408 protein-coding genes, 5 tRNA genes, 2 rRNA genes, 22 pseudogenes and 3 CRISPR repeat arrays (2 of these 440 cut by a window edge) are annotated in these 461,373 nt (G+C 50.4%); of the genes and pseudogenes, 358 read left to right on the forward strand and 79 right to left on the reverse strand.

Annotated features, from left to right (window positions below; all coding sequences use genetic code 11):
• The 9 genes from aroA to ypjB form a co-directional block, all read left to right on the forward strand.
• A protein-coding gene (gene aroA, locus GC56T3_RS06925) for a 3-phosphoshikimate 1-carboxyvinyltransferase (protein ID WP_013144905.1) crosses the window boundary here: on the forward strand, positions 1-802 show its 3' portion. 482 nt of this gene lie to the left of the window's left edge; 802 of the gene's 1,284 nt are visible here — the last part of the coding sequence; its start codon lies off the left edge, out of view; it ends in the stop codon at positions 800-802.
• Positions 803-1,090: 288 nt separating this feature from the next.
• Positions 1,091-2,347 (forward strand): tetratricopeptide repeat protein, encoded by a 1,257-nt coding sequence (locus tag GC56T3_RS06930; RefSeq protein WP_013144906.1) that lies wholly within the window; start codon positions 1,091-1,093, stop codon positions 2,345-2,347.
• 56 nt (positions 2,348-2,403) lie between these two features.
• Complete coding sequence (locus GC56T3_RS06935; RefSeq protein ID WP_013144907.1) at positions 2,404-2,937, forward strand: ReoY family proteolytic degradation factor; 534 nt, start codon at positions 2,404-2,406, stop codon at positions 2,935-2,937.
• Between the two features lie 88 nt (positions 2,938-3,025).
• The gene (locus tag GC56T3_RS06940; RefSeq protein ID WP_013144908.1) at positions 3,026-3,481 is read left to right on the forward strand and encodes a YpiF family protein; all 456 of its coding nucleotides are present in this window, start codon (positions 3,026-3,028) and stop codon (positions 3,479-3,481) included.
• 144 nt (positions 3,482-3,625) lie between these two features.
• Entirely contained in the window at positions 3,626-4,135 is a 510-nt protein-coding gene (locus tag GC56T3_RS06945) for a ubiquinol-cytochrome c reductase iron-sulfur subunit (protein ID WP_013144909.1), read from the forward strand.
• 3 nt (positions 4,136-4,138) lie between these two features.
• Positions 4,139-4,813, forward strand: coding sequence for a menaquinol-cytochrome c reductase cytochrome b subunit (qcrB, locus tag GC56T3_RS06950; protein ID WP_011231676.1), 675 nt, complete (start codon positions 4,139-4,141; stop codon positions 4,811-4,813).
• A 49-nt stretch (positions 4,814-4,862) separates the two neighbouring features.
• Positions 4,863-5,627, forward strand: coding sequence for a menaquinol-cytochrome c reductase cytochrome b/c subunit (locus tag GC56T3_RS06955; RefSeq protein ID WP_011231675.1), 765 nt, complete (start codon positions 4,863-4,865; stop codon positions 5,625-5,627).
• A gap of 78 nt (positions 5,628-5,705) precedes the next feature.
• Positions 5,706-6,326 carry a DUF1405 domain-containing protein gene (locus GC56T3_RS06960; protein ID WP_013144910.1) on the forward strand — a complete coding sequence of 207 codons (621 nt, stop codon included), beginning with the start codon at positions 5,706-5,708 and terminating at the stop codon, positions 6,324-6,326.
• Positions 6,327-6,675: 349 nt separating this feature from the next.
• On the forward strand, positions 6,676-7,464 hold the full coding sequence (gene ypjB / locus GC56T3_RS06965; RefSeq protein WP_013144911.1) for a sporulation protein YpjB: 789 nt from the start codon (positions 6,676-6,678) through the stop codon (positions 7,462-7,464).
• Between the two features lie 137 nt (positions 7,465-7,601).
• Here the strand turns inward: ypjB and GC56T3_RS06970 are convergent, their stop codons facing one another.
• Entirely contained in the window at positions 7,602-8,474 is an 873-nt protein-coding gene (locus GC56T3_RS06970; protein ID WP_011231672.1) for a YitT family protein, read from the reverse strand.
• A gap of 160 nt (positions 8,475-8,634) precedes the next feature.
• Between GC56T3_RS06970 and GC56T3_RS06975 the strand changes: the two genes are divergently transcribed.
• From GC56T3_RS06975 to nth, 18 genes are all read left to right on the forward strand, one after another.
• Positions 8,635-8,970 carry a nucleotide pyrophosphohydrolase gene (locus GC56T3_RS06975; protein WP_011231671.1) on the forward strand — a complete coding sequence of 112 codons (336 nt, stop codon included), beginning with the start codon at positions 8,635-8,637 and terminating at the stop codon, positions 8,968-8,970.
• Positions 8,967-9,764 (forward strand): 4-hydroxy-tetrahydrodipicolinate reductase, encoded by a 798-nt coding sequence (gene dapB / locus GC56T3_RS06980; RefSeq protein WP_013144913.1) that lies wholly within the window; start codon positions 8,967-8,969, stop codon positions 9,762-9,764. The genes GC56T3_RS06975 and dapB overlap by 4 nt, the downstream gene beginning before the upstream one ends.
• 31 nt (positions 9,765-9,795) lie before the next feature.
• Positions 9,796-10,230, forward strand: coding sequence for a methylglyoxal synthase (locus GC56T3_RS06985; protein WP_013144914.1), 435 nt, complete (start codon positions 9,796-9,798; stop codon positions 10,228-10,230).
• Positions 10,231-10,235: 5 nt separating this feature from the next.
• Complete coding sequence (gene bshB1 / locus GC56T3_RS06990; RefSeq protein ID WP_013144915.1) at positions 10,236-10,946, forward strand: bacillithiol biosynthesis deacetylase BshB1; 711 nt, start codon at positions 10,236-10,238, stop codon at positions 10,944-10,946.
• A complete protein-coding gene (gene bshA / locus GC56T3_RS06995) occupies positions 10,943-12,079 on the forward strand; it encodes an N-acetyl-alpha-D-glucosaminyl L-malate synthase BshA (protein WP_011231667.1) in 1,137 nt (378 codons plus the stop codon). The genes bshB1 and bshA overlap by 4 nt, the downstream gene beginning before the upstream one ends.
• On the forward strand, positions 12,076-13,290 hold the full coding sequence (locus GC56T3_RS07000; protein WP_013144916.1) for a CCA tRNA nucleotidyltransferase: 1,215 nt from the start codon (positions 12,076-12,078) through the stop codon (positions 13,288-13,290). Before bshA ends, GC56T3_RS07000 begins: the two co-directional genes overlap by 4 nt.
• On the forward strand, positions 13,248-14,237 hold the full coding sequence (locus GC56T3_RS07005) for a bifunctional biotin--[acetyl-CoA-carboxylase] synthetase/biotin operon repressor (protein ID WP_013144917.1): 990 nt from the start codon (positions 13,248-13,250) through the stop codon (positions 14,235-14,237). The genes GC56T3_RS07000 and GC56T3_RS07005 overlap by 43 nt, the downstream gene beginning before the upstream one ends.
• Positions 14,238-14,503: 266 nt before the next feature.
• Entirely contained in the window at positions 14,504-15,343 is an 840-nt protein-coding gene (gene panB, locus GC56T3_RS07015) for a 3-methyl-2-oxobutanoate hydroxymethyltransferase (RefSeq protein WP_011231664.1), read from the forward strand.
• Positions 15,340-16,242, forward strand: a complete 903-nt coding sequence (gene panC, locus GC56T3_RS07020; protein ID WP_013144918.1) for a pantoate--beta-alanine ligase — start codon at positions 15,340-15,342, stop codon at positions 16,240-16,242. The genes panB and panC overlap by 4 nt, the downstream gene beginning before the upstream one ends.
• Positions 16,224-16,607: an aspartate 1-decarboxylase gene (panD, locus tag GC56T3_RS07025; RefSeq protein WP_013144919.1), complete on the forward strand. Its 384-nt coding sequence runs from the start codon at positions 16,224-16,226 to the stop codon at positions 16,605-16,607. The genes panC and panD overlap by 19 nt, the downstream gene beginning before the upstream one ends.
• 47 nt (positions 16,608-16,654) lie before the next feature.
• Complete coding sequence (dinG, locus tag GC56T3_RS07030; RefSeq protein WP_013144920.1) at positions 16,655-19,384, forward strand: ATP-dependent DNA helicase DinG; 2,730 nt, start codon at positions 16,655-16,657, stop codon at positions 19,382-19,384.
• 334 nt (positions 19,385-19,718) lie between these two features.
• Entirely contained in the window at positions 19,719-19,889 is a 171-nt protein-coding gene (locus GC56T3_RS18470; protein ID WP_011231659.1) for a YpmA family protein, read from the forward strand.
• A 5-nt stretch (positions 19,890-19,894) separates the two neighbouring features.
• Complete coding sequence (locus GC56T3_RS07045) at positions 19,895-20,371, forward strand: DUF5590 domain-containing protein (protein ID WP_013144922.1); 477 nt, start codon at positions 19,895-19,897, stop codon at positions 20,369-20,371.
• 21 nt (positions 20,372-20,392) lie between these two features.
• Positions 20,393-21,574, forward strand: a complete 1,182-nt coding sequence (locus tag GC56T3_RS07050) for a pyridoxal phosphate-dependent aminotransferase (protein WP_013144923.1) — start codon at positions 20,393-20,395, stop codon at positions 21,572-21,574.
• A gap of 24 nt (positions 21,575-21,598) precedes the next feature.
• Positions 21,599-21,739 (forward strand): hypothetical protein, encoded by a 141-nt coding sequence (locus GC56T3_RS19585; RefSeq protein ID WP_193568256.1) that lies wholly within the window; start codon positions 21,599-21,601, stop codon positions 21,737-21,739.
• A 28-nt stretch (positions 21,740-21,767) separates the two neighbouring features.
• The gene (gene asnS, locus GC56T3_RS07055; RefSeq protein WP_049775781.1) at positions 21,768-23,096 is read left to right on the forward strand and encodes an asparagine--tRNA ligase; all 1,329 of its coding nucleotides are present in this window, start codon (positions 21,768-21,770) and stop codon (positions 23,094-23,096) included.
• A 66-nt stretch (positions 23,097-23,162) separates the two neighbouring features.
• Positions 23,163-23,864, forward strand: a complete 702-nt coding sequence (locus GC56T3_RS07060; protein ID WP_013144925.1) for a DnaD domain-containing protein — start codon at positions 23,163-23,165, stop codon at positions 23,862-23,864.
• 103 nt (positions 23,865-23,967) lie between these two features.
• Positions 23,968-24,639 (forward strand): endonuclease III, encoded by a 672-nt coding sequence (gene nth / locus GC56T3_RS07065; protein ID WP_013144926.1) that lies wholly within the window; start codon positions 23,968-23,970, stop codon positions 24,637-24,639.
• A 103-nt stretch (positions 24,640-24,742) separates the two neighbouring features.
• On the opposite strand, the gene GC56T3_RS07070 is transcribed toward nth, so the two are convergent.
• Together GC56T3_RS07070 and recU are read right to left on the reverse strand one after the other, a co-directional pair.
• Positions 24,743-27,433, reverse strand: a complete 2,691-nt coding sequence (locus tag GC56T3_RS07070) for a penicillin-binding protein 1A (protein ID WP_013144927.1) — start codon at positions 27,431-27,433, stop codon at positions 24,743-24,745.
• 33 nt (positions 27,434-27,466) lie between these two features.
• Positions 27,467-28,069 carry a Holliday junction resolvase RecU gene (recU, locus tag GC56T3_RS07075; RefSeq protein WP_011231652.1) on the reverse strand — a complete coding sequence of 201 codons (603 nt, stop codon included), beginning with the start codon at positions 28,067-28,069 and terminating at the stop codon, positions 27,467-27,469.
• A 224-nt stretch (positions 28,070-28,293) separates the two neighbouring features.
• On the opposite strand from recU, the gene GC56T3_RS07080 reads away from it, so the two are divergent.
• Together GC56T3_RS07080 and GC56T3_RS07085 are read left to right on the forward strand one after the other, a co-directional pair.
• Complete coding sequence (locus GC56T3_RS07080; protein WP_013144928.1) at positions 28,294-28,536, forward strand: hypothetical protein; 243 nt, start codon at positions 28,294-28,296, stop codon at positions 28,534-28,536.
• Between the two features lie 116 nt (positions 28,537-28,652).
• On the forward strand, positions 28,653-29,036 hold the full coding sequence (locus GC56T3_RS07085; protein WP_013144929.1) for a YppE family protein: 384 nt from the start codon (positions 28,653-28,655) through the stop codon (positions 29,034-29,036).
• Positions 29,037-29,329: 293 nt separating this feature from the next.
• On the opposite strand, the gene GC56T3_RS19590 is transcribed toward GC56T3_RS07085, so the two are convergent.
• Positions 29,330-29,500, reverse strand: coding sequence for a hypothetical protein (locus GC56T3_RS19590; protein WP_013144930.1), 171 nt, complete (start codon positions 29,498-29,500; stop codon positions 29,330-29,332).
• A gap of 118 nt (positions 29,501-29,618) precedes the next feature.
• Positions 29,619-29,819 carry a YppF family protein gene (locus GC56T3_RS07090; protein ID WP_011231648.1) on the reverse strand — a complete coding sequence of 67 codons (201 nt, stop codon included), beginning with the start codon at positions 29,817-29,819 and terminating at the stop codon, positions 29,619-29,621.
• A gap of 193 nt (positions 29,820-30,012) precedes the next feature.
• Between GC56T3_RS07090 and GC56T3_RS07095 the strand changes: the two genes are divergently transcribed.
• Positions 30,013-30,357, forward strand: coding sequence for a YppG family protein (locus tag GC56T3_RS07095; RefSeq protein WP_013144931.1), 345 nt, complete (start codon positions 30,013-30,015; stop codon positions 30,355-30,357).
• Positions 30,358-30,440: 83 nt separating this feature from the next.
• Here GC56T3_RS07095 and GC56T3_RS07100 read toward each other — a convergent pair whose 3' ends face one another.
• Positions 30,441-30,695: a sigma-G-dependent sporulation-specific acid-soluble spore protein CsgA gene (locus GC56T3_RS07100; RefSeq protein WP_011231646.1), complete on the reverse strand. Its 255-nt coding sequence runs from the start codon at positions 30,693-30,695 to the stop codon at positions 30,441-30,443.
• Positions 30,695-30,880 (reverse strand): hypothetical protein, encoded by a 186-nt coding sequence (locus GC56T3_RS07105; RefSeq protein WP_011231645.1) that lies wholly within the window; start codon positions 30,878-30,880, stop codon positions 30,695-30,697. The genes GC56T3_RS07100 and GC56T3_RS07105 overlap by 1 nt, the downstream gene beginning before the upstream one ends.
• Positions 30,881-30,963: 83 nt before the next feature.
• Here GC56T3_RS07105 and GC56T3_RS19595 point away from each other — a divergent pair, with 83 nt between their 5' ends.
• Positions 30,964-31,128, forward strand: coding sequence for a hypothetical protein (locus GC56T3_RS19595; RefSeq protein ID WP_013144932.1), 165 nt, complete (start codon positions 30,964-30,966; stop codon positions 31,126-31,128).
• 115 nt (positions 31,129-31,243) lie between these two features.
• On the opposite strand, the gene GC56T3_RS07110 is transcribed toward GC56T3_RS19595, so the two are convergent.
• Entirely contained in the window at positions 31,244-31,708 is a 465-nt protein-coding gene (locus GC56T3_RS07110; RefSeq protein ID WP_011231644.1) for an Hsp20/alpha crystallin family protein, read from the reverse strand.
• A gap of 231 nt (positions 31,709-31,939) precedes the next feature.
• On the opposite strand from GC56T3_RS07110, the gene GC56T3_RS20140 reads away from it, so the two are divergent.
• The 7 genes and pseudogenes from GC56T3_RS20140 to GC56T3_RS07135 form a co-directional block, all read left to right on the forward strand.
• On the forward strand, positions 31,940-32,062 hold the full coding sequence (locus tag GC56T3_RS20140) for a hypothetical protein (RefSeq protein ID WP_013144933.1): 123 nt from the start codon (positions 31,940-31,942) through the stop codon (positions 32,060-32,062).
• 170 nt (positions 32,063-32,232) lie between these two features.
• A complete protein-coding gene (locus GC56T3_RS07115; protein ID WP_013144934.1) occupies positions 32,233-32,907 on the forward strand; it encodes a response regulator transcription factor in 675 nt (224 codons plus the stop codon).
• On the forward strand, positions 32,904-34,301 hold the full coding sequence (locus GC56T3_RS07120; RefSeq protein WP_013144935.1) for a HAMP domain-containing histidine kinase: 1,398 nt from the start codon (positions 32,904-32,906) through the stop codon (positions 34,299-34,301). Before GC56T3_RS07115 ends, GC56T3_RS07120 begins: the two co-directional genes overlap by 4 nt.
• A gap of 17 nt (positions 34,302-34,318) precedes the next feature.
• Positions 34,319-34,474: a hypothetical protein gene (locus GC56T3_RS19600; protein WP_011231640.1), complete on the forward strand. Its 156-nt coding sequence runs from the start codon at positions 34,319-34,321 to the stop codon at positions 34,472-34,474.
• A gap of 15 nt (positions 34,475-34,489) precedes the next feature.
• Entirely contained in the window at positions 34,490-35,044 is a 555-nt protein-coding gene (locus tag GC56T3_RS07125) for a glycerol-3-phosphate responsive antiterminator (RefSeq protein ID WP_013144936.1), read from the forward strand.
• A gap of 159 nt (positions 35,045-35,203) precedes the next feature.
• A complete protein-coding gene (locus tag GC56T3_RS07130; protein ID WP_013144937.1) occupies positions 35,204-36,862 on the forward strand; it encodes a glycerol-3-phosphate dehydrogenase/oxidase in 1,659 nt (552 codons plus the stop codon).
• A gap of 140 nt (positions 36,863-37,002) precedes the next feature.
• Positions 37,003-37,407: pseudogene (locus tag GC56T3_RS07135) on the forward strand (GH36 C-terminal domain-containing protein); the annotation flags it as partial.
• A 64-nt stretch (positions 37,408-37,471) separates the two neighbouring features.
• Here the strand turns inward: GC56T3_RS07135 and GC56T3_RS07140 are convergent.
• Entirely contained in the window at positions 37,472-38,254 is a 783-nt protein-coding gene (locus GC56T3_RS07140) for an EcsC family protein (RefSeq protein ID WP_013144938.1), read from the reverse strand.
• Between the two features lie 407 nt (positions 38,255-38,661).
• Between GC56T3_RS07140 and GC56T3_RS07145 the strand changes: the two genes are divergently transcribed.
• The 8 genes from GC56T3_RS07145 (at position 38,662) to GC56T3_RS07180 (ending at position 47,717) form a co-directional block, all read left to right on the forward strand.
• Positions 38,662-39,621, forward strand: a complete 960-nt coding sequence (locus GC56T3_RS07145) for a transcriptional regulator (protein ID WP_227456699.1) — start codon at positions 38,662-38,664, stop codon at positions 39,619-39,621.
• Between the two features lie 78 nt (positions 39,622-39,699).
• Complete coding sequence (locus GC56T3_RS07150; RefSeq protein ID WP_013144940.1) at positions 39,700-40,974, forward strand: ABC transporter substrate-binding protein; 1,275 nt, start codon at positions 39,700-39,702, stop codon at positions 40,972-40,974.
• 60 nt (positions 40,975-41,034) lie between these two features.
• Complete coding sequence (locus GC56T3_RS07155) at positions 41,035-42,006, forward strand: carbohydrate ABC transporter permease (protein ID WP_013144941.1); 972 nt, start codon at positions 41,035-41,037, stop codon at positions 42,004-42,006.
• Between the two features lie 5 nt (positions 42,007-42,011).
• Entirely contained in the window at positions 42,012-42,842 is an 831-nt protein-coding gene (locus tag GC56T3_RS07160; protein ID WP_013144942.1) for a carbohydrate ABC transporter permease, read from the forward strand.
• A 23-nt stretch (positions 42,843-42,865) separates the two neighbouring features.
• Complete coding sequence (locus tag GC56T3_RS07165) at positions 42,866-43,918, forward strand: family 43 glycosylhydrolase (RefSeq protein WP_227456700.1); 1,053 nt, start codon at positions 42,866-42,868, stop codon at positions 43,916-43,918.
• A 42-nt stretch (positions 43,919-43,960) separates the two neighbouring features.
• On the forward strand, positions 43,961-44,911 hold the full coding sequence (locus tag GC56T3_RS07170) for a glycoside hydrolase family 43 protein (protein ID WP_013144944.1): 951 nt from the start codon (positions 43,961-43,963) through the stop codon (positions 44,909-44,911).
• 55 nt (positions 44,912-44,966) lie between these two features.
• Entirely contained in the window at positions 44,967-46,742 is a 1,776-nt protein-coding gene (locus tag GC56T3_RS07175) for a glycoside hydrolase family 2 protein (protein ID WP_013144945.1), read from the forward strand.
• A gap of 45 nt (positions 46,743-46,787) precedes the next feature.
• Positions 46,788-47,717, forward strand: coding sequence for an aldo/keto reductase (locus GC56T3_RS07180; RefSeq protein WP_013144946.1), 930 nt, complete (start codon positions 46,788-46,790; stop codon positions 47,715-47,717).
• Positions 47,718-48,105: 388 nt separating this feature from the next.
• Here the strand turns inward: GC56T3_RS07180 and GC56T3_RS07185 are convergent, their stop codons facing one another.
• The 3 genes from GC56T3_RS07185 to GC56T3_RS19910 all read right to left on the reverse strand — a co-directional run bounded on the left by GC56T3_RS07185 (position 48,106) and on the right by GC56T3_RS19910 (position 50,854).
• Positions 48,106-48,906 carry an ExeA family protein gene (locus tag GC56T3_RS07185; RefSeq protein WP_041468319.1) on the reverse strand — a complete coding sequence of 267 codons (801 nt, stop codon included), beginning with the start codon at positions 48,904-48,906 and terminating at the stop codon, positions 48,106-48,108.
• Positions 48,899-50,149 (reverse strand): IS481 family transposase, encoded by a 1,251-nt coding sequence (locus GC56T3_RS07190; RefSeq protein ID WP_041468321.1) that lies wholly within the window; start codon positions 50,147-50,149, stop codon positions 48,899-48,901. Before GC56T3_RS07190 ends, GC56T3_RS07185 begins: the two co-directional genes overlap by 8 nt.
• Before the next feature lie 141 nt (positions 50,150-50,290).
• On the reverse strand, positions 50,291-50,854 hold the full coding sequence (locus tag GC56T3_RS19910) for a DUF6431 domain-containing protein (RefSeq protein WP_041468322.1): 564 nt from the start codon (positions 50,852-50,854) through the stop codon (positions 50,291-50,293).
• Positions 50,855-51,212: 358 nt separating this feature from the next.
• On the opposite strand from GC56T3_RS19910, the gene GC56T3_RS07200 reads away from it, so the two are divergent.
• Positions 51,213-52,871 carry an IS1634 family transposase gene (locus tag GC56T3_RS07200; RefSeq protein WP_041468308.1) on the forward strand — a complete coding sequence of 553 codons (1,659 nt, stop codon included), beginning with the start codon at positions 51,213-51,215 and terminating at the stop codon, positions 52,869-52,871.
• A 109-nt stretch (positions 52,872-52,980) separates the two neighbouring features.
• Here GC56T3_RS07200 and GC56T3_RS20285 read toward each other — a convergent pair.
• Positions 52,981-53,106, reverse strand: a pseudogene (locus GC56T3_RS20285) (IS3 family transposase); the annotation flags it as partial.
• A gap of 135 nt (positions 53,107-53,241) precedes the next feature.
• Entirely contained in the window at positions 53,242-53,478 is a 237-nt protein-coding gene (locus GC56T3_RS18485) for a transposase (protein WP_128738865.1), read from the reverse strand.
• 330 nt (positions 53,479-53,808) lie between these two features.
• Between GC56T3_RS18485 and GC56T3_RS07210 the strand changes: the two genes are divergently transcribed.
• From GC56T3_RS07210 to GC56T3_RS07225, 4 genes are read left to right on the forward strand one after another with little or no spacing between them, the layout of a single operon-like run.
• The gene (locus tag GC56T3_RS07210; RefSeq protein WP_013144947.1) at positions 53,809-54,993 is read left to right on the forward strand and encodes a galactokinase; all 1,185 of its coding nucleotides are present in this window, start codon (positions 53,809-53,811) and stop codon (positions 54,991-54,993) included.
• A complete protein-coding gene (gene galE / locus GC56T3_RS07215; RefSeq protein WP_013144948.1) occupies positions 54,990-55,976 on the forward strand; it encodes a UDP-glucose 4-epimerase GalE in 987 nt (328 codons plus the stop codon). The genes GC56T3_RS07210 and galE overlap by 4 nt, the downstream gene beginning before the upstream one ends.
• A gap of 2 nt (positions 55,977-55,978) precedes the next feature.
• The gene (gene galT / locus GC56T3_RS07220; protein WP_013144949.1) at positions 55,979-57,505 is read left to right on the forward strand and encodes a UDP-glucose--hexose-1-phosphate uridylyltransferase; all 1,527 of its coding nucleotides are present in this window, start codon (positions 55,979-55,981) and stop codon (positions 57,503-57,505) included.
• A 57-nt stretch (positions 57,506-57,562) separates the two neighbouring features.
• Positions 57,563-58,585 (forward strand): LacI family DNA-binding transcriptional regulator, encoded by a 1,023-nt coding sequence (locus GC56T3_RS07225; RefSeq protein ID WP_013144950.1) that lies wholly within the window; start codon positions 57,563-57,565, stop codon positions 58,583-58,585.
• 16 nt (positions 58,586-58,601) lie between these two features.
• Here GC56T3_RS07225 and GC56T3_RS07230 read toward each other — a convergent pair whose 3' ends face one another.
• Both GC56T3_RS07230 and GC56T3_RS07235 read right to left on the reverse strand, forming a co-directional pair.
• The gene (locus tag GC56T3_RS07230; RefSeq protein WP_013144951.1) at positions 58,602-59,045 is read right to left on the reverse strand and encodes an Hsp20/alpha crystallin family protein; all 444 of its coding nucleotides are present in this window, start codon (positions 59,043-59,045) and stop codon (positions 58,602-58,604) included.
• 64 nt (positions 59,046-59,109) lie between these two features.
• On the reverse strand, positions 59,110-59,400 hold the full coding sequence (locus GC56T3_RS07235; protein WP_011231630.1) for a hypothetical protein: 291 nt from the start codon (positions 59,398-59,400) through the stop codon (positions 59,110-59,112).
• Positions 59,401-59,997: 597 nt separating this feature from the next.
• On the opposite strand from GC56T3_RS07235, the gene GC56T3_RS07240 reads away from it, so the two are divergent.
• The 16 genes and pseudogenes from GC56T3_RS07240 (at position 59,998) to GC56T3_RS07315 (ending at position 76,242) form a co-directional block, all read left to right on the forward strand.
• Positions 59,998-61,555, forward strand: a 16S ribosomal RNA gene (locus tag GC56T3_RS07240).
• A gap of 531 nt (positions 61,556-62,086) precedes the next feature.
• Positions 62,087-65,015 (forward strand): 23S ribosomal RNA (locus GC56T3_RS07245).
• Together the 16S and 23S rRNA genes with 4 tRNA genes alongside form the textbook arrangement of a ribosomal RNA operon.
• A gap of 312 nt (positions 65,016-65,327) precedes the next feature.
• Positions 65,328-65,399 (forward strand) — tRNA-Gly (locus GC56T3_RS07250).
• Positions 65,400-65,409: 10 nt separating this feature from the next.
• Positions 65,410-65,483, forward strand: a tRNA-Arg gene (locus GC56T3_RS07255).
• Between the two features lie 102 nt (positions 65,484-65,585).
• Positions 65,586-65,656, forward strand: a tRNA-Gly gene (locus tag GC56T3_RS07260).
• Positions 65,657-65,830: 174 nt separating this feature from the next.
• Positions 65,831-65,907: transfer RNA gene (locus GC56T3_RS07265), tRNA-Arg, on the forward strand.
• 410 nt (positions 65,908-66,317) lie between these two features.
• Positions 66,318-66,881 (forward strand): DUF6431 domain-containing protein, encoded by a 564-nt coding sequence (locus GC56T3_RS19915; RefSeq protein ID WP_041468322.1) that lies wholly within the window; start codon positions 66,318-66,320, stop codon positions 66,879-66,881.
• Between the two features lie 141 nt (positions 66,882-67,022).
• Positions 67,023-68,273, forward strand: coding sequence for an IS481 family transposase (locus GC56T3_RS07275; protein ID WP_041468321.1), 1,251 nt, complete (start codon positions 67,023-67,025; stop codon positions 68,271-68,273).
• On the forward strand, positions 68,266-69,066 hold the full coding sequence (locus tag GC56T3_RS07280) for an ExeA family protein (protein WP_041468323.1): 801 nt from the start codon (positions 68,266-68,268) through the stop codon (positions 69,064-69,066). Before GC56T3_RS07275 ends, GC56T3_RS07280 begins: the two co-directional genes overlap by 8 nt.
• Positions 69,067-70,092: 1,026 nt before the next feature.
• Complete coding sequence (locus tag GC56T3_RS18500) at positions 70,093-70,848, forward strand: YqcI/YcgG family protein (RefSeq protein WP_013144952.1); 756 nt, start codon at positions 70,093-70,095, stop codon at positions 70,846-70,848.
• A 40-nt stretch (positions 70,849-70,888) separates the two neighbouring features.
• Positions 70,889-71,122: pseudogene (locus GC56T3_RS07290) on the forward strand (transposase); the annotation flags it as partial.
• A 15-nt stretch (positions 71,123-71,137) separates the two neighbouring features.
• Positions 71,138-71,776 carry a LysE family translocator gene (locus tag GC56T3_RS07295; protein ID WP_013144954.1) on the forward strand — a complete coding sequence of 213 codons (639 nt, stop codon included), beginning with the start codon at positions 71,138-71,140 and terminating at the stop codon, positions 71,774-71,776.
• 295 nt (positions 71,777-72,071) lie between these two features.
• A complete protein-coding gene (locus GC56T3_RS19920; RefSeq protein ID WP_227456701.1) occupies positions 72,072-72,491 on the forward strand; it encodes a minor capsid protein in 420 nt (139 codons plus the stop codon).
• Positions 72,492-72,566: 75 nt separating this feature from the next.
• Positions 72,567-72,836 (forward strand): hypothetical protein, encoded by a 270-nt coding sequence (locus tag GC56T3_RS07305; RefSeq protein WP_041468327.1) that lies wholly within the window; start codon positions 72,567-72,569, stop codon positions 72,834-72,836.
• 74 nt (positions 72,837-72,910) lie between these two features.
• Positions 72,911-73,195 (forward strand): hypothetical protein, encoded by a 285-nt coding sequence (locus tag GC56T3_RS07310; protein WP_013144955.1) that lies wholly within the window; start codon positions 72,911-72,913, stop codon positions 73,193-73,195.
• A gap of 233 nt (positions 73,196-73,428) precedes the next feature.
• Entirely contained in the window at positions 73,429-76,242 is a 2,814-nt protein-coding gene (locus tag GC56T3_RS07315) for a lipopolysaccharide assembly protein LapB (RefSeq protein WP_013144956.1), read from the forward strand.
• A gap of 103 nt (positions 76,243-76,345) precedes the next feature.
• On the opposite strand, the gene GC56T3_RS07320 is transcribed toward GC56T3_RS07315, so the two are convergent.
• Entirely contained in the window at positions 76,346-77,587 is a 1,242-nt protein-coding gene (locus tag GC56T3_RS07320; RefSeq protein WP_013144957.1) for an aminopeptidase, read from the reverse strand.
• Between the two features lie 344 nt (positions 77,588-77,931).
• Between GC56T3_RS07320 and GC56T3_RS07325 the strand changes: the two genes are divergently transcribed.
• Positions 77,932-79,368, forward strand: a complete 1,437-nt coding sequence (locus GC56T3_RS07325) for a sodium/proline symporter (protein ID WP_013144958.1) — start codon at positions 77,932-77,934, stop codon at positions 79,366-79,368.
• A 143-nt stretch (positions 79,369-79,511) separates the two neighbouring features.
• On the opposite strand, the pseudogene GC56T3_RS18505 reads toward GC56T3_RS07325, so the two are convergent.
• Positions 79,512-79,688 (reverse strand): annotated as a pseudogene (locus GC56T3_RS18505) (4-hydroxyphenylacetate 3-hydroxylase C-terminal domain-containing protein); the annotation flags it as partial.
• A 125-nt stretch (positions 79,689-79,813) separates the two neighbouring features.
• On the opposite strand from GC56T3_RS18505, the gene GC56T3_RS07335 reads away from it, so the two are divergent.
• The 7 genes from GC56T3_RS07335 to GC56T3_RS19605 all read left to right on the forward strand — a co-directional run bounded on the left by GC56T3_RS07335 (position 79,814) and on the right by GC56T3_RS19605 (position 85,723).
• Positions 79,814-81,481, forward strand: a complete 1,668-nt coding sequence (locus tag GC56T3_RS07335) for an AMP-binding protein (protein ID WP_193568257.1) — start codon at positions 79,814-79,816, stop codon at positions 81,479-81,481.
• Between the two features lie 57 nt (positions 81,482-81,538).
• Positions 81,539-83,086: an acyl-CoA carboxylase subunit beta gene (locus GC56T3_RS07340; protein ID WP_013144960.1), complete on the forward strand. Its 1,548-nt coding sequence runs from the start codon at positions 81,539-81,541 to the stop codon at positions 83,084-83,086.
• 318 nt (positions 83,087-83,404) lie between these two features.
• Positions 83,405-83,689, forward strand: a complete 285-nt coding sequence (locus tag GC56T3_RS07345) for an autorepressor SdpR family transcription factor (protein WP_013144961.1) — start codon at positions 83,405-83,407, stop codon at positions 83,687-83,689.
• Positions 83,676-84,323 carry an SdpI family protein gene (locus GC56T3_RS07350; RefSeq protein WP_041468329.1) on the forward strand — a complete coding sequence of 216 codons (648 nt, stop codon included), beginning with the start codon at positions 83,676-83,678 and terminating at the stop codon, positions 84,321-84,323. Before GC56T3_RS07345 ends, GC56T3_RS07350 begins: the two co-directional genes overlap by 14 nt.
• A 22-nt stretch (positions 84,324-84,345) precedes the next feature.
• Positions 84,346-85,128: a YhfC family intramembrane metalloprotease gene (locus GC56T3_RS07355; protein WP_013144963.1), complete on the forward strand. Its 783-nt coding sequence runs from the start codon at positions 84,346-84,348 to the stop codon at positions 85,126-85,128.
• Complete coding sequence (locus GC56T3_RS07360) at positions 85,125-85,493, forward strand: VOC family protein (RefSeq protein ID WP_013144964.1); 369 nt, start codon at positions 85,125-85,127, stop codon at positions 85,491-85,493. Before GC56T3_RS07355 ends, GC56T3_RS07360 begins: the two co-directional genes overlap by 4 nt.
• A 92-nt stretch (positions 85,494-85,585) precedes the next feature.
• Positions 85,586-85,723, forward strand: coding sequence for a hypothetical protein (locus GC56T3_RS19605; RefSeq protein WP_013144965.1), 138 nt, complete (start codon positions 85,586-85,588; stop codon positions 85,721-85,723).
• A gap of 46 nt (positions 85,724-85,769) precedes the next feature.
• Here the strand turns inward: GC56T3_RS19605 and GC56T3_RS07365 are convergent, their stop codons facing one another.
• Positions 85,770-85,952, reverse strand: a complete 183-nt coding sequence (locus tag GC56T3_RS07365) for a small acid-soluble spore protein H (RefSeq protein ID WP_011231614.1) — start codon at positions 85,950-85,952, stop codon at positions 85,770-85,772.
• Positions 85,953-86,158: 206 nt separating this feature from the next.
• Between GC56T3_RS07365 and bioF the strand changes: the two are divergent.
• Positions 86,159-87,333: pseudogene (bioF, locus tag GC56T3_RS07370) on the forward strand (8-amino-7-oxononanoate synthase).
• An 8-nt stretch (positions 87,334-87,341) separates the two neighbouring features.
• Here the strand turns inward: bioF and GC56T3_RS18510 are convergent.
• A pseudogene (locus GC56T3_RS18510) lies at positions 87,342-88,695 on the reverse strand (IS1634 family transposase); the annotation flags it as partial.
• A gap of 346 nt (positions 88,696-89,041) precedes the next feature.
• On the opposite strand from GC56T3_RS18510, the gene GC56T3_RS19295 reads away from it, so the two are divergent.
• Positions 89,042-89,602 (forward strand): hypothetical protein, encoded by a 561-nt coding sequence (locus GC56T3_RS19295; protein ID WP_013144966.1) that lies wholly within the window; start codon positions 89,042-89,044, stop codon positions 89,600-89,602.
• A 63-nt stretch (positions 89,603-89,665) separates the two neighbouring features.
• On the forward strand, positions 89,666-90,727 hold the full coding sequence (locus GC56T3_RS07380; protein ID WP_227456702.1) for a hypothetical protein: 1,062 nt from the start codon (positions 89,666-89,668) through the stop codon (positions 90,725-90,727).
• Positions 90,728-90,894: 167 nt separating this feature from the next.
• Here GC56T3_RS07380 and GC56T3_RS07385 read toward each other — a convergent pair.
• Positions 90,895-90,968: transfer RNA gene (locus GC56T3_RS07385), tRNA-Pro, on the reverse strand.
• Positions 90,969-91,310: 342 nt separating this feature from the next.
• Positions 91,311-91,772 (reverse strand): Uma2 family endonuclease, encoded by a 462-nt coding sequence (locus GC56T3_RS07390; protein ID WP_013144968.1) that lies wholly within the window; start codon positions 91,770-91,772, stop codon positions 91,311-91,313.
• Positions 91,773-92,040: 268 nt separating this feature from the next.
• Here GC56T3_RS07390 and GC56T3_RS07395 point away from each other — a divergent pair, with 268 nt between their 5' ends.
• The 8 genes from GC56T3_RS07395 to GC56T3_RS07430 all read left to right on the forward strand — a co-directional run bounded on the left by GC56T3_RS07395 (position 92,041) and on the right by GC56T3_RS07430 (position 100,376).
• On the forward strand, positions 92,041-92,616 hold the full coding sequence (locus GC56T3_RS07395; protein ID WP_013144969.1) for a Uma2 family endonuclease: 576 nt from the start codon (positions 92,041-92,043) through the stop codon (positions 92,614-92,616).
• A gap of 171 nt (positions 92,617-92,787) precedes the next feature.
• Positions 92,788-93,714 (forward strand): glutaminase A, encoded by a 927-nt coding sequence (gene glsA / locus GC56T3_RS07400; RefSeq protein WP_041468332.1) that lies wholly within the window; start codon positions 92,788-92,790, stop codon positions 93,712-93,714.
• 13 nt (positions 93,715-93,727) lie between these two features.
• Positions 93,728-94,132 (forward strand): hypothetical protein, encoded by a 405-nt coding sequence (locus GC56T3_RS07405; RefSeq protein WP_013144971.1) that lies wholly within the window; start codon positions 93,728-93,730, stop codon positions 94,130-94,132.
• Positions 94,133-94,558: 426 nt separating this feature from the next.
• Positions 94,559-95,872 (forward strand): ABC transporter substrate-binding protein, encoded by a 1,314-nt coding sequence (locus tag GC56T3_RS07410; protein ID WP_013144972.1) that lies wholly within the window; start codon positions 94,559-94,561, stop codon positions 95,870-95,872.
• 182 nt (positions 95,873-96,054) lie between these two features.
• Entirely contained in the window at positions 96,055-97,362 is a 1,308-nt protein-coding gene (locus tag GC56T3_RS07415; protein WP_013144973.1) for a carbohydrate ABC transporter permease, read from the forward strand.
• Between the two features lie 15 nt (positions 97,363-97,377).
• Complete coding sequence (locus tag GC56T3_RS07420) at positions 97,378-98,205, forward strand: carbohydrate ABC transporter permease (RefSeq protein ID WP_013144974.1); 828 nt, start codon at positions 97,378-97,380, stop codon at positions 98,203-98,205.
• A 269-nt stretch (positions 98,206-98,474) separates the two neighbouring features.
• A complete protein-coding gene (locus tag GC56T3_RS07425; RefSeq protein WP_013144975.1) occupies positions 98,475-98,921 on the forward strand; it encodes a MaoC/PaaZ C-terminal domain-containing protein in 447 nt (148 codons plus the stop codon).
• A 159-nt stretch (positions 98,922-99,080) separates the two neighbouring features.
• A complete protein-coding gene (locus tag GC56T3_RS07430; RefSeq protein ID WP_013144976.1) occupies positions 99,081-100,376 on the forward strand; it encodes an MFS transporter in 1,296 nt (431 codons plus the stop codon).
• Between the two features lie 100 nt (positions 100,377-100,476).
• Here GC56T3_RS07430 and GC56T3_RS07435 read toward each other — a convergent pair whose 3' ends face one another.
• A complete protein-coding gene (locus GC56T3_RS07435; protein WP_013144977.1) occupies positions 100,477-100,914 on the reverse strand; it encodes a GNAT family N-acetyltransferase in 438 nt (145 codons plus the stop codon).
• Positions 100,915-101,119: 205 nt separating this feature from the next.
• Entirely contained in the window at positions 101,120-102,064 is a 945-nt protein-coding gene (locus tag GC56T3_RS07440) for an Rpn family recombination-promoting nuclease/putative transposase (RefSeq protein WP_013144978.1), read from the reverse strand.
• 579 nt (positions 102,065-102,643) lie between these two features.
• Between GC56T3_RS07440 and GC56T3_RS07445 the strand changes: the two genes are divergently transcribed.
• From GC56T3_RS07445 to GC56T3_RS07465, 5 genes are all read left to right on the forward strand, one after another.
• Positions 102,644-103,657 carry a LacI family DNA-binding transcriptional regulator gene (locus GC56T3_RS07445; RefSeq protein WP_013144979.1) on the forward strand — a complete coding sequence of 338 codons (1,014 nt, stop codon included), beginning with the start codon at positions 102,644-102,646 and terminating at the stop codon, positions 103,655-103,657.
• A gap of 156 nt (positions 103,658-103,813) precedes the next feature.
• The gene (locus tag GC56T3_RS07450; protein ID WP_013144980.1) at positions 103,814-104,893 is read left to right on the forward strand and encodes a Gfo/Idh/MocA family protein; all 1,080 of its coding nucleotides are present in this window, start codon (positions 103,814-103,816) and stop codon (positions 104,891-104,893) included.
• Between the two features lie 118 nt (positions 104,894-105,011).
• The gene (locus tag GC56T3_RS07455) at positions 105,012-105,761 is read left to right on the forward strand and encodes a trehalose utilization protein ThuA (RefSeq protein ID WP_013144981.1); all 750 of its coding nucleotides are present in this window, start codon (positions 105,012-105,014) and stop codon (positions 105,759-105,761) included.
• A complete protein-coding gene (locus GC56T3_RS07460) occupies positions 105,758-106,912 on the forward strand; it encodes a Gfo/Idh/MocA family protein (RefSeq protein WP_013144982.1) in 1,155 nt (384 codons plus the stop codon). The genes GC56T3_RS07455 and GC56T3_RS07460 overlap by 4 nt, the downstream gene beginning before the upstream one ends.
• Positions 106,913-107,045: 133 nt before the next feature.
• Positions 107,046-108,017, forward strand: coding sequence for a sugar phosphate isomerase/epimerase (locus GC56T3_RS07465; RefSeq protein WP_013144983.1), 972 nt, complete (start codon positions 107,046-107,048; stop codon positions 108,015-108,017).
• Positions 108,018-108,203: 186 nt separating this feature from the next.
• On the opposite strand, the gene GC56T3_RS07470 is transcribed toward GC56T3_RS07465, so the two are convergent.
• The 4 genes from GC56T3_RS07470 to GC56T3_RS07480 form a co-directional block, all read right to left on the reverse strand.
• A complete protein-coding gene (locus GC56T3_RS07470) occupies positions 108,204-108,680 on the reverse strand; it encodes a CBO0543 family protein (protein WP_013144984.1) in 477 nt (158 codons plus the stop codon).
• Positions 108,681-108,827: 147 nt separating this feature from the next.
• Complete coding sequence (locus GC56T3_RS07475) at positions 108,828-109,160, reverse strand: hypothetical protein (protein ID WP_013144985.1); 333 nt, start codon at positions 109,158-109,160, stop codon at positions 108,828-108,830.
• A gap of 210 nt (positions 109,161-109,370) precedes the next feature.
• A complete protein-coding gene (locus tag GC56T3_RS19925) occupies positions 109,371-109,538 on the reverse strand; it encodes a CBO0543 family protein (protein WP_227456703.1) in 168 nt (55 codons plus the stop codon).
• Positions 109,514-109,828 carry a CBO0543 family protein gene (locus tag GC56T3_RS07480; RefSeq protein WP_227456704.1) on the reverse strand — a complete coding sequence of 105 codons (315 nt, stop codon included), beginning with the start codon at positions 109,826-109,828 and terminating at the stop codon, positions 109,514-109,516. Before GC56T3_RS07480 ends, GC56T3_RS19925 begins: the two co-directional genes overlap by 25 nt.
• 197 nt (positions 109,829-110,025) lie before the next feature.
• On the opposite strand from GC56T3_RS07480, the gene GC56T3_RS07485 reads away from it, so the two are divergent.
• The 10 genes from GC56T3_RS07485 to cas2 all read left to right on the forward strand — a co-directional run bounded on the left by GC56T3_RS07485 (position 110,026) and on the right by cas2 (position 121,063).
• Positions 110,026-110,352, forward strand: coding sequence for a nucleoside triphosphate pyrophosphohydrolase (locus tag GC56T3_RS07485; protein ID WP_013144986.1), 327 nt, complete (start codon positions 110,026-110,028; stop codon positions 110,350-110,352).
• Positions 110,345-112,801: a DEAD/DEAH box helicase family protein gene (locus tag GC56T3_RS07490; protein ID WP_013144987.1), complete on the forward strand. Its 2,457-nt coding sequence runs from the start codon at positions 110,345-110,347 to the stop codon at positions 112,799-112,801. Before GC56T3_RS07485 ends, GC56T3_RS07490 begins: the two co-directional genes overlap by 8 nt.
• Positions 112,802-112,982: 181 nt before the next feature.
• Positions 112,983-113,708 carry a CRISPR-associated endoribonuclease Cas6 gene (cas6, locus tag GC56T3_RS07495; RefSeq protein ID WP_013144988.1) on the forward strand — a complete coding sequence of 242 codons (726 nt, stop codon included), beginning with the start codon at positions 112,983-112,985 and terminating at the stop codon, positions 113,706-113,708.
• On the forward strand, positions 113,705-115,513 hold the full coding sequence (locus GC56T3_RS07500) for a CRISPR-associated protein Cst1 (protein ID WP_013144989.1): 1,809 nt from the start codon (positions 113,705-113,707) through the stop codon (positions 115,511-115,513). The genes cas6 and GC56T3_RS07500 overlap by 4 nt, the downstream gene beginning before the upstream one ends.
• Positions 115,510-116,397: a type I-B CRISPR-associated protein Cas7/Cst2/DevR gene (cas7i, locus tag GC56T3_RS07505; RefSeq protein ID WP_013144990.1), complete on the forward strand. Its 888-nt coding sequence runs from the start codon at positions 115,510-115,512 to the stop codon at positions 116,395-116,397. Before GC56T3_RS07500 ends, cas7i begins: the two co-directional genes overlap by 4 nt.
• A gap of 2 nt (positions 116,398-116,399) precedes the next feature.
• Positions 116,400-117,101: a type I-B CRISPR-associated protein Cas5b gene (gene cas5b, locus GC56T3_RS07510; RefSeq protein ID WP_041468334.1), complete on the forward strand. Its 702-nt coding sequence runs from the start codon at positions 116,400-116,402 to the stop codon at positions 117,099-117,101.
• Between the two features lie 22 nt (positions 117,102-117,123).
• A complete protein-coding gene (locus GC56T3_RS07515; RefSeq protein ID WP_013144992.1) occupies positions 117,124-119,301 on the forward strand; it encodes a CRISPR-associated helicase/endonuclease Cas3 in 2,178 nt (725 codons plus the stop codon).
• Between the two features lie 14 nt (positions 119,302-119,315).
• The gene (cas4, locus tag GC56T3_RS07520) at positions 119,316-119,813 is read left to right on the forward strand and encodes a CRISPR-associated protein Cas4 (protein ID WP_013144993.1); all 498 of its coding nucleotides are present in this window, start codon (positions 119,316-119,318) and stop codon (positions 119,811-119,813) included.
• Positions 119,813-120,796 carry a type I-B CRISPR-associated endonuclease Cas1b gene (gene cas1b / locus GC56T3_RS07525; protein ID WP_041468337.1) on the forward strand — a complete coding sequence of 328 codons (984 nt, stop codon included), beginning with the start codon at positions 119,813-119,815 and terminating at the stop codon, positions 120,794-120,796. Before cas4 ends, cas1b begins: the two co-directional genes overlap by 1 nt.
• A gap of 3 nt (positions 120,797-120,799) precedes the next feature.
• Positions 120,800-121,063 carry a CRISPR-associated endonuclease Cas2 gene (cas2, locus tag GC56T3_RS07530; RefSeq protein WP_013144995.1) on the forward strand — a complete coding sequence of 88 codons (264 nt, stop codon included), beginning with the start codon at positions 120,800-120,802 and terminating at the stop codon, positions 121,061-121,063.
• A gap of 198 nt (positions 121,064-121,261) precedes the next feature.
• Positions 121,262-127,087: direct repeats of the CRISPR family, unit length 29 nt; unit sequence GTTTTATCTGAACGGAGAGGGATTTAAAG.
• A gap of 199 nt (positions 127,088-127,286) precedes the next feature.
• Here cas2 and GC56T3_RS07535 read toward each other — a convergent pair.
• The 3 genes from GC56T3_RS07535 to GC56T3_RS19930 form a co-directional block, all read right to left on the reverse strand.
• Positions 127,287-128,087, reverse strand: coding sequence for an ExeA family protein (locus tag GC56T3_RS07535; protein ID WP_041468319.1), 801 nt, complete (start codon positions 128,085-128,087; stop codon positions 127,287-127,289).
• Positions 128,080-129,330 (reverse strand): IS481 family transposase, encoded by a 1,251-nt coding sequence (locus GC56T3_RS07540; RefSeq protein ID WP_041468321.1) that lies wholly within the window; start codon positions 129,328-129,330, stop codon positions 128,080-128,082. The genes GC56T3_RS07535 and GC56T3_RS07540 overlap by 8 nt, the downstream gene beginning before the upstream one ends.
• Before the next feature lie 141 nt (positions 129,331-129,471).
• Positions 129,472-130,035, reverse strand: a complete 564-nt coding sequence (locus tag GC56T3_RS19930; RefSeq protein WP_041468322.1) for a DUF6431 domain-containing protein — start codon at positions 130,033-130,035, stop codon at positions 129,472-129,474.
• A 140-nt stretch (positions 130,036-130,175) separates the two neighbouring features.
• Positions 130,176-131,119: direct repeats of the CRISPR family, unit length 29 nt; unit sequence GTTTTATCTGAACGGAGAGGGATTTAAAG.
• Positions 131,120-131,335: 216 nt separating this feature from the next.
• Here GC56T3_RS19930 and GC56T3_RS07550 point away from each other — a divergent pair.
• The 4 genes from GC56T3_RS07550 to GC56T3_RS07560 all read left to right on the forward strand — a co-directional run bounded on the left by GC56T3_RS07550 (position 131,336) and on the right by GC56T3_RS07560 (position 137,476).
• Complete coding sequence (locus tag GC56T3_RS07550) at positions 131,336-133,003, forward strand: IS1634 family transposase (RefSeq protein ID WP_013144996.1); 1,668 nt, start codon at positions 131,336-131,338, stop codon at positions 133,001-133,003.
• 84 nt (positions 133,004-133,087) lie between these two features.
• A CRISPR array of direct repeats spans positions 133,088-135,079; the repeat unit is 28 nt; unit sequence GTTTTATCTGAACGGAGAGGGATTTAAA.
• Between the two features lie 145 nt (positions 135,080-135,224).
• A complete protein-coding gene (locus tag GC56T3_RS07555) occupies positions 135,225-136,883 on the forward strand; it encodes an IS1634 family transposase (protein ID WP_041468338.1) in 1,659 nt (552 codons plus the stop codon).
• 148 nt (positions 136,884-137,031) lie between these two features.
• Positions 137,032-137,259, forward strand: a complete 228-nt coding sequence (locus GC56T3_RS19935; RefSeq protein ID WP_227456705.1) for a hypothetical protein — start codon at positions 137,032-137,034, stop codon at positions 137,257-137,259.
• Positions 137,252-137,476 (forward strand): hypothetical protein, encoded by a 225-nt coding sequence (locus GC56T3_RS07560; RefSeq protein ID WP_227456706.1) that lies wholly within the window; start codon positions 137,252-137,254, stop codon positions 137,474-137,476. Before GC56T3_RS19935 ends, GC56T3_RS07560 begins: the two co-directional genes overlap by 8 nt.
• A 76-nt stretch (positions 137,477-137,552) precedes the next feature.
• Here the strand turns inward: GC56T3_RS07560 and ade are convergent, their stop codons facing one another.
• Positions 137,553-139,283, reverse strand: a complete 1,731-nt coding sequence (gene ade / locus GC56T3_RS07565) for an adenine deaminase (RefSeq protein WP_013144997.1) — start codon at positions 139,281-139,283, stop codon at positions 137,553-137,555.
• Between the two features lie 194 nt (positions 139,284-139,477).
• Here ade and GC56T3_RS07570 point away from each other — a divergent pair, with 194 nt between their 5' ends.
• The 15 genes and pseudogenes from GC56T3_RS07570 to GC56T3_RS18525 all read left to right on the forward strand — a co-directional run.
• A complete protein-coding gene (locus GC56T3_RS07570) occupies positions 139,478-140,107 on the forward strand; it encodes a YhbD family protein (RefSeq protein ID WP_013144998.1) in 630 nt (209 codons plus the stop codon).
• Between the two features lie 4 nt (positions 140,108-140,111).
• On the forward strand, positions 140,112-140,816 hold the full coding sequence (locus tag GC56T3_RS07575) for a polymer-forming cytoskeletal protein (protein WP_013144999.1): 705 nt from the start codon (positions 140,112-140,114) through the stop codon (positions 140,814-140,816).
• A gap of 5 nt (positions 140,817-140,821) precedes the next feature.
• Positions 140,822-141,544, forward strand: coding sequence for a polymer-forming cytoskeletal protein (locus GC56T3_RS07580; RefSeq protein WP_013145000.1), 723 nt, complete (start codon positions 140,822-140,824; stop codon positions 141,542-141,544).
• Positions 141,545-141,559: 15 nt separating this feature from the next.
• Positions 141,560-143,086, forward strand: coding sequence for an MDR family MFS transporter (locus GC56T3_RS07585; protein ID WP_013145001.1), 1,527 nt, complete (start codon positions 141,560-141,562; stop codon positions 143,084-143,086).
• 181 nt (positions 143,087-143,267) lie between these two features.
• Entirely contained in the window at positions 143,268-143,540 is a 273-nt protein-coding gene (locus GC56T3_RS07590; RefSeq protein ID WP_013145002.1) for a hypothetical protein, read from the forward strand.
• A 284-nt stretch (positions 143,541-143,824) separates the two neighbouring features.
• A pseudogene (locus GC56T3_RS07595) lies at positions 143,825-144,150 on the forward strand (YnfA family protein).
• Positions 144,151-144,315: 165 nt separating this feature from the next.
• Complete coding sequence (gene cdr / locus GC56T3_RS07600; protein WP_013145003.1) at positions 144,316-145,959, forward strand: CoA-disulfide reductase; 1,644 nt, start codon at positions 144,316-144,318, stop codon at positions 145,957-145,959.
• A 234-nt stretch (positions 145,960-146,193) separates the two neighbouring features.
• The gene (locus GC56T3_RS07605; RefSeq protein ID WP_013145004.1) at positions 146,194-147,393 is read left to right on the forward strand and encodes an FAD/NAD(P)-binding oxidoreductase; all 1,200 of its coding nucleotides are present in this window, start codon (positions 146,194-146,196) and stop codon (positions 147,391-147,393) included.
• Between the two features lie 16 nt (positions 147,394-147,409).
• Positions 147,410-147,949 (forward strand): hypothetical protein, encoded by a 540-nt coding sequence (locus GC56T3_RS07610; RefSeq protein WP_013145005.1) that lies wholly within the window; start codon positions 147,410-147,412, stop codon positions 147,947-147,949.
• A 14-nt stretch (positions 147,950-147,963) separates the two neighbouring features.
• Positions 147,964-149,373 carry a rhodanese-like domain-containing protein gene (locus GC56T3_RS07615; RefSeq protein WP_013145006.1) on the forward strand — a complete coding sequence of 470 codons (1,410 nt, stop codon included), beginning with the start codon at positions 147,964-147,966 and terminating at the stop codon, positions 149,371-149,373.
• Between the two features lie 215 nt (positions 149,374-149,588).
• On the forward strand, positions 149,589-150,608 hold the full coding sequence (locus tag GC56T3_RS07625) for a PAS domain-containing sensor histidine kinase (RefSeq protein ID WP_013145007.1): 1,020 nt from the start codon (positions 149,589-149,591) through the stop codon (positions 150,606-150,608).
• A complete protein-coding gene (locus GC56T3_RS07630) occupies positions 150,589-151,218 on the forward strand; it encodes a response regulator transcription factor (protein WP_011231571.1) in 630 nt (209 codons plus the stop codon). The genes GC56T3_RS07625 and GC56T3_RS07630 overlap by 20 nt, the downstream gene beginning before the upstream one ends.
• A 316-nt stretch (positions 151,219-151,534) precedes the next feature.
• The gene (locus GC56T3_RS07635; protein WP_013145008.1) at positions 151,535-152,881 is read left to right on the forward strand and encodes a cytochrome ubiquinol oxidase subunit I; all 1,347 of its coding nucleotides are present in this window, start codon (positions 151,535-151,537) and stop codon (positions 152,879-152,881) included.
• Positions 152,878-153,906, forward strand: coding sequence for a cytochrome d ubiquinol oxidase subunit II (locus tag GC56T3_RS07640; RefSeq protein WP_011231569.1), 1,029 nt, complete (start codon positions 152,878-152,880; stop codon positions 153,904-153,906). Before GC56T3_RS07635 ends, GC56T3_RS07640 begins: the two co-directional genes overlap by 4 nt.
• Positions 153,907-154,062: 156 nt before the next feature.
• A pseudogene (locus GC56T3_RS18525) lies at positions 154,063-154,320 on the forward strand (MFS transporter); the annotation flags it as partial.
• Between the two features lie 5 nt (positions 154,321-154,325).
• Here the strand turns inward: GC56T3_RS18525 and GC56T3_RS19315 are convergent.
• A pseudogene (locus GC56T3_RS19315) lies at positions 154,326-154,467 on the reverse strand (IS982 family transposase); the annotation flags it as partial.
• Here GC56T3_RS19315 and GC56T3_RS19610 point away from each other — a divergent pair.
• From GC56T3_RS19610 to GC56T3_RS07735, 19 genes are all read left to right on the forward strand, one after another.
• Positions 154,444-154,704: a hypothetical protein gene (locus GC56T3_RS19610; protein ID WP_193568267.1), complete on the forward strand. Its 261-nt coding sequence runs from the start codon at positions 154,444-154,446 to the stop codon at positions 154,702-154,704. The pseudogene GC56T3_RS19315 and the gene GC56T3_RS19610 sit on opposite strands and share 24 nt — an antisense overlap.
• A gap of 89 nt (positions 154,705-154,793) precedes the next feature.
• The gene (locus tag GC56T3_RS19940; protein ID WP_083778762.1) at positions 154,794-155,180 is read left to right on the forward strand and encodes a cytochrome c biogenesis protein CcdA; all 387 of its coding nucleotides are present in this window, start codon (positions 154,794-154,796) and stop codon (positions 155,178-155,180) included.
• 34 nt (positions 155,181-155,214) lie between these two features.
• A complete protein-coding gene (locus GC56T3_RS07655) occupies positions 155,215-155,583 on the forward strand; it encodes a YidH family protein (protein WP_011231564.1) in 369 nt (122 codons plus the stop codon).
• Between the two features lie 256 nt (positions 155,584-155,839).
• A complete protein-coding gene (locus tag GC56T3_RS07660) occupies positions 155,840-157,120 on the forward strand; it encodes an IS110 family transposase (RefSeq protein ID WP_041468208.1) in 1,281 nt (426 codons plus the stop codon).
• A gap of 626 nt (positions 157,121-157,746) precedes the next feature.
• Positions 157,747-159,009, forward strand: a complete 1,263-nt coding sequence (locus GC56T3_RS07665; protein ID WP_013145010.1) for a glycoside hydrolase family 18 protein — start codon at positions 157,747-157,749, stop codon at positions 159,007-159,009.
• Positions 159,010-159,466: 457 nt separating this feature from the next.
• Positions 159,467-159,856: a DsrE/DsrF/DrsH-like family protein gene (locus GC56T3_RS07670; protein WP_011231562.1), complete on the forward strand. Its 390-nt coding sequence runs from the start codon at positions 159,467-159,469 to the stop codon at positions 159,854-159,856.
• Positions 159,857-159,879: 23 nt separating this feature from the next.
• Positions 159,880-160,125 (forward strand): glutaredoxin family protein, encoded by a 246-nt coding sequence (locus GC56T3_RS07675; RefSeq protein WP_013145011.1) that lies wholly within the window; start codon positions 159,880-159,882, stop codon positions 160,123-160,125.
• 46 nt (positions 160,126-160,171) lie between these two features.
• On the forward strand, positions 160,172-161,299 hold the full coding sequence (locus GC56T3_RS07680; RefSeq protein WP_013145012.1) for an MBL fold metallo-hydrolase: 1,128 nt from the start codon (positions 160,172-160,174) through the stop codon (positions 161,297-161,299).
• A gap of 88 nt (positions 161,300-161,387) precedes the next feature.
• Entirely contained in the window at positions 161,388-161,957 is a 570-nt protein-coding gene (locus tag GC56T3_RS07685) for a class I SAM-dependent methyltransferase (RefSeq protein WP_013145013.1), read from the forward strand.
• Positions 161,958-162,046: 89 nt separating this feature from the next.
• Complete coding sequence (locus tag GC56T3_RS07690) at positions 162,047-162,439, forward strand: rhodanese (protein ID WP_013145014.1); 393 nt, start codon at positions 162,047-162,049, stop codon at positions 162,437-162,439.
• Positions 162,406-162,666 carry a metal-sensitive transcriptional regulator gene (locus tag GC56T3_RS07695; RefSeq protein ID WP_013145015.1) on the forward strand — a complete coding sequence of 87 codons (261 nt, stop codon included), beginning with the start codon at positions 162,406-162,408 and terminating at the stop codon, positions 162,664-162,666. Before GC56T3_RS07690 ends, GC56T3_RS07695 begins: the two co-directional genes overlap by 34 nt.
• 103 nt (positions 162,667-162,769) lie before the next feature.
• Entirely contained in the window at positions 162,770-162,997 is a 228-nt protein-coding gene (locus tag GC56T3_RS07700) for a sulfurtransferase TusA family protein (RefSeq protein ID WP_013145016.1), read from the forward strand.
• A gap of 53 nt (positions 162,998-163,050) precedes the next feature.
• On the forward strand, positions 163,051-163,533 hold the full coding sequence (locus tag GC56T3_RS07705) for a DsrE/DsrF/DrsH-like family protein (protein WP_013145017.1): 483 nt from the start codon (positions 163,051-163,053) through the stop codon (positions 163,531-163,533).
• 15 nt (positions 163,534-163,548) lie between these two features.
• Positions 163,549-163,914 carry a rhodanese-like domain-containing protein gene (locus tag GC56T3_RS07710; RefSeq protein WP_013145018.1) on the forward strand — a complete coding sequence of 122 codons (366 nt, stop codon included), beginning with the start codon at positions 163,549-163,551 and terminating at the stop codon, positions 163,912-163,914.
• A gap of 12 nt (positions 163,915-163,926) precedes the next feature.
• A complete protein-coding gene (locus tag GC56T3_RS07715) occupies positions 163,927-164,223 on the forward strand; it encodes a rhodanese-like domain-containing protein (RefSeq protein WP_013145019.1) in 297 nt (98 codons plus the stop codon).
• Between the two features lie 23 nt (positions 164,224-164,246).
• Positions 164,247-164,816: a sulfurtransferase TusA family protein gene (locus tag GC56T3_RS07720; RefSeq protein ID WP_013145020.1), complete on the forward strand. Its 570-nt coding sequence runs from the start codon at positions 164,247-164,249 to the stop codon at positions 164,814-164,816.
• Positions 164,817-164,865: 49 nt separating this feature from the next.
• Positions 164,866-166,002 carry an MBL fold metallo-hydrolase gene (locus GC56T3_RS07725; RefSeq protein ID WP_013145021.1) on the forward strand — a complete coding sequence of 379 codons (1,137 nt, stop codon included), beginning with the start codon at positions 164,866-164,868 and terminating at the stop codon, positions 166,000-166,002.
• Between the two features lie 72 nt (positions 166,003-166,074).
• Positions 166,075-166,857 carry a sulfite exporter TauE/SafE family protein gene (locus GC56T3_RS07730; RefSeq protein WP_013145022.1) on the forward strand — a complete coding sequence of 261 codons (783 nt, stop codon included), beginning with the start codon at positions 166,075-166,077 and terminating at the stop codon, positions 166,855-166,857.
• 149 nt (positions 166,858-167,006) lie between these two features.
• Complete coding sequence (locus tag GC56T3_RS07735; RefSeq protein WP_013145023.1) at positions 167,007-167,390, forward strand: DUF302 domain-containing protein; 384 nt, start codon at positions 167,007-167,009, stop codon at positions 167,388-167,390.
• Positions 167,391-167,564: 174 nt separating this feature from the next.
• Here GC56T3_RS07735 and GC56T3_RS07740 read toward each other — a convergent pair whose 3' ends face one another.
• Together GC56T3_RS07740 and GC56T3_RS07745 are read right to left on the reverse strand one after the other, a co-directional pair.
• Entirely contained in the window at positions 167,565-168,683 is a 1,119-nt protein-coding gene (locus tag GC56T3_RS07740; RefSeq protein WP_013145024.1) for an acyl-CoA desaturase, read from the reverse strand.
• 283 nt (positions 168,684-168,966) lie between these two features.
• Positions 168,967-169,380 (reverse strand): EamA family transporter, encoded by a 414-nt coding sequence (locus GC56T3_RS07745; RefSeq protein WP_013145025.1) that lies wholly within the window; start codon positions 169,378-169,380, stop codon positions 168,967-168,969.
• A 130-nt stretch (positions 169,381-169,510) separates the two neighbouring features.
• Here GC56T3_RS07745 and GC56T3_RS07750 point away from each other — a divergent pair, with 130 nt between their 5' ends.
• From GC56T3_RS07750 to GC56T3_RS07810, 13 genes and pseudogenes are all read left to right on the forward strand, one after another.
• Positions 169,511-171,076 carry a plasmid pRiA4b ORF-3 family protein gene (locus GC56T3_RS07750; protein WP_013145026.1) on the forward strand — a complete coding sequence of 522 codons (1,566 nt, stop codon included), beginning with the start codon at positions 169,511-169,513 and terminating at the stop codon, positions 171,074-171,076.
• 179 nt (positions 171,077-171,255) lie between these two features.
• Positions 171,256-172,107, forward strand: coding sequence for a Cof-type HAD-IIB family hydrolase (locus GC56T3_RS07755; protein WP_013145027.1), 852 nt, complete (start codon positions 171,256-171,258; stop codon positions 172,105-172,107).
• A gap of 87 nt (positions 172,108-172,194) precedes the next feature.
• Positions 172,195-173,586, forward strand: coding sequence for a hypothetical protein (locus GC56T3_RS07760; protein WP_013145028.1), 1,392 nt, complete (start codon positions 172,195-172,197; stop codon positions 173,584-173,586).
• A 276-nt stretch (positions 173,587-173,862) separates the two neighbouring features.
• Positions 173,863-174,705, forward strand: coding sequence for a citryl-CoA lyase (locus GC56T3_RS07765; protein ID WP_013145029.1), 843 nt, complete (start codon positions 173,863-173,865; stop codon positions 174,703-174,705).
• A 3-nt stretch (positions 174,706-174,708) separates the two neighbouring features.
• A pseudogene (locus tag GC56T3_RS07770) lies at positions 174,709-175,362 on the forward strand (aldehyde dehydrogenase family protein); the annotation flags it as partial.
• A 57-nt stretch (positions 175,363-175,419) separates the two neighbouring features.
• Positions 175,420-176,884: pseudogene (locus GC56T3_RS20145) on the forward strand (transposase); the annotation flags it as partial.
• Between the two features lie 51 nt (positions 176,885-176,935).
• A pseudogene (locus tag GC56T3_RS20150) lies at positions 176,936-177,688 on the forward strand (aldehyde dehydrogenase family protein); the annotation flags it as partial.
• A gap of 17 nt (positions 177,689-177,705) precedes the next feature.
• Positions 177,706-178,704, forward strand: coding sequence for a zinc-binding dehydrogenase (locus GC56T3_RS07785; protein WP_041468342.1), 999 nt, complete (start codon positions 177,706-177,708; stop codon positions 178,702-178,704).
• Complete coding sequence (locus GC56T3_RS07790) at positions 178,701-180,464, forward strand: thiamine pyrophosphate-binding protein (protein WP_013145031.1); 1,764 nt, start codon at positions 178,701-178,703, stop codon at positions 180,462-180,464. The genes GC56T3_RS07785 and GC56T3_RS07790 overlap by 4 nt, the downstream gene beginning before the upstream one ends.
• Positions 180,465-180,494: 30 nt before the next feature.
• The gene (locus GC56T3_RS07795) at positions 180,495-181,331 is read left to right on the forward strand and encodes a sugar phosphate isomerase/epimerase (RefSeq protein WP_013145032.1); all 837 of its coding nucleotides are present in this window, start codon (positions 180,495-180,497) and stop codon (positions 181,329-181,331) included.
• A 279-nt stretch (positions 181,332-181,610) separates the two neighbouring features.
• Complete coding sequence (locus GC56T3_RS07800; protein WP_013145033.1) at positions 181,611-182,627, forward strand: TRAP transporter substrate-binding protein; 1,017 nt, start codon at positions 181,611-181,613, stop codon at positions 182,625-182,627.
• 75 nt (positions 182,628-182,702) lie between these two features.
• On the forward strand, positions 182,703-183,293 hold the full coding sequence (locus GC56T3_RS07805; RefSeq protein WP_013145034.1) for a TRAP transporter small permease: 591 nt from the start codon (positions 182,703-182,705) through the stop codon (positions 183,291-183,293).
• On the forward strand, positions 183,294-184,577 hold the full coding sequence (locus tag GC56T3_RS07810; protein ID WP_013145035.1) for a TRAP transporter large permease subunit: 1,284 nt from the start codon (positions 183,294-183,296) through the stop codon (positions 184,575-184,577).
• A gap of 189 nt (positions 184,578-184,766) precedes the next feature.
• Here GC56T3_RS07810 and GC56T3_RS07815 read toward each other — a convergent pair whose 3' ends face one another.
• The gene (locus GC56T3_RS07815; protein ID WP_013145036.1) at positions 184,767-186,080 is read right to left on the reverse strand and encodes an MFS transporter; all 1,314 of its coding nucleotides are present in this window, start codon (positions 186,078-186,080) and stop codon (positions 184,767-184,769) included.
• 500 nt (positions 186,081-186,580) lie between these two features.
• Between GC56T3_RS07815 and GC56T3_RS07820 the strand changes: the two genes are divergently transcribed.
• The 6 genes and pseudogenes from GC56T3_RS07820 (at position 186,581) to GC56T3_RS07845 (ending at position 194,562) form a co-directional block, all read left to right on the forward strand.
• Positions 186,581-187,339: an IclR family transcriptional regulator gene (locus tag GC56T3_RS07820; protein ID WP_013145037.1), complete on the forward strand. Its 759-nt coding sequence runs from the start codon at positions 186,581-186,583 to the stop codon at positions 187,337-187,339.
• Positions 187,340-187,351: 12 nt separating this feature from the next.
• On the forward strand, positions 187,352-188,122 hold the full coding sequence (gene aroD / locus GC56T3_RS07825) for a type I 3-dehydroquinate dehydratase (RefSeq protein WP_013145038.1): 771 nt from the start codon (positions 187,352-187,354) through the stop codon (positions 188,120-188,122).
• Positions 188,123-188,151: 29 nt separating this feature from the next.
• Complete coding sequence (locus tag GC56T3_RS07830; protein WP_013145039.1) at positions 188,152-189,351, forward strand: CaiB/BaiF CoA-transferase family protein; 1,200 nt, start codon at positions 188,152-188,154, stop codon at positions 189,349-189,351.
• Positions 189,352-189,527: 176 nt separating this feature from the next.
• A complete protein-coding gene (locus GC56T3_RS07835) occupies positions 189,528-190,556 on the forward strand; it encodes a LacI family DNA-binding transcriptional regulator (RefSeq protein ID WP_013145040.1) in 1,029 nt (342 codons plus the stop codon).
• Between the two features lie 16 nt (positions 190,557-190,572).
• Positions 190,573-191,139, forward strand: a complete 567-nt coding sequence (locus GC56T3_RS07840; protein WP_013145041.1) for a shikimate kinase — start codon at positions 190,573-190,575, stop codon at positions 191,137-191,139.
• Between the two features lie 170 nt (positions 191,140-191,309).
• Positions 191,310-194,562: pseudogene (locus tag GC56T3_RS07845) on the forward strand (hypothetical protein).
• Positions 194,563-194,729: 167 nt separating this feature from the next.
• On the opposite strand, the gene GC56T3_RS07850 reads toward GC56T3_RS07845, so the two are convergent.
• Positions 194,730-195,140 carry a hypothetical protein gene (locus tag GC56T3_RS07850; protein WP_013145042.1) on the reverse strand — a complete coding sequence of 137 codons (411 nt, stop codon included), beginning with the start codon at positions 195,138-195,140 and terminating at the stop codon, positions 194,730-194,732.
• A 152-nt stretch (positions 195,141-195,292) separates the two neighbouring features.
• Here GC56T3_RS07850 and GC56T3_RS07855 point away from each other — a divergent pair, with 152 nt between their 5' ends.
• The 3 genes from GC56T3_RS07855 (at position 195,293) to GC56T3_RS07865 (ending at position 198,940) form a co-directional block, all read left to right on the forward strand.
• On the forward strand, positions 195,293-197,338 hold the full coding sequence (locus tag GC56T3_RS07855) for a glycosyltransferase family 39 protein (RefSeq protein ID WP_013145043.1): 2,046 nt from the start codon (positions 195,293-195,295) through the stop codon (positions 197,336-197,338).
• 242 nt (positions 197,339-197,580) lie between these two features.
• Positions 197,581-198,543: a glycosyltransferase family 2 protein gene (locus GC56T3_RS07860; protein WP_013145044.1), complete on the forward strand. Its 963-nt coding sequence runs from the start codon at positions 197,581-197,583 to the stop codon at positions 198,541-198,543.
• Complete coding sequence (locus GC56T3_RS07865) at positions 198,515-198,940, forward strand: GtrA family protein (RefSeq protein ID WP_013145045.1); 426 nt, start codon at positions 198,515-198,517, stop codon at positions 198,938-198,940. The genes GC56T3_RS07860 and GC56T3_RS07865 overlap by 29 nt, the downstream gene beginning before the upstream one ends.
• 407 nt (positions 198,941-199,347) lie before the next feature.
• Here GC56T3_RS07865 and GC56T3_RS07870 read toward each other — a convergent pair whose 3' ends face one another.
• The gene (locus GC56T3_RS07870) at positions 199,348-200,589 is read right to left on the reverse strand and encodes a glutamate-5-semialdehyde dehydrogenase (protein ID WP_013145046.1); all 1,242 of its coding nucleotides are present in this window, start codon (positions 200,587-200,589) and stop codon (positions 199,348-199,350) included.
• On the reverse strand, positions 200,586-201,710 hold the full coding sequence (proB, locus tag GC56T3_RS07875; protein WP_013145047.1) for a glutamate 5-kinase: 1,125 nt from the start codon (positions 201,708-201,710) through the stop codon (positions 200,586-200,588). Before proB ends, GC56T3_RS07870 begins: the two co-directional genes overlap by 4 nt.
• Positions 201,711-202,229: 519 nt before the next feature.
• On the opposite strand from proB, the gene ilvD reads away from it, so the two are divergent.
• From ilvD to GC56T3_RS19950, 16 genes and pseudogenes are all read left to right on the forward strand, one after another.
• A complete protein-coding gene (gene ilvD, locus GC56T3_RS07880; RefSeq protein ID WP_013145048.1) occupies positions 202,230-203,909 on the forward strand; it encodes a dihydroxy-acid dehydratase in 1,680 nt (559 codons plus the stop codon).
• 285 nt (positions 203,910-204,194) lie between these two features.
• Positions 204,195-205,526: a phenylacetate--CoA ligase PaaK gene (gene paaK / locus GC56T3_RS07885; protein ID WP_013145049.1), complete on the forward strand. Its 1,332-nt coding sequence runs from the start codon at positions 204,195-204,197 to the stop codon at positions 205,524-205,526.
• A 95-nt stretch (positions 205,527-205,621) separates the two neighbouring features.
• A complete protein-coding gene (gene paaA, locus GC56T3_RS07890) occupies positions 205,622-206,590 on the forward strand; it encodes a 1,2-phenylacetyl-CoA epoxidase subunit PaaA (RefSeq protein WP_011231530.1) in 969 nt (322 codons plus the stop codon).
• Between the two features lie 12 nt (positions 206,591-206,602).
• Positions 206,603-206,956 (forward strand): 1,2-phenylacetyl-CoA epoxidase subunit PaaB, encoded by a 354-nt coding sequence (gene paaB, locus GC56T3_RS07895; RefSeq protein WP_011231529.1) that lies wholly within the window; start codon positions 206,603-206,605, stop codon positions 206,954-206,956.
• Positions 206,932-207,765 carry a 1,2-phenylacetyl-CoA epoxidase subunit PaaC gene (gene paaC, locus GC56T3_RS07900; protein ID WP_013145050.1) on the forward strand — a complete coding sequence of 278 codons (834 nt, stop codon included), beginning with the start codon at positions 206,932-206,934 and terminating at the stop codon, positions 207,763-207,765. Before paaB ends, paaC begins: the two co-directional genes overlap by 25 nt.
• A 155-nt stretch (positions 207,766-207,920) precedes the next feature.
• Entirely contained in the window at positions 207,921-208,397 is a 477-nt protein-coding gene (gene paaD, locus GC56T3_RS07905) for a 1,2-phenylacetyl-CoA epoxidase subunit PaaD (RefSeq protein ID WP_013145051.1), read from the forward strand.
• Between the two features lie 24 nt (positions 208,398-208,421).
• The gene (locus GC56T3_RS07910) at positions 208,422-208,733 is read left to right on the forward strand and encodes an EthD family reductase (protein WP_011231526.1); all 312 of its coding nucleotides are present in this window, start codon (positions 208,422-208,424) and stop codon (positions 208,731-208,733) included.
• On the forward strand, positions 208,726-209,502 hold the full coding sequence (locus tag GC56T3_RS07915; RefSeq protein WP_013145052.1) for an enoyl-CoA hydratase/isomerase family protein: 777 nt from the start codon (positions 208,726-208,728) through the stop codon (positions 209,500-209,502). Before GC56T3_RS07910 ends, GC56T3_RS07915 begins: the two co-directional genes overlap by 8 nt.
• Positions 209,503-209,515: 13 nt before the next feature.
• The gene (locus GC56T3_RS07920) at positions 209,516-210,289 is read left to right on the forward strand and encodes an enoyl-CoA hydratase-related protein (RefSeq protein ID WP_013145053.1); all 774 of its coding nucleotides are present in this window, start codon (positions 209,516-209,518) and stop codon (positions 210,287-210,289) included.
• 17 nt (positions 210,290-210,306) lie between these two features.
• Positions 210,307-211,824, forward strand: a complete 1,518-nt coding sequence (locus GC56T3_RS07925; protein WP_013145054.1) for an aldehyde dehydrogenase — start codon at positions 210,307-210,309, stop codon at positions 211,822-211,824.
• 250 nt (positions 211,825-212,074) lie between these two features.
• Positions 212,075-212,938: a 3-hydroxyacyl-CoA dehydrogenase gene (locus GC56T3_RS07930; RefSeq protein ID WP_013145055.1), complete on the forward strand. Its 864-nt coding sequence runs from the start codon at positions 212,075-212,077 to the stop codon at positions 212,936-212,938.
• A gap of 26 nt (positions 212,939-212,964) precedes the next feature.
• Positions 212,965-214,176 carry an acetyl-CoA C-acyltransferase gene (locus GC56T3_RS07935; protein ID WP_013145056.1) on the forward strand — a complete coding sequence of 404 codons (1,212 nt, stop codon included), beginning with the start codon at positions 212,965-212,967 and terminating at the stop codon, positions 214,174-214,176.
• Positions 214,177-214,385: 209 nt separating this feature from the next.
• A complete protein-coding gene (gene paaX / locus GC56T3_RS07940) occupies positions 214,386-215,243 on the forward strand; it encodes a phenylacetic acid degradation operon negative regulatory protein PaaX (RefSeq protein ID WP_013145057.1) in 858 nt (285 codons plus the stop codon).
• Positions 215,244-215,428: 185 nt separating this feature from the next.
• A pseudogene (locus GC56T3_RS19320) lies at positions 215,429-215,530 on the forward strand (2-nitropropane dioxygenase); the annotation flags it as partial.
• Between the two features lie 123 nt (positions 215,531-215,653).
• Positions 215,654-215,995 carry a DUF3221 domain-containing protein gene (locus GC56T3_RS07945; RefSeq protein WP_013145059.1) on the forward strand — a complete coding sequence of 114 codons (342 nt, stop codon included), beginning with the start codon at positions 215,654-215,656 and terminating at the stop codon, positions 215,993-215,995.
• A 14-nt stretch (positions 215,996-216,009) separates the two neighbouring features.
• Complete coding sequence (locus GC56T3_RS19950; RefSeq protein WP_227456707.1) at positions 216,010-216,327, forward strand: trypsin-like serine protease; 318 nt, start codon at positions 216,010-216,012, stop codon at positions 216,325-216,327.
• A 17-nt stretch (positions 216,328-216,344) separates the two neighbouring features.
• Here the strand turns inward: GC56T3_RS19950 and GC56T3_RS07950 are convergent, their stop codons facing one another.
• A complete protein-coding gene (locus GC56T3_RS07950; protein WP_041468349.1) occupies positions 216,345-217,709 on the reverse strand; it encodes an ISLre2 family transposase in 1,365 nt (454 codons plus the stop codon).
• A gap of 579 nt (positions 217,710-218,288) precedes the next feature.
• Positions 218,289-219,653: an ISLre2 family transposase gene (locus GC56T3_RS07955; protein WP_041468349.1), complete on the reverse strand. Its 1,365-nt coding sequence runs from the start codon at positions 219,651-219,653 to the stop codon at positions 218,289-218,291.
• Between the two features lie 523 nt (positions 219,654-220,176).
• Here GC56T3_RS07955 and GC56T3_RS07960 point away from each other — a divergent pair.
• The 5 genes from GC56T3_RS07960 to GC56T3_RS07980 all read left to right on the forward strand — a co-directional run bounded on the left by GC56T3_RS07960 (position 220,177) and on the right by GC56T3_RS07980 (position 226,031).
• A complete protein-coding gene (locus GC56T3_RS07960; protein WP_013145060.1) occupies positions 220,177-221,667 on the forward strand; it encodes a peptide MFS transporter in 1,491 nt (496 codons plus the stop codon).
• Positions 221,668-221,840: 173 nt separating this feature from the next.
• Entirely contained in the window at positions 221,841-222,944 is a 1,104-nt protein-coding gene (locus GC56T3_RS07965; protein WP_013145061.1) for an ABC transporter ATP-binding protein, read from the forward strand.
• Positions 222,941-223,885: a carbohydrate ABC transporter permease gene (locus GC56T3_RS07970; RefSeq protein WP_013145062.1), complete on the forward strand. Its 945-nt coding sequence runs from the start codon at positions 222,941-222,943 to the stop codon at positions 223,883-223,885. Before GC56T3_RS07965 ends, GC56T3_RS07970 begins: the two co-directional genes overlap by 4 nt.
• On the forward strand, positions 223,882-224,694 hold the full coding sequence (locus GC56T3_RS07975; RefSeq protein ID WP_013145063.1) for a carbohydrate ABC transporter permease: 813 nt from the start codon (positions 223,882-223,884) through the stop codon (positions 224,692-224,694). Before GC56T3_RS07970 ends, GC56T3_RS07975 begins: the two co-directional genes overlap by 4 nt.
• 17 nt (positions 224,695-224,711) lie before the next feature.
• The gene (locus GC56T3_RS07980; RefSeq protein ID WP_013145064.1) at positions 224,712-226,031 is read left to right on the forward strand and encodes an ABC transporter substrate-binding protein; all 1,320 of its coding nucleotides are present in this window, start codon (positions 224,712-224,714) and stop codon (positions 226,029-226,031) included.
• A gap of 210 nt (positions 226,032-226,241) precedes the next feature.
• Here GC56T3_RS07980 and GC56T3_RS07985 read toward each other — a convergent pair whose 3' ends face one another.
• Positions 226,242-226,736 (reverse strand): DUF2046 domain-containing protein, encoded by a 495-nt coding sequence (locus tag GC56T3_RS07985; RefSeq protein WP_013145065.1) that lies wholly within the window; start codon positions 226,734-226,736, stop codon positions 226,242-226,244.
• Between the two features lie 235 nt (positions 226,737-226,971).
• On the opposite strand from GC56T3_RS07985, the gene GC56T3_RS07990 reads away from it, so the two are divergent.
• Positions 226,972-228,135, forward strand: a complete 1,164-nt coding sequence (locus GC56T3_RS07990; protein ID WP_013145066.1) for a CapA family protein — start codon at positions 226,972-226,974, stop codon at positions 228,133-228,135.
• Between the two features lie 45 nt (positions 228,136-228,180).
• Here the strand turns inward: GC56T3_RS07990 and GC56T3_RS07995 are convergent, their stop codons facing one another.
• The gene (locus tag GC56T3_RS07995) at positions 228,181-228,774 is read right to left on the reverse strand and encodes a class D sortase (RefSeq protein ID WP_013145067.1); all 594 of its coding nucleotides are present in this window, start codon (positions 228,772-228,774) and stop codon (positions 228,181-228,183) included.
• Entirely contained in the window at positions 228,775-230,088 is a 1,314-nt protein-coding gene (locus GC56T3_RS08000) for a processed acidic surface protein (protein ID WP_011231488.1), read from the reverse strand.
• 228 nt (positions 230,089-230,316) lie between these two features.
• Between GC56T3_RS08000 and GC56T3_RS08005 the strand changes: the two genes are divergently transcribed.
• The 16 genes and pseudogenes from GC56T3_RS08005 to GC56T3_RS08075 all read left to right on the forward strand — a co-directional run bounded on the left by GC56T3_RS08005 (position 230,317) and on the right by GC56T3_RS08075 (position 245,078).
• Positions 230,317-231,372, forward strand: a complete 1,056-nt coding sequence (locus GC56T3_RS08005; protein ID WP_041468351.1) for an RNA-guided endonuclease TnpB family protein — start codon at positions 230,317-230,319, stop codon at positions 231,370-231,372.
• A gap of 251 nt (positions 231,373-231,623) precedes the next feature.
• Positions 231,624-231,941: a hypothetical protein gene (locus tag GC56T3_RS08010; RefSeq protein ID WP_011231487.1), complete on the forward strand. Its 318-nt coding sequence runs from the start codon at positions 231,624-231,626 to the stop codon at positions 231,939-231,941.
• A 601-nt stretch (positions 231,942-232,542) separates the two neighbouring features.
• On the forward strand, positions 232,543-232,749 hold the full coding sequence (locus tag GC56T3_RS18555) for a hypothetical protein (protein WP_013145068.1): 207 nt from the start codon (positions 232,543-232,545) through the stop codon (positions 232,747-232,749).
• The gene (locus GC56T3_RS08015; protein WP_369769993.1) at positions 232,715-234,196 is read left to right on the forward strand and encodes an aldehyde dehydrogenase; all 1,482 of its coding nucleotides are present in this window, start codon (positions 232,715-232,717) and stop codon (positions 234,194-234,196) included. Before GC56T3_RS18555 ends, GC56T3_RS08015 begins: the two co-directional genes overlap by 35 nt.
• Positions 234,196-234,477 (forward strand): annotated as a pseudogene (locus tag GC56T3_RS20290) (enoyl-CoA hydratase/isomerase family protein); the annotation flags it as partial. The gene GC56T3_RS08015 and the pseudogene GC56T3_RS20290, both read left to right, overlap by 1 nt.
• Before the next feature lie 129 nt (positions 234,478-234,606).
• Positions 234,607-235,497 (forward strand): PaaX family transcriptional regulator C-terminal domain-containing protein, encoded by an 891-nt coding sequence (locus GC56T3_RS08025; RefSeq protein ID WP_013145070.1) that lies wholly within the window; start codon positions 234,607-234,609, stop codon positions 235,495-235,497.
• Positions 235,498-235,580: 83 nt separating this feature from the next.
• Complete coding sequence (locus GC56T3_RS08030) at positions 235,581-236,555, forward strand: MBL fold metallo-hydrolase (RefSeq protein ID WP_011231482.1); 975 nt, start codon at positions 235,581-235,583, stop codon at positions 236,553-236,555.
• A 282-nt stretch (positions 236,556-236,837) separates the two neighbouring features.
• The gene (locus GC56T3_RS08035; protein WP_011231481.1) at positions 236,838-237,773 is read left to right on the forward strand and encodes a Phenylacetic acid catabolic protein; all 936 of its coding nucleotides are present in this window, start codon (positions 236,838-236,840) and stop codon (positions 237,771-237,773) included.
• Complete coding sequence (locus GC56T3_RS08040; RefSeq protein ID WP_011231480.1) at positions 237,773-238,099, forward strand: metal-sulfur cluster assembly factor; 327 nt, start codon at positions 237,773-237,775, stop codon at positions 238,097-238,099. The genes GC56T3_RS08035 and GC56T3_RS08040 overlap by 1 nt, the downstream gene beginning before the upstream one ends.
• Positions 238,096-238,311 carry a hypothetical protein gene (locus GC56T3_RS08045; RefSeq protein WP_013145071.1) on the forward strand — a complete coding sequence of 72 codons (216 nt, stop codon included), beginning with the start codon at positions 238,096-238,098 and terminating at the stop codon, positions 238,309-238,311. The genes GC56T3_RS08040 and GC56T3_RS08045 overlap by 4 nt, the downstream gene beginning before the upstream one ends.
• Before the next feature lie 20 nt (positions 238,312-238,331).
• Positions 238,332-238,976, forward strand: a complete 645-nt coding sequence (locus GC56T3_RS08050; protein WP_013145072.1) for a Phenylacetic acid catabolic protein — start codon at positions 238,332-238,334, stop codon at positions 238,974-238,976.
• A gap of 143 nt (positions 238,977-239,119) precedes the next feature.
• Complete coding sequence (locus GC56T3_RS08055; protein WP_013145073.1) at positions 239,120-239,917, forward strand: enoyl-CoA hydratase/isomerase family protein; 798 nt, start codon at positions 239,120-239,122, stop codon at positions 239,915-239,917.
• Positions 239,918-240,039: 122 nt separating this feature from the next.
• Complete coding sequence (locus GC56T3_RS08060) at positions 240,040-241,617, forward strand: benzoate-CoA ligase family protein (protein ID WP_013145074.1); 1,578 nt, start codon at positions 240,040-240,042, stop codon at positions 241,615-241,617.
• A 24-nt stretch (positions 241,618-241,641) separates the two neighbouring features.
• Positions 241,642-242,091: a thioesterase family protein gene (locus tag GC56T3_RS08065; RefSeq protein WP_011231476.1), complete on the forward strand. Its 450-nt coding sequence runs from the start codon at positions 241,642-241,644 to the stop codon at positions 242,089-242,091.
• An 87-nt stretch (positions 242,092-242,178) separates the two neighbouring features.
• Positions 242,179-243,957 carry an adenine deaminase C-terminal domain-containing protein gene (locus tag GC56T3_RS08070; RefSeq protein WP_013145075.1) on the forward strand — a complete coding sequence of 593 codons (1,779 nt, stop codon included), beginning with the start codon at positions 242,179-242,181 and terminating at the stop codon, positions 243,955-243,957.
• 143 nt (positions 243,958-244,100) lie between these two features.
• Positions 244,101-245,078 (forward strand): bile acid:sodium symporter family protein, encoded by a 978-nt coding sequence (locus GC56T3_RS08075; RefSeq protein ID WP_013145076.1) that lies wholly within the window; start codon positions 244,101-244,103, stop codon positions 245,076-245,078.
• Positions 245,079-245,238: 160 nt separating this feature from the next.
• On the opposite strand, the gene GC56T3_RS08080 is transcribed toward GC56T3_RS08075, so the two are convergent.
• The 3 genes from GC56T3_RS08080 to GC56T3_RS08090 all read right to left on the reverse strand — a co-directional run bounded on the left by GC56T3_RS08080 (position 245,239) and on the right by GC56T3_RS08090 (position 247,690).
• Positions 245,239-246,057: a rhamnogalacturonan acetylesterase gene (locus GC56T3_RS08080; RefSeq protein WP_013145077.1), complete on the reverse strand. Its 819-nt coding sequence runs from the start codon at positions 246,055-246,057 to the stop codon at positions 245,239-245,241.
• 99 nt (positions 246,058-246,156) lie between these two features.
• On the reverse strand, positions 246,157-246,612 hold the full coding sequence (locus GC56T3_RS08085; RefSeq protein ID WP_033012777.1) for a CBO0543 family protein: 456 nt from the start codon (positions 246,610-246,612) through the stop codon (positions 246,157-246,159).
• Positions 246,539-247,690, reverse strand: coding sequence for a DUF2515 domain-containing protein (locus GC56T3_RS08090; protein WP_013145079.1), 1,152 nt, complete (start codon positions 247,688-247,690; stop codon positions 246,539-246,541). Before GC56T3_RS08090 ends, GC56T3_RS08085 begins: the two co-directional genes overlap by 74 nt.
• A gap of 84 nt (positions 247,691-247,774) precedes the next feature.
• Here GC56T3_RS08090 and shc point away from each other — a divergent pair, with 84 nt between their 5' ends.
• The 5 genes from shc (at position 247,775) to GC56T3_RS08115 (ending at position 252,907) form a co-directional block, all read left to right on the forward strand.
• Entirely contained in the window at positions 247,775-249,631 is a 1,857-nt protein-coding gene (gene shc, locus GC56T3_RS08095) for a squalene--hopene cyclase (protein WP_013145080.1), read from the forward strand.
• Between the two features lie 230 nt (positions 249,632-249,861).
• Positions 249,862-251,112 carry a triacylglycerol lipase gene (locus GC56T3_RS08100; RefSeq protein WP_013145081.1) on the forward strand — a complete coding sequence of 417 codons (1,251 nt, stop codon included), beginning with the start codon at positions 249,862-249,864 and terminating at the stop codon, positions 251,110-251,112.
• A 126-nt stretch (positions 251,113-251,238) separates the two neighbouring features.
• Entirely contained in the window at positions 251,239-251,826 is a 588-nt protein-coding gene (locus tag GC56T3_RS08105; protein ID WP_013145082.1) for a Uma2 family endonuclease, read from the forward strand.
• A 2-nt stretch (positions 251,827-251,828) separates the two neighbouring features.
• A complete protein-coding gene (locus GC56T3_RS08110) occupies positions 251,829-252,134 on the forward strand; it encodes a 4a-hydroxytetrahydrobiopterin dehydratase (protein WP_013145083.1) in 306 nt (101 codons plus the stop codon).
• The gene (locus GC56T3_RS08115) at positions 252,134-252,907 is read left to right on the forward strand and encodes a 3-hydroxybutyrate dehydrogenase (RefSeq protein WP_013145084.1); all 774 of its coding nucleotides are present in this window, start codon (positions 252,134-252,136) and stop codon (positions 252,905-252,907) included. The genes GC56T3_RS08110 and GC56T3_RS08115 overlap by 1 nt, the downstream gene beginning before the upstream one ends.
• A 53-nt stretch (positions 252,908-252,960) precedes the next feature.
• Here GC56T3_RS08115 and GC56T3_RS08120 read toward each other — a convergent pair whose 3' ends face one another.
• Positions 252,961-253,488: a YceI family protein gene (locus tag GC56T3_RS08120; RefSeq protein ID WP_013145085.1), complete on the reverse strand. Its 528-nt coding sequence runs from the start codon at positions 253,486-253,488 to the stop codon at positions 252,961-252,963.
• A gap of 164 nt (positions 253,489-253,652) precedes the next feature.
• Here GC56T3_RS08120 and GC56T3_RS08125 point away from each other — a divergent pair, with 164 nt between their 5' ends.
• Positions 253,653-253,889: a MurR/RpiR family transcriptional regulator gene (locus GC56T3_RS08125; RefSeq protein ID WP_013145086.1), complete on the forward strand. Its 237-nt coding sequence runs from the start codon at positions 253,653-253,655 to the stop codon at positions 253,887-253,889.
• Positions 253,890-254,053: 164 nt separating this feature from the next.
• On the opposite strand, the gene GC56T3_RS08130 is transcribed toward GC56T3_RS08125, so the two are convergent.
• The 6 genes from GC56T3_RS08130 to GC56T3_RS08155 all read right to left on the reverse strand — a co-directional run bounded on the left by GC56T3_RS08130 (position 254,054) and on the right by GC56T3_RS08155 (position 259,491).
• Complete coding sequence (locus GC56T3_RS08130; protein WP_013145087.1) at positions 254,054-254,953, reverse strand: response regulator; 900 nt, start codon at positions 254,951-254,953, stop codon at positions 254,054-254,056.
• Positions 254,954-255,002: 49 nt separating this feature from the next.
• Positions 255,003-256,256 carry a HAMP domain-containing sensor histidine kinase gene (locus GC56T3_RS08135; protein ID WP_227456708.1) on the reverse strand — a complete coding sequence of 418 codons (1,254 nt, stop codon included), beginning with the start codon at positions 256,254-256,256 and terminating at the stop codon, positions 255,003-255,005.
• 224 nt (positions 256,257-256,480) lie between these two features.
• Entirely contained in the window at positions 256,481-257,131 is a 651-nt protein-coding gene (locus GC56T3_RS08140; protein ID WP_013145089.1) for an amino acid ABC transporter permease, read from the reverse strand.
• Positions 257,132-257,147: 16 nt separating this feature from the next.
• A complete protein-coding gene (locus GC56T3_RS08145) occupies positions 257,148-257,801 on the reverse strand; it encodes an amino acid ABC transporter permease (protein ID WP_011231464.1) in 654 nt (217 codons plus the stop codon).
• An 87-nt stretch (positions 257,802-257,888) separates the two neighbouring features.
• Positions 257,889-258,734: a glutamate ABC transporter substrate-binding protein gene (locus GC56T3_RS08150; protein WP_011231463.1), complete on the reverse strand. Its 846-nt coding sequence runs from the start codon at positions 258,732-258,734 to the stop codon at positions 257,889-257,891.
• Positions 258,735-258,762: 28 nt separating this feature from the next.
• Positions 258,763-259,491, reverse strand: coding sequence for an amino acid ABC transporter ATP-binding protein (locus tag GC56T3_RS08155; protein ID WP_013145090.1), 729 nt, complete (start codon positions 259,489-259,491; stop codon positions 258,763-258,765).
• A 249-nt stretch (positions 259,492-259,740) separates the two neighbouring features.
• On the opposite strand from GC56T3_RS08155, the gene GC56T3_RS08160 reads away from it, so the two are divergent.
• The 39 genes and pseudogenes from GC56T3_RS08160 to GC56T3_RS08350 all read left to right on the forward strand — a co-directional run bounded on the left by GC56T3_RS08160 (position 259,741) and on the right by GC56T3_RS08350 (position 304,772).
• Positions 259,741-260,688, forward strand: coding sequence for an aldo/keto reductase family protein (locus GC56T3_RS08160; protein ID WP_013145091.1), 948 nt, complete (start codon positions 259,741-259,743; stop codon positions 260,686-260,688).
• Positions 260,689-261,157: 469 nt separating this feature from the next.
• Positions 261,158-262,186 (forward strand): TRAP transporter substrate-binding protein, encoded by a 1,029-nt coding sequence (locus GC56T3_RS08165; RefSeq protein WP_013145092.1) that lies wholly within the window; start codon positions 261,158-261,160, stop codon positions 262,184-262,186.
• 24 nt (positions 262,187-262,210) lie between these two features.
• Complete coding sequence (locus GC56T3_RS08170) at positions 262,211-262,801, forward strand: TRAP transporter small permease (protein ID WP_041468358.1); 591 nt, start codon at positions 262,211-262,213, stop codon at positions 262,799-262,801.
• On the forward strand, positions 262,802-264,085 hold the full coding sequence (locus GC56T3_RS08175; protein ID WP_013145094.1) for a TRAP transporter large permease subunit: 1,284 nt from the start codon (positions 262,802-262,804) through the stop codon (positions 264,083-264,085).
• Positions 264,086-264,123: 38 nt separating this feature from the next.
• The gene (locus GC56T3_RS08180) at positions 264,124-265,182 is read left to right on the forward strand and encodes a TRAP transporter substrate-binding protein (RefSeq protein ID WP_013145095.1); all 1,059 of its coding nucleotides are present in this window, start codon (positions 264,124-264,126) and stop codon (positions 265,180-265,182) included.
• 107 nt (positions 265,183-265,289) lie between these two features.
• On the forward strand, positions 265,290-266,558 hold the full coding sequence (locus tag GC56T3_RS08185) for a lactate racemase domain-containing protein (RefSeq protein ID WP_013145096.1): 1,269 nt from the start codon (positions 265,290-265,292) through the stop codon (positions 266,556-266,558).
• A gap of 13 nt (positions 266,559-266,571) precedes the next feature.
• Positions 266,572-268,773, forward strand: coding sequence for a dihydroxy-acid dehydratase (locus GC56T3_RS08190; RefSeq protein ID WP_013145097.1), 2,202 nt, complete (start codon positions 266,572-266,574; stop codon positions 268,771-268,773).
• A 107-nt stretch (positions 268,774-268,880) separates the two neighbouring features.
• Positions 268,881-269,657, forward strand: a complete 777-nt coding sequence (locus tag GC56T3_RS08195) for an IclR family transcriptional regulator (RefSeq protein WP_013145098.1) — start codon at positions 268,881-268,883, stop codon at positions 269,655-269,657.
• Positions 269,658-269,727: 70 nt separating this feature from the next.
• Positions 269,728-270,627 carry a fumarylacetoacetate hydrolase family protein gene (locus GC56T3_RS08200; RefSeq protein WP_013145099.1) on the forward strand — a complete coding sequence of 300 codons (900 nt, stop codon included), beginning with the start codon at positions 269,728-269,730 and terminating at the stop codon, positions 270,625-270,627.
• A gap of 20 nt (positions 270,628-270,647) precedes the next feature.
• Positions 270,648-272,114 (forward strand): alpha-ketoglutaric semialdehyde dehydrogenase GucD, encoded by a 1,467-nt coding sequence (gene gucD / locus GC56T3_RS08205; RefSeq protein ID WP_013145100.1) that lies wholly within the window; start codon positions 270,648-270,650, stop codon positions 272,112-272,114.
• Positions 272,115-272,220: 106 nt separating this feature from the next.
• A complete protein-coding gene (gene larE / locus GC56T3_RS08210; protein ID WP_011231451.1) occupies positions 272,221-273,045 on the forward strand; it encodes an ATP-dependent sacrificial sulfur transferase LarE in 825 nt (274 codons plus the stop codon).
• Positions 273,042-273,851 (forward strand): nickel pincer cofactor biosynthesis protein LarB, encoded by an 810-nt coding sequence (larB, locus tag GC56T3_RS08215; RefSeq protein ID WP_013145101.1) that lies wholly within the window; start codon positions 273,042-273,044, stop codon positions 273,849-273,851. Before larE ends, larB begins: the two co-directional genes overlap by 4 nt.
• Positions 273,848-275,083, forward strand: coding sequence for a nickel pincer cofactor biosynthesis protein LarC (larC, locus tag GC56T3_RS08220; protein ID WP_013145102.1), 1,236 nt, complete (start codon positions 273,848-273,850; stop codon positions 275,081-275,083). The genes larB and larC overlap by 4 nt, the downstream gene beginning before the upstream one ends.
• A 3-nt stretch (positions 275,084-275,086) precedes the next feature.
• Positions 275,087-275,707, forward strand: coding sequence for an urease accessory protein (locus GC56T3_RS08225; protein ID WP_013145103.1), 621 nt, complete (start codon positions 275,087-275,089; stop codon positions 275,705-275,707).
• A 14-nt stretch (positions 275,708-275,721) separates the two neighbouring features.
• Positions 275,722-276,636: a dihydrodipicolinate synthase family protein gene (locus GC56T3_RS08230; protein ID WP_041468359.1), complete on the forward strand. Its 915-nt coding sequence runs from the start codon at positions 275,722-275,724 to the stop codon at positions 276,634-276,636.
• A gap of 49 nt (positions 276,637-276,685) precedes the next feature.
• Positions 276,686-277,642, forward strand: a complete 957-nt coding sequence (locus GC56T3_RS08235; RefSeq protein ID WP_013145105.1) for a U32 family peptidase — start codon at positions 276,686-276,688, stop codon at positions 277,640-277,642.
• A gap of 48 nt (positions 277,643-277,690) precedes the next feature.
• Entirely contained in the window at positions 277,691-278,011 is a 321-nt protein-coding gene (locus GC56T3_RS08240; protein ID WP_011231445.1) for a UxaA family hydrolase, read from the forward strand.
• Complete coding sequence (locus GC56T3_RS08245) at positions 277,983-279,149, forward strand: UxaA family hydrolase (RefSeq protein WP_013145106.1); 1,167 nt, start codon at positions 277,983-277,985, stop codon at positions 279,147-279,149. The genes GC56T3_RS08240 and GC56T3_RS08245 overlap by 29 nt, the downstream gene beginning before the upstream one ends.
• A 47-nt stretch (positions 279,150-279,196) precedes the next feature.
• Entirely contained in the window at positions 279,197-280,156 is a 960-nt protein-coding gene (locus GC56T3_RS08250) for a sugar kinase (protein WP_013145107.1), read from the forward strand.
• A gap of 16 nt (positions 280,157-280,172) precedes the next feature.
• Positions 280,173-280,829: a bifunctional 4-hydroxy-2-oxoglutarate aldolase/2-dehydro-3-deoxy-phosphogluconate aldolase gene (locus GC56T3_RS08255; protein WP_013145108.1), complete on the forward strand. Its 657-nt coding sequence runs from the start codon at positions 280,173-280,175 to the stop codon at positions 280,827-280,829.
• A gap of 2 nt (positions 280,830-280,831) precedes the next feature.
• Positions 280,832-281,979 (forward strand): annotated as a pseudogene (gene dgoD, locus GC56T3_RS08260) (galactonate dehydratase).
• Positions 281,980-282,193: 214 nt separating this feature from the next.
• The gene (locus GC56T3_RS08265; protein WP_013145109.1) at positions 282,194-283,198 is read left to right on the forward strand and encodes a C-terminal binding protein; all 1,005 of its coding nucleotides are present in this window, start codon (positions 282,194-282,196) and stop codon (positions 283,196-283,198) included.
• 242 nt (positions 283,199-283,440) lie between these two features.
• Positions 283,441-285,150 (forward strand): sigma-54-dependent Fis family transcriptional regulator, encoded by a 1,710-nt coding sequence (locus GC56T3_RS08270; protein WP_013145110.1) that lies wholly within the window; start codon positions 283,441-283,443, stop codon positions 285,148-285,150.
• A 194-nt stretch (positions 285,151-285,344) separates the two neighbouring features.
• On the forward strand, positions 285,345-286,532 hold the full coding sequence (locus GC56T3_RS08275; protein ID WP_013145111.1) for an iron-containing alcohol dehydrogenase: 1,188 nt from the start codon (positions 285,345-285,347) through the stop codon (positions 286,530-286,532).
• 200 nt (positions 286,533-286,732) lie between these two features.
• A complete protein-coding gene (locus GC56T3_RS08280; protein ID WP_013145112.1) occupies positions 286,733-288,193 on the forward strand; it encodes a CoA-acylating methylmalonate-semialdehyde dehydrogenase in 1,461 nt (486 codons plus the stop codon).
• 489 nt (positions 288,194-288,682) lie between these two features.
• Positions 288,683-288,979: a UPF0175 family protein gene (locus tag GC56T3_RS08285; protein WP_227456709.1), complete on the forward strand. Its 297-nt coding sequence runs from the start codon at positions 288,683-288,685 to the stop codon at positions 288,977-288,979.
• Entirely contained in the window at positions 288,972-289,475 is a 504-nt protein-coding gene (locus GC56T3_RS08290) for a DUF3368 domain-containing protein (RefSeq protein WP_013145114.1), read from the forward strand. Before GC56T3_RS08285 ends, GC56T3_RS08290 begins: the two co-directional genes overlap by 8 nt.
• 141 nt (positions 289,476-289,616) lie before the next feature.
• Positions 289,617-291,065: a PTS mannitol transporter subunit IICB gene (locus GC56T3_RS08295; protein ID WP_013145115.1), complete on the forward strand. Its 1,449-nt coding sequence runs from the start codon at positions 289,617-289,619 to the stop codon at positions 291,063-291,065.
• A gap of 311 nt (positions 291,066-291,376) precedes the next feature.
• The gene (locus tag GC56T3_RS08300; protein WP_013145116.1) at positions 291,377-293,467 is read left to right on the forward strand and encodes a BglG family transcription antiterminator; all 2,091 of its coding nucleotides are present in this window, start codon (positions 291,377-291,379) and stop codon (positions 293,465-293,467) included.
• A gap of 5 nt (positions 293,468-293,472) precedes the next feature.
• A complete protein-coding gene (locus GC56T3_RS08305) occupies positions 293,473-293,916 on the forward strand; it encodes a PTS sugar transporter subunit IIA (RefSeq protein ID WP_013145117.1) in 444 nt (147 codons plus the stop codon).
• Positions 293,916-295,076 (forward strand): mannitol-1-phosphate 5-dehydrogenase, encoded by a 1,161-nt coding sequence (locus tag GC56T3_RS08310; RefSeq protein WP_013145118.1) that lies wholly within the window; start codon positions 293,916-293,918, stop codon positions 295,074-295,076. The genes GC56T3_RS08305 and GC56T3_RS08310 overlap by 1 nt, the downstream gene beginning before the upstream one ends.
• Before the next feature lie 601 nt (positions 295,077-295,677).
• Positions 295,678-296,574 carry an Rpn family recombination-promoting nuclease/putative transposase gene (locus GC56T3_RS08315; protein ID WP_013145119.1) on the forward strand — a complete coding sequence of 299 codons (897 nt, stop codon included), beginning with the start codon at positions 295,678-295,680 and terminating at the stop codon, positions 296,572-296,574.
• Between the two features lie 368 nt (positions 296,575-296,942).
• A complete protein-coding gene (locus GC56T3_RS08320; protein WP_013145120.1) occupies positions 296,943-297,986 on the forward strand; it encodes a tripartite tricarboxylate transporter substrate binding protein in 1,044 nt (347 codons plus the stop codon).
• Positions 297,987-298,040: 54 nt separating this feature from the next.
• Positions 298,041-298,496, forward strand: coding sequence for a tripartite tricarboxylate transporter TctB family protein (locus tag GC56T3_RS08325; protein WP_013145121.1), 456 nt, complete (start codon positions 298,041-298,043; stop codon positions 298,494-298,496).
• Between the two features lie 13 nt (positions 298,497-298,509).
• On the forward strand, positions 298,510-300,036 hold the full coding sequence (locus tag GC56T3_RS08330; RefSeq protein ID WP_013145122.1) for a tripartite tricarboxylate transporter permease: 1,527 nt from the start codon (positions 298,510-298,512) through the stop codon (positions 300,034-300,036).
• A gap of 72 nt (positions 300,037-300,108) precedes the next feature.
• Complete coding sequence (locus tag GC56T3_RS08335; RefSeq protein WP_013145123.1) at positions 300,109-301,719, forward strand: sensor histidine kinase; 1,611 nt, start codon at positions 300,109-300,111, stop codon at positions 301,717-301,719.
• Positions 301,720-301,732: 13 nt separating this feature from the next.
• The gene (locus tag GC56T3_RS08340) at positions 301,733-302,425 is read left to right on the forward strand and encodes a response regulator (protein WP_013145124.1); all 693 of its coding nucleotides are present in this window, start codon (positions 301,733-301,735) and stop codon (positions 302,423-302,425) included.
• Positions 302,426-302,484: 59 nt separating this feature from the next.
• Positions 302,485-303,420 carry an AEC family transporter gene (locus tag GC56T3_RS08345; RefSeq protein ID WP_013145125.1) on the forward strand — a complete coding sequence of 312 codons (936 nt, stop codon included), beginning with the start codon at positions 302,485-302,487 and terminating at the stop codon, positions 303,418-303,420.
• Between the two features lie 449 nt (positions 303,421-303,869).
• Positions 303,870-304,772 carry an Rpn family recombination-promoting nuclease/putative transposase gene (locus GC56T3_RS08350; RefSeq protein WP_013145126.1) on the forward strand — a complete coding sequence of 301 codons (903 nt, stop codon included), beginning with the start codon at positions 303,870-303,872 and terminating at the stop codon, positions 304,770-304,772.
• Between the two features lie 305 nt (positions 304,773-305,077).
• Here GC56T3_RS08350 and GC56T3_RS18565 read toward each other — a convergent pair whose 3' ends face one another.
• Complete coding sequence (locus tag GC56T3_RS18565) at positions 305,078-305,506, reverse strand: DUF5626 family protein (protein WP_227456710.1); 429 nt, start codon at positions 305,504-305,506, stop codon at positions 305,078-305,080.
• Between the two features lie 113 nt (positions 305,507-305,619).
• Between GC56T3_RS18565 and GC56T3_RS20295 the strand changes: the two are divergent.
• The 18 genes and pseudogenes from GC56T3_RS20295 to GC56T3_RS08440 form a co-directional block, all read left to right on the forward strand.
• Positions 305,620-305,721 (forward strand): annotated as a pseudogene (locus tag GC56T3_RS20295) (transposase family protein); the annotation flags it as partial.
• A 254-nt stretch (positions 305,722-305,975) separates the two neighbouring features.
• The gene (locus GC56T3_RS08355; RefSeq protein ID WP_013145128.1) at positions 305,976-306,992 is read left to right on the forward strand and encodes a LacI family DNA-binding transcriptional regulator; all 1,017 of its coding nucleotides are present in this window, start codon (positions 305,976-305,978) and stop codon (positions 306,990-306,992) included.
• Positions 306,993-307,009: 17 nt separating this feature from the next.
• On the forward strand, positions 307,010-308,581 hold the full coding sequence (gntK, locus tag GC56T3_RS08360; protein ID WP_013145129.1) for a gluconokinase: 1,572 nt from the start codon (positions 307,010-307,012) through the stop codon (positions 308,579-308,581).
• Positions 308,582-308,695: 114 nt separating this feature from the next.
• Positions 308,696-310,045, forward strand: coding sequence for a GntP family permease (locus tag GC56T3_RS08365; RefSeq protein WP_041468362.1), 1,350 nt, complete (start codon positions 308,696-308,698; stop codon positions 310,043-310,045).
• 205 nt (positions 310,046-310,250) lie between these two features.
• On the forward strand, positions 310,251-311,561 hold the full coding sequence (locus tag GC56T3_RS08370; RefSeq protein ID WP_013145131.1) for a methyl-accepting chemotaxis protein: 1,311 nt from the start codon (positions 310,251-310,253) through the stop codon (positions 311,559-311,561).
• 320 nt (positions 311,562-311,881) lie between these two features.
• Positions 311,882-313,138, forward strand: a complete 1,257-nt coding sequence (gene urtA / locus GC56T3_RS08380) for an urea ABC transporter substrate-binding protein (RefSeq protein ID WP_013145132.1) — start codon at positions 311,882-311,884, stop codon at positions 313,136-313,138.
• A gap of 56 nt (positions 313,139-313,194) precedes the next feature.
• Positions 313,195-314,094, forward strand: coding sequence for an urea ABC transporter permease subunit UrtB (gene urtB, locus GC56T3_RS08385; RefSeq protein ID WP_041468368.1), 900 nt, complete (start codon positions 313,195-313,197; stop codon positions 314,092-314,094).
• A 9-nt stretch (positions 314,095-314,103) separates the two neighbouring features.
• Positions 314,104-315,161, forward strand: a pseudogene (gene urtC, locus GC56T3_RS08390) (urea ABC transporter permease subunit UrtC).
• Positions 315,136-315,900, forward strand: coding sequence for an urea ABC transporter ATP-binding protein UrtD (urtD, locus tag GC56T3_RS08395; protein ID WP_013145134.1), 765 nt, complete (start codon positions 315,136-315,138; stop codon positions 315,898-315,900). Before urtC ends, urtD begins: the two are co-directional and overlap by 26 nt.
• Positions 315,879-316,580, forward strand: coding sequence for an urea ABC transporter ATP-binding subunit UrtE (gene urtE / locus GC56T3_RS08400; RefSeq protein ID WP_013145135.1), 702 nt, complete (start codon positions 315,879-315,881; stop codon positions 316,578-316,580). Before urtD ends, urtE begins: the two co-directional genes overlap by 22 nt.
• Before the next feature lie 84 nt (positions 316,581-316,664).
• On the forward strand, positions 316,665-316,970 hold the full coding sequence (locus GC56T3_RS08405) for an urease subunit gamma (RefSeq protein WP_011231418.1): 306 nt from the start codon (positions 316,665-316,667) through the stop codon (positions 316,968-316,970).
• A 43-nt stretch (positions 316,971-317,013) separates the two neighbouring features.
• A complete protein-coding gene (locus GC56T3_RS08410; protein ID WP_013145136.1) occupies positions 317,014-317,349 on the forward strand; it encodes an urease subunit beta in 336 nt (111 codons plus the stop codon).
• A complete protein-coding gene (gene ureC / locus GC56T3_RS08415) occupies positions 317,346-319,055 on the forward strand; it encodes an urease subunit alpha (RefSeq protein ID WP_013145137.1) in 1,710 nt (569 codons plus the stop codon). The genes GC56T3_RS08410 and ureC overlap by 4 nt, the downstream gene beginning before the upstream one ends.
• Positions 319,056-319,065: 10 nt before the next feature.
• Positions 319,066-319,512 carry an urease accessory protein UreE gene (ureE, locus tag GC56T3_RS08420; RefSeq protein WP_021321542.1) on the forward strand — a complete coding sequence of 149 codons (447 nt, stop codon included), beginning with the start codon at positions 319,066-319,068 and terminating at the stop codon, positions 319,510-319,512.
• Positions 319,505-320,182 carry an urease accessory protein UreF gene (locus GC56T3_RS08425; protein ID WP_013145139.1) on the forward strand — a complete coding sequence of 226 codons (678 nt, stop codon included), beginning with the start codon at positions 319,505-319,507 and terminating at the stop codon, positions 320,180-320,182. The genes ureE and GC56T3_RS08425 overlap by 8 nt, the downstream gene beginning before the upstream one ends.
• A gap of 65 nt (positions 320,183-320,247) precedes the next feature.
• On the forward strand, positions 320,248-320,862 hold the full coding sequence (ureG, locus tag GC56T3_RS08430) for an urease accessory protein UreG (protein WP_011231413.1): 615 nt from the start codon (positions 320,248-320,250) through the stop codon (positions 320,860-320,862).
• On the forward strand, positions 320,859-321,674 hold the full coding sequence (locus tag GC56T3_RS08435; RefSeq protein WP_013145140.1) for an urease accessory protein UreD: 816 nt from the start codon (positions 320,859-320,861) through the stop codon (positions 321,672-321,674). The genes ureG and GC56T3_RS08435 overlap by 4 nt, the downstream gene beginning before the upstream one ends.
• Before the next feature lie 20 nt (positions 321,675-321,694).
• The gene (locus GC56T3_RS08440) at positions 321,695-322,318 is read left to right on the forward strand and encodes an urease accessory protein UreH (RefSeq protein ID WP_013145141.1); all 624 of its coding nucleotides are present in this window, start codon (positions 321,695-321,697) and stop codon (positions 322,316-322,318) included.
• Between the two features lie 114 nt (positions 322,319-322,432).
• On the opposite strand, the gene GC56T3_RS08445 is transcribed toward GC56T3_RS08440, so the two are convergent.
• Both GC56T3_RS08445 and GC56T3_RS08450 read right to left on the reverse strand, forming a co-directional pair.
• The gene (locus tag GC56T3_RS08445; RefSeq protein WP_013145142.1) at positions 322,433-322,912 is read right to left on the reverse strand and encodes a GNAT family N-acetyltransferase; all 480 of its coding nucleotides are present in this window, start codon (positions 322,910-322,912) and stop codon (positions 322,433-322,435) included.
• 119 nt (positions 322,913-323,031) lie between these two features.
• Positions 323,032-324,201 (reverse strand): tetracycline resistance MFS efflux pump, encoded by a 1,170-nt coding sequence (locus GC56T3_RS08450; RefSeq protein WP_013145143.1) that lies wholly within the window; start codon positions 324,199-324,201, stop codon positions 323,032-323,034.
• 278 nt (positions 324,202-324,479) lie between these two features.
• Between GC56T3_RS08450 and GC56T3_RS08455 the strand changes: the two genes are divergently transcribed.
• Positions 324,480-325,859: a D-serine ammonia-lyase gene (locus GC56T3_RS08455; RefSeq protein WP_013145144.1), complete on the forward strand. Its 1,380-nt coding sequence runs from the start codon at positions 324,480-324,482 to the stop codon at positions 325,857-325,859.
• Between the two features lie 56 nt (positions 325,860-325,915).
• A pseudogene (locus GC56T3_RS18570) lies at positions 325,916-326,029 on the forward strand (maltose acetyltransferase domain-containing protein); the annotation flags it as partial.
• Positions 326,030-326,140: 111 nt separating this feature from the next.
• On the opposite strand, the gene GC56T3_RS08460 reads toward GC56T3_RS18570, so the two are convergent.
• The 6 genes from GC56T3_RS08460 to GC56T3_RS08485 all read right to left on the reverse strand — a co-directional run bounded on the left by GC56T3_RS08460 (position 326,141) and on the right by GC56T3_RS08485 (position 333,131).
• Positions 326,141-326,791: a cyclase family protein gene (locus tag GC56T3_RS08460; protein WP_041468369.1), complete on the reverse strand. Its 651-nt coding sequence runs from the start codon at positions 326,789-326,791 to the stop codon at positions 326,141-326,143.
• Positions 326,712-327,620, reverse strand: coding sequence for a carbon-nitrogen hydrolase family protein (locus GC56T3_RS08465; RefSeq protein ID WP_013145147.1), 909 nt, complete (start codon positions 327,618-327,620; stop codon positions 326,712-326,714). The genes GC56T3_RS08460 and GC56T3_RS08465 overlap by 80 nt, the downstream gene beginning before the upstream one ends.
• 1 nt (position 327,621) lies before the next feature.
• Entirely contained in the window at positions 327,622-328,995 is a 1,374-nt protein-coding gene (locus GC56T3_RS08470; protein ID WP_013145148.1) for a cytosine permease, read from the reverse strand.
• A 78-nt stretch (positions 328,996-329,073) separates the two neighbouring features.
• Complete coding sequence (locus tag GC56T3_RS08475; RefSeq protein ID WP_013145149.1) at positions 329,074-330,522, reverse strand: aldehyde dehydrogenase family protein; 1,449 nt, start codon at positions 330,520-330,522, stop codon at positions 329,074-329,076.
• A gap of 30 nt (positions 330,523-330,552) precedes the next feature.
• On the reverse strand, positions 330,553-331,527 hold the full coding sequence (gene speB, locus GC56T3_RS08480) for an agmatinase (RefSeq protein WP_013145150.1): 975 nt from the start codon (positions 331,525-331,527) through the stop codon (positions 330,553-330,555).
• 209 nt (positions 331,528-331,736) lie between these two features.
• Positions 331,737-333,131 carry a sigma-54-dependent Fis family transcriptional regulator gene (locus GC56T3_RS08485; protein WP_013145151.1) on the reverse strand — a complete coding sequence of 465 codons (1,395 nt, stop codon included), beginning with the start codon at positions 333,129-333,131 and terminating at the stop codon, positions 331,737-331,739.
• 166 nt (positions 333,132-333,297) lie between these two features.
• Here GC56T3_RS08485 and gabT point away from each other — a divergent pair, with 166 nt between their 5' ends.
• The 4 genes from gabT to GC56T3_RS08505 all read left to right on the forward strand — a co-directional run bounded on the left by gabT (position 333,298) and on the right by GC56T3_RS08505 (position 339,453).
• Positions 333,298-334,644 (forward strand): 4-aminobutyrate--2-oxoglutarate transaminase, encoded by a 1,347-nt coding sequence (gene gabT, locus GC56T3_RS08490; RefSeq protein WP_013145152.1) that lies wholly within the window; start codon positions 333,298-333,300, stop codon positions 334,642-334,644.
• Between the two features lie 395 nt (positions 334,645-335,039).
• Entirely contained in the window at positions 335,040-336,359 is a 1,320-nt protein-coding gene (locus GC56T3_RS08495) for an aspartate aminotransferase family protein (RefSeq protein ID WP_152333140.1), read from the forward strand.
• 146 nt (positions 336,360-336,505) lie between these two features.
• Entirely contained in the window at positions 336,506-337,924 is a 1,419-nt protein-coding gene (locus GC56T3_RS08500) for a sodium:solute symporter (RefSeq protein ID WP_013523930.1), read from the forward strand.
• Between the two features lie 104 nt (positions 337,925-338,028).
• A complete protein-coding gene (locus GC56T3_RS08505) occupies positions 338,029-339,453 on the forward strand; it encodes an aldehyde dehydrogenase family protein (RefSeq protein WP_013145155.1) in 1,425 nt (474 codons plus the stop codon).
• Between the two features lie 98 nt (positions 339,454-339,551).
• On the opposite strand, the gene GC56T3_RS08510 is transcribed toward GC56T3_RS08505, so the two are convergent.
• Positions 339,552-341,009 carry a glycosyltransferase family 39 protein gene (locus GC56T3_RS08510; RefSeq protein WP_013145156.1) on the reverse strand — a complete coding sequence of 486 codons (1,458 nt, stop codon included), beginning with the start codon at positions 341,007-341,009 and terminating at the stop codon, positions 339,552-339,554.
• A 189-nt stretch (positions 341,010-341,198) separates the two neighbouring features.
• Between GC56T3_RS08510 and GC56T3_RS08515 the strand changes: the two genes are divergently transcribed.
• The 43 genes and pseudogenes from GC56T3_RS08515 to GC56T3_RS08725 all read left to right on the forward strand — a co-directional run bounded on the left by GC56T3_RS08515 (position 341,199) and on the right by GC56T3_RS08725 (position 393,929).
• Entirely contained in the window at positions 341,199-341,963 is a 765-nt protein-coding gene (locus GC56T3_RS08515; RefSeq protein ID WP_013145157.1) for an enoyl-CoA hydratase, read from the forward strand.
• 538 nt (positions 341,964-342,501) lie between these two features.
• On the forward strand, positions 342,502-343,509 hold the full coding sequence (locus tag GC56T3_RS08520) for a substrate-binding domain-containing protein (protein ID WP_013145158.1): 1,008 nt from the start codon (positions 342,502-342,504) through the stop codon (positions 343,507-343,509).
• Between the two features lie 23 nt (positions 343,510-343,532).
• Positions 343,533-345,320, forward strand: a complete 1,788-nt coding sequence (locus GC56T3_RS08525) for a sensor histidine kinase (protein WP_013145159.1) — start codon at positions 343,533-343,535, stop codon at positions 345,318-345,320.
• 13 nt (positions 345,321-345,333) lie between these two features.
• Positions 345,334-346,542 (forward strand): response regulator, encoded by a 1,209-nt coding sequence (locus tag GC56T3_RS08530; RefSeq protein ID WP_013145160.1) that lies wholly within the window; start codon positions 345,334-345,336, stop codon positions 346,540-346,542.
• 178 nt (positions 346,543-346,720) lie between these two features.
• Positions 346,721-347,800 carry a multiple monosaccharide ABC transporter substrate-binding protein gene (gene chvE / locus GC56T3_RS08535; RefSeq protein ID WP_013145161.1) on the forward strand — a complete coding sequence of 360 codons (1,080 nt, stop codon included), beginning with the start codon at positions 346,721-346,723 and terminating at the stop codon, positions 347,798-347,800.
• A gap of 71 nt (positions 347,801-347,871) precedes the next feature.
• Entirely contained in the window at positions 347,872-349,413 is a 1,542-nt protein-coding gene (gene mmsA / locus GC56T3_RS08540; protein WP_013145162.1) for a multiple monosaccharide ABC transporter ATP-binding protein, read from the forward strand.
• Position 349,414: 1 nt separating this feature from the next.
• Positions 349,415-350,638: a multiple monosaccharide ABC transporter permease gene (gene mmsB / locus GC56T3_RS08545; RefSeq protein WP_013145163.1), complete on the forward strand. Its 1,224-nt coding sequence runs from the start codon at positions 349,415-349,417 to the stop codon at positions 350,636-350,638.
• A 302-nt stretch (positions 350,639-350,940) separates the two neighbouring features.
• Positions 350,941-352,035 carry a GntR family transcriptional regulator gene (locus GC56T3_RS08550; RefSeq protein ID WP_013145164.1) on the forward strand — a complete coding sequence of 365 codons (1,095 nt, stop codon included), beginning with the start codon at positions 350,941-350,943 and terminating at the stop codon, positions 352,033-352,035.
• Between the two features lie 94 nt (positions 352,036-352,129).
• Positions 352,130-352,816, forward strand: a complete 687-nt coding sequence (gene araD / locus GC56T3_RS08555) for an L-ribulose-5-phosphate 4-epimerase (protein ID WP_013145165.1) — start codon at positions 352,130-352,132, stop codon at positions 352,814-352,816.
• Between the two features lie 16 nt (positions 352,817-352,832).
• Positions 352,833-354,527 (forward strand): ribulokinase, encoded by a 1,695-nt coding sequence (locus tag GC56T3_RS08560; protein ID WP_013145166.1) that lies wholly within the window; start codon positions 352,833-352,835, stop codon positions 354,525-354,527.
• Positions 354,528-354,543: 16 nt separating this feature from the next.
• Positions 354,544-356,034, forward strand: coding sequence for an L-arabinose isomerase (gene araA / locus GC56T3_RS08565; RefSeq protein ID WP_013145167.1), 1,491 nt, complete (start codon positions 354,544-354,546; stop codon positions 356,032-356,034).
• A 463-nt stretch (positions 356,035-356,497) separates the two neighbouring features.
• Entirely contained in the window at positions 356,498-357,808 is a 1,311-nt protein-coding gene (locus tag GC56T3_RS08570; RefSeq protein WP_013145168.1) for an ABC transporter substrate-binding protein, read from the forward strand.
• Positions 357,809-357,959: 151 nt separating this feature from the next.
• On the forward strand, positions 357,960-358,868 hold the full coding sequence (locus GC56T3_RS08575; RefSeq protein ID WP_031212609.1) for a carbohydrate ABC transporter permease: 909 nt from the start codon (positions 357,960-357,962) through the stop codon (positions 358,866-358,868).
• Positions 358,869-358,871: 3 nt separating this feature from the next.
• The gene (locus tag GC56T3_RS08580; protein ID WP_013145170.1) at positions 358,872-359,717 is read left to right on the forward strand and encodes a carbohydrate ABC transporter permease; all 846 of its coding nucleotides are present in this window, start codon (positions 358,872-358,874) and stop codon (positions 359,715-359,717) included.
• Positions 359,718-359,748: 31 nt separating this feature from the next.
• Complete coding sequence (locus GC56T3_RS08585) at positions 359,749-361,257, forward strand: alpha-N-arabinofuranosidase (protein WP_013145171.1); 1,509 nt, start codon at positions 359,749-359,751, stop codon at positions 361,255-361,257.
• A gap of 62 nt (positions 361,258-361,319) precedes the next feature.
• Positions 361,320-362,315 carry a Gfo/Idh/MocA family protein gene (locus tag GC56T3_RS08590; RefSeq protein WP_013145172.1) on the forward strand — a complete coding sequence of 332 codons (996 nt, stop codon included), beginning with the start codon at positions 361,320-361,322 and terminating at the stop codon, positions 362,313-362,315.
• Positions 362,316-362,337: 22 nt separating this feature from the next.
• Complete coding sequence (locus tag GC56T3_RS08595) at positions 362,338-363,390, forward strand: aldose epimerase family protein (protein WP_013145173.1); 1,053 nt, start codon at positions 362,338-362,340, stop codon at positions 363,388-363,390.
• 25 nt (positions 363,391-363,415) lie between these two features.
• Positions 363,416-364,216 (forward strand): HAD-IIA family hydrolase, encoded by an 801-nt coding sequence (locus tag GC56T3_RS08600; protein WP_013145174.1) that lies wholly within the window; start codon positions 363,416-363,418, stop codon positions 364,214-364,216.
• Positions 364,213-365,424: an iron-containing alcohol dehydrogenase gene (locus GC56T3_RS08605; RefSeq protein ID WP_013145175.1), complete on the forward strand. Its 1,212-nt coding sequence runs from the start codon at positions 364,213-364,215 to the stop codon at positions 365,422-365,424. The genes GC56T3_RS08600 and GC56T3_RS08605 overlap by 4 nt, the downstream gene beginning before the upstream one ends.
• Positions 365,421-365,624: pseudogene (locus tag GC56T3_RS20300) on the forward strand (glycoside hydrolase family 127 protein); the annotation flags it as partial. The gene GC56T3_RS08605 and the pseudogene GC56T3_RS20300, both read left to right, overlap by 4 nt.
• Before the next feature lie 138 nt (positions 365,625-365,762).
• Entirely contained in the window at positions 365,763-366,818 is a 1,056-nt protein-coding gene (locus tag GC56T3_RS08615; protein ID WP_013145176.1) for an RNA-guided endonuclease TnpB family protein, read from the forward strand.
• Positions 366,819-366,970: 152 nt separating this feature from the next.
• Positions 366,971-368,716: pseudogene (locus GC56T3_RS08620) on the forward strand (glycoside hydrolase family 127 protein); the annotation flags it as partial.
• A gap of 224 nt (positions 368,717-368,940) precedes the next feature.
• Positions 368,941-370,662, forward strand: a complete 1,722-nt coding sequence (locus tag GC56T3_RS08625) for a sensor histidine kinase (RefSeq protein WP_013145177.1) — start codon at positions 368,941-368,943, stop codon at positions 370,660-370,662.
• Positions 370,662-371,441 (forward strand): response regulator, encoded by a 780-nt coding sequence (locus tag GC56T3_RS08630; RefSeq protein WP_041468372.1) that lies wholly within the window; start codon positions 370,662-370,664, stop codon positions 371,439-371,441. The genes GC56T3_RS08625 and GC56T3_RS08630 overlap by 1 nt, the downstream gene beginning before the upstream one ends.
• Before the next feature lie 105 nt (positions 371,442-371,546).
• The gene (locus GC56T3_RS08635; protein WP_013145179.1) at positions 371,547-372,872 is read left to right on the forward strand and encodes an extracellular solute-binding protein; all 1,326 of its coding nucleotides are present in this window, start codon (positions 371,547-371,549) and stop codon (positions 372,870-372,872) included.
• Positions 372,873-372,934: 62 nt separating this feature from the next.
• Positions 372,935-373,804 (forward strand): carbohydrate ABC transporter permease, encoded by an 870-nt coding sequence (locus GC56T3_RS08640; protein WP_013145180.1) that lies wholly within the window; start codon positions 372,935-372,937, stop codon positions 373,802-373,804.
• A 14-nt stretch (positions 373,805-373,818) separates the two neighbouring features.
• Positions 373,819-374,685, forward strand: coding sequence for a carbohydrate ABC transporter permease (locus GC56T3_RS08645; RefSeq protein ID WP_013145181.1), 867 nt, complete (start codon positions 373,819-373,821; stop codon positions 374,683-374,685).
• Positions 374,686-374,799: 114 nt separating this feature from the next.
• On the forward strand, positions 374,800-375,846 hold the full coding sequence (locus GC56T3_RS08650) for an aldose epimerase family protein (RefSeq protein ID WP_013145182.1): 1,047 nt from the start codon (positions 374,800-374,802) through the stop codon (positions 375,844-375,846).
• A 23-nt stretch (positions 375,847-375,869) separates the two neighbouring features.
• Positions 375,870-376,484 (forward strand): polysaccharide deacetylase family protein, encoded by a 615-nt coding sequence (locus GC56T3_RS08655; RefSeq protein ID WP_013145183.1) that lies wholly within the window; start codon positions 375,870-375,872, stop codon positions 376,482-376,484.
• Between the two features lie 78 nt (positions 376,485-376,562).
• Positions 376,563-378,680 carry a glycoside hydrolase family 52 protein gene (locus GC56T3_RS08660; RefSeq protein ID WP_013145184.1) on the forward strand — a complete coding sequence of 706 codons (2,118 nt, stop codon included), beginning with the start codon at positions 376,563-376,565 and terminating at the stop codon, positions 378,678-378,680.
• A gap of 2 nt (positions 378,681-378,682) precedes the next feature.
• A complete protein-coding gene (locus GC56T3_RS08665; protein WP_013145185.1) occupies positions 378,683-379,678 on the forward strand; it encodes an endo-1,4-beta-xylanase in 996 nt (331 codons plus the stop codon).
• 470 nt (positions 379,679-380,148) lie between these two features.
• A complete protein-coding gene (locus GC56T3_RS08670) occupies positions 380,149-381,798 on the forward strand; it encodes an extracellular solute-binding protein (RefSeq protein WP_013145186.1) in 1,650 nt (549 codons plus the stop codon).
• A 107-nt stretch (positions 381,799-381,905) separates the two neighbouring features.
• On the forward strand, positions 381,906-382,853 hold the full coding sequence (locus GC56T3_RS08675; RefSeq protein ID WP_013145187.1) for a sugar ABC transporter permease: 948 nt from the start codon (positions 381,906-381,908) through the stop codon (positions 382,851-382,853).
• Positions 382,854-382,867: 14 nt separating this feature from the next.
• Positions 382,868-383,758: a carbohydrate ABC transporter permease gene (locus tag GC56T3_RS08680; RefSeq protein WP_013145188.1), complete on the forward strand. Its 891-nt coding sequence runs from the start codon at positions 382,868-382,870 to the stop codon at positions 383,756-383,758.
• A 17-nt stretch (positions 383,759-383,775) separates the two neighbouring features.
• A complete protein-coding gene (locus tag GC56T3_RS08685) occupies positions 383,776-385,815 on the forward strand; it encodes an alpha-glucuronidase family glycosyl hydrolase (protein WP_013145189.1) in 2,040 nt (679 codons plus the stop codon).
• A 14-nt stretch (positions 385,816-385,829) separates the two neighbouring features.
• Positions 385,830-387,341: a xylan 1,4-beta-xylosidase gene (locus tag GC56T3_RS08690; RefSeq protein WP_013145190.1), complete on the forward strand. Its 1,512-nt coding sequence runs from the start codon at positions 385,830-385,832 to the stop codon at positions 387,339-387,341.
• 31 nt (positions 387,342-387,372) lie between these two features.
• Positions 387,373-388,326, forward strand: coding sequence for a sugar kinase (locus GC56T3_RS08695; RefSeq protein ID WP_013145191.1), 954 nt, complete (start codon positions 387,373-387,375; stop codon positions 388,324-388,326).
• A gap of 15 nt (positions 388,327-388,341) precedes the next feature.
• Complete coding sequence (locus GC56T3_RS08700; RefSeq protein WP_013145192.1) at positions 388,342-388,992, forward strand: bifunctional 4-hydroxy-2-oxoglutarate aldolase/2-dehydro-3-deoxy-phosphogluconate aldolase; 651 nt, start codon at positions 388,342-388,344, stop codon at positions 388,990-388,992.
• A gap of 115 nt (positions 388,993-389,107) precedes the next feature.
• The gene (locus GC56T3_RS08705; RefSeq protein WP_013145193.1) at positions 389,108-389,806 is read left to right on the forward strand and encodes a GntR family transcriptional regulator; all 699 of its coding nucleotides are present in this window, start codon (positions 389,108-389,110) and stop codon (positions 389,804-389,806) included.
• 36 nt (positions 389,807-389,842) lie between these two features.
• Positions 389,843-391,258, forward strand: a complete 1,416-nt coding sequence (uxaC, locus tag GC56T3_RS08710; protein ID WP_013145194.1) for a glucuronate isomerase — start codon at positions 389,843-389,845, stop codon at positions 391,256-391,258.
• Positions 391,259-391,265: 7 nt separating this feature from the next.
• Complete coding sequence (uxuA, locus tag GC56T3_RS08715; RefSeq protein WP_013145195.1) at positions 391,266-392,381, forward strand: mannonate dehydratase; 1,116 nt, start codon at positions 391,266-391,268, stop codon at positions 392,379-392,381.
• Complete coding sequence (locus GC56T3_RS08720) at positions 392,357-393,202, forward strand: SDR family oxidoreductase (protein WP_013145196.1); 846 nt, start codon at positions 392,357-392,359, stop codon at positions 393,200-393,202. The genes uxuA and GC56T3_RS08720 overlap by 25 nt, the downstream gene beginning before the upstream one ends.
• Before the next feature lie 85 nt (positions 393,203-393,287).
• Positions 393,288-393,929 carry a YesL family protein gene (locus tag GC56T3_RS08725; RefSeq protein ID WP_013145197.1) on the forward strand — a complete coding sequence of 214 codons (642 nt, stop codon included), beginning with the start codon at positions 393,288-393,290 and terminating at the stop codon, positions 393,927-393,929.
• Positions 393,930-394,174: 245 nt separating this feature from the next.
• Here GC56T3_RS08725 and GC56T3_RS08730 read toward each other — a convergent pair whose 3' ends face one another.
• The gene (locus GC56T3_RS08730) at positions 394,175-395,398 is read right to left on the reverse strand and encodes an endo-1,4-beta-xylanase (protein WP_013145198.1); all 1,224 of its coding nucleotides are present in this window, start codon (positions 395,396-395,398) and stop codon (positions 394,175-394,177) included.
• Positions 395,399-395,964: 566 nt separating this feature from the next.
• Between GC56T3_RS08730 and GC56T3_RS08735 the strand changes: the two genes are divergently transcribed.
• The 8 genes from GC56T3_RS08735 (at position 395,965) to GC56T3_RS08770 (ending at position 406,615) form a co-directional block, all read left to right on the forward strand.
• Positions 395,965-396,759: a Nif3-like dinuclear metal center hexameric protein gene (locus tag GC56T3_RS08735; protein ID WP_013145199.1), complete on the forward strand. Its 795-nt coding sequence runs from the start codon at positions 395,965-395,967 to the stop codon at positions 396,757-396,759.
• Between the two features lie 21 nt (positions 396,760-396,780).
• Entirely contained in the window at positions 396,781-397,434 is a 654-nt protein-coding gene (locus GC56T3_RS08740; RefSeq protein WP_013145200.1) for an SGNH/GDSL hydrolase family protein, read from the forward strand.
• Between the two features lie 84 nt (positions 397,435-397,518).
• On the forward strand, positions 397,519-399,063 hold the full coding sequence (locus GC56T3_RS08745) for a response regulator transcription factor (RefSeq protein WP_013145201.1): 1,545 nt from the start codon (positions 397,519-397,521) through the stop codon (positions 399,061-399,063).
• Positions 398,969-400,774, forward strand: coding sequence for a sensor histidine kinase (locus GC56T3_RS08750; RefSeq protein WP_227456712.1), 1,806 nt, complete (start codon positions 398,969-398,971; stop codon positions 400,772-400,774). The genes GC56T3_RS08745 and GC56T3_RS08750 overlap by 95 nt, the downstream gene beginning before the upstream one ends.
• A gap of 544 nt (positions 400,775-401,318) precedes the next feature.
• The gene (locus GC56T3_RS08755; protein WP_013145203.1) at positions 401,319-402,989 is read left to right on the forward strand and encodes an ABC transporter substrate-binding protein; all 1,671 of its coding nucleotides are present in this window, start codon (positions 401,319-401,321) and stop codon (positions 402,987-402,989) included.
• A gap of 83 nt (positions 402,990-403,072) precedes the next feature.
• Positions 403,073-404,053 (forward strand): sugar ABC transporter permease, encoded by a 981-nt coding sequence (locus tag GC56T3_RS08760; protein WP_013145204.1) that lies wholly within the window; start codon positions 403,073-403,075, stop codon positions 404,051-404,053.
• Positions 404,054-404,109: 56 nt separating this feature from the next.
• Positions 404,110-405,012, forward strand: a complete 903-nt coding sequence (locus GC56T3_RS08765; protein ID WP_033025508.1) for a carbohydrate ABC transporter permease — start codon at positions 404,110-404,112, stop codon at positions 405,010-405,012.
• A gap of 187 nt (positions 405,013-405,199) precedes the next feature.
• Positions 405,200-406,615, forward strand: coding sequence for a glycoside hydrolase family 43 protein (locus GC56T3_RS08770; protein ID WP_304411974.1), 1,416 nt, complete (start codon positions 405,200-405,202; stop codon positions 406,613-406,615).
• 17 nt (positions 406,616-406,632) lie between these two features.
• Here the strand turns inward: GC56T3_RS08770 and GC56T3_RS08775 are convergent, their stop codons facing one another.
• Positions 406,633-407,997, reverse strand: coding sequence for an ISLre2 family transposase (locus tag GC56T3_RS08775; protein WP_013145704.1), 1,365 nt, complete (start codon positions 407,995-407,997; stop codon positions 406,633-406,635).
• A 70-nt stretch (positions 407,998-408,067) separates the two neighbouring features.
• On the opposite strand from GC56T3_RS08775, the gene GC56T3_RS08780 reads away from it, so the two are divergent.
• From GC56T3_RS08780 to GC56T3_RS08795, 4 genes are all read left to right on the forward strand, one after another.
• Entirely contained in the window at positions 408,068-408,523 is a 456-nt protein-coding gene (locus GC56T3_RS08780; RefSeq protein WP_041468377.1) for a hypothetical protein, read from the forward strand.
• 92 nt (positions 408,524-408,615) lie between these two features.
• Positions 408,616-409,953, forward strand: coding sequence for a xylose isomerase (gene xylA / locus GC56T3_RS08785; protein WP_013145206.1), 1,338 nt, complete (start codon positions 408,616-408,618; stop codon positions 409,951-409,953).
• A 13-nt stretch (positions 409,954-409,966) separates the two neighbouring features.
• Positions 409,967-411,466 carry a xylulokinase gene (gene xylB / locus GC56T3_RS08790; protein WP_013145207.1) on the forward strand — a complete coding sequence of 500 codons (1,500 nt, stop codon included), beginning with the start codon at positions 409,967-409,969 and terminating at the stop codon, positions 411,464-411,466.
• Between the two features lie 209 nt (positions 411,467-411,675).
• Positions 411,676-412,710, forward strand: a complete 1,035-nt coding sequence (locus GC56T3_RS08795; RefSeq protein ID WP_041468379.1) for a nitronate monooxygenase family protein — start codon at positions 411,676-411,678, stop codon at positions 412,708-412,710.
• A 22-nt stretch (positions 412,711-412,732) separates the two neighbouring features.
• Here GC56T3_RS08795 and GC56T3_RS08800 read toward each other — a convergent pair whose 3' ends face one another.
• Positions 412,733-414,433, reverse strand: coding sequence for a sigma 54-interacting transcriptional regulator (locus GC56T3_RS08800; RefSeq protein ID WP_013145209.1), 1,701 nt, complete (start codon positions 414,431-414,433; stop codon positions 412,733-412,735).
• Between the two features lie 403 nt (positions 414,434-414,836).
• Here GC56T3_RS08800 and GC56T3_RS08805 point away from each other — a divergent pair, with 403 nt between their 5' ends.
• The 9 genes and pseudogenes from GC56T3_RS08805 to GC56T3_RS08845 form a co-directional block, all read left to right on the forward strand.
• Positions 414,837-415,685, forward strand: a complete 849-nt coding sequence (locus tag GC56T3_RS08805) for an N-acyl homoserine lactonase family protein (protein ID WP_041468753.1) — start codon at positions 414,837-414,839, stop codon at positions 415,683-415,685.
• A 22-nt stretch (positions 415,686-415,707) separates the two neighbouring features.
• Entirely contained in the window at positions 415,708-416,895 is a 1,188-nt protein-coding gene (locus tag GC56T3_RS08810; protein WP_041468381.1) for an iron-containing alcohol dehydrogenase, read from the forward strand.
• Positions 416,896-417,117: 222 nt separating this feature from the next.
• Positions 417,118-417,519: a thioesterase family protein gene (locus GC56T3_RS08815; RefSeq protein WP_013145212.1), complete on the forward strand. Its 402-nt coding sequence runs from the start codon at positions 417,118-417,120 to the stop codon at positions 417,517-417,519.
• 18 nt (positions 417,520-417,537) lie between these two features.
• The gene (locus tag GC56T3_RS08820) at positions 417,538-417,942 is read left to right on the forward strand and encodes a DnaA N-terminal domain-containing protein (protein WP_013145213.1); all 405 of its coding nucleotides are present in this window, start codon (positions 417,538-417,540) and stop codon (positions 417,940-417,942) included.
• 357 nt (positions 417,943-418,299) lie between these two features.
• The gene (gene nirB, locus GC56T3_RS08825; protein ID WP_013145214.1) at positions 418,300-420,726 is read left to right on the forward strand and encodes a nitrite reductase large subunit NirB; all 2,427 of its coding nucleotides are present in this window, start codon (positions 418,300-418,302) and stop codon (positions 420,724-420,726) included.
• A 147-nt stretch (positions 420,727-420,873) separates the two neighbouring features.
• The gene (gene nirD, locus GC56T3_RS08830) at positions 420,874-421,179 is read left to right on the forward strand and encodes a nitrite reductase small subunit NirD (protein WP_013145215.1); all 306 of its coding nucleotides are present in this window, start codon (positions 420,874-420,876) and stop codon (positions 421,177-421,179) included.
• A gap of 11 nt (positions 421,180-421,190) precedes the next feature.
• Entirely contained in the window at positions 421,191-423,338 is a 2,148-nt protein-coding gene (locus GC56T3_RS08835) for a molybdopterin oxidoreductase family protein (protein ID WP_013145216.1), read from the forward strand.
• 141 nt (positions 423,339-423,479) lie between these two features.
• A complete protein-coding gene (locus GC56T3_RS08840) occupies positions 423,480-424,736 on the forward strand; it encodes a NarK/NasA family nitrate transporter (RefSeq protein WP_013145217.1) in 1,257 nt (418 codons plus the stop codon).
• Between the two features lie 19 nt (positions 424,737-424,755).
• Positions 424,756-424,911: pseudogene (locus GC56T3_RS08845) on the forward strand (OsmC family protein); the annotation flags it as partial.
• A 56-nt stretch (positions 424,912-424,967) separates the two neighbouring features.
• Here GC56T3_RS08845 and GC56T3_RS19635 read toward each other — a convergent pair.
• Together GC56T3_RS19635 and GC56T3_RS18580 are read right to left on the reverse strand one after the other, a co-directional pair.
• Entirely contained in the window at positions 424,968-425,105 is a 138-nt protein-coding gene (locus GC56T3_RS19635; protein WP_011231352.1) for a hypothetical protein, read from the reverse strand.
• A complete protein-coding gene (locus GC56T3_RS18580) occupies positions 425,065-425,280 on the reverse strand; it encodes a Fur-regulated basic protein FbpA (protein ID WP_013145218.1) in 216 nt (71 codons plus the stop codon). Before GC56T3_RS18580 ends, GC56T3_RS19635 begins: the two co-directional genes overlap by 41 nt.
• Before the next feature lie 180 nt (positions 425,281-425,460).
• Between GC56T3_RS18580 and GC56T3_RS08850 the strand changes: the two genes are divergently transcribed.
• The 6 genes from GC56T3_RS08850 to GC56T3_RS08875 all read left to right on the forward strand — a co-directional run bounded on the left by GC56T3_RS08850 (position 425,461) and on the right by GC56T3_RS08875 (position 430,483).
• On the forward strand, positions 425,461-425,766 hold the full coding sequence (locus tag GC56T3_RS08850; RefSeq protein WP_013145219.1) for a MerR family transcriptional regulator: 306 nt from the start codon (positions 425,461-425,463) through the stop codon (positions 425,764-425,766).
• A gap of 425 nt (positions 425,767-426,191) precedes the next feature.
• Positions 426,192-426,503 (forward strand): PTS sugar transporter subunit IIB, encoded by a 312-nt coding sequence (locus GC56T3_RS08855; RefSeq protein ID WP_013145220.1) that lies wholly within the window; start codon positions 426,192-426,194, stop codon positions 426,501-426,503.
• Between the two features lie 3 nt (positions 426,504-426,506).
• Complete coding sequence (locus GC56T3_RS08860; protein WP_013145221.1) at positions 426,507-426,839, forward strand: PTS lactose/cellobiose transporter subunit IIA; 333 nt, start codon at positions 426,507-426,509, stop codon at positions 426,837-426,839.
• Between the two features lie 15 nt (positions 426,840-426,854).
• Positions 426,855-428,171 carry a PTS cellobiose transporter subunit IIC gene (gene celB / locus GC56T3_RS08865; protein WP_013145222.1) on the forward strand — a complete coding sequence of 439 codons (1,317 nt, stop codon included), beginning with the start codon at positions 426,855-426,857 and terminating at the stop codon, positions 428,169-428,171.
• A gap of 26 nt (positions 428,172-428,197) precedes the next feature.
• Positions 428,198-429,610: a glycoside hydrolase family 1 protein gene (locus GC56T3_RS08870; RefSeq protein WP_013145223.1), complete on the forward strand. Its 1,413-nt coding sequence runs from the start codon at positions 428,198-428,200 to the stop codon at positions 429,608-429,610.
• A gap of 159 nt (positions 429,611-429,769) precedes the next feature.
• On the forward strand, positions 429,770-430,483 hold the full coding sequence (locus GC56T3_RS08875) for a GntR family transcriptional regulator (protein ID WP_013145224.1): 714 nt from the start codon (positions 429,770-429,772) through the stop codon (positions 430,481-430,483).
• A 343-nt stretch (positions 430,484-430,826) separates the two neighbouring features.
• Here the strand turns inward: GC56T3_RS08875 and GC56T3_RS08880 are convergent, their stop codons facing one another.
• Positions 430,827-431,024: a hypothetical protein gene (locus GC56T3_RS08880; protein WP_041468383.1), complete on the reverse strand. Its 198-nt coding sequence runs from the start codon at positions 431,022-431,024 to the stop codon at positions 430,827-430,829.
• 196 nt (positions 431,025-431,220) lie between these two features.
• On the opposite strand from GC56T3_RS08880, the gene GC56T3_RS08885 reads away from it, so the two are divergent.
• The 4 genes from GC56T3_RS08885 (at position 431,221) to GC56T3_RS08900 (ending at position 435,495) form a co-directional block, all read left to right on the forward strand.
• On the forward strand, positions 431,221-431,796 hold the full coding sequence (locus GC56T3_RS08885; RefSeq protein WP_041468385.1) for a hypothetical protein: 576 nt from the start codon (positions 431,221-431,223) through the stop codon (positions 431,794-431,796).
• A 60-nt stretch (positions 431,797-431,856) separates the two neighbouring features.
• The gene (locus GC56T3_RS08890) at positions 431,857-432,705 is read left to right on the forward strand and encodes a metallophosphoesterase (protein ID WP_013145226.1); all 849 of its coding nucleotides are present in this window, start codon (positions 431,857-431,859) and stop codon (positions 432,703-432,705) included.
• Between the two features lie 291 nt (positions 432,706-432,996).
• Positions 432,997-434,502, forward strand: coding sequence for a Na+/H+ antiporter NhaC family protein (locus GC56T3_RS08895; protein WP_013145227.1), 1,506 nt, complete (start codon positions 432,997-432,999; stop codon positions 434,500-434,502).
• 66 nt (positions 434,503-434,568) lie between these two features.
• Positions 434,569-435,495 carry an endonuclease I family protein gene (locus GC56T3_RS08900; RefSeq protein WP_013145228.1) on the forward strand — a complete coding sequence of 309 codons (927 nt, stop codon included), beginning with the start codon at positions 434,569-434,571 and terminating at the stop codon, positions 435,493-435,495.
• Positions 435,496-435,656: 161 nt separating this feature from the next.
• On the opposite strand, the gene GC56T3_RS08905 is transcribed toward GC56T3_RS08900, so the two are convergent.
• Positions 435,657-436,616, reverse strand: a complete 960-nt coding sequence (locus tag GC56T3_RS08905; RefSeq protein ID WP_013145229.1) for a bile acid:sodium symporter family protein — start codon at positions 436,614-436,616, stop codon at positions 435,657-435,659.
• A 227-nt stretch (positions 436,617-436,843) separates the two neighbouring features.
• On the opposite strand from GC56T3_RS08905, the gene GC56T3_RS08910 reads away from it, so the two are divergent.
• The 3 genes from GC56T3_RS08910 to GC56T3_RS18585 are packed head-to-tail and all read left to right on the forward strand — an operon-like array spanning position 436,844 to position 439,222.
• Complete coding sequence (locus GC56T3_RS08910; protein WP_013145230.1) at positions 436,844-437,065, forward strand: FeoA family protein; 222 nt, start codon at positions 436,844-436,846, stop codon at positions 437,063-437,065.
• Positions 437,066-439,060, forward strand: a complete 1,995-nt coding sequence (gene feoB / locus GC56T3_RS08915) for a ferrous iron transport protein B (protein WP_013145231.1) — start codon at positions 437,066-437,068, stop codon at positions 439,058-439,060. It abuts the gene before it with no gap.
• A gap of 15 nt (positions 439,061-439,075) precedes the next feature.
• Complete coding sequence (locus GC56T3_RS18585; protein WP_013145232.1) at positions 439,076-439,222, forward strand: FeoB-associated Cys-rich membrane protein; 147 nt, start codon at positions 439,076-439,078, stop codon at positions 439,220-439,222.
• A 465-nt stretch (positions 439,223-439,687) separates the two neighbouring features.
• Here the strand turns inward: GC56T3_RS18585 and GC56T3_RS08925 are convergent, their stop codons facing one another.
• Both GC56T3_RS08925 and GC56T3_RS08930 read right to left on the reverse strand, forming a co-directional pair.
• A complete protein-coding gene (locus GC56T3_RS08925) occupies positions 439,688-440,110 on the reverse strand; it encodes a type II toxin-antitoxin system death-on-curing family toxin (RefSeq protein WP_013145233.1) in 423 nt (140 codons plus the stop codon).
• Between the two features lie 20 nt (positions 440,111-440,130).
• Positions 440,131-440,412 carry an AbrB/MazE/SpoVT family DNA-binding domain-containing protein gene (locus GC56T3_RS08930; protein WP_013145234.1) on the reverse strand — a complete coding sequence of 94 codons (282 nt, stop codon included), beginning with the start codon at positions 440,410-440,412 and terminating at the stop codon, positions 440,131-440,133.
• A gap of 786 nt (positions 440,413-441,198) precedes the next feature.
• On the opposite strand from GC56T3_RS08930, the gene GC56T3_RS08935 reads away from it, so the two are divergent.
• From GC56T3_RS08935 to GC56T3_RS08965, 7 genes are all read left to right on the forward strand, one after another.
• Positions 441,199-441,798: a DUF5317 domain-containing protein gene (locus GC56T3_RS08935; protein ID WP_013145235.1), complete on the forward strand. Its 600-nt coding sequence runs from the start codon at positions 441,199-441,201 to the stop codon at positions 441,796-441,798.
• Between the two features lie 194 nt (positions 441,799-441,992).
• Entirely contained in the window at positions 441,993-443,825 is a 1,833-nt protein-coding gene (locus GC56T3_RS08940; RefSeq protein ID WP_013145236.1) for a diguanylate cyclase, read from the forward strand.
• A gap of 179 nt (positions 443,826-444,004) precedes the next feature.
• Positions 444,005-444,757 (forward strand): DeoR/GlpR family DNA-binding transcription regulator, encoded by a 753-nt coding sequence (locus tag GC56T3_RS08945; RefSeq protein WP_013145237.1) that lies wholly within the window; start codon positions 444,005-444,007, stop codon positions 444,755-444,757.
• Complete coding sequence (gene pfkB, locus GC56T3_RS08950) at positions 444,754-445,665, forward strand: 1-phosphofructokinase (protein WP_013145238.1); 912 nt, start codon at positions 444,754-444,756, stop codon at positions 445,663-445,665. Before GC56T3_RS08945 ends, pfkB begins: the two co-directional genes overlap by 4 nt.
• A 26-nt stretch (positions 445,666-445,691) precedes the next feature.
• Positions 445,692-447,560: a PTS fructose transporter subunit IIABC gene (locus GC56T3_RS08955; RefSeq protein ID WP_013145239.1), complete on the forward strand. Its 1,869-nt coding sequence runs from the start codon at positions 445,692-445,694 to the stop codon at positions 447,558-447,560.
• 132 nt (positions 447,561-447,692) lie between these two features.
• Positions 447,693-448,559, forward strand: coding sequence for a permease (locus GC56T3_RS08960; protein WP_013145240.1), 867 nt, complete (start codon positions 447,693-447,695; stop codon positions 448,557-448,559).
• 15 nt (positions 448,560-448,574) lie between these two features.
• Positions 448,575-449,423, forward strand: coding sequence for a TIGR03943 family protein (locus GC56T3_RS08965; protein WP_013145241.1), 849 nt, complete (start codon positions 448,575-448,577; stop codon positions 449,421-449,423).
• 43 nt (positions 449,424-449,466) lie between these two features.
• On the opposite strand, the gene GC56T3_RS08970 is transcribed toward GC56T3_RS08965, so the two are convergent.
• Positions 449,467-450,474 (reverse strand): MBL fold metallo-hydrolase, encoded by a 1,008-nt coding sequence (locus GC56T3_RS08970; RefSeq protein ID WP_013145242.1) that lies wholly within the window; start codon positions 450,472-450,474, stop codon positions 449,467-449,469.
• Positions 450,475-450,569: 95 nt separating this feature from the next.
• On the opposite strand from GC56T3_RS08970, the gene GC56T3_RS08975 reads away from it, so the two are divergent.
• On the forward strand, positions 450,570-450,971 hold the full coding sequence (locus tag GC56T3_RS08975; protein ID WP_013145243.1) for a secondary thiamine-phosphate synthase enzyme YjbQ: 402 nt from the start codon (positions 450,570-450,572) through the stop codon (positions 450,969-450,971).
• A 306-nt stretch (positions 450,972-451,277) separates the two neighbouring features.
• Here the strand turns inward: GC56T3_RS08975 and map are convergent, their stop codons facing one another.
• Positions 451,278-452,027 (reverse strand): type I methionyl aminopeptidase, encoded by a 750-nt coding sequence (gene map / locus GC56T3_RS08980; protein WP_013145244.1) that lies wholly within the window; start codon positions 452,025-452,027, stop codon positions 451,278-451,280.
• Positions 452,028-452,290: 263 nt separating this feature from the next.
• Positions 452,291-453,595 carry an ATP-binding protein gene (locus tag GC56T3_RS08985; protein WP_013145245.1) on the reverse strand — a complete coding sequence of 435 codons (1,305 nt, stop codon included), beginning with the start codon at positions 453,593-453,595 and terminating at the stop codon, positions 452,291-452,293.
• Positions 453,596-453,859: 264 nt separating this feature from the next.
• Here GC56T3_RS08985 and GC56T3_RS08990 point away from each other — a divergent pair, with 264 nt between their 5' ends.
• The 5 genes from GC56T3_RS08990 to GC56T3_RS09015 all read left to right on the forward strand — a co-directional run bounded on the left by GC56T3_RS08990 (position 453,860) and on the right by GC56T3_RS09015 (position 458,726).
• Positions 453,860-456,241 (forward strand): immune inhibitor A domain-containing protein, encoded by a 2,382-nt coding sequence (locus GC56T3_RS08990; protein WP_041468390.1) that lies wholly within the window; start codon positions 453,860-453,862, stop codon positions 456,239-456,241.
• A 159-nt stretch (positions 456,242-456,400) separates the two neighbouring features.
• The gene (locus GC56T3_RS08995) at positions 456,401-456,646 is read left to right on the forward strand and encodes a hypothetical protein (RefSeq protein ID WP_013145247.1); all 246 of its coding nucleotides are present in this window, start codon (positions 456,401-456,403) and stop codon (positions 456,644-456,646) included.
• Positions 456,647-456,854: 208 nt separating this feature from the next.
• Positions 456,855-457,658 (forward strand): uroporphyrinogen-III synthase, encoded by an 804-nt coding sequence (locus GC56T3_RS09000; RefSeq protein ID WP_013145248.1) that lies wholly within the window; start codon positions 456,855-456,857, stop codon positions 457,656-457,658.
• Between the two features lie 184 nt (positions 457,659-457,842).
• Positions 457,843-458,157 (forward strand): hypothetical protein, encoded by a 315-nt coding sequence (locus GC56T3_RS19330; RefSeq protein WP_041468395.1) that lies wholly within the window; start codon positions 457,843-457,845, stop codon positions 458,155-458,157.
• A 38-nt stretch (positions 458,158-458,195) separates the two neighbouring features.
• A complete protein-coding gene (locus GC56T3_RS09015; protein WP_013145249.1) occupies positions 458,196-458,726 on the forward strand; it encodes a hemerythrin domain-containing protein in 531 nt (176 codons plus the stop codon).
• A gap of 85 nt (positions 458,727-458,811) precedes the next feature.
• Here GC56T3_RS09015 and narI read toward each other — a convergent pair whose 3' ends face one another.
• The 3 genes in view from narI to narH are tightly spaced (at most 54 nt apart) and all read right to left on the reverse strand, a layout consistent with a single transcriptional unit that may run on beyond the window.
• Positions 458,812-459,516, reverse strand: a complete 705-nt coding sequence (narI, locus tag GC56T3_RS09020; RefSeq protein WP_013145250.1) for a respiratory nitrate reductase subunit gamma — start codon at positions 459,514-459,516, stop codon at positions 458,812-458,814.
• Complete coding sequence (narJ, locus tag GC56T3_RS09025) at positions 459,492-460,067, reverse strand: nitrate reductase molybdenum cofactor assembly chaperone (RefSeq protein ID WP_013145251.1); 576 nt, start codon at positions 460,065-460,067, stop codon at positions 459,492-459,494. The genes narI and narJ overlap by 25 nt, the downstream gene beginning before the upstream one ends.
• 54 nt (positions 460,068-460,121) lie before the next feature.
• Positions 460,122-461,373, reverse strand: the 3' portion of a protein-coding gene (gene narH / locus GC56T3_RS09030) for a nitrate reductase subunit beta (RefSeq protein WP_013145252.1). 218 nt of this gene lie beyond the right edge of the window; 1,252 of the gene's 1,470 nt are visible here — the last part of the coding sequence; its start codon lies beyond the right edge, outside the window; its stop codon occupies positions 460,122-460,124.

Genomic DNA, 461,373 nt, shown 5'->3' on the forward strand with positions numbered 1-461,373 from the left:
GCCGGTGGCGAGCGCGCAAGTGAAATCAGCCGTTTTGCTTGCGGGCTTGTTCACCGACGGCGTAACGTCGGTCACCGAGCCGCACCGCTCGCGCGACCATACCGAGCGGATGGTTCGGTTGTTTGGCGGTGAAGTGAATGTGGATGGCTTGACCGTCTCGGTGGCCGGTCCGCAACGCTTGCGCGGGACGCACATTTACGTTCCCGGCGATATTTCGTCAGCCGCCTTTTTCCTTGTCGCCGGCGCCATTGTGCCAAACAGCGAAATTACGCTGAAAAACGTCGGCTTAAATCCAACGCGGACCGGCATCATCGATGTGCTTACACAAATGGGGGCGGATATTGCGATTGACAACGTCCGCAACGAGGAAACCGAGCCGGTCGGTGATATTACGGTCCGCACGTCGACGCTTCGGGCGGTCGAAATCGGCGGGGATCTGATTCCAAGATTGATCGACGAAATTCCGATCATTGCCTTGCTCGCGACGCAGGCGGAAGGAACGACCGTCATCAAAGACGCGAGCGAACTGAAGGTGAAAGAGACGAATCGGATCCATACGGTCGTCACCGAGTTGAAAAAACTCGGCGCTGACATCGAAGCAACCGACGACGGCATGATGATCCGCGGCAAAACGCCGCTTTATGCCGACGGGATTGTTGTCGACAGCCATGGCGACCACCGCATCGGCATGATGCTCGCCGTTGCTGCCTGCATCGCCAAAGGGACGGTCCGCCTCGAGCGTTCGGAAGCGGTCGCCGTTTCCTATCCGGCGTTTTTTGCCGATCTCCGTTCGCTGCTGTAAAAGGCCTCCCGCCCCAAGCGGGCGGGCGGTCATATTTTGCGTTGTTCGTTCATATATTGTCAGTGAGAGGAATTGGCTTTGCATTTTTTGAAAGCGGATACATTCCCGGTTTCCGGCCGAAAAACGGCGCACCTTCCAGACAGCGAGCGGTTTGGTTGCGGAAACGGCCATGATCGATTATCATCATTCATGTTCCCGTTGTAACGGTACATAACGATTTGAATGGCAAAGGCGGATGGGCTCCTGTGGGCGCCCGGCCGCCTGCCGCAAGAGAGGGCTGACGAAACCATGACACGCGTCGAACAAATCATTCGCTTAGTGGAAAACGGAAACGTCGACCAAGCGTTGGCGCTCGTGCCGAAAGTGAAAAAATATGGAAGTGATGAAGAAAAATACGCGCTTGCCGACTGCTTGTACGGATGGGGAATGCCGGAAGAGGCGAAGGAGCTGCTTGAGGAGCTCGCTGCCCGCTATCCGGATGACGGCGACATTCGCCTGTTTTTGGCGGAAGTGTATACGGAGCTTGAAGCCGAAGAGGAAGCGCTCGCCATTTTGTCGGAGATCGACGAAGACGATCCGCAGTTTGTCCGCGCGTGCCTTCTTGCCGCCGATTTGTACGAAATGCAAGGGTTGGCGGAAGTGAGCGAGCGGAAGCTGCGTCAAGCGTACGAGAAAGCTCCAGATGAGCCGATCGTGCAGTTTGCGTTGGCTGAGTTGTATTTTTCGCACGGTGAATACTCAAAAAGCGTGCCGCTTTATGAACAGGTGCGGAAGACGAATAAGGAGATGGCCGGCGTCTTGATCACCGAGCGGATCGCTGAGGCGCTCAGCCGTTCCGGGGAATTCGAGGCGGCGCTTCCGTATTATGAGGAGGCGCTCAATGAAAAAATGGACAGCCGGACGCTGTTCGCCTACGGATTCACCGCGTTGCAGGCCGGCTATACACAAACGGCCATCGATAAGCTCAGCGCTTTAAAAGAGCTCGATCCGGACTACACTCCGCTTTACCTTTATTTGGCGAAAGCGTATGAACAAGAAGGACGGCTCGTGCAAAGCTATGAGACGGCGCTTGAGGGCGTCGGCGTCGACGAATGGAACAAAGAGCTCCGCCTTTACGCAGGCAAGCTGGCGCTCAAGCTGAACAAGCCGGAGGAGGCAGAGGAACATTTGAAAAAAGCGCTTGAGATCGATGGCGGGTACATCGAGGCGCTCACGGTTTTATCGGCGCTTTGGCTAAATGAACAGCGCTATGAGGATGTCGTAGCGCTTCTTGAGCAGGCGATGGCCGATGGCGAGTACGATCCGCAGTTTGAATGGGACCTTGGGCGCGCCAAACATCGGCTTGAGATGTACGACGATGCATTAAATCATTACGGCGAGGCATATAATTTCTTTAAGCACAATGTCGAGTTCCTCGAAGAGTACGGATATTTTCTCATCGAGGAAGGAAATCGGGCGGCGGCGAAAGAAATATTTCAACAGATCGTCCGTCTCGACCCAACCCATACGGAGGCGGCGGAGATGCTGCTTGAGCTCGAAGAGTAGGGGAGAAGCGGTGGCCCAACCTCTTTCTTGGAAACCGATCGAGGGGGAAGCGCAGAATGACGCACGTATCCGTCAATGAGAAAAAAGAGTTTATCCGTTGGTTTTTAAGCCACTATCAGTTGAAGCGGCGCGAGTGTGTCTGGATTTTAAACTATTTGATGAGCCATGACCAGCTCATGCAAAAGGTGCATTTTGTCGAGAATGCCCAATATTGCCCGCGCGGCATCATTATGTCGACTCACTGCGTCGACGATGTGCCGTTCCGTTTTTACAAAGGCAATGTGATGACAACCGATGCAGAGAAATCGTTCCATGACATCCGTTTAAACCGCGACGAAGATATTTACATTCAACTGAATTTCCGCGCTTCTTTTCACTCGCCGCAATATGTCGCTGTGCTTGAGGAAAACCCGTATGCGCCGAAGCAGGCGCAAGTGAGCGAAAACGACCAGCGCCTCGCCGAGCAGTTTTTGGAACGCTCCATTTACGAATTCCGGCGCGGGCGGCTCATGAAGCTGATCGATGAGGCGCTTGACCGCCATGATGAAGAGGCGTTCCGCCGCCTGACCGATGAATTAAACAAATTGTAAAAACCTTGCCGCCGGCAAGGTTTTTCTTTTGCCGAAAAATATGGTATGGTGATGAAGGGAAGAAACTTTAAGGAAAAGGAGAGTACGAATGAAGTGGACAGGCGAGGACGTCGCCCTCTATGAACGAGAGCGCGACTACATCGACACGGCTCTCCTTCCGCTTTTGCCGGTGGCTTTCGGCCAAGGAGCGAAGCGGCTCGCTTCCGGCGGGGAGCTTGTCGGGCTCATCGCGGCCGAGGTCGAGCGACAGCTGAAGGGCCGGTTGTTTTTGATGCCGTCGTTTGTGTATTTTGCCGATGAGCCGCGGGCGCTGCTTACCGAAAGGCTGGCGGATTGGACCAACCGGCTTAGGCGGGAAGGAATGAAGCATCTGTTTTATGTGACGTGCGACCGTGCGTGGCAAGAGGGCGAAGAAGCTGACCGCGTTTGGTTCGTTCCGGTTGTTCCGCTCGAGAGCATGGGTGAATCGTACAAGCACGAGCTTGTCAGAGAGCAGGCCGCCGAGCTGCTCCGCTTTCTCATCGGTCGATGGGCGCAAGAGTAGATGCGGCAAAGTCCGACGTTTTGCCGCCTGCGATATTGACCTTGTCCAGCAATTGAGCTATCATTAGAATGTCCTAGTTTTCCATATGTGTTATACATACAATCGTCCGGTGCGGACTTGATTTTGCATAGAGGGGGGAAGACGATGAGCGACAACAAACATCGTGTAACGAGACGTCAGTTTTTAAACTACACGCTGACCGGCGTCGGCGGTTTTATGGCGGCAGGGATGCTGATGCCGATGCTCCGTTTTGCTTTCGATCCGATCTTGAAGGATGAAGCAGGGACGGAGATGGTCGCGGTAGCAGACGTCAAAGAGATTACGACCGAACCGAAGCGCTTCGACTTTAAAGTGAAGGTGAAAGACGCTTGGTATGAGTCGGAAGAGCCGAAGTCAGCTTGGGTGTACAAGGATGAAAAAGGGGAGATCATCGCCCTTTCGCCGATCTGCAAACACCTTGGCTGTACGGTCGACTGGAACACGGACAAAGAGCATCCGAACCAGTTTTTCTGCCCATGCCACTATGGGCGCTATGAGAAGGACGGCACGAACGTTCCGGGGACGCCGCCGCAAGCTCCGCTTGACCGTTACGAGTACAAAGTGAAAGACGGCAAGCTGTATTTAGGCAAGGCGAAACCAAGAAAGGAGGCGTAATGCGTGTTAAACAAGCTGTATGACTGGGTCGATGAACGCTTAGATATTACGCCTTTATGGCGGGATATCGCCGATCACGAAGTTCCGGAGCACGTCAACCCCGCCCATCACTTTTCCGCCTTTGTCTATTGTTTCGGCGGGCTGACGTTTTTTGTCACGGTCATTCAAATTTTGTCAGGCATGTTTTTGACGATGTACTACGTCCCGGATATTAAAAACGCGTGGGAATCGGTGTATTACTTGCAAAACGAAGTGGCGTTCGGCCAAATTGTGCGCGGCATGCACCACTGGGGGGCGAGCCTTGTCATCGTCATGATGTTTTTACATACGCTGCGCGTCTTTTTCCAAGGGGCTTATAAAAAGCCGCGCGAAATGAACTGGATCGTCGGCGTATTGATCTTTATGGTGATGATGGGTCTTGGCTTCACCGGCTACTTGTTGCCGTGGGATATGAAAGCGCTGTTTGCGACGAAAGTTGGTTTGCAAATCGCGGAAGCGACGCCGCTCATTGGCCCGGCCATTAAGACGCTGTTAGCTGGGGACCCAGAAATTGTCGGCGCGCAAACGTTGACGCGCTTCTTTGCCATTCACGTCTTCTTCTTGCCGGCCGCTTTACTCGGCTTAATGGCAGCGCACTTTTTAATGATTCGCAGACAAGGCATTTCCGGTCCGCTATGATCGGTCGGCCCGCGTTTAGAGGCGATAGAAAAAAGGAGGGAACCACGCAATGCATCGCGGAAAAGGAATGAAATTCGTCGGCGATTCCCGTGTTCCCGCGGTGAGAAAACCGAATATTCCAAAGGACTATTCGGAATATCCCGGGAAAACGGAAGTGTTTTGGCCGAACTTCCTGCTTAAGGAATGGTTGGTCGGATCGGTCTTTCTCGTCGGTTTCTTATGCTTGACGGTCGCCCATCCGTCGCCGCTTGAGCGGATCGCCGACCCGACGGACACGACGTACGTGCCGCTGCCTGACTGGTATTTCTTGTTCTTATACCAATTGCTCAAATATTCGTATGCGTCTGGTCCGTATACGGTCGTCGGCGCGATCATCATCCCGGGGTTGGCGTTCGGCGCGCTCTTGTTGGCGCCGTTTTTGGACCGCGGCCCAGAGCGCCGTCCTTGGAAGCGTCCGGTCGCGACCGGGATGATGCTGTTGGCGCTTGCGGCGATGATTTATTTGACATGGGAAGCGGTCGTCACACACGACTGGAAAAAAGCGGCTGAACAAGGGAAAATTCGGGCGGAAGTGAAAATTGACACGAACGCGGAAGGCTATAAAATCGCCCAAGCGAACACATGTACATCGTGCCACGGACAAAACTTGTCCGGCGGCGCTGGTCCGTCGCTCATCGGCACCGGCTTGAAACCGGAAGAAATCGCGAAAATCGCGAGAGAAGGGAAAGGCAACATGCCGCCCGGCGTCTTTAAGGGCACGGATGAAGAGTTGAAAAAACTGTCCGAATTCATCGCCGGACTGAAAGCGGAATAATCGTTTCGACACGAAAAAGCTGACTCGCGTTAGTCAGCTTTTTTCGTGCCAACATGAAACCGAGGCGAGGTGCAGATGATGGCATGGCTTTATGCGCTGTTGGCTTCCCGGCCGGTTGTTTGGCTGCTCTTGTTCGTCAACGCGGCCGGCACCATCTATGGATATTATTGGTATCGTTATCAACTTGCCGATACGCCGCCCGTCTTTTTGCCGTTTGTTCCCGACAGTCCGACGGCAAGCCTTTTTTTTCTTGTCGTCCTTGTGGCATGGCTTTTCGGCAGGTCGGCGCCGCTTTTTGAAGCGTTGGCTTTGGTGACGCTTGTTAAGTATGGAATTTGGGCGGTCGTTATGAATGTGCTCGTTTGGCGCGTCACCGGCACGCTCGATTGGGCCGGCTGGATGCTCATCGTTTCGCACGGGGCGATGGCGATCGAAGGAATGCTGTACGCCCGGTTTTATCGATTCCGCTTCCTTCACCTTATGCTGGCGGCCGTGTGGACGCTGCATAACGATGTCATCGACTACGTTTTTGGCATGATGCCGCGCTATAGTGTGCTGGCTGACTACGCCAACGAAATCGGCTATTTTACGTTTTGGTTGAGCATCGCATCGATTGCCGCTGCGTATCAGCTTGGCGTCCGCCTCCGGCGCCAGCCGCTTCTGCCGGGCGGCATGTCTTTCCGGCAGGCATCAGAGTAGAGCGTTGAACACAAGGAGGAACGTTGGGCGGCAGCTTTCTATATAGATGCAACGAAGAAGTTTAACATATCCTTGACGGAAAAGCGGTTTGTCCATTTTCGACTGTCGAAGGCAAGCCACAGGCTTGCCTCCGTCACGCCAAGGCGTGACGGAAGACCGAACAACCGCCTGCCCCCCTAGACCCATATATGGGTCTGGAAGCGGCGTTGTTCGGTCCCCCGACAGTCGATCCAATACTCGGTAAAAGCTGCAAATGGCAAAGCTTCGAATTGCATCTATATAGCAGTTGCCTGGTCTACTCTTGTCCACTCCTTCATACATTGTACTAGTGGATGAGGGAGGGACGATGATGAAGCGAATCGGGCTAGCCATGTTGTTGTCGCTCGCCTTTTTATGGCCAGCGCCCATTGGCGCGGCTGGACAAACAAACGGTTGGGAGCAGTTGGACGATATTTCCGACGAGGCGCTGCAATTGGCGAAAAACGGTCGTTTTGCCGAAGCAAAAGAAGTGCTCCGCTATTTTTCCGAGCGGTTTTTCGCCCTTGGGGCAAAAGAACGGTTGAAATCGGCCGATGAATTGCGGGCGGTGACCGTGACGCACGAGCAGGCAGTCAAGGCGATGACGGCGCCGATCTCCGCGGAAGACAAAGTGGCGGCGATCACTCAGTTTCGCCTTGTTGTTGACGCCATCCATTCGACATACCAGCCGCTTTGGACGAGGATGGAGCCGGCTGTCATGGAGGCGTTTGCCGCGGTCGAAAAGGCGGCACAACAAGGCGAGCAGAAAGCGTATGCCGCTGCCCTCCGCCAGTTGCTTGACCGCTATACATTGATCGAGCCGAGTGTGAAAATCGACGTGCCGCCGGATATCGCGACAAAGGTCGATGACGATCTTGAGGCGTTGCAGGCCGCCGCGTTTTGGCAACGCGGCGAAGACGAGCAGCGCGAGCAACTCGCCGATGCGCGTCAAGATCTTGAAGCGCTGTTTGCCGGGGTGAAAAAGGACGAAGCTGATCCGTCGCTGATTTGGGTGATGATTTCCACTGGCGGAGTGATCGTGTTGACGCTGACGTACGTTGGCTGGCGGAAGTACAAAGGAGAAAAGGAAGAGAAGCGGGCGCGGCAGCCGGAAGACTAAGCACCGGCGCTTTTTGCGAGGGGGAAACATTTCCCCCTCTTTTTTGTTTTCCCGTCGCTTTGTGCAAGCACCGCCCCGGCACTTTCAAACGGCGCTTGCCGGGCTTGTCCCGGTTGGGCTTTCGCGCCAGCGGCTTTTCATGGTTCCAGCGGCCGCTTTTGTTCATCGAGCGTAAACCCTTCGCCGAGCACATCATGCACATCGGTGACGGCGACGAACGCATGCGGATCAACGGATATAATGACACTTTTTAAGCGCGGCAGTTCGTTTTTGGCGACGACGCAATACAAGACGTCGCGGTCGCGCTTCGTATATGAGCCGCGCCCTTTCAGCACGGTGACGCCGCGCTCCATCTCTGTCAAGATCCGGTTGGCGATCTCTTCGCTTTTTTCTGAGATGATGGTCGCCCCTTTTGCCGCATAGCCGCCTTCCTGCAGAAAATCAATGACCCGGGCGGCGATAAAGACGGCGACCAACGTATACATCGCCTCGCGGTATGACAGGTAAAGAAGAAGCGACAACGTGATGACGGTGGCGTCAAAGGCAAACATCGTTTTGCCCATGCTGATGCCTTTATATTTATGGACGAGGCGGGCGATAATATCGACGCCTCCGGTTGTGCCGCCGTAGCGGAAAATAATGCCGAGGCCGACGCCGATAAAGACGCCGGCAAACAAGGCGGCGAGCGTCATGTCATGTCGAAGCGGCATATGAATCATGTAGCGTTGAAAGATGGACAAAAAGACGGAAACGGCGACCGTGCCGATGACGGTATAGAGAAACGTCTGGCGGCCGAGCAGCTTCCAGCCGATGAAAAAGAGCGGAATGTTGAGCGCCAAGTTGGTGATCGCTGGATCCAGTCCGAACAAAAAATAAAGAAGAAGCGTAATGCCGGTAAACCCGCCTTCCGCCAAATTGTTTTGCATGTTGAAATGAACGAGCCCGAAGGCGAAAATGGCGGCGCCAAGCAAAATAAACAGGCAGTTTTTGATCTTTAGTCCAAAAATCATACCGTCCCTCCGTCCGCAAAAATAGTCGGCGCCCTTAATTATAGAGGAACTTGTCCATATAGGCAATGACGAGCGAAAACGGACGGAATTGACAGCGGGCGAAAACATTTGTCAAATGCGCCGCTTTTCGCTAACATGAAAACAGACGAGGTGACAAGCCATGCAGGAGAAAACGATGAAACAAATGCAACAGGAAGTGGATGACTATATCAGTCAATTCAAAGAAGGCTATTTCAGCCCGCTCGCCATGCTGGCGCGGCTGACGGAAGAGCTCGGCGAGCTGGCGCGCGAGGTGAACCATTACTACGGGGAAAAACCGAAAAAGGCGACCGAACAAGAAAAAACGGTGGAAGAAGAGCTGGGCGATTTGCTGTTTGTGCTCATTTGCTTCGCCAATTCGCTCGGCATTGATTTGCAGGCGGCGCACGACCGGGTGATGGACAAGTTTCGCACCCGCGACCGCGACCGCTGGACGCGGAAGGAGGAAGGATCATGACGATTCGCATTGTCATCGCGGGGCCGCGCGGCCGCATGGGCCGAGAAGCGGTTGCGCTCGTGCAGCAAACCGATCACTTTGAACTGGCTGCGGTCATCGACCGCCGTTACGATGGACAAAATTTAGCGGAGATCGACGGATTTTCCGGCGTCAACGCCCCGATTTACACCGATGCGGCCCGCTGTTTTGCCGAGGTGAAGCCGGATGTATTGATCGATTTGACAACGCCGGAAGCCGGAAAGCGGCACACCGAGCTGGCGCTGCGTTACGGCGTTCGTCCGGTCGTCGGCACGACTGGATTTACGCCGGAAGATATCGAGCGGCTCATCAAGCTGGCGGAAGAGAAAGAAATCGGCGCCATCATTGCGCCGAACTTTGCCGTCGGAGCGGTGTTGATGATGAAATTCGCCCGCATGGCGGCCAAATATTTCACTGATGTGGAAATCATTGAATTGCACCATGATCAAAAGCTTGACGCACCGTCCGGAACGGCGTTGAAGACGGCGCAGCTCATTGCCGAAGTGCGACCGTCGAAAAAGCAAGGCCACCCGAACGAAAAGGAAACGCTTGCTGGCGCGCGCGGCGCGGAATATGACGGCATCCCGATCCACAGCGTCCGTCTGCCGGGCTTTGTCGCTCATCAAGAAGTGATTTTCGGCGGCAACGGCCAGACGTTGACGATCCGCCACGATTCGTTCGACCGCCGCTCGTTTATGTCCGGGGTGAAGCTGGCAGTGGAAACGGTGATGCATTTACATACGCTTGTCTATGGGCTGGAGCATATTTTGGAATAGTGTGCAAACTGCGCAAACGGGGGAGAATGGAATGAAAATCGCGTTAATTGCCCATGACCAAAAAAAGGCAGAGATGGTCGCATTTGCGACCGCCTATGCGCCTGTGCTTGCAAACCATGAATTGTACGCCACCGGCACGACCGGCTTGCGCATCCAGGAGGCGACCGGTCTTCCCGTTCATCGCTTCCAATCGGGGCCGTACGGAGGCGACCAAGAAATCGGGGCGATGATCGCCCGCAATGAAATGGATCTGGTCATTTTTTTCCGCGATCCGCTCACCGCCCAGCCGCATGAGCCGGACATCAGCGCATTGATGCGGCTTTGCGACGTCTATGCCGTGCCGTTGGCGACGAACATCGGCACGGCCGAGTTGCTCATCCGCGCGTTGGAGCGCGGCGATTTGGCATGGCGCAGCATTGTGCGCGGCCGAACAAAAGGCGGGGAGGAATCGAAAACAGAAAGGTGACAGCGATGATGGAAACGTGTGACTTGTTGGCGTTCGGCGCCCATCCGGATGATGTCGAAATCGGCATGGGAGGGACGATCGCCAAATACGTACGCCGTGGGTACCGTATTGTCATTTGCGACTTGACGCAAGCCGAGCTGTCGTCCAACGGCACGGTCGACGAGCGGCGGAGAGAGGCGGCCGAGGCGGCCCGCCGGCTCGGTGTATCCGAGCGGTTCAATCTTGGGTTGCCTGACCGCGGCCTTTACGTCGAGGAAGAGGCGATCCGCCAGATCGCAGCGGTCATCCGCCGCTATCGGCCGCGCCTTGTATTCGCCCCCTATTGGGAAGATCGACATCCGGATCACGGGCGATGCGCCCGCCTTGTCGAGGAAGCGGTCTTTTCCGCCGGCATCCGCCGCTATGGCGCCGGAGAGCTTGGCGATGCGCACCGCGTTCGGGCGGTGTATTATTATATGATCAATGCCTTTTGCCGCCCGCATTTTCTCATCGATATTAGCGAAACGATCGATGACAAGCTGGATAGCCTGCGCGCGTACGAAAGCCAGTTTCAAAAACGGCCTGGCTCGGTTGACACCCCGCTGACCAACGGCTACATCGAGATGATTGAAAGCCGCGAGCGCTGGTTCGGTCAACAAATCGGCGCGGCGTATGCGGAAGGGTTTTTGACGAAAACGCCGATTCATCTTTCCAATTTGTTTGAGGAGGAGCGATGAAGCTGAAAATCGGGATTGTTTGCTATCCGACGGTCGGGGGCTCCGGAGTGGTCGCCACTGAGCTTGGCAAGCTGCTGGCGGAGCGGGGGCATGAGATTCACTTTATCTCATCGAGTATGCCGTTTCGTTTGAATAAAGTGTACGGCAACATTTATTATCATGAAGTCAGTGTCAACCAATATTCCGTCTTTCAATACCCGCCGTACGATTTGGCATTGGCAAGCAAAATTGCTGAGGTGGCAAAGCGGGAACGGCTCGATGTGCTTCATGCCCATTACGCCGTTCCTCATGCCGTCTGTGCGGTGTTGGCGCGGCAAATGGTCGGCGAGCTGCCGATCATCACGACGCTGCACGGCACGGATATCACCGTGTTAGGCTATGATCCGTCGCTTTCCGATATGATCAAATTTGGCATCGAGCAGTCGGATATCGTTACGGCGGTGTCTGACGCCCTTGCCCGGCAGACGTATGAACTGCTCGATGTGCAAGCGACGATCCATACCGTCTACAATTTTGTCGATGAACGCGTCTACCGTCGTCGGGAAGCGGGCCATTTACGGCGCGAGTACGGCATTCGCGACGATGAACGAGTTGTGATCCATGTCTCAAATTTCCGGAAAGTGAAGCGTGTGCCTGATGTAGTGCGAGCGTTTGCCATCGTGCGCCGGCACGTGCCAGCCAAGCTCTTGCTTGTCGGCGACGGTCCGGAAATGACCGTCGTCTGCCGGCTTGTGAAAGAGCTTGGGCTGCAAGATGATGTCCGCTTTTTAGGAAAACAGGATAAACTCGAAGAGCTGTATTCGATCAGTGATGTGATGATGCTTTTGTCGGAAAAAGAAAGCTTCGGGCTCGTATTGCTTGAAGCGATGGCGTGCGGCGTTCCGTGCATCGGCACGGCCATCGGCGGGATTCCGGAAGTGATTGAGGATGGGAAAACCGGGTTTTTATGCCCGCTTGGCGATGTCAAAGAGGCAGCAAGACAGGCGATGGCGCTGTTGACAGACTGCCGGTTGCACGCTGAGATGGCAAGACAGGCGGTGCAAACGGTTGAGCGCAAGTTCCGCTCGGCCGACATCGTCGGCCAGTATGAACAGCTGTACGCTTCGCTTGCGGCAAGGAAGGTGAAACGATGAAACCGCCGTTTGAACAGGCGCTCGGCATTATCCGACAATTGAAGCGGCATGGCTATGAGGCGTATTTTGTCGGCGGCGCGGTGCGCGACTTGTTGATCGGGCGTCCAATTGGCGACGTCGATATTGCGACAAGTGCCTTGCCGGAAGAAGTGATGCGCTTGTTTCCGAAAACGATCGACGTCGGTTCGAAACACGGCACGGTCGTCGTCGTGCATGAAGGAACGGCGTACGAAGTGACGACATTCCGCACGGACGGCGATTATGAAGACCATCGCCGTCCGGAGTCGGTGACGTTCGTTCGTTCGCTTGAGGAAGACTTAAAGCGGCGCGATTTCACGATGAACGCCATCGCCATGGATGAACGCGGAACGATCATTGATCCGTTTGGCGGACAAGAGGCGATCGAGCGGCGGCTCATTTGCACGGTCGGGGCGGCGGACGAACGGTTTCGCGAAGATGCGCTCCGCATGATGCGGGCTGTTCGCTTCGTCAGCCAGCTCGGATTTGCGCTCGCTGAGGATACGAAGAGCGCGATTGTCCAAAACGCACCGCTTATGGCCCACATTTCTGTCGAACGGATGACCATGGAAATGGAAAAACTGCTCGCCGGTCCGTTCGTTGCCGAGGCGCTGCCGCTGTTGGCCGATACCGGGCTGTTCGCTTATTTGCCTGGGCTGGCCGCAAAAGAGCAGCTGCTGCGCTCGGCCGCCGCCTTTCGCTGGCCGTGGCTTACAAAGCGCGAAGAGCGCTGGGCGCTTCTTTGCCGCGCGCTTGATGTCAAAGACATCCGTCCGTTTTTGCGCGCCTGGAAGCTTCCCAACAAAGTAATCGATGAAGCTGGCGCCATTTTGGCGGCGCTCGATGATGTCCCTAGGCCGGAGGCGTGGACGAACGAACAGTTGTTTTCAGCCGGCCTCGAGCGGGCGCTATCGGTTGAAGCGGTGCGCGCCGCGCTTTGCGGCGCGCCGTCTGAACCGCATCATGAGGAGCTCCGCCGCCGCTTTGCGGCGCTGCCGATCAAAACGAAAGGGGAGCTTGCCGTCAACGGGAAAGACGTCATTCGCTGGGCTGGAAAACCGGCCGGTCCGTGGGTGAAAGAGACGCTGGATGCCATCTGGCGGGCGGTCGTCAGCAGCGAAGTCGAAAATGAGAAGGAGCGGATTTACACATGGCTCATGGAGCGCAATCGGACACACGAAAAAAACTGTTAGAGTTGTTTGCCGAAGCGAACGGCGAGTTTTTGTCCGGGCAAAAAATCAGCGAACAGCTCGGCTGTTCGCGGGCGGCGGTATGGAAGCATATCGAGGAGCTGCGCAAAGAAGGATTTGAACTCGAAGCAGTGCGCCGCCTTGGCTACCGGATTATCAGCACGCCGGATAAAGTGACGGCCAACGAAATCCAGCTCGGCTTAAAAACGGAAAAACTTGGCCACACGATCCACTTTTTTGACGAAGTCGATTCGACGCAGCGCATTGCGGCAAGGCTCGCGTATGAAGGGGCGCCGGAAGGAACGCTTGTCGTTGCGGAAGAGCAAAAGGCCGGGCGCGGGCGTTTGGATCGGAAATGGTTTTCCCCAAAAGGGACGGGCATTTGGATGAGCCTCATTTTGCGGCCGGCCATCCCGCCGCAGCGGGCGCCGCAGCTGACGCTGCTTGCCGCGGTGGCCGTCAGCCAGGCGATTCAGGAAGTGACCGGGCTTGTCCCAGACATTAAATGGCCGAATGACATTTTGCTTGACGGCAGAAAGTGCGTCGGCATTTTAACAGAGCTGCAAGCCGACCCTGACCGCGTCCATTCGGTCATCATCGGCATCGGCATCAACGTCAACCAAACGATCGAGCAGTTTCCGGAGGATATCCGGGCCATCGCGACATCGCTGGCCATTGAAAAGGGCGGGCCCGTAAAGCGCGCCCCGCTCATTCAGGAAATTTTGTTCCGGCTTGAGCGGCTGTATGAGCAATATTTGGCGCATGGCTTCCGTCCGATTAAGCTTCTTTGGGAAGGGTACGCCGTTTCGATCGGCAAGCCGGTGACAGCGAGAACGCTGAACGGCGTGATTCACGGCATCGCCCGCGGCATCACCGACGACGGGCTGCTCATTCTTGAAGATGAGCAAAAGAACATCCATTACATCCATTCTGCCGATATTCAGTTCTAATTTGCCACTAGAAAAATTGTAACAATTTTGTTAAAATACAAAGCGAGGAAAAGGGCAGTATCTTTCGCAAGAAGAACTGCACCGAGGCCGACAGCACGAATAGGTGAAGGAAATGATCTGCCTTGATCCTTTTTTGAAGGACTAGGACAGAGGGATGAACGAAACCGACGGCGGTTTTATGGCGTCCTTCTTTCTCAAGGCGGGAAAGAAGAACGTTTTGTTTCGGGCGGTTCATCTCCTCTGCAGTCAAAGAGGAGGGAACGAAAATGAAAGCGAAAACCGATTTTTTCCACATGAAGCAGGCGGGTGAGCCGATCGTGATGGTGACCGCCTACGATTTTCCGTCCGCGAAGCTTGCCGAGCAAGCCGGCGTCGACATGATTTTGGTCGGCGATTCGCTCGGCATGGTTGTGCTCGGGTATGATTCAACGATCCCGGTGACGGTCGATGATATGATCCACCATACGAAGGCGGTTCGCCGCGGTGCGCCGAACACGTTTATTGTCACCGATATGCCGTTTATGTCGTACCATGCGTCCAAAGAAGAGGCGCTGCAAAACGCCCGCCGCATCATGCAAGAGTCAGGGGCGAACGCCGTTAAAGTCGAGGGGGCGGATGAAGTCGTCGACATGATTGCCGCGCTGACGAAAGCCGGCGTGCCGGTCGTTGCCCATCTCGGGTTGACGCCGCAATCGGTCGGCGTTCTTGGCGGCTATAAAGTGCAAGGCAAAGATGCCGAAAGTGCGAAAAAGCTGCTCGATGATGCGAAACAATGCGAGCAGGCGGGAGCGATCGCCCTTGTCTTAGAGTGTGTTCCGAAGCAGCTCGGGGCGGCCATGGCCCGGGAACTCACCATTCCCGTCATCGGCATCGGCGCCGGGGCGGAAGTCGACGGCCAAGTGCTCGTGTATCACGATTTGCTTGGCTACGGTGTCACCCGCGTGCCGAAGTTTGTGAAACAATACGCGTCCATCCAAGAGACGATCGTCGAGGCGTTAGCCAACTACGTCGCTGATGTCAAACTGCGCCAGTTCCCGGAGCCGGCGCACACGTTTACGATGAAGGAAGAAGAATGGGTGGCGCTTTACGGAGGAAAGCAAGGATGATCGTGATGGATCAGATTGCAGCGATGCAGGCGCTCATGCGCCAATATCGCCGTGAAGGAAAGACGATCGGGTTCGTTCCGACGATGGGCTATTTGCATGAAGGGCATACCTCCCTCATCGATCGGGCGCGCGCGGAAAACGACATCGTCGTCCTAAGCGTTTTCGTCAACCCGCTTCAGTTCGGACCGAACGAAGACTTTGCCCGTTATCCGCGCGATTTCGAGCGCGACCGGCGCATCGCCGAACAGCATGGAGTCGACGTCTTGTTCCATCCGGAAGCGGACGAGATGTATCCGGAGCCGCTTACCGTACGAGCGATCGTTCAAGCGCGCGCCGACGTGCTGTGCGGACGGTCGCGCCCCGGCCATTTTGACGGCGTGGCGACGGTGCTCATTAAGCTGTTCAACATTGTTATGCCCGACCGCGCGTACTTTGGGATGAAAGATGCCCAACAGGTGGCGGTCGTCGACGGCTTGATCCGCGATCTCAATTTTCCGATCGAGCTCGTGCCGGTGCCGACGGTCCGCGAGGCGGACGGGCTGGCGAAAAGCTCGCGCAACGTCTATTTGTCGCCGCAAGAACGGAATGAGGCGCCGGCGCTGTATGCAGCGCTTCAAGCAGCCGCTTCCGCCGTCGAACGAGGGGAGCGGAGCGCAACGGCCATCCGCCGGATGGTTAGAGAGCATATTGAAGCGCATACGCACGCTGAGATCGATTATGTCGAAGTATGTTCATATCCGGACTTGACGCCGCTTGAGACGCTCGCCGGGACAGTGCTGATCGCTGTCGCCGTCCGATTTGCGAGCGCCCGGTTGATCGACAATATCATGATTGAGTTGCCCAAAACCGGCGAACAAGGGGATGGAAAGGGGGAGCAAGCATGTTTCGCACGCTCATGAACGCCAAAATTCACCGCGCTCGTGTAACAGAGGCCAATCTCGATTACGTCGGCAGCATCACGATCGATGAAGATATTTTGGATGCCGTCGGCATTGTGGCTAATGAAAAAGTACAGGTAGTGAACAATAATAATGGAGCCCGTTTTGAAACATACGTCATCCCCGGCGAGCGCGGCAGCGGCGTCTTTTGCCTAAACGGCGCCGCCGCCCGCCTTGTGCAAAAAGGGGACGTTATTATCGTCATCTCATATGTGCTCGTTCCAGAGGAAAAAATCGCCGCCCATCGACCGAAAATCGCGATTATGGACGAAAACAACCGGATTGTGCAGCTCATCGCCGAAGAGCCGGCGCATACGGTTTTATGAGGGCAAAAAGGGGCTTTCCGCCCCTTTTCGTTTTGAGGTGATCGTTTATGGCAACGCGCTTTGTCATCATTGACTTGGAGACAACCGGAAATGGGCCGAAAAAAGGCGATCGGATCATCCAGCTCGGCATGGCGGTCGTCGAAGATGGCCTGATTGTCGAACGGTTTGCCAGCTTTTTTAACCCGGAACAGCCCATTCCGCTGTTCATTCAGCAGCTGACGAACATCAACGAACAGATGGTCGAAGGAGCGCCGCTGTTTGCTGACAAGGCGGGCGAGATCGCCGCCTTGATGCACGGTGCTTACTTTGTCGCCCATAACGTCGACTTTGATTTGCCGTTTTTGCAGGCCGAGCTTGAACGGGCTGGCTGGCCGCCGTTTGCCGGTCCGACGATCGATACGGTCGAGCTCGCCCGCATCGTGTTGCCGACTGCCGAAAGCTATAAGCTCGGCGATTTGGCGAGGCAGCTCGGCCTCCACCACGATCGTCCGCATCAAGCGGACAGCGATGCGGAAGTGACCGCCAAGCTGTTCATTGCCTTGCTCAAGCGGCTCTCCCGTCTGCCGCTTATGACGCTTGAGCAACTGCGCGGTCTTGCCCGCCACTTGAAAAGCGATATTTACTTGCTCCTTGATGCGGTCATCGCCAAAAAGCGGAACAAGGCGCCGGCCGACCGCGCTGTCGCCGTATACCGCGGCATTGCGTTGAAACAACCGGCGCCGGAGCCAGATGAGAGCGATCGGCGCCCCGCTTTGGCTTCGTTCGCTGCCTTTTGCGAACAGGAGCCGCCCCTTCCGCTTCCCGGCTACAAGCGGCGCGCGGGGCAGTGGGAGATGATGCGGCTCGTTTATGAGGCGCTGTCGACGTCCCAGCACGCGCTCATTGAAGCAGGGACCGGACTTGGCAAATCGCTCGCCTATTTGATTCCCGCTGCTTTTTTTGCCTGTGAGCAGCAAGAGCGGGTCGTCATCAGCACGCATACCCTCCAGCTGCAGGAGCAGCTCATTCGCCGCGATTGGCCGGTATTGCGGCAAATCGCGCCGTTTCCGCTCCGCGTTGCCGTTTTGAAAGGAAAGCAAAATTACTTATCCCTTGACAAGTTCGCTTCGTTTTTGTCGGAGCCGTCTGACACGTACGATGCGGCGCTCTTGAAATGCCAGGTGCTCGTTTGGCTGCTTGAGACCGACAGCGGCGACTTGGACGAATTGAATGTGTCATCCGGCGCCCGTCTCCTATTGTCCGCGCTTGCCATCGGCGAAGAGGAAGACGGCGGGCGGCATCATTTTTTCGCCCGGGCGAAAGAGCGCTCCGAACGGGCGGATGTGGTCATTACCAACCATGCGCTTTTGCTTCATGATTTGACCGGCCCGGCGCCGCTTTTGCCGCCGTTTCGCCATTTGATCATCGATGAGGCGCATCGGCTTGAAGATGCCGCCGCCCGGTGTTTTGGCGAGCAGATTGGCTATGTGTCGTTTCGCCTGCTGACCGCCAAAATCGCGCAGACGATCGCGAAATGGCAAGAAGCAGAACAGGACGCACCGAATGGGGCTCTTGTCCGTTGCCAGCAGCGCCTTGAGGAGCTGCAGTTTGAAGGGGACGAGCTGTTCCGCCTGTTGCGCCGCTATGCGTTGGACAAAAAGCCAGCTCGCGCTGGACGTTGCCGCTATCGCTTTTCGCCGACGGACGAACAGAGCCGGGCGTGGCAGGCGGCGGTGGAGTTATGCTGGCGCCTGCGCGATTTGGCGGCGGCGCTATCCGCTGAAGCGAAGCCGCTTCTATCCGCTGATACGAGTGGCGATTTCCCACCATCCGCCTTGCTGTCGGCTGATTTGGCGGCTCTCAACCGGCAAATGGCTGCGCTTGTGCGTTTGCTGACCGAAAAGGAGCCGGGTGTCGTCCGGTGGATCGAAGCGGACGAAAAAGGGGCGGCGAACGCTGTCCGCCTTTACTCGCAGCCGGTTGACCTTGCTGACTTTTTCGCCGATCAACTGTTTATGAAAAAACGGAGCGTCGTTTTGACGTCGGCGACGCTCACTGTCCGCGGCCGGTTCACGTATATGGCGGCCCGTCTCGGTCTTGAGGATTTTTATCCACTTTGCCGCTCGTTTCCGCCGCCGTTTCGTTACGAGGAGCAGGCCGCGCTCTTCGTGCCGGCGGACATGCCGCTCGTTTCTGCCGTGCCGCTTGAAGATTACGCCGAAGCGGTCGCCGCTTCGGTGCTTGCGATCGCCCGACGCCTCGGACGGCGGGTGCTTGTGTTGTTCCCTTCGTATGAACTGTTGAAACTGACGGTTGATGCGTTGAAGACGGAGGAAGAAGGCGAGCCGTTTGTTTTGATCGCTCAAGGGGTGCAAAGCGGCAGTCCGGCAAAGCTCTTGCGGACGTTTTTGCAGTTTGAGCATGCGGTGTTGTTTGGGACGAGCAGCTTTTGGGAAGGGGTCGATCTGCCAGGTTCAGCGCTCGATGTGCTTGTCATCGCCCGCTTGCCGTTTGCGCCCCCGGACGATCCCGTGATGGAGGCAAAAAGCGAGCGCATTCGCCTAGAAGGCGGCGATCCGTTTTCCGAGCTGGCGCTTCCTGAGGCGGTGCTTCGTTTTAAGCAAGGGTTTGGCCGCCTCATTCGCACTGAAGACGACAAAGGAGCCGTATTTGTGCTGGATCGGCGGCTGATGGCTTCCCCGTACGGCGCGGATTTTCTCGCTTCCTTGCCGCCGCTTTCGGTGCATGAAGGCGCGCTTTCTGAGCTGCTCGACAAGGCGGAAACTTGGCTTTCTTAAAGCGCGCTTTATTTCTCATAAAGATGGACGAAACGGCGCAATCTAAAGGTGTCAGGCGGCAAAAAACCCCGCATGAAGCGGGGGGAAAGAAGCAAATTGGCGTTGACGGTGTAGGCGGGCAAATTTGTTATGAAATGATCGGACAAACCTGCTATAATAGGGAAGAAGCACAACTGCGATGACAGTTTGCGCCTTGCCGTTTGGCTTTGTCGGCTTGGCCGCAGAGGTGCGAAGAAGCACGCCTTTTGTCACCTTCGCTGTATTTGTATTGTTGCCGGAGCCGCCGGCGTGTATAAGTAACAAAATTTGCGCCGTACAGGAGGAAACGACGAAAATGGAAAGCAAAATCGAAGTGCTCGCTACCGTCAAAGTTCAGCACTCCGACGACTTGTACAAAATTGTCGACTGCTTGAACCGAACGCTAAAGCGCGACAATTTGATGTTTGGCCTTGCCTTGGATGAAAACGACAAGCGCCAGGCCATCTTTACGATTTATCGGACGTGATCACGATGAAAAAGTGGGGTTGGTTCACTCTGCTTTTTTTTGGATTCCTCATTTGGCAGGCATGGTCGATTTATGACGAGGCGATGGCGCCCAAACGGCTGATGGTGGAACATGCGTTGGCGCGGGCGAAGGAAGCCGCCGGGCTTGCTGATGTGAAGAAAGTCTATACATATTATGGCGACGAAGCGTGCACCGTATTCATCGGAAGAACAAAACAAGGGAAAGCGGTCGTCGTTTGGGTGCCTGAAAAAGAGGAGAATGTCGTCGTCAAGGGCGTGGACAGCGGCATCAGCGAGGCGGAAGCGCGCGCCATTTTGCAGCGCGACCGCCGACCGCGGCGCATCATCGACGCGACGCTTGGCATGGAAAAAGGCGTGCCTCTTTGGGAGTTGACATATATTGATGCGGAAGGAAGGTATTCGTTTTATTACCTTCACTTTGCGGATGGGGCCTTCCTGAAGAGGTACAGTTTTCAACAGTGAGGACGTGAGGGGGAAGAAGCGATGAAACTGGCAAAACGGGTGGCGTCGCTGACGCCATCGGCGACATTGGCCATTACGGCGAAAGCAAAGGAACTGAAAGCGGCCGGATACGACGTGATCGGCCTTGGGGCCGGCGAACCGGATTTCAACACGCCCCAGCACATTATCGCGGCGGCCATCAAGGCGATGAATGAAGGGCATACGAAATATACGCCATCAGGCGGGCTGCCGGCGCTGAAAGAGGAAATCATCAAAAAGTTTGCCCGCGATCAAGGGCTTTCGTACGAGCCGGCGGAAATCATCGTCTGTGTCGGGGCGAAGCATGCGCTTTATACGCTCTTTCAAGTGCTGCTTGATGAAGGCGATGAGGTCATCATTCCGACGCCGTATTGGGTGAGCTACCCGGAACAAGTGAAGCTGGCTGGCGGCGTTCCGGTTTACGTTGAAGGGCTGGAAGAAAACGACTTTAAAATGACGCCGGATCAGCTGAAACAGGCGATTACCCCGAAGACGAAGGCGGTTATTATCAACTCCCCGAGCAATCCGACCGGCATGATTTATACGGCCGAGGAGCTGAAAGCGCTCGGGGAAGTATGCTTGGCGCATGGCGTGTTGATCGTTTCGGACGAAATTTATGAAAAATTGATTTACGGCGGGGCGAAACATGTGTCGATCGCCGAACTGTCGCCGGAGCTGAAGGAGCAGACGATCATCATCAACGGCGTATCGAAATCGCACTCGATGACAGGGTGGCGCATCGGCTACGCGGCTGGACCGAAAGACATCATTCAAGCGATGACCGATTTAGCAAGCCATAGCACATCGAATCCGACATCGATCGCTCAATATGCGGCCATTGCCGCCTACAGCGGGCCGCAGGAGCCGGTCGAACAAATGCGCCAAGCGTTTGAAAAGCGGCTTGACATCATTTATGACAAGCTTGTGCAAATTCCAGGCTTCACCTGCATCAAACCGCAAGGAGCGTTTTATTTGTTCCCGAACGCCCGAAAGGCGGCGGATATGGCCGGATGCCGCACGGTCGACGAGTTCGTCGCCGTCTTGTTGGAGGAAGCGAAAGTCGCGCTTGTGCCTGGTTCTGGGTTTGGGGCGCCGGATTACGTCCGCTTGTCGTACGCGACCTCGCTTGAGGCGCTCGAGACAGCGATCGAGCGCATCCGCCGGTTTATGGAGGCGCGGGCCTAAGGCGCTTTGCGCCAAGGTGTCAGAGTGGAAAGAAAAGGGCGGCTTTGTTTGGCGCAAAGCCGCTTTTTCCGCGTCGGTCTGTCGGCTGGCTCCAGGCGGCTGCGCCGAAGGGCGATTGGTGGGGGCAGCATCGTTTTGCGCTGCTTTGGCTGGTCGTTGCCGTGACGCCGACGGAACGGTATAATAGCAAATGATGGACGTGTCGATTATTGGAGGGAATCAGTGCGTGAAAACGACGACGATTGCGGAAGTGAATCAATACGTAGGACAACAAGTGACGATCGGCGCTTGGCTCGCGAACAAGCGCTCAAGCGGGAAAATCGTCTTTTTGCAGCTGCGCGACGGCACTGGCTTTATTCAAGGCGTCGCCGAAAAGGCGAACGTCTCGGAAGAGGTGTTTCAACGCGCAAAAACATTGACGCAAGAAACGTCGCTCTATGTGACGGGCACGGTGCGCATCGACGAGCGCTCCCCATTTGGCTATGAGCTGTCGGTTGCCGATTTGCAAGTCATTCAAGAAGCAGTTGACTATCCGATTACGCCGAAAGAGCATGGCGTCGAATTTTTGATGGACCATCGCCACCTTTGGCTTCGGTCGCGGCGCCAGCACGCGATCATGAAAATTCGCAACGAAATCATCCGGGCGACGTATGAGTTTTTCAACGACCGCGGGTTTGTGAAAGTCGACGCCCCGATTTTGACTGGCAGCGCACCGGAAGGAACGACCGAACTGTTTCATACGAAATATTTTGATGAGGATGCCTATTTGTCGCAAAGCGGCCAGCTCTACATGGAAGCGGCGGCGATGGCGCTTGGCAAAGTGTTCTCATTCGGCCCGACGTTCCGCGCCGAAAAATCGAAAACACGCCGCCATTTGATCGAGTTTTGGATGGTGGAGCCGGAAATGGCGTTTTATGAGTTTGAAGACAATTTGCGTCTGCAAGAAGAGTACGTCTCCTACCTTGTGCAGTCGGTGCTCGAGCGCTGCCGGCTTGAACTCGGGCGGCTCGGGCGCGACGTGTCGAAGCTTGAGCTGGTCAAACCGCCGTTTCCGCGCCTAACGTATGATGAGGCGATCAAGCTGCTTCATGAAAAAGGATTGACCGACATCGAGTGGGGCGATGACTTCGGTGCGCCGCATGAGACGGCCATCGCCGAAAGTTTTGACAAACCGGTGTTCATCACCCACTATCCGACCTCTTTGAAGCCGTTTTATATGCAGCCGGACCCGAACCGCCCCGACGTTGTGCTATGCGCCGATTTGATTGCGCCGGAAGGATACGGGGAAATCATTGGCGGCTCGGAACGGATTCACGATTATGTGCTGCTCAAGCGCCGCCTTGAAGAGCACCATTTGCCGCTTGAAGCGTATGAATGGTATTTGGATTTGCGCAAATACGGTTCTGTGCCGCATTCAGGGTTCGGGCTCGGCTTGGAGCGCACCGTCGCTTGGATTTGCGGCGTCGAACATGTGCGCGAGACGATTCCGTTCCCGCGGCTGCTCAACCGGCTTTATCCGTAAAAACCCCCTGCAAAAAGGGGGTTTTTTCGCCGCCGTCATGTTATACTATAGTTGAGGTGCATCGGCATGGAAAAGAAAAAGGTGGCCGAATGGCTGGCGCAAGGAAGCATCGCCGTCCCGAAGCTGCTGCTTGGCCACTACAAGCAGCTTGGGTTGGGCGAGGGGGAGCTCGTCTTGCTTTTGCATATGCAGTCGTTTTTCGAAGAAGGCGTCTTGTTTCCGACGCCGGCCGAGCTGGCCGAAAGAATGACGGTCTCGGCAGCGGAATGCATGGAGATGGTGCGTCGGCTCTTGCAAAAAGGGATGATCGCGATTGAAGAGCATACGGATGAACAAGGCATTCGCAACGAAAAATATACGCTTGAACCGCTTTGGGAGAAGCTAGTGCATCATTTGTACACCCACGCGGCTCAACAGGGGGAACTCGGCCGGCAGGAGGAAGAGGAGAGCTTATACACCGTTTTTGAGCAGGAGTTTGGCCGCCCGCTCTCCCCGTTCGAGTGTGAAACGCTTGCGATGTGGATCGATCAAGACGGCCATGAGCCGGCCATCATTAAAGCGGCGCTGCGCGAAGCGGTGCTGTCGGGGAAGTTGAATTTCCGCTACATCGATCGCATCTTGTTTGAATGGAAAAAGAACGGCATTCGCACGATTGAACAGGCGCACGACTACGGCAAAAAGTTTCGCAAGCCGTCCTCCCGTTCGGCGAAACAGACGGCGGGAGAATTTAAACAGACGATCCCGTTTTTCAATTGGCTCGACTCGTAACGAGAGGCGCTGTCTCTCGTTTTTGTTTGTCCAAAAATGGCCAATCGAACCGGTAAAAGGCGTCGTTTTGTTCGGGCCAATATGGCAATAAGGAGGAGACGAGGTGCTGACAAAGCAACAAATCCGCTACTGTTTGGATGAGATGGCCAAAATGTTTCCGGATGCGCATTGCGAGCTGGTGCACCGCAATCCGTTTGAGCTGCTGATTGCGGTTGTTTTGTCGGCGCAATGCACCGATGCGCTCGTCAACAAGGTGACGAAACGGCTGTTTGAAAAATATCGGACGCCGCACGATTATATTGCGGTGCCGCTTGAGGAGCTCGAGCAAGATATCCGCTCAATCGGCTTATATCGGAACAAAGCGCGAAACATTCAAAAGCTGTGCGCGATGTTGATTGACAAGTACAACGGCGAAGTGCCGCGCGACCGCGATGAGTTGATGAAGCTGCCGGGCGTCGGGCGGAAGACGGCGAACGTCGTTGTGTCCGTTGCGTTCGGCGTGCCGGCCATCGCGGTTGATACACACGTCGAGCGCGTCAGCAAACGGCTCGGCTTTTGCCGCTGGGACGACTCGGTTTTGGAAGTCGAAAAGACGCTGATGAACATCATCCCAAAAGAAGAATGGTCGATCACCCACCACCGAATGATTTTTTTCGGCCGCTACCATTGCAAGGCGCAGTCTCCGCAATGTCCGTCATGTCCTCTTCTTCATTTATGCCGTGAAGGAAAAAAACGGATGCGAAAACGGGAGGAAAAAGCGGCAAATCAGAAGTGAACGGAGCCGTGAAAGGGCTTGGGGAAGAAGGGCCAGCAGCATGCCGGTCGGTCATGAAAAAACGGATGGCGCAAAAGCCATCCGTTTTTTGGGAATGCAACTGTTATGGACGGGTGCCAAGACCCGCTCCGGATCCGTTTTTTAACGGCGGGGAGACAGGCGGCGTTCCGCTGTTTGAGCCGGTGCCGCCGTTCGTACCATTCGTTTGGCCGCTGTTGTTTGTTCCTTGGTTGTTTGTTCCATTCGTTTGGCCATTGTTTGGGTTGGCCCCGCCGCTGTTGCCATTTTCTTGTCCGCCGCTTGCGCCGCCGTTTTGTTCATTGTTGTTTCCCTGACCGTTTTCGTTTCCGTTATTCCCGCTGTTGCCTTGATCGGTGCCGCCGTTTTGCCCGCCGCTGCCTTGGCTGTCATCCCCCGGTTGTTGTGGCGCGGGAGTTTGATCTTCTCCGCCGGGGACATGAACGCTGGCTATGGCCGGTTTGCTCATTCGTTCGCCGTCTTTTGCGTACACGGCGATTGTGTACGTCCATCCTGGCGTCGGATTGGAAATCGTGATCGAACGGTCTTTTGTGGTGATCGTATTCGTTTGACCTTGGCCATCTTTGACGCGCACCTCGAAGATCGTCTCATCGGTTTGCTCATCGTATGACCACGAAACCGAGATGGCGTTCGCCGCTTGGTCGTACACAGCGGTCAACCCTTTCACCGCCGGCAGTTCTTCCGGCACGTCGTTCGCCGTCTCCGTCGGCTCAGTGCCGCGCACGAACAATTCATACGTAATTTCGCTTTCCGGCGTGTATTTGCCGGCGAGCTTCGGCGGGTTTGTGCCTTTTTTGATCGGCAGCTTGACGACGCTGTCCGGCTGCTTGAATTCCCCACTGCCGTCATCGATATGGGACATTAAGTTTTTCAACAAGTATTTCGGGATTTTTTGTTCCTCTATACTAAGCTTTGCCGTGCTGCTTCGCTTGCTGAAGCCGACCCAAATGGCCGCCGTATAGTTTGGCGTATAGCCGACAATCCAGCTGTCCGGCACATCGTCTCTTTGGAGGCCAAATTTGGCGCCGTCTTCGCCGTAGTTTGTCGTTCCTGTTTTGCCCGCGAGCTCAAGCCCTGGGACATTAGCCAACACGCCGGTTCCGGAGCGGATGACCGTTTTCAGCACATCGGTGATCATATAAGCGGTATAGTCGTGCATCACCCGTTTCGGCTTTGGCTGCAAATCCATTTCCGTGCCGTCTGGGAAGACGATTTTCGTCACGGCATACGGCTTTGTGTAAATCCCGTTGTTGCCAAAGGCGGTGTAGGCCCCGGCCATTTGCAACGGTGACACATAGTTGGATACTCCCCCGATCGCATATGGCTCATATACTTCACTAAAGCCCATCCCAAGACGATTGGCAAACTCCATCGCCCGTTCTTTGCCGACGGCTTGGAACGTTTTTAACGCCGGGATGTTGCGTGATTTTGCCAGTGCCGTCCGCAAGGTGATCGGCCCCATATATCCCCCGCCGGCGTTGCGGATCGGCGTGCCGTCCGAATACGTATACGGCTCGTCAACAAGAATGTGCGCTGTTGACCATTTTAAATATTCGATCGCTGGACCGTAATCCAAAATCGGTTTGATCGTCGAACCGGGCTGTCCGACCGGTTTGATGGCGTAGTTGAAGCCAAATTCGACGTGGTCGCGGTGGCGACCGCCGCCTAACGCGCGAATGGCGCCTGTTTTTGTGTCGACGACGGCGATGCCGGATTGCAAATCCTTCTTATTGGTAAAGTATTTGTCAGAGTTTAATAGCTTTTCTACGTATGTTTGAACGTCTTGGTCGAGCGTTGTATAAATTTTCAGCCCATCTTCAAAGACGTTGACGTTCGCTTTGTCGGTCACTTCTTTGATCACTTCGTCAATGAAGGCGTCATACGGCACGGAGCTTTGCGATTTTTTCCGCTCAGCGAGCATCGACTGGATCGGCACTTGTTTCGCTTTTTCCGCTTCTTCCTGGCTGATAAAGCCATGTTTCGCCATGAGCGACAATACGGTATCGCGCCGTTTTTTCGCCGCCTCTGGATGGTCATACGGATTATACCGGTTTGGACTTTGCGGCATGCCGGCGAGCAAGGCCGCTTCTGGAAGAGTGAGCTTTTTCAAGTCTGTCTTGCCAAAATAATATTCGGCGGCGCGAGCGACGCCATAAATGCCGTCTGAATAATAAATTTTGTTCAAATACATTTCCAAAATTTCATGCTTCGAATATTTTTGTTCAAGCTGCAGCGCGAGCCATGCCTCTTGCGCTTTTCGCTTCAACGTTTTTTCTGACGACAAAAACGTCATTTTGACGACTTGCTGAGTGATCGTGCTGCCGCCTTCTGCACCAAATCCTTCCTTGATGTTGGCGAGGACGGCGCCAGCCAAGCGGACGACATCGATGCCGTGATGTTCATAAAAGCGGGCGTCTTCCGTTGCCAGCACGGCATCTTCAAGCACTTTGGGCACGTCTTTATACGAAATGTACGTCCGCTTGTAGCCGCCAAGTTCGGCGACTTTCTTCCCATTCATATCGTACACGATGGAAGAGAGCGGGTCTTTAATTTTCGCCTCATCAAGCGGGGGAGCGTCCTTGACGAAGTAGGCGAACGCCGCCACGCCGCCGACAGCGGCGATCACGATGATGAACAATATCGCAATGGCGACTGTTTTCAGCCACGCGATCCCTTTTTTCGTTTTCGCTTTCTTCTGTTTCGTTTGTTTCGCTGCCTGCTTTCGTTCTACGCGAGAACGATATTCACCAGACATAAGCAAATCCTGCCTTTCTTACAAGTTTTCACTTCAACGGGTGAAGTACACGTTGTCTACTACACTAATATAATCAATTCTCGGCTGGTAGCCAAGCGGAATGGAATGTCCATGCCGTTCGATCTCTTGTTTCGGAATCGACTTTCGTCCGCCGGCTTCCTGTTTGTTCCACCAAGCGATCAAATGAGAGGCGTCAAGCAAATACGTTTCATTGAGCAAAGAAAAACGCAAAATCGCAAAACAAATGCCGCCGTGGGCGACGACTTGCTCCATATGGCGGATTTGATGAGCGTGGAAATTTTTCAGCGGAAACGCCGTTTTGTTTTTTGTCTCTTTCGCCTCAAAGTCGATGTACTTGCCGCGGTACACACCGTTGTAGTCGGTCGTCGACGCTTGCCGGAAGTAGGCTTCGGTAATGACGGCGGCGCTCCGTTTCGGATAGTCGACGCGCACGATTTGCACCGGGGTCGGCTTTTTATGGATGACAGCGATGCCGCGTTCCCGGTAATATTCATTCGTCGCGTTTAAGTCGTCTTCGAGCGTCATGCCGCGATTGGCATAATCGGCCGCCGGCCGGCGCGCGGCGTTCGGCTTGTTTCCGCGATACTCTTTTCCGCTCGGGTATTTGAGTGCCATCGCGTTCATCTCCTTTGAATGGTTTTTATTATACCATACGCTCCGGTCATATGCGCTCTTTTTCTTTTCCTCCTTTCGACTGAAGGCAAGCGAAGGAGGTCAATGTCGAATGGCGGCTGCTTGCCACTTTCTTTGCCGAATTCGTTCTACTTTTGTCGCCGCAGCAGGAGTCGTCCTTCCCGCCGCGAATGGAATATCATCATGCGAGAAATGGGGGAGAGGGAATGGAAAAACGGCTCGTGAAAAAAGAGGAGATCGAAAAGCAGCTGCAGGAAATTGTTGCACTCATCGAGCAGGTCGATGCGAAAATGGAAAAAGTGATCGCCGATGTCATCGAAGAGCGTTATGCGCAAAATCAAGCGCAGCTCGGGCGCCTTGAAGGGCAGATCGCCGGCGTGGAACAGCGGCTTGAGAAGGAGAAGCAGAGCGCTGCACTTCCGCTTTCGTCGAAATTGTATTTCGTGTAAGCCGGCCGATATGGTATCATCAAACAGAAGCGCATCGCGGCAAAACGCATCCGTTCTCCGGGCCATAGGGCACATGGGCAAACCGGATTTGCCGGCATGGATAAGGAGGAGGCGCCATGGAAAAAGAGCTTAAGGCGTTGACGAAGCGGCTGCAACAATACAACGAACAGTTGCTTTTGATCGCCCGGCGCGCCCGCGAGCGGAACGAGGAGCCGGATTTTTTTGGCGACGTGAAACCGATGGCCGAAGAGGTGCAGGCCGTTGCCGAACGGTGGAAGGACGCCGCTTCCCGCTGGGTCCGCCATGCGCGGCCGAAATATGTCCATGAGCGGCAAATTGAGGCCGCCGCCGACCATATGGCGAAGCTGTGCGTTGAGGCATTTTATCCATCCGTTCCTGAGCGCCGCATCAAGCAATACAGCCAGGCCGTCGCTTATACGCTGGCGCTTGTCAAGGAACGGCTTGACGACACGAGCGAAGCAGGCAAGGAGAGGCTTTGACGGGGCAGGAGAAAGCGGCCGCACGGAAAAAGGGGCTGACCCAAAACGCGAGTGCGTTTTGGGTCCTCCCGTTTTTGTTTTATCATCCTGAAACGAGAAGACCCCCACTTCCACGTGTGAGCGTAAGTGGGGGATGAATCGGTATTGGTCATCGCTCTTCCTCTTGCTTCCACAGAACAGAAGGTGTAAAGAACCGTGGGACGCACGGGGATGGCCTTGGTGGACAGCCTGCCGTGGGGCAGGTGTTCCCAAGAATCTCCCACCTCAAAGCTCAAGCGTAGGTGGGAGAGCGTTCAAGTGTCTTTGCCTGTTGTGATCGAGACAGGGCCGCCTTCTGCAGTAGCGACGGTGTTGATCTCGTATTCGACCCGCTCCGTATGCTTGGGCGGCGCTGGTTTTCCATGTTTCGGCTTTTCATGGTCATGGCCTTTCAATTTATGGTTAAAGTGGACGCCTCGACCCATCGCCAATCCCCCCTTGTACGACAATTCCTCTTGCCTCTTTAGGGTGGGAAGAAACATCGTTTTTTATGCGTCTTGAGGAACAGGGGCAAAAAAAGAAGGGAAAAGCTCCCTCATCGTCCTACAGCCCAGCGTATTCCCCTGCTTCATCCGGCTGAGAGGCGCCGGCTTTTTCGAGCTCACGCACGAGATCGCGGTACTCGGCGAGCGAAATTTCCCCGCGCAAATACAGACGGCGGGCAAAATCAAGCAGTTCGTTCGCCTCAGCCGGTTCGCAATGTTTGACCGCCATAAACTTATGCTTTAACTCCGTCACGTTCATTGATGCTTTTCCCCCTTCCCCCTTTTTTACATCGTACCATGAAAATAGGAAGAAAGAATGATTTCGGAAAATTAAAACTTCCGACAAGAGGTGACATGTCCGCACACGTCGTCAGGCGTTTGCACATATACTAGTGGCAGCTCGCCTCCTTAGCCTAGGGGGAATCGATTATCAAACATGGGGGAGAGGAGACATGCACCGTTATCCGCGCCCAGTTTCGCCGCCGGTTTATGGACCATACGGCTCAGGCGGCCATTATAGTCCTTATTTTCACTATGGGGTTTCATCCTTCCCATCGGCGCCGGTTCACTGGCCTCATCTTCCGTCCGGCCATGCCGCGCCTCCCTCGTATCCGATGCCGTATCCAAAGCCAGGACCGCTTTTGCCGCCGCCGCGCCCGTCGTTTCTCGCCCAGTTTAAAAACAGCGACGGAACGTACGATATCAACAAAATGATGAGTACCGTGGGGCAAATGATCAATACGGTCAATCAAGTGAATGGCGTGTTGAAAGGGTTGCTCGGTACGTTTAAAAAATGAAACCGCGTCATGGCGCGACGGTCGAGCGCGCTTGAAAAAGGGAAACCGCTCCGCCGTTTGCACGGGGAGCGGTTTTCACGTTGTCAAATGAGCAACTCATACACTTCATTGAGCTGATACACGCGCTCATAATCGCGCTCATCCATCGCATAGCGGATTTCATGGGGCAAAATGCGGTCCAAAAAGGCGCTTTCTTCTTGCGTCAAGTCGCGGACAAATTCCCCTTCGCCTCGGTATGGTTTGCTGATCAGTTTTTTGTAAATGCGTTTTGGGGTGTCGCCGTGGTGATCCAAATAGTTGGACAGCACTTCGCGCAAGTAAGCGAGTGTTTGTTCCATCATCGTCCGCCCCCTTCAAAAAAAGAGACAAACTCTTTGCTTGTGTTTGTGCGGCCTTGGACGTACGGATTTTCTTCCGTCACGCGGTCCGGGTCGAGGTTTGTTTTGATGACAAGCATCGGCTCATCCGACGGCTCGTTGATCAGTCGGTCGTTCAATTGTTTGAAATCGGGCAGTTTCGCCATTCGTTTTGCACCTCCTATCAGTAGCGTAGCTTGTCAGCCGAGAAAGTATGTATGCATCGTTTTGACCGCGGCAAGGCAAGCAAATGGCAAACAATAAGGGGGTGATGGCGGTGACAGACTGCAACGACAACTGGAAGCGGAAAAACAAATACACGAACAACCGTGAGGAAATCGCCAACGAATGGGTGATCAAAAAAGGAAAGCCGGAAGAGGGCGAACGTTCCGGAAATTCACTCCATAAACAATAGAAGATGGACAAGAAACAAGCCGCTCCCCATGCAGGGAACGGCTTGTTTCACGCCCAAGCGCGGCGCTGGCCGTTGCCAAAATGGTTTTTGAACGCATACACAGGCTGGATCGTCTTCAATCGATATCGATATATTTCCGTTTTTGCGGCAGCTGGATGGTGAGCGTCCCATTTTGAAACGAGGCTTTCACCTCATGCTCAGCGACCGGATACGGAAACGGAATCAGCCGCGCCACGCGCCGCCGTGCGTGGCGGCGTTCGTATACATGGCCGTGATGATCTGCCGATTCAATTGTTTCATTGTGATCGACGATCAGCTGCAGCCCATCTTCCTGCCATTGCAAGCTGATTTGTTCCCTTTTGATGTCAGGCAGCCGGACAATGATTTGGTAATCGTGCTTCGTCTCTTTCACCTCGATCGGAATGTACGCGGCAGCAAACGTTTGTGCGAAATAGTCATCGAGCGTTTCAAACAGTTTTTGCAGCGGCCGTTCATCAAACCATTGATTCATCATTTTCCGCAAATGATGGAACGGGTGATGGCCTCCCCCATTGGCTGGTGGTTGAAACGATTCATTCATTGCGCTTCCCTCCCTTTTTTCAAAACAGCGAAATGACTCTGTCGGGATGCTGCCGATTGGCAAGGCGATTCACTGTCAATGTATGTACGGAGCGAAAAAAAAGCTACTCCGTACTTTTTTAGGGAGTTTTCATCTTGTTTTAACCCAGATGGAATATAATGACACCACCATCCATGAGATGCACATCAATAACGCTGTCGGTTGCCCGGCGGCGGGAGGAGGGATGGCGCGATGCATTGGGTTCATTGGCTGGTGACATTGTTTTTTTCTGGAACAGCCGTGTCGCTTCTTTCTTATCAAGTGTTTGAAATCGTTCAAGCCTTTGTTGATTGGATCGTTGACCGCCACTCATAAACAGCTGCCTGCGCCGCTTTTTGCCGATTCATTTTTGAGGGCGTCCCTAACAGGCGCCCCATTCCTTTTTTGACTGCTGGCTGCCCGTTGGCGGTGGACGATTTGTTGTGTATAGTTAAAGATGTATAAAGGTGGAAGCAGCAACAGCCGCAAGAGAGGAGGAGCAACTGATGAACGGACGTATTTTATTGATTGAAGATGAAGCCGGGCTCGCCCGGTTTTTGGAGCTTGACTTAAAGCACGAAGGCTTTGACGTGCATGTATGCGCCGATGGACGCGAAGGGCTCGAGCTCGCTCTTTCGGAGCAGTGGGATCTCATTTTGCTTGATGTGATGCTGCCTAGTCTCAATGGCATGGAAGTATGCCGCCGCATCCGGGCGGCGAAATCGACGCCGATCATGATGATCACAGCGCGCGACAGCGTGTTTGACCGCGTCATGGGGCTCGATAACGGGGCCGATGACTACATCGTCAAACCGTTTGCCATTGAAGAGCTGCTCGCCCGCATCCGCGCCTTGTTCCGCCGCGTTCATCCGGAAGCGAACGCCCAAGTGTTGACGTTTAAAGATTTAGTCGTTGACGTGCAGGCGCGCACCGTGAAAAAAGGAGACGAATTTATTGAGCTGACGAAGCGGGAATACGACTTGCTCGTCGCCTTTATGCAAAACATCAATGTCGTCTTGACGCGTGATGCGCTGCTTGACAAAGTGTGGGGATTTGACGCCGAAGTCGAGACGAACGTCGTCGATGTGTATGTCCGCTACTTGCGGCAAAAGCTTGACGAACACGATAAAGAGCGGTATATCCAAACGGTGCGCGGCACGGGATATGTGATGCGGCCATGAAGAGGGAGGCGATTCGCCGGCTTTCGCTGAAAGGGAAGCTGACCGTTTTGTCTGCCGGGGCGATTTTCGTTACGTATTTTGTGTTTACGTTTTTGCAATACCATATGGTCAAACAATGGCTGCTGAAGGAAGAAGAAAAAACGATGGAACAAACGGTGGCGGAAATTGAAACATATTACGCGGAAAAACGTAATCTATCGTGGGAGGAAATTCGCCGCAGCCGCGCGTTTTTGGAAAGGTTGAATGAACGATACCAACTCATTCGCGTCACGGATGAGAAAGGAAACGTCATCGTCTCCGTTTCAAATGGGGCAGCGGTGTCGCTATCGCCGAGCGAGATGCCCGACAAGCGGAAAATGGATGAGCATTTCATCAACAATGAACGGTTTTTGCTGCTCCGTCAGCCGATTCATATCGGCAACTTGCATGGAACGATCGAAATCGCCCGTCGGCTGGCGAGGTTTCAACAGGTGACCAACACGCTCTTTCTCATCATGACGGCGATCGGCTTTTTGGCCATGGCGGCAAGCGCTGTCGCCGGCCGATTCGTGGCGCAAAGCTTCGTCCGGCCGTTGCAAACGCTGGCCAAAACGATGGCGGACATTCAAAACAACGGGCTGAAACGGCGCATGGATGTGCCTCCGGCGCGCGATGAAATCGCGGAACTGATGGTGATGTTCAACGGCATGATGGATGAAATTGAGCGGTCGTTCGCCATGCAGCGGCAATTTGTCGAGGATGCGTCCCATGAACTGCGCACGCCGCTCGCCATTTTGCAAGGCCATCTTTCGTTGCTGCAGCGATGGGGAAAGCACAATCCAGAGATTTTAGAAGAATCGCTCGAGGCGGCGGTGAAAGAAGCGGAGCGGCTGAAGCGGCTCGTTCTCGAGCTTCTTGACTTGTCGCGCGCCGAGGCGATCACGGTGCCGGATGAGGTCGCGCCGATGGATGCCGCGGCGGCTGTCGGACAAGTCGTCAAAAATTTCCGCGTCTTGCACCCGGACTTCCAATTTCTGATTGACCAGCCGGATAAGCCGATTGCGCGCGCGGCGATGGCGAAGCATCATTTTGAACAATTGCTGTTCATTTTGCTTGACAATGCGGTAAAATATTCTCAGCGAGTGAAACAAATCGCGATTTCCTTGCGCGAGGAAGGGCCGTTTGTCATCGTGTCCATCCGTGATTATGGCATTGGCATCCCAAAAGAGGAGCTGAAAAACGTCTTTTTGCGCTTTTACCGCGTCGACAAGGCGCGCAGCCGCGAACAAGGCGGCGCCGGGCTCGGCCTTTCGATTGCCAAGGAGATCATCGATAAGTACGGCGGGCAAATTGCGTTGGAAAGCGAAGTTGGGAAAGGAACGACGGTGGAGCTCGCCATTCCGAAAGCGGAATAGGAGAGGAGCGTGAGGCAATGGGACATCCCCATGAGGAAGAGGCGGCAAGCAAAAAAGTGATTCATCACCTCGTTGAAAAATTCCGCAAGCGCGGGGTGAAAATCGCGACATGCAAACCGCGGACGATGATGTCACTGTCATGCTTAGATGAGATCGACAAAATGAGAGGATGAATCGAAGAAAAGAAAATGGAAGCGAAACAGCGCATCATTCCGGCCATTAAAACGATGAAGCAATTTGACGCCTTTTTGTCAAGCGGTTACACGGTCGGCGTGTTGCTTGAGGTGCATATTGCCCAGTTAAAAAGCATCTTTGCCTATGCGCGCCGGCATGGCAAGGAGTTGATCATTCACGTCGACTTGGTGCAAGGGCTGAGTCATGATGAACATGCGGCGGAATACCTTTGCCAAGAGTTCCGCCCTCATGGCCTCATTTCCACGAAAGCGGGCGTCATTATGAAGGCGCGTCAAAAACGCGTCTTGGCCGTGCAACGCATCTTTTTGCTCGATTCCCACGCTTTAGAGAAAAGCTACCAGCTGATCGCCAAAACGAATCCGGATTGCATTGAAGTCATCCCGGGCGCCATGCCGCACATCATCCGCGAAGTGAAAGAACGGACCGGAAAACCGATTTACGCCGGTGGGCTCATCCGCACGGTCGATGATGTCGAGCGGGCGCTTGCAGCTGGGGCGGCGGCGGTGACCACGTCCAACGAAACATTATGGCGCCACTACAATGGATAATGCGTTGAGCTGGTCAAATCGGCCGCAATCTGCTACAATAAAGGTAACAAGTTAATCATCAGTCAGGAGACAGGGAGAGACCATGCATGCATGGTAGGCGAAAGGCTTATCGTGTTTGCAATGGTCTCTTTTTGTCTTTTTCAAAAGGAGGAATCACGCATGGCGTTCTCAAGCAAACATCGGAGCGATGTTCTTCAAGCGATGAGCGAAAAACAATATGATCTTCTGATCATCGGTGGAGGGATCACCGGCTCTGGCATCGCCCTTGATGCCATCTCCCGCGGCATGACGGTCGCGCTTGTCGAGATGCAAGATTTTGCCGCCGGCACGTCAAGCCGGTCGACGAAGCTCGTTCACGGCGGCTTGCGCTACTTGAAGCAGTTCGAGGTGAAGCTTGTCGCGGAAGTCGGGCGCGAACGGGCGATTGTGTATGAAAACGGCCCGCACGTCACCACACCGGAGTGGATGCTGTTGCCCATTTACCGCGGCGGGACGTTCGGCAAATGGAGCACGTCGATCGGCCTTTGGCTGTATGACCGGCTGGCTGGCGTCAAGCAAAGCGAGCGGCGCACGATGCTTGATGCCCGGCAGACGTTGGAAAAAGAGCCGCTCTTAAAGCGCGACGGCCTGATCGGCGGCGGCTATTACGTCGAGTATCGGACCGACGATGCCCGCTTGACGATCGAAGTGATCAAAAAAGCGGTCGAGCTTGGCGTCGACGCCGTCAACTATGTAAAAGCCGAACAGTTTTTGTATGACGAGCGCGGCCGCATCACCGGCGCCCGCTGCCGCGACCTGCTCGGCGGACGAGTGTATGACATCCGCGCCAAAAAAGTCGTCAATGCCGCCGGACCGTGGGTTGATGCGCTGCGCGACAAAGACGGTTCGAAAACCGGCAAACGCCTCCAACTGACCAAAGGCGTCCACATCGTCATCGATCAAAAGCGTTTTCCGCTCAAGCAGGCGGTCTATTTTGACACCCCGGACGGCCGGATGGTGTTTGCCATTCCGCGGGATGGGAAAACGTATGTCGGCACGACCGATACATTTTATGACGATGACCCCGCTCATCCGGCCATGACCGAAGAAGACCGTGATTACTTATTGCAGGCGATTCACTACATGTTCCCGTCCGTCGGCGTCACTGCCGACGATGTCGAGTCGAGCTGGGCTGGCGTCCGTCCGCTCATTTATGAAGAAGGGAAAGACCCGTCGAAAATTTCCCGCAAAGACGAAATTTGGACATCGCCATCCGGCCTCATTACGATCGCCGGCGGCAAACTGACCGGCTACCGGAAAATGGCGGAAACCGTCGTCGACCTCGTCGCTAAGCAGCTCGAAAAAGAAGAGCGGAAAACGTTCCGTCCATGCCAGACGAAACAATTGCCGATCTCCGGCGGCGATGTCGGCGGCTCGCACCGCCTCCCTGCCTTTATCGCCGAAAAAGCGGAAGAAGCGGTGCGCTATGGATTGACGAAAGAAGCGGGAGCGCGGCTGGCGAGACAATACGGCACAAATGTCGACCGCCTCTTTGCTTTAAGCCAGCAATACGACCGTTCATCCGGTCTGACGCGTGAAACGTTCATCCGCCTCGTCTACGCCATTGAGGAAGAAATGGCGGCCAAACCAGTCGACTACTTCATCCGCCGCACCGGAGCGCTGTTGTTTGATATTGATTCTGTCCGGCGTGAGAAAGAGGAGGTCATGGCGTTTATGGCGCGGTATTTGGGGTGGACGGGGGAAGAGCGGGACGTGTATGAGAAAGAACTCGACAAGGAACTGCGGCGTGCGGTGTTGGGGGAGGAAGGAGAGGAGTGAATGATCCTTTGAAGGAAATGATGAGCGCCTGAATCCAGGGCGCTTTTTTGATGGATTTTTTCGTAAAAATTAAGTAAAATTTAAACAAAAACAAAGCGGGGGAAGAGAATGTCAGTTGCATACAATCCGCAAACGAAGCAGTTTCATTTGCAGACAACTTCGGCTATGAGCTCGATATCACGAAATTGACGGAAACAGAAAAACAAATCATTAAGGAACAAGTCGCGTTTTACAAAGATGTGCGCCGCCTCGTCCAGTTCGGCACGTTTTATCGGCTGCTCAGCCCGTTTGAAGGCAACGAGGCGGCATGGATGTTCGTCTCGGAAGATCAGTCGGAAGCGCTCGTCGCCTACTTCCGCGTTCTGGCGGAAGCGAACGCCCCGCTGTCGCACTTGCGCTTAAAAGGGCTTGACCCGAATCAAGACTATGAAATCGAAGGCCTTGGCGTCTACGGCGGCGACGAGCTGATGTATGCCGGAGTGGCGGTGCCGCACCGCTTGGGCGATTTTATCAGCATGATGTGGCGATTGAAAGCTGTTCGATGATGGGGGGAATGATGCGGCCTGAGCGGATGCATCAGGGCGAAACAAACGAATCGAACCCGGCATGTTAGATGCCGGGTTCAAACTGTTTAAGCTTCTCGATAATGCACCGCTTCCGATAAAGCATCTTCCCGGTTTCGGCGATGTCTTCCATAAACGATTTGTTAAACAGCGAACCGAAAATGACGCCGATGATCGGCACGGTTTGAAACAGCTTTTTCCATCCGTATTGGTCGCGGAACGTCATCATCACTTCCCGCCAGCCTTGCAGTTCGGAAAAGACGCGCCCGCGTTCATGGGAGAACGACGAAAGTTCGTCCAAAATCGCTTTTTTCCCGACGATGTCCGCCGCGGCAAACTGAAGGCATTTGACGACAAACACGCGCTCCTCTTTGTCCTTCGGATCGTATCCATACACGATGGCGATCTCTTGCAGCGTTTTCAGCGCTAAGCCGAGAAGTGCCGGAATGTCCACCGCCAACGTCAGCGCCCCGCCCATTCCAGTCGCCGCCCCTTGCAGCTGGGCGAACGTGACGCGCGCATCGATCAACTCATCGCAGACGCGGTCCATCGTCTCAAGCGGCAAGTGCGGCACTTCGGCAAGCGACGATACGCCAAGCTTGTCCAATACCTTTCCTTCATTCACCAAGTATTGCCCGCCGCTTTGAATATAGCTGCCCAATTCATCAAGCAGCTGCCCGAGTTTTCGATGGACGACTTTTGGCGTCAGCTTATCGAGCACTTGAAACGGCAAGCGGCCGAGCTTTTCCCAAAACCATAGGTCTTTTTGGGAGTGTTCCCACTGTTCGATTTGCTTTAATTCCTTTTGTAAATGTAGTTTGGCATCCATGTTTTGGGCCTCCATATTCGTTCTATGCTTTAGGATACATCGACCTTTGTGAATTATACGAATGAGTATAATGTTTTGGTTTCGTTTTGAGCGAAATCAAACAAAAAAATAGTAAACATTCAAAAAAAGTTGTTTAAAAATAGTAGACAGATGATTTTGAATTTGTTATGATGAAAGCGTAAACATTTTTACTTAAACAGTTAAGTAAAAAACGAGCTTCTTTATAAGTGAATGGATGGAGCTTGGAGATCAAGAGAGTCTATCCTCTTGGGTGTGGCTCTAATAAAAGTTGGTCACTTTGTTAGTGATCAGAATCCCATTGAAGTATATAGAGAATTTCGTTTTAATCATTCAATAAAACTTGTTTGAATTTATCAAGGTTTATAAAAGTAGGTGAATAAATAGTGATGCCAAAGTTGATGGTTGATTCGTCAAATACAGAGGTAGCGACGAGGGTATTAACTACTAATCTAGATGATTTTGTGGAGATTGCCAAAGCTTTGTCGAGTGATTTGCGGGTCGCCATCTTTAAAAAGCTGCTCGAACGTCCGATGAATGTCGTAGAAATTGCCGAAATGTTCAACATTCCCCCATCCACGGCGGCGGTGAATATTAAAAAGCTGGAGGACGCCAACTTAATTCGCACAGAAATGGTTCCAGGTACAAGGGGAACACAAAAAATATGCGCCGCAGTATTTAGCAAGATTATCGTGGAAACAGGGGAACCTGTACAAGTCCATCATCATGATTTTATAGAGATTTCTATGCCAGTTGGACATTTCTTTGATTTTCAGGTTTCGCCGACATGCGGTATTGTAAGCGATTCCAAGATTATCGGCGAGCTTGATGATCCAAGTTCATTTCTTGAGCCTGAACGAACGAACGCCCAGTTAATTTGGTTTCGGCACGGGTTTGTTGAATACCGATTCCCTAATCGCACCCCTCCTGGAGCGAAGGTAAATAATCTTGAGCTCATGATGGAAGTCTGTTCGGAAGCGCCGTTGCATAACCCAAATTGGCCATCTGACATCACGCTCTGGATTAACGGAATAGAAGTGGGAACATGGACGAGCCCAGGTGACTTTGGCGGTGAACGGGGGGTTTTGACCCCTTCATGGTGGAGTGAGGTCAATACACAATTCGGCCTTCTCAAAACATGGCGTGTCACTGATCAGGGAGCGTTTATCGATGGGCGAATCATATCCGATGTGACAGTGGATGATCTCCGGTTGGAGCAAGCCTCATTTATTACCGTCCGCATCGGTGTAAAACCGGACGCAATTAACGACGGAGGAGTCAATTTGTTTGGAAGAAAATTTGGCAACTATGAAACTGATTTGGTGATGCGTCTCCGTTTTACTAGATAGGCCTACTAGTTTTCTTTCATATAGATAACTAGATAGGGATGAATGTTGCGATTTTAAAAGTTAAAAGGGGGTAGTTTTATGAGTTGGTTAAAGAAGACAAAAGGGATTGCGGTAGCTGCTCTTCTAGGTGCATCGTTGATGGTGGCAGGGTGTAATGCAAAAACATCCGGAGATGCATCTTCCTCTCCAACTTCGGGAGGAAAACAAGAAATTACATTCTGGACGCCGTTCTCCGGACCTGATGGCCCATTTATGAAAAAAATTGTTGATGATTACAATAAGCAATCTGATAAGTACCACGTAAAGTTTCAAATCATCCCAAGCGGAGAGTATTATAAGCAAGTCGACCTAGCTTTAAGCACAGGAAAAAAACGTCCGGATCTTATGATTATGCATGTTGACCAAATACCGACTTATCAAAAGAAGGGGCAATTGCAACCTGTTGATGATATAGCCGCTAAAGCGGGGATTAAAAAAGAAGATTTTGTCGAGGCGCCGGTTAAGTATGCAACAATTGATGGAAAGTGGTATGGAATTCCATTGGATATTCACCCGTTAGTTCTGTATTACAACAAAGATTTATTTAAAGCGGCTGGAATTGATCATCCGCCTACCAATCGAGAAGAATTTATCGAAGCGGCTAAAAAATTGACCGACCAATCAAAGGGGCAATGGGGATATGTCGTTCCAACCCTTTGGCCGCAACAGTTCATTTTCCCGACTATTGTAGGACAGAATGGTGCGAAACTGGCCGATGAACAAGGAAAACCCCGATTGAATTCTCCGGAAGCAGTTGAAGCACTGACGTTTTTAAAAGACTTAGTTTACAAGTATAAAGTGTCGCCGGAAAAAGTAGCCCAAGATGGCGAAGTGACGTTGTTCCTCCAAGGGAAAAACGCCATGCAGCTGAATGGGCCTTGGATGAAGGACCAGTTTGATAAGGCAAAAATTAATTACGGAGTAGCTCCGGTGCCGCAACTTGGTACGAAACAACAGGCCGTGCAAGCAGGGTCTCACACGTTTGTCATTCCGAAGGACGTGAAGGATTCAAAAGTTCTTGAAGGAATTGGTGATTTCTTGAAATATGTAGCGGGTCACTCGATCGATTGGGCGCAGTCCGGCCAAGCCGTAGCATCGAAACAAGTTCTTGCAAGTGACGAGTTTAAGAAATTGACACAACAACAAACGATTGTCGCCCAACAATTTGATTATGTGCAATTTAACCCGCCTATCATCAACTGGGGAGCCATGACGGCTGATCTTTACAAACAAATCAATCTCGTGCTTCTCGGGCAAAAGGATCCACAAAAGGCGTTGGACGAAGCGCAAGAAAAAGCGTTGCAAGTCAAATAACACAATGGATCAGGCAGGTGGCATCACCTGCCTGATTAAATAGTATAGGGTGGTGAGTTAATGAAAAACAATGCCAAGCCGCAATTGACACCACATTTACCATCTGATCGAGCTTCAGTGAATATAAAAGTCGAACGTTCTAAACAGAAGTGGAAGTCAAAGCTAACGTCTAGTTTATTCGTTTTACCGTACCTCGTCTGCTTTATCGCCTTTTTAGTGTATCCTCTTGTCCACGGGATTATGATGAGCTTTCAAGATTACGAATTGCTGTCAGCAGAACGCCATTTTGTTGGTTGGCAAAATTATATTGATATTTTCACGGAAGGGAACTACCTCCATACAAGTTTTTTTCAAGGACTGCTTGGAACGATTAAGTTTGTCATTTATTCTGTTCCCTTTTTAATCGTCATCGGTTTAGCGTTAGCTTTGTTGGTGAATTCGCTTCCTTCTAAAATTCGCGGAGTGTATCGCACCATCTTTTTTATGCCGTATGCGGTTTCGGCATCCGTAATGGCCGTGATTTTCATTCGTGTGTTTGATACGAACGCAGGACTTCTTAATATCATATTAAGCAAACTCCATCTCGGGTCGCAAATTGGCTGGCTTACCGATCTTCCATGGGTTTGGATTGCCCTTGTCGGCGCTACGCTTTGGTGGACCATTGGATTTAATATGCTTATTTTTATCAATGCCCTTAACGAGGTGTCGGAGGAAATGTATGAAGCCGCAAAAATCGACGGAGCTAATGCATGGCAGCGGTTCATATACATTACCTTGCCGTCGATCCGGAGAATTATGATTTTTGTAGTGATCACCTCAACGATTGCTTCGTTTAATATTTATGCTCAGCCATTCTTGATGACCCGTGGAGGACCCGGCTCGGAAACAACCGTGCTGCTGATGAACGTCTTCGACGTGGCGTTTGGCCAGCATCGAATGGGAGCGGCATCCGCCATGGCATTATTAATGGCGTTAATGATTATAGGTGTTTCTATTATCCAATTTCGTCTCGCGAATAAAAGGGAGGGGTGAATACGATGAGGTATATGAAATCTGCGCTTCTCATTACAATCGCAAGCATTTTGGCAGTAGTGTTTATTATGCCGCTATTATGGATGGTTTCGATATCTTTCAAGGACGACATCGAAGCCATATTGCCGAATTTGAATGTGATCCCGGACAACCCGACGTTTGCCAATTATAGTAATGTGTTAACGGGGGGAGAATTAAACGTTCCGATCCTTCGATGGATATTCAACTCTTTATTTGTTGGGATCGTTACTACAATATTAGTCGTAACGATTGATGCCTTAGCGGCATACGGATTAGCGCGCTTGGACATTCCGTTTAGAAAAACGATATTTTCAATCATTGTGAGCACGATGATGATCCCGAGTATTGTTTGGTTTCTGCCGCTGTATGCCGAATTCAACAGCCTTGGGTTGATTGACACCTATTGGGCGCTAATTTTGCCTTATACAGCGGGAGCGTTTGGGGTATTTTTGCTTTACCAGTTTTTCTCTTCCTTCCCCAAAGAAATTGAAGAAGCAGCCTATTTGGATGGCGCGAATAAATTCCAGATTTTTTATCGGATCTTATTGCCATCAGCGAAACCCGCACTATGGACGCTCGCCATTTTAACGTTTATGGGAGTATTCAATGATTTCGTCTGGCCGCTGTATGCGACTAACTCGGATGAAATGAGAACGTTGACAGCGGGAATTGCGATTATGACACAGGGAAGTTATGTCAATATGCCAAATAAACTAATGGCTTTATCGACAATTGCAACCATTCCCGTTATGGTGATTTTCTTAATTGGCCAAAAGTCGTTCGTGAAAGCTGTCACACAAGCCGGGATTAAATAATGATCAAGGAAAGGGAAGAGAATGTGAAAGACAAAAAACGAATCGTGTACACGTTGGCATCTCTTCTCGTTATCGGTGCTATCGGAGGAGTTTGGCTGTTGCTGAGGCCAGAACGCTATCAAAATCCTATTTTCGGTCCGACGTTTGCTGACCCATCCATTATTAAAGGAAGTGACGGATACTATTATGCTTACGGCACGGAGGACGACTGGGGAGATGGACATGGACCGCACCTGATTCCGATTATTCGCTCGAAAGATTTGATTCATTGGACATTTTATCGAGATGCGTTTGCACAAAAACCTGGTTGGAAAGAAGGAGGAGGAGGCTTATGGGCTCCCGATATTTCCTGGCATCAGGATGGAAAATATTATTTATATTACGCCTTCTCTGTTTGGGGAGATCCGAATCCTGCCATTGGGGTAGCTACTGCTGCAAAGCCGGGAGGTCCGTTTACAGACCACGGTCCGTTGTTTACAAGCGAAAGTATCGGCGTGGATAATTCGATTGACCCCCAATTTTTTCAAGACGAGGACGGAAAATCGTATTTGTTTTGGGGGAGTTTCCATGGGATTTATGGAGTTCAGCTGACTGACGACGGGTTCCATACCGTTGGCCAAAAGTTTCAAATCGCTGATACAAGTTACGAAGCGCCCTATGTAATCAAGCGAAATGGATTTTATTATCTTTTTGTTTCAGCAGGTACTTGTTGTGATGGGGAGAATAGTACGTACCATGTAAGAGTTGGACGTTCCGAGTCAGTGAAAGGACCGTATAAAGACCGGAAAGGAATTCCTCTTCTAGAAGGTGGTGGCACCACGATCCTAGCTTTCAACGAAAAGCCTGGAAAAAACGGCAAGCAATTTGTCGGTCCTGGCCATAATGCTATCGTTACAGATGATAAAGGCAATGATTGGATCGTATATCATGCCATTGATGAAGATGATCCAAGATTGTTAAACGGGGCAACAAAGCGCCCTTTGATGATTGATCTGATCATTTGGGAAGATGGATGGCCTAGCGTTAGAAACCAAGAACCAAGTACAGACCTAACGGAAGGGCCTTACATCAAGTGATTGGCGACAGTATTAAACCGAAAGAACCAAAGGGAGGACAGCATGGAGAAGGGGTTTCGAACGATAAGAAAATGGAAGACAAACGATATTCATATAAGGGATCCATTTGTTTTTCCTTATGCTAAAGAGGGGAGATACTACTTGTTCGGTACGACATTTGCTGATGGATGCGGGGATCAAGATCCGGTTTTCGAAGTGTACGCGAGTGACAACTTGGATGATTGGGAGGGCCCGTACATTGCTTTTCGGCCTCCAAAAGGTTTTTGGGGAGTAAGGCAGTATTGGGCGCCTGAAGTATTTGAAATAGACGGCCGCTTTTACATGTTTGCCACATTCAAAGGAGGAATTGGGGAACACAGGGGCACTGCCATTCTCGTATCCGACCATCCGGCTGGCCCGTACCAACCTCATAGTGAAGGCCCGGTCACCCCTAGGGACTGGGAGTGTTTAGACGGAACGTTTTATGAAGACCGTCATGGTCAGCGGTGGCTCGTATTTTGCCATGAGTGGACGCAAGAGTACGATGGAAAAATTAAAGCCATTCGTTTAACGAAAGATTTAAAGAGGTCATATGGCGAAGTAATTGATATTTTACACGCCTCATCAATGAAATGGATTCGCCTTTTTGGCGACCCACGAATTGAAAAGGAAGGATTTTTAACTGATGCCCCCTTTATGTATCAAGCAAAAAACGGGGAGTTAATCATGCTCTGGTCGAGTTATTCTAAGCCTAGTTATGGGGGGGATGGGGGATACGTAGTGGCTGTTGCCCGATCGAAAAGTGGTGATATTGCTGGGCCATGGGTCCATGACGAACCATTGTTGCTGGATCGAAACGCAGGGCATGCGAGTCTGTTTAGAGACTTTCAAGGGAGATTATATATGTCGGTGCATTATCCAGATACCCCTCATGGGAGCGAAAGGCCGTTGTTTATCGAAATGGCTGAGACGGAAAACGGGTTGAAAGTTGCAGAGGAAGCTTGTTCTTTTTAAGGGTTCCCATCTGGTTTTATTAACGATATAAAACAAGGAATAGGAGAGGGCAATAATGAACATTCCACGTCCAGAATACCCACGTCCGCAATTTGTTAGAACAGATTGGATCAATTTAAATGGCGAATGGAAATTTGAATTTGATGATGAAAATCGAGGCATTCAAGAAAAATGGTATGAAAACCATGAATATAGCCAAACGATCCGCGTTCCGTTCTGCTATCAGAGCGAGTTAAGCGGGATTGGCGTGACCGACTTTCATGATATTGTTTGGTATAAGCGAACGTTTGAACTGCCAGATGAATGGAAAAACAAACGGCTTCTTTTGCATTTCGGGGCGGTCGATTATCGCTCTTCTGTATGGGTGAACGGGCAGTTTGTTTGTTCCCATGAAGGCGGACATACCCCATTCCATGCGGAGATTACGCATGTTGTGAAAGAAGGGGAAAACGAAATTGTTGTACGGGCCGAAGACTACTCAAAAGAGTTGGATCAACCGCGCGGAAAACAATATTGGAAGGAAAAGTCAGAGTCAATTTTTTACACAAGAACAACCGGCATTTGGCAAACTGTCTGGATCGAGGCAGTAGCCGCGACGTATCTAGAAAAGGTAAAAATGACACCGAATGTGGATACAGACGAAATTTTGATTGAATATGCAATAAATAACGTCCAAGAAAACCAAAAACTAGAGATTGAAATTTCTTTTGATGGACAGTTAATTGCCAAAGATGAAGTACACCTTGTTGAAGGAAAGGGAAGCCGCCGCATTTATTTGCATGATTTCAATGTTCACGGTCCTGGAAGACTGTGGAGTCCGGAACACCCAAATTTATATGATATTGTCTTTACAATTCGGGAAAATGGGCATGTAGTCGATCGTGTGGAAAGTTATTTCGGCATGAGAAAAATCTCTGTGGAAAATGGCGTCATTATGCTAAACAATCGCCCGTACTATATGAAGCTTGTTTTAGATCAAGGCTATTTTCCAAAAGGAATTTTGACTCCGCCGTCTGACGAAGACATTAGAAAAGATATTGAGTTGACGAAAGAAATGGGCTTTAACGGTGTAAGGAAGCATCAAAAAATTGAAGATCCGCGTTATTTATATTGGGCCGATAAACTTGGGCTTCTCGTTTGGGGGGAAATGGCCAACAGCTATATATATACAGACGAGGCGGTAAAGCGTATCACGAGCGAGTGGCAGGAAGCCATCGAGCGCGATTACAACCATCCGTCGATTGTTGTTTGGGTGCCGCTCAATGAAAGTTGGGGGGTGCCGCGCCTGCTTGCTGATCAACGCCAGCAAGCCCATGCCTTAAGTCTTTACTATTTAACAAAATCGTTAGATCCGACAAGACTTGTTGTTTCGAATGACGGATGGGAACATACGAAATCCGATCTTTGCACCATTCACGATTATGAGCCGAATAAAGAAATCCTTAAGGAACGTTACCGTACACTTGAAACGATTTTGCATTCCCAGCCTGGCCATCGGTTGATTTACGTGCCAGGGTATGAGTATTGTGGAGAACCAATTTTAGTCACGGAATTTGGTGGAATTGCCTACAAGAAGAGCCATTGGGACGGTTGGGGATATTCAGGCGCCGAAAATGATGAGGACTTTGCGGAACGCTATTATCAGGTTGTTTCCGCTATGCTGGAATCACCTCTTGTCCAAGGTTTCTGTTACACGCAGCTGACAGATGTAGAACAAGAAATTAACGGGTTGTTGACGTATGATCGGCAACCGAAAATCGATCTTCAGATTATTCGGGCTATTAATGAGGGAAAGGATTATAAGCGCATTCCGTACGGAATTAAGCAATGAGGAGCTTTATGCAACAGGGCAATTCAGTTTGAAAGGGAGAGAAAAATGGAATATCGGACGCTTGGAAAATCTGGGATAAAGGTATCGGAAATTGGCTTTGGAGCTTGGGCTATTGGCGGAGATGCGTGGGGTCCTGTAGATGATCAACAATCGATCCAAGCGATGAATCACGCTTTGGAGTTAGGTGTTAATTTCTTCGATACAGCTGACGTCTATGGGAACGGTCATAGTGAAACATTAATAAGTCAAATCATAAAAGGTAAAAGGGATCGAATTATTCTTTCTACAAAAGGCGGGTTAATGGGCCATAGCCGGAAACCAGAACCGATTTATGATCAGCCTGAAAAAGTGATTCAGGCGTTTGAGGATAGTTTGAAACGATTACAGACCGATTATATAGATGTATATTTCTGTCATATTTGGTGGCATGTTGAACAAGAGACAGAAGCCTTTCTCGAAGCGTTTGACAAGTTGAAACGGGATGGAAAGGTTCGGGCTGTTGGCGTCTCTACTGACGATTTCGAGTATTTAAAAACGTTTAATCGCCATAAATCTATAGACGTGTTACAGATCGATTACAGTATTTTAAATCGGGCGGCGGAAAAGGAAATTCTTCCATACTGCCAAGAGGAGAACATTGGAGTAGTTGTACGAGGGCCACTGCAAAAAGGTTTATTAACGGGGAAATTCACAAAAGCAACGACTTTTACAGGAAATGATGTCCGGCAGTACTGGGATCGAAAGTGGTTTGAAGAACAAGTCGAGAAGGTAGGGAAGTTAAAATCGTTAGAGCGGGAAGATCGAACCCTTGGGCAATTGGCACTGCAGTTTGTTCTTTCTCATTCGGCTGTTTCAACAGCCATTCCGGGAGCCAAAACGGCAAAACAGGTTACAGAAAATGTCGGAGCTTCTACCCGGCCATTATTAACTGAAGGGGAACTTGCTTATATTAATGAAATTAGCCCAGTTTGGTAATGCAGGGAATAAAGAGGTTATGGTTTTACTAAATTATTAGTTGGTAGGAGTTCCTGCCCGTAATCAAACTGATAAGATATGGATGAAGGACGTCAGTTCGTGAAGAGTGTCCTGTAAAGGTTGGTCGATATCGACTTGTATTAAGAGAGCGCGTCAATGAATAACAATAACAGCCTTAGGTGTAAATTAGCACATTATTTCAGAATCCCTTTTTCAAATTATTTCAGATGGATTCTGAAATAATGTGCAAAATTTTTGCGGATTATTGCGGATTTTGCACATTCTTTCGGAACATTTGCACGCTCTTTCAGATGAAGAATTTCCAGCGCGCCTGATGGACCGATGAAAAAGAAAAAGCACAAAAGAGGCCGATTTGGCCCCTTTCGTGCTAATGCCCCATTTCCTCTGCAGCCATGCGCACCACTTCTTCGTCAATGACGTCCTTTTTCAGCTGATGCCCGTACAGCAGGCACGTCGTGGCCAACGTGTTGATGACACGGGGCCAACCACGTGATTGCAGGGCAATTGCCTCTAACGCCGATGGGGTGAAGATCGGATGCTTGGCCCCGGCCTGTTTCATCCGATGCTCGATGTAGCCCGCCACCTCTTCCTTCTCCAGCGGCCCCATCCGGTATCGCATGATGATCCGCTGGTCGAGAGGGCGGTGCTGATTGAGCCGCAGCTTCCCCTGTAAATGAGGCAACCCGGCCAAAATCAAGACAAATGGGTTGGTTGAATCCATCTCAAAGTTGAACAAGATGGCGATGTCTTGTAAAAAGGCATCCTTTGCTAAATGCATCTCGTCCAAAATGAACACCGGCGTGATCCGTCGTTCATGATGCAATCGCTCGATCGCCTGCTGGATTTGGCGGAAGAGATCTACCTTGCGGTACTTCGGTTCCTCTCCTAATCCCAAGGCCAGTCCACGGTAAAAATCCATCACGCCTCCGGTGGATAACGGAAAGTAGACGACATGATACAATGATGGATTCAATGACTCTTTCAGCGCCCGAAGGGCGAACGTCTTGCCCGCCCCCGGCTCTCCGATCAACAGCCCGATCCCCCGGGTTCGTTTCACGTACTCCAGCGCCCGCAGCGCTTCTTGAAACGCCGCCCCTTGATACGCCTCGGACGGATCTGTTTCTTTCGCAAACGGCTCCCGCGAGAGGGAATAAAACGTTTTATACATCCTGTTCGCCCTCCTTCGCCGAAACCGCCGCAAACGGCGACCGGTGGCGCTTCACATAGGCGTTATCCTCCAAACGCACCCGAATGGCTTCCGCCACCCGTTTGCCATCTTCGTACACATAGACGCCTCGTTCGTCATAGCGGAGCTCAATCGATTGCCCAATGAACCGAGGCGGCACTTCGTATAGCTGTTTATTCAGGGTGATCGTGCCATCGGCTTTCACCTTGCGGTGCTCCCGTTTCAGAAAAATCGCGTCCAGCCAATCGATGTCTTCGATCCACACCACTCGTTCCACTTGGGACTGAAACACCTCATGCGGCGTTTTTCCGTCCAGTGAGGCGTGCGGTTTTCGATGATACTCTTCTTCAAGCCACTTCCAAAAACGCTCGTTCAACTCGTCAAGCGACTTCGGCGGATTCAGCTCTAACAGCGGATAAAACCGCGTCTGTACGGTGCGGAAGAACCGTTCGATTTTCCCTTTGCTTTGCGGGTCATACGGCTGAGTGTGGATGAGCGTAATCCCCATCTCGGCGCACGCATACTGCAGCACCTCGGATCGATAAATTTTCCCGTTGTCCGAGTAAATGCGTTTCGGCTTCCCGCAACGAAGCACCGCTTCCTTTGTGACGATCCGCAGCCCGTCAAATTTCTCCGAAGGGAAAAATTGGGCATACGGCACCAACCGCGAGCAGTCATCGATATACGCGATCAAAAACGTTTTCTGGGCTTTCCCATGGACGCGAATCGTGGGTCCATGGGATAAGTCCCCTTGCCATAGCTCATTGATCTGGTCATACGCAAAACGCTTTCGCTCCGGCATCGGCAAGATTTCTTTTCCCACCAGGTTGTGTTTTTTCAACAATCGGTATATAGTAAAGTATGAGAGGGTGGTGGGAATGTCCCCCTGCTTGGTGAGTTGTTCGTAGAATAGGGTCACGGGCATGGTGGGATGTTCCTTCCTCAATGCTAGAATATGATCCTCATCATCGGGGGACAGACGTCTGGAGCGGCCGCGGTCCGAACGGCGCTTCGGCTTCAAGGCGTCGAAGCCCCCTTTTTTGTATCGGGCGCACCAATCCAGAATCGTCTTCGCCGCAATGGGCTTGTCCCCTTGATGAGGAATCGAATGCACTCGCCCGCCCACCTCATTCAAATACACTTTGGGCTCCACCTGGCCATTCACCAACGGAGCGATCAGCCCGTACCGAAACAGCGCGATGTCGTGTCTCATCGATTCATCCATCCGGATCTCCTCCCTGTCTCCCTGTGATGTTGGACCGTTCCGGTCCCTCTGCCTCCTATCTTACGAAACGGCTCGAGATTCGTCGAGAGGAAGGGTTTGTGGGAACATCAACCATCTCCGTTTTTGGTGTTAAGTAGAAAATCAGGAAGCAATTTGATCCGCAAACGGATGCCACCTCTCGTTTGTCCACAGGTCTTGGATGATCGAGCCCACCCCCCGTCCCTCCAAGGTCTGCATCCACCAAACCGCCCGTTCTGTTCTTGCGTTCCCCACAGGGCCGATGATCCCCCACCTTCTCACCGCCGCGTGATGCAAGCGGGAAAGATTCCGTAAAAATCGTCGGACATAAAACAAGATGACCTCCTTGGTGGGAAAAACAACCTGTTTGGTCTTCGCTCCTCGCCTTGGCGTTTCGAGCCACGTTTTGACCGCTTGCCAGATGACCGGCCGTGTATATTGAACATACGGGAGGAGAAAAGAAGGCAGCACACTCACGGTTTTACGGCACTCTTGACAGCGATATCGTGCGATCCAAAGGCGATACTCCCCCTCTGCCGTCAACGCATAGCGTTGGTAGTATCCGTGACGATGCAAGGGGCGGCGGGATGGACAGTGGGGGCATTGGTTCACGTCGGGAAAATCGTTCCCTTTCCCACGATCCGTATACGTTTGAATGTCAATGCCAAAGTCGTGAAACTGGATCACACTTCCTTCCCCCTCTCCTTGAAACGAATGGAAATCTTCGTCCGAAACAATTCACAAAAAAATTAGCACATTCCTTCAGAAAAGGGGAGAGGGCTTTCTGAAAGAATGTGCAAAAAAATGGGCGTTTTATGCTGAAATAAAATGATAATTTACATTTACATTAGGGAAAAGGTGTCAGGCCATTTGTTTCCCTAAGGCTTTTTATATCGCTATCCACTCAAGCCTTCTTCTCTCATGATGCGAGCGACCGTCTCTTGACTCACATTTCGCACCCTCCCGACGAAAATCGGGAGGATTTTTTCATTCCGATGTCGAATGAATCCTTGACACACAAGGAACGTAAAGGAGTTTTTCTCTCATGAATGTGAAAGTCAAAGGGGTCTATCGTAATGGTTATTTGAATATAATAAGTGTTCTAGTCAAAAAACTCGACATCCCCCACTTGATTGACCATCTTGTGCCCGTCGATCCACAATGCCAAACGCGAGTCAGCGATGCCGTTCAAGCCATCCTTTACAATCTATTTGACGGCCGGCAAGCCCTGGTTCACTTAGAACGATGGGCTCAGGAGATCGATCTGGAGAAACTCATCCGTCCCGGTCTCCAGCCTTCCTGGTTGAACGACGATGCCTTGGCCCGTCATCTCGACCGCTTGTATGAGGCCGATATTCACAAGGTCATCAGCACTTGCTTGATTCACATTTATCGCAAAGAAGGCCTTTCCCTCCGAGCCTTTCACGCTGATACGACGGACAAGACGGTTTACGGAGCGTATGAATCGGCCTCATTAGAGGCTTTGCAGATCACACATGGCTACAACCGCCATCACCGTTGGCAAAAACAGATCGGCTTCGGGCTGGTCGGCAACGAGGATGGCATCCCGTTTTACGGCGATGTGCATGACGGCAATCTATCGGATAAGGCGTGGAATCCTGAGGTGCTGTCGCGGATCCACGAACAGTTCAAACAAGCCAAGATCGACGACGAATGGATTTACGTGGCTGATTCCGCTGCCATGACGAAAGACACCTTGGCGCAGACGAAAGCCGCCCATGCCTTTTTGATCACCAGAGGCCCTTCGTCGCTTCGGATCGTGAAACGGGCGCTCGCGGAGGCCGATTCGCCTCACATCCCGTGGAGCGAACCCTTTACCCTGGCGGAGAGAAACGGCGCCACGTACCGGGTATGGGAAACGGCCGCGACCTATGAAGGCCACCCGGTTCGGCTGATCGTCGTTGAATCGAGCGCGCTCGACCAGCGCAAAGGAAAGACGCTCGAAAAAGAGCGGGTCAAAGAAGCGGAGCTTCTTCGTGAGGAACAAGTCCGTTGGGAGCGCCACCCCTTCTCCTGCCGCGAAGACGCCGAACAAGCCTTGACGTCCCTCAAGGCGTCCCTTCGCCCTCGGTTTCATCGAGTGGAGGCCGCGGTCGAAGAGATCGTGCGTCCGAAAAAACGGCGAGGACGGCCGAAAAAAGGGGCGGAACCCGAGACGGAGACGCTGTACACCCTTCGCCTAAACGTCGAATTCGACCAACCGGCATGGGAACAGGCAAGACGGAAAGCGTCCCGGTTTGTCCTCGTCACGACCGTTCCGAAGGAATGGAAGGGCCAACAAATGGATGCCCAAGAGATCTTGAAGCTGTATAAAGGGCAAATCTCGGTGGAAATGAACTTCGCGTTTTTGAAAGATCCGTTTTTCACGGATGAGATTTATGTCAAAAAGCCAGAACGAGTTGCCGTATTGGGCTATCTATTTCTCTTGGCCTTGGCGATTTACCGCGTTTTTCAGCGCCGGGTGCGTCAGTTCATCACACCGGAACACCCGTTAAAAGGGGCTGGAGGCCGCAAGCTGACCCGGCCAACCGGGCAGGCGATTTTTCAGCTGTTTCAATATGTGAACGTCGTCCTGTTCCAGCTGCCGGATGGACGCATCCAACGCGCACTGGATCGCTCCCTCAACCCGGATCAGCGAAGGATTCTGCAGGGATTGGGCATGGATGAGAGCATCTACGTCTAACATGATACAGAACGACTAGCGATGGTAAAAAAAGGATTGCCATCGCTCGTTGTGTTGGTCAAAAAGTTATTCTGAAAAACTAAATAAAAAATCCTTTGTTTTGACCTTGTTAGGGTGCGAAATGTGAGTCTTGAGACACACGAATCCCTTGTTTGCGTAGTTCTTGCGTAATTTTTGGGCTTCCGTAAATCTTACGGGATTTTAGATACTCATTTCGAATTTGTTGAGTGAGTTGTTCTTTTCGTTCTTCTGTTTACTTTTCGCACGCTTGAGCCAGTCGTAATACCCACTTCTTGAAACACCGAAAATTTGGCACATCTTCACCACGCGAAATTCATTCGGTGTTGAAAAATGAATGCGTAAATTACTTCTAGTTTCTGGTGAAGATGCCTAATGTCTTTTTTAGGATCGCTAATTCCTTCTCCAACTCTTGATTGCGACGGCGTAACTCGATGATTTCTTGATTTTGTGGCTTGATGTTGCCTGAACCTACAAAGCTTGTTCCATTGCTTTCTTTGTATTCTTTGACCCAACGATGAAGAGTGTTGTAAGCCAAACCTAACTCTTTTTTGACACTTGGGCGATGGACTTGTCCCCCTCCAAGCATAACTCAACCGCTTGAATCTTGTATTCTTGATCAAATGTTCTCTTTTTCATGATTGGACACCTCGAACCTGGTTTTGTTAAGAGAAAGTGCGGAAAATTGTTTATATGGGCGGTTGCTTGATAAGTTAGCCATTTGATTGATACGATCTTAATACTAGACAAGACAAAATGCCTAAACAGAAGAGTTGTGGATACCATCCCCCTCTGCTCGTTTTTTGGAAACGAACAGAGGGGATTTATTGTGTCTAAAAAATAGCATTAATTTTTATTGATCTTTGATAAAATATTAACTAAAATATTTACTAAAGAAAAAGTTTAAGGAGGCCCTCTCATGATCCCTATCTTAAAACAGCAATTTATCGATCTTTTTAGCGGCTTAGGCGAAGGCATCCGCACTTTCTTCGCCCCCGGCCGCGTCAATTTGATCGGTGAGCATACGGATTACAACGGCGGGCATGTGCTGCCGTGCGCGCTCGAGATCGGCACGTATGCGCTTGTCCGGCAAACGGATGAGCCGTTTGTCCGCCTTTACTCCCAAAACTTCCCGGAAACGGGAGTGATCACTGTCTCTTACGATGACTTGTCATACCGGAGCGAGCACGGCTGGGCGAATTACCCGAAAGGGATCTTGGCTGCGTTTCAAGCGCTCAGCCCGCTGGAGACCGGATTGGACATTTTGTATTACGGCACGATCCCGAACGGCGCAGGACTGTCGTCATCCGCGTCGATTGAGCTCGTGACCGCGGTCATGCTCAACGAACTGTTCAGGCGCGGGCTTGACCAACTAGAACTTGTGAAAATGAGCCAAACCGTAGAAAATAAATACGTTGGGGTCAATTGCGGCATTATGGATCAGTTTGCCGTCGGCATGGGGAAACAAGATTGCGCCATTCTATTAAACTGCCAGACGCTCGAGTACCGCTATTTGCCGCTCGTGCTCAACGATTGTTCGATTGTCATCGCGAACACAAACAAAAAGCGCGGCCTGGCGGACTCGGCGTACAACGAGCGGCGGGCGACGTGCGAGGCGGCTCTTGCGAAGCTGCAAAGCGTGCGGAACATCGCCTCGCTCGGCGAGCTGACAAGCGCGGAACTGGCCCGTTATGCACATCTTCTTTCCCCGCTTGAACAAAAACGGGCCCGCCATGCGGTGACGGAAAACGAGCGGACGCTTGAAGCCGCCCGGGCGCTTGAGCGGGGAGACCTGATCCGCTTTGGCGAGTTGATGAAACAGTCGCATTTGTCGCTGCGCAATGATTACGAAGTGACAGGCGTTGAACTTGACACGCTCGTTGAAGCGGCATGGTCGCACGAAGGAACGGTCGGGGCGCGCATGACCGGAGCAGGATTCGGCGGCTGCACGGTGAACATTGTGAAAAAGGCATGCGTTCAAGATTTCATTGAACGGGTCGGAAACGCGTATGCCGAAAAAATCGGTTATGAAGCAAGCTTTTATGTCGTTGAAGTTGGTGACGGGGCGAGAGAACTCACGGAACTGGAGGAGATGAGCCGATGATTTTGGTTTGCGGAGGGGCAGGGTATATCGGCAGCCATGCGGTGTACCGTCTGCTTGAAAAAGGGGAGCGCGTGGTCGTGGTGGATAACTTGCAGACGGGGCACCGGGAGGCGGTTCACCCTGATGCGGTGTTTTGCCAAGGCGATATTCGCGACCGCGAGTTTTTGCGCGAGGTGTTTCGCCAGCACGACATTGAGGCGGTCATTCATTTTGCGGCGAACTCATTGGTCGGCGAAAGCATGGAAGAGCCGCTGAAATATTACGACAACAATGTGTACGGCACACAAGTGCTGCTTGAAGTGATGAGAGAATTTGGCGTCAAGCAAATCGTCTTTTCTTCAACCGCCGCGGTGTATGGGGAGCCGAAACAAATCCCGATCGTCGAAACCGACCCGACGGAACCGACGAACGCGTATGGAGAAACGAAGCTGGCGATGGAAAAAATGATGAAATGGGCGGACCGCGCCTATGGCATCCGCTCGATTTCGCTCCGCTACTTTAATGTCGCCGGGGCGTACGGCACGACAATCGGTGAGGACCACAACCCGGAGACGCATCTGATTCCATTGATTTTAAAAGTGCCGCTTGGCCAGCGCGAGGAAATTTCCGTTTTCGGCGATGACTACGACACGCCCGACGGCACGTGCATCCGCGACTACATTCATGTGCTTGATCTCGTCGATGCCCATTGGCTGGCGCTCGAGAAATTGCGGAGCGGGGCAGACAGCGATGTATACAATTTAGGCAACGGAAATGGATTTAGCGTCAAAGAAGTGATCGAAGCGGCTCGGCAAGTGACCGGACACCCGATCCCCGCCCGCGTCGTGGCGCGGCGCCCGGGCGATCCGGCGAGACTTGTCGCTTCATCGGAAAAAGCAAAGCGCGAGCTCGGCTGGGAGCCGAAATACTTGTCCATTACGGATATCGTCGCCTCGGCGTGGGAGTGGCACAAAGCGCGGCCAAACGGCTATCGGGGTGTGTAAACATGGAAACGATTTTTGCGGCGATTGAACAACTGATCCGTTATGCCGAGCAACGCGGCCTTTTAGCGCCGGAAGATGTGGTGTACGCGCGCAACCGCCTGCTGGCAACGCTCCGACTCACGGAATGGCAGCCGGCCGAGGTCAAGGACGTTCCCTTGGCCTCGCCGGCCCCGGTATTGGACGCTATGATTGATTGGGCGTATGAACAAGGATTGTTGGAAACGAATACAACGACCGAGCGCGATATATGGGATGCGAGACTGATGGACTGCGTCATGCCGCGGCCGTCGGAAGTGATCCGCGCCTTTTACGAGCGATACCGCCGCGACCCGCAGGAGGCGACGGACTGGTTTTATTCGTTGAGCCAAGCGTCCAATTACATTCAAACGGCGCGCATCGCCAACAATCAGCACTGGAAAGTGTCAACCATCTATGGAGAATTGGATATCACCATTAACTTGGCGAAGCCGGAAAAAGACCCGAAGGAAATCGCCAAATTAAAAGAGATGCCGTCATCCTCGTATCCAAAATGTGTATTATGCAAAGAAAACGAAGGGTATGAAGGAACGTGGCGTCATCCAGCCCGTTCCAATCACCGTGTCATCCCGATCACGTTATTGGATGAACAGTGGTATTTCCAATATTCTCCCTACGTGTACTATCATGAACATTGCATCGTCTTTTCCGCCGAACATGTGCCGATGAAAATGGAGCGGAAGACGCTTGAGCGTTTGCTCGATTTCGTCGAAAAGTTCCCGCACTATTTCATTGGCTCGAACGCCGATTTGCCGATTGTCGGCGGCTCGATTTTAGTGCATGACCATTTCCAAGGCGGGTGCTATACGTTTGCGATGGAAAAGGCGGAGATCGAAGAGTGTATCCCGCTTCCATCGTTTCCGTCGGTCACAGCCGGCATAGTGCGCTGGCCGATGTCCGTCATCCGTTTGACTGGACCAAAAGAGGACGTGTTGGATGCGGCTGCCTTTTTGTATGAAACATGGCGGACGTACAGCGACCCAAGTGTCGAGATTATGGCCTACAGCGGCGATGTTCCGCATAACACGATCACCCCGATCGCCCGGCGGCGCGGCGATTTGTTTGAGTTGGACATCGTTTTGCGCAACAATCGGACATCAGCGGAACATCCGTACGGCATTTTCCATCCGCATGAAGAATTGCATCATATTAAAAAAGAAAATATCGGCTTGATCGAAGTAATGGGGCTGGCGGTGCTGCCGGCACGGCTTGCCGTGGAACTGGAGACGCTGGCCGATTATCTCGTGCATCGGACAAAAAAAGAAGACTGGGACGAGTCGATGCATAAACATTGGGATTGGTGCGAAGCCATTTACTCGGCCTATCCGGACATCACGAAGGACAACGTCCATGACATTTTGCGGCACGAAGTCGGACAACGGTTTGTGACCGTGTTGGAACATGCCGGGGTGTTTAAGCGGGACAAGCGAGGGAAGGACGCGTTTCGCCGCTTTATGCAGCACGCTGTGGAGCGCATGTCGTCTCTTGTTTAAATGCGGCGAAAAAACGCGTTTCATATGAAACATAAGGAAGGGGATCGCAAACAGACTATGGCTACGTTAAAAGAAATCGCGGAAAAAGTCGGCGTTTCGGTCGCGACGGTGTCGCGCGTGCTTAATTACGATGCGACGCTGTCCGTTTCCGATGAAACGAGAAGGCGCATTTTTGAAGTCGCCCAAGAGCTGAACTACAAAACATTGCGGGGACGAAGCCAGCAAGCGCGCGAATCGTTTCGCTTCGGGCTCATTCACTGGTATTCGGAGCGCCAGGAAATCGATGATCCATATTATATGGCGATTCGCCTCGGAGTGGAAAAAGAGTGTTTTGACCGCGGCATCGAACTCGTCAAATTGTTTAAACAGCACGGCGCCTATCCGATCGAACGGATGGAGGCGCTCGATGGCATCATCGCCGTCGGAAAATTCGGGCCGAAGGAAGTCGAGGTTTTTGCCGCCGGGGCCAAACAAATTGTGTTTGTCGACTGTTCGCCTGATGAGCATCGGTTTGATTCAGTCGTCATCGACTTGCGTCAAGCGACGGTGACGGTGCTTGATTATTTGCTTCGGTTGGGGCATACGAAAATTGGCTATATCGGCGGCCGTGAATATGTCGACGGGGAAACGCCGATCCGCGATGAGCGCGAAGCGGCGTTTTACGAATATTTGTATGTCAAAGGACTGTATGATTCCCGCTATGTATGGATCGGTGCCTTCACTGCTGAAGATGGCTATCGGCTGATGAAAGAGGCTGTTTCAGGCGGCGACTTGCCGACGGCGTTTTTCATTGCCAGTGATTCGATGGCGATTGGCGCCCTGCGTGCGCTGCATGAAGCCGGGATCGCTGTTCCGGAAGAGGCGGCGATTGTCGGATTCAATGATATTCCGACGGCCGCATTTCTTCACCCGCCGCTTTCGACGGTGAAAGTATACACAGAGTTTATGGGTGAAACAGCGGTTGAGCTGCTCATCGAACGGTTGACGACGAAACGAGCGATTTGCAAAAAGGTCGTCGTGCCGACAGAGCTCGTCATCCGCTCAAGCAGCGAGGGCAACGAAAAGGGGAGCGGTCGATAAGCCGCTCCCTTCCGCATTAATGGAACTCGATATCAACGCGTTTTTTCGTTCCTGTCGTTGTTTTCGGGATATGAATGTCAAGCACGCCGTTTTTGTACGTCGCGCGAATGTTTTCCGTCGCCGCATCCGCCGGCAGGGCGATCGAACGCTGGAAGCGACCGAAGAAGCGTTCGCGCCGGTGCATTTGTTCTTCTCTTACATCGTGGTGGCGTTGAATCGTGCCGCTGATGGTCAACATGTTGTTCTGCGCGTCAATGTGCACATCCTCTTTCCGCTCCAGCCCCGGTAAATCGCACGAAACGACGTATTCGTTGGCCGTTTCATGCATGTCGATGCGCGGCATCCAGTGCTGCTCATCCATATGAGTGAACAGCGATGGAAAATCACTAGCAAAAAAGCGGTTCATATCCCGGCGAATCGATTCCAAGTGCCGGAACGGGTCATACGGAATTAACGCCATAACTGCCCTCCTCCTTAACAAGAAATGTTTTTTCGCTCAGTAGTGTGAACCGGATTCGTCTGTTTTATGTATGATTGGCTTGCAATTGTTCCATCACCGTCAAATACGCTTGAATGAGTGCTACTTTCATGCCATCCGGCAAGTCAGAAGCGGCCACCCGCTTAACGGCGTAATAAAACTTCACTTCGGACGATTGCCGCACGCGCGGATGCGTCCATTCATCGCGCAGCTCTTGCCTTATCGTTTCATACAAAAGAGTTTGGCTTTCTTGTTCATCAAGCGGTCCGGCCGCCAGCGAGCGGTTCGGCCAAAGGCGGCGGTAGCCGTCAAGCAATGCAGAAAATGGATAGGTCACGGCTGTTTCCCTCCTTAAAAATATGCATAGCGATCCTCGAGGTCTGCTCCTTGCAACATATTCTTTTTAAGAAATTATATCATACAGCAGTCGAAGCGATTCGGGAGGCCAAGTCGAATGTAGATAGTGGGGGCTGGTTTCGTTTGCTGTCTTTGTAAGTAAGGCAGCCCAACCGTGGGACGTACGGGGATGGCTTGGTTGACAGCCTGCCGTGGGGCGGATGTTCCCAAGAATCTCCCACCTCTAAGCGTTAGCGTAGGTGGGAGAGCGTTCAACCTAAAAAAGTAGTTGACATAAGGTGAGATAGTGTATAAAATAAAAATCGCCGCTTCGACGGAATGTCGGAGTGCAACGATCGAACAATCATGAAATAAAAAAACTATTGACAAATAGTTAACACTGCGTATAATGAATAATTGCCGCGACGAAATGCGAAATGAACGCGGTAATAATTAGAAGAGAATCAGTAGTTGACATTTTTGAAAGATTGTTTATAATAGTAACTGTTGTTCCTTGAAAACTGAACGAAACGAAGCGCGAAAGAAAAGCGGAGGCCGCTTTGGCCGAAGCTGGACAATCCGAAAAGCCAATCAACTTTCTTTGGAGAGTTTGATCCTGGCTCAGGACGAACGCTGGCGGCGTGCCTAATACATGCAAGTCGAGCGGACCAAATCGGAGCTTGCTCTGGTTTGGTCAGCGGCGGACGGGTGAGTAACACGTGGGCAACCTGCCCGCAAGACCGGGATAACTCCGGGAAACCGGAGCTAATACCGGATAACACCGAAGACCGCATGGTCTTTGGTTGAAAGGCGGCCTTTGGCTGTCACTTGCGGATGGGCCCGCGGCGCATTAGCTAGTTGGTGAGGTAACGGCTCACCAAGGCGACGATGCGTAGCCGGCCTGAGAGGGTGACCGGCCACACTGGGACTGAGACACGGCCCAGACTCCTACGGGAGGCAGCAGTAGGGAATCTTCCGCAATGGGCGAAAGCCTGACGGAGCGACGCCGCGTGAGCGAAGAAGGCCTTCGGGTCGTAAAGCTCTGTTGTGAGGGACGAAGGGGCGCCGTTCGAAGAGGGCGGCGCGGTGACGGTACCTCACGAGGAAGCCCCGGCTAACTACGTGCCAGCAGCCGCGGTAATACGTAGGGGGCGAGCGTTGTCCGGAATTATTGGGCGTAAAGCGCGCGCAGGCGGTCCCTTAAGTCTGATGTGAAAGCCCACGGCTCAACCGTGGAGGGTCATTGGAAACTGGGGGACTTGAGTGCAGGAGAGGAGAGCGGAATTCCACGTGTAGCGGTGAAATGCGTAGAGATGTGGAGGAACACCAGTGGCGAAGGCGGCTCTCTGGTCTGCAACTGACGCTGAGGCGCGAAAGCGTGGGGAGCAAACAGGATTAGATACCCTGGTAGTCCACGCCGTAAACGATGAGTGCTAAGTGTTAGAGGGGTCACACCCTTTAGTGCTGTAGCTAACGCGATAAGCACTCCGCCTGGGGAGTACGGCCGCAAGGCTGAAACTCAAAGGAATTGACGGGGGCCCGCACAAGCGGTGGAGCATGTGGTTTAATTCGAAGCAACGCGAAGAACCTTACCAGGTCTTGACATCCCCTGACAACCCAAGAGATTGGGCGTTCCCCCTTCGGGGGGACAGGGTGACAGGTGGTGCATGGTTGTCGTCAGCTCGTGTCGTGAGATGTTGGGTTAAGTCCCGCAACGAGCGCAACCCTCGCCTCTAGTTGCCAGCATTCAGTTGGGCACTCTAGAGGGACTGCCGGCGACAAGTCGGAGGAAGGTGGGGATGACGTCAAATCATCATGCCCCTTATGACCTGGGCTACACACGTGCTACAATGGGCGGTACAAAGGGCTGCGAACCCGCGAGGGGGAGCGAATCCCAAAAAGCCGCTCTCAGTTCGGATTGCAGGCTGCAACTCGCCTGCATGAAGCCGGAATCGCTAGTAATCGCGGATCAGCATGCCGCGGTGAATACGTTCCCGGGCCTTGTACACACCGCCCGTCACACCACGAGAGCTTGCAACACCCGAAGTCGGTGAGGCAACCCGCAAGGGAGCCAGCCGCCGAAGGTGGGGCAAGTGATTGGGGTGAAGTCGTAACAAGGTAGCCGTACCGGAAGGTGCGGCTGGATCACCTCCTTTCTAAGGACGAAAAGCGGAGGCCGCCCGCTTATCGGCGAGGTGCGCTGGAGGGCCTGCGAGCGGGCTTAGCCCGCCGCAGCAGGACCGAAGCGTCGCGAGCCGATGGCGGCCGGAGCTAGACAATCCGAAAAGCGGAGGCCGTAATGGCCAACCTACCAATCCATCGCGCTTCTGTTTCGTTCAGTTTTGAAGGAATGAGGATTCCTTCAGTTGCTTTGCGTCTGCGTCTACAAGTGAATTCAGAGAAGCTGGATTCCTCGACGCAAAGCTGCAAGGAAGCTGTTTCAACGTAGTTGCTTTGCATCTGTGCCTGCGTCTGCTAGCAGGTTCAGGGAAGCAAGATTCCTCGGCACAAGACTGCAGAGAAGTGAATTCAATGAAGTAGTCTCGTTTGCGTCTGCGTCTACAAGCGGATTCGGAGAAGCCGAATTCCTCGACGCAAACCAGCGAAGAAGCGAATTCAAAGGAGCTACTTCGTTCCTTGAAAACTAGATAACCGATTAACATAAGGAAGAAGCCGAGAGCGCAATAGGTTAAGCTAGAAAGGGCGCACGGTGGATGCCTTGGCACTAGGAGCCGATGAAGGACGGGGCAAACGCCGAAACGCTTCGGGGAGCTGTAAGCAAGCGTTGATCCGGAGATGTCCGAATGGGGGAACCCACTGTCCGTAATGGGGCAGTATCCATGCCTGAATCCATAGGGCATGGAGGGCACACCCGGGGAACTGAAACATCTTAGTACCCGGAGGAGAAGAAAGCAACCGCGATTCCCTGAGTAGCGGCGAGCGAAACGGGAACAGCCCAAACCAAGAGGCGTGTCCTCTTGGGGTTGTAGGACCGCTCACGATGGGAGTGAGAAAGGGACGGGGTAGACGAACCGGTCTGGAACGGCCGGCCAGAGAAGGTGAGAGCCCTGTAGTCGAAACTTCGTTCCCTCCCGAGCGGATCCTGAGTACGGCGGGACACGAGGAATCCCGTCGGAAGCAGGGAGGACCATCTCCCAAGGCTAAATACTCCCTAGTGACCGATAGTGCACCAGTACCGTGAGGGAAAGGTGAAAAGCACCCCGGGAGGGGAGTGAAAGAGAACCTGAAACCGTGTGCCTACAAGTAGTCAGAGCCCGTTGATGGGTGATGGCGTGCCTTTTGTAGAATGAACCGGCGAGTGACGATGGCGTGCGAGGTTAAGCCGGAGAGGCGGAGCCGCAGCGAAAGCGAGTCTGAACAGGGCGTCAAGTACGTCGTCGTCGACCCGAAACCAGGTGATCTACCCATGTCCAGGGTGAAGGCCGGGTAACACCGGCTGGAGGCCCGAACCCACGCACGTTGAAAAGTGCGGGGATGAGGTGTGGGTAGGGGTGAAATGCCAATCGAACTTGGAGATAGCTGGTTCTCCCCGAAATAGTTTTAGGGCTAGCCTCGGGTTTAGGAGTCTTGGAGGTAGAGCACTGATTGGGCTAGGGGCCCAAAACGGGTTACCGAACCCAGTCAAACTCCGAATGCCAATGACTTATGCCCGGGAGTCAGACCGCGAGTGATAAGATCCGTGGTCGAGAGGGGAACAGCCCAGACCGCCAGCTAAGGCCCCGAAGTGCACGTTCAGTGGAAAAGGATGTGGAGTTGCCGAGACAACCAGGATGTTGGCTTAGAAGCAGCCACCATTTAAAGAGTGCGTAATAGCTCACTGGTCGAGTGACTCTGCGCCGAAAATGTACCGGGGCTAAACGTGCCGCCGAAGCTGCGGGATGACCGTTGGTCATCGGTAGGGGAGCGTTCTAAGGGCAGAGAAGCCAGACCGGAAGGACTGGTGGAGCGCTTAGAAGTGAGAATGCCGGTATGAGTAGCGAAAACAGAGGTGAGAATCCTCTGCGCCGAAAGCCTAAGGGTTCCTGAGGAAGGTTCGTCCGCTCAGGGTTAGTCGGGACCTAAGCCGAGGCCGAAAGGCGTAGGTGATGGACAACAGGTGGAGATTCCTGTACCACCTTCTTCCCGTTTGAGCGATGGGGGGACGCAGGAGGATAGGGCGAGCAGGCGGCTGGAAGAGCCTGTCCAAGCCGTGAGGCTGATCCGCAGGCAAATCCGCGGATCATAAGGCCAAGCGGTGACGGCGACGGATGGATCCGGAAGTCCCCGATTTCACACTGCCAAGAAAAGCCTCTAGCGAGGGAAGAGGTGCCCGTACCGCAAACCGACACAGGTAGGCGAGGAGAGAATCCTAAGGCGCGCGGGAGAACTCTCGTTAAGGAACTCGGCAAAATGACCCCGTAACTTCGGGAGAAGGGGTGCTCTTTGGGGTGAAGAGCCCTGAAGAGCCGCAGTGAAAAGGCCCAAGCGACTGTTTATCAAAAACACAGGTCTCTGCGAAGCCGAAAGGCGACGTATAGGGGCTGACACCTGCCCGGTGCTGGAAGGTTAAGGGGAGCGCTTAGCGGAAGCGAAGGTGCGAACCGAAGCCCCAGTAAACGGCGGCCGTAACTATAACGGTCCTAAGGTAGCGAAATTCCTTGTCGGGTAAGTTCCGACCCGCACGGAAGGTGTAACGACTTGGGCGCTGTCTCAACGAGAGACCCGGTGAAATTATACTACCTGTGAAGATGCAGGTTACCCGCGACAGGACGGAAAGACCCCGTGGAGCTTTACTGCAGCCTGATATGGAATTTTGGTATCGCTTGTACAGGATAGGTGGGAGCCTGGGAAGCCGGAGCGCCAGCTTCGGTGGAGGCGACGGTGGGATACCACCCTGGCGGTATTGAAATTCTAACCCGCACCCCTTAACGGGGTGGGAGACAGTGTCAGGTGGGCAGTTTGACTGGGGCGGTCGCCTCCCAAAAGGTAACGGAGGCGCCCAAAGGTTCCCTCAGAATGGTTGGAAATCATTCGGAGAGTGCAAAGGCACAAGGGAGCTTGACTGCGAGACGGACAGGTCGAGCAGGGACGAAAGTCGGGCTTAGTGATCCGGTGGTTCCGCATGGAAGGGCCATCGCTCAACGGATAAAAGCTACCCCGGGGATAACAGGCTGATCTCCCCCAAGAGTCCACATCGACGGGGAGGTTTGGCACCTCGATGTCGGCTCATCGCATCCTGGGGCTGTAGTCGGTCCCAAGGGTTGGGCTGTTCGCCCATTAAAGCGGTACGCGAGCTGGGTTCAGAACGTCGTGAGACAGTTCGGTCCCTATCCGTCGCGGGCGGAGGAAATTTGAGAGGAGCTGTCCTTAGTACGAGAGGACCGGGATGGACGCACCGCTGGTGTACCAGTTGTCCCGCCAGGGGCACCGCTGGGTAGCTATGTGCGGACGGGATAAGCGCTGAAAGCATCTAAGCGTGAAGCCCCCCTCAAGATGAGATTTCCCACCGCGTGAAGCGGGTAAGATCCCTCGAAGATGACGAGGTCGATAGGTCCGAGGTGGAAGCGTGGCGACACGTGGAGCTGACGGATACTAATCGATCGAGGGCTTAACCTAGTGAGAAAAAGTGAAAAGCGCCGCGATTAGCTCTCGAAGCCAAATGTTCTTCACCCGCTGGGGTGCTTGCACCCCGAGGGGGAAGGTTATTTGGCAGAAGAGAGCTAGGCGCTGGAACTGGACAGCAAGAAAAGTGGAGGCCGCCCGCTTATCGGCGAGGTGCGCTGGAGGGCCTGCGAGCGGGCTTAGCCCGCCGCAGCAGGACCGAAGCGTCGCGAGCCGATGGCGGCCGGAACTAGACAGCGAAAAGCGCAGGCGAGCGGCTTCTTCCGACGGTTATCTAGTTTTGAAGGAATGAATTCTTCTCATGATGCGGAAGTAGTTCAGTGGTAGAACACCACCTTGCCAAGGTGGGGGTCGCGGGTTCGAGTCCCGTCTTCCGCTTTTCCATCATGCGCTCGTAGCTCAATTGGATAGAGCATCTGACTACGGATCAGAAGGTTAGGGGTTCGAATCCTCTCGAGCGCGTTTATTAACTAACTTCAAAAAAAGATATTGACAAAAAAAACAATTAGCGATTATATTTTTATTGCAGTCGTTTCTAAGACAAGTCCTAATGATATTGATCATGCGGGTGTAGTTTAATGGTAAAACCTCAGCTTCCCAAGCTGAAGTCGTGGGTTCGATTCCCATCACCCGCTTTCCTTTATTTTATCGTGAATATCGTATGGATATTGTTCCAGCAGCTCAGCTGGATAGGGCAACGAGCAAAGTCATCTTCGAAATGGCTACGAGTTGTCCCGACGCACCAAGCTTCCTTGAGTAGGCTTGTAGAGGAAGGGACAGCGGAATAATGAGAGTGTCATGATTGCTATGTCCCAGTAGCTCAGTAGGATAGAGCAGCGGCCTTCTAAGCCGTCGGTCGGGAGTTCGAGTCTCTCCTGGGACGCCATTTCCATACGAAAAGAACGCGCAAAAGGCGTTGGAACGAAGTTCCCTGATCGCTAGAAGTCCTATATGCGAGAGGGGGATTTTTTATTTGGTTATAAGAGCCGACAGTAGGAATATTGGCGTGTTCTGTCGATGATGTCCCAGTAGCTCAGTAGGATAGAGCAACGAGCAAAGTCATCTTCGAAATGGCTCCGAGTTGCCCCGACGCATCCATCTTCTTCGAGTAAGCTTGTAGAGGAAGGGGCATCGGCCCTAAGTGTAAATTATCATTTTATTTCAGCATAAAACGCCCATTTTTTTGCACATTCTTTCAGAAAGCCCTCTCCCCTTTTCTGAAGGAATGTGCTAATTTTTTTGTGAATTGTTTCGGACGAAGATTTCCATTCGTTTCAAGGAGAGGGGGAAGGAAGTGTGATCCAGTTTCACGACTTTGGCATTGACATTCAAACGTATACGGATCGTGGGAAAGGGAACGATTTTCCCGACGTGAACCAATGCCCCCACTGTCCATCCCGCCGCCCCTTGCATCGTCACGGATACTACCAACGCTATGCGTTGACGGCAGAGGGGGAGTATCGCCTTTGGATCGCACGATATCGCTGTCAAGAGTGCCGTAAAACCGTGAGTGTGCTGCCTTCTTTTCTCCTCCCGTATGTTCAATATACACGGCCGGTCATCTGGCAAGCGGTCAAAACGTGGCTCGAAACGCCAAGGCGAGGAGCGAAGACCAAACAGGTTGTTTTTCCCACCAAGGAGGTCATCTTGTTTTATGTCCGACGATTTTTACGGAATCTTTCCCGCTTGCATCACGCGGCGGTGAGAAGGTGGGGGATCATCGGCCCTGTGGGGAACGCAAGAACAGAACGGGCGGTTTGGTGGATGCAGACCTTGGAGGGACGGGGGGTGGGCTCGATCATCCAAGACCTGTGGACAAACGAGAGGTGGCATCCGTTTGCGGATCAAATTGCTTCCTGATTTTCTACTTAACACCAAAAACGGAGATGGTTGATGTTCCCACAAACCCTTCCTCTCGACGAATCTCGAGCCGTTTCGTAAGATAGGAGGCAGAGGGACCGGAACGGTCCAACATCACAGGGAGACAGGGAGGAGATCCGGATGGATGAATCGATGAGACACGACATCGCGCTGTTTCGGTACGGGCTGATCGCTCCGTTGGTGAATGGCCAGGTGGAGCCCAAAGTGTATTTGAATGAGGTGGGCGGGCGAGTGCATTCGATTCCTCATCAAGGGGACAAGCCCATTGCGGCGAAGACGATTCTGGATTGGTGCGCCCGATACAAAAAAGGGGGCTTCGACGCCTTGAAGCCGAAGCGCCGTTCGGACCGCGGCCGCTCCAGACGTCTGTCCCCCGATGATGAGGATCATATTCTAGCATTGAGGAAGGAACATCCCACCATGCCCGTGACCCTATTCTACGAACAACTCACCAAGCAGGGGGACATTCCCACCACCCTCTCATACTTTACTATATACCGATTGTTGAAAAAACACAACCTGGTGGGAAAAGAAATCTTGCCGATGCCGGAGCGAAAGCGTTTTGCGTATGACCAGATCAATGAGCTATGGCAAGGGGACTTATCCCATGGACCCACGATTCGCGTCCATGGGAAAGCCCAGAAAACGTTTTTGATCGCGTATATCGATGACTGCTCGCGGTTGGTGCCGTATGCCCAATTTTTCCCTTCGGAGAAATTTGACGGGCTGCGGATCGTCACAAAGGAAGCGGTGCTTCGTTGCGGGAAGCCGAAACGCATTTACTCGGACAACGGGAAAATTTATCGATCCGAGGTGCTGCAGTATGCGTGCGCCGAGATGGGGATTACGCTCATCCACACTCAGCCGTATGACCCGCAAAGCAAAGGGAAAATCGAACGGTTCTTCCGCACCGTACAGACGCGGTTTTATCCGCTGTTAGAGCTGAATCCGCCGAAGTCGCTTGACGAGTTGAACGAGCGTTTTTGGAAGTGGCTTGAAGAAGAGTATCATCGAAAACCGCACGCCTCACTGGACGGAAAAACGCCGCATGAGGTGTTTCAGTCCCAAGTGGAACGAGTGGTGTGGATCGAAGACATCGATTGGCTGGACGCGATTTTTCTGAAACGGGAGCACCGCAAGGTGAAAGCCGATGGCACGATCACCCTGAATAAACAGCTATACGAAGTGCCGCCTCGGTTCATTGGGCAATCGATTGAGCTCCGCTATGACGAACGAGGCGTCTATGTGTACGAAGATGGCAAACGGGTGGCGGAAGCCATTCGGGTGCGTTTGGAGGATAACGCCTATGTGAAGCGCCACCGGTCGCCGTTTGCGGCGGTTTCGGCGAAGGAGGGCGAACAGGATGTATAAAACGTTTTATTCCCTCTCGCGGGAGCCGTTTGCGAAAGAAACAGATCCGTCCGAGGCGTATCAAGGGGCGGCGTTTCAAGAAGCGCTGCGGGCGCTGGAGTACGTGAAACGAACCCGGGGGATCGGGCTGTTGATCGGAGAGCCGGGGGCGGGCAAGACGTTCGCCCTTCGGGCGCTGAAAGAGTCATTGAATCCATCATTGTATCATGTCGTCTACTTTCCGTTATCCACCGGAGGCGTGATGGATTTTTACCGTGGACTGGCCTTGGGATTAGGAGAGGAACCGAAGTACCGCAAGGTAGATCTCTTCCGCCAAATCCAGCAGGCGATCGAGCGATTGCATCATGAACGACGGATCACGCCGGTGTTCATTTTGGACGAGATGCATTTAGCAAAGGATGCCTTTTTACAAGACATCGCCATCTTGTTCAACTTTGAGATGGATTCAACCAACCCATTTGTCTTGATTTTGGCCGGGTTGCCTCATTTACAGGGGAAGCTGCGGCTCAATCAGCACCGCCCTCTCGACCAGCGGATCATCATGCGATACCGGATGGGGCCGCTGGAGAAGGAAGAGGTGGCGGGCTACATCGAGCATCGGATGAAACAGGCCGGGGCCAAGCATCCGATCTTCACCCCATCGGCGTTAGAGGCAATTGCCCTGCAATCACGTGGTTGGCCCCGTGTCATCAACACGTTGGCCACGACGTGCCTGCTGTACGGGCATCAGCTGAAAAAGGACGTCATTGACGAAGAAGTGGTGCGCATGGCTGCAGAGGAAATGGGGTATTAGCACGAAAGGGGCCAAATCGGCCTCTTTTGTGCTTTCTCTTTTCCATCGGTCCATCAGGCGCGCTGGAAATCTTCATCTGAAAGAGCGTGCAAATGTTCCGAAAGAATGTGCAAAATCCGCAATAATCCGCAAAAATTTTGCACATTATTTCAGAATCCATCTGAAATAATTTGAAAAAGGGATTCTGAAATAATGTGCTAATTTACACTAAGCCGTCGGTCGGGAGTTCGAGTCTCTCCTGGGACGCCATTTCCATACGAAAAGAACGCGCAAAAGGCGTTGGAACGAAGTTCCCTGATCGCTAGAAGTCCTATATGCGAGAGGGGGATTTTTTATTTGGTTATAAGAGCCGACAGTAGGAATATTGGCGTGTTCTGTCGATGATGTCCCAGTAGCTCAGTAGGATAGAGCAACGAGCAAAGTCATCTTCGAAATGGCTCCGAGTTGCCCCGACGCATCCATCTTCTTCGAGTAAGCTTGTAGAGGAAGGGGCATCGGCCCTAAGCCGTCGGTCGGGAGTTCGAGTCTCTCCTGGGACGCCACTTACATACGATTCGTTCGGGTTAAAATCCTCAAAACCCTTGATACGACCGCGTTTGCGGTCGTTTTTCATTTTTTGGGAATCTCGAAAAAAACGATAGGATCCGAAAAAATTTTGCACGAATTTTGCGCGGTGATCACAGGGCATTATAGAGTTCCATCATGGTTTGATCTACCTGCCGCGATTCTTTTTGTTCCTTCTCGTCTATGATGTGAGAGTAGAAATCTTCATTTGAAAGAGCGTGCAAACGTTCCAAAAGAATGTGCAAAATCCAGAATAATCCGTAAAAATTTTGCGCATGATTTCCGAATCCTCCTGAAATAATTTGAAAAAGGGATTCTGAAATAATGTGCTAATTTACATTAGGATATTATGAAGAGAATGTTAATTATATTTGAATTATAATTCTAAATATTGAGCAAAAAAACGATTAGTGTTAGTATTTGTATTGAAGGAAATATTAAGTATTTTTAGGAGATGGTTCTATGTTAACTAAGACAGGAATTGTTCTAGATCAGGTCGAAATAAATAGGAGAATAAAAGAAAAAAATTTGAAAAATTGGGAATTAGAATGTTATCAAAGTTTTAGAGATAATATTCTAGATAAGGAACATCCTTATCCTTGTTATTTTGCAGTAGAAGCTGAGAAAAAAGGTTTGTCACGATATATTTTTGTACAGTCGACAACTGAAGATGAATTATTAAGACTACGAGACGGTTTATATGAATACATTAAGACATATAGAAACATTGGGAAACGAACTACTTTAGTAACATTTTTTAAACCTCCGAAAGAAGTTGTGTATGCAGAATATTACAAAGGACAGTTTTGGAAAGTGTTACAATTTTTAATGGAGCATGATCCAGAACCATGGCCTAGAGACATTCCAACAGACCCAAATCATCCTAAATGGGAGTATTGTTTTGGGGGAGAACCTATTTTTGTTGTCTGCAGAGCTCCTATTTATCATGCAAGAAAAAGCAGATACACGTCTAATGGGCTTGAAATTACTTTCCAACCGAGAGGTACGCTTGATGATATAACAGGAGATACTCCAAGAGGTCAACAAGTAAGAGAAATGATTAGAGCCAGATTAAAACAATACGATGCAATTCCTCCTCATCCAGATATAGGAGATTATGGAGCCCCTGACAAAAGAGAATGGAAACAGTATATATTACCTGATACAAATGAAGAAAGTGTGATGAGGTGTCCATTAAAAAAGGAGCATTCCCGTTAGGAGCTTTTCCGGGGACTTGATCAAAAAAAGCCCTCTTGGTATGATGCAGGGGTGTCAAACACATCACTCACCATACCAAGGAGGACTTCAAATGAATTGTACACAAAACTATAAAATTGATCAAGTAACCGAACAAACGCTTGTCGTGGGAATCGATATCGCGAAACGAACCCACTACGCCTGCTTCGTGGATGACCGAGGACGCGTGCTTCGCAAATCGTTCCCGATCTTCCAGTCGAAAGAGGGCTTTCGCCAGCTGTATGAAGCGATTCAAGGGAGAGATTAATATATGCTAAGTAGTTTTTTTGCTTCGGTTCTTCTTGGCTTATCTTTATCAATTCCGATTGGTCCTATTAACATAGAAATGGTGAAGCGGGGAATAAAGTACGGATTTTTTCATTCATGGGTTGTCGGATTGGGAGGAATGTCAGCGGATATAGTACTAATGTTTGCCATCTTTTTTGGCTTATCCGTTTTTTTGACAAAATCTGTTGTACAGCTCATCATGTGGTTTTCTGGTTTCTTCATTTTGTGTTATTTGGGTTATGATAGCATAAAGGAGGCATTTAAAAAGGTTGAAATAACCGGAGAGGTTAACAAAGAAGGTTTATTCAAATCATATCTTTCTGGCTTCTTTATAGCTATATCGAATCCACTTAATATTGTTTTTTGGGTTAGCATCTATGGATCTGTATTAGCGATGGAATTGAATTCTATTGAAAGGTATCATGCACTTGCTAAAAGTAGTGCGATATTTCTGGGGATCGCATTATGGGATTTTACAGTAGCACTCTCTGTACATTTGGGAAGAAAAATGATAAGTCAAAAGTGGCTAAAATGGTTATCTGTTGCGGCAGGGATTTCTTTGATTGGATTTGGTATAAGCTTTGGATATAGAGCCTTTAAAACGTTTCTACATATGATATAATTTTTGGCTGTTTATTGCAAAATAAAAATGCAGAGATCTGCAGAGAATTTGGCTTAGGCCAACTTTACATGGAGAGGGGGGCGTGATAGCCTTTTTAGGCATAGCCAGCCCTTGATATTGCTGGCTTCCTGGCTTTTTCATCACGCCCCCAGAGGCTCCATGTCAAGTTGTAATTCTCTGCACTTTTCGTTGCGAAACTCTGTATTTTTTCTTTGCAGAAAACAATTTTTGGCATCAAAAGATACCTCGATCAATACGATTACTTGATTGTGTTCTGTTTGAATTTCCCATACTTTTGGCCACGCTAGATATGCGAACATCGGATATTTGTAGGTATCAAGACGGAAAGGTTTATAACGTCAGAGATTATCAGCCAGGGACGAACGCGCCTCCATTTCATGTGCGCTGCCGAACGACGACGATTCCGCATTTTGATGAATCGGAATACACAAACGGCGAAAAACGCCAGTCGATGAATGGGGTGGTGGATTCCGTTTCGTACGAAGAGTGGTATAATAAGCATATCAGAGGGCATAAGCTAGAGGTAAAGGATCCTAATGTTTATTCAGCACAATATCTTCAAAAAATGAACAAAACGTTTGAATACTTTAAAGAAAAAGGATTTATATTTAGAAGACCGGTGAAAAACGGCTGTCACGAGCAAATCAGCGGCATTTCGCCAAAAAAGAAGGCTGATTTCGCAAGGTTTTTCTAATTGAGAAACAGCTGGGACTAGCAGTATTTTGTACTCAATCACCAGCCCTTTAGAGAACATGCAGTTAACCGAGCTTTGGGCCAAAAACAAGGAAAAGGAAAAAGAGCCTTTACAAGTGAAAATGTCTTGGATGTACTCAAGACAGGTAAAAAATATCATCAGGCAGAAGGGAACAAAACGGTGTATTTTAAAGACGGTATAGCTGTCATACAAGCTAATGATACTGGCGAAATTGTTAGTATTGTTACTAGAAGCCTGGTGAAAAACGGGGCGTTGCGGGCAAATCAACGGCGTTGGATCAGAATCGCAAGCCCGTTTGGCAAAGTTTCTCTAATTGAAAAATAGGTGGGGCCCTCAATCTTCTTTACTAAATCACCAGCTTTCTAGAAAGAAACCAAAAAAAGATTGGAGGGAAATCGATGGATGATTTGTTGCGGTGCATCGAAGACTATCTTGAAGGAAATTTGCCGCCAGAGCAATTTTCTTATGATTTTCCTGCTATATATGCATCTTATTTCGATGATGGAGATTTAGACGAAAAGTACATCGACGCGTTTGATGATATTTCGGAAGCGTGCGGCTGGTATGAGCCTAACCCTCTTCATAGAGAGGATGATGATGAGTATATCGGAGAAGAAGAGCTGAGGAACAAAGTAGAGGAAAAATATCAAACGATTAAGAAATTGTTGACGAGAAGCACTTAACCTACTCGAATGGTTACGTGCTTTTTTATTTTCCCTCGTCTTTTTAGCATTTGTAGACGTAAAAGAACAAAGTGGTTCGTGGCCGTAACCACCATTGAAAGTTCCTTTGGTTGGCCTCATCGCATATTGGGTCGAATTTTGTCTTGCAAATGAAAACAAATTGAAACGTTCCTTTCGGCGAAAGTTTGTTAAAATGTATAGGATAGAAATAAAATTAGAAAACGTGCCATACAATGAACATGCATGGCAAATATACGAGTCAGGTGATCGACATGGGGTTTGAACAGCAACTTGTTCATAAAACATTTTACGAGACGCTCGTCGAGGCGGGAGAACGCGACGTTGTCAGCGCGCTTGGCGATATGTTTTTCACGGCGCATCGGGATGGCGCTGATTTGTCGTCGATTCGCTTTGCCCAAGGGGAAGTGTATTTCCACCGCCGCGACTACGAAGCGGCGATCTTGAAATGGGAACAAGTCCATCACGACGATTTGCGCCCGTGGGCGCAAAAAAATATCGCCGACAGCTACTATGAGCTTGGACGGCTCGAGCTGGCCGAGGAGCTGTACCGTTCGATTGAGACGGAAAGCGAAACGTTGCATGCGGAAATCATTTTGCGCCTGTTTTTGCTCTACCGTGAGTTGGTGGAAAACGCGAAAGCGGATGATATGATTAAGCGCGGCGTGACGTTGTATCCGGATTATCCGAACATGACCGAATGGGCGCGCGCCTTTTTCGAGGAGCAAGGTGATTGGGAAAGCGCCGTCGAGCTTGCTTTAGGAGAGGCGGTGCGGACGTCGGCGCGCCGCTGGGCGGACATTTTGACCGGTTATGTGGAACAAGGACATGCGCGAACGATGGCGCCTGCGCGGTTTTCACGCTGCCTGGCGCTGTTGTACGAAACGGATCGGGTGAAGTTTGAACGGCTTGTGCAGGCGCTATGGAACGGTTATCGGGATGGTGACCTCTATTTTTCGTGGCTCGCAGAGTGGAACCGCCTCTATGATGAGTTGTCGATCGGCCGCGACTACGACTGGAAGCGAATTCCCGGCCTTTTAGGGGAAGCCTATGCAGGATTGATGAAAGGGCCGTACCGATTGAAAGAGTTGGTGGAAGTGGTGCCACCGCTTGTCAAAAGCTGGGTGAGTTTAGCCGACGGTCCGGAGACAGCGGTGGCCGCGGCTGCCTTGTTGGCGTGGAGTGAGAAATTTCCTGAGGCGTTTGAAGAAGAGACGGTCAACGACGCCGCTAAGCGGCTCGTCCATGCGAAACGGCAAGCTGGGGAAGCGGGTGTGTCGCTATTTGAAGAAATTGCCGATTGGGCGGAAGAGCAGCGGGCGGGCTCGCATTTCCGCTTCCGCTGGTTCGTGCGGCAACTGTCCGATTCGCGGACGCATTTCGTTTTGGTCGCTGGGGCGTCGCGCCATGAGCGGTTGGCGTTTTTGCGGACGTTGGTCGGCGAGGCAGCGTTGGCGGCGCCATCTGCGCCGGTGCTTGCGTGGAGAAACGGCGGGGAGATGGAAGTGGCGAAAATCAGCGACGACCAGTTTACCGTTTTTTCGAGCATTGACGAATTTCAACAGGCAACGGGCGGCCGCGGAAGCCGATTCTCCGATGACGCTGTCATTGAATGCACGGCGCCGTTTTCACTCGTGCCGCAAGGGATTGTCTTGTTGGATATCGGCCCGCTCGGCGGACGCGCTTCATCCGACCATGAAGCGCTTGTGTCGTTTTCGCTTGCTGACAGCATTCTTTTTCTTCTCAACGGCGAGGATCCGTTTTCTAGCGCCGATGAACAGTTGATGCTGCAGCTTCGCGAGCGGGCGCCGTCTGCGCCGATGTACGTTTTGCTTCCTCCGGGCGACGGGATGGTGGATGAAGAGGAGACGGCGAGAATCGTTGAGGAAGTGGAAGCGCACGTTCGTACGATCGTTCCGGAAGCCAATGTCATGGTCTATTCGCCGCATGCGCCAAGCCGCAAGCAGCAGCAAGCCCTCGTCGGCTGGCTTGAGGAGATGCGCCGATGCGTGTCCCCTGTCCGCCGCGAGGAAGCGATTTTAACGACGATCCGCCAGTTCATCGCTCATTTGTTCCGGCAGCGGGCCGAGGCGGAAAGCCGACTGGCGGAGCTGGTCGTATGGAAAAAAGAAATGGCGGCCAAACTGAGTGGCGCCATCCATCAGCTTGGCGACCTGCAAGAGGAGAAAACGGCCAAAACGGCAAAGTCGTTCCACACCGTCTTGGCGGAAATGCGGGGCGAGCTGTTGACGGCGATTCCCGATCTGTTGCGCAGCATGGCGGATCTTGTGAGCGAAGACAGCGATTTTTCCCGCTTGCATCTTGAACTGAACAACAAAGCGAACGAACGGCTTCGCGCTTACCTTGCTGAAGAGGCGTTGCCAAAGCTGCGCCGCGCCATGGAACAGTGGATTGCAGCGACGGAAGACGAATTCAACGAATGCCAGGTGTTTTTGCATGAAATGGGCGAAGGGTTTAACGCCATGTTCGGCCAGGAACGGCTCAAGCTCGAATGCGATTTTCGCATTCTCGCCGATTGGCGGCGCGATATGGATCGGTTGATCAACGGGGTGCAAGTGGGCAAGGTGAACGTTTTCTTGCGGAGAACGCCAAGCCAGCTGCTGTTGAAAGGGGCGGGCAAACTGCTCGGTGCCTTTGCGCAAAACAAGGCGATGCTGGCGCAAAAGTATAAGCAGTTGATCCAGACGCAAGATTACGCTGAGGTGGTGGAGGCGATCATCCAGCAGTTGCTGCTGCCGTTTGAATGGTTTGCCAAATCGCTTGAGCGTGATGTCACTCAATTTTTCCATGCGCCATTGACGGCGCTCGATGAAACGTTGAAACGGCTGGAGCTGGAGATCGCTGCCCAGGAAGGCGAGCTCAAACATATGCGCAAAAACCCTGAGGCGTACCGCGACCCGCTCGTGCTCTTTGGCATTCGTTTGCGGCAATGCGAGCAGCTGGCGCAGGCGGCATCTGCCGCTGTGCACTTGCTGCAGGACGAAAACAAACCAATCCGTTCGGTCTAATGGTTCCGTGCAAAACCGTGTTTGAACGAAATAAGGCTGCGCCAACGGTCGGATCTGGCCGCTCGTTTGGCGCAGCCTTATTGTTTAGAGCTGGCGAAACCGATTACGCCAGTTCGAATGCCCAGTTGCCGCTGCGGAAAATCGGCTCGCGCTTCCCGTCTTTCGTCACGCCGTCAATGTTCAGATCAGCTGAGCCGATCATAAAGTCGACGTGGACGAGGCTGTCGTTGACGCCGCGACGGTCGAGTTCGTCTTTGGACAATGAAGCGCCGCTCTTGATATTGGTCGGATACGCCTTGCCGAGCGCCAAATGGCAAGCGGCGTTTTCGTCAAACAGCGTGTTGTAAAAAATGAGATTGGACAGCGACACCGGCGATTGGTGCGGCACGAGGGCGACTTCCCCGAGGCGGCGCGCCCCGTCATCGGTGTCAAGCAAGTGCTTAAGCGTCTCATATCCTTGTTCGGCGCTGAAGTCGACGACTTGACCGTCTTTGAACGTGAGCGTAAACCCATCGATCACGTTGCCGTTGTAATTGAGCGGCTTCGTGTTGCGCACCGTGCCGTTGACGCCGTCTTTATGCGGCATGGTAAACACTTCTTCGGTCGGGATGTTGGGATTGAAGCGCACGCCGCTTTGACTCGTCGCCGCGCCGCCGTGCCAGACGTGCCCGTCGACGAGCTCGACCGTGAGATTGGTGCCGGGCGCTTCGTAAACGAGCTGTTTGTATTGCTTGTTGTTTAAGTAATCGACGATGCGGGCGAGCCGGTCGTTATGTTCGCGCCAGGCAGCGATCGGATCGTCATGATCGATGCGGGTGATGCGGAAAATCGCTTCCCATAATTTGTCGATGGCTTCTTCATCGCGCAGATCGCCAAATACTTTTTGCGCCCACGCTGGTGTGGGGACGGAAATGAGCGACCAGCAGTTCCGATCGGCCATAATGGCGCTCCGGTAGTTGGCGAGCGCTTGAGCCGCTGTTTTATTGGCGGTCGCGATCCGCTTTGGATCGACGTCTTTTAACAAGTCAGGATTCGGGGCGTAAATGGATAAAAAGGCAGCACCTTGTTCGGCCAGCTCCTCCATCGCTCTCGCCCGCCACATCGGATACTCGGAAAACGCTTCCTCTGGGGCGTGGTGAAATTTAATGTATGTAAGCGCCTCGTCGTTCCACTCGACATACACATGCTTCGCCCCGGTTTCGTACGCCGTTTTGGCGATTTTGCGGACGAGCGGCGCCGCCTCGAGCGGGGCGTTGACGAACAGCGTTTGCCCGGGCTGAATGTTCACCCCGACTTTCACCGCCAGCTCGGCGTATTTGTCCAATTCCTTCTCCCAACGGTTCATCTTGTTCACTCCTTTTTTTGGACTCATCTCCACTTTATTATAATTCGGGCCGCCTCGCAACTTGCGGCGCTTCACATGTTGATTCTGTCCGGACGAAAGCGAAACTTTCCGATGTAGGACGCGGCTCATATTGGAATAACAGGATGGGTTGACACATACATATGTAAAGAGTAAAGAAGGTTCCATGGTGAAGACTACTAAATGTCGTTGACATCGGCACTATCGTCGCGGCCTGATGATAGTGCCCTTTTTATGGAAAGGGGGGTGTAGGGCAAAAGGAGGGGGATGTACTGGCAGATCAAGTGTGCGCCTGCGCAAAACTATACAAACAGGGAGGAACAGCGATGAATGGCATCATCTTGGCGGAACTCGTGCTGTATTGTCTTGTGATGGCGGCGCTTGGCTATTGGTATGGGAAAAAGGAGATGAGCCATTCCGACTTTTTGCTTGGCGGAAAAAAACTTCCCGGTTGGGCGCTCGCGTTTTCCGAGCGGGCGACGGGCGAATCGGCATGGCTGCTGCTTGGCTACACGGGTTTTGTGTTTGCAAGCGGCCTTTCTGCCATTTGGGTGGCCGTCGGCATTGTCATCGGCATTGTGTGCGCTTGGCTCTTTTTGGCGGACCGTTTCCGCCAAGAGGCAGAGCGACATGGAGCGCTGACCTTGCCCGGCTATTTAGCCAAGCGGTTCGGCGCCCACGGACAAACGATTTTATGGCTTTCGACCGTCCTTATTTTTAGCTTTATGATGTTTTACTTCAGCGCACAAATTGCGGGAGCGGGCAAGACGTTGTTTGCCGTGTTTCATATCGATCCGAAGCTTGGCATGGTCATCAGCGCGGTGATTGTCATCCTTTTGTCGTACACCGGTGGATTTGTCAGCGTCGTCTGGACGGATATGATTCAAAGTGTGCTTATGCTGGCAACACTCGTGATTTTGCCTATCGTGGCAGTGGTGGAAATTTACAGTGGTGGGTTGTCGATCAGTGAAGCGCTCCATCACGCGAAACCAGGCCTCGACTCATGGACGGGGGGAGTGACCGGTGTTGCACTTGGGCTATTGTTGTTTAACAATTTTGCCTGGTTTTTCGGCTATCTAGGCGGCCAGCCGCAGCTGAGCGTCCGCTTCATGGCACTAAAAGACGCCCGTGAGGCGAAAACGGCGAAGACGGTCGCCATCGTTTGGACGCTGTTGGCCTATGGCGGAGCGTTTTTGATTGGTCTTGCGGCGATCGCCCTTTACCAAGGGCGCTCATTTGCCGATGTTGAAACGGTGTTGCCGCACATGGCGCTCGATTTATTGCCGCCGTGGCTGGCGGGAGTGCTTTTGTCGGGCATTTTGGCCGCCATCGTGACAACAGCTGATTCGCACCTGCTCGTGATCACGAGCTCCATCAGCGAAGATATTGTCCGCCGCTCGCTGCGCCTTCGCCTGTCGGAAAAACAGCTTGTCGCGCTTTCCCGCGCGGTGGTGGTCATCGCCGGGCTGCTTGGCTTGGTGCTGGCGATGACATCTGAGTCGCTTGTGTATTTCATTGTCAGTTGGGCATGGGCAGGGATCGGCTGCACGTTGTCGCCGACGATTTTGCTCTCTTTCTTCTGGAAGCGGTATTCCGGCATCGGCGTCATCGCAACGATTGTGGCCGGTTTTGTCAGCACGGTTATTTGGATTTCTTCTCCGCTTGAGGCCATCATTAGCTCGCGGTTTACGACATTTGCCATTGCGCTGGCGGCCGGGGTGCTGTTTAGCCTGTTGTTCCCCGATCGGCGGCGGGCGATGTGACCGATCACGTCAGTACATGAACATGAGGGTGTCCCGAAAGAGGCGGGGCACCCGTTCCGATTGTTGTCTATCTACATGGAATGCTTGATTTGAGAAAAGGCGGGCGTTTCGGCCGGCTTGGTGCTGTGTTGATCGCCGTTTTGTCAACGCTGTTCGCTGTCCAAAAACTGACGTACGATCTCGGCGCACGCCTCTCGGTCGTACCGGTGGTAGAACGTCGTTGCAAACCGGGCCGGATCGCCGAAGAAAAACCGCTCATACAGCGTTTGCCGCGTTCCGAAGGCGCTCATCGCCAGATCCCAGGAGAAGCTGATTGGTTGTTCGAAAAAGGAAATCGCCGAATGACAGCGAAATGATATTCATATGGATGAAGCAGAGGACATGAACAATTGACTGAAAGCGTTTTCTAAGAAAAAATACTGACCATTCAGTATTCTGTCGGAGGATGGTGAAACATGTGAACCACACACGCCCGTACTGGCCGAGCGGGCTGCCTAAGGAGCTCCGCTACGTGCTCGGCGAACAGCCGCTCTATCATTATTTGCGCCATCGCGGCGAACGCGAGGAAAACGAGCCGGCGTACATCTTCTACAACAAGGTGATCACTTGGGGAACATTGCTGGATCACGTCCGCCGTTTTGCCCGCTATTTGCAGGAAAAAGGGGTGAGGAAAGGGAGCTATGTCGCCTTGTACATGCAAAACTGTCCGCAATACATCATCGCCCACTTCGCCATCCAGCAGTTAGGCGGCGTCGTCGTCCCGCTCAACCCGATGTACCGGGAATCGGAGCTCGCCTATTTTTTCGCTGAAGTGCCGCTTGTCGGCATCATCGCCGGAGAGGAAGGAGTGCCGCGCGTTCGACAAGCCGAACAACAAACAGCGCCTCTGTCGTTTATCGTCACGTGCCACTACGGCGATTACGCCGATCCGGCAGGGGGCATCCCGCTTTGCGCTGAGCTTGTGCAACCGAAGCAGCCGGATAGCGCCGCGGACGATTTTGCGGCCATCATCGCCGCCTATCCGCCGCTTGAGGAGGCCGCGGCCATTGACTTATGGAACGATGTCGGGCTGATCATTTTTACATCGGGTACGACCGGGCGGCCGAAAGGAGCGATGCTCACGTATGGCAATGCGCTGTTTAAGACGGCCGCATCCGCGCAGGCGAACCGGCTGACGGAAAAAGCGGAAGTGCTGATGGCCCATTCGCCGCTTTGCCATATAGCCGGGATGGTGATGGGACTGAATACGCCGGTGTACACGGGACATCCATGCGTGCTGTTTACCCGCTTTGACCCGATGGCGACGATCAAAGCCATCGAAACGTACAAAGTCACGGCATGGTACAGCATCGCGCCGATGAATGCGGCCATTTTGCAAGCGCTCGCAGCCACCTCTGCCGATTTGTCAAGCTTAAAGCGCAACTTGGCAACCAGCTTCGGTCTGCCGGTGACGAAAGACCTTGCCGAGCGGTGGGCGGAAGCGACCGGCGGCTGCCTGTTGTACGAAGCCGCCTACGGGCTGAGCGAGACGCATACGTGCGACACGTTTATGCCGGATGACTGTATGAAATTTGGCTCGTGCGGCATCCCGACATATGAGACGGACATCCGCATCATCGATCCGGAAACGAAACGGGAGCTTGGGCCTGGGCAGTCGGGGGAAATTGTCGTCAAAAATCCGGGGGTTTTTCAAGGCTACTTCCGCCGCGATAGCGCGACGAACGAGACGCTGAAAGACGGGTGGGTGTACACTGGCGATATCGGGTATATCGATGAAGACGGCTATTTGTATTTCCAAGGGCGGTTGAAAGAAATGATCAAAGTGTCCGGCTACAGCGTCTTTCCGGAAGACGTCGAGGCGCTGTTGAACGAACATCCGGCCGTCAAGCAATGTGCGGTCATCGGCGTGCCTGACCCGATGAAAGGGGAAGTGCCGAAAGCGTTTGTTGTTCTCCATGATTCGCATAAAGGAAAGGTGGCGCCGTCTGACTTGATCGAATGGGCGAAAACGCATATGGCGGCGTTCAAGTATCCCCGTTATATCGAGTTCATTGATGAATTGCCGGCGACGCCGTCAGGCAAAGTATTGCGAAAGCTGCTTCCAAGAGAATAACATAGCGGCGGGGTTTGGCGCGGGCCGCCCCGCCTTTTCCGGAAAAGGGGGATCACGGTGGAGAAGTTGCGGCAATTAACAGACGGACTGATGGCGAAAAAGGCGCGCGCTGCGCTGGGCGGCGGCGAGGAGAAAATCGCCAGGCAACATGAAAAAGGGATGCTGACGGCCAGAGAGCGGATCGACCTGCTTGTGGATGCAGGAACTTTTATCGAGTTTGGACAGCTGAACACATCCGACCAGCCCGGCTTGGAAGAAACGACGTACGGGGACGGGCTCATCGCCGGCATCGGCAAAGTGGACGGCCGCCCGGCGGTCATCATCGCCGGGGATAAAACGGTGCTCGCGGGAACGGAGGGGAGCGTTCATTTGCGCAAGTCGCGGCAGATGCATGCGTTGGCCGTAAGAAACGGCTTGCCGATGTTTTTCCTCCATGAAGGCGGCGGGCTGCGCATGCCGGACGGGATGGGCTCCGACGGGATCAGCGACAAATTGTTTCCGCGCGAGCTGCTCACCCATCACCGGCAAGTGCCGACAATGGCGGCGATTTTGGGAGACAGCTATGGCGGGCCGACATGGACGGCGGTCAGCTGCGATTTTGTCACGCAGCTGAAGGGGACATGCATGGCGATCGCCGGGCCGCGCATGCTTGAATTGGCCAACGGGCAGCGCGTCGCCCCGGATGAGCTCGGCGGCGTCGACATCCACCATCAATACACCGGACAAATTGACGCCGATGGCGAGACAGAGGCAGAATGCATTGGGCAACTAAAAAGGTTTTTTTCATACATGCCGCAAAACGCGAACGAGCGGCCGCCGCTGCGGAAGACGGACGATGATCCATACCGGATGGTGGAGGAAGTGTTTTCAATTTTGCCGGACAGACGAAGCCGCGTCTATGATATGCGGCGAATCATCGCCTGCCTTGTTGATGAAGGGGACTATTTTGAGTATCAGAAACAATTCGGCAAGGCGTTGATCACCACCTTGGCGAATTTGAACGGCCATGTCGTCGGCATCATCGCCAATCAGCCCAACCAATACGCAGGAGCGCCCGGACCGCAGGAATGCCAAAAGGCGACGGAATTCATTTGCCTGTGCGACTCGTACCATATTCCGCTCATCTTTTTGCACGATACGCCTGGCTTCCGCATCAGCGTGGAGGCGGAAAAAGCGAAAATGGCGACGAAAATCATGGTGTGGAATCAGGCGCTTGCTCTATCAACCGTCCCGAAAATGTCGGTTGTCATCCGCAAAAGCATTGGCGCGGCGTACGGCAATATGTGCGGACCGGGGATGGGAGCGGATGTGGTCGTCGCCTGGCCGAGCGCGGAAATCAATTTCACCGGTCCGGAAGTCGGCGTCAACGTCGTATACGGCCGCGAGCTTGAACGCGCCGACAACCCGCATGAGCGGCGTCAGGAGCTGCTCAAGCAGTGGTCGTTTGACAGCTCACCGTATGGGGCGGCGCGCAAACATTTGATCGACGATGTCATCCATCCGGCGGAGACGAGAAAATTCCTTTGCCAGACACTTGAATATTTGCTTACATCCAAGCGCGAAAAAAGCGAGCGCTTGCTCGCCGCTTGGCCGACGGGGTTTTAACGGAAGTCAGTGGGAAGCCAAGCCCCACGTTACCATGGACTCAGGGGGGTGCGCCTAGTTGTGCGCCCTCCTTTCCACTGATATCTACGTGGGAAAGCCAGAAAAGACATTGACAGTCGAATGGAAATGGAATATTCTTTAACTAATATCGAATCGTTTATTCAACATTTAGATGTTTTTCTAAATATCTAACTATATACATGTATGAAAACTTGTTCACATTGGCGCATAAGAGGCAACGACAAATGAAAGCTCTCCCGATGGCCTCCCAACCCCCTTAAGACGCATCCAAAAATCGTTCACAAGGTGGGATCACCCTTGTCATTCAACGAAGCGTTTAAAGCGATCGCCGACCCGACGCGTCGGAAAATTTTATCTCTGTTGCGGAACGGGGAGTTGACAGCAGGGGAGATCGCTTCGCATTTTGATATGCAAAAACCGAGCGTCTCGCATCACTTGAAAATTCTCAAGCAGGCTGATTTGGTGCAAGACCGGCGTGAGGGACAGCATATCTATTACTCTCTGAACACGACGGTGTTTCAAGATTTGCTTCGCTGGTTTTACGATTTTGTCGAAAAGGGGGAGAGAAATGATGAAGGTTAGCCGGCTGGCGATCGTGTTGACGGTTCTCGCTTATTTCTTGAGTTTGGCCGCTCTTCCGTATTTGCCGGATGAAGTGGCGATTCATTGGAGTGCATCAGGGGAAGCCGATGGCTTCAGCAACAAATGGTTGGGCGCGTTTCTTCCGCCCTTATTGATGACATTTCTCATCATGTTGATGGGAGTGTTGCCGAAGTTTGACCCGAAAAAAGAAAGTTACGGCCGTTTTCAAAAAAGCTACGGCATTGTCAACGCGGCGCTCGCCTGCTTTTTCTTGCTCCTGCATATCGCAACATTGGCGTACAATCTCGGGGTTTCGGTCGATATTGGACGGCTCGTGCCGCTTGGCGTCGGAGCGCTGTTGATTGTGCTTGGAAACTACATGCCGAAAATCAAACCGAATTATTTTATCGGCATCCGCACGCCGTGGACGTTGGAAAGCGAAACCGTTTGGAACAAAACGCACCGCCTCGGCGGCAAGGTGTTCATCGTCATGGGAATGTTGTTGATGTTGACCGCGTTCTCGCGCGGAGACATACAATTTGTTCTCTTGATGCTCGTCATCGTTTTCGGCAATTTGTATTTGATCGTCCAATCGTTTCTTTATTTTCGAAAAGAACAGCGCAAACGATCCTAAATAGGCGGAAGGGGGACTTTACGTGAACGTGGCGGGCGCGGTGGCGCAGTTGTGCATATCGTTGTTCGTTCCGATTGGACTTGTATGGTACGGAAGGAAAAAAGGATGGCTGTCGTGGAAGGCGCTCGGCGTCGGGGCGCTGATCTTTCTCGTGTTCTCGCAAGTGTTGGAAAAGGCGCTGCACATCGCTGTGCTCGAACCGGGGCGCCCGGCGCTGAAGGGAACGGACAGCGTCTGGCTCTTTGTCCTGTATGCGGCGCTTGCCGCTGGCGTGTTTGAAGAACTTGGCCGCTATGTCGGGTTCCGTTGGCTGCTAAAGCAACATCGCGGATATGGCGATGGTTTATCATTCGGGCTTGGGCACGGCGGGACGGAAGCGGTATTGCTCGGGGTGGTTGGCGCGGTCAACGTCATCGTGCTTGCGAGCCTGATTCAATCCGGATCATTCGACAAAACGATCGCCCCATCGCTTCCGGCAGGACAGGCGGAGCTGATCAAGGAGCAAGTGTTGCACACGCCGTTTGCGATGTACGTGTTAGGCGGCTTGGAACGGCTGTTTGCGTTTACAGTGCACGTGGCGCTGTCGCTCCTCGTTTTGTTTGGGGTGCGGGAGAGGCAATTCCGCTATGTCCTGTACGCCATTTTGATCCATGCGGCGATGGACGTGATGCCGGCGCTTTACCAAGCGAAAGTGGTCACGAACGTTTGGGCGGTCGAAGCGGTGCTGCTTGTTTGGGCGATCGCCGCTGTTTCGTTCATCTGCCGCATGAAACCAGCATTCGAACAGGGAGGAGAGAAACGATGATTCGTGTAAAACGGCTTGACCATGTGCAAATTTGCATTCCGTTTGGCGCCGAAGACGAAGCGCGCGCCTTTTACACCGGTGTGCTTGGTTTTCAAGAAATCGAAAAGCCGGAATCGCTGAAAGGAAACGGTGGACTTTGGTACAAAGTCGGCGATATTCAGCTTCATATAGGAGCAGAAAACCGCGACGGCTACAACAGCAAAAGCCACCCAGCCTTCGAAGTGGAAGATGTGGAAGCGGCGCGCCGCTATTTGGAAGAACGCGGCGTCGCGACGCAAGACGAAAAACCGATCCCAGGGGTGAAGCGGTTTTCGTTTCGCGATCCGTTCCGCAACCGGATCGAGCTGTTGGAAAAAATAAGGTAAAATAGTGTTTGAGGCAAGAAGGGTCGCTTTCCCCATCCCTATCGTAAACCCGTCTCATTCGGGGCATGCTAGGGATGAAGGAGGGGAGGGCGATGAAACGGAAACCGAACAACCAACGCGCTGGGCAGCCGGCCCGCGCCGCCGACACTCGGACGGCAGGCCGGACAGCGATGAAGGAACAAACGGTGCAAGAGGCCTACAAGCAGCGGGAAGAGCTGACGGCCGATTAAATCAAAAAGCGGAAGAAAGGACGCGTCCTTTCTCTCGCTTTTTTCGTTACGAATGCTCCTCTAAGCTTGCGACCGGCACGCTTTGCTTTTGATTTGGGTTGTCAAGCGGGTGGATCGTTGCTACGCCTTTTTGCTGGTCGACATGCTCAATGTAAATGCGCTGGCCGTTGTACGTGACGTTTGCCATCACCGGCGACGACGCAATTTCTTGCGCCCGACGGACATCCATTTCCAACACCTCCTTTTTGCTGATAACACGTATAGTATGACATGTCTGCGATTGAACTATGCATGCGGTTGAGGGTGGAAAAGAATAATTTCCAAAACAATGTGCTAAATAATCAATTAACAAAACCGATCATCTTTTCCTAGCCGAGTTGCGGGTTTTAATGTAAACTATTTTTTATAAACAGTTTACATACAAGGGGGATAGGGATGAAAACCGAACTGACCGTCAAACTGCACGAATGGGAACAAAAAGCGCAAAAACGCCAGCTGCGCCGGGCAGAGGCTTCAGGCGCTACGGTCATCCTGAACGGAAAGCCGATGTTGAATTTAGCGTCCAATAATTATTTAGGGTTGGCGGATGATAGGCGGCTCATCGAAGCGGGCTGCGAAGCGATGCGGGCCTACGGAGCCGGAGCGGGCGCGTCGCGGCTCGTCGTCGGCAATCATCCGCTCTATGAGCGGGCGGAAGCCGCGTTGAAACAGTGGAAAAAAGCAGAGGCGGCTCTTATTTTCAACAGCGGCTACACGGCCAACATCGGCGTGTTGACAGCTTTAATTGGCCGAGATGATCTTGTCTTTAGCGATAAGTTGAACCATGCGAGTTTAATTGATGGCATCCGCTTGAGCAAAGCCGCCTGTTTCCGCTATCGACATCATGACATCGATCAGCTGGAATCATTGTTGAAGCAATCTCCGCCCGCGAAGCGGAAATGGATCGTCACCGATGCCGTCTTCAGCATGGACGGCGATATGGCGCCACTCGAGGAGCTGGTTGAGTTGAAGCGGCGTTACCGTGCCGTTTTGCTCGTTGACGAAGCGCACAGCGGCGGCGTGTTCGGACCGAACGGTGAAGGGCTGCTTCACCATTTCGGGCTTGAGAAGGAAGAGGATGTGATCGCCATCGGCACCTTCAGCAAAGCGCTTGGCAGCTTCGGAGCGTATGTAACGGGAGAGCCGTGGCTGGTCGACTATTTGATCAACAGCGCCCGCAGCTTGATTTTTACAACCGCCTTGCCGCCAATGAGGCTGCCATTCATATTGTCCAAGCTGAGCCAAAGCGGCGCGAGCGGCTGCACGCCCTAAGCGAAAGATTCCGCACCAAGCTGAAGCGGCTTGGGTTTGACACAGGCGGCAGCGAGACGCCGATCGTTCCCGTGATCGTCGGTCCGAACGACCGGGCCGTGGCCATGAGCGAGCAGCTGCAAGAAGCTGGCATCGCGGCCGTCGCCATCCGGCCGCCGACCGTCCCTGAGGGAACGGCGCGCATTCGCTTTTCCATCACCGCCGCGATGACGGAAGAAGACATTGATATGGCCGTTGACTGCATCGCTTTGGCGGGGAAGCAGATCGGATTGATTTCATACTCACATTTCGCACCCTAACAGGGCTGAAAGAAAGGATTTTTTATTTCGTTTTTTAGAATAAAGGAGAAGTTCATTTCCACCGAGATCTGCCGTTTATACAGTTTCAAGATCTCTTGGGCATCCATTTGTTGGCCCTTCCATTCCTTCGGAACGGTCGTGACGAGGACAAACCGGGACGCTTTCCGCCTCGCCTGTTCCCACGCGTCTTGGTCGAATTCCACGCTTAGGCGAAGGATGTACAGCGTCTCCATCTCGGGTTCCGCCCCTTTTTTCGGCCGTCCGCGCGTTTTTTCGGACGCACGATCTCTTCAACCGTGGCCTTGACTCGATGAAACCGGGGGCGAAGGGACGCCTTGAGGGAAGCCAAGGCTTGTTCGGCATCTTCCTGGCAGGAGAAGGGATGGCGCTCCCAACGCTCTTGTTCCTCGCGGAGAAGCTCCGCTTCTTGTGCTCGCTCTTTTTCGAGCGTCTTTCCTTTCCGTTGGTCGAGGGCGCTCGATTCGACGACGATCAGCCGTACGGGTTGGGAGGCCGTTTCCCATACCCGGTACGTGGCGCCGTTTTTTTCAGCCAGCGCAAAGGAGTCGCTCCACGCCGAATCGGGTTGGACATCCGCCTCCGAAAGCGCGGTTTTGACGATCCGGAGCGACGAAGGGCCTCTGGTAATCAAAAAGGCGTTGGCGGCTTTCGTCTGCGCCAAGGTGTCTTTCGTCATCGCGGCGGAATCCGCCACGTAAATCCATTCATCTTCGATCTTCGCTTGCTTCAGCTGTTCATGGACTCGCGACAGCACCTCGGGATTCCACGTTTTGTCCGGCTCGTTGCCGTCGTGCACGTCGCCGTAAAACGGGATGCCGTCCTCGTTGCCGACCAGTCCGAAGCCGATCTGTTTTTGCCAACGATGATGGCGGTTATAGCCATGTGTGATCTGCAAAGCCTCTAATGAGGCCGACTCATACGCGCCGTAAACGGTCTTATCCGTCGTATCCGCATGGAAGACGCGAAGAGAGAGGCCTTCTTTCTTGTAGGTCTGCACGAGGCAAGACGACAGGACTTAATGGATATTCGCCTCATACAGTCGATCCAAATGACGGGCAATCGCATCGTCGTTGAACCAAGACGGATCCAGCCCTGGCCGAATCAGCTTCGGCAAATCGATGTCATGCGCCCACCGTTCCAAATGAACCAGGGCTTGCCGGCCGCTCAAGATATCAAGATATCCAGAATGGTCAGGCTGACGATATCGCTGGTTCGGGTTTGGCATTGGCGATCCACCGGAACCAGCCGGTCAATCAGCTGGGGGAGGCCAAGATCCTGGAAGATGGCGCTTATTATATTCAAATAGGAACTTTCATAAATCGCACGAATTCGAACGTCCATGGTGTGGAAACTCCTTTGCTTTCCTTGTGTACCAAGGATCGATTCGACATCGGGACGAAAAAAATCCTCCCGATTTTGGTCGAGAGGGTGCGAAATGTGAGATATAAAGTGTATTTTTCGAAAATTTACTATTGAAGGTTTATTTTTAATAATTTATAATGAAATTACAAAAAATGAGAAATGGGGCTCTTCACCGCAACATGTACTTGACAAGCAATGCGGTTTCCTGCACAAGGATATGCAAAAATCACTGATTTGCTGGTTTTCCCTCACAAGCGTAAATAGGGTATGTTCAGAAAAAATCAAGTACAACTTTTGGTGAAGAGCCAGAAATGGAGGATAGGAAATGAAGAAAATGAAGTTTTTGAAATTCGGACTTGCCACAGCCTTGTCCGCTTCTTTGATTTCTTTTTCTTCAGGAGGAGTTTTTGCAGAAGAGAATAAAGACAGTGTTTCAAAATTATGGGAAAATGCCATCCATTATAGCAATGAAGCAAACTTGAGAGCAGTAGTAGAAAACGGAAAAGTGACGGCTCAAGGATCAATTTCTATATCCACAGTAGGGACAGGCTCCACGTATATTTATGTTTCAGAATCTTCGGCATCTTCGTCGATAAAAGGAATTACTCCAAATGCGTATCCTGTTAGTGAAGTGAAGGCTGTTGGAAAAACGACGAGTAAAGTTACTCTTTCATCTCATGGAGTAACTACGACGTTAATGCTTAATGGAAACTCTCTAGGTACTAAGCAAGATACTGGGTTAGGAAAAACTACTGATACAGCAACAGTTTCTCATTATCCAGGAAGTGTTCCTTCTGGATGGGAATATCGAGCTACTTCTCATCACACATTATCAACTTCTACTAATACTTATATGGCTGATACAGGAGATAGTATAAGATTTTAATAAAAACTAAAAGCTCAAAATGCCTCAGCATTTTGGGCTTTTTCATCAAGGTGAAAACGGAAGGTGGAAAATGATAAAATGGGTCGAAAAAAAAGCTATTTGATTATAGTACTCATCATGCTTTCTGTATTGCTGTTTTCAGGATGCAATAATTTTTTAAAAAAAGAAAATGAAAAAGAAAATAGACAACCCTTACATACAAGTGATACTATCTCTTTCCATGAAAATGAACATTTTATTATACCAAATAATGCGCAGGAACAGCTTGGATTTATTCCTGATACCGCAACTTCATTTACAGTTGATTCGAAACTGAAAAAAAAGTGGATGATTGATAATGAATCGGTTGATATTGTTTCTTTAAAATCTGGAATGAAACAATTCACGTTCAACTTTATCATTGATAGTCTAAAAGATACAGATCGTCACTTTCGTCTGTTTATTTTCCATAATCAAAAATTTATCAAATTTTCGATTAACAATAAAAAATACACGTATTATGATATTCACATGAAAGGAAACGGATCCTTAAAAATTCCGATTCGTGTCCAGGTATCAAGCAATTATGATTTTAGTGAGTATTTGCCTATTTTAATTGATAAAGATCAAAAACAATTTTTTACGGAAAACATACCTGTAACGAAGGTATTAGTAAGTAAAAGGAATAAAAATGATTTCTCTGAAATATCATCACATATAAAATTGGATAATGTTCAAAAGATATTTAAGAAGGAAAACAGTAAAAGCAACGAGTTTGGTCTGCCATCTGTTGTTTTGTTAAATGATCGTTTCACTCCTTTAAAAGTAGAAGAGGTTAATAAAGCACGGTATGTTCGAATTGATCAAAGTCCGCACAAAATGGTGGAGGAGATCATGTTTTTTGATATGGAAGGAAATATATATGGAGTAAGAGGAAAACAACCTCGTTCTTATACGCTTGAACAACCAAAAGATCAGGATTTTATCATCCCTATTCCAAAAGAAGTCACTTTATCTAGCAAAGAGCGGTTTTTCTTGTTAATTAACAACAATCCAAGAGAAGAAAGTTTTATTCATCTAAATGATATAAAAAAAGGAAAAAGTAATGTTTTTCTAAACTTTGCCAATCTGTATGAAATACGATAAGGTTTATGAAACAACTAGAAGAAAAGAGGTGAATTTTAGGAGGTTTCCTCCTATTTTCACCATGAAAGTAAAATATCCTTAAGTTCATAGGGGAAAACAGCATCACGATGGGGGAAAGCCTGAAAGAATAAAAAACCAGCCGGACGTTTTTTCGGCTGGTTTTTCGATCGGGATGACAGGATTTGAACCTGCGACCCCACGCACCCCATGCGTGTGCTCTACCAAGCTGAGCTACATCCCGAAATGGATGGTGAGACATTTCCAATTATACAAGAAAAGCAGGACAAAATCAATGGCGAATTTTGCGTTGAGTTGGAAAAGGATGCCGTTGAAAGACTAGCGGCATCCTTGTTGCTGACAAGTCTGCTTTTTTGTTTCCTGTTTTCATGCTCATTTAAACGTATCTTCCTCTGTCTGTCCGCCTCTGCTTTTGCGACAGAGAATTCGCCATTGATTATACGACAAAGCATGCAAGATATCCCGCTAAAGAACTCGTTTCAAGCTGAGAAATCTTGCGCCATCGACTTGTCTTCCCCTGCAAAAACCGCCGATGGAGCGAAAAGAATCGTTTTTCGCCGGCCTTCTAAACACCTTGGAAAACGAGCGCGGTGTCAATCGTTCCGATAACAGAATCGAACGTTTCTCCGTAGGCGATGATCGTCTCGGCGTATCGATCATGTTCGAGTGTGCACTGACGGATTGTTTTGTTGTATGGGTCAACGATCCAGTATTCTTCCACTCCGTAGGCGCAGTACAAATCTTTTTTCAGCGTCACATCGATTTTGTAGGTTGACGGGCTGACAACTTCGATGACAATGAGCGGCCGCCCCTTATAGCCGCCGATGATTTTTTCCGGCCGTTCGCAATAGACAGCGACATCCGGCTGGATAAACTCGTTCATCACTTTTCCGTTCTTTTCGAGTTTCACGGACAAGTTTGAAATCGGTTGACATGGGCTTTTTCCTTTGATCATGGAAACAAGATTGTCGCAAACGATTTGATGTTCCCATGACGGGGACGGGGACATGTTGATGGCTTCTTGCATGCTCTTCACCTCTTTTTCATTATACTTGAAACGGTTCTCCCTTGCCTACAACGGAGTGTGGGGAAAAGAAGACGCTAGAAGGCTGGTGAAAAACGATGCTTTCCGCTTCATCGTTGTTTTGGGCAGCAAGAGAAGACCTGATGGTAAAAGGCTTCTCAACTTGAGAAAAGTGTGTTTTGGGCTGATTTTTCATTACATCACCAGTTCTCTAGGCTGCCGGGCGGTATTCAAGTATACTATAAAGAAAACGGGAAAGGAGGACGTTTTCATGCCGGTGCCGGAAAAAGGGCAGCCGTTTACTTATGCGCAATACATGATGTTTGACGAAGATGTACGCTATGAGGTTATTGATGGCCAAGTCTTCAACATGTCCCCCGCTCCGACGCCGAAACATCAGGCCGTGCAACGTGAATTGCTGGTCGAGTTTGCGGCCTATTTGCGTGGGAGAGAATGCACCGTATTTGGCGCTCCGATCGACGTTTGTTTGGCGGATCGGGATGATCCGGAACAAATTCGCGAATGGGTTGAGCCGGATCTTGTCGTTGTCTGCGACAAAAGCAAAATTCGCGAAAAACGAATTGTCGGCGTGCCGGATCTTGTTGTGGAGATTATTTCAAAATCGACGGTGCGCAAGGACAAAATTGTCAAATTTCACCGTTACGAGCGGGCAGGGGTGAAAGAATATTGGATTGTCGATCCGATGAATGAGACGATTGATGTCTATGTGCTGGAAGAAGGGAGATTCCGCCATCAAGGAATGTACGTCCGCGATGATACGATTCCTGTCCGCATGTTTCCCGGATTTGCGATCGAATTGAAAAACGTATTTGCCGAAGAAGAATAAAAGAAAAACGGCTGCTGTTCAAACAGCAGGCTCAGGCTGCCGCCTTGAGAGGAGCGGGGCGGTTTTTTGCCGGCGGTCCGCTGAGGGCAAAGCGTCCCCTGTCTGAAACTGTCGCTGTTTGAATCGTTTGGGCATAGAAACGGAAAAAATAGGCGATACTAACCATCGGTGATGCTTGTGTACAACCAAGAAGAACTGGTCCGCTTTGTCGAAAAAGCGAAGCAGTACGCCCGCTATGGCAAAGTGGCCGATTACATTCCCGCTCTAGGCAAAGCGAACCCAAATGAACTGTCGGTCGCCATCTATACGCCGGACGGTAAGGTGGTGAGCGCCGGGGATGTGACGGTGAAAGTGACGCTGCAAAGCATTTCCAAAATTATTGCGCTCGCCCTTGTGCTCATCGACCGGGGCGAGGATGAGGTGTTCCATAAAGTCGGCATGGAGCCGACGGATTATCCGTTTCATTCCATTGCCAAATTAGAGGAAAAGCCTGCCAAGCCGCTGAATCCGATGATTAACGCCGGCGCGCTTGTCGTCACGTCGATGATTCAAGGCGGCTCGGTGTCCGAACGGCTGGAACGGCTGTTAGCGTTCGTCCGCCGTCTCGCTGGCAACGAACGCATTTCGTACTCCGACGAAGTGGCCCGCTCCGAATTTGAAACAGCGTTTTTAAATCGTTCGCTTTGCTATTTTCTCAAGCAGCATCGTATCATTGACGAAGATGTCGAAGAGCTGATGGACTTGTACACGAAACAGTGCGCCATCGAAATGACGTGCATCGACTTGGCGCGCATCGGCTTGGTGCTCGCGCTTGACGGACGCGATCCGCATTCGGGCGAGCGGCTCATGCCGCTTGATGTCGCCCGCATTTGCAAAACGTTCATGGTCACGTGCGGCATGTACAACTCATCAGGTGAATTTGCCATCAAAGTCGGCATTCCGGCGAAAAGCGGCGTCTCGGGCGGCATTCTCGCCGCCGTGCCCGGGCGGTGCGGCATCGGCGTTTTCGGCCCGGCTCTCGATGATAAAGGGAACAGCTTGACCGGGGTGAAACTGCTCGAGCGGCTGTCAAAAACGTATTCATTAAGCATTTTCTAAGGAGGAAATCACGATGAAAACATTTACGGTCCAGTTTCACCGCGAAGACGACGTCGAAGCGATGAACGTCGGCAAGTTGAGCCAAGAGGATTTTGATAAGGCGACCGAAGGCGGGACGCGGCATCTGTTTGACCTTGACACGAACATCGGCTATTTCGTCTTTTTTGACGCCGAGGACAACGAAGGCAAGGTATCGTATTTAATGCTTCAATACGAAGAAGACAACGAAGACCCGAGCGCGTGCTACAGCTTTGAGCTGAAAGACTTTTACGAATTTATGGCGCTTTACTTAAACGACCTTGAATTCGGGGAAGAAGAGGAAATGACGGAAGACGGCGAAGAGGAATACGGCCCGATTCACCATTTGGCGCATTTGCTTTATCATATCGTCGAGGAAGGGAAGACGGTGGAGGTGTGAGGCATATCCCAAGCCAAACGGCTTGGGGTTCTTTGTTTATAGGGCAAAAAAAGAATTTAGGGACTTGACGAACGATTTTACGGCGATGTAAGATGGTTTTGTAATCGATTACATAGTAAGCCAACAAAGCGGACAAGGGGCGCGATGCTGATAGACAGGCTGTCTTCATTGAAAAGGAGAAACGGAAAACGATGCCCGCTTTTCGGCTTTTGGCGAGAAAAGAACAGACAAGCGAAAACGAGGATGATTCGCCCATTTGTATGTAATCGATTACAAACGATCGATGCATAGACAAGCAGTGGGGGATGCCAAGTCAAAAGTCAATGGATGTCATGTCCAGGAGGTGATTGGGGCAGTCGAAGCAACCACTATACGCGATGCCATGCGGTGTTTGACAAATCCAAAATTTAAAGGGGGAGAATGACGATGAAAAAGACGTTAAAAACATCGGCTGTTTTGTTAGCGCTTACGATGGGGCTCGCGGCATGCTCCGGCGGCCAAAGCGAGAGCCAGACGGGCAAAGACAGCAAAAACGAAGAAGGGAAAACGAGCCAGTCTGAAAAAGTGAAAATTGTCTATGCCCGCGGCCAAGATTCCACGAAAGCCACCGAAAAAATCATCGAAGCGTTCGAGAAAACGCACCCGAACATCGATGTGGAATTTCGCGAAATGCCGGCTGACACCGGGAAGCAGCATGATGCGTATGTCACGATGTTAAATGCGCAGTCGTCGGAAATCGATGTCATGGATCTCGACGTCATTTGGCCGGCTGAGTTTGCTCAAGCGGGTTATACGCTGCCGCTCGACCGCTTTATTGAGAAAGACGGCATTGACCTCGGCAAATACAACCAAGGGGCGCTTGCGGCCGGCAACTTCAATGGCAAGCAATGGGCGATGCCGAAATTCATTGATGCCGGCATGCTGTTCTATCGCACCGACCTGGTGCCAAAGGACAAAGTGCCGAAAACATGGGATGAACTCTTAAAAGAGGCGAAAGAACTGAAAGGAAAAGGCGGCACGAAATTCGGCTATTTGATGCAGGCCAAACAATATGAAGGATTGGTGTGCAACGCGGTTGAATTTATCGCCTCTTATGGCGGGCAAATCGTCGATAAAAACGGGAATGTCGTGATCAACAGCCCAGAAACGATCAAAGGGCTGAAGAAAATGGTGGAAATCGTCAAGTCCGATGTTGTGCCGAGCAACATCACCACCTTCACTGAACCAGAATCGCATACCGCGTTCATTGAAGGACAATCGCCGTTTATCCGCAACTGGCCTTATCAATACGCGCTAGCGAATGACAAAGAACAATCGAAAATCGTCGGCAAAGTCGGCGTGGCTCCGCTTCCGGCCGGAGACAAAGGTTCGGCTGCCGCGCTGGGCGGCTGGATGACCGCGATCAACAAATATTCGAAACATCCGAAAGAAGCATGGGAATTTGTCAAATTTATGACGGGGCCGGAGGGGCAAAAAATTTCTGCGATTTATGGCGGTTTAGCGCCAACGCTTCCGGAACTGTTTAAAGATCCAGATGTCTTAAAAGCCAATCCGTTCTTTGCGGAAGAAGGATTTGTCAATGCGTTGAACGCCGCTGTGCCGCGCCCGGTCGTCCCGAACTACCCGGAAATTTCGGAAATCATCCAAATTAACGTATCCAAAGCGCTGGCCGGGGAGCTGACGGTCGAACAAGCTGTGGCCAATATGGAAAAAGAAATGAAAGCAGCCTTGAATAAGTAAGGCGAATGACTGGGCCGGCGCGCCGCAGCCGATCCGAATCCGGCCAACGCCGGCCAATGCCCCATCAGCCAAACAAAGAACGCAATTTTGTTTGACCACTTTCGGTTCATTAGCCTTCAGGCCGCCATCTGCCCGGTGCTGAAGGCTAATATCCTTTTCCAAGCAGAAGGGAGAGAACAGCGATGAGGAATGAAAAGCGAATGGAGCGCCTATTAGGCTATTCGCTTGTCGCGCCGGCCATGCTGCTCATTTTGGCGATTGCCATTTGGCCTGTCATCCAGTCCTTTTATTACAGCTTGTTCGACTATCGGCTCAACGACCCGACCAAATCGTCGATTCACTGGAGTTACAGCCTCGATCTGGAAGGATATCTACAAAACTATCCGTTCCTCAAAAGCGCTCTTAAGCAGGAAATGGCGGCTGCGGATGGACAAACGAAACAAACGTTGGCGCAAATCGAACAAAAACTCGCGAAACTGGACGAGGCGATCCGTTCCAACGATCAAGTGGCGAAGCAATATGACAAAGTGAACGAAGTGCTCGACAATTTCGAGACGCCAAGCGATGAGCTGAAGATCGCCGAGCTGGACAAACAGACGGCCGAGCGGCTGACCGACACGGTTCATGATGTCGTCCGAGCGCTTAAGGAGATGAAAAAAGCGGGCGAACTGCAGCAGGCGGATAAAGTCGTCGGCTTGGCCGAAGGGCTCGAAGGGGTCGTGATCGAGCCGAACTTTGTCGGCCTCAAGCATTATAAGGACAGCTTCAGCGACATGCGCTTATGGAAAGCGTTATGGAATACGACGTTCTTTACGGTGGTGTCGGTCGCCATTGAGCTGGTGTTAGGGCTCGGAATTGCGTTGCTCATCAATAAGGCCTTTTTTGGCCGCGGGCTTGTGCGGGCGACGATTTTGATTCCGTGGGCGATTCCTACCGCCGTATCCGCGCTTATGTGGAAATTTTTATACGATGGACAAAACGGCATTGTCGCCAAATATTTCGAAACGGTCGGCCTTGTCGACCGGATGGGGGATTTGTTGACGACGGAAGCGGGGGCGATGTTTGCGGTCATTTTTGCCGATGTATGGAAGACAACCCCCTATATGGCGCTCTTGCTGCTGGCCGGGCTGCAAACGATCCCGAGTTCGTTGTATGAGGCCGCCTCGATCGACGGGGCCACCAAATGGCAGCAATTCACAAAAATCACGCTGCCGCTGTTAAAATCAAGCATTTTAGTCGCGTTGTTGTTTCGCACGCTCGATGCGTTCCGCGTGTTCGACTTGATTTACGTCTTAACCGGCGGAGGGCCGGCGAACTCGACGGAAACGATTTCCATTTTAGCGTATAAAGTCATGTTCTCGCAGACGAATTTCGGTGCGGGATCGGCGCTCGCTGTCATCGTGTTTATCTGCGTGGCGGTGATTTCCATGATCTATATTCGCTGGCTTGGGAAAGATTTGTTGTCTGATGGCTCCAGCGTCAAACGATAACGAAGGGGTGAGACGATGCAAAAAAAAGCCGGTCCGTTCTTTTACGTGTTTTTGGCCCTGTTTGTGTTCTTTGTGATGTTTCCGTTTTTATGGGTTTTGCTCAGTTCCATTAAGCCGCTTAGCGAATTGTTTGGCGACAAAGCGTTCGATTGGTTTACGAGCCATCCGACCTTAAAATCCTATGTGTCGGTCTTTGTCAATTACCCGTTTTTGCGCTATTTATGGAACAGCACGGTCGTGGCGGCCATTACGACGGTGTATACGGTCTTTGTCGCCGCGTTTGCGGCTTATGCGATCGCGCGCCTTGAATTTAAAGGCAAGACGGTCATTCTCGGCTTGGTGTTGGCTGTATCCATGTTTCCGCAAATTGCCACCATTTCTCCGATTTACATGTTTGTGAAAAAGTTCGGGTTGACGAACAGCTACTTGGGATTGATCATTCCGTATACGACGTTTGCCTTGCCGTTGTCGATTTGGCTGCTTGTCACCTTTTTCCGCAAGATTCCGTTTGACTTGGAAGAAGCGGCGAAAATGGACGGGGCGACGCCGATGCAGACGTATTTTAAAATCATTTTGCCGCTCGCTGTGCCAGGGGTGTTTACGACGTCCATTCTCGTCTTCATTGCCGCATGGAACGAATTTTTATTTGCCTTGACGATCAATACGGCGGAAAAATACAAAACCGTTCCGGTCGGCATTGCCATGTTCCAAGGCCAGTATACGATCCCGTGGGGCGAAATTTCCGCGGCCACCGTGATTGTGACGATCCCGCTCGTCATCATGGTGCTGTTGTTCCAGCGCCGCATCGTCTCTGGGCTCACGTCCGGCTCGGTAAAAGAATAAGGAACGAACATGAAAAAGGATGCCAGGCGAGCATCCTTTTGTTTTTTGGGGTAATGCCCATTTTGAAACACGAAACAGAGGAGGAGCAGTTCTATCCGCTCCACTCCGTTCATATGTTAATGACAGACGACTAGCGGGGAGGGATGCGTAAAGGCCAAAGATGATATGGTTAATATTCAGAATATTAACAAAATAGGCAGTGGCAGCCGCGGAAAGGGGGTGGAATTTGTTTTTACTCTTTTTTGGACCAATCAAGAGGAGGGGAAGGAGTGCGATTTGACCGTCCGTTTGAACAGTATGCGCTTGGCGAGCGCCACCGTTCGCGCGGGCGAACGATCACCGAAGCTGATATTGTGCAGTTTGCCGGCGTTTCCGGAGATTTTTATCCGCTGCACATGGATGGGGAATACGCCAAGCGGACGCCATTTGGCGAGCGCATCGCCCATGGGATGTTGACGCTGTCGGCGGCGACGGGGCTGTGGATGATGGAACCGGGAGTGGTCCTGGCGTTTTATGGCATCGATTCACTCCGTTTCGTTCGTCCCGTCAAGATCGGCGATACGATTTACGTGGAATCGGAAGTGAAGCGGTTGACGGAACGGGGCGAGGAAGCCGGGCTCGTCACGGTGCATCAGCGGATCATCAACCAACGAGAAGAAACGGTCGTCGATGCCGTTGTGCATGTGCTTGTTGCGCGGGAAGGGAAAGCTCCATGACGGGCTTGTGAAACGTCATGACGGTCTGACAAAGAAACAAGTCCATGGCGGTTTGTTTTTGGAAGCGCTAACATTATGTTCGTTTTTTTGCTATCATCCATTTGTTTTTCCGTTTCCATGAGATGCGCGCACTTTGATTGCGTGAAAGGGGTGTTGTGAATGGCTGTAACGATGATGGATGCGGCGGAATTGAAACGCCAAAAAAAGCGGGCGGCGATTTCAAGTGTGGTCGGTACGACGATTGAATGGTACGATTTCTTCCTTTACGGGACGATGGCCGCTCTCGTGTTTCCACAATTATTCTTTCCACAAGGAGATTCGTACGTCGCCCTGATGCAATCGTTTACGACCTTTGCGTTAGGATTTATCGCCAGGCCGGTCGGCGCCGCGATTTTCGGCCATTTCGGCGACCGCATCGGGCGGAAGGCGACGTTGGTGGCCACTTTGTTGCTGATGGGGTTGGCGACCGCGCTGATCGGCCTGATGCCGACATATGAGCAAATCGGCCTGTGGGCGCCGGTGCTGGTGACCGCGCTGCGTCTCATTCAAGGCATTGGCGTCGGCGGGGAATGGGGCGGCGCTATTTTGATTGCGATGGAGTGGGAAGAAGGCAAACGGCGCGGGCTGATGGCTTCCCTGCCGCAAATGGGCGTGCCGTTCGGGCTGTTGTCCTCTTCCCTTGTGACGACGCTGATGCTTGCGGCGGGCGGCGACAGCTTTTATGCGTGGGGATGGCGCGTTCCGTTTCTCATAAGCTTCCTTCTCATCGCCATCGGGCTGTACATCCGGCTGAAAGTGCTCGAATCGCCGCTGTTCCAAGAAGCGATGAAAAAACAAGAAACGAGCAAGATGCCGGTCGGCGAGGTGCTGGTCAAGCATCCGCGCGAAATTCTATGGTCAGCGCTGGCGCGGGTGATTGAAAACGGGTCGTTCTACATTTTTGTCACGTTTATCGTCAGCTATGGGACGACGTTTTTGGGGATGGAAAAAAGCATTTTCGTCAATGTGACGATTATCGCTGCGGTGATCAACGCGCTTTCGATCGTCTATTCCGGCCATTTATCCGATCGGTGGGGCCGCCGCCGCGTCTACATGACGGGCACGATTTTGTTGATGCTTTGGGCGTTTCCGTATTATTGGCTTGTCAATACGAAAAGCGTCGGGCTCATCTTCTTGGCGACGGTCGTGGCCATGGTGTTCCACGGCATGCTGTATGGCCCGCAGGCGGCCATGATCGCGGAAAACTTCCCGACGCGTTTGCGCTACAGCGGCGCTTCGCTCGGTTACCAGTTGGCATCGATCATCGCCGGCGGCCCAGCGCCGCTCGTGAGCACATGGCTTTTGCACAAATACGGCAGCGCCACGGCCATCTCCTGCTATATCGTCGTCATGGGCTTGATTTCACTCGCTGGGGTGAAAATGCTGCAAGACCGCGCGCGCCAGGCGATTGATTAGATTAATTGGACTGAACTCCATTATGGGCGCCTTTGCGTTCAGGCAAGGGCGCTTCTTCTTGTCGCCTGCTAAGGATGCCGATGGGCGGGATATGTTTGCCTTACACGTTCATGCTCATGATAATGGTGTGGTGCTTGAATCCGAATGTTTCATACAGTTTCATCGCTTGATTCCCTGCATATACACGCAAACGAACCTCTGAATATCCATCTTGTTTCAGATGTTCGATGCCGGTTTCTATTAATTTCCTTGCAATTCCCTTTCCTCTAAATTCTTCTAACACAAACAACTCGTAGATGAATCCATATCTTTTCTCACTAAGTGGGTCTTGGCTTGCTCCGATTAAAATCCAACCTATGAGATGATGGTCTTCCGTTGCGATCAAATAATAGCTCCCTTTCTGCAATAATGGCTCAATCAGTTGTTTGACTTTTTCATCTGACGGTTTTGCTTCGCCTAATGTGCCTTCGAATAATGCTTGTGGTGTGAGTGATAAAATCTTTTTGTATTCCGAATCGTTTGGTTTTCTAATTTCCATGGAGTTCCCCTCTCCCAACTATTCATAGATTGTTGGTTAGGCTTTTTTTAAGCACTGGATCTTCGAAAGTCACGGTCTTCACAACCACGGCGGTCTCCGGGCATCTTTAGGCCATGCCGTTCGTACGACGATCGGTTGGCCGCTTGTCGCCGCCAACCGTCTTCCTTGGGTATTTTCCAGGGCCATCCACTTGCTTTTGATTTCCCTACTTTTCAAGCAATCCCCGAACATCTTTCTCTGGAAGATCCACCAACCGGGCAATGTCTTCCACCGTCATTCCTTTGCGCGCCATGTTGCGGATTAGTTGCTTCATTCCTTGTTTCATTCCTTGTTTCATTCCTTGTTTCATTCCTTGTTTCATTCCTTGTTTCATTCCTTGCTTGATCCCTTGTTGAATCCCGCGTTTGATCCCTTCTTCCAATCCTTCTTTCCTTCCTTTTTGCTCATAGGAAATGATCAGCTCCAACACTTTTTCTCTTTCTTTCGTTTCCATCGCCTTCACCTCTCTTTGCAGTTGCTGTTCTTCCTCCTCCGACAACTTCACATACGTTTCAAAAAAGCCCAAGAGCAGCCGCTGCCTCGCTTCATCCAGCTCCAATCGCACCAACATGCGCAAAAACTCTTTTTTCAACTCGACTTTCTCATTTTCAGTATACCCCATTTTGCCAAGAAGGGCAGCTGCCATCGGATTGTCATGCCGAATATAATCCCGCCAATGTTTCTTGCGCAGCTCTACAGGGAAAAAACGAAACTGCAGCACGTCGCCAAAGGGGAATTCGATCGAAAACACGGACGGTTCCTCGCGAAGGGCATCATGGCTGAAGACGGCGATCGGAACGATGCGGGTGCGGTATTTTTCAAACAAACGGCTGAAATAGACAAACATGCGCTCCGGAAAGGACGACTGCACATAGCTTTGATTCTCCACATGAACGATGATCAGCCCATCTTCCGTTTTCAGCTTCGTCTCGACCAACAGATCGACGCGGTATTTTTCACCTGCCGTGACATCGGTGAACAGTTCTTCGGACAAAAAGGACAAATGGCGGAAATCAATGTGTTCGTGCATGTCGGGGAAAAAGAGGAGAATAAACTCTTCGAAGAACGTTTGGATCAGCTCTTTGAACAATCGATCATGGTCAATGGCCATTCTATCACCTCACTTTGAAACTTTCCATCATATTGATTCGCGAGCAGAAGAAAAAATCCTGCATGGAACTAGGAAAAACGTCTGTTTTTGTCTATGTGCTTCTCATCATCCAAGCACATAAATGTTCCGGAATTTTTTGCTCTTGTCGAAAAAAGCGCGCTAGTTCTGGACAAATGCCCGGATTCATCATTGTGATAAGTCTTTCATAGAGCCTAAGATTTGAACGCTGTTCCGCCTACGCCTGCGGTTGGAGGTGGGAAGCATCGATTCAACTCATGCTTGCGCTTGTGTAGAAGTTTTCTTGATGCGGGCTGATCTTTTTCGCCTATGAGAAAGGGGCAAACCATATCTAAGAGGCTGGTGATTTAGTACAAAATGCTGCTAGTTCCAGCTATTTCTCAATTAGAAAAACCTTACGAAATCAGCCTTCTTTTTTGGCGAAATGCCGCTGATTTGCTCGTGACAGCCGTTTTTCACCGGCCTTCTAAAGCAGATCGAAAAAACAACGCTTGACAACCGCCCTGTCTTTCATATACGATGGAGATGTAATCGATTACATAACTGAGAGGACTATAACGAATGGCAAGCATAAAAGACGTGGCGAAACGGGCGAACGTATCGACGGCCACCGTGTCGCGCGTGCTGCGCAACGCGGGCAACGTCACTGAAGAGACAAGGCAGCGCGTGCTCGAAGCCATTGAAGCGCTGAACTACCAGCCGAACGTGCTCGGCCGGTATTTGCGGCGGATGGAGACCGAGACGGTGCTCGTCGTCGTGCCCGATATTACGAATCCGTTTTTCTCGAAGGTGCTGCGCGGAATTGAAGCGGTCGCCCTCGAGCACGGCTATCAGGTGCTGCTTGGCGATACGCAAAACGATGTCCGGCTTGAGGAGCAGTATTTGAATTTGTTGCCGCAGCGGCAAGTCGACGGGATGATTTTTTTGACCGCCCGCATCCGCAAAGAGCTGGTGGAAGAGATGGCGCGGCAGTTTCCGATCGTCTTGGCGTGCGAGTATTTGGAAGGGGCGGACATCCCGACCGTTTCGATCGACAACATCAGCAGCGCCCGTAAGGCGACCGAACACTTGATCCGCCTCGGCCATCGCCGCATTGCCCACCTGTCCGGGCCAATGAACATCATTTTAAGCCGCGACCGGCTGCGCGGCTACCAACAGGCGCTGGCGCAGCATGAGCTTGAGGCGGACGCTGCGCTCGTGCAGGAGGGTGATTTCACCTATGAGTCCGGATATAATTTGACGCTGAAACTGCTCGCTCTTGAGAAGCCGCCGACAGCGATTTTCGCCGCCAACGATGAGATGGCGATTGGGGCGATCAAAGCGGTTCGCCATCGAGGCGGACGCGTTCCCGACGATGTGGCCGTTGTCGGATTTGACGACATTCAAATGGCCTCGATTTTTGAACCGAGCCTCACGACGATCGCCCAGCCGATGTTTGAGATCGGGCAAAAAGCGATGGAATTGCTGCTTGCGCTCATTGAAGGAACGAGCGCGCGGCGGCGTCAGCTTGTTCTTCCCGATCGGCTCGTCATTCGCGATTCGTGTGGAGGAGAGCGCTCTAGGCAAAGGGGCTGACAGCGCTCTCTGTCCGGTGCGGGGAACGGGCGGATTTTTTTAGCATGGTGATGTAATCGATTACATCACTGCTTAGCCGTTGTTTTAGAAAACGGACGGCGAATCGGTGGAGCATATGGGACAGAGAAAACAAATGAGCGCAAGGGGGAAAAGGACATGGGAAACACACTTCCAATCCGCCTCGGCTTGATCGGAGCCGGAGGGATTTCCAATGAACACATCAAGGCGGCGCTAAAACTTTCGGAGCGCGTCGTCTTGCAGGCGATTTGCGACGTCAATGAGCAAGCGGCTGTGGAAAAAGCGAAAACGTACGGCATCCGTGAAGTGTATTGCGACTACAAGGAACTGCTCGCTTCACCAGATGTCGATGCCGTCATCATTACCGTGCCGAATTTTTTGCACGCCCAACTGTCAGTCGACAGTTTGCGGGCCGGAAAACACGTTCTTTGCGAAAAACCCATGGTGACGAAAGCGGAAGAGGCGGACGCCATCATCCGCGCCCGAGACGAGTCAGGCAAGCAGTTTATGGTCGCGCTGAACAACCGCTTCCGCCAAGCAGCGCAATGGCTGCATGAGCGAATCCAATCCGGCGCGTTCGGCGAGATTTATTACGCGAAAACGGGCTGGGTGCGCCGCCGCGGCATTCCCGCATGGGGGGCGTGGTTTTTTGACCGCGAGCGCTCCGGCGGCGGCCCGCTCATCGATTTGGGCGTCCATATGCTCGATGTGACGCTTTGGCTGCTCGGGAACCCGAACCCGGTCGCGGTGACGGGGAAAACGTACGCGAAGTTCGGCCCGCGCCGCCAAGGGGCATGGCCGGGAACATCGTTTGCGCCTAATGCCGCCTATACGGTCGAAGATTTCGCCTCGGCGTTCATCCAGCTCGAAAACGACGCGACGGTGCTGCTTGAGACGAGCTGGGCGTCGCACATTGAAGAAGAGCGGGCATATGTCGAGTTTCTTGGCACGGAAGGCGGCGTGCGCTGGGAGTGGAATATCGCCGGCAACCGCCAAGAAGTGAAATGGTTCCGCAACGAACACGGCGTTCCGGCCGATGTCACGCTCCATTTTGATGATCAAAGCGAACGGGTGGCGCTCCTTGACCATTTCTTGACGAGCATCGCCGAGAACACGCCGCCGCTTTGCACCGCTGAACAAGGGCTTACGATCGCCAAAGTGTTAGAAGCGATTTACGAATCGTCCGACCAAGGGCGGCAAGTCCGCATCGAATGGTGAGAAACGCTCCATGAATCGCACTGGCGTCCCAAAGAGTCGCGAACATGGGGAAACATTCCAAAAAACACTCGGCCTAGCCGCATACAGGCAGGCCGAAAGAACCAAGGGGGATCAATGAATGACCACACCCATCCGCGTTGTCGTCTGGAACGAATTTCGCCATGAAAAGAAAGATGAACAAGTAAGAGCCATTTATCCAGAAGGAATGCATACCGTCATCGCGCGCTACCTGGCTGAAGCGGGGTTTGACGCTGCGACCGCTGTCTTGGACGAACCGGAGCACGGCTTGACCGACGAGGTGCTCGACCAGTGCGACGTCCTCGTCTGGTGGGGGCATATCGCCCATGACGAAGTGAAAGATGAGGTTGTCGAACGCGTCCACCGCCGCGTGCTGGAAGGAATGGGGCTCATTGTCCTTCATTCCGGCCATTTCTCGAAAATTTTCAAAAAGCTGATGGGGACGACATGCAATTTGAAATGGCGCGAAGCCGATGAAAAAGAGCGTCTCTGGGTCGTCGCCCCGGGCCATCCGATCGTGGAAGGAATCGGACCGTACATCGAGCTTGAGCAGGAAGAAATGTACGGTGAGTTTTTCGACATCCCAGAGCCGGACGAAACGATTTTCATCAGCTGGTTTGAAGGCGGAGAAGTGTTCCGCAGCGGTTGCACGTTCACGCGCGGGAAAGGGAAAATTTTCTACTTCCGCCCCGGCCATGAAACGTATCCGACGTACCATCACCCGGATGTGCTGAAAGTGATCGCCAATGCCGTCCGCTGGGCCGCGCCGGTCAACCGCGGGGAAATCGTTTTCGGCAACGTCAAGCCGCTTGAGCCGATCAAAGCGAAACAGGGAGGAGTGACGCAGTGAAACCGATCAACGTCGGCATTATCGGCACGGGCTTTTCCGCTTCTTCCCATATTGAGGCGCTCCGCCGCCTGCCGTTTGTGAACATTGTCGCCATTGCCTCAAGCAGCCAAGAAAAAGCGGAGGAAGCCGCGCGCCGGTTCGGGATTCCGAAAGCATACGGCGACTACCGCGCTTTAATTGACGACCCCGATGTCGAAGCCGTTCACAACTGCACGCGCAACGTTTCGCATTTTCCCATCAACAAGGCGGTGCTTGAGGCGGGAAAACATTTATTGTCGGAAAAGCCGCTCGCCATGGAGAGCGAACAGTCGGCGGAATTGAAGCGGCTCGCTGAACAAAGCGAAAGCCTTAGCGCGGTCTGCTTCAACTACCGCCACTACCCGCTCGTTGTCGAGGCGAAAGAGCGGCTTGCCCGTGAGGCGAAGCGCGTCCATTTCGTGTACGGCGGCTATGTGCAAGACTGGCTCTTGTATGACACCGACTACAACTGGCGGCTTGAGCCGGCGCAAAACGGCCCGTCGCGCGCCATCGCCGACATCGGTTCGCACTGGTGCGACACGGTTCAGTATGTGCTTGGCAAGAAGATCGTTGAAGTGTTCGCCGACTTGCGCACCGTCCATCCGGTTCGCTACAAGCCGAAACAGGAAGGGAGCACGTTTACATCCGGCAGCAACCAAGACGCGGAGCCAGTCCAGATTGACACCGAAGACGGCGGCAGCGTGCTCGTCCATTTTGACGACGGCACCCATGGGGCGTTTACGATTTCCCAAGTGAGCGCTGGCCGGAAAAACCGGCTCTATTTTGAAATCGCCGCCGATGAGATGACGCTCGCCTGGGACCAAGAGCACCCGAACCGCCTCTGGGTCGGGCGCCGCAACGGCCCGAACGAAGAAATCGTCCGCGACCCAGCGCTCTTGTCGCCGCAAGCCGCCGCTTACGCCCATTATCCAGGCGGCCATGAGGAAGGCTGGCCGGACGGGCTTAAAAATTTGTTCCGTGATTTTTACAGCGCCATCATCCGGAAACAACGCGGCGAGGCGCTCGGGGAACTGCCGTTTGCGACGATCGCCGACGGCCACCATACAATGAGGATCGTCGACGCCATTTTGGAAAGCCATCGCACCAAACGGTGGGTGCGGGTGGCGGAATAAGCGGCGTCAGCACCGCGGAGACGTCGGCCTCGTTTCGCTGGCTGGGTGCTAGATGATGCCACAACAAAATGGAACGGCGGAGCCGGCCGCCGACCGGCCGGCTTCACACCGCTAGAAAGGGGAGAAGAACGAGATGAAAGTAGGCGTATTTACCGTTTTGTATCAACAGCTGCCGTTGGAAGACATGCTCGACAAAGTCGCCGCCATGGGCATTGAGGCCGTTGAGCTTGGCACCGGAAATTACCCGGGCAACGCCCATTGCGATCCTGACGCGCTGTTGGACCAGCCGGAAAAAATCAAAGCGTTGAAAAAAGCCGTAGCCGACCGCGGCCTTGTGATCAGCGCCTTAAGCTGCCATGGCAACCCGCTTCATCCGGACAAAGCGTTCGCGAAACAGTCGCATGATACATGGCGGAAAACGGTCAGGCTCGCTGAGCAGCTTGAAGTCCCGGTCATCAACGCCTTCTCCGGCTGCCCGGGCGACCATCCCGGCGCCAAATACCCGAACTGGGTCACGTGCTCTTGGCCGCCGGATTACTTGGAAATTTTAAAATGGCAATGGGAAGAAGTCGTCATCCCGTACTGGCGCGAAGAAGCAGCGTTCGCCAAGGAGCACGGCATTACGCAAATCGCCTTTGAAATGCATCCGGGCTTTGTCGTCTACAACCCGGAAACGCTCCTCAAACTGCGCGAACACGTCGGTGAAGCGATCGGCGCCAACTTTGACCCGAGCCACCTGCTTTGGCAAGGCATCGACCCGGTTGAGGCGATCAAACTGCTCGGCCGCGAAAAAGCGATTTTCCACGTCCATGCGAAAGACACGTACTTAGACGAAGCGAACATCCGCAAAAACGGCGTGCTCGATACGAAACATTACAGCCAAATCCTTGACCGCTCGTGGGTGTTCCGCACCGTCGGCTACGGGCAAAGCGAAAAAATGTGGCGCGACATCGTCAGCGCCCTGCGCGCCGTCGGCTACGACTACGTGCTGTCAATCGAACACGAAGATATGCTCGCTTCGATCGATGAAGGGCTGTCAAAGGCCGTCGCCCTCTTGAAAAAGGTGTTGTTCAAAGAAGAACTGCCGGAGATGTGGTGGGCATAAAAAGAAGGCGGCAAGGAGACCGAGGCGCTCTTTGCCGCCTGTATGCTTGCTTTGACATCTGCCGCCAAGAGGATCTCATGTTTTCGCCATAGGGGCTTCATGCGGACATTCGTCCGACCGCAAACAGTTTCTTTTGGAAAGCCAACGTTGTCTCTTGTCCGTTCGGGCGCTTCCGTGACGAAGCGGTCATGAACGCCAGCGGACGGACTCTTCCCAGCGGTTGATCAGCTTCATCAGCATCCGAATGGAAAACGACAGAAGAAAGATCGTGACAAACGAATGCATCCATGTCCACGTATGGTACGTGATCAAATTTGTATACTTTTCATAAAGAACTTCTATGAACGTCAAAGCGGCTGTATACAAGGCGCATTGTCCGACAATGCCGAAAAAGCTCGAATGGTACGACGTTCGATAAAAATACACGCACATGATCGGATACAGAAAGTATTCAAACAAGATGCTCGTGTCGAAGTATTGCCCCAAAAACCTCACGGGATAGTCGAGCAAATGCTTTTCGACCACAATGACACCGAAAAAGGTGGAAAAATAAGCTTTCAATAAAAACACGAGAATCACGTCTTTAATGGGCGGTTTGCGCAAGCTGAAAACCAATAGGATGAGGCCCAGCACCAGCAACACCCATAAGTGGATTCGATCCATGTCTTCATCCTCTCCTGTCAGGGGTTCTGTTGTCCAGCCTGTGCGGCTGATGAGAACGTCATAGATCCACCGGGCGTTTGATCAGGCATGGGCGCAAGCGCGGTTGTAGACCGATTCATGTAGGGCGGCCCAGGGAGCAACAGTCTTTTACATAGCGCGCGCCGTCTGGCTGCGGATGCGCCCCTTCAGCAACAGAAGTCGATGCCCATCCACCGTCAAATCGATCATCGCCCCGTTCAATATGTCTTCGCCTGATTTCCGCCCGTTCGCCTGCAAATACTTCACCCGATACCATTTTCGTCCATATTCAAAATAGAGATACTGTCCGCGCTGGAAATCGATCCAAAACTTCACCGCCTCGCCGTTCACGGTCTTCCATACATACCCCCAAGCCCGGTCTTGGCGGATCGGCGCCATTTTCGGGCGCGCGGAATTGATGGCTTCGTAATACAGGCGGTGTTTGATGTCAAACAGCACCATCCGGTTCGCCTCCCTCTAGAAATGTTGATTTATCAAGGCTTTTCGGCCCCTCAGGGGTGTCCAAAAAATATTTTTCGACAAAATCCCTTACATCTTTTTTCAGTTTTGTGGATATCTTACAGACCTAGGGTGCGCTTCGCGGCCACGGCTCCTTTTTTGGACAATGATACTATATGTATAGCGCCAACTAGGAGAAATAGACATGCCAGCTCACCCGTTTTCTTGAAGCAGCCGTCCGGCAAGCAGGCGAACCGCGAGCGTCACGACAAACATCGAGACGAATGAATATTCCCACTTCCACGTATGGTATTCGATCAGGTCGGTGTGCCGCTCCAACAGGATCTCGACCGCTGTCATCGCCCCTGTATAAGCGCGCACTGCATCCATATCCCCTTCCAGCCCGAGCGGCGCGATGTCCCGTAAACGTACACACTGACAACAGGGTAAAGCAAGGATTCAAAGATCACGCTGTCGTTCGTATAATCTGGAAACAGCCGCACCGGATAGGCAAGCATTCCCGCCCCGCTGACGATCAGGCCGATCAAACTGGAAATATACGCATTCAGCAAAAACGAAAGCCATACTTCTCTTGGTGAAAGAAAGCGGAAGCTGAGCCCCAGCAAACCGATGCCCACCGCAGCAAGCAGCCAAAGGATCCATTGTTCCACCATAGCCCCCAAGCGCGAATGATGTCGATTTTTCTTAGTATGGGATGAGAGAGGGGGGAGTATGTGAAATTTTTGGTTTTTTCATTTGCAACAGGCAATAGATCTTAGAAAGGGCGGGCTTCTGTGTGTTCTTTCCTATGAAAAAAAGGCGAAATTTTGTAAAATAGTAGTATAGTTTTGTAAATGGAGGAATGAACATGCCGATATACAACAAACTCGTTCGCGACCGCATTCCAACCATTATCGAACAAGCGGGAAAAACGTTCACAACTCGCATACTTGACGATGAAGAGTATCGGAAAGAACTGCAGAAAAAAGCGTTTGAAGAGCTTGAAGAATACGTCCAAGCAGAAACGGACGAGGCGGCTCTTGAAGAGCTTGCGGATGTGTTGGAAATTATTCATGCTTTGGCCCAATGCCATGGCGCTTCAATCGAGCGAGTGGAACACATTCGCGCCAAAAAGGCAGAACAACGCGGCGGCTTTCGGGAGAAAATTTTCTTGATTGAGGTTCACGATGAGTAAGGTGGAGTTGATTTCCAAACGCCTCCTCGACAAGCTGCAGGAACAGATGAGCCGCTCGTCGACCATATACATACTGACATCGTTTGCCATGAAGTCCGGGGTTCGCCTGTTGAAGGACAATTTGTGGGCAGCTGCGGAGCGGGGCGCGGATATCAAAATTTGCGTCGGCGATTATTTGTTTGTCACCCAGCCAGAGGCGCTGCGCGAGCTTCTATCCATCCACCCGGACATCGAGGTGCGTTTGTACCGCAGCAATGGAGTTTCCTTTCATCCGAAAGCGTACCTATTTGAAGATGCAGAAGGCGGCTATTTTATTGTTGGTTCTTCCAACTTGTCCCGCTCGGCGCTCACTGACGGTGTCGAATGGAACCTTGGGCTGGATAAGAGCGTTGATGAAGGGGTATTTGCGGAAGCGATGGAGCAGTTTTTAAAGCTGTTTTACGCTCCGGAAACGGTGCCGGTCAATGCCGAAACGGCCGCTGACTATGAAAAGCAGCATCAAGACTATCATCAGCGGCACCCCAATTTAGCCCGCATATGGGCGGAGAATGAGGAAATCGAGCTAATGCTTCCGACGGAGACGGAGAAGAAGCAAGAGGAGGAGATGACGGACAAGGCCGATGTTGTCCATGAAACGGCGGCGCCATATGGAACGATCCAGCCGCGCTTTGCCCAAGTTGAGGCGTTGGAGCGGTTGGAAGCTGCCTATGAAGAAGGGTACGACAAAGCGATGGTTGTCATGGCGACCGGGCTGGGAAAAACATACTTGGCCGCTTTTTTTGCCCGCCGTTTTTCGCGGGTGCTGTTTATCGCCCATCGCGAAGAAATTCTTCGCCAGGCGAAGCAGTCGTTTGAACGCGTGATTCCTGATCGAACAGCAGGACTGTACGATGGCAATCAAAAAGACGGAAATGCCGACATGGTGTTTGCTTCGATCTTTACGCTAAGCATGAAAAAACATTTGCATTCGTTTCGTCCCGACGCATTTGACTTGATTGTTGTCGACGAGTTCCACCATGCGGCAGCCCGCTCGTACGAACGCGTCCTTTGTTATTTTCAGCCGAAATTTTTGCTTGGCATCACTGCTACTCCAGATCGGAGCGACAACAAAGACGTATACGCCCTTTGCGACGGAAATGTCGCGTATCGCATCGATTTTATCGAAGCGGTGCAGCGCGGTTGGTTGGCTCCCTTCCATTATTACGGGGTCTACGATGACACAGACTATTCGCAAATCAAGTGGCTTGGCAATCGCTATGATGAGGAAGAGCTGCTTCAAGTGCAGCTTCGCGAGGAGATGGCGGAGAAGATTTTGCGAGCGTGGAAGCGATACAAGAAAACGAGAACGCTTGTCTTTTGTTCATCGATTCGGCAAGCCGGTTTTCTGTCCGAATATTTCCAACGCCATGGCTGCCGGACGGTCAGCCTTCATTCGAAGCAGACGGCTATTTCGCGCAAGCAGGCCATTGCCATGTTGGAACGCCGTGAACTGGACGCCATTTTCACCGTCGACTTGTTCAATGAAGGGGTCGATATTCCTTCTGTCGATACACTTTTGTTCGTGCGGCCGACGGAATCGCTGACCGTCTTCACCCAGCAAGTCGGGCGCGGGCTGCGGCTGTACAAAGGCAAGGATTATTGCGTGATTATTGATTTAATCGGAAACTACCGGAATGCGGATGTCAAACTGCGCCTGTTTGATACACAGCGGGGCGAAACGAAGAAAAAGGCACGGGAACCTGTTATGCCAACGGTTCCGGAAACGTGCGAACTGCATCTCGATGTTCAAACCATCCATCTTCTCGAAGAGATGCAGAAAAAACGCCAACCGCGCAAAGAACGGCTGCTTGCTGATTATCGGGAGCTGAAACAGGAGCTCGGCAGACGGCCGACTTATTTGGAACTGCATCTCCAAGGCCGAAGCGAAGCGGCGGAGTACAAACAAGAGTTCGGATCTTATGTCGGCTTTTTATATTGGGCGGGGGAGTTGTCCGATCTAGAAAAGGACGTGTTCCGAAAATACGAACCGTGGCTTGTTGAAGTGGAACGTACGGTGATGTCAAAAAGCTACAAAATGGTTGTTCTAAAAGCCATGCTTGAACGTGGACCGTCCGGATGGCACCAACCAATTACACCGCAGGAGGCTGCCCCGTTTTTCCATCGGTATTTAACGGAAAAAGAATACCGAAAGCGCATCGATTTTTCCGACGGAGAAACGAAGCGCCTCTGGGAATATGACCAGGAAAAGGTGAGCCGGTTGATCGCCCGCATGCCGATGACGAAATGGAGCGGCAGTTCGAATGGACTGATTTCCTTTGAGAACAACATTTTTGTGCTCCAATTTCCCATCGCGCGCGAACACGAAGAAATATTGTACAACTGGACAAAAGAGATTTGCGAGTATCGGTTGCATGTGTATTTTGAGAGGAAGGATGGATTGATAAACTAGGAGTACTGCATTCCTTAATCAAAAATTGTGAATCTGTCGGAAACATTTGATCGATCGTTTCACAACCTCAAATAAATTAGGAGTCTGAGGGCAAGAAGCAAATTTATTTTAATCAAAAGACAAATTTCGACAACATTTTTAGCCAAAATAAGGTAATATACAAACCAAAAGGAGGTGCGTCATGAGGCTTGCTTGTTCTTTTAAAGCGGAAAGAATGCCTGTTTCATACCGCATGATGCTGGTGTCAGTGATAAAAGAAGCATTACGAATGTCGGATGAGCAATATTATGAGCGTTTATACGACAGTGTTTCCATGAAACCATTTTCGTTTTCTACATACTTAAAAAATTTCCGATTTTCTGATCAAGAGGTTTATTTAGAAGGGATAACGATGACCGTTAGTTCGCCTGACCATGAGTTTCTCTTGCACTTATACAACGGTTTGCAACAAAAGCAAGTATTTTCATACAAGCACTATCAGCTTGTAAAAGAAAAAATCCGCATGCTGCCGGAGAAAACGATCACAGATTCTACGGTGGTGTTTCGCACCCTCTCTCCGATGTTGGTTGAAGATAAAAACCAGAAGCCGATCAGCCCAGATGCCCCTGACTATGAGGAGCACGTGAATTATTTAGCGGATCTGATTTTGCGGCAGTATCGGGGAAATGGGCTATTGTCGCCCTTGATTGTGCGGCCGTTGCGATGGCGCAAGATGGTCGTGAAGGAGACGAATCACGAATTCGAGGCAACGCATGGGGGCGGCAACGTCTTATATTTTACAGCCTACCAAACTCTCTTTTCGCTAACCGGCCATCCAAGCGATTTACAGCTGCTGTATCAGCTTGGATTATCGAAACGGCGCAATCAAGGATTTGGGCTGCTTGAGGTAGAGGAGGTGCGGGGATGAAGATTGAACTCCGCATGGGCGAGTGGATGGTGACAATGGGGCTTGTTGGGCTGTACCGTGTTTTCGAATACGGGCTGAAAAATAGTTTGATTGATCAGCAGTACAAAAACAGCATCCGAATCGTTCCACAGGGGCTTGAACTGGAGACAGGCGTGCTTCCACAGTTGCCGCGGGCGTATTTTCTTTATTTAATCGACGAATACAGCACGGCAAAGCGGACCAAAGAGAGATTACTTTCGTATCTTGGACAGGCTAAAAGTGAAAATTCGTTTTCAACAGCTCTGTCCAATATAAAAGAGACGATTAAGGATATGGGGAAGGAAATTCAACAGTATTTCCCTAATGAGCCGGTCAATCCCTTGCTTGAAGCGATTAAGTCAATAAAAAAACCGGAACAAATCGAGCAATTGGAGCAATGTATCGCGGAATTTCAACAACTTCTTTTCAAAGAAACCATTAATGAAAAGCTGACATTAAATTATTTTAAAGCGGCTGTCCTTAAGTCGTTTTTTGGACAAGTATCATTCTTAAATGTTTCGAAAAATCATTTGGATTTGGAAGGGCATATCGAACAATTTCAAGCCGATTATATTGTTCCGGTGCAACTCGATCTTCAATTGGAACAAATCTTGCGTTCGGCTTCCACAGAGAAAGAGGTTCTTCGTTTTTTGGATGAGCATGCTGAATATGAACCGTTTAAAGCGTTGAAGAGAGCGTGGAGAAAGAAAACTTTGCCACAAATGCAAGAAGAGATGAACGTGATGTATGAATGCATGTTTTTCCCTGGTCATGTTGCCTTTTATAATTTCGAAGAAATGATTTTTTCCCCGATCGGGATAACAGGCAAGGCTTTTAATTTCAATTGGGACTTGCGGGACAAGCAGCCGAAACCAATTTCATCTTTGGTGAAACTTGTGTTGTTTTTTGCTCCTGCCGGTGCGGCGATTTACTTAAAGAAAGAGGTCTTTAAAAAGCAAAATAAAAAGCAAAACAAGTATCGCATGTACGCAGGCTTTGTCCAATCCGATGCGGCATTCCCTGAGATTTTGCAGAAAAACAACCACCTGAAGCAGATGAAGCAGCAAAAAGATCCGTTTGACCGCATCGTAAGCAAGCTCGTCCAAAGTGTAACGAAAGAAGCAAACTATGTGGTCGACCATCTATTTTTCTTAGAATTTTCTTCTGACTATGACAGCAAAAAAACGCATTTGCACTATTACCATCTTCCATTGTATTTGGCCCGCTATTTTGTTGAATATCCTGGAAAGTTGGATTACGTCCACTATGACTATCGAGAACAGTTCATCCAAGACGTACTGCGTGGAGCGGATCCTGCTCGAGTCATTTATGAATATTTGCGTGATTGTATTGAAAATGGACGTTCCCACATCGGCCCTTACATCGCTGTTGGCGAACGCAGCCGAATTATGCAGCTGAAAAGGGGAGGAAAAGAAATGGAGAAAACAGACAAAAGGGTATATGCCCTATATCGGTGCGGCCAAGAGATTCGAAAGGCATTGGAACAGGCTGGAAGTGCTAAAACGGCTGACCATTATTCTGCCAGCCCGAGTAAAAAAATTAGCGCGATTGCCTATCGGTTGTTAAACGCAGCGAAAGCGGGGGATCGGAAAAGCTTCTTGGATACGTTGTTCCGGCTTCATATGTCAGCGGATCAGCCCATTTCTTCGCTTTTCTTAAATGCGCTGCATGAGCGGGATTTGGATTTTCCTGCTGTAGCCAACGCCTTTATTGCTGGGTTGCTGTCTCAAGAAGGACAAGGAGAACAAGAGGAGGTTGTATCATGACGAAAACGGTCACGATGACGATTGTCTTTCAAGCGGGATCGCTAAACTATGGAGAGGGCATTGCGAATATTTCCGAATTGAAAAAGTTTCATCGCGGCAATGGAGAGGCGTACACATACGCATCGCGGCAAAGTTTGCGTTACGATATCGTCCGTTTAGGAAATGAACTGTTTGGCTGGAACTTAAATACCGTCGATAAAGCGAGTGGTGTTGTTCAGTTCAAAAAAGACGTCACCATCGAAGATTCCGTTGAAATGGATTTATTCGGGTACTTGAAAACGGATAAAAACTCGCAAAAACGCACTGCTGTCGTGCGTTTAAGCCATGCTGTTTCCCTTGAACCGTATAAAAGCGATTTGGAATTTTTGAATAACATGGGGCTAGCCAGCCGAATTGGCGCTGATCCGAATTTAGCTCAGATCGAGCAGCACCAAAGCTTCTATTGTTACACCATCACGATAGACTTACATCGCATTGGCGTCGATGGGGAGGTCGAGCTGTCCAATCAGGAAAAAGCGAAGCGCGTTCAGCAATTGCTTGATATTGTGAAGTTGCTCAATCGGAATATTCGCGGTCGTCGTGAAAACTTGTCCCCGCTATTCGTCATCGGTGGAGTATATGATGTAGCAAATCCGTTTTTTCTTGGGAAAATTCGCCTAGCCTCTTCGCCGCGAGGATGGGAAATTGAAGTTGCCCCTATCGCTGATACCATGGCGCAAACGTTCGCAGGCAAGCCAGTTGCTGACGAGACGCGCATCGGTTTAGTAAGCGGCATATTTGCGAATGAAGATGAATTTGCACAACGATTTGCAGAGAAGACTGGATCAGTGGAGCAGTTTTTCCGCCATATTGCTGAACAAGTTCAAACATACTACGGTGAATGATAATGAAGGCGTTGCGTTTAAAACTATTTCAAGAGACAGCGTGCTATAAAAAACCGTTCGCTTCCAAGGTGGCGGAAACATATCCGCTTCCGCCTTATTCTACAGTTAAAGGAATGATTCACGCGTTGCTTCGCGCGGATCGTTTCATCCCCATGCGCCTAAGCGTTCAAGGGGAGTATGAGGCGAAACTGCTCGACTATCAGCGGCATTACTTTTTTAAAAAACGTGATGTCGCTGCTTTTCCACTGATCCTTGATGGGATTCAGGATGAGTCGTTTTCGTACGATGCTAACGAAATCACGACAATGCCCATTTATACACATTTGTTGTACCGAGTTGATTTGTTGATTCACGTTGAGGCAGAAAAAGAAGTTCTTGAACGGGTAATACATGCCATCGAAACTGGCGAAAACCATTATAGCTTAGGTAGATGGGAAGATTTGGTCCGAATTGATGAGTATAAAATAGTTCAGGTAGATGAATTGGATGAAGAGAAAGATTTACGCTATTACGCTTACATTCCCCACCATTTGCTCGATATAGACATAAAGCATATCCCATATGAACTCCCTTGGAAATACGAAGTCGTGAACGGAGTGAGAAAATGGGAGAAAGTCAATGTGGGATACGTGCGAAAAGGGACGACAGCTCCAGAGGGAGCATGTATTGATGAAGACGGGGAGCTCGTATTTTTCCATTTATAGAATGGGAGGAAATCAAACGGTCATGTTTTATGCAAAGTCCGAAACGAGAGAGACGATCCGTGAACATACGGATCGTCTTCTTGATAATTGGCGATTACTAAAGGACAGTTATGGAGACCGATTGATTCGTGTCAATGAAAGAATGTGGGAATTGCTTCGATTAGCGATCGAGTACCATGACATCGGGAAAGCGAACACGGTGTTTCAAAATAAAATCCGCCGCGCCATTCAAGAAGAACTGCTGGAAACTGATTGCGACGCCAATGTACCGCATAACTATCTGTCTGTCGGCCTTGTTCCATTTGAGCAATTGAATTTGACGAAAGAAGAAATACGACTGTTAACTCATGCCATCGGCTACCATCATGAGCGGGACAAGCTTCCCGACAAAGAAGCCATCCGCCATGTATTGCAGAGTGACTTATATTTGCAAAAGGAAGCCATCGCCCAACACATGAGGCTCCCCTTAGCAGAAAAGTTATCGTTCCGATTCGTGGATCGCTTATTGCGGCGATACACGATACACGACGGGGAATCGTTTTGGGATTATGTATTAATCAAAGGGCTTCTTCAACGCATCGACCATGCGGCTTCGGCACACCTTGATGTTGAGACCGGAGTTGATCAAAACGTTGGCGTTTATGTGCGGCGCTACATGGAGAATCAATCGTTTTATCCAAATGATTTGCAGCGTTTTACAGAAAGCCATACTGATAAAAATGTGATTGTCATTGCACAAACGGGCATGGGAAAGACGGAATCTGCCTTACTATGGATCGATCGAGACAAGGCCTTTTTCACTTTGCCTCTTCGCGTCAGCATCAACGCTATTTATGAACGAGTTCGTCATCAAATGGGGTACGGTGCCGCAGGTCTTTTGCATTCCACAAGTGCTTTCTACTTAGCGGAGCGAGGGGAAGAAAATTGGGAGGCGATTAAGCAACAGTCGCAACAGTTGTCCATGAAGCTGCTTTTCACAACCGTTGACCAAATTTTAAAGTTTCCTTTTTATTATCGAGGATTTGAAAAGGAATTGGCAAGCATGGCAAATGCCAAAGTGGTGATCGATGAAATCCAAGCGTATGATCCAAAAATTGCTGCGATGTTGATTAAGTCATTAGAAATGATTAAAAAAGTAGGCGGCCGATTCATGATTATGACGGCCACATTGCCAACTTTATATTTGGATGAACTCAAGCGCCGAAGCATCATCGATGAAGAAGACACCGTTTTCGGCGAATTTATTGACAGTGAACATCACCGTCACCGCATTCAGCTCCATGATCAGGAAATAACAAAAGGAATAGAGGACTTTGTCAGAATGGCGCGTTCATCCCAAGTGTTGGTCATTGTGAATACGGTTCGTCGGGCGATGGAACTGTATGAACGGTTATCCGAAATGGCCAGCGATGTACCTGTTCATTTGCTGCACTCACAATTTACGCAAGAAGATCGTCAATGGCTCGAGCGGCAAATTAAAGAGTTCAATGAGGCAAAGACAAATGGGGTGTGGATTACGACTCAGCTTGTCGAAGCAAGCATTGATATTGATTTTGACTATTTATTCACAGAAATGTCTCCACTGGACAGTCTGTTTCAACGTCTTGGGCGCTGTTATCGAAGAAGGGTTATTCAAGGGGAACAATGCAACATCCATATTTTTACACAAAACGTTTCTGGGGTTCCATCCGTATATGACGGGCATCTCGTGTGTGAAAGCACGGAGTTGTTGAGGCCTTTTGACGGACAAATTCTCGATGAGCGAACAAAAATTGAGCTGGTTGGCAAGTTGTATGAACGTGAGAGATTGAAAGGAACTTCGTTTTTGCAGGAGTTCGAGGATGCGTTAGCTATGTTTGACCATTTAGATCCGTATGAAATGAGCAAGAAAGAGGCACAGCGGAAACTGCGTGACATTCAGACCGTTCCCATCATTCCACGGCGAATTTACGACGAAATCGCCCATGTCATCGATGAATGCCGCCGTTGCCGAGACTGGCGAGAGCGGATTCGTTTGCGCATGGAGATCGAAAAGAAGACGATCAGCGTCCACCGTTTTCTTGCGGAGAAATGTGTCTCAGAACGATTGTCTAAGCCGTTTGATCATATATACATTGCCGATGTTGAATACGATTTTGATCGAGAAATGGGGAGAGGAAAAGGCATTCAGATTGATACACCATTGTCTGCATTTTATTAAGGAGAGTGCAGTGAATGGCAAGCGGTGTTCAAATCCATTATTACAAAGTGTGCAAGCGGAAATTATGGTTGTTTTCCAAAGGAATTGGAATGGAAGAAGAGCACGAACGAGTGATCGAAGGAAAGATTCTGCACGAACGGGCGTATCCACGCTTGAATGAGAGAGAAATTCTCATTGATGACACGTTTAAGCTGGATGCATTAGAGGAAGAGTACGTTCGCGAAATCAAAATTTCCAGCAAAATGGCTGAAGCGGACCGTTTTCAAATGTTGTACTATCTTTACGAACTGAAAAAACGAGGCATTCATAAAAAAGGATTGATCAGCTATACGAAGGAAAGAAAGACGGAGGAAGTGATATTAACAGAAGAAGACGAGCGAAAGGTGGAAAAGGCTTTAAAAGACATCTATCAAATTTTGCAACTTCCCTCTCCCCCGCCTCTTAAAAAACTATCATATTGCTCGAAGTGTGCATATTACGAATTTTGTTATGCACTGGAAGGTGACGAATGATGTTGAAAGATCATTATATCTTTTCAAATGGGCGGCTCAAGCGAAAGGACAATACGATTTATTTTTTAGATGAAAACGAAAACAAGAGATCGCTTCCTGTGCATCAAATCGAAAATTTATATATATTTGGGGAAGTGGACTTCAACTCCGCTTTGCTTAATTTGTTAAGCCAGCATGAAGTTCATTTGCATATTTTCAATTACTATGGATTTTACGCAGGCACATTCTGTCCGAGAAATCGAAAAGTGTCTGGTTTTACCGTTGTGCAGCAGAGCGCTCATTATCTTGATAATGGCAAAAGGTTGTATATCGCCAAGATGTTTTTAGAAAGTGCTGTGCACCATATGTTGCGTAATATTCGTAGGCATCGAGAGAAAACGGAGATTTATATCCATCAGATTGAGGAAGAGGCAAAAAAGATGAACACAGCGAGCACTGTTCAAGAGCTGATGGGAATAGAGGGACGAATCCGACAACATTATTATCAGTCCTTTAACGAGATTTTGAAGCAAGACTTTACGTTTGAAAAGCGGACAAAGCAACCTCCGCGCGACCCGCTGAATGCTTTGATATCATTCGGAAATTCCTTATGTTATACAACTGTTTTGGGGGAAATTTACAAGACGCCGCTTGATCCTACGGTTAGTTTTTTGCACGAACCGTCGACAAGACGATTTTCGTTAAGTTTGGATTTAGCTGAAATCTTTAAGCCATTGATCGTCGATCCGGTTATTATCGCTTCCATTAACAATCGGATCATTACCAATAAACATTTTGATGATATAGATGGAATGGTATTTTTAAATGAGGAAGGAAAGAAAAAGTTTATTATTGAGTGGGAGAATAAATTGGCTACATCCATCCAACATCGGAAGCTGAAAAGAAAAGTGAGTTATCGGCATTTTATACGATTGGAATGCTACAAGCTCATTAAACATTTCATTGGGGATGAACTATATAAACCGTTGAAAGCTTGGTGGTGAAACATGTTTGTTATCATTACGTATGACGTAGCGGAAAAGCGGGTCAACAAAGTTTGCAAAAAATTAAAGGAATATCTCACTTGGACGCAAAATAGCGTATTTGAAGGGGAGATTTCGAAAAGCCTGCTGATGAAGTGCATGTATGAATTGGAGATGATCATTGATAAAGAAGAAGACTCCATTTACTTATACGAAGTAGGAAATCCGAAGAATATAAAAAAGCGGGTATTTGGTCAGGAAAAGAATTTTGATGAGTTGTTCCTCTAAGTTTTAAGAATTTGCAGTGAACCTCCTTTTAGCGGATAAATGGGGAAAAGCTTGATTTATTAAGGGAAGTGTGTCATTATTTGCGCAGCATAGAAAACACAATTACTACTTTACTGCAAAATGAGGTATAATTGTTGTGTAGGCATTAGCCGGAATTCCTTGTTACATCAATGAATATTGCTTTGTAACTGATAGGGGGTTTTATCTGAACGGAGAGGGATTTAAAGACGTGGTGGCCAGCGACACGACGAGAATTTGTTTCACGTTTTATCTGAACGGAGAGGGATTTAAAGTGCATCAATTCAGTGGTACGAACGCGGAATTTATGCGTTTTATCTGAACGGAGAGGGATTTAAAGTTAGAAACACTACACCAATTCAAACTCGTGAGTGAGGTTTTATCTGAACGGAGAGGGATTTAAAGTGGGACGAATCGGACGGCGTTTTCACGATACAACACAAGTTTTATCTGAACGGAGAGGGATTTAAAGTGATTGTCATCCAAAACTATAAAGTGCACAGTAGCCCGTTTTATCTGAACGGAGAGGGATTTAAAGAACACATAAAATCGTGGAGTATGCGAGCGATTATTTAGGTTTTATCTGAACGGAGAGGGATTTAAAGTTTTAAAACGTCCGTTACATTTGACGGCATCACTGGGTTTTATCTGAACGGAGAGGGATTTAAAGTTTCATTGACTGGTGTATGGCTTCACGAAGCGGACAATCCGTTTTATCTGAACGGAGAGGGATTTAAAGAAAACGGATAAATGTGGTATGATAGGCGTGTAATAGTTTTATCTGAACGGAGAGGGATTTAAAGTAAACTTCTTGCTGAAAATAAAATTGAGGAAGCGAGTTTTATCTGAACGGAGAGGGATTTAAAGATTGAATCGCGGGGTGGAGCAACGGCAAGACAAACGTTTTATCTGAACGGAGAGGGATTTAAAGGCTACTGCAAGAGATTGCCTTTTTATACCCGACCGGGTTTTATCTGAACGGAGAGGGATTTAAAGTGTTCAGCTTAGAAATGTCTGCGAAATCACTTCTCAGTTTTATCTGAACGGAGAGGGATTTAAAGTTCTCCATTGAAAGAGACATGAGATACTCAACCGTGTTTTATCTGAACGGAGAGGGATTTAAAGCGATCCCCTTGACGCCCCCCTCGCGATCCGGGAGCGTTTTATCTGAACGGAGAGGGATTTAAAGAACGAGGACAGCCGCGACATATGCAGACGTAATCGGTTTTATCTGAACGGAGAGGGATTTAAAGATAAAGCGATCCCACCAATCGCAGACAGGCCAACGCGTTTTATCTGAACGGAGAGGGATTTAAAGACTTTACGTTCTGCTGTCTCAGAATCAACAAAATCGTAAGTTTTATCTGAACGGAGAGGGATTTAAAGAAAGCCGTTTTGTTCAACGAATTGAATAATCTCGTTTTATCTGAACGGAGAGGGATTTAAAGACGACGTAGCAGGAAAAGAATTAGGTAAGGCAATCACGTTTTATCTGAACGGAGAGGGATTTAAAGTTTGGTTGTGGTCGGTGTTGGCATCGGTTTTGCTTGTTTTATCTGAACGGAGAGGGATTTAAAGCGTCAATGTCTGACCTGTCGTTGACGTAGCAGGAGGTTTTATCTGAACGGAGAGGGATTTAAAGTATAATTCTTTTGATTATGGCGGCTCGATGTTTTATGTTTTATCTGAACGGAGAGGGATTTAAAGCGGATCAAACACCGCCTTGGCAACAACAAAACCGACGTTTTATCTGAACGGAGAGGGATTTAAAGTACGACCGCGCCCCGCTCCGCGCGGGCGGGGCCCCGCGTTTTATCTGAACGGAGAGGGATTTAAAGAGTCGAGTGTGTATGTTTGGTTTCGCACAGCATTAGTTTTATCTGAACGGAGAGGGATTTAAAGAGAAGAGGATAGCGGGAGTTTGTGTTTGAATTATAGTTTTATCTGAACGGAGAGGGATTTAAAGCCGAATGTGCAACAACTGCATCATTCACCTGCTTCACCGGTTTTATCTGAACGGAGAGGGATTTAAAGAGAATTGGCACCTCATCATCTTGCAACGCAACATTGTTTTATCTGAACGGAGAGGGATTTAAAGTGCGCACAAGATGCTGACAGAGAAGGAGCAGGAATGCGAGTTTTATCTGAACGGAGAGGGATTTAAAGAACAACACATGAACGGGATTTGTCGCTTCTACAGCGTTTTATCTGAACGGAGAGGGATTTAAAGAAAACTCTTCGGTCAGCTTCAACTTCTGATGTATTTGTTTTATCTGAACGGAGAGGGATTTAAAGAACACTTCCGCAACCGTTAGGCTGTCTGTGACAACGTTTTATCTGAACGGAGAGGGATTTAAAGGAAGCATATTCACATCATCAGCCTCAACCGTATCGCCGTTTTATCTGAACGGAGAGGGATTTAAAGGAAGGGGACGGAGAAGAATTTACGATTGCATCATTGTTTTATCTGAACGGAGAGGGATTTAAAGTGTGAATGTAGAGAGCGAAAAGCCTGGAAGCGTCGGTGTTTTATCTGAACGGAGAGGGATTTAAAGTGAAGAGATTGTGTCGTTTATTCGCGTGTATGAAGGTTTTATCTGAACGGAGAGGGATTTAAAGCAAGAAGCTGATTTCCGTTCGGTGTACCGATATACAGTTTTATCTGAACGGAGAGGGATTTAAAGCAAGCGGCAAGATCATGGGTATTAAAGGGGGATACGTTTTATCTGAACGGAGAGGGATTTAAAGTTTGATTTTCTCCAGTTCCTTCATCAGAGCAGAGATGGTTTTATCTGAACGGAGAGGGATTTAAAGAAAAAACATAGAAAAGAATAAGTTTTTCAGGGGGAGCGTTTTATCTGAACGGAGAGGGATTTAAAGAATCTTTTGTCATTCGTCATTTCCCCTTTCAGTATTTGTTTTATCTGAACGGAGAGGGATTTAAAGGCAAAATTGCGCCAATTCCCGCCAGCAGGGATCCGTTTTATCTGAACGGAGAGGGATTTAAAGCATCACTACTACACCGCCAACTACGCCGGCAGTCGGGTTTTATCTGAACGGAGAGGGATTTAAAGTCGGACGATACACACTCATTTTGCTGACGTCACCGGTTTTATCTGAACGGAGAGGGATTTAAAGGTCAACAATCGTAGTTTATATTGTTGTCCGTCAATGTTTTATCTGAACGGAGAGGGATTTAAAGGTAGCACGTCCAACCGGTTTGCGGCGTGTATAAATCCCGTTTTATCTGAACGGAGAGGGATTTAAAGTCCTCACTTTCTTCGAATCGCCCCTCGCACTCTTTGTTTTATCTGAACGGAGAGGGATTTAAAGTGATTCGTTCTCTCCGCCACTCAACCGGCTTTTCTGTGTTTTATCTGAACGGAGAGGGATTTAAAGAGCAGAGCAATAATAATCAGCAACACCCATGTAACGTTTTATCTGAACGGAGAGGGATTTAAAGGCGATAAACACACGAACGAAAAACATGGCGTGTTCGTTTTATCTGAACGGAGAGGGATTTAAAGAAGCACGTAAAGCTATTACTAATGCGTCTGCCGATTGTTTTATCTGAACGGAGAGGGATTTAAAGTAGCTTGGGTGAGCTGATACATGCCGGCTTGACGTTCGTTTTATCTGAACGGAGAGGGATTTAAAGCAAGAGTTATAACCTTACAATATGTCCCACTCCCTGGTTTTATCTGAACGGAGAGGGATTTAAAGTTGACATAGATGTATCGAATTGGCTGCTTGCGACCCAGTTTTATCTGAACGGAGAGGGATTTAAAGCGGTTCCACGCTTCTGCCAGTTCTGCCTGGCGGACAGGTTTTATCTGAACGGAGAGGGATTTAAAGTTAAAGATAAATCTGGCGGCATCGCTCGGCGCGTGTTTTATCTGAACGGAGAGGGATTTAAAGTGAATATCTCGGTGAGCCGATTGGGAGTGGTGTGGTGGTTTTATCTGAACGGAGAGGGATTTAAAGGTTCTTGCTTCACTCGTTGCTTATGAACACCAGTAGGTTTTATCTGAACGGAGAGGGATTTAAAGGAAGTTGAACAGTGAAGTGATTTCATAATGAGCAAGGTTTTATCTGAACGGAGAGGGATTTAAAGAACTGGAGAAGATCGGGATCATCGTCTCGGCGAATGTTTTATCTGAACGGAGAGGGATTTAAAGGGAAAATGGGCGGTACCGAGTGCAGCCGAACATATGTTTTATCTGAACGGAGAGGGATTTAAAGTCAGAAATTGGATAAAGTCTGGGAAGATTTCTTCGTTTTATCTGAACGGAGAGGGATTTAAAGGGAATGCGGATATTGAGAGGTGGCGACTACAGCGGGTTTTATCTGAACGGAGAGGGATTTAAAGGAGGAGCGAAAGCAATGGTTTGAACAAGAATGGCAAGTTTTATCTGAACGGAGAGGGATTTAAAGTCTAAGTCTTTTGAAATTTACTCATTCGAATATAACGGGGTTTTATCTGAACGGAGAGGGATTTAAAGACAGCGTACTTGCGGAATTACTTGGTTGGGAAATCGAGTTTTATCTGAACGGAGAGGGATTTAAAGGTGTTTAGCGCCTGCTGTGTTCTTTACGTCCGTATAGTTTTATCTGAACGGAGAGGGATTTAAAGTATATATCAGCACTTGGTCCGTTCCTGCTTTTTTCTTGGTTTTATCTGAACGGAGAGGGATTTAAAGACTATAACATCCGACTGAGGAACAGCAACACCGGCCGTTTTATCTGAACGGAGAGGGATTTAAAGTAAAAACAAGCGCATACCGAACATGTTTCACATTATAGTTTTATCTGAACGGAGAGGGATTTAAAGTCGTCTCCGATGGCCGCTAATCCACTGGGACATCTGGTTTTATCTGAACGGAGAGGGATTTAAAGAAAAGCGAATAATGCTTCATTCTTCAAATGGTTGTCTGTTTTATCTGAACGGAGAGGGATTTAAAGCAATTGATGCCTTTAAAGACTGCTTCACCGCATCGTTGTTTTATCTGAACGGAGAGGGATTTAAAGAGTTCAAGACTTTTAATAACTCGCTCAATTAAAGTTTGTTTTATCTGAACGGAGAGGGATTTAAAGGTCAATTTCCCTGCTTTTATCAAATTCGCTTATGAGAGTTTTATCTGAACGGAGAGGGATTTAAAGCTTGTTCTGGCGACATAACGGATTTAATGTTACTCGTTTTATCTGAACGGAGAGGGATTTAAAGCTCATTGAACCAGAGCCGGCTGGTATCTTGATTACTAGTTTTATCTGAACGGAGAGGGATTTAAAGGTGTTTTCGGTTTTGGTGGTAACGCGACATAAGCGGGTTTTATCTGAACGGAGAGGGATTTAAAGGAATGAAGCTGACATCGAGTCAACGCTGGTTCAATTGTTTTATCTGAACGGAGAGGGATTTAAAGATCTTTTTTCCGGCGTGATGAAATGCGGTCGTTGCGTTTTATCTGAACGGAGAGGGATTTAAAGAAGCTCTCTTTTATCGGGATGTAAGATAACGACATCGTTTTATCTGAACGGAGAGGGATTTAAAGAATCCAGCTGTCGTTCTAAAAATCTGACCCAATCACGTTTTATCTGAACGGAGAGGGATTTAAAGACAAAGGAGATGAGCAACATGCGAAACAGGAAGCCGTTTTATCTGAACGGAGAGGGATTTAAAGAGCTGATTTACAGACAGATGCGGTCGAAAAAGAGTTAGTTTTATCTGAACGGAGAGGGATTTAAAGTACAAACACCGGCGGCGTCTTGAATACACCTAATTGTTTTATCTGAACGGAGAGGGATTTAAAGTTGGAGGAGATCGTCACGACGATCAAGCCGTATCTTGGTTTTATCTGAACGGAGAGGGATTTAAAGATGTGTACGATTGGTCAAGATCGCTAAAAGCCTGCTCGGTTTTATCTGAACGGAGAGGGATTTAAAGAATCAACACGAGTAAAATGACCACAGAACAAGATTTGTTTTATCTGAACGGAGAGGTGTAAATTAGCACATTATTTCAGAATCCCTTTTTCAAATTATTTCAGATGGATTCTGAAATAATGTGCAAAATTTTTGCGGATTATTGCGGATTTTGCACATTCTTTCGGAACATTTGCACGCTCTTTCAGATGAAGAATTTCCAGCGCGCCTGATGGACCGATGAAAAAGAAAAAGCACAAAAGAGGCCGATTTGGCCCCTTTCGTGCTAATGCCCCATTTCCTCTGCAGCCATGCGCACCACTTCTTCGTCAATGACGTCCTTTTTCAGCTGATGCCCGTACAGCAGGCACGTCGTGGCCAACGTGTTGATGACACGGGGCCAACCACGTGATTGCAGGGCAATTGCCTCTAACGCCGATGGGGTGAAGATCGGATGCTTGGCCCCGGCCTGTTTCATCCGATGCTCGATGTAGCCCGCCACCTCTTCCTTCTCCAGCGGCCCCATCCGGTATCGCATGATGATCCGCTGGTCGAGAGGGCGGTGCTGATTGAGCCGCAGCTTCCCCTGTAAATGAGGCAACCCGGCCAAAATCAAGACAAATGGGTTGGTTGAATCCATCTCAAAGTTGAACAAGATGGCGATGTCTTGTAAAAAGGCATCCTTTGCTAAATGCATCTCGTCCAAAATGAACACCGGCGTGATCCGTCGTTCATGATGCAATCGCTCGATCGCCTGCTGGATTTGGCGGAAGAGATCTACCTTGCGGTACTTCGGTTCCTCTCCTAATCCCAAGGCCAGTCCACGGTAAAAATCCATCACGCCTCCGGTGGATAACGGAAAGTAGACGACATGATACAATGATGGATTCAATGACTCTTTCAGCGCCCGAAGGGCGAACGTCTTGCCCGCCCCCGGCTCTCCGATCAACAGCCCGATCCCCCGGGTTCGTTTCACGTACTCCAGCGCCCGCAGCGCTTCTTGAAACGCCGCCCCTTGATACGCCTCGGACGGATCTGTTTCTTTCGCAAACGGCTCCCGCGAGAGGGAATAAAACGTTTTATACATCCTGTTCGCCCTCCTTCGCCGAAACCGCCGCAAACGGCGACCGGTGGCGCTTCACATAGGCGTTATCCTCCAAACGCACCCGAATGGCTTCCGCCACCCGTTTGCCATCTTCGTACACATAGACGCCTCGTTCGTCATAGCGGAGCTCAATCGATTGCCCAATGAACCGAGGCGGCACTTCGTATAGCTGTTTATTCAGGGTGATCGTGCCATCGGCTTTCACCTTGCGGTGCTCCCGTTTCAGAAAAATCGCGTCCAGCCAATCGATGTCTTCGATCCACACCACTCGTTCCACTTGGGACTGAAACACCTCATGCGGCGTTTTTCCGTCCAGTGAGGCGTGCGGTTTTCGATGATACTCTTCTTCAAGCCACTTCCAAAAACGCTCGTTCAACTCGTCAAGCGACTTCGGCGGATTCAGCTCTAACAGCGGATAAAACCGCGTCTGTACGGTGCGGAAGAACCGTTCGATTTTCCCTTTGCTTTGCGGGTCATACGGCTGAGTGTGGATGAGCGTAATCCCCATCTCGGCGCACGCATACTGCAGCACCTCGGATCGATAAATTTTCCCGTTGTCCGAGTAAATGCGTTTCGGCTTCCCGCAACGAAGCACCGCTTCCTTTGTGACGATCCGCAGCCCGTCAAATTTCTCCGAAGGGAAAAATTGGGCATACGGCACCAACCGCGAGCAGTCATCGATATACGCGATCAAAAACGTTTTCTGGGCTTTCCCATGGACGCGAATCGTGGGTCCATGGGATAAGTCCCCTTGCCATAGCTCATTGATCTGGTCATACGCAAAACGCTTTCGCTCCGGCATCGGCAAGATTTCTTTTCCCACCAGGTTGTGTTTTTTCAACAATCGGTATATAGTAAAGTATGAGAGGGTGGTGGGAATGTCCCCCTGCTTGGTGAGTTGTTCGTAGAATAGGGTCACGGGCATGGTGGGATGTTCCTTCCTCAATGCTAGAATATGATCCTCATCATCGGGGGACAGACGTCTGGAGCGGCCGCGGTCCGAACGGCGCTTCGGCTTCAAGGCGTCGAAGCCCCCTTTTTTGTATCGGGCGCACCAATCCAGAATCGTCTTCGCCGCAATGGGCTTGTCCCCTTGATGAGGAATCGAATGCACTCGCCCGCCCACCTCATTCAAATACACTTTGGGCTCCACCTGGCCATTCACCAACGGAGCGATCAGCCCGTACCGAAACAGCGCGATGTCGTGTCTCATCGATTCATCCATCCGGATCTCCTCCCTGTCTCCCTGTGATGTTGGACCGTTCCGGTCCCTCTGCCTCCTATCTTACGAAACGGCTCGAGATTCGTCGAGAGGAAGGGTTTGTGGGAACATCAACCATCTCCGTTTTTGGTGTTAAGTAGAAAATCAGGAAGCAATTTGATCCGCAAACGGATGCCACCTCTCGTTTGTCCACAGGTCTTGGATGATCGAGCCCACCCCCCGTCCCTCCAAGGTCTGCATCCACCAAACCGCCCGTTCTGTTCTTGCGTTCCCCACAGGGCCGATGATCCCCCACCTTCTCACCGCCGCGTGATGCAAGCGGGAAAGATTCCGTAAAAATCGTCGGACATAAAACAAGATGACCTCCTTGGTGGGAAAAACAACCTGTTTGGTCTTCGCTCCTCGCCTTGGCGTTTCGAGCCACGTTTTGACCGCTTGCCAGATGACCGGCCGTGTATATTGAACATACGGGAGGAGAAAAGAAGGCAGCACACTCACGGTTTTACGGCACTCTTGACAGCGATATCGTGCGATCCAAAGGCGATACTCCCCCTCTGCCGTCAACGCATAGCGTTGGTAGTATCCGTGACGATGCAAGGGGCGGCGGGATGGACAGTGGGGGCATTGGTTCACGTCGGGAAAATCGTTCCCTTTCCCACGATCCGTATACGTTTGAATGTCAATGCCAAAGTCGTGAAACTGGATCACACTTCCTTCCCCCTCTCCTTGAAACGAATGGAAATCTTCGTCCGAAACAATTCACAAAAAAATTAGCACATTCCTTCAGAAAAGGGGAGAGGGCTTTCTGAAAGAATGTGCAAAAAAATGGGCGTTTTATGCTGAAATAAAATGATAATTTACAGAGAGGGATTTAAAGTGCGATGTTTAACCTCGTATTCAACGAGGCCCCTAATCTGTTTTATCTGAACGGAGAGGGATTTAAAGGTGATAAGGTTTTTTCATTCCTGCCATACATAAAGCAAGTTTTATCTGAACGGAGAGGGATTTAAAGATAACAGCACACCTAAAATATTACTGCACACCTTCGTTTTATCTGAACGGAGAGGGATTTAAAGAACAACCGAAACCGCTCAATATTCATCAGAAACTCGTTTTATCTGAACGGAGAGGGATTTAAAGCCGATGCGCCGCTGCCCAAGTTCACGGTCGATATAGTTTTATCTGAACGGAGAGGGATTTAAAGTTGTCAGCTATTTTTGTATTGATATAATGGAATTTGTGTTTTATCTGAACGGAGAGGGATTTAAAGTAATACATGTGACGGTCACGCCAAGACGTTTGCTGGGTTTTATCTGAACGGAGAGGGATTTAAAGTTTAATGAAATCTTATGACCGTTATACTGGTAATTTGTTTTATCTGAACGGAGAGGGATTTAAAGGTAGGATGGTATGAGTATTACACAGGCGGGGAAGCAAGGTTTTATCTGAACGGAGAGGGATTTAAAGATGGAGGACCTATGACCGTTCACATTCGCCGTGACGTTTTATCTGAACGGAGAGGGATTTAAAGTATTAAAGTTGGTAGGAGCCAAACGGGAAACATTCGGGTTTTATCTGAACGGAGAGGGATTTAAAGTATTTGTACTTTAAACGCTTCACGAACTTTTTAAAGTTTTATCTGAACGGAGAGGGATTTAAAGGAAAAAGCATTAGAAAACACAGAATTAATGTTAACGTTTTATCTGAACGGAGAGGGATTTAAAGGATGATCCTGACGGCTTAGGATTTATCGGCAATGATCTGTTTTATCTGAACGGAGAGGGATTTAAAGATTACGGAAAAAATGTAACGTTGGTGACGAACAATGTTTTATCTGAACCCCGAGTTCGACAGTTTTGAGGCCATTTTAGGCAAATGAAAATGGTCAAAATGCTGTAATATCAAGGATTTCACGATGCGGATCCTAGAAAAAAACGCCGAATTTCATAGGCACACGATTTATTAATTTTTTCTTTTAAAAATAAAGTTTATACGTTATAATATAGGCATGTACATACGACGAGTCACACGCAAAAACAAGAATGGAACAACCGTTGCTTATCTCCAGCTTGCTCACAATGAATGGGATCCAAAGGCCAAATATGCGAAAGCGAAGGTGATTTATTCGTTCGGGCGCGAAGACGAGGTGGATCGCGCCGTCCTGGAACGTCTGGCCAAAAGCATTTCGCGATTCCTTTCTCCTGAGCAGGCTTGGGAAGTCGAAACGTTGACAGGAGAAGCTTCCGATGACTTTCAATTCCAGTCATGCAAACACCTCGGCGGCGTTTGGCTCTTGGATCAGCTCTGGAGACAACTGGGGTTGGGAGAGATTCTCCACTCCTTGTTTACCTCCCGACATCACCAGATTTCGCTGGAACGGCTGATTTTTGCCATGGTGGCCAATCGCGCCCTTCATCCGTCAAGCAAGTTGGCGATGGAGGAGTGGGTGGAGAAAGACGTGTATATCCCTCACCTTCCTCAAGCCGCCAGCCACCAGTTGTACCGGGCGATGGATGAACTGCTGGCCGTGCAGCCGGAATTGGAACGTCAAGTGTTCCATGCCGTGGCCGATTTATTGAATTTGGAAGTCGACTTGATTTACTTCGATACGACTTCGTCGTACTTCGAAGTGGATCCCTCTGAAACACCGGAAGGAGAATCGCTTCGAAAACAAGGATTCTCGAAAGACAAACGCCCAGACTTGGTTCAAATCGTCATTGGGCTGGCTGTCACCCGGGAAGGAATCCCGATTCGCGCTTGGGTATGGCCTGGCAATACCATGGACATGACGGTCATCAAACAGGTGAAACAAGACTTGATTGGCTGGAAGCTTGGACGTGTGATCAGCGTCATGGACCGCGGCTTTTCCTCTGAAGAGAATTTGCGAATCTTGCAACAGGCCGGGGGACACTACATTGTCGGCGAAAAAATGCGATCCGGCAAAGCCGCCGTCGAAGAGGCCTTAAGCCGTCGCGGACGTTATCATGAAGTGGACGAGAATTTGCACATCAAAGAAATCATCGTGGGCGACGGAGAAGCGCGTCAGCGCTATGTTCTCGTGTACAATCCCAGCGAAGCCGAACGCCAACGCAAGGAGCGAGAAAAGCTGCTCGAATCGCTGAAAGAGGAGTTAGAAGGGCTTCGCCAACTCCCAAACGAAGCCCATCATAAGGCGACCTGCCGGTTGCGTTCCCATCCGTCCTACGGAAAATACTTGCGCCAGTTGAAGGACGGAACCCTTCGCATCGACAAGCAAGCGGTTCGTGACGCGGAAAAGTACGACGGCAAATATCTCATCCGGACATCCGATGACACCTTGTCTGCCGAAGATGTCGCCATCGGGTATAAGCAGCTGGTGGATATTGAGCAGGCCTTCCGAACATTGAAGTCTACATTGGAATTGCGACCTATGTATCATCGCTTGGAAGACCGCATTCGGGCGCATGTGCTACTCAGTTGGCTTGCTCTCTTGTTAGTTCGGATCGTGGAGATCCGAACCCATGAATCGTGGCCGAAAGTAAGGGATGAATGTGAGCGTCTTATGCTTGGACATTTTTCTTCCAAAAACGGCGACCTTTATCAACGAACCGAACTGACGGCCAAACAGGCTCAATTCTTTGCGGCTCTAGGGCTGGAGCCTCCTCCGAAGATCCTAGGCATCCATCCTCGCGCCTAGATACACGCCCAAAGTGTGCCCAAATGTCTCTCGTCCCTTTTGCCTCAAGGGGCGAGAGGCATTTTGTTTGCCTAGTGACTGTCGAACTCGGGTGAACGGAGAGGGATTTAAAGGCGAATGTAGAATTTTTCATTACACACCCAATGGCGTTTTATCTGAACGGAGAGGGATTTAAAGATCGGAAATGATTGGATTCTCGATCATGCCGGTTCGTTTTATCTGAACGGAGAGGGATTTAAAGTGAAAGAAGCATAAACTTCTTCATTTAATTTTTCTTGCGTTTTATCTGAACGGAGAGGGATTTAAAGTCGAATTAATCAAACGCGCCTATACGCAGGGCATTAGTTTTATCTGAACGGAGAGGGATTTAAAGATAGCCGAATGATCTTGATGCATAAACGATAGCAAGTTTTATCTGAACGGAGAGGGATTTAAAGATATGATGCGGACGCGCATACGCATACCCCCTCTTGCGTTTTATCTGAACGGAGAGGGATTTAAAGCGCGAATGATGGCGTGTATCGAGGCGTTCCCGAACTGAGTTTTATCTGAACGGAGAGGGATTTAAAGGCAATATGTCCCGTCGCATCAAGCCTCAAGACAGGGTTTTATCTGAACGGAGAGGGATTTAAAGGCGTCGATTTTACGGAAATCGCTAAAATCAAGACCGTTTTATCTGAACGGAGAGGGATTTAAAGTTTCGTCAAAATGGTCTTTCCACGGTCCATTTTCGGTTTTATCTGAACGGAGAGGGATTTAAAGTGCGAAAAAAATACACACTAGCCGACATGGTGGCACTAGTTTTATCTGAACGGAGAGGGATTTAAAGTCGTATTTCGTGAAATTGCTCGATACGTTTTTAATCGTTTTATCTGAACGGAGAGGGATTTAAAGTTTGACCGGTATATGGATCACGTTGCATAAATTCATCGGTTTTATCTGAACGGAGAGGGATTTAAAGGTTTTCAATAGTGGGAAATAACGTATTTGTCCATACGTTTTATCTGAACGGAGAGGGATTTAAAGCAGTATACGATTAAAGGTCTTCATCCGGCTCTTTGTTTTATCTGAACGGAGAGGGATTTAAAGTTGTTCCTCGAGGTACTCCTCCCTTGTCTTCGCTCCTTGGTTTTATCTGAACGGAGAGGGATTTAAAGGAGGAATAGAGGATTACAAGAATTCCGGTTTGAGTCGTTTTATCTGAACGGAGAGGGATTTAAAGGTGATATAGTCACAAACCATGAAAATAGCAAAGGCGGCCACGTTTTATCTGAACGGAGAGGGATTTAAAGAAACAGAAGACGCCGTTCGACGTTTCCAAATGGTTTACGTTTTATCTGAACGGAGAGGGATTTAAAGAGAAAGCCTGTCTTGAGGCTTGATGCGACGGGACATAGTTTTATCTGAACGGAGAGGGATTTAAAGACATGTCGAGAGTCTCACGAGAGAGGCGGAAAGAAGTCGGTTTTATCTGAACGGAGAGGGATTTAAAGATCGTATGGCAATCCACATCCACATACAGAGCCCTCGTTTTATCTGAACGGAGAGGGATTTAAAGGCCAAGACGACGGCATACAAGGATCAAAATACTACGTTTTATCTGAACGGAGAGGGATTTAAAGTTTTCAGTATACATTTGGCCTTTCGCTTGCACAGCTGCGTTTTATCTGAACGGAGAGGGATTTAAAGTGTGAATCAATAACATGCCTACTTCCGTATTTGTCAATGTTTTATCTGAACGGAGAGGGATTTAAAGCAAAAGGATCAGTGAAAGTACTGATCGGTGGAAAGTTTTATCTGAACGGAGAGGGATTTAAACTGCAAATAGTAGGTGTTCCAAGACCTAATAATAAAAGTTTTATCTGAACGGAGAGGGATTTAAACATGCTGGGAATGTGGAACTTGGCAACCCTATTCCCGTTTTATCTGAACGGAGAGGGATTTAAACTACGCATTCACCGCACGCAGGCGGTAGTACCACGTGTTTTATCTGAACGGAGAGGGATTTAAACTACGCATTCACCGCACGCAGGCGGTAGTACCACGTGTTTTATCTGAACGGAGAGGGATTTAAACGGAGAGAAAATTTCTTTTCTCATTCGGCGCAAAATAAAGGTTTTACTCACATTTCGCACCCTTCCGACGAAAATCGGGAGGATTTTTTCATTCCGATGTCGAATGAATCCTTGACACACAAGGAACGTAAAGGAGTTTTTCTCTCATGAATGTGAAAGTCAAAGGGGTCTATCGTAATGGTTATTTGAATATAATAAGTGTTCTAGTCAAAAAACTCGACATCCCCCACTTGATTGACCATCTTGTGCCCGTCGATCCACAATGCCAAACGCGAGTCAGCGATGCCGTTCAGGCCATCATCTACAATGTGTTTGACGGCCGGCAAGCCCTTGTTCACTTAGAACGATGGGCTCAGGAGATCGATCTAGAGAAACTCATCCGTCCCGGTCTCCAGCCTTCCTGGTTGAACGACGATGCCTTGGCCCGTCATCTCGACCGCTTGTATGAGGCCGATATTCACAAGGTCATCAGCACTTGCTTGATTCACATTTATCGCAAAGAAGGCCTTTCCCTCCGAGCCTTTCACGCTGATACGACGGACAAGACGGTTTACGGAGCGTATGAGTCGGCCTCATTAGAGGCTTTGCAGATCACACATGGCTATAACCGCCATCACCGTTGGCAAAAACAGATCGGTTTCGGGCTGGTCGGCAACGAGGATGGCATCCCGTTTTACGGCGATGTGCACGACGGCAATCTATCGGATAAGGCGTGGAATCCTGAGGTGCTGTCGCGGATCCACGAACAGTTCAAACAAGCCAAGATCGACGACGAATGGATTTACGTGGCTGATTCCGCTGCCATGACGAAAGACACCTTGGCGCAGACAAAAGCCGCCCGAGCCTTTTTGATCACCAGAGGCCCTTCGTCGCTCCGGATCGTGAAACGGGCATTAGCGGAGGCCGATTCGCCTCACATCCCGTGGAGCGAACCCTTTACCCTGGCGGAGAGAAACGGCGCCACGCATCGGGTATGGGAAACGGCCGCGACCTATGAAGGCCACCCGGTTCGGCTGATCGTCGTCGAATCGAGCGCGCTCGACCAGCGCAAAGGAAAGACGCTCGAAAAAGAGCGGGTCAAAGAAGCGGAGCTTCTTCGTGAGGAACAAGTCCGTTGGGAGCGCCACCCCTTCTCCTGCCGCGAAGACGCCGAACAAGCCTTGACGTCCCTCAAGGCGTCCCTTCGCCCTCGGTTTCATCGAGTGGAGGCCGCGGTCGAAGAGATCGTGCGTCCGAAAAAACGGCGCGGACGGCCGAAAAAAGGGGCGGAACCCGAGACGGAGACGCTGTACACCCTTCGCCTAAACGTCGAATTCGACCAACCGGCATGGGAACAGGCAAGACGGAAAGCGTCCCGGTTTGTCCTCGTCACGACCGTTCCGAAGGAATGGAAGGGCCAACAAATGGATGCCCAAGAGATCTTGAAGCTGTATAAAGGGCAAATCTCGGTGGAAATGAACTTCGCGTTTTTGAAAGATCCGTTTTTCACGGATGAGATTTACGTCAAAAAACCAGAACGAGTTGCCGTATTGGGCTATCTATTTCTCTTGGCCTTGGCGATTTACCGCGTTTTTCAGCGCCGGGTGCGTCAGTTCATCACACCCGAACACCCGTTAAAGGGCGCGGGAGGCCGCAAGCTGACCCGGCCAACGGGACAGGTGATTTTTCAGCTGTTTCAATATGTGAACGTCATCCTGCTGGAGCTGCCAGACGGGCGCATCCAACGCGCACTCGATCGCTCCCTCAACCCGGATCAGCGAAGGATTCTGCAGGGATTGGGCATGGATGAGAGCATTTACGTGTAACGTGATACGGAACGACTAGCGATGGTAAAAAAAGGATTACCATCGCTAGTCGTGTTGGTCGAAAATTTATTCTGAAAAACGAAATAAAAAATCCTTTGTTTTGACGTTGTTAGGGTGCGAAATGTGAGTTCAGCGGGCGGAAACGTTTGTGCGGGCGCTGTATCACATCGTGACGCCAGAAGGCAGTGAAATCGTCAGCGAGGAGCGGTATTTCGCCGAGCAGGACGACTGCCATCCAGATGAAGTACGGCTGTTGATTGAAAATCATTACGACGGATTGGTTGTATGCTATGGATGCAAGTGCGTGATTTTGAATTATGCCACGTTTTACTTGTTGCTGTACAGCGAGCGGCTGCTGGCAAGGGGACATGCGTGAAACGCTGTTTTTCTCCTTTTTGGAACGAGAGATGGCGGAAGAGGCCATTCGCAAAATGATCGAGCGCCTTCGCACTCGTCTCCCGTTTTGGGATGACATGATTGAGACGACGCGAATCGGCAGCAAGGCGGCGCGCCGCCGACGAACGGGCGTTTCGCATCACATTTTTTGCCGTGCGGGCGACGTGTTTCCTTGGGAACAATGCGGTTTTTTATAAAGATAAACTATGTTCTAAATAATCAATTAGTTAATACATCCTTGAACAACAAAGAAGGAGGGACACTCGCCCTCCTCTATGCCTCGATCGGAATCCATTCCCACCGCTTGACATCAAACAGCCCTTGATCGGTCAGCTTGAGCTCCGGAATGACCGGCAAGGCGAGAAATGACAGCGTGATGAACGGATTGAAAGAGCCGCTTGCACCGATCGCTTCAAGTGCTTTGTCAATCTGTTTCAATCCGTTTAGCACCTCGGTATAGTTTTTTCTTGTCATCAATCCGCCGATTTCAAGCGGCAGGCTGGCGAGCACCGTTCCGTCTTTGACGACCGCAAGCCCGCCGTGTTGCCGGCGGAGTTGTTCGATGGCGACGACGAGGTCGTGGTCGTTGATGCCAGCGGCGATGATGTGGTGTGAATCGTGCGCGATCGAAGAAGCAATGGCGCCTGTTTTGAACCCGAAGCCGCGGACGATGCCAAGGCCGATGCCGAGGCCGCGATGGCGTTCGACGACCACAAGCTTCAGCAAATCCCGTTCGACCGAAGGGGAAAAGGCCCCGTCGCGGACATCGACTTCGGTGACAAGATGGTTCGTATGCAAATGGTTTGGGATGATCTCAATGACATGGGCTTTGTTTCCTTTCCGCATCGGAATGCGAAGATCGGCTTCGGTGACCGGTTGGCAACGGATGGATTGCCGCAATGTTGGTTCAATGCCGCAAGCCGATCGTTCGGAACGGAATGTGGCCTGCCCCTGCTCGGCCACCTGTTTTCCGGATTTAAATACGTGAGAGATTTTCAGCGTTTCCAAATCCTCAACGAACAAAAAGTCGGCGTCATACCCCGGGGCGACAGCGCCCTTCGTCGGCAACCGGTAGCACTCGGCGGCGTTTAATGTGGCCATTTGGATGGCCAGAAGCGGGTCGAGCCCAGCGCGAATGACAAGGCGCACGTTATGGTCGACGCTGCCTTCGAACCATAAGTCGTCGAGATGTTTATCGTCCGTGCAAAACAGAAAGCGGCGCGCGTTGTGCTCAGTGACGGCAGGAAGAAGTTTTTCGAGGTCTTTAGCGACTGATCCTTGGCGAATGAGCACGTACATGCCGCGGCGAATGCGTTCAAGCGCTTCGTCGACGGTGACGCATTCATGATCCGTATGGATGCGGGCGCTTCGGTAGACGTTGATGGCGTTGGCATCAAGGCCGGCCAAGTGGCCGTCGATCAGGCGGTTGGCGTTTGCCGCGAGCGCCAATTTGTCGAGCATCGACGGGTGTTGTTCCCTTAATGACGGATAGTCCATCACTTCCGCCAATCCGAGAACGCGTTCATCGTTGAAAAACGGCGCCAGTTCCGCGGCGGATAAGACGGCTCCGGCATGTTCAAATGGGGCGGCCGGCACGCACGACGGCAACATCATATACACATCGAGCGGCGTCCGTTTCGCATCATCGAGCATAAACTGGATGCCGTGGACGCCGGCGACGTTCGCGATTTCGTGCGGATCGGCGATCACCGTGGTGACCCCATGCGGGAGAACGACGCGGGCGAATTCGCTCGGGGGCACCATTGATGATTCGATATGCACGTGTCCGTCAATCAGCCCCGGGCATACATAACGCCCTTCGGCATCGATCGTTTGCTTTCCCTCATAGCGGCCAATGCCGACGATCATCCCCTCAGCAATGGCGAGATCCCCTTCGATGATTTCGCGCGTAAACACGTTGACGATTTTTCCGTTTTTGATGACGAGATCGGCCTTCGTTTGTTTTGCGGCGGCGTCGATTTGCTTCTGTAATGTCGAATGCATGTGGCTCATTCTCCTTTCTTCATGCTGCTCCCCTGATCGCCGGCGAAAGTTGGTTTCATTGTAATGAGCTAGATGGCAAGTTGTCAACCGCTTTGGTTCGTTTTTTGACATATGTATGGCACTGCTGTTTTCACACTCTTTACAACGTAACAATGTTATGTTACACTTATGGTGGTGAAGGAGGTGAGCGGCTCATGGAACAAGAATTGATTTCGAAAAAAGAACTGCTCGAGCTGACTGGCATTTCGTACGGCCAGCTGTACCGCTGGAAGCGGAAAAAGCTCATTCCGGAAGAATGGTTTATTCGAAAATCGACATTCACCGGGCAAGAGACGTTTTTCCCGAAAGAAAAAATCTTGGCGCGCATTGAGAAAATCAAAGAATTAAAAGATGAGCTGTCGCTCGATGAGTTGGCGGGCGTGTTTGCGCCTGACCCGGCAGCGGTCGTCTTGACGAAAGAGGAAGTCATAAAACGTCACATTGTTTCGAGTGTTGCGTTGCAATGGTTGAGCGACCAGTTGGGCGATCGCCAGGACGTTTCGTTCGGGCAGCTTCTTTCCCTTTACATCGTTGACCGGCTTCTTTGTTCCGGTGAGATCAGCATAGAAGAAGGAAAGAACATATGGATGATGTTCGAGAGTCATTATCCAAAATTGCAAGGGAAATCATGCGAGCTGGTCGTGCTTCGTAAAATGGGGGTGACGGTCTGCCTTCTGGTGGAAGAAGCGGCCGGCTTGTATGTGGAAGAAGGGGCGAAGCTCGTTGCGCGGCTGCACGTGCCAACGTATATCGAAGAGTTGAAATTGGCCATTTCGGAGGGATAAAAGGATGGAGCGGCGCGATTTAGTCATTGCCGGAACCGGGCATGCGTCCGGCGGGCTGTACAACTTGGTGAAATTGTCGGGGAATGGAAAGCTGTATGGCGACATCGATTGCCTAGAGATGCAAGTGCAAGGAAATGCGACCGTGGAAGGAAGCGTGAAAGCCAATACCGTTCATATTGCCGGGAAAGGCCATGTGACAGGTGGGATCGAGTGCGAGTGGATGAAAGTGAGCGGGAGTGTGAAAATTGGAGAAAACGTGCAATGCCAAGAGACGACGGTTCGGGGCCACGGGGTGGTGAAAGGTTCGTGCACGGCGGAGACAGTTCGTGTCCATGGCGAGCTCGACGTTGGCGGTGACTGTTCGGCCGAGCGGATGGAGGTCGAAGGGCATTTCACGGTCGGCGGGCTGCTGAACGCGGACTATATCGAAGTGAAGCTGTTTGGCCCGAGCCGCGCTAAGGAGATCGGCGGGGAAACGATTATGGTAAAGCGGCAAGGAAGTTCGCTGTTCAAAAAATGGTTTTTCCCAGCTGAGTTGACCGCCGATGTCATTGAAGGGGATATCGTTCATCTCGAGCATACCACGGCGAAAACCGTGCGCGGCAATCGCGTAGTGATTGGGCCAGGATGCCGCATTGAGCGGGTCGAATACCGAGAGGAGTTGGAATGCGATAAAGAGGCGAAAATCGGAACCGTAGAGAAAGGGTGAGAACGATGGCAGAGAGAAATTTGACCATTAACGGATCGGCGCTTTCTGGCGGCGGTGTGTTCCATAACGTGACGGTCCGCGGCGATGCGACGATTCGGGGCGATGTCGAATGCGACCGCTGCAAAGTGTTTGGCTCGGCAGACATGAAAGGAGCGGTCACCGCCCGCAAGCTTCGCCTGTTTGGCCAAGCGAACATGGACGGTTCAGTGCGTGCGGAGAAAATGGATGTGTTTGGGGAAGCAGACATCCGCGGCCATGCCTATCTGCAGCATCTTCAGTTGCGAGGGATGGTGCAGGTGGAGGGGAGCGTGGAAGCGCATGCGATTCGCGGCTATGGCGAGCTGTCGGTGTCGGGAAGCTGCGAGGCGGAAACCGTTTCGTTGACAGGTGTCGTGCGAATCGGACAGACGTTGAATGCGGAACAGGTGGAATTGTCGTTGTATTTTGCCGACAGCTCGATCAAGGAAATCGGCGGCCGGACGATTTCTGTCAAGCGAAACAAAACGTGGAACGCCATTCACTGGCTGACGCGTTTTTCTTCCTTATCCGCCACGTTGGAGGCGGACACGATTGAAGGCGATGAGATTTATTTGGAACATACAAAAGCCGCGGTCGTCAGGGGCGAGCGGGTGACAATCGGCCCGGGCTGCGAGATTGGGCTTGTGGAATATCGTACGGCGTTTGCCCAAGACGAACATGCCGCGGTGAAAGAAAAAAGACAGAGGTAGAGGGAGATGAAACGGATGGAGAATAAGGAAACGAAAACAGGATTGGTTGTGATCGCGCTGTTGCTCGGCATTTTTGTCGCTTCGATGGACAATACGATTGTGGCAACAGCGATGGCGACGATTGTCGCTGATTTAGGCGGGCTCAAGCAGTTTGTTTGGGTGACGTCGGCGTATATGGTGGCCGAGATGGCCGGGATGCCGATTTTTGGGAAACTGTCCGATATGTACGGGAGGAAGCGGTTTTTTCTGTTTGGGATGATGGTGTTTTTGCTTGGATCTGTGCTGTGCGGCATGGCGCAAACGATCGTGCAGCTCAGCATTTTCCGCGCCATTCAAGGCATCGGCGGCGGGGCGCTTGTGCCGATCGCGTTCACGATTATGTTTGATATTTTTCCGCCGGAGAAGCGCGGGAAGATGGGCGGGCTGTTTGGAGCGGTGTTTGGCCTGTCAAGCATCTTCGGTCCGTTGCTTGGCGCGTATATTACCGATTATCTAAACTGGCGCTGGGTGTTTTACATTAACATTCCGCTCGGGATTGTCGCATTTTTGTTGCTTTGGATTTACTATCGCGAGTCGCCGAAGCATTCGAAGCAAAGCATTGACTGGCTTGGCGTGATGACGCTCGTTCCAGCGATCGTCTGCCTGATGTTTGCGTTGGAGCTTGGCGGACAGAAGTATGACTGGGACTCGGCCGTGATCATCGGGCTGTTTTCCGCGTTCGCGTTGTTGTTTCTCGCTTTTTTGTATGTGGAAACGAAGGCACAAGAGCCGATCGTGTCATACCATATGTTCCGCGAGCGCCTGTTTGCTTCAACGACCTTGGTCGCCTTTTTCTCCGGCGCAACGTTTGTCGTCGCCACCGTGTACATCCCGATTTTTATCCAAGGGGTGACGGGCGGTTCGGCGACGAATTCCGGGCTGATTTTGTTGCCGATGATGCTTTCGACGACTGTATCGGCCCAGCTCGGCGGCTTTTTGGCTGGAAAAACGAGCTACCGCAACGTGATGTTCGGGTTTATGCTGCTGTTTGCGGCCGGGATCGGGCTGCTTGGCACGATTGATGAGCATACAACGCGGCTTACGGTGACGTTTTACATGATCATTGTCGGATTAGGGGTGGGCGCCTCGTTTTCCGTGCTCGGCATGGCGGCGATCCATCATTTTTCCGAAGCGGAGCGGGGCGCGGCCAGCTCGACGAATTCGTTTGTACGGTCGCTCGGCATGACCGTCGGCATTACGGTGTTTGGAATCATTCAGCGAAACTTGTTCACCAATCAATTGGCCGAGCAGTTTCGCGGCATGGCGCAAGGAGCGCCTGGAGCGAACATTCACGACCCGCGCGCGATGTTGTCGCCAGAAGCGCGGGCGCACATCCCGGCACCCGTGCTCGATCGTTTGACGGAAGCGCTGGCCTCTTCGATCGCTGATACGTTTTTATGGGCGCTCATTCCGGCGGCGCTCACGATCGTTTGTGTGCTTTTGATGTCCAACGATCGGCTCGCAGCGTGGACGGGTGCGCGGGAAAGAGCAAGTGAGAAATAAGAGGGGCATGATTGGAAGAGGGGTAGAGTCAATGAAGCGGACGGGTGCTCATCATGCGGTTGGGGTGGCGCCGTCCGCTTGTGGTTTATTTCGAACTTATAGGAAACGATTTTTGACATTTTGACAAGCATGTTGTTCGTTTTGCAGGATTCTCTCCTGTGGGCCGCGAAATGGAAAATGTATGATTTTGCTGGGCTTTTTTGAAACATATGTGAAGCTGTCGGAGGAAGAAGAGCAGCAACTGCAAAGAAAGGTGAAAACGATGGAAACGAAAGAAAAAGAGAAAGTGTTGGAATTGATCATTTCCTATGAGCAGAAAGGGAGAAAAGAAGGAATGAAAGAAGGAATGAGGCGGCTGATTGAGACTATGGCCCGCAAAGGGATGACAAATGATGAGATTGCCCGGTTGGTGGATCTTCTGGTCGAAGAGATCGAACGGTTGCTTCGGGAATGAGCGGATGGCTTCTATTTCTGAAAATGGCGGAGTCAGAGAGAGGCAATGATATTGTCTGTTGCATCACTGTACGGATTTCAGGCGAAAACTCGGACGATAGATGCAATTGTATGCGGCTGTCAAAAGATCATGAATACGATGCCTTGCCGATGAAGGCAAGGTGTATTTTTTTGCTTTCATTGAAGTGAAAGTCGAGACAAGTGGCGTGATGGTGTTTATAGGGAATGTTGAACCATTGCAGTATAAATAGGATTGTACATTCAATCGATAAGGAGATTTGCCCTATGCTTCAAGCAATCGTCTTGTTTCTTTTGGCCGGCAGGCTGAAATTGGCGGCGGTTATTTAATTTGGTTACGGTTGCGAGAAGGGAAGCCGCTTTATTAGGGAGTTTTTGGCGGGCTGGCGTTGGCATTGTACGGTGTCATTGCCACCTTTCAGTCGTTTCCATCATTCGGCAGGGTGTATGCTGCTTATGGAGGGGTGTTTATTGTTCTTTCCGTACTGTGGGGATGGCTCGTTGACCAGAAGACGCCGGATCGGTATGATTGGATCGGCGCGGCGATTTGTTTAGCAGGCGTTTCGGTGATGCTATGGGTGCCGCGCCAATAACGTTTTTTAGGAAGATGGGCAAAAATGTGATCAATATCACTGCGTTCCATCCTTATGGGCGCTATTATACATATAGGGGTATATGTTTTTGCGAGGGGGTTGTTGCCAAAACTCGCCTATAGGGGGATGGACGAAACCACATCATTTTTAGGGAGGATGATGAAGATGAGAAAAATCGTCATTGTCGGCGGAGTGGCGGGAGGAGCGACAGCGGCCGCGCGCCTTCGCCGGTTGAGCGAAGCGGATCACATTGTCCTATTTGAGCGCGGCGAATATATTTCATTTGCCAACTGCGGGTTGCCGTATTATATCGGGGGTGTGATTGAGGAACGAAGCAAGCTGCTCGTGCAAACCGCGGAGGTGATGTCCAAACGGTTCCGTTTAGATATCCGTCCGTTGAACGAAGTGACCGCCATTCACCGCGACCGCAAAACCGTTTCCGTCCGGAATGTAAAGACGGGGGAAGAGTACGAAGAAACATACGATATTCTCATTTTATCGCCGGGGGCAAAGCCTATTGTGCCACCGATTCCGGGAATCGAAGAGGCGGAAGCGTTGTTTACGCTGCGCACAGTGCCGGATACAGACCGCATCAAGGCATATATTGATGAACAAAAGCCGAGGCGTGCTGTCGTGATCGGCGGCGGGTTTATCGGGGTGGAAATGGCCGAGAATTTGACACATCGCGGCATCCATGTGACATTGGTTGAGCGGGCCAATCAAGTGATGGCATCGATTGATTATGAAATGGCGGCCATTGTTCATGACCACATGAGAGAGCATGGGGGGGAGCTTTTGCTGGAAGATGGGGTGCGGGCCTTGGAAGAACGTGGCCGTCGTGTCGTCTTGACAAGCGGGCGCGTGATCGAAACGGACATGATTATTTTGGCCATCGGCGTCGAGCCGGAAAGCTGGCTGGCTAAGGAAGCGGGATTGGAATTAGGGGTTCGCGGCGCGATCAAAGTGAATGAACATTTGCAGACGTCCGACCCGTCGATTTATGCCATTGGCGATGCGGTGGAAGTGAGACATTATATTCACGGTTTTGAAACGTTCGTGCCGCTCGCCTGGCCGGCCAACCGGCAAGGGCGGCTTGTTGCAGACCATATTCATGGCTTTGATGTGAAATATAGCGGCACGTTGGGAACATCGATTGCGAAAGTATTTGAATTAGCGGTCGCGGCGACAGGGCTGAACGAAAAAATGTTGCGGGCGCTTGGCGTCCCTTATGACGTTGTGCATATTCATCCTCTCAGCCACGCCGGGTATTACCCGAACGCCGAGGTGATGACGTTCAAATTGGTGTTTGATCGCGAGACCGGGCGCATTTACGGAGCGCAAGCTGTTGGAAAAGAGGGAGTTGACAAACGGATCGATGTGATCGCCACCGCGATCAAAGGGGGATTAACGGTTCGGGATTTGCCGGACTTGGAACTCGCTTACGCTCCGCCGTTCTCTTCGGCGAAAGACCCGGTCAATATGGCTGGGTATGTCGCCTCCAATATCATGGATGGACTTGTCGAGACGGTGCAATGGCATGAGATCGACCGTATTGTCGATGATGGCGGCGTTTTGATTGATGTCCGCACAGAGGAAGAAACGTCGCGCAGCATGATCCGCGGTTCGATTCCTATTCCATTGGACGAATTGCGTGACCGTTTGCATGAGCTTCCGAAAGAAAAACCGATTTATGTCACGTGCCAAGTCGGGCTGCGCGGATATATCGCTGCTAGGATTTTGAGGCAGCACGGATTTCGAGCGATCAATGTAGATGGCGGCTACCGGTTATACACCGTCGTCAAACAGTAAAGAATAGAACGTCTTGCCCAAAGTGGCAGGGCGTTTTTGATATACTGGTGAACTAGTGAAAACATTCGTGAGAAAAGGTTTGAAGATGTCAGAAGCAAGGAACATCTCCTTTTCCATGCTTTTCATAACAAAAAGATCAGGGAAATCCCCTATGGGTATATGAGTTGAAAATATATACAATGTAGTTAAGCTAATTAAATCAATTTGAAAACGAATACAAAGGAGTGATAAGTGATGGCTCGTGTATATGATGGAAAAGTCGTTATTGTTGGAGCAGGCTCAGCAGGGATTTCAATCGCAGCCCGTCTGTTAAGAAAAAATCGTCAATTGTACGGTCAAGTGTTGCTCATTGATCCATCAGATAAACATTATTATCAACCACTTTGGACACTTGTTGGCGGTGGAGCAGCAAAAGCAGAAGATTCCGTTCGCGAGCAAGCGTCGCTCATTCCAGAGGGAGCAAAATGGTTGAAAGAAGCGGTCGATACGTTCATGCCAGAACACAATACCTTGAAAACGAGAGAAGGCTCAGAAGTGCGTTACGACTATTTAGTCGTAGCTGCCGGAATTGAAATCTATTGGGATCAAATCAAAGGGCTAAAAGAAACGATTGGAAAAAACGGAGTTTGCAGCAACTATTCCTATGATTACGTGCAAAGCACATGGGAGAATATCCGTAACTTCCGTGGCGGTACAGCGATTTTTACCCAACCGAGCACACCGGTAAAATGTGGAGGGGCACCTCAAAAAATTATGTACCTAGCTGACGATTATTTCCGTCAATCCGGTGTGCGCGACCAAACGAATATCATTTTCGCTTCAGGCTTGCCAAACATTTTCGCTGTAAAAAAATACGCCGATACGCTTGAACAAGTCATTCAACGAAAAAACATCGAAACGAAATATCGTGTCGAGTTAGTTGAAATTGACGGAGAGGCGAAAAAAGCGACATTTGAACATCTCGATACGAACGAGCGCTTCACATTAAGTTTTGATATGATTCACGTTACACCGCCAATGGGATCACCAGCTTTTATTAAGAAAAGTCCATTAGCGGATGCGGCCGGATGGGTTGATGTTGATCCGTATACGTTACAACATAAAACGTATGAAAACGTATTTGGCGCAGGCGATTGTACAAACTTACCGACATCAAAAACAGGAGCGGCAATTCGAAAACAAGCGCCTGTTGTTGTTGAAAATTTGCTCGCACTCATGAACGGAAAACCGTTACAAGCTCGATATGATGGCTATACATCATGCCCGCTTGTGACCGGTTATAACAAACTTGTTTTAGCTGAATTTGATTATGATAAAAATCCCCAGGAAACGTTTCCTTTTGATCAATCGAAAGAACGGATGAGCATGTATGTGTTAAAAAGAAACTTGTTACCCATTATTTATTGGAATGGAATGTTAAAAGGGCTCATGTAGGAAAGGGGGATGAACAATGTCGTTACAGCCTATATTGCAACTGCTTGAAAAGGATGAGCAACGGGAAGCGCTCCATTACTTTATTGAAAAACTCCCGCAGCTAAAAGAAGCGACAGAATCAATGGAAGAAAAAATCACATTCATCCAACATGTCATGAACGATAAACAAACGCTTGAGTCGTTGTTTGCTGAATGGGAAGCAAAAGCAGCGCCGTTTCGGTTGACGTCCGAACATTTTGAAGCGATTGCAACACTCATTCAATTATTGCCGACGCTTGTCCAATGGCTACAAAAAGCAGAAGAGTTCGTTTCATTTGTGACAAGCGTCATGAATGATCGCGAGTCGATGGCGTATTGGACGAAAGGAATCAAAGATATTGTTCCAATTGGAAAGGGACTAGACATCTTAAAAGAAACGAACGAGCGCTTTGCTTGCGAGCGTGATTCGACAACTGTATCACTTTTACGCATATATCGTTTGTTAAAACATCCAATCGTTCAAGATGGAGTGAAATATATAGAAACGCTGCTTGATGTAGCAAGCAAACATAAATAATGAGGGGGATGCATATGTTCTTTCGTTCATTTTTTTATGAACAATTAGCTCATATGTCTTACTTAGTTGGATGCCAACGAACAGGTGAGGCAATCGTTATTGACCCAGGTCGCAGCGTTGATTGGTATATCGATACAGCGAAAAAAGAAGGATTGCGAATAGTAGCTGCAGCAGAAACACACATCCATGCTGACTTCGTTTCAGGAGCCAAAGAATTAGCGAAATGTTGTGGAGCAAAACTGTATTTATCGGATGAAGGAGATGAGAACTGGAAATATCAATATTTAAATGAAGTTGATTACGAGCTTGTGAAGGAGGGAAGCATTTTTACAGTAGGAAACGTTGAGTTTCAAGTGATTCATACACCAGGGCATACACCAGAGCATATTTCGTTCATCTTAACTGATAAAGGCGGCGGCGCAAAAGAGCCGATGGGCATTTTTACAGGTGACTTCGTTTTTGTTGGGGACGTTGGCCGTCCGGACCTGCTTGAAAAAGCAGCAGGGATTTCCGGCACAGCGGACATTGGCGCTCGTCAAATGTTCCAATCGCTAAAAAAATTCAAAGCACTCCCAGATTATTTAAAAGTATGGCCGGCGCACGGAGCAGGAAGTGCATGCGGGAAGGCACTTGGTGCTGTTCCTTCTTCAACGGTTGGATATGAAAAGCTGACCAACTGGGCGCTAAAAATTGAAGATGAAGAAGAGTTTGTGAAACTATTGCTTGCAGGGCAACCGGAGCCGCCGAAATATTTTGCAATGATGAAACAAGTGAATAAAATTGGTCCTGAATATTTGAATGAAAAAGAAGTACCAGTGTTGTCAACACGTGAGCAACTCGACGAGTATCAAGCAAACGGAGCGTTTATTTTAGACGTTCGTCCGCCTCAAGAATTTGCGAATGCACATTATGCAGGGTCCATCAACATTCCGTTTAACAAATCATTTACAAACTGGGCAGGTTGGTTCATTAACTATGACCAAGACATTGTGTTGATTGCAAGTCAAGAAGATGTACAAGCGATTCGCAAAGCGCTTGCTTATATTGGATTGGACCGCATTGTTGCGTACATTGAACCAGTCGTTGCATTAAGCGGTGAAGTAGAGAGATATGAAGAAATTGATGTGCAACAATTGCGTCAATATTTACAAGACGAGCATTATCACCTTATTGATGTGCGCAATCAAGCAGAATGGGACGAAGGATATATTGAAGGGGCGCAACATATTATGCTCGGCGCGCTTGCTGATCGTTTAAACGAGATTCCAGAAGGAAAAACGTACATTGTTCAATGTCAATCAGGTGCGCGCTCAGCAATTGGCGCAAGTATCTTACAAGCAAAAGGGGTAAAACAGGTGCTGAATTTAAAAGGTGGGTATTTAGCGTGGGTGCAAGAAAAGCTTCCAATTGCCAGAAAAGCATAAGGACTGATTTCATCAGTCCTTTTTTTCAATTTTTTTCTTTTGACACCTATAATAGAGAAAGGAGGGATCTTCACCAAAATTTGTACTTGATTTTTTCCGAACATACCCTATTTACGCTTGTGAGGGAAAATCAGCACTTTTTGCATATCTTTGTGCCGGAAACCGTATTGCTTGTCAAGTGCATGTTGTGGTGAAGAGCCGAAAGGAGGGTAAAAATGAAATTTTTGGATAGAATTTTTACTTACATTCAAGACGGGATCATTGTAATGGACCATGAGCGAACAATTGTCGAAATGAATCCAGCTGCTAAGCGACTCACTGGGTGGCAATTTGGCGAAAAAGTACCATATTGCTCGTTTTGTCAAAAGCGTGATGTACGTCAAGGTGAAGAGCGATGTTATTTAATTTCCACTGAAGAAGTGCCGTATTTTTTATCTGAAATGCCAACTTATCATGGACACTTAATTGATGTGGAAATGAGCACAGCGCTTATCCTTGAACAAGACGGTGCAAAATATTATTTGCTTGTACTTCGTGACCAAACGGTGAAGAAAAAAGAAGAAGAAGTACTTCATTCCAAATGGATGGTGAAAAAACTAACAGAAGCAAAAGAGGAAGAACATAAACGTCTCGCACAAGAATTGCACGACGGTGTTGGTCAGTCCCTCTACAGTATTTCTATTGCTTTAGATAATATCATACAACGTATACAGGATGAAAAGTTACACGCATATGTCAAAGAGGTACGCGAAGAACTTGGTCGTGTCATGGAGGATGTGAAGCTATATGCGCAACAACTTCGTCCGAAAAGTTTAGACGCACTTGGGCTCATTCCGACCATTCAATCGCTCATTCATTCATTTCAATCAAAAATGCCAAATATGTCGTTTTCACTTCAAACGAATGTATACACGCGCTTGTCGCCAACAGTGGAAATTAATCTTTACCGTGTCATTCAAGAAGCATTGCATAATGTCATGAAGCACGCAAAGGCAACAGAGGTATGTATAACAATCGAACGAGTGGGGCAAGAATTACACGTATCTATTAAAGATAACGGAGTTGGTTTCGAGGTTGAAGAAAAACGCGAAGGACTTGGCTTAAAACATATTCAAGAGCGTATTTCCCATTTAGGTGGAGAAACAATCATTACGTCTGCGCCAATGAAAGGAACAACGATTTTTGTATGTGTACCAATAGAAGGGAGTGAAGAGGATGAAAGTGTTGATCGTTGATGATCATGATTTAATTCGCAAAGGCATTCGACTACTCCTAGAAGGATTTCCGGATGTTGAAGTCGTTGGAGAAGCAAGCAACGGTTGCGATGCGATTACGCTTGCGTTGAAGCACCATCCTGATGTTGTTTTGCTAGACCTTTCTATGCCGACAGGGCTTGATGGATTTACAACCGCAAAAACAATCATGGATGAACTGGATACCAAAATCGTTGTTTTAACCATGCACGATGAAGAAATATATGTGCAAAAAGCCCTTCAACATAACATTCATGGCTACTTGTTAAAAAATAGTCAAACGAACGATTTGTACAAAGCATTGAAAGCGGTATGTCGAGGAGAACGGTTTTACCGTACACATATCCCACAAGAGAAACTAGAAAAAATAATCATGGAAAAAGAACCGAGATCTCCTCTTACAAATCGTGAGCGGGAAATTGTTCGGTTGACATTTTTAGGATATACCAATAATCAAATTGCGAACAAATTAAAAATCAGTCCTAAAACAGTTGAAAGCCATAAAGCGAACATTATGCAGAAGCTTGGTATTAAGGAAAAACATGAGCTCATTCAATACGCTTTAAAAAATCAGATTGCAGATTTAGTATAATTTATAAATTTTAGTGATCATTCTATGCATGTGATTTGAGATAAGGGGTCCCGATTCTTTGCTTTTCACAATAAATATGTGAAAAATGTCACAAATTATTCGCATTTGTAAGGGATAAGACGAGGATGTTTTGTGGGATAATAAAAATGACTAGTTTGTGATATTTATCATAAAATTTGTTGTGCATGAATGTCGATGGGAGAGGATGATCGTGGGGAAACGGCAAGAAATATGGCTTGTATGGATTAGTTTTTTGGCGGCGGCAGCCGTGTTTGTTTCGTTGATCAGCCGACTATTTTCTTAGGGGGGATGAACCGTGCGCGAATACGATCCGGTGTGGTTCAGCCGCGTATTGACCGAGTTAACATTAACGTTCCATATTATTTATGCCACGATCGGCGTCGGGATTCCGCTTATGATCGCCATCGCCCAGTGGGTCGGGATCCGCAAAAACGATATGCATTATGTTTTGCTCGCCCGCCGTTGGACGCGCGGCTTTGTCATTACAGTGGCGGTCGGCGTTGTGACCGGGACGGCGATCGGCTTGCAGCTGTCGCTTTTATGGCCGCATTTTATGCAGCTGGCTGGCCAGGTGATCAGTCTGCCGCTGTTTATGGAGACGTTCGCGTTCTTTTTTGAGGCCATTTTTCTCGGTATTTATTTGTACACATGGGATCGATTCGAAAACCAGAAAAAACATTTGCTTTTGCTTATTCCGGTGGCGGTCGGTTCTTCGGCGTCCGCGATGTTTATTACGATGGTGAACGCGTTTATGAACACACCGCAAGGGTTTGCGCTGAAAAACGGTGAGATTGTCAACATCGACCCGATCGCGGCGATGTTCAACCCAGCGATGCCGACGAAAGTCGCCCATGTGCTGGCGACGGCGTATATGACATCGGCGTTTGTTCTTGCTTCGATTGCTGCTTGGCATTTGCTCAAAGGCAACAGGCACATTTATCATCGCAAGGCGCTTCATTTAACGATGAAAGCGGCGTTGATTTTTTCGATAGCGAGCGCCCTTGTTGGCGATTTGTCAGGAAAATTTTTGGCTGTCTATCAGCCGGAGAAGCTCGCGGCCGCTGAATGGCATTTCGAAACGAGTTCCCATGCGCCGCTTGTGTTTTTTGGTATGCTTGAAGAAGACGGTGAAGTGAAATACGCGCTGAAAATTCCATACGCCCTTAGCGTCCTAGCCCATAACCATCCCGGCGCCATTGTGACCGGACTGAATGACATTCCAAAAGATGAGCGGCCGCCGCTGTACATTCATTATTTATTCGATATGATGGTGGCAATTGGCGTATTTTTAATGTTGGTCGCAACGGCGTATTGGCTCGGGTCGGTTTTTCGGTGGAAATGGACGACGAAAAAATGGTTTTTTGGCCTGTTAGCGGCGGGAGGGCCGCTGTCAATGATCGCGATTGAGGCCGGATGGTACTTGGCGGAAGTCGGACGGCAGCCGTGGATTTTGCGCGGCTATATGAAAACAGCAGAGGCCGCGACATCATCTGCCCATGTCGATATGATGCTTGTCTTGTTTTGCCTGCTATACCTCGTGTTAGGAATCGCAAGCGTAATAGTCCTTGTTCGTTTGTTCCGCCGCAACCCGGTTGAGCGGGAATTGGCGGAGGGCAATGGCAACGGGGAGGTGGCACTATGACGCTTGAAGTTATTGGCATTTCGGTGTTATGGCTGTTTCTGTTTGGTTATATTATTATCGCTTCGATCGACTTCGGGGCTGGTTTTTTCAGTGCCTACAGCCATTGGGCGAACAAACAGCATATTTTGCATCGCATCATTCAGCGCTACCTTTCGCCGGTGTGGGAAGTGACGAACGTTTTTCTCGTCTTTTTCTTTGTCGGCATCGTCGGCTTTTTCCCGAAGACAGCTTATTATTACGGATCGATTTTGCTCGTTCCGGCCAGCCTTTCGATTATTTTGCTTGCCATCCGCGGTTCATACTACGCGTTTCACACGTACGGGGGGACGGAGCGGAACTGGTATTTGCTCGCTTACGGATTGACAGGATTGTTCATCCCGGCATCGCTGTCCATCGTCTTGACGATTTCAGAAGGCGGATTTGCTGAAAAAAACGGAGACTCCCTGATGCTTGATTACGGCAAGTTGTTTGCCAGCCCGCTGTCATGGAGCATCGTGCTGTTAAGCGTCACAAGCGTTTTGTACATTTCCGCTGTGTTTTTGACGTATTATGCAGACGCGGCCGGGGATGAACGAGCGCGAGCGCTGTTGCGCCGCTATGCTCTTATTTGGAGCGGGCCGACGATGTTATCAGCACTGCTCATTATTTACCAGCTGCGCTACCATAATCCTGAACATTACGCAAATTTGTGGAACATGGCCTGGATGTTTGGCGTTTCTTTTCTCTTTTTTGCGCTCACCGTTTGGCTTCTTTGGCGGCAACGGCGGTTCGGCTGGGCGTTTATTGCGCTTTTGTGTCAATATGCGTTCGCCTTTTACGCCTACGGTATTTCGCACTATCCGTATTTGCTTTACCCGTATCTGACAATTTACGACGGGTTTACGAATGAGACAATGGCCATTGCGCTGATCGTTGCGTTTATTGCTGGCTTGTTGCTTTTGATTCCATCGCTCTATTTGCTGATGCGCCTCTTTTTGTTTAACAAAACGTACGTCAAAGGAAAATGGGAAGGAGGAAAAGGATGATGCAAACGTTTTTGATCACGTATGCACCGATGATTATCGTTGGACTGTCGGTCGTCGTCTCGTTCTGGGTGGGCTTGAAAGATGTGTGAGTGAATCATTGACTTCTTTCTCATACTTCTTTATCATTACTAAACCGAGAAGCCCCCACTTCCACGTTTGGGTACAGCAATGGTTTATCCGACCTTGCAGGCAGCAATTGGTGATGTTGCATCACCTAACTGGCGCGCATCTTCAATGGGAGTGTACCGTTTTTGGAGAGATAGTGGTTATGCGTTCGGGGCGTTAATTGCTGGAATAATAGCAGATTTATTAGGAGTCACATGGGCAATCGGGATCGTGGCCTTGCTACCCTTTCTTGCTGGAGTCTATTCACGTATGCGGCTGGATGAAACTTTGAAAACAGTGGCAAAGTGATGTCATGCCCGTTCGGAAGAAAAGCTCAGCAACTTTCCTGACAAGGTAAGTCGCCATGTCCACGGCATCTTCCTGATTGACCAGGCGGTTGAGGCGATGAAGATGCATCTGAATCAATGACAGTTGAGCAGAGACAAAAAAGAAAATGGCGGCATATTAGGGGCGCATTTTGTTTACTATTTGTTCGAACGGCAATACGGACCGCCGTTGGATCATTTTTTGTTTGCTCTCCACCCGATTCACTTATATCAGCTGTTCCTTGCCGCCGTAGTGATGTTGTGGACGATTTGGCAGCGAAATCCTCTTGAAAGGGCGGAGTATACGTATCTATTTTTAACGATATGGGGAGGCGGGCAATGGATGATTTGGATGATAGCGAAGTGATGGGATATCGGACAGGAGTTCGAAACTCGAAATAAAGATGTGCTGCTCTTTTCTTGAAATGTGACTGAATTGAAAGGATGTCGATCCATATGTCAGTGATATTCGCTTTCGTTGCAGGAGCGCTTTCTTTCTTTTCCCCTTGCATTTTTCCCTTTGTTCCTGCCTATGTTGCTCATTTGACAGGCACTCCAATAAGGGAAAACAGAATCCGGGTCGGAAAACGGGAGATCCTCATGCGCTCTCTTGCGTTTATTGGCGGATTCAGTGTCATTTTTGTACTGATGGGAGCGACGGCAAGTGCGATTGGACAGATGTTGGTTCAATATCTTGATGAAAAAGGAGAGGTATCCCGCCAATACGAAGCTCAAGCGATTCCGACAAGCTATCTCATTGATTCGAAAGGGATCATACGGAAAAAAATGATTGGACCGATGAGTTATGACTGGATGGTGGATCAAATGGAATCGATCCAATAAGCACATCGTCGATAGAGAAAAGGGGAAATAATGGATGAAAGAGACGAAACAGCAACCGACAGAGGACTCCAAATATATTCAGCAACACTTAGCCAATGAACGGACGTTTCTCGCCTGGATTCGCACCTCGATTGCCATTATTGGAATTGCTTTTTTAATGATCAATTTGCATGAAAAATCAACGAGCAACGCATTGTCCACGGCCATTGTCCGATTGATTGGAGCATTGGCGGTGGTGATTTCCATCTGCACGATTGTGTTTTCTGCCATTAGTTATGTCGTGAAGACGAAACAAATTAATGAACAAACGTTCCGGCCATCGCGCCCGCTGATTTGGTTTTTGGCTTCTCTGTTGCTGCTGATCACCGGATTGTTTGGATATTATTTTTTTACCTTGCTTTAACAGCGGCTTTTTGGCCGCTTTTTGTTTTGTCCTGTTTTAGGATTAAGAGTAGCGCACAAGCAAATGAGAATAAAACAAAAGAACGACAATTGACTGTCGTGGTTCGCTCAATCAAATCGATACTAGGATGTATTGGAGATTACATACAAGGAGCATTCCCGTTAGGAGCTTTTCCGGGGACTTGATCAAAAAAAGCCCTCTTGGTATGATGCAGGGGTGTCAAACACATCACTCACCATACCAAGGAGGACTTCAGATGAATTGTACACAAAACTATAAAATTGATCAAGTCACCGAACAAACGCTTGTCGTGGGCATCGATATCGCGAAACGAACCCACTACGCCTGCTTCGTGGATGACCGGGGGCGTGTGCTTCGCAAATCGTTCCCGATCTTCCAGTCGAAAGAGGGCTTTCGCCAGCTGTATGAAGCGATTCAGGAGGCGATGCAAGCGTTCGGAAAGCCGCAGGTGATCGTCGCGGTGGAGCCGACCGGGCACTACTGGTTGAACCTGGCCTACTTCCTCGAGGAGCACGGGATCCCGTTGGTCATGGTCAACCCGGCGCATGTGTGCCGGTCGAAAGAACTCGATGACAACCTGCCGACGAAACATGACGCCAAAGACGCCCTGGTCATCGCCAGACTGGCGAAAGACGGACGATTCCTCGTCCCCCGGCTGCTGCACGAGATCGAAGCCGATTTGCGCGTCGGGAGCACGCTCAAAGAGAAGCTCCGCAAGGAACAGACGGCGGTGAAAAACGCGATCGTCCGCTGGACCGACCGGTATTTTCCGGAGTTTTGGACGGTGTTTCGCGACCTGGGGAAAACGGCGCTTTCGGTGCTGGAGTGGACGCCGCTTCCGGCCGATATGGCCAGCCGATCCGCCGAGGAGCTCATCGAGGTGTACCGGCAAAGCGAAGGGCTGAAATGCCCGCAGAAGGCCAAAATTCAGGCGTTGATCGACGCCGCGAAGGACTCGATTGGGGTGACGGAAGGGACGACGATGGCCCGGTTTGAGATCGCCGCGCTCGTCCGCCGATACCGCCAATTGGAGGCTGAGATCGCCGCGTTGGACGCCGAGTTGAAGGCATTGGTTCAAACGACGATGGAGTATCAATGGCTGAAAACGGTCGACGGGTTGGGAGACGCCACGATCATCGATCTGCTGGCGGAGATCGGCAGCTTCGCCCACTATCGGGACCCGCGTCAATTGGTGAAGTTGGCGGGCCTGACGCTCAAAGAGAACTCCTCCGGCCAGCGCAAAGGGCAAAAGCACATCTCCAAACGGGGACGGAAACGGCTGCGATCGGTGCTGTTTCGGGCGATGATTCCGCTGATCCGGCACAACGAGGCGTTTCGCGAGCTGCATGAGTATTACACGACCCGCCCCGTCAATCCGCTGACCGGAAAGCAGTCCATCGTCGCATTATGCCGGAAGCTGTTGAATGTGCTGTTTGCGATTTGTACGAAGAAACAAGCCTTTGACGCGGAGCGAATGAAACAGGACGTCTTGTCCCAGGTGCAACGGGCGGCCTAAGGCCTCCCCCTGCGAACGGAAGAATCGTTGGACAACAGGATGACACCGGAGAAGCTGGCGTGATTTTATCCATTCGACCTTGAGTCCCCAAAGGAGCTTGGCCGGCCTCCGCCTGATGACGAGACCGAACGAGGGAATGTTGGCGCGAAGACGCCCGGAGACATGGGAGGGTTCGTCCTCATCAGCGACGCGGAGATCCAAAGGGTGCATCGAATACGCTTCTCCCCACGGAAGGAAAATATCCCCAGCCGTGGCCGCGAAGCGCACCCTAGGTCTGTAAGATATCCACAAAACTGAAAAAGGATGTAAGGGATTTTGTCGAAAAATATTTTTTGGACACCCCTGAGGGGCCGAAAAGCCTTGATAAATCAACATTTCTAGAGGGAGGAGTCCGCGATACAAGGCGCCCCCTCACTTGTCTTACAGGAAGGAAGAAGGGGAGTTCAATGTGCAGTATAAAAAAAGGAGAACGCTCCAGGGGGTATCATACATGCCATAATGGGGAGTAGAGCACATACATGGGGTACAGAAGATAGCAAGACAAGGTGCAGGCGCAAGCAACAGGCATATATATATTATCATACCGGCGACGAAACTTTGTTGATTGATGAAATGGAGGGATGATCATGTTTATCCACACTGTTCAACCTGGAGATACGCTTTTTTCAATCAGCAGGCGATACGATTATCCGCTGGAAAGTCTGCGCCTTGTCAATGGCTTAGTTGAAACGAATATTGTTCCTGGTCAAGCATTGCTTGTTCCCAGCTATACGTATACAGTGCAGCTAGGGGACACGCTAAGCGCCATCGCACGGAAAGCATTTGTGACGGTCGAACAGTTGCGGGTAGCCAATCCGGCGGTGGATCCGTACAGAATGCATCCAGGAATGAAAATTTATATTCCTGATATTTCCTGGTATCAAGCCATAACGTTAGCCTATTACACTCTCCGCGAACCGAACTTAGATCGGTCGCTCGTGCGAGATTTTGCCCCGTATTCATCATACATTGCCCTGTTCGAATATCGCTTTGCCCCTAATGGCGACATTATTACTATGCGGGATGACACCGCAGCGATTGAAACAGCATGGCAAAACCGCGTGACGCCCATTGCGGTAGTGACGAACCTAACATCGGAAGGATTTAGTACGAGACTGGCAAGCCAAGTGCTGAACAATCCGGAAGCAAGGGCGAATTTGGTCGAGAACATCTTTTATTTAGTATCACGAAAAGGCTATGGTGGCGTCAATATTGACTTCGAGCAAGTTCGCGGCGAGGATCGTGATTTGTTTACTGGCTTTTTGCGTCAGTTGCGCGATCGGTTAAAACCGGCTGGATATGTTTTGACGATCGCCGTTCCAGCGAAAACGAGCGAGGAGATCCCTTGGCTAAGAGGCTACGATTACGGCGGCATTGGCGCTGTCGTCAACTATATGTTTATTATGGCGTACGATTGGCACCATTTAACAAGTGAACCTGGCCCAGTTGCACCAATTGGTGAGGTGAGATCGACGCTTCAGTTTGCCGTCGAGCGCGTGCCCCGAAAAAAAATCTTGCTCGGACTCCCGTTATATGGATACGATTGGATCATTCCATACCAGCCTGGGACATCGGCGGATGCTCTCTCCAACCAAGAGGCGGTTTTAACCGCCATGCGTTACCAATCACCGATTCAATATTCGTTTCAATATGAATCGCCGTTTTTTCGATATACTGATGAACTTGGAAACATTCATGAGGTATGGTTTGAAGATGTCAGAAGCATGGGACAGAAAATGAAATTGGCCCGCCAATTTCAGATTGCAGGTGTCGGTGCATGGGAGCTGGCGCTAGGATTTGCGCCAGGGCCATGGTTGTTGAGGAAATTTTTCACTGTAAGAAAGGTATAATGTTAAAGATGGGAAATGGTTTTGACAGTCATGAGAAGGTTGGGCGAAAGCCGCTTTTTTGCTAATAACTCGGAGCAGAAGGTAGGCGGATGTTTCCTTATAATGCGCAGAAGTAAAATATTTACAGGTAGGTCCTCGGTATGGATCTCTGATAAAGGGGGATGAACTTATGTTTGATGTTGCATTTAAGGGTCACCAAGTGAATCACTGTCGAACCCGAGGCAAAAATATGGAAAACAATTTTGCACGCTTTGAAAGCAGCCTTTGTTTTGCTGCTTTTTTATTTTTTTAGAATTGGATGCGTATTTTCCTGTTGACAAAAGACAAACAATTCGATAATATTATATCTGTAACATACATATACACGTATATGTATATAACAAAAACGTGTATATGTGTATAAATTTGAGGCAGACAATAAAACATAATGAACGAAAAACATAAGGAGGTTGTTTGCATGAAAGTGGCAATCATTGCAGCAAACGGCGGGTTGTTTGATGCGTACAAGGTGTTCAACATCGCGACAGCCGCTGCGGCGGCAGACGCAGAAGTCGGCGTGTTTTTCACGTTTGAAGGGTTGAATCTCATCCATAAAGAAGCGCACAAACAATTGCCGATTCCTGAAGGGAAAGAACATTTTCAACAAGGGTTCCAAAAAGCGAACGTTCCATCGATTGCCGAATTGCTTCAAATGGCGCAAGAGATGGGTGTGAAGCTGATCGCTTGCCAAATGACGATGGATGTCATGGGGCTTGACAAAGACCAATTCGTCGATGGTATTGAGGTGGCGGGGGCGGCGACGTTCCTGCAGTTTGCGAAAGACGCCGATATTACATTGGCCTTCTAATAAGGGAGAGGAGGAAGGAGAATATGGCACAAGTCACTGTCTATACAACAACGACATGCCCGTATTGTGTGATGGCGAAAAACTTTTTGCGCGCTCAAGGGATTCCGTTTAAGGAAGTGAATGTCGAGCTCGATCCGGAAGCGGCGCGGAGGCTGGTGGAAACGACCGGGCAAATGGGTGTGCCGCAAATCGAGATTAACGGCCGCTGGGTGCTCGGGTATGATCCGGATGCCATTATGGCATTGTGGAATCAGGCGAATCATCGTTGAGAATAACGGACCATTGACGAAACTATGAGATCAGGAGGGGATATCGTTGGCAAAAACGATTTCGGTCAAAGAGATCGCCAATAAGATCATTCGCGGCGAGGAGCTGTTCATTGTGGACGCTCGCAACCCCGAAGATTTTGCCGATTGGCGGATTGAAGGGAGACATGTCGAGGTCGTCAATATTCCGTATTTTGAAGTGTTGGATGGCATTGAACCATATTTGGACCGTTTGCCAAAAGATAAAAGCAAAACGATTTATGCCGTTTGCGCGAAGGGCGGCTCGTCGGAGTTTGTGGCAGAACAGTTGGAAGCGGCGGGCTATACGGACGTTTATTCGATCGAAGGTGGCATGAAGGCGTGGAGCGAGCATTTGGAACCAGTGAAAATCGGCGAGCTGAAAAGCGGAGGAACGATTTACCAATTCGTCCGCCTCGGCAAAGGGTGTCTCTCGTATCTCGTCGAATCGAACGGCGAGGGGGCGTTGATCGATACGAACCGCATGACTGACGCGTACGTCCGTTTTGCGAACGAACACGGCATTACAATCAAGCATGTGCTCGATACGCACTTGCATGCCGACCATATTTCTGGCGGGCGCAAGTTGGCGGAAGAACTGGGTGCAACGTATTACTTGCCACCGAAAGACGCGGAAGAGGTGACGTTTACCTACACACCGATTCAAGATGGCGACCGCATCCGCGTCGGCCATGTCGTGATTGAAGCGTTGTATTCGCCGGGGCATACGATCGGTAGTACATCGTTTATTGTGGACGATCAATATTTGTTAACGGGTGATATTTTGTTCATCGACTCGATCGGACGCCCGGATCTTGCTGGGAAAGCGCAAGACTGGGTCGGCGATCTGCGGGAGACGCTTTACCGACGTTACAAACAGCTTGCAGATGATCTGATTGTATTGCCGGCGCACTATATGGGGCCGAATGAAATGAATAAGGATGGCAGTGTGGCGGAACGGTTGGGGATTCTTTATGAAAAAAATCATGGTTTAAATATTTCCAGCGATGAAGAATTCCGCCGAACGGTCACGGAGAACTTGCCGCCGCAGCCGAATGCTTACAAGGAAATTCGGCAGACCAACATGGGGAAATTGCATCCGACGGAAGAGGAACAACGGGAGATGGAAATCGGTCCAAACCGTTGCGCCGTTCGGTAGGGAAAAGGAGCCGGCGTTTTCCAATGCCGGCTTTTTTCCTCTCTTTACGAGTATAATGAAATTGAAGTGAGGAATAGGAGGGAAAAGGATGACAGGGCATCGTTTTCATTACGAACATGCTGAACGATTATTGGATCCGAAGCGCAAGGAATGGATCGACCCGCAACAGGCAATTTCGATGTTGTCTGTGAAACCGAATGACACGATCGTGGATCTTGGCTCGGGGAATGGCTATTTTACGATTCCTCTCGCGCAGGCGACAAACGGAAAAGTGTACGCGGTCGATGTGCAGCCCGAGATGATCCAGTTATTAAAAAAACGGGCGCAGCAGTTTGCGATCACCAACATTGAATATCAGGTGGCGGATGTCGCCTCGACCGCCTTGCCTTCCCATTCGGTGGACAAAGGAATCATGGCGTTCGTCTTTCATGAAGTGGAACGAAAAGAAGCCGCCATTGACGAAATTCGCCGCGTGATGAAGCCAAAAGGGCAGTTTCTGTTGATCGAATGGGAAGCGATTGAAAGCGAAATGGGGCCGCCGCTCCATGAGCGGATTCCGTCGGATGAACTGTTTTCCTATGTGAAACAAAAGGCGGGCAACGTGGAACTTGTCCGTTTTCACCCGGCTGTCTATGGTCTTTTGATTCGCTGGGAATAACCAATTGTTGAGGAAAATATTTCTTATTGCCATTATACCGTATAGGGTATATAATGATCGTGCATAGGGTGAATAGAGGGGGTGAACCGTTGATCGTCAGCAGTTTGTTATTCTTTCTCATTCTTTTGGGCGCAGCGTTGTATCGACGCTACTATCCTGTCAAACATATCCCATGCCTTCCGGTAGAAGAGGTGCCGGACGGCTTGCTTCTTGTCGACTTGCGCGATTATAATGAAAGCAATGGTTCTATATTTGGCCAAGCGTTGCATATTCCGGTGGCGTATTTGAAACGGCATGTTCGGCATATCCCGCGAAAGCCGCTTCATATCATTGCCCAGGATGCCATCGAAAAAAACGTCGGCATCCGGCTGTTGCGCTGTTATGGCTATGAGGTGAAAAGCTATTCGATCACGGCTTGTGATTGTCAAGAAAGGGGGCGAACGAGCCGATGGAATATAATAAAGAGATCAAAAACCGCTTAAAACGGATTGAAGGACAAATTAAAGGCGTCCTTGGCATGATGGAACAAGGGAAAGACTGCAAGAGCGTCGTTTCCCAACTTTCAGCGGCGCGCAATGCCATTGACCGCGCCATTGCGGTGATCGTCAGCACCAATTTGGAACATTGCCTGCGTGAAAGCATGGAAAAAGGAGAAAGCACAGACAGTCTTGTCAAAGAAGCAGTGGAACTGCTTGTGAAAAGCCGTTAATGCGTTGCTCAACAAAAAGGTGTTGACAACGTTCTTTTTCTTGTAGTAATATACCCATAGGGGTAATTGTAATAAAAATCTGTTGTGAAGGAGGTCATCATTCATGAACGTAGCGAAAGTATTGGATGCGAAAGGATTGGCTTGCCCGATGCCGGTGGTGAGAGCCAAAAAAGCGATGGACGAGTTGCAGTCGGGAGAAGTGCTGGAAGTGCAAACGACCGATAAAGGGGCGAAAAACGATTTGCCGGCATGGGCGAAAACAAGCGGCCATACGGTCATTGAGATGAAAGAGGAAAACGGTGTGTTGACGTTCTGGATTCAAAAAGGATAATTTTTTAGGTTTTAATATACCCATATATGTATATTTAGAGAGGAGGCAGCCAGATGACACAGCCGAAGAAAAAGACGACGATCATTTTGTTCAGCGGCGACTATGACAAGGCGATGGCGGCTTACATCATCGCCAACGGCGCCGCTGCCTACGACCATGACGTGACGATCTTTCATACGTTCTGGGGGCTGAACGCCTTGCGGAAAGAGGCGTCGGTTCCAGTGCAAAAAGGGTTTCTTGAAAAGATGTTCGCGAAGATGATGCCGCGCGGCGCGGACCGCATGGGGCTGTCGCGCATGAATTTTGCCGGCATCGGCCCGAAGTTGATTAAAAAGGTGATCAAAAAACATAACGCCATGCCGCTTCCGCAATTGATCGAGATGGCGAAAGAGCAAGGCGTGAAACTCGTCGCTTGCCAAATGACGGTCGATTTGCTTGGGCTGAAGCCGGAGGAATTGATCGACGGCATTGAGTTTGCCGGCGTCGCCGCGTATTTGGCTGATGCGTCGGAAGGGAACGTGAACTTATTTATTTAATAATGAGGGAATGATATGTCGCAAACGATCATCAACATCATCCTGTTTGTTTTGCTTGTTTGGTTTTTAGCCAGCCGCTTCATCCCGCCGAAAGGGGTGCGGATGATCACAACAGCGGAATTGAAACGCCGGTTGAAAGAACCTGGGGTGCAATATATTGATGTGCGCACCCCGATGGAGTTTCAGTCTTACCATCTTCCAGGGTTTCGGAACATCCCGCTGCACGAATTGACAGCACGCGTTCACGAACTATCCAAAGAAAAAGAAGTGATTGTCATTTGCCAAAGCGGGATGCGAAGCCAAAAAGCGAGCAAACTATTAAAGAAAATGGGATTTCAGCACGTAACGAACGTCAAAGGCGGCTTAAACGCCTGGCAGTAGAGGAGGATGATGATGAAAACAATCACACCGAAAGAGGTAGAAGAACGGCTTCGCGCTGGAGAATCACTTCATATCATCGATGTGCGCGAGCCGGATGAAGTCGCTGCAGGCAAAATTCCAGGAGCGGTCAACATTCCGCTCGGCTTGATTGAGTTCCGCATGCATGAATTGGACAAAAATGAAGAATATATTCTTGTCTGCCGTTCCGGCGGACGGAGCGGCCGTGCCGCGGAGTTTCTTGACAGCCGCGGTTACCGCGTAGTCAACATGACAGGCGGCATGCTCGCCTGGGAAGGACCGATCGAATAAACCATCAAGGAGGGAATCTGCCAATGATTAAAGTCGATATGACTGTAGACGCGAAAGGATTGTCCTGCCCGATGCCGATCGTTCGCACGAAAAAAGCCATCAATGAGCTGCAGCCAGGCCAAGTGCTGGAAGTGCAGGCGACGGATAAGGGATCCAAAGCCGATATCAAAGCATGGGCGGAAAGCACAGGGCATCAATATTTAGGAACAATTGAAGAAAATGGGGTTTTGAAACATTATATCCGCAAGTCAGCGGAAAATGAAACACGCAAAGAAACGACATTCCCTCATGTCGTATCGAATGAAGAATTGCAAGAAAAACTTCACGATCCTGATTCGTTTGTCTTGGATGTCCGCGAACCGGCGGAGTATGCGTTTGGCCATATTCCGGGCGCCGTTTCGATTCCGCTTGGGGAGCTCGAGAATCGGATGGCCGAGCTTCCGAAAGACAAAACGATTTACGTCGTGTGCCGCACAGGGACACGGAGCGATTTGGCCGCGCAAAAGCTGGCCGAAAAAGGATTTGACCGTGTGCGCAACGTCATTCCAGGCATGTCGCAATGGAACGGGCCGCTTGATTCCGCTCAATCGTAATGGAGCGGCCTTTTTCAACAATCAAATATACATTAGGGGGTATGGTAATATGGTGAAAGAAATGACCGTGCAACAAATGACGGAAAAGGTGTTAAACAAAGAATCGCTGTTCATCTTGGACGTCCGCAACGAAAGCGATTTTCGCGATTGGAAAATCGAAGGGGAAAACTTTGACTATTTGAACGTGCCGTATTTTGAATTGATTGATGGGGTTGACTCGATTGTCGACCGTCTTCCGAAAGACAAAGACATCGTCGTGGTGTGCGCGAAGGGCGGATCGGCGGCGTTTGTCGCCGAACAGCTGACGGAAGCCGGGTTTGACAACGTTTATACGCTCGCTGGCGGGATGCAGGCGTGGAGTGAGCATCTCCATCAAGCCAAAGTATACGAAGATGATCAGTTGAAAATTTACCAATTCATCCGCGTCGGCAAAGGATGCCTGTCGTATATGGTCATCTCCGGAAGTGAAGCGCTTGTCGTCGATCCGTTGCGGTTTATCGATGTGTACGAACAAGCCGCCCAACAAGAAGGGGTAAAGATCACGCATATCGTGGACTCGCACTTGCATGCCGACCATCTTTCCGGCGGCAAGGCGCTGGCCGAACGAACCGGAGCAACGTACTACTTGATGAAAAGCGAGGGAGCGGTGTTTGATTTCGAGCCGCTCGAGCAACATGAAACGATCGACTTCGAAAACGTTCATTTGGAAGTGTTGGCAGTGAAAACACCGGGGCATACGCCAGGCAGTGTCTCGTTCTTTGTCAACGGCAAATGGCTGTTCTCGGGTGACACGATCTTTGTCGGCGGTCTCGGGCGGCCGGACCTCGGCGGCAAGGTGGCGGAATGGGCGGCAGATTTGTATGACACCGTGTACGAAAAAGTCGCGGCCATGGCGGATGATGTGATCGTCTTGCCGGCTCACTACGCGAGCTTAGATGAAGAAATCAACGCGGAGGGGTATGTCGGCGATACGTTAGGCCGCATCCGCGCCCGCAATGAGATGATGCAAAACAAACCAAAAGACGAATTTATCGATCTTGTCATCCAAAGCGCCAATACCGAAACCCCGCCGAACTTTGAAGACATTGTCGCCATCAACCGCGGGCTCAAAACCGTTGATATTGAAACAGAGCGGGAGCTTGAAATCGGCCCAAACCGCTGCGCACTGCATCATGCCCATGCCTAAAGAAGCGGCACAGATTGGCAGGGGACGGGGGCGTGCCTCGTCCCTTTTGAAAACAAAAGGGAGGGATGGTCGATGGATGTTTCGCTCGCGTTTCTCATTGTCATCTTTTTAATCGGTTTTGTCGGTTCGTTTATTTCTGGGATGGTGGGGATCGGCGGGTCGATTATTAAATATCCAATGCTTCTGTATCTTCCGCCGTTGTTTGGGCTGGCGGCGTTCAGCGCCCATGAAGTGTCGGGGATCAGTGCGGTGCAAGTGTTTTTCGCCACGATCGGCGGCGTGTGGGCGTATCGAAAAAGCGGTTACTTGAATAAATCGCTCATTTTGTATATGGGGATAAGCATTTTGGTCGGCAGTTTTGTCGGCGGCTATGGCTCGAAGCTGATGAGCGAGGGAACGATTAACGTCGTTTACGGCATCTTGGCGGCATTGGCGGCCATCATGATGTTTGTGCCGAAAAAAGGGATCGATGACATTCCGCTTGACCAAGTGACGTTCAACAAAGGGGTGGCGGCTGCTTTGGCGTTTCTGATCGGCGTCGGGTCCGGCATCGTCGGGGCGGCGGGGGCGTTTTTGCTTGTGCCGGTCATGCTCGTTGTCCTGAAAATCCCGACGCGAATGACGATCGCCACGTCTTTGGCCATTACGTTCATTTCCTCCATTGGCTCTACGTTCGGGAAAATCGCCACCGGCCAAGTCGATTACATCCCGGCGCTCATCATGGTCGTCGCGAGCTTGCTTGCCTCTCCGCTAGGGGCGAAAGCGGGGCAAAAAATGAACACGAAAGTGCTGCAAGTCATCCTTGCCGTGTTGATTTTGGCGACAACGGTGAAAATTTGGGTGGATATTTTATGATCGAAGCGCTTGAAAGGCGACGGGTCACGGGAAAAGACATGTGAACGCTGGAACTGATCATGTGTCGCCGTCCGTTTTCTGCGTGATGGTGAGCGATCGATTTGGGCATGCTAAACAACGGGAAAACATAACGAAGGGAAGAATGAGCGATGTTCCATTACACGGTTGACGTGTCAACGGGCATGAACGAAACGATCGAGCGTTTGGAAGAAAGCTTGAAACAAGAAGGATTTGGCGTGCTCTGGCAGTTTAGCGTAACCGAGAAGCTGCAAGAAAAAGGGCTTGATTTTTCCACGCCGATGGTCATTTTAGAAGTGTGCAACCCGCAAGAAGCGGCTCGGGTGCTAAACGAAAACCTCTTGGTTGGCTACTTTTTGCCGTGCAAACTCGTCGTCTATCAAGAAAACGGCACAACGAAAATCGGCATGCCGAAACCGACGATGCTCGTTGGCATGATGAACGATCCTGCTTTGAAGGAAATCGCGGCCGACATTGAGAAGCGGCTGGCCGCTTGCCTCGACCGCTGCCGCTGATGGGCAACGAAAAAAGGTGTCCCACATGACGGGGCACCTTTTGGTTGTGCGCACATACACGGAAACGCGGGTTTGCAGAAAGAAAAGCGCTCTTTTCCCTTCTCCGCCGCTTCTTGATCGATGATCCAAAAGGAGAATCACATAGGGGGCTGATTGTTGCAAAGCCAATCCTTTCTACAAATTCCCTTGCCCCGCCGCTTTTTTTGTTTTTGCCCGTTTTTTGGCTGAGCGCGGTTGTTTCTCTGTTTCCAGCTCGCGATGCACAATCCGGTCGGGATCCAACCCATTGCCAAGCGTGCCGTACACATGGCCTTGCTTCGGCTCGATGAGCTCATGTTGCTCGTAGTAGACGCGCGGCGTTTTCCAAAGGGCGGCCAACGCTTTTCCCATCGGCATTTCGTGGTAGCGGTCGGGCCACATTTGTTTGATGTATGTTTTCACGAGCGGATAGTACTTCGAACTCATCGCTGGAAAGAGATGATGTTCGGTATGGTGCGAAAAGTTGAAGTGAAGGATATCCACCCACTTTGGCACCGTGACGGACAAGCTGTTGGCCAACGGATCGTTGACCGGCACTAACGGATTGAGACGGTGGTTTGTTGAGATATAGCTCATGACGATCGTGTTGGCGACGAGCAGCGGAAGCAAAAAGGCGAAAAACCATTTTTCCCAGCCGACAAGCCATAACAGCCCGAGCCATGTCGTCCAAGGCAAGAAAAATTGAAACAGGACAACCGCGCGGTTCTTCCGGCGAAAGTCTTTGAAAAAGTAAAACAGCATCCGGATCGAGTGAAGGGTAAACATCACGGACAACGAGCTAAAAGCGAAAGAAGCGCGAATCGGAAACGGGATGCGGTATACCCAAGAGAGCAGGCGGCTTTTCGCTAATTTCTCCATGCTTGGCCACGCGTCCGGGTCTTTTTCTTCATGTTGGGTATGCACATGGTGGCTGGCGTTATGCCATTTTCTCCACAACTTCGGACCGGTGCAAAGCGGCCAAAAGGCGATCGCTCCGAGAAGATCGCGCAGCCATGGCGTTTTGACGACTGTGCCGTGCAAAATTTCATGTCCTAAAAATCCTAACGCGGCAAAACTGAAACCAAGCACAACAGAGATGAGGAGGTTCCATACCGGGTGAAGATGAAAAAGCGATACAGCGAGGATGCCGGCGATGACGAGCCCTACATAAGCCAGACCTCCAAACAAGCGGGACTTCACAGGTTGAAACGCTTTTTTCGGCAAATGCGGGGCAATTTTCGCCGCGTACCAACCGAACGGGTGAAAATCATTCATTCAGTGATCTCCTTTCAAACTACTCTCCGTTTGACAAGCAGCGGCGAAGCCATTCACACACTCTTGGTCGCAACGAAGACCTTATTTTTTAATGAGGTGATCCCAAAAGCTGTCCTCTATGCCGAAATGATGTGGAGGGGCGAGAAAAGCTCTTGGTCATTATGAGAACTATCATAACATCTTTTGGATCGTCCTGTCTATAGGCTTGATGGAAAAATACCAAATTTGGGCATGATGGCAATGCTTCCAGAAGAACAGGCTAGACGCTTGAGCAGGCGGCTGGCTAAAACATCATGATCAATGTCCCGATGGTAATGAGCAACACCCCGATCACCACTTTCGCGGACAGTGGTTCGCCGAGAAACATAGCCGCAAACAAAATCGTCAGCACCAAGCTCGATTTGTCAATGGCTGATACGCGCGAGACATCGCCGATTTGGATCGCTTTGTAGAAACAAAGCCATGACAATCCGGTCGCCGCTCCGGATAAGCATAAAAACCACCAGCTTTTCGTCGAAATGGCTTTTAGGCCGTGATGAGCCCCTGTCATCCAGACGATCATCCATGCGAGCACGAGCACGACGGCGGTGCGAATGGCGGTCGCTAGATGGGAGTTCACGTTCTCAATGCCGATTTTCGCCAGCACCGATGTCAGCGCCGCAAACACCGCCGCCAGCAAAGCATAAACGATCCACATGCATATCCCTTCGCTTTCATTGAGAATTTTTCTCATCTATTATACTACGAAAAGAGGGAAGATTTCATCATGTTTCCGTTGATCTGTTATAATAGAGGACAAGACAAGCCAATGAGAAAGGAAGAAGAGAATGATTTATCAACTCAAAGTGCAATTGAAGCATACACGCCCTCCCATTTGGCGCCGGTTGCTTGTACCGGGGGAGATGACGTTCGCCGAGCTGCATCGCGTGTTGCAGGCAGCGTTCGGCTGGATGGACCAGCACTTGCATACGTTTTATATAACGAAGGTCGGCGGAACGGCGCGGCTGCGCATTGAAATCGGCAACGAAGCAGCCGGGTGGGACGGCGCCGATTATGATGAGCGGGAGGAAACGATCGGGCAATGGTTTGTCGAAGAAGGTGACCGCGCCCAATACGTATATGATTTTGGAGATATGTGGGAGCATGACATCGTTTTGGAAAAGATCGTCGATCCAGTTCCCGACGCGTTGTATCCGTGCTGTATCAAGGCCGTGCGAGTGGGTTTGAAAGAGGACAGCTGGGGAGAAGTGCAAGCCATAGAGGAAGAGATGAGCACAGCGGAGCTGACGGCGAACGTGAATGTGGCGCTCGCCCCGTTTCAACGAAAAGTGGTGAAGGAAGAAGGTGAGGCGAAAAAAACGAAACGAGCCGCAAGCAAAGGCAAAGTCGAAGAAGTGGAACAGGATGTATGGAAAACGCTGTTCGATCAAGCGCTCGCCTACAGGGACTTGGCCCCGTGGACATGGATGGACGATGATCAAATTTTTGCCGTGGTGACTCCTGATGGGGAATCGTTGTATTGTACGGTGATCGGGGCGCTTGGCCAGGAGTACGGCCTTGTCATTTACATGGGTGAGGAAGGGTATGCATGCTTGCAAGATATTTTATCTGGAACGTTGCATCCAAAAGACGCTGTGTTTAAAGAACGCGCATTGCTTGTGTCGTTGGCGCCTCGAAACCACCTAGAAAGAGACGACAAAGCGCTGTTGCGGAAGCATCACATTCCGGTGAGCGGAAAACAGCTGTTGCCGATGTTCCGCAGTTTTGTTCCTGGATATTATCCATGGTTTCTTTCGGAAGAGGAAGCGGCATGGGCGGCTATGGCATTGGAACAAGCGGTCGTTGTCGCCGAGCGGCTGCGCGATGGCGAGCTGTTCCTAGCTTCGTCCGCTCGCGGCAACCGATTGTTTGCCCGGATCGCCGAACGGAGAGAGGATGGGCTTCATTGGCGCGACGGCTGGGTGCCTCCCCCGAATGCAAAGAAAAAGGAAACATCCGCGCTTGACATCGGCACGGACGAGTTGGCAAAGGCCAAGACGCTCGAGCGAGCCCCACTGTTCGTGGAGTTTTCGGTCGCTTATGTGAACAGGCCGATCCAGGAACGGCGCTGGGAGCGCCCGTATTTTCCGTTGCTGGCGTTGGCCGCCGATGCGGCGAGCGGCGTCATTTTGCATCATCAGGTGTTTCGCGGCCAGACGGATGCGAAGACGCTGCAACAAAGTTTTCTCGCATTTGCCCGCGCGCTCGGGTGTGTGCCGAGCCATGTGCGCGTCACGAAGGAACACGGACCGTTGCTGGCGCCGCTTTTGCGCGAGTTGGGTGTGAATATGAGCACAGGCCCAACCCCTCGTTCCGATGAAGTGAGGGAATTGTTTGAACAGTTTGCGATCTAAGAAGAAGCCGACAGTGATGCCGAACAGGAGAAAGAGATGCAGAACAGGAGATGATGGGGGCAGGCGCTGGGGTACGGAGTGAAAAGCGCGGGAATTTCCGGCTTTCCACTAGCCCGCTGCTTCTGCCAGGACTCCGTTTTTCTAGGAGCGCTTTGCACGACGCAGAAAGAGGGATGAACATGTTGATTGCACTTGATATGGACGGAACGCTATTAAACGGAGAAGGCAAAATCAGTGAGCGCAATCGAAAGGCGATGATGGCCGCGCAAAAGGAAGGCCATATCGTCGCCGTCATCACCGGGCGGGCGCGCAAAGACGCGCTCGCCCCGCTTCGTGAGGCGGGGATTGTCTGTCCGATTGCCAGTCTGAACGGGGCAATTGTGACGCTTGAGGACGGCACGGTCGTCAGCGAGGCGCCGCTCGAGCGGGAAATCGTCCGTCCGACGCTTGAGTGGGTGCGCGAACAGTCGGATTTGTATTGCGAGACGTACACGGGCGATGCGGTCTATGTCGGCTTGCACAACCGCGCCCAATGGGAAGCGCTCGCTTCCGAGATGGCCGATGCGGCCCCGGATGTGAAATGGCTGGTGAACAAGCAGTTCCAGCAAGCGCGGGTGACGTATGTCGACGACATCCGCACGGTGTGGGACGATCCACAGAGGGTGATGTATAAGCTGCTTATTTTCGCCCTTGACCGCGAGCGGTTGCGTGATGCGGCCTCCCGTTTCGCGGCGCTCCCCCGCGTCACGGTCACTTCGTCGCACCCGCACAACATTGAGATGAACAACGTACGGGCGACAAAAGGCGAGGCGCTCAAGCAGCTCGCCGCCCATTACGGCATCGACTTGTGCGATACAGTCGCCTTTGGCGACAGCCATAACGATTTGTCAATGTTCGAGGTCGCGGGCTGCCGCGTCGCCATGGCCAACGCCGCGCCGGAGTTGAAAGAAATGTGCGACGTCATCACCCTCTCCCATGAAGAAGACGGGGTGGCGGCGGGGCTTGAGCGGGTGCTTGCGAAACGGGTGTAGCAACACCCGTTTTTTATTCATTTGTCTGCCGCTTGCTGAAAAAATGTAGTATAGTCATCTCATATACTACAAAGAAAGGGGAGAACGATGACGAACGATCGCATCAAAGACATGATCGGAACACTGCGGGTGCCGGTGTACACAGCGGCGGTGGTGCTGTATGTCCTCGCGCAGTTTGTGGCGGCGCCCATTCACTATGTCATGGGAGCCGCGGCGCTGTTGGCATTCGTCGTGTCAGCGTTTTACGCCCACGGGGTGTATATGGTGTCGGGAGTTCTGTTTTTTGGGCTTGGCGTTGGGTTGTTTCTGTTCTATGGCGATGCGTGGCCGACGTTTGTCCTTCATTTTGAACGGGTGTTGGGATTATTGGCGCTGTTTTTTGTGCTGCCGTTTATGAATACGCTCATTCGCGTCGGACGGTATGACCATAGTTTAAGTGAATGGCTTAAGCGGAACGCCGAGAGCGTTTCTTCGTTATACCGCCGCAGTTTCAGTGTCTGCCATTTGCTTGGATTGTTTTTAAACATTGCTACGATTCCGCTTCTTGTCCGTTCGTTGCGCGCCGCGCTGCAAAATTTGGACGGACGGGAGGCCGAGTCGTTTTATGTTCGGAATTTGTTGCGGGCGTATGCGCTTTGTTTGACGTGGAGTCCGATGGAAGTGATGATCAGCACGACGATTGACTTTACCGGCGTGCGTTATGATCAAGTGGCACTGTTTTTGTTGCTGCTGGCCTTTACGATGGCGATGGTCGATTGGGGAATGGCCGCTGTTTCGTACCGTTGCATCCCGTTGGAAAACGGCGTGGAAACGAATGGGAAAATGGCTGTTTCGGTTGGGAAAAAGGCAGCCCAGCTGCTGTTGGTGCTCGTCGTGTTTACCGTGCTCGTTTCCTTGTTGCAACATTGGCTTGGCAAAGGGTTTTTGTTTTCTGTCGTCTTATTGCTTGTCCCGTTTTGCTTCGGGTGGGCGCTGCTCGCGCGCCGGGTGAAACGGTACGCGACGGTGGCGTTCCACCATTGGAGAGAACGGACAGAAGGATTGGCGAACTACTTTTTCATGTTTTTAGGGGCTGGATTGTTTGTCGAGATGCTGGCCCGATCCCCTCTGCTTGCCGTACTTGAGGGCTGGTTCCGCGTCGGGGCGGAGCATTCCGTCTGGCTGTATGCGATGATTGCCGTTTATTTTTTCACGACGTCGCTTGTCGGATTTCACCCGCTGGTGAGCTTGACGCTGCTCATGCCGCTGCTTGAGCCGGTGCGGCTGCTTGTTCCGGCTGTGCCGTTGTCGATCGTGCTCATTTGCTGCAGTTTGGCGACAGTGATGTATAGCCCGTACAATATTTCTGTTTCCTTGCTGGCTGAGGAGCTTGGGGATAACCCGTACCGGATCGGCAAACGGAATGTCCCGTTCGCTCTCGGCTATATGACAGCGGGAATCGGCATCTCCTGTTTAGCGGAAAGAATATTTTTTGGTTGACAGCGTTTTCAGTAGAAAGGTATAATGAGATTGAATCAATCGAATTTTTTGATAAGTGAGGCTTTATTTTAGATCGATCTAATAAAACCGGTGATGTCAAGGCAGGGTGTTGGGGGATCATCGGCTTATTGAGGGAATAGAAAGAGAGATGGTCTGCTCTGTAGATCTTTTTTAGATCGATCTAATTACCTTTCGTTCTTTGTTTTAGATCGATCTAATCATCTCTTGTTCTTTTAGATCGATCTACAAAGAGCGGCGAAGGAGGACAGACTTAAGATGAAGCAACGAAGTGCGCTCGATATGTACGCCGATGGAGGGGCGTGGTGGGAGACGTCGATCAGCGACGTCCGCAAAAATGAAATTCTCATTCGCGGATATCCGATTGAAGAATTAATCGGCAATGTGTCGTACACGCAAATGCTGTACCTCTTATTATGCGGCGAGATATTGAGCGAGAAAAAGGCGAAGTTATGGGAGAGCGTCCTTGTCGCCGGGGCGGATCACGGCCCGCGCGCCCCGTCGATTGCGGCGGCCCGCATGGCGGCGACATGCGGCATTTCGTTCAACTCGTGCGTGGCAACCGGCATCAACGTGCTTGGCGATGTGCACGGGGGAGCGGTGGAGAAAGCGATGGCGCTGTTTTACGAGACGAACGAGCAAATCGAGGCTCGCGGCGGGGAAGGCGCCATGGCCGATGTGATCCGTGAGCAGTTTGAACAGTTTCTCCGTGAAGGACGGAAGCTGCCGGGATTTGGCCATCAGCTTCATGATGACGACCCGCGTGTCAGACGGCTGTATGCGCTGGCGGGCGAGCTTGTGGAAGAAGGGGAGATCAGTGGACGGTATTTAGCGATCGCGGAAGCGTATCGTTCCCATTTGGAGAAAACGAAAGGGAAACGGATGACGATGAACATCGACGGGGTGGCGGCCGCGATCCAGTGCGAGCTCGGTGTGCCGGCGGCGGCGGCGAAAGGTGTGTTCGCCCTGTCGCGGGGGATGGGCATTGTCGCCCATGCGTTTGAAGAGTGGCAAAACGGCGTGCTGATCAAAGGACCGTGCCCGAACCGGAGCGATTTAGTCCGCTACACCGGACCGGAGAAACGTCATTTCGAAGAGTAGGTGATGAATGTGAGAAAAGCACAGCTGTATATTAACGGGACATGGGTGGAAGAACCGCGTGCGGCGGAGCCGGTGAAAAACCCGTATACCGGGGAAGTGATCGGCGAACAGCAGCTCGCGACGCCGGATGATGTTGAAAGGGCGTTGGCATCTGCGTTTGCGGCGAAAAAAGACATCGCGAGAATTCCGGCCTATGAGCGGGCGCGCATTTTAAAAAAGGCATCGATGCTGCTTGAGGAGCGGAAAGAAATGTTTGCCCGCTATATTTCGGAAGAGCTCGGCAAACCGCTCAAAAATACGTTGGATGAAGTGTCCCGCTCCATCGAAACGCTCGAGCAGTCGGCCGAAGAAGCAAAACGGCTGTTTGGGGAAACGATTCCGGGCGACGCCTCGGCGCGCGGGGTGAAGGCGGTGGCGGTGACGTTTCGCGTGCCGGTCGGCGTCGTGGCGGCGATTACGCCGTTCAACGCCCCGCTCAATTTGATTTGCCATAAAGTCGGACCCGCGTTTGCGGCGGGCAACACCGTTGTGTTAAAACCGGCGCCGCAGACGCCGCTGATTGCGGCGGAGCTGTTGAAGTTGCTGCTAGAGGCCGGGCTTCCACCGCGCGCCATCAACATGGTGCTTGGCGGTGCCGAGAAGGCCGGTGAAAAAGTACACCCTGAGGCAGGAATTTAGGGGGCTTGTGTCGAAAAAGGAAGAAAAATCGTTGGAATGGAGCGTGAGCGGATCATGAAAGCTCCCAAAAACCCTTCGACTCAGCCTCGGCTGTTTCAAGTCATCGACATGGAGGACCTGATTCCCCCACATCATATCCTGCGCCAAATCAACGAAGCGGTTGACTTTTCCGTCATTCACGATTGGGTGGCTCCCCTGTACACGGAAAAAACGGGTCGCCCGGCGGCGGATCCGGAACGGCTGCTTCGCCTGATGCTGCTCTCGTATTTGTTCGACCACTCCGAGCGGGAGTTGTATGAGATCCTCCCCATGCATGCCGGATACTTGTGGTTTTGCGGTATCGACTTTGAATCCGTGCTCCATCCGGATCCTCATCACCCCACACTGCCGGATCGAACGACGCTCGTCAAAACACGGAAACGCTGGCGCCAACACGGAATCTTTGATCGGCTGATGACCTACGTGGTGGATCAGTGCATCGCGGCGGGTCTGGTCTCGCCGGATGTGCATGCGGCGGCCGATGGCACCCAAGTGCGGGCGAATGCTTCGATCCACAGCTTGCGGGAAGTCAAGCTCGCTCCGGTGGAAACGTTGGAAGACTACCTCGCCCGCACTGCCCAGGAAGATGAACAGACCGAGTCACGGGATCCGGATGACGCCCCGCCCTCTCCGTCTCCCCCCATCAGGGGAGTGCGTCCATGCCGAAGAACGAGGAAACTTCCGTGGAACCAGGTTTTCCAACCAAACCCATCGAAGCGTGACGGATCCGGATGCCCGGTTGTACAAGAAAGGCAAAGGACAGGAAGCGTATCCTCGGTATCTGGTGCACGACGTCATCGATGTCCAGTCGCGCGTGATTTTGTCCAGACGGGCCAGCCTCGCCACCGGAACGGCGGAACGGGAGACGAGTTTGGAGCAGCTGGCTTCGATTCGGTTTCGCCACCCGTCGATCACGATTCGGACCTTGTCCGCGGACAAAGCGTATGGCACCACGGAGTATTTGAAAGCGCTCTTCATCCAAGGCATCACGCCGCTCGTGTCGCTGCGCCGCAAGGAGATGGAGGAGATTCCAACCTGGAAGCGCCGGGCGAAGGATCCCGCTCAGGAAGCACAACGCCAGGCGAAAGTCCGAGACGTTCAGATTCGCAACCAAGCGAGGCTCATTCAGCAACAGGGCGGTTATCGATCGATTCAAGCCCTTCGCACGCGTTGTGAGCATGTGTTCGCCGAAGGGAAGGAATGTCATGGGCTGGACCGGGCCCGAAGCCGGGGCCTTTACGCCATGGAAGAACAGGCGCTGTTGACCGCCGTCGTGCAAAATCTGAAGCGATTGTGCCGGTTTCGAAAAAAACAAGGGGGGACCGGCTCTTTGGCGTGCGCAAAAACGGAATTGGGAGCAGGAAGTCCTGCTCGTCTTCCCATCCTTTGGCGCCAAATGGCGGGGAGAATGGCCTCCAAAATTCGACATGAGGGAAGTCTATGCCCCATTAATTCACCGGCCTTCGAGGTTGGGCAGCAAATCGTGAAAGACGATCGCGTCAACGTCATTTCGTTTACCGGCGGCGTGGTGGCGAGCCGCAACATTTGCGCGTTGGCCGGCATGAAAAAAGTGCTGCTTGAGCTAGGCGGCAATGCGGCGACGATCGTCCATGAAGACGCCGATTTGAAACGGGCGGCCGCGCTTTGCGCGAAAACCGGCTATAGCAACTCCGGGCAAAGCTGCATTTCCGTCCAGCGCATTTACGTGCATGAGTCGGTCGTTAAACCGTTCACCGACTTGCTTAAACGGGAAGTCGAGGCGTTGAAAGTCGGCGATCCACTGTTGCCGGATACGGATGTCGGCTGCATGGTTGATGAACGGGCGGCAGACCGGGTGATGAGCTGGATTGATGAAGCCATCGCTTCCGGCGCGACGCTTGTGTGCGGCGGAAAACGGCGCGGGGCGACGGTCGAGCCGACGGTGCTCTTCAACCCGCCGAAGCGAAGCAAAGTCGTTTGTGAAGAAGTGTTCGGCCCGGTCGTCAGCGTCATCCCGTACCGGACGATTGACGAAGCGATTGCAGAGACGAACGATTCTGCCTTTGGCCTGCAAGCTGGGCTGTTTACGAACCGGATGGACATCGTCTATCAAGTGGCGGAGGCGCTTGATGTCGGCGGGGTTGTCATTAACGGCACCTCGAATTTCCGGTTGGATCATTGGCCGTACGGCGGTGTGAAAAACAGCGGCATCGGCCGCGAAGGCCCGCGTTATGCGATCGAAGAAATGACGGAAATGAAGATGATTGTATGGCAGTTTCCACAGTGATGATGGGTGGTGGCAACATGTTAGCGCTTTATGTGGCGAAGCCGAATGAATTAGAGTTGCGGCGCCTCGATGCCGTCCGTTCTCCTCGAGGGGATGAGGTGAAAATCAAGCTCATCTATGGGGGTATTTGCGGATCGGATCTTGGGGTGTTGAAAGGAAAACTTCCGCACGCGAACTATCCCGTTCGCGCTGGGCATGAGCTCGTCGGCGTCATCAGCGAGAAAGGCGAACAAGCCGCCTATGACATCGGGATGCGGGTCGTTGTGCTGCCGAACACGTATTGCGGCGCGTGCGACTTGTGCCAAAAAGGGCTGACGAACATTTGCCGGCATAAAAAATCGCTTGGCATCAACATCGACGGTGGGTTTTCGCATGAATTCGTCATCTCGTCCAAGTACGTGCTTCCCGTTCCTGATGATCTTTCCGATGAAAAGGCAGTGCTCGTTGAGCCGTTTGCCGTCGTTGTGCACGCATTGCAGAAAGTAAACATCGAACGGGGAATGAGCGTTGCCGTCATTGGCTGCGGCAATGAAGGAATGATGGCGGCCGTCCTCGCCCGCCATTTAGGAGCGGAAGTGACGGCGGTCGATGTGAATCCGTTAAAACTAGAGACGGTGAAAGCGATGGCGGACATCCGCACGCTTGCGCCTGATGCGCTGTCGGGTGAAACGTTTGATGTTGTCATCGAGGCGGCCGGTGCGCGCGAAGCGGTCGAACAGGCGGCGGAGCTTGTCGCTCCAGGGGGGCATCTTGTGTTGATCGGTCTGGCGAATGAAGCGACATTCCCGGTGGTGCGTCTTGTCCGCAACGAAGTGACCGTGCATGGCTCCATCATCTACCGCTTCCCGGATGACTATTTGCAAGCGATTCATTATTTGCGGACGATGCCGCATCCGATCGAACGGGTCATTTCCCGCATTTTTCCGGTCCGCGACTATCAGCGGGCGTATGAGCTGGCGTCATCCGGCAATGCGGGCAAAGTCGTGTTACGTTTCAAGGAGGAGGAAGAGCGATGAAAAAACCAGTAGCCGAACAGTTGGTCCGGTATTTGGAAGACCGCGGTGTTACGCATATTTTTGGGCTTTGCGGCCATACGAACATCGCAGTGTTGGCGGCTTTGGAGCATAGTTCAATCAAGTTCGTCAACGTCCGCCACGAACAAATTGCCGCTCATATGGCCGACGGCTATGCGCGGGCGAAAAAGGAAACGGCTGTCGTCCTCTGCCACGTTGGTCCAGGGCTGACGAATGCGGCGACCGGGGTGGCGAACGCGGCGCTTGATTCCATTCCGATGGTCGTCATCGCCGGCGATGTGCCGAGCCATTATTACGGGAAGCATCCGCACCAGGAGATCAACTTGCACGCCGATGCGTCGCAATATGAAATTTACCGCCCGTTTGTGAAGCGGGCATGGCGGGTCGACCGGCCGGATTTGTTCCCTGAAATTTTGGAAAAAGCGTTCCAGTTGGCGGAGAGCGGCCGCCCGGGGCCGGTGCTTGTCTCCGTGCCGATGGACATTTTCTCCAAAGAAGTGGATGTGGCGCTGTTTGAAAAGCAAAAGCGGCATACAAAAACGCTGCATAAGCCGTCGATTGACGATGAAACCGCGAAACACATCATTGAGAAGCTGATGCAGGCGGAACGCCCGCTTGTGTACGTCGGCGGCGGCATTATGCTGGCGGATGCGGCGGAAGAACTGAAAACGTTTGTGGAACACTTCGACCTCCCGGTTGCGCACACGCTGATGGGCAAAGGGGCGCTGCCGGATGACCATCCGCTGACACTGGGCATGAGCGGATTTTGGGGGACGAAATTTGTCAATGATATGTGCCGAAACGCCGATGTCATTTTGGCATTGGGAACGAGATTTTCCGAAGCTGATTGCAGCTCATGGGAGCCGGAGTACACGTTCAACATTCCGGAAACGAAGCTCATTCATATTGACATCGACCCGAACGAAATCGGGCGCAACTATCCAACGGAACTCGGCATCGTCGCCGATGTCAAGCAAGCGCTTACCGTGTTGAACCGCGTGGCGAAACAAACCGTGCCGCAAGGGCGGACGGACGAGGCGCTGAAAGAACGCATCGCTAACTATAAGGAGGAATTCCGGCGGCAAAACGCGCCGCACATTCAAGACGACAGCTATCCGATGCGTCCGGAACGCATTTTGCATGAGGTGCGGGAAGTGCTGCCGAAAGATGCGATCATCACGACCGATGTCGGCTGGAACAAAAACGGGGTCGGCCAACAGTTCCCAGCGTATGGTGCAGGAACGATTTTGACGCCAGGCGGTTATGCGACGATGGGCTTTGGCGCTCCGGCCGCGCTTGGAGCGAAAATCGCCTGCCCGGACCGCGTCGTCGTGTCGCTCGTTGGAGATGGTGGATTTGGCCAAAACCCGGCGGTGTTGGCGACAGCCGCCGAGGAAAATATCGCCGTTGTTTGGGTCATTATGAACAACTACGCCTTTGGCACGATCGCCGGGCTCGAGAAAGCGCATTTTGGCACGACGCACGGGACGGTTTTCCAAAAGGACGGTAAGCCGTATTCGCCGGATTATGCAGCCATTGCCCGGGCATACGGCGTTGAAGGGGTGAAAATTCGCTCGGCGGAAGAGTTTAAACCGGCGCTCGAACGGGCCATTCAGGCGAACAAACCGTTTGTCATCGATGTGGAAATGATCAACGTCCCGACGCCGACGTCCGGCCACTGGAATATTATGGACATCTATTCCCCAGGCAAACGTGTTCACCATGTTGCGGTGGAGCGGTAAGAAGAAACCTTCAAGATCGGGGGAAAGGATATGGCGAGAACCTTTTCATTGGCCCATTTGACGGTGCTCGGCTGCCCGCCGCCGGAGATGGCGCATATTGCCGCCCGGGCAGGGTATGATTACGTCAGTTTTCGGATCATCTACATGGGGCTGCCCGGCGAGCCAAACTATGCGTTGGCGGAAAATCCACAGCTGTTGCGTGAGACGAAAGCAGCGTTGCGGGAAACCGGCGTCAAGCTGCTGGATATTGAGCTGGCCCGCATTGATGCCGATACGGATCCAAAGCGGTATGAACCCGCCTTGGAAGTGGCGGCTGAACTGGGCGGCCGCCACGTCTTAAGCAGCATTTGGACGACCGACCGCAGTGTTTACATCGAGCGGTTTGCCGAGCTGTGCGAACTGGCGAAACCATACGGGTTGACGGTTGATTTGGAGTACGTGCCGATTGCGGCGGTGACGAATTTGGCAGGAGTCGTCGATGTGTTAAAGACGGTAAAGAAAGACAATGCTGGCGTTATGATTGATTTGCACCATTTTCATCGCGCCGGCGATTCGCCAGAAGCGTTGGAAGCCGTGCCGCGGGAATGGTTCCATTTTCTCCATCTTTGCGACGCGCCGGGCGAGATTCCGGCGTCAAAAGAAGAGATGACGAGAATTCTCCGCGAAGAGCGGCTGTACATCGGCGAAGGCGGGATTGATATTGCCGGCATTGTCCGTCGCATTCCGGAAGTTCCCTGCTCGATCGAGCTGCCAAACATCAAGCGTGTAAAGGAATTGGGCTATGAAGAACATGCGCGCCGTTGCCTGCAGTCGGCGAAAGACTATTTTGCTCGTCATGTCACGGAGCAAAGCGATCTATCGGCGTGATCGATAAACAGAGGTATGGCAGCGCTTCCGACACAGGAGGCTGCCATATGCACATTAGAAATTATCAGAAAGTTTTATATATTAATTCCATTTATAGGGATAAATTCCTAGATCATTTGGTTGTTTCCCGCATGACCGGCCGCGGTCGAGAGAGAACAGAATGGCCTGCGGCAAAACGGGAATGCGGGTTCAACATACAACACGATGCCAGCCGGTTGATCCGTTCGCGTTCGGCTGCATCAACCATTGCACTATAGAGGAAAGAAGGGGGAAAAAGTAATGAAAAAGATGTTGGTGTTGTTGTTTGTCTGCCTGTTGGTGCTTGCGGGGTGCTCATCCAAATCCGAGCCGCAAGGGGGCGGCGCGGCGAAGAAAGCTGAACCGAAAGTGATGAAAATGGCCGTCGCGACATCGAAGGATCGTTCGCTGACGAAAGGATTGTACAAATTTGCGGAAATCGTGGAAAAAGAAACAAACGGCTCGATCAAAGTGGAAGTGTACCCGGATGGCCAGCTCGGGGGAGACGTAGCTGTGTTTGAAGCGCTGAAGATGGGCACGATTCAAGGATCGACGATGTCGACCGGTCCGATCGCTTCGTTTGCTCCGCGCATCGGGGTGCTAGACTTGCCGTTTTTATTCAAAGATCGGGAAACCGCTTACAAAGTGCTGGATGGGAAAATCGGCCAAGATTTGCTCAACGATTTGCCGTCTGTCGGCGTGATCGGTTTGAACTATTGGGAAAACGGCTTCCGTCATTTGACGAACAATAAGCGGGAAGTCAAAAGTGTGGATGACATTAAAGGATTGAAAATTCGGACGTTGGAAAATGACCTTCATATTGACTTGTGGAAAGAGTTAGGAGCCACTCCGGTGCCGATGGCATTCACGGAGCTGTTCACCGCTTTGGAGCAGCACGTAGTGGACGGGCAAGAAAACCCGGTCGGGAATGTGGCGATCAATAAGTTTTACGAAGTGCAAAAATATTTGACGAAAACCGGCCACGTCTACAATGCGAGTCCGCTGCTCATCAGCAAAAAGTTTTGGGACACGTTGACGGACAAGGAAAAAGACATCATCAAAAAAGCCGCGGAAGAAGCGAGAGACTATCAGCGCAAGCTGAACCAAGAAGAAGATGAGAAAATGTTCGACTATTTGAAGCAGCAAGGCATGGTCATTACCGAACTCTCTCCGGAGGAGAAGCAAAAATTTGTGGAAAAAGTGCAGCCCATCTATCAAAAATATGCACCGAAATTCGGCCAAGATCTCGTGAACGAATTGATTAACGCAGGGAAATAACCGAATGGCAAACGACTCTTAAGGGACATCCCCCTTAAGAGTCCTTCCATTCTTGCAGACTTGGAGGGAACAGCGATGAAAAAGATCGGAGCCGTTCTGGAGAAGGCGCTGAACGCCTTAATGGCGTTCTGTCTCGCGTTTATGTCCATTCTTGTATTCGGCAACGTCGTGCTCCGCTATGCATTTAACTCCGGCATCACGTGGTCGGAAGAAATGGCGCGTTTTCTGTTCATTTGGATGTCGTTTTTAGGCGCTGTCGGTGCTTTGAAAGACAACGACCATCTAGGCGTCGACACATTGGTGAGAAAGCTGCCGACTGGCGCCAAGCGCGTCGTGTTTGTCATCAGCAATGTGATCGTGCTGTACGTTCTTTATTTGCTTTTGGATGGAAGCTGGAAGATGACGATGAGCGGCTTGGAAAGCAAAGCTCCGGCGACCGGGCTGCCGATGGCGTTCATCTACGGGACCGGGCTTGTTGTGAGCATCGGCATGGGCCTTATCATTTTGTACCATTTGTATCAAGCGCTGTTTCGCCCCGGAGCGATTGAGGAGCTGACGAGAATGAAAGAATCGGAAGAAGAAATCATGGCGGCCGCTCCCGTCGAGCACGAAGCGGCAGAACTGGCTCTTGGGCGAACGCAAGGCGCTGCTGGAGGTGAGCGGTAAATGGCGTTGGTCGTGTTTATCGGATCGCTGTTAGGAGTCATGGCGCTCGGGATGCCGATCGCGTTTGCGCTCTTGGTCAGCGGCGTCGCCTTGATGTTTTATTTGGACATTTTTGATACGCAAATCATCGCGCAAAATTTAATCAGCGGCGCGGACAGCTTTCCTCTGATGGCGATTCCGTTCTTTATGCTCGCTGGGGAGCTGATGAACGCCGGCGGCATTTCGAAGCGGATCATCCGCTTTGCCATGGCGCTTGTCGGCCATATCCGCGGCGGGCTGGGGTATGTCGCTATTATCGCGAGCGTGCTGTTTGCCGGCTTGTCGGGTTCGGCGGTGGCCGACACGGCGGCGCTTGGGGCCATTCTCATCCCGATGATGGTGAAAGCTGGATACAACCGCAACCGTTCAGCCGGCCTCATCGCCGCCGGCGGCATCATCGCGCCGATCATCCCGCCGAGCATTCCGATGATCATTTTCGGGGTCACAAGCGGCGTGTCGATCACGAAGCTGTTTATGGCCGGCATTGTTCCGGGGATTTTGCTTGGAATTTCACTGGCCCTCTGTTGGTGGTGGGTGACGCGCAGGGATCAAGTCGAGGTGCTCCCGCGCCAGTCGGCAAAAGAAATTTGGCGGGCGACCCGCGAGGCGTTTTGGGCGCTGCTGCTGCCGGTGATCATTGTCGGCGGGCTGCGCGGAGGGGTGTTTACGCCGACCGAGGCGGCGGTGGTGGCCGCGTTTTACGCCTTGATTGTCGGCTTGTGCATTTACCGTGAGCTGAAGGTGAAAGACTTGTTCCACGTGCTCGTGGCCGCGGCGAAAACGACAAGCGTCGTCATGTTTTTGGTGGCGGCGGCCATGGTGTCGGCCTGGCTCATTACGGTCGCCAACATTCCGGCGATCGTTACAGATGTGCTTGCGCCGTTTATCGATCATCCGTTGGCGCTGCTTTTGGCCATTAACGCGTTGGTGCTGTTGGTCGGAACGGCGATGGATTTGACGCCGACAGTGCTCATTTTGACGCCGGTGCTGATGCCGATTATCGAAAAAGCGGGAATCGACCCGGTGTACTTCGGGGTGCTGTTTATCTTAAACAACTGCATCGGGCTGCTCACGCCGCCGGTCGGCACAGTGCTGAACGTCGCCTGCGGGGTGGCGAAAATCAACATGGAAGACATCATGAAAGGGGTTTGGCCGTTTTTGCTTGTGGAGACGCTTCTGTTGCTTTTGTTGATTTTCTTCCCGTCTCTCGTCACTGTGCCGCTCGGATGGTTTACGGGGCATTGATCCAAACTTGATCTTGGAAGGACAGAAGTCATTGCGAGAAAAGGTAGGTCCGAGAGCCGCTGTCGAGGCTTCGGACCATTGTTTTGAATGTCGCTAGTGCAATCTCACATCATTCGGCAGCGAACTGATGAAAAAGCGCCTCCATCCGGCTTGCTCATCGCTCGGGTGAAGGCGCTCCTAGCTTGTTTATCACGCTTTGATGTGTGGGATGACTGTTCTTTGAGCTGCTTCAGGCTTTGGGATCGGCTCGATCGGCTCCAAATCGGTTAGAAAAAAGATATAACTGAAAATGCCGGCGAGCAAAATGAGCGCCGCGACGAGAAACGCGTACATGAACGAGCCGGTCGCTTGAACGATGAACCCCGTCACGATCGGTGCGACAATCGCCATCGAGTTGTTGCCGAACGTCAACAGGCCGGTCAACGTCCCGACCGTGCCGGTCGGCGCAATAAATGTAGGAATGCTGTAGGCAATCGAGGACGTGATGACTAGGCCGCCGAGCGCAATCGAAATGCAAAGGATCGCGATGTTTGGGTTTGTCGTGAAAGCGGCGCCGATGACGGACAGCCCAAGCAGCATGCCGATGATCAAAAACGTTTTTCGCACGCGCGTTGAATGTCCTCCTTTGTTGATGAGCCGATCGATGAGCCATCCGCCGATCGCGATCTCTGAAATCGTGCCGACGATCCACGGAATCGAGGCGTACCAGCCTGATTTCAGCACCGACATGTGCATTTCCGTCGCCAAATAGCCGGGAAGCCACGTGAGAAACAAAAACCACGAGTAGCCATACGCAGCAAACCCGATCAATGTCGCCCATACTTTTTTCTTCGTCAGCAAATACCGAATCGTCTCCCAAACGTTTCCAGATATTTCGTCCGGCTTTTGCGCTCCGCCTTGGACGATGTAGTTGTACTCTTCTTTCGACAACCGTTTGTCTTCATGCGGGTCGCGGTATGTCACCCAGAAAATGACGGCGTAAACCAAGCTGAGCACCGCGGTTGTATAAAAACCGGCCCGCCATCCCCATTCAGTGATGATCCACGCGATGATCGGAGTGCCGATGGCGTTCGACAGCTTTGATTGGGCATCATAAAGGGAAATCGCGGTGGCGCGCTCATGGCGAGGGAACCATTGCCCGACTGCTTTGGCGGCTGCCGGGAAGTACGGCGCTTCTCCGATGCCCAAGAAAACGCGTGACAACATGACAATCCCTTGGCCGCTGGCGATGGCAGTCAAAAAGCACGCCACCGTCCAAATGATCGTGCCAATGCGCGTCACCCATTTGACGCCGATTTTATCCAATATAACGCCGGCCGGGATTTGCAAAATGGCATAAGACCAAGCAAACGCAGACAGCAAAATGCCGAGCTGTCCGGGCGTGAGGCCGAACTCTTTCGCCAGCGGCTGAATGCCGACGGACATGTTGATGCGGTCGAAATAGTTGATAATGACTCCTAAGGCGATCAAAAACGCAATCGCCCAGCGGCGTTTGTTCTTCATCACGGTTCACCATCCTTGTGTTGATGCGGGAAAACGCATACAGTGTTAGAGAGAAAAAATAGCGAGTTCCCTTTCAATGGACATCGCGTTTCGATGTTTCATCATCCCATGAAATGATCGATTCCCCAATGTTCGCTGATCATCCCCTTTCTTTGTTCCATTATGTGTAACTCATTTTCTATAAATGGAATTCTTGAATGGATTATAACAAAGTTCGCTCTCGTTTGTCCATAACTTGTTGAAAAATTTGAACTGTTTATGCAATCCGTTCAGACAATGGACGGACAGGAAGACGGGCCCAAAGCAGCATGTGTCTTCGCTCAGACGTTTGAATATAAGAAGAGGCTTCGCCGCCCTTTCCCTTGTTGAAACTGAAAAGGAAGGAAACGCGAAAAAAAGCTTGAACGGCGGTGACCGAAGATGCTAAAATGGGAGTAAGGTTCCGATGAAAGAAATTTAATTCCGTTGAACGGAACATAAGGAAGGGGGGAGACAAACAGTTGAAGGAAGAAAAAAAGCACGAGGCCGGATTGCGTACGGTGCAGCGGGCCATTGACATCTTGTATTGTTTTACCCTTGAGGAACAAGAGCTATCACTCACGGAAATTGCGAAAAAGATTTCGCTTCCTAAATCGACGACAACGCGCTTGCTCGCTACGCTGGAGCAAAACCGCTTGGTTGTCAAAGATCCGGAGACGTTAAAGTACCGTCTTGGACAAGGATTGTACTATTTAGGATATATTGCCGGCAAATCGATTGAAGTGCGGGAAATCGCGCGGCCTGTGATGGAGCGGCTGCGCGATGAGACGCGGGAGACGGTGAACTTATACGTGCTGGAACAAGATGCCCGCGTTTGCGTCGAACAGTGCGAGGGGCTTCAGGCGCTCCGTCATATGGTGAGAATCGGCGAGCGGCTGCCGCTTTGGGCGGGGGCGGGAGGAAAAGTATTGTTGGCATACCAATCGCCCGTCTTTCAAGAGCGAATTTTCGCGCAAGTGCCGACAAAGGAACGCTTGGCTCGTCTGGCGGCGGAGCTTGAGGTGATTCGGGCGCGCGGCGTTGCGTCTAGCGTCGATGAACGGGAAGTCGGCTCTGCGGCCGTTGCGGCGCCGATTTTCAATATCCGTGGGGAAGTTAGCGCCTGCTTGTCCATCTCCGGGCCGACGCATCGGTTTACGCCGGACGTGCTCGAGAAGTTCGAAACGATCGTGAAAGAAGGAGCACAAGCGATTTCAGAAAAACTAGGTTATCGACCATAAGGGGGAGAGCATATGGCGATTTCAAAACGCGCCGTCCGTGTGCGCAATGTCTTGATCGGGGGAGATGAGCCGTGCATTTGCGCCCCGGTCGTTGGAGCGGACGCGGAGCAAGTGTTAGAGGAAACAAGGCAAATCAGCGCGAAAAAGCCGCATCTGATTGAATGGCGTGCGGACTTTTTCCAGGCGATTCAGGACGAACAGCAAGTGGCGGCAACGGCGAGAGAGATGCGGGCGATCGCCGGAGACATCCCGATTTTGTTTACGGTTCGTTCCGAACTGGAGGGCGGCCGACCGATTTCCTTGACAGAAGAGGAAAAGCTGCGGTTGTTTGAAACAGTGTGCCAAAGCGGCGCGATCGATTTGCTTGATTACGAGCTTGTCCATGAGCCGCATGTCCCCGCTGTCCGAGAGCTGACGCGCCGCTATGGGGTGCGTCTCGTTTTGTCCTATCATAATTTTGATTGTACGCCATCTAAGGAAGAACTTGTCGCCAAAATGCGCCAAGTTGAGCAACATGGTGCCGATATCGCCAAAGTGGCGGTCATGCCAACATCGCGACAAGACGTTCTTGACTTGTTGCAAGCGACCGAGGAGGCGCGGCAGGGGTTGGAGATCCCGCTCATTACGATGTCGATGGGAGGATTGGGCGCCATCACTCGTTTGGTCGGGGGATTGTTCGGTTCGGCCGTCACGTTTGCCGTTGGCCAACAAAGCTCAGCTCCGGGGCAAATTCCCATTGAAGAAGTCAGAGATGTGTTGTCGGTCATCATGAAATACAGCTAATAATTGGACCTTTGGGGGAGGAGAGCATCATGGGTCGTTTGCCGTTGGAAGGCGTCAAAGTGCTCGATGTTTCAACGATGATCGCGGCGCCGTTTGGTGCGGTATTGCTCGGCGATTTTGGCGCCGATGTTGTGAAAGTGGAGCTGCCGGGGAAAGGGGACACATTGCGCCATGTCGGGCCGTTTAAGGATGGAGAACCGCTTCGCTGGCCGGGGTTGGCGCGCAATAAGCGGTCGCTCACGTTGGATTTGCGCAAAGAAGAAGGAATGAACATTTTCAAACAACTTGTCCGCCACGTCGATATTGTCATTGAAAATTTCCGTCCCGGCACGCTCGAAAAATGGGGCGGCGGATATGAAGAGCTGAAGCGGATCAATCCGAGGTTGGTGATGATTCGCGTCTCGGGCTACGGGCAAACGGGTCCGTTTCGCGAGAAAGCCGGATTCGGCACACCGGCGACGGCGTTCAGTGGGTTTACGTATTTGCAAGGGTATCCGGACCGTCCGCCGGTCAGCCCATCGTTTTCGTTGACGGATTACATTACCGGCATTTATGTGGCGTTTGCGGCGGTGACGGCCATTTACCACCGCGATGTCCATCCGAATGGCGAAGGGCAGATGGTCGATATCGGTCTTTACGAATCGGTGTTCCGCATGATGGAGTTTTTGGTGGCGGAATATGACCAATTAGGCAAAGTGCGCGAGCGGTCGCCGGGATTGTCCGGCCATTCGAGCCCGGCGGGCACGTTTATGACGAAAGACGGGCATTGGGTCGTGCTCGTCACAAGCACCGATTCGACGTTCGAGCGGCTCGCGAAAGCGATGGGGCGGGAAGATATGTTGACGGATGAGAAATTTTGCACAAACGAACGGCGGCTCGCCCATCATGAAGAGACAAACGGCATCGTCGCCGACTGGATCCGCACGAAGACGCGCGATGAATTGCTCCGCATTTTGGATGAGCATGGCGTGCCGGTCAGCCCGATTTTGAGCATTAAAGATATTTTTGAACACCCGCATTACCAAGCGAGGGAAAACATCATCGAAGTCGCCCATCCACGCCTTGGCAAAATTAAAATGCCCGGCATTGTGCCGAAATTCGAAAAAACGCCAGGCGCCATCCGCCGCATCGCTCCGGATTTAGGCGAGCATACCGAAGAGATTTTGCAAACGATGCTTGGCATGTCCAAGGAAGACATTGAGCGGTTGAGAGAAAACGAGATCATATGAATGAGCGAATGGCTGCGGCTTTCCGCCTTCCCGGCTCTTTGCCTTGTGCGAGGCTGCCGGGTTTTTTGTTTCGAAGTTTGTTTTCCCGGCAGCCCACGCCTTGCATTGACACTGCTTGCCGCCAGCCTTTATACTTTTGATAGGTGAAAGCGACGGTAAAGCAGGTGATTCGAACGGTGTCAGATAAAAAGCGTTCCCGCGTAACGCTCGAGCAAGTCGCCAAACACGCCGGCGTGTCGCGGGCGACCGCTTCGCTTGTCGTCCGCGGGAGTCCGAATATTTCGAAAGAAACGCGGGAAAAAGTGCTCCAAGCGATGAAAGAGCTTGGCTACGTCTATGACCGCGTGGCGGCCAATTTGCGTTCGCAGCGTTCATCGACGGTCGGGCTGATCATTACGGAGCTTGACAACCCGTTTTTTTCCGAACTGCTTGTTGGCGTCCACGAGGCGCTTGATCAGGAAGGATATACCGTCATTTTAGGCACGACGTTTGACCGGCCGGAAAAGCAAGACGCCTTGTTGTCGACGATGCTGGAGCATCGGGTTGGCGGTGTGATCATGAGCCCGGTTCCAGGATGTTCAACCGAGATGCTCGAGCGGCTTCGGCAATGGGACATCCCCGTCGTATTGTTCGCCCGCGAAGAGCTTCCGCCCGGGTTGTTTGATTATATTGGGATTGACAATGTTGCCGGCGGGCGGATGGCGGTCGAGCATTTGCTCGAACGCGGCCATCGGCGCATCGCCTTTATCGGCGGTTCCCCACAGTCGTCCGTATGGAAGGCGCGCCGGGCAGGATACGGCGACGCCTTGCGCACAGCAGGCATTGAGGTGGATGACACGCTGCTTGTGCCATCGGCGACGACAAGGCAAGGCGGGCGAATGGCGGCCAAACGCGTGTTGCAGCAACCAAACCCGCCGACAGCGCTCTTTTGTTACAACGATGTCGTCGCGTTCGGCGCAATGCTTGGCTTAAAAGAGGAAGGGATCGTTCCGGGGCGTGACATTGCGGTCGTCGGCTTTGACAACATTCAAGAATCCGCGCTGTTTCAACCGCCGCTAACGACGGTGGCTGCATTCCCAGAAAAGATCGGTGCGTACGCAGCGCGGCGATTGCACGAACGCATGAAAGGGGATGACGGCGAGCCGAAACGGACGATTTTGCATCCGGAACTCGTTATCCGCCAGTCTTCCGGAAAGAGAGAGTAAAAAGAGGTGAAGCAACGTGGAGAGGCAAACCGCCATCCCGCTCCGCGAGCGAAACATCATTTTGATCGGCTTTATGGGAGCGGGGAAAACAACGATCGGGCAGCTCGTGGCAAAGAAGCTATACCGCGACTTTATCGATGTCGATGCAGAAATCGAGCGGCGGCACGGGATGTCGATTCCGGAGATGTTCGCGCAAAAAGGGGAAGCGTACTTTCGACAGGTCGAGCGGGAGCTGATCGTCGATTTGTGCACGAATACGAGGTTGAAAATCCTTTCGCTTGGCGGCGGCGCGTATTTGCAGGAAGACGTGCGGCGCGCCTGTTTGGCTCATGGCATCGTCTTTTTCCTTGACTTGTCGTGGGAGCATTGGAAGGAAGAGCGGCTGCCGCTCATTGTCGACAGCCGCCCAGTGTTGAAAAACAAAACGTTGGAAGAAGTGGAGCAGCTCTTTTTCCAACGTCAATCGGCCTATGCGCTTCATCATTCCCGCGTTGTGATCAATGAATTAGAAGCGGAGCAGGCGGCGAAACAAATCGTCGACTCCATCAAATGGACGTGGGACGTGTATGAGCCGAATCGCTAAGGAGGCATGTTGGCGGGCGGGCAAGCTCCTGGCAAGGGGCTTGCTTTTTTTTTTTTTTTTCGCTATGGTTTGAAGGGTGATGGACCGCATAGGAAAATTCGCTCATTCTTGCTGGACAATCCTTCCTTCTGTTATAAGGAAAATAGGGAGGGAACGGGGAGAGTGGGGAGATGGAGAAGCGGGTGTTCAGTTGGCTTTATGTGTATCTTGTCTTGGCGGTGTTGCTTCTGTCCGCCCCGTATTGGCTTTGGTGGCTGAAGCCGGAAACGAAGCTCGATTTGCTTATCGTCGATCACACCGTGCCGGATCGGTCGTACCGCGAGCATCAAGGGCTTATTTGGCTGCTCAATCAGCAAAAATATGTTCACGACAACGGGAAGCGGTATGAGACGGCGCGTGATTATGCCGGGTTTGTGCCGAAAAAAGAGGGAACGTACGACGTGCGGCCGTTTCCAAAGGCGATGGCCCGGTATGATGCTGTTTATATCGCCGACACGTACGGTGTATATGAAGAAGAGTTCATCCGAAAGCGAACGGACGGGGCGCGGTCGGCGAAAGTGCACGGCGGGCTTGATGAGGAGGAGATGAAGGCGCTTTGGCAGTTTGCCCGCCAAGGCGGGAAAACGTTGATCGCCGAGTTCAACTCGATGGCCCATCCGACGGAAAAAGAGGTGCGCGCATCGTTTGCGCAGTTGTTTGGCCTTGAGTGGACCGGTTGGATCGGCCGCTATTTTCCGGATTTGGGAAGCCGAGAAGTGCCGGTGTGGGTGAGAGAAAACTACGAAGCGCAATACGGAAAACGGTTTGCGTTTCGCGGCTCGGGCATGGTGTTGGTGGATGAAACGGATCGGCTCCTTGTCCTTGACCGGCGCGATATAGGGACGGACGGTGTCGTGTTTTCGTCTACAAAAGCAGGGGAAGCGCAGTGGGGAAAGAGCGTGCGGGCGCCGTATTCGTACTGGTTTGACATCGTCACGCCGATCGACGGGCGCGGGGTGCTGGCGACATACACGCTGTCGCTTTCCGAACGCGGCAAAGAGAAGCTGCGGGCGATCGGGCTGCCGTTTTCCTTTCCGGCCGTTGTCCGTCACGAGGCGCGGACGTATCAGTCGTACTATTTTTGCGGCGATTACGCCGATCAAGGAGAATTGCCGTCCGTTTACCAGACGGTCGGGCTGGATGTGTGGCGCAAATGGACGGCGGGCAACCGTCCGGATGATGGCACGGCGTTTTATTGGAAGGCGTATGTGCCGATGATGAAGGCGATATTGCGGGAAACGAAGACATATAAAGAGGAAGGGAAGCCGCGGGCCGCTGTTCAAACGGCGGAACAGGCCGGCATCCGCCTGGCGGGAACGGTCGGGCGCGACTACCTTCAAGTATACCGCAACGGGCGCTGGGAGCCGCTGTTGATCAAAGGAGTCAACCTCGGCATCAGCAAACCCGGCGCCTTCCCTGGGGAAACGAAGATTACCAAAGAGGAATATTTCCGCTGGCTGCAGTACATCGGGGCGATGGGCGCGAACGCCATCCGCGTCTATACGATCCACCCGCCGGCTTTTTACGAAGCGCTTTACGAGTACAATCAAATAGCGAAGCAGCCGCTTTATTTGTTTCACGGCGTCTGGATCGATGAAGCGGCGATGCTTCGCACGAAGGATGTGTGGGCGCCTGCAGTGAACGAGGCGTTTCACACCGAGATCCGCCGCACGATCGACATCGTTCACGGCAGCGCTCGCATTGCGAAACGGCCGGGGCATGCCGGCGGGGTGTACCGATACGATCTTTCCCCATACGTTCTCGGTTGGATTTTCGGTGTCGAATGGGATCCGGAAGTGGTGGCGGCAACGAACAAGAAACACCATAAGCAGGGCGACTACCGCGGCGCTTACATTTATACGAAAGGGGCGAGTCCGTTTGAAGTGTGGCTGGCCCGCGCGATCGACGGAGCGGTGGCGTATGAAACGGAAACATATGGCTGGCAGCGGCCGGTCAGTTTCACGAACTGGGCGACGACCGATCCCCTTCGCCATCCGGCCGAGCCGCTTGTCAAAGAAGATCTTGTCTCCGTCAACCCGAATGTGATGCATGCCACCGACAAGCTGCACACCGGGCTGTTTGCGTCATACCACATTTATCCGTATTACCCTGACTTTTTGAATCGTGAGGAAAAGTACGTCAGCTATGTTGACCAACGCGGCGAGAACAACAGCTATGCTGGCTACTTGCATGAGCTGAAGGCGGTGCACCGGATGCCGATTTTGGTCGCCGAATTCGGCGTTCCTTCTTCACGGGGCATGGCGCACCGGAACGTGAACGGGAAAAACCAAGGATTTTTGTCGGAACAAGAACAAGGGTCAATCGACCGCAAGCTGTTTGAGGACATCGTTCATGAGCGAATGGCCGGCGGGCTGTTGTTTTCCTGGCAGGATGAGTGGTTCAAGCGGACGTGGAACACGATGGATTATGACAACCCGGATAGGCGGCCGTTTTGGCTGAACGCGCAGACGAACGAACAACATTTTGGGCTGCTTCGGTTTGAGCCGGGCCCGAGCGCGGCCGCGATGATCAAGGTGGACGGACGGAAAGACGATTGGACGTTCAACGGAATCCGGCCGGCCTGGACGGATGGCAAGCGGGCGCTGTACGTCACAAGCGATGAAGGGTATTTGTATGTGCGGCTTGACAGCGGGCGCATCACCGATGACACTACGACATACATCGCGTTTGACACGATCCCGAACCAAGGGCAATCGCGCCTGCCAGGTCTTTTTGACGTCCGGACAGCGGGAATTGACTTTGCCTTGGTCATCCATGGAAAACAGAGCGCCCGGCTGCTTGTCGACAGCTACTATGACACGTTTTACTACCATTACGGCAAAGGGCTGCACATGATGCCGGCGGCGCCGTACGCCAGCGGGAAAGATAACGGCGTCTACCACCCGATTCGCCTGACGTTGAACAAAAAATTGGAAGAAGCCCGCGGCAAGGCCGTGCCGTTCGACTCATATGAAACAGGGGTGTTGCGGTTTGGCACGGCCAACCCCGACGATGCGGCGTACGATTCGCTCACGGATATCAGTGTAAGCCGCGATGGCGATATGTATCCGCCTGCCATGGGCGCTCTTCAATGTCACCGACCCGAGCCGGCGCGAGGTGATGGGCGACATGTGGTCGAAAGGCGGGCTCAAAAGCCGTGTCATCGTTGAAGGCATTCGCCTTGGTTTGTACGTTGAGGATGGAGACGATTCGTTTTCTTTCCCAGCCATGAACGGGGACGTGCTGCCAGCGGAGCGATTTTATGAGTATGCGTGGCCGGTGTGGGAGGCGCCGCGCTATCATGAGCGGCTGAAACGGTCGTATGAGATGATGAAAGAGGCGTTTTCGCGTGTGAACATCGCAAAGCAGCAGGGAGCGGAATAAAAAAGGGAAAAACGTTTGCCTCCATTCGACATCACCATGATTCATCAAAGTGGGCGCCTGTTCAAAAAAGAATCCGTCTCGAGTAAAACGGGCGAGAAACGAAATAGAGAAGCCAAACCGACCGTCAAGCAGGAAAGTGCCGGCGGTCGGTTTGACTTTTTTCGTTTTTAAGAGATTTCGTTTTGTCCAGCTCGGGAACGGAGTTTTCGCTCATGTTGGAGGGTTTTGCGGGCGAGGAAGTCGACGGTTTCCTGCGTTTCTGACCATTCAAGACGCCAATAGTTCATTTTCGTTTCTAAACGTTCAAATCGAGCGTCGGTGCGTTTTTCCAGATCCATAAGCTTTTGATGCAACCGGTCTTCCGTCTCGCGGATTTTGGCATACAGCCGATTTTCTGTATCTTGGATCTCCGCGCGCAGCCGGCTTTCCGTGTCTTGAATTTCAGCACGCAGTCGGCTTTCCGTATCTTGGATTTCGGTGCGCAGCCGATCTTCCATTTCCTTCATTTGTTGTTGGATTTTATCGGAATGCAAGTCAAGCGCCTTTAAAATTTGCTGCACGATCGTGGCTCCTTCCACACGATTCACCCCCTTTCCCCTTTATCATAGCACATGACTGCGGTCAGCGAAATGAAAACCTTGTCCATTCGCTCTATTTTTTCACCAAACTTTCACCAACACTATGTAACGTAACGGTAGGAGACAAAGAACATGACGGAAAGGGAGAGTCGATGAAGAAAATACAATGGAAATGGGATGGATGGATTACGGCGATCATGGCTTGGTCAGCTTTTTTGCACTTCTATCAAATTGGAAACAGCGGTTCCAATGTGTATTATACGGCGGCGGCGAAAAGCATGGCTGCAAGTTGGAAGGCGTTTTTCTTCGCCGCGCTTGATCCGGAGGGATTCATTACCGTCGATAAGCCGCCGGTGGCGCTTTGGCTGCAGGCGTTGAGCGCGAAAGTGTTCGGGGTCAGCGACTTTAGTGTGCTGCTTCCGGAAGCGTTGGCAGGCGTTGCTTCGACCTGGATGATATATGTGATCGTCAAGCCGTGGGCAGGTCGGGCAGCGGGGCGCTGGGCAAGCTTCATTTTTTCCTGCACCCCGGTGTTTGTTGCCGTGGCGCGTACGAACAACATTGATGCCGTATTGGTGTTTACGCTGCTTGTCGCTGTTTGGATGTTGATGAAGGCCGTCATGACCAAGCGGCTGGCATGGTTGATCGGCAGTTTTGCGGTCGTTGGTGTTGGGTTTAATATGAAAATGCTGCAGGCGTACATGGTGCTGCCGGCGTTTTATTTGTTCTATTGGATGGCGGCGAAAACACCTTGGAAAAAACGGATGGGCCATTTGGCGATGGCCACAGTTGTGCTGCTTTCCGTTTCCCTTTCGTATGCGGGAGCTGTCGCTTTGATTCCGGCCGATAAACGTCCGTACATTGGCGGCAGCAAAACAAATTCGGTGTTGGAGCTGGCCCTTGGGTATAACGGCATTGAACGGCTGACGGGGGAGGCCGGGCCGGGCGGCAGGATGGGGACGGATTTTAATTGGAGAGAGAGGTTGACAGAAACGAGCGGCATAACTGCACCGCCAAACGGTGGAGAGAATGGCGCATTTCCTTCAGAAGCAGCGCCACCTTCGATGTCCGGAGCGCCAGGAGCCCCTCCTTCTGCTCCAGGAGGCGGCATGGGCGGCATCGGCCGCGGAGAGATTGGCGATCCCGGCGTTTTTCGGCTGTTCCAACTTCCTTTAGCCGGACAAGCGAGTTGGCTGCTGCCGTTTGTTATGGTGGTAGCTGTCGGATGGGTGGCTGATGTATGGCGCCGCCGCCAAATAACGTTGTTTCATCGTTTCTTGCTCTTTTGGCTTGCTTGGCTTGGACCGATGATGGTGTTTTTCAGCATCGCCGGGTTTTACCATCGTTACTATTTAAGTATGCTGGCTCCGGCGATTGCGGTGTTGGTGGGAGCAGGAGGAAAGATGCTCGCTCCGTTTGGAATCGGTGAACGTCGAATGTCATGGCTGCTTCCGACGGCTCTTTTGGCCACTTATGCGTTTGACATATGGATCGCTTGGCAATACAACCACTCATTGTCGGCCGTGTGGCCGATGGCGGTCGGATTTTATGGGCTCGCGATGGTTTGCCTCTGGTTGGCGATGGAAGGGCGCGAGCGCTGGCAGCGAATCGTCTATGCGGCCGCGCTGTTTGGTTTGCTTGTGCTGCCGGCGTATTGGTCACTCACACCTGTGTTGTACGGAACAAACAGCACGATTCCATATGCAGGGCCCGATTTGCGTCGGGAAGGAGGCGCCATGCTGACTGCAGGGATGCCGGCGGGGCAGGACGGGCGCTGGCGGCAAGGGCAAAACACTGCGCGGTCGGATGAGGGGATTGAGCATCGAGACAATCATTCATTGGCCGCCTTGGTGGCTTATTTAGAGCAACATGCTGGAAAAGCAAAATACTTGGCCGCGACCATTCGAGCAACCGAAGCGGCGGAGATGATGCTTCATACCGACCGCGCGGTGATGGCGATGGGTGGGTTTGGGGGAGCCGATCCAGTGTTGACCCCCGGGAAGCTGGAGAAGATGGTCCAAAACGGCGAAGTGAAGTATTTCCTTCTCTCCGGAGAGGGACAGGGCAACAATGAGCTAGTGCAATGGATCCAAACGCATTGCAAAGAAGTGCCGTCGTCACAATGGGGGGATGGGCAAAGCGCGGCCATCGGCGGCATGGGCCGCGGTGGGATGACGCTGTACGTGTATAACGGCTAGCCATCCGGTGCTCGAGTATTTTTGCGAATGCAGTTCATAACGTTTTTCCACTTGCAAAGGGAGCGCCGCACGGTCTTTCCACGAGATTATGAGATGTCGCACGGGAAAAGCTGTGCCGCCATCGCGAAGGTGCAAAAACGATGCGGTTTGGAGCGCTCTTTTTTCGGAGAGCAAAGCGAAAAGCGTGTGTAAGCTGCCCTTTCGCAGAAAAAACGCAAGAAGCGAACAAGGAGGGAGCAGGCATGGCGACGTATTCTGTCATTATCCCTGTGTATAACGAGGCGCCTGTTATCCGCGAGACGCACCGGCGGCTGAAAGCGGTGATGGAGCAGACGGACGGGCCGTATGAGCTGTTGTTTGTTAACGACGGCAGCACGGATGAGACGCTGGATATCTTGAAGGAATTAGCCGTGAAGGATGACACAGTGAAGTACATTGACTTTTCCCGCAACTTCGGCCATCAAATCGCCATTACCGCGGGGATGGACTATGCCTCCGGACAAGCCATCATCGTGATTGACGCCGATTTGCAAGATCCACCTGAGCTCATTTTGGAGATGATCAAGCGCTGGAAGGAAGGGTATGAAGTGGTGTATGCTCGGCGCGTCAAGCGGAAGGGTGAGACAGTGTTCAAAAGATGGACAGCGTATGTGTTTTATCGGCTGTTGCGGGCGGCGACCGAAATCGACATTCCGGTCGATACGGGCGATTTTCGCCTCATTGACCGGAAGGTGTGCGATCAGCTACGCTATATGAGGGAGCGAAGCCGTTTTGTCCGGGGGCTGGTGAGCTGGGTCGGCTTCCGGCAGACGGCGGTTGAATACGAGCGAGAGCCGCGTTTCGCCGGCGAGACGAAATACCCGCTCAAAAACATGATTCGGTTTTCGCTTGATGGCATCACCTCGTTTTCATACAAGCCGCTGAAGCTGGCCAGTTTGCTTGGCTTTTTGTTGTCGGCGGCGAGCGCCATTGGCATCATTGTCGTTCTTTACTTAAAGTGGTTCACCCACTCAACGGTCACCGGTTGGGCGTCGCTTTTGATCGCCATGCTTCTTTGCAACGGGGTGACACTGCTCATGCTCGGTGTGATTGGAGAGTATATCGGCCGCATTTTTGATGAAGTGAAAGAGCGTCCGCTTTATGTCATCAATGAAACGTGGGGAGTTAGGACGAAACATGAACGAAAGCCTTCATACATTTCGTAAAGAAAAACAAACCGTATGGCGATTTGCCATCGTCGGGGTAAGCAATACCGCGGTGGACTTCGCCGTCTTTTTTCTGTTGACTGCCGCAGGCGCTCCGGCGGCGGCCGCCCAAGTCGTTTCCTACGGTGCCGGAATGGCGAACAGCTACATTTGGAATCGGCTATGGACGTTTCAAGTGAAACGAAAGGCGAACATCGGGGAATTGTTGCGTTTTCTTGTCGTCAACGGGTTGTCGCTTGGCGTGTCGCTTGGCGTTTTGCTTGCAACGGAACGGCTCACGCCGCTTTGGCTGGCGAAAATGGCGGCGACGATAGCCGGGATGGCGGTGAATTTTATCGGCAGCCGCTATTGGGTGTTTGTGGAAAAAAATGATTTGGATGATTTCGATCTGCGCTGACATGTTAAGGAGAATTGGGTTGCATCCTAAAAGAGCGCTTAGGAATGATGAAAAAAAGCGAACCTGGTACAAAGCATTGAAGTGAAACAAGCCTCTTCGCCCACAAAGGCAGAAGAGGCTTTTGTGTTATTTTTCTTCGCCCGTTCAATCATCAGTTTAAACGCTGCTTGAAGAGATACACAACTAATTTGTGAATTCGCTGGAAATCAAACAATGTCCACGCGACATCAAATCAATTTCTCATTCCCGGTCTGTAAGCACGGACAAAGCACTTCGATTCGTTGCTGATCCTAATTGTGTTATGTGGTCGATCGTTTCGCCATTTGATTCATACATCGATAACGGGCCAAATAGTGGGCTTTCTTGCTCGCATGTCTGTAAAGAAGAAGCCCGCGTCTAGTTTGGCTTTACTCGCGAATTTGCCCCGTCCCGTACACGAGCGATTTTGTCGTCGTGATGGCGACAAGCCCCATCGGACCGCGGGCGTGCAGCTTTTGTGTGCTGATGCCGATTTCCGCTCCGTAGCCGAACTGTTCGCCGTCCGTGAAGCGGGTGGAGGCGTTATGGTACAAGACAGCCGCGTCGACCGCTTGGAAAAAGCGGCGGACGTTCGCCTCGTTTTCCGTGATGATCGCTTCCGAGTGCTTCGTTCCGTAACGGCGGATATGGGCAATCGCCTCATCGACATCGGCGACGAGCTTAACCGCTAAAATCGGCGCCAAATATTCCGCATGCCAGTCGTCTTCCGTCGCCAGCTTGATGAACGGATACGATGACGCGAGGCGGTCGTCGCCGCGCAGCTCGACGTTGCGGGCGTGAAGCGTCTCAAGCAAGTCGTCGGCATATGGCCAACGCTCATGGATGAGCACCGTTTCGACGGCGTTGCAGACGGACGGCCGCTGCAATTTGGCGTTCAGGACGATGTCGATCGCCATTTGCCGCTCGGCTGATTCGTCGATGAACATATGACAGTTGCCGACGCCGGTTTCAAGCACTGGCACGGTGGCGTTTTCGACGACCGAGCGGATGAGCCCGGCTCCGCCGCGCGGGATGAGAACGTCCAAATACTCGTTCAGGCGAAACATGTGCTGGGCCGTTTCCCGGCTTGTGTCTTCGAGCAGTTCAATCGCCGTTTCCGGAACGGTCGTCGTGCGGAGCGCCTCTTTCATGACGCGAACGAGCGCTTTGTTCGAATGAAGCGCTGATGTGCTGCCGCGAAGCAAAACCGCGTTGCCCGTTTTCAAGCAAAGGCTCGCCGCATCGACCGTCACGTTCGGGCGCGCTTCGTACACCATGCCAATGACCCCAAGCGGCACGCGCACCGTTTGGATGCGAAGCCCGTTCGGCCGCGTCCACTCTGCGATGATTTCTCCAACCGGGTCAGGAAGCGAGGCGACTTGGCGGACGCCGTCGATGATTTGGTCCAGGCGTTCATTTGTGAGTTGGAGCCGGTCAAGCAAAGCCGGTGACAGCCCTTGTTTGCAGCCTTGGGCCATATCTTTCTCGTTTTCTTGCAAAATGAAGGCGCGTTCGCGGTCAAGGGTTTGGGCGATCTGTTCCAACGCCGCATTTTTTTCCTCCGCTGACAGCATGGCGAGCGTTTGTGAGGCGGTTTTCAACCGTTCGGCTTTTTCGAGCAGTTCGCTCATTTCGATACACTCTCCTTTCGCAACGTGACCCAATTGTCGCGGTGGATGACTTCCGGGCGGTGAAGGTAGGAATATTGCCGAGCTTCCTCGCTTGGAAGTCCTTTCACTTTCTCTAAATCGGCGGCGGCATAATACACTTGGCCGCGTCCGATCGTGATCCCTTTTTCATTGACGACATCCACGACATCCATGGCGTGAAAATCGCCGGAAACAGCTGTTACGCCAGCGGGGAGCAAACTTTTCCCACGCATAAGCAACGCTTCCTCAGCCCCGCTGTCGACCGTGACCGTGCCGGCGACAGGAGCATGATAAGCAATCCATTGTTTGCGCATTTGCATTTGTTTCGGAAACGGAGCGCCGATGTACGTGCCGTCTCCTTTTCCAGCTAAAATATCAGCCAGTTTTTCTTTGCCGCTCCCTGCGCCGATGAACACGCTGACGCCAAACGAGAGTGCTTTTCGAGCCGCGAGAAGCTTCGAGCGCATCCCGCCGGTGCCGACGGCTGAACCGATGCCGCCGGCGGCTTCGATCATCTCATCGGTGATTTCCGGCAAAAAGGCGTATTTTTTCGCCTGCGGATTCGTTTTCGGATTGGCGTCATACAACCCGTTAATGTCCGTAAGCAAAATGAGCGCATCAGCGTGCAAAAAGCCGGCGACAAGCGCCGAAAGCATGTCATTGTCGCCAAATGTCAATTCCTCGATGGAAACGGAGTCGTTTTCATTAATGATCGGCACGGCGCCGTTCTCAAGCAGTGTGGTGATCGTGGCAAACAAGTTGCGGAACCGCTCGCGGCTGTAAAAGTCGCTGCGCGTCAACAACAGCTGAGCGGCCGTAAAGCCGAATTGGGCGAACGCCGAGCTGTACGCCTGCATGAGCAAACTTTGCCCGACGGCCGCGGCCGCCTGTTTCCCGGCGATTGTCGTCGGGCGCGCCGGGTAGCCTAAAGGTCCGAAACCAGCGGCGACAGCGCCGGACGTGATGAGAATGACGTCATGGCCGAGCTGTTTGAGATAAGCGATCGCCTCAACGTGATCGAACAGCTTGTCATGGCAAAGGCCGCCTTTCGGATCGGTGAGCGAACTGCTGCCGATTTTGATCACCACGCGCTGCCGTTTCATCGCGTTCCTCCCTCCTTTGCGTGTTGAATGGCATGAGTTGGATTGCCTAGCCGTCCTGCGAAGCGGCCGGCCAATAAAAAACGCTTTTCCTCCTTTTTTGCAAAAGGACGGAAAAGCGTTCCGCGGTACCACCTTTTTTGGCGCACAAAGCGCCCCCTCTAGCCTGTAACGCAGGCGTGCGGCTTATGTTTGCATAAGCGGCCGTCTAGGGCAGGTTCAACCGGCTTCCCGCGAGGAACCTTCCAGCCTGTGGGTTCCACTCTCTGGCGCGTTCCCTCGGTTTACTAATCCCGTGCCGTTCTCGTTGTTTCATTGTCAAGGATAGACTTGCGATTTATAATTTGTAAGAAATTATGACGCCAAATGCTCCGGTTGTCAAGAGGAGCGGCTGATTTTTCTGACTCGTTTTCGCGGAGTAGATCATGAAAACGCATTCGGAATAAAGGTAATTGTCTTTTTATTAGAAAAAGTGGTACAATACTAGCAACCTAGCAATCTGCACGATGGAGGGACCAGGACATGAAAAAGCGGCGTAGCGACATGATCAAAAAAGGATTCGACCGCGCCCCGCACCGGAGTTTGTTGCGGGCGGCCGGCGTGAAAGAGGAGGATTTTGACAAACCGTTCATCGCGGTTGTCAACTCGTACATCGACATTATTCCGGGGCACGTTCACTTGCAAGAGTTTGGGAGAATCGTGAAAGAAGCGATTCGCGAAGCAGGCGGCGTGCCGTTTGAAATGAACACGATCGGCGTTGATGACGGCATCGCCATGGGGCATATCGGGATGCGCTATTCGCTTCCGAGCCGGGAAATCATCGCTGATTCGATCGAAACGGTCATCTCGGCGCACTGGTTTGACGGCATGGTATGCATTCCGAACTGCGACAAAATTACGCCAGGGATGATGATGGCGGCGATGCGGCTCAACATCCCGACGATTTTCGTCAGCGGCGGGCCGATGAAAGCTGGTGTGACGAAAGACGGGCGGAAAATTTCGCTCTCGTCCGTGTTTGAAGGGGTCGGGGCGTATTTAGGCGGAACGCTCGATGAGAAAGGGCTCGAAGAACTCGAACGCTACGGCTGTCCGACGTGCGGATCGTGTTCGGGCATGTTTACGGCCAACTCCATGAACTGTCTCGCTGAAGCGCTCGGGCTCGCTTTGCCAGGCAACGGCACCATTTTGGCGGTTGACCCAGCGCGCAAAGAGCTTGTCCGCCAATCGGCAAAGCAGCTGATGTATTTGATCGAACATGACATCAAACCGCGCGACATCGTAACGGAAAAAGCGATCGACAACGCGTTCGCGCTCGATATGGCGCTCGGCGGCTCGACGAATACGGTGCTGCATACGCTTGCGATCGCCAACGAAGCCGGCATTGACTACTCGCTTGAGCGCATCAACGAAATCGCCGCGCGGGTGCCGCATTTGGCCAAACTTGCGCCGGCGTCGGATGTGCATTACATTGAAGACTTGCACGAAGCCGGCGGCGTCTCGGCGGTGTTGAACGAGCTGGCGAAAAAAGAAGGCACGCTTCATTTAGATACGCTGACCGTCACCGGCAAAACACTCGGTGAAAACATCGCCGGCTGCGAAGTGAAAAACTACGATGTCATCCGCCCGATTGACAACCCGTATTCGGAAACGGGAGGGCTCGCCATTTTGTTCGGCAACTTAGCGCCGGACGGCGCCGTCATCAAAACCGGCGCGGTCCAAGGCGGCATCACGCGCCATGAAGGTCCGGCGATCGTGTTTGATTCGCAGGAAGAGGCGCTTGAAGGCATCGCCAGCGGCAAAATCAAGCCGGGTCATGTCGTCGTCATCCGCTACGAAGGACCAAAAGGCGGCCCAGGGATGCCGGAAATGCTTGCGCCAACGTCGCAAATCGTCGGCATGGGGCTCGGTACGAAGGTAGCGCTTGTCACCGATGGCCGCTTTTCCGGCGCCTCACGCGGCTTGTCCGTCGGCCACGTTTCACCGGAAGCGGCGGAAGGCGGACCGATTGCTTTCATCCAAGACGGCGATATCATCGAGATCGATACGGTGAAACGAACGATCAACGTCAAGCTGTCCGATGAAGAGCTCGAACGCCGGAAAGCGAACTGGAAAGGCTTTGAACCAAAAGTGAAAACCGGGTATCTCGCCCGCTACTCGAAACACGTCACATCGGCGAGCACGGGGGGGATTATGAAGATTTAGCGGATTTCTGTAAGAGCGTTGTCCCCTTCCAAGCGCGCGAGGGACGCCATTAGACGATCAGGATCAAAGAGGCGGTTTTTCCGCCTCTTTCATTTATTTTGGAAAGGAGCGTCCATCGCCTCTTTTTTTACAGCTTTGTCGGTCTGAAAATATGTTGACATTTTCAAATATTTAGCCTATTTTAAAATTAGATATCATGAAAAAACTATATAACGTTTGTATAACGTTATATAGTTTTATATTTTCCATTTTTATGAAAGCGCTTTAAAAGAGGGGGCGGAAACGATGATTTTGCATGACATTGAGACGGCCGCACGCAGCAAACTGGAGGCAATCCAGCTTGTGAGGCTGCGGGCGACGGCGGAGCGTGTGTATGAGCGGGTGCCGTTTTACCGGCAACGGTTTGATGAAAAGGGAGTGAAGCCGGAGGATATTCGCACGCTTGAGGATGTACGCAAACTCCCGTTTACCACAAAGCGGGATTTGCGGGATCATTATCCGTTTGGCTTGCTCGCGGTGGATCTTTCCCAATGCGTCCGTGTACACGCATCAAGCGGCACAAGCGGCAAACCGACGGTGGTTGCTTACACGAAACAGGACATTGACCATTGGGCCGACATTGTGGCGCGGGCGATTGTCATCGCTGGCGGGAAACCGGGGGATGTGATTCACAACGCCTATGGATACGGGCTGTTTACCGGCGGCCTTGGACTGCATTATGGCAGCGAGCGGCTTGGGGCGGTGACGGTGCCGGTATCCGGAGGCAACACCGACCGGCAAGTGATGATCATTGAAGATTTTCAGCCGACCGTCATTTGCGCCACGCCGTCCTATGTATTGAACATTGCCGAGCGGATGAAAGAACTGGGCAAAGATCCGCGGCAAACATCGCTGAAATACGGCATCTTCGGTGCGGAACCGTGGTCCGAGGAAATGCGGCGCACGCTTGAAGAGACGTTTGATATGAAGGCATGTGACATTTACGGACTGAGTGAAGTGATCGGCCCGGGGGTGGCGATGGAGTGCCATGAAGCGCAAAACGGCCTCCATATCGCCGAGGACCATTTCCTTGTTGAAGTGATCGACCCGAAAACGCTCGAGCCGGTGGCGGAAGGGGAAGAAGGAGAGCTTGTTTTTACGAGCTTGACGAAAGAGGCGTTCCCGGTCATCCGCTACCGGACAGGCGATATCGCTTCCGTGACGAGAGAGCGTTGTGCTTGCGGGCGGACGACGGCGCGCATGTCGCGGGTCAAAGGGCGGGTTGATGATATGATCATCATCCGCGGCGTCAATGTGTTCCCGTCGGAAATTGAGCACTATCTGCTTCGCGTCTCGGAACTGGCTCCGCACTATCAGCTGCATCGTCTCCGCCACGGTCATTTGGAAGCGCTCGAGCTGCATGCGGAAGTGACCGATCGTTTTTACAGCGAGGTCGGCGGAGATTTGCAAAGCGAGCAGGCTGCTCTGCTTGCCCGGCGCATTCAGTCATTGTTGAAAACGCACTGTCTCATTTCGATTGACGTCCGTCTCCATTCGCCGAAAACGCTCCCGCGCTCGGAAGGGAAAGCGGTTCGCATCGTTGACCGCCGCCATCTTGAAGCGCCGCAATCCATCTGACTAGAGAAAGAAAAAAACGATTGCAAAATATATAACATTAAAATATAATAACGTTAAACAAACGTTATATATTTTAAACGAGAGGTGGATGGGGGATGGCGGCTATGATGACGTTCACCCGCCTGTCAGATGAGGAGAAATACGAACGGTTTATGCAGCGCATCGAGGCGGGGGAAAAGATCGAAGCCGATGACTGGATGCCGGATGAGTATCGGGTGACGCTGATCAAGCTCATTGCGATGCATGCGGTGAGTGAAATTATGGGAGCGCTTCCGGAAAAAGAATGGGTGCCGAAAGCGCCGTCGCTGCGCCGGAAGCTTGGCATCATGGCGAAAGTGCAGGATGAGATGGGGCACGGCCAGCTGCTGCTTCGGGTGGCGGAAGATTTGATGGCCCCTCTCGGCAAAACGCGGGAAGATATTATCGAAGATTTATTGAACGAACGGTTGAAGTTTCATAACGTGTTTCATATGCCAGCGCCGACATGGGCGGACGCTGGGTTGATCGGCTGGCTCGTCGACGGAGCGGCGATTATGACGCAGACGAACATGCTGGATGCCTCATACGGACCGTACGCGCGGGCGCTGAAGCGCATTTGCGCCGAGGAAGTGTTTCACGCCCAGCACGGCGAGTCGATCATTTTGGCGCTCGCCGAAGGGACGAAGGAGCAGAAAGAGATGCTGCAAGAGGCGCTCAACCGTTGGTGGGAGGCGTTGCTCATGTTTTTTGGCCCGCCGACGGCCGATACGACGGGAACTTCGAAGCAAGACATCACGATCAAATACCGCATCCGCACGAAAACGAATGAACAACTGCGCCAAGACTTCTTTACGAAATATGTGCCGCGCATTTGGGCGCTCGGACTGAAGATTCCTGATGAGACAATGCATTTTGACAAAGAGAAGGGCCAATGGATTTACCGGCAGCCGGATTGGGAGCGGTTTAAAGAAATCATCCGCAACAACGGGCCGAAGTCGCAGGAGCGGCTTGAGCTTCGGCGGACGGCATACAAGCAGAACGCGTGGGTGCGCGAGGCGCTCAGCGCCGTACGGACGGCCGGATGAGGAGGGATGGCCATGGCGGGGAAAGAACAAGGATTTTATCAAGTGTTTGAAGTGTTCAGCCGCAAAGCGCCGGATGCGCCGATGCAGCATCAATTCAGTCTGCTTGCCCCCAATGAGGAGATCGCGCTCGTGATGGCGCAGGAAAACTTTATGCGCCGCGAGCCGGTCGCGGACCTTTGGGTCGTGAAGCGGGACTATATCCGGCGGATGAGTGAGGAGGAAAAAGCAGCGCTCAAGCGGCTTGACAACAAAGATTACCGGTTGACGCGAGGATATGGGGATTTAAAGAAACGATGGCGCAAATATGAGCAAAACGTGCTTGATGAGAAGGAAATTTTGTCATGGAAAGGCGAGATTCGGCGATGAGCGAAAAACCGATTCACTTCCATCCAGACGGTCAAGAGGCGCTTGTCGAGCTATTGTTTCAGCTCGCGGATGATGATTTTTTGCTTGCCTACCGCGGCTCGGAATGGCTTGGGTTGGCGCCGCATATCGAGGAGGATATTGCGTTTTCTTCCATCAGCCAAGATACGATGGGGCATGCGGCCATGTATTATCAGCTGCTTGAAGATCTTGGCTGTGGATCAGCCGACGAACTGGCGCACGCACGTCCGGCTTCGGCCCGGCGCAATGCGGTTTTGCTCGAACGGGCGAACGGCCCGGGGCATTATTTGCGCGAGCCTCGCTATGATTGGGCGTTTACCGTTGTTCGCCAGTACTTTTATACACAGGCGAAGCGCATCCGTCTTGAATCATTGACAAAAAGCGCGTATACGCCGCTGGCCGAGGTGGCGGCGAAAATTCAAGTGGAGCTGCATTATCATTTGCTTCATTGGCATACGTGGTTTGTCCAGCTGACGAATGCCCCTTTGGAAGCGCGGACGCGAATGACCAAAGCCATTCAGGACGTGGCCGCTGATTTTGCCGGCGTATTGACGCTCGGGGCGAAAGGAACGGAAATGGTGCGGTGGGGGCTGATTGATGAGGAAAAGGTGCTGACGGAAAACACGATTGCCGCGCTGGCGCCGGCGTTTGCCGAAGTGGGGCTTGATTGGCCGATGCCGTTTGGCATGAAACATGGCAACGGCCGTAACGGCGAACATACGCCGGATTTGGACGAAGCGCTGGCGACGTTGTCAGAAGTATACCGCGCCGTCCCGCATGCGATATGGTAATGTCCGCGCCGCTGTTGGCCAAAGTGCGGCGTTGGGCATGACGCCTCTTTGTGACGGCGAAGTGTTTGTTGAAGGAGCAAAACGGCATAGCATTGGCGGCACTAGGCAGCCAAAGAGGGAAAACGGCAGCGGGTTGGAAAATGTGAGGGAGAACCATGACAAATGAAGAGGTTTGGAAAGCGTTAGAAACGGTGAAAGACCCAGAAATTCATTCGATTAGCATTGTCGATCTTGGGATGGTGGAACAGATTGACGTTCGGGATGGAGCGGTCTCGGTCTGTCTGCTGCCGACGTTTCTCGGGTGTCCGGCGCTTGATATCATCCGCACTCGGGTTGAGGAAGCGGTGAAGCAAGCAGGGGCCTCGGCGGTGACGGTTGAGTTTCTCCGCCATCCGCCGTGGACGTCCGACCGGATCAGCGAAGCCGGACGGGAGCGGCTGAAGCAGTTTGGCATCGCTCCGCCGCCGCGGCAAATGCCGTCAGGGGCATGGCAAGTGGCGTGTCCATATTGCGGGGCGGAGCGGACCGTCATGGAAAATTTGTTTGGCCCGACCGCCTGCCGCAGCATTTTCTACTGCAAACAATGCAAAAATCCGTTTGAGGCGATGAAGCCCGTATTAATTTCAGGATAAGAAAAGGGAAAGGGGACGTTCGTGATGTTTAAAATGATCGCCTTGTACAAACAGCCGAAAGATAAGGAGCAGTTTGACGCCCATTATTATGGGACGCATGTGCCGTTGACGGAAAAAATTCCTGGCCTCCGAAAAATCAAGGTGACGAAAATTACGGGGACGCCGATGGGGACGGAGAGCGAGTATTATTTGTTGTGTGAAATGTATTACGATAGTCAAGAGGCGTTTCAAGAGGCGATGAAAACGAAAGAAGCGAAGGCATCGGCAAAAGATGTCATGTCATTTGCCGGCGACCTCGTCACCTTTATGGTCGGTGAGGAAGTGGAACATGAGTGAGTTTGTTTCCATTGCGGCGCGTCAAGAGGGAGCGGTCGGCATCATCGAGCTCGCCCGTCCTGATGTATTGAATGCGCTGAGCCGTCAAATGGTGGCGGAAATCGTTGCGGCAGTGGAAGCGTTTGATCGGAATGAGAAGGTGCGTGTCATCGTGTTGACCGGGCGTGGACGGGCGTTTGCGGCTGGGGCGGATATTCAAGAGATGGCAAAAGATGACCCCATTCGTCTTGAGTGGATGAACCAGTTTGCCGATTGGGATCGCCTGTCCATCGTGAAAACACCGATGATCGCCGCTGTGAACGGGTTGGCGCTAGGGGGAGGTTTTGAGCTGGCGCTTTCGTGCGACTTGATTGTCGCGTCGTCGGCGGCCGAATTTGGCTTTCCAGAAGTGAACCTTGGCGTCATGCCAGGTGCGGGAGGCACGCAGCGGCTGACAAAGCTCATCGGTCCGAAGCGGGCGCTCGAGTGGCTTTGGACTGGGGCGCGTATGTCGGCGAAAGAAGCCGAGCAGCTGGGGATTGTCAACCGCGTCGTCAGCCCGGAGCTTTTAATGGAAGAAACGATGAGGCTGGCCGGGCGTCTCGCTGAACAGCCGCCTTTGGCTCTCCGGCTGATCAAAGAGGCGGTGCAGAAAGCGGTCGACTATCCGCTGTATGAAGGCATGCAATTTGAGCGGAAAAACTTTTACCTATTGTTCGCCTCGGAAGACCAAAAAGAAGGAATGGCGGCATTCCTCGAAAAACGAAGGCCGCGCTTCCAAGGAAAATAAAGGGGGGCGTTCGATGTACGAAACGATCCGTTATGAAGTGAAGGGACAAGTCGCCTGGCTGACGCTCAACCGCCCTGATCAGCTCAATGCGTTTACGGAACAAATGAACACTGAAGTGACAAAGGCGCTAAAACAAGCAGGGGCGGATCCAAACGTCCGCTGCGTGGTGATCACAGGCGCCGGCCGGGCGTTTTGCGCCGGGGAAGATTTGAGCGGCGTGACGGAAGAAATGGACCATGGCGACGTGCTGCGCTCCCGATACGCGCCGATGATGAAAGCGCTTCATCATCTTGAAAAACCGGTTGTCGCAGCGGTGAACGGGGTGGCGGCCGGCGCGGGCATGAGCTTGGCGCTGGCGTGTGATTTCCGGCTTCTCTCGGAAAAGGCGAGTTTCGCTCCCGCGTTTATTCACGTCGGTCTTGTGCCGGACGCGGGCCATCTCTACTATTTGCCGCGTCTTGTCGGGCGGGCGAAGGCGCTTGAGCTTGCGGTGCTCGGGGAAAAAGTGACCGCCGAGGAAGCAGCTGCGCTCGGACTGGCGACAAACGTGATTCCTCTATCCGCTTGGGAAGAGGAAGTGAAGCGGTTTGCTGAGCGGCTCTCTGCCATGCCAACGAAGGCGATTGGACTCATCAAACGGCTGCTTCGCGAAAGCGAGGAAACGACGTTTGACCGCTACCTCGAACGGGAAGCGGAATGCCAGCGCATTGCGGGATTGACATCCGACCACCGCGAAGGCGTCAAGGCGTTCTTTGAAAAACGAAAACCACTATTCCAAGGAAACTAAGCAAGGGGGATGAAACGATGGCGACTGTCAAACAAAAGAAAATGGAACCGATGCCGACCAAACGTGATTTCTATCATTTGATTGTGAACGGGGAGCGGGTCGAAAGCGCCTCGGGCGAAACGTTTGTGGTGACCAATCCGGCCACTGGCGAACCGGTCGCCCGCGTCGCCAAAGGGACGCGCGAGGATGCCGAACGGGCGGTGCAGGGGGCAAGGCAAGCGTTTGACCGTGGGAAATGGCGTCATTTTCCGGTGCAAAAACGGGCGCGCATCTTGTACCAAATTGCGGCCATCATGCGCGAACGTTTTAATGAATTGGTGGAATTGGAAATTTTGAATACCGGCAAAGCGTTGTCGGCTGCTCAAGGGCAAGTAATGCAGGCGATTGAAGACTTTGAATTTTTCGCCGGGGCGATCATTGGGCACCGCGGGGCGGTCAACCCGATGCCGGGGGCATTTCACAACTATACGGAAAAAGAGCCTGTCGGTGTGTGCGCCCAAATCATTCCTTGGAACTATCCGCTCATGATGGCGGCTTGGAAAATCGCGCCTGCCATTGCCGCTGGATGCTCGGTCGTCGTTAAACCGGCGTCGCTGACGCCGCTCACCTGCCTTGTGCTGGCGGAAATTTGCCATGAGGCCGGCGTGCCGGAAGGGGTCGTCAATGTGGTGACGGGCGCCGGAGCGGAAGTTGGGGACTATTTGGTCGAACATCCGCTCGTCGACAAAGTGGCGTTTACCGGATCGACGCCGGTGGGGAAGGAAATTATGGAGAAGGCGTCGAAAACATTAAAACGGGTGACGCTCGAGCTGGGGGGCAAATCGCCAAGCCTTGTGTTTGCGGACGCTGATTTAGAAGCCGCTGTCGCCGGCTCATTGTTCGGCATTTTCTACAACAGCGGCCAATCGTGCGAGGCGCGTTCCCGCTTGTATGTGCATGAAAGCATCTATGACGCGTTTATGGAAGCGTTCGTGGCCAAAACGAAGCAGCTGAAACTCGGCGATCCGTTTGATGCCGGCACGCATGTCGGGGCGATCATCAGCCGCGGGCAGCTGGAAGTGATTGACGAATATGTGCAATCGGCTGTCGCCGACGGAGCGACGGTCGCTGCCGGGGGAAAAGAGGCGGTTGTCGCTGGGTTTGAAAACGGTTACTGGTATGAACCGACGATTTTGACGAACGTGAACCATCAAATGAAAGCGGTTCGTGAAGAAATTTTTGGACCGGTTGTCGTCGTGATGAAATTCCGCGATGAAGCCGAAGCCATTGAATTGGCGAACGACAGCGACTATGGACTGGCCGCCGCGATCTGGACGAAAGATCATGGCCGCGCCGTTCGCGTAGCGAAACAGCTGCGCTCCGGCATTGTCATGGTCAACAGCCCATTCTCCGCTTTCCCAGGCACGCCGTTTGGCGGCTACAAACAGTCCGGATTTGGGCGCGAGCTGTCTGTCGAGGCGCTTGATTTGTACACAGAAACGAAAAGCGTGCTGTCGTATTACGGCCCGCGTCCGCTTAATCCGTTTGGCGTCTAAGGGCTTTTGCCGTTTTGCGTTTGCCCATATACGAGAGCGTGTCGCGTCCTTGGAAGCAACGTTCAGTTTGCCGCCCTTGAAGGCAAGAGCTGGTTAGGGCAAGCGTGGAGAGACACGCCCGCTCGTTTGCCGAGCACCCCGTCGCTCTTGATGGGGTGCCCATTCATTTGACGGCGTCCGCCGCTTGGCGAAAGGCACGCCGGCTTGATGCATCAGCCGTCATATGCGAAAAAAGGAGAGGGGGAAGACGATGATCGAACGCCTTGTTGTTGTCGGCAGCGGCGTGATGGGGAGAGGCATTGCGTATGTCGGCGCTGTCGGCGGGTTCCAGACGACCTTAGTGGACATTAAGCAAGAACAATTGGAGAGCGCCCAGAAGGAGATTGCTTCGATTTTTGAACAGGCGGTCGCTCGAGGGAAATTGACCGCTGGCGAGCGGCAAGAAGCCGAGGCGCGCCTGTCGTATTCACTTGATTTGGCGGCCGCTGTGCGCGATGCCGATTTGGTGATCGAGGCGGTGCCGGAAAAGCTTGAATTGAAAAAGCAAGTGTTCGAGACGATTGACGCCCATGCGCCGGCGTCGTGCTATTTTGCGACGAATACGTCCACCATGAGTCCGACCGAAATCGGTTCGTTCACGAAGCGGCCGGAGCGGGTGATCGCCATGCATTTTTTCAATCCGGTTCATAAAATGAAGCTTGTGGAAATCATCCGTGGCCTTGAGACGAGCGACGAAACGGCGCAAGTGGCGAAAGAAGCGGCCGAGCGAATGGGAAAAGAGACAGTGGTTGTCAATGAGTTTCCGGGATTTGTCACGAGCCGGATCAGCGCCCTTGTCGGCAATGAAGCGTTTTACATGCTGCAAGAAGGGGTCGGGACGCCCGAAGAGATCGACAAGGCGATCAAGCTCGGCCTCAATTTCCCGATGGGGCCGTTTGAGCTTGCGGATTTAGTTGGGCTTGATACGAGATTGAACAACTTAAAATATTTGCACGAAAAACTCGGAGAAAAATACCGCCCGGCGCCGCTGTTGGAGCAATACGTCAAAGCGGGGCGGCTTGGCCGCAAAACAGGCCGCGGCGTCTATGACTATACGAATCGGGAAAACAGCTGATTCGCTAGAAAAGGAAGGGAGAGAACATGGGCAGAGAAGTCGTGATTGTGGATGCGGTGCGCACACCGATTGGCCGCTACAAGGGCGCGCTAAAAGAAGTCAGGCCGGATGATTTGGCGGCTGTTGTCATTCGAGCGCTCATCGAGCGAAATCCGAATGTGCCGGTCGAGCAAATTGATGACGTTGTCTTTGGAAACACCAACCAAGCCGGCGAGGACAATCGAAACGTCGCCCGCATGGCGGCGCTGTTGGCCGGGCTGCCGATTGAGGTCGCAGGGGTGACGGTCAATCGGCTGTGCGGTTCAGGGCTTGATGCGGTCAATTATGCGGCGCGGGCGATTTTGGCCAATGAGGCCGATATCATGATCGCGGGCGGCGTGGAAAGTATGACGCGCGCCCCGTTTGTCATGGCCAAACCGTCAAGCGATTTTCCGCGCGGCAACATCGAGATGTATGACACAACGATCGGTTGGCGCTTTATCAATCCGAAAATGCACGAAATGTATGGCACCGACAGCATGCCGCAAACGGCGGAAAATGTGGCGAAGCGATTCGGCATTACGCGCGAGGCGCAAGATGAGTTTGCTTACGAAAGCCAAATGAAAGCGAAACAAGCGATCGAAACGAATCGGTTTGCGGATGAACTGGTGCCGGTCGTCTATCACGACCGGAAAGGCAACCGCATTGTTGTCGACAAAGACGAGCATCCTCGTCCGGATACGACGTTGGAGAAGTTGGCCAAGCTGCCGCCGCTGTTTGAAAACGGCACGGTGACGGCTGGCAACTCGTCCGGCATCAACGACGGGGCGGCAGCGCTTTTGTTAATGAGCGCCGAAAAGGCAAAAGAACTCGGGCTCAAGCCGCTGGCTGCCTATGTCACTTCAGCGGTCGCCGGCGTCGAACCGGCCGTGATGGGCATTGGCCCCATTTTCGCAACGCGCAAGGCGCTGCGCCGCGCCGGATTGTCGCTTGACGACATCGGGCTTGTTGAGCTGAACGAAGCGTTCGCCTCACAGGCGCTGGAGTGCATTCGCCAGCTGGAGCTTGATCGGTTGAAAGTAAACGTCAACGGCGGAGCGATCGCCCTCGGCCATCCGCTCGGTGCAAGCGGCGCCCGCATTTTGACGACATTGATTTACGAAATGCGAAAACGCGGCGTCGCCTACGGTTTGGCGACGATGTGCATCGGCGTCGGCCAAGGAATCGCGACGATTGTGAAAAACGCGGACGAACGGTGAGGGTGTTTCGCCAGATCGGCCTTGTTGCGGCGGCTTGGTGAAATGACGCCGGATCGGGCCTGCGGCCGCCGTTGGCGTGCCGTCGAGAGCCGCCTGCTTCAAAGCGGTGCGGCTCTTTGTATTCCGTTTGTTTTTTCGCCCGTCTTGCCAGCGTGAGAAAAGTTTGTTACGATTATAGTTCGAAAACAAGATAAAGGGAGTTTCGTCGGATGAATACGCGCTCACTCATTTTTACGATTTACGGCGACTACATCCGCCGCTACGGCGGTGAAATTTGGATCGGCAGCTTGATCCGCCTTCTCCGCGAGTTCGGCCATAACGACCAGGCGGTGCGGGCGGCGGTGTCGCGCATGAGTAAACAGGGCTGGATTCGGGCGGAAAAACGCGGCAATAAAAGCTACTATTCCCTCACAGTGCGCGGCGTCAAGCGGATGGAGGAGGCGGCGCGGCGCATTTACAAAACGCGTCCCGAGCATTGGGACGGGAAATGGCGCATTCTTGTTTACACCATCCCCGAGAACAAGCGGCACTTGCGCGACGAGCTGCGGAAGGAGCTTGTATGGAGCGGATTCGGCACGATTTCCAACAGCTGCTGGATTTCACCGAATGATTTGAAGCAGCAAGTATACGACTTGATCGACAAGTATGACATCCGCCCGTACGTCGATTTTTTCCTCGCCGAATACGACGGTCCGCATACGAACAAACGGCTTGTGGAAACGTGCTGGAACTTGGACGAGATCAACCAAAAATACGAGCAGTTCATTGCCGTCTACAGCCAAAAATATGTCATTGACAAACATAAAATCGAGCGCGGCGAAATGTCGGACGCGGAATGTTTTGTCGAGCGGACGAAGCTCGTCCATGAGTACCGGAAGTTTTTGTTCATCGACCCCGGCCTGCCGGAAGAGCTGCTGCCGAATGAGTGGATGGGAAGCCATGCCGCCGCCTTGTTCAACGACTATTACCAACAACTAGCGGCACCGGCCAGCCGTTTCTTTGAAGAGGTGTTTCAGGAAGGGGCAGAGCTTGACAAAAAAGAAGAGGAAGAGATATCGGTGGAATGAACCGGGATGCACGGCGCAACGACAGCTGTGCATCCCGGTTGCCGTTCATCACGGTTCTTAAAGTGCTCCGTTATCATGCGAAGAAAGGATATTCGTGTTTTGAAAAATGGTTATCATCTATTCTCGTTTTCTGAAAAATGCGGTATAATTCAGCTATAACGTATTTTTAACGGAGTGTGAATGTAATGAATGATGTTTGCCGTTTGCTCAATCTTCGCTATCCGATCATTCAAGGGGGGATGGGCAACATCAGCAACGCCGAGCTGGCGAGCTCGGTATCAAAGGCGTGAATGCACTTGGGATCATCAATGTTCATTAGCGTGTTATTCTGTCCTAAAAGGTAAATTAGTTCATAACGATGGACCCGGAAACGAAATTGCTGGGGGAATTGTATGAGGAGATATATCTTGGTGAGTGTTATTTTGTGTTCCATCGCATTATTATTCTTCTTTAGTGAATATAGCGCTAACCGATCTCCTAATCAAGCAGCTGTTTCGGAAGGTTTTATTATTATGAAAGAAGGGGAGGTCTATTTAGTTGAAGATCAAGATTTTATTCAAGACGACGCCAATAAATTATCAATACAGGAATTAAGAAGAAAATACCATATGAGCAAGTTGTGGATTACAGGAGTTGGTGCTTTGAGAGGAATAAAAAATGGACAAAAGGTAAAAGTGTGGTACTCAGAGATTTTAGAATCGTATCCTAGTAAAATGAAAGTTACGAAAATTGAGTCTATTAAATATAATTGAAGTGTATAAATGAATTGGAATTTAGAGATGGTTGGTATGCTTGCACTGGAACTGTTATTGGGAAAGATAAAGTTCTTACAAATGCACATTGTGTTATGGATGTTATGAATCAGTCTGGCGCGATAAATGGTTATGTATATCCCGCCATGAATAATAATATATATTCATACGGTGTATATCAAATAGTAGATTATTATAGAGTCAGTCAAGACTTTGTGGAGAACATTTTTTCGGTTCACTACGGGCGTTGTCAATCACTAGTTATCGAACCATTTTCAGGAATTAATATCGTAAGCGCTTTCGGACTCTCATCCCTTATCTTGAGGCGATGATACGATATTCCATTTTTTTACACCCAACCACCATCCCGGAGCGCCGACAACGCTTGATGGATCGGCGTCCCGGATGACCGCTGCAGACACGGTAGATTCTGACGCACCACATCCGCCCACAACTGTCCGGCCTTCCGTTTGGCCTGTTCAATCCGCTTGGACTTCGTCGAGGACGAGGCTGCCCTCCGTGGCTCTTCCTCCTCCAACTGCCCCTTTCTCCACCCGATCCCGTCGATTCGGGCCACCATCGCTTTTAGAAACGCTCGAAGCCCTTGGTCTTTCCAGCTGCGGCGGGATTTCACCCGATGCGCAAACCGGCTCATCACGCTCTCCGCGTGGCCCATCGGACGCATGCCGGTCGTCTCCACCCCTTGCTCCGACAGCCACTCCCGGTAGTCCCGGATGCATCCCGGCATCGACTCGATCCGGCGGATCATGGCAGCCATCTGCTTCTCTTTCGCTTCGTCCTCCAACGTGCCGATGGCGCTGTTCAGCTCCACGAGAAGCCCTTCTTCGTCTTGTTTCGCCAGCTTCTTCCGCACTTCCCGCCAACGCGGATGGCCGGACAGACACTGACGCAGCTCCCGCGCCACATGAAATCGATCCAGCTGAAAGCACGCCCGCTTCCCAAAATACTCCCGGCAGGCCGTGATCCACGACGCCGCGTCGCCGTTGATGATCAACAAGTCCCGGCACGGATCATAGGCATATTCCTTCATCAGCCACTCCTCGAACCGTTCCCACACGTCCCCCGTCCCTTCATGGAGGTAGTGGCGTCGGTTCACCAGCTCGAGCTGCGACCCGTTTCGTCTCCATCCCTCGTGAACCGCCAGGATTTTCTCTTCTTTCGCCCGTTTTCCTTTCCCCTGGCGGGAAATGAACAGTCCATCGGCCTCCACAAACAGCACTCGGCCATGCCGTTTGGAAACAGGGCGGTGCAGCGAGACAGGGGCCTCGAGCACCAACTGGCGAATCGCCTCGTGGCTGAGAACCGCATACCCCACGATTGACTCGAGTGTGCGAGCTGCTTTGCGGTAGGAAGAGCACTCGACGGCCAACTCGACCGCCGTTTCCTCGAGGCAAGGGCTGATCGATTGGGCTCCATCAAAGCCCAGTTCGGCATCCAGCAAGAAGGTATAGTTCCCCGTTTGCCGGTCATAGTAGTAGTTCCGTCGGAACGTCACTTCCCCAAACAGCGTTTGGATCGTAGTCGGCCGTTTGTCTTTCAGCTGATACCGGCGCTTGTCCCGCGCTTCCGCCAGTTGTTGATCGATCTCCTCCAAAAGGGCCGCCAACAAGACAGCGAACACCTTTTGAAGAGTTCTGACTAATTGCTCCTCCAGCTCTTTTAATAAAGGCCATTCTGTGGTAAGATGTTTCATGGACTCTCTCCCTCCTGTTTTCGGTTGGTTTGCCAATCACCATCATAGCAGGGAGAGAGTCCTTTTTGCATGACATTTGCTTTTTCTACCGCGCTTCGCTTGGTGGCCCCGACGAGCGTCGCGAACAAAAGTTCGCAACCCTCGTCGGGGAATCATTCCGGAATGCCACCCACAAATATTTTACTCACACGGTTTCTTTGGAAACAGAGCCAGTCATTCCCCATTGAGATATCTCCTTATACTGTTCGATTTTATCCCCTGGATATCCATAAATCTTTACTGACGTACCTTGAATGTTAGATACTTGTCTTAATGGAAGATATCCGACTACATCACCAATATTTTTTCCTAAATATGTGCTAAGCTTAAGCACTGCAAAGTCTTGAGTTGCATCTCCTGTTTGAACATAGTTGCTCGTAATATAATAATGAGTCAGTCAAGACTTTGTGGAGAACATTTTTCGGTTCACTACGGGCGTTGTCAATCACTAGTTATCGAACCATTTTCAGGAATTAATATCGTAAGCGCTTTCGGACTCTCATCCCTTATCTTGAGGCGATGATACGATATTCCATTTTTTTACACCCAACCACCATCCCGGAGCGCCGACAACGCTTGATGGATCGGCGTCCCGGATGACCGCTGCAGACACGGTAGATTCTGACGCACCACATCCGCCCACAACTGTCCGGCCTTCCGTTTGGCCTGTTCAATCCGCTTGGACTTCGTCGAGGACGAGGCTGCCCTCCGTGGCTCTTCCTCCTCCAACTGCCCCTTTCTCCACCCGATCCCGTCGATTCGGGCCACCATCGCTTTTAGAAACGCTCGAAGCCCTTGGTCTTTCCAGCTGCGGCGGGATTTCACCCGATGCGCAAACCGGCTCATCACGCTCTCCGCGTGGCCCATCGGACGCATGCCGGTCGTCTCCACCCCTTGCTCCGACAGCCACTCCCGGTAGTCCCGGATGCATCCCGGCATCGACTCGATCCGGCGGATCATGGCAGCCATCTGCTTCTCTTTCGCTTCGTCCTCCAACGTGCCGATGGCGCTGTTCAGCTCCACGAGAAGCCCTTCTTCGTCTTGTTTCGCCAGCTTCTTCCGCACTTCCCGCCAACGCGGATGGCCGGACAGACACTGACGCAGCTCCCGCGCCACATGAAATCGATCCAGCTGAAAGCACGCCCGCTTCCCAAAATACTCCCGGCAGGCCGTGATCCACGACGCCGCGTCGCCGTTGATGATCAACAAGTCCCGGCACGGATCATAGGCATATTCCTTCATCAGCCACTCCTCGAACCGTTCCCACACGTCCCCCGTCCCTTCATGGAGGTAGTGGCGTCGGTTCACCAGCTCGAGCTGCGACCCGTTTCGTCTCCATCCCTCGTGAACCGCCAGGATTTTCTCTTCTTTCGCCCGTTTTCCTTTCCCCTGGCGGGAAATGAACAGTCCATCGGCCTCCACAAACAGCACTCGGCCATGCCGTTTGGAAACAGGGCGGTGCAGCGAGACAGGGGCCTCGAGCACCAACTGGCGAATCGCCTCGTGGCTGAGAACCGCATACCCCACGATTGACTCGAGTGTGCGAGCTGCTTTGCGGTAGGAAGAGCACTCGACGGCCAACTCGACCGCCGTTTCCTCGAGGCAAGGGCTGATCGATTGGGCTCCATCAAAGCCCAGTTCGGCATCCAGCAAGAAGGTATAGTTCCCCGTTTGCCGGTCATAGTAGTAGTTCCGTCGGAACGTCACTTCCCCAAACAGCGTTTGGATCGTAGTCGGCCGTTTGTCTTTCAGCTGATACCGGCGCTTGTCCCGCGCTTCCGCCAGTTGTTGATCGATCTCCTCCAAAAGGGCCGCCAACAAGACAGCGAACACCTTTTGAAGAGTTCTGACTAATTGCTCCTCCAGCTCTTTTAATAAAGGCCATTCTGTGGTAAGATGTTTCATGGACTCTCTCCCTCCTGTTTTATGGATGTTGGTCATCACCATCATAGCAGGGAGAGAGTCCTTTTTGCATGACATTTGCTTTTTCTACCGCGCTTCGCTTGGTGGCCCCGACGAGCGTCGCGAACAAAAGTTCGCAACCCTCGTCGGGGAATCATTCCGGAATGCCACCCACAAATATTTTACTCACACCCTATAACGAAGAAAACGGAAAGGGAGAAATGTTTTTCAGAATTTTTATTTTAAATAATATTATTTTTTCTTAATGTTATTGTTTTATATAGATGCAACGAAATCGTTTAACATATCCTTGACGGAAAAGTGGCTCATCCATTTTTGACTGTCGAAGGCAAGCCATAGGCTTGTCTTCGACAGTCGGATGAAATGACCGGTAAAAACGAAAAATGTTAAAGCTTTAAATTGCATCTATATATTTACCTTAATATAAATCATACAAAATTTTTTTGACAATATAAACATAATGAATTATTATATTAAAAGAATTTAAAGGAGGTAGGTAGTGGTTATGTCATCCATTGACAAGCAACAAATCGCTGCCAGTGTTCCGCAGCGGGGCTTTTTCGGCCATCCGAAAGGGCTGTTTACGCTCTTTTTCACCGAGTTTTGGGAGCGCTTTTCGTACTACGGCATGCGCGCCATTTTAGTGTACTACATGTATTACGAAGTATCGAAAGGCGGGCTCGGGCTTGATGAGCATCTGGCGCTCGCGATTATGTCGATTTATGGGGCGCTTGTGTACATGTCCGGAATCATTGGCGGCTGGCTTGCCGACCGGGTGTTTGGCACGTCGCGCGCGGTCTTTTACGGCGGCCTTCTCATTATGGCTGGTCATATCGCCCTGGCGATTCCGGGCGGGGTGACGGCGCTGTTTGTGTCGATGGCGCTCATCGTCTTGGGAACCGGGTTGTTGAAACCGAACGTTTCGAGCATTGTCGGCGATATGTACAAGCCTGGCGATGACCGCCGCGACGCCGGATTTAGCATTTTTTACATGGGGATTAACCTTGGCGCCTTTTTGGCTCCGCTTGTTGTTGGAACGGCCGGGATGAAGTACAACTTCCACCTTGGCTTCGGACTTGCTGCTGTCGGGATGTTTCTCGGGCTTGTCGTATTTGTGGCGACAAGAAAGAAAAACCTCGGGTTGGCGGGGACGTACGTGCCCAACCCGCTGACGCCGGCAGAAAAGAAAAAAGCGGCTTCGATCATGGCCATGGGGGCGGTCGTGATTGCCGTGCTGCTAGCAATCTTGATTCCGAACGGTTGGTTCACTGTGGAAACGTTTATTTCCCTTGTCGGCATCTTAGGAATCATCATCCCGATCATCTATTTTGTCGTCATGTACCGCAGCCCGAAAACGACGGCGGAGGAGCGGTCGCGCGTGATCGCTTACATTCCGTTGTTCGTCGCTTCAGCGATGTTTTGGGCGATTCAAGAACAAGGATCGACGATTTTGGCGAACTATGCGGACAAGCGGACGCAGTTGGATGTAGCAGGCATCCACTTGTCGCCTGCATGGTTCCAGTCGCTGAACCCGTTATTTATTATCATTTTGGCTCCGGTGTTCGCATGGATGTGGGTGAAGCTCGGTAAACGGCAGCCGACGATCCCGCAAAAATTCGCGCTCGGCTTGTTGTTCGCCGGCCTGTCGTTCATCGTCATTCTCGTGCCGGGCCATTTAAGCGGCGGGGGGCTCGTCCATCCGATCTGGCTTGTGTTAAGCTATTTCATCGTCGTGCTTGGTGAACTTTGCCTGTCGCCGGTCGGCCTGTCGGCGACGACGAAACTTGCGCCTGCGGCCTTCTCGGCGCAAACGATGAGCCTTTGGTTTTTATCGAACGCCGCCGCGCAAGCGATCAACGCCCAGCTCGTCCGCTTCTATACGCCGGAAAACGAAACGGCCTATTTCGGCACGATCGGCGGTGCGGCGCTTGTGCTAAGCATCCTTTTATTCGCGCTGGCGCCAAGCATTCAGCGGTTGATGAAGGGAGTTCGTTAATAAGGGAAAACGGATGATCAAAAAGGTTGTAAACTGGTGATAGGATGCTCTGCGTTGGCAGGGCGTCTTTTTTTATTTAAAAAATATTTACATAAATCAAAAAACAAATTCAGACAGTATTTACAAAAATGGATTAAGATAGAATAGACAAGAGGAAAGGGGGAGAGAAGCGGATGGCGTTTCTTGAACTGGTGGAGGTGACGAAATCGTATGGAGGCAAAAAGAGGGTGGTCGAGAATGTGAATGTCGCGATTGAATCAGGGGAGTTTTTTGTTCTTGTCGGCCCATCGGGATGCGGCAAAAGCACGATTTTGCGGCTGATCGCTGGCCTTGAGCCGCTGACATCGGGATATGTGTTGATCGATGGGCAAGTGGCGAACGATTGGCCTCCTCATGCCCGCGGGTTATCAATGGTCTTTCAGAACTACGCGTTATATCCGCATTTGACGGTGGAGCAAAATATGCGAATTGTTTTGCAGGCGCAAAAAGTGCCGAAAGAAGAACAAGTGAAACGTTGCATGGAAGCGGCGGAAATGCTCGGGCTGACTGATGTGTTGCAACGGAAGCCGCGGGAATTGTCAGGGGGGCAGCGTCAGCGCGTCGCCTTAGGGCGGGCGATCGTGGCGAGAACGCCGCTTTGTTTAATGGATGAGCCGCTCTCCAATTTAGATGCCAAACTGAGGGCGAAAATGCGGAGTGAGCTTCGCCGTTTGCAGCGTCAGCTCGGCATGACCGTTATTTATGTCACTCACGATCAAACGGAAGCGATGACAATGGCTGATCGGATGATGATTTTGCGTGACGGCCGTCCGCAGCAAATCGGAAGTCCGCTCGATGTATACAATCATCCGGATAACACGTTTGTCGCTTCATTTATTGGAACACCGCCGATGAATTTAGCGGAAGCGCATGTGCTGGAACATTCGCTCTTATTGCAAAACGAACGGCCCGTCCGCCTCATGCGCCGTCCCTTGCCGAAGGCTGAACGGGTGATTGTAGGACTCCGGCCGGAACATATTCATCGAGCGGAATCCGGAGAAGAACATACGGCGGCCCAAGTCAGCCATATCGAGTGGCTTGGCAATGAAACGTTAGTGACGTTTGAGTTGGCGAAAAATCTTCATTGGACAGCACGGTGGAACGGGCAATGGAACATCAGGCTGGGGGAAGTGGTGTCATTGGCGTTTGATGAGCGGGCGCTGCTCTTTTTCGATGAACGCGGGGAACGGATCGAGCCGCCGCTCATCAAACGGGAGGAGGTGTGGATTGGCCAATGAATGAGCGGGTTTCGCCGGCCTTTCCGCCGGCGCCATGGTCGGTCCGGACGAAGCGGGCAGCGCGTCAGGCCGCGATGAAATCGTGGTTGGAGGGAATGCTGTATCTTTTTCCTTCGCTCCTTCTATTTGGCGTGTTTCTCTTTTATCCGTTGGGGAGGACGATGTATTTAAGCGTGTTTCACACTGATTATCAAGGGCGGCCGACGGAATTTGCTGGTTTGGCGCATTTTGTCGCCCTGCTTCAAGATGCTTCGTTTTGGCATAGTTTGAAGGCGACGATTCTGTTTGCGGTACTCACTGTCCCGACGACGGTCGCTGTTTCGCTCGGTTTGGCGTTGCTCGTTCATGAAACGCGGAAAGGAATTGGGATCTTCCGGACGATTTTTGCTTCTACGATGGGGATGAGCGTAGGAGTGGCTTCGGTGATTTGGATGTTTATGTACAATCCAGCGATCGGGATCATCAATCGTTTGTTGTCTGCGATCGGCGGGGTTCCTGCTTCATGGCTCCTTGATCCGGACACGGCATTGTATGCGGTGGCGGCGGTGACGATCTGGATGAACATCGGGCTGACCTTTTTATTGTTGCTGGCCGGTCTGCAAAACATCGATCCATCCTTGTACGAAAGCGCGCGCATCGCTGGAATGAGCTATTGGCGTCGGTTGTGGATGGTGACCGTGCCGCTGTTGTCGCCGACATTGTTTTTTGTCACGACCGTTTCGCTCATTCAAGCGTTGCAAACATTTGGGCAGATTGACTTTTTAACGAAAGGCGGGCCGGTCGAGGCCACGAATGTGTTCGTTTATGCGATTTACCGGGAAGCGTTCGTCAATTATCAGTTCGGGTCCGCGAGCGCGCAAGCCATTTTGCTCTTTCTGATGATCGCTCTAGTCACTTTTTTGCAGTTTCGGTTTGCCGAGAGGAAGGTGCACTACCAATGAGAGCGGTGCGGACAGCCGTTCATTATGCGTTATTATGCCTATGTTCGGCTGTGATCTTGTTTCCAATGGCTTATGCTCTTCTGATGAGTTTTATGGATGGGGCCGCTATTTTAGCGGGACGCTTATGGCCTGAGGAATGGACATGGGCGAATTATGAGGATGCGTTTAGGCAAGCACCCCTCGGGCGTTATTTATGGAACAGCTTTCTCGTTGCTTCGGTGATTACATTGGGGCGCCTCATCGTTTCGAGCTTGGCTGCTTTTGCCTTTGTGTTTCTTCGCTTTCCAGGCCGGGATCGGTGGTTTTATATTTGCATCGCAACAATGCTCGTTCCGTGGGAAGCGACTGTGATCCCAAACTTTTTAACAATCCAAGCGCTTGGCTGGACAAACCATTACGCAGGACTCATCGTGCCGTTTTGGGCGATGGCGTTTGGCATTTTTTTATTGCGTCAGCAATTTAAGCAAATTCCGCACGAGCTGTACGAGGCGGCACAGTTGTCTGGCATCGGGAATTTCCGCTTTTTTTGCCGCGTCGTGCTGCCACTTTCGAAAACGAGTTTGGTGACGCTGGCCGTTTACAGTTTTTTAGACGCTTGGAATATGTATTTATGGCCGTTGCTTGTCACAAATGATGACCGCGTCCGCACTGTGCAGATTGGGCTCAAGCAACTGCAGACGCAAGAGATCGCCAGCAGCTGGGGCGTCGTCATGGCAGCAGCCATCATAGCGATGCTGCCGACATTGTTGCTGTTGTTTGCCGGACAGAAGCAGTTGCGCAAGGGGCTTATGCAAGGAGCGATTCAATAGCGGGGAGGAGAAATAAGATGAGAAAGGTTTTGGCTGGTTTCTTGTTCTTAGCGCTTGTTGGGCTTGCTGCGGGATGTTCAAGTGAAGATGCTGGACAAGCGGCGGGAGGCAAAACCGAAGTTGTATTTTGGCACTCGATGAGCGGGGATTTGGAGCCGGTGTTGAATGATCTTGTGGCGGATTTTAACCAAACCCATCCGGATATTGAGGTAAAGCCGGTGTTTCAAGGCACATATGAAGAAGCGCTGACGAAATGGAATGCGGTAGCGGGGACCAAAGATGCGCCGACGATCATGCAGACGTTTGAAGTCGGGACAAAGCATATGATCGACAGTGGAAAGATTGTTCCGGTGCAAACGTGGATCGATAAAGACAAGTATGATGTTTCGCAATGGGAGAAAAACATTGTCAATTATTATACCGTGAACGGGCGAATTTACTCGATGCCATTTAACTCGTCAACCCCTGTGTTAATTTATAATAAAGATGCGTTCCGCGAAGCCGGGCTTGATCCGGAAAAGCCGCCGCTGACCTACAGCGAGTTGAAAGAAGCGGCGAAAAAGCTGACAAAGAAAAAAGGGAAGGAAACCGAACGGTACGGATTCTCGATTTTGAACTACGGCTGGTTTTTTGAAGAAATGGTGGCCGTACAAGACGGGCTATATGTGAACAACAACAATGGCCGGAGCGGTAATGCAACGAAAGCAGTATTTAATGGAGAGGAAGGGAAACGTGTATTTGAGTTGATCCGCGACATGTATCGAGACGGCACGTTTTACAACGTCGGCCAAAATTGGGACGATATGCGCGCTGCCTTCCAAGCAGGAAAAATCGCCATGTATTTGGATTCGTCCGCTGGCGTAAAAACGTTGATCGACAACTCGCCGTTTGACGTTGGCGTTTCGTATTTGCCTGTTCCGGATGGCGTAGAGCGCCAAGGCGTCGTGATCGGCGGCGCTTCTCTTTGGATGATGAAAGGAAGCAGCGAAGAGGAACAAAAAGCGGCGTGGGAGTTCATGAAATACTTGACGACTGCTCCCGTCCAAGCCGAGTGGCATGTGCGCACAGGCTATTTCGCCATCAACCCAGCTGCGTACGATGAGCCGCTGGTCAAAGAGGAATGGACGAAATACCCTCAATTAAAAGTGACGGTGGACCAGCTGCATGAAACAAAATCAACCCCTGCCACCCAAGGAGCGCTCATCACCGTCTTCCCTGAATCTCGGCAACATGTCGTGAAAGCGATGGAACGGTTGTATGAAGGCATCGATCCGCAAGAAGCGCTCAATCAAGCAGCGGAAGAAACGAACCAGGCGTTGCAGGGGGCGGCAAATTAGTTCAATAGATGATAGACAGTGACGAAAGAAGCCGCCGGAATTGAAGTCCGTGCGGCTTTTTTTGCTTGTTATCGAAGCAAGGATGCCGATTGTGCCGCAAAAGAATGAAGCCAATGCCAAAAGAACAGGACTAGCCTAGCTTGATGGACAGAGAAAAACGATTATTTAGACAATCAATCTTGAAAATCACAACCAATGCCGCAAAGATTGCTAGGTGGCGGTTTTCAGCAAATACATCTCCTCCTCCACTCTCGCGATGCGGCCAAGTTGATAATCAAGCCGCTGATGAATGAGGGAGATGTCTTCTTTTGTCGCCATTTGCTCGCGAAGTCGGGAGAGCTGGTCTTTTGTTGCCATCTGCTCGCGAATGCCGGCCATTTCTCCGCGGAGGCTGGCGATTTCATGGCGCATGCCGTCTTGGATGTTGCGCTGCTCGAGTTGATTGTCGCGGATCGCTTTGATCATTTCCGTGTTTTCTTTCATCTGTTCCTTCAGCCAGCGCAACTCTTCTTCCTGCTTGTCCATCCGTTGTTCAAGTTTGTCCATCCGCTGTTCAAACGTATCCATCCGTTGCTCAAGTTTGCCCATTCGTTGTTCAAGTTGGCCCAATTTTTGCTTTACCGTTTGCATGTCTTGCTTTAGGACGGACATGTCATCGACAAGTCCTTGAACAAGTGTGGTTAACTGCCGCAACAGCTCTTCCATGAAGAAACCTCCTTATCGAGATGGGATTCACTCGGGGCGTTTCAACCATGAAACGTGAGGAGTCCAGGATGTGGAAATAGGAGAGGAAACGCCTGCAAGCTCATTATATCATGGCTTGGCTAGGCCATCACTCCTAAATTGAGGGAAAGAAAAGGGATAAATAGGGGGTGTGTTGAATACGTCATTAGCAGAAGTTGTGGTAGTTTGAAGAAAATAGATTGATAGGAGAGGGAACATGAACGCATGGATCAAGGGGAGAAATGCGGCGCTTATGTGTATGTGTATGGCGTCCATCTTTTTATTTTCCTGCAGCAATGCGGCTGATCGCGGCGTCGAGGAAGTGCTGGCGGCGCCAAACGAACTGGCGGGGCAAACAATCGAGCATCCACCGCTGCCGAGTCCGATCGATAAGATGGTGATAGCGTCAGCCTCTGCCAAACAAGCGGCGCTGAACCCGAACGAAGTGCGCATCACCATCAGCGCGGCGGGCGATGTGACGCTCGGGCGCGATGAAAATTATGGCTATGCGTATTCGTTTGATGAAGAAGCGAAGAAGCACGGCTTGCGCTATTTTACGAAATACATTGAGCCGATCTTCAAAAAGGACGATTTTACGACCGTCAATTTGGAAACGACGCTGACGACCTCGACGCGGAAGGCAAGCAAGAAATTTCGTTTTCGCGGCCACCCGAGTTATGCGAAAATCTTAACTTATGGCGGCATTGATGCTGTGAATCTGGCCAATAATCATACATACGATTACTTGCAACGAGGATACAATGACACGATTGCCAGTTTAAAAAAGGAAAACATCGGTTATTTCGGCCGCACGCTCCGGCTGTTGAAAACGGTCAAAGGCATTCAAGTTGGAGCGCTTGGCTACGAAGGCTGGAGCAACACCAGCACGTTGCGCAAGCAAATCGCCAACGATATTCGCACGCTTCGGAAACAAGGAGCCGACATCGTTTTCGTCCATTTCCATTGGGGAGTGGAACGAAGCTATGTGCCAAACAGCACGCAAAAGGCGCTCGGCCGCTTTGCGATTGACAGCGGCGCCGATTTGGTCGTCGGTCATCATCCGCATGTCATTCAAGGGATTGAGGAGTATAAAGGGAAGTTCATCGTCTACAGCCTCGGCAATTTTATGTTCGGCGGAAACAAAAATCCGAGCGACAAAGATACGTTTGTCTTCCAGCAAGTGTTCTCTTTTCAAAACGGCAAGCGGACGGCCAAAAAAGAAATCCGCGTCATCCCATTTCGCATTTCATCGGTGACGACAAGAAACAATTATCAGCCGATGCCGTTAGCGGGAGGGGAAGCAGCCCGAGTGAAACGGAAAATTGTCTCGCTGTCGGCGAAAATCAAAAAGCCGACTTGGACCGCGTACGAAGTGAAGTAAAAAAGGATGGCCCTTGTTTCGGCCATCCTTTCGCTTTTTGCAAGGTTAAGAGCGATCATTGATTAAGTTGGCGACGAGCACGTACCGCTGCGGAGCAGGACCGACGTAGCGGAACGGATAGCACGTGGAAACGGTGAGTGTCGCTTTCGGCTTTGGAACGATGACCGTCCGGTCGTCGGCGTCGACGATGCGCACTTTGCGCACTTTATAGGTGAATGTGCCGGCGGACGTACGGACGATCAAGATATCGCCTTGGCCGACTTCGCCAAGACGGCGGAAGACCGTGTCGCGATGGCCAGAAAGCACGCAGTTGTCCGCCTCTCCTGGCAGGACACTGCCGGCGTAATGGCCGACCCCTTTTTCCAACTCGTTTTCATCTGTACCGTGGTAAATCGCTAGGCTCATGTTGAGCTTCGGGATGATCAGCTCGCCGATTTGTTCACCGATTTTTGGCAGCTTTGGGTAGAGTGGAGCCTGGATTTGAATCGGTGCGGCGTCCACTGATCGCTTTGTTTCAGTGGTCAGCGGCTTGACCGCTTCCAGGCCGCTTTTCCATTTCAGAGCGCTAATGCCGACTGCGGCGATTCCTGCTGCGATCAAGCTTGCTCCAAAAAAGCGCACGAGCCGTTTCCGGTTCATTTATTTCGCCTCGGCTCCTTGGCGGAAGCGGACAAGAAATGCGCCGGCACCGATTAAGGTCAAACCAAAAAGCATATAAGCGGCATACGGGGATGCCGTCTTCGGCAGTTTCGCTCCGGCTTCGGTCCGCTTCAGCGGTTTCGGCGGCGCCGGTTTCACCACTTTTTCGATTTTCGCTGCCTGGCCGCTCTGTTGCAAGTCTTCGCCGATTTCATCGAATATGTCGGAGGCAAACATCTCTTCGGTCACGACAAAATCAGCCAGCAGCTCGCCTTCGGTGCTGTAAATTTCAACAAGCAAATCGTAGCCGTTCGCTGATTCCATTGTCAGCAGCGTCGACAGGCTGAGCGGCTTTTTCTCGCCACCTTTTGTCAAATAAAACTTCGCTTCCAGCTGAAATGTGGAAAGCAGGTCGGTCCATACATTGGCGATCTCAGCGATTTGCGTTGGCGATAGCTCCGTCACGCTCGTAAAATCGTACGCACCGATCGCCTCAAGCCGTTGGCCGATTTCTTCCATTTTCTCGGCGAATTGCGGATCTTCCATATTAAGCGATTCAAAATGGTTATAGAGCTTTTCCAACTCTGCGTCCGTCAAACCAAGCTCGTCTAAATCCGGAAGCAAGTAGTCGATGACTGTCTCCGACAGTTCCTCGACCGTCGCATAATTGTCAAGCGAATCGCCGTTTTTAGACAGCAGTTTTTCCAATTGCGTTTTCGTCATGCCAATTTCTTGTAAAAATTTGTTTAATGTTTCTTCGGTCAACGGCGTCAAATTTCGATAATAATCGACGATATCTTTCAGCTCGCCGATCGAGTGGTAATCGGCCAACGATTCGCCGTGCCGATCAAGAAGGGCGATGAGCTCTTCCTTTGTCATTCCGCGTTCGTTTAGAAAGGCGGCCAGCGTTTCATCAGTGATCGGAACGGAGTAATCTTTAAACAGTTCGATATATTCTTCCAGATCATTGTAAAATAAAAACACATCAGTAATGGCCTGTGACTCTTCCATTTCTCCATTGTCGATGAGCATTTGTCGAAGCTGTTGTTCGGTCAATCCGTGTTTGGCGAGCAACTGAGCTAAATTTTCTTCCGTGAGCGGCTCGCCGAACTCACGGCGCATTTCGTCCACGCTGTCAAACTCATCGAGCGAATAGCCTTCATAGTCCAAATAATTTTCCAGCTCTTCGACTGTGATCCCTGCTTCATTTAAATACTGCTCTAAAGCTGGATCGTTGCGTTCAATGGCGAACGCTGAAGCTGGCCATACAGTGGCTATGGATGCGGCCAAGGCAAAAGGAACGATGTTTTTCATGTCGTGACCTCCGTTTGTTTGTATATACGAATTCAGTATATAGGGACATGAAAGGGACGAAAATAGTGAAATATATGGAAATTTTTATATAGAACACCCTCCCTGTTTACAGACCCGCGAGCGAGAAAGCCCACTCCTTGAGGGGTGGGATGAAAGCGAGCCGTTTTCTGAATATTGAATGATTCTAAAAAAAATGGTATCCTGAAATCGCCACAAGGAGGTGAATCCATGCCCACGATCACACTAAGGCTGGAGCTGCACAACCCAACGAAAATCAAACAAGACATGTACGAACGGATGACAGAAGTGAATACCGCGTTTGCGAATTGGCTGTTGAATCATCCCGAACTGAATCAAGCAACGAGCAAAATTTTTAAGGAGTTTTCGCCGCAGCGGTTTCCTTCCGCCGTCGTGAATCAAACGATTCGAGAAGTGAAGTCCCAAAAGAAAAACCAGAAAACAAAGAAGTTTCGAACATTCTGGTGCTGCTTTAACAATCAAAACGTGAAGGTGGAAAAGAAAGGGGCGTTCTACACGGTTTCCTTCCCTACACTGGAGAAGCGAATTGGCGTGCCGGTCGTCACGCGCCCCTATCAAGAAGCATGGCTGAATCGGCTGCTGGACGGAACCGCCAAACAAGGGGCCGCCAAGCTCTACAAAAAGAGAAAAAAATGGTATTTGGCGATCGCGATCACCTTTGACGTGAAGCCGCGGCACGAAACAAAGGTGATGGGGGTTGACCTTGGGCTTCGCTATATCGCCGTGGCCAGCGTGGGAACGAAATCGTTGTTTTTCAAAGGGAACCAATGCGCCTTCATTCGTCGACGATATGCGGCTTTGCGGCGAACGTTGGGCAAAGCCAAAAAGCTCCAGATGATTCGCAAAATCGGCTGCAAAGAGTCCCGCTGGATGAAGGATCAAAATCACAAAATCAGCCGTCAAATCGTGAATGTTGCCCTCGCCAACGGTGTTGGCGTGATTCGGATGGAAGCGTTGACAGGGATTTGCAAGCGAGCAAAATCGGCCAAAGAAGCAGGACGAAGCCTTCATTCTTGGGCGTTTCATCAACTGCAAACGATGATTGCCTATAAAGCGAAAATGGCGGGCATTCGGGTGGAGTGGGTGAAGCCGACCTACACGAGCCAAACGTGTAAATGCGGACATCGGGAAAAGGGAAATCGCAATGGCATCCACTTTCAGTGTAAACAATGCGGATACACCATCCACGCCGACTTGAATGGCGCGATCAACATCGCCAAAGCGATTTCGGGCTTCGCCTCCTAACCTAGCGCACTGGTCACAGGTGCGCCGCCCATCGGGGTACATCGTAACCCGATGGGACGGGGTGATGACACACCCCTGAAGCTTTTGCGTTGTCTGAACCAGAAATGGATGAGGACGCGAACGACCCAAGAATCCCACGCCCTTTAGGCGTGTGGAGTGTCAAATCTAATGTTTTCCACGTATGACTTTTTAGAGGCAACGTATGCTAACCGTTGAACGGGAGCTGTCGAGCAAAAGGAGGTGGAGGTACAATGGATCGCTTATTCCGTCTGTTCCGCGTTCAGCGCGGCCGCGGGTTGTGGAATCCATGGTTGGGGGTTGTTAGACGGCGAAGAAACAATAACGCCATTTGGACGCTCGTCAGCGTAAGCTTAGGAGCGGTGGCAGCCGCGATGTTGGGGGCGAGACAAGGGAGACGCATGGCGCCGATGACGCAAGGACCGATGCGAAACGTGATTCGCGGCCTCAACCGCTGGATGAGCCGGCGGATGGGAACGATGCAGCCTGCTGCGGCGGAGTTTGCCGAAGAAATGACTCCAGAGCGTCCGGGCAATCAGCAGGACAAATAACGGTTTTTTGCGTGTCCCACAAGCCGGCGGTATTGCGCTCGCCGGCTTTTTCTATGTCGCCTGGTTTGATGGTTCGTGCATATGGGCGACACGAACGCTGCAGTGAATGAACAAAATCATGGTGAAAAGGGGATTCAATAGTGCCAGCAGATGACGGAAAGAAACGGGTTGTGATGTTGGTGAACCGATTCATTGATGTATCCTGCTTCGGAGATCAATATAAAAGAATGGGTGTTATCACTTCTTGAAAGTGGAAACGACGGAATGAAACGTGGCGAGTTGGCGTAAGGGAGTGTACGGCAAAAACAAATGTGGGGAAACGAGTCAGACAGTGGAGCAACGTTGCTCTACTGTTTCAAGGCTTTTGAGGAAACCCGATGGGATGTAACGCGTCCCGTCGTTTTTTCTTGATCAAGACGACCGTTTCTGTTCCATATAATTCAAAAGCCATGAGCCACCTCGGGTCGAATGAAAGGGTACAATAAAGATTATAAATTTTCATTTTTTTCAGTCTAATGATTGACAACACGTTTGAATTTCCGTATTATTATGTTAAACTGACGATATTAAATAAAACATAATAATAAGAGGTGTCTAGCCGATGCCGGTACGCGGGGAGGTGCGCTGCGCGTTTTGCGGCTCAACGAACGTAGCGCCGCTATCGATGTTTGGGACCGCTCAGCTCGTTTCGCAATACTATTGCCATCAATGCAAAAGCGTGTTTGAGCGGGTGAGATGGAGAGACGATGCCAAGGAGGAAGGGGAAGCCACTGATGAGGATCAAGCAACATTATCCACTGTTTATTAACGGCCAGTATGTCGAGAGCAGCAACGGAGAAGTGTTTGAAACGGTCAATCCGGCGACAGAAGAAGTGATTGCGACCGTCGCCAAAGCGACGAAAGAAGATGTAGACCATGCCGTCGAGGCGGCGCGCACGGCGTTTGAATTGGGGAAATGGCCAAAAATGACGGGGGCGAAGCGAGCTCGCCTGTTGAATCAAATTGCCAATTTGATGAGAGAGCGATTCGATGACTTGGTGTATGCGGAAGTGCTAAACAGCGGTAAAACGGTTGATGCGGCCAAAGGACAAATTATGCAAGCGATTGAGGATTTTGAATTTTATGCGGCCGCGGCAATTACGTTACAAGGCGATGTCAACCAAGTGCCAAATGGCTTTTTCAACTACACGGTCAAAGAGCCAGTCGGTGTATGCGGTCAAATCATCCCGTGGAACTATCCGTTGATGATGGCGGCTTGGAAGCTCGCCCCAGCATTGGCGGCCGGATGCACGGTCGTGTTAAAGCCGGCAAGCTATACGCCGATCACCGCTTATATGTTGGCGGAAATTTGCCAAGAGGCCGGGGTTCCGGACGGCGTCGTCAATGTCATTGCTGGAAGCGGTTCCGAAATCGGCCCGTATATGACCGAACATCCTGGAATTGACAAAGTCGCCTTCACCGGGGAGACGGAAACGGGCAAGGATATTATGCGGCGCGCTTCGGAGACGTTGAAGCGGGTGACGCTGGAGCTTGGCGGGAAATCACCGAACATCGTGTTTGATGATTGTGATATCGAAGCGGCGGTCAACGGTTCGCTTTATGGCATTTTTTACAACACGGGCCAGTCGTGCGAAGCGCGTTCGCGGCTGTTTGTGCATGAAAACATTTATGATGAGTTTATGGAAAAGTTGATCGAAAAAGCTTCCCGCATCCGCGTCGGCAACCCATTTGAAAAAGGGGTGCATATGGGCGCGGTCATTTCGCGAAGCCATCAGCAAGTGATCGACAGCTATGTCAAGCTGGCGGTTGAGGAAGGAGGCGAAATTTTATACGGTGGGAAAATTCCGGAAGGTGAGGAATTCGCGAAAGGCTACTGGTACATGCCGACTATTATTGGCAATGTAAGAAACGACATGCGGGTGGCGCAGGAAGAAATTTTCGGTCCGGTTGTCGTCGTCATGAAGTTTCACGATGAAGAAGAGGTCATCGAGCTGGCGAACGACACGATTTTTGGATTAGGATCAGCCGTTTGGACGAAAGACCACGGAAAAGCCCATCGCGTTGCCGCGCGCATCCGCGCTGGAATTGTCATGATCAACTCGCCGATTTCCGCTTTCCCAGGCACGCCGTTTGGTGGATACAAGCAGTCGGGATTTGGCCGCGAGCTGGCTCTTGAGACGTTGAACTTGTATACCGAGACCAAAAGCGTTGTTTCTTATATCGGCGCTAAACCGTTGAACCTATTTGGCATTTGATCACGCCGCCAGAGGCGTTGGACATTGGGCTGGTGAACCGGTTGTTTCTGCAGGCGGGAACGAGAGAGCGGACGCGGGAGTATGCACGCAAGCTCGCGAGTAAGCACGACGTATGCGGTCTCCAAACATCAACCTGGCGATCATGAACAGGAAAGAAATGCCGCTGAATGTGGCGATTCGCTACGAACAGGAGGGGCGAAACTTGCTGTTCCGCTCCGAAGATGCCAAAGAAGGGTTGAGTGTCTTTTTTGGAAAAACGGCAACTGAATTGGAAAGGCATTGAGAACGCATATCGGCCGAAACGGCCGATATGTTTTTATGGCACAATATGCATTTCAACGCTTGAAAGGGAAGGTGATTTGTACCATAATATAAAGAAAAGTTCAAAAAAAGACAAGGTGTGAACAGCGGTGAAGCCGAGATCGCTCATGTTTACGTTATTTGGAGAATATATTCAACATTATGGGAACGAAGTATGGATCGGAAGCTTAATCCAAATGATGTCCCACTTCGGCATTTCCGAGTCGTCCATCCGCGGAGCGGCGTTGCGCATGGTGCAGCAAGGGTTTTTTGAGGTGCGGAAAATCGGCAACAACAGCTATTACTCGCTGACGCCGAAAGGGAAACGGACGATGATGGACGGGTTCAACCGCGTCTATTCGCAACGGAACTACAAATGGGACGGTCAATGGCGCGTGTTGACGTACTCCGTTCCCGAGCAAAAACGGGAGCTGCGCAACCAAATTCGCAAAGAATTGAGCTTGATGGGGTTTGGTCTCATTTCCCACGGGACGTGGGCGAGCCCGAATCCGATCGAGCCGCAAGTGATGGAATGGGTTAAAGACTATCATTTGGAGCCGTACGTCATTTTGTTTACGGCGAGCTCCATCGTGTCGCACAGCAATGAGCAAATCATCGAGCGCGGCTGGGATTTCCCGTACATCGCCAAGGAGTATGACCGGTTTATTGAAACGTACGAACGAAAGTACGAAGAGTTCCAACATCGGGCTTGGAACAATGAACTGACCGACCGCGAATGCTTCATTGAACGGACGAAGCTCGTGCATGAGTATCGGAGCTTTTTCTTTATCGATCCAGGATTCCCGAACGACTTGTTGCCTGATGATTGGAGCGGAACGAGAGCGCGGGAGCTGTTTTTCAATGTCCACCAGTTGCTCGCCATTCCGGCCATCCGTTATTTTGAAACATTGTTTGAGGCCGCACCGGATCGTGAGGTGACATTTAACCGCGATAAGGCGATTAATCCATTTATGGAAATGATTTGGGCGTCCAAAAAATAGGTTTTCGGATGTCGGCGCTTAGCATGTCCACTTAAGGGAGCGCGTGAACGGGGAAGAAAAAGATCAGGGGGGAGGGGAAAAGGATGGCGCAGATTGAAATAGAAATGGTGGGAGATGGAATTTACCGTGTTCCGATCCCGGTTCCGTTTCCGATGAAGTATGTCTATTGTTACGTAGGTCGGGAAACGGATGGATGGAGCATCGTCGACGTCGGCTTTCGCTATCCTGAGGCGATTCGCGCCTGGGAAGCAGTGTTTCGGCAACTTGGAATCAAACCGCGGCACGTTCGCGCCATTTACATCACTCACTTTCATCCGGACCATTTTGGCTTGGCCGGGTGGATGCAACAGCAGACGGAGGCGCCTGTCTGGATCAGCGAGCCGGATTATGCGATGGCGGAACGAGTGTGGGGGGAAGAGAGCGTCCAGGCGTGCGAAGTGGGTGCCATGTTTCGCCGTCATGGCGTGCCGGATGAGTTGGTAACGGACATTGAGGAGAGCATGTGGAAGCTGTCGTTGCGCGTCAGCCCGTTTCCGGTGCTAACCGTTTTGGATCGTTCGGAAATTGTGCTGGGGCAGCGGCGATGGGCGGTCATCCCGGTCCCGGGGCACAGCGATGGATTGATCAGCTTTTATCAGCCGGAATCGCGCCAGTTGCTTGCATCGGACCATGTGCTTGATCGCATCACTCCGAACATTAGTGTATGGCCGGGCGCCCATCCGAACCCGCTCGAGCAATATTTTGCCTCGCTTCGCAAAGTGGAGGAACTGGAGGTGGATGTGGCTCTGCCTGCCCATGGCGCGGTCATTCGCCAATTTCGCGAGCGGATCGGTGATCTTTTCCGCCACCACGAACAACGGTTGCAAAAAATGAAAGCGCTAGCAGGAACGGGGCGCACCGCCTATGAAGTCGCCCATTGTGTGTTCGGCCATAAGCCATTGACGGCGCACCAATGGCGGTTTGCGGTGGCCGAGACGCTGGCGCATTTGGAATATTTGGTGTCTGTCGGCGAATTGCAAAAAGAGGAGCCTCGACATGCGATCATTTATCGACAATGACCGATGTCCAGCTGTTAGACAGCTGGCTTTTTTTGTTTTGTTGTGCAATTAGTGGTTCCATGAAAAATGTACGAACGGAAAACAAATGTTGTATGCTGTGGAAAACGACCGACTGGAGTAAAGAGACATAGTGGACAGGAGATCAACGAAAATAAAAGGGGCTTCCGACTGAAAATAATTTTCTGATTTTTCTTATTTTTATGTTGACAATAATCTTTACGTTGTATTAACATTATGTATATAATACGATAGTTTAAAAAACATAATAAGGAAGGTGGGAATATGGACCAAGCGACGCTGCTAAAGGAGAAAGTCCAAAATGGATTTATCGTCGAAGGCATTGACGATATGAACGAAGAGTATTTAAACGCGTTGAAACAGACGCTGACGATCGTCGGCGACACCGAGTTGCTGAGCGTCCCGCCGCTGCTTACGGTGTACGATCAAGCGCCGACGTTAAACAGCAAAATCACAGCGCTGGCCATTATGCAGGATGAAATCGGCCATGCCCACATCGCCTATCGGCTGTTGAAAGATTTGGGCGAAGACGTCGATCAATTGCTCTATGAACGAGAGCCGCACTGCTGGAAAAATCCGTATGCTTTCGACTTCGAACTCTCAAACTGGATTGAACTTGGCGTCTTTAACGCCTTTTTCGATCGTGCGGGCTACACCCTTCTTGGCGATGCGTTCGAGCATACATCGTACGGGCCATGGAAGCGGGCGCTCGTCAAAGTGGACAAAGAGGAGCTGTTTCATCTTCGCAACGGCGAGATCATTATGAGAACAGCGATGCAGGATCCGAATTTGCGCGAAGAAGTGCAAAAAGCGGTTGACTGGATGTTTTTAATGGCGCTCGAGTTTTTCGGGGTCGAGGATCGGTTGAAAAGCCGCTCAGCGCAGCTGGAGTACCGCTTAAAAGGGCGGACGAATGACGAACTGCGGCAAAAATGGCTGTCAACGGCCGTTCCGTTCTGCGAATCGATCGGCGTCAAAGTCCCAGCCCATTACGATGAGGAGCAACAAAAATACGTGCTTGATGTGCCGTTCCCGTGCAAATTTGACCCGGTGAACAAAAAATGGCTGTTCGATCAGCCGGATACGTGGGACAACGTCATCAAACGGTTTAAACAGCGGGGGCCGAAAAATAAGGAATTCGTGGAACGGATTCAACGTGGGGCCAAAGAGCTCGAACAACTGCGAAAGGAAGCGGTGTGATGGACAAACGGAACGCCGAAACGGGAAAGTATTGGCAGGCGCTGAAAGAAGTGATGGATCCAGAATTTCCAATCAGCGTCGTCGATATGGGGCTCATTTACCGCATTGAAAAAGTGGACGACGAGCTTCATGTGACCATGACGTATACAGCGGTATCATGCGCTTGCATGGAGTGGATCGAGCAAGACATTCGCAACCGTCTGCTCAAGGAAGAAGAGATTCGCGACGTGCATATTCACGTCGTTTGGGATCCACCGTGGACGGTCGATCGGATCAGTCCAGAAGGGCGCGAGAAATTGAAATATTGGGGGGTGAGCTCTACATGACAGCGGTCCAACAACGAAAAACGTTTGACATTTTCGCACGGGTGAAACGGGGCGACCAACTGTCCCACATCGGCACGGTGGAGGCGGAAAACGAGGAGTTGGCGAAAGTGTATGCTTCTTACACGTACGATGAGGAAGATTGGGCGGAAATGGTCGTTGTCGACCGCAGCGAGCTCATTTGGGTGAGAAAACCGAAGTGGCTATTCGCCTAAAAGAGGGGAGAGGGCTTAAAATGGAACAAATGCAGCCGGCTGTGCATTCGCTGATTGAGTTGCTCGAAACGATCGCTGACAATAAATACGTCCTTGGCGACCGCCTCGTTGAGGTCGGGGTCAGCGGTCCCAATTTGGAAGCCACGCTGGCATCGATCGCGATGGCGCAAGGAGAGCTGGGACATGCGCGTTTGTTATACAACTGGTGTTTTGATTTGCGCGGTTTGAAAGGAAGAAAGCCGGAAATATACAGACAAACCGGAAAAGCGCTGGCCAGCGCCATCAACGTTCATAACTGGATCACGCTCATTGCCGCACTATATGCAACAAACACCGCCATTGACGTTGTTTTGCAATCCGCACTTGATGCCAACCATCCTGCCATTGTATCGCGAATCCAGAAGTTGATCCGAGAACAACAAGATCATCTTGTATACGCCAAACATTGGGCTCAACAGCTCGTTCATGACCGCGGCGCTGTTCCGCATCGTTTCCGCGAAGCGTTGAACGCTGCAGCGAACGAGACGGCGGCTTGGTTAAAAAAGGTTGAAAGTAAGGAAGAGCTGCAGCAGGAAGGGTACTTGCCGAACGGAGTCAAACTCGTTGAACGGCTGCAGCAGGAATTGAAAACGGTTGCGGCTGAACCTTTCGTTCAGTTGAAATAACAACGGCACACAAGGAGGTGAGGAACAGACGGTATTCTTTCTCTCTCTTGAAGCGCAAGGGAAATGAACTTTTCAAAACAAGGTCTATCCGTCGTTGTCTGCGTGAAACAATCAAATCATTTTTGAAGGAAGGGGAATGAACAATGACAGCTGTAGAAACGAAAAAACAATATTTAACCGTTTTTAAGCAAGATGGAATTGCCGAGATTCATCTGCACATTAACAAATCGAACTCGTATGATCTCGAATTTTACAAAGAATTCAACGCAGCGATCGATGACATCCGCTTTGACCCAGACATCAAAGTCGTCATCGTCATGAGTGATGTGCCGAAGTTTTTCTCGGCCGGAGCGGATATCAACTTTTTGCGGTCGGCTGACCCGCGCTTTAAAACGCAATTTTGCCTGTTCTGCAATGAGACGCTCGACAAAATCGCGCGTTCGCCGCAAGTGTACATCGCCTGCTTAGAAGGGCATACGGTTGGCGGCGGGTTGGAGATGGCATTGGCGTGTGACTTGCGGTTTATGGGCGATGAAGCCGGAAAAATCGGGCTACCGGAAGTATCGCTTGGCGTATTGGCCGGAACGGGCGGGACGCAGCGGCTGGCACGGCTCATCGGTTATTCGCGGGCGCTCGATATGAACATTACGGGCGAAACGATCACGCCGCAGGAGGCATTGGAGATTGGGCTGGTCAACCGGGTGTTCCCGCAGGCGGAAACGAGAGAGCGGACGCGGGAGTATGCACGCAAGCTCGCGAATAGCGCGACGTACGCGGTCTCGAACATCAAGCTGGCGATCATGAATGGGAAAGAAATGCCGCTCAATGTGGCGATCCGCTATGAAGGGGAGCTGCAAAACTTGCTGTTCCGCTCCGAAGACGCGAAAGAAGGGCTGAGCGCCTTTTTGGAAAAACGCCAACCGAATTGGAAAGGCATTTAATGTGTGGTTAGCGGAGCCCTTATGAAGGGGCAGGTTCATCCTTTCGAGGGCTTCGCTGCCCAGTTGTTTGGCACGCCGATTTACCGGGCAGTTCAATTTCATGAGGAATGGGATGGTGAACGATGGAATTGCGCGGGTTCGGAAGGCTGTACAATGCGGCAGGGGTGTTTATTGACCATAACGTTCAGGGCGGATTGGGCGAGAAGACAGCCATTTATTATCGCGATGAGCAAATTTCTTACCGGGAATTGCAGGAAAAGGTGAACCAAACCGGCAATATGCTGAGGAGGCTTGGCTATCGGATAGAGGATCGGCTGGTGATGATCTGCCACGATACTCCCGAGTTTATCTATACGTTTTTTGGCGCCATCAAAATTGGAGCAGTGCCGATTCCAGTCAATACGATGATGCAGCCGTCAGATTACGAATATTTTTTAAACAACAGCCGTGCAAAAGGGTTGGTCATTCATGAAGACTTATGGGAGCGCCTTCAGTTGATTCGCGAGCGGTTCGCCTTTTTGCAAGATGTCATCGTCATTCATGAAAACGCTAACAGTTCCGTCGAGGGCACACTTTCCTTTCATCGGTTGCTCGCCTGCGCGGGTCGGGAGCTGGCAGCGGCGCCGACGAACAAGGATGATGCGGCGTTTTGGCTGTTCAGTTCAGGAAGCACTGGGGATCCGAAAGGAATCATCCATTTGCAGCACGATATGGAATATGCGTTAAACACATACGCCAGACAAGTGCTGGAAATCAACGAAAATGACCGCTGTCTGTCGGCGTCGAAACTGTATTTTGCGTATGGCCTTGGCGGCGGAATGTATTTTCCGTTAGGCGTCGGCGCCTCGACCGTGCTTGTAAAAGAGCGGCCTGCGCCGGAGGTGATGTTTCAGGCGATTGAAACGTACAAGCCGACGATTTTTTTCGGCGTGCCGACGTTGTACGGCGCCATGATTGATTATGTCGAAAAAACGGGCCGGCGCTTTGATGTTAGCTCATTGCGTGTTTGCGTATCTGCTGGCGAAGCGTTGCCGCCATCGTTTTATTATAAATGGAAACAGCTGTTTGGGGTCGACATTTTAGACGGCATCGGTTCGACGGAAGCGTTGCACATTTTCATTTCCAACCGCATTGGCGACGTCAAACCGGGCAGCTCCGGAAAAGAAGTCCCGGGCTACGAAGTAAAAATCATTGATGGACAAGGGAATGAACTGCCCCCAAATGAAGTAGGCGACTTGATCATTCGCGGCGACTCGATCGCCCATGGATATTGGAACCTTCACGAGCAAAACAAGCAAAAATTCGTTGGGGAATGGCTGTATATCGGCGATAAATATTACCGCGACGAAGAAGGGTATTACTGGTATTGCGGGCGCTCCGATGACATGTTGAAGGTCGGCGGCATTTGGGTCTCCCCGATCGAGGTGGAAAACTGTCTGCTGCGGCATGACGACGTGTTGGAAGCGGCCGTGGTAGGCATGGAAAATGAAAACGGGTTGGTGGTTCCGAAAGCGTTCGTCGTGTTGAAAGACGGCGTTCCTCGTTCAGCCGAGAAGGAAGAAGAGCTCAAGCAATTTGCAAAGCAACATCTGGCCCACTATAAATACCCGCGCATCATCGAATTGATCGACGAACTCCCGAAAACAGCCACTGGAAAAATTCAGCGATTTAAACTGCGGCAACTATTGAAACAACGATGAGCGAGGCGAAAGGAACGATCGGCTATGAAGCAAAACGAGTTTCAGCTGCGCGTCAACTTTGGCGATACCGATGCAGCCGGCATCGTCTATTACCCCAACTACTTTAAATGGTTTGATATTGCCGGCCATCAGTTTTTCCGCAGCATAGGATTGTCACCAGCAAAACTGATGAAAGAACAAAATATCATTCTTCCGTTGCTTGATGTCGGCTGTACGTTTGAGCGCCCGTTATATTACGATGACATTATTACGATTAAAACAACGGCGGAAGAAGTCAACAGGAAAACGATCAAGCTGCGCCATGAAGTGTTCCGCCAAGATGTGCGAACCGGCCACGGTTTTGAGTTAAGAGGATGGGTGAAAGAGGAGAACGGGCGCATGTTTGCCGTGCCGATTCCCGACGATGTCCGGCAGTTGTTGGAGGAAGACGGGGTAGGGGCATGTGTCCATATGAATCCGTTGCTGAATGCCTAATGAATGGGAAAGGAATGGGAAAGCCAAGTTCGCCTTGCTGCGTCTTGGCTTGCTTTTTCTCTAAGCTGAGGAAGGGGGAAAGGGCTTATGATTCGAACAGCGAAGCGGACGGAGTTGATTGAAGTGGCGCAAGGGCGCCGTCCGGCCGATATCGTCATTCAGGGTGGAACGGTAGCCAACGTCTATTCGGGCGAATTTTTGCGTCAAAACGTCGCCATTTATCAAGATGCAATTGCCTATGTCGGGGAAAACGAAGTTGCGATCGATGAACATACGATCGTCATCGACGCAGAGGGGATGTATGTTTCACCCGGATTCATCGAGCCTCACGCTCACCCATGGGTGATTTACAATCCCGTCAGCATGACGGCCAAAGTGTTGCCCCTCGGCACGACGACGACGGTGAACGACGACTTGTTTTTTTATTTGCACTTTGGCGTCGATGGCTTTCGGCAGATGATCGAAGATTTGCGGGCGCTGCCGGGCAATTTCTTTTGGCTCGTCCGTTTGGTGTCGCAAGCTGATTTTTCAGGGGAGCGTGATTGGTTCGACCCGCAGGAAATTCGAAAGCTGCTCGAGATGGATGAAGTCGTCGGGACGGCGGAAGTGACAAGATGGCCGCTGTTGTATCAAGGTGATCCTTTTTTAATCGATACGATTGAAGCAGCGAAACGTGCGAGAAAAGTCGTTGATGGCCACACGGCCGGCTGTTCGTATGAGAAACTCAACAGCATTGCCGCAAGCGGCGTCAGCGCCTGCCATGAAGCTATCACGGCTGAAGAGGCGCTCCATCGGCTGCGGCTCGGCCTATGGACGACGCTTCGTCATAGCTCGCTCCGCCCGGATTTCCCGGAAATCATCCGCTTGATCACAGAGAAAAAGGTCAGCACGCACCGAATCACGATGACAACAGACGGTCCGCATCCGGGTTTTATCGAGCGAGAAGGGTTTGTGGACGGGTTGGTTCGGAAGGCCGTGGAGCTCGGTGTGCCGCCGATGACCGCCCTGCAAATGGCGACCATCAACGCAGCGACATATTTGCGGCTTGATGATGACATCGGCGGCATTGCCCCCGGCAAACTCGCCGATATCATTTTGCTCCCTGATTTGGTCACTTTCAAGCCGTCGCTTGTCATTTCCAAAGGAAGCATCGTTGCCCGCGACGGCAAGCTGCTGACGCCGTTGCCTGAAGTCGACTGGAATCGGTACGCATCGAAAAAACCGTTTCGATTTGCAAAAGAATGGCTCGATGATGAGCGCTTATACCGTTATCCGCATCCGGAGCCAGATAAGCCGGTGCCGGTTGCGTATTTTAAAAGCAATGTCATTACGGAGCGAAAGGATGTGGATCTTCCGTCTGTTGGCGGCTATGCGGATCTTTCCTCCCACCCGGGGCTGTTGTATGCCGCACTGATTGCCCGCGACGGCCAATGGGTGTCCAAAGCGATTTTGGAACGGTTTGCCGTGGACATCGACGGCATGGCGTCCACGTACAACACAACGACAGAACTGCTTGTCATCGGCCGGAATCCGAAAGCGATGGCGGCAGCGGCGAAAAAAGTGTATGAGATGGGTGGCGGGATTGTCGTCGTGGATGACGGCAAGACAGTGGTGGAAATTCCGCTGCCGTTTACCGGCATGATGACCACTGACCATTCGTTTGGCACGGCCGTCCGTTTCCATGACGAACTGCTTGCAGTCCTCCAGAAACGTGGATTTCCTTTTCACGATATTTTGTATACGCTCTTGTTTTTAACGTGCGACTTTTTGCCAGGCCTTCGCCTCATCCCGTACGGTTTGTATGATGTGAAGCGAGGAGAGGTCGTCTTGCCGGCTGAACGGTTAGAGGAAAAAGTGGCGAAGTAGCTTGGACGCTGGTCGGTTGGTCCATTGTCCGTCGGTTTTTTGAAAATGTGTCGCCCCCATGTGCGGCCGCGGTGTATAATAGAAAAATGTAGGCATAGGAAATGCGAACGCGCCCTTGAAGGCGAGATGGGGAGATGAAACCGATGTGGCAATCGATCAACCGCCGGCTTGAGAAGGCGCTGCCGTTGCTGACGCCGGCGAGCGTGGCGATCGGTTTATGGCTGTCCAAAGAGTTGCACGGTTATGCCGCACTTGTGCCGTGGCTGTTTGCGTTTATGACGTTTAGCGGCAGTTTGCGGCTGCGGTTGGCTGATTTGAAACAGGCATTCATCCATCCCGGCCCGATTGCCGCAGCGTTATGTTTGCTTCACCTCGTCATCCCGCTTTGGGCGTTTGGGCTTGGGCATTTGTTTTTCGGCCACGATCGGTTGACGGTGATCGGATTTGTGTTGGCAACGGCCATTCCGACCGGGGTGACGAGCTTCATCTGGGTGTCGATCGGACGGGGAAACTTGGCGTTGGCGCTGTCCGTCATTTTGATTGATACGTTTTTGTCGCCGGTCGTTGTGCCGTTGACATTGCTTTTGTTCGCTGGGAGCGCGGTTGAGATCGATGTTTGGCAAATGGTGCTCGGGTTGTTTTTTATGATCATTTTGCCGTCGCTCGGCGGGATGTTGGTCAGCGAGCGGTTGTCCGGCCGCGCGAATGAACGGCTGGCGGGGGGATTGGCGCCATTTTCCAAACTGGCGCTTGTCCTTGTTGTCATGATCAATAGCGCGGTTGTCGCTCCGTATTTTGGCCATGCTGACGCCCGCTTGGTTTTCATGGCGTTTCTCGTCTTCGTGATTGCGGGCTCCGGTTATTTCCTTTCTTGGATGGCGGCCCGCTGGCTGAAATTTGCCCCGCCGGACATCATTGCGCTGACGTTTACCGGCGGGATGCGCAACATCAGCGCCGGCGCGGTGCTCGCGATGACGTATTTTCCGCCGGCCGTCAGCGTGCCGGTCGTTCTCGGCATGCTGTTTCAGCAAGTGCTCGCGTCTATGTACCATCGCCTGCTGGACAAAACCTATCATTTGTCGTCGGGCAGTCAGGCGCCGTTTGCCGGCAGCGCCCGATAGACAACGGGAGGCGGGCAGCGGCGTCCGGCGAGGGCCAAAAAGACTGTTCATCCGGGATCGGACGGGCATGGGCAGCAGACCAAAGAAAGGCGTTGCCGGCGCCATCGTTTCGCGGGTGGGCGATGGATCTGCTGCGGCGGAGGGACAGGGCTGAGCCGACCTAGCGGCTTGGCGCATGTTCCCGTTCCGGTGAACGGATGAGGTGGCGGCGAAGAGGAAGGTTGAGTTCGACAATTCCTTCCACGACGAGCCGGGCGATTTCCTTCGCCCCCCGCCGGTGAAAGTGGGTGTTGTCGTTGATGCCGTCCGGGTAATTGGGGTGTTCGCCCGGTGCGAGCCATAAAAACCACCGTTTCGTCCGCTCCGGACCGAGCTGTTCAAACCGCTGTTTGCTTTTCGTTGTCAAATCGATCACTGGGACACGTTCGTGTTTTCCGAGCGCTTTCATGGCGGCAGGATAGCGTCCGTGGGAATCGAGCGCCCGTCCGTCGGCAGAAAACCGCCGTCGTTCGACCGGGGTGATGAGGACGGGAATCGCCCCTTTGGCCCGGGCGCTGTCAATATATTGTTGTAAGTACGCTTGGTAAGAGGTGAACGGTTCGGTGTAACGCGCCGGATCGTTCGCCTTTTCATCGTTATGGCCAAACTGAATGAACAAATAATCGCCTTTTTTGAGCTCCCGCAAAATGCGCTCGAGCCGCCCTTCCTCAATAAAACTTTTCGCGCTTCGGCCAGAAGCGGCCATATTTTTGACCACTACGTGATCGTCAAACCAGCCGTCAAGCATTTCCCCCCATCCGGCTCGCGGTGCGCGGGAGCGGGGAGCGGCGGCGACCGTCGAGTCGCCGGCCAAATAGATGACAATGGTCGTCCCCCGTCTTGCTTTGGCTGCATCTCCGTTCGTCGCTGTCCTAGCCATTAGAACGGCGCCGATGGCAATGATGACGGAGCACAAGAAAGCGGCTTGTTTTCTTTTCAAACAGGTTCCTCCTACTCAACAACAGTTCGTCCTATTTTCGCCAACAGTTCGTTTCGTTGTTATCGTGGCTTGTCAGCCGCTTGTTTATGCGCATCGATGCTAGTCAATCCGTTGAAACCGGCGATAAAAGCTCCAGATGACGGCGAGAAATACGCCATACCCAGCAAAAGAATACGAATGCCTCCACAGAGCGGCGTGAACGAACAAGCCGTACGCTTCTGCTTTCGTTTCGAATGTTGCCATCAATGCGGCCGATGCGATGATCAAGCCAATGCGTCCGAGGCGGCCAAGCCGCTCCATCAGGCAAAGAAACAAGACGGTGCATAGCGGAAGAACCACCATCGTAAAGAAAATATCGATCGAAAAGAGGGATGGAAACGGGCGCTTCGGAAAGACGTACACCCCTTTTCCGGTGAAATACAAATCCAAATACGTCCCGGCCCAAGAGGAAAGCAGCGCCGAGGCAAGATAGGCGCGGCGCCTAGCGCGCGTGGAAGAAGGCGTTTTTGGCGATGATCGCCAGTTCGATTTTTTCAAGTGTTTCACAATACGCATGAACGATCTCCCCATTGATCCGTTGTTCCGGTTTAACAAGATAGCGGACGACGTGCGGATCTGTAAACCAATCGCCAGGTTCGGCCGCCTCATGGACGACGTTTTTCCACGCGTGACGAAGCTGTGGGCTGTACAGGCGCGGGGCGCCGGGAACGATTTGGCAGTCGCGGACGCGGCGGCGGTACGGTTCCCTTGGAAACGATTCGCACACATCGTTAAACAAGTGCGGCCAATAATCTTTGCGCGAACCGGTATGCGGATGGCTGACAGCCCAGCGCACCGCATTTTCCAGCGTTTCTTCATTGTCAAACAAAATCGAGTACAGCCGTTTGCCAAGCAAAATGCGTTCATGGAGCGACTCAAACTGATGAAGCGTTTGATCGATCAAAGCGGTGCCGCCTTGGCCGTCGTCATGCGGGAACAAGATGTGATTGAAATGGAGCAGCTCTTGTAGTTGAAATTTGAGCGTCTGAAAAACGGTTTGCTGAAATACGGGATGTTGAATGACTCGTCGTTCCAAATAGCTTTGTTCGTTAATCACGAGGGCGATGGCCAACGTGTACAGATCGCCGCGGTGCCAAAAATGATTCCATATCGTTTCCATAAACGTCGAAACGCCAACATACGGCAATAAATAAAAGAGCGGTCGGCCGTACTTTTGGCTTTCTTCATACAGCAAAAACTGCGGATAAATATCTTGGAAAATCAGCCAGTTGCCGCGCTCCAAAAAGGTGAAAAACGACTGCCGCTCGTCTTCCGAGAGCAGCCGCATGAGCAGCTCCCCTTTTAAGTCGGTCATGTTCCAGCCGCCGTTGCGCGACACCATATGTCCTAAAAACGCCCAATGAATTTCGCGATGGCGCAAGTAAAAATCGAGATACGCCGCCGTTCGGGTCACATTGTTTTCGTTGTGTTCCGCGGTCACCGCCCGGATGCGGCGGATGAGCTGCCGCTCTTTGGCGGTTAAGTCACGTTCAGATACGATCGTGTACCCTTTCTTTTGCTTTTTCTTTAATTCCCGATAGACGTCAATAAGGGAAAGGGGAAGGGATGACGCTTTCGGCCTCAGGCAACGCATAGTGACCCCCTTTGGTGCATCGACCGCCCATCAGACGAATAAATATGGAAGGAAACGGAATTTTGTGAAAAAGGAAGGCGATGCATGGTGGCCGACGAACGAAGCACGTTGATTGCCGTGCTCAAACGGTCGCAAGCGGCCGACGGATCGTGGCGGTTTCCGTTTGAAACAGGCATTTCGACAGACGCCTATATGATCATTTTATTACGGACGCTTGAAATAAATGATGAACCGTTGATTCAAGCGCTCGTCGAGCGAATCGAGAGCCGGCAAGGGGCAAACGGGGCGTGGAAGCTGTTTGCGGATGAAGGTGACGGCAGTGTGACAGCGACAACCGAGGCGTATTATGCCTTGCTTTACTCCGGCTGCCGAAAAAAAACCGATCCGCACATGCAAAAGGCAAAAATGCGCATTTTGGAAATGGGCGGTTTAGAGAACGTCCATCTATTTACAAAAGTGATGCTGGCTTTGACTGGACAGTACCCATGGCCTAGGCGGTTTCCGCTGCCGCTTGCCTTTTTCCTTCTCCCCCCGTCGTTTCCGCTTAATATGTATGACCTTTCCGTGTATGGAAGGGCGAACATGATTCCGCTTCTCGTCGCCGCGGAGCGCCGGTACAGTAGGAAAACGGCGAAAAGCCCAGACTTGTGTGATTTGGCCGCTTCCCGTGGAGGTTGGCGGCTGCCGGAAAACCGGGCGCTATGGTCATACATCAAGCGAGCGTTGATCGGTTTTCCGGCTGAACTGCACGATGCCGCCAAACGACGCGCCGTCCGTTATATGTTTGATCATATTGAGCTGGACGGAACGTTGTACAGCTACTTCAGTTCGACGTTTTTGTTCATTTTTGCGCTGCTCGCGCTTGGTTATCCAAAAGACGACCCGCATATTGTCCGAGCTGTTCGCGGTTTGCGCTCACTGCGAACCGAAATCGATGGGCATACGCATATGCAATATACAACCGCTTCCGTCTGGAATACGGCGTTGGCGAGCTATGCGCTGCAGGAAGCGGGCGTGCCGCCGACCGACCAGACGATTGAGAAAGCGAACCGCTATTTGTTGTCGCGCCAGCACATTCGCTACGGCGACTGGGCGGTGCACAACCCGTACGGCGTACCGGGCGGCTGGGGATTTTCCGATGTGAATACGATGAACCCGGATGTCGACGATACAACGGCCGCGCTGCGCGCTATCCGCCAGGCGGCAGCGAAAGAGACGGCGTTTCGCCATGCGTGGGACCGGGCGAATCGATGGCTGTTTTCGATGCAAAACAATGACGGCGGGTTTGCGGCGTTTGAAAAGAACGTAGGCAAACGGTTTTGGCGGTATTTGCCGATCGAAGGGGCGGAGTTTTTATTGATGGATCCGTCAACAGCCGATTTGACCGGACGGACGCTCGAATATTTCGGAACGTTCGCTGGATTAACGAAAGACCACTCCGCCATCGCCCGCGCCGTCGACTGGCTGCTTGACCATCAGGAAGCCGACGGTTCGTGGTATGGGCGCTGGGGGATTTGCTATGTGTACGGCACATGGGCGGCGGTGACCGGGCTCTCGGCCGTCGGCGTTCCGCCGGACCATCCGACGATGCAAAAAGCGGTCCGCTGGTTGTTGCGCATCCAAAATGACGACGGCGGCTGGGGTGAATCGTGCAAAAGCGACGGAGCCAAGACGTATGTGCCGCTCGGCGCCAGCACGCCGGTCCATACCGCCTGGGCGCTTGATGCGCTAGTCGCCGCTGCCGATCGTCCGACCGCGGAAATAAAAGCCGGCGTTCGCGCCCTAGTCCGTATGCTTCATCACCCGGATTGGACCGCCTCGTACCCGGTCGGACAAGGGATGGCCGGCGCCTTTTACATCCATTACCATGGCTACCGCTACATTTTTCCGCTGTTGGCGCTCGCCCATTACGAGCAAAAGTTCGGACCGTTTGTGGATTAGCCAACCGTCCGTACGAGGCGGTGATGGAACGCTGCCATGACATAGTGCATCACCCTCTCGCTGTCGGCGAGAAACGAAATATGACGGCACAAAAGTGCATTTTTCTCTTTCCCTCATCAGAAAACCCGACAATTGCCGGGATTGAATAGCCTGGTTATTTAGTATAGAATATTCAGGTAATTCGGAATAAAGGGGTTCAGTCGATTCGAGGGGAGGAGAAGGAGAGCGTGATGAAATGCTGTCGGGTTATGTTTGTGTTGCTCGGATTATGGCTTGTGTTCGGCCTATCGGTCTCGGGAGGGCGAGCTGAAGCGGCAGCTTCACGCGCCAATGATGCACCCATCGTGCTTCTCCATGGTTTTACTGGCTGGGGAAGAGAAGAAATGTTTGGGTTCAAGTACTGGGGCGGCGTGCGCGGCGATATTGAACAATGGCTGAATGACAACGGATATCAAGCGTATACGCTGGCGGTCGGACCGCTCTCGAGCAACTGGGACCGGGCGTGTGAAGCGTACGCCCAGCTTGTCGGCGGGACGGTCGATTATGGAGCAGCCCATGCGGCGAAGCACGGCCATGCGCGGTTTGGCCGCACTTATCCCGGCCTGTTGCCGGAATTGAAAAGGGGTGGCCGCATCCATATCATCGCCCACAGCCAAGGGGGGCAGACGGCCCGCATGCTTGTCTCGCTCCTAGAGAACGGAAGCCAAGAAGAGCGGGAGTACGCCAAGGCGCACAACGTGTCGTTGTCACCGTTGTTTGAAGGTGGACATCATTTTGTGTTGAGTGTGACGACCATCGCCACTCCTCATGACGGGACGACGCTTGTCAACATGGTTGATTTCACCGATCGCTTTTTTGACTTGCAAAAAGCGGTGTTGGAAGCGGCGGCTGTCGCCAGCAACGTGCCGTACACGAGTCAAGTATACGATTTTAAGCTTGACCAATGGGGACTGCGCCGCCAGCCGGGTGAATCGTTCGACCATTATTTTGAACGGCTCAAGCGCTCCCCTGTTTGGACGTCCACAGATACCGCCCGCTACGATTTATCCGTTTCCGGAGCTGAGAAGTTGAATCAATGGGTGCAAGCAAGCCCGAATACGTATTATTTGAGCTTTGCCACAGAACGGACGTATCGCGGAGCGCTCACAGGCAACTATTATCCCGAACTCGGAATGAATGCATTCAGCGCGGTCGTATGCGCTCCGTTTCTCGGTTCGTACCGCAATCCGACGCTCGGCATTGACGACCGCTGGCTCGAAAACGATGGCATTGTCAATACGGTTTCCATGAACGGTCCAAAGCGTGGATCAAACGATCGAATCGTGCCGTATGACGGGACGTTGAAAAAAGGAGTTTGGAATGATATGGGGACGTGCAACGTCGACCATTTGGAAGTCATCGGCGTTGACCCGAATCCGTCATTTGATATTCGCGCCTTTTATTTGCGGCTTGCCGAGCAACTGGCGAGTTTGCGGCCTTAAAACGAGTATTTTGCGAAAAAGCCATCTCGATCGGATGGCTCTTTTTTTTGAGGAGCAAGCTCTTGAGTTGTATGACGGCCGCGGATGTCCGATGGTATAATAAGGGTAAAGCAAGCGGATGGGGGAATGGACGTGAAGCCGACCGAGCGGCAAAAGGAACGGTATACGTATCAAGATTATGTCAAGTGGGACGGACGGTGGGAGCTGATCAACGGCGTGCCCTACAACATGGCACCGGCCCCTTCATTTGTCCACCAGTTTATCGTCGGTGAATTGTATGTCGCTTTGCGGGCATTTTTTCGTGAAAAAGGATGCACGGTTGTCATGGCGCCATTTGATGTACGCCTTGATGAGCAGGCGGACTATGAACAGGCGAAGCATGTCGTGCAACCAGATATCTCCGTCATTTGCGATCAAAGCAAAATTGGCAGCCGAAGCTGCGATGGTCCGCCTGACTTGGTAGTGGAAGTGCTTTCGCCAAGTACAGCGTTGAAAGATCGAAACGAAAAGTATATGTTGTACGAACAGTTTGGCGTCAAGGAATATTGGATCGTGGATCCGCTGCATCGAACGGTGGAAGTGTACGGCCGCGGTGAGAAAGGGTATGAGAAGCGGAGCGTCTTTGGCGAAGGCGATGTGCTCGTCTCGTTTTTGTTCGCTGATTTGACGGTTTCGCTGGCTGGCATATTTCAAAATATAGAGGGTGAGGGATAACGATGCGGTTAGCGGAAGAGGAAGTGCAAGCGCTGCTTGAAAAAGCGGACGGCTGGAAGCTGGCCGATGAGCGGTGGATTGTGAAAAAATACCGTTTTCAAGACTACTTGCAAGGAATCGAGTTTGTCCGGCGAATCGCCGCGATTTCGGAAGACGCCAACCACCACCCATTCATTTCGATCGACTACAAGCTTATCACCGTGAAACTGTCTTCATGGCGGGCGAAAGGGCTGACGAAGCTCGATTTTGACTTGGCGAAGCAGTATGATGAGGTGTATAACCAGATGAAGCAGGGGGAACACGAATAATGGAACATCGCACAGCACTCATCACCGGCGCAGCGCGGGGAATCGGCTATGAAGTGGCGAAAACGCTGGCGGAACATGGCGCAAACGTGGTGCTCATTGATTTGCGCCAGGAAGAGGTCGAGCAGGCTGCTCGATCGCTTCGGGAGTTGGGCTATGAAGCGGTCGGCGTGAAATGTGATGTGACGGTTGAACAAGAGGTGAAGCAAGCGATCAACGAAGCGGTCAGCCGTTGGGGGCGCCTGGATGTTGTCGTGAACAACGCTGGTTTGCAACATGTGGCGAACATCGAGGATTTCCCGACGGAAAAATTTGAACAGCTCATTCGCGTCATGCTTGTCGGCCCATTTTTGGCCATCAAGCATGCGTTTCCCATTATGAAACAACAGCGCTACGGCCGCATCATCAATATGGCGTCGATCAACGGGCTCGTCGGGTTTGCCGGCAAAGCGGCGTACAACAGCGCGAAGCACGGGGTGATTGGCTTAACGAAAGTGGCAGCGTTAGAAGGGGCGCCACACGGCATTACGGTGAACGCCCTTTGCCCGGGTTATGTCGATACCGAGCTCGTGCGCGGCCAGCTCGCGGATTTGGCGGCGACAAGAAACGTGCCGCTTGAGAAAGTGCTGGAGGAAGTGATTTACCCGTTCGTGCCGCAGCGGCGGCTGCTATCGGTTGAAGAGGTGGCTCATTACGTTCTCTTTTTGGCGGGGGAACAAGCCAAAGGCATCACTGGCCAGGCGGTCGTGATCGATGGCGGGTATACGGCGCAATGAAGCGCAATAAGCCCTTAGCCTCGCAAAGGGCTAAGGGCTTGTTGCTTGGTCGTTCAGCTAAGAGAGAATTCAAAACTCGCGAGGATTTTGACTTCTTTCCCGACGAGGAATCCGCCAGTTTCGAGCGCGACGTTCCATACCAACCCGTAGTCTTCGCGGTTGATCGTTCCTTCGACATCAAAACCGACCGAGGCGCCGCCGGTGAGAGGGTTTTTCACTTGGCCGTTGTACTCGACTTTGAACGTTTCCGTTCTCGTCACGCCGCGGATCGTCAGCTTCCCGGTCACTTCATATTCCGTGTCGGAAAGCTTGCGCACGGATTCACTGACAAACGTAATGGTTGGATAGTTCTCGACATCGAAAAAGTCGGCCGAGCGGAGATGATTGTCGCGGTCGGCGTTTTTCGTATCGATCGAGGCGGCGTCGATCGTCGCTTTCACGTTCAGCGACTCGAGTTCGTTGATGTCGCCTTGCACCTCAACGTCAAAGTTGGTGAATTCCCCTTTCGCTTTGGAGATCATCATATGTCTCACTTGGAAGGCGACAGAGCTGTGCGCTTTGTCGAGTTGAAATGTTGTCATCGTTTTTCCTCCTCTTGTCATACGATTCATATTCACATCATTATCATAGCAAACATATATCTCGAATTCAAATATTTTTTATTAAAGTTTTTATTGGCGTGGAGAACAGACGCCCATCCATGATAAGATGAATATGAAACGGTGGACGGAAAGGGAGAAAAAAGATGAATGAACTTGGCATTTTAACGAAAATTGAACAGCAAATGGAACGGTTTTCACCGGCGGAAAAAAAGGTAGCCGCCTACATTCTCGATCATGCTGAGCTCGTGCCGAATATGACGACGAAAGAACTGGCTCAGGCGGCTGACACAAGCGAAGCGAGCGTCGTCCGTTTTGTCTCATTCGTCGCTAGTGAAGAGAGGCGCAGTTGGCTGTTGGCATGGCGACGGAAAAAAGATTGACCTGTTCTCAAGGCAGCATCATCATGATTGAGAAGGCTGGTGATTGAAAAGGAAGCGCAGCTTCATCATACCTCGTTTCAAATTGGGAAACCTTATAAAACGTTGTTCTTCTTCGCATCCGAGGATCGCCGATTGAAAAGAAATAGCTATTTTTTACCAGCCTTTTAGACGCGTTTCAGCTCGAGAAAAAAAGCCGTTAAAAACTTCCGCACATTCATCCGGCATTCCGTCTCAGCTTGGCCGCGTTCGAGCTCTTTCATCCGTCGACGGATGTCACCGAAATCAAACAGCCTAGGTGCGAAATGCTCAAACGTCGGGTTCGTGTAGTCAGTCAGGCCGAGGGAAGCAAGATGGGTGAACGCCTGCAAGACGAGCCGGCGGATGCGCTGCTCCATCGCCCGCGCTTCCTTGGCCGTTTCAGTCGGGGACAGGCCGTATTCCCGCTGGACGAGTTCTGCATACAGTTCTTTCAGCGGCGGCAGTTCGCGGACGGGAAGGCCTTTTGCTTCTTGCTCGGCCAACCAGCGCACAACAAGAAGCACATCCGCGCTGCCCGCTTCGCCGGCGACACCAAGAAGAAGCAGAAGCTGCTCGGCCTGTTGCTCAATGGCGGACGGTTTGGAGACGGCGGCATCGGCCGTTTGCGTCTCAAACCCTTTGAGCACTTGGCGGATCGACTCGAGCGAGCGGACGGCGGACATGTGATCGGCGACGCGTTTCAGCACGGACAGCACTTCATAGCGGTTGATCGGTTTTTGAATGTACGTGTCAATGCCATGCAAATAGGCTTGGCCGATCATTTCTTTGTTTTCCACTTGCGAGATCATGATAAATGTCCCCATAAATCCTTCCTGGCGCAACGCTTTGATCGTCTGAATGCCATCACGCCCCGGCATTAACAAGTCAATGAGCACCACATCCACGTGAAGCAAGTCGGCCGCGCGAACGTGCAGTCCATCTTCCGCACAGCCGACCACCTCGCCAAGTTCGGATTCATCAATTAACTTTTCCAACATCTTCCTTACGACGGGATCGTCTTCGATGAGAAAAAAGCGAAGCCCCATGCCCTTTGTTCTCTCCTTTCTTTGGAAGTTCCAGAATGGGTGCCATTGCCTACATCACGGCATTTTCTTGCTGGTCAGCCTCGTGATCGGACATTTCGGCTGTGATCGACGTGCTTTGCAGGAGGTGGGCTGTCGGCACGGCAAGACGAAACACCGTCTGCCCCGGCTCGCTTTTGACGAGCTGTAGATGCCCTCCAAGCGTTTGGGCGATATCGCGTGCATGGGTAAGACCGATGCCTGTTGACGGATTGCCTTGGCGGTCGTATTTTGTTGTGAATCCGGGCTGAAAAATCCAGGCGATGTCATCAGCCGCAATGCCGGGGCCGGTGTCTTCCACTTCGATGATCAGCTCGCTTCCGCGGAGACGCGCATGCAAGGTGACGTCGCCTGCCTTCTCAATGGCTTCGACGGCATTGGATACTAAGTTGTTGAGCACGGAAAGAAGCGGATACAGCTGATCGGTCATAAGATCGATATGGCCGTTGTACGAAAAGGTGATCGTTTTTCCGGATAAGTTGGCGTATTTTTCATTGGCGCGAATGACCATGGCGCACAGTTCGGCAATCGGCACGCGTCCGCGCACCGATTGGCGGCCGATAAGCTTAGACAGGCCGGCGAAAATGCGTTGCATATCTTTTTTCGTCTCGTGAATATGTTCGGCAAGCTCCAGGGCGACGCGCGGTTCAACGTGTTTTCGTTCGATCAGCCGCGAGTAAAGGTCATAGCTTTGGCGCGTCATGTCTTCCATGAGAGCCATTGATTTTTGCAAGTAAAACATTTCTTCGTATAATCCGCTGCTCACCATCATGAGCCGCTCGAGTTCTTGCTTTCTCGCTTCAGCGAGCGAGCGGACATGCTTCGTCACCCACATATTGTAAACGCCAATCACGCAGAAACTGCGCAAAATGGCGAATAACCATAAGACGATGACTGTTTGGCCGCTGAAGGCAAACGGCTCGCCCATCCAATACCGGATCCCTAGTTCACAGGCGTTCGCCAAAAAGTCGAGCGCCGCTCCAACCACTCCAGCTCGAATCGGTGCGGCCATTCGATGGCGAAAACGAACGGCAGCCGCCATCGCTGAAAAGCTGATATAATACCCGGCTGCCGGAATGTGGGTCAGCACACTTTCTGAAGCGGACATTTCGCCCGTCAATGAGTCAAGAAAGACGCGAAACCCAACGACCACCGCTCCGGTGCTTGCGCCGATGACAAGCGGAGGAAGGGAACGAAAGGCGACAAGCCCGAGAAAAAAGACGGCGCTGCCGAGTGAGACGCGAAACGGGCTGTCAAACGGATTCATTTTCATTTCGCCTAGAAACGCAGCAGCAGAAAGCAAAAGCAAAAGAAGCCAAAGCGGTTCTTTTTTCGTTTGGAACAGTGGACGTCACCGCCTTTGTGAAAGTCATGGCCTAATCTATAATTCTATTATATAACAGGGAAGCGAAAACAACGGATCTTTTTTTAACGAAAAGAGATGGCAAGAAAAAACCGTATGCCCCGGCTGAAGAAGGGGATACGGTTCCATCACCGCTGACGGTATTCCAACCGGCGAGATAATAACGACAGCGAATAGTTGACGATAAAGTACATGAACGCCACAAGAATGAAGATCGGGATGACAAAATTGACGTTGCGGCCGTTAATGATTTGCGCATGGTTCATCAATTCCGGCAAGGAAATGACAATGGCGAGCGACGTATCTTTCAATAAGGAAATAAACTGGCTGACGATCGGCGGCACCATGCGCCGCAATGCTTGCGGCAAAATGATGTACCATAGCGTCTGCACATACGTAAGCCCCGATGAGCGAGCCGCTTCGATTTGCCCTTTATCGATCGACTGCAGGCCGCTGCGGACGATTTCTGACAACATGGCCGATTCAAAAATGACCAAGGCCGAAATGGCGGCATATAGTTTATCAAGCTTTAATCCAACTTCTGGAAGGGCGAAATACGTAAAGAAAATGATTAATAACAGCGGCAAATTCCGGATCGTTTCGACCAGCACGGCGAGCAGCTGGGAAAGCACCGGGATTTTCGTATAGCGAATGACCCCGATGATAATGCCAAAGACAAAACTCAAGACAATCGAAATGAACGCCACTTCCAATGTGACGAGAAACCCTTGAAGCAAAAACTTCAAATGGGCGGGCGCGTAAGCACCGGCAAAATCCATCATTTGGCCTCCTTTCCTACCGCGCCTTGAGCAACCGGCGCTCTAAGTAGCCGACGCCAAGGCTGAGCGGGATCGTTAAGACGAGGTAAAACAAGGCGACGAAAATATAAACGTCAAAGGTGACGAACGTTTTCGAGGAAATCAAGTCGCCGTAATACATTAAATCCAATCCGGCGATGACGCCAAGCACCGAAGAGTTTTTCACCAAGTTGATGAACTGGTTGCCAAGCGGCGGAATGACGATTTTCACCGCCTGCGGCAAGATGACGTAACGCATCGCCTGTAAGTAGGTCAACCCGGAGGAACGGGCCGCTTCCATTTGTCCTTTCGGAACGGCTTGAATGCCCGAGCGGATCGCTTCGGCGATAAAAGCAGCGGTATACACCATCAGTCCGAGCGTTCCGGCGGTAAACGAGTCAAACCGGATGCCGACGGCGGGCAAGCCCATAAAAAAAACGAACACGATCAACACAAGCGGGATGTTGCGGATAAATTCCACGTACGCCGTTCCGACCCAATTGAGCGGGCGAATCGGCGCGATGCGGAAAATGGCGATGATGGTCCCCAGGGCCAAGCTGCCGATCAGCGCCAGCACGCTGGCCTTGATCGTATGGCCAAACCCTTGCATATACAAATCCCAATGTTCAACTAAAATAGAATAGCGCAACAAGGCTAAACGCCTCCTTTCCTCGCTGACTCATGGCCTGTCCTTTGGGCAAACAGGTGGGCGGATATGTTCCGCCCACCGTTTCGCCTGTTATTGTTGCGGCTTTTTGCCGATCCATTTTTCGTAGATCTTATCGTATTCGCCGTTTTCTTTAATTTCTTTCAAGTATTCGTTGATGACTTGCAGCAGTTCTTTGTCTCCTTTGCGGACGGCGATGCCGTACGGTTCTTCGGTGAACGTTTCATCCAGGACGCGATAGTTCGGATCTTGTTTGGCCATCCCCCAAAGCAGCGCGTTGTCGGTCGTAAGCGCATCGCCTTGGCCGGCTTTCAATGCGGTAAACGCCTCCGCGTAGTTTTCAAATTCAAGCACGTTGACTTGCGGCGCAACTTTGCGGATGTTTTCCGCCGATGTCGATCCTTTCGCTGTCAGAACGGTCATGCCTTTTTTCAAGTCTTTCACGCTGTTGATCGGGCTGTCTTTTTTGACGAGCAGCGATTGCCCGGCCATAAAGTACACATCCGAGAAATCCACTTCTTTTTTCCGTTCCTCGGTGATCGTCATGGTGGCGATAATGGCGTCAATTTCCCCGTTGTTCAGCATCGGGATGCGCGTTTTTGACGTCACTTCTTTCAATTCAATTTTGTTTTCATCACCGAGAATTTTTTTCGCCAACCCTTTGGCAATATCAATGTCAAATCCTTCGACTTTTCCGGTTTCCGGGTTTTTCAACCCGAATAAGTTCAAATCATATTTGACGCCAACGATGAGTTTGCCGCGTTGTTTAATTTTTTCAAGCGTATTGGTCGCTTTGGCGGTTTCTGACGATGTTCCGCCTTCTCCTTTGTCCGTTGTGCTGCAGCCCGTTAAAGCAACAGCGCTCAATAAGGCCGTCAAGGCGACGGCGATCCACCATTTCCATGCTTTCTTTCTCATGAACAAAACCCCCTTTGATTGACCGGAATTAATGGTTTAAAATGCGGCTTAAAAAGACGCGCGCCCGTTCTTCTTTCGGGGCCGCGAAAAACTCCTCAGGCGGCGCTTCCTCTAAAATGCGCCCTTGATCCATAAAGACGATGCGATCGGCCACCTCGCGGGCAAACCCCATCTCGTGGGTGACGACAACCATCGTCATCCCTTCTTTTGCCAGCTGCTTCATGACATCGAGCACTTCGCCGATCGTTTCCGGGTCAAGTGCTGATGTCGGCTCGTCAAACAGCATGATTTTCGGTTTCATCGCCAATCCGCGGGCGATGGCGACGCGCTGCTGCTGACCGCCGGACAGCGCGGACGGATAGGCGTTCGCTTTGTCCGGAATGCCGACTTTTTCCAAGTAATACATCGCGATTTCATTCGCTTCTTTTTCGGACATGCCGAGCACTTTGCGCGGCGCCAACGTGATGTTTTGCAAGACGGTCATGTGCGGGTATAAGTTGAAATGTTGAAACACCATGCCGATATTGCGCCGCAGTTCGTTAATGTTGATGTGTTTGTCATTCACTTTAATGCCGTCAACGATCAATTCGCCGCTTGAGATCGTCTCGAGCCGGTTGATGCAGCGCACGAGTGTGCTTTTGCCCGAGCCGGATGGACCGATGATGACGACGACTTCCCCTTGGTTGATCGTCAAGTTAATGTCTTTCAACACATGAAAATCGCCGTAGTATTTGTTGACTTGGTGGAAATAAATCAATAGCCCCCCTCCTTTGTGACAAATTTGTGAATGTTTTTCGAATTGATTGTAAATGCGCATCTACGAAAATCTACGGAAATCTACAAAAATTTTGTGAACCGATTGAAAAAAGACGATGATGGACGCAAAGAAGGGGAAGTCATTTTTTGAATAGTAAGGCAAATCTCTTTGCAAATCAGCGATCTAGGATTATAATGAGGACATGAAGAATTTGGCATTGATTGCCGTCAAAAGGAGAGGGGAGCGAAGGTGAAGTATCGAAAACTCGGCCGCACGGGGCTGAAAGTCAGTGAGATTAGTTTAGGCAGCTGGCTTACATATGGAAATTCAGTGGAAAAAGAAACCGCGATCCGCGTCATTGACAAGGCGTACGAACTTGGCATCAACTCGTTTGACACAGCGAACGTCTACGCGCGCGGGGAAGCGGAAAAAATCGTCGGCGAGGCGCTGCGCAAATATCCGCGCGAATCGTATGTCATCGCGACGAAAGTGTTTTGGCCGATGGGCGACGGCCCGAACGACCGCGGCCTGTCGCGCAAGCATGTGTTTGAGCAGCTCCATGCGAGCTTAAAGCGGCTGCAACTGGATTATGTCGATATCTACTACTGCCACCGCTATGACAAAGAAACGCCGGTCGATGAGACGTTGCGTACGATCGATGATCTCGTCCGCCAAGGAAAAGTGCTGTATGTCGGCGTGAGCGAATGGACGGCCCAGCAAATTCAAGAGGCGCTCGGCGTGGCCGACCGCTACTTGCTCGATCGGATCGTCGTCAATCAGCCGCAATACAACATGTTTCACCGTTATATTGAAAAGGAAGTCATCCCGGTGTGCGAACAAAACGGCATCAGTCAAATCGTCTTTTCGCCGCTCGCCCAAGGGGTGCTGACCGGCAAATACAAACGAGGTCAAGCGTTGCCGGCTGACAGCCGCGCCGCTGATCCAAGAGCGAATACGTTTATCCAAGGATTGCTCAATGACGAAGTGTTAACGAAAGTGGAACAACTCGAAAAAATCGCGGCTGAGCTTGGCATTACGTTGTCCCAGCTTTCCCTCGCTTGGGTGCTGCGCCAGCCGAACGTCGCCAGCGCCTTAATCGGCGCCAGCCGCCCGGAACAAGTCGAAGAGAACGTCAAAGCGGTCGATGTCGTGCTCAGCGAAGATGTGTTGGAGAAAATTGAGGGGATTTTGGCGTAGCAGGCCAACGAGCCGTTCTCCCGAAGATGAGGTTTGGGTCGGGAGGATGGCATTTTTTATGGCTGTTAATTGTGTTCAGGAGGACTTTTATTTTCCTTTGTTGAAATAAACAGCGCCATTGTACAGAAATAAGGACAAATTTCATTTTTATATTGACTGTTCGGAAAATTTTGATTAACATAAAAATATCAGGCCTGATGAACTACATTGATAAACTTTGTTTTATAATATAAAACATAATCAATTAGACGCCTTTTAATTTTTTTCGCTGTTTTCAAAACCGAGTTCTACTATATCAAACCGCACGATGTTAGTTTTTTAAACAGGTATCTTCCAACGTTTAGAAGCGGGTTCAGAAACTTGCTTTTTGAAAGCACTTTCTGAAAGCGCTTAATATCTGGCTTAATAGTAGTTAACCCTCATATTTTTCTCTAATAAAAACAGTGTTGCAAAAGGAGTTGATGGTATCATGAGACGAATGGCAGTTTTTTCGGCAATCTTATCCTTGTTGCTTCTGCTGCTTTCCGGCTGCGGGAGCTCCGGATCCAAATCAACGGTCGGAGGGAAAACAGGTGGAACTAGGGTAATCAAGGTGGCCAATTATTTTGCCGAAAGTCACCCACAAAATGTTGCGTTGCGTGAAAAGTTTAAAAAGATCGTTGAGGAGAAATCCGGCGGCAGTCTTAAGGTCGAGCTTTATCCCAATAGTGCTTTAGGTGCAGAGCAAGAGTTTTACAACGGTGTTCGCAATGGCACGATTGAGATGGGGATTCCGGGGTTGATTATGCAAAATGACATCCCTAAAATGGGAGTTCCTGAATGGCCGTTCTTATTCAAAGATTTTGAACATGTTAAAAAAGTGTTGAATGGTCCGATCGGAAAAGAAATTACTGCAGAGCTTGAGGCGAAACATGGTGTTGTTCCGCTGGCGTGGAGTGCAAATGGGTTCCGGATGTTTTCTTCAAATAGAACGATCGACTCAATCGACGATTTTAAAGGATTGCGCCTGCGGATGCCTAATATCCCGAACTATATTACGATTGGAAAATTGTTAGGCGCTAACGTGACACCATTGCCGATTTCGGAAGTGTTCACTGCTTTAGAGCAAAAAGTGGTAGACGGGCAAGACAACCCAATTGCGACATTGCGGGCTTCCGGTTGGTACGAAGTTCAAACAGATGTATTAGAGTCAAAGCATATGTTTAGCCCGAATGTGTATGTGGTCAATAAAAAGTTTTGGGACAGCTTGACGGACGAACAACGGAAAATTATTCAAGAAGCAGCTAAAGAGGCAGCCAACTATGAATTTGAGCTGATGGAAAAAAGTTACGAAGAAGACAAGAAGTTTTTGCAAGAGCATGGGATTAAATTCACCACTCCTAACGATGAGTTTGTGAAGCAGATGGAAAAAGCTGTGCAGCCGCTGTATGATGAGTTGTTCAAAAAATATGACTGGGCTGAAGACTTGTATAAGAGAATCAAAGCAGAGGCGGAATAAGATAAGCCAAAAGCCAAAAGGGTGATGGAATTGTTCAAAAAGTCAGGGAAATTTTTGGATGGTGCTCTGAATGTATTGATGGCCGCGACGCTTGCTTTCATGTGCATTTTGGTATTCGGCAACGTCGTGCTCCGCTATGGGTTTAACTCCGGCATCACCTGGTCGGAAGAAATGTCGCGCTTTCTCTTCATTTGGATGTCGTTTCTTGGAGCCATTGGTGCTTTGAAGGACAATGACCATCTAGGCGTCGACACATTGGTGAGAAAGCTGCCGACCGGCGCCAAACGCATCGTGTTTGTCATCAGCAACGCCATCGTGCTTTACGTGCTCTATTTGCTGTTTGACGGAAGCTGGAAAATTACGCTCAGCAGCGTCGGAAGCCGGTCTCCGGCGACCGGTCTGCCGATGGCGTTCGTCTATGGAACCGGGCTTGTTGTAAGCATCGGCATGGGCCTCATCATTTTGTACCATTTGTATCAGGCGCTGTTTCGCCCCGGAGCGATTGATGAGCTGACGAAAATGAAAGAATCAGAAGAAATCATCACTGCCTCTCCACACGAAACGACAGAGGTGTCGATCGAACGAAAGCAAGGCGCTGCTGGAGGTGAGCGGTAAATGGCGTTGGTCGTGTTTATCGGATCGCTGTTAGGAGTCATGGCGCTCGGGATGCCGATCGCGTTTGCGCTCTTGGTCAGCGGCGTCGCCCTGATGTTTTATTTGGACATTTTTGATACGCAAATCATCGCGCAAAACTTGATCAGCGGCGCGGACAGCTTTCCGCTGATGGCGATTCCGTTTTTTATGCTTGCCGGGGAGCTCATGAACGCCGGCGGCATTTCGAAGCGGATCATCCGCTTTGCCATGGCGCTTGTCGGCCATATCCGCGGCGGGCTGGGGTATGTCGCCATTATCGCGAGCGTGCTGTTTGCCGGTTTGTCGGGTTCGGCGGTCGCCGACACGGCGGCGCTTGGGGCCATTCTCATCCCAATGATGGTCAAAGCCGGATACAACCGCAACCGGTCGGCTGGCCTCATCGCCGCCGGCGGCATTATCGCGCCGATCATCCCGCCGAGCATCCCGATGATCATCTTTGGGGTCACAAGCGGCGTGTCGATCACGAAGCTGTTTATGGCCGGCATTGTTCCGGGGATTTTGCTTGGGATTTCTTTGGCGGTTTGTTGGTGGTGGGTGACCCGGAGAGATCAAGTGGACGTGCTTCCGCGCCAATCGGCGAAAGACATTTGGCGGGCGACCCGCGAGGCGTTTTGGGCGTTGCTGCTGCCGGTGATCATTGTCGGCGGGCTGCGCGGAGGGGTGTTTACGCCGACCGAGGCGGCGGTGGTGGCCGCGTTTTACTCCTTGATTGTCGGCTTGTGCATTTACCGTGAGCTGAAGGTGAAAGACTTGTTCCACGTGCTCGTGGCCGCGGCGAAAACGACAAGCGTCGTCATGTTTTTGGTGGCGGCGGCCATGGTGTCGGCCTGGCTCATTACGGTCGCCAACATTCCGGCGATCGTTACAGATGTGCTTGCGCCGTTTATCGATCATCCGTTGGCGCTGCTTTTGGCCATTAACGCGTTGGTGCTGTTGGTCGGAACGGCGATGGATTTGACGCCGACGGTGCTCATTTTGACGCCGGTGTTGATGCCGATTATTCAAAAAGCGGGAATCGACCCGGTGTACTTCGGGGTTCTGTTTATCCTAAACAACTGCATCGGGCTGCTCACGCCGCCGGTCGGCACAGTGCTGAACGTCGCCTGTGGGGTGGCGAAAATCAACATGGAAGACATTATGAAAGGGGTTTGGCCGTTTTTGCTTGTGGAGACGCTTCTGTTGCTTTTGTTGATTTTCTTCCCGTCTCTCGTCACTGTGCCGCTCGGATGGTTTACGGGCAGTTGATGAATATTCCTATTAAAATTAAGGGGGTTGCGAGGGCTATGAAAAAAAGAAATGTGATCAGAAAGATCATGACCGGCTGCATAGCTATGGGCTTGCTTTTCCTGACCGCGTGCAGTTCAGGGACGACTCAAGGGGGAAATACCGACAAGACCGAATCGAAAGGAATTCAACCACGAGTGATTAAAGCCGGGATTGGCCTAAACGAAGATCATCCGCAAGGTCAAGGGTTGCTCAAGTTCAAAGAGATTGTTGAGGAAAAAAGCGGCGGCAAAATGAAAGTTCAAACATACTTCAGTGCTACTTTAGGCGATGACTTAAAGATGACAGAAGCGCTCCAAGGCGGAACGCAAGAGATTACGATCCCATCGACTTCACCGCTTGTTGGGATGATCAAAGAGTTTGGTATTTTCGATTTTCCGTTCCTCTTTAATACACCTGAAGAAGCTGACGCCATTTTAGACGGGCCAATCGGTAAAAAATTATTGGAAAAGTTGCCGGAACATGGGCTGATTGGACTTGGCTACTGGGAAAACGGATTCCGGCACGTAACAAACAGCAAACATGCCATCAAGACAGCCGACGATTTTAAAGGATTAAAGTTGCGGACGATGCAAAATGAAGTGCATATTGATGCGTTTAAAGCGCTCGGCGCCAATCCGACGCCAATGCCTTTCTCGGAAGTGTTCACAGCGTTGGAAAGCAACACAATTGATGGTCAGGAAAATCCATTGGCAACGATTAAGTCAAATAAGTTTTACGAAGTACAAAAATATTTGAGCTTGACCAAGCACGTTTACACTCCATTCGTGTTCCTTGTCAGCAAGAAGTTTTGGGATCAGTTATCACCTGAAGAACAAAAGATTTTGCAGGACGCTGCGGTTGAAGCCGGAAAATATCAACGTCAACTGAGTCGGGAAGAAGATCAAAAGGCATTGGAAGAGTTGAAAAAGACAGGTATAAACATCAATGAAGTCAGCGATCAAGAACGTGAAAAAATGGCTGAAATCATTAAACCTGTCGTTGAGAAATACGCGAAAGAATTTGGTGAAGATCTTGTGAATGAACTTTACAGCGAATTAGATAAAGTACGGCAGTGAAAACAATAGGCCGACAGTTGAGAGGAGGGGGCAATGAGCGTTTGCCCTCTTCCTTCCGAAATGCACTGAGGATTAAGCGATCAATTAGAGATCGAGGGAAGATACAGATGAAAATCATTAATGATATGCTCAAAAATATTCCCATTCCTAAAATGATAAAGGTAAGGCAAAATTTTTACGCCCCGGAAATTGCCGATGTCCCTAAAGCAGTTCATCAGAGCATCAACCAAGCAGGTGTTTTGGAACGGATTTCCCCGGGCGACCAAGTCGCTATCGCTGTTGGAAGCCGGGGCATTGCCGATATCTCGGTGATTGTCCGGGAAGTCGTAAATGCGGTAAAGCAAGCGGGGGGCATCCCGTTTATCGTGCCGGCGATGGGAAGCCATGGAGGGGCGACAGCGGAAGGACAGAAAGAGGTACTCGCTCATTTAGGGGTAACAGAAGAATTTGTCGGGGCGCCGATTCACTCGAATATGGATGTTGTTGAAGTGGGGAGGCTGGACAACGGATTGCCGGTCTACATAGACAAACTCGCTTATGAGGCAGACAAAATCATTGTCATCAATCGAGTTAAGCCCCATACGGCGTTTCGCGGACTGGTGGAAAGCGGATTAATGAAAATGATTACGATCGGGCTCGGCAAGCAAAAAGGGGCGGAAGCAGCCCATCAGTACAGTTTCAAATACATGGCCCGGCACGTAGTCGATATGGCGAAGATTGTGATTCAACAAGCGCCGATTATTTTCGGTGTCGCTGTGTTAGAAAATGCCTACGACCGTCCCGCCAAAATTGTAGCAGTGCCAGCCGAGCAGTTTGAAACGGTGGAACCTGAACTGTTGGTTGAGGCGAAATCGCTCATGCCGAGAATCATGTTTAACCCAATTGATGTGCTTGTCGTCGATGAAATTGGAAAAGATATTTCCGGTGACGGGATGGACCCGAACATTACAGGAAGGTACGCGACCCCTTATGCGAGCGGCGGTCCGGACGTCACACGAATCGTCGTGCTGGGTCTGTCAGAAAAAACGGATGGCAATGCTAATGGAATCGGCTTAGCTGATATTACAACAAAGAAAGTGAAAGAACAGATCATTTGGGAAAAAGGTTTTGCAAACGCCTTGACAAGCACTGTCGTTTCTGTTGTCAAATTGCCGATGTTTTTGGAAACAGAAGAGCTGGCGGTGAAAGCAGCGATCAAAACATGCAATGCGTTTGATCTCAAAAAGGTGAGAATGGTCAGAATCAAGAATACGCTGGCGCTTCGAGAGATTTGGATTTCCGAAAGTCTTTTAGATGAAGCGCGCCAAACAGAAGGGATAGAGATTTTGTCGGCGCCGATGGAGATGGATTTTTCAAACGAACAAACATGGGGATGAGGGGAGATTCATAATGCCAGCGGTTGTTTATCCACGAATTGAAAGCCAGGTCAACCCATACCGGGATAATGTGCAAGGAAAGGCTAATGAGCCGATATGTGTCGCTGGGCTGCTTGACCGTTCGAAGCAAATTTTAGGTTCCGAGTTAAAGGGGATGCAACCAGATTGGACGCTCGAGGAAATTTACGATCGGTTGCACCATAACGCTCCGCGGATTGCGATTATCGGTGGCTCATCAGACCACCCGGCGCACATTATGGATTATCAGACGATCGCTCGAGCAGCGATTCGCATTTGGCAAAACGGAGGTGTGCCGTTTCAGTTTTCAACACCGGTGATGTGTGATGGAACGGCGCAGAGCAACCAAGGGATGAGTTATTCGTTGCAAAGCCGCAACGCCGTAGCACAAATGATCGTCAACCAGCTGGAAGCGCACAGCTATCACGGAGCGTTTGTCATCCAAGGATGCGACAAGCAACCGCTTGGAGTAGTCAGCGCGTTGGCACACCTTGACCGCGTTCGTCGGGAGCGGGGAGAGCCGCCTTTCTTCGCTACTTTTGCACCCGCACATGTGTTAAAAGGAGGAACGATTCCTCCTAAGTTATATGCCGAACTGGAGGAGGTTGCCCGTAGAGCGGAGTTGGCAGGTGAAGAAGATATTGCCTACGATTTGCGGGATGCATTATCGTACATTTTGCAGTGTTCTTCTAATACGGCTTTTCAAGGAGTTCTCGAACGGGCGAGAGGGAAAGGAATTATCACAAAAGAACAACACGAAGACTATGAAAAACGGCTAGCCGTAGCGACATGCGACAGCCAAGGAGGAGTGTGCGCTTTTAATGGGACTGGCAACAGTTCGCGGCATTTGATTGCTGGGTTAGGATTAATTCATCCTGCCTTGGAATTATTGACCGCCCCGCCGACGCAGGAGCAAGTTAATGCTGCCTTAGATAGCTTGGCGCTTTTAATGAATGATCCGGTGTACGGGGTAGCCAATATTATGGCGGCGAACATTAAAAACGCGATTCGCATTCACAGCGCTACCGGTGGATCGACAAACATTATGATGCATATTGTTGCGGCGATGCTTTATGGTGGATATCAATTTGACTTATGGGAGTATGACAATATCCATCATGAAGTGCCGGTGCCCGATTTATTTGATTACAGTTTAACGGAAGGACGAGACATTTTTGCATTAGCGATTCAATGTTGCAGCGGGAAAATCAGAGGGATGGAAACGGTATTCCACGAATTACTAAGCAATGGGGTGCCGATGGATGTCGATGCCCCGACCGTTACGGGGACGACGTGGAGAGAAAGACTTTCTGTCAATCAGGAACAGTTGCCCGCTGAAAACGTCAAAAACAATCCAATCATCTTATCCAAGCCGAGACGACCATTCAGTGGTGTTGATGTTTTGTCGGGGAACTTCTTTGAAAGTGCGGTTGTCAAAATCAGCGGTATGTCGACAAAGCAAATCGATGAGTTTGACAAGAAAGTGGCCTTTGTCTTGTATTACGAAAACGAGGATGAGGCGAATCAAGGGCTGCTTGATGTTCACTTGTTGGAAAAGCTAAAGCACAGCCGTTGTTTCCGACATCAAAGCTTATTGGCTGCATTGCAGCACAATGCTCCGCACTTGTTTGACGAATGGAAAGACCGAGAATATGATGATTTGTTTGATGCAATGGCCAAAGAAGGTGTGTTGAAAATTGCAGTGGTTATTGCCGGCCAAGGGCCGGAGGCGTTCGGAATGCCGGAGATGTTTACCCCGATGCAACATATTAACGCAAATCGGCAATTGAAACGGATCGCGACTTTGATTAGTGATGGACGATATTCAGGCGTCACATACGGAGCGGCCATCGGACATATGACTCCTGAGGCCATCCGCGGCGGGGGAATTTTGTACTTGAAAACAGGCGATCTTTTATATATCGGGCTTCGCGAGCGGAAAATTGAATTCGTGAATGAATGGTTGTTCCAAAATGGAAAGCTGGTATTCGAGTTTGAAAGTGTGAAACAAGAGAGAGCGGAAATAGCCAATCAACGCATGGCCAACATGCGCCAACGGCAACGGCGCATCGCGGCGAGCAACCGGTTGATCGGGCATACCGATGCTGCCCATGGGGTTGTCCCGCTCCATATTGCCGAAGAGGCGGTATATGATTACAAAAAGGATGTCGTTCTTCCGACAGTAAAAAAAATATAAAGGGTGGACCAAAGGGATTCGTGCTTTTCACCCTCACGTATTATAATAGAACTATAGCTGATTTCCTAACATGATGCAGAAAACTTCTAGAGAAGAGGGTGAAGGCATTGCCATTGATTCAAGCTGTGGACCGTGCTCTCCGTATTTTAGATTTATTTGACGAGTATGAGACAGAGCTTAAAATTACCGATATCAGCGAACGGATGCAGCTTCATAAAAGCACGGTGCATTCACTGTTGAAAACGTTGCAACACCACCATTATATTGAACAAAATCCAGAAAACGGTAAATATCGACTCGGGATGAAGTTGTTTGAACGTGGGAATTTAGTCATCCGTCATCTCGATATTCGCTCTGTTTCCAAAAAGCATTTGATTGATCTTTCTATCAAAACGGGAAACACGGTCCATTTAGTAATTCTTGATGGTAAAGAAGGAATCTATATCGATAAAGTCGAAGGAACATCGGGGACGGTATTGTATTCAAGAATTGGACGGAGGGTTCCGATTCACAGCAGTGCGGTTGGGAAAGCGCTCGTCGCCTTCAAAAGCGAGAAAGAGTTGAAAGAACTTTTGCGAGGGTATGTGTATAAACGACATACCGCCAATACCATTGCAAACGAGGAAGAATTTCTTCAGGAGCTCGAGCGGGTGCGAAGCAACGGTTATGCTTTAGACAGAGAGGAAAACGAGCCGGGCATCACATGCGTCGCTGTTCCTGTCCGTGACCATTCAGGGAATGTCATTGCAGCGATCAGCATATCCCAGCCTTCCGCTAAAGTGGACGATCTTGTCCTTAATACGGAAATTCGTCTGCTTCAAAGCGCCGCTGAACAAATTTCACGAGAAATGGGATACGTTCAGCACGGACATCTCTCTGTCTAAACTGTGCGATTTCTTTTTGACAATATGATAAAACCTAGTTTTTTAATATAAAACGATAGGGGAGAGGACTATGAGAATTATCCGCTATATTGAAGATTCGCACGTTGTATTGGCTGCCATGACGGACGATCGTACTATATATCCACTGCCATTTGCCGATTTAATGGATGTCGTCCGCGAGGCCAAGAAGAATCAACTGTCCGTTTTTTGCTACATTCAAACCATAATCAGTGGGAAACAGGGGGTGAAAAAAGAATTAGCCGAATTGCATCTTCTCGTTCCCATCGTCGCTCCTGAAGTATGGGCTTCCGGAGTCACGTATGAGAAAAGTCGGGATGCGAGGAACTACGAAACATCTGAAAAAATAGACGGTCAAGAGACGTGCTATGACCGGGTTTACCATGCAGAAAGGCCGGAAATCTTCCTTAAATCTACTGCTGCCCGTACAGTAGGCCCGAATGACCCCGTTTATTTGCGCAGCGACTCAAATTGGCAAATCCCTGAGCCCGAACTCGGATTGGTGATCACCGGAGAAGGGGAAATCGTAGGATATACGATTGGAAACGACATGAGTTGCCGAGACATCGAGGGAGAAAATCCATTATACTTACCGCAGGCAAAAATATGGAAACATTCGTGCGCCATTGGACCGGCGATCCGATTAGCGGAGACAGTGGAAGACCCATATAACTTGCAAATTATTTGTCGCATTTACCGCAACGACCAACTTGTTGTTGAGGAAAGTGCCAATACAAGACAGTTGAAAAGAAGATACGATGAGTTAGTGTCTTTCTTGCTTCGCGACAATAAGGTGTTTGACGGCACAGTATTATTGACAGGAACATGCATTGTTCCACCGAATCAGTTCACGCTTGAAGACGGGGATCGAATTGAAATTGAGGTTCCTGAGATCGGGGTGTTATCCAATCCAGTAAAATCGACGGTAAAACAAACTATTGCTAATAAATAAAAGAGGGAGTGGGAGAAAAGATGGCTGTGCAAACAGAAATCAAAACGTATTTAAACTACATTGATGGTAGTTGGGTCGGTTCGGTGAGCAAGAACGTCGAACCGAGCATCAATCCAGCAAATCGAAATGACATTGTCGGGTATGTTCCGCGCTCGACACTGGAAGATTTAAACGCGGCTGTAGCTGCGGCCAAACAGGCGCAGAAATCGTGGTGGAAGCGATCTGGGATCGAGAGAGGAGAGTACTTGTATAAAGCGGCGCTTCTTTTAGAGCAGCGCCTTGAGGACATTGCCGAAACGATGACAAGAGAAATGGGAAAAACTTTGGCCGAGGCAAAAGCGGAGACGATGAGGGGCGTTCATATATTGCGTTACTATGCGGGTGAAGGAGCGCGGAAAATTGGCGATGTCATCCCATCGAGCGACAGTGGAGGGCTCATGTTCACAACCCGCGTTCCGCTTGGTGTGGTTGGCGTCATTTCACCGTGGAATTTCCCCGTCGCGATTCCGATTTGGAAAATGGCGCCGGCGCTTGTGTACGGAAATACGGTCGTGCTCAAACCGGCAAGCGAAACAGCTGTGACAGCGGCGAAAGTGATTGAATGCTTCCATGAAGCGGGCTTCCCGAAAGGGGTCGTCAATATGGTGTGCGGTTCTGGATCCGTCATTGGTCAAGGGATCGCGAACCATCCAGATGTTGATGGCGTCACCTTTACCGGCTCCAACACGGTTGGAAAACAAGTCGGAAGAGCGGCATTTGAGCGCGGGGCCAAATACCAGCTCGAGATGGGGGGGAAAAACCCGGTTATTGTGGCCAAAGACGCCGATTTGGATCTCGCTGTTGAGGGGACGATCAGCGGTGGTTTGCGCTCAACGGGGCAAAAATGTACAGCCACAAGCCGCGTTTTTATTGAGCGGGAAGTGTACGAACCGTTTAAAGAAAAACTTCTTGAACGGGTGAAACAGCTGAAAATCGGGAATGGCATGGATGCTGAAACGTGGATGGGGCCATGCGCCAGTGAATCGCAGCTTAATACGGTTTTATCCTATATTGAAAAGGGAAAAGCTGAAGGCGCCAAATTGATTTATGGAGGCAATAGATGTACAGAAGGCGAACTGGCCAATGGTTTTTACGTCGAGCCGACGATTTTTGAAGAGGTCGACCTTCAAATGACGATTGCCCGCGAAGAAATCTTTGGCCCAGTATTGGTGTTGATTCCAGTCGACAGCATTGAGGAGGCGATTGAATTGGCCAACGATACAGAATATGGGCTGAGCGCCTCGATCTATACGAAAAACATTGGGAATATTCTTGACTTCATTAAGGATATTGAGGCGGGAATGGTCAAAGTCAACGCAGAAACAGCGGGGGTTGAGTACCAAGCACCGTTTGGCGGAATGAAGCAATCAAGCTCACATTCTCGGGAACAAGGACAGGCGGCCATTGAGTTTTTCACAACAATCAAAACTGTATTTGTGAAAGCCTAATTAAGCAATAGGTTTTACAGAATAGCACATAGGTGTCCCATTACTAGGGGACACCTTCTCACCAAATAGTTTTATGGACAATGACAACGGAAAGGGGGAGAGTGGGTTGGAGAAACATTTATTGCAGAAGAGAGAGCAGCTCATCCATATTCTTAAGGGAATGGGAAATGTATTAGTTGCTTTTTCCGGCGGGGTAGATAGCACGTTTTTATTGGCAATGGCAAAAGAGGTACTGGGCGATCAGGTGCTTGCCGTGACTGCTGTTTCGGAAACATTTCCAACTCGTGAAGTGCAACATGCAACTAAACTGGCGGAGCAAATAGGGGTTAAACATATAAAAATTCAAATTAATGAACTCAAGAATGAGGACTTTGTCAAAAATGATCTTTATCGCTGTTTCCACTGCAAAAACAATTTATACACCCATTTAGGAGAATTAGCTAGAAAATATAGTGAGACTTACACTGTTGTTGATGGCTCCAACATGGATGATCTAGGGGAATATCGTCCAGGGCTTCAGGCGGCTAGGCAGCTCGGGGTTCGGAGTCCTCTTCAAGAAGCGGAGCTATACAAGAAAGAGATTCGAATTTTATCGAAAGAAATGGGCCTGGAAACATGGGATAAACCGTCGTTCGCTTGTTTATCTTCTCGCATTCCTTATGGACAAAAAATTACAAAAGAGAAAATCGAGCAACTGGACCAGTCTGAAGAATTCCTTTTCAATCTCGGCTTCCGTCAGATTCGTGTTCGTCACCATGGAGAAATAGCGAGAATCGAAGTGTTGCCTGAAGAGATGGAAATGGTGATCAGGCATCGTCAAACGATTTATAACAAGTTGAAAGAGTTAGGTTTTTTATATGTGACCCTTGATCTTAGAGGATATAAATCTGGAAGTATGAATGAGATGTTAGAAAAGGGAATGGTGAAATGAGCGAGGTTATAAAAGAAACGCTGAACAAGTTAAAAGAAGGGAGCATTTCGGTAGAGGAAGCATATCGAACCCTAGCCTCCTATGATCATCTCGGATATGCCACATTAGATATTCAGCGGGAGCGAAGAAAAGGATTTCCGGAGATCATTTTTGGAGAAGGGAAATCAAGGGAGCATTTACTTGGTATTTTTGAACGATTAATGAGATTTCATAAAAAGGTGGTTGCTACACGCGTTGATCAAGAGAAAGCTTCTTACCTGACGTCCAACCTCAAGGAACGTTATCCAACGGAACATTTTGAGTATCGGAATGATAGCAATATTTTTTATTGGATTTCTCATGATTATGTCGAAATAAAAAAACCAGGTTATATAGCGGTTGTTAGCGCGGGGACATCAGATTTTTCTGTTGCTGAAGAGGCGGCGGTAACGGCTGAGTTATTAGGGTGCGAAGTAAAGCGAATATATGATGTAGGCGTTGCGGGTATTCACCGATTACTCGACAAAATCGAGATGATTGAACGTTCCCGTGTCGTCATTGTAGTTGCTGGGATGGAAGGAGCACTCGCGAGTGTGGTCGGTGGACTTGTTTCCAAACCGGTTATCGCTGTTCCTACAAGTGTTGGATATGGTGCAAACTTTCGAGGGCTCTCAGCTTTGCTTACTATGTTGAATTCATGTGCAAGCGGTGTTTCCGTCGTGAATATTGATAACGGGTTTGGTGCGGGGTATTATGCTGCTACAGTCATGGCCGTTATTGAGCAGGCTGTTGCTGAGGCCAAAACGTTAGGGAGAGAAGAAAAATGAAGATTTTGTACTTGGACTGTTTTTCCGGAATCAGCGGCGATATGATGGTGGGCGCTCTCGTGGATGCGGGCGTGCCACCGGAGAAAATTGAGGTGGAACTGAAAAAATTACCTCTGTCAGGTTATCAATTGCAATGGGGCAAGGTGATGAAAAAAGGGATTTCTGCTACGAAATTCGATGTCATTATGCTAGAGAACATCGAGGATAGTCATGATCATGAAAGACATCATGCTCATAGGCATTATTCAGATATTGTCGATATGATTGAGCGTTCGGAATTAAACGTGGAAGTCAAAAAACGAAGCGAACAAATTTTTCATTGTATTGCTGTTGCAGAGGCAAAAATCCATGGCATTCCCATTGAAAAAGTTCATTTTCACGAGGTTGGAGCTGTTGACTCTATTGTTGACATTGTCGCTACAGCGATTGCACTCACGGAACTTCATGTCGACTATATTGTTTCTGCACCTGTCCCGTTAGGATACGGATCCATTCGTTGTGCACATGGCATATATCCCATTCCAGCCCCGGCAACGTTAGAAATTCTTCAAGGCGTGCCAGTCATTTCTAACCATTTGCCGTTTGAATTGACGACTCCGACTGGGGCTGGGATTATCAAAAGTCAAGTGAATTCATACGGACCAATTCCATCAATGAAAATATCAGCAGTTGGATACGGTGCTGGAACACGTGACTTGCCCGATCAACCAAACGTGTTGCGGGTAGTAATCGGGGAGAGGATTCATACACGATTGGATAGTCTGCCGTTATCCCATTCGAAAGAAGAGACGGTTTATATTCTTGAGTGTCAGCTGGACGATATGCCAGGAGAAGCGCTTGGATATGTGATGGATGGGCTCTTTCAAAAAGGAGCGCTTGATGTATTTTATACTCCTGTTTTTATGAAGAAAAACCGTCCCGGTGTTCTTTTGACGGTTTTGACTTCAGCAACTCATGTAGAGCAGTGCGAGCAATTTATGCTGAAAGAGACAACGACTCTTGGCATTCGAAAAGATATCTGGGTGCGAGAGGTTTTAGAAAGAGACGTTGTGACCGTTGCTACATTGTACGGAAATATTCGCGTTAAACAGGCTATACACAAGGGAAAGGTGATCAGGCAGATGCCGGAGTATGAGGATGTGAAGGAAGCAGCCCTCACTCATCAGGTAGCATTTTTAGACGTTTATGCAGAAGCTGCGGAACAGGCTAGAAGAAGGATAAAAGGGGAATGACGAATGGAGGCAGGGGTCGTTTCAACGTTAATAGCTGGTCTGTTGTTGGGGATAAAGCATTCTTTCGAGCCGGATCACGTGATAGCCGTTTCAACTATTGCAAGCAAAAGCAAAAGTTTGTTTCGTTCTTTATTAGCGGGTGTATGTTGGGGATTAGGTCATAGTTTCGTTTTGATTATGGTTGGTTTGTTGGTTATTGTGCTAAAATTTCAAATTCATCCGAAAATTGAATCAGGTTTTGAAATCGCGGTTGGGATGATGCTTGTTTATTTAGGGGGAAGCTCGTTGTTTGCCATGAATAGACGAAGTGGTTATCTTTCTTTGGATAAAGTAAATAACATGATCTACGCTAAATCGATCGCGATTGGCGGAATACATGGCTTAGCAGGAAGTGCAGCTTTAACCATTCTCGTTTTGTCAACAGTAGATAATGTTGCTGTCGCGGCTTTATACATTTTGGTTTTTGGTGCAGGAACCATTATTGGAATGGCTTGTTTTACTACTGCTTTAGCGCTTCCTATTGTGCTGGGCAGGGCGCGTCTCAATATAGGGAAAGCGCTGGAGTTTACAACAGCATTGGCCAGCCTTTGTTTTGGAGGATATTATTTATACTGCCATATATGAAAGGGGAAACAAAAATGTCTTATGACTTGAAAGGTATTATTCCTCCAGTTGTCACCTTATTCAATGAGAAGGGCGAGTTTGATTGGGAAGCAAATTATCTTCTCGCCGACTACTTGATTGAGCGAGGCGTTCACGGATTGCTCTATATGGGAAGCACAGGGGAGTTTTCCACTTTGATGACCGAAGAGAGGAAAAATTTTGCGGAGCGGATGATACGATACATAGATGGACGTGTTCCAGTTCTCATTGGCACAGGGTCGACATCGCTAAAGGAGACAATTTCTTTATCACAACATGCTGAATCGATCGGAGCGAGCGGTGTACTCGTTGTTAACCCGTTTTATTGGAAATATACGGAGCGCCAGCTATATGACTACTATATAAGCGTGGCTCAAAGCATTCGTATCCCTTTGTTGATTTACAATATCCCATTGCTGACTGGGCAGGATTTGTCTTCGGATCTTGTGTTGAGGCTCGCATTGGATCAGGAAAATATTGCTGGAATTAAAGATACGACAGAGAAATTAGGACATATTCGCCAGTTGATCCGCATTAAGGAACAGAGAAAGGATTTCGTCGTGTTTGCCGCTTTTGACGATCTTCTTTTTCCATCCTTGCAAATGGGGGCTGCCGGCGCTATCAACGGTACGGCTGTGTTTTGTCCCGAGCTGTCCGTCAGGCTGTTTGAGAGCTTTCAAGCCCAACAATATGAAGAGACGTTCAGGGCAAACGCATCGATTTTGCAGCTTATGGAGATTTACGAGCTTTCTCAACCGCTGTTTCTTGCGATTAAAGAGGCCGTTCATCAGTTGATTTTAGGTCGGCAGACAGCACTGAGGCTGCCTTTAAAAGAGTGCGCGGATTTGAAAGAACGTGTCCATATGTTTCTGAATAAACATAATCTTCATATAAACAAAGTGAGAAAATAGAAAAGAGCGTTTTCAGAATGGCTACATAGAAAATGAAGGGGTGGTCAACATGTTTATGAAGGAAACACGAGAGTTTCTTGAATCGCTAGGTTATCCAGGTGGTGACTGTTACGATCTTCCTACTTCCGCCAAACGCTTCCCCGATGGGGCACAATATCGCGTGGAGATTCCGAGCGTTGAAGGGCCGCGGGCGCTTGAGGCGGTGCTTGAGGAAGCGGATCGTCTAGGGGTCACGATTCACCGAGTATCGCAGGGAAGTGGAATTATGCTCTTGACAGATGAGGAGATCAGCGATATGTGTCAAATGTGCGCGAGCCGGGGGATTGAACTCAGCCTGTTCGTCGGCCCGAGGGGCACTTGGGACATCAGTGCGTTGCCGTTCACTTCCTCTGGAAAAGCGGCTGGGCTTCGCCATGAAGGAATGGATCAGCTAGTTTATGCTATTGAGGACCTGAAACGAGCAGCCCAGTTAGGAGTAAGAGGGGCTTTAGTGGCAGATGAAGGGTTGCTGCTTTTAACAAAAGAAATGAAACATCGAGGGATATTGCCGCAAAACTTTGTCATCAAGGTGTCGGTACAAATGATGGCCTCAAATCCGGTATCAATTAAGCTGATGGAGCAGTTGGGGGCTGACACATATAACGTTCCGACTGCCTTAACTTTGCCGAAGCTGGCAGCGATCCGCCAGACGGTTAACCTTCCTCTTGATGTGTACGTGGAAGTACCCGACGGATTCGGTGGATTCATTAGACATTATGAGATCCCTGAGATCATCCGTATTTTGGCGCCTGTTTATATTAAGTTCGGTTTGCGCAACCATCCAGACGTCTATCCATCCGGGAAACACTTGGAATCGGTGAACATTGAATTATGTCGGGAACGAGTGCGTCGGGCGGCGCTAGGAATGCGGATCGTTGAACAATATTATCCGGAAGCGGTTACGTCAAAATTAGGCGCTGAAGGGTTAGGCGTTCCAGTGACAGGCGTGCAAAATGCCAAGGTCTAAGTAGGAAAGGAGCCTTGATAGATCAACATTTCTAGAGGGAGGGATACAATGTCGCCCTATCGTTTCGTAATCTTAAACCCAAAAGACAACGTCGCCACTGCCTTGGATTTTATTCCAGCTGGAAGCGTCGTAAAAATTACCTATCAAAACCGGGAACAGGACATCACCATAAAGCAACCTATTGAGTTTGGGCACAAGTTTGCCATTGTGCCAATCAAACAAGGAGAAGATGTTTTAAAGTATGGGGAAGTAATCGGGGTTGCTTCGAATGATATTGCCGAAGGAGAGCACGTTCACGTCCATAACGTGGAAGGAAAAAGGGGAAGGGGAGATCAAAAGCATGGAAAACGCTCAATTTTGGGGGTATAGACGTCCTGATGGACGGGTGGGAGTTCGAAACCATGTGCTCATTTTACCGACCATTGTGTGTGCTACTCAGGCGGCAAGACAAGTGACGGAGCTGGTCCATGGCACGGTCACTTTCATTCATCAGCACGGATGCGCCCAAGTAGGAGTGGATTATGAACAGACGTTCCGTACGTATGTCGGCATGGGAACAAATCCGAACGTATATGGCGTCGTGGTGATGGGGCTTGGCTGTGAAACCCATCAAGGAAGAAGCGTGGCTCAAGAAATTGCAAAAAGCGGCAAGCCGGTTGAGCTTGTATCTATTCAAGATCATGGTGGAACACTCGGGGCGATTGCCGAAGCGGCGAGAATCGCCACGAAAATGGTGCAAGATGCTTCAACAGTCATGCGCGAGCCGTTTGATGTCAGCGAATTGATTGTTGGAACGGAGTGCGGTGGATCCGACGCATGCTCCGGTCTTTCCGCTAACCCGGCGGTTGGGTATGTCAGCGACATGATTGTCGATAGAGGGGGAACGGTCGTTTTAGCGGAAACGACTGAACTGATTGGAGCCGAACACCTTTTAGCCAGCCGTGCCGTTAATGATCGAGTGGCGAAAAGGGTCTATGAAGTCATTGAAGCCATGGAGAAACGGGCCATTATGATGGGAGTGGACATCCGCACTGGGAATCCAAGCCCTGGAAACCGAAAGGGGGGACTCACCACTCTCGAAGAAAAATCGTTTGGAGCAGCGGCCAAAGCTGGAACGAGACCTTTGCAAGAGCTGATCAATTATGCTGAGCGTCCGACAAAAAAAGGGCTCGTTTGGATGGACACTCCGGGGCATGATATTGAGCAGCTGACAGGAATGGTTGCTGGCGGGGCGCAGATCGTATTGTTTACGAGTGGCCGCGGCACGCCAACCGGATCGCCGATTGCACCGGTAATCAAAATCGCTACGAATACCCCAATGTTTGAGCGGATGAGGGAAAATATGGATGTCAATGCTGGCACAATTATCGAAGGAAAAGAGTCGCTTGAATCCGTAGGGAGGAGAATTTTCGATGAATTGCTCCTTACTGCCTCGGGAAAGCTGACCAAATCTGAGGTCTTAAAACAGCACGACTTTGGTATTTGGAGAATTGGACCGACATTTTAAACCGATGTTTCGGTCGATGATGAAAGCAAACGCTTGGAGGGCTCATCATGAAAACGCTCGACGTCGTCACATTTGGAGAAACGATGGTCTTATTTACATCCGAAGCCATGACTCCGCTTGAGTACAGCAGTCATTTTTCGAAACAAATTGGGGGAGCTGAATCGAACGTCGCCATCGGGTTACAAAGACTCGGCCATTCCGTCGGCTGGTTTAGCAAGTTAGGAAATGACCCGTTTGGAAGGTATATCCATAAATTTGTGAGGGGCGAGGGAGTTGATACATCCCGATGCATTTATACGGATGAAGCTCCAACAGGGATTTTCTTTAAAGAGAAACGTTCGCCTTCGAATATAAAAGTCTATTATTATCGCAGGAACTCGGCAGCTAGTTTGCTGTCTCCTGACGACTTGGATGAAGAGTATATCGCCAATGCAAAGTTTCTTCATATTACGGGAATTACCCCCGCCCTCAGCACGTCATGCCGGGAGACGGTGTTCAAAGCTATAGAAATAGCGAAACGGCATCGTGTCAAAATTGTGTTTGACCCGAACATTCGACTGAAGCTATGGACGATTGAAAAGGCAAGACAGGTGCTTATGGAAATCGCGGCAGAGGCAGATATTATCTTGCCGGGTCTTGATGAAGGAGAATTGCTGTCCGGTCGAAATACCCCCGAGGATATTGCCCGTTTTTTTGGAGAGGAAAAACTGGTCATCATTAAGCTGGGAGAGCGTGGGGCGTACTATCAGTTTGGCTGCGAAGAAGGATATGTCAAAGGATTTGCTGTGACGCAGATCGTGGATCCGGTGGGAGCGGGCGACGGCTTCGCTGCTGGGGTTATTAGTGGACTTTTGCAGAACGTGCCAATCTCTGAGGCGGTTAGGCGAGGGAATGCAGTCGGTGCGATCGTGGTGGGGACGAATGGAGATGTTGAAGGGTTGCCAACTAGAGAAGAACTCGATGAATTTTTGCAAGGTGCCGCGTACCAACGAGATGTAAAACGATAAAGGGGGAGAGACAAGTATGGATAAGCTTGAGCATTTAAACCGGCTGAAGCAATCTAAATTGGTCGCGGTAATTCGAAAACCGAAACGGTCGCAAATTTTTCAGATTGCTGAGGCTCTTATCGACGGGGGAGTCGAGGTGCTCGAAGTGACGGTGGATAGCCCTGGCAGTTTTGAGATGATCGCTGCACTGAAGGAAACGTTCGGAGACAAGGCGATCGTTGGCGCGGGGACTGTCCTCGATGCGGAGACAGCCAAACGGGCGATAGAAGCTGGTTCAGACTTCATTTTTTCGCCTATTTTCGATCAAGAAATGGTCTCTTTAACCAATCGATACGGGAAAATCTCTATTCCTGGCGTGATGACCCCGACGGAAATCGTTAAGGCGTATCAAATGGGAGCTGACCTGTTGAAAGTATTTCCAGCCGGTTCTTTAGGCCCGAAATATTTTAAGGAGCTAAGCGGTCCGCTGGAACATATTCCACTGATGCCGACAGGTGGTGTAACGTTGGATAATGCGGCGGAGTTTATCCGCAACGGTGTGGTCGCTGTAGGGGTAGGAAGCGCTTTATTAGATAAACGGGCTATTGAAGAAGAGAGATTTGATGTAATTAGGGAAACAGCGCAAAAATTTGTTGAAACGGTCAGAAACGCTTTATCAAGAGAGGGAGAATGAACATGAAAATAACGAAGTTCGAGACGTTTCTTGTCCCGCCGCGGTGGCTGTTTTTAAAAATCAGCACGGATGAAGGAATCTCGGGGTGGGGGAGCCGATTGTCGAAGGAAGAGCCGGTACCGTACGAGCAGCGGTGGAGGAGCTCAGCGACTACTTGATCGGCAAAGATCCACTGGCAATTGAGGAGCATTGGACCGTTCTTTACAGGGGGGGATTTTACCGTGGAGGCCCCATTTTAATGAGCGCCATCTCGGGAATTGATCAAGCGCTTTGGGATATTAAAGGGAAATACTTCAACGCCCCGGTTCATCAATTGCTTGGCGGCCCGGTTCGCGATTCTATTCGGGTTTACAGTTGGATTGGTGGCGATCGTCCAAGCGACGTTGCTGAAGCGGCTAAAAAAGCGAAAGAAACGGGGTTTACGGCAGTAAAAATGAATGCAACAGAGGAGCTTCAATATATTGATTCGTTTAAAAAGATTGAGGAAGCGGTCGAAAGGGTGGCCGCGGTACGTCAAGTGACAGGTGACGAATTTGGGATTGGAATCGATTTCCATGGGCGTGTTCACAAGCCGATGGCGAAAATTTTAGCGAAAGAGCTTGAACCATATCACCCAATGTTTATTGAGGAACCAGTATTACCCGAACATAATGAAGCGTTAAAAGAAATTGCTAGACATTCCAATATTCCGATCGCAACCGGCGAACGAATGTTTTCACGCTGGGACTTCAAAACGGTTTTATCTGACGGGTACGTCGATATCATTCAGCCTGATCTTTCTCATGCCGGCGGTATTACCGAGGTAAGAAAAATTGCAGCAATGGCTGAGGCATACGATGTTGCTTTAGCTCCCCATTGTCCGTTGGGGCCGATTGCACTGGCAGCCTCTTTACAAGTGGATGCTGTGTCGTACAACGCTTTTATCCAAGAACAAAGCCTTGGCATTCATTATAATCAAGGGAATGATCTTCTTGACTATTTAGTGGATCCCTCTGTGTTTGAGTATCGAAACGGGTATGTCAAAATTCCACAAGGCCCCGGTTTAGGAATACAGATTAACGAAGAGTATGTGAGAGAAATGGCAAAGGTTGGACATAATTGGAAAAATCCCGTTTGGCGTCATGCTGACGGTTCCGTTGCTGAATGGTAGATATAAAAGCAGTTTTTTGGGATTTCGGCTCTTCACCCACAAAATATGCTTAACAAAAACAGACTCAAAGATTCGATGATAGAGAAAATCAAAATGGATTTTCTCCTTTTTGTTCCATCTTGTTTGGAGCAACATTGCAATCATGATTGTCTAAAAACCAAGCACGTCTTTCAGCGATAAATCCGAATTTTTCACGAAATGGAGGAAGAACGATATGGATAGATTTAAAGTTGTGGTGACAGACTACGAATTTCAAACGTTGGCACCTGAACAAGAAGTGCTTTCATCTCTCAATGTGGAGTTTGTCGCCACCCAGTGTCGTACAGAGGAGGAAGTCATTTCCGCGTGCAGGGGCGCCGACGCCATTATCAACCAGTATGCTCCAATATCTGCAGAGGTAATCGCACAACTGGAAAAGTGCAAAATCATTTCCCGATATGGCGTCGGTGTCAATACAGTTGATGTAGACGCTGCCACCGAAAAGGGTATTATTGTAGCCAATGTAACGGACTATTCGATCGATGAGGTCTCGGATCACGCGCTGGCGCTGTTGCTTTCGCTAGCTCGCAAAATCGTCAAATTGAATTACGAAGTAAAGAGTGGTACATGGAATTTTAATGTCGGCAAGCCGATTTACCGGCTGCGGGGGAGAACGCTCGGTCTTGTGGGATTGGGAAGAATTCCGCAAGCGTTGGCGAAAAAGGCCCAAGCTTTTGGACTGCGCGTTATTGCCTATGACCCGTACGTCCCCGCTAAAGTGGCTGACGAGCTCAATGTTCAACTGCTTGGACTGAACGATGTGTTCCGACAATCGGACTACATTTCCGTTCATGCCCCGTTGACTAAAGAAACAAAAGGAATGATCAGCGACGAACAATTTAACTTGGCGAAAAAGGAATTGATCATCGTCAACACGGCTCGTGGCCCGGTCATTGATGAATCCGCTTTAATTCGCGCTTTACAAGAGGGAAAAATCAGCGGCGCTGGGCTCGATGTGACGGAATGTGAGCCAATCCAACCGGACAACCCTCTCCTGAAAATGGAAAACGTGGTCATTACTCCTCATGTAGCCTGGTATTCTGAGGAATCGGAAAAAGAATTAAAACGGAAAACCGCTCAAAACGTTGCCGATGTATTGTCGGGATATTATCCGACCTATCTTGTCAACCATAACGTCAAGGAAAAGATGCGTTTGAAAGAGAAAGGGCTTTATGTATAAACAGTCTTGGGGAGTTCGCGTTTGAGACTATTTGGTGTATATGATAATAAAGAGGTTGATAATACGGTACAATCAAGGTAGGCGAAGGCCTGCCTTTATTTTTGTGGGCGTCAACACGCACTGTACTTGGAATATACGTATGCTCCCATGGATGATTTTCAAGCAAAAGCAAACAGAAGGATTTTTCCATGCTAACGACGAACGATACGAAAAGGAAAAGATGGCGAAAAGGAGGGATGACGATGACGAGCAATGGCGACACCTCGCCGATGGTCAGCCGCTGCCAAACGTTGCAAGAAGTCATGCAACTGATGGCGGCTCGTGGGCTTGAGTCGGTGAACGTGATCGATGAGCATGGCCGGACGGTGGGGAGGTGCACGTGGCGGATGATGCTGCGGGCGGCGGCGGATGGGCTCGATCGTTCCATGCCGATAGGGGAAGTATTGACGGCATTTTCCGACAAGTGGGAAACGAAACAGGAAGGCGTCTGCGTTGCAATGCCAATGTCCGAAAGCGATTCCAAAGCAACGAATGAGCTCGGGCGACTGCGGCGTGAGTTGGAGGAAGCGCACCGTCTGGCTGAGACGATGAAAACGGTGCTGGATGCGGCGTACGAAGGGGTGGTTGTCGTCGATGAGGACGGCGTGGTTCGTGAAATCAACCGGGCGTATTGCCAGTTTCTCGGCATTCGCCGGGAAGAAGCGATCGGAAAACATGTGACGGAAGTGATCGAAAACACCCGTCTGCACATTTGTGCTCAATCGGGCATTCCAGAAAGAGGATATATTCAAAAAATTTACGGCCAGCCGATGGTGGTGCACCGCATCCCGATTTGGCGGGACGGCAAGGTGATCGGGGCGATCGGGATGCTTATTTTCCAAGGGGTGTCCGAAGTGTACGAAATTTTCCGGCGCCTGCAGGAGCTGTCGCGTGAGGCAAGCCGGAAGGAGAAGAAAGAAGCGAAACCACAGGAGACGGCCGACTCCGCCCCGAAAGGAATCGAGCGGATCATTGGCCGCCACCCGGCGATCGCTGCTGTGAAGCAGATGATTCGTCGGGCGGCGCGCGTGCCGTCGACGGTGCTCATTACCGGTGAAAGCGGAACGGGGAAAGAGGTGGTGGCGCGGGCGATCCATGAAGCGGGGCCGCATGCGGACGGACCGTTTGTCAGCGTGAATTGCGCCGCCATCCCTGAGTCGTTGTTGGAAGCGGAACTGTTCGGCTATGAAGATGGGGCGTTCACCGGTGCGAAAAAAGGGGGCAAGCCCGGCAAGTTCCAGCTCGCCCATGGAGGGACGCTGTTTTTGGATGAAATCGGCGATATGCCGCTTGCCATGCAGGCGAAAATTTTGCGCGTCTTGGAAGAAAAGAAAGTGGAAAAAGTCGGCGGACTATACGAAACCAAGGTGGACGTGCGCGTTATTGCCGCGACGAACAAGCCGCTCGAGGAGATGGTGCGGAATGGAACCTTTCGCGAAGATTTGTTTTATCGGTTGAATATCATTCGCATTCATCTTCCGCCGCTCCGTGAGCGGAAAACGGATATTCCCGCGCTGTTGGCTTACCATATGGATCGGATGTGCCGGCAGTTTGGCATCGCGTTGAAGTCGTTTACCAAAGAGGCCATGGAAGTGCTTGTCCACTATTCATGGCCGGGGAACGTCCGCGAGCTGGTCAACGTCGTCGAATGGCTGATCAGCATGGTCGAAGGGGAAAAAGTAGAACGCGAACACTTGCCGTCTTACTTGTCGACCGTTCAACCGGCAGCCTCGTCTTTGCCAAACGGTGGTGTGAAGATGGCTGATCGGTGGAAAGAAATGGTCTATCATTCGGAACGTGAGCGCATCGCTGCGGCGCTGGTGGCGGCGGGCGGCAACAAGGCGGAAGCGGCAAGGAGGCTCGGCATTCACCGCTCGACGTTATATGAGAAATTGAAAAAATACGGACTGTAGGCAACGGCGGCAAAGCCGTTGTTTTTTGTTGCTCTGTCGGATTAGTGTCTGGTGTTGTAGGAAAAGTGTCTGATTACTGTCGGTGAACGCATTTTCGTTTCGAAACAGCCCCCTTATCATGGCGTCTTTTGTATGTTGGCACGGAATTTGCTTCATAAGGAAATGAAACCGTTGTCAAAAAAGGAGGGGAAACAATGTACGAATTGTTGGTGCCCAGCCGGGTTGTGTATGGGCGCAATACGTTCGCCGAAGTCGGCCCACAGGCAAAAGCGCTCGGGACGAAAGCGCTGATCGTCAGCGACCCGGTGATGGAGAAAATCGGCCTTGTCGCCCGTTGCGAGCAATACTTGCAACAGGTGGGGATGACGTTTGCCAAGTACACAGGGGTTGACACGGAGCCGATGGATGTCCATGTGAAGGAAGCGCTTGACGTCTGCCGGAATGAGCGGTGCGATGTCGTCGTCGCCATCGGCGGCGGCAGCAGCATCGACGCCGCCAAAGCGGTGGCGGTGATGATCACGAACGAAGGAACGATCAGCGACTATGTCGGCAATCAGAAACGGTTTACCGAAAAACCGCTGCCGCTCATTGCCATTCCGACAACGGCCGGAACGGGTTCGGAAGTGACGAAAGTAACGGTCATTATCAATACAAAGACGGACGTCAAAATGATGATTTCCCAACCGGAGCTGCTTCCAGCCGTGGCGATCGTCGACCCGTTGCTCACGGTTTCGTGCCCGCCGTCCGTTACAGCGGCGACTGGGGTTGATGCGCTCTGCCATGCGATCGAGGCGTACATTTCCCGGCGCGCCCACCCGGTGACCGATGCGCTGGCGCTCTCTGCCATCGAAGCGATCGTCGGTTACTTGCGCCGGGCATACGAAAACGGGGAAGACGTTGAGGCGCGGGAAAAAATGGCGATCGCCGCCATGAAAGCTGGCATGGCCTTTTCCAACGCCTCGGTGACGCTTGTGCACGGCATGTCGCGGCCGATCGGCGCGCTTTTCCACGTGCCGCACGGCGTCTCGAACGCGATGTTGCTGCCGGGGGTGCTGGAGTTTACAAAAGACAGCGCCATCGAACGATTGGCGGTGATCGCCCGAATCATCAAGCCGCCGCTCAAAGACGTTTCCGATACGGAAGCGGCTGAGGCGCTCGTTGAGGAAGTGAAACAGCTTTGCCGCGATTTGCACATCCCGAATATGAAAACGTGGGGCATTGACAAAACAGCGTTTGACAAGGTGGTGGACAAAATGGCGGCTGACGCGCTTGCGAGCGGCAGCCCCGCCAACAACCCGAAAGTGCCGACGCATGAGGAAATTGTGGCATTGTACCATTATTGTTACGACTATCAGTACGACACCAAAACCGTAAGTTCGTAAATGAGTCGGCGGCTGGGATGGCGATTGCAGAATGCATAACAGCGACCAGCAGCAAACGGACAGCAAAGAACGACGCTTTTTGGAAGCGTTCAGCCCGCCGGCCGTTTCCGCGAAAGGAAGCGCTCGCCGATCATCCACAGCTCTTGTATGAATTCATGAACCAATCTTTTGTAAGATCGACTAGAAAGGTGGTTTCATCCATGGGTTCTGTGACCGAAACGAAAACATTGAAAAATTTTATCGGCGGCCAATGGGTTGCTTCAACATCCGGAAAAGAAGAAATCGTGCCGAACCCGGCAACGGGGGAAGTATTGGCGAAAGTGCCGCTTTCCTCGCGCGAGGAGCTTGATGCGGCAGTGGCGGCCGCGAAAGAAGCGTTCCGCGAATGGCGCAAAGTCCCGGTTCCGCGCCGTGCCCGCATTTTGTTTCGCTATCAGCAGCTGTTGGTCGAACATTGGGACGAACTCGCTAGACTTGTGACGCTAGAAAATGGCAAAGTCTATGAGGACGCCTACGGTGAAGTGCAGCGCGGCATTGAGTGCGTCGAGTTTGCGGCTGGGATTCCGACGCTCATGATGGGCCAGCAGCTGCCGGATATCGCGACCGGCATCGAATCGGGCATGTATCGCTACCCGCTCGGTGTCGTCGCCGGGATTACACCGTTTAACTTCCCGATGATGGTGCCGTGCTGGATGTTCCCGCTCGCGATCGCCTGCGGAAACACGTTTGTGTTGAAGCCATCGGAGCGGACGCCCATGCTGGCCAACCGCTTAGCTGAACTGTTCACGGAAGCCGGCCTGCCGCCGGGAGTGCTCAATATCGTTCATGGGGCGCACGAGGTGGTGGGCGGCATTTTAGAGCACAAAGATATTAAAGCTGTTTCGTTTGTCGGCTCGCAGCCGGTCGCCGAGTATGTGTACAAAACAGCCGCCGCCCACGGCAAGCGGGTGCAGGCGCTCGCTGGTGCGAAAAACCATTCGATTGTCATGCCGGACGCCGACCTCGATATGGCGGTGACGAACATCATCAACGCCGCCTTTGGTTCGGCGGGCGAGCGGTGCATGGCATGCTCGGTCGTCGTTGCCGTCGGCGATATCGCCGATGAGTTGGTCGAACGGCTCAAAGAAGCCGCCGACCGCATCCAAATCGGCAACGGGCTCGACCAAGGCGTCTTTTTAGGCCCGGTCATCCGCGAGTCGCATAAAGAGCGGACGATCAAATACATCGAAATCGGTGAAAAAGAAGGGGCGCTCCTTGTCCGCGACGGCCGCCGCGACTCGGCGACGAGCGGAGAAGGGTATTTCATCGGCCCGACGATTTTCGACCATGTCAAACCGGGCATGACGATCTGGACGGACGAAATTTTCGCCCCGGTCTTGTCGGTCGTCCGCGCTCGCGATTTGGACGAAGCGATTGAGATTGCCAACCGGTCGGAATTCGCCAACGGCGCCTGCATCTACACGGACAGCGCCAAAGCGATCCGCCAGTTCCGCGAAGAAATCGACGCCGGCATGCTCGGTATCAACGTCGCCGTCCCGGCGCCGATGGCGTTTTTCCCGTTCTCGGGCTACAAAAACTCGTTCTACGGCGACCTTCATGCCAACGGCCGCGACGGCGTCGAATTTTACACGAGAAAGAAAATGGTGACGGCGAGATATTAGTAAAATAGACTGTAAGAGGGTGTCCCAAAAGGATCGGGACACCCTTTCTTATTACCGTATATAGACAATATGTCGTGTTTTGTTAAGGAAAATTACCCTTTTGGGTCAGTCCCCTTTTTTATCACCTCGAACCGAGAAGGCCTCAACTTCCAAGCATGAGCGTAAGTGGGGGATGAACCGGTGTCTTCCACCAACGATCTTCCCCTTGCACCAAAAGAACAAAGGAAGGGCTTCGATTGCGATCTTTTTGAGGAAGCTCAACGGTGGGATGCACAGGGATGGCTTAGCTGACAGCTTACCGTAGGTTAGGGTGTTCCCGAGAATCCCCTACTTCTCTACGTGAGCGCGGGTGGTGAGTGTTCAATTGAGTCGGTTTCATTTCCGTCGTGTTGAGCGTGTAGTAAAAAATTTGGAAATGCTATTCGTTCCGTGACAGCATCCAAAAGGCGCGAAGTGTGATAGAATAAAATAAAAAAGGGTGTGAGTTCAATGGCCATGGACTACTTTCAGGTGAACTTGCCGAAAGAGTTTTTGCCCGCCATTAATGAATTGGAAGGCAACACAGTTGAGGCAAAAATAAAGCTTTCATTGGCAATTGGTTTGTTTGTTGGAAAACAGGTGACGCTGGCGAAAGCGGCTGAATTGGCAGAAAAATCCTTAGGGGAATTTATCGATGTATTGCGTTCGAAGGCGATTCCTTGGATGGAATATACGGAGGAACACATCAAAGATGATTGGGACACGGTGCAAAAATTGAGCAAAGAAAATAGGGATCACAATGAGTAGGGTTACGGTCAATTCTACACCGATTATAGGTCTGTCGATCGTTGGTCAATTGACTCTTTTGTCTGAACTATTTGATGAAGTATATGTTCCGGAAGCTGTCTATCAAGAAATTGTTCATCACCATGCCCCACGCCATTATGGAAAAGAGGAGCTCAAACGATTGGTCAGCGAGGGGGTGTTTAGGCTATACCATGTAAAAAATCGCAGCCTTGTTGAAAGTTTATATGGAAAATTCCATGCCGGGGAGTTAGAAGTTATTATTGGAGCGAAAGAACTTGGTGCTCAAGTCGTTGTGATGGATGAGCATGCTGCCAGATCATTGTCGAAACAATTCCTTTTACGGCCTATCGGTACAATCGGAGTTTTGATTCTGGGAAAGAAAAACAGGAAAATAGCGGAAGTCAAGCCGCTGTTAGACACTTTGCTTGAAAATGGATTTTATCTCTCCCAACGTCTCTATCGAGAGGCGTTGTCATTAGCAGAAGAAACGCCGTAACCCCGCCCGCCGCGCGGGGCTTTTCTTTTTTAACCCCTGTCAACAACCCCCTTGACAAAATCGCGTTTACTTATCATTGAAGGCCGGTTGTAAGCGTTTTAAGATAAAGGTACAGTCAAGCAGAAAAGGAGGAACAGCTTTATGACGCATACAACCGGAAATGAAACAGGATTCCGTGTGAAGATTCAGCGGTTTGGCGGGTATTTGAGCGGCATGATTATGCCGAATATCGGGGCGTTTATCGCCTGGGGGTTGATTACCGCCCTATTTATCCCGACCGGCTGGCTGCCGAATGAGGCGTTTGCGAAGCTCGTCGGGCCGATGATTACGTATTTGCTGCCGCTGTTGATTGGCTATACGGGCGGCAAAATGGTGTACGACGTCCGCGGCGGCGTCGTCGGGGCGACGGCGACGATGGGGGTCATCGTTGGTTCGGAAATCCCGATGTTTTTAGGCGCGATGATCATGGGGCCGCTTGGCGGTTATGCGATCAAAAAAGTGGATGGATTGTTCCAAGGGAAAGTCAAGCAAGGATTTGAGATGCTTGTCAACAACTTTTCGGCCGGGATCGTCGGCGGCGTGTTGACGCTGCTCGCCTTTAAAGGAGTCGGCCCGGTCATTTCTGTGATCAGTAAAACGTTAGCGGCAGGAGTGGAAAAAATCATTGATTGGCACTTGTTGCCGCTGGCGAACTTGTTCATCGAGCCGGGGAAAGTGCTGTTCTTGAACAATGCGATCAACCATGGAATTTTAAGCCCGCTTGGCGTCGAACAAGCGGCGAAAACCGGGAAATCGATTTTGTTCTTGCTGGAAACGAACCCTGGTCCAGGGTTGGGGATTTTGCTGGCGTATTGGCTGTTTGGCAAGGGGATGGCGAAACAATCGGCGCCGGGGGCAGTCATTATCCACTTCCTTGGCGGGATTCATGAAATTTACTTCCCGTACATTCTCATGCGACCGATTTTGATTTTGGCAGCCATAGCGGGCGGCGTGAGCGGCGTGTTCACGTTTACCATCCTCAACGCCGGGCTGGTGGCAGTGCCGTCGCCGGGAAGCATTTTCGCTTTGCTCGCGATGACGCCGAAAGGGAATTACTTCGGCGTGCTAGCCGGCGTGTTCGTCGCCGCAGCGGTGTCGTTCCTCGTCGCTTCGATTTTCTTAAAAGCGGCGAAACAATCCGAAGAGGAAGAAGAGTTGACGAAAGCAACGGAAAAAATGGAACAGCTGAAAGGAAAAAAGAGCCAAGTGGCTGCCGCGTTGCAACAGAAAGAAGCCGCTTCGGCAGCTGTGGCCCAAGCGGTTCCTGGCCGCGTGAAGAAAATTGTGTTCGCGTGTGATGCGGGAATGGGCTCGAGCGCGATGGGAGCATCGATTTTGCGCAACAAAGTACAAAAGGCCGGGCTCGATATCGAAGTGACGAATACAGCGATCAACCAGCTTCCGGCCGACGCCGACATCGTCGTCACCCATCAAAACTTGACCGACCGGGCGAAGGCGAAGTTGCCAAATGCGTACCATGTATCGGTCGAAAACTTCTTAAACAGCCCGAAATACGATGAATTGATCGAGCAATTGAAAAAGAACGCGTAAATCGGCATGAGACGCAGGGGAAATGGCGTTCCCCCTGCGTTTTGCTTTGTGATTTCGCGTTTACCTCGACGGCTAGGGGCACTTTCCTCCGCTCCCATCCGCATGGATGTGCCCGACCGCGGTGAACTTCGTCAAACGACGAAAGAGAAAAATACATGCAAAATTAAAATCTGTCAACAATAACAATGACGAAAACGAAACATCTATTCATTGTCAAATCAAGAAAAAATCCCTTACAATAAGGATGGAAGAGGCAAAGATTTATTTCAAAAATGTCAACAATGCTGTTCCGTGATGGGAGGTGAACGGCGATGTACGTATCGGCACGGGAGCGGAAGTTGCTTGAACGGTTGTTGACGGACGATAGGGACATAACAGTCGGCGAATTGGCGGAGGAACTGAATGTCAGCGCCCGCACGGTTCATCGTGATTTGCAAGGTTTGGAATCGGTCTTCCGCCGCTATGGGCTTAAGCTCGCGAAAAGAGCAGGAGTCGGCATCCGCCTCGTCGGGGAAGAGGAAAACAAGCAGGCGTTGGCCGCAGAGCTGTTTCGCCTTTCTCATCATGAATACACTCCCGAAGAGCGGCAGCTCATGATTTTCATTGCGCTGTTGGAAGCCAACGAGCCAGTGAAGCTCGTCTCACTGGCGACCGATTTGAATGTGACGGTGGCGACGGTCAGCCTTGATTTGGATAAAGTGGAACAAACGGTAGAAGCGTACGGGCTTTCGCTCATCCGCAAGCGCGGATATGGGGTCGAGCTTGCCGGTTCGGAATCAGCGAAACGGCGCTTGATGAGCGACTTGTTGTTCCGCCATGTTGATGAACACGAATTTTTGGCATTGATGAAAGAGACGATCCAAAAACGGGCTGATGCTCCGCTTGACACCGTGGCGGAGAAGCTGCTCGGGCTTGTGGACAGAAAAAAGCTCTCCATCATTGAGCAGCAAATCGAGCAAGTGAAAGAAAAGCTTCCGTTTACGATGGCCGACAGCTCGTACATCGCCTTCGTCGTCCATTTGGCGCTCGCCATGGAGCGCATCAAGCGGGGAGAAGCGATCCACTTCGATCCGCGGGATTTGCAGGCGCTTCAAGCGACAAAAGAGTACGAAATCGCTCGCGTACTCGCCGAATCGTTAGAAAGGGCCTTTGGCATTGACATTCCAAACGAAGAAGTCGGCTATATGACGATGCACTTGATGGGAGCGAAATGGCGCAGCCGTCAAGGAGCAATGATGGAAGAGCCAAGCTTGGCCGTCGTCATGAAGGCGCAACAACTCATCCGCTTTGTCAGTGATAAGCTCGGCGTTGATTTATCCACCGACCGTACGTTATACGAAGACCTTGTCGTCCATTTAAAGCCGGCTCTGTATCGCCTCGAACACGGAATGGGGGTCGCCAATCCGCTGCTTGATCAAATCAAACAAGACTATGCGGAGCTGTTCGCCATTGTCGCAGATGGGGCGCGGCAGCTGTTTGGCGACATTCCGGTCCCGGATGAGGAGATTGGCTATTTGGTGCTCCATTTTGCGGCCGCGCTCATGCGGGAGAAAAAAGGCTGGCGGGTGTTAGTCATTTGTTCGAGCGGGCTTGGGACGGCGAAAATGTTAGCGACGAGGCTGAAAAAAGAGATTCCGGACATTGTTTCGCTGGAACAAGCTTCCGCGTTTGAATGGAGGGGAAAAGATGTCAGCGCGTACGATCTCGTCATCTCGACCGTGCCGCTTCCCGAGGAGTATGGGCCGCATATCGTCGTCAGCCCGATGCTGACCGAGGAGGAAGCGCGGAAGATTCGCGAGTGTTTAGAGCGAAAATCGGCCGCTGAAAAGCGGATGAGGAAAGAGTCAACCGCACGGCGAAACAGGCCAGCGCTCGACACGATGAAGGCGGTTCGGCGCATCAGCGAGACGATCGTCCACATTTTGGACGGTTTTTCCCTCGAGGTGGTCAAGAGGCGCTCTGTTCATGAAATATTGACGGACGCGTGCCGCCGACTCGAACGAAACGGCGTCATTGTCGATGCCGATGTCGTCATCGAGGAGCTGCGGCGCCGCGAGTCGCTTGGCGGGCTTGGCGTCCCTGGCACGACGCTGGCGCTCTACCACGCCCGAAGCTTCGCTGTCCTTCGCCCATCGCTGACGCTGTACCGGCTTGATTCGCCGCAAACGGTGGCGGGGATGGACGGGGAGCCGATGGAGATCAACACGGTCGTGTTGCTTCTCGGCCTTGCTGATGCGGATGAAGAGATGCTTTCAGTATTAAGCCATGTGAGCACGTTGCTCGTAAAGGACGAGCAAAGCGCGGCCACGTTGGCTTATGGCGGCGAAGACGAAGTGTATTCGCTTATTAGCGGTCATTTGGAACAATTTTTCGATGATTATTGGATATCGATGAAGGAGTGAAACGGATGTTGACCCATTCGATTTTAAACAAAGAAAACATTGTGCTCAATGCGCAACCAAAAACGAAAGAAGAGGCGATCCGCCTCGCCGGCGAGGTGTTGGTCAAGCAAGGATATGTCGCCCCGGCATATGTTGATGCGATGCTTGAACGGGAAGAACTGACATCAACGTATATCGGCAACAACGTCGCCATTCCGCACGGAACGGAAGCGGCCAAAGCGCTTGTGAAACAGTCCGGCATTTCGATCGTGCAAGTTCCAGGCGGCGTCGATTTTGGCGGCGGCAACATGGCCACGATCGTGATCGGCATTGCTGGCAAAGATGGGGAACATTTAGACATCCTCTCTCAACTCGCGCTTGTTTGCGCGGAAGCGGATCATGTAGAAGCGATGGCGAACGCCAAAACAGAAGAAGAAATTCTTGCGCTGCTCCATGAGGTGAACGGCTGATGCGGGCCGTCCACTTTGGCGCCGGCAACATCGGCCGCGGCTTTATCGGCAGTCTGCTGGCGGCGTCGGGATATGACGTCGTGTTCGTCGATGTCAATGAACAAATCGTCCGTTTGCTGAAAGAGCGGGGGGAGTATCGCGTCATTGTCGCCGGCGAGCGGCGCGAAGAACAATGGGTGCGCGGCGTTTCGGCCCTGAACAGCCAAACGGAGCGGGAGAAGGTCATCGAGGCGATCGCAGACGCTGATTTGGTGACAACCGCCGTCGGCCCGCCTATTTTGCCAGCGATCGCTCCCGTTGTTGCTGCAGGGCTCCAGCGGCGGTTCGCCATCCAACAAAAGCCGCTTCACGTCATCGCGTGTGAAAACATGATCGCCGGCACAGAGGCGTTGAAACAGCACATCCTTGCCCACCTTTCCGAGGCCGAACAACAGTTGGCGAGCAAACATGTCGGCTTTCTCAACTGCGCGGTCGACCGCATCGTGCCGAATCAGACGAATGATGATCCACTCGCCGTCACGGTGGAACCGTTTTTCGAATGGGCGATTGAGGCGCGAAACGTCATCGGCACTGTTCCGCCGATTCAAGGAGCGCATTTTGTCGCTGACTTAGGGCCGTATATTGAACGAAAGCTATTTACCGTCAACACCGGCCATGCGTTGGCCGCTTACTTAGGGTATCTGCGAAACTACGAAACCGTCCAGGAAGCGATGAACGATGAAGATATTCGATGGAATGTCGAGCAAGCGCTCAGCGAGTCGGGAGCGGTCTTAGTGAAAAAGCACGGTTGGGATGCAAACGAGCACCGTGCGTATATCGACACGACGATCGGGCGTTTCATGAATCCGTCGCTGTCCGACGACATCCTCCGCGTCGCCCGCTCGCCGATCCGCAAGCTCGGGCCGAATGACCGCCTCGTCGCTCCGGCGACGCAATATTATGCTTTATTCGAAAGGGTGCCGTTCGGGCTCGTTAAAGGAATTGCCGCGCTGTTGCGCTTTGATGATGCGAGCGATGCAGAAGCTGCCGCCCTCCAGCAAACGCTCAAACAACGTGGGGTTGAAGAAGCGCTTTGGCAATACGCGGGGCTTGATCGCGGCCATCCACTCATAGCGGCGGTGAAGGAAGAGTACGGGAGAATGGAGAAAAACAAAAGCTGACCGCCTTTCAAATGTCGTCGACCTCCAATCGTGCAAAAATCCCGGAGGATCGACGACAATGTTTTTTTGCGTCAAAATCCTACAACCAACACGGCTCAGCAGTATTGACAGAATTTTTGAAACGTGATATTCTGAAAACAGCCAAAAGGGGAAAAGCTTGATTTTATGCGCATGGTTTGGGGTTTTTATCGTACCTATGAGGGATTGAAACATCTTTTCAACAGTTAAATCACGTGGTACAGGAATACGTTTTTATCGTACCTGTGGGAGACTGAAGCGCTATACAGTGTTTTCTGCAAAGAAAAAATACAGAGTTTCGCAACGAAAAGTGCAGAGAATTACAACTTGACATGGAGCCTCTGGGGGCGTGATGAAAAAGCCAGGAAGCCAGCAATATCAAGGGCTGGCTATGCCTAAAAAGGCTATCACGCCCCCCTCTCCATGTAAAGTTGGCCTAAGCCAAATTCTCTGCAGATCTCTGCATTTTTATTTTGCAATAAACATATACAGTACGGTACAACTTTTTCTGTCCCCGATGCAGGATTTTCACCCCCTGCTTGCGAATGGATAGAATTGAACACGTTCAAAGAGGGGTGATGGAATGGCTATTGACCACGACCGGTTGTTTAAAGAACTGATCCAAACGTTCTTCGAAGAGTTTCTTCTCCTCTTTTTTCCCGACATGCACGAACACATTGATTTCAGCCATTTGTCCTTTCTGTCCGAAGAACTGTTTACCGATGTCACGGCAGGTGAAAAATACCGCGTCGATCTATTAGTCGAGACGAAGCTGAAAGGGGAGGATGGGCTGATCATCGTTCATGTGGAGAATCAAAGCTACGTGCAACCATCGTTTCCAGAGCGCATGTTTATCTATTTCAGCCGTTTGTTTGAAAAATACCGCACCCGCATCGTTCCGATCGCTGTCTTCAGCCATGACACCCTCCGCGAGGAACCGTTCGTGTTCTCAATCGAGTTTCCCTTTGGCGACGTGCTGCAGTTTCGCTTTTTCCCCGTGGAGCTGCGCAAGAAACATTGGAGAGACTATATCCGGCATGACAATCCGATCGCGGCTGCCCTCCTTGGCAAAATGGGGTATACTGAAAGTGAGAAAATTGTGTTGAAAAAAGAGTTTTTGCGCATGTTGGTGCGATTGGAGCTGGATGAAGCGAGGCAACGGCTCTTGTTGGGCTTTTTTGAAACGTATGTGAAGCTGTCGGAGGAGGAAGAACAACAACTGCAAAGAGAGGTGAAGGAGATGGAAACGACAGAAAAAGAGAAAATGTTGGAGCTGATCATTTCCTATGAGCAAAGGGGAAGAAAACAGGGGTTGGAAGAAGGGGTTAAACGCGGGATTGAACAAGGGATCAAACAGGGAATGAAACAAGGAATGAAACAACTGATCCGCAACATGGCGCGCAAAGGAATGAAGGCGGAAGACATTGCTAGGTTGGTGGATCTTCCAGAGGAAGATGTTCGGGAATTGCTTGAAGAGTAGGGAAATCGAACACAAGAGGCGGCCATCTAACGAAGACGGTTGGCGACGACAAAAGAGGCAGATGAAATAGTTGATTCGCAAGTGGAACGGATGATAGTCTTGTCACATTAAGATGAGGAACGAAAGTCAGAAAGTATGTACCGTACCAACGTTTTATGTACCGTCGGCCTTGAAGGCTGGCGGTCTTTTTTTGCTATGAGACTCCAGCGTTCTGCTGGGGGGATTGGCCATATCAGGTCATGTTGATTATACGTCCATGAACAAAATGCACAAAATTCATTTTATTTTCAAAAACTTCACGCCCATTCTGCGTCATGGTAAGGTTGTTGTTGAAAACGTTATCAAAAAAAACAAGGGGGCAAGGGAGAATGAAGAAAACAAAATGGTGGGGATTGCTCGCCGCCGGGATGATGACACTGGCATTGGCAGCCTGCAGCGGCAACGATGCATCAGGATCGAAATCGTCCGGTTCGAACTCTGGCTCATCGGCCTCAAACTATCCGACAAAGCCGATTACGATTGTCGCTCCGTCTGGGGCAGGCGGCGGCTGGGATTTAACGGCCCGCGCGATTACGAAAGTGCTCGATGAGACGGGGCTTGTCAAACAGACCATGACGGTTGAAAACAAACCGGGCGGCGGCGGGGCGGTCTTTATGGCCGAGTACGCCACTCAAGATGTGAAAAACGATTATAAACTGTTCGTCAATTCACCGCCGATCATTATTAACAACCTGAAAAAAGAAGGGAACAGCCCGTTCGGCTACAAAGACACGACACCGCTCGCCCAGTTGACAAAAGACTTCGGCGCGATTGTCGTCAAAGCGGATTCCAAATTTCAGTCGTTGACCCAACTGCTTGATGCCATTAAACAGGACCCGAAATCGGTCACGGTAGCCGGGGGATCGGCGCCAGGTTCGATGGATCATTTAGTCGCGATTTTGCCGATCTATAAGTCGGGCATCGATCCAAAATCAGTCAAGTATGTTTCGTACGATGGCGGCGGGGAAGCAATGGCGGCGCTGCTTGGCGGCGGCAATGCGGATGTGATTGCGACGGATGCGTCTTCGGTTGGGGAGTATTTGAAAGCTGGCAAAGTGCGGGTGTTGGCGGTTTCCGCTCCGGAACGCCTCGGCGGAGTGCTGAAAGACGTGCCGACGATGAAAGAGCTTGGCCTTGATGCCGAGTTTACGATTTGGCGCGGCGTGTTTGGGCCGAAGGAAATGTCTTCGGAAGCAAAAGCGTTTTGGGAAGAGACATTGAAAAAGCTGTCTGAGCATGAAAAATGGAAAGAAGAGCTGCAAAAGCAAGGTTGGGAAGCAGAGTACCGCAATTCCGAAGAGTTTACGAAATTTTTGAAAGAGCAAGAGCAGCAAATCGGCGACCTTCTGAAGTCGCTTGGTATGCATAAATAAAACGAGGGGGAAGAACATTCTTCCCCTTTTTCGTAAAGAACAGGAGGCAGAGCCATGAACAAAACGGCTGACCGGATCGCGGCGGCGGCATTTCTGGCCGTCGGGGCGCTGTTTATGGCCGAGAGCTTGCGCCTATCGAAAAGCGCCTACGGCAGCGCTGTCGGGCCAAACGTGTTTCCGTTTTTGCTTGGACTTGTGTTGGTTTTCTTAAGCATCAAACTGCTGTTTGAGACAAGAAGTTATTCGGACGCTGCGGGAGAGAAGCCGCCGCGGCAGTACAAAAAGTTTCTCATCATTTTCATTGCCGCTGTTTTCTATGCGGCGTTGCTTGAAACGGTTGGATATGTGATCACGACGTTTCTGTTTCTTGTGATCGGCTTTCAAACGATGGAAAAAGGGGCGCTATGGAAGTCGATCGCCATTGCGGCTGGCTTTTCGCTTGGCGTATATGGCCTTTATGTGAAGCTGCTGCAAGGAACGTTGCCAAGCTGGCCGATTTGGTTCCAATGAAAGGAGGGGCATCATGAGCACACTATCGTTTTTGCTTGATGGATTTCAGACGGCGCTTCAGCCCCATAACTTGCTGTTTGCCTTTATCGGGGTGTTGATCGGCACGGCGGTTGGGGTGCTCCCTGGGATCGGGCCGATGAGCGGGGTGGCGCTGCTCATTCCGGTGACGGCGTCGATGACATCGGGCTTGAGTCCCGAGCAGGCGGCCGCCAGTTCGATCATTTTGTTGGCCGGTGTCTATTACGGGGCGATGTACGGCGGTTCGACGACGTCAATTTTGTTAAACACGCCCGGGGAATCATCGTCTGTTGTCACGACGCTGGACGGCTACCAAATGGCGCGGCAAGGTCGGGCCGGAGCGGCGCTCGCCATTGCGGCGATCGGTTCGTTTGTGGCGGGGATTGTGGCTTTGCTTGGGCTTGTGCTGCTGGCAGAACCACTTTCCAATGTGGCGCTCAAGTTTGGCCCGGCGGAATACTTTTCGCTTATGCTGCTGGGGCTCGCCGCGGTGAGCGGCCTTGCCGGCAAATCGATGACGAAAGCGTGGATCATGACGGTGTTCGGCTTGTTGCTTTCCACGATCGGGCTCGACAACGTCTCTGGTGTCGCACGCTTCACGTACGATATTTCCTATTTGTATGGGGGGCTTGAGTTTTTAACCGTAGCGGTCGGATTGTTTGCGTTGGGGGAAGTTTTCAAGTCCATTCTCCACAACGAAATGAACAGTGGGGAAATCGCGAAAATTGGCCGCGTGTTGCCAACGAAAGCGGACTTGAGGGAAAGCGCCGGACCGATCGCCCGCGGGTCGCTGCTCGGGTTTTTCATCGGCGTGCTGCCGGGGGCCGGTGCGACGTTGGCCTCGTTTTTCTCCTATATTCTTGAAAAGAAAATCAGCAAACATCCAGAAAAGTTCGGGCAAGGAACGATCGCCGGCGTCGCGGCGCCCGAGTCGGCGAACAACGGCGCGTCTGGAGGCGCGATGATCCCGCTTTTAACGCTGGGCATCCCGGGATCGGGAACGACGGCTATTTTGATGGGAGCGCTCATTATGTACAACGTCCAGCCAGGTCCGCTGCTATTTGATGAACATCCGGCCGTCGCCTGGGGATTGATTGCGAGCATGTTCATTGGAAATGTGATGTTGTTAATTCTCAACATGCCGCTTGTGAAACTATTTGCGAAAATCATCCAAACGCCGACGAAGTATTTGTTGCCGCTCATTATTGCCATTTCCGTCTTTGGCGTGTATGCCGTGCAAGTGACGACGTTTGATGTGTTTCTGCTGTTGGCATTTGGCTTGCTCGGCTATTGGCTTGCGGAACACGACTATCCGCTTGCGCCTCTTGTACTAGGGCTTGTGTTGGGGCCGATGATCGAAAACAATATGCGCCGGGCGTTGACGGCATCAAACGGGGACTATCTCGTTTTCGTTGAAAAGCCGATTTCGCTTGTCTTGTTGGTCATTGCCTTTTTATGGATTGCCGTGCCGTTGGTTATGAAGTTAAGAGGAAAATCGGTCGTCATCAACGAAGATATGTAATAATAGAAAGAAAGACGTTCCGTCTAACAGGCGGACTGTCTTTCTTTATTTTCTGTTTGGGGAGCGAGCCCTATGAAGCTTCAGACACGGTTAATGGTCATTATTTGTTCATTGCTGCTGCTTGTGATCGTGGTTTTAACGTTTTTGTTTCAGCATATGTTTGCGACGACGCTCAAACAACAAATCGGCATGCGAGCGCTGAATGTGGCGGAAACCGTCGCGTCCACTCCGCTCGTGCGCGAGGCGTTCCGCGACCCGAATCCGTCAGTGCGCTTGCAGCCGTTTGCCGAACATATTCGCCAAAAGACAGGGGCGGAATATGTAGTGATTGGCAACCATGAGGGAATCCGCTACGCTCACCCACTGCCAGATCGGATTGGAAAGCATATGGTAGGGGGCGACAACGGCGAAGTGCTGAAAGGCAAAGCGATTATTTCCGAGGCGGTCGGTTCGCTTGGCCCGGCGATTCGGGGAAAAGCGCCGGTTTTGGATGAAAACGGACATGTGATCGGCATTGTTTCGGTTGGTTTTTTGCTAGAGGATATTCAGCGTACAGTATGGTCGTATCGTATGAAGATGTTTCTCTTCTCCGTTTTTGCCCTCTTTCTCGGAGCGGTGGGTGCAATGGCGATCGCCAGCACGGTGAAAAAATCGATTCATGGTCTTGAACCGGAAGAAATCGGTTTGCTCTACCAAGAAAAGCAGGCGATTTTAGAAGCGATTCGCGAAGGAATTGTGGCCATCAATCAAGAGGGAACGATTACAATGGTCAATCAAACCGCGTTGAAGCTGCTTGGGTATGAGAACGAACGCGATGTACTAGGAATGCCGATCTTACAGCTTATTCCCCACTCGAGGCTGCCTGAAGTCATTCGGACGGGGCAGGCGGAATTTGATGATGAAATGGTGCTAGGTGAAGAAACGGTTATTGCCAATCGCATCCCGATTAAAGATAAAACGGGCGGCGTGATCGGAGCGGTGTCGACGTTTCGCAATAAATCAGAACTGTATCGCCTGACAAAAGAGCTGTCACAGCTGCGAAGTTATGCCGATGCTTTGCGCGCACAAACGCACGAGTTTTCCAATAAGCTGTATTTGATCTCCGGTCTGATTCAACTGGAATCGTATGAGGAAGCGCTTGAACTGATCGCCAAAGAAACCGACTTGCAACAAAACATCGTCCGGTTTGTGATGAAGGAAATTCCCGATCCGATCATCGGCGGGCTGCTGATCGGCAAGTTCAATCGCGCCAACGAGCTGAAAATTGTGTTTGAGATTGATCGGGAAAGCAGTTTCCGTGATGTGCCTCCATGGATGGACCGGGACCATCTGGTAACCATTATTGGAAATGTAGTAGATAATGCCATGGAAGCGGTCCTTCATAACGAAAAGGAAGAGAAACGGGTGACCATTTTTTTGACTGACCTCGGCGATGATTTGATTATTGAGGTCGAGGATAACGGATTAGGCATTGACCCAGTTGTAGCGGAACGGATCTACGACCGCGGCTTTTCAACGAAGGCGGCCGGAGGACGAGGGTATGGGCTTGATCTAGTGAACCGGGCGTTGACAATGCTCGAGGGGCAAATGATGTATCGATCTGAGCAAGGAGCAGGCACGGTATTTACCATCATGATCCCAAAGCGACCGGCCCATGTCGGTCGGCAGTGCCGCAAAGGCTAGAAGGAGGGAACCGATGTTGCCGATTCGTGTACTGATTATTGAAGACGACCGTCGCATTGCGGAAATCAATCGGCGCTTTGTTGAGAAAGTGAACGGTTATGAAGTGGTCGGCATCGCCACGAACGCTGAAGAGGCAAGGGAATTGACGGAGGTGTTGCGGCCAGACGTGTTGTTGCTTGACGTCTATTTTCCTGATATGAACGGCCTTTCGTTTTTGAAATGGGTTCGTGAACATTTTTCGGATATTGATATCATTATGATTACCGCAGCCCGGGAAGTAGATGTACTGAAACAAGCGCTGCATGGCGGAGTGTTTGATTACATCATCAAGCCGATTATGTTTGACCGTTTTGTGGAAACGTTAAATCGATACAAGGAGTATTATGACAAAATGCAACGGTGGGTGAAAGAGAAAGAGTGGATTGGCCAAGAAGATGTTGATGCATTAATTGGAAGAGAAGTGTCCGTTAAGGACCAGCCCATGTTGCCTAAAGGCATTCAGCCATTGACCCTAGAAAAAGTGTTGGCGGTTGTGAGACAGTGCCCGGAAGGCATCGCCGCTGAAGAAGTGGGGCGGCAAATCGGCACGAGCCGGACGACGGCTCGTCGTTATTTGGAGTATCTTGTCTCGATTGATCAAGTGACAGCTGATATTACCTATGGATCCGTTGGGCGGCCGGAACGAGTTTACAAGAAGAAAATGTAGATATGGATTTTCAAAAATGAAACATCCATTATATGGATAAAGAAAGAGAGGAGAGCGTCTTGGCTGTTTTTAGCGGCATTTTATTGCAAGTGATGGTTCCGATGTTGTTGATTGTCGGCTTGGGGGCAGGGCTTCACCGCTTCTTTCATCTTGACCTCAATACGTTATCCAAATTGAACATGTACGTCCTGCTGCCGGCAGTCGCATTCATCAACGTGTATGACAGTGAGTTGAATGGAAAGGTGTTGGCGGCCATCTTAGGATTTCTCTTGTTGCAAAACAGTGGACTTATCGTTTTGAGTATGATGATGGCCAAGTTATTCAAATTGGAACGGAGTTTGTCAGCCGTATTTCAAAACACTATTGTGTTGAACAACTCAGGTAATTTCGGCATCCCGGTCAGTCAGCTTGTATTTCATCAACATCCGCTCGGGGCGACGATTCAAATTATGGTGACGATCTTTCAAAATTTCTTGACGAATACATATGGGGTATACCAGTTTGTATCCGGTAATGAAAAAAAAGGAAAATGGACTGCGGAGATATGGAAAAATCCCGTTCTTCACGCGCTGTTCCTCGGTTTGGTCTGCCGATGGCTTCACGTCCCAATCCCATCATTTTTATGGACGCCGCTTCAGCGGGTTGCCGACGCGTTTTTGGCCGTCGCTCTCTTTACGTTGGGGGCGCAAATCGCCTACGCCCGTTTTACTGCCTTGCCGCCGCTTGTGTATGTGAGTGTGTTCGGGCGCTTGATTTTGTCGCCGCTGTTGGCTGCGTCTTTGATCTTTCTATTAGGAATGGATGGAGTGACGGCTCAGGCATTGCTCATTGCCAGTTCCTATCCGTGCTCGCGCAATACAGCGCTGTATGCACTCGAGTATGACTGCCACCCAGACTATGCTGCCCAGGCGGTGCTGGTGTCGACCTTGTTGAGTGCCATTACCGTTACCGGCGTTGTGTATGCAGCACGATTGCTGTTTCCGATTGGCGGATGAAAACGGGGCAAGCTGTCGTCGATCCCCAATCGTGCAAAAATCCCGGAGGATCGACGACAATGTCTTTTCTCGTCAAACTCCTAACAGCCAACACGGCTAGACCGAATTAACGGAATTTTTAAACATTATATTCTAAAAACAGTCCAAAGAGAAAAGCTTGATTTTATGCGCATGGTTTGGGTTTTTTATCGTACCTATGAGGAACTGAAACTGCGCATCCAGCAAGTGCTTTACGCCGCGAAACAAGTTTTTTATCGTACCTATGAGGAACTGAAACTGTCTCCTGCCACAGCTGAACTGCCGCTGAGTTCAGCTTGTTTTACCGCTCGACATAGGAAAAGGACAAATGCGACATGGCGCATGCCCAAAAACATGGGAGGGATGAGGAGGAATTCGGCTGCGAAGAGCGAATACAGTACGGTGAATCCGACATTGCAGGGAGGGAAAACGTGGCTAGGAAGCGAATCGATCATGACCGGTTGTTCAAAGAGTTGCTGTCGACATTTTTTGAGGAGTTTTTGCTTCTTTTCTTTCCCGACGTGTACGAGCACATTGACGTTCACCATCTCTCTTTCCTCTCCGAGGAACTGTTCACCGATGTGACGGCCGGAGAGAAGCACCGCGTCGACTTGTTGGTCGAAACAAAGGTAAAAGGGAAAGACGGGCTCGTCATTGTTCATGTCGAGCATCAAAGCTACACCCAGCGGACCTTCCCCGAGCGAATGTTCCTCTACTTCAGCCGCTTGTTTCAAAAATACCGCCGCCGCATTCTCCCGATTGCCATCTTCAGCTATGACGAACAATACGATGAACCTTCCTCATTGGTCATGCAGTTTCCGTTTTTGACCGTTCTCGACTTCCGCTTTCTGACGGTGGAGCTGCGCAAACTGCCGTGGCGGGCGTACATCCGCCATGCCAACCCTGTCGCCGCTGCTTTGCTAAGCAAAATGGGGTATAATGAAGATGAGAAAGTCGAAGTGAAAAAGGAATTTTTGCGCATGCTCGTCCGCCTCGAGCTCGATGAGGCGAAACAGCGGCTGTTGTTCGGTTTTTTCGAGACGTATTTGCGGTTATCCGAAGAGGAGGAAGCGAAACTGCGAAACGAGGTGAGCCAAATGGAAACGAAGGAAGCGAAGCGTGTGATGGAGCTCATCGTCTCATACGAACAGCGGGGGATGGAAAAGGGAATCCAACAAGGAATCGAACAGGGGATGAAGCAAGGACGCCAACAAGGGATCGAGGAAGGGAAGCTCGACGTGGTGAAGAGAATGCTGGCGAAAGGGTACGAGGTCGACACGATCCACGAACTGACCGGGCTGCCGGTTGAGACGATTGAAAAGGTGAAGCAGTAAGTCGGATGCCCCCTGGCTAGAGCGAACGTCGCCGCCCGCAATGGCGTCAAATCCCTCATAAAGGGCGGCGGCCGTCTTGTTAGAGCCTTCGGACGTTTCGTTCCCAGGGGAGGTTTTTGGAAACGCCGTGTTTTGGGAACTTTTTCGATTTATGAACGGCGTTTTTCTTTTATTATCAGTCTTCTAATTTTTTACCGTTTTCTCACGAATTTAAAAACCATAAAAACAGCTAAAATAACGACACCTATAAAAAGGTAGCCTAAAATAGACGTAATGGTGGTCAGCATGTCCCATTCTCCTTTTTGTTAATTGGTACCGGTATACAATGTTTGATCCTTCACACGAGCATATAAATAAATAGTCCATTCTCCACCCCAAATGCTATTAAGGGTTAGATGATATCTAGCTTCGGCTGGTAAAGTATATGTTTCTGTTTTTCTAAGAATAGAGATCCAATCTTTTTTAACGGTGTAAGGAGGAGTTATAAAATACCATCCATTATAAGCTCGTGTTATTGTGGCTAACCCAGTACTACTAATATTAATATCCACATAAAAATGATAATTGACAGTTCCAGAGTACCAATAAATCTTCCAAGTACTATTCCCTGTGCCGACTTTATATGAAGCTAAAGCTGACATAATATTATCATTTGATCCTGCTGATAGCACAGGCTCAATACCAAGAGTCCCTACGTACTCACCATTTTCATTATAAATTTTTTGGCTCTTCACCACAAGTTGTACTTGAGATTTTAAGATAGGTATGCATAGGAAAAATAGAGGGTACAAAAAATGCGAATGTTCCTGTATGGTAAAGGTGACCAAGCCATTGGAGGAACATTCGCATGTATTCTCCGTTTATCAAAGAACTCATCGATTGACCAGACGTTTTGATTCAAAAGGTGCGAAAAGAAGAAGAACGTTGGATTTTCGAACTTTCTCTGCCGCTTTAGGAGGCTGGTGAAAAAGTACAAAATGCTGCTAGTTCCAGCTATTTCTCAATTAGCAAAACCTTGCGAAATCAGCCTTCTTTTTTGGCGAAATGCCGCTGATTTGCTCGTGACAGCCGTTTTTCACCGGCCTTTTAGGATTTCAATCAAAAACTATTGTAAACCGCTTTCACTTGGTTTATAATAAAGCTAAACCGGTTTATGAAAACGCTTTTGAACTAAATCGATTTAGTCTGAAAGAGGGATCCCAGTTGAAAAAAGTAACGATGGCCGATGTCGCGAAATTGGCCAACGTTTCGAAAAGTACGGTGTCACAATACTTAAATAAGCGCTATGAGTATATGAGCGAGGAGACGAGAAAACGCATCGCCGAGGCGATCGAAGAGCTTGGGTATCAGCCGAACATCATCGCCCGCAGCTTAAAGCAAAAGACGACAGCGACCATTGGCGTGATTGTGTTCAACATGCTTCATATGTTGACGACGCAAGTGCTGCACGCCATTGAAGAGGAATGCCAAAAGCGCGGGTTTCAAGTCATTGTCTGCAACTCCGGCGATGATCCGGACAAAGAAAAAACATACATCGAGACGCTGCTGGCGAAGCAAGTGGACGGGATGATCGTGTTTCCGACAGGGAAAAATGAAGAGGTCTACCGCCGCCTTGTGGAGGAGCGCTTTCCGCTTGTGTTTGTCGACCGGATGGTGCCGGGGGTGGGGGCGGACAGCGTGCTTCTGGATAACTTTGCTGCCGCGGAGATGGCAGTCGATTATTTCGCTTCCAACGGTTATGGGCGCATCGCTATTGTCACCCCTCCGCTTGTCCCTTACAACGTGCCGCGGATGGAGCGGTTGGAAGGGTTTCGGGCGGCTATGCGCAAAAGAGGGCTGGACGTTGAAGAACGGAACATCATCGCCGCTGATCCGGGCGCGCTGCCGGAAGTGTTGAAACAACGATTTGCCGAACCGAAGCGGCCCAATGCCTTGTTTGCGATTAACGACTTGACGTTAATGGGCGTTTTGCGGTTTGTGAAGGAGACGGGCATCCGCATGCCGGATGAACTGGCGATCATCAATATTGACGATGTGCCGTTTGCCGATATTTATACACCGGCGTTGACGACGATCGCCCAGCCAACGTTTGTGATGGGAAAAAAAGCGGCGGAGCGAGTATTTGACCAAATGAAAGCGAAAAAAACCGACGGTCCGCGCGTATTTCGTTTCTCCCCGGTATTGATGGAACGGACATCGATCAGGCGGGGGAAGGCATGAAGAAGGGAGGAGAAACGATGGCGATTCACGGGGACGTCGTCATTGGGATTGATATTGGAACGACAAGTACGAAAGCGGTCGTGTTTGACGGGCGGGGGAAGGTGCTGGCTTCTCACGCCGTCGACTATCCGATCATCCAGCCGCATCCGGGATTTGCCGAGCAGGATCCTGATGAGCTGTTTGCGGCGGTCATTCAAGCGGTCGGGGCGGTGACAGTCCGCTATGGTATCCGCCCAGAGCAGGTGAAAGCGATGGGCTTGAGCGCGGCGATGCACTCGATTATGGCGCTTGACGAGTCGGGGCGGCCGCTCACCCGTCTCCTCATCTGGGCCGACAACCGAAGCGTCGCCCAAGCGGAGCGGTTGTTGAAAGAGCAAAACGGGCTTGCCATTTATCGGCGGACGGGGACGCCGATCCATCCGATGTCGCCGTTATCGAAATTGCTTTGGCTCAAGGAGGAGCAGCCGGATGTATTTCAGCAAGCGCACTGGTTTGTGTCGGTGAAAGATTATGTGCTGTATCGCCTGTACGGTGACTATGTCGCTGACCATTCGATGGCATCGGCGACAGGGTTGTTTCAGTTGGACACGCTCGATTGGGATGAGGAGGCGCTCGCTCTTGTCGGGCTTCGCCGTGAACAATTGCCGCGCCTTGTGCCGGCGACACACGTGCTTAGCGGAATGAAAAAAGAGTGGGCGGAAAAAATGGGGGTGCCCCCTGACGTGCCCGTCGTCATCGGCGCGAGCGACGGCGTGCTCGCCAATGTCGGCGTTGGGGCGGTGCTCCCGGGTGAAGCGGCCATCACGATCGGAACGAGCGGGGCGGTGCGGACGATTGCCGCGACCCCGACGACGGACGAAAAAGGGCGGACGTTTTGTTATGCGTTGACGCCCGGCTATTGGGTCGTCGGCGGTCCGACGAACAACGGGGGCATTTTGCTTCGCTGGCTGCGCGATGAGTTCGGCGCCCAGGAGCGGGAAGTGGCGAAAAAGCTCGGAATGGATCCATACGATTTGTTGACGAAATACGCCGAACGTGTTCCGCCTGGATCCGAGGGGCTGGTGTTTTTGCCGTTTTTATCGGGCGAGCGGGCGCCGTATTGGAATGCGAATGCGCGCGGAACGTTTTTCGGCCTCGGCCTGCACCATAAGCGCGAGCATTTCATCCGTGCTGTCATGGAAGGCGTCTGCTTCAGCATTCTCTCTGTCGCCTTGGCCATTCGCGATGTCACGGGGCCGATGACGGAAATACGCGTCTCGGGCGGATTTGCCAAATCGCCGTTTTGGCGGCAAATGCTTTCTGATATGTTGGGCAAACCGCTCATCGTGCCGCAAACGCATGAAGCGTCGGCGTTAGGGGCGGCTGCGGTGGCGCTTTACGCGTTAGGCGAGCTGCCGTCGCTCGAAACGGTGAAAACGTGGATCGACACGACAGCCCGTCATGAACCGAAGGAAGAACATACGCTCATTTACGCTGAACTGTTTGATTTGTATGCCCGCTTGTATGAGCGGTTGAAAGAGGAGTTTAACATCATCGCCGCGTTTCAACGGCGGAATGGGGAAAAGGGGTCGGAAACGAAATCGGTTTAGCCCCATCATTGGCGGGCACTAAATCGATTTACCCCCTCTTTTTCTCTAAAAACGTGAAACCGCTTGCTTTTTTGCACTAAATCGATTTATCTCAAAACCAAGGAGGAGTGCATGATGGGAATTGCCATTGTTGTGGCCGCTATTATTGTCTTGTTATTGCTCATTACGGCGGCGAAAATGCATCCGTTTGTCGCCCTTATTTTAGTGTCCGTCGGCGTCGGGCTGGCGATGGGCATGCCGCTTATCGCGCCGTCGCCGGAAACGCCGGGCATCATCGATTCGATTAAAGCAGGGCTGGGCAATACGCTAGGCTTTTTAGCGATCGTCTTGGCTCTTGGGACGATGCTTGGCAAAATGATGGCTGAATCGGGCGGCGCTGAGCGCATTGCGAAAACGTTGATCGACCGCTTCGGCCAAAAACGCGTCCATTGGGCGATGATGGTCGTCGCCTTTTTAGTCGGGATTCCGGTCTTTTTCCAAGTCGGGTTTGTCTTGCTTATTCCGCTTGTTTTTACGATTGCGATGGAAACAGGCATTTCACTGGTCACGATCGGCATTCCGCTTGTCGCCGGTTTGTCTGTCGTGCACGGCCTTGTCCCGCCGCACCCGGCGGCGATGGCGGCAGTCGGCATTTTTAAGGCGGATGTCGGAAAAACGATTTTGTATTCGATCATTGTCGGCCTTCCGACGGCGATCATTGCTGGGCCGCTGTACGGCAAATGGATCGGCTCGCGCATGTATAAAAAAGTGCCGGCGGAAATCGCCGAACAGCTCGTGCAACATAAAGAAGCACGGGAGCTTCCAGGCTTCGGAAATACGCTGTTTACGATTTTGCTTCCCGTTATTTTGATGTTGATTGCTTCGATCGCCAACGTCACGCTTGATCAAAAGTCTGAAGCAGCGAAAGTGCTGCGCTTTATCGGCGACCCGATTGTGGCGCTGCTGATCGCTACGGTTTATTCGTTCTTCAGCCTTGGCTACGCCCGCGGCTTCAATCGCGACGCCGTGCTGAAGTTCGCCAATGACTGCCTTGGTCCGGTCGCGAACATCCTGCTTATCATCGGGGCGGGCGGTGCATTCAACAAAGTGCTTCTTGATTCCGGCATCGGCGAACAAATCGCTGAAGTGGCGAAACACTCGCACTTATCCCCGCTCCTGTTAGGTTGGGGCATCGCCGCTCTCATCCGCGTGGCGACCGGGTCAGCGACTGTGTCAATGATGACCGCCGCTGGCATTGTGGCGCCGATTGCGGCCACCATGCCGGGTACGAACGTGGAACTGCTCGTCTTGGCAACCGGAGCCGGATCCTTGATCTTGTCGCACGTCAACGACTCCGGCTTCTGGATGATCAAAGAGTATTTCGGCATGACCGTCAAAGAAACGCTCATGACATGGACGGCGATGGAGACGATTATTTCGGTGGTGGCGTTTGTCTTCATTTTGTTATTGAATATGGTCCTCTAGCCTTTCCAATGCAAGACGCCTGTTTTTTAGGAGAACGGGCGTCTTATTTTTATATGCCCTTTTGTCATATTTTATATTATAATTATGTAATAAAAAATTACATAAGGAGTGACGTCCATTGATTTTTGCGAGACGTGCGGCGCGAAAAACAAAGCGTGAATTGGATCAGCCTCGACATGAGGAAATGCAGGGAGGATCACAACAAATGGCAAGGCAAATTGTCGTGGCCGTCGATCAGCTCAAGGCGGCGATGGAACAGATGAAGATGGCGGCACTTTCGCTGAATGACATTTCCGATTCAAGCCGGAACAGTGCAGCAGAGCTGATGGATCACAGCGAAAAAACGGTGGAGTATACAGAAAAAGTGGCGAAAAAAATGCGGGCAATCGAGGAAGCGGCGAAAGACATTGCTGCCTCTTCAAACGACATTCATGCAAGCAGCCGGCAGTTTTCTGAACAATGGTTGCATTCATGGAATTCATTAGAAACGTTGCAAAAGGAAATTCGAGCATTGCGCTCCCAACATGAAACGTTGTTGAAACAAATGAATCACCTCGTTCATCATTCTCAACGCATCAATCAAATTATATCGGCGATCGGCGAGATTTCACAAAAAACGAAAATTTTGTCGCTCAACGCCAATATTGAAGCAGCCCGTGCTGGAGAACACGGGCGCGGGTTTGCGGTCGTCGCGCGCGAGATCGGCATGCTGGCGAGCCAAACGTCCGAAGCCGTCCAGCAAACGCAAGACATTTTGTCGCTTATTCAACGCGAAATCGCAGCGACGACCGATATCGTTCGCGAAGAAACAAAGCAAATCGATGTCGAAGAAAAAGAGATGGAAGCGATTATGGCGTTCCTTCATTCGTTGCAGCGGCAGCTGAATGATATGACGGACCTCGTCTCCTCTTCTGTCCAGTCGGCGTCTGGACAGTCGGACAGCGTGAAAGAAATCGCCGGCCTGCTTGAAGAAATCGTGCAATTGAGCCGGGAAAATCAACGGTTTGTCGAGCGAGTGACGGCGGATATGAACGAACAGCACGAGAGCGTCGGACAGATTTTGCGCATTAACGAAGCGTTGCAAAAGACAGCGGAGGAGCTGCAACAAATGATCGGGCGTGATTGGATGAGGGAAACGATTTCTGTCGATGATGCGGTGGTGAAAAACATGATTCAGAAACTATCCGCTTTGCTTCAGTCAGCTCCGTTGGAACAAATGGATGAGGCCATGCACCGACGAGTGTTGGACCAATTTTTATCCCAGAACGGAGAAATTGAGGCCGTCTGGTCGAATCGTCTTGATGGCACGTTTGTGTATTCGAACCCGCCAGCCGGATTGGTCAACGCCAAAGTCCGGTCGTGGTTTCAGGAAGCCAGCGGAGGAACAGTGTACGTTTCCGATCCGTATGTATCGGCATTGACGAAACATCTTTGTGTCACGGTGTCCGCTCCCATTACGGATCATAACGGTCAAATTGTCGGAGTCATCGGAGCGGATTTGGCGCTTTCGAAATGAAAGACGCCCTGAAAAGGCGCATGTGTGCCTTTTTGGGGTGTTTTTTGTTTTTAGGAGCGATCAATTGGTTTAGAAATAATGGTGTATACTCTTTTGTGATAATAAATATAACAAAATATGTAATAAAATGTGACAATATTGTTGAATCAATTATATCTAGGCCTTACACTGCTAATCAAGAACACATCCTCAAGATGGTTTACACAAAATGGATATCACTCATCACCTTTGAGGAACAAGGGAGGGAGGCCGCTTTGCTAGATGAACGAGGTATAGGGACTCATTGATTTTAGAAGTGAATAGGGGGGAAGGGTGTCCGAATGAAACCAACATTCATGCGGAAATTATGGTTGCTTTTATGCATCAGCGTTTTTGCCCTTGGGGGATGTGCGGCGTCATCAGCTGTTGATCAAGCAAAAAACGAAAACAAAAAGGATTCGTCTTCGGCTAGTAAAGAAGGCGATACGGTCAAAGTAGGGATTCTCCACTCACTGAGCGGAACGATGGCCATCAGTGAAGTGTCGCTGCGCGATGCCGAGTTAATGGCGATCGAGGAAATCAATGCATCCGGGGGGCTGCTCGGCAAGAAAATTGAACCGGTTGTGGAAGATGGGGCGTCGGACTGGCCGACGTTTGCCGAAAAGGCGAAAAAACTGCTGCAAAAAGATCAAGTGGCCGTCATTTTTGGCGGTTGGACATCGGCGAGCCGCAAAGCGATGCTTCCGGTTGTGGAGCAAAACAATGGGCTGCTTTGGTATCCGGTGCAATATGAAGGGATGGAGTCGTCGCCGAACATCTTTTACACCGGGGCGACGACGAATCAACAAATCGTTCCGGCGGTCAGCTGGCTCTTGAAAAACCGCGGCAAAACGTTTTTCTTGCTCGGGTCGGATTACGTCTTTCCGCGGACAGCCAACAAAATCATCAAGGCTCAGCTGAAGGCCGAAGGCGGGCAAGTGGTCGGGGAAGAATATACGCCGCTCGGCCATACCGATTATAGCACCATTATCAGCAAAATCAAACAAGTGAAACCGGCTGTCGTCTTCAATACGCTCAACGGCGATAGCAATGTCGCCTTTTTCAAACAGTTGAAAGACGCTGGCATCACACCGAAAGACGTGACGGTGATGTCCGTCAGCATCGCAGAAGAAGAAATCCGCGGGATCGGGCCGGATGTGTTGGCCGGTCATTTGGCTGTGTGGAACTATTTCCAGACGACCGATACACCGGAGAATAAGGCATTTGTACAAAAGTATAAAGAAAAGTATGGACAAGACCGCGTGACTGATGACCCGATTGAAGCGGCGTATACGGCAGTTCATTTATGGGCCGAAGCGGTGAAAAAAGCCGGTTCCTTTGATGTTGATCAAGTGAAAAAAGCGGCGGCCGGCCTTGAATACAAGGCGCCGGAAGGAACGGTGAAAATTGACGGGGAAACGCAGCATCTATGGAAAACGGTGCGCATTGGCGAAATCCAAGCGGACGGACAATTCAAAGAGTTATGGAATTCCGGCCAGCCGGTGAAGCCAGATCCGTATTTAAAGAGCTACCCATGGGCGAAAGGATTAAGTGAATAGTTCACTTGGAAGGAAGGGATTTCCTTCCTTCTCGCCCAGCGGACATGAGAGGGGGGATGGCGATGTTCATTGACCAATTATTCAACGGGCTGAGCGTCGGTTCGATTTTGCTTTTGATTGCCATTGGGTTGGCGATCACGTTCGGGCTGATGGGTGTCATCAATATGGCGCACGGTGAACTGATGATGGTCGGAGCGTATACGACCTATGTCATCCAGCGATGGTTCACTAGCCATATGCCGCACTCGGCAGGGCTGTATTTTGTCGCCGCCATTCCATTGTCATTTTTGGCCGCCGCTCTGCTTGGATGGGGGTTGGAAAAAAGTTTGATCCGCCATTTGTATCGCCGTCCGTTGGACAGTTTGTTGGCTACATGGGGGATCAGTTTGATTTTGCAACAGACCGCCCGCCTTATCTTTGGGGCGCCCAACGTGGCGGTTGTGCCGCCAAGCTGGCTGGATGGCGGAATCCGCTTGTTTGGGGCAGTGTTTCCGTATAAACGGTTGTTTCTTCTTTGCCTTGTGTTGGCGATCGTTTTCTTTCTCTATATGTATTTAATGAAAACACGAGCTGGCCGACGCATTCAAGCCGTCACCATGAACCGGTCGATGGCGGCCTGCCTCGGCATTGCCACGCAAAAGGTCGATGCTTACTCGTTTGCCATCGGTTCAGGGTTGGCGGGGGTGGCGGGATGCGCGTTGACCTTGCTTGGGCCGATCGGGCCGACGATCGGCACATACTATATTGTCGATGCGTTTATGGTCGTCATTTTAGGGGGAGTGGGAAAACTGGCCGGGACGCTGCTGGGGGCATTTGGCATTGGTTTGATTTCGACGTTCGTCGAATATTCCACAAGCGCCACCATTGCCAAAGTCATTGTGTTCGTTTTGATTATTGCTTTCTTGCAATGGAAACCATCCGGTCTTCTTAGCGTGAGAACGCGGTCGCTCGATTGAGGGGGGAGCATGGTGAACAAACGTTGGGGATACTGGCTGTTTTTTGCCGCCTTGTTTCTTGCGCCGTTTTATTTGACCGAGTTCCGCTTGTCCCTGCTCGGCAAATTTCTTTGCTTTGCCATCGTGGCGGTCGGCATCTCCCTCATTTGGGGCTATACCGGCATTTTGAGCCTCGGCCATGGGGTGTACTTCGGGTTAGGCGCTTATTGCATGGCGATGTATTTGAAGCTCGAAGCTTCGCAAGGGCATTTGCCTGATTTTATGGAATGGAGCGGCGTGCGCGAACTGCCGTGGTTTTGGAAGCCGTTTGCGCATCCTATGGTGGCCATCGCCGCCGCGATCGCTCTTCCTACGTTGCTCGCTGCGCTATTAAGCTATTTAACGTTTAAAAATCGGATTAAAGGTGTCTATTTTTCTCTCCTTTCCCAGGCGGTTGTTGTCGTGTTTGTTACGTTGTTTATCGGCAAGCAAGAATGGACAGGCGGAACGAACGGTTTGACCAATTTTTCGACCGTGTTTGGTTTTTCGCTGTCATCGCCGCTCACCCAAATCGTTTTGTATTGGCTGACAACGGCCTGTCTCGCTCTCATTTTCGTCGCGGCGCGCCGCTTGACGTCCGGACGGTTGGGGAAGGTGCTCATCGCGATTCGCGACGCGGAAAACCGGGTTCGTTTTTTAGGATTCAATCCGACCGTCTATAAAGTGTTTGTGTATAGTTTGTCAGCAGCCTTTGCCGGGGTGGCTGGGCGTTGTTTGTCCTGCAAGTCGGGCTCATTTCCCCGGAGATGATGGGGATTATTCCTTCGATCGAAATGGTGTTATGGGCCGCTGTCGGCGGACGCCAATCGCTCATGGGCGCGATCATTGGCGCGGTTGTCATGAACACGGCGAAAAGCTTTTTAAGCGAAAATTATCCGGATCTATGGCTGCTTTTGTTAGGCGCGCTGTTTGTCGTTGTCGTGTTATTGGTTCCGAAAGGATTGGCGGGCATTTATGAATCGCTCGTTGCCGTTCGCATCAAAGCAAAAAGGGGGCATGAACGTGAAGCCCGTGTTGATGTGTCGTGACGTCGTCGTTGACTTCGATGGATTTCGTGCTTTGCAAGGTGTTGATCTCGCGGTTTACCCTCATGAAGTGCGGTTTTTGATCGGCCCGAACGGAGCGGGGAAAACGACGCTGCTCGATGTCATTTGCGGACGGACGAGAGCGACGGACGGCCGAGTGCTGTTTTTCTCCCATGACATCACGAAACGGCCCGAATATGAAATTGTGCAAATGGGGATCGCCCGGAAGTTTCAAAGCCCTTCCATTTTTCCATTTTTGACGGTATGGGAAAATATGGAGTTGGCCATGCGACAAGACCGGCGTCTGCGTTCTGTTTTGCGGGCGAAGCGGACCGGAGAAGAGGAAGAGATCATGGCAGCACAACTAGAGAGAATTGGATTGCTTGATGAACGTCATCGCTTAGCGGGCACCCTGTCTCATGGCCAAAAGCAGTGGTTGGAAATTGGCATGCAGCTGATTCAGCGCCCGCAACTTCTCTTATTGGATGAGCCGATTGCCGGCATGAGCGCGGCGGAACGGGAGCGCACGGGGGAATGGCTGCACGAAATCGCCAAACATTGTGCGGTGATCATTGTGGAGCATGATATGGACTTTGTCCGCCGTTATTCGAAGCAAGTGACGGTCATGCATGAAGGAAAAGTATTGTGCGAAGGCTCGATTGATGAGGTGCAGCAAAACGAACAAGTCATCGATGTGTATCTTGGAAGGAGGAAAAACGCGTGTTATGCCTCCGGAATGTAACCGCTGGCTATGACGAAAGCGTTGTGCTCGATCAAGTTTGCATGGACATTCCTCTCAGCCGGGTGACGGCGGTGTTGGGCAGAAACGGAGTCGGCAAAACGACGTTGATGAAAACGATCATCGGGTTGATTCGCCCGATGTCAGGCGTGATCGAATGGGAAGGAGAAGATATCACGCGATGGCCGCCGGAGCGTCGGGCGCGGGCAGGGATCGGCTATGTGCCGCAAGGGAGGGAAATTTTCTCCGCGCTGACAGTGGAAGAAAATATCCTTCTCGGGTTGGAAGCGCAAGCCGAGAACGTCCGTCCTCAACCGATCCTTGAGGAAATGTATGCATTATTTCCAGTATTAAAAGAGATGCGCCAGCGAAAGGGAGGGGATTTAAGCGGCGGACAGCAGCAACAGCTGGCCATCGCCCGCGCGTTGGCCGGCCGGCCGAAACTGCTCTTGCTTGATGAACCGATGGAAGGCATTCAGCCCTCGATCGTTGCGTTGATTCATGATGTGATTATGAAAATCGCCGAAGAAAAACAGGTTGGCATCGTATTGGTCGAACATAACGTGGAGCTGGCGTTTTCTTGTGCCGATCGTTTCTATATTTTGGATCGCGGCACTGTCGTGGCGAAGGGGGATGTCGATGGGGCTGATTTGACTTATATTCAATCGTTTCTTGCTGTTTAAGCAGCAGACAGCGGTGTTAGTGAATGAGAGATTTCTTGAACCTGCGAGTATAGGTGGGAGCATTCAATGAGGGGGAAGAGATGAGTGAAACTGACTCCGCGCGAACAGGAAAAGCTGTTGATAGTCGTGGCCGCCGATTTGGCGCGCCGCCGGAAAGAACGAGGATTGAAACTGAATTATCCGGAAGCGGTGGCGCTCATTACGTATGAGCTGTTGGAAGGAGCCCGCGACGGGCGGACGGTGGCGGAGTTGATGCAATACGGCGCGACGATTTTGACACGCGATGATGTGATGGAAGGCGTCGCTGACATGATCGACGAGATTCAAGTCGAGGCGACGTTTCCGGACGGCACGAAACTCGTCACTGTCCACCAGCCGATCCGGTCGTAACGGCGCTGGATGATTTCATGACTGCGGACAGAGGAGTGATGATATGATCCCAGGAGAATACCGATTGCGTGAGGAACCGGTTGTGTGCAATCGACAAAAATCGGCCACGAAACTGACGGTTGTAAACCGCGGCGATCGCCCGGTGCAAGTCGGTTCCCATTTTCACTTTTTTGAAGTCAACTCGTTTCTTGAATTTGACCGGCAGTCGGCGTACGGAAAACATTTGAACATCCCTGCAGGGACAGCGGTCCGTTTTGAACCCGGGGATGCGAAGCAAGTGGAGCTCGTCCCGTTCTCCGGCGAGCGCCGGGTGTACGGATTAAACAATATGGTCAACGGTCCGCTTGATGACAACGGGAAGGGGGGAGTAAGAGAATGAGTTTTTCCATGTCAAGACGGCAATACGCGGATATGTTTGGGCCGACGACTGGGGACTGCATCCGGTTGGCGGATACTGACTTATGGATTGAAATTGAGCATGACTATACGGTTTACGGCGATGAAGTGAAATTCGGCGGCGGGAAGGTGATTCGCGACGGGATGGGGCAACATCCGCTCGCAACCCGCAACGAAGCGGTCGATTTAGTGCTGACGAATGCCGTCATCGTTGATTACACCGGCATTTACAAAGCCGATATCGGGATCAAAGATGGAAACATCGCCGCCATCGGCAAGGCTGGGAATCCGCTGTTAATGGATGGCGTCAATATTGTCATCGGCGCCTCAACGGAAGTGATCGCGGCGGAAGGAAAAATCGTGACAGCCGGCGGGGTCGACGCCCATATCCATTTCATTTGCCCGCAGCAAATCGAAACCGCTCTGTCATCGGGCATTACGACGATGATCGGCGGCGGGACCGGGCCGGCGACCGGAACGAATGCCACGACGTGCACGCCGGGAGAGTGGAACATTTACCGGATGCTTGAAGCCGCCGAAGCGTTCCCGATGAATATCGGTTTTTTAGGAAAAGGCAACGCATCGGCGAAAGAGCCGATCGCTGAGCAAGTCCGCGCCGGAGCGATTGGACTCAAACTTCATGAAGACTGGGGAACGACGGCGGCGGCGATTGATGCGTGCTTGCGAGTGGCGGATGAGTACGATGTGCAAGTCGCCATTCATACCGATACATTGAATGAAGGCGGGTTTGTCGAGCATACACTGAAGGCCATTAACGGGCGCGTCATTCATACATATCATACGGAAGGAGCCGGAGGGGGGCATGCGCCCGATATTATGAAAGTCGCCAGCTTCCCGAACATTTTGCCTTCTTCCACGAATCCGACGCGGCCGTATACGAAAAACACGGTTGATGAGCATTTAGATATGTTAATGGTGTGCCATCATTTAGATCCGTCCGTTCCGGAAGACATTGCCTTTGCCGATTCGCGCATCCGCAAAGAAACGATCGCTGCTGAAGATATTTTGCACGACATCGGCGCCTTCAGCATGATCAGTTCCGACTCGCAAGCGATGGGGCGCGTCGGTGAAGTCATTTTACGCACGTGGCAAACGGCCGACAAAATGAAAAAACAGTTTGGCCGCTTGCCGGAGGAAACGGGGCGGGGCGATAATGTCCGCGTCAAACGGTATGTAGCCAAATACACGATCAATCCAGCCATTACGCATGGGATTGCCGAATATGTCGGCTCGGTGGAAGTCGGAAAATTCGCGGATTTGGTCGTTTGGCATCCCGCTTTTTTCGGGGTCAAGCCTGAGCTCGTCATCAAAGGCGGGATGATCGCCTACAGCGTGATGGGCGACCCGAACGCCAGCATTCCGACGCCGCAGCCCGCGCTGTACCGCCCGATGTTCGCCAGCTATGGCGCCGCCATCGCGAAAACGTCCATCACCTTTTTATCCAAAGCGGCGTTCGAGCGCGGCATTCCTGACAAGCTGGGGCTGCACAAAATCGTCAAACCGGTTGGAAACATTCGCTCGTTGACGAAACACGATATGGTATTCAACAACGCCATGCCCCAAATCGATGTCGATCCGCAGACGTATGAAGTGAAGGTCGACGGGCGGCTCATGACGTGCGAGCCGGCCGAAGTGGTGGCCATGGCGCAACGATATTTTCTTTTTTGAGGTGATGATGATGATTATTGAAACGATTATCGGCAATATTCAAACCCTCCCTTCTCTCCCCCCGCACATCGAACGGGTGTACATGGCAAGCGACGATTTAGTGAAACGAATCCAGCGGGTCGTGACCGATCACGGGCGGGAACTTGGCATTCGCCTAAAGGAAGCTAAAGAATTGGCGGATGGAGATGTATTGTGGATGGATGACCATAACGCGATCGTTGTTTCCGTTCTTCCCGAGGATTTGCTTGTTATAAAGCCGGTTTCGTTGAAACAAATGGGGGAGATCGCTCATCAGCTCGGCAACCGCCATTTGCCCGCCCAATTCGAGGAAGGGGAAATGCTCGTCCAATATGACTATTTAGTCGAAGAGCTGCTTCAGCAGCTCGCCATCCCGTACAAGCGGGAAAAACGGAAAGTAAAACAAGCGTTTCGCCATATCGGCCACCGCCATGACTGACCAACAGCTGTTGTGGCTGCTGCAGCTCTCAGATTCGAATTTTCCGTCTGGAGCATTTTCCCATTCCTTTGGGTTTGAAACATACATGTACAATGAACAAATTTGCGATGCCAAAACGTTTCGTGAAGCGCTTGTCGTTTATATCCAGACCCAGCTGACGTATACGGATGGATTAGCGTGCCGGATCGCCTATGAGCAGTTGGAAGCCAACAGCATGGAAGGACTGCAGCGGCTGAACGAAACGCTGTTTGCCCTCTGCCTGGCGAAGGAAACGCGAGAAGGAACGAGAATGATGGGCGAGCGCTTATGGAAACTGTGCTGCGACATTTACGGAGTCGATGAATTGGATGAGATCGTGCAAACGACGCGGTCCATTCATCCGACCATTGTGTTTGCGGCGGTTGGCCGCAAAATCGAAGCGTCGAAACGAACGACTGTGTTGACATATTTGTTTACCGCCGTACAAACGATGGTGCAAAACGCGGTCCGAGGCATTCCCCTCGGCCAAACGGACGGGCAAAAGCTGCTCGTCATGGTGCAGCCATATTTGATTCATGCCGCAAGCATCATCGAGGCGCTCGACGAAGAGGAGCTCGGGACGGCAGCCGTTGGTCTGGAAATCGCGCAAATGCAACATGAACGCCTTCCCGTCCGGTTGTTTATGTCGTAATGTTGGACAAACAAAACAGCGCCTATTTAGGTTTGAATGGAAAACGAAGAAGGGGGAATATCATGATGGAACCCGTACGAATCGGCATCGGCGGCCCGGTCGGCGCCGGCAAAACGATGCTTGTCGAGAAGCTGACACGGGCGATGCATCGCCGTTTTAGCATTGCCGTCATCACGAACGATATTTATACAAAAGAAGACGCTCAGTTTTTAATCAAACATAGCGTCTTGCCGGAAGATCGGATTATCGGCGTCGAAACGGGGGGATGCCCGCATACGGCCATTCGCGAAGACGCATCGATGAATTTTGCCGCCATCGACGAGTTGAAGCGGCGCCATCCAGATGTGGAACTCATTTTGATCGAGAGCGGCGGCGATAACTTGGCGGCGACCTTCAGCCCGGAGTTGGTTGATTTCTCCATTTACGTCATCGACGTCGCCCAAGGGGAGAAAATTCCGCGCAAAGGCGGGCAAGGGATGATTAAGTCGGATTTGCTCGTGATTAATAAGATTGATTTGGCTCCTTACGTCGGCGCCAGCTTGGAAGTGATGGAGCGGGACGCCAAAGCGGCGCGAGGGGCGAAACCGGTCATTTTTACGAATTTAAAAGAAGAGATTGGTCTTTTTGACGTTGTGGATTGGATCGAAAAACAGGTGCTGCTGGCAGGGCTGGAAGAATGAGCTGGACGGGGCGTTTGCGATGTACAGCGGTCGTGAAAAACGGCCGCACCGTCATTTCTGACAGCTATAATGAAGGAGCGCTGAAACTGATGCGCCCTGTTTATCTCAACTCAACTTATCCGACGTTATATCTTGTCCACGTTGGCGGCGGGTATGTCGACGGAGATTCATATGATATGGAAATCTCCCTCGAGCCCAGCGCCCGGTTGATGGTGACGACTCAGTCCGCGGCGAAAATCTACAAAACTCCTTCAACACCTGTAAGGCAGTATACACGATTTTCACTTGGGGAGCAAAGCGTACTCGAATATTTTCCCGACCCGACGATCGCTTATGAGCATGCGCGGTTTGTTCAAGAAACGACGGTGTACATCACGTCAAGCTCCACGGTCGTTTATGGCGAAATCATCACGCCTGGATGGTCGGAAAGCGGCGAGCTGTTCCGCTATGATTGGATTCGCTCGAAACTGAAGGTGTATCAAGACGAGGCGCTCGTTCTGTTTGATCATCTGTACTTGGATTCGCGGCAGCACTTAACGAGCATGCTGCAGCTTGGCGGCTATACGCATGTCGGATCATTCGTGGCTCTTTCTCCGTTCATCACAAAGGAAGTGTTAGAACAGTTCAACCAATTCATGGAAGAGATGCCGAAAGAGGTTCGCTGCGGTTTTTCAGCGGCAGCCGTTCCAGGCTTTTCTGTACGTATATTGGCGTATGAAACATCGGCCATCGAAGCGATATTCCAACGCGTCCAACAGTTTATTCGCCAACAATGCGGTGAGAAAGCGCCAGTCTGCTGGAGGAAATATTGATAAGGGAAAGGATGAAGACAATGGGAACGATATGGCCTGTACTCTTGTTTGGATTGCTGCTGGGAATGAAGCATGCGACGGAACCGGATCATGTCATTGCCGTTTCGACCATCGCCAGCCGGACGAAAAAACTGTCCCTTTCATCGCTGGCCGGCATGTTTTGGGGAATCGGCCATACGTTGACGCTGCTCGTTGTCGGGATGGCGATGATCGCCTTTGAGCGGCAAATTCCTGAACAGATTGCTTCTTACCTTGAAATGGGCGTCGGCATCATGATCGTCATGTTAGGAATCGCCAGTTTTCGTTCGACAATGAGGCTGGATCATCATGGCCATGGCGATATTCATCATTTACATATCAAATCGACATTGATCGGCATTGTCCATGGTTTGGCCGGAAGCGCGGGAATGGTGTTGTTGACGATGACGACGGTCAAAGGAACTTGGATGGCGCTTTCCTTTATTTTGATTTTTGGTTTAGGGACGGTCATTGGCATGATGTTATTCACGACATTCCTTGGCGTTCCGTTCGTTTGGATGAAAGCGAAACAGCAAGTCATGAACCAATGGATGGTGAAAACCGTTTCCCTCATCAGCATCGCCTATGGGGTCTATTACATTTATCATATCGCCATCGAAATTTGACACTCCTCACGGCTAGCGTCATAGGTGGAGGAGTGTTCAAAAAATTGAAAGAAGCACCGGTCTTGGGAGAAGGCCGGTGCTTCTTTTCCAATACGGCGTCATCATCACATCGTGTCACGCCAGTGGTTTCACCAGCAATAACTCATCCCGAATTGGAATGCCGTCAGGACTTGTTTTCGGAATGCTTGGCTTGATTCGCCGCGCCTTGTCGACAGCGTTGGGAAAGACGTTCACAATTTGGTAGCCGCGCTTCTGATAGAAACGAAGCGCATGCAAGTTGTCGTTGGTAGTGATCAGTTGAACAGCGGTGCACCTTTGTTGTCTCGCCCATGTCTCTGCCTCATGCAAAAGGGCGCTGCCGATGCCGCGGTTTTCTACTAGGCTGTCTAATGAGATGATCTCGCATTCGTTTCCGCGAATGAGGAACGTAATGAGCCCGATGATCCGCTGTCCATTCTCGACAGAAGCAAATCCATCCAGTTCGCTGCAGTTATAGATGCCGGTCGAGACAACCATTTGCGGACTTCCCCAATGGTCAGTGAAAAACTGGTTGACCATGGCGCGGTTCAATTGTTTGATTGGAACGATGTTCAAGGCGGTCCTCCTCCTGTACAGACGTTGATTTTTGATCACCCTAGAATAAGAGCTTTACTTCCATACGTGAGTGTAACTGGGAATAAATCGGTGCTTTTCTACCCCCATCCTCCTCTGTGTCAAAGGGCCGAGTCTTTTTGCATCATCGTTCGTTGAAACGATTGAAAAACAGCAAAGGAAATGAATGTTAGCACAATCCCTGCCATATATGGCAAACTGGACTTTAAGGTAAACAGCCAGCCGGCGATCGCCGGGCCGCCAATGCGGCCGAGCGAATCGAACGAGGATAAGACGCCTGTTGCGCTTCCTTGGCCATCGGTCGTATGTTTCGTTAACAAGGCGGAGACACATGGGCGAATAACGCCGTTTCCAATGCCGAAAATCGTTAAATAGAGCGCGGCTGTCCAAAAGCTGTGAACGAATAAAATGAGAAAAAAGCCAACTGCTGACAGGAACAGCCCGAAACGAATGACAGCGCCTTCCCCGAATGAGCGGATCAGTTTTCCAAGCAGCCCCCCTTGAACGACGGCTCCTGCAAGCCCCATGATCATAAAGATGTAGCCAAGTTCCGTCGACGAAAGCCCCGCTCGTTCAGCGGCAAAATAGGCGAACGTCGCTTCAAGTCCAGCGAGGGAAAACGTGACGATGAGCTGCAACATGTATAGGCGGGCCAAAGGGCTTCGAAGAGCAGCCGTGAGCGATGGCCGTTTCCCCTGTGTGTTCGCTCGTTTTTCTCTCGGAAGCGATTCATGCAAGAAAACGAAAACGAATATAGCTGTCAGGAGTGCCAAACTTCCTGCTATCCAAAACGGAGCGGTCAAGCTCGTTTTGGAAAATATGCCGCCGATTCCGGGTCCGAAAATAAATCCAAGCCCAACGGCCGCTCCAATGATGCCCATTCCTTTGCCCCGGTCTTCTTCGGTTGTCACATCTGCGACATATGCCATAGCGGTCGGCATCGTGGCGGCGGATAAACATCCCCCGATGATGCGAGCGGCAAACAACATCCAAAGTGTTGTGGCGGCGGCGAGCAAGAAAAACGAAAGGGCCAAACCAAAAATGCCGACAAGCAACATCGGTTTTCGTCCATATCGGTCCGATAATTTCCCCCACATCGGCGCAAATAAAAATTGCATGAGCGAATAAACGGCCATTAGCCAACCGAGTTGTGTTGGAGTCGCGCCGATTTTTTCTGCGTAAAACGGAAGGACGGGAATGATGATGCCAAACCCGGCCATGACCAAAAACATCACGAGAAACAAAAGCGATAAATCGCGACGATTGCTCATGATCATCATCTCCACGATATGGTTTGCCTCTTTCATCATAATGGAAAGACAGGCATTTTTCAAAGCGGATCATGCCTCGCTTGGCCATTCCGACGAGGCCTGGGGATCACTCCCGAATGTCATCCACAAACCATTTCCCTTCATCCCCATTGACAATGGAAGCGGTTTTCGCGAGACTGAAGGTAAACGGCAAACGGTTCGGCAAACAATGAAGTGGACTTTGGACCGGCATCCGCCAAGGGTGCGAAACGACAAACACGCATGGGAGAGAATGGTGCATGATGACCAAAAACGAAATCCAAAAGTGGGTAAAGGAATTCCCGCTGCTTGAAATGATCATGGCGGCCGAAGAGGTGTTTTGGCGCAATCCAAAATATCACGCGTTTGCGCAAGCTATTCAAACGATTCCTTTACGCGAGCGCGATGTCAAGGAGGCCGAAGAGCGATTGCGCCGCTTTGCCCCCTACATCGCGAAGGCATTTCCCGAGACGCGAACGGCCCACGGTATCATCGAATCCCCTTTAGTGAGGATTCCGAACATGAAACAGCGTTTGGAAAAGATGTTTCAGACCAACATTGAAGGGGAGCTGTTGCTGAAATGTGACAGCCATCTTCCCATCTCCGGATCGATCAAGGCGAGAGGGGGAATCTACGAGGTTCTGAAACATGCGGAAGACCTCGCGCTGGCAAACCATATGATCACCATGGGGGACGACTATGCGGTGATGGATAGCAAGGAATTCAGACAGTTCTTTTCCCGCTATTCGCTTGTCGTTGGTTCGACGGGAAATTTAGGCTTGAGTATCGGCATCATCGGAGCGAAGCTTGGGTTCCGCGTTACCGTTCATATGTCAGCCGATGCGAAACAATGGAAAAAAGACTTGTTGCGAAGCAAAGGGGTTGCGGTTGTCGAACATCTCACCGACTACAACAACGTGGTGGAAGAGGCGAGAAGACGGTCCGCCGAGGATCCAACGTCGTATTTTATCGATGACGAGAACTCGATCCATCTGTTTTTAGGCTATGCGGTGGCGGCGTTTCGGCTGAAAAAGCAATTAGAGGATATGAACATCACGGTTGATGAAAACCACCCGCTCTTTGTATATCTTCCTTGCGGCGTCGGCGGCGGTCCGGGTGGGGTGACGTTTGGCCTGAAGCTCGTGTACGGTGATCATGTCCATTGCTTTTTCGCTGAACCGACGCATTCGCCTTGCATGCTGCTTGGGTTGATGACAGGACAGCACGACCGTGTGTCGGTGCAAGATTTTGGCCTCGATAACAAGACGGAAGCTGACGGGCTGGCGGTGGGCCGGCCGTCGCGGTTGGTGGGGAACATGCTTGAGAACGTCATCAGCGGCGTCTATACGGTGGACGATTCGACGCTTTACCGCTTGCTCGCGGCCATGGCTGATGCAGAAGGAATCTATTTAGAGCCGTCCGCATTGGCGGGAGTGGAGGGGCCTGTTCGGTTGTTTCGCGATTCGGCGGGACAAACGTATGTAGAGGAAAACGATTTGAAAGAAAAAATGAAAAACGCCGTCCATATTTGCTGGGCTACCGGCGGAAGCATGGTGCCAAAGGATGTGATGGACGCTTACTATCGGGAAGGCGTGCGGATTGAAACCATGACAGGCAACCGTTTTTCCGGAGGGCGATAAGACCCCGCCATTCGATGGAGTTTTGAAACGAATGCATAAAGTGTTGGAGGGATTCGATGAAAACCGAAAAAGAAAAGATGTTGGCGGGGCAATGGTACAACCCCGCCGACCCGGAGCTCGTCAAGGAGCGGGAGCGGGCGCGGCGGCTCGTTCGTTTGTATAATGAAACCGCCAACGCGGTCGTTGGCGGGAAACCCGGGGAAAGTGATCAAATGGATTAACTAGCCAAAGGAAGTGCGGCCCGCATCAAAGCATGTGCGGGGCTGTATCCCCCTTCTTCGTTACGCCCACTGCACCGCCACCGCCCGAACGGGCGAACCGTCGCAGCCAGGCAAGGAAAGGGGGAGGGCAATAATATACGGGTCATCAAAATCGATTCGCTCGAAGTTCACGAAATTTTCCCCAATCACCCCGTTGGCGCCAAGAATAAGCTCGTGAGCGTGGAACGAGGAGCCGTCCGGCGGGTCGATGTTCAGGGCATCGATCAAAAACGTGCGAACACCTCGTTCGAGCATCGCTTCAATCACATCCGGCGCGACGTACGGATGGCGGAAATACCGCTTTGTTCCGGCGTATTGCGACCAGCCGGTATGAAACAACACAATGGTTCCCGGCGACAGCTTCGGGATATACGGAGCGGCATCGGCCATCGTCACCGCTTCGCCTTCCGCTTTCCCCGTGGCATCGATCACGACGCCGCGGCCAAGAAAATAGGTGAGCGGCACGTCATCGAGCCGCCAACCGTGTTCGCAAAAGTGAAACGGCGCATCCACATGCGTGCCGCTATGCGACCCAAGCACAAGGCGGCTGACGTGATAGCCGTCTTGGGCGAACGTCGCTGCCGGTTCGATTTTAGGCTTCGGATCCCCCGGGTACACCGGAGTTTGGGCCGTGATCGGCATGGTGAGGTCGATGAGTGTTTTGATGTTCATTTTCTTGACATTCCCTCCAAATCCATTGTCGGTAAAGGTCGATTCGTCGTTCGTCCATCATGGTGTAAAAGTGTTTCTTTAACGCTTGGCGTTGGTTTTGATCGATCATGGCGTGTACGAGCTCTTCCCGTCCGTTCATGTTGGCTGCGGCTATTTTCCTTCCGTCCGGCCCGTAAATAGAGGATAAACCAAAGAAATGGAAAGAAGAAGACCATCCAATTTGATTGCATGCCGCCACATAAATCGTGTTATCGATCGCTCGTGCCATGGCGAATTTTTGAAACGGTGCATGAAATGGAGATTCCCAAGCACATGGAACGAGAAGAAGCTCGGCTCCATGGACGGCTAGGTATCTTGCTAGTTCCGGAAAAGCCAAGTCCCAACAAATCATCAAACCGATGCGGCCAAGGTCGGTATCCGCCAGCACTGGCTCGGCTCCTTTGGAAAACCAGGCTTTTTCAAAAGGAGTCAAATGGATTTTTCGGTAATTGCCGATACATTGTCCATTAGGATCGATCAACATAAGAGAGTTGTATAGATTTCCTGTATGGTCTTTTTCAACGTACCCGTAGGCAAGATACAATTGAAATGTTTGGGCAAGTTGGCTCATGTGTTGGAACGTAGAGCCGTCCCATGTCTGGGCCGCCTCTTTTAGCATTTCTGACAGTACGTAACCAGTGGTGCAAAGTTCCGGGAACAGAAGAAGGCGGACATTAGGGAACTTTCGTTTGCACTCATTGATGATAGCTTCCATTTTAGCCAAGTTGGCGTCAATGTCGCCGTTCGCCGGCGTCATCTGCGCCAACGCGATGTCAAACGATCTGTTCATATCATCCCTCCAAGTGAGTGGGAGATTCAAGCTCGACCGTATTCGTGCTCGCAGATATTTGTTTTGTCCATTTCATCAACCCCCAATAAACAGCTCCCGATAAAAGAAACGTCAGCATGGTGGAGCCGACGGTAAGCGGATGAATGTACGTAAAATAATAGGCGAAGACAGCTCCAACGATATAGGTGATGTAGGCGGCGATGTTGACTCCTTTTTGATAACGATATTGACCTTTTGTATCGTACAAAATATCTTCTGCGTCGTATACCCCTTTTTTGATCAAAAAATAATCAACGAGCACAATCGCAAACACAGGAATGAACAACGTGGCAATCAGCATAATGAAGTTAAAGAAATGGGACATCAGTACTTCTTTCAGCAAGGCGCCAAGCGTGCAAATCACTCCCATGATCAATGTCGGTTTCCAAAAGCCTGCGCGCGGGAAGACGTTCATAAACGACATCGTGGCGCTATATAATGCCATGACATTGGTCGAGAGTACAGAAAAGAAAACGACGATGGATGCGATCAATCCAAACCCGTAAGCCGCAAGGAGAATGGTGGGATCATAAGTCCGTTCCATGTTCGAGGCGATGCTGAAGCCGCTGACGACGGCCCCAAGTCCCATCGCGACAATGGAAGCGACAAGATAGCCAAAATACGTTCCCCAAAACCCGCTTGTTTCTGAGCGGCAGTTGCGGTTGAAATCGCAAACCGTCGACATCCAAGAAAAAGCGGTGGCGATGACGATGTCAAAGGCGATAATCGTGGTGATGGATGGATGTTCGCTCAATTTCATTTCGACTAGTGTCGAAATGTCATAAGTCGTAAAAATTTTATAAAAAACAAGGAAAGATAAAATCAACATGGCAATCGATATATATTTTTCGATTCGTTCCACCCCTCGGTGGCCAAAAATCGTAATGATCACAACAAGAAGTTCCGTCAAAATGACAAATAGGTTGATATTGTTGTATCCAGTGGCGTAATGGACGGCGTAATTCAGACTAAGCCCAGCCATATAGGCTTGAATCCAGCTCCAGCCGATTAAAATGATCGTGTTGACAAGCGCGGGGAGGATGGCGCCTTTTTGTCCAAAGGCCGCTCTTGTGATCACCATTGTAGGGAGACCGGTGCGGATGCCGATGTTTCCGGTAAGGGCGAGCGGAATGGCGCCGATCGCCGAACCGACAATAATCGCCAGCATGGCGTTGGAGAAGGAAATGTCAGGAACAAACATCATTCCCGTCATGACCGTCGTAATCACAACATTCGCCGCAATCCAAAGAGTAAACGTGCTAAAAAAGTTCATGCTCCGTTCGTTCATCGGGGTCGGCCGAATATCATCATGACCCAACCGTTCTGTCCATTTCATGAGGATCATTCCTCCTTGATTTTTTATTTTAAATATTCAGAACAATTCACTTACACTGATTTCGTCCTAAGGACGAAATCAGGAATACGACGAATACCATCCGAGCGGGTGGCCATGTTGGCTGATGTTGACATGTTTTGCTTCGGTGAAAGCGGTAAATCCTTGCGGCCCAAGCTCCCGGCCGATTCCGCTTTGTTTCAATCCTCCCCAAGGGGCATCGACATAGGGAGTATGATAGCTGTTAATCCAAATCGTTCCTGCTCTCAATTTTCCGGCGATTTGTTCCGCCCGTTCGAGATCACGGCTGAATATGCCAGCTGCTAGTCCGTATATCGTATCGTTCGCGAGTCCGATGGCTTCTGCGTCATGTTCAAACGGTTGTACGGTTATGACAGGACCAAAGATTTCTTCTTGGACGATGCGCATGTCTTGACGGACATGGGCGAAAACGGCAGGGGTGAGATAATACCCCCGTTCTTTGATTCGTTCTCCTCCCTGCAGCAGTACTCCTCCTTCCTGCAAGCCGATCTGGATATACGTTTCCACTTTTTCTAAATGTGAGGAGCTGATTAATGGTCCCATCTCAGTGTTTTCCTCGAAAGGATCTCCAATATGGAGGGAAGCCAGCCTTTTGATCAGCTGATCGATAAACGAATCATAAACGTGTCGTTGAACAAGAATTCGCGAAGCAGCCACACACACTTCTCCTTGATTGAGAAAGGAAGCAAACAGCGCCCACTCGATGGTGCTAGTAAGATCCGCATCGTCAAAAATGAGCAGCGGGGATTTGCCGCCGAGTTCCAGAGACACTCGCTTCAAGCGACGAGCGCCTTGTTCGTAAATCCATCGTCCGGTTTCCGTTCCGCCGGTAAACGATATTTTTTCCACATCAGGATGTGTCACCAATGTTTCTCCAACCGGCGAACCGCCTCCAGGAACAAGATTAAACACGCCCGGCGGGAGACCGATGGAATCGATCAGCTTTGTCAGTTCTATGAACGATAACGGAGTCAGTTCTGATGGTTTAAACACCACTGTATTTCCAGCCGCAAGCGCTGGAGCCAGTTTCCATATTCCTAACAAGAGAGGAAAATTCCAAGGAACAATCAACGCGCATACCCCGATTGGCTCCTCAATGATTTTGCTTGTCGTGCCATCGGTTCTTTTGGTTTCCTCGATGGCCCGTTGCTCAACAAAATCGGCGTAGTAACGAAGGCATTGGATTGAATCGCTGACATCGAGGCGCGACTCGCGAATCGGTTTTCCTGTATTCAACGTCTCGATCGAAGCGAATGTTTCCGCGTTTTGTTCCAACAGGTCCGCCAATTGGCGAAGCGCAGCGATCCGTTTTGCTGGATTGAATGGCCAATCGGTATATTGAAAGGCATGACGAGCTGCTTGGATCGCTTCTACGGCTTGTTGTTGGGATGCTTCATTGATTTCTATAATGATTTCCTCATTCGCCGGATTGATGATCGGTCTTTTTTTTCCTTCTCCTTTGCTCCATTTTCCGTTGACGTATATCATGGAAGGTCGCTCCTTTTCGGCAAGATGGTTTTATGGCGTTGTCGCTGTGGATAGGCGGTTAGCCTGCGCCCGCCTTTTCTTTAGCGCCACAAGCGTGATCATTTCATATATAATGGCAGATGCCAATATGGCTGTAATTTCCCCGCTGTCGTAAGCAGGCAATACCTCGACGAGATCAAACCCGACAATATTTAACCCGTCAAGTCCTCTTACGTATTCTAATGCCTCATAGCTTGTCGGTCCGCCTACTTCCGGCGTTCCCGTTCCAGGAGCGAATGCCGGGTCAACAAAGTCAATGTCATAAGAAACGAAAACCGGTCTGTTTCCGACACGTTGGTGGATGCGGCGCATGACTTCCGAAAAGCCGATTTGCCGGACTTCTTTCATCGGAATGACTTCAAAGCCAAGCCGTCGTGCGTCCTCGAGATCATCTGCGCTGTAAAGCGGTCCGCGCATTCCGACTTGAATGGAATGATTGACATCGAGCAGCCCTTCCTCGACCGCGCGGCGGAACGGCGTGCCATGCATATATTTTTCTCCATAGTAATGGTCCCATGTGTCGCTGTGTGAGTCAAAATGAACGAGGGCGACGGGACCAAAGCGTTCGCAAAAAGCCCGCAAGTGTCCTAACGTAATGGAGTGGTCGCCGCCCATCAGAATCGGAACGATATCTTTCTTCAACAATGGTCGCAACTCTTCGACGATACGATCATATGTGCGGAGTGCATTGCCCGGGATGACATCAACGTCCCCGTAATCGACGCCAGAACAATAGGCAAAAATATCAATATCCATGTCCGGGTTGTAAGGGCGAAGCAGGACGGAAAAATTGCGAATGTGTTGCGGACCGTACCGTTGTCCGGTGCGATTCGAGGCTGCGGTGTCGAATGGAACACCGAGCACGACAAAATCAACGTTATCTGTCGTTTTGATCTGTTCTAACCGCATAAAGGTTCGAACTCCGCAAAAGCGGGGAGACTGAGATGAATCTTTTGGTTGATACATGCCAAAAACCCCCTTAAGAAATGAAAATGTTCTGAATAGATTTAGACGCAAAAAGCGTGCCAAAAAAGAGGGGATGTTGGGCAAAGAAAACATTTGTGAATAGGACTGCTTCCTTCTCTGTTCGTAAAATGAATTGTTTTGTCATCTTCTATTTTTCGTTGATTGATGCAAAAATGAATTGAATATAAAAAATAATTCAAAAATGGATTTTAATCCATTTTTGAATTAATGCGATACTTTTTTAGCTTTCGTACTACCGTTGGCTGGCTGATGCCAAGATAATCAGCCATCTCGTATGTTGTTTTGCACTGTTTGGCTGCACGCAGGAGCCATTGCCGTTCCACTTGTTCAATGGCTTCTTTTAATGTCGACGGTTCGTTCCGTTTTTCCAACGATTGATGGGTTGTGATCACCTCTGGATGTTTCTGGATCGAAAAAGGGAGATATTCCGGATAAATGGCTTTTGTTTCGGCAGTAATGACCAATCGTTCGATCATATTTTCCAACTCTCGCACGTTGCCCGGCCAGTCATAATGGACGAGATGGTCCACAATGGATGGATGGAGATATTTATCCATATGGTATTTTTTATTAAACTTTTCTAAAAAGTATTGCGCTAACATAAAAATATCTTCTTTTCTCTCGCGTAAAGAAGGAACATAAATCGGGATCACATGCAAACGATAAAATAAATCTTGGCGGAACTTCCCTTGCTTCACCATCTCTTCTAGATTCTGATTCGTCGAGGCGATCAGGCGAAAATCGACCGTTCGTTCTTTAATGCCCCCAACGCGTGTGACTTTTTTCTCTTGTAAAACTTTTAGCAGTTTCGCTTGCATGGAAAGAGGAAGCTCGCCAATTTCGTCAAGAAAAAGGGTTCCCTTATCCGCTAATTCGATCAGCCCCGGTTTTCCTGTTTTTTGCGCACCGGTAAATGATCCCTTTTCATAGCCGAACATTTCCGATTCAAACAACGATTCAGGAATGGCGCTGCAGTTTACTTCGATAAACGGTTCATTTCGCCGCGGGCTATTGAGGTGAAGTGAACGGGCGAATACGTTTTTTCCGACTCCAGACTCGCCGAGGAAAAGAACAGTCGCATCCGATTGGGCCACGCGGTGCACTAGCTTCCAAATTCGTTCCATCGCCTTGCTTTGAATGACAATATTTTCTGGTTTCAATTCCCCTATTTCGATTTGATAATGTTCCATCTGCTTTCTCAGCTTTTCATAGTCTTCTTTCAAGCGTTCCAGCTCTGTTAAATCATGTGAAAAGCTGATCACGCGCACAATGCGGTTCTGTTGGTCAAATACCGGTACGCCTGTCGCCATGACAACCCGTCCGGTTGCGGTTTGCTGCATCAATTGGACCTCTTTTTTCTCACGTAATACTCTGGCTGTAACCGAAGGGCAAAAGACGTTTTCTTTTTCTAATTGATAGACCGATTTTCCGACTAAATAAGAAACATCTTTCCCATAAATGGACAAGCAATTCGGGCTGGCGCGAAGAACAATGCCGTTTTCGTCTGCGATGACAATATTGTCGTGTGATGATTTCAATATCGCGTCTAACTCGAATTCCAAGACGTCGGTTGCACGCTGCATGGCTTTTCCCTCCTAGTAGTCTGTCAGCGCTTCTATTACTAACTTTATCAAAGAAGTGAAAAAATCCTCTTTCCTTGTCATATGATTTTCCATGAAGTTTTTGGCATGTTTTTTGCATCTCTAAAAAGATGGATCACGATGCACAATGGGACGGAGGGAGAAAAAGATGAAGGCAGAAACAAAGAAATATATCCAAGTAAAAACAGTGATTCCGGGACCAAAAGCAAAGGAGCTATTAAGAAAAAAAGAACAGAATGTTCCGCGGGGGCCGTTTCACACTGTACCGACGTTTGCGGTAAAAGGAGAGGGAGCGCTCTTAACCGATGTGGATGGAAATACGTTTATCGACTTGGCTGGGGCGATTGGAAGCCTCAATGTTGGCCATTGCCCCCCGAAAGTGGTGGAAGCGATCCAAAAACAAGCGGAGCAGTATATTCATCCATGTTTCCACGTTATGATGTATGAACCGTATGTCGAATTGGCAGAGACATTGAACCGCATCACGCCAGGAAATCATTCAAAAAAGACCTTCTTCTTGAACAGCGGGGCAGAAGCGGTCGAAAATGCCGTCAAAATTGCTCGAAAGTATACAGGGAGAAAAGCCGTTCTTTCCTTTGAAAGAGGATTTCACGGACGGACCTTGCTGGCGATGTCGCTCACGAGCAAAGTGAAGCCATATAAATTCGGATTCGGCCCCTTTGCGCCAGATACGTACAAAATGCCGTATCCCTATTATTACCGAAAGCCAGCGGGCATGACCAACGAGGAATTGGACGCCGAGCTTTTGCGGCGGCTTGAGGACTTTTTTCTCTCGGAAGTTCCGGCAGAAGAAGTAGCCGCAATCATTATGGAGCCTGTGCAAGGGGAGGGCGGGTTTATTGTTCCATCGAAAACATTTGTTCAAGGGGTCAAACAAATTTGTGAAAAATACGGGATTTTGTTTATCGCCGATGAGATCCAGACCGGGTTTGGACGAACGGGGAAGATGTTCGCCATTGAACATTTTGACGTTGTGCCCGATTTAATGACCATGTCGAAGTCCATCGGGGCAGGTGTGCCGATCAGTGCGGTGACGGGAAGAGCGGAAGTCATGGATGCACCCAACCCAGGAGAAATCGGCGGGACATACGGGGGCAGCCCGCTTGGTTGCGTGGCCGCTTTGGAAGTGATTCGTATGTTGCAACAAGAACAGTTGGTTGAACGGGCCAATGTCATTGGACAAATAGCCATCAATCGGTTCAGACGGCTGCAGGAGAAATATGAGACGGTCGGGGATGTACGGGGGCTTGGGGCCATGGTGGCCATCGAATTTGTCACCGATGCAAAGACAAAAGCGCCGAATAAGGAATTAACGGCCGCCATTTTGCGAGAATGCCATCAACGTGGTGTCATCGTCATGAGTGCGGGCCTATACAGCAATGTCATTCGTCTATTAACGCCGCTTGTCATCACAGATGAACAGCTGGAGGAAGCATTGGATGTCATCGAAGAGGTCATTGCTGAATTGGCATGATAAGTGATTCCTGACCAAACTACTCATGAAAACTTCGCGATGCAGTCGAAAAAGGTGATGGCGACATCGTATTTTTTGGACCGTGCCACCTTTTTGTGGTGCGGTTTTTTAATTTGAAACCCATCTCTTTGCTACGAGGAAATGTTTCTTGGAAGAAGAACCATCTGTGTTAATTCAAGAATGAATTTTTTGATTCAAAAATGAATGATATCGGGGATGGTAAGCAAAGTCATGATAGGAGTCTAAAACAGAAGAATAAGTTGGAGGTTAATGCGAGGTATTGACTAAAAATATAGAATAGTTTAAATGATGGCACAAAAATTGCGTCTTGGTGTTTTCGATGAACAAACATGTCTGAACCAAAGGAGGAGTTGTGCGTGACACAGAGCAACTGGATGCCTCTCTTTCACAAAATGCCCGACTTGCTTGCGCCAACGATGGCGAAAGACCATCCGAATCTGCCGGTTGTCAAGGAAGAAGGATGCTACTATTACGGATTAGATGGAAAAAAATACCTTGATTTTACTTCCGGTATTGCCGTGGCCAATACGGGTCATCGCCACCCAAAAGTCGTGCAGGCCATCAAAGAGGCCTCAGACCGCCTGATGCACGGGCCGAGCGGCGTCATCATGTATGAATCAATTCTGCGTTTGGCCGAAGAGCTGATGAAAATTTTGCCGGAAGGACTTGACTGCTTCTTTTTTGCCAACAGTGGAACAGAAGCGATCGAAGGTGCGATCAAATTAGCGAAACACGTGACGCGAAGGCCATACGTCATTTCATTTACCGGATGTTTTCATGGCCGTTCATTAGGGGCGCTTAGTGTCAGCACATCGAAAAGCAAATATCGGAAGTACCTGCAGCCAAGCGGGTTGACGTATCAACTTCCATATGCCAATCCAAAGGATTGTCCGGCTGGGGAGGATCCAGATGTGTACTTTGCCAATAAGCTTGAAAACGACGTGGCTTCTTTGTTTGCCCATCAAGTGACTCCGGAAGAAGTGGCATGCATGATTGTAGAGCCGGTGTTGGGAGAAGGAGGATATATTGTGCCTCCCAAAGGGTGGCTTCACAAGATGAGGGAAATTTGTGATCGCTATGAAATTTTGCTTATTTTCGATGAAGTACAGACAGGTTTTGGTCGTACTGGCGAGTGGTTTGCCGCTCAAACATTCGGTGTCACTCCAGACATTATGGCAATTGCGAAGGGCATCGCTTCCGGTCTTCCATTAAGTGCAACAGTGGCTTCGAAAGAATTAATGAAACAGTGGCCGCTCGGCAGCCATGGGACAACCTTTGGAGGCAACCCCATCGCATGCGAGGCGGCGCTGGCGACTTTAGAAGTATTTAGGGAAGAAAAATTGTTAGAAAATTGCAGGGAAGTTGGGGAATACGCGCGAAAAAAACTGGAAGTTTTAAAAAGGAAGCATCCCGTCATTGGAGACGTGCGTTCGATCGGTCTGATGATCGGCATTGAGATCGTCCATCCGCATACTGGCGAACCGAATGGGGAGGGAGTGATGAATATTTTGAATCGTTGCCTGCAAAAAGGTGTTCTTTTCTATCTATGCGGCAATCAAGGAGAAGTGATTCGCATGATCCCACCGCTGATCGTGACAAAAGAACAGATTGACGAAGGATTAAGCATGCTCGACGAGGCGTTGACCGAATATGAAGCGGAAATCGGTGTGCATTCGTTCGCTTCTGGAAAATGAAAAAAGAGGGGGCACATGTCGATTGCAATTTGGAAATTGGGTGTATTCAGGAACCGATGTCGTGTCTCGTTGAAGGAATGTCTGCCTTTATGAAAGGATCTCGAAGGAGATCGATTTCTGAATTATAAGAGGATGGGGGAATGGTTATGAACGCACTGGATACTGGGGTTCTCTTATGTTATTTTCTCGTATTGATCGTCGCAGGGATTTTGGGGGCGAAGCGGGCGAAAACCGCCGAAGATTTTGCGTTGGCAGGCCGAAATCTCGGACTATTTGTCTATCTTGGATGTCTGTCTGCTGTGATTTTGGGCGGCGCTTCAACGATTGGGACGGCGAAGTTAGGGTATCAATTTGGGATTTCGGGTATGTGGTTTGTTTTTATGATTGGCTTGGGCATTGCTGTGCTCGGTCTGTTTTTTACAAACCAAATTTACGGCGCCCATGTGACCACGATCAGCGAACTGCTTGGCCGCCGTTACAATCAGGAAACGCGTTTGATCAGCGCGTTGGTTGCCGCGATTTATACGCTGATGGTTTCGGTGACACAAGTCATTGGGATGGGCACAATCATTCATGCTGTTTTAGGTTGGAGCATGACCGTTTCGATGTTAGTCGGCGGGGGGATTGTGCTGTTTTACACGATTCTCGGGGGCATGTGGAGCGTTACGATGACGGACATCATTCAGTTTATCGTCATGACAGTCGGCATTTTCTTCGTAATGCTGCCAATGAGTTTGTCCCATGTCGGCGGATGGACATCGCTTTTGGAGCGATTGCCAGCGTCGCATTTTGATCTGACGTCCATGGGATGGGCAAATATTTTCCAATACTTCTTGCTCTATACGTTAGGAATGGTGGTATCACAAGATATTTGGCAACGGGTGTTTACGGCCAGAACACCGAACATTGCCCGAGGCGGCGCAATATATGCTGGTCTCTACAGCGTTGCTTATGCCGTAGCGTTAAGCGTCATTGGCATGTGCGGGGTGATTGTTTTTCCGAATATGAACGATCCGCAAAACGTATTTGCCAACATGTCATTAGAGATTTTGCCACACGGCTTGTTAGGGCTCATTTTGGCCAGCGTATGTTCTGCTCTCATGTCAACGGCCTCCGGAACATTGCTTGCCTCGTCTACTCTGTTATCGCATGATATTTTGAAGCAATATTGGCTCAAAAATATGAGCGATCGACAGTTTGTCCTTTTGTCCAGAATGATGACGCTAGCGGTTGGGATTGTCGCCATTATCTTTGCTATTTGGATTCAGGATGTGCTTGTCGCATTGGATGTAGCCTATGCCATTTTGTCAGGCGCCATTTTCGTACCAGTGGTTCTCGGTTTCTTTTGGAAGCGAGCAACAGCGAAAGCTGGTTTTTATTCCATCGTGATTAGTTCCGTCGTTGTGCTGGCTGGTTTAGCGGTGGAGGGGTTGAGTTCGACCAATCCGATTATGTATGGAATTGGGGTGAGTATCGTTTCTATTGTGGTTTTTTCTTACCTCTTTCCATCCTCCAATCTGAAAGAGGGGAATAAGATGATAGAGGATCAGCAACATGTCCTATAAACGGATCAGAAGAGAGGATTCTAGCAAATTTGTGGCGAAATAAAAAATGTATTGACACAGGCAATGTTTGGGTTGCGAATACTAGTTAGGGAAAGGATGAGAACATGGCGGAAAGAAAAAAACTATACATCAACGGCGAATGGCGGGAAGCCAAGTCGTACACGGAGCTGAAATCGCCATACTCACGCGAGACGATTGCCGAAATTCCGGCAGCGACAGAAGAAGTCGATGAAGCCATTGCCGCGGCATACGCCGCACGGCAAACGATGGCGGCCATGCCAGCGCATGAACGAGCCGCCATTTTAGAGCGGGTCGTCGAGCAGCTGAAAGAGCGTCAGGAAGAAGCGGCGAAGTTGATCGCACTCGAAGCAGCCAAACCGATCACCACGGCGAAAGGGGAAGTCGCCCGCACGATCCAAACGTACAAATTCGCCGCCGAAGAAGCCAAACGCATTCATGGGGAAACACTGCCGCTTGACGCCGCGCCGGGCGGGGAAAATCGCATCGCCTTGACGGTCCGTGAGCCGATCGGCGTCATTGGAGCGATCACGCCTTTTAACTTCCCGATGAACTTGGTCGCCCATAAACTTGGCCCGGCCATCGCCTCGGGCAACACGGCTGTATTGAAACCAGCGAGCCAAACGCCGCTGTCCGCCTACTTTATCGCCGAATTGTTCGAGAAAGCCGGTTTGCCGAAAGGGGCGCTCAACGTCGTCACCGGAAGCGGTCGCACGGTCGGCGACAAAATTGTCACCGACCCGCGCATCAGCATGATCACCTTCACCGGCAGCCCAGAAGTCGGCATCGCGATCCGCAATAAGGCGGGCTTAAAGCGGGTGACGCTCGAGCTCGGCTCCAACTCGGCCGTGATCGTCGACGAGCAGGTCGATATTGACCGCATCATCCCGCGCTGCGTGTTCGGCGCGTTCACGTTCCAAGGACAGGTGTGCATTTCACTCCAGCGCATTTACGTGCATGAGAATCGTTATGACGAGTTCGTCGAAAAATTTGTCGCCGCCGCGAAACAGTTGAAAACAGGCGACCCGTTGGATCCAACCACCGATGTATCCGCCTTGATTACGCCAAACGATGTCGACCGGGCGCTCTCTTGGATCGAAGAGGCAAAACAAGGCGGCGCAAACGTCGTCCTCGGCGGCGAGCGCGACGGCAATATCTTGCTTCCGACGGTCATTGTGGACGCCGAACCGACGATGAAAGTGTCTTGCCAAGAAGTGTTCGCCCCGATCGTCTTGATCAACCGCGTCCGTTCGATCGATGAAGCCATTGAACTGGTCAATGACTCACGCTACGGCTTGCAGGCGGGCATCTACACCGACAACGTCCATACCGCGTGGAAAGCGGCGAAACAACTGCACGTCGGCGGCGTGTTGATTAACGACATCCCAACGTTCCGCGTTGACCATATGCCGTACGGCGGCGTGAAAGAAAGCGGGTTCGGCCGCGAAGGGATTCGCTATGCGATCGAGGAAATGACGGAGTTGAAGTTGATTATTTTCAACGAGAATTAAGCGAGATGAGAAGAGATTGGAGTAAAGTTTGTTCCTAAAATTCTATAGGAAGAATGGTTGCGCAGCCTTGGAGAGAGTGGCACTCCAAGGCTGTGTGTTTAAGCGTGCTTTTCCAAAATATATCCCCAACGGTTCGAGGCGAGAACAGACAGGTGGTATTTATGCTCGAGCTGTTTGCTGAACCATGCTTTTTTCACGAGAAGCAGGCTTCGGCTTGTATGCAAGAACGTTTTCAGCCCTCCATGCCGAGGTTTGAGGTCATTCGCAAGCTCTGCTGTCAAGACCGCATTTTGCGGCCAGCGACCTTTCTCGTGCAACGGATGGTACATAAACAGTTCGTATCCATGAACAGGCCTTTGGGCGGTCTGCTGAAGCAATGCCAGTTCGAAATTTGGCTTGGGATGATGGATATAATGTTGAATATTCGTTTCGTAAAACGATGCGACGAACAACAGTCCGGCAAGCAGCAGCCCGCGTGCTCCCCACGTTCCTTTTCTCCATAATTGACTTGCGCAAATGCCAATCAACATGCAAAGCGGCGGATAGACAGGGAGGATGTACCATCTGATTTTCGTCTTCGCTATGGTAAACATGAGAAGCGGGACGCAAATCCAAAGCAAAATCCCGATCACATCTTCTTTCAATCGATGGTCTGTTCCTTCAAACGCTAAAAGACGAACGCCTTGCATGTAACTGATGACCATGATTCCGATCAGGAGCGCCAGCCACCAAAAGAAAAAATGAACAAGAATGATGCCGTAGTAGGTTTCATCGCCAATATGACCTTCAATGGGCCGAGTAGAGCGCAGCAACAAGTCATATCCGATCATTTGTTTAAAAAAACGGAATCCATCATAGTGATAGCGGGCAAAAGCCCAAGCGAGCACAGGAACAACGAAGGTGAGCGCTGCCCTCCACCATGCGCGCCAGCGTCCTGACTCCCACTGCCTAGTGATGAGAAAATATAAGACCATGATCAACAGAATGTTCCCCGCATGCCAACTTTTCGTTAAAAAAGCGAGTGAACAGGCAAGGCCCGCTGCATACAACCATCGCGTCTGCCGTCTGGCGGCCAGCAAAGAAAGGATGGATAACGTAAAGAAGAATACAAAGAGCGAATCCGCATCTCCTGTGCGAGCGCAATGGTTGAGAAGATATTGGGTGCTAGTAGACAAGGCAAGCAATGAGACGATCGCGGCCATGCTTCCAAACCGTTTTTTCACAAATAGCGCAATGGCAACGGCCGTGAGCATAGCGCAAATGCCAGACATCAGCCGCAAACCAAGCGCGTTCATCCCAACGAGTTTATAGCCAATCATGATCGCCCAGTAGCTAACAGGAGGCTTTAAATTCCAGTAATCAGGATGCCCAAGGTATGTGTTGACGATCAAGTTTCCATGTCTCAGCATTTCGTATGCATTGACGCCATGACGCGCTTCGTCCCAGCTTGAAATCGGGAATGTTCCTAGATGATAAAAGACGTTGTAGACCATCATCGAGAAGATCAACGCCGCCGCTAGATAAAACGAGATGTTTCGTACACTTGGATTTCTCATGCGATCCACTCCTTTATCGGCACGCTGTGCTTCGAAAAAAAAGCAACACCGACATAGAAGCTATTACAAGTAGATGAAGATGTCAAGCATGGATGTGTTGGAGAACATGATATTTTTGCCGCCAACAAGGAAAAAACCATCTTCATGGCGAATGAAAAGAAATGAATCATCATTCAGAGGAGGAAAGCCATGGAAACGGTTGTACTGACATTTGACCAAAACAAAGCGATATTGGAACTGAACCGCCCGCAGGCGTTAAATGCCATGGATGTGAAAATGCTAACGGAGCTCGTCGATGCGCTGCGGAAAATCAAGGAAAGTGACGCTTCCGTTGTCGTCATCCGCGGCAGAGGAAGAGGCTTTTCGGCTGGTGGCGACATTAAGACAATGCTGGCGGTTGATGACCCGAGCCAATTTCAAACCGTGATGAAAACGATTCAGGAGATGATCATGCTCTTGTATACGATGCCGAAAATCACCGTTTCGCTCATCCATGGCCCAGCGGCCGGCCTTGGGTTCAGCTTTGCCTTGGCGAGCGATTGCCTCATCGCCACGAAAGAAGCACGCTTGGCGATGAATTTCATCGGCATCGGTCTCGTCCCTGACGGCGGCGGGCATTTCTTCCTGGCCCAGCGGGTCGGCACGGCGAAAGCCAAACAGATCATTTGGGAAGGAAAACCGATGAGCGCGGACGAAGCGCAGCAGCTCGGGCTCGTTGATTTCGTTGTCGAGAACGAGGAGCAGGCCGAACAAGTCGTTGCTTCCTTGCAAACAAAACCGCTTCAAGCCATGATCGCCACGAAAATGTTGTACGTCGAACAAACAAAAGAAGATTTGCTTCGCGTGCTCGAACTCGAAACCGACGCCCAACAACGCATGCGGCAAACCGAAGACCACCGCGAAGGCGTCCGCGCCTTTTTAGAAAAGCGGAAGCCGGTGTTTCGGGGGAGGTAGGGAAGAGATTTTCTGATGCCTATGGTGAACTGATGACATAGAATCAGGTAGGGTATGATCGCTTATCGAAATGGTGTTTAGCAGAATAATCATCCGTTTCATGTTTTCTGCAAAGAAAAAATACAGAGTTTCGCAACGAAAAGTGCAGAGAATTACAACTTGACATGGAGCCTCTGGGGGCGTGATGAAAAAGCCAGGAAGCCAGCAATATCAAGGGCTGGCTATGCCTAAAAAGGCTATCACGCCCCCCTCTCCATGTAAAGTTGGCCTAAGCCAAATTCTCTGCAGATCTCTGCATTTTTATTTTGCAATAAACACGTTTCATCCAGCCTCTCTCATCAGGGTGTCCTATTCATTCCCTGAAGGGGAGAGTTTTTTTTGCGTAAACGATCCAAATGGGTGTCAAATTTATTTGAACTACTAGTTTGAATCATGGTACATTGTAGTATATTACATGTATTGATTCGTACAACTTCATAGAATGAATCGAAATTTGTAAGTATATATCGAAAGCCATGATAAAGACAGGGGATGGATAATGAGAATAAGGGCTTTAATTGTAGCGTATGCAGGATTGCTAGCGGTGTTTATCGCGTATGTTTATCATTATCAACATGATGTGTCTCGTATTCAGTCTGTTAATGAGGACACGTCACCGCTCTATGGCAAACCCGACGAAAAATACGTCATGGTCACCTTCCAATCAGGCATGGATTATTGGAAACGCTGTCTCAAAGGATTTGAAGACGCAGCGGAGGCGTTGAATGTTTCCGTAGAATATCGAGGGGCGACTCAATATGACGTCAATGAGCAAGTGACAGTGCTCGAACAAGTGATCGCGAGAAAACCAGCTGGGATTGCGGTTTCTGCCATTAATCCGACTGCGCTGACGAAGACAATCAATAAAGCAGTCGAGGAAGGGATTCCAATTGTATTATTTGACTCGAACGCTTCGGGAAGCAAGGCGTTTTCATTTCTAGGGACGAATAATTATAGCGCTGGAGTGACGGCGGCTCACGAAATGGCTAAACTGCTGAAGAATGAGGGGAAAGTCGCGATCATTACTTCCCCTCATCAACTCAATCATCAAGAGAGGACGAGAGGATTTGTGGAGACGATCTATCAAAAATATCCGCGAATGCAAGTGGTGGCCGTAAAGAATGGAAAAGGGGACGCTATGGCCTCAAAACAGGCGGCAATGGAGATTTTAAAGGATTACCCGGATGTGCAAGGGATCTTTGCAACAGAAGCGAACGGGGGAGTTGGCATGGCGGAAGCAGTCAAAGAGCTAAATAAGAAAGAGATTAAGCTCATTAGTTTCGATACAGAAAAACAAACGTTAGATTTAGTGAAGGGGGGCGTTATTGCTGCGACGTTAGCACAAGGAACATGGAATATGGGGTACTGGTCGTTGCAGTTTTTATTTCATCTCCATCATCATCTTACCTCACCATCACGATCAGGGGATTCACCGCTGCCGACGTATGTTGATACAGGAATTACGGTCGTTACGCGGGAAAATGTGGATCATTTTTATGCCAAATGACTACATAGAGAAACGAGTGATTGATGTTGCGAATGATGAAGCGTTGGCGGGTTAGCCATTGGCCGATACGATACAAGTTTGTTTCGTTGTTACTCATCTCTATGATTGTGCCTGCACTCTGTTTAGGAAGCTTGGTAGGGTGGACGGTTGATCGAATTATCGAACGACAAGTAAATGAAAATACATTGCAATTGATTAGCCAAGTCAATCAGACATTAGAGTTTTATGCCAATAATATGCAAAACGCAACGTATCTGATTGCCTTTAATCCACAAATGAAAGCGTTTTTGGATCGTAGAGCGCCTCGCAATGATTATGAAATGCGTCAATTTTTGCAAGGAATCACTACGTTGTATCCCGAGATTGCGGGGATTTTAGTTGTTAACGAATATGGCGACTATATAAGTAATGAAATGTACAGCCGTTCTTCCGAGCCATTGACAAAGGAATCGTGGTATCGTGAGGCTGTGAAAAATAAAGGGATTTTTAAAATGCTCGGTCATCCTATCGGACGAAATGTTATTTCTCATGCCCATTATACAAGTGCAGAAGTCGTATCTGCAGTTCGAGCCATTGTGGATCCCGAGACACAAAAAGTGAAAGGGGTTGTACTGGTTGATTTAAAGTTGAGAGTGATTGCGGAAGCTACTAAAAATATCCGTCTTGGAAAATGGGGATATTTATTGGTGATGGATGAGCAGGGGAAAAGCATCTATACTCCGAGCCGTTCTACAGTGACAGCTGTCCCATTGCGCTGGATCAAAGGAAATAGCGGTGCATTTTCCAAGAACATCAATGGACAACATGTTCAGTTTATTTACCAGCGCTCTCCATTTACGAATTGGACAACAATCGGGGTGTTCCCCAGCGATGAATCGGCATTAGAAGTGAAAGAGATCCATTTTTATATTGTCAGTTTTATTTTTTTCGTCTGTTTTATTGCAATTGGTGCTTCCTATTACCTGTCGTTTTCATTATCTCGTCCGATCAGCCAGTTGACGGCGTTTATGAAAAAAGCGCAAGCAGGCGATTTAACGGTTCGTTATCATGGTGAGCGTATGGATGAAATCGGGATGTTGGGTCGAAGTTTCAACCACATGTTGGATCAAATGCAGCGTTTTATTTCTTTGGCCGAATGGCAGGAGCGGCAGCGATGGGAGGCAGAGTTGCGGGGGTTGCAAGCACAAATTAAACCGCACTTCCTTTACAATACATTAGATACCATTCAATGGATGGCGCGCAAAAAAGGGGCTGATGATGTTGCAGAATTGGTCGGCACACTGGCAAAGCTGTTCCGCATCGGATTAAGCAAGGGGAAGGATATGATTCTTTTGGCTGAGGAAGTAGAGCATATTAAAAGTTATTTACGTATCCAGGAAGTTCGCTATAAAGATAAGTTAGACTATACATTTGACATTCCGGAATATCTGCAACAATTTTATGTGTTAAAGTTGCTGTTGCAGCCGATTGTGGAGAACGCGATTTATCACGGCATTAAACAGCGGAAAGGACCAGGACATATTTGGATTCAAGCGCGAGAACATAAAGGAGTAATGTATATTCGTGTAAAAGATGATGGCGTCGGAATGTCCCGGGAGCGGCTGGAAGAATTGAGGAAAAGTTTAGACATTGATTTTACATCAGGAGACCAGGAAGGCAGAATGCGAATGGTGAAAGGATATGGAATGGTGAACGTACAAGCTCGCTTACAATTAACATTTGGCCCGTCCTACCGGTTGCATATCGATAGTGAGGAAGGAAAAGGAACAACCGTGACGATTGTGCATCCAATCATCACCCATCTTCCTTAGGAGGGATGGATTCATGTGGAAGGTGCTGATTGCAGATGACGAAGCGATCATTCGTGAAGGGATTCGGGAGTCGATCGATTGGAATGAATTTAACATGGAAGTTGTTGCAGAAGCAGAAGATGGGGAAGAGGCGTTGGAATTAGCTTTACGGCATCGAGTGGATGTATTGTTTGTCGATTTAAGCATGCCGATTATGGACGGGCTTACGCTGATGAAATATGCGCGGGAGAAGTTGCCAAATTGCCATATGATTGTGATTACTGGCTATGATGAGTTTTCGTATGCGCAGGAGGCAATTCGCCTTCAAGTGGATGATTATTTATTAAAGCCAACCGATCCGCAACGATTGCGCGAAGTAGTCGCAAAAGTGAAAGAGAAGCTCGAACAAGAGCAAAAGGAAAAACAATATATGGAACTGTTAACGAACCAAGTACAAAAGCATATTCACGTGCTTCGCCAGCAATTCGGGATGGAATGGGTGGCAGGGCGACTGACGGAGGAGGATATCATGAGACAACTGTCATTGCTTGGACTTTCACGGTCTTGTCCTGCGCAAGTCGTGGTGATTCAATGGTTTTTATTTAAAAATCAGCCCATTGTGAGCGATCGGGATCGGCAGTTGCTTTTATTTGCCATCGAAAAGGCCGTCTCTGAATTATTGGGGGATGGTGAAAAAATTGTTTTTCGTGATTCAAACGAGTTTATTGTTGTGATCAGCTGGAAACCGATCAGTGAAGAACAGCGTAGGCAGATGGAAACGGCACTGAAACAACATTTGCACATTAGAGCCAGTGTATATCTAGAAACGGTGGAAGGAGGAATGGTCGGGGTGGCGACAGCATATGAAAAATGCAAAGAGCAAATGGTGGAAGAAAGCCGCCTTTCTCCGATTGTCCGTCGCGCTAGGCAGCATATACAGAAACATTTTAGCCAATCGGATTTGACGCTTGAGTCCGTTGCTGAGTTTCTCAATGTCTCTCCGGTTTATTTAAGTCGAATGATCAAGCAAGAGCTCGGTATTTCGTTCATCCATTTGTTGACGAAAATCCGGATGGAGAAGGCGGCGGAATTGCTTTTGTCTACCGAACTGCCGATCCATGAAATTGCAGAACGTGTCGGTTATGATACGCAACATTATTTCAGCACCGCTTTTAAAAAAGCGATGGGTGTATCACCGAATCAATATCGAAGAACGCGCATGATCAGTGAATATACAGATTGAGAGCAAGCATTTACAGAACGGTCTTTTTTGGTAAAGATCGTTCTGTTTTTTTGAAAACGCTTCAACAAAGTTAAATTTTTATAAAAACGGTTAATGGATTGAAAAGACGAACAATTCGTTCGATGATATAGTAAAGCTAGAAATTAAATATACGTACAAATTTAAAGGGGGAACGAAAATGAAAAGGCTTTTATATGTGCTGACATTATTGGTATTTGTATTATCTTTGTCTGCTTGTGGGGGACTTGGAGCAAGCGGCGGAAAAGATGCAGGGTTTGTTGGCATTTCCATGCCGACGAAATCATCCGAGCGCTGGATCCATGACGGGCAAAATATGGTGAAAGAGTTCAAAAAACTCGGTTATAAAACGGATTTGCAATATGCTGAGGACGTAGTCGAAAACCAGGTATCGCAAATTGAAAACATGATCACCAAAGGGGTTAACGTGCTAGTGATTGCCCCGATTGACGCGGAAGCGTTGACGGACGTGTTGGAAAAAGCGCATAAACAAGGGATTAAGATCATTTCGTACGACCGTTTGATTAAAAACAGCAAGTATGTCGACTATTATGCAACGTTTGATAATTTTAAAGTTGGTGTGCTGCAAGGGCAGTACATTGAACAGAAGCTCGGATTGAAAGAAGGAAAAGGACCGTTCAACATTGAGTTGTTTGCTGGTTCTCCAGATGACAATAACGCCTATTTCTTCTTTGATGGAGCGATGTCCGTATTAAAGCCGTACATCGATTCCGGAAAATTAGTAGTGAGAAGTGGCCAAACGAAGTTTGATCAAGTAGCGACATTGCGCTGGGATGGAGCGACGGCTCAAGCGCGCATGGACAACTTGTTGAGTGCGCATTATACAAACGCACGTGTGGATGCGGTTTTGTCCCCGTATGATGGCATTAGCATCGGCATTATTTCTTCCTTAAAAGGGGTCGGTTACGGAACTCCAAGCAAGCCGATGCCGGTGATTACTGGGCAAGATGCGGAATTGGCTTCGGTGAAATCGATTATCGCAGGGGAACAAACGCAAACAGTATTTAAAGACACAAGGGAATTGGCGAAAAAAGCGGTTGAGATGGCGGATGCGGTGTTGAAAGGGAAAAAGCCGGAAGTGAACGATACGAAAACATATAATAACGGGGTCAAAGTTGTCCCAGCGTACTTGTTGGAACCGGTTTCGGTTGATAAATCCAATTATGAAAAAGTATTGATTGACAGCGGTTATTATAAAAAAGAAGATTTAGAAAAATAGGCTCGAGGGAAGGACACGGATATAAGGGAAACCCCTTATATCCGTACTCTCGTCCAAGGAGGCGGAAAGTGATGTCTGAATTCATTTTAGAGATGAGGGGGATTACGAAACAGTTCCCGGGAGTCAAAGCACTTGATAATGTCAATTTTAAGGTGCGTGAAGGCGAAATTCATGCACTTTGCGGGGAAAACGGGGCGGGAAAGTCAACGTTGATGAAAGTATTAAGCGGTGTTTATCCATATGGGACGTATGAAGGGGAAATTGTATTTAAGGGTGAAGTATGCAAGTTTAAGGACATTAAACAGAGCGAACAATTAGGGATTGTCATCATCCACCAAGAGTTGGCCTTGATTCCCTATCTATCCATTGCCGAAAATATTTTTTTAGGAAATGAACGGGCGAAAAGAGGCATCATTAACTGGAATGAAACGATCGCTCAAACAAAAAAGCTGTTGCAGAAAGTCGGATTAGAGGAGTCGCCGCATACACTGGTCGGCCAACTTGGCGTCGGCAAGCAGCAACTTGTAGAAATTGCGAAGGCGTTGGCGAAAGATGTGAAATTGCTTATTTTGGATGAGCCGACCGCAGCGTTGAATGAGGATGACAGCGAAAATTTGCTGAATTTGCTTTTGGAATTGAAAAAACAAGGGTTATCGGCCATTATTATTTCCCATAAATTAAATGAAATTACGAAAGTCGCTGATTCGATCACGATTTTACGGGATGGAAAAACCATTGAAACGTTGGATATGAAACATGATGAGGTGACCGAAGACCGGATTATCCGTGGAATGGTCGGACGCGATTTAACGAATCGCTATCCTTCAAGAACACCAAAGATAGGCGAAATCATATTCGAGGTCAGGAATTGGACAGTATATCACCCTATTTATTCCGAACGCAAAGTGCTTGATAATATCAATCTAGCGATTCGCAGTGGAGAAATTGTCGGGATCGCAGGCCTCATGGGGGCGGGACGAACCGAATTGGCCATGAGCATCTTTGGTCGGTCATACGGAAAGAAAATTAGCGGAGAGATATGGAAAAACGGAGTCAAAATCGATGTCAGCGATGTCAGCAAGGCCATTGCCAACGGGATTGCCTATGTAACAGAAGATCGAAAAGGAAATGGCCTCATCCTAATGGAAGACATTCGGAAAAATATTACACTTTCCCGCTTAAGGAAAATCTCAAATCATTTTGTGGTCGATGAAAATCAAGAAATTGTTGAATCGGAGCGATTCCGTGACCAATTCAAAATTAAAACGCCAAGCGTATTTCAAAAAGTAGAAGCCCTTAGTGGCGGGAATCAGCAAAAAGTGGTGTTAAGCAAATGGATTTTCGCTGAGCCAGATATTTTGATTCTCGATGAACCAACACGGGGGATTGACGTCGGCGCGAAATATGAAATTTACACGATCATTCAGCAGCTAGCCGATTCAGGGAAAGGTATTTTAATGATTTCGTCCGAACTCCCAGAAATTCTTGGCATGTGCGATCGGATTTATGTCATGAGTGAAGGAAGAATTACAGGAGAGGTGCCGAGAGAGGAAGCAACGCAAGAAAAATTGATGAGACTCATGACCAAAACAGCGATTCAGGAGGGAGCGTAAGATGGAAGCACCAATGCAAAAAGCAATGCGCCATTCCTCAGACCCATCTGTAGAAAGTCAACAGTTATCGTTAAGGCAGATGATGAAAAACAATATAAGAAGCTATAGTATGGTCATTGCTCTTGTTCTGATCATGCTCTTGTTTCAAGTGTTGACAGGAGGCATTTTGTTGCGGCCATTAAATATTACAAACTTGATTTTGCAAAACAGCTATATTTTAGTGTTGGCTGTTGGCATGATGCTTGTTATTATCACTGGACATATTGATTTGTCCGTCGGATCGGTGGCAGCTTTTGTCGGGGCATTGGCTGGCATTCTGATGGTTCAGCACCATGCATCAGTATGGTTGACGGTGCTCATTTGTTTATTGCTCGGTGCCTTGATTGGCGCATGGCAAGGATTTTGGGTAGCGTACGTAAAAATTCCATCATTCATTGTTACATTAGCAGGGATGTTGCTGTTCCGAGGATTAACGATGGTCATTTTGGAAGGACAGTCGATCGCCCCGTTTCCGAAAACATTCCAAAATATGAGTTCTGGGTTTCTCCCTGACGTATTTCATGGAGGAGAGATCCATCTGTTCACCATTGTGATCGGCTTCGCCGCTTCTCTCTTATTTGTTGTACTGGAATGGAGAAAACGAAACAGCCAGAAAAAATATGGGTTTGCGGTCACCCCTGCGGCGATGTTTGCCTTGAAGCTGGCTGTGATTGCCGCTGTGATCATGATTTTCACTTATATTTTAGCGACGTATGAAGGAATTCCGACGATTCTAGTGATTTTGGCTGCGTTGATCATGGCTTATTCCTTTGTGGCGAATCGGACGGTCGTCGGCCGCCATATTTATGCGATTGGTGGTAATGAGAAGGCTGCACAATTGTCCGGGATTAAAACGAAACGTGTCACGTTTTGGGTGTTTGTCAACATGGGCGTGCTGGCCGCTTTGTCCGGATTGATTTTTGCCGCTCGCCTCAATGCTGCGACGCCGAAAGCGGGGAACTTGTTTGAACTCGATGCCATTGCGGCGTGCTTTATTGGAGGCGCATCCGCTTATGGAGGAATCGGCACGATTAGCGGAGCGATTATTGGCGGTCTAGTCATGGGTGTCATGAACAACGGGATGTCCTTGTTGGGGCTCGGTATTGACTGGCAACAGGCCATTAAAGGGCTTGTATTGCTTATTGCTGTCGCTTTTGATATTTACAACAAAAATAAAGCTGCTTAATGCGAAAGCGAAGGGCCAAGCGCATTGCTTGGCTTTTTTGTCAAATGGTCAAAAAATGGACACAGGGCTTTTATGCTCGAAAAGAGTTCGATCGGTTCATATGATCCGTATGCCGAGTCGCATTTCAAGTGGTTTTGGAGGTTGAAGCGTTTTCTCCCACTGTTCTCTTTCGCTTGAAAAAGGGCGTGTGCAGGCGCCTCATATATTTTCCGCCGTCTGCTCTTAGCGCAATGATACGGACAAATAAAAACTGCTATAATAAAATTAATTTGTATCTCATTATTTTATCGTTGAGGTGGACTATGAAGGAGAAAACGCTGCCGAAATATCTGCAATTAAAACAAGAAATTTTATCTTGGATCATTTCCGGACAAATGAAGCCGGATGAGAAAATTCCGACCGAGCATGAGATCGCCAACCAGTTTCAACTAAGCCGACATACCGTTCGGCAAGCGCTGGGAGAACTCGAGAAGGAGGGATGGCTGTACAAAATCCAAGGGAGCGGCACATTTGTGTCCCGACCGAAGCCGAAAGAACAGGTGGATACGAAAACGATCGGAATCGTAACGACCTATATTTCCGATTATATTTTTCCCCATATCGTCCGAGGAGCGGAGGACACGCTGCGGGAAAAAGGATACCGTCTTTTGCTTGCCAGCACGAATAACGATAAACAGAGAGAGAAAGAGCAGCTTGAGGAGATGATCCGGGAGCCGTTGAGCGGACTGATCATCGAGCCGACTAAAAGCGCGCAAGGGAATCCGAACCTTGGCTATTACTTGTCGCTCAACAACCTTCACATCCCGTATGTCATGATTAACGCCCGTTATTTGGAAGTGAGCTGTCCATGCGTGAAAATGGACGATGAGCAGGGAGGATTTTTATTGACTGATCATCTCATTCGTTTAGGGCATCGCCGAATTGCCGGTTTCTTTAAAACTGACGATTTGCAAGGGGTGGATCGTTTGCGCGGCTTTATTCGCGCCCATCAGCAACACGAGGTGCCTGTGGCCACGGAGTATCTTCTTTCCTACGCAACAGAGGAGAAATGGACAAAGCCGCTTGAGGTGGCGCGGGAGTTTTTGCAGCGGCCGAAAGAGGAGCGCCCGACAGCCTTTGTGTGCTACAACGATGAGCTGGCGATTTTGCTTCTTGAAGTCATTCGCCAACAAGGGCTGTCAGTTCCCGATGATCTTTCGATTGTAGGGTTTGATGACTCGACGTTTGCGACAGCGACGGAGGTGAAATTGACGACGATTCGCCATCCGAAAACAGAAATGGGCGTTCAAGCGGCTGAGATGCTCATTCAAATGATCGAACAACGATCAGTCGATAAAATTGGCGATATCATTTATCGACCAGAGCTAATTGTACGTAACTCAACAAAGGAAATTTAAAAAATGTACGAGGCATCAAAAAAGTTATAGAAAAATTGTACGTACAATAATATAATGGAGGTGAGGAGTTTTTTTATAGAGGGAGTGGAGGCTGATGCTTGAGGAATTGAAACGAGCCGTATTAGAGGCCAACCTGCAGCTCCCGCAATACCGCCTCGTGACGTTTACGTGGGGAAATGTGAGCGGGATTGATCGGGAGCGCGGGTTGGTTGTCATTAAGCCAAGCGGGGTGGCGTATGACAAGTTGACCATTGATGATATGGTGGTCGTGGATTTAACTGGAAATGTGATGGAAGGGGACTTAAAACCGTCGTCGGACACCCCTACCCATCTTTGGTTGTATAAGCAATTTCCGGGGATCGGAGGAATTGTTCATACCCATTCGACTTGGGCGACTGTTTGGGCGCAGGCCGGAAAAGGAATTCCGGCATTAGGAACGACACACGCAGACTATTTCTATGGGGAAATTCCGTGCACCCGTCCAATGACCAATGAAGAAATTCAAGGAGCCTATGAACTAGAGACTGGAAAGGTCATTACGGAAACGTTCCGCTTTCTCGACCCGTTGCAAATGCCAGGTGTTTTGGTGCACGGCCATGGCCCGTTTGCTTGGGGCAAAGATCCAGCGAACGCCGTTCATAATGCCGTTGTCTTGGAAGAAGTGGCGAAAATGGCGGCAAGAACGTACATGCTCAATCCAAATGCAAAGCCGATCAGCCAAACGTTGCTTGATCGCCACTATTTGCGCAAGCATGGCGCAAACGCTTACTATGGGCAGTAAAGGGAGGGAGACCGAGATGGGGAAAAAGTATGTCATTGGCATTGACTATGGCACCGAATCGGGACGAGCCGTTCTCGTTGATCTAGAAGGAAACGAAATTGCGGACCATGTCACTCCGTACCCCCACGGAGTTATTGATGAAGTATTGCCAGAATCGAACGTACAACTCGAGCCAGACTGGGCGCTGCAACACCCGGCTGATTATATTGAAGTATTGGCGACCGCTGTCCCGACGGTATTGCAAAAGTCAGGGGTCAACCCAGCCGATGTGATCGGGGTCGGCATTGATTTTACTTCATGCACGATGCTGCCGGTCGATGCTTCTGGCGAGCCGCTTTGTCTAAAGCCAGAATTCAGGAACCGTCCGCACAGTTGGGTGAAATTGTGGAAGCACCATGCCGCTCAAGATGAGGCGAACTTGCTCAATGAAATTGCGGCCAAACGAGGCGAAGCATTTTTGCCGAGATACGGCGGAAAAATTTCATCCGAATGGATGATTGCGAAAATTTGGCAGATTCTAAACGAAGATCCGGAGATTTACGAACAAACTGATCTTTTCCTCGAGGCGACTGATTGGGTCATTTTCAAAATGACCGGCAATATCGTCCGGAATAGCTGTGCGGCGGGCTATAAGTCCATTTGGCATAAACAGGACGGCTATCCAAGCAAGGAGTTTTTTCGGTCGCTTGATCCGCGGCTGGAACACTTAACAGAAACGAAACTGCGCGGCCCGATCGTTCCGCTTGGTACGAGAGCAGGCGTGCTGACGAACGAAATGGCCGCTATGATGGGCCTCCTTCCGGGAACAGCTGTCGCCGTCGGAAATGTCGATGCCCATGCGGCCGTACCAGGCGTCGGAGTCGTCGAGCCAGGCAAACTGGTGATGGCGATGGGAACCTCGATTTGCCATATGCTGCTGGGCACAGAAGAAAAATACGTCGAAGGCATGTGCGGCGTTGTGGAAGACGGCATCATTCCCGGATATTTCGGTTACGAAGCCGGCCAGTCGGCGGTGGGGGACATTTTTGCTTGGTATGTCGAACAAGGCGTTCCGGCTTATGTGAAAGAAGCGGCAGAAAAAGAAGGAGTCAGCGTTCATGAGTGGCTGGAAAAACGAGCTGCTGCCTACCGACCGGGAGAAACTGGTTTGCTTGCGTTGGACTGGTGGAACGGCAACCGCTCCGTGTTGGTCGATACCGATTTAACAGGGCTCATCATTGGCTATACGTTGCTAACGAAACCAGAAGAGATTTACCGTGCGCTGCTTGAAGCAACGGCCTTTGGCACGCGCAAAATTATTGATGCGTTTGTTGAAAACGGTGTCAACGTTGACGAGTTGTACGCATGCGGCGGATTGCCGCAAAAAAATAAGCTGCTCATGCAAATTTATGCCGATGTGACCAACCGCGAGATCAAAATCGCGGCGTCGAAGCAAACCCCGGCAGTGGGGGCTGCCATGTTCGCGGCGGTCGCGGCCGGCAAAGAGAACGGCGGTTATGAATCAATCGTTGAGGCGGCGCGAAACATGGGAAAAGTGCGTGAAGAGACGTTCAAACCGATTCCGGAGAATGTCGCGATGTACGAGCAGTTGTACCAAGAATATACGAAGTTGCATGACTACTTCGGCCGTGGGGAAAACGATGTCATGAAACGGCTCAAGCATTGGAAAGAAACCGCACGAGCGGCGAAAGAATCTATGACTTTATCGTGAACGGGGAGGAGCAATGATGCTGTCATTACGTCCTTATGAATTTTGGTTTGTAACGGGAAGCCAGCACTTGTACGGAGAAGAAGCATTAAAGCAAGTTGAAGAGCATTCAATGATGATTGTCAATGAGCTGAATCAAGATTCAGTGTTCCCGTTCCCACTTGTTTTCAAATCAGTTGTCACAACGCCAGAGGAAATTCGGCGCGTTTGCCTTGAGGCGAATGCGAGCGAACAATGCGCTGGGGTCATCACTTGGATGCATACATTCTCGCCAGCGAAGATGTGGATTGGCGGCCTTTTGGAGCTGCGAAAACCGTTATTGCATCTTCACACCCAATTTAACCGTGATATTCCGTGGGACAGCATCGACATGGACTTTATGAACTTAAACCAATCGGCTCACGGCGATCGGGAATACGGATTTATCGGCGCGAGAATGGGCGTGGCCCGGAAAGTGATCGTCGGGCATTGGGAAGACCCGAGTGTTCGCGAGCGGCTGGCGAAATGGATGCGGACGGCCGTCGCCTTTGCGGAAAGCCGCAACCTAAAAGTGGCTCGTTTTGGCGACAACATGCGTGAAGTGGCTGTGACGGAAGGGGACAAAGTCGGAGCGCAAATTCAATTCGGCTGGTCGGTCAACGGCTATGGCATCGGGGATTTGGTGCAATACATCCGCGATGTTTCTGAACAAAAAGTGAACGAGTTGCTCGATGAATACGAGGAGCTGTACGACATTGTACCCGCCGGCCGCCAAGAAGGGCCCGTTCGCGAATCAATTCGTGAACAGGCGCGGATTGAACTCGGGCTGAAAGCCTTTTTGCAGGATGGGAACTTTACCGCTTTCACGACGACGTTCGAGGACTTGCATGGGATGAAGCAGCTCCCGGGACTTGCCGTTCAGCGACTCATGGCGGAAGGATACGGTTTTGGAGGCGAGGGAGACTGGAAAACGGCTGCGCTTGTCCGGCTAATGAAAGTGATGGCTGATGGAAAAGGGACGTCATTTATGGAAGATTACACGTACCACCTTGAGCCGGGTAATGAAATGATTCTTGGCGCCCACATGTTGGAAGTATGCCCGACTATTGCAGCGACCCGGCCGCGAATCGAAGTCCATCCGCTTTCCATCGGTGGAAAAGAAGATCCGGCCCGTCTTGTGTTTGACGGCGGCGAGGGTGCGGCGGTCAACGCGTCATTGATCGACTTAGGGCACCGTTTCCGACTCATCGTCAATGAAGTCGATGCGGTGAAACCGGAACACGACATGCCGAAATTACCAGTCGCCCGCATTTTATGGAAGCCTCGCCCGTCGCTCCGCGACTCCGCTGAAGCATGGATTTTAGCTGGCGGCGCCCACCATACGTGCTTCTCATTTGCGGTTACAACAGAACAGCTGCAAGACTTTGCGGAAATGGCAGGGATTGAATGTGTCGTGATCAATGAACATACGTCCGTCTCCTCATTCAAGAACGAACTAAGATGGAATGAAGTATTCTGGCGGGGACGGTAAGGTGAAGCCAGCGTGCAAATCCATACGGCACAACACCAAGGACATGGGCTGGAAGGAGGGCTCATGTCCTTCGTTTTTATCATACATAAAAGTTGGCCATTAACAGAAGAGAGGTAATTTCGAATGTGTAAGCAAAGTCATCAACGTAACGGAAGTTATATGGACAACTTTCGGTATCAATTTTAAGGTGGATAAAAATTATTTCTTGATTTTTTTAAATTTTGTATTGAAAAAAATATATACAATGGTACAATGAAGTTAAAAGTTATACGTACAATATAAAACGGTATTAGGATAAAACATACTATTTGTAAGGTCAAATTGTTTTCAGATCCTTATAAAAAGGATTTGAAATAAACAAAGGGGGAGAGGTGGTTAGTTTTAAAAGCGTTTTCAACGATAGTAGCAACATGGCGTAAACAGTAGTTGACCCGCGCTTGAAATCAGGGGGGGAGGTAAACCGATGAAAAAGAGGTCTTTATTGCTACTAGTCTTATTTATGGCTGTATCAACGTTTTTAGCTGGTTGTTCAGGTGACTCAAGCAATTCTGGTCAATCGAGCAAAGGCGCAAATGGTGCCACTAAACTGACATTATGGACATTTGGAGAGCAACATGCAAAGTTTTTCGAGTTTATGGCTGATGAGTGGAATAAAACACACCCTGACAAAAAGATTCAGCTAGAAACTACCACTTATCCGTATGATGACATGCATAACAAACTGCTTTTATCTTTGCAATCCGGAGTAGGAGCGCCGGACATTGTAGATATTGAGATTTCTCGTTTCTCCAACTATTTAAAAGGAAAACCGCAGTTAGTAGAGTTAAATGACATTATAGACCCCGTAAAAGACAAAGCTATTCAATCAAGATTCGATATCTACTCTAAAGATGGAAAGTACTATGGAATTGATTTTCACGTCGGTGCGACCGTCATTTACTATAATAAAGAATTATTGGATAAAGCAGGGGTAAACCCCGACGAAATCGTTACATGGGATGATTTTAGAGAGGCAGGTAAGAAGGTAGTTAGCGCTACAGGAAAGCCGATGATGACAATTGAAACAGACGGTCCATGGACTTACTGGCCCCTAGTTGTACAACAAGGATCTGATTTTTACGATAAGGACGGAAAGGTAATTTTAGATAACGATATCAACATAAAAACATTAACATTTTTGAAACAACTGTTAGATGAAAAAATTGCTATAGCTGCTCCGGGTGGGAACCATCATGCAGAAGAATATTATGGGTTTATGAATAAAGGCGGGGCTGCATCTGTTGTGATGCCGATGTGGTACATGGTGCGGTTTACCGACTACATGCCAGATTTAAAAGGGAAAATAATCATTAAACCGATGCCAAAATGGACGGCAGATGGAAAGCGGTCAGCAGGCATGGGCGGCACTGGAACCGCTATCACTAACCAATGTAAGAATGTAGAGCTGGCGAAGGAGTTTTTAGCGTTTGCTAAATTATCTAAGGAAGCTAACATCCAAATTTGGAAACAACTTGGATTTGATCCGATTCGTTGGGATGTTTGGAGTGATCCTGCGCTGAAAGAGCCGAATAAATATACAGAATACTTTGGTGATTATATTTTCGATGTTCTTATGAGTGTGAAAGACGAAATCAATTCGCCGACAGTGACTGAAAACACTCCAAAAATGAATGAGTTAGTGGTCCAAACGGTTTTGTACAAGGTTTTAAAAGAAAAGAGCATGTCCCCAGAGCAAGCTCTGAAAAAAGTGGCAGATGAAATGAGAAAACAATAAACAGGAGTAGCTTGAATGATAGAGGGGAGATTTGATTGATGCCGTGGCACGACGTCTCCCCTCACCACTCTATGTTTTTTGGCTCGGGGATGATACAACCAACGATTAAATCAGGAGGGGTATCGCGGTGGAAAATAAACCAGGCTGCTCAATGCAAACAGTACCCCGGAAACGAACAGGAAACGGGATTATTTTTTCTCAAAAGGCTGCTCCGTATATTTTTGTATCACCGTTTATCCTGTCCTTTTTACTATTTTTCCTTTATCCTTCCATTTCGACGATCATAATGAGTTTTCAAGAAGTATTACCTGGAGAAACAAAATTTATTGGGGTAGAAAATTACAAAAAATTACTCAATCCGCATTTTTATGCAGCCTTGCGTAATACAACAATTTACACTATTTGGACACTAATTATTCTGATCCCGCTTCCTTTAGTGCTAGCGGTCATCTTGAATTCTAAGGCTATACCGGGACGTAATTTTTTTCGCTCTGCCTATTTTATACCGGCTTTAACTTCTACCATCGTAGTTGGTGTAGTGTTCCGCTTAATCTTCGGGGAGTTGGAATCAGCTCCTGCGAATACGCTCTTGAAATGGCTAGGGCTGCCAGCCCAGCAGTGGACAATGCATTGGGGAACGGGAATGTTTTTAATGGTATTTTTAGCGTCTTGGAAGTGGCTAGGGGTGAATATTTTGTATTTTCTCTCGGGGTTGCAAAATATCCCGAAGGAACTTTATGAGTCGGCAGAAATGGACGGAGCTGGGGCATTTAGGAAGTTTTTTTATATTACACTTCCACTTTTAAAGCCAGTGGTAATTTATGTGTTAACGATTAGTATTTTTGGCGGTTTTAGAATGTACGAGGAGAGTTTTGTGTTTTGGCAAAATCAGTCTCCTGGTGATATTGGACTTACTTTAGTAGGTTATATTTACCAAGAAGGCTTTATGAACAATGATATGGGATTCGGTTCTGCTGTCGGGATTGTGCTGCTAATCATCGTATTTGTTATTAATATTATTCAGTTGAAGGTTACCGGAGCCTTCAGGAAGGAGGGATAGAGAATGACAGAGACAGCAAAAATTCACCCAGTTGCAAAGGCGGTAGTCGTATTAATGTTGTCGCTTTTTGCTGTTGTCGCACTCTTCCCGTTTTTTGCGTTATTACTGGCATCCTTTAAGCCGTCTACGGAGCTGCTTAGATATGGGTTAAATTTAAAATTACAGGCACATTTGTTGTCATTCAAGAACTACATTTACCTCTTCCAAGAAGGGGCAAAATATCTGACTTGGTATAAAAATAGTTTGATTATTACTGCTGTCGGAACTGTGTTATCTTTACTATTTTCCTCTATGGTTGGGTATGCGTTGGCAGTATACAATTTCAAGGGCAGAAATGTAATTTTTATTCTTGTTTTGACTGTCATGATGATTCCGACTGAAATTTTGATGTTACCTTTATACAAGTTGATGGTGTCCTTCAAAATGATTAACACATACTGGGGAGTTATTGTTCCTACCATGGTAGCCCCTATCGCTATTTTCTTTTTTAGACAATACGCGTTAGGTTTGCCAAAGGAATTGCTTGATGCAGCTAGAATAGATGGGTGTTCGGAATTTAGAATTTTTTTCAGCATTATGGTTCCGTTGATGAAGCCCGCGTTTGGAGCGATGGCTATTTTACAGGCAATGGGTTACTGGAATAGCTTTCTATGGCCAACAATTATTCTGCGAACGGAGGATATGTTCACCTTGCCAATCGGTTTATCTGGGTTGTTAACTCCTTATGGCAATAACTATGATATTTTAATTGCGGGGTCTCTGTTAACGATTCTTCCGATTATTATATTATTCATATTCTTCCAACGCTACTTTGTTTCTGGTTTAACGGTCGGTGGAGTAAAAGGTTAATAACAATAAACGTAGGAAGGATGTATTAACCATGAGTGTGAAAAAAGCAACCATGATCATCGAAAAAGACTTCAAAATCGCTGAAATCGACAAACGCATTTACGGTTCTTTTATCGAGCACCTCGGCCGTGCGGTATACGGGGGGATTTATGAACCGGGCCATCCGCAGGCCGATGAAAACGGCTTTCGGCAAGATGTCATTGAAATGGTCAAAGAGTTACAAGTGCCCATTATACGATATCCGGGCGGGAATTTTGTGTCCGGCTACAACTGGGAGGATGGCGTTGGGCCGAAAGAAAAGCGGCCACGGCGGTTGGATTTGGCATGGCGGTCGGTGGAAACGAATGAAATCGGGTTGAATGAATTTATGGACTGGGCCAAGATGGTCGGGGCCGAAGTAAATATGGCTGTCAACTTAGGGACACGAGGCATTGATGCAGCACGCAACTTAGTCGAATACTGCAACCACCCATCGGGCTCATACTACAGCGATTTGCGCATTGCCCACGGCTACAAAGAGCCTCATAAAATTAAAACGTGGTGCTTGGGCAATGAGATGGACGGTCCGTGGCAAATTGGCCACAAGACCGCGGTGGAGTATGGGCGGATTGCCTGCGAAGCCGCAAAAGTGATGAAGTGGGTCGACCCGACCATTGAACTCGTCGCCTGCGGCAGTTCGAACCGGAATATGCCGACGTTTGCGGAATGGGAAGCGACCGTTCTTGATCATACGTATGAGTACGTCGATTATATTTCTCTCCATCAATACTATGGAAACCGGGACAATGATACGGCCAATTATTTGGCGCTGTCGCTGGAAATGGATGATTTTATCCGTTCGGTTGTGGCGATTGCCGATTATGTGAAGGCGAAAAAACGAAGCAAGAAGACGATCCATCTTTCATTTGATGAGTGGAATGTATGGTACCACTCAAATGAGGCGGATAAGCAAATTGAGCCGTGGACCGTTGCGCCGCCTCTGTTGGAAGATATTTATAACTTTGAAGATGCGCTTCTTGTCGGCTGCATGCTCATTACGTTAATGAAACATGCGGATCGGGTGAAGATTGCTTGTTTGGCCCAATTAGTAAATGTCATTGCGCCAATCATGACGGAAAAGAACGGGCCGGCTTGGAAACAAACGATTTATTATCCGTTTATGCATGCATCTGTTTATGGCAGAGGAGTGGCGTTGCATCCGGTGATTTCCAGCCCGAAATACGACAGCAAAGACTTCACAGATGTTCCGTATTTAGAGTCGATCGCTGTTTACAATGAAGAAAAAGAAGAAGTGACGATTTTTGCGGTCAACCGTGATATGGAAGACGCGTTGCTGCTCGAATGCGATGTCCGCAGTTTTGAGGATTATCGTGTTATTGAACATATCGTGTTGGAACATGAAAATGTGAAACAAACGAATTCCGCGCAATCGTCTCCGGTCGTTCCGCACCGCAACGGCGATGCCCAGTCGTCCGGTGGAAAAGTGTCGGCGACGTTGCCGAAGTTGTCGTGGAACGTCATTCGTTTAGGAAAACGATAAGAAAGTGAAGGCTGGTCTGATGGCCAGCCTATCCCTTTGAAAACGGGAAGGAGAGACGAAATATGGGACGTAAAGTCCGCTTTGGTATTATGAGTACAGCTGCCATTGCCAAAGACGTTATGATTCCCGCCATTCGTCGGGCGGATTACGCTGAAGTCGTGGCCATCGCCAGTGAGAGCGGGAAAGCTAAGCAAGCGGCGCGGGAGCTCGGCATTTCGAAAGCGTATGACAGCTATGGTCAGTTGCTCGATGATCCTGACATCGACGCAGTGTACATCCCGCTTCCGAACAGCCTGCACGCTGAATGGACAATCAAAGCGGCGAGGAAGAAAAAGCACGTGCTTTGTGAAAAGCCGGCTGCCTTATGTGAAGAAGATGTCCGGCGCATGATAGAGGTATGCGAGGAAAACGGTGTTTTATTCATGGAGGCGTTCATGTACCAGTTTCATCCGCAGCACGAACGGGTCAAACAGCTTTTGGCTGCTGGCGAGATCGGCGAAGTCAAGTATATGCGCACCCATTTCTCCTTTTACTTGCAAGACCGAGAAACGAATATCCGCATGAACGATGAGCTTGGCGGGGGAAGCCTGCTCGATGTGGGCTGCTATTGCGTGCACTCGACGAGACACATCCTTGATGCCGAGCCCGTTGAGCTGTTCGTCCAATCTCGTTTTGATCCGCATCGTTCGGTCGATTTGACGACGAACGGATGGATGAGGATGGAAAACGGTGTTTTCGCCCAGTTCACATGCAGCTTCGATATGTTCTTCAAAAATGAGTACGAAATCATCGGCACGAAAGGAAACATTGTTGTTTCGCGGGCGTACCGGCCGGATGTGGACGGGGGAAAGGGACGGATTACGGTCGCAACGGCTGATGGAAGCGAGCGAGAGGAAACCGTGTTTGGCGACCAATATGTGCTGCAAATTGAGCACTTTTCGCGCGCCATTCTCGAAGGGTCGCCGCTGTTATATTCCCCGGAGCGCATGGTCCAACAGGCGCGGACGCTCGATGCTTGCCGCACATCGATGAAAACGGGAGCGATCGTGCGGTTATAGTTATAAAGGAAGGAGAATCGAGATGAACATTACATACGAAAAGTGGTCCGAACTGAATGGAAATGATATTCTGTTGTTCACCTTGGTCAATGATCGCGGCATGGAACTGTCGGCGACAAACTACGGATGCATCGTGACGGACCTCCGCGTTCCCGACCGGAACGGCAATATCGAAAATGTCGTGCTCGGGTTTGGACGATTTGAACCGTATGTTGAGAACGCCCCTTATTTCGGCGCCGTAATCGGCCGGGTGGCGGGGCGCATTCGCGGGGCGAGCTTCGAACTTGATGGAATCACATATCAACTGGCGAAAAACGAAAACAACAACCACTTGCACGGCGGTCCGAACGGATTCCACCGCGTGCTTTGGCAGGCCGAGCCCGTTTGGCGCGACGGTGCGGTGGGGGTCGTGTTTTCATACACAAGCCCGGACGGGGAGGAAGGGTACCCGGGAACGGTTCATGTTCAAGTGGAATATTGGCTGAACAATGACAACGAATGGATCGTCACACACCGAGCTCGTTCGGACAAAACGACGCTCGTCAATTTGACGAACCATACGTATTTTAACCTAAGCGGCAACGGCAAGCGCGATATTTTGGATCACACGTTGACGATCCAAAGCTCGCGTGTGCTCGAGTTGAATGAGGAGCTGATTCCGACGGGCCGCATCTTGGATGTCGCTGGCACGCCGTTTGACTTGCGGCAAGGAAAGGCGATCCGGGAGGCGGTCGAATCCGGGCATCCGCAAATTGAACTCGTTGGCGGGGGTTATGACCATCCGTTTTGGCTCGATCGGCATCATGACAAAGAGATTGTGCTTTCTGACCCGAAGAGCGGGCGGGTGCTGACGGTGGAGACGGATGAGGTCAGCGTGGTGGTGTATACATCGAACCAGTTGCCGGAAGGGTTGGATCTAGGCGGCGTGCCGTCGCGGAAATATTTAGGCATCTGCCTTGAAACACAAGGGCTGCCGGATGCGGTTCATCATCCGCAGTTTCCGTCGATCGTATTGCCAGCTGGCAAAGAGCGAGCATCAACGACGGTCTATCGGTTTGGCGTGCGGACGTCATAGACGGATAGGAGGCGGATGGCCCTTGATGGAGGAAATCGAAGGGGTGTTGATTGATCTCGATGGGACGATATGGAAGGGAAATGAACTCATTCCGCATGCGGATGAGGCGGTTGCCTACCTCCGTTCTCTTGGAAAACGAATCGTGTTCGTCAGCAATCGCGGCAATTGGTCGCGGCGCATGTGCCATGAACGGCTTGGACGGTTTGGAATTGCGGCGGGGGAGGAAGACATTATTTTATCCTCAACGGTAACAGCCCAATTTTTGCGGAAACATTATCCGCTATGCCAAGTTTGGACGTTAGGCGACGAAGGATTGCGTGAGGAGCTGCGGCATCACCAGGTGCCGTTGGCGCCAGCTCCGGAAGACGCAGATTTTCTCATCATCACACTGTATGAAACGATGACATACCGCGATTTGGATTTGGCATTTCGTGCTGTCCATCATGGAGCACGAATGATCGCGACCAACATCGATAAAACGTTTCCGAGTGAACATGGGAATGCCATTGATGTCGCCGGGATGGTAGGAGCGATTGAAGCGGCAACAGCCCGAAAAGTGGAAGTCGTGCTAGGAAAACCTTCTTGCTTTATGGCTGAAGCAGCTTTGCGGCAGCTGAAGGTGCCTCCTAACCGCTGTCTCGTCATTGGTGACAGCGTGGAATCGGATATTCGCATGGGGAGAATGTACGGTATGAAAACCGCTCTTGTGCTGACAGGAAATACGAAGCGCAACGAATTAGAGGCATGGAGGGAAAAAGAACGGCCGGATTATGTGATGGATTCCATTTATGATATCGTGGGGCTCGGAAAGGAGATCGTGCAGTGAATTCAATAGAAGAAATCGTGCCATTGGTGAAACAATGCGATTGTGGCCACCGTCATTATGACATCCCGATCGAACAGATGACGGTGGGATGTGACGCGTTTGAGCAGCTCGTTGCTTATTTGCGTCATAAGCGGTATGAGAAGGTGGCCGTGGTGGCCGATGAGCGGACGTTTGCCGCAGCAGGGGAGTCATTGTGTGATGAACTGGAAAACAAATCGATCCACTATACAATATGCCTCGTGCAACCCGATCAAAATGGGGATGTCATCGCCGATGAACGTTCGATTGTGCAAGTGCTGTTGGAAACGCCCGACGATGTCAATGTTCTCATTGCGGCAGGAGCAGGGACGATTCATGACATTACCCGTTTTAGCAGCTATAAAATGAAGATTCCGTTCATTTCTGTCCCCACTGCCCCATCGGTGGACGGATTTACGTCAATGGGAGCTCCGCTCATCATTCGTGGGGTGAAAAAAACCATTCAAGCACAGGCGCCGGTCGCTGTATTTGCTCATACAGGTGTGTTGTCCCAAGCTCCAAAAGAGATGATCGCCGCTGGATTTGGCGATATGGTGGCGAAGTATACGTCATTGGTCGACTGGCAGTTTGCCCACTGGATGGCCGATGAGCCGTATTGTCCATTTGTTCACCAGCTTACCGAACAATCTCTCAAAGCATGTGTCGACCATATTGATGACATTGCCGATGGCGGTGAACAAGGGATTCGAGTATTAATGGATGCGTTGCTGCAGTCGGGTATTGCGATGTTGCTCATGGGGCAATCGTACTCGGCATCGGGAGCGGAACACCATCTGTCCCACTACTGGGAAATGGAATTTTTGCGCCAAAACAAGCGGCAAGTGCTGCACGGGGCGAAGGTTGGCGTAGCGACTCCGATGATCATTGAACACTATCAACGCGTCTTTTGGCCGTTATGGAACAAACTAGAAGAACGGCCGAAATCAATAGACGAAACTGCAAGGAAACGACTCAAAGCCAATGCGGCTTCTATTCAGAAACTGCTTGAATCCTTGCCCTCTCCAGGGCGCGTTCGAACTATGTTAGAGAAAGTAGGAGGGGCCGCTCTCCCGGAACAACTCGGCATCGATCTTCCGTTGGTTGAACGGAGTCTGCGGGAGGCTCATCGATTGCGTCCGAACCGCTTTACGATTCTCTACTTTTTAAATGAATGGGTTTTAGGAACATGATAGGGGGAATCAAAGTGGAAAAAGCTACAATAAGGGCAAATGTCAAGGATCGGTTTTGGAAACGATATATCGATGTCGTCCGGAACGAAGTCGTTCCTTACCAGTGGGAAGCGCTTAATGACCGCATCCTAGGCGCTGAACCAAGCCATGCGATTGAGAACTTTCGCATTGCCGCAGGGGAATCGGATGGAGAGTGTTACAGAAAAAGCCGTCTGAAAGCCCATGGTTTCAATCGTGGGAGGAAAGAAGGCGTTGCTCGGCAATCCCTTAAGAGGATGGCTTTGAGCCACCATGTTTCTCTTTAGGTATGGAATCTCAAAAGAAAAGGGGGTGAAGCCATGCCCACGATCACCCTCAGGCTGGAGCTGCACAATCCAACGAAAGTCAAACAAGACATGTATGAACGGATGACAGAAGTGAATACCGCGTTTGCGAATTGGCTGTTGAATCATCCCGAGCTGAATCAAGCGACGAGCAAAATTTTTAAGGAGTTTTCGCTGCAGCGGTTTCCTTCCGCCGTCGTGAATCAGACGATTCGAGAAGTGAAGGCCCAAAAGAAAAAACAAAAGGCAAAGAAGTTCCGAACATTCTGGTGTTGCTTTAACAATCAAAACGTAAAGGTGGAAAAGAAAGGAGCGTTCTACACGGTTTCCTTCCCCACACTGGAGAAGCGAATTGGCGTACCGGTCGTCGCGCGTTCCTATCAGGAAACGTGGCTGAATCGGCTTATCCATGGAACCGCCAAACAAGGGGTTGCCAAGCTCTACAAAAAGAGAAAGAAATGGTATTTGGCGATCGCCATCACCTTTGAAGTCAAGCCGCGGCACGAAACAAAGGTGATGGGCGTTGACCTTGGACTTCGCTATATCGCCGTTGCCAGCGTAGGCACGAAATCGTTGTTTTTCAAAGGGAACCAATGCGCCTTTATTCGCCGACGATATGCCGCCCTTCGGCGCACATTGCAAAGAAATAAGAAACTCCATGCGGTGCGAAAAATCGGAAACAAAGAGTCCCGCTGGATGAAGGATGTGAACCACAAAATCAGCCGTCAAATCGTCAACTTTGCGCTCGCCAACGGTGTTGGCGTGATTCGGATGGAAGAGTTGACGGGGATTCGAAAGCGGGCAACATCGGCAAAAGAAGCAGGACGAAATCTTCATTCGTGGGCGTTCCATCAACTGCAAACGATGATTGTCTATAAAGCCGAAATGGCAGGCATTCGGGTCGAGTGGGTGAATCCGACCTATACGAGCCAAACGTGCAAGTGTGGTCATCGGGAGAAAGCGAATCGAAACGGCATCCGCTTCCGATGCCAAAGGTGTGGATACACTCTCCACGCCGACTTGAATGGCGCCATCAACATCGCCAAAGCGATTTCGGGCTTCGTCTCCTAACCTAGCGCACTGGTCACAGGTGCGCCGCCCATCGGGGTACACTCTAACCCGATGGGACGGGGTGATGACACACCCCTAAACTTGGGCATTGTCCGAACCAGAAATGGAGGAGGACGCGAACGACCCAAGAATCCCACGGCTTGAGCCGTGTGGAGTGTCAAGGGATGGTCTTTCAAGACAGCGATGTAGCGAAATGGCTCGAAGCGGTGGCGTATTTGTTGGAGGCGGAGCGCGACCCAGAATTGGAAAAACTCGCGGATGACGTGATTGAGCTGCTTGGCCGCGCTCAGTAGCCGGACGGCTATCTCAATACGTATTATACGGTCAAGGAACCCGGTAAACGTTGGACGAACCTGCGGGACAACCATGAATTGTATTGTGCGGGCCATTTGATGGAAGCGGCAGTTGCTTATTTCCGGGCCACAGGCAAACGGCGCTTTTTGGATATCATGTGCAAGTATGCCGACTATATCGGTACGGTATTCGGCCGCGGGGAAGGCCAAATTCCTGGATACGACGGACATCAGGAAATTGAGTTGGCGCTGCTGAAATTGTATGAGGCGACTGGAAACGAGAACTATTTAAAATTGAGCCAATATTTTATTGACCAGCGCGGGCAGCAACCTCATTACTTTGATCGGGAAAAAGAAGCAAGAGGGGAAATGAGGCCATTTTGGTATGACGGCGGGTATCGCTACCATCAAGCACACATTCCAGTCAGAGAGCAGAAACAAGCTGTCGGGCATGCGGTGCGGGCGCTCTATATGTATACCGCCATGGCTGGACTGGCGGCGAAAACGGGAGACGAATCGTTGAAACAAGCGTGCCAAACGTTATGGGAAAACGTGACAAAACGACAAATGTATATCACGGGCGGCGTCGGCTCGAGCGCTTTTGGAGAATCGTTTACGTTTGATTTTGATTTGCCGAATGATACGGTCTATGCCGAGACATGTGCGTCAATTGCGTTAGTGTTTTGGGCCCGCCGCATGCTGGAACTGGAGATGGACGGGAAGTACGCGGATGTGATGGAACGGGCGTTATACAATGGAACCATCAGCGGCATGGATTTGGACGGCAAGAGATTCTTTTATGTCAACTCGCTCGAAGTGTGGCCGAAGGCATGTGAACGCCATGACAAACGCCATGTGAAACCGGTGCGGCAAAAATGGTTCAGCTGTGCGTGCTGCCCGCCGAACTTGGCCCGTCTCATCGCCTCGATCGGCCATTACATTTATTCACAAACATCGGATGCGTTGTTCGTCCACCTTTATGTCGGCAGCGACATTCAAACAGAAATGGGCGGGCGGTCAGTCGAGATCGTGCAAGAGACGAATTATCCTTGGGATGGAACGGTTCGATTGACGATTTCGCCGGAATCAGCCCAGGAATTTACGCTTGGATTGCGCATTCCTGGATGGTGCCGGGGAGCGGAGGTAACGATCAATGGGGAAAACGTAGACATTGCGCCGCTGACCAAAAAAGGGTACGCTTATATCCGTCGAGTGTGGCGACAAGGGGACGAAATGGTCCTTCACTTCCCGATGCCGGTCGAGCGGATTAAGGCGCATCCCCAAGTGCGTGCCAATGTCGGAAAAGTTGCGTTGCAGCGCGGGCCGATTGTGTATTGTTTGGAAGAAGTTGATAATGGGCCAAATTTAGCGAATTTGTTCCTCCCACGCGATGCCAAGCTTGAGGCGAACTTTGAGCCAGACTTGTTAGAAGGGGTTGTAGTAATCACTGGAACCGCTGAGCGGGTCGATGAGTCGGCATGGAATGATGAATTGTATCGACCGATTGAACCCCGAACCTATCAAGTTCCGTTCCGAGCGATTCCTTATTATGCCTGGTGCAACCGTGGGGAAGGGGAGATGACGGTGTGGGTGAATGAGAAATAGAACTATCGATGTTGCTATTCACTGTGTGAAATGATTTGGAAATTAAGATGAAATACCGAGGTGAATGAATGAGCTGGTCGGATGGTTGATGAACCGTACACGACCAGTTTTTTGTTTCGACAATCTTTGTTTGTGTTCTATACAAATTATGTAGAAGCCACTATACTAGTAATTAAAGAGATTTGTCTTTCACATACTCTTTTCCGTTAGGAAGGGACATCGCCATGCTTAGCTACCTAAAAAAATGGAACACGTTGCGAAATCAGATATTGGTCGTATTCCTATTTGTCATGGTGATTGTGCTGTCTCTCGTCAGCATGATCACGCTCAAGCAAGTGTCCCTGTTGATTCGGAACAACGCTGAAAACCAAATCAAGCAGACAGCTATTGAAACGAGCGGTCGGATTGATTCATTGTTTGAACAGTTGAATACAGCGACAAAGTTTGTGATGACCAATCAAGAAGTTCAACGATTATTTGAACGAATCCATGCGGGAGAGAAGGTGACATTTCCAGAATTGCAAAGGTTAAAAAGTGTGGTTAATAATATCCAAGCCAACTCTGAGGGCATTTACTCTGTCGAGCTCTATACAGAAGATTTAAAGCAAGTGTTTCCCCTAGACAGTTCTATGAAGATGTTTCAACGTCTCAACGTGAAATGGATTTATGAAGCGGATCGCGCGAAAGGCAGACTTGTATGGATCGGAGAAGATCCAAGGAGTCCTCAATTTTATTTAGTGATCCGGCGCATTACGTTGATGGAGCGCCATTTTGCCAACGGGGGATACTTGCTTGCCCGAATTTATAAGCCGTATTTTGCGATCACTGAGGTGAACACGGGGCAATACGTATTGGTTTCCGATCCGGAAGGAAAGGTTATTTTTTCAAATAATTCCAGATTAACTGATGTATCTTCGTTAAATCAACGGTCAGCAACGGTAATAAATCAAACCGAATACATGGTAACAAAGCAGTCTTCCAACAAAGGGTTCACCGTTTTCATATTAACGCCTGTCAGCGCTCTAACCAAAGGGATGAATGGCATTCGGTTTGGGATCATTTTCGCTGGCGTCATTGGGATGGTCATTTATTTTTTATGTTCACTCTTTCTCTCGACCATCATTACACGGCCGATTGTTCAATTAACGAAAACGATGCGACTGGCGAATGAGCAGTTATTAGCGGTTGATCCGAAAATGGTTACGGTCAATGAGATCAGGGAGCTGAATAGCACCTATAACCAATTGGTGAAAGAAACGAATCATTTGATCAAAATGGTGTATCAAAAAGAGATTGTCCGCAGCCAAAGTGAATTGAAAGCGCTTCAAGCGCAAATCAACCCCCATTTCTTGTACAACACATTGGAGTCGCTGCGATGGTCATTAGAAGAAAAGGGAGAAGAAGAGTTGGCAGATGTCGTTGTGTCCATGTCAGAGCTGTTTCGCTACACCATCAGCCGAAATGTGAACGATGATTGGGTCACATTGAAAGAGGAATTTCGCCATATCGAAAATTATATGGACATTATCAAATTTCGGTTTGGCGATCGCATCAAGTGGCATTTGTCGCTGCCTGAGGAATGGGAAAATGTCAAAATCCCGAAACTGTTGATTCAACCGTTAGTCGAAAACGCGGTCGTACATGGTTCGGAAAGCCGGTCAGCCCCTTGTACCATTATCGTGGCTATCAAGCCGGTTTCGGATCGTCATCTTGAGATCATGGTGGAAGATGATGGAGTTGGAATGGATGAAGAAAGGCTCGAAGCGGTGAAACAGGCTATGCATACAGGAGAAGCGAAAGGAAAAGGAATGGCATTGTATAATGTGAAAAAACGTCTCCAACTTTATTACAAGAAAGAAACGAGCGATGGCATAACGATTGACAGCCATAAAAACAAAGGCACAAAAGTCACGATTCGAATTCCCGTTAACGGAGGGGAGAAATGATGCATGAGAAGACCATTTTAGTTGTGGATGATGAGCCGAGGGCGAGAGAAGGGATGAAGCGGTTGTTGGAAAAATGGGCCTCCGGCAAACACCGAATCATAACGGCTGCCAATGGCCAAGAAGCGCTTGACATTTTGCGGCAAGAGCGGGTGCACGTGTTATTGACAGATATTCGGATGCCGGAAATTACCGGGCTTGATGTGTTAGAGGAAATGAGAGAAAAAGACGATTCTCCGGCAGTGATCCTCATTTCTGCTTACCCTGATTTCGATTATGCGCAAAAAGCCATCAGCCTTGGTGTATTAAACTATTTGTTGAAGCCGGTGAAAAAAAGCGAATTATTTGAAGCGGTAGAAAGAGCGATCCACGTTTCCGAGCAAAAGGAAAGGGAACGAGTGATGAGACAATTGGTTGACGATAAACTCATCGATGCCCTTGACCGTCACCCCCAAACTCGTGAACCGATTCGCGAGGCCATCCAGTTTATTGATCGGCATCTAAAAGATGATATATCACTAAAAGAAGTGGCGGAGCACGTCCATTTGAATCCAAGCTATTTTAGCACGTTGTTTAAAGAACAAATGAAACTCACATTCAGCGAATATCTCACAAGAAGAAGAATGCAGCGAGCTAAAGAACTGTTGATGACGACTGATATGGATGTGTCAGAGATTGCGGAAGAGTGTGGTTACAAAACAGCAAAATATTTTATTCATTTGTTTAAGGAAATGGAGGGAAAGACTCCGAGCAGCTATCGAAAAAGTCAAAAAGAAAAGTAATCTAAAAATACTGGTACTTTTCCTAATGGTTGTTGCCTTTTCCCCCCTTCATGATGATGGTAGACTGTATTTGCAAGCAAAAGAGTAGAGAAGGGGGTACAGTTTATGAAAAAGAAAGCGTTCACATGGTTGGTTTTGCTAATGTTGATGGCGGGGATTGTGCTGTCTGGTTGTTCTTCTTCGTCGAGCGATTCTGCGAGCGAGGGGAAATCCGGAGACGGGAAAATTCATTTGAAGTTTATGCACGACTGGCCAAAAGGCAGTTCAACCGCTTACTACAATCTTGTAGAGGAGATTATTAAAGACTATGAAGCGAAGCATCCGAATGTTCAGATTGATGTAGAAGTATTAAATCCGGATCAATATCGGGATAAATTAAAAGTGTTGGCCGCTTCGAATGAATTGCCTGACGTAGGGTTGACGTGGTCGAACGGTTTTGCCGAACCATACGCCACTGGAGGACAATTTGCGCCGCTAAATGATATTATCGAAAAAGAATTTAAAGACCAGTTTGTACCTGGAACGGTAGAAGCGTATACCTTTAACGGTAAATCGTATGCGCTTCCAATGGAGATGAACATCACGTATATTTTCTACAACAAAGAGATTTTCAAAAAATATGGTCTTCAGGAACCGAAAACCTTTGAAGATTTGAAAAACATTGGGAAAACGTTGATCAAGCATGGGGTGATTCCAGCCACAGTCGGTTCAAAAGACGGATGGCCGGCATCGATGTGGTTTATGTACCTCGCTGACCGGATTGGCGGCCCAACGATTTTGACCGATGTCATTCAAGGAAAAGTGAAAATGTCTGACCCAGCTATTGTCAAAGCGGCGAAAGAAGTTCAAAATCTTGTGGATATGGGGTTCTTTGTCAAAGGGAACACTGCCTTCTCGAATGATGATGCTAAAGGTTATTTCCTAAACGAAAAGGCAGCCATGTTCTTAACGGCCACATGGGAGTTGCCGAACTTTACAACCAGCCCGGATGTGCCGCAAGAGTTTAAAGAGAAAGTGGGTTACTTCAAATTCCCATTGTATGAAGGCGGCAAAGGAACGGACATCAACAGTTATGTCGGCGGTCCTGGGTTAGGCGCGTTTGTCGCAGAAAACTCAAAGCATAAAGAACAAGCGAAAGACTTTGCGGCGTACCTTGTCAAAGAATGGGGCAAACGGTCAGTGGAAGGTGCAGGCATTTTACCAGCTACAAAGGTGAATACAGAAGGGTTGAACGTACCGAAGATGTACCTGGATGTCTTGCATGACATCAATAACGCGACAAACATTACGACTTGGTTTGACACCCAAGCAAGCCCGAATGTTTCTGAGTTGCACCATGACTTAATGACGGCCCTGTTTGGGAAACAAATCACGCCAGAAGAATTTGCGAAACAACATGATGACGCGTTGGCGGAGGAAGCCAACAAATAAGAATTTTGGGGGCATCTGGAACAACACATGCCCCCTTATTTGTAAAGAAGGAGTTATCAGCGATGAAAAACGTTATGTCCAATAAAACAGCGATCATTCTTTATGTCCTGCCGTCGCTTCTCCTTGTCTTGTTTTTGATTTATATCCCGATTGCACTGACGGGATATTATGGATTGATGGATTGGAGCGGGGTAGGCCAGATGAAGTTCATCGGCTTGGAAAATTATAAAAAGCTTATTCATGACAAGCTGTTTTGGGAAAGCACCTGGCACTCCGTTTTGTTGGCGTTGTTTTCCGTTCTCAGTTTGATCGGCTATTTAATCGTTTCTTTAATATTGGCGAGCAAAATTAAGGGAGGGAATTTGTTTAGAAAAATTTACATTATTCCTATGCTTATGTCGTCTGTCGCCATCGCTCAACTTTGGATTAAGATTTTTGATCCGATGAATGGGCTGATTAACAGTTTGTTGTCTATGTTTGGGATAAAAGAGACTCCACTTTGGTTGGCGGATCCGGATATGGCGCTATATTCGGTTTTCATCCCGATCGTTTGGCAGTATGCGGGGTTTTACATCATTATTATGTATGCTGCTTTGATTAATGTACCCCAAGAATTGATTGAAGCTGCAAGAATCGATGGTGCCAATGCCTTTCAAATTGCCTACAAAATTAAGGTGCCCCTTATTTCTGGGGTGTTAAAAGTATTGGTGATTCTAGCCGTTGTCGGGTCTTTGAAATATTTTGATTTGATTTACGTCATGACCGGAGGCGGCCCGGGGCATGCCACGGAAGTGATTGCTTCTTATATGTATAAAGAAGCGTTTGGAAAATTCAACTTCGGGTATGGAAGTGCCATTGGTTTTGGGTTGCTCATCCTTAGCATGGGAGCGACCTGGATGATTCAAAAAATGTTGAGAGTAAATCAAGAATAAAAGGAGAATTGACTATGAAAGAAAAGAAAATCTTAGATTCCAAGCCTCGTTCTCCTTTACGACGAATCGCAATGGGAATTCTTTACTTCATCTTGGTTGTTGTAGCGCTTCTTCAATTATATCCGTTAGTATGGTTATTCTTATTGTCGTTGAAGACGAATCAAGAAGTATTTGGAATGTCTCCGTTCGCCTTGCCGAAATCTCCACGATGGGAAAATTATATAAATGCTTGGTTTGATGGAGGGATCAACCAATACTTTTTCAATAGTGTCTGGTATACGATTGTCGCTGTTGTATTGACTTTGATTTTAGCCAGCTTCGTTACGTTCGCCTTGACCAGAATGGAGTGGAAATTCAAAGGTGTTGTATTGGCCCTGTTTATGATCGCTTACATGATCCCGCTTCATTCGACGCTCATTCCGTTGTTTAATATTTATAATAAAATGAACTTAATTGATAACCCCATTTCGATTATCCTTTCGTATACGACCTTTAACTTGCCGATTACGATTATGATTTTGCTGGGATTTTATCAGTCGTTGCCGCGCGAAATCGAAGAAGCGGCAGTAATGGACGGGTGCTCTGTTCATCGCATTTTTTTCCGCATCACATTGCCGATGACAGCGCCTGTTCTTGCGACTACAGCCATTATTAACATGATTTACAATTGGAATGAATTTGTGTTTGTCAACACGTTCATTAGTTCAGAAAAATGGAAAACGATCACAGTCGGAGTCAATAATTTTGTCGGCCAATATCTCACCGACTGGGGGGCGATCGGCGCGACTTTGGTGATCAGCATTTTGCCGATTTTGATTGTGTACTTATTCTTGAGCGACCGAATTATTGAAGGATTGGTTGCCGGTTCGGTAAAAGGATGATGTCATATGGATCGCGGTTAAGTTTGTTTGTATTATATACAAACCAAACAGAATATAGTATGATGAAAATGATCAAATCGTTGCTATTTCCATCGTTGGAGAGGGGGAGAGAGGTTGCGGATTAGGAAAGAAACATGGTCTCGTTTCAACGAAAAAGAAGTTCTTTTATTTACGTTGACAAATGAACACGGCATGGAACTGTCCACGACAAACTACGGCTGCATCGTGACGGACCTCCGCGTTCCCGACCGGAACGGCAACATCGAAAATGTCGTGCTCGGGTTTGGACGATTTGAACCGTATGTTGAGAACGCCCCTTATTTCGGCGCCGTAATCGGCCGGGTGGCGGGGCGCATTCGCGGGGCGAGCTTCGAACTTGATGGAATCACATATCAACTGGCGAAAAACGAAAACAACAACCACTTGCACGGCGGTCCGAACGGATTCCACCGCGTGCTTTGGCAGGCCGAGCCCGTTTGGCGCGACGGTGCGGTGGGGGTCGTGTTTTCATACACAAGCCCGGACGGGGAGGAAGGGTACCCGGGAACGGTTCATGTTCAAGTGGAATATTGGCTGAACAATGACAACGAATGGATCGTCACACACCGAGCTCGTTCGGACAAAACGACGCTCGTCAATTTGACGAACCATACGTATTTTAACCTAAGCGGCAACGCCAAGCGCGATATTTTGGATCACACGTTGACGATCCAAAGCTCGCGTGTGCTCGAGTTGAATGAGGAGCTGATTCCGACGGGCCGCATCTTGGATGTCGCCGGCACGCCGTTTGACTTGCGGCAAGGAAAGGCGATCCGGGAGGCGGTCGAATCCGGGCATCCGCAAATTGAACTCGTTGGCGGGGGTTATGACCATCCATTTTGGCTCGATCGGCATCACGACAGGGAAATTGTGCTTTCCGACCCAGAGAGTGGGCGGGTGCTGACGGTGGAGACGGATGAGGTCGGCGTCGTCGTGTATACGTCAAACCAATTGCCGAAGGGGCTGGATTTGGGCGGCGTGCCGTCGCGGAAATATTTAGGCATCTGCCTGGAAACGCAAGGACTGCCGGATGCGGTTCATCATCCGCAGTTTCCGTCGATCGTATTGCCAGCTGGCCAAGAGCGAGCATCAACGACGGTCTATCGGTTTGGCATCATTTGAATCAATGGAGGAAAGATAGAGGAATGATTGAACATGTAGAGACGCCGCACAGATTGGTCGCCCTGACGTTTGATGATGGACCGAATCCGGTTTATACATTGAACGTGTTGGAGATATTGGAGAAGGCATCTGGAAAAGCGACCTTTTTTATGATCGGAAGCCAGATGGAGAAGCATCCGGAAGTTGTAGAGGCGGTCAAGGCGCAAGGGCATGAAATTGGCAATCATACGTATTCTCACGCTAACCTGACTTCTCTAACGGAAGATGAGGCTTTTCGAGAAATGGAGTGGATGGATGTCATCATTACCGAGATGACTGGAGCGAAGCCCACGATTTTCCGTCCTCCTTATCTTGACTACAATGCAACTGTTGTTTCGATGTGCAACCATTTCGGCTACCAAATGATCGGTGCGCTCAATACGGATGCCCGAGACTGGGAACAGCCAGGAGTTGACTATATTGTTCGGAAGAGTCGCCCCCATATAAAAAACGGGAGCATCTTGCTTTTTCATGACGGATTTGGAGATCGTTCACAAACGATCGAGGCTGTCAATATACTCGTATCCGAATTGTATTCGCAAGGTTACAAATTGGTCACGGTCAGCGAATTGTTGGAGCTGCGGGCCGAAAGCAGATGAAAAAGCCGTTCTTTTGCAGCACTGGTGCTCTCATGATCGATCGCTTGCATAGTAAGAAAAGAGGAGAGTGAGCTATTCATGCCAACCAATGTATTTTTCAACGCCCATCACTCGCCGGTTGGGGCGTTTGCCAGCTTTACGCTAGGGTTTCCGGGAAAAAGCGGAGGACTGGACTTGGAACTCGCCCGACCGCCACGGCAAAATGTCTTTATTGGCGTTGAGTCGCCGCATGAGCCGGGGCTGTATCATATCCTTCCATTCGCGGAAACAGCAGGCGAGGATGAAAGCAAACGATATGACATTGAAAATCCTGATCCGAATCCGCAAAAACCAAACATTCTCATCCCGTTTGCGAAAGAGGAGATCAAGCGCGAATTCTGTGTGGCAACGGATACATGGAAAGCTGGGGATTTAACGTTTACGATTTATTCGCCGGTAAAGGCGGTGCCTGATCCCGAAACAGCGGCCGAGGAAGAACTCAAGTTGGCGTTGGTCCCAGCTGTCATTGTCGAGATGACGATCGATAACACGAACGGAACAAGAACACGACGGGCGTTTTTCGGATTCGAAGGCACCGACCCGTATACCTCGATGCGGCGGATCGATGATACATGCCCGCAGCTGCGCGGGGTCGGTCAAGGGCGGATTTTGGGCATTGTATCCAAGGATGAGGGTGTTCGCTCAGCGCTGCATTTTAGCATGGAGGATATCTTAACGGCGACTCTCGAAGAAAACTGGACGTTTGGGCTTGGGAAAGTCGGTGCGTTAATCGTTGATGTGCCGGCGGGAGAAAAGAAAACGTATCAATTTGCTGTTTGTTTTTACCGCGGTGGTTATGTTACCGCAGGAATGGATGCCTCTTATTTTTACACCCGTTTCTTCCATAATATCGAAGAAGTCGGTCTTTATGCGTTAGAGCAGGCCGAGGTGTTAAAGGAGCAGGCGTTCCGTTCGAATGAACTCATTGAAAAAGAATGGCTCTCCGATGATCAAAAGTTTATGATGGCGCACGCGATCCGCAGCTACTATGGCAATACACAACTGCTTGAGCATGAAGGAAAGCCGATTTGGGTCGTTAATGAAGGCGAGTACCGGATGATGAATACGTTTGATCTCACCGTCGACCAGCTCTTTTTTGAGTTGAAAATGAATCCGTGGACGGTGAAAAATGTGCTTGACTTCTATGTCGAGCGCTACAGCTATGAGGATCGTGTCCGTTTCCCAGGAGATGAGACGGAATATCCCGGCGGCATCAGCTTCACTCATGATATGGGAGTCGCTAACACGTTCTCGCGTCCGCATTACTCGTCATATGAGCTATACGGAATCAGCGGCTGCTTTTCGCATATGACGCACGAACAGCTCGTCAACTGGGTGCTTTGCGCGGCGGTATACATCGAACAAACGAAAGACTGGGCATGGCGCGACCGGCGGCTTACGATCTTGGAACAATGTCTCGAAAGCATGGTGCGTCGTGATCATCCGGATCCAGAAAAGCGGAACGGCGTGATGGGGCTTGACAGCACCCGCACCATGGGTGGAGCGGAAATCACAACGTATGATAGTTTGGATGTTTCCCTCGGCCAGGCGCGCAACAATTTATATTTGGCAGGAAAATGTTGGGCTGCCTATGTGGCGCTCGAAAAGTTGTTCCGCGATGTCGGCAAAGAAGAACTGGCTGCATTGGCAAGGGAGCAGGCGGAAAAATGCGCCGCGACGATTGTCAGTCACGTGACGGAGGACGGGTATATCCCAGCCGTGATGGGAGAAGGAAATGACTCGAAAATCATTCCGGCTATTGAGGGGCTTGTGTTTCCTTACTTTACGAACTGCCATGAGGCGTTAAGAGAAGACGGACGTTTTGGAGACTATATTCGTGCACTGCGACAACATTTGCAATATGTGTTGCGGGAAGGAATTTGCCTATTCCCGGACGGGGGATGGAAAATTTCCTCGACAAGCAACAACTCGTGGTTGAGCAAAATTTACTTATGCCAGTTTATTGCCCGCCGCATTTTAGGGTGGGAATGGGATGAACAAGGAAAACGAGCTGATGCGGCTCATGTTGCGTGGCTCACGCATCCGACGCTCTCCATTTGGAGTTGGAGCGACCAAATTATCGCTGGCGAAATCAGCGGCAGCAAATACTACCCGCGCGGCGTGACGAGCATTTTATGGTTGGAGGAGGGGGAATGAAGATGAACAGCTCCCTCCCCTCCCTCCGCGATGTATTCGCGAATGATTTCCACATCGGGGCGGCGGTCAATCCTGTGACGATTGAGATGCAAAAACAGTTGTTGATCGATCATGTCAACAGTATTACGGCAGAGAACCATATGAAGTTTGAGCATCTTCAGCCGGAAGAAGGGAAATTTACCTTTCAGGAAGCGGATCGGATTGTTGATTTTGCTTGTTCGCACCGAATGGCGGTTCGAGGGCACACACTTGTATGGCACAACCAGACTCCGGATTGGGTGTTTCAAGATGGTCAAGGCCATTTCGTCAGTCGGGATGTGTTGCTTGAGCGGATGAAATGTCACATTTCAACTGTTGTACGGCGATACAAGGGAAAAATATATTGTTGGGATGTCATCAACGAAGCGGTAGCCGACGAAGGAGACGAATTGTTGAGGCCGTCGAAGTGGCGACAAATCATCGGGGACGATTTTATGGAACAAGCATTTCTCTACGCTTATGAAGCTGACCCAGATGCACTGCTTTTTTACAATGACTATAATGAATGTTTTCCGGAAAAGAGAGAAAAAATTTTTGCACTTGTCAAATCGCTGCGTGACAAAGGCATTCCGATTCATGGCATCGGGATGCAAGCGCATTGGAGTTTGACCCACCCATCGTTGGATGAAATTCGTGCGGCCATTGAACGATATGCGTCCCTTGGCGTTGTTCTTCATATTACGGAACTCGATGTATCCATGTTTGAATTTCACGATCGTCGAACCGATTTGGCTGTCCCGACGAACGAAATGATCGAACAGCAAGCAGAGCGGTATGGGCAAATTTTCGCTTTGTTTAAGGAGTATCGCGATGTTATTCAAAGTGTCACATTTTGGGGAATTGCTGATGACCATACATGGCTCGATAACTTTCCAGTGCAGGGGAGAAAAAACTGGCCGCTTTTGTTCGATGAACAGCATAAACCGAAACCAGCTTTTTGGCGGGCAGTGAGTGTCTGATGATATTGCTTCACGTCGCGGCGAAGAGGGGAACAGCAAATAAGGGTTCCTCTCTTTGTGAATAATTAAAAGATTTCAGAAAATCATTGAATGTAAGTGGACTTTCCATTATAATAGGAAGCAGAACTAGTATACTAGTCATACTAGTAGTAGAAAAGCAAACGGCAAATCATGAAGCTGATTGACATTTTGACTATATGAACAGGGATGTCAATCGAGAATTCATTCTTCTGTTTGTCTGGAATCATGAGGGCGGCATTACAGCCATTTTGTAGGATGCGTCGTTTCAAACTAGTATACTAGAATGTTTGTAGAGCGGTGAGGAGTTGGGGTGCAATGATCTGAAATCGCTTTCCCAATAAAACCTTGAAAGGGGGGATTGAGACGGGGAATCGTTATGTTTTCTTTATCAAAAAGAATGTGATCGCAGCCAAGGGGGATTTTGAGACAATGGGATTGGAGGGAGAAATATGCTAAAAAAAGCGTTTGCGGCTTTAACCGCTACTGCATTGGCGGTTGGAATGCTTGCGGGATGTACGGACAGTCAATCTTCTTCGTCCAGTGGGTCTGGAGATTCAAAAGAGAAAAATGGCGTTGTAACCATTACAACTGTCCGCACATTAAAGGATGATACGAAATTTCGAGAGGGAGAGGATTTGAACAACAATCCTATCACACGATGGTCGGAAAAAGAATTAGGGATTAAATGGAAAACATTGTGGACAGCTCCAAACGATGAACAGTATCACAATAAAATTCGCTTAGCTTTATCATCCGGACAGAAACTGCCTGACGTATTTAAAGTGTCAGACGGGCAGTTGATCAATGATTTAATTCGTTCCGGAAAAGTGATGCCGGTCGACGAAGCGATTGAGAAATATGCGTCACCGAGATTGAAAAAGATTTATGAGCAATTTCCGGAAGCGTTTTATCCGGCGACTGTCGATGGAAAGCGCTACGGAATTCCGCGGTTCTCTGGAGGCAATGGTTCTGACTCCTTGCTTTGGATTCGCAAAGATTGGCTTGATAAGTTAGGTCTTCAGCCGCCTAAAACAATCGAAGATCTCGAGAAAATCATGGACGCGTTTGTCAACAAAGACCCTGACGGCAATGGGAAAAAGGATACGATTGGCTTGACGCTGGCCAGCAAAAACGGATTGGCGACTTGGTTGGCCGACGGAAGCTTTATTTTCGGTGCTTATGGCAACTATGAACCTGGTTCATGGTCAAAAGGCGAAGATGGGAAACTTGTCTATGGATCGGTACAGCCTTCTATGAAAAAAGCGTTGGCTAAGCTGAATGAATGGTATCAAAAAGGATACTTGGACAAAGAAGTTGGCATTTTGGACGAACAGACGGCGATCAAAAGCTTTGTCGCTGGAAAATCGGGAATCATTTCTGCTCCTCCTTGGGCTGCTGGATGGCCAATCGCAGATGCGTTGAAAAATAATCCAGGAGCCGTTGTGGAACCATACCCACTGCCGAGTGGTCCGGATGGCAAAATCGGCCGGCGTGGCGAGGGATTGGTTACAGGCATGTTTTTGTTCAGCAAAGACTTTAAACATATGGATAAATTCTTCCAATACCTAGATGAAGCATACGCCTATGTGTATAATGACTCGAAATATTTTAAATACGGGTTGGCGGAAGGTTATGACTATGTGATGAAGAACGGCAAGCCCGTTTATGATGACAAGGAAATTCCAGGAGGAAGATTGGATCCAGGGGCTTATTTCATTACGGAAGCCATTCCGACCGTTCCGTACATGCTGTATGATCTAGTCGAGGAGTTGTATACAACGAAGCGTCAGCCGAAAAACGCCTATGAGTATACACGAATTGTATCTTTAGGTGAGTCGTTTATGAAAGCGGCTACAATCGTCAACCAACAAAATCAATACCGCATTGAAAACGAGTTTACAGGCCCGCCCACTAAAACGATGCAAAAACGCGGAGAGTTTTTGACAAAAATGGAACGTGAAACGTTTGCCAACATCATTTACGGACGGGCGCCACTGAGTGCATTTGATGATTTTGTGAAAAAATGGGAAGAATCTGGGGGCAAAGAAATTACAAAAGAAGTGAATGAATGGTATCAATCGGTAAAAGGAGAAAAGTAACGTTTCAACGACGGTGGGGTGCGGACAGGAGTGAATCGTGAAAGAGAATTTACATCGATGTCCGCACCTGTTTTTTCAAGAGATGACGCCGAAAGGAGGAAACGGGTATGCAGTCGGCCGTCGATGTCAAAGGACAAACAACAGCGGTGGAAGCAAAGAGAGTTCAGAAAAGAAGAGGAACGTGGCAGTTGCATGTTATGTTGCTTCCTGCCCTCATCATTGTGTTGATTTTTCAATATGTTCCGATGCTCGGACTGGTCATGGCTTTTCAAGATTATGAGCCTTGGCTTGGCTTTTTGCGTTCTCCTTGGGTTGGTCTCGAGCATTTTAAAACGATGTTTGAATATGAAGACGCTCGTCAAGTAATCTGGAACACATTGGTCATTTCAACATTAAAAATCATCTTTAACCTCGGTGTGCCTTTGGCGTTTGCGTTGCTTCTCAACGAAGTATACGTGATGAAGTTTAAGCGGACGGTTCAAACGATCGTGTATTTGCCGCACTTTTTGTCATGGGTGATTCTGGGCGGGATCTTGATTGACATGCTTTCTCCTGAAGGGGGGATTGTTAACCGTTTTTTATCAATATTCGGTGTTAAGCCTATTTTCTTCCTCGGAGATAACGATTGGTTTCGTACCGTTGTTGTCGTTACAGATGTGTGGAAAGAATGCGGATTTAACACGATTGTATTTTTAGCTGCCCTTACTTCCATTAACCCGTCGTTGTATGAAGCGGCTATTGTGGATGGAGCCAACAGGTGGCAACAAACCATTTACATTACATTGCCTTCCATGTTGCCGATCATCATTGTGGTTGGAACGTTGTCACTCGGAAACATTTTAAATGCCGGATTTGATCAAATTTTAAACTTGTATAATCCGCTTGTTTACAAAACGGGTGATATCATCGATACGTATGTTTACCGTGTCGGCCTTTTGAACGGGGATTTTAGTTATGCGACAGCTGTAGGGTTGTTTAAATCGGTCATTAGCTTTATTCTCGTGGTCACGGGGTACCGTCTCGCTTATAAGTATGCGAACTATAAAATCTTCTAAGGGAGGGGAGGTCTATGCATTATCACTACAAAAAAAGCTGGTCTTATAAACTGTTCACTGTGTTTAACTATACTCTTTTAACGATCATTGCCGTTCTTTGTCTTTTGCCTCTCATCCATATTTTAGCCGTCTCATTCAGCGGCAGTGCGGCGGCGACCGCTAATCTGGTTGGACTGTGGCCAGTTGACTTTACGCTGGACGCTTATGAGAAAACGATTGGGAATGAAAATTTTTTGCGTTCCCTTTGGAATTCGTTTTTGCGTGTTGTATTGGGGACAGTCATTTCCATGGGAGTCATGTTATGCGCTGCCTATCCGCTGTCCAAAAGCGACGACGCCTTTCGCGGGCGGAAGCTCTACATGTGGTTTTTCGTGTTTACGATGTTGTTCCATGGCGGTCTCGTTCCGACTTATATGGTGGTGACGAAGCTCGGATTGACAGATACGATTTGGGCGTTGATTTTACCGCCAGCTGTCAGCGCCTTTAACTTAATTTTGCTCGTGAACTTTTTCCGAACTTCGGTGCCGAAATCGCTTGAAGAGGCCGCTTTAATGGATGGCGCAAATCATTTTACGATTTTTTGGAAAATTTATTTGCCGATTTCGGTGCCTGCCATTGCGACGATTTCGCTCTTTACGATGGTTTTTCATTGGAACTCATGGTTTGATGGGTTGATTTATATGTCCGATGTGAAACATTACCCGTTATCTACGTTCTTACAAACGATTATTGTTCAACAGGATTTTACGAAAATGAGCGTCGATGCAGAAACATTGAAAAACTTATCTGAACGAACAGTGAAGGCGGCACAAATCTTCATCGCAGCTTTGCCGATGCTGATTGTTTATCCGTTTGTGCAAAAGTTTTTTGTGAAAGGGATTGTGTTGGGGGCGGAAAAAGAGTAACGGGGGGAGAAACTGACATGGCAGCGGGATACGAACCTTGTTGGCTGCGGTATGAGCGGAAGGATCGATATAGTCGATTGCGGTTTGAGGAGATTGTGGCGAAAAGAACATCGCCAATTTTTCAAGCAGCCGTGGAAGAGCTCCAAAAAGGGCTTCGTTCGATGATGGAGATTGAGCCGCAAGTGGTGCAGGAAGTAAATGAAACAGCTAATTCGATTTGGCTTGGGACGCTTGAAGATGAAGAGTTCGAGCGGCCATTAGAGGGAACGCTTGTTCATCCGGAAGGGTATGTGATTCGATCGGATGTCGACGATAGACCGTTCCGTATCTACATTATTGGGAAAACAGATGCTGGTGTGTTGTATGGTGTCTTTCATTTCCTCCGATTATTGCAAATGGGTGAGAACATCGCCCAATTGTCTATCATCGAGCAGCCAAAAAACCGGTTGCGCATGATCAATCATTGGGACAATATGGATGGCAACATCGAACGCGGATATGCTGGACGGTCGATTTTCTTTGCCGATGGCCAATTTGTGAAACAAAACCAACGGATAAAAGATTATGCACGATTGCTGGCTTCTGTGGGCATTAACGCCATCTCCATCAACAATGTCAACGTACACAAAACAGAAACGAAACTCATCACCGATCACTTTTTGCCTGACGTGGCGGAAGTAGCGGATATCTTCCGAACCTACGGAATCAAAACGTTTTTGAGCATCAACTACGCAAGCCCCATTGAGGTAGGAGGGCTTCCAACAGCAGATCCACTTGACCCCGAGGTGCGACGGTGGTGGAAGGAAACGGCGAAACGCATTTATCAATATATTCCTGATTTTGGCGGCTTTGTAGTCAAGGCGGATTCCGAGTTCCGTCCTGGCCCCTTTACGTATGGGCGCGATCACGCGGAAGGGGCAAATATGTTGGCAGAGGCGTTGGCGCCATTTGGGGGGCTCGTCATTTGGAGATGCTTTGTCTATAACTGCCAGCAAGATTGGCGTGATCGGACGACCGATCGGGCAAAGGCAGCATATGATCACTTTAAGCCATTGGATGGACAGTTTCGGGAGAATGTCATCTTGCAAATTAAAAACGGCCCAATGGATTTTCAAGTAAGGGAGCCGGTTTCTCCGTTATTTGGCGCTATGCCGAAAACCAATCAAATGATGGAGGTTCAAATCACTCAGGAATATACGGGACAGCAAAAACATTTATGCTTCTTGATTCCACAGTGGAAAGAGGTGCTTGATTTTGATACGTATGCCAAGGGAAAAGGGTCGGAAGTAAAAAAGGTAATTGATGGATCGCTATTTGACTATCGATACAGCGGGATCGCAGGGGTATCTAATATTGGCAGTGACCCAAACTGGACTGGGCATACGTTGGCCCAAGCAAACTTGTATGGATTTGGGCGGCTCGCTTGGAATCCGGATTTGTCTGCCGAAGAAATTGCCAACGAATGGGTTGTGCAAACGTTTGGGGATGATTCACAAGTCGTCGAGACGATCAGTTGGATGCTTCTATCTTCGTGGAGAATTTATGAAAACTACACCTCTCCGCTTGGCGTCGGCTGGATGGTGAACCCAGGGCACCATTATGGTCCTAATGTGGATGGCTATGAATATTCGCATTGGGGGACGTACCATTATGCCGACCGCGACGGGATCGGTGTTGACCGGACGGTTGCTACGGGAACAGGATATACGGCGCAATACTTTCCGGAAAATGCAGCGATGTATGAGTCGCTCGACACTTGTCCGGATGAGCTGCTTTTGTTTTTCCATCACGTTCCGTACACTCATCGGCTGCATTCAGGGGAAACGGTCATTCAACATATTTACAATACTCATTTTGAAGGGGTTGAGCAGGCGAAACAGTTGCGGAAACGATGGGAACAACTGAAAGGGAAAATCGACGAAAAACGGTATCATGATGTATTGGAACGATTGACGATCCAAGTGGAACATGCTAAAGAATGGCGAGATGTCATCAATACGTACTTTTACCGGAAGTCAGGAATAGACGACCAATACGGGCGGAAAATTTATCGGTGAATAGGGGAGAGAGCATGAAGGTTGTAAACGTGCCAAGCAACGGGAGGGAGAAGTTTAAAAAGAATTGGAAATTTTGCGTTGGAACTGGGCGGCTTGGCCTTGCTTTGCAAAAGGAGTATTTGGACCACTTGAAACTCGTGCAAGAGAAAATAGGGTTTCAATACATCCGCGGTCATGGCTTGCTTTCCGATGATGTCGGAATTTATCGAGAAGTCGAAATCGATGGGGAAATGAAGCCGTTTTATAACTTTACGTACGTCGACCGGATTGTTGATTCGTATTTAGCGTTGAATATCCGGCCGTTTATTGAATTTGGGTTTATGCCAAGTGCACTTGCTTCAGGAGATCAAACCGTCTTTTATTGGAAAGGCAATGTTACACCTCCAAAAGATTATGATAAGTGGCGGGACCTTATTGTGGCGGTCGTTTCCCATTTCGTTGAGCGATACGGGATTGAGGAAGTGCGGACATGGCTGTTTGAAGTATGGAATGAACCTAATTTAGTGAACTTCTGGAAAGATGCCAACCAACAGGAGTATTTTAAGCTGTACGAGGTGACAGCCCGGGCGGTAAAAAGCGTTGATCCTCATTTGCAAGTTGGGGGACCGGCCATTTGCGGAGGAAGCGATGAATGGATTACGGATTTTCTCCACTTTTGCGCCGAACGGAGGGTGCCTGTTGATTTTGTCAGCCGCCATGCCTATACATCGAAGGCGCCGCATAAGAAAACGTTTGAATATTACTATCAAGAGCTTGAGCCGCCAGAAGATATGTTGGAGCAATTCAAAACGGTGCGCGCCTTGATTCGCCAGTCTCCGTTTCCGCATTTGCCGTTGCATATTACCGAATATAATACATCGTACAGCCCCATCAACCCGGTTCATGATACGGCGCTCAATGCTGCATACATTGCCCGTATTTTGAGCGAGGGAGGAGATTACGTCGACTCGTTTTCGTATTGGACGTTCAGCGATGTGTTTGAAGAAATGGACGTTCCGAAGGCGTTGTTTCACGGTGGGTTTGGTCTAGTCGCGCTTCATTCGATTCCAAAGCCGACGTTTCACACGTTTACGTTCTTTAATGCTCTGGGTGACGAGTTGCTGTACCGAGATTCGGAGATGATGGTGACAAGGCGGAAAGATGGATCGATTGCCGCAGTGCTTTGGAATTTAGTGATGGAAAAAGGAGAAGGATTGACAAAAGAAGTGCAGCTGGTGATTCCGGTTTCATTTTCAGTGGTTTTTATCAAACGGCAAATCGTCAATGAGCAGTACGGGAACGCGTGGAGAGTTTGGAAACAGATGGGGCGTCCCCGCTTTCCAAGCCGTCAAGCAGTGGAAACGTTGCGTCAAGTGGCGCAGCCTCATGTGATGACGGAGCAGAGACGGGCAACGGACGGTGTGATTCATTTATCTATTGTTCTATCAAAAAACGAAGTGACATTAATCGAGATTGAGCAAGTTCGAGATGAGACAAGCACATATGTCGGCTTAGATGATGGTGAAATAACATCGTATTCTTCATGAAAGATTACCAAAATGGTTTTGGAGGGACGAGATGGACGTAGTCACCATTGGCGAATCGATGGCCGTATTTACACCAACAAGCGTCGGCTTGATGAGACAGGCGACCACCTTTACCATGCGGATTGGCGGAGCGGAATCCAATGTCGCTGTCGGCCTTGCTCGATTAGGCCATCGTGTAGGATGGATCAGCAAGGTCGGAAACGATGAGTTTGGAAAGGCAATTTTATCTTTCCTGAAAGGTGAGGGAGTGGATGTCAGCCGGGTAAAAATGGATGCGGAAGCGCCGACCGGTGTTTATTTTAAGGAACAAAGACGCCTCAAAGATACGCGGGTGTATTACTATCGCAAAGGATCAGCGGCGAGCAGGCTGACGCCTGCCGACTTGGATGAGAAATATATCGCGGAGGCAAAGTATTTGCATATTACGGGAATCACTCCGGCATTAAGCGAGAATTGCTGTGAGACGATCTTTGCTGCCATGGCGATCGCTCGCCGTCATGGGGTGAAAATCGTTTTTGATCCGAATTTGCGGTTGAAACTATGGAATGAAGCGGATCGGGCCAAGGAAGTGATGCTTCGCATGGCAGCTGAATCAGATGTGGTTCTGCCCGGAGAAGCTGAGGCATCGTTTTTATTCGGAAAACAATCGGTTGAGGAATGGGGAAGCCGGCTGCTTGGCATGGGCGCTTCGCTCGTTGTCATTAAACTAGGCGCAAATGGGGCGCATTATTTTACGAATGCGCATGATGAATACGTTCCAGGCTTTCCCGTTGAGCAGGTAATCGACCCTGTCGGTGCTGGGGATGGGTTTGCCGCTGGGCTGCTATCCGGACTGCTTGAAGGACTTCGTTTAACAGAAGCGGTGCAGCGAGCGAATGCAGTCGGCGCGCTTGTGACAATGGTCGAGGGGGATGCTGATGGCATGCCGGAACGCGACGACGTCGAGCGCTTGATAAATCAGCAAGGGGAAGATGTTGCGCGGTAAAGGAGATGAATCTACATGAAGGTAGTCCAAATGATTCGAGAGATTGGCGTCATTCCAGTCGTCCGCGGTGCGACGGTTGATACTGTTCTTCCGCTGTCATTGGCTTTGCGGCAGGGAGGCATTCCAATCATGGAAATTACGATGGAAACAGCTGGGGCTTTGGCCGCGTTGGAAAAGGCTGCAAGGGAACTGAAAGATATGTTGATCGGTGCGGGAACGGTGCTGGACGCTGAAACAGCACAGAGGGCGATTTCAGCTGGGGCGCGGTTTATCGTTTCTCCCTCCCTTTCGATTGACGTGATTCAGGTGGCAAAACAAAATCGCGTTGTCAGTATCGCAGGAGGATTGACGCCGACGGAAATTGTGAATGCTTTTCAGCACGGGGCTGATATGGTGAAAGTATTTCCTGCCCATGTGTTTGGGCCAAACTATATTCGAAGCATAAAGGAGCCGCTCCCCCACATCCCCCTCATCGCAACTGGAGGAATCAATCTGAAAACGGCTGGAGAGTATATAAAAGCGGGAGTGGATGCCATCGGTGTCGGGAACTCGTTAGTGAAGGTTGAAGGGGCATTGGAAAACGATCAGTGGAAGATTATTGCCGAACGGGCAGCTCAATGGATGTCGATTGTGCACAAGGTGAGGGGAGAGAATGCGGGTGAATGAATCGCTGAGAAATTTGACAGGAAATATGTTCTTTCCTACATTGGAAGAAAACACATGATCATGGATGTACTTTATCACTGCCATACTAGTATATAAGAAAAAGGGGAATCGCAAGGTGATCTTTACTGCCCAACAAAGTCAACAAATTAAAAGTTCTGTCAGAGGTTCGGCGCGCGACCAGTTGTACGAGATGCTAAAGGAAAAGATTTTGCGCCTTGAGTTGGAACCAGGAACAAAAATTTCCGAAAAGGAAATCGCGGAGCAATTGCATATTAGCCGCACCCCGGTGCGGGAAGCATTTCTCAAACTGGCGCAAGAAGAATTGCTTGATATTATTCCGCAAAGCGGAACCATTGTTTCGCGCATCAACTTGGAACATGTGGAGGAAGGGCGCTTTATCCGCGAGGTTGTCGAGAAAGAAGTGGCCGTTTTAGCTTGTACGAAATTGCGTCAAGATCATCTATTTGAAATGGAGAAGAATATTGCGATGCAAGAGTTGTGTGCCGAAAAAGGAAATTTTCTTGAGTTGTTTGAGCTTGATGAAAAGTTCCATCAGCTCATTTACGATGGCTGCCGAATGTCGCGCTCGTGGAAAATGGTGCAAAGTTTAAACAGTCATTTCAATCGTTTACGTGTATTAAGACTATCATCCGATCTTGATTGGGACATTATTATTTCCCATCACAAGCAAATTTATCGGTTAATTGCGAATAAAGAAGCAGAGAAAGTGCGTCAGGTGATGGAAGAGCATTTGCGGCTTGTCGAAATTGAAAAAGACGTACTAAAAAGGCAGTATCCTCATTATTTTGTATAAGTTGTTGGAAGTTTCGCTTTGCGGGAGGGAGACAGTGTGCAGCCGTTCATTCATGAAAATTTTTTGCTGCAAAACAAGCATGCCGAAGTGTTATACCATGACTATGCGAAATCGTTGCCGATTATTGATTATCACTGCCATTTGAGCGCAAAAGAGATTGTGGAAGACAGGCGGTTTCATGATATGACGGAGCTTTGGCTCGAGGGGGATCATTACAAATGGCGGGCGATGCGGGCGCTGGGAGTCGAAGAAAAATATATTACAGGAAACGCTTCCCCTGAGGAAAAGTTTCAAGCATGGGCGAAAACGGTGCCGTATTGCATCGGGAATCCACTCTATCATTGGACGCATTTAGAGTTAAAACGCTATTTTCAAGTGGATGCTCTTCTGAATGAGCGGACGTGGCGTGAAATTTGGGATCATTGCAATGCTTTATTGGGACAGGAAGGATTCTCAGCCCGCTCTTTCATTCTCAAATCTAATGTGGAGTGGATTGGGACAACGGACGATCCGCTCGATGATTTAGCTGATCATCAAGCAATTGCCCAAGATCCATCATTTCTAGTAAAGATTGTTCCGTCTTTTCGTCCTGATGCAGTCATTGAAATCAACCGCCCTTCATTTTTAGACTATGTGGAAAAGCTAGGGGAAGCAGCTGACCTGCCGATTCATGATTACGATCAGCTGTTGCAAGCCATTGAAAGCCGAGTGCGTTATTTTCACGAGAAAGGATGCCGGATGGCTGATCACGGCTTAGAATCGATGCCGTATTCGGAATGCGGTTGGAAGGAAGCAAACGATATTTTTCAAAAACGAAAAAATGGATTTGTCCTCAGCCGTGAGGAGGAGGAAAAATATAAAACTTTCACTTTATGCTTCTTAGCCCGATTGTACCACTCACTTGGTTGGGTGATGCAGCTGCACATCGGTTCGATTCGAAATACAAATGAAAAGATGTTCCGGCGTCTTGGTCCGAATACAGGATATGATTCGATTCATGATTTTTTCCTTGCCCAGCCGTTAAATGCCTTTCTTAATGAGCTAGAGCGTCGCGATCAACTGCCAAAAACGATTGTGTACACATTAAACCCCGCTTATAACTATATTGTCGCCTCAACGGTCGGCAATTTTCAATCAGAAGGAGTAAAAGGGAAAGTTCAATTTGGCGCAGCTTGGTGGTTCAATGATCATCAAGATGGCATCATCAGACACTTGACGGATCTTGCCAATGTCGGTGTGTTCAGCACGTTTGTCGGAATGTTGACCGATTCAAGGAGTTTTGTGTCTTATGTACGCCACGAGTATTTTCGCAGAATTGTATGCAATTTGATCGGTTCATGGATTGAAAAAGGAGAGGTGCCGCAAGACTATGATTTTTTAGGGAAAATCGTTCAAGATGTATGTTACTTCAACGCGAAACAATACTTTCAAGTCGGCGTGAGTGGGGGATGAGATCAGAATGAAAATGACGTTTCGCTGGTTCGGAAAGGAACATGATACTGTTTCATTAGATCATATTCGGCAAATTCCAGGAGTTGAAGGAATCGTTGGAGCTCTATATCATATTCCAGTCGGTGAAGTATGGCCGCTTGAAGATATATTGGAACTCAAACGGCAGGTAAATGAAAAAGGATTTCATCTTGAAGTCATTGAGAGCGTCAACGTCCACGAAGATATTAAACTCGGTTTGCCCTCCCGAGATCGATATATTGAAAACTATAAACAGACGATTCGCAACTTGGCGAAAGCAGGAGTGAAAGTGATTTGTTACAACTTTATGCCGATTTTTGACTGGACTCGTTCCGATTTAGCCAAAAGGCGGCCTGACGGATCGACGGTGCTCGCCTATGAGAAACAAAAGATTGAACAAATCGATCCGGAGGAAATGATCCGCCGCATTGAAAGCGGAGCGAACGGGTTTTTGCTTCCGGGATGGGAACCGGAACGCTTGAAAACAATCAAGCCTCTTTTTTCGCTATATAAAGGGGTAACCGAAGAGGATCTATTTGACCATTTGCGTTACTTTTTGGAACAAATCGTTCCAGTAGCCGAAGAGTGTGGCGTTCGGATGGCTCTCCATCCTGATGATCCGCCCTGGTCAGTGTTCGGATTGCCGCGAATTGCGACCAATAAGGAGAATTTGGATCGAATCGTTCATATGGTCAACAGCCCGGCGAACGGGTTGACATTATGCTCCGGTTCGCTTGGAGCCAATCCGGCCAACGATGTTCCGGACATTTTCCGCCATTTTTTGCGAATGGGACGAGTGCCATTTGCTCATGTACGGAATGTCGAAATTCACGCGAATGGCGATTTTGAGGAAACGTCTCATCGCAGTTGTGACGGTTCGTTGAATATATGCGAGATCATGAAAGCGTTGCATGAAGCTGATTTTCAAGGGTACATTCGACCGGATCACGGCCGAATGATTTGGGGGGAACAAGCTCGTCCTGGTTACGGGTTGTACGATCGGGCGCTTGGCATCATGTACCTGCTGGGCATTTGGGATAGTTTGGAGAATGAAAAAAAGAAGCGAGAAGGTGAGAAGACATGCTCTCGATCCATCCAAGTTTAAAAGGCAAGGTAGCGGTTGTAACGGGCGGGGGTGGGGTATTGTGCAGCTGCATGGCGAAAGAGCTGGCCCGTCAAGGAATGAAAGTGGCGATTTTAAATCGAACATTCGAGAAAGCTGAAATAGTAAAGAACGAGATCGAAGAACAAGGCGGCCAAGCGCTGGCTATTCAGTGCGATGTTCTGGATGTCGAACGCGTCAAACAGGCGGCAGAAATGGTAGCGGAAGTTTACGGGCCGTGCGATGTCCTGATTAATGGGGCAGGCGGAAACCATCCGCAAGGCATTACGACAAAGGAAATACTCGAGTTGCAGGATCTAGAGAATCAAGACATTACAACGTTTTTCGACTTGACGACAGAAGGGTTTTCCTATGTTTTTGATTTAAATATTCTTGGGACAATCATCCCGACGCAGCATTTTCTCAAACAGATGATAGGAAGAGGGGGAACCATCATCAATATTTCCTCGATGAGCGCTCCGCGGCCGATGACGAAAGTGCCGGCGTACAGTGCGGCTAAAGCGGGAATTGAAAACTTCACGAAATGGCTGGCTGTGCATGTCGCCGAGATCGGGGTTCGCGTCAATGCGATTGCCCCGGGATTCTTTTTGACGAAACAAAATGAACATCTTTTGAAAAATCCTGATGGATCGTATACGGAGCGGACGAAAAAAATTTTGATGCATACACCGATGCGGCGGCTCGGCAAGCCGGAAGACTTGCTGGGGACGCTGCTTTGGCTTGTGGATGATCAAATGAGCGGATTTGTCACTGGAACGACTGTTCCTGTTGACGGCGGCTTTTTGGCTTATGCCGGAGTTTGAAGGGAGGGTAAACAAAGCCTCCCCTCTTTTTTTAACTTATGATATACTGGTAAAAAACAAGAAAAGAAGAAAAGGTGGATGAATTATGCGCACCGGCTTGCTGGATGGAAAGTTGTATCGGGCTTGTGAATGGATTACAAGGCTTGCATACATCAATCTATTGTGGCTTTTTTTTACCGTCCTTGGACTTGTCATTCTCGGCATTGCGCCGGCGACGGTGGCGCTGTTTACGATCGTAAGGAAGTGGCTTCTCTTTCACGATCACGATGTTCCAGTACTGAAAACATTCGTTCGCACGTATAAAGGTGAATTTTGGCGGGCGAACCGGATTGGGCTTTTGTTGATGGCGGCAGCGTATATTTTCTATATCGATCTTTTATACATCGTCCACGTGCCAATAGAATGGAGATTTCCGTTTTCTGTTGTTTTGCTGATCATTTTCATTTTTTATACAGTGACGCTTTTATATGTGTTTCCGATCTATGTGCATTACGAATTGCGCTTTTGGCAATATATCAAATATGCCTTTCTCATTGGAATGGCCAATCCACTCATGACGCTCGTGATGCTGATGAGTGTTGGGGTCTTGTTCGTCTTATTGATGTATATTCCGGGGCTGATCCCGTTTTTCAGCATCAGTTCGCTCGCCTTGGTGGTGATGAGCGGCGCATTGCGTGTATTTCGCAAAACAGAGGAAAGGCTGGAGGTCAGGAAACAAGGGGGGTGATAGGAACGCCTGCCCTTAAGGGGACGTAGGAAAAGATTCATCAAGGCTTAAAAGATGCTTAAGCGGACTAAGGCGTTGTCAGCACAAGCGATTAAAAAGGCTGGTTTAAAAGGATGCTTGTCTTCTCGATGAAACACCGGATATAGAAGTGAATTCGTTCAATACGGTATATATAGAAAGAGGATGCCTCGTTGCTGTTGAGACATCCTCTTCCTTGCTAGAGACACCGATGTGCTTTTGGCTGTCTATTTGTGGTCGATAATAGCCCAATATGCGGGTTTGACTTTGTAATCCGGTCCAAAAACGAACGGCGCATCTTTTCCTTTCCCTTTTTCCACTTTTGCGTACGGAGCGTTCGGGTCAACCACAACATTCCCGTTGGCGTCATAGTACACATCCGCACGGCTGTCGAGCCACGTATGATTGTCGGCGATGCCCCAGAAGGTGACGTTGCTAATTTTATCGCTCAACTTTTCATACAGTTTGAACAAACGATCATAGCGCGCTGCCTGATCCAAAAACTTTTGTTTTGGAATGGCGTCATACGTCGGGTAAGCGCGCGGCGGCCAACCGTACATGCTCACATCAAGCTCAGTGATTTGGTTGTCTAAGCCGAGAGCGGCGAACATGTTAATCGTTTTCTCGATTTCTGCTTCAGAAGGCCAGCCGATTTGGATGTGGGATTGATGGCCGATGCCGTCGATCGGAACACCCTCTTCTTTCAGTTGTTTGACTAAATTGTAAAGAGCGGTTCGCTTCGGTTCGACTTCTGTATTGTAATCATTCATGTAAAGCTTAATGTTGTCTCCGCCATATTTTCTAGCTGCTTGGAATGCCACTTTAATATAATCGATGCCGGCGATTTGATACCATGGAGAGTTGCGCAGTTTTCCGTCGTCCCCCACAACCTCATTTACAACGTCCCAGTACTTAATGTCATCTTTGTACCGCTCGACGATCGTTTTAATATGAGTTTCAAGTCGTTTTAACAGCAGTTGTTTATTTTGTTCACGTTTCACTGGATCTGTTTCATTAACCATTGGCTTGCCTTCCTTGTCAAGAAAGAACCATTGAGGTACTTGGCTGTGCCAAACGAGTGTATGGAAGCGAATATCCATATGATGTTTTTTAGCAAATCGGACGATTTGATCCGCCTCAGCAAAATTGAACTTTCCTTCTTCGGGTTGGATGTTGATCGGTTTCATAACGTTCTCGGCGACAATGCTGTTAAAATGGCGTTTCAGCATTTGGACGTCTTTTTCGTTTTGCAGCTGATAAGGTTCAACGGCCGCCCCAATAGTGAATGAATCTTTGTAGCGCTGATCCAATTGAGGGGCGTGCAATGCGCTGATTCGCGGCTTTTTAGCGTACGATGGTTCCGTTTTTGCCAATGCATTCGTCATCCCTAAAGGAAGCAGCAGCATAAACGAGAATCCAACGATCATCGCTTTCCGTGATTGTTTCCACACGATTGGGTCTCCTCCTTACTATTACTATAGTGATTATTCATCGCAAAACGACATGAACAACAGAAAGCGCTTACCACTCCCTTTCTTTGTTAGTGGTCAACTTAGCGAGACAGATGCCGGATTGCGCGAGAAGACCGATGGTTGTTGAGAGGTTGACCTGATTTTATTTTAACAACACCAACTTTGTTTATCAATTAAATATACTAAGTTTTTTTATTATTGGCAAAACGGAAGCGGCCATTTTCATGTCCGGGTAAATCCGCTCTGTTGATCCGCCGCTTCACGCCAAGGAGAAGGAGCGGGATCTACTAGGACGGTTTTTCAGAAAGAAGTCAAGACGGAGGGGGTGCTTATTCAGCTACCAACCTTTGAAGGAAGAGGAACATGAACCATGACGTCGATGGTGTAGAAGCCTAGATTCTGACAGGATAGGAATTGATGTTCCGCCTGTAGCAGACAGATGCTTGAAAGTTTAAAAAATTATTTATAAAATTAGTTTATAGGATAAACATACTTAGCGAACCGAAGCGATTGAAGGAATTGAAATTTCAGAAAGGAATAAAGCGATGACTGTTACGGTTCAAACGGTGATGGAACGATTGACAGCCGGTGCAGAGCGCCTTTCCTCTACAGTAGATACGCTTAAATATGGGGATCCGGGCACGAAGGTGAGGGGGATCGCCGTCAGTTTCATGCCTACGTATCGCGTCATTGAGCAAGCTGTCCGAATGGGGGCCAATCTTCTCATTACTCATGAAGGGTTGTTTTATAGTCACGTTGACCATGATGAAACGGTAAAAAACGACCCGGTGTATCAAGAAAAAGTTCGCCTAATCCGTGAGTCAGGCATTGCCATTTATCGTTTTCACGACTACTGGCATCGCTACCAGCCTGACGGGATTGTGGATGGTTTAGTCCGTGCTTTGGGGTGGGAGTCGTATGTTTCTAAATACGAACCGACCGCTGCAATTTTGACAATCCCTAGGATGTCGGCTACGGAGATGGTCAGTAAAATAAAGGAAAGACTAGGCATTTCATTCATAAGGGTTGCGGGGGACATCTCGGCCTTATGTACACGTGTCGCACTGCTGACCGGATATCGTGGCCACGGATCTTTGGCGATTCCGTTGTTTGAAAAAGAGAAGCTTGATGCCATCATTTATGGGGAAGGGCCCGAATGGGAAACGCCGGAATACGTTCGAGACGCCGTACAGCAAGGGAGGCAAAACGTATTGGTAGTGTTAGGGCATGCAGAAAGTGAGGAACCCGGTATGAGATACTTGGCTGAGAAGCTAAGAGCCATGTTTCCGGCCATTCCTGTGTATTTTATCTCGGAAAAACCGCTTTTTCATTTCTTGTAATCGTTGAAGGAGGAAAGAAAAATGATACTTGGCAAAGGGCAGAAGCTGTTGTTTATTGGCGACTCGATAACGGACTGCGATCGCGCCAAGCCAGAGGGGGAAGGATTATTCGGCGCGTTAGGAACAGGATATGTATCTTATGTCGACGGTCTTTTGCAAGCCGTTTATCCGGAACTTGGGATTCGGGTTGTCAATAAAGGAATCAGCGGCAATACGGTTCGGGATTTGAAAGCAAGATGGCAGGAGGATGTGATTGCTCAAAAGCCAGACTGGGTATCAATCATGATTGGGATTAACGATGTTTGGCGGCAGTACGATTTGCCATTCATTAAAGAAAAGCATGTGTACGTGGATGAGTACGAAGAAACGCTCCGCAGCCTTGTGATGGAGACAAAGCCGCACGTTACAGGAATCATCCTTATGACTCCGTTTTATATCGAAGGGAATGAACACGATCCGATGCGTCGGACCATGGACCAGTACGGTCTCGTTGTCAAACAAATTGCCGAAGAAACAAACAGTATATTCGTTGACACTCAGGCTGCGTTTCACGAGGTATTAAAGACTCTTTATCCGGCGGCATTGGCTTGGGATCGCGTTCATCCGTCTGTGGCTGGACATATGATTCTAGCAAGAGCATTTTTGAAGGCGATTGGCTTTGATTGGGGGAAATGAAATAACCCCTAGCTGCTTGAAGGGACAGACATGTTTCTAAAAAAGCAAGGACTATCGTTTGGGAGAAAAAAGGGGGAATCGGGATTGCATAAAGTCATGTTGGTCGATGATGAAATGTTTGTGCGGGAAGGCATGAAAACATTGATTGATTGGGAAAGATGCGGATATCGAATTTGTGGGGAGGCGCATAATGGAGAGCAGGCGCTCCGTGAGGCAGCGAAGTTGTGTCCCGACCTTATCGTGACAGATATTCGGATGCCAGGAATTGACGGGCTTGAATTGATTCAGAGGGTATCCCGAAGCGGACAGACAGGAACGAAGTTTATTGTGGTGAGCGGATACAATGACTTTTTCTACGCGCAACAATCGATTAAATATGGGGTGTGCGATTTTTTATTAAAACCGATTGATAAAAGAGAGTTTGAACAGTCGTTATTAAGAATAGCGGAAGTATTGAATCAGGAGAAGGAAACGAGAAAGAAGCAGCAAGCTGAGTTTTTGTTTTATGAATGGGTTACAGGAAAAAAGGGGACAAGTCTCATGGAAATGGGAGATTGGGGAGTCTCTTCATCTATACTTTCGGGTTATGCGATCATCGAGATCAACGGCAAGGCCGATATGGTTCATCTAGCTGCCGATGCCGCCTACAAAACTAAAATTAAGGAGATTTATCATCGCGTTGTCAAACAGCCGATCCATTTCCCGATCTATGAGCACGGAAGGCAGCGATATGGGCTGTTGTTTATTGGGGATGGCAAGGAGGAGATACGTCATAATCTATACCGGTTCGCTGAGCAACTCGTGAACGTTCCTCTTGATGTGACGATTTTTGTTAGCGCTTTGGCGTCGCCTGTTGATCGCCTTCAAGAACGGATTCGGGAAGCAGGTGAAGCGTTGCGTTACAAATACGCTAACGACGATAGAATCATTTTTTATGAACAGGTAAAAGAAATCACACTTTCTTATCCTAGCGTTGATGATGGACAAATCCAAACATTGGTGGAGTATATAGAAGAAGCGCGGCTGGAGCAGCTGATGACCGCCATGAAAGATCTGTTCGCCCAGTTTCGTGCCCGCCGCTTGCCCGCTGAGGCTGTGCAGACGTTTATTCTTTATTTCGTACAGAAAGCGCTTCAGCTCGTCAAACGAGCAGGAGCGTGTGAGGAACAACTGACGACTTTGCCCCGAGTGCTAGAATGTCAAGACTATCCTTTCCGTTTGGAAGAATTGAGGAAAAGGGTGATGGATTTTGCGGTGGAATGTTGCTGGGTAGTGGAAGAACAAAGGAAGCCGCTTTCACTATGTGAAATTCATAAAATAAAGAGATATATTGAGGAGCATTATGCTGAAAATATCAGCCTAAAAAGCATTGCTAAACAATTTTATATGAACCCCGTTTATTTAGGTCAACTGTTCAAAAAAACATATGGTTTCTATTTTAAAGAGTTTTTGTTGCAGCTGCGCATTGGGCAGGCAAAGAAGCTTCTGCGGACGACGAATTTGCGCATCTATGAAGTGGCGGAGAAGGTAGGGTTTGGGAGCGTGGATTACTTTGTTACACAATTTGAAAAAATGGAAGGGCTTACACCTTCGGAATACCGAAAGAAGTCAACGCGTTCCGTATTATAGAAAATGGTTTGAGTCATTCCATCATATGAGGTTAAAAAATAAACTGACTTTTCTTTATTTGTTTGCTGTGTTGATTCCCACTACCGTCACGAACGGATTGTTTTATTATGTGGTGACGAATCAAGTAAGAACACAGAAATTGCACGATGCCTCATTAGTAATAGAACAATTGGCAAAAGATTTTGAGCAAGGAATCGATCAAGTTGTTGGCATTTCCTCTCTGTTATATACGGACAGCCGAATTAACGAAATGCTCGATCGCCAGTATACTTCGGATGCGGAATACGTCCAGCATTATCATGATGTATTTCCCGAATTTAACAAGTATCGTTATATGCATCCTTTTATTCATTCCATCGTTTTTTTTACCGACAATTCGACTGTTATCTTTTCCGGTTCCGTTCAGCCCATTACTCCTCAGCTCCAACAAGCTGATTGGTACAGGGACATACGTTCATTTCCTGTCCTAGTCCGCACGGGACGTTCGCTTAGTATTGTCCGAAAGTTGGATTATTTCTCCTTTTATAATAAGACAAACAGGATGGTTCGAATTGAATTAGAACCGATGGCTATCGATCATCTGCTTCGTACTAGGGCGTTTCCTGGAGAGATTTATGTTGTTGATCGTCAAGGAAACATTCAATATTCGACTCGTGTGCAAAACAACGTTCATAATAAGGGGAAGCCGCCTGCCCGGAACGAGAAGGGACGCATAGTTATATCCCACCGTTATAAAACGGCTCATTACCTCCATGGCTGGAGCATTGTTGGCATCGTTTCCGAGGAAAAGCTGGTGAACAACACTCGTTATTTGATGGCTTTTATCTTTTCGATCGCCTTTGTGAATTTCGTTGTTCCTACCATCATTCTTTTTCTCGTCTCTAAACCATTGCACGCAAGAATCGTCAATATTTTGAGTTACATGAAAAAGGTGGAGAGGGGGAAATTTGAAACGATCCATTCAGAACTTTATGATGATGAAATCGGGCAATTGGCTAAGGCGTTTAACCGTATGTCATTAACGATCAAGCGGCTCATTCAAGATGTTTATATAGCTAACATCCAAAAGAAAGAAATGGAACTGCAAAAAAAGCAGGCTCAATTAAATGCCTTGCAAAGTCAAATGAATCCTCACTTCCTTTTCAATGTGCTCGAAACGATTCGAATGAGAAGCCTCATGAAACATGAAGATGAAACTGCTGAAATGATCGAACATATGGCAAGAATTTTGCGGAAATCCATTTCATGGGGAAGTGATTGGGTAAAAGTGCGGGAGGAAATGGATATTGTTTCCCGGCTGCTTTCCATCCAGCGCTATCGATTTGGGGATAAGCTTCAGTATAGGATCGACATCGATGAGTCTGTCCTAGAACATACGATTCCGAATATGATCATCCTCCCGCTTGTTGAAAATGCATGTAAACATGGGGTGGAGTCCAAAGCAGGACAAGGAAACATTGATATACAAGTGCGTGCAGAGGGATCATGGTTAACGTTTACGATTCGCGATAACGGGCCGGGCATGAATGAGCAGCAATTGCTGCAGCTCTGGCGTTCTCTCAATGAAGAGGAGGGGATTACTGAGCACGTAGGTGTTAGAAACGTCTACTATCGCCTTAAAATGTATTACGGTGAGCATTTTACGTTCCAAATGTACAATAACCGTGGATTCGTTGTGTTTCTCTCTCTCCCGATCCATGATGTGAAGTAGGTGTCTCGAAAACAAAACGGGGCACCTTTTTGTTCATATGAGGGACACTAGAAAATTTATCCTGTTAAAGAACCGTGTCCATCTGTCATGCTCGTTCGAAAGCGGCTCTTTGCCATCTTTGGCAACGAACTGCCCCTGAGGGTTCAAGGCCCAGAGGATGGATCTTTAGAAAGACGGTGATGAAGGAGCAAGTTGCTTCGCCGTTTTGGCATCGGCTGCTCGTCTCATATCATACGACGTGAGTGAGGGGCTTGCTATTGTTCACCAGCCTTTTCAGGGAAGTATGGCAGCGTTTAGATTTGCCAGGAATTCATTGGTTGCCCTTCTTGTCACCACCACAGCTGCTAGGTGACAACGATGGAACAGGGGAGATCGGAACTTGTTGATTACAACTGCCATCGTTCCATATCTTAACTTTTTTAAATATCGCCTTAAGTTTGTTAGGTTAAGAAAAAAGAACAGCGATGTTACAATGGAAGCGATTACAAAAAAGGGGGGAGAGAAGATGAGTGAAAACACAATTGCACGAAAAAGGGGGAAAAGGATGACAAGGAATGTACTTGTTTCTTTACTGTTAAGTTTGTTGCTTCTTTTAGTAACCGCTTGTAACGAAAAAGCGAACATCGGTAGCGATGAGGGTGAGTCATCTTCAACAAATAACGATGAGAAAGCACCTTTTACTTTTACTTATTTTAATGGAGGCGCCTCATTAAAAAATATTGAAGCAAATCAAACGAGAATAGGAAAAATTTTCGAAGAGCAAACTGGTGTTAATGTAAAAATGGAATATTTAGTAGGTGATCTTAATACGAAAATTGGTACGATGATTGCTAGTGGACAGTATCCTGATACGTTAGTACCTGATGCGGCTATTGATAAATTGATTGATGCTAAAGCGTTTATTCCGTTAAACGATCTTATTGAAAAACATGCTCCAAATTTAAAAAAATTATATGAACCATATTTGGAACAAATGAAGACAGAAGATGGAAACATATATATATTACCTTTTGGCGTCAACCACGGATACGTTCCGAATCCTGATATTGACCAAGGGGCGTTTTGGATTCAAAGACGTGTATTAAAAGAGTTTGGGTATCCAAAAATTAAAACGTTGGATGAGTATTTCGACTTAATTGAGAAATATAAAGAAAAGTATCCGCAGACAAATGGAAAGCCTACCATTGGCTTTACTGCACTCACTTATGACTGGAGATTTTTCGCTATTTCCAATCCGCCAGCACATTTAGCTGGTTACCCGAACGATGGGGAAGTTATCGTTGATATGCAAACGCACGAGGCTAAAGTGTATGGAAATGGAGAGTATACGAAACGCTGGTTGAAAAAATTAAATGAGATTAATGCAAAAGGTTTATTTGATAAAGAATCATTTGTTTCTAACTATGACGAATATTTAGCAAAAATTGCTTCTGGAAGAGTGCTAGGCTTTTTCGATTATGGTTGGCAGGTAGGGCAGGCATTAGATTCTCTTAAGCGATCAGGAGATGACGATTTACGTTATATGCCGCTTCCGATTGTGTTTGATAAAAATATTAAAGATCAATATATAGATCCTCCGTCCAATGTGTTTAATCGTGGACTCGGTATTACGGTTAGTGCGAAGGATCCGGTTCGCATTATCAAATACTTAGATAATATGGCTAAAGAGGAAAATCAAAAATTAATGATGTGGGGAATTAAAGGGGAAACGTATGAAGTAGATGAGAAAGGGCGTTTCTATCGAACACCGGAGCAAATCAAGAAGACGTCCGATGAACAGTTCCGTGAACAGTTTGGATTTCCTTATTTCGAGTGGCACTGGCCACGTGGAAACGGGCTGTTCTCGGATGGAAATGCGTGGGAGCCGCGCCGACAGCCGGAAGTTGCCCAAGCCAGCTATACAGAAGGAGATAAGAAAATCTTAGCGGCCTATGGGGCCAAAGTATTTTCAGATTTATTTGCCAAACCGGATGAGCGGCCTTGGTATCCAGCGTGGAGTGCGCCCCTCAAACAAGGTTCCCCGGCTCAAATTTATCAGCAAAAGAAACAAGATTTACAGAGAAAGTATTTCCCGAAATTGGTGCTTGATCCGCCAAGCAAGTTCGAGAAAAACTGGAAAGAATATGTGAAGGAATACAATAAATTAGATATTAAAGCATTTGAAGATGAAATCACAAAATATGTAAAAATGAAAGTTGAACAGAGCCAGAAATGAGAGAAAAGCGGATCAGTCTGGGCCGGTCGGCTGTGAATATATAGTTGGCCGTGCCCTTCTTTTCTGAAAAGGAGGAAGGAAAAGTGGAGATTGAAAAGCATATAAAAACTATCACACCGGCCCCCGCTGCAGTGGAATCCCACTTATCTAAACGGAAAAACATCTGGAAAAAAATAGTGCAGCAAAAAACATTGATTTTGATGAGCTTTCCGTTTTTGATTTGGTTATTTATTTTTAAATATTTGCCGTTGTGGGGGTGGACCATTGCTTTCCAAGATTATCGCCCCGGCTTGCCGTTCAGTGAACAGGAATGGGTCGGATGGAAGCACTTTCGTTTTCTTTTTCAAGATGAGGCTTTTTTTCGAGTATTGCGAAATACGTTAGCGATGAGCATCATCAACCTCGTTCTCGGATTTGTGACGGCTATTACGTTAGCGATTTTATTAAATGAGTTGCGCAATGGAAAATTTAAGCGAATTGTTCAGACGATTAGCTATATGCCGCACTTTTTATCATGGGTCGTTGCGGCGAGCATCATTTCCTACGCTTTGTCATTAGAAAATGGAATTGTCAACATTGTTTTGCAAAAATTGCATGTTATTGACGAACCGATTTTATGGCTAGGGGTTGGGGAGTATTTCTGGGGAATCATCGGCGCCTCAGAAGTGTGGAAAAATCTGGGTTGGAATACAATTATTTATTTAGCGGCGATTGCGATGATTGATCCAGAACAGTATGAGGCGGCGGAAATCGACGGAGCTTCTCGCCTGCAACGCATTTTTTATATTACACTTCCTTCTTTAAAACCTACGATTGTCATTTTGTTGATTATGAATTTAGGGAATATTTTGGAGACCGGGTTTGAACCTCAATATTTGTTAGGGAATCCGATGAACCTCGATTATTCAGAAAACCTTGACATTTTTGTGCTGAAGTATGGTATCGCTATGGGGAATTTTGCCTTAGCTACCGCTGCTGGGATTTTTAAAACCGTTGTCAGTTTTATCTTTCTGTTTAGCGCAAATTATATTGCTAAACGTTTGGGACAGGCTAGATTGTTTTAAGAAGACGATTTCGTTAGGGGGAAAGGAGATTGAAGCAGATAGTGAAAAGATGGAGGATGCGTTATGCGTCATGGGGAGATATGGTTTTTGATGTTTGCAACTATAGTTTAATGCTCGTTCTTTGTGTCGTTATGCTTTATCCGATGTTGAATACATTGGCCATTTCTCTAAACGATGCCAATGACGCGATTCGAGGGGGGATTTATCTTTGGCCTCGGGAGTTTACACTTTATAACTACAAATATGTGTTAAAGGAAAATACGCTACTTAATGCGTTGCTCATTTCGGTTTTAAGGACCGTTTTAGGCACCGCCATCTCTGTTTTCTGTACAGCGATGGTGGCTTATGTCATCAGCCGGCCGGAATTTGTTTTTCGTAAGTTTGTCACGATTGCTTTTATCTTGACCATGTATTTTAATGGGGGGTTAATTCCTACCTATTTGCTGATGAGGGATCTCCATCTGATCGGGACGTTTTGGGTATATATTATTCCAGGCATTATTGGGGTCTTTAATTTGATTGTGATCCGTTCATTTATTGAAGGCTTGCCGAACAGCCTGATCGAATCGGCACGGATTGACGGAGCAGGGGAATTTCGGATATTTCTTCAGATTGTATTGCCTCTTTCCTTGCCTGTGCTGGCCACAGTTTCCTTGTTTGTGGCCGTGTATCAATGGAATTCTTGGTTTGATGTTTTTCTCTATAATTCTTCAAACCCCAATTTAAGCACCTTGCAATATGAATTAATGAAGATTTTGCAAAACACGAATGCAACGATGTCCGGAAAAACAGCAGCTGATGCATTTGCGAATGCTCATGCGGATGCCAACACTGTCACTCCATCATCCATTCGGGCCACAATGACCATTATCGCCAGTGTTCCGATCATCCTTGTCTATCCGTTTTTGCAAAAATACTTTATTAAGGGATTGACACTGGGAGGAGTGAAAGGGGAATAAATTAAATTAGCCAATGTTTCCGCGCAGAAGTCTGGCGAAAAACAGCTTTGGTTCGCTGATCAGTGGGATTCGCCAAAACATCGATTCTTCGCCTAAGCTGAAAATTACTGTTTCCAGACGTATGATTTTCATAAGCGGAAAGCGGTAGAAAGTTCTCTCATTGTGGCATGGAAAGAAAGGAGAGAAAGTGTTGAAAATCAAAAACCCCATCTTAACCGGCTTCCATCCCGATCCATCCATTTGCCGGGCGGGAGATGACTATTACATTGCGGTTTCGACGTTTGAGTGGTTTCCGGGGGTGAGAATTTACCATTCGAAAGATTTAAAGAATTGGCGTTTGGTGGCGCGGCCATTGAATCGGTTAAGCCAATTGAATATGATCGGAAACCCGGATTCCGGGGGCGTTTGGGCGCCGCATTTGTCGTACAGCGATGGGAAGTTTTGGCTCATTTATACGGATGTGAAAGTTGTCGAAGGCCAGTGGAAGGATGGTCATAACTATCTTGTGACGTGCGACACGATCGATGGCGAGTGGTCGGACCCGATTTATTTAAACAGCTCTGGATTTGATCCATCTCTTTTTCATGATGAGGATGGAAGAAAATACTTGGTGAATATGTATTGGGATCACCGCGTCGGCCATCATCCGTTTTACGGGATTGTGCTTCAAGAATACAGTGTGGAACAGAAAAAATTGATTGGCGAGCCGAAGATCATCTTCAAAGGAACGGACTTAAGAATTACAGAAGGGCCGCATTTGTATAAAATCAATGGTTATTATTATTTATTGACGGCGGAAGGGGGAACGCGGTACAACCATGCGGCGACGATTGCCCGGTCGCTCTCTCTCTATGGTCCGTATGAGGTGCATCCCGACAATCCGCTGATTACGTCTTGGCCTTACCCGCGCAATCCGTTGCAAAAGGCTGGCCATGCGTCGATTGTCCATACTCATACGGACGAATGGTTTCTTGTTCATTTAACTGGTCGGCCGTTGCCAAGGGAAGGACAGCCGCTGCTCGAACACCGCGGCTATTGCCCGCTCGGACGTGAAACGGCGATTCAACGGCTTGAATGGAGAGACGGTTGGCCTTATGTCGTGGGAGGAAATCAACCTTCGTTGGAAATCGATGGCCCGAACGTTGAGGAAGTTCCGTGGGAAAAAGACTACGATGAAAAAGATGATTTTGATGGTGATACATTAAACCACCATTTTCAAACATTGCGAATTCCTTTAGGGGAAGACATCGCTACCTTAAAGGCTCGTCCGGGACATTTGCGGCTGTACGGAAGAGAGTCGCTTACTTCTCGGTTTACACAGGCGTTTGTCGCCAGACGATGGCAGCACTTTCATTTTGTTGCCGAGACGAAAGTGTCCTTTCGCCCAACAACCTTTCAGCAATCGGCAGGTCTAGTAAACTATTACAATACGCAAAACTGGACAACACTGCAAATCACATGGCATGAGGGAGTCAGTCAAGACTTTGTGGAGAACATTTTTTCGGTTCACTACGGGCGTTGTCAATCACTAGTTAGCGAACCATTTTCAGGAATTAATATCGTAAGCGCTTTCGGACTCTCATCCCTCATCTTGAGGCGATGATACGATATTCCATTTTTTTACACCCAACCACCATCCCGGAGCGCCGACAACGCTTGATGGATCGGCGTCCCGGATGACCGCTGCAGACACGGTAGATTCTGACGCACCACATCTGCCCATAACCGTCCGGCCTTCCGTTTGGCCTGTTCGATCCGCTTGGACTTCGTTGAGGCCGAGACGGCCGACTGGGGCTCTTGCTCCTCCCACCGTCCCTTTCTCCACCCGATCCCGTCGATTCGGGCCGCCATCGCCCTCAGAAACGCCCGAAGCCCTTGGTCTTTCCAGCTGCGGCGGGATTTCACCCGATGCGCAAACCGGCTCATCACGCTCTCGGCGTGGCCCATCGGACGCATGCCGGTCGTCTCCACCCCTTGCTCCGACAGCCACTCCCGATAGTCCCGGATGCATCCCGGCATCGACTCGATCCGGCGGATCATGGCAGCCATCTGCTTCTCTTTCGCTTCGTCCTCCAACGTGCCGACCGCGCTGTTCAGCTCCACCAGAAGCCCCTCTTCGTCTTGTTTCGCCAGCTTCTTCCGCACCTCCCGCCAACGCGGATGGCCGGACAGACACTGACGCAGCTCCCGCGCCACATGAAATCGATCCAGCTGAAAGCACGCCCGCTTCCCAAAATACTCCCGGCAGGCCGTGATCCACGACGCCGCGTCGCCGTTGATGATCAAAAGGTCCCGGCACGGATCATAGGCATATTCGTTCATCAGCCACTCTTCAAACCGTTCCCACACGTCTCCCGCCCCTTCATGGAGGTAGTGGCGCCGGTTTACCAGCTCAAGCTGCGAACCGTTTCGTTTCCATCCCTCGTGAATCGCCAGGATTTTCTCTTCTTTCGCCCGTTTCCCTTTCCCCTGGCGGGAAATGAACAGCCCATCCGCCTCCACAAACAGCACTCGGCCGTGCCGTTTGGAAACAGGGTGGTGCAGCGAGACAGGGGCCTCCAGCACCAGTTGGCGAATCGCCTCGTGGCTCATGACCGCATACCCTACGATCGACTCGAGTGTGCGAGCCGCTTTGCGGTAGGAAGAGCACTCTACGGCCAACTCGACCGCCGTTTCCTCGAGGCAAGGACTGATCGATCGGGCCCCATCAAAGCCTAATTCGGCATCCAGCAAGAAGGTATAGTTCCCCGTTTGCCGGTCATAGTAGTAGTTCCGTCGAAACGTCACTTCTCCAAACAGCGTTTGGATCGTAGTCGGCCGTTTGTCTTTCAGCTGATACCGGCGCTTGTCCCGCGCTTCCGCCAGTTGTTGATCAATCTCCTCCAAAAGGGCCGCCAACAAGACAGCGAACACCTTTTGAAGAGTTCTGACTAATTGTTCCTCCAGCTCTTTTAATAAAGGCCATTCTGTGGTAAGATGTTTCATGGACTCTCTCCCTCCTGTTTTCGGTTGATGTTGACAATCACCATCATAGCAGGGAGAGAGTCCTTTTTGCATGACATTTGCTTTTTTCTACCGCGCTTCGCTTGGTGGCCCCGACGAGCGTCGCGAACAAAAGTTCGCAACCCTCGTCGGGGATCATTTCGGAATGTCACCCACAAATATTTTACTCACACGGCATGAGGAAAAAGGACGGATTCTTGAATTGATGACATGCGACCATCTCGTGGTTGATCAACCATTGTCGGGAAGGGAGATTGTCATTCCTGATGACGTTGAGTATGTGTATTTACGGGTAACCGTGCAAGCGACAACATACAAATATTCTTATTCTTTCGATGGAACGGACTGGATCGATCTTCCCGTCACCTTTGAATCATATAAATTGTCAGACGACTATATCAAAAGCCGCGCTGCGTTTACTGGGGCGTTTGTGGGCATGCATTGCCGGGACGGTTCGGGGCAAAACAACTATGCAGATTTTGACTATTTTTTGTACAAAGAATTATAGGAAACTTTGTTTATATGATAGACAAACAAATATGAAAGCGTTATAATAAAACTGAAACAAATCATTCTCGCTTATTTAAGGAGGACTTGGACATGGCGTATTTCCCGAATATCGGCACCATTCCATATGAAGGACCGGAGTCGCGCAATCCGTTGGCGTTTAAGTTTTATAATCCGGAAGAAAAAGTCGGCGACAAAACAATGGAGGAGCATTTGCGCTTTTCGGTCGCCTATTGGCATACGTTCACGGGGGATGGATCGGATCCGTTTGGCGTCGGCAATATGATTCGTCCGTGGGACAAATACAGCGGCATGGATCTAGCAAAGGCGCGCGTCGAGGCGGCGTTTGAGCTGTTTGAAAAGCTGAACGTTCCGTTTTTCTGCTTCCATGATGTCGACATCGCGCCGGAAGGGGAAACGCTCAGCGAGACGTACAAAAACTTGGATGAAATCGTCGATATGATTGAAGTGTACATGAAAACAAGCAAAACGAAACTGCTGTGGAATACGGCGAACTTGTTCAGCCATCCGCGCTTCGTTCACGGGGCAGCGACGTCGTGCAACGCCGATGTGTTCGCCTATGCGGCGGCAAAAGTGAAAAAAGGACTCGAGATCGCCAAACGGCTCGGAGCGGAAAACTACGTGTTTTGGGGCGGCCGGGAAGGTTATGAGACGCTCTTGAATACGGACATGAAGCTGGAGCTTGACAACTTAGCCCGCTTCTTGCACATGGCGGTCGACTATGCGAAAGAAATCGGATTTGACGGCCAGTTTTTGATCGAGCCGAAGCCGAAAGAGCCGACGAAGCATCAATATGACTTCGATGTGGCGACGGCGTTGGCGTTCTTGCAAACATACGGGCTCAAGGATCATTTCAAATTCAACATTGAAGCGAACCATGCGACATTGGCCGGGCATACGTTTGAGCATGAGCTGCGCGTCGCCCGCATTCATGGCATGTTGGGCTCGGTCGATGCCAACCAAGGCGATACGCTGCTCGGCTGGGATACGGATGAGTTCCCGACAGATTTGTATGCGACGACGCTGGCGATGTATGAAATTTTGCAAAACGGTGGTCTTGGGCGCGGCGGCTTGAACTTTGATGCGAAAGTGCGGAGAGGCTCGTTTGAACCGGAGGACTTGTTCTACGCTCATATCGCCGGGATGGACAGCTTTGCGATTGGTTTGAAAGTCGCTCATCGCTTGCTGGAAGACCGCGTGTTTGAACAGTTCATCGAAGAACGGTACAAAAGCTATACAGAAGGCATCGGCCGCGAGATCGTCGAAGGGACGGCGGACTTCAAAAAGCTTGAGGAGTACGCCTTGCAGCTCGGCGAAATTCGCAATGCGTCCGGCCGTCTCGAACGCTTGAAAACGCTGCTCAACCAATATTTGTTGGAAGTCAGCGTGCCGAGCGTATCCCGTTCGTGAAAGAGGGATGACTTTGGAATACGTCATTGGCGTCGATTTAGGAACGAGTGCAGTCAAAGTATTGCTTGTCGATCGACACGGCGAGGTGAGAGGGGAATGGACCGAGTCCTATCCTCTCTACCAGCCGCATTCCGGCTATAGCGAGCAGCGCCCCGATGATTGGGTGGAAAAAACGATCGTCGCGCTCCGCCGCGTGTGGGAGACGGCGGGCGTTTCCCCGGAGTCGATCGTGGGGCTTAGTTTTTCCGGACAGATGCACGGGTTGGTGCTGCTTGATGACGACGGGAACGTCGTGCGCAATGCGATTTTGTGGAATGATACGAGAACGACAGCCGAGTGTCAGGAAATTGAGGCGAAAGTCGGTCGAGAGACGCTGCTTTCGATCGCAAAAAACGAGGCGCTCGAAGGGTTTACGTTGCCGAAACTGCTGTGGGTGAAAAACCATGAACCCGAACTGTACGAGCGGGCGCGGGTGTTTTTGTTGCCGAAAGATTATGTCCGCTTCCGCTTGACCGGGCACATGGCGATGGATGTATCGGATGCGGCGGGGACGTTGCTGTTGGATATTGAAACGAAAACGTGGAGCGAGATGATCGCCCGGGCGGTCGGCGTCGATCTTTCGCTTTGCCCGCCGCTTGTTGAAGCGACGGCGTTCGTCGGGACGCTGCGCCCGGAGATTGCCGAGCAGACCGGGCTGCCGTCATCGGTGAAAGTGTTCACCGGTGGGGCCGACAATGCGTGCGGTGCGGTTGGCGCGGGCATTTTGGCAGAAGGCCGCATGATGTCAAGCATCGGCACGTCAGGCGTCGTGCTTGCCTATGAACAAAGCGGGGAAAAAGATTTCGCTGGAAAAGTGCATTACTTCAACCACGCCGAGCCGGATGCCTACTATATTATGGGAGTGACGCTGGCGGCGGGCTACAGCTTTGACTGGTGGAAGCGGACGTTTGCCGAAGACGAGCCGTTTGCCGAGATCGTCAAGCGCGCCTCCGAGTCGCCGATCGGCGCGAACGGCTTGTTGTTTACGCCGTATTTGGTCGGCGAGCGGACGCCGCACGCGGACGCCGACATTCGCGGGTCGTTTATCGGCGTCGATTCGCGGCAGACGAAATGGGATTTCGCCCGCGCGGTCATGGAAGGGATTACGTTCTCGCTCAACGAATCGGTTGAGATCATCAAAGCGAGCGGCAAAACGATCGACTCGATCGTCTCGATCGGCGGCGGCGCGAAAAGCGCCGAATGGCTGCAAATCCAAGCCGATATTTTCGGCCTCCCGGTGGAGAAGCTGAAAAACGAACAAGGGCCGGGGCTCGGCGCCGCGATGATCGCCGCGTGCGGCGTCGGTTGGTTCGATTCGCTCAAGCAATGCGCGGATGCGTTCAAACAAGTCGAATCTGTCGTCGAACCGCGGCCGGATGCAGTCGCCCAGTACAAAGAGCTGTTTTCCATTTATCGAGAGGTGTATCCGCACACAAAAGAGCTGGCGAAACGGTTAAAGGTGTTTCGGCCGTGATTTCTCTCCCCCAAACCGGCTGGTGGGTTGGGGGAGAAGCATTTTATTTTTCCAACTGTTTTGTGCTTTGTCAGTTTTTTATTCCTTTGTAGGAGAATCAAAATGCTCCTATACGCAACGATGAAGGAATTTCTTGAGTAAAACGCGAAAGAGTTAAGAAACCGTAAACGAGGATAGGACAACCACTAATGCAGAAAGAGGGTATTGCCATGTTCTCTACACTTCCCATCCCGATCATCCAAGCCCCGATGGCTGGCGGAGTGTCGACGCCTGAACTGGCGGCGGCGGTGTCGAACGCCGGAGGGCTTGGTTTTTTGGCCGGCGGGTACAAGACAGCGGAGGCCATGAGGAAGGAAATTCACAAGCTGCGGACGTTGACGGACCGGCCGTTTGGGGTGAATGTGTTTGTGCCGGGGGATAAAACAGTGGATGAAAAGGCGCTCGAACGCTATCGCGCCGTGCTCGAAGCCGAGGCGGAGCGACTCGGGGCGTCAGTCGGCGAGCCGAAATGGGATGACGATGATTGGGAAGCAAAGCTCGACGTGCTTCTCGAGGAGCGGGTGCCGGTCGTCAGCTTTACGTTCGGCTGCCCGGACAAGGAAGTGATCGCCGCCTTGCAAAAGGCCGGGTCGTTTGTCATGGTGACGGTGACATCAAGGGAAGAAGCCTGCATGGCTGCTGAAGCCGGGGCGAATGCGCTTTGTGTGCAAGGGGAGGAAGCGGGAGGGCATCGGGCTTCGTTTGGCAACGATCCGAAAAAGGATGGGGCGCTCGAGTTGTTTCCGCTGCTGGCCCAAGTGCGGACGGCGGTTCGGATTCCGCTTGTGGCGGCGGGCGGGATCATGGATGGGCGCGGCATCGCGGCGGCGCTCAAAGCCGGGGCGAGCGTGGTGCAGCTCGGGACGGCGTTTTTGCGCTGCCCGGAAAGCGGGGCGCATCCGCTCCATAAGCAGGCGCTTGCCGATCCGCGGTTTGCCAAAACGGCCGTGACGAGGGCGTTTACCGGCCGGCCGGCGCGCGGGCTTGTGAACCGGTTTATGGCGGAGTATCGCGCCATGGCGCCGGCGGCGTATCCGCATGTGCACCATATGACGAAGCCGCTGCGAGCTGCAGCCGCCAAGGCGGGCGACCCGGAGGGAATGTCGCTTTGGGCCGGGACGGGATATCGGCTGGCGCGGGAGCTTCCGGCCGCGGAGCTTGTCGAAGAGCTGAAGCGGGAGCTGGAGGAAGCTTGGCGGAAATGAGTGAAACGTCCGCGCTTGTCGGTTACGGCCGCGGACGTTTCGCTATTCCCCAACGCTGCAATTTTTTCACTAATGTCGAATGATCGATGCCGAGCTGTTCAGCCGCTTTGCGGAGCGATGGGGCAGCTTCGAGCGTTTCGAACACGAGCTGTTTTTCGTACTGTTCCACTTTTTCTTTCAGCGTCGATGCTGACGGTGACTCCATTTGACGGCGGATGTGGGACGGCAAGTCATCGGGTTCGATGCATCGGGACGGAACGGAGACGACTAAATTTTCCATTAGGTTTTTTAATTCGCGGACATTGCCGGGCCAATGGTATCGCTCCAGTACCGCTTTGGCTGCTGGCGACAGCTTCTTTGGAATGCGGTATTGTTCGCAGAAAAAGCTGAAATAATGGTCAAGGAGCGGCTCGATGTCCTGCGGGCGCTCGGACAGCGGTGGAACGTACAGTTCAACGACGTGAAGCCGGTAGTACAAGTCGGTGCGAAACAGGCCGGCTTCCATTTGCTTTTGAAGGTCTTGGTTGGTGGCGGCAATGACGCGGACATCGAGCGCTTTCGCTTTACGGCCGCCGATGCGCTGTATTCTTTTTTCCTGAAGAACGCGCAACAGCTTCACTTGCAAGGAAAGCGGCATTTCTCCAATTTCATCAAGCAAAATCGTGCCGCCATCGGCAAGTTCAAACAAACCGATTTTGCCGCCGGTTTGGGCGCCGGTGAACGCCCCTTTTTCATAGCCGAACAGCTCTGACTCAAGCAACGATTCAGGAATCGCCGCGCAGTTGACTTTAATGAAGGGAGCGTCTTTGCGTGGGCTGAGATAATGGATCAAATTAGCGATCACTTCTTTGCCGACGCCGGACGGGCCGGTCAATAACACCGTTGTTGGGTAGGCTGCGATTTGCATTACTTTGTCGATGAGTGTTTTCATGGCCGGGCTGCGGCAAATCATGGCCTCCTCACGGTTGTCGACGGAGAACGTATAACGATGCTGGTTGAGCTGTGAAAAACTTTTGGCTTTTTCCAACTCAAGCTTCAGCTTGTTCAGTTCCGAGATGTCGCGGACGCTCGTGACCACCATCTCGATGTCTCCTTGTTCGTTGAATACTGGATTTCCAGTGACGATGACATCTTTTTTTCCGCCAATGGTCTGCAACATGGAAATACGTTGCTTTTGCTTTAAAACGAGCAAAGATACGGATTGATCGAAATAGCCTTCACGAACGAGTTCCTCCATATGCCGGCCAATCAGCTCCTCACGCCGAAATCCAGTGATTTGTTCATAAGCGGAGTTGACCATAAGCGTTATGCCGTTGCCGTCAACGACATAGATGCCATCCGTTGAGAACTCAATGATTGTTTCCATTTGTTTGGACAGTTGACGGTAATGTTCGATTTCATTGAAATCTTGCAAAACAGCAACTGCACCGGCTAATTCGCCATTTTCATAAAAAGGAGTGCGATTGACAAGAAAGGTACGTCCGTGGATGATTGTTTTTGTCCCAATTATCCGTTCACCTGTTTTGGCTACATGCGGGAGTTTCGTTTCGGGCAACAGGGCAAAGATGTCTTTGCCTTTCCACTCTTCTCCTTCGAGGTGAAGCAGTTGTTTTGCTGCGTCATTGAGAAAGACAATCTGGTTATATCGATCAATGACGATGACGCCGTTATGAAACGAGGAAAGAAGAGATTGCATCCATTCCTGATTCATCGTGGTATTCAATAAGACTCCCCCTTTCGATTGGTGAAAATAATCACCGATTGGTGAAAACGGTAACAATATGTTTATTTCAACAAAGTTGTCATCTTTTCCTTCTCTGCAATGGTGATTTTTTTCGTCGAAATATGAATGTAGGGCCATAAAACATTTTAGTCGACTGTTTTTTGGTTATTTTCTTGAAGAAAGTTAACTTTATTAGACATGCCTTAGCTCGTTTTTCGGATGAAAGACTGCCAAATGGCCGATGGTGTCCGCGTTCCACCAGTCCTGTGGAGGGAGAGAGAAGGATTGTTATAACTTGTGTATGTCGTCATCTATGGGGGTTGGCATACTGCTTGCGTAAATGAAAAAACAGGGGAAGGTGACAAGACCCCCTAATCAAATAATGATAGAGGAGGAAAAGATGATGACAAACATAGTTAAACCTCGCCCAAAGTTGTATGTCATGGATAATGGACGAATGAGGATGGACAAGAACTGGATGATTGCGATGCACAATCCGGCGACGATTCACAATCCGAATGCACAGACGGAGTTTGTGGAGTTTCCTATTTATACGGTTCTTATTGATCATCCGGAAGGAAAAATTTTGTTCGATACAGCCTGTAACCCGAATTCTATGGGTCCTCAAGGTAGATGGGCGGAAGCGACCCAGCAAATGTTCCCATGGAATGCCAGTGAAGAATGTTATTTGCACAATCGGTTAGAACAGTTAAGAGTCCGTCCAGAGGATATTCGTTATGTTGTTGCTTCTCATTTGCATTTAGACCATGCTGGATGTTTGGAAATGTTTACGAATGCGACGATTGTTGTCCATGAAGACGAGTTTAACGGTGCATTGCAATGTTATGCGAGAAACCAAAAAGAAGGAGCTTATATTTGGGCTGATATCGATGCATGGATTAAAAATAACTTACAGTGGAGAACAGTGAAACGACACGAGGATAATATTTTGTTGGTGGAAGGAGTGAGAGTGTTAAACTTCGGCAGCGGTCATGCCTGGGGCATGCTTGGCCTTCATGTTGAACTGCCGGAAACGGGAAAAATTATCCTCGCTTCCGACGCTATTTACACAGCGGAAAATTATGGTCCGCCCGTTAAACCGCCAGGAATCATTTACGATTCGCTCGGCTATGTGAATACCGTCGAACGAATTCGCCGCATTGCTCAAGAAACCAATTCTAAAATTTGGTTCGGTCATGATGCGGAACAATTCAAGCAATTTCGTAAATCAACAGAAGGGTATTATGAATAAGGAAGGAAGGGAGAGAAAAACAGTGACCGCATCCCGCATCGTCTTTCCGCCGCTCAGCTATGTCGGCTGGGGGGCGCTTACGCAGTTAGTTCCAGAAGTAAAAAGGCTTGGGGCAGCACACGTGTTGGTGATCACCGATCCAGCGCTTGAAAAAATCGGCCTCGTCGAGCAAGTGACGTCCCCGCTCCGGCAAGCAGGGTGCAACGTGCATGTATATACGGACGTCGTGCCGGAGCCGCCGCTTGAAACGGGGGAGAAGGCGGTGGCGTTTGTCCGCGGCGGAGAGTTTGATCTCGTCATCGGCGTCGGCGGCGGCAGCGCGATGGATTTGGCGAAACTGGCTGCTGTGTTGGCCGTGCACGAAGGTCCGGTTGCTGATTATTTAAACTTGACGGGAACGAGAACGCTTGAGAAAAAAGGATTGCCGAAAATATTGATTCCGACGACATCAGGCACCGGGTCCGAGGTGACGAACATCTCGGTCTTGTCGTTGGAAACGACAAAAGACGTCGTGACGTATGACTACTTGTTGGCCGATGTGGCGATCGTCGATCCGCAGCTTACGGTTTCCGTCCCGCCGCGGGTGACGGCGGCGACTGGGATCGATGCGCTTACCCATGCGGTCGAGGCGTACGTGTCGGTCAATGCGAGCCCGACATCGGACGGCTTGGCGCTTCAGGCGATGCGTCTCATTTCCCGCTCATTGCGCAAGGCGGTGGAAAATGGAGCGGACAAACAGGCGCGCATCGATATGGCGAACGGCAGCTATTTGGCCGGTTTGGCGTTTTTCAACGCCGGCGTGGCGGGTGTGCATGCGCTCGCTTATCCGCTTGGCGGACAGTTTCATATCGCCCATGGCGAATCAAATGCCGTGCTCTTGCCATATGTGATGGGCTACATCCGCCAAAGCTGCACGAAACGAATGGCTGATATCTTAAACGCCCTCGGCGGCAACTCGAGCTTTTTATCAGAGGAGGAGGCGTCGCACCGCTGCGTCGAGGAGCTCGAGCGCCTCGTCGCCGATGTCGGCATTCCGAAGACGCTCGGCGGTTTTGGCATTCCGGAAAGCGCATTAGAAAGTCTGACGAAAGACGCCGTCCAGCAAAAACGGCTGCTCGCCCGCAGCCCGATGCCGCTTTTGGAAGCCGACATCCGCGCGATTTACCAAGCCGCGTTTGCCGGGGCGATCGTGGAACCGAACAACAAGTGAGAACACAAAAACAGGGGCTGCTTCAGGCTCCTGTTTTTTCTTTGGCTGTTGGAAATAGGGTCTCGCTCCTCAGGTTGGATCCCCCTTCCGCTCAAGGGGTGACGTTTTTCACGTTTTCTTGATGGTGAAGCAGGAATTTCCACATCGTGGAGCGAACCCATATACATCAGCCGCCGAAATTCGACAAAAGACGATTCCAGTTCTTGTGGAGGAGGAGCGTTCATGTTTACGACTGTCATTACGCCGCGCGTGTCGGAAACCGACGGCGTCGGCCATATTAACAATACGACCGTGCCCGTTTGGTTTGAAGCGGGGCGGCATGAAATTTTCAAGCTGTTTACGCCTGATTTGTCATTCAAACGTTGGCGGATGGTGATCATCCGTATGGAAGTCGATTATGTCAACCAAATGTATTATGGGCAAGATGTGACCGTGTATACCGGCATTGAACGCATCGGCAACACAAGCCTCACGATTTATGAAGAAATCCACCAAAACGGTGTGGCCTGCGCGAAAGGGCGGTCGGTATATGTCAATTTCAATTTTGACACCGGGCGGCCTGAACCGATTCCGGATGACATTCGGGCGAAATTGCGCGAACATGTATGGCAGCCAAGAGAGTAGATGAAAGGAGGTGACAGTGTGAAGGAGCATCATCTTTGGGAGCAAGTGAAAACGAAGCTTGCGCAAAAGCTGTCCGGCCCGTCGTTTGACACTTGGTTTGCTTCGACGTCCGCGACGGTGGATGAGGATTGGCTCATCATCGAATGCCTAAACGAGATTCAATGTGAATGGCTGCAAACAAGATATGGCGAACTCATCAGTGAAACCGTCCGCGAAGTGTTCGGCCGCGAGATGCGCATCTTCGTCTCTGTCCACGGCGAGCGGCAGAAAATCGAAGAACGGCTCGAACAGCGATACGGCGCTCCGATGACCTTCCGTCAATACATCACCCGCCTTGAGCGGCAGATGGAGGAGCTGGAGCGGCGCATTGACCACTACGCGCGCATCATCGATGAACTGTTGGAATCCCGTCCGATTCACTGATCATCCCCCTAATGAAGCCCCCTCCAAACAAGAAGCGGCCTCCGCTCTATCAGGCGGAAGGCCGCTTTTTATGTGATAAAAAGTTACATGATTCCAACAAATACGTATATTACTCTGATTTTTCATGCGATTATTCATGTTTTTTGTTAAAAGTGTGTTATATAAACTGACATAAAAAATACATGCTTCATTTTTGACGTGATATGATGGGCACAACCAAGGCAAAGGGGGAATGTGAGGGTGATGCGAACAAGAACAATCGGATTATGGGAGTTGCTGGTGATGACGATCCGGCTTTGGCTGCATCGATGACAATAAGAAAGTGGAACAACGTATGAAGTATGGAGGGATGGCGACGTGAAACGAAAACTCGTGTTAATCGGCAACGGCATGGCGGGGGTTCGCTGCATCGAGGAGATTTTAAAACTTGACCGTGAGGCGTTTGAGATCACGATTTTTGGCAGCGAACCGCATCCGAACTATAACCGCATTTTGTTGTCAAAGGTGCTGCAAGGAGATACGCGCCTTGATGACATTACGTTGAACAGTTGGGAATGGTACGAGCAACACGGCATTCGGCTGTTTGCCGGTGAAACGGTGACGGAAGTCGACAGCGAGCGGCGGCTTGTCCGGACCGACCGTGGACGGGTAGTCGAATACGATGAATTGATTTTCGCCACGGGGTCGAATCCGTTTATCTTGCCGGTGCCGGGAGCGGATTTGCCCGGGGTGACGGCGTTTCGCGACATCCAAGATTGCGAGCGGATGATCGAATATGCGAAGACGTACAAAAAAGCGGCGGTCATCGGCGGCGGCTTGCTTGGATTGGAGGCGGCACGCGGCCTGCTTAACTTAGGGATGGATGTCGATGTCATCCATATTTTCGACTATTTGATGGAACGCCAGCTTGACCCGACCGCTTCGAAGCTGCTGCAGCGGGAGCTGGAGAAACAAGGAATGAACTTTTTGCTTCGCAAAGAGACGGCTGAATTGTTCGGCAACGGCCGTGTGGAAGGAGTGCGATTTAAGGACGGTACGTCCATTGCCGCCGACTTGGTGGTGATGGCGGTCGGCATTCGTCCGAATGTTGATTTAGCGCGGAGAAGCGGCATTGAGGTGAATCGAGGAATCGTTGTCAATGACTACTTGGAAACGAGCGTGCCGCACATTTACGCGGTCGGTGAATGCGCGGAACATCGCGGTGTTGTGTATGGACTCGTCGCTCCGCTTTATGAGCAGGGGAAAGTGCTGGCACAAGCGATTTGCGGCCGAAAAGGAAAGCCTTACGAAGGATCCGTCGTCTCGACCCAACTGAAAGTGTCAGGCGTCGATGTGTTCTCAGCCGGCGAGTTTATGGACGTTGAGGGCACGGAATCGATCAAGTTGTACGACGAAGCGCGCTCGGTGTACAAGAAAGTCGTCGTTCGCGGAGGGAAAATCGTTGGTGCAGTGCTGTTTGGCGATACGAGCGAAGGAAGAAAACTATTTGATATGATCCAGCGCGGCGATTCGCTTGAGGCGCTTTCTCTTTCGTTATTGGCGCCGGCTTCATCGGGAGGAAAAGGAAGCCTTGTGGCGGCGATGGCGGATACCGATGTCGTCTGTGGCTGCAACGGGGTGACAAAAGGCGCGATTTGTCAGGCGATTGCCGAACACGGGCTCAAGACGGTCGCCGAGGTGCGCGACTATACGAATGCGTCCCGCTCGTGCGGTGGGTGTAAAGGGCTTGTCGCCGAGCTGCTTGAGCATATGCTCGGCGAGGAAGCGAATCGGTATGCGGTGAAAGAAACGATCTGCGGCTGCACGGACTTAAGCCGTGAGGAAGTGCTCGAGGCCATCGAACAAAGACGGTTGATGACGGTCAAAGAAGTCATGAGCGTATTGGGATGGAAAAACGAGGAAGGCTGTTCCAAATGCCGTCCGGCGCTCAATTATTACCTGGGCATGCTTTATCCGGGTGAGTACGATGAAGAAGCGGAATCTTTGTTTGTCAATGAACGGCTGCACGCCAACATCCAGGCCGACGGCACGTACTCCGTTGTCCCGCGCATATACGGCGGGGTGACGACAGCTGAACAGCTGCGGAACATCGCCGATGTCGCGGAAAAATACAACGTGCCGATGATTAAGATCACAGGCGGGCAGCGCATCGACTTGCTTGGGGTGAAAAAAGAAGATTTGCCGCGCATTTGGGCCGATCTCGGCATGCCGTCAGGCTACGCCTACGCCAAGGCGCTGCGGACGGTGAAAACGTGTGTCGGCAAGCAGTTTTGCCGCTTTGGCACGCAAGATTCAACCGGGCTTGGCATTCGGATGGAACAAACATTTGAGCGGCTGAAAACGCCGCATAAAGTGAAAATGGCCGTATCCGCCTGCCCGCGCAACTGCGCGGAATCGGGCATTAAAGATGTCGGCATCGTCGGCGTCGAGGGCGGATGGGAGATTTATGTCGGCGGCAACGGCGGCACCCATTTGCGTGCAGCTGACTTGCTTTGCACGGTCAAGACGGAAGACGAGGTGATCGAGATGACCGGCGCTTTTTTGCAATATTACCGCGAGTCCGCGCATTATTTGGAACGGACGTCCAAATGGGTCGAGCGCGTTGGGCTCGAGCATATCCGCGAAGCGTTGTTCGATGTGGAAACGCGCCGCGCGCTGCTTGAGCGGCTTCATAAAGCTCTTTCGGCGACAAAAGATCCGTGGCGGGAAATCGTCGAAAACGATGAACTGCAACAAACATTGTTCCGCGATATCGGCGACAAAGAGCCGGTGCCGGTGGAATGAAGGGAGATGGCTGCGGACGGAAAGATGGGCGGGCAAAAAAACCGGTTGCTTCCGCCGCCCAGCCTTATCCAGCGTTTCAGCGGAGAGAAAAGAGGCTGCCCAACAGGCTGGCCTTTGACTATGCATCCATGCGAGGAGGATCAAGTGATGATGAGAGTAGAAGTGGGAACAATCGAACAGCTGCCGAAGCGGCTTGGGAAATGCGTGCGGGTCGGGAATCGTGAGCTGGCGTTGTTCCGGACGGGTGACGATCAAGTATTTGCCGTTGAAAACCGCTGTCCGCATAGAGGCGGCGATTTGTCGCAAGGCATTGTCAGCGGCGAGTATGTCTTTTGCCCGCTCCATGATTGGAAAATTTGCTTAAGAGACGGTCAGGCGCAGGCGCCGGATGAAGGGTGTGTCAAAACGTACCGCGCAGCGGTGGAAGGCGGCTCGGTATATATTGAGCTGTAGGAAGCGGGGGAATGGCGATGACGAATGAATTGCTGCGCTACTTTCGCGCCAAGGAAAAAGAACAGGCGTCGGAAATGGCCGCCGCGACCCAATGTCCGTTTTGCAGCGTCCAGTGCACGCTTCAGCTGGTGGAGGAGCGGATTGTGGAACGGCGCCGCTACAAGGCGGTCCCGACCGACAACCCGACGTCCAACGGCCGCCTTTGTTTAAAGGGGATGAACGCTCACCAGCACGCTTTGCATCCCGAGCGGCTGTTGTTTCCGCTTGCCAAAGTGGACGGCCGGTTTGTGCGGGTAAGTTGGGAGGAGGCGCTTTCGCTAATCGTGGAACGAATCATCTCCATTCAGAAGGAAGATGGAGTTGATGCGTTTGCCGTTTACGGCGGCGGGTCATTGACGAACGAGGAAGCGTATTTGCTTGGAAAATTTGCCCGCGTGGCGCTCAAGACACGGCATATTGACTACAACGGACGCTTTTGCATGTCGGCAGCCGCAGCGGCCATGAACGACGCATTCGGTCTTGACCGCGGGTTGACGAATCCACTGTCCGATATTCCGCTCGCTCAGACGATCATTTTGGCTGGGACCAATATCGCCGAATGCCAGCCGACGTTGATGCCGTATATTTACGAAGCGAGGAAAAACGGAGCTTTTATCATCGTGGTGGATCCGCGGGAAACGAAAACGGCGGCGTTGGCTGATCTGCACCTGCCGCTCAAGCCCGGAACGGATGCGGCATTGGCCGTCGGCATAGGAAAAGTGTTGCTTGACGAAGGATTTATCGATGAAACATTTGTGCGTGAACGGACGGTTGGGTTTGCCGAATGGAAACAGCACATAGAAGCGGTGAAGATGGACGAGATCGCCCGGGTGACCGACGTGCCGGCCGAGAAGATCCGCTTGGCGGCACGAAAGTACGGGGAGGCGGCCGATGCGATCGTGCTCACGGCGCGCGGCCTTGAACAGCAAGCGGACGGCTATGCGGCGGTCAGACACTGGATGAATGTCGTATTGGCGACAGGGAAAATCGGCCGGCCCGGTTCGGGTTTTGGATCGATCACTGGGCAAGGAAACGGACAAGGCGGCCGCGAGCATGGACAAAAAGCCGATCAGCTGCCGGGTTATCGAAGCATTGAGCATCTGGAACACCGCCGGTATATTGCGGGCATATGGGGCATTTCGCCAGATGAGCTGCCGCGAAAGGGGGTGTCAGCGTATGAAATGATGCAAAAAATCGATGCGGGTGAGATTACCGGGCTGTTAGTCATGGGATCGAATCCCGTCGTCTCCAGCCCGAACGCGGCGTTTGTGGCCAAAGCGTTGCAAAAACTGAAGTTTCTTGTCGTTGCGGATATGTTTTTGTCGGAAACAGCCGAGCTGGCCGATCTCGTGTTGCCTGTTTCCTCGTATTTGGAAGATGAAGGAACGGTGACAAATGTCGAAGGGCGGGTATGCTTTCGGCCGGCGGCGCGAAAACGGCCGGGAGAGGTGAAGCACGATTGGGAAATTTTATGCGCGATCGCTCACAAGCTTGGCAAGGGCCGCTGCTTTTCCTTCACGTCAGCTGAAGAGATTTTCAACGAACTGCGGCTGGCGAGCCGCGGCGGCAAAGCGGACTATTATGGTGTGACGTATGAGCGACTGCGCCGCGAACGTGTCTACTGGCCTTGCCCCGATCTGCATCATCCTGGGACTCCTCGACTGTTTACGGAACAGTTTGCTCATCCGGACGGCAAGGCGCGGTTTGCGGTTTTGCCGTTTTGGATGGACAAAGAGGAGACGGATGAACGTTATCCGCTTTATTTAACGACAGGAAGGGTGCTTGCCCATTATTTAAGTGGAACGCAGACGCGGCGCAGTCCAGCACTGGCGGCGCGGCAGCCGGAGGCGACCGTCGAGATCCACCCGAGGACGGCCAAACGATACGGGATCGGCCCAGGGATGCTTGTGCGCATTGAAACGCGGCGCGGTGCGGCGGTCGTCCGCAGCCGTTACAATGATCAAATTCACGAGGATACCATTTTTGTCCCATTCCACTGGAGCGGCCTCGGGCAAATCAACAACGTTACGTCCGATGAGCTCGATCCGCATTGTCGGATGCCGGCGTTTAAGCGGTGCGCAGCTCGGGTGCGGCCGGTGGTCGATTTAGGGAGAAATTAACCACCAATGGATTCCGCGGGGAAGGTGCACAGATGCAAAAAAAACTTCCCGGTATATACGGTGGGAAGTAGGTGGAGAAATCGCTTTCATTCCCATTTTATCATATAATGAACTTCCATGCCAAGGGGGAGTCGGGAGAAGATGGCGAAGAAATCGTTTTGGCGGGTAGGGCATGCGCCGACGCTTTTATCGTCGTTTTTGTATTTTGATATCAGCTTTATGATTTGGAACTTGCTTGGGGCGCTTGGGGTGTTTATCGCCGAACAGTTTGCGCTCACGCCGGCGGAAAAAGGGTTGATGGTCGCCGTTCCCGTGTTGGGCGGGGCGTTGCTTCGCATTCCGATGGGGCTGCTCGCCGACCGCTGGGGCGGGAAGCGGGCTGGTCTGCTTGGCATGGCGGTGACAGCTGTGCCGCTTGTGTGGGGGTGGCAGTTCGCTGACCAGATGTCGGATGTGTATGCGCTCGGATTTTTATTAGGGGTGGGCGGAGCCAGCTTTGCCGTTGCGTTGCCGCTTGCGAGCCGCTGGTATCCGAAAGAATATCAAGGGCTGGCCATGGGGATCGCCGGGGCCGGAAACAGCGGGACGGTGCTGGCGACGTTGTTTGGGCCGCGGCTGGCGGAAGCGTACGGATGGAACACGGTGTTTGGACTGGCGCTTGTACCGCTTGCTGTTGTCTTTGCTTTGTTTGCCTTGTTGGCGCGCGACTGCCCGACGGCGGTAAAACCAGTATCCATGCGCGAATACGGAACCGTGCTTCGCCGAAAAGAAGCGTGGCTGTTTTGTTTCTTCTACAGCTTGTCATTCGGCGGATTTGTCGGGCTGACGGGTTACTTGGGCATTTTCTTCTTTGATGAATACGGCGTCAGCAAAGTCACGGCCGGCGATTTCGTCACCGCCGTCGTATTTGCGGGCAGTTTCATACGCCCAATCGGCGGCTACATCGCCGACCGGATCGGCGGAATGCGGCTTCTTTCCTTATTGTTTGCCGCTGGTGCGGTTTTGCTCGTTTGCATCGGCGCACTGCCTCCTCTTTTTGTCGTGTTTGGCTTGATGCTTGTTCTCTTCCTTTGTTTCGGCGCGGCGAACGGTGCGTTGTTTCAGGTTGTTCCGACATGGTTTCCGAAAGAAGTCGGTTTGTTGACGGGCATCATCGGCGCCGCTGGCGGACTGGGAGGATTTTTGCTGCCGAACGTGCTCGGGGGGATGAAGCAGTGGACCGGCTCTTCAGCGTATGGGTTTTGGATGCTTGCCTTCGTTTTCATGGTCGCGGTGATGGCTGCTCGTCGCCTTCCAAGGAACGACGGTTGTGATCGAATCGTTCTCTCAAAAAGCGGCAGAATGAATGGGGTAACCCAAAGAGACGTTGCAAACTTTCAAAGGAAATCGTTTGATTGAACGAAAAAACTGGTGGAAGGATGGCGGCTTTCAGTTGGCCGTTGTTCTTCGGGTGCGCGTTTTGGGGGTCGATCGAAAGACGGCTGAAGAGCTTGTGCATGCAGCCCATCAAGTGTGCCCGTACTCCAAAGCTGTCCGCGGCAATATTGATGTAACCCTGTCTATTGAAGAATGATGATGAGAAAAGGTGCCCGTGAAGAAATTCAGGGCACTTTCTCATTTGCGATCGTTTTACAATCGATTTTGCAAAAAACGAAGCAGTTCATCTGCTCGGTTGCCGATGAGCGCGATCAGTTGCTCAAACATCGCGTCGCGCTCCAGATCGAGTTCAATGATGCGTTTGGCCAGTTCGAGGGCTTGTTTGTCCATGGCGGCGTCCTCCTTCGATCGTCTGGGCGGGGTGGAATCGTTCATATTCGCGTCGCAGTTCGGCCATTGTCCATTCTTCAAGTCGCTCGCGGTCGGCGGCTAAGCCGAACCGTACGAGCTGTTCGATGTAAAATTGCTTTTTCTTCCGCACGGCGCTTCTCATCCATGTCCCCATTCGATTCCCTCCCTGTTTTTACCTTTACGATACCACCTTTTTCTTTAGTGTACAGCGAATGTGTTAAGCTCATTTACAGGAAATTTAAAAAATATGTTAATTTTATTTACAAAAGTTAGCGAGCTAACATCATTTTTTGTATAATTACGTTAGAAAATATAACGTATTGAGGTGAGGAGTATGACAGCTCATCCGCAAGAAGATCACTACAAATACAAAAAAGTCATTTCGATCGGGGTTGTCAGCGAACTGACCGGGCTGTCGCAGCGGCAAATTCGTTATTACGAGGAACGGAAGCTGGTGTTCCCTGACCGTTCGAAAGGCATCCGTAAATATTCGTTCGCCGATGTGGAGCAGTTGATGAAAATCGCCAATCAGCGCGAAGAAGGGGTATCGACTTGGGAAATCCGTCAAGAGATGACAAAAGAGCTGCGCGAGCGGATGTTGAAACTCACATTTCGCACCCTGAATAAAAATTTGAAATAAGCCCGATTTGACCGAATAAAAATTAATTATTTTACAATTTTTGTATAAAAAATTATATTTATGCGAATATTCTGGTCGTTTTTTGTATATTATGCAAAGGTTGCGAAATATGAGTTGAAAGGGCAAATGAATGCGCATTTTCGGCGGCGTTCTTGAAAGGTTGTTTTGCATACAGAAGACCTCTAGGCTGCATGCCGGTGTGGTGCAACCAGCAGCGTTGCTTGCTGGGATAATGGGTAGAGAGCATAGGTATTCGCGCGCATAGCAAGTCTGTGCGCGCTGTTTTTTGGCTGCACGATTAAAGGGTGGCATAAAAATATTAATCTTTTTTTATCAAATGACTAGACAAATAAAAATAAATGTATATAATTTAAATTGAAAACGATATCATTTGTTTAACTAAATGCAAAGAGGAGGAATGAACCATGAAACGGATTTTACTGGCGTGCAGTTCTGGAATGTCGACAAGCTTGCTAGTGACGAAAATGCAGGAGTATGCCAAATCCGTCGGTGAGGAGGCGGAGATTTGGGCGGTCGGCCAAGATCAGGCGAAAAAAGAAATGGCTAAAGCGGATGTTGTTCTGATTGGTCCGCAAATGAGCTTTTTGAAAGGGGAATTGCAAAAAGAAGCGCAAAAATACGGCATTCCAGTCGATGTCATTGACATGGTGGCTTATGGGATGGCGGATGGCAAAAAAGTGTATGAGCAGGCATTAAAATTGATGGGGGACAAGTAAGGGATGGAAAAAATCGATGTCAATCAACTCACCAATGAACAAGTCGCTTTCCAGTTGATTTTGCATAGCGGCAATGCCCGCAGCAAAATCATCCAAGCCATCCGTGAATACCGGACAGGACGAGTCGGAGATGCGGAACGGCTGATCCAAGAAGCAGAACAAGATTTAAGCGTCGCCCACGATGTTCATTTTCAGCTCATTCAAAAAGAAGCGGGTGGAGAAGAAACAAATCTTACGTTGCTTCTTATGCATGCGGAAGACCATGTCATGTCAACGCTGGCGATGAAAGAGATTGTAAAAGAAATGCTCGCACTGTTGAAGGAACGAAACGTGTGAAGGGAGGATGGCGGCATGAACCAAGCATTATTCGAAAAACTAAGCAAATTTCTCGTTCCGATCGCGGGAAAGTTGAACAATAGCCGTTATTTACAAGTGTTGCGCGATGCCTTTATGTTGGCGTTTCCGTTGACGATTTTCGGTTCAATCGCAGTCGTCATCGCCAACTTGCCGTTTTTGGACAAGGTGATGAGTGAAAACAGCCTCCATACGCTCAAAGAGATGCTCGGCGTTGCTCCAAATGCAACAATGGGCGTGATGACGATTTTCGTTGTATTTGGCATTGGCTACTATTTATCGAAAAGTTATGAAGTCGAAGGGATTTTCGGCGGTGCGATCGCGTTAGCTTCTTTTCTCTTGTTAACGCCATTCGTTTTGCAGGTTGAGGGGAAAGAGGCTGTGCAAGGAGTCATCCCGCTCGACCGACTAGGGGCAAAAGGGATGTTTCTTGGCATGATTACGGCCTTTCTCGCTGGGGAGATTTACCGGAAAGTTGTGCAAAAAAATATTACCATCAAAATGCCGGCCGGGGTGCCGCCGGCGGTTGCGAAATCGTTTGCGGCGTTGATTCCGGCGGTGGTCACCCTGACCTTTTTTCTCGTCGTCAACATTATTGTAACACAAATTTTTAAAACTAACATGCATGATGTGATTTACAATGCAGTGCAAGCGCCGCTTGTTGGGCTCGGAAGCGGCATTGTTCCAACGCTCATCGCGATTTTTGTCACGCAAATTTTATGGTTTTTTGGCCTCCACGGGCAAATCATCATCAACTCGGTGATGGATCCGATTTGGAACACACTGTCGCTCGAAAACTTAAATGCGTACACGCAAACAGGGGAAGTTCCGCATGTCGTCAGCAAACAGTTTATTGAAATTTACACGGTTGGCATGGGCGGAACGGGAATGACGCTTGCTGTCATTTTCGCCATCTTGCTCTTTATGAAGAGCAAGCAAATGAAGCAGGTGGCCAAGCTCGGGCTTGGACCGGGAATCTTTAACGTCAATGAACCGATTATTTTCGGCTTGCCGGTCGTGATGAATCCGCTCGTCATCGTCCCGTGGATTTTGGCGCCGATGGTTGTCACGTTGGTGACGTATTTGGCGATGTCCTCAGGCCTTGTCCCGCCGCCTAACGGCGTAGCGGTACCATGGACGGTGCCGATTTTCATCAACGGCATTATGGCGACAAACTCGCTGGCCGGCGGATTGCTGCAAGTGGTCAATTTCTTGATCGTGCTCGTCATTTGGTTCCCGTTCTTAAAATTCATTGACCGCATGAATTTACAAAAGGAAAAAGAAGAGCAAGCCGCATCGAAAAGTGCATCATAACGATACAGCAAATGAGGTGAATCGCGATGGAACAACAATCGAAGCAACCAATCACATATCGTTTCCCTACCGGATTTTGGTGGGGAAGTGCGACATCCGCGACGCAAATCGAAGGAGCGGCAAATGAAGGGGGGAAAGGGAAAAACATTTGGGATCATTGGTATGAACAAGAGCCTCACCGCTTTTTTCAAGGCGTCGGCCCAGAGGTGACATCCGATTTTTATCATCGCTACAAAGAAGATATTGCGTTAATGAAGGAAATTGGCCATAACTCATTCCGGTTTTCCATTTCATGGTCGCGCTTGATTCCAGATGGGATTGGTGACGTCAATCCGGAGGCGGTGCGGTTCTACAACGCTGTCATCGATGAATTGTTGGCGAATGGGATTGAACCGTTTGTGAATTTATACCATTTTGATATGCCGTTGGTGATGCAAAACATTGGTGGTTGGGAAAATCGCGTGGTTATCGATGCTTATGCTCGCTATGCCAGCCTTTGCTTTCAGCTGTTTGGCGATCGGGTGAAAACATGGTTTACGCACAATGAACCCATTGTCCCTGTAGAAGGCGGGTATTTGTACGATTTTCACTATCCGAATGTGGTTGACTTCCGCCGTGCCGTGCAGGTGGCTTACCATACGATGATTGCCCATGCCAAAGCGGTTGCCGCCTTCCGCAAAGCAGCGATACGGGGCGGAAAGATCGGCATTATTTTGAATTTAACGCCGTCTTATCCGCGCAGCCAGCATCCAGCTGATGTGAAAGCAGCGCATATTGCGGATTTGCTGTTTAACCGCAGTTTCTTGGATCCTGCGGTAAAAGGAGAATACCCGCAAGATTTAATCGAGCTGTTGGCTGAACACGGTTTTTTGCCGGTGACGGAAGCGGGCGATCGCGAACTTATCAAAGAAAATACGATCGATTTGCTTGGCATCAACTACTATCAACCGCGACGTGTCAAGGCGAAAGAACATCTGCCCAACCCGGACGCCCCGTTTTTGCCGGAACGGTTTTTCGATTACTATGCCATGCCGGGGCGGAAGATGAATCCGTATCGCGGGTGGGAAATTTATGAAAAAGGCATTTATGATATTTTAATCAATATCAAGGAAAACTATAGAAACATTGAGAGCTTTATTTCCGAAAATGGCATGGGCGTTGAAGGAGAAGAACGGTTCCGTGATGAAAGCGGCATGATTCATGACGACTACCGGATTGAATTCATCCGCGGGCATTTAAAATGGGTGCATCGCGCGATTGAAGAAGGAGTCAATGTGAAAGGCTACCACCTTTGGACGTTCATGGACAATTGGTCGTGGACGAATGCCTACAAAAACCGGTACGGATTGGTCGCTGTTGACCTGGACAATCATTTGAAACGGACGATCAAAAAGAGCGGCTACTGGTTGAAAACAGTGGCGGAAAACAATGGATTTTAAGTGAAAGAAAAGGCGTCCCGGGCAGCGGGGCGCTTTTTGTCGGTCGGGAAAACAGGACGGCGAGGCGAGAGCAGTGAAGGAGAAAGCCGCATTGACTATTGTGCAAACAGATGATTGTTCGTACAATGAAAATAAGACAAAGGGCGAGGGATGAAAACGATGCCGAAATATGAACAAATTTCGAATGAAATACGCAGACGAATTAAAGAGGGAGTGTATTCCCTAGACGAGCCGATTCCTGATGAAATCTCGCTCGCCGAGGAGTTTGGCTGCAGCCGGATGACCGTGAAACGAGCGCTTGATGTGCTCGTATCCGAAGGGCTGTTGTATCGAAAGCGCGGCCATGGCACGTTTATTGTAAAATCCGCCATGCTTGATGGATTGGTGAACGTCGTCAGCAACGAAACACTTGGCTTGACGAGTTTATTGAAAGGGCGAAAGGTGACAAGTAAAATCATTACGTTCGAAGTATTGTTTCCATCCGATGAAGTAGCCGCCCATTTGTGCATCGACATGAACACACCGGTGTACCACTTAATCCGGCTGCGCAATGTCGATGGGGAGCCGTACGTCATTGAACGGACGTATATGCCCGTCCATTTGATCCCGGGGCTCAATGAAACGGTGCTTCATGGTTCGATTTATCGTTATATCACTCAGGAGCTCGGCTTAACGATTGCGGGGTCGCACCGAAAGATCCGCGCGGATAAGCCGAATGAGCTCGATCGTCAATACTTGCAATGCGCGCCCGACGATCCGGTGTTGGAATTGGAGCAGGTTGGTTTTTTGAACAATGGAGAGCCGTTTGAATACTCCTTTTCCCGCCATCGGTATGACAAGTTCGTATTTGTCACCGTCAGCACCCGCCGCTAAATGGCGCCTGCTTTCGCGACCCGGGAAGGCAGGCGCATTTTGTTTGCTGTTCAAGGCTGTTCTTTCTGTCTTTCTTCTAGGAGGCTGGTGAAAAAGTACAAAATGCTGCTAGTTCCAGCTATTTCTCAATTAGCAAAACCTTGCGAAATCAGCCTTCTTTTTTGGCGAAATGCCGCTGATTTGCTCGTGACAGCCGTTTTTCACCGGCCTTCTAGAGAGTTGGTGGTTTATTGAACGCTCTCCCACCTACGCGTACGCTTCGAGGCGGGAGATTCTTGGGAATACCCGCCCCACGGCAGGCGATGAACCAAGCCATCCCTGTGCGTCCCACCGTTCGACTGCCCTACAACGACAGCAAACGAAGCCCTTCCTGCAAAAATCCGGTCATTTGGTTGATCAGTTCCGCTTGTGTTCGGGTGGGATAAAGCCTGGGGCAGGGGGCGAAATGGAACTGGACCTCAGTATGCGCGTCTCCCGACTGGTCATGCAGCGATTTTTTCTCCTTTTTTCTCCATTTATAATGCCGCTCGATCGATTCCATAACTCACATTTCGCACCCTGAATAAAAATTCGAAACAAGCCAGGTTTGACCGAATAAAAATTAATTATTTTACAATTTTTGTATAAAAAATTATTTTTATGCGCATATCCGGGTTGTTTTTTGTATATTATGCAAAGGTTGCGAAATATGAGCCATAATGTAAATGGATAGAACGAGCAGGGGAAGGATGCCGCCAATGAGAAGCAAAGCGACGCAGTGGCTGTTGTCTGTATGGGGACTGATGGATCCGGTCTATTATGCATGTTCCCGCCTCGAATATGTTGGTGGGAAAGAGAACGGCTGTCGTTCCATTTTCCGCGTCCGTTTGCTTCGATACAAGGGTGAAACCATTCACCTTTCGGACGGAACGACGATTGCGGCCAATGACTGGCTGTTGAAAATTCACCTTCATAATGTTCGTCTGCTTTGCGAACTGATGCAGTATCGAGGCGATATTCAAAAAGGACGTTATATTTTCGAACAAGTGAAGGCCAGTTTGCCGCATGTCGCTCATCATCTTTACCATCACGAACAGTCCTCCAGCATAAAAGGGATCATCGGTGTGACCATGTTAAACAAAGGTTGTGAGAGACTCGGATTTGATGTCATTGACATAGCGAATTCATTTTACCGTTGGTTTAAAATGGCATCCCATTGGCCGATGATGACAGTGGCCCAACACCGTCTCATGCCGCTTGTCCGTCCGCCGAAATATTTGTTGATGTCGAAGGGAAAATTGTTTTCGTTGTACGGCTGCCATCTCATCCACTAACTCCCTCTTTCTTCTCTCCTCTATTTCACTATAATGGGTATCGAGGGAGGAGAGAAGACGATGACATTCTTTTTTGTCATTCTTGCATTCTTGTCATTGCTTGCTTTGGCCATTCGCAAAGCCCACCGCAATACGTACGAAGCGGTTTTGCATAAAGTCCAAGTTGGCAGTTCAGAGGATGGAGACGGAGTCATTCGGATTTTGCAGCTGTCTGACTTGCATCTGGAAAAACTGTCGATTTCCCCAAATGATTTATACGAAAAGTTGAAAGAAGAACCGATTGATTTGATCGCGTTAACCGGCGACTTTCTGGATCGCGAGGAAAGCATCGCCAAGCTCGGCCCGTATTTGACGGCGTTGAAACAGTTGAATCCGACATATGGCATGTACGCCGTGTTTGGCAACCACGATTACGTGCTGCAAGGCGAGTCGTTCGAGCGCCTGAAAGCGACGCTTGAGGCGCACGGTTGCGTCGTCTTGCAAAACGAGACGAAAACGATCACCGTCAACGGCCAAACGGTCAATATCATCGGCATCGATGACTTTTACACAGGGCGCAGCGACATCGAAAAGGCGTACGCCGGCGTGAAGGACGGCATCAACTTGGTGTTGACGCACGACCCGGACATCGTGCCGCATATGAAAGACTATCCTTTTGACTACTTGTTGTCCGGCCATTTCCACGGCGGGCAAATCCATTGGCCGAAGCCGTACCATTTGGCGAAAATGAGCAAAACGCTCACCGAGCGGAACATGATCAAAGGTTATCATGAATGGGAGGGAAAACCGTTTTATATCAACGAAGGGCTTGGGCAAACCGGGGTGAACATTCGGATTGGCTCGAAGCCGGAAGTGACGCTCCACTTGTTGGCGCTCTCGTCTCGCAGAGAAGCGGTGAAAGCTGTCTAATGAACAGCTTTTGATTTTTAGGGGGGGCAGAAAAGCGGTTTGGCGCATGCAGCTGAACTCCTCTTAAACGAAAGACAATTCATTATCTCATGATTATATACGGTGATAAGGAAGGGTGTTCCAGATCTTTTTGGGGCACTTTTTTTCGTGCCTCTGTCGTCATCTCCTGCACGAACCCCAATTCCACGCGCGTGCGTAGGCGAGAGGGCGTTCCATCGGGAAAATCCGTCACAGAGTGCATAGAGAACGGAAACCATCTCCATACTTTTTAAAGAAAGGAGTGAATGGCCAATGGAACCGTCGTGGAAAGCGCTTTTGCCTTTTTTAGTTGTCATCCCGATTTCGATTTGGACGAAGCAAGTGATCCCCGGGCTGTTTGTCGGGCTGTTGGTTGGCAGTTATTTGATGACCCCGTCCTTGCTCGGCGGGCTGCGGACGATGCTTCATTACGTCGTCGACAACTTGATGCAGACGAACAACATTCGCATCATCATTTTCTTGTATGTGTTCGCCGGTCTTGTCAGCATGATCAAATACACCGGCGGAATTAAAGGATTCGTCCATCTCGTCAGCAAAAAAGTGAAATCGGCCAAAACCGCCATGCTGCTGACGTGGATTTCGACGATGGTGACGTTCAGCGACCCCGATTTTCGCATCGTCACCGTCGCGCCGATCATGAAGGCGCTGCGCAAACGGCTTGGGCTGTCGTCCCAGCAAATCGGCTTTGCCATTGAGGTGACATCCAACCCGGTTGTCGCGCTCATCCCAATTGCCACCGCGTTTGTCGGCTATATGGTGTCGGTCATTGACAAGGCGCTTGATACGGCTGGCATCGGAGCGGAGCCGTACATCGTGTACGTCCGAAGCATTCCGTTTAACTTTTTCTCGTATGCCATTATTGCCGTCGGGCTCTACTACAGTTTTTTTGTCTATTCGCGCAAAAAACAAGCGGCAGTAAGCGAAAAGCGGAAAGAGGCGCCGATTCGGAGCTGGAACGAGCGGTTGGCGCTCGAAATGGCGGAAGAACAGCGGCCGGCTGACCATGAACCCAATGAAGCGCAAGGGGAAGAAGGAGACGCGATGCAGACATGCCCGCGCGCTTACCAAAAAGAAACGCCGGTCAAGCCGTGGAATTTGATTGTTCCGCTTTCGATCGTGCTTGTCTTGACGTTGTTTTTAAGTTGGTGGGACGGCCGCCGGGGGGCAAGAACATTTTGGCAGGCGTTTTTGCAAAGCGATGCGCTCGGTGCGATGTTGGAGGCGCTGTTGTTTACCGTCATCATTACAGTTGCTTTCTTCCTTTGGCAACGATTTAAATTGAACGATTTGTTGACTCATTTTGTCAAAGGCGGCAATGAGCTCATTTCCGTCATTTTAATGCTGGCGCTCATTTGGGCGCTGTCGGCTGTGGCGGAGGACTTAGGGTTTTCGCAATACATTACGGGCCACGTCAAAGAATGGATTCCACCGTTTTTTGTCGCTCCAATTTTGTTTTTGCTCGGCGCCGTCATCTCCTATTTTATCGGCTCGTCGTGGGGGACGTGGGGGATGTTGATGCCGCTTGGCGTGACGCTGGCGAGCCAGTCGGAGACGAATATTTTGCCGGTCATCGGCGCCGTGTTTGCAAGCGGCACGTTCGGAGCGTTCGCCTCGCCGCTCAGCGACAATACGGTCACGCTGTGCACTATTTTGGATTTGCCGGTGATGGAATACGCGCGCACGAAGTTGATCCCATCGTTGATCGCCGCCGGCATCGCCGCCGTTTTGTTCGGCGCTACGTCATTTCTTTTGCATTAGCGCCGTTGCCGTCCTCCCCTCCTTCCATGATACACTAAAAGAAAAAAGGAAGAGAGGGGAACGGCGATGGGGGAGGCGGAACGGCGGCTTGAGGAGCTCAGCCAATGGCAAACGGAAGATGTTGCCGCGCAGCTGGAGCAGTTGAACGAGCGGCTCGCTGAAGAGGACGCGTATTACCGCGCTGGAGAAGACCGGCAGGCGCGCGAACGGTATTACCGTTATGTGCCGTTTGATGGAGAGGGATTGATGCTGTTTGTCCGCTATCATGAGTTAGTGGCGCATACCCATAAGCGGCGTCTGCCGTATTTTTTCAGCAAGGACGAATATTTGTACACATGGGTTGACTTGCAGCCGGACGGGACGGTGCGCAGTTTGTATTCCGGCGAGCGAAAAGACCCGAAGATGTTGATTGTCCAAGATGTCCAAACGATGAAACGGCGCTACGATGAATTTCGCCAGTTGTTGAAAAAAATGAAGCATGGGCTCGGCGATGTGCACGAGCGGGTGAAAACGATCGAGCAGCAATGGAAATTCAATGCCGAACATGTCGTGCCTCAGTCGTGGTTTGGCGCCCGCGAACCGATGAAAGGTGATTTGCATCATTTATTCGTTTGCCAGCCGGAGTGCAATACGATGCGGTCGAATTTTCCGTACGCGGATTTCCCGTTTTACAATCCGGAAGATCCCGACGAACAAATCCAAAACCGCTGCGGCGTCGTCCATAACGGCTATTTCGAGCCGGAATACGGCAAAGGGACGGCGGCAAGGGCGATGTTGTACTTTCTGCTTCGCTACCCGAAGGCGATTGCGAAGTCGTTTCGGCGCAAAATCGATATTCCGCTCCTTGTCCGTTGGCACGAACAATTTCCGCCGACGGTGTATGAGCATCATCGCAACAGCGCGATTTTTTTCATCCAAGGCAACCGCAATCCGTTCATCGATTTCCCGGAACTAGCCGGGCGGATGGTGTTTCCGTTTGAGGGGGCGCTGTGAAATGAGATTGAGGGCGGATGTCCGCTTTTTGTTTCCAAAGAGCGCTTGATCGTCCGAGAGCGGAAAAACAGCGTGATAATAGGCAGAAAAGCTGTCTCCGAAAAACGGTCGTTTCATTTCGGGAGACAGCTTTTTTGCGGCTAAACAAAGCGTGAGAGAGGTCAAGCGGAAATCGTTTGTTCATCCGTTGCCTGGCGGTCTGCTTGTTTGCGGAAGTACGTTGCGACAATCGGGCCGGAAATATTGTGCCAGACGCTGAAAATAGCGCTTGGAACGGCGGCGAGCGGCGAAAAATGGGCGGTCGCTAAGGCCGCACCAAGCCCAGAGTTTTGCATGCCCACTTCAATGGAAATCGCCTTTTGTTTTGGCGGCGACAGGCGAAACAGTTTGGCAAACCAATACCCAAGCAGCAAGCCCAATCCGTTATGAACAACGACAATAAGAAAAATCAGAAAGCCGCTTTTGGCAATGGCCGCTTGGTTTTGCCCGACGACGGCGGCGACGATGGCAACGATGGCGATGACCGAAACGAGCGGCAGCGCCGGGATGCACGCTTTTACTTGCTTTTGGAACAACGCTTGGGCGATGAGCCCTAAAAGAATCGGAATGAGCACGACTTTGACGATCGACCAAAACAAGGCTGCAGCCGATACGGACAGCCATTTTCCGGCTAAAAGCAAAATGAGTGAAGGCGTCAAAATCGGCGCTAAAATCGTCGAAACAGAAGTGACGGCGACCGACAGCGCCGTATCCCCTTTCGCTAAATACGTCATGACGTTGGACGCCGTTCCGCCCGGGCAGCAGCCGACTAAAATAATGCCGAGCGCCACTTCACGTGAAACCGGCAAGAAATAAGCGAGCAAAAACGCGACAAGGGGCATGATCAAAAATTGGGCGACGACACCGATGAGCACGTCAAGCGGTCGTTTGAACACTTCCTTGAAGTCATTCGCTGACAGCGTCAACCCCATGCCGAACATCACAATGCCTAAGAGCGGCACGATATACGGCGCGATCCATGTAAACGCGCCGGGAGCGAAAAAAGCAAGCGCACCAAACAGAAGCACCCAGATCGCAAACGTACTGCCGACAAAGTTGCTGATTTTTCCTAGTGTGTTCATTGAGCTTCCTCCTTGAGCAAAGATGGGAAAGATATACAAAAGATTATATACACTTTTCGGAAAAATTCAACTAATGAGGTGGCGAATTTTGAAGAAATGGTGACAATGAGGAATGATTGTGAAAAAAGTCACTCCTTTTTTCTTTGCTTATGGTATGATTGGAATTGAGAAGAAGAATCATTATTGAACCACAGGAGAGACGGATAGAAAAACAGGGGGAAATGATCATGGTGCTGACTGATTTGCATAAAGGGGAAACAGCGGTCGTCGTCCGTCTGGCCATTGAGCAGGAGGCACTGAAACAGCGTCTTCTTCATCTAGGGGTGAAAGAAGGGAAAACGGTGCGGTTGAAAGCCGCGATGCCGTTTGGCGGGCCGGTGATGATCGAAGTCGATGGGCAGGCGATCGGTTTGCGGCGCAAAGAGGCGTCATCGATCGAGGTGAAATAAATGTCCTACATCGCTTTATTTGGCAATCCAAACACCGGCAAAACGTCGCTGTTTAACTGCTTGACCGGCTCTTATGAATATATCGGCAACTGGAGCGGGGTGACGGTCGAGAAAAAAATCGGAGTGCTCCGCCAGCACGGGGTTCCGGTGGTCGACTTGCCCGGCGTGTATTCGCTTCAGCCGCTTTCACGCGATGAAGGGGTGGCGACCGATTTTTTATTGACCGAGCCGTGCTCAGCGATTGTCAATATCGTTGACGCGTCGCAGTTGCGCCGCAATTTGCATTTGACCGTTCAGCTGCTGGAATTTGGCCGTCCCGTTGTCATCGCGCTAAACATGGTCGATGTGGCGGAAAAACGGGGCGTGAAAGTGGACGCCGCTAAACTGTCGAAGTATCTTGGCGTTCCTGTTATCCCGGTCATCGCCCGAACAGGAAAAGGAACGAACGAATTGGTCCGCGCCGTTTTGGCGGCAAAAGACAAGCCGCACCCTGCAATCGCGATCGATTACGGCGTCGAGGTGGAGAATGCCATCAGACGCATTGCCGAGCAGCTGCCGGACGATGTGCCTGGAAACAAACGATGGGTGGCGTTGCAGTTCCTTGAGGGAAACGAGCGCATGGCCGCCTATTTGCGCGGGCGGTTGGATCTTTCTCCGCTTCTGGAAGCCCGCGCAGAGGCGGAACAGAAGCTCGGATCTTCGGTCGCCGAACAGATTTATGAGACGCGTGACCGCTGGATCGGTGAGGCGATCGCTGTTGCGGCGATCGCGCTTGACAACAAACCGTTGACATGGACGGAAAAAATCGATGCGGTTGTAACAAACCGTTACGTCGGGCTGCCGATTTTTTGGGCGCTTATGTATCTTGTGTTTATGCTCACGTTTAACTGGCTTGGGACGCCGCTTGCCGATCAGCTTGACGCTTTCTTCTCAGGGCCGCTCGCGGATTGGCTGTCCCGTCTTCTCGACTGGGCGGGAGCGTCGCCGTTTATCGAGGCGCTCGTCTTGGACGGCATCGTTGCCGGGGTTGGCGGGGTGTTGGTGTTTGTCCCGCAAATTTTCATTTTGTTCTTTTTCATTTCGCTTCTCGAAGACTCCGGATATATGGCGCGCGTGGCGATGGTGATGGACCGGATGATGGAAGCGATCGGGTTAAACGGCAAGGCGTTTATCCCGATGATCATCGGCTTTGGCTGCAACGTTCCCGGAGTGATGGCGGCGCGCACGATCGAGCAGCCGAAAGAACGGCTGTTGACGATCTTGGCGCTGCCGTTCATGTCGTGTTCCGCCCGCTTGCCGGTGTACGCGTTGTTTGCCGGCACGTTTTTCGCCCGCGAGCAGGCGCTTGTCGTGTTTTCGCTTTACGTGCTTGGCATTGCAGTAGCTTTGGGGCTTGCCAAGTTGTTCTCATCGACGCTCTTGAAAAACGAAAGTTCGCTGTTTGTCATTGAATTGCCGCCATACCGCGTGCCGCAGGCGCTCACGTTATGGCGGAGCACATGGGAGAAAGGGAAAGGGTTCGTTCGCAAAGCCGGCACGTTTATTTTTGGCGGTTCGGTCGCCATTTGGCTGTTGACGTACATCGGGCCGCACGGGGTCGGCGTCGCGATGGATGACAGCTTTCTCGCCGCCATCGGCGGCCTCATCGCTCCGTTGCTCGCCCCGCTTGGCTTTGGCGCCTGGCAGGCGGGCGCGGCTTTGATCACCGGCTTTTTGGCGAAAGAAGTCGTCGTGTCCACGATGAATATTATTTACCACGTTCATGAGGCGAACGGGTTGAAGCAGGTGATCGCCTCCCATTTCACGCCGCTGTCGGCGTTCAGCTTTATGGTGTTCGTCCTGCTTTATACGCCGTGTCTAGCGACGGTGGCGGCGATTCGCAAAGAAACCGGGTCGCGGAAATGGACGCTGTTGTCGATCGGCTGCGCGCTGACGGTTGCGTATGTCATTTCGTTTGCCGTCTATCAGTTTGGGCATATGCTTGGTTATTCATGAAAGGGGAGAGAATCGATGATCGCGAATCTTGTGATCGGCGGAGCGATTTTTGCCTACGCCGGCTGGACGCTGGTTCGCCACGTGAAAAAAAGCGCCAAAGGGGCGTGCGCGTCATGCCATGCGGCGAACCATTGCCGAGGCAACTGCGGGACGGAGAGGTAACCCGTTCAAGACGAACGGATTCCTGACGATGATCGGAATCCGTTTTTCTCATTTTCCGACGAAAGACTTTCGCTTCCATGTTGTAGGATAGCCAAAAAATAAGCGGGGATACAATGGGCAAACTTTCGTTTCAACGGGCTCTGGAGGACAAAAGATCAGGCCGCCCTTTGTTTTGGCTGTTGGGTGTTGTTGCCTCAATGATGGCCGAAACACCGGGGGTAGAAAGCTTTTTTCGTTCAACCGTTGAAACTCAAGGGAAGACCGTGAGTGTGGAGGATAAACTTTTGACAATACCTAAAAATTGAGGATAGCGAAAAGGCGGCTTTGGATCAAGGTTCGCACAGTTGTGTAAAAACAAAGCAGCAAAAAAAACGATGTTGTTGTCCTGTCATCCAAGCTTACTGTGTTGGCGATGGAATTTTACGCAATAATTGAACTTGACCCGGCTTTGGCCCGCCCTTTTGCTCATTCTTTTCGTTTTTGGATGGGACGGATGTAACTCTCTAATTCGTGGGCAAGATGCTGGATGCAATCATTTCCCCGGAACTTGGCATCCTCGACAAGGTACACCGTGAAATCTTCCGCTTCTTTATTGGTCATAGTGAACTCATATCCATTCAAATCAAGGAACGTGACGAATACGGTTAAAGCCGTCCGCTTATTGCCGTTGTGGAAAATATGACCTGTCGCGATGGAATGGTAATAGCAACACGCCTTTTCAATAATCGAAGGGAACTGTTCCTCCCCGAACAATTTCGTTTTCGGCCTTTCCAACATCCACGCGAATTTATCGGGGAATTGGATCCCCGCTTGTTCTGCGTCGTCGTACATTTCCATGACCGTGTAATGGATAAATAGGATTTCTTCCGCTGTCAAATAATAAACCATGTTTTCCTCCGGTTGCTCCTTTATCTATATTTCAAGTTGCGCAGCGCTTCGTCATATTTGGAGATCGCGCGGTTCATCGCCATCACGACTTCAGGACGGACTCCTTTTGGAATTCGGTTTGCGCGTTTCATCACGATTTCCCCTCGTTCCTTGTCGTAATATATTTCGATTTCATCGCCTTTATTTAGGTTTAGCATCGTGGCTAAATCTTTCGGGATGCTAACGGACAAACTATTCCCGACTTGGCTAATCCGACGTGTATACGTTTTGTCATCCTTGCTTCCCAACATTTCCGCGTCCATTTCTTTTCCATCTCCTTTCCATAATATGGACAAAAAGGATGTTTTTATCCATAAAACTATTACTGTATAAACAATTATAACAATAATCTTCCGAAAAGCAATACGGAATAATAAAAAAGGGCTTTTTGTCTTTCAACGAGAAAAACGCATGCCGCATTTTTAGAATCGATGTCGTTAGAAGGGAAAGAGGAGTGGCGCATAAAGTGAGCTTGTACGGATATACCGTCTGTGTGTTATGCCATGCCGGACATAGTGAGGTCGGAAGCGTCAAGCAGTGAAACATGAAACAGCCGCGCCACGGAACGGATCAACGACGGCTATCTTTATTATTGCTTGGGGGGATTTAGTGGGTTTATCAAATACCTTTGTCTTGCAGGAGGAATGAGGAATATTCATTGTTGCGACGGATCATCCGTTTGTCATCTTGCGCCGTGAAGCCAATCCGCATAAGCGCGGAAGCAAAACGGTGAGATGAACGAGTACGGCTTGCTGGCTGTGGGCAGGCGCGCCCAAGAATCTCCTGCCGCTAAGTGTTTGCGCAGTCGGGGGATCATTCCATTGAGGGTAGGTTCTTTTTCACTATTCAATGGATATACATGCCGCTGTTTTTGTCGTTTCTTGTTTCAAAGAATGACGAAAACAAAAAAAGAAAACGATATTCATCAAAATTTGTTTATAGTTAGGACGAACGGACTATTTACATGGAATGAAAAAAACGGTAAAAATAGAAGTGAGGACGGCAGTTTAGAAAAAAAAGAAAATTCTGTTTATCAAGGGGACAGCATCATGGTTTACGATGGAATCATTTTGTCGTTGTTGATCGGCTGGTTTCGCGGCGGAAGTTTGAAAGGGTTGGCCAACATGAAATTGCGCGGCGGTTGGTTGTTCCCGATCTTATTGGCGGTGCAGTTTGCGGTCTTTTTCCTGCAAGAGCGGGTCGCATGGATCTCGAAAATGAGCAACGGCATTTTTCTCCTCGTCTACATCACCGGGCTTGCGTTTTTATGGCTAAACCGCCATCAGCCGGGGTTTCCGGTCATCTTCGCCGGCGTCTTGCTCAACTTTATCGTCATGGCCGTAAACGGCGGACGGATGCCGGTATCGATCGAAGCCGCCCAATTTCTCGGCCGCGAATACATCGAAGCGTTAAAAGCCGGTCTGTACGGCAAGCACCAGGCGATCACATCGGATACGCTTCTGCCGTTTCTTGGCGACATCATTCCGCTGTCTCCGCCGTACCCGCGCCAACAAGTCATCAGCATCGGCGACGTTGTGATGAACGTAGGGGCGTTCTTGTTCATCCAGCATCTGATGCTCAGCGCACCGCGGCATAGAGCAGATGATGCTGAAGAAACAACGGGTGCTCCTGCGATCAATAAAAATTAAGGGGAGGAGTTTATTTATGAAATGGAAACAAACTCTTATTAACCTGTTGATTATTGGGTCTGTGATTGTTGCATTGACATCGGGTATGAAGCTTGTGTAATAATGATTGTGTAATAACGATTGAAATGACGAGGGGCTGAAAACTGCCTCTCTTAGCTTTTTTATAAATTTTGAATTACTGAGAGTGATTTTGAATGGGAAATCGTATATCGTCTATCGGTGTCAAACTCTATATTTTAGGGATTTCTTTACTGGGTCTCTTTGTTTATTTTTTTCATTTGACCGTCTCATTTTTTTCTTTGAGTGATTGGGTTTTGATTTATGTATTAACAGCTTCTGTTCTTATAGTGAATCGTTTTTTGATTTACCTTCCCCCAAAAGGGAACTCTATTTCTATGGATTCATCGATTTATTTGGCTTGTTTATTTGTTTTTAATTTACATATTACGTTACTTGTGTTAGGAATATTTAGTTTTATATATGCCCTATATAAAAGAAGCATTGAATTATGGAAGCATTTATTTAATTTTTCTATGTATTGTTTGATGATTATAAGTGCACATTATGTTTTTCATTTATCTGGGGGAACGGTCGGCACGATAAATATTACCAATATCTTTCCTTATACAATTTCTTTGTTTGTTTATTTTTTAGTAAATATACTGGTGCTATCTTGTTATTTTATTATTTCTTCACAACGTTTATTTAATGGTGTTCTCAATTTCGGATTATTAAAAGAAGTGGGAATGACCTATTGCATTACTTTAATTCTTTCGCTTGTTTTGTTATTTTTGTTGCAAGAGGCCAAATATTTTGGTGTTTTCTTGTTTACCATTTTAATCACATTTTTATCCATTGCCTTCCGGAAGCTTCTTTATTTGTATCAGGAAAAAGCGAATCAAGTCAATCGCGACCACCTCACCGGCCTATACAACCACGGTTTTTTCAAAGAAACGCTCAAGGAGCAGTTTTCCGACTGCAAGCTGTTGAAACAGCCGTTGACCTTGGCATTTCTGGATTTGGACGATTTTAAAAAATACAATGACCGGAACGGGCATTTGCAAGGAGATCGTTTGTTGGCTTTTTTTGGGAAGCTGCTGCAACAAGCGGTGGAAGGGACGAATTTTACGGTCGCCCGCTATGGCGGAGAAGAGTTTGCCATTTTAATGCCCAACACGACGAAAGAAGACGCATACGCGTTTTTAAACCGGTTGCGCAAAGAAGTGAACGATACATATTTTGAAGGCGTCGAGCATATTCCGTATCGTTGCCTGTCGTTTTCGTGCGGCATCGCCGAGATGGAAAAGGATATGCATGAAAGCGATGAGCTCATCCACCGTGCTGATCAGGCGCTTTATTACGCGAAGGCGCAAGGGAAAAACAACGTTCAGTTGTATGATAAACATAATATGAGTTTGGACGAGATTCGCTTCAAGCAAGATTTGGAAGCGCTCGAGCAGCAAGTGAAATTCTTTCTTTCGAAAGATGTCTATACATACCGCCATAGCAAACGGGTGTTTAAATATGCACTTGAATTTGGCAGCCGTCTTGATGAGTTGACCGACCATGAACGGCAGACGCTTGCCCTGGGAGCGATTATTCATGACATTGGAAAAATCGAAGTGCCCCGGGATATTTTAAATAAGTCTGGAAAATTGGAAAAGCATGAATGGGAGATCATTAAAAAGCATGTGACGTGGGGGCGCGAGATTGTGGCGGCGGAGAAGCGGTTTGATGATTTGCTTCCGCTTGTCGAGCTGCACCACGAACGATATGATGGGAAAGGGTATCCGTACGGGCTGAAAGGGGAAGAAATCCCGAAACTGGCCCGCATTTTGTGTATTATCGACTCGTTTGATGCGATGACAACTGAGCGGCCGTACCAGCCGACGAAAACGTTTGACGAGGCGCTTGAGGAAATCGAACGTTGCGCAGGAACGCAGTTTGATCCGGTCTATGCGGCGAAGTTTGTCGCGTTTGTGCGGAAGCATTATTTGCCGCTTGCCGAGATGGAGCAACTGAATTAAGTGAAAGAAGGCACTTGCCGATGGCAAGTGTTTTTTATTTTGGTTTTGAATGTTTTTGAATGATTTTTCCCCTTTATTGAATGATATTGATAGAAAATGAATGTTTTTGATTGATTTTTTCACTATCTTGGGATATGATAGAGTTGTAAGCGATATCCCCGATGATTGGAGGTGGGAGTGTGCTGACCGAAGAACGCCACCGCCTCATTTTGGAGCTGTTGGCGCAAAAAGGGGTTGTCAAGCTGCAGGAGCTTGTGGAGGCGACCGGGGCGTCGGAGTCGACGATTCGCCGCGATTTGACGCAGCTTGAAAACGAAAAGAAACTGCGCCGTGTGCACGGCGGGGCGGCCTTGTTGCAGCAGAAGCGCGAGGAGTTAAGCGTATCGGAAAAGTCGCTGAAATATATCGAAGAAAAGCGGCGGATCGCCGCGTATGCGGCCAGTTTGGTGCAAAAAGGAAACTGCATTTATTTAGATGCGGGAACGACAACGTGGGAAATGATTCCACATTTGGCTGACAAAGAGGTCATCGTTGTCACGAACGGCGTGATGCATGTCGAGCGGCTGCTTGAGCACAATGTGGCGACGTATTTGATCGGCGGCATGATCAAGCCGAAAACGAAGGCGTTGATCGGGCGCGGCGCCATCGAGTCGCTGCGGCAGTACCGCTTCGACCAATGTTTCATCGGCGCGAACGGTGTTCATTACGACTATGGTTATACGACGCCGGACCCGGAAGAGGCACTGGTGAAATATACGGCCATGCAGCTGGCGCAACGTGCGTATGTGCTTGCAGACCATTCGAAGTTCAATGAAAGCGCGTTCGCAAAAATTGCGGATTTGCATGAAGCGGTGTTGATCACCGATGAATTGGATGAAGAGTGGAACGATTTGTATCGAACAAAAACAACAGTAGAGGTTGTGGCTCCATGATTTACACATGTACGTTGAATCCATCTGTTGATTATATCGTTCATCTCGATGAGCTTCATGTTGGCGAACTGAATCGTTCGGTGAAAACGTTCACATTTCCGGGCGGGAAAGGGATCAACGTGTCGCGTGTGTTGAAGCGCTTGGGTGTTGACAGCACGGCGCTTGGGTTCATCGGCGGATTTACCGGCGGGTACATTGAAAGCGAACTTCGGAAAGAAGGCATTGCCTGCGATTTTGTTCATGTCCCAGGGCAAACGCGCATTAACGTCAAACTGAAAGCGGGGCGGGAGACGGAAATTAACGGTGAAGGCCCGATGATTGCCGATGACGATGCCGCGCAATTGATCGCGAAAGTCGGAGCGCTTTCAGCTGGCGATGTGCTTGTTCTCGCTGGAAGCGCGCCGACGTCGCTGTCGGCGGACATGTACGAGCGATTGGCGGCTGAGTCGGTGAAGCGGCGCGTTCGTCTTGTTGTCGATACGAGCGGTCCGGCGCTCGAGGCGCTGCTCGCCTGCCGGCCGTTTTTGGCTAAGCCGAACCATCATGAGCTGGCCGAACTGTTTGGTGTTGCGATGGTGACAAGAGAAGACATCGTGTTGTATGGCCGACGACTGGTGGAAAAGGGAGTGGAACACCTCATTGTGTCAATGGGCGGCGACGGGGCGTTTTACTTCAACGAGGAAACGGCGCTGTTTGCCGAAGCGCCGAAAGGCGCAGTGAAAAATTCGGTCGGGGCGGGCGATTCGATGGTCGCTGGATTTTTGGCTGCCCAAGCGAACGGGAAATCGATTGAGGAAGCATTCGCTTACAGTGTCGCCGCTGGAAGCGCGACCGCGTTTTCGGAAGATTTGTGTACGAAAGAGGAAGTGGAAGCGCTCGTCGACCGCGTCCATATCGTGCATTTATAAATTGAAAATAAAGGGGGATTGGGCCAATGAAGATTACAGATTTGTTGACAAAAGAAACGATGATTCTCGCGCTTCAAGCGAAGACAAAGGGCGAAGTCATTGATGAACTGGCTGAAAAGCTTGCCGAAGCGGGAGCGGTCAGCGATGTGGAAGCGTTTAAGCAAGCCATTTGGGCGCGGGAAAAACAAAGCACGACCGGCGTTGGAGATGGCGTCGCCATTCCGCATGCCAAAACGGCGGCGGTCAAGCGCCCAGCGGTGGCGTTCGGCCGTTCAGCGGAAGGCATTGATTATGAGTCGCTCGATGGCAAGCCAAGCCATTTGTTTTTCATGATCGCCGCACCAGAAGGCGGGGAACAGACGCACCTTGAGGCGCTTGCCCGCTTGTCGTCGATGTTGATGGATGCATCGTTCCGTGCTCAGCTTGAAACCGCTTCAAACGAAGAGGAGATTGTCCGTTTGTTTGCTGAGAAAGAAAGCGAGCAAGAAGCTCCTCGGCAAGCCGCACGGGCAGAGAACGGGAGGAAAGTGCTGGCGGTGACCGCTTGTCCGACCGGAATCGCTCATACGTATATGGCCGCTGATGCACTGAAAGCGAAAGCAGCGGAAATGGGTGTGACGATCAAAGTCGAGACAAACGGCTCAGATGGAGTGAAAAACGAGCTGACGGCGAAGGAGATTGAAGAAGCAACGGCGATCATTGTCGCAGCCGATAAACAAGTCGAGATGGACCGTTTTGACGGCAAACATGTCATTCAAGTGCCGGTCGCCCGTGCGATCCGTGAGCCGGAGAAGCTCATCGAGCAGGCGCTGCGCCAAGACGCGCCGATTTATCGAGCAAGCGGTGCGGCACGGGACAGCGTGGGAGCGGCGAAACCGAGAATCGGTTTTTACAAGCATTTGATGAACGGCGTATCAAATATGCTTCCGTTTGTCGTTGGCGGCGGGATTTTGATTGCCCTTTCCTTCACGTTCGGCATTAAAGCGTTTGACCCGAACGATCCGTCGTATCATCCGTTTGCCAAACTGTTAATGGACATTGGCAGCGGCAATGCGTTCGCGTTGATGGTCCCTGTGCTGGCCGCATTCATCGCCATGAGCATTGCCGATCGACCAGGGTTTGCGCCGGGGATGGTCGGCGGCTTTCTGGCGGCGAACGGCGGCGCTGGGTTTTTGGGGGGATTGATCGCCGGTTTTTTGGCCGGGTATTTGGTTGTCGGGCTGCGCAACCTGTTCAGCCGTTTGCCGCAGTCGCTCGAGGGGATTAAACCGGTGTTGCTCTATCCGGTATTCGGCATTTTTCTCACCGGCGTCATCATGATGTATGTGGTCATTGATCCGGTGAAAGCGTTGAATGAAGGGTTGAAACATTGGCTTTCCGGCATGGGAACCGCGAACTTAGTGCTGCTTGGTGCGGTGTTGGGCGGCATGATGGCGGTTGATATGGGCGGACCGATCAACAAGGCGGCGTATACGTTTGGGCTGGCCATGATTGAAGCGGGCAACTTTGCGCCGCATGCGGCGATTATGGCTGGCGGGATGGTGCCGCCGCTCGGATTGGCGCTGGCGACAACGTTCTTTAAAAAGAAATTCACGAAAGCTGAGCGGGAAGCCGGAAAAACGTGCTATATCATGGGCGCTTCGTTCATCACGGAAGGGGCGATACCGTTTGCGGCGGCTGATCCGGTGCGGGTTATTCCATCGATTATCGTCGGCTCGGCTGTAGCCGGAGCGTTGACGATGTGGTTCCATATCGGGCTGCCGGCGCCGCACGGCGGAATTTTTGTCATCCCGATCGTCAAAGGCAGCGCATGGCTTTATATATTGGCTATTTTGATTGGTTCCATCGTGACCGCATTGATGGTCGGGTTGTGGAAAAAAGAAGTGGAAGAATAATAGAAGAAGAGGCGTTTCGCCAAAGGCGGAGCGTCTCTTTTGTTATGGAGTTTGCTATTTTTCTTACCAAATTTTCATGACAATGGTCATTTCTCATGGTAAAATGAACGGTTGTAAATGAGAGGAGAACCCATGATGAACACGTTTTTGCAGCTGAATACGATTTTTATCAGTATATTGATTGAATCGTTGCCGTTCGTCGTGCTTGGGGTGTTTGTTTCCGGAGTCATTCAAATGTTTGTCAGTGAAGAGACCGTGCAACGATGGGTGCCGAAAAACCGCGGCTTGGCGATTGTTTATGCGGCATTGGTCGGGGTTTTGTTTCCTTCGTGCGAATGCAGCATCGTGCCGATCACCCGCCGTCTCGTCGCCAAGGGGGTGCCGCTTTACGCGGCCGTGCCGTTTATGTTAACGGCGCCCGTCATCAATCCGGTTGTGCTGTTTTCGACATATATCGCCTTCGGAAGCAGTTGGACGATGGTATTGTGCCGGGCGCTGTTCGCTTGCGCCGTCGCCGTTGCTGTCGGTGCCGTGATGGCGATTCGGCATGAAGGCAGCGAGTTGCGCCATGAACGGCGCGAGATGCCGATGATGCCCCGTACTTGGAAAGAGAAAATCGTCGGCACCCTGCGCCATACGATCGATGAATTTTTTGCGACCGGGAAGTATTTGATCATTGGGGCGTTCATTGCTTCGGCGATGCAAACGTATGTGAAAACGTCGGCGCTTGTGTCGATCGGCAATGGGAAAGTGGAGGCCTCTTTGGTCATGATGGCGCTCGCCTTCGTGCTGTCGCTCTGTTCCGAGGCGGACGCCTTTATCGCCTCGTCGTTTCAAAGCACATTTCCGTTTCACGCGCTGGCAGCGTTTCTCGTTTACGGGCCGATGCTCGATGTGAAAAATACGCTCATGTTGTTTCAGTCATTCCGCGCCCGGTTTGTGTGGAAACTGATTTCCTATATCACGTTGTTTGTGTTTGCCGGATCGCTATTGATCTAGCAAGGAGGTGGCGGCATGATTCGCATGTATATTTTGCTTGGGTTTGCGTTTTTGTTTTTTCATTTATATATTACTGGAGAGTTGAGCAAATACATTAATATGCGGTATTCGTATATTTCGTTTAGTGCGATGTTTGTGTTTGCTTTTTTAACGATCGTGCAATTTGTGCTGGCAAGCCGCAACGAGGAACCGCACGATCATGGGGAAGAATGCTGCAGCCATCATCATCATGAGCCGTCCGCGCGCTGGAAGCGGGCGGTGAATTACCTTATTTTTGTTTTTCCGCTTGTTTCCGCCTTCTTGTTTCCCGTTGCGACGCTGGATTCTGAAGTCGTAAAGGCGAAAGGGATTCATGTTCCTGGGATGGCGGCTGACAGCAGCGATCCGTTTGCCCAGCGGCAGTTTTTGCGTCCGGATACGAGCATGTATTATGGGCGGGATGATTATCAAAATGCCATGGAAAAAGAGCTGAAAAAATACAGCCGTCTCCCTCGCTTGGAGTTGAATGATCAAAATTATTTAAATGCCATGGAAACGATTTATCAGTTTCCTGGCGAATTTGCCGCCCGCGACATTGAATTCACCGGGTTTGTCTACCGTGAAGAAACGGCGCGCGCCAATGAGGCGTTTCTCCTTCGCTTTGGAATCATTCATTGTGTTGCGGATTCAGGGGTGTACGGGCTGCTCCTTCAGTTTCCAAAGACGGCGCCGCTTCAAAATGATGAATGGATTCATGTGAAAGGTACGCTATCCACCATGTATTACCAGCCGTTTCATATGACGCTTCCGTATGTAAAAGTGACGTCATGGGAGAGGGTGGCCAAACCGAAGGAGCCGTACGTATACCGCCAATTCAATGAATAAGAGCGAGCGGCGGACTGGCTCGCTCTTTTGGATAAAGTTGCGCTCATTCCTTTTGCCGCGCTTGTTTCACCATGGTGATTGCGCTTGTTTGGCTGAACGAATTGTCGAATGGGGAAAGGGCCGTCAACGCTTGGGCGGCATCGATCACCTCGCCGAGTTTCAAGCAAAGCAAGCGCTCCTCTTCCAATCCGCGCCGCCGCCATTCAGCCCATAGGCGGTCAAGCGCTTCTTTCGGCGTATCGTCCGCGAGGCGGAACGCCCCGTAATGCATCGGCACAAACAGCCGGGAGCGGCAGTCCAAAAACGCCTGCACCGCTTCTTCGGGTGTGGTGTGCTGCGGCCCCATGAACCATTCCGGTTCGTACGCGCCGATCGGCAAGAGCGCATAGTCGATGGAAAAGCGTTCGCCGATGTCGCGAAAGCCGCGGAAGTAGCCGCTGTCGCCGGCGAAGTAGATGGTGGGCGCGCCGTTTGATGTGATCACCCATCCGCCCCAATGCGACGTGTTCGTGTCCCACAGCGTCCGCCGCGTCCAATGTTGGGCGGGAACGAACGTCAAGGACAGACCGCGGAAAGACGCCGTTTCCCACCATGACAGTTCGGTGACATGGCGGTAGCCGCGGCGGCGGAACAAGCGGCCGAGGCCGACCGGCACGAACACGTGCGGATCGCCTTTTAAGCGGCGGAGGCTGCCGAAATGCAAATGGTCGTAGTGGCCGTGGGAGATGAGCACAACGTCCACAGGCGGCATCTTGTCAAGCGGAACGCCGGGAGCCGTCAAGCGTTTGGCCGCGCCCATCCAATTCGCCCAGACGGGATCAGTGACGATGGTGATGCCATTGAGTTGAACGACAAAGGTCGAATGGCCGACCCAACAGAGCTGCGGCCTGCCATTCGGCTCCTGAAGCCGCTCATATTGAGGCGGTGAAACATGCGGCACGACGTAGGACAAATCTTTTTGTTTTTGTTTCCGTTCCCGCTGCCAGCGGCGGAAATCGGTCCATGTTTTGTGCGTCGAGACGCCGTCTAAGTTTTCGTAGCGCTTCGCCAACGGTTTCTCACTCCATTTTTTGCGTTATTATTATTTAGAGTAGCAAACCATTCTCGCGAAATACAAAATGTTTGCCTAGGCAGGTGGTGGAATGTATGCTTCGTTCGTTTACAATCCGCACGGCAAAGCGGGATGAAATGATCGACATTACTTCATTCGTCGAGGAGACGGTGCGCCAGGCTAACGTGACGGAAGGGATCGCTGTCGTTTATTGTCCGCATACAACGGCTGGCATCACCATTAACGAAAACGCGGATCCAGATGTCAAGCGCGACATGATGCGCCGCTTTGATGAAACCTATCCGTGGGAGCATCCGCTTGACCGCCATATGGAGGGAAACACAGCCGCCCATATGAAAGCGAGCACGGTCGGTGCGTCGCAGCACGTCATCATTCATGAAGGCCGTCTGCTCCTTGGGCGGTGGCAAGGCGTCTATTTTTGCGAGTACGATGGGCCGCGCCACCGGACGTTTTACGTGAAAGTCATTGGAGGATGAAACCATAATTATATTATGTCTCACATTTCGCACCCTGAATAAAAATTCGAAATAAGCCAGGTTTGACCGAATAAAAATTAATCATTTTACAATTTTTGTATAAAAAATTATTTTTATGCGCATATCCGGGTTGTTTTTTGTATATTATGCAAAGGTTGCGAAATATGAGTTATGTGAATATTAAACATAAGGAAAGACGATGGCTGAATCATACCGTCAGCAAATGGGGAAAAGCATAGAAAAGACCCGGGCGAATCGTTTGCCCGGGTTTTTCTATTGGCAAAAAGCCGGATGGCGCCGTTGCCCTTACGCCGGCGTCGTTAAAATGAGCGGTCCGTTTTTCGTAATGGCGATCGTATGTTCATATTGCGCTGAATACGAGCCGTCGATCGTTCGCGCCGTCCAGCCGTTCGGATCCATTTTGCTTTGCCATGCCCCCATGTTGACCATCGGTTCGATCGTGATGACCATCCCTTCCTTTAAACGCATCCCTTTTCCTTTTTCACCGAAGTGGGGGACATACGGTTCTTCGTGGATCGTCGGGCCGATGCCGTGTCCGGTGAAATCGCGTACGACGGAAAAGCCGTGCGCTTCGACGTACGTTTGAATGGCGTGGCCGATGTCGCCGATCCGATTGCCGAGAACGGCTTGCTCGATTCCTTTATAGAGCGACTGCTCGGTGACGTTAAGCAGTTTTTGCACGTCTTCACCGACGTCGCCGATGGCGTACGTCCAGGCGGAATCGGCGAGCGCTCCGCGCAAATTGACGACAAAATCGATCGTGACGATATCGCCTTCTTTCAGCGGCTCGTTGCGCGGAAACCCGTGGCAAATTTCATCGTTAATGGAAGCGCATGTCGCATACGGATAGCCGCGGTATCCTTTTTGTTCCGGTTTGGCGCCGTATTTAGCCAAAAACGTTTCAACGAACCGGTCGATTTCCATTGTTGTGACGCCCGGTCCGATGCGTTTGGCGATCTCTTGATGACAGGCGGCCAAGAGTTTCCCCGCCTCGCGCATCAATTGAATTTCCCGTTCCGTTTTGACGTGAATCATGCAACTGTCTCCTTTTCCCTCGATGTGTTTCGCTTCGATAGTATTGTAGCAGAAACCGCTGTGATGTTAAACCAGGGCGATCCGTTCGCAACTGGGGATCTATTCCTGAATTTTACCCAAAAATAGTTTACTCATCCGTGCGAAGGGCGGCTAAAGGAAAAGATGCCCAGACCAAAAGAAAGGGCACTTTGATGGCTGGGCATACAGGATATCGATATGTTGACCTTTGTTCACAAGAGCCCTTGCGGCCGGTCTTCGCTATATCATAAGGCGGCAAACAGCTGTTTTTCTTTATCAGAAATCGTTGAGGAAGAAGGAGACGGTGCGAGCGGCAAATAAATCGACACCGTCGTTCCTTTATGTATTTCGCTTTCGATGCGAATCGTTCCGTTCATCGATTCAATGATGCGGTAGACGACCATCATCCCGAGCCCCGTGCCTTTGACGCCTTTCGTCGTAAAATACGGTTCGCCAAGCCGTTCGAGCTGTTCTTTCGTCATGCCAACGCCGGTATCGGCGATGCGGATGAGCACGCGTCCGTTGTCAATGGAGACGTATACTTGCAACGTCCCGCCGTTAGGCATCGCTTCGATGGCGTTTTTCATTACGTTGAGCAAACATTGACGGAATTTTTCGCGCTCACCGATGACGGAAAATGGGGCAAGCGTCGCTTGAATATCGACGCAGCTCATATTGGCGAGCGGGCGGAGGATGTCAATGACTCGCTCGATTTCGAGCTTCACGTTCAGCTTTTCCGGCGTCTCGGGCGCCGGCTTGGCAAACGTCAAGTAATCGGTGATGATCGCTTCAGCTCGGTCAAGCTCCTCAATGGCGATGCGCGCATACTGGCGGCGTTTGTCGGCAGCGAGCGGCTGCTCTTCGATCAGTTGGATAAACCCACGCGCCGCGGTGAGTGGATTGCGAATTTCATGGGAGATGGAAGCAGCTAAATGGGTGACGGCTTCCATTTTCTCGGCCCGAATCACTCGTTTGCGCAGCGCGATGTTATGGTGCACCATTTCCTGAAACGAACAAACGATGAGCATGCTGATGGGCTGTACAAACAAAAAGATAAGCGCAACGGAAGGCGGAGGAGAAACCGCAGCAGCCATCCACTCCGCTATGGCGACGGTCAATAGGCCAGAGCCGAAGCTGAGCGATGTAGCGAACAGCGTGCGCTGTTTGGTTGGCAGCTCGACAAACCGTTTTGTCAATAAACTGCTTGTTGCAGCGATGGCGATGGAAACGACGACGGTGACGAAGACGCCAGCTCCGCCGAACAGCGAGCGGTAGGCGATCGCCGTAAACGCTAAAACCGTCGCCGCCCCCGCTCCGCCGTACAAACCGCCAAGCCATAGAGGAATTTGCCGCAAGTCGAAGATAAAGTCATTCTCTGTTCTGGCCGGGAGGGTGATGCATAACATGATCACGACGGCGTAACAAATGGTCGGCAAATAAAGGCGGAATCGTTTTGGCCTCTTCTCCTGCTCCGTACAGAGGGGAACGAGGAACACCGGCAGAAGGATGAAAAACAAGTTGAGCAAAAAGTCTTTGAAAATATTCAGCATCGCGGCACCTTCTTTCCCATCGTCAAGCTGCATAACCAGAATTTCTACAAAAACTGCGAATATATTACATTGTAACCGGAAACCGACCCGCATGTTAAGGTCGAATTCATAGCCTTTTTTTGATATAAATCTTGTTTTTTCGACAAGAGCAGGAAAAAAGAACTATTTTTTGTTTATTTAGTAAAGTAGCGATTTATTATTATCAAACTATTTTGTAATATTTTAATTGTATATATATTCTATCATAGTGAAGGAGGGGTTTTTCTGTCTAAGCGTTCGATCACTTCACTCGTTGCCGCGCTGTCGCTCGGCATCGGGCTGTGGGCATCTCCGGCGGAAGCGCCGAAAGCGGCTAACGCCCCCGGCATTCCGGCTGTGAAGCAAGGGGGACCGGTCGATTTTGCGATTGCCAATGAGGAAAAGCTGGCGGAAATGTTGAAACAGAGCGGAAAGCTTCGCGCTGATGCGACTCCTGCTGAGGTGGAACAAGCAGTGCGCGACTATTTGCGGCAAAAGGCGATTCATATGCCGCGAGGAAAAGGAGAATTATACGATAAAGAGGCAAAGCGCGCCGAGGCGATGCAGGACGGACAGCAGACAAATGGCGTGCTGAACGGGAAAGGGAAAAAGCTCGGACAATCGAAAACGGCTTCCGTGCCATCCGTCAAGCCGGAGCCATGGAACGGCGGCAAGCGGGTCGACCGTGTACTCGTTTTGCTCATCGAATATCCGGACTTTCCGCATAACAACATTCAGCCAACTGAAACGGATATGTATTATAAAGATTATACACGCGAACATTATGAAGATATGATTTTCGGCGGCGATGACGGCTATTACGATGGGCCGAATGGCGAGAAGCTCATTTCGGTGAAAAAATATTATGAAGAGCAATCAGGCGGCAGCTATTCCATTGAAGGAAAAGTGGCAGGCTGGTATCAGGCGAAGTATCCGGCTAAATACTATGGCGGAAATGTACCGGCGCCGGATGGCAATGACGCCAATCCACGGGCGCTTGTGCGCGAAGCGCTGGCGGCGGCTGCGAAAGACCCGAGCATCAATTTGCGCGAGTTTGACCAAGAGGATCGGTATGATTTGGATGGCGACGGCAACTATCGCGAACCGGACGGTTTGATTGACCATTTAATGATCATTCACTCCAGCGTCGGAGAAGAATCGGGCGGCGGTTCGCTCGGCGGCGATGCCATTTGGTCGCACCGCTGGAATTTAGGATCGGTGTACCGCATTCCGAATACGACGACGGATGTGCCGTATTGGCGCGGTCAACTGGCGGCTTACGATTATACGATTGAGCCGGCTGACGGGGCGGCGGGGGTGTTTGCTCACGAATACGGCCACGATTTAGGGTTGCCGGATGAATACGATACGATTTACTCCGGTCTGGGCGAGCCAGTTGCCTATTGGTCGATTATGTCAAGCGGAAGTTGGGCGGGACGCATTCCGGGCACCGAGCCGACCGGCTTCAGCGCCTGGGCGAAACAGTTTTTGCAGTCGACAATGCCCGGCAGCAACTGGCTGAGCGGAACGACCGTTGAGTGGAACGAAGTGACGCAAAACGGTGTTGAAGTCGTGCTCGATGAAGCGAGCACGAAAGGGACGAACAACGATGCCGTGCGCATCAATTTGCCGAAAAAAGAGACGGTCGTCACCATTCCGCCAAGCGGTGCGTATGCATATTTCTCCGGCAGTGGAAACAACTTAGATCATACGATGTCAACGATGATCGATTTGACGGGAGCGTCCAAGGCGACGCTGGCTTTTGATACATGGTATGCGATTGAGAAAGACTGGGATTATGGGGCGGTAGAAGTAAAACCGCATGGCAGCAACGAATGGACAACAATTCAAGGAAACATTACGACGACCAACAATCCGTACGGGCAAAACCCGGGCAACGGCATTACCGGTACGTCAAACGGCTGGGTGAAGGCGGAATTTGACTTGTCGGCCTATGCAGGACAAACGATTGACCTTCGCTTCCATTACATCACTGATGTAGCGGTGTCGGAAGCTGGCTGGTATGTTGACAACATTCAAGTGACGGCAGATGGCGCAGCTGTGCTTGCCGACGGCGCCGAAGGCGACGGCGCCGAAGGGGACAGCTCCTTTGTGATGACCGGCTTTGAAAAGAGTAATGGTAAGCGATACTCGGATCATTACTATTTGCTTGAATGGCGCAACCACCGCGGCGTCGATGAAGGGCTCGCCCATATTTTGCGCGGCGGCCGGCTCCTTTCGTACGATCCAGGGCTCGTCGTCTGGTATGTGGACGAAGGGTATGACAACAACTGGACGGGCGTCCATCCGGGCGAAGGGTTCCTTGGTGTTGTCGATGCCGACCAGCATACGTTGAAATGGTCGGGCAACACGACAGCGTCGACCCGCTATCAAGTGCACGATGCGGCGTTCAGCCTGCAAAAAGGAGCTCCATTCCGTGTGGCGATCAGCGGCTCACAGCTGATCGACAACGATACATCGCCGACGCCGGTGTTTGACGACAGCCGGTCGTATGACAATAAAGGGGCCGTTGACGCCGGCCGGAACGTGCCCAACTATGGCCTAAAAATCCGCGTCATCGGTGAAAGCGCTGACCGCACGGCAGCGCGCGTGTTGATCTACCGCTGACAACCTCCAAAGGCGCACGGAACATTTCCGTGCGCCGAGCATTTGTCGACACGGTTTGTCATCCCTTCGTCGAATTTGTTGATTTTTCTTCCCCCCTTTTTTCCGCTTTTTCCGTTTATAATCATAAGTAGGATTGGATGAGAAGGGGGAACAAACAGAATGGAATGGTATGAACAGCTGTCGGCGTGGATTGCCGAGAAGCAGCCGGTGCGTGTAAAAACCTATCAAGGGGAAGTGGTCGTGCTGCCGGTTAAGCTGTATCAGGACACGCGCAAATTGTTCGTTTACAACCGTCAAATGCGGCTGATGAATATTCCGTTGGACCGGATCATTTCTGTCGAGCCGACGCGCATCATCGGTTCCTTTGACCGTCGGGGAGAAGAGGCCATGGTACATACTCGTTGAACGGAGGGCACGCGTCTTTGGGCGCGTGTTTTTTGATGGTGGTCGGCTGTTTCTGCCTGCGGTCTGTTCTGTTGCGCTGGGCGCTATACCCAATGAAGGCGGCATTCGCGTTGCGATGTGCCAGGGAGCGGAATGGTTTTTGTTGCATAGGCAAAGACCATCTTTTAGAATGGAAAGGACGAACGACTGACCATAAGGGGGAAGGGACATGCATGGCAAACGGATTGCCTTGTGCGCGTCACGCAAACTGGACGAAATGACAACGCTTATTGAAAAGCAAGGAGGAACGGCCATCATTCGTCCGGCGCAAGGGACCGTCTTTTCAAAGGGAAGCGAACTGGGAGAGGAAATGCGAACCGTCATCGCCATGCGGCCGGACTGGATCGTATTTACGACGGGAATCGGCTTTGAGGCGCTGTTGGAAGCGGCCGACCGGGAGGGAATGGCTGCCCAATGGCATCGAACGATCAAGGAAGCGAACGTGGCTGCCCGCGGCTATAAAACGGTGACGGCGTTGAAACAAATCGGCGTCACTCCGGTGGCAGTAAGCGAGGACGGGACGACGAAAGGGTTGATTGCTGCTCTTTATGGGCACGACTTTGCGGACAAGAACGTTGTTGTGCAGCTGTACGGCGATACCGCGCCAGCCTTGAAGCAGTTTTTTCTTGAACAAGGCGCTTTGTATACGGAATTGTTGCCATACCGGCATATCGCTCCGGATGAGGAGACACTGGCGACATTGTATAAAGAAATCGTCGGGCGCGAAGTCGATGCCGTCTGTTTTACTTCAGCGATGCAAGTCCGCTTTTTCTTTTCGTTCGCCCGCGAGAAAAAAGAGATCGCACCGCTGCTTGACGCGTTTCGCACCGATGTCGTGGCCTGCGCCGTTGGCAAAGTGACAAAAGAAGCATTGGAAGAAGAGGGAGTCGATCGCGTCATCGCCCCGGAACATGAGCGGATGGGAGCGATGATCGTGACGCTCGCTCGGTATTTTGATGCCCAAGCCCTTTAAGGGGCTTTTTTGTTTTGTATAAATTGTTTATCCTGTTATATAAAAAAATCCTTTATTTTAACGTGTTATATTACCCTGTTTAATAAAAAATTGAAACTGTTTATTTTTTTGTCACAGTTTTCCAACCCTTTTTCGTTTATCATGAAAATGGGGGATGTATTTTTGGATTGGGAGGGGGATGACGATGTTGCCTAAGACAAATGAACAAGGCTTTTTTGAGATCCGCTTTGAGTCGGAAGCGAAAGGGCGCCGCGTCCCGCTAAGTGAATGGTTGAAGTGCATGGGGAAAACGAAACATTTGCTGCGGAAAGAAAACGAAGATTTGCTGCGCGAGTTGGAAGAGGAAGTCGAACGAAGATGGACGATCTTAAAAGCGAAGCATGAACATCCGTATCTATTAAGGATGATTGCAGCACGCTGTGTGCGTGCTGTTTTTTTACGTTTTCCCGCTGGTGGTGTGATATGGCTCACAACGGTGAAAACCCCGCCCACGGTATAATAGAGACAACGGACGGATCATAAAAGGAGGAATCGATGATGCATTCATTTTGCCATATGGGCGGCCCTGAAGGGGTGAAACTATGCGCTGGCTTGGCGCAATTAAAACAAGAGCACGGCCCGCTGCGCGCCCAAATGGAGCAGGTGCTCGCCGCAGCGGAAGCGATCGGCCAAGGGGAGGATGACCGCAACTGGCGTGGGCCGCTCGCCGATTTGAGGGAAAAAGTCGAATCGTTCGTCGCCGTTTTAGATCCTCATTCGGAGCGGGAAGAAGGCGTATTGTTCCCGATGATGGCCAAGTACATCGGGCGGACGACCGGCCCCATCGCCGTCATGGAATACGAACATGAACAGGCGAAAGCGCGCCTTGCCATGTTTTTAGAAAAAACTGCCCAGCTGTCGGAGAACATCGATAGAGGGCAGGCGTTGACGCTCGCCGGCGCGGTGGTTGAGGCGCATCATATTTTGGATGAGCATTTCATGAAAGAAGAAAACGTGCTCTTCCCGATGGCCGAGCGGCTGTTGTCGGATGAGGAAAAAGAGAAGCTGTTTGTGCGCATGAACGAGTAACGGTGAGATGAAAAACGGGATGCCCCTTGATTGGGAGCGCCCCGTTTTTTTGTTTGGTGGTCCTTAGGTGATGACCGCCGCTCGCTCACTGAGCGCGGTCGAACGGTTCCGCTTGTTTTGGCATCCGCTTCCGGTAGACGACGTAGCTGCGCTGCAAGTAGCGGAGCGGAAAGCTGAATACATGAACGAGGCGGGTAAACGGCCAGACGGCGAACAAGCCAAACGCGGCGAGAATATGGATTTTGAACCAAAGCGGGACCGTTTCCATATAAACCGGGTCCGGGCGGAATGTGAGAAGGCCGCGGAACCATGGACCGATCGTCGTTCGGTAGTCAAAGCCATGTGAGTTGACGTTCAGCAATGTCGATGACAACCCGCTGGCGATCACGACAAGCAAAAATCCGAGCGCGACCCAGTCGCCGGTGCTGCTTGTCACCCGCACGCGCTTGACTGTCAAGCGGCGGCGAAAAAGGATCACGAAACCAGCGAGCGCCGCCAAGTCGGCCGGAATGCCGCCCGCCAAGGCGAGGGCGTGGTACATCTTTTCTGTCACGCCAAGCGCTTCGTAAAACGGCTCGGGAATGAGAATGCCCATCACGTGGCCGACAAACACGAACAAAATGCCCCAGTGGAACAGAAGGCTTCCAAGGTGCAACTGCCGTTTTTCGAGCAGTTCGCTTGATTTTGATGTCCAGCCAAACTGGTCGCGCTGGTAGCGCCAAATATGGCCGGCGACAAATAGGACAAGCGCTAAATACGGAACAATCACCCAGAGAAATTGGCTGGCCATGCCGTTGCACCTCCTTTCGGGAGCGGCGTCACGCCGAGTTGAGTGAATGTGTGATTGAGCGCGTCAAACAGCTGTGCATACGGGCTGCCTGCCGCTGCCAGCCGGTCGCCGATTTCGCGGATATGGCCGGCATAATCGGCGAGCAAGGCGGTCGTATGCTCTTGATCTGCATAGGCCATCCATTCAAGCATGAGCGGCAAGTAGTCGGGCAGCTCGTGATCGGAGACGGCGAATCCGGCCGCCTCGTAGCGCGCTTTTAAGGCGACGAGTTCGATTCCGCGCTCCCGCTGCTCGCCGTTTGTCATATACGTCAAGTACAAATTCGTTTTTTTGCCAAAATCGAATGTTTCGACATACTGCTCCATCCGCTGACGGGCTGGGATGGAGTTGATTTGTTCGGCAAACGCCAAAAGCGGCGCGCGGACGGTTTCATCGTCAAGCGAGCGGATGGCGTCTAGGCAGTCAGGAAGCGATTCGGCCCACTGTTCGTCCGGGTAAGACAACAAATACGATACACATAGAAAGACCGTTTGTTGTTGTTCGCTGTTCATCGTAAATCCTCCATTTCATTGTTGAAGGGGGCGGGGCTCGCCTTCTTTCTCCTTTTACAGCGTGCCGCAGGCGCCCGGGCCGCCGGCGAATGCCAGCCCGCAGCTGCCTTGTTCCGCGTACAAGTCAGCGACTTCTTCGCGGTGCGATGCTGGAATGACGAACCGGTCTTCGTATTTGGCGATCGCGAGCAGGCGGTACATCTCTTCGATGTCTTCGCGGCTTAGGCCGAGCGATTCGACGAGGCGGATGTCCGGCTGTTTGTTCGTTTGTTTCGCCCGCATGTATGAGCGCATGGCCGCCATTTTTTTCAACGTCGTACGGATGTGCGCCGTATCGCCCGCCGTCAGCAAATTCGCCAAATACTCGATCGGAATGCGCATGTTGTCAATCGCCGGGAAAATGTCATTGGCGCTGGCGCTGCTTCCTTTTCCTTCGATTGTATTGATGATTGGGCTAAGCGGCGGAATGTACCATACCATCGGCAGTGTCCGGTATTCCGGATGGAGCGGCAAGGCGATTTTCCAGTCGACGATCATTTTGTAAATCGGCGAGCGCTGCGCGGCGGCGATCCATTCGTCCGGAATGCCGGCTTCTTTCGCGGCGGCGGCGACGGCCGGATCGTTCGGATCAAGGAAAATATCGAGCTGGGCATGGTACAGCTGTTTCTCATCTTCGACGCTCGCCGCTTCTTTGACTTTATCCGCATCATACAGCATGACGCCGATGTAGCGAATGCGGCCGACGCACGTTTCCGAACAAATCGTCGGCATGCCGGCTTCGATGCGCGGGAAGCAGAGCGTGCATTTTTCCGCTTTGTTCGTTTGCCAGTTGAAATACACTTTTTTGTACGGGCAGCTTGTGACGCAATACCGCCAAGCGCGGCAGGCGTTTTGGTCGACGAGTACGATGCCGTCCTCGTCGCGTTTGTACATCGCGCCTGACGGGCAGCTCGATACGCATGACGGATTGAGGCAATGCTCGCAAATGCGCGGCAAGTACATCATAAAGACGTTCTCAAATTCCGCTTGGATCGATTGCTCCATTTTGATGACGTTCGGGTCGACTAAGCCCGTGACATGGGCGCCGGCCAGGTCGTCTTCCCAGTTCGGCCCCCATGACAGCTCCATCCATTCGCCGGTGATGCTTGATTTCGGCCGCGCCACTGGCTGGTATTGTTTTGGCGGGCTGTTCGTCAACGTTTCATAGTCGTAATTCCACGGTTCGTAGTAATCGTCGATCGTAGGCTGGTACGGATTGTAGAACAAGTTGACGAGCCGCATCGCTTTCGAGCCGGATTTGAGCCGC

Source organism: Geobacillus sp. C56-T3, assembly GCF_000092445.1.
Lineage (GTDB): Bacteria > Bacillota > Bacilli > Bacillales > Anoxybacillaceae > Geobacillus > Geobacillus thermoleovorans.

Bases quoted from the DNA above. Each gene is read 5' to 3' on its own strand.
- GC56T3_RS06930 (WP_013144906.1), top strand. From the start codon at position 1,091: ATGACACGCGTCGAACAAATCATTCGCTTAGTGGAAAACGGAAACGTC.
- GC56T3_RS06935 (WP_013144907.1), top strand. From the start codon at position 2,404: ATGACGCACGTATCCGTCAATGAGAAAAAAGAGTTTATCCGTTGGTTT.
- GC56T3_RS06940 (WP_013144908.1), top strand. From the start codon at position 3,026: ATGAAGTGGACAGGCGAGGACGTCGCCCTCTATGAACGAGAGCGCGAC.
- GC56T3_RS06945 (WP_013144909.1), top strand. From the start codon at position 3,626: ATGAGCGACAACAAACATCGTGTAACGAGACGTCAGTTTTTAAACTAC.
- GC56T3_RS06955 (WP_011231675.1), top strand. From the start codon at position 4,863: ATGCATCGCGGAAAAGGAATGAAATTCGTCGGCGATTCCCGTGTTCCC.
- GC56T3_RS06960 (WP_013144910.1), top strand. From the start codon at position 5,706: ATGGCATGGCTTTATGCGCTGTTGGCTTCCCGGCCGGTTGTTTGGCTG.
- ypjB (WP_013144911.1), top strand. From the start codon at position 6,676: ATGAAGCGAATCGGGCTAGCCATGTTGTTGTCGCTCGCCTTTTTATGG.
- GC56T3_RS06970 (WP_011231672.1), bottom strand. From the start codon at position 8,474: ATGATTTTTGGACTAAAGATCAAAAACTGCCTGTTTATTTTGCTTGGC.
- GC56T3_RS06975 (WP_011231671.1), top strand. From the start codon at position 8,635: ATGCAGGAGAAAACGATGAAACAAATGCAACAGGAAGTGGATGACTAT.
- dapB (WP_013144913.1), top strand. From the start codon at position 8,967: ATGACGATTCGCATTGTCATCGCGGGGCCGCGCGGCCGCATGGGCCGA.
- GC56T3_RS06985 (WP_013144914.1), top strand. From the start codon at position 9,796: ATGAAAATCGCGTTAATTGCCCATGACCAAAAAAAGGCAGAGATGGTC.
- bshB1 (WP_013144915.1), top strand. From the start codon at position 10,236: ATGATGGAAACGTGTGACTTGTTGGCGTTCGGCGCCCATCCGGATGAT.
- bshA (WP_011231667.1), top strand. From the start codon at position 10,943: ATGAAGCTGAAAATCGGGATTGTTTGCTATCCGACGGTCGGGGGCTCC.
- GC56T3_RS07000 (WP_013144916.1), top strand. From the start codon at position 12,076: ATGAAACCGCCGTTTGAACAGGCGCTCGGCATTATCCGACAATTGAAG.
- GC56T3_RS07005 (WP_013144917.1), top strand. From the start codon at position 13,248: ATGGCTCATGGAGCGCAATCGGACACACGAAAAAAACTGTTAGAGTTG.
- panB (WP_011231664.1), top strand. From the start codon at position 14,504: ATGAAAGCGAAAACCGATTTTTTCCACATGAAGCAGGCGGGTGAGCCG.
- panC (WP_013144918.1), top strand. From the start codon at position 15,340: ATGATCGTGATGGATCAGATTGCAGCGATGCAGGCGCTCATGCGCCAA.
- panD (WP_013144919.1), top strand. From the start codon at position 16,224: ATGTTTCGCACGCTCATGAACGCCAAAATTCACCGCGCTCGTGTAACA.
- dinG (WP_013144920.1), top strand. From the start codon at position 16,655: ATGGCAACGCGCTTTGTCATCATTGACTTGGAGACAACCGGAAATGGG.
- GC56T3_RS18470 (WP_011231659.1), top strand. From the start codon at position 19,719: ATGGAAAGCAAAATCGAAGTGCTCGCTACCGTCAAAGTTCAGCACTCC.
- GC56T3_RS07045 (WP_013144922.1), top strand. From the start codon at position 19,895: ATGAAAAAGTGGGGTTGGTTCACTCTGCTTTTTTTTGGATTCCTCATT.
- GC56T3_RS07050 (WP_013144923.1), top strand. From the start codon at position 20,393: ATGAAACTGGCAAAACGGGTGGCGTCGCTGACGCCATCGGCGACATTG.
- asnS (WP_049775781.1), top strand. From the start codon at position 21,768: ATGGACGTGTCGATTATTGGAGGGAATCAGTGCGTGAAAACGACGACG.
- GC56T3_RS07060 (WP_013144925.1), top strand. From the start codon at position 23,163: ATGGAAAAGAAAAAGGTGGCCGAATGGCTGGCGCAAGGAAGCATCGCC.
- GC56T3_RS07070 (WP_013144927.1), bottom strand. From the start codon at position 27,433: ATGTCTGGTGAATATCGTTCTCGCGTAGAACGAAAGCAGGCAGCGAAA.
- recU (WP_011231652.1), bottom strand. From the start codon at position 28,069: ATGGCACTCAAATACCCGAGCGGAAAAGAGTATCGCGGAAACAAGCCG.
- GC56T3_RS07080 (WP_013144928.1), top strand. From the start codon at position 28,294: ATGGAAAAACGGCTCGTGAAAAAAGAGGAGATCGAAAAGCAGCTGCAG.
- GC56T3_RS07085 (WP_013144929.1), top strand. From the start codon at position 28,653: ATGGAAAAAGAGCTTAAGGCGTTGACGAAGCGGCTGCAACAATACAAC.
- GC56T3_RS19590 (WP_013144930.1), bottom strand. From the start codon at position 29,500: ATGGGTCGAGGCGTCCACTTTAACCATAAATTGAAAGGCCATGACCAT.
- GC56T3_RS07090 (WP_011231648.1), bottom strand. From the start codon at position 29,819: ATGAACGTGACGGAGTTAAAGCATAAGTTTATGGCGGTCAAACATTGC.
- GC56T3_RS07095 (WP_013144931.1), top strand. From the start codon at position 30,013: ATGCACCGTTATCCGCGCCCAGTTTCGCCGCCGGTTTATGGACCATAC.
- GC56T3_RS07100 (WP_011231646.1), bottom strand. From the start codon at position 30,695: ATGGAACAAACACTCGCTTACTTGCGCGAAGTGCTGTCCAACTATTTG.
- GC56T3_RS07105 (WP_011231645.1), bottom strand. From the start codon at position 30,880: ATGGCGAAACTGCCCGATTTCAAACAATTGAACGACCGACTGATCAAC.
- GC56T3_RS19595 (WP_013144932.1), top strand. From the start codon at position 30,964: ATGGCAAACAATAAGGGGGTGATGGCGGTGACAGACTGCAACGACAAC.
- GC56T3_RS07110 (WP_011231644.1), bottom strand. From the start codon at position 31,708: ATGAATGAATCGTTTCAACCACCAGCCAATGGGGGAGGCCATCACCCG.
- GC56T3_RS20140 (WP_013144933.1), top strand. From the start codon at position 31,940: ATGCATTGGGTTCATTGGCTGGTGACATTGTTTTTTTCTGGAACAGCC.
- GC56T3_RS07115 (WP_013144934.1), top strand. From the start codon at position 32,233: ATGAACGGACGTATTTTATTGATTGAAGATGAAGCCGGGCTCGCCCGG.
- GC56T3_RS07120 (WP_013144935.1), top strand. From the start codon at position 32,904: ATGAAGAGGGAGGCGATTCGCCGGCTTTCGCTGAAAGGGAAGCTGACC.
- GC56T3_RS19600 (WP_011231640.1), top strand. From the start codon at position 34,319: ATGGGACATCCCCATGAGGAAGAGGCGGCAAGCAAAAAAGTGATTCAT.
- GC56T3_RS07125 (WP_013144936.1), top strand. From the start codon at position 34,490: ATGGAAGCGAAACAGCGCATCATTCCGGCCATTAAAACGATGAAGCAA.
- GC56T3_RS07130 (WP_013144937.1), top strand. From the start codon at position 35,204: ATGGCGTTCTCAAGCAAACATCGGAGCGATGTTCTTCAAGCGATGAGC.
- GC56T3_RS07140 (WP_013144938.1), bottom strand. From the start codon at position 38,254: ATGGATGCCAAACTACATTTACAAAAGGAATTAAAGCAAATCGAACAG.
- GC56T3_RS07145 (WP_227456699.1), top strand. From the start codon at position 38,662: ATGCCAAAGTTGATGGTTGATTCGTCAAATACAGAGGTAGCGACGAGG.
- GC56T3_RS07150 (WP_013144940.1), top strand. From the start codon at position 39,700: ATGAGTTGGTTAAAGAAGACAAAAGGGATTGCGGTAGCTGCTCTTCTA.
- GC56T3_RS07155 (WP_013144941.1), top strand. From the start codon at position 41,035: ATGAAAAACAATGCCAAGCCGCAATTGACACCACATTTACCATCTGAT.
- GC56T3_RS07160 (WP_013144942.1), top strand. From the start codon at position 42,012: ATGAGGTATATGAAATCTGCGCTTCTCATTACAATCGCAAGCATTTTG.
- GC56T3_RS07170 (WP_013144944.1), top strand. From the start codon at position 43,961: ATGGAGAAGGGGTTTCGAACGATAAGAAAATGGAAGACAAACGATATT.
- GC56T3_RS07175 (WP_013144945.1), top strand. From the start codon at position 44,967: ATGAACATTCCACGTCCAGAATACCCACGTCCGCAATTTGTTAGAACA.
- GC56T3_RS07180 (WP_013144946.1), top strand. From the start codon at position 46,788: ATGGAATATCGGACGCTTGGAAAATCTGGGATAAAGGTATCGGAAATT.
- GC56T3_RS07185 (WP_041468319.1), bottom strand. From the start codon at position 48,906: ATGTATAAAACGTTTTATTCCCTCTCGCGGGAGCCGTTTGCGAAAGAA.
- GC56T3_RS07190 (WP_041468321.1), bottom strand. From the start codon at position 50,149: ATGGATGAATCGATGAGACACGACATCGCGCTGTTTCGGTACGGGCTG.
- GC56T3_RS07200 (WP_041468308.1), top strand. From the start codon at position 51,213: ATGAATGTGAAAGTCAAAGGGGTCTATCGTAATGGTTATTTGAATATA.
- GC56T3_RS18485 (WP_128738865.1), bottom strand. From the start codon at position 53,478: ATGCTTGGAGGGGGACAAGTCCATCGCCCAAGTGTCAAAAAAGAGTTA.
- GC56T3_RS07210 (WP_013144947.1), top strand. From the start codon at position 53,809: ATGATCCCTATCTTAAAACAGCAATTTATCGATCTTTTTAGCGGCTTA.
- galE (WP_013144948.1), top strand. From the start codon at position 54,990: ATGATTTTGGTTTGCGGAGGGGCAGGGTATATCGGCAGCCATGCGGTG.
- galT (WP_013144949.1), top strand. From the start codon at position 55,979: ATGGAAACGATTTTTGCGGCGATTGAACAACTGATCCGTTATGCCGAG.
- GC56T3_RS07225 (WP_013144950.1), top strand. From the start codon at position 57,563: ATGGCTACGTTAAAAGAAATCGCGGAAAAAGTCGGCGTTTCGGTCGCG.
- GC56T3_RS07230 (WP_013144951.1), bottom strand. From the start codon at position 59,045: ATGGCGTTAATTCCGTATGACCCGTTCCGGCACTTGGAATCGATTCGC.
- GC56T3_RS07275 (WP_041468321.1), top strand. From the start codon at position 67,023: ATGGATGAATCGATGAGACACGACATCGCGCTGTTTCGGTACGGGCTG.
- GC56T3_RS07280 (WP_041468323.1), top strand. From the start codon at position 68,266: ATGTATAAAACGTTTTATTCCCTCTCGCGGGAGCCGTTTGCGAAAGAA.
- GC56T3_RS18500 (WP_013144952.1), top strand. From the start codon at position 70,093: ATGTTAACTAAGACAGGAATTGTTCTAGATCAGGTCGAAATAAATAGG.
- GC56T3_RS07295 (WP_013144954.1), top strand. From the start codon at position 71,138: ATGCTAAGTAGTTTTTTTGCTTCGGTTCTTCTTGGCTTATCTTTATCA.
- GC56T3_RS07310 (WP_013144955.1), top strand. From the start codon at position 72,911: ATGGATGATTTGTTGCGGTGCATCGAAGACTATCTTGAAGGAAATTTG.
- GC56T3_RS07315 (WP_013144956.1), top strand. From the start codon at position 73,429: ATGAACATGCATGGCAAATATACGAGTCAGGTGATCGACATGGGGTTT.
- GC56T3_RS07320 (WP_013144957.1), bottom strand. From the start codon at position 77,587: ATGAACCGTTGGGAGAAGGAATTGGACAAATACGCCGAGCTGGCGGTG.
- GC56T3_RS07325 (WP_013144958.1), top strand. From the start codon at position 77,932: ATGAATGGCATCATCTTGGCGGAACTCGTGCTGTATTGTCTTGTGATG.
- GC56T3_RS07335 (WP_193568257.1), top strand. From the start codon at position 79,814: ATGGTGAAACATGTGAACCACACACGCCCGTACTGGCCGAGCGGGCTG.
- GC56T3_RS07350 (WP_041468329.1), top strand. From the start codon at position 83,676: ATGATGAAGGTTAGCCGGCTGGCGATCGTGTTGACGGTTCTCGCTTAT.
- GC56T3_RS07360 (WP_013144964.1), top strand. From the start codon at position 85,125: ATGATTCGTGTAAAACGGCTTGACCATGTGCAAATTTGCATTCCGTTT.
- GC56T3_RS19605 (WP_013144965.1), top strand. From the start codon at position 85,586: ATGAAACGGAAACCGAACAACCAACGCGCTGGGCAGCCGGCCCGCGCC.
- GC56T3_RS07365 (WP_011231614.1), bottom strand. From the start codon at position 85,952: ATGGATGTCCGTCGGGCGCAAGAAATTGCGTCGTCGCCGGTGATGGCA.
- GC56T3_RS19295 (WP_013144966.1), top strand. From the start codon at position 89,042: ATGAAGAAAATGAAGTTTTTGAAATTCGGACTTGCCACAGCCTTGTCC.
- GC56T3_RS07390 (WP_013144968.1), bottom strand. From the start codon at position 91,772: ATGCAAGAAGCCATCAACATGTCCCCGTCCCCGTCATGGGAACATCAA.
- GC56T3_RS07395 (WP_013144969.1), top strand. From the start codon at position 92,041: ATGCCGGTGCCGGAAAAAGGGCAGCCGTTTACTTATGCGCAATACATG.
- glsA (WP_041468332.1), top strand. From the start codon at position 92,788: ATGCTTGTGTACAACCAAGAAGAACTGGTCCGCTTTGTCGAAAAAGCG.
- GC56T3_RS07405 (WP_013144971.1), top strand. From the start codon at position 93,728: ATGAAAACATTTACGGTCCAGTTTCACCGCGAAGACGACGTCGAAGCG.
- GC56T3_RS07410 (WP_013144972.1), top strand. From the start codon at position 94,559: ATGAAAAAGACGTTAAAAACATCGGCTGTTTTGTTAGCGCTTACGATG.
- GC56T3_RS07415 (WP_013144973.1), top strand. From the start codon at position 96,055: ATGAGGAATGAAAAGCGAATGGAGCGCCTATTAGGCTATTCGCTTGTC.
- GC56T3_RS07420 (WP_013144974.1), top strand. From the start codon at position 97,378: ATGCAAAAAAAAGCCGGTCCGTTCTTTTACGTGTTTTTGGCCCTGTTT.
- GC56T3_RS07430 (WP_013144976.1), top strand. From the start codon at position 99,081: ATGGCTGTAACGATGATGGATGCGGCGGAATTGAAACGCCAAAAAAAG.
- GC56T3_RS07435 (WP_013144977.1), bottom strand. From the start codon at position 100,914: ATGGAAATTAGAAAACCAAACGATTCGGAATACAAAAAGATTTTATCA.
- GC56T3_RS07440 (WP_013144978.1), bottom strand. From the start codon at position 102,064: ATGGCCATTGACCATGATCGATTGTTCAAAGAGCTGATCCAAACGTTC.
- GC56T3_RS07445 (WP_013144979.1), top strand. From the start codon at position 102,644: ATGGCAAGCATAAAAGACGTGGCGAAACGGGCGAACGTATCGACGGCC.
- GC56T3_RS07450 (WP_013144980.1), top strand. From the start codon at position 103,814: ATGGGAAACACACTTCCAATCCGCCTCGGCTTGATCGGAGCCGGAGGG.
- GC56T3_RS07455 (WP_013144981.1), top strand. From the start codon at position 105,012: ATGACCACACCCATCCGCGTTGTCGTCTGGAACGAATTTCGCCATGAA.
- GC56T3_RS07465 (WP_013144983.1), top strand. From the start codon at position 107,046: ATGAAAGTAGGCGTATTTACCGTTTTGTATCAACAGCTGCCGTTGGAA.
- GC56T3_RS07470 (WP_013144984.1), bottom strand. From the start codon at position 108,680: ATGGATCGAATCCACTTATGGGTGTTGCTGGTGCTGGGCCTCATCCTA.
- GC56T3_RS07475 (WP_013144985.1), bottom strand. From the start codon at position 109,160: ATGGTGCTGTTTGACATCAAACACCGCCTGTATTACGAAGCCATCAAT.
- GC56T3_RS07485 (WP_013144986.1), top strand. From the start codon at position 110,026: ATGCCGATATACAACAAACTCGTTCGCGACCGCATTCCAACCATTATC.
- GC56T3_RS07490 (WP_013144987.1), top strand. From the start codon at position 110,345: ATGAGTAAGGTGGAGTTGATTTCCAAACGCCTCCTCGACAAGCTGCAG.
- cas6 (WP_013144988.1), top strand. From the start codon at position 112,983: ATGAGGCTTGCTTGTTCTTTTAAAGCGGAAAGAATGCCTGTTTCATAC.
- GC56T3_RS07500 (WP_013144989.1), top strand. From the start codon at position 113,705: ATGAAGATTGAACTCCGCATGGGCGAGTGGATGGTGACAATGGGGCTT.
- cas7i (WP_013144990.1), top strand. From the start codon at position 115,510: ATGACGAAAACGGTCACGATGACGATTGTCTTTCAAGCGGGATCGCTA.
- cas5b (WP_041468334.1), top strand. From the start codon at position 116,400: ATGAAGGCGTTGCGTTTAAAACTATTTCAAGAGACAGCGTGCTATAAA.
- GC56T3_RS07515 (WP_013144992.1), top strand. From the start codon at position 117,124: ATGTTTTATGCAAAGTCCGAAACGAGAGAGACGATCCGTGAACATACG.
- cas4 (WP_013144993.1), top strand. From the start codon at position 119,316: ATGGCAAGCGGTGTTCAAATCCATTATTACAAAGTGTGCAAGCGGAAA.
- cas1b (WP_041468337.1), top strand. From the start codon at position 119,813: ATGTTGAAAGATCATTATATCTTTTCAAATGGGCGGCTCAAGCGAAAG.
- cas2 (WP_013144995.1), top strand. From the start codon at position 120,800: ATGTTTGTTATCATTACGTATGACGTAGCGGAAAAGCGGGTCAACAAA.
- GC56T3_RS07535 (WP_041468319.1), bottom strand. From the start codon at position 128,087: ATGTATAAAACGTTTTATTCCCTCTCGCGGGAGCCGTTTGCGAAAGAA.
- GC56T3_RS07540 (WP_041468321.1), bottom strand. From the start codon at position 129,330: ATGGATGAATCGATGAGACACGACATCGCGCTGTTTCGGTACGGGCTG.
- GC56T3_RS07550 (WP_013144996.1), top strand. From the start codon at position 131,336: ATGTACATACGACGAGTCACACGCAAAAACAAGAATGGAACAACCGTT.
- GC56T3_RS07555 (WP_041468338.1), top strand. From the start codon at position 135,225: ATGAATGTGAAAGTCAAAGGGGTCTATCGTAATGGTTATTTGAATATA.
- GC56T3_RS07560 (WP_227456706.1), top strand. From the start codon at position 137,252: ATGCGTGAAACGCTGTTTTTCTCCTTTTTGGAACGAGAGATGGCGGAA.
- ade (WP_013144997.1), bottom strand. From the start codon at position 139,283: ATGCATTCGACATTACAGAAGCAAATCGACGCCGCCGCAAAACAAACG.
- GC56T3_RS07570 (WP_013144998.1), top strand. From the start codon at position 139,478: ATGGAACAAGAATTGATTTCGAAAAAAGAACTGCTCGAGCTGACTGGC.
- GC56T3_RS07575 (WP_013144999.1), top strand. From the start codon at position 140,112: ATGGAGCGGCGCGATTTAGTCATTGCCGGAACCGGGCATGCGTCCGGC.
- GC56T3_RS07580 (WP_013145000.1), top strand. From the start codon at position 140,822: ATGGCAGAGAGAAATTTGACCATTAACGGATCGGCGCTTTCTGGCGGC.
- GC56T3_RS07585 (WP_013145001.1), top strand. From the start codon at position 141,560: ATGGAGAATAAGGAAACGAAAACAGGATTGGTTGTGATCGCGCTGTTG.
- GC56T3_RS07590 (WP_013145002.1), top strand. From the start codon at position 143,268: ATGATTTTGCTGGGCTTTTTTGAAACATATGTGAAGCTGTCGGAGGAA.
- cdr (WP_013145003.1), top strand. From the start codon at position 144,316: ATGAGAAAAATCGTCATTGTCGGCGGAGTGGCGGGAGGAGCGACAGCG.
- GC56T3_RS07605 (WP_013145004.1), top strand. From the start codon at position 146,194: ATGGCTCGTGTATATGATGGAAAAGTCGTTATTGTTGGAGCAGGCTCA.
- GC56T3_RS07610 (WP_013145005.1), top strand. From the start codon at position 147,410: ATGTCGTTACAGCCTATATTGCAACTGCTTGAAAAGGATGAGCAACGG.
- GC56T3_RS07615 (WP_013145006.1), top strand. From the start codon at position 147,964: ATGTTCTTTCGTTCATTTTTTTATGAACAATTAGCTCATATGTCTTAC.
- GC56T3_RS07625 (WP_013145007.1), top strand. From the start codon at position 149,589: ATGAAATTTTTGGATAGAATTTTTACTTACATTCAAGACGGGATCATT.
- GC56T3_RS07630 (WP_011231571.1), top strand. From the start codon at position 150,589: ATGAAAGTGTTGATCGTTGATGATCATGATTTAATTCGCAAAGGCATT.
- GC56T3_RS07640 (WP_011231569.1), top strand. From the start codon at position 152,878: ATGACGCTTGAAGTTATTGGCATTTCGGTGTTATGGCTGTTTCTGTTT.
- GC56T3_RS19940 (WP_083778762.1), top strand. From the start codon at position 154,794: ATGTCAGTGATATTCGCTTTCGTTGCAGGAGCGCTTTCTTTCTTTTCC.
- GC56T3_RS07655 (WP_011231564.1), top strand. From the start codon at position 155,215: ATGAAAGAGACGAAACAGCAACCGACAGAGGACTCCAAATATATTCAG.
- GC56T3_RS07660 (WP_041468208.1), top strand. From the start codon at position 155,840: ATGAATTGTACACAAAACTATAAAATTGATCAAGTCACCGAACAAACG.
- GC56T3_RS07665 (WP_013145010.1), top strand. From the start codon at position 157,747: ATGTTTATCCACACTGTTCAACCTGGAGATACGCTTTTTTCAATCAGC.
- GC56T3_RS07670 (WP_011231562.1), top strand. From the start codon at position 159,467: ATGAAAGTGGCAATCATTGCAGCAAACGGCGGGTTGTTTGATGCGTAC.
- GC56T3_RS07675 (WP_013145011.1), top strand. From the start codon at position 159,880: ATGGCACAAGTCACTGTCTATACAACAACGACATGCCCGTATTGTGTG.
- GC56T3_RS07685 (WP_013145013.1), top strand. From the start codon at position 161,388: ATGACAGGGCATCGTTTTCATTACGAACATGCTGAACGATTATTGGAT.
- GC56T3_RS07695 (WP_013145015.1), top strand. From the start codon at position 162,406: ATGGAATATAATAAAGAGATCAAAAACCGCTTAAAACGGATTGAAGGA.
- GC56T3_RS07700 (WP_013145016.1), top strand. From the start codon at position 162,770: ATGAACGTAGCGAAAGTATTGGATGCGAAAGGATTGGCTTGCCCGATG.
- GC56T3_RS07705 (WP_013145017.1), top strand. From the start codon at position 163,051: ATGACACAGCCGAAGAAAAAGACGACGATCATTTTGTTCAGCGGCGAC.
- GC56T3_RS07710 (WP_013145018.1), top strand. From the start codon at position 163,549: ATGTCGCAAACGATCATCAACATCATCCTGTTTGTTTTGCTTGTTTGG.
- GC56T3_RS07715 (WP_013145019.1), top strand. From the start codon at position 163,927: ATGAAAACAATCACACCGAAAGAGGTAGAAGAACGGCTTCGCGCTGGA.
- GC56T3_RS07720 (WP_013145020.1), top strand. From the start codon at position 164,247: ATGATTAAAGTCGATATGACTGTAGACGCGAAAGGATTGTCCTGCCCG.
- GC56T3_RS07725 (WP_013145021.1), top strand. From the start codon at position 164,866: ATGGTGAAAGAAATGACCGTGCAACAAATGACGGAAAAGGTGTTAAAC.
- GC56T3_RS07730 (WP_013145022.1), top strand. From the start codon at position 166,075: ATGGATGTTTCGCTCGCGTTTCTCATTGTCATCTTTTTAATCGGTTTT.
- GC56T3_RS07735 (WP_013145023.1), top strand. From the start codon at position 167,007: ATGTTCCATTACACGGTTGACGTGTCAACGGGCATGAACGAAACGATC.
- GC56T3_RS07740 (WP_013145024.1), bottom strand. From the start codon at position 168,683: ATGAATGATTTTCACCCGTTCGGTTGGTACGCGGCGAAAATTGCCCCG.
- GC56T3_RS07745 (WP_013145025.1), bottom strand. From the start codon at position 169,380: ATGTGGATCGTTTATGCTTTGCTGGCGGCGGTGTTTGCGGCGCTGACA.
- GC56T3_RS07750 (WP_013145026.1), top strand. From the start codon at position 169,511: ATGATTTATCAACTCAAAGTGCAATTGAAGCATACACGCCCTCCCATT.
- GC56T3_RS07755 (WP_013145027.1), top strand. From the start codon at position 171,256: ATGTTGATTGCACTTGATATGGACGGAACGCTATTAAACGGAGAAGGC.
- GC56T3_RS07760 (WP_013145028.1), top strand. From the start codon at position 172,195: ATGACGAACGATCGCATCAAAGACATGATCGGAACACTGCGGGTGCCG.
- GC56T3_RS07765 (WP_013145029.1), top strand. From the start codon at position 173,863: ATGAAGCAACGAAGTGCGCTCGATATGTACGCCGATGGAGGGGCGTGG.
- GC56T3_RS07785 (WP_041468342.1), top strand. From the start codon at position 177,706: ATGTTAGCGCTTTATGTGGCGAAGCCGAATGAATTAGAGTTGCGGCGC.
- GC56T3_RS07790 (WP_013145031.1), top strand. From the start codon at position 178,701: ATGAAAAAACCAGTAGCCGAACAGTTGGTCCGGTATTTGGAAGACCGC.
- GC56T3_RS07795 (WP_013145032.1), top strand. From the start codon at position 180,495: ATGGCGAGAACCTTTTCATTGGCCCATTTGACGGTGCTCGGCTGCCCG.
- GC56T3_RS07800 (WP_013145033.1), top strand. From the start codon at position 181,611: ATGAAAAAGATGTTGGTGTTGTTGTTTGTCTGCCTGTTGGTGCTTGCG.
- GC56T3_RS07805 (WP_013145034.1), top strand. From the start codon at position 182,703: ATGAAAAAGATCGGAGCCGTTCTGGAGAAGGCGCTGAACGCCTTAATG.
- GC56T3_RS07810 (WP_013145035.1), top strand. From the start codon at position 183,294: ATGGCGTTGGTCGTGTTTATCGGATCGCTGTTAGGAGTCATGGCGCTC.
- GC56T3_RS07815 (WP_013145036.1), bottom strand. From the start codon at position 186,080: ATGAAGAACAAACGCCGCTGGGCGATTGCGTTTTTGATCGCCTTAGGA.
- aroD (WP_013145038.1), top strand. From the start codon at position 187,352: ATGGCGATTTCAAAACGCGCCGTCCGTGTGCGCAATGTCTTGATCGGG.
- GC56T3_RS07830 (WP_013145039.1), top strand. From the start codon at position 188,152: ATGGGTCGTTTGCCGTTGGAAGGCGTCAAAGTGCTCGATGTTTCAACG.
- GC56T3_RS07855 (WP_013145043.1), top strand. From the start codon at position 195,293: ATGAAGAAAATACAATGGAAATGGGATGGATGGATTACGGCGATCATG.
- GC56T3_RS07860 (WP_013145044.1), top strand. From the start codon at position 197,581: ATGGCGACGTATTCTGTCATTATCCCTGTGTATAACGAGGCGCCTGTT.
- GC56T3_RS07865 (WP_013145045.1), top strand. From the start codon at position 198,515: ATGAACGAAAGCCTTCATACATTTCGTAAAGAAAAACAAACCGTATGG.
- GC56T3_RS07870 (WP_013145046.1), bottom strand. From the start codon at position 200,589: ATGAGCGAACTGCTCGAAAAAGCCGAACGGTTGAAAACCGCCTCACAA.
- proB (WP_013145047.1), bottom strand. From the start codon at position 201,710: ATGAAACGGCAGCGCGTGGTGATCAAAATCGGCAGCAGTTCGCTCACC.
- ilvD (WP_013145048.1), top strand. From the start codon at position 202,230: ATGAAAAAGCGGCGTAGCGACATGATCAAAAAAGGATTCGACCGCGCC.
- paaK (WP_013145049.1), top strand. From the start codon at position 204,195: ATGATTTTGCATGACATTGAGACGGCCGCACGCAGCAAACTGGAGGCA.
- paaA (WP_011231530.1), top strand. From the start codon at position 205,622: ATGGCGGCTATGATGACGTTCACCCGCCTGTCAGATGAGGAGAAATAC.
- paaB (WP_011231529.1), top strand. From the start codon at position 206,603: ATGGCGGGGAAAGAACAAGGATTTTATCAAGTGTTTGAAGTGTTCAGC.
- paaC (WP_013145050.1), top strand. From the start codon at position 206,932: ATGGAAAGGCGAGATTCGGCGATGAGCGAAAAACCGATTCACTTCCAT.
- paaD (WP_013145051.1), top strand. From the start codon at position 207,921: ATGACAAATGAAGAGGTTTGGAAAGCGTTAGAAACGGTGAAAGACCCA.
- GC56T3_RS07910 (WP_011231526.1), top strand. From the start codon at position 208,422: ATGTTTAAAATGATCGCCTTGTACAAACAGCCGAAAGATAAGGAGCAG.
- GC56T3_RS07915 (WP_013145052.1), top strand. From the start codon at position 208,726: ATGAGTGAGTTTGTTTCCATTGCGGCGCGTCAAGAGGGAGCGGTCGGC.
- GC56T3_RS07920 (WP_013145053.1), top strand. From the start codon at position 209,516: ATGTACGAAACGATCCGTTATGAAGTGAAGGGACAAGTCGCCTGGCTG.
- GC56T3_RS07925 (WP_013145054.1), top strand. From the start codon at position 210,307: ATGGCGACTGTCAAACAAAAGAAAATGGAACCGATGCCGACCAAACGT.
- GC56T3_RS07930 (WP_013145055.1), top strand. From the start codon at position 212,075: ATGATCGAACGCCTTGTTGTTGTCGGCAGCGGCGTGATGGGGAGAGGC.
- GC56T3_RS07935 (WP_013145056.1), top strand. From the start codon at position 212,965: ATGGGCAGAGAAGTCGTGATTGTGGATGCGGTGCGCACACCGATTGGC.
- paaX (WP_013145057.1), top strand. From the start codon at position 214,386: ATGAATACGCGCTCACTCATTTTTACGATTTACGGCGACTACATCCGC.
- GC56T3_RS07950 (WP_041468349.1), bottom strand. From the start codon at position 217,709: ATGAAACATCTTACCACAGAATGGCCTTTATTAAAAGAGCTGGAGGAG.
- GC56T3_RS07955 (WP_041468349.1), bottom strand. From the start codon at position 219,653: ATGAAACATCTTACCACAGAATGGCCTTTATTAAAAGAGCTGGAGGAG.
- GC56T3_RS07960 (WP_013145060.1), top strand. From the start codon at position 220,177: ATGTCATCCATTGACAAGCAACAAATCGCTGCCAGTGTTCCGCAGCGG.
- GC56T3_RS07965 (WP_013145061.1), top strand. From the start codon at position 221,841: ATGGCGTTTCTTGAACTGGTGGAGGTGACGAAATCGTATGGAGGCAAA.
- GC56T3_RS07970 (WP_013145062.1), top strand. From the start codon at position 222,941: ATGAATGAGCGGGTTTCGCCGGCCTTTCCGCCGGCGCCATGGTCGGTC.
- GC56T3_RS07975 (WP_013145063.1), top strand. From the start codon at position 223,882: ATGAGAGCGGTGCGGACAGCCGTTCATTATGCGTTATTATGCCTATGT.
- GC56T3_RS07980 (WP_013145064.1), top strand. From the start codon at position 224,712: ATGAGAAAGGTTTTGGCTGGTTTCTTGTTCTTAGCGCTTGTTGGGCTT.
- GC56T3_RS07985 (WP_013145065.1), bottom strand. From the start codon at position 226,736: ATGGAAGAGCTGTTGCGGCAGTTAACCACACTTGTTCAAGGACTTGTC.
- GC56T3_RS07990 (WP_013145066.1), top strand. From the start codon at position 226,972: ATGAACGCATGGATCAAGGGGAGAAATGCGGCGCTTATGTGTATGTGT.
- GC56T3_RS07995 (WP_013145067.1), bottom strand. From the start codon at position 228,774: ATGAACCGGAAACGGCTCGTGCGCTTTTTTGGAGCAAGCTTGATCGCA.
- GC56T3_RS08000 (WP_011231488.1), bottom strand. From the start codon at position 230,088: ATGAAAAACATCGTTCCTTTTGCCTTGGCCGCATCCATAGCCACTGTA.
- GC56T3_RS08005 (WP_041468351.1), top strand. From the start codon at position 230,317: ATGCCCACGATCACACTAAGGCTGGAGCTGCACAACCCAACGAAAATC.
- GC56T3_RS08010 (WP_011231487.1), top strand. From the start codon at position 231,624: ATGGATCGCTTATTCCGTCTGTTCCGCGTTCAGCGCGGCCGCGGGTTG.
- GC56T3_RS18555 (WP_013145068.1), top strand. From the start codon at position 232,543: ATGCCGGTACGCGGGGAGGTGCGCTGCGCGTTTTGCGGCTCAACGAAC.
- GC56T3_RS08015 (WP_369769993.1), top strand. From the start codon at position 232,715: ATGAGGATCAAGCAACATTATCCACTGTTTATTAACGGCCAGTATGTC.
- GC56T3_RS08030 (WP_011231482.1), top strand. From the start codon at position 235,581: ATGGCGCAGATTGAAATAGAAATGGTGGGAGATGGAATTTACCGTGTT.
- GC56T3_RS08035 (WP_011231481.1), top strand. From the start codon at position 236,838: ATGGACCAAGCGACGCTGCTAAAGGAGAAAGTCCAAAATGGATTTATC.
- GC56T3_RS08040 (WP_011231480.1), top strand. From the start codon at position 237,773: ATGGACAAACGGAACGCCGAAACGGGAAAGTATTGGCAGGCGCTGAAA.
- GC56T3_RS08045 (WP_013145071.1), top strand. From the start codon at position 238,096: ATGACAGCGGTCCAACAACGAAAAACGTTTGACATTTTCGCACGGGTG.
- GC56T3_RS08050 (WP_013145072.1), top strand. From the start codon at position 238,332: ATGGAACAAATGCAGCCGGCTGTGCATTCGCTGATTGAGTTGCTCGAA.
- GC56T3_RS08055 (WP_013145073.1), top strand. From the start codon at position 239,120: ATGACAGCTGTAGAAACGAAAAAACAATATTTAACCGTTTTTAAGCAA.
- GC56T3_RS08060 (WP_013145074.1), top strand. From the start codon at position 240,040: ATGGAATTGCGCGGGTTCGGAAGGCTGTACAATGCGGCAGGGGTGTTT.
- GC56T3_RS08065 (WP_011231476.1), top strand. From the start codon at position 241,642: ATGAAGCAAAACGAGTTTCAGCTGCGCGTCAACTTTGGCGATACCGAT.
- GC56T3_RS08070 (WP_013145075.1), top strand. From the start codon at position 242,179: ATGATTCGAACAGCGAAGCGGACGGAGTTGATTGAAGTGGCGCAAGGG.
- GC56T3_RS08075 (WP_013145076.1), top strand. From the start codon at position 244,101: ATGTGGCAATCGATCAACCGCCGGCTTGAGAAGGCGCTGCCGTTGCTG.
- GC56T3_RS08085 (WP_033012777.1), bottom strand. From the start codon at position 246,612: ATGCGTATTGTGAAACACTTGAAAAAATCGAACTGGCGATCATCGCCA.
- GC56T3_RS08090 (WP_013145079.1), bottom strand. From the start codon at position 247,690: ATGCGTTGCCTGAGGCCGAAAGCGTCATCCCTTCCCCTTTCCCTTATT.
- shc (WP_013145080.1), top strand. From the start codon at position 247,775: ATGGTGGCCGACGAACGAAGCACGTTGATTGCCGTGCTCAAACGGTCG.
- GC56T3_RS08100 (WP_013145081.1), top strand. From the start codon at position 249,862: ATGAAATGCTGTCGGGTTATGTTTGTGTTGCTCGGATTATGGCTTGTG.
- GC56T3_RS08105 (WP_013145082.1), top strand. From the start codon at position 251,239: ATGGACGTGAAGCCGACCGAGCGGCAAAAGGAACGGTATACGTATCAA.
- GC56T3_RS08110 (WP_013145083.1), top strand. From the start codon at position 251,829: ATGCGGTTAGCGGAAGAGGAAGTGCAAGCGCTGCTTGAAAAAGCGGAC.
- GC56T3_RS08115 (WP_013145084.1), top strand. From the start codon at position 252,134: ATGGAACATCGCACAGCACTCATCACCGGCGCAGCGCGGGGAATCGGC.
- GC56T3_RS08120 (WP_013145085.1), bottom strand. From the start codon at position 253,488: ATGACAACATTTCAACTCGACAAAGCGCACAGCTCTGTCGCCTTCCAA.
- GC56T3_RS08125 (WP_013145086.1), top strand. From the start codon at position 253,653: ATGAATGAACTTGGCATTTTAACGAAAATTGAACAGCAAATGGAACGG.
- GC56T3_RS08130 (WP_013145087.1), bottom strand. From the start codon at position 254,953: ATGGGGCTTCGCTTTTTTCTCATCGAAGACGATCCCGTCGTAAGGAAG.
- GC56T3_RS08135 (WP_227456708.1), bottom strand. From the start codon at position 256,256: ATGAATCCGTTTGACAGCCCGTTTCGCGTCTCACTCGGCAGCGCCGTC.
- GC56T3_RS08140 (WP_013145089.1), bottom strand. From the start codon at position 257,131: ATGGATTTTGCCGGTGCTTACGCGCCCGCCCATTTGAAGTTTTTGCTT.
- GC56T3_RS08150 (WP_011231463.1), bottom strand. From the start codon at position 258,734: ATGAGAAAGAAAGCATGGAAATGGTGGATCGCCGTCGCCTTGACGGCC.
- GC56T3_RS08165 (WP_013145092.1), top strand. From the start codon at position 261,158: ATGAGACGAATGGCAGTTTTTTCGGCAATCTTATCCTTGTTGCTTCTG.
- GC56T3_RS08170 (WP_041468358.1), top strand. From the start codon at position 262,211: ATGGAATTGTTCAAAAAGTCAGGGAAATTTTTGGATGGTGCTCTGAAT.
- GC56T3_RS08175 (WP_013145094.1), top strand. From the start codon at position 262,802: ATGGCGTTGGTCGTGTTTATCGGATCGCTGTTAGGAGTCATGGCGCTC.
- GC56T3_RS08180 (WP_013145095.1), top strand. From the start codon at position 264,124: ATGAAAAAAAGAAATGTGATCAGAAAGATCATGACCGGCTGCATAGCT.
- GC56T3_RS08185 (WP_013145096.1), top strand. From the start codon at position 265,290: ATGAAAATCATTAATGATATGCTCAAAAATATTCCCATTCCTAAAATG.
- GC56T3_RS08190 (WP_013145097.1), top strand. From the start codon at position 266,572: ATGCCAGCGGTTGTTTATCCACGAATTGAAAGCCAGGTCAACCCATAC.
- GC56T3_RS08200 (WP_013145099.1), top strand. From the start codon at position 269,728: ATGAGAATTATCCGCTATATTGAAGATTCGCACGTTGTATTGGCTGCC.
- gucD (WP_013145100.1), top strand. From the start codon at position 270,648: ATGGCTGTGCAAACAGAAATCAAAACGTATTTAAACTACATTGATGGT.
- larB (WP_013145101.1), top strand. From the start codon at position 273,042: ATGAGCGAGGTTATAAAAGAAACGCTGAACAAGTTAAAAGAAGGGAGC.
- larC (WP_013145102.1), top strand. From the start codon at position 273,848: ATGAAGATTTTGTACTTGGACTGTTTTTCCGGAATCAGCGGCGATATG.
- GC56T3_RS08225 (WP_013145103.1), top strand. From the start codon at position 275,087: ATGGAGGCAGGGGTCGTTTCAACGTTAATAGCTGGTCTGTTGTTGGGG.
- GC56T3_RS08230 (WP_041468359.1), top strand. From the start codon at position 275,722: ATGTCTTATGACTTGAAAGGTATTATTCCTCCAGTTGTCACCTTATTC.
- GC56T3_RS08235 (WP_013145105.1), top strand. From the start codon at position 276,686: ATGTTTATGAAGGAAACACGAGAGTTTCTTGAATCGCTAGGTTATCCA.
- GC56T3_RS08240 (WP_011231445.1), top strand. From the start codon at position 277,691: ATGTCGCCCTATCGTTTCGTAATCTTAAACCCAAAAGACAACGTCGCC.
- GC56T3_RS08245 (WP_013145106.1), top strand. From the start codon at position 277,983: ATGGAAAACGCTCAATTTTGGGGGTATAGACGTCCTGATGGACGGGTG.
- GC56T3_RS08250 (WP_013145107.1), top strand. From the start codon at position 279,197: ATGAAAACGCTCGACGTCGTCACATTTGGAGAAACGATGGTCTTATTT.
- GC56T3_RS08255 (WP_013145108.1), top strand. From the start codon at position 280,173: ATGGATAAGCTTGAGCATTTAAACCGGCTGAAGCAATCTAAATTGGTC.
- GC56T3_RS08265 (WP_013145109.1), top strand. From the start codon at position 282,194: ATGGATAGATTTAAAGTTGTGGTGACAGACTACGAATTTCAAACGTTG.
- GC56T3_RS08270 (WP_013145110.1), top strand. From the start codon at position 283,441: ATGACGAGCAATGGCGACACCTCGCCGATGGTCAGCCGCTGCCAAACG.
- GC56T3_RS08275 (WP_013145111.1), top strand. From the start codon at position 285,345: ATGTACGAATTGTTGGTGCCCAGCCGGGTTGTGTATGGGCGCAATACG.
- GC56T3_RS08280 (WP_013145112.1), top strand. From the start codon at position 286,733: ATGGGTTCTGTGACCGAAACGAAAACATTGAAAAATTTTATCGGCGGC.
- GC56T3_RS08285 (WP_227456709.1), top strand. From the start codon at position 288,683: ATGGCCATGGACTACTTTCAGGTGAACTTGCCGAAAGAGTTTTTGCCC.
- GC56T3_RS08290 (WP_013145114.1), top strand. From the start codon at position 288,972: ATGAGTAGGGTTACGGTCAATTCTACACCGATTATAGGTCTGTCGATC.
- GC56T3_RS08295 (WP_013145115.1), top strand. From the start codon at position 289,617: ATGACGCATACAACCGGAAATGAAACAGGATTCCGTGTGAAGATTCAG.
- GC56T3_RS08300 (WP_013145116.1), top strand. From the start codon at position 291,377: ATGTACGTATCGGCACGGGAGCGGAAGTTGCTTGAACGGTTGTTGACG.
- GC56T3_RS08305 (WP_013145117.1), top strand. From the start codon at position 293,473: ATGTTGACCCATTCGATTTTAAACAAAGAAAACATTGTGCTCAATGCG.
- GC56T3_RS08310 (WP_013145118.1), top strand. From the start codon at position 293,916: ATGCGGGCCGTCCACTTTGGCGCCGGCAACATCGGCCGCGGCTTTATC.
- GC56T3_RS08315 (WP_013145119.1), top strand. From the start codon at position 295,678: ATGGCTATTGACCACGACCGGTTGTTTAAAGAACTGATCCAAACGTTC.
- GC56T3_RS08320 (WP_013145120.1), top strand. From the start codon at position 296,943: ATGAAGAAAACAAAATGGTGGGGATTGCTCGCCGCCGGGATGATGACA.
- GC56T3_RS08325 (WP_013145121.1), top strand. From the start codon at position 298,041: ATGAACAAAACGGCTGACCGGATCGCGGCGGCGGCATTTCTGGCCGTC.
- GC56T3_RS08330 (WP_013145122.1), top strand. From the start codon at position 298,510: ATGAGCACACTATCGTTTTTGCTTGATGGATTTCAGACGGCGCTTCAG.
- GC56T3_RS08335 (WP_013145123.1), top strand. From the start codon at position 300,109: ATGAAGCTTCAGACACGGTTAATGGTCATTATTTGTTCATTGCTGCTG.
- GC56T3_RS08340 (WP_013145124.1), top strand. From the start codon at position 301,733: ATGTTGCCGATTCGTGTACTGATTATTGAAGACGACCGTCGCATTGCG.
- gntK (WP_013145129.1), top strand. From the start codon at position 307,010: ATGGCGATTCACGGGGACGTCGTCATTGGGATTGATATTGGAACGACA.
- GC56T3_RS08365 (WP_041468362.1), top strand. From the start codon at position 308,696: ATGGGAATTGCCATTGTTGTGGCCGCTATTATTGTCTTGTTATTGCTC.
- GC56T3_RS08370 (WP_013145131.1), top strand. From the start codon at position 310,251: ATGGCAAGGCAAATTGTCGTGGCCGTCGATCAGCTCAAGGCGGCGATG.
- urtA (WP_013145132.1), top strand. From the start codon at position 311,882: ATGAAACCAACATTCATGCGGAAATTATGGTTGCTTTTATGCATCAGC.
- urtB (WP_041468368.1), top strand. From the start codon at position 313,195: ATGGCGATGTTCATTGACCAATTATTCAACGGGCTGAGCGTCGGTTCG.
- GC56T3_RS08410 (WP_013145136.1), top strand. From the start codon at position 317,014: ATGATCCCAGGAGAATACCGATTGCGTGAGGAACCGGTTGTGTGCAAT.
- ureC (WP_013145137.1), top strand. From the start codon at position 317,346: ATGAGTTTTTCCATGTCAAGACGGCAATACGCGGATATGTTTGGGCCG.
- ureE (WP_021321542.1), top strand. From the start codon at position 319,066: ATGATTATTGAAACGATTATCGGCAATATTCAAACCCTCCCTTCTCTC.
- GC56T3_RS08425 (WP_013145139.1), top strand. From the start codon at position 319,505: ATGACTGACCAACAGCTGTTGTGGCTGCTGCAGCTCTCAGATTCGAAT.
- ureG (WP_011231413.1), top strand. From the start codon at position 320,248: ATGGAACCCGTACGAATCGGCATCGGCGGCCCGGTCGGCGCCGGCAAA.
- GC56T3_RS08435 (WP_013145140.1), top strand. From the start codon at position 320,859: ATGAGCTGGACGGGGCGTTTGCGATGTACAGCGGTCGTGAAAAACGGC.
- GC56T3_RS08440 (WP_013145141.1), top strand. From the start codon at position 321,695: ATGGGAACGATATGGCCTGTACTCTTGTTTGGATTGCTGCTGGGAATG.
- GC56T3_RS08450 (WP_013145143.1), bottom strand. From the start codon at position 324,201: ATGAGCAATCGTCGCGATTTATCGCTTTTGTTTCTCGTGATGTTTTTG.
- GC56T3_RS08455 (WP_013145144.1), top strand. From the start codon at position 324,480: ATGATGACCAAAAACGAAATCCAAAAGTGGGTAAAGGAATTCCCGCTG.
- GC56T3_RS08460 (WP_041468369.1), bottom strand. From the start codon at position 326,791: ATGAACATCAAAACACTCATCGACCTCACCATGCCGATCACGGCCCAA.
- GC56T3_RS08465 (WP_013145147.1), bottom strand. From the start codon at position 327,620: ATGAACAGATCGTTTGACATCGCGTTGGCGCAGATGACGCCGGCGAAC.
- GC56T3_RS08470 (WP_013145148.1), bottom strand. From the start codon at position 328,995: ATGAAATGGACAGAACGGTTGGGTCATGATGATATTCGGCCGACCCCG.
- GC56T3_RS08475 (WP_013145149.1), bottom strand. From the start codon at position 330,522: ATGATATACGTCAACGGAAAATGGAGCAAAGGAGAAGGAAAAAAAAGA.
- speB (WP_013145150.1), bottom strand. From the start codon at position 331,527: ATGTATCAACCAAAAGATTCATCTCAGTCTCCCCGCTTTTGCGGAGTT.
- GC56T3_RS08485 (WP_013145151.1), bottom strand. From the start codon at position 333,131: ATGCAGCGTGCAACCGACGTCTTGGAATTCGAGTTAGACGCGATATTG.
- gabT (WP_013145152.1), top strand. From the start codon at position 333,298: ATGAAGGCAGAAACAAAGAAATATATCCAAGTAAAAACAGTGATTCCG.
- GC56T3_RS08495 (WP_152333140.1), top strand. From the start codon at position 335,040: ATGCCTCTCTTTCACAAAATGCCCGACTTGCTTGCGCCAACGATGGCG.
- GC56T3_RS08500 (WP_013523930.1), top strand. From the start codon at position 336,506: ATGAACGCACTGGATACTGGGGTTCTCTTATGTTATTTTCTCGTATTG.
- GC56T3_RS08505 (WP_013145155.1), top strand. From the start codon at position 338,029: ATGGCGGAAAGAAAAAAACTATACATCAACGGCGAATGGCGGGAAGCC.
- GC56T3_RS08510 (WP_013145156.1), bottom strand. From the start codon at position 341,009: ATGAGAAATCCAAGTGTACGAAACATCTCGTTTTATCTAGCGGCGGCG.
- GC56T3_RS08515 (WP_013145157.1), top strand. From the start codon at position 341,199: ATGGAAACGGTTGTACTGACATTTGACCAAAACAAAGCGATATTGGAA.
- GC56T3_RS08520 (WP_013145158.1), top strand. From the start codon at position 342,502: ATGAGAATAAGGGCTTTAATTGTAGCGTATGCAGGATTGCTAGCGGTG.
- GC56T3_RS08525 (WP_013145159.1), top strand. From the start codon at position 343,533: ATGTTGCGAATGATGAAGCGTTGGCGGGTTAGCCATTGGCCGATACGA.
- GC56T3_RS08530 (WP_013145160.1), top strand. From the start codon at position 345,334: ATGTGGAAGGTGCTGATTGCAGATGACGAAGCGATCATTCGTGAAGGG.
- chvE (WP_013145161.1), top strand. From the start codon at position 346,721: ATGAAAAGGCTTTTATATGTGCTGACATTATTGGTATTTGTATTATCT.
- mmsA (WP_013145162.1), top strand. From the start codon at position 347,872: ATGTCTGAATTCATTTTAGAGATGAGGGGGATTACGAAACAGTTCCCG.
- mmsB (WP_013145163.1), top strand. From the start codon at position 349,415: ATGGAAGCACCAATGCAAAAAGCAATGCGCCATTCCTCAGACCCATCT.
- GC56T3_RS08550 (WP_013145164.1), top strand. From the start codon at position 350,941: ATGAAGGAGAAAACGCTGCCGAAATATCTGCAATTAAAACAAGAAATT.
- araD (WP_013145165.1), top strand. From the start codon at position 352,130: ATGCTTGAGGAATTGAAACGAGCCGTATTAGAGGCCAACCTGCAGCTC.
- GC56T3_RS08560 (WP_013145166.1), top strand. From the start codon at position 352,833: ATGGGGAAAAAGTATGTCATTGGCATTGACTATGGCACCGAATCGGGA.
- araA (WP_013145167.1), top strand. From the start codon at position 354,544: ATGCTGTCATTACGTCCTTATGAATTTTGGTTTGTAACGGGAAGCCAG.
- GC56T3_RS08570 (WP_013145168.1), top strand. From the start codon at position 356,498: ATGAAAAAGAGGTCTTTATTGCTACTAGTCTTATTTATGGCTGTATCA.
- GC56T3_RS08575 (WP_031212609.1), top strand. From the start codon at position 357,960: ATGCAAACAGTACCCCGGAAACGAACAGGAAACGGGATTATTTTTTCT.
- GC56T3_RS08580 (WP_013145170.1), top strand. From the start codon at position 358,872: ATGACAGAGACAGCAAAAATTCACCCAGTTGCAAAGGCGGTAGTCGTA.
- GC56T3_RS08585 (WP_013145171.1), top strand. From the start codon at position 359,749: ATGAGTGTGAAAAAAGCAACCATGATCATCGAAAAAGACTTCAAAATC.
- GC56T3_RS08590 (WP_013145172.1), top strand. From the start codon at position 361,320: ATGGGACGTAAAGTCCGCTTTGGTATTATGAGTACAGCTGCCATTGCC.
- GC56T3_RS08595 (WP_013145173.1), top strand. From the start codon at position 362,338: ATGAACATTACATACGAAAAGTGGTCCGAACTGAATGGAAATGATATT.
- GC56T3_RS08600 (WP_013145174.1), top strand. From the start codon at position 363,416: ATGGAGGAAATCGAAGGGGTGTTGATTGATCTCGATGGGACGATATGG.
- GC56T3_RS08615 (WP_013145176.1), top strand. From the start codon at position 365,763: ATGCCCACGATCACCCTCAGGCTGGAGCTGCACAATCCAACGAAAGTC.
- GC56T3_RS08625 (WP_013145177.1), top strand. From the start codon at position 368,941: ATGCTTAGCTACCTAAAAAAATGGAACACGTTGCGAAATCAGATATTG.
- GC56T3_RS08630 (WP_041468372.1), top strand. From the start codon at position 370,662: ATGCATGAGAAGACCATTTTAGTTGTGGATGATGAGCCGAGGGCGAGA.
- GC56T3_RS08635 (WP_013145179.1), top strand. From the start codon at position 371,547: ATGAAAAAGAAAGCGTTCACATGGTTGGTTTTGCTAATGTTGATGGCG.
- GC56T3_RS08640 (WP_013145180.1), top strand. From the start codon at position 372,935: ATGAAAAACGTTATGTCCAATAAAACAGCGATCATTCTTTATGTCCTG.
- GC56T3_RS08645 (WP_013145181.1), top strand. From the start codon at position 373,819: ATGAAAGAAAAGAAAATCTTAGATTCCAAGCCTCGTTCTCCTTTACGA.
- GC56T3_RS08655 (WP_013145183.1), top strand. From the start codon at position 375,870: ATGATTGAACATGTAGAGACGCCGCACAGATTGGTCGCCCTGACGTTT.
- GC56T3_RS08660 (WP_013145184.1), top strand. From the start codon at position 376,563: ATGCCAACCAATGTATTTTTCAACGCCCATCACTCGCCGGTTGGGGCG.
- GC56T3_RS08665 (WP_013145185.1), top strand. From the start codon at position 378,683: ATGAACAGCTCCCTCCCCTCCCTCCGCGATGTATTCGCGAATGATTTC.
- GC56T3_RS08670 (WP_013145186.1), top strand. From the start codon at position 380,149: ATGCTAAAAAAAGCGTTTGCGGCTTTAACCGCTACTGCATTGGCGGTT.
- GC56T3_RS08675 (WP_013145187.1), top strand. From the start codon at position 381,906: ATGCAGTCGGCCGTCGATGTCAAAGGACAAACAACAGCGGTGGAAGCA.
- GC56T3_RS08680 (WP_013145188.1), top strand. From the start codon at position 382,868: ATGCATTATCACTACAAAAAAAGCTGGTCTTATAAACTGTTCACTGTG.
- GC56T3_RS08685 (WP_013145189.1), top strand. From the start codon at position 383,776: ATGGCAGCGGGATACGAACCTTGTTGGCTGCGGTATGAGCGGAAGGAT.
- GC56T3_RS08690 (WP_013145190.1), top strand. From the start codon at position 385,830: ATGAAGGTTGTAAACGTGCCAAGCAACGGGAGGGAGAAGTTTAAAAAG.
- GC56T3_RS08695 (WP_013145191.1), top strand. From the start codon at position 387,373: ATGGACGTAGTCACCATTGGCGAATCGATGGCCGTATTTACACCAACA.
- GC56T3_RS08700 (WP_013145192.1), top strand. From the start codon at position 388,342: ATGAAGGTAGTCCAAATGATTCGAGAGATTGGCGTCATTCCAGTCGTC.
- uxuA (WP_013145195.1), top strand. From the start codon at position 391,266: ATGAAAATGACGTTTCGCTGGTTCGGAAAGGAACATGATACTGTTTCA.
- GC56T3_RS08720 (WP_013145196.1), top strand. From the start codon at position 392,357: ATGCTCTCGATCCATCCAAGTTTAAAAGGCAAGGTAGCGGTTGTAACG.
- GC56T3_RS08725 (WP_013145197.1), top strand. From the start codon at position 393,288: ATGCGCACCGGCTTGCTGGATGGAAAGTTGTATCGGGCTTGTGAATGG.
- GC56T3_RS08735 (WP_013145199.1), top strand. From the start codon at position 395,965: ATGACTGTTACGGTTCAAACGGTGATGGAACGATTGACAGCCGGTGCA.
- GC56T3_RS08740 (WP_013145200.1), top strand. From the start codon at position 396,781: ATGATACTTGGCAAAGGGCAGAAGCTGTTGTTTATTGGCGACTCGATA.
- GC56T3_RS08755 (WP_013145203.1), top strand. From the start codon at position 401,319: ATGACAAGGAATGTACTTGTTTCTTTACTGTTAAGTTTGTTGCTTCTT.
- GC56T3_RS08765 (WP_033025508.1), top strand. From the start codon at position 404,110: ATGCGTTATGCGTCATGGGGAGATATGGTTTTTGATGTTTGCAACTAT.
- GC56T3_RS08775 (WP_013145704.1), bottom strand. From the start codon at position 407,997: ATGAAACATCTTACCACAGAATGGCCTTTATTAAAAGAGCTGGAGGAA.
- GC56T3_RS08780 (WP_041468377.1), top strand. From the start codon at position 408,068: ATGACATTTGCTTTTTTCTACCGCGCTTCGCTTGGTGGCCCCGACGAG.
- xylA (WP_013145206.1), top strand. From the start codon at position 408,616: ATGGCGTATTTCCCGAATATCGGCACCATTCCATATGAAGGACCGGAG.
- GC56T3_RS08795 (WP_041468379.1), top strand. From the start codon at position 411,676: ATGTTCTCTACACTTCCCATCCCGATCATCCAAGCCCCGATGGCTGGC.
- GC56T3_RS08805 (WP_041468753.1), top strand. From the start codon at position 414,837: ATGACAAACATAGTTAAACCTCGCCCAAAGTTGTATGTCATGGATAAT.
- GC56T3_RS08815 (WP_013145212.1), top strand. From the start codon at position 417,118: ATGTTTACGACTGTCATTACGCCGCGCGTGTCGGAAACCGACGGCGTC.
- nirD (WP_013145215.1), top strand. From the start codon at position 420,874: ATGATGAGAGTAGAAGTGGGAACAATCGAACAGCTGCCGAAGCGGCTT.
- GC56T3_RS08835 (WP_013145216.1), top strand. From the start codon at position 421,191: ATGGCGATGACGAATGAATTGCTGCGCTACTTTCGCGCCAAGGAAAAA.
- GC56T3_RS08840 (WP_013145217.1), top strand. From the start codon at position 423,480: ATGGCGAAGAAATCGTTTTGGCGGGTAGGGCATGCGCCGACGCTTTTA.
- GC56T3_RS19635 (WP_011231352.1), bottom strand. From the start codon at position 425,105: ATGGACAAACAAGCCCTCGAACTGGCCAAACGCATCATTGAACTCGAT.
- GC56T3_RS18580 (WP_013145218.1), bottom strand. From the start codon at position 425,280: ATGGGGACATGGATGAGAAGCGCCGTGCGGAAGAAAAAGCAATTTTAC.
- GC56T3_RS08850 (WP_013145219.1), top strand. From the start codon at position 425,461: ATGACAGCTCATCCGCAAGAAGATCACTACAAATACAAAAAAGTCATT.
- GC56T3_RS08855 (WP_013145220.1), top strand. From the start codon at position 426,192: ATGAAACGGATTTTACTGGCGTGCAGTTCTGGAATGTCGACAAGCTTG.
- GC56T3_RS08860 (WP_013145221.1), top strand. From the start codon at position 426,507: ATGGAAAAAATCGATGTCAATCAACTCACCAATGAACAAGTCGCTTTC.
- celB (WP_013145222.1), top strand. From the start codon at position 426,855: ATGAACCAAGCATTATTCGAAAAACTAAGCAAATTTCTCGTTCCGATC.
- GC56T3_RS08870 (WP_013145223.1), top strand. From the start codon at position 428,198: ATGGAACAACAATCGAAGCAACCAATCACATATCGTTTCCCTACCGGA.
- GC56T3_RS08875 (WP_013145224.1), top strand. From the start codon at position 429,770: ATGCCGAAATATGAACAAATTTCGAATGAAATACGCAGACGAATTAAA.
- GC56T3_RS08880 (WP_041468383.1), bottom strand. From the start codon at position 431,024: ATGGAATCGATCGAGCGGCATTATAAATGGAGAAAAAAGGAGAAAAAA.
- GC56T3_RS08885 (WP_041468385.1), top strand. From the start codon at position 431,221: ATGAGAAGCAAAGCGACGCAGTGGCTGTTGTCTGTATGGGGACTGATG.
- GC56T3_RS08890 (WP_013145226.1), top strand. From the start codon at position 431,857: ATGACATTCTTTTTTGTCATTCTTGCATTCTTGTCATTGCTTGCTTTG.
- GC56T3_RS08895 (WP_013145227.1), top strand. From the start codon at position 432,997: ATGGAACCGTCGTGGAAAGCGCTTTTGCCTTTTTTAGTTGTCATCCCG.
- GC56T3_RS08900 (WP_013145228.1), top strand. From the start codon at position 434,569: ATGGGGGAGGCGGAACGGCGGCTTGAGGAGCTCAGCCAATGGCAAACG.
- GC56T3_RS08905 (WP_013145229.1), bottom strand. From the start codon at position 436,616: ATGAACACACTAGGAAAAATCAGCAACTTTGTCGGCAGTACGTTTGCG.
- GC56T3_RS08910 (WP_013145230.1), top strand. From the start codon at position 436,844: ATGGTGCTGACTGATTTGCATAAAGGGGAAACAGCGGTCGTCGTCCGT.
- feoB (WP_013145231.1), top strand. From the start codon at position 437,066: ATGTCCTACATCGCTTTATTTGGCAATCCAAACACCGGCAAAACGTCG.
- GC56T3_RS18585 (WP_013145232.1), top strand. From the start codon at position 439,076: ATGATCGCGAATCTTGTGATCGGCGGAGCGATTTTTGCCTACGCCGGC.
- GC56T3_RS08925 (WP_013145233.1), bottom strand. From the start codon at position 440,110: ATGGTTTATTATTTGACAGCGGAAGAAATCCTATTTATCCATTACACG.
- GC56T3_RS08930 (WP_013145234.1), bottom strand. From the start codon at position 440,412: ATGGACGCGGAAATGTTGGGAAGCAAGGATGACAAAACGTATACACGT.
- GC56T3_RS08935 (WP_013145235.1), top strand. From the start codon at position 441,199: ATGGTTTACGATGGAATCATTTTGTCGTTGTTGATCGGCTGGTTTCGC.
- GC56T3_RS08940 (WP_013145236.1), top strand. From the start codon at position 441,993: ATGGGAAATCGTATATCGTCTATCGGTGTCAAACTCTATATTTTAGGG.
- pfkB (WP_013145238.1), top strand. From the start codon at position 444,754: ATGATTTACACATGTACGTTGAATCCATCTGTTGATTATATCGTTCAT.
- GC56T3_RS08955 (WP_013145239.1), top strand. From the start codon at position 445,692: ATGAAGATTACAGATTTGTTGACAAAAGAAACGATGATTCTCGCGCTT.
- GC56T3_RS08960 (WP_013145240.1), top strand. From the start codon at position 447,693: ATGATGAACACGTTTTTGCAGCTGAATACGATTTTTATCAGTATATTG.
- GC56T3_RS08965 (WP_013145241.1), top strand. From the start codon at position 448,575: ATGATTCGCATGTATATTTTGCTTGGGTTTGCGTTTTTGTTTTTTCAT.
- GC56T3_RS08975 (WP_013145243.1), top strand. From the start codon at position 450,570: ATGCTTCGTTCGTTTACAATCCGCACGGCAAAGCGGGATGAAATGATC.
- map (WP_013145244.1), bottom strand. From the start codon at position 452,027: ATGATTCACGTCAAAACGGAACGGGAAATTCAATTGATGCGCGAGGCG.
- GC56T3_RS08985 (WP_013145245.1), bottom strand. From the start codon at position 453,595: ATGCTGAATATTTTCAAAGACTTTTTGCTCAACTTGTTTTTCATCCTT.
- GC56T3_RS08995 (WP_013145247.1), top strand. From the start codon at position 456,401: ATGGAATGGTATGAACAGCTGTCGGCGTGGATTGCCGAGAAGCAGCCG.
- GC56T3_RS09000 (WP_013145248.1), top strand. From the start codon at position 456,855: ATGCATGGCAAACGGATTGCCTTGTGCGCGTCACGCAAACTGGACGAA.
- GC56T3_RS19330 (WP_041468395.1), top strand. From the start codon at position 457,843: ATGTTGCCTAAGACAAATGAACAAGGCTTTTTTGAGATCCGCTTTGAG.
- GC56T3_RS09015 (WP_013145249.1), top strand. From the start codon at position 458,196: ATGCATTCATTTTGCCATATGGGCGGCCCTGAAGGGGTGAAACTATGC.
- narI (WP_013145250.1), bottom strand. From the start codon at position 459,516: ATGGCCAGCCAATTTCTCTGGGTGATTGTTCCGTATTTAGCGCTTGTC.
- narJ (WP_013145251.1), bottom strand. From the start codon at position 460,067: ATGAACAGCGAACAACAACAAACGGTCTTTCTATGTGTATCGTATTTG.